Origin of the sequence: Streptomyces sp. BI87 (assembly GCF_025957665.1) — a bacterium.
In the GTDB taxonomy this organism is placed as follows: domain Bacteria; phylum Actinomycetota; class Actinomycetes; order Streptomycetales; family Streptomycetaceae; genus Streptomyces; species Streptomyces albidoflavus.
This window is the reverse complement of record NZ_CP110079.1, coordinates 2,325,001-2,786,373: the sequence shown is the minus strand read 5'-3', so window position 1 is coordinate 2,786,373 and position 461,373 is coordinate 2,325,001. Positions and strand designations below refer to the sequence as shown.

386 protein-coding genes, 4 tRNA genes, 12 pseudogenes and 1 riboswitch (2 of these 403 cut by a window edge) are annotated in these 461,373 nt (G+C 73.3%); of the genes and pseudogenes, 216 read left to right on the top strand and 186 right to left on the bottom strand.

What is annotated here, in order from left to right; genetic code table 11:
- The 7 genes from OIM89_RS11985 to OIM89_RS11955 all read left to right on the top strand — a co-directional run.
- Nucleotides 1-1,505 carry the 3' portion of an acyclic terpene utilization AtuA family protein gene (locus OIM89_RS11985; RefSeq protein WP_264491249.1) on the top strand. The gene continues 217 nt to the left of window position 1, outside the view, so only the last 1,505 of its 1,722 coding nucleotides appear in the window; its start codon lies off the left edge, out of view; the stop codon is at nt 1,503-1,505.
- Nucleotides 1,502-3,100 (top strand): acyl-CoA carboxylase subunit beta, encoded by a 1,599-nt coding sequence (locus OIM89_RS11980; RefSeq protein WP_030698050.1) that lies wholly within the window; start codon nt 1,502-1,504, stop codon nt 3,098-3,100. The genes OIM89_RS11985 and OIM89_RS11980 overlap by 4 nt, the downstream gene beginning before the upstream one ends.
- A gap of 10 nt (nt 3,101-3,110) precedes the next feature.
- The gene (locus OIM89_RS11975) at nt 3,111-5,099 is read left to right on the top strand and encodes a biotin carboxylase N-terminal domain-containing protein (RefSeq protein ID WP_151168468.1); all 1,989 of its coding nucleotides are present in this window, start codon (nt 3,111-3,113) and stop codon (nt 5,097-5,099) included.
- A complete protein-coding gene (locus tag OIM89_RS11970) occupies nt 5,096-6,241 on the top strand; it encodes an acyl-CoA dehydrogenase family protein (protein WP_264491248.1) in 1,146 nt (381 codons plus the stop codon). The genes OIM89_RS11975 and OIM89_RS11970 overlap by 4 nt, the downstream gene beginning before the upstream one ends.
- 85 nt (nt 6,242-6,326) lie before the next feature.
- Nucleotides 6,327-7,061 (top strand): enoyl-CoA hydratase family protein, encoded by a 735-nt coding sequence (locus OIM89_RS11965; protein WP_030698047.1) that lies wholly within the window; start codon nt 6,327-6,329, stop codon nt 7,059-7,061.
- Nucleotides 7,049-7,627 (top strand): TetR/AcrR family transcriptional regulator, encoded by a 579-nt coding sequence (locus tag OIM89_RS11960; protein ID WP_030698046.1) that lies wholly within the window; start codon nt 7,049-7,051, stop codon nt 7,625-7,627. The genes OIM89_RS11965 and OIM89_RS11960 overlap by 13 nt, the downstream gene beginning before the upstream one ends.
- A gap of 167 nt (nt 7,628-7,794) precedes the next feature.
- On the top strand, nt 7,795-9,381 hold the full coding sequence (locus OIM89_RS11955; protein ID WP_226965545.1) for an alpha/beta hydrolase: 1,587 nt from the start codon (nt 7,795-7,797) through the stop codon (nt 9,379-9,381).
- Between the two features lie 72 nt (nt 9,382-9,453).
- Here OIM89_RS11955 and OIM89_RS11950 read toward each other — a convergent pair whose 3' ends face one another.
- The gene (locus OIM89_RS11950; RefSeq protein ID WP_030698044.1) at nt 9,454-10,563 is read right to left on the bottom strand and encodes a citrate synthase 2; all 1,110 of its coding nucleotides are present in this window, start codon (nt 10,561-10,563) and stop codon (nt 9,454-9,456) included.
- A gap of 233 nt (nt 10,564-10,796) precedes the next feature.
- Here OIM89_RS11950 and pdxH point away from each other — a divergent pair, with 233 nt between their 5' ends.
- Both pdxH and OIM89_RS11940 read left to right on the top strand, forming a co-directional pair.
- Nucleotides 10,797-11,486 (top strand): pyridoxamine 5'-phosphate oxidase, encoded by a 690-nt coding sequence (pdxH, locus tag OIM89_RS11945; RefSeq protein ID WP_030698043.1) that lies wholly within the window; start codon nt 10,797-10,799, stop codon nt 11,484-11,486.
- A 503-nt stretch (nt 11,487-11,989) separates the two neighbouring features.
- Nucleotides 11,990-13,384, top strand: a complete 1,395-nt coding sequence (locus OIM89_RS11940) for a PAS domain-containing protein (protein ID WP_151168462.1) — start codon at nt 11,990-11,992, stop codon at nt 13,382-13,384.
- A 62-nt stretch (nt 13,385-13,446) separates the two neighbouring features.
- On the opposite strand, the gene OIM89_RS11935 is transcribed toward OIM89_RS11940, so the two are convergent.
- A complete protein-coding gene (locus OIM89_RS11935) occupies nt 13,447-14,301 on the bottom strand; it encodes an SIS domain-containing protein (protein WP_264491247.1) in 855 nt (284 codons plus the stop codon).
- Between the two features lie 263 nt (nt 14,302-14,564).
- Between OIM89_RS11935 and OIM89_RS11930 the strand changes: the two genes are divergently transcribed.
- The 3 genes from OIM89_RS11930 (at nt 14,565) to OIM89_RS11920 (ending at nt 17,698) form a co-directional block, all read left to right on the top strand.
- The gene (locus tag OIM89_RS11930; protein WP_030698040.1) at nt 14,565-15,257 is read left to right on the top strand and encodes a metal-dependent transcriptional regulator; all 693 of its coding nucleotides are present in this window, start codon (nt 14,565-14,567) and stop codon (nt 15,255-15,257) included.
- Nucleotides 15,258-15,931: 674 nt separating this feature from the next.
- Nucleotides 15,932-16,804, top strand: coding sequence for an alpha/beta fold hydrolase (locus OIM89_RS11925; protein WP_226964253.1), 873 nt, complete (start codon nt 15,932-15,934; stop codon nt 16,802-16,804).
- 696 nt (nt 16,805-17,500) lie between these two features.
- On the top strand, nt 17,501-17,698 hold the full coding sequence (locus OIM89_RS11920; protein ID WP_226964254.1) for a hypothetical protein: 198 nt from the start codon (nt 17,501-17,503) through the stop codon (nt 17,696-17,698).
- Between the two features lie 96 nt (nt 17,699-17,794).
- On the opposite strand, the gene OIM89_RS11915 is transcribed toward OIM89_RS11920, so the two are convergent.
- On the bottom strand, nt 17,795-18,373 hold the full coding sequence (locus OIM89_RS11915) for a TetR/AcrR family transcriptional regulator (protein WP_030698037.1): 579 nt from the start codon (nt 18,371-18,373) through the stop codon (nt 17,795-17,797).
- A gap of 97 nt (nt 18,374-18,470) precedes the next feature.
- Between OIM89_RS11915 and OIM89_RS11910 the strand changes: the two genes are divergently transcribed.
- Nucleotides 18,471-18,917: a DUF1772 domain-containing protein gene (locus OIM89_RS11910; protein ID WP_175458717.1), complete on the top strand. Its 447-nt coding sequence runs from the start codon at nt 18,471-18,473 to the stop codon at nt 18,915-18,917.
- A 52-nt stretch (nt 18,918-18,969) separates the two neighbouring features.
- Here OIM89_RS11910 and OIM89_RS11905 read toward each other — a convergent pair whose 3' ends face one another.
- From OIM89_RS11905 to OIM89_RS11890, 4 genes are all read right to left on the bottom strand, one after another.
- Nucleotides 18,970-20,664 carry a transporter gene (locus tag OIM89_RS11905; protein ID WP_195730538.1) on the bottom strand — a complete coding sequence of 565 codons (1,695 nt, stop codon included), beginning with the start codon at nt 20,662-20,664 and terminating at the stop codon, nt 18,970-18,972.
- Nucleotides 20,661-21,509, bottom strand: a complete 849-nt coding sequence (locus tag OIM89_RS11900) for an ABC transporter ATP-binding protein (RefSeq protein WP_047471156.1) — start codon at nt 21,507-21,509, stop codon at nt 20,661-20,663. Before OIM89_RS11900 ends, OIM89_RS11905 begins: the two co-directional genes overlap by 4 nt.
- Nucleotides 21,510-21,683: 174 nt before the next feature.
- Nucleotides 21,684-22,139, bottom strand: coding sequence for a DUF6003 family protein (locus tag OIM89_RS11895; RefSeq protein ID WP_226964255.1), 456 nt, complete (start codon nt 22,137-22,139; stop codon nt 21,684-21,686).
- Nucleotides 22,140-22,275: 136 nt separating this feature from the next.
- A complete protein-coding gene (locus OIM89_RS11890; protein WP_030700037.1) occupies nt 22,276-22,929 on the bottom strand; it encodes a bifunctional DNA primase/polymerase in 654 nt (217 codons plus the stop codon).
- A 440-nt stretch (nt 22,930-23,369) separates the two neighbouring features.
- Between OIM89_RS11890 and OIM89_RS11885 the strand changes: the two genes are divergently transcribed.
- Together OIM89_RS11885 and OIM89_RS11880 are read left to right on the top strand one after the other, a co-directional pair.
- On the top strand, nt 23,370-24,752 hold the full coding sequence (locus tag OIM89_RS11885) for a hypothetical protein (protein WP_030700036.1): 1,383 nt from the start codon (nt 23,370-23,372) through the stop codon (nt 24,750-24,752).
- A gap of 274 nt (nt 24,753-25,026) precedes the next feature.
- Nucleotides 25,027-26,553: a hypothetical protein gene (locus OIM89_RS11880; RefSeq protein ID WP_226964256.1), complete on the top strand. Its 1,527-nt coding sequence runs from the start codon at nt 25,027-25,029 to the stop codon at nt 26,551-26,553.
- A 30-nt stretch (nt 26,554-26,583) separates the two neighbouring features.
- Here the strand turns inward: OIM89_RS11880 and OIM89_RS11875 are convergent, their stop codons facing one another.
- Entirely contained in the window at nt 26,584-27,852 is a 1,269-nt protein-coding gene (locus OIM89_RS11875; protein ID WP_030700034.1) for an ABC transporter substrate-binding protein, read from the bottom strand.
- A 115-nt stretch (nt 27,853-27,967) separates the two neighbouring features.
- On the opposite strand from OIM89_RS11875, the gene OIM89_RS11870 reads away from it, so the two are divergent.
- Both OIM89_RS11870 and purU read left to right on the top strand, forming a co-directional pair.
- Nucleotides 27,968-28,468, top strand: coding sequence for an SCO4402 family protein (locus OIM89_RS11870; protein WP_078858241.1), 501 nt, complete (start codon nt 27,968-27,970; stop codon nt 28,466-28,468).
- 758 nt (nt 28,469-29,226) lie between these two features.
- On the top strand, nt 29,227-30,108 hold the full coding sequence (gene purU / locus OIM89_RS11865; protein WP_030700072.1) for a formyltetrahydrofolate deformylase: 882 nt from the start codon (nt 29,227-29,229) through the stop codon (nt 30,106-30,108).
- Nucleotides 30,109-30,145: 37 nt separating this feature from the next.
- Here the strand turns inward: purU and OIM89_RS11860 are convergent, their stop codons facing one another.
- On the bottom strand, nt 30,146-31,258 hold the full coding sequence (locus tag OIM89_RS11860; protein ID WP_030700071.1) for a maleylpyruvate isomerase N-terminal domain-containing protein: 1,113 nt from the start codon (nt 31,256-31,258) through the stop codon (nt 30,146-30,148).
- Nucleotides 31,255-31,833: an RNA polymerase sigma factor gene (locus OIM89_RS11855; RefSeq protein ID WP_151168446.1), complete on the bottom strand. Its 579-nt coding sequence runs from the start codon at nt 31,831-31,833 to the stop codon at nt 31,255-31,257. The genes OIM89_RS11860 and OIM89_RS11855 overlap by 4 nt, the downstream gene beginning before the upstream one ends.
- 479 nt (nt 31,834-32,312) lie before the next feature.
- Between OIM89_RS11855 and OIM89_RS11850 the strand changes: the two genes are divergently transcribed.
- The 3 genes from OIM89_RS11850 to OIM89_RS11840 all read left to right on the top strand — a co-directional run bounded on the left by OIM89_RS11850 (nt 32,313) and on the right by OIM89_RS11840 (nt 34,457).
- Entirely contained in the window at nt 32,313-32,687 is a 375-nt protein-coding gene (locus tag OIM89_RS11850; RefSeq protein ID WP_030700069.1) for an STAS domain-containing protein, read from the top strand.
- Between the two features lie 240 nt (nt 32,688-32,927).
- Nucleotides 32,928-33,455 carry an EF-hand domain-containing protein gene (locus OIM89_RS11845; protein ID WP_003950101.1) on the top strand — a complete coding sequence of 176 codons (528 nt, stop codon included), beginning with the start codon at nt 32,928-32,930 and terminating at the stop codon, nt 33,453-33,455.
- A gap of 522 nt (nt 33,456-33,977) precedes the next feature.
- Entirely contained in the window at nt 33,978-34,457 is a 480-nt protein-coding gene (locus OIM89_RS11840; RefSeq protein ID WP_264491246.1) for an ATP-binding protein, read from the top strand.
- A gap of 15 nt (nt 34,458-34,472) precedes the next feature.
- Here OIM89_RS11840 and OIM89_RS11835 read toward each other — a convergent pair whose 3' ends face one another.
- Nucleotides 34,473-35,489 (bottom strand): GlxA family transcriptional regulator, encoded by a 1,017-nt coding sequence (locus OIM89_RS11835; protein WP_238470832.1) that lies wholly within the window; start codon nt 35,487-35,489, stop codon nt 34,473-34,475.
- A 175-nt stretch (nt 35,490-35,664) separates the two neighbouring features.
- Here OIM89_RS11835 and OIM89_RS11830 point away from each other — a divergent pair, with 175 nt between their 5' ends.
- Nucleotides 35,665-36,873: an MFS transporter gene (locus tag OIM89_RS11830; protein ID WP_151170400.1), complete on the top strand. Its 1,209-nt coding sequence runs from the start codon at nt 35,665-35,667 to the stop codon at nt 36,871-36,873.
- Between the two features lie 802 nt (nt 36,874-37,675).
- On the opposite strand, the gene OIM89_RS11825 is transcribed toward OIM89_RS11830, so the two are convergent.
- Nucleotides 37,676-38,857: a flavin-containing monooxygenase gene (locus tag OIM89_RS11825; protein WP_264491245.1), complete on the bottom strand. Its 1,182-nt coding sequence runs from the start codon at nt 38,855-38,857 to the stop codon at nt 37,676-37,678.
- Between the two features lie 259 nt (nt 38,858-39,116).
- Here OIM89_RS11825 and OIM89_RS11820 point away from each other — a divergent pair.
- Both OIM89_RS11820 and OIM89_RS11815 read left to right on the top strand, forming a co-directional pair.
- A pseudogene (locus OIM89_RS11820) lies at nt 39,117-40,019 on the top strand (GNAT family N-acetyltransferase); the annotation flags it as partial.
- A 199-nt stretch (nt 40,020-40,218) separates the two neighbouring features.
- Nucleotides 40,219-40,659 carry a peptidoglycan-binding domain-containing protein gene (locus OIM89_RS11815; protein ID WP_151168444.1) on the top strand — a complete coding sequence of 147 codons (441 nt, stop codon included), beginning with the start codon at nt 40,219-40,221 and terminating at the stop codon, nt 40,657-40,659.
- Between the two features lie 113 nt (nt 40,660-40,772).
- On the opposite strand, the gene OIM89_RS11810 is transcribed toward OIM89_RS11815, so the two are convergent.
- A complete protein-coding gene (locus OIM89_RS11810) occupies nt 40,773-41,447 on the bottom strand; it encodes a pyridoxal 5'-phosphate synthase (protein WP_264491244.1) in 675 nt (224 codons plus the stop codon).
- Between the two features lie 349 nt (nt 41,448-41,796).
- The gene (locus tag OIM89_RS11805; protein WP_023417711.1) at nt 41,797-42,444 is read right to left on the bottom strand and encodes a TetR family transcriptional regulator; all 648 of its coding nucleotides are present in this window, start codon (nt 42,442-42,444) and stop codon (nt 41,797-41,799) included.
- Between the two features lie 622 nt (nt 42,445-43,066).
- Here OIM89_RS11805 and OIM89_RS11800 point away from each other — a divergent pair.
- Nucleotides 43,067-45,441, top strand: a pseudogene (locus OIM89_RS11800) (PQQ-binding-like beta-propeller repeat protein).
- Between the two features lie 155 nt (nt 45,442-45,596).
- Nucleotides 45,597-46,151 carry a hypothetical protein gene (locus OIM89_RS11795; protein WP_030700059.1) on the top strand — a complete coding sequence of 185 codons (555 nt, stop codon included), beginning with the start codon at nt 45,597-45,599 and terminating at the stop codon, nt 46,149-46,151.
- Nucleotides 46,152-46,187: 36 nt separating this feature from the next.
- Here the strand turns inward: OIM89_RS11795 and OIM89_RS11790 are convergent, their stop codons facing one another.
- The 4 genes from OIM89_RS11790 to OIM89_RS11775 form a co-directional block, all read right to left on the bottom strand.
- Nucleotides 46,188-46,718: a GNAT family N-acetyltransferase gene (locus tag OIM89_RS11790; RefSeq protein WP_175458064.1), complete on the bottom strand. Its 531-nt coding sequence runs from the start codon at nt 46,716-46,718 to the stop codon at nt 46,188-46,190.
- Between the two features lie 29 nt (nt 46,719-46,747).
- Complete coding sequence (locus OIM89_RS11785; RefSeq protein ID WP_030699307.1) at nt 46,748-47,122, bottom strand: VOC family protein; 375 nt, start codon at nt 47,120-47,122, stop codon at nt 46,748-46,750.
- A 222-nt stretch (nt 47,123-47,344) separates the two neighbouring features.
- The gene (locus tag OIM89_RS11780; RefSeq protein WP_175458065.1) at nt 47,345-47,488 is read right to left on the bottom strand and encodes a hypothetical protein; all 144 of its coding nucleotides are present in this window, start codon (nt 47,486-47,488) and stop codon (nt 47,345-47,347) included.
- A 234-nt stretch (nt 47,489-47,722) separates the two neighbouring features.
- On the bottom strand, nt 47,723-50,743 hold the full coding sequence (locus OIM89_RS11775) for an AfsR/SARP family transcriptional regulator (protein WP_030699308.1): 3,021 nt from the start codon (nt 50,741-50,743) through the stop codon (nt 47,723-47,725).
- A gap of 281 nt (nt 50,744-51,024) precedes the next feature.
- Between OIM89_RS11775 and OIM89_RS11770 the strand changes: the two genes are divergently transcribed.
- Nucleotides 51,025-52,152, top strand: coding sequence for a hypothetical protein (locus OIM89_RS11770; protein ID WP_264491243.1), 1,128 nt, complete (start codon nt 51,025-51,027; stop codon nt 52,150-52,152).
- 68 nt (nt 52,153-52,220) lie between these two features.
- Nucleotides 52,221-52,859: a pentapeptide repeat-containing protein gene (locus OIM89_RS11765; protein WP_030699310.1), complete on the top strand. Its 639-nt coding sequence runs from the start codon at nt 52,221-52,223 to the stop codon at nt 52,857-52,859.
- 156 nt (nt 52,860-53,015) lie between these two features.
- On the opposite strand, the pseudogene OIM89_RS29985 reads toward OIM89_RS11765, so the two are convergent.
- A pseudogene (locus OIM89_RS29985) lies at nt 53,016-53,657 on the bottom strand (SAM-dependent methyltransferase); the annotation flags it as partial.
- Between the two features lie 361 nt (nt 53,658-54,018).
- Between OIM89_RS29985 and OIM89_RS11755 the strand changes: the two are divergent.
- Complete coding sequence (locus tag OIM89_RS11755; protein WP_047142820.1) at nt 54,019-54,486, top strand: NUDIX domain-containing protein; 468 nt, start codon at nt 54,019-54,021, stop codon at nt 54,484-54,486.
- Here the strand turns inward: OIM89_RS11755 and OIM89_RS11750 are convergent.
- From OIM89_RS11750 to OIM89_RS11720, 7 genes are all read right to left on the bottom strand, one after another.
- Nucleotides 54,480-55,478, bottom strand: a complete 999-nt coding sequence (locus tag OIM89_RS11750; RefSeq protein ID WP_030699313.1) for an ester cyclase — start codon at nt 55,476-55,478, stop codon at nt 54,480-54,482. The two genes, OIM89_RS11755 and OIM89_RS11750, sit on opposite strands and share 7 nt — an antisense overlap.
- An 87-nt stretch (nt 55,479-55,565) precedes the next feature.
- Nucleotides 55,566-56,933 carry an MFS transporter gene (locus OIM89_RS11745; protein ID WP_037665602.1) on the bottom strand — a complete coding sequence of 456 codons (1,368 nt, stop codon included), beginning with the start codon at nt 56,931-56,933 and terminating at the stop codon, nt 55,566-55,568.
- Between the two features lie 203 nt (nt 56,934-57,136).
- Entirely contained in the window at nt 57,137-57,904 is a 768-nt protein-coding gene (locus OIM89_RS11740) for an HpcH/HpaI aldolase family protein (RefSeq protein ID WP_037665603.1), read from the bottom strand.
- Nucleotides 57,901-58,677 (bottom strand): SDR family NAD(P)-dependent oxidoreductase, encoded by a 777-nt coding sequence (locus OIM89_RS11735; RefSeq protein ID WP_030699316.1) that lies wholly within the window; start codon nt 58,675-58,677, stop codon nt 57,901-57,903. Before OIM89_RS11735 ends, OIM89_RS11740 begins: the two co-directional genes overlap by 4 nt.
- The gene (hisD, locus tag OIM89_RS11730; protein ID WP_264491242.1) at nt 58,674-59,984 is read right to left on the bottom strand and encodes a histidinol dehydrogenase; all 1,311 of its coding nucleotides are present in this window, start codon (nt 59,982-59,984) and stop codon (nt 58,674-58,676) included. Before hisD ends, OIM89_RS11735 begins: the two co-directional genes overlap by 4 nt.
- 60 nt (nt 59,985-60,044) lie before the next feature.
- On the bottom strand, nt 60,045-60,743 hold the full coding sequence (locus OIM89_RS11725) for an alpha/beta fold hydrolase (protein WP_226964263.1): 699 nt from the start codon (nt 60,741-60,743) through the stop codon (nt 60,045-60,047).
- Between the two features lie 5 nt (nt 60,744-60,748).
- The gene (locus OIM89_RS11720; RefSeq protein ID WP_047467921.1) at nt 60,749-61,888 is read right to left on the bottom strand and encodes a cupin domain-containing protein; all 1,140 of its coding nucleotides are present in this window, start codon (nt 61,886-61,888) and stop codon (nt 60,749-60,751) included.
- 214 nt (nt 61,889-62,102) lie between these two features.
- Here OIM89_RS11720 and OIM89_RS11715 point away from each other — a divergent pair, with 214 nt between their 5' ends.
- Nucleotides 62,103-63,101, top strand: a complete 999-nt coding sequence (locus tag OIM89_RS11715) for a LacI family DNA-binding transcriptional regulator (protein WP_030699320.1) — start codon at nt 62,103-62,105, stop codon at nt 63,099-63,101.
- 52 nt (nt 63,102-63,153) lie between these two features.
- A complete protein-coding gene (locus OIM89_RS11710) occupies nt 63,154-64,044 on the top strand; it encodes a carbon-nitrogen hydrolase family protein (protein ID WP_264491241.1) in 891 nt (296 codons plus the stop codon).
- Nucleotides 64,045-64,078: 34 nt separating this feature from the next.
- Here OIM89_RS11710 and OIM89_RS11705 read toward each other — a convergent pair whose 3' ends face one another.
- A complete protein-coding gene (locus tag OIM89_RS11705) occupies nt 64,079-65,083 on the bottom strand; it encodes a LacI family DNA-binding transcriptional regulator (protein ID WP_151168426.1) in 1,005 nt (334 codons plus the stop codon).
- Nucleotides 65,084-65,203: 120 nt separating this feature from the next.
- Between OIM89_RS11705 and OIM89_RS11700 the strand changes: the two genes are divergently transcribed.
- Both OIM89_RS11700 and OIM89_RS11695 read left to right on the top strand, forming a co-directional pair.
- Complete coding sequence (locus OIM89_RS11700) at nt 65,204-66,049, top strand: phytanoyl-CoA dioxygenase family protein (protein WP_195730528.1); 846 nt, start codon at nt 65,204-65,206, stop codon at nt 66,047-66,049.
- Nucleotides 66,050-66,118: 69 nt separating this feature from the next.
- The gene (locus OIM89_RS11695; RefSeq protein WP_030699324.1) at nt 66,119-66,331 is read left to right on the top strand and encodes a hypothetical protein; all 213 of its coding nucleotides are present in this window, start codon (nt 66,119-66,121) and stop codon (nt 66,329-66,331) included.
- Between the two features lie 6 nt (nt 66,332-66,337).
- Here OIM89_RS11695 and OIM89_RS11690 read toward each other — a convergent pair whose 3' ends face one another.
- A complete protein-coding gene (locus tag OIM89_RS11690) occupies nt 66,338-67,060 on the bottom strand; it encodes a siderophore-interacting protein (protein WP_151168422.1) in 723 nt (240 codons plus the stop codon).
- Between the two features lie 199 nt (nt 67,061-67,259).
- Here OIM89_RS11690 and OIM89_RS11685 point away from each other — a divergent pair, with 199 nt between their 5' ends.
- The 4 genes from OIM89_RS11685 to OIM89_RS11675 are packed head-to-tail and all read left to right on the top strand — an operon-like array spanning nt 67,260 to nt 73,044.
- Nucleotides 67,260-69,449: a penicillin acylase family protein gene (locus OIM89_RS11685; RefSeq protein ID WP_319643953.1), complete on the top strand. Its 2,190-nt coding sequence runs from the start codon at nt 67,260-67,262 to the stop codon at nt 69,447-69,449.
- A complete protein-coding gene (locus tag OIM89_RS29855) occupies nt 69,446-70,057 on the top strand; it encodes a GNAT family N-acetyltransferase (protein WP_047467928.1) in 612 nt (203 codons plus the stop codon). The genes OIM89_RS11685 and OIM89_RS29855 overlap by 4 nt, the downstream gene beginning before the upstream one ends.
- A 45-nt stretch (nt 70,058-70,102) precedes the next feature.
- Nucleotides 70,103-70,420, top strand: a complete 318-nt coding sequence (locus OIM89_RS11680) for a cupin (RefSeq protein ID WP_030699328.1) — start codon at nt 70,103-70,105, stop codon at nt 70,418-70,420.
- 44 nt (nt 70,421-70,464) lie between these two features.
- Nucleotides 70,465-73,044, top strand: a complete 2,580-nt coding sequence (locus OIM89_RS11675) for a bifunctional FO biosynthesis protein CofGH (protein WP_030699329.1) — start codon at nt 70,465-70,467, stop codon at nt 73,042-73,044.
- A gap of 11 nt (nt 73,045-73,055) precedes the next feature.
- Here OIM89_RS11675 and OIM89_RS11670 read toward each other — a convergent pair whose 3' ends face one another.
- Complete coding sequence (locus tag OIM89_RS11670) at nt 73,056-73,256, bottom strand: hypothetical protein (RefSeq protein WP_030699330.1); 201 nt, start codon at nt 73,254-73,256, stop codon at nt 73,056-73,058.
- A 143-nt stretch (nt 73,257-73,399) separates the two neighbouring features.
- On the opposite strand from OIM89_RS11670, the gene OIM89_RS11665 reads away from it, so the two are divergent.
- Nucleotides 73,400-74,443 (top strand): sodium:calcium antiporter, encoded by a 1,044-nt coding sequence (locus tag OIM89_RS11665; RefSeq protein ID WP_030699331.1) that lies wholly within the window; start codon nt 73,400-73,402, stop codon nt 74,441-74,443.
- 27 nt (nt 74,444-74,470) lie between these two features.
- Here the strand turns inward: OIM89_RS11665 and eno (OIM89_RS11660) are convergent, their stop codons facing one another.
- On the bottom strand, nt 74,471-75,778 hold the full coding sequence (gene eno / locus OIM89_RS11660) for a phosphopyruvate hydratase (protein WP_247860401.1): 1,308 nt from the start codon (nt 75,776-75,778) through the stop codon (nt 74,471-74,473).
- A 174-nt stretch (nt 75,779-75,952) separates the two neighbouring features.
- Here eno (OIM89_RS11660) and OIM89_RS11655 point away from each other — a divergent pair, with 174 nt between their 5' ends.
- Nucleotides 75,953-76,375: a MarR family winged helix-turn-helix transcriptional regulator gene (locus OIM89_RS11655; protein ID WP_030699333.1), complete on the top strand. Its 423-nt coding sequence runs from the start codon at nt 75,953-75,955 to the stop codon at nt 76,373-76,375.
- On the opposite strand, the gene OIM89_RS11650 is transcribed toward OIM89_RS11655, so the two are convergent.
- The gene (locus tag OIM89_RS11650) at nt 76,372-77,610 is read right to left on the bottom strand and encodes a serine hydrolase domain-containing protein (protein ID WP_264491240.1); all 1,239 of its coding nucleotides are present in this window, start codon (nt 77,608-77,610) and stop codon (nt 76,372-76,374) included. The two genes, OIM89_RS11655 and OIM89_RS11650, sit on opposite strands and share 4 nt — an antisense overlap.
- A 519-nt stretch (nt 77,611-78,129) precedes the next feature.
- Here OIM89_RS11650 and OIM89_RS11645 point away from each other — a divergent pair.
- Together OIM89_RS11645 and OIM89_RS11640 are read left to right on the top strand one after the other, a co-directional pair.
- On the top strand, nt 78,130-79,341 hold the full coding sequence (locus OIM89_RS11645; protein ID WP_264491239.1) for a Rieske 2Fe-2S domain-containing protein: 1,212 nt from the start codon (nt 78,130-78,132) through the stop codon (nt 79,339-79,341).
- 259 nt (nt 79,342-79,600) lie between these two features.
- Nucleotides 79,601-81,766 carry a glycoside hydrolase family 6 protein gene (locus OIM89_RS11640; protein WP_264491238.1) on the top strand — a complete coding sequence of 722 codons (2,166 nt, stop codon included), beginning with the start codon at nt 79,601-79,603 and terminating at the stop codon, nt 81,764-81,766.
- A 72-nt stretch (nt 81,767-81,838) separates the two neighbouring features.
- Here the strand turns inward: OIM89_RS11640 and OIM89_RS11635 are convergent, their stop codons facing one another.
- Genes OIM89_RS11635 through OIM89_RS11620 form a run of 4 tightly spaced genes read right to left on the bottom strand, consistent with a single transcriptional unit; the run spans nt 81,839 to nt 85,520 of the window.
- Nucleotides 81,839-82,585, bottom strand: coding sequence for an N-acetyltransferase (locus OIM89_RS11635; protein ID WP_264491237.1), 747 nt, complete (start codon nt 82,583-82,585; stop codon nt 81,839-81,841).
- A 10-nt stretch (nt 82,586-82,595) separates the two neighbouring features.
- Nucleotides 82,596-84,473: a GAF domain-containing SpoIIE family protein phosphatase gene (locus OIM89_RS11630; RefSeq protein WP_260679548.1), complete on the bottom strand. Its 1,878-nt coding sequence runs from the start codon at nt 84,471-84,473 to the stop codon at nt 82,596-82,598.
- A 17-nt stretch (nt 84,474-84,490) separates the two neighbouring features.
- Nucleotides 84,491-84,856, bottom strand: a complete 366-nt coding sequence (locus tag OIM89_RS11625; RefSeq protein WP_413470875.1) for an LPXTG cell wall anchor domain-containing protein — start codon at nt 84,854-84,856, stop codon at nt 84,491-84,493.
- On the bottom strand, nt 84,828-85,520 hold the full coding sequence (locus tag OIM89_RS11620) for a DUF4291 domain-containing protein (RefSeq protein WP_264491236.1): 693 nt from the start codon (nt 85,518-85,520) through the stop codon (nt 84,828-84,830). The genes OIM89_RS11625 and OIM89_RS11620 overlap by 29 nt, the downstream gene beginning before the upstream one ends.
- A 459-nt stretch (nt 85,521-85,979) precedes the next feature.
- Here OIM89_RS11620 and OIM89_RS11615 point away from each other — a divergent pair, with 459 nt between their 5' ends.
- Nucleotides 85,980-88,718, top strand: a complete 2,739-nt coding sequence (locus tag OIM89_RS11615) for an ATP-binding protein (RefSeq protein WP_264491235.1) — start codon at nt 85,980-85,982, stop codon at nt 88,716-88,718.
- A gap of 409 nt (nt 88,719-89,127) precedes the next feature.
- Nucleotides 89,128-90,243, top strand: coding sequence for an ADP-ribosylglycohydrolase family protein (locus tag OIM89_RS11610; protein WP_030697855.1), 1,116 nt, complete (start codon nt 89,128-89,130; stop codon nt 90,241-90,243).
- Nucleotides 90,244-90,340: 97 nt separating this feature from the next.
- Here the strand turns inward: OIM89_RS11610 and OIM89_RS11605 are convergent, their stop codons facing one another.
- From OIM89_RS11605 to OIM89_RS11595, 3 genes are all read right to left on the bottom strand, one after another.
- Nucleotides 90,341-90,550, bottom strand: a complete 210-nt coding sequence (locus OIM89_RS11605; RefSeq protein ID WP_030697854.1) for a DUF397 domain-containing protein — start codon at nt 90,548-90,550, stop codon at nt 90,341-90,343.
- A gap of 415 nt (nt 90,551-90,965) precedes the next feature.
- The gene (locus OIM89_RS11600) at nt 90,966-91,823 is read right to left on the bottom strand and encodes a helix-turn-helix domain-containing protein (protein WP_030697853.1); all 858 of its coding nucleotides are present in this window, start codon (nt 91,821-91,823) and stop codon (nt 90,966-90,968) included.
- Nucleotides 91,824-92,195: 372 nt separating this feature from the next.
- Complete coding sequence (locus tag OIM89_RS11595) at nt 92,196-92,957, bottom strand: GOLPH3/VPS74 family protein (RefSeq protein ID WP_008404303.1); 762 nt, start codon at nt 92,955-92,957, stop codon at nt 92,196-92,198.
- A gap of 199 nt (nt 92,958-93,156) precedes the next feature.
- On the opposite strand from OIM89_RS11595, the gene OIM89_RS11590 reads away from it, so the two are divergent.
- Nucleotides 93,157-95,907, top strand: a complete 2,751-nt coding sequence (locus OIM89_RS11590) for a serine hydrolase (protein WP_247860388.1) — start codon at nt 93,157-93,159, stop codon at nt 95,905-95,907.
- Nucleotides 95,908-96,062: 155 nt separating this feature from the next.
- Nucleotides 96,063-97,892 carry an MFS transporter gene (locus OIM89_RS11585; RefSeq protein WP_264491234.1) on the top strand — a complete coding sequence of 610 codons (1,830 nt, stop codon included), beginning with the start codon at nt 96,063-96,065 and terminating at the stop codon, nt 97,890-97,892.
- A 33-nt stretch (nt 97,893-97,925) separates the two neighbouring features.
- Here the strand turns inward: OIM89_RS11585 and map are convergent, their stop codons facing one another.
- Nucleotides 97,926-98,693, bottom strand: coding sequence for a type I methionyl aminopeptidase (gene map, locus OIM89_RS11580; protein ID WP_151168412.1), 768 nt, complete (start codon nt 98,691-98,693; stop codon nt 97,926-97,928).
- A 107-nt stretch (nt 98,694-98,800) separates the two neighbouring features.
- Between map and OIM89_RS11575 the strand changes: the two genes are divergently transcribed.
- Complete coding sequence (locus OIM89_RS11575) at nt 98,801-99,091, top strand: helix-turn-helix domain-containing protein (protein ID WP_030697849.1); 291 nt, start codon at nt 98,801-98,803, stop codon at nt 99,089-99,091.
- Nucleotides 99,092-99,115: 24 nt separating this feature from the next.
- Here the strand turns inward: OIM89_RS11575 and OIM89_RS11570 are convergent, their stop codons facing one another.
- Nucleotides 99,116-99,817 (bottom strand): hypothetical protein, encoded by a 702-nt coding sequence (locus OIM89_RS11570; RefSeq protein WP_257380552.1) that lies wholly within the window; start codon nt 99,815-99,817, stop codon nt 99,116-99,118.
- Nucleotides 99,818-99,913: 96 nt separating this feature from the next.
- Entirely contained in the window at nt 99,914-100,747 is an 834-nt protein-coding gene (locus OIM89_RS11565; protein ID WP_175457413.1) for a hypothetical protein, read from the bottom strand.
- 266 nt (nt 100,748-101,013) lie between these two features.
- Between OIM89_RS11565 and OIM89_RS11560 the strand changes: the two genes are divergently transcribed.
- Together OIM89_RS11560 and OIM89_RS11555 are read left to right on the top strand one after the other, a co-directional pair.
- Entirely contained in the window at nt 101,014-101,493 is a 480-nt protein-coding gene (locus OIM89_RS11560) for a cold-shock protein (protein ID WP_030697846.1), read from the top strand.
- Between the two features lie 120 nt (nt 101,494-101,613).
- Nucleotides 101,614-101,988, top strand: a complete 375-nt coding sequence (locus OIM89_RS11555; protein WP_264491233.1) for a VOC family protein — start codon at nt 101,614-101,616, stop codon at nt 101,986-101,988.
- A 69-nt stretch (nt 101,989-102,057) separates the two neighbouring features.
- Here the strand turns inward: OIM89_RS11555 and OIM89_RS11550 are convergent.
- The 7 genes from OIM89_RS11550 to OIM89_RS11520 all read right to left on the bottom strand — a co-directional run bounded on the left by OIM89_RS11550 (nt 102,058) and on the right by OIM89_RS11520 (nt 113,574).
- Nucleotides 102,058-102,133 (bottom strand) — tRNA-Arg (locus OIM89_RS11550).
- Nucleotides 102,134-102,445: 312 nt separating this feature from the next.
- Nucleotides 102,446-104,035 carry a serine/threonine-protein kinase gene (locus tag OIM89_RS11545; protein WP_030697844.1) on the bottom strand — a complete coding sequence of 530 codons (1,590 nt, stop codon included), beginning with the start codon at nt 104,033-104,035 and terminating at the stop codon, nt 102,446-102,448.
- 121 nt (nt 104,036-104,156) lie between these two features.
- Nucleotides 104,157-104,831, bottom strand: a complete 675-nt coding sequence (locus OIM89_RS11540; RefSeq protein ID WP_037665376.1) for a hypothetical protein — start codon at nt 104,829-104,831, stop codon at nt 104,157-104,159.
- A gap of 136 nt (nt 104,832-104,967) precedes the next feature.
- Entirely contained in the window at nt 104,968-108,168 is a 3,201-nt protein-coding gene (locus OIM89_RS11535; protein WP_264491232.1) for a type I restriction endonuclease subunit R, read from the bottom strand.
- A 2-nt stretch (nt 108,169-108,170) separates the two neighbouring features.
- Entirely contained in the window at nt 108,171-109,346 is a 1,176-nt protein-coding gene (locus OIM89_RS11530; protein WP_264491231.1) for a restriction endonuclease subunit S, read from the bottom strand.
- Nucleotides 109,343-111,352 carry a type I restriction-modification system subunit M gene (locus tag OIM89_RS11525; RefSeq protein WP_151168406.1) on the bottom strand — a complete coding sequence of 670 codons (2,010 nt, stop codon included), beginning with the start codon at nt 111,350-111,352 and terminating at the stop codon, nt 109,343-109,345. Before OIM89_RS11525 ends, OIM89_RS11530 begins: the two co-directional genes overlap by 4 nt.
- A gap of 89 nt (nt 111,353-111,441) precedes the next feature.
- Nucleotides 111,442-113,574, bottom strand: coding sequence for an N-6 DNA methylase (locus OIM89_RS11520; RefSeq protein WP_264491230.1), 2,133 nt, complete (start codon nt 113,572-113,574; stop codon nt 111,442-111,444).
- Between the two features lie 307 nt (nt 113,575-113,881).
- Between OIM89_RS11520 and OIM89_RS11515 the strand changes: the two genes are divergently transcribed.
- The 10 genes from OIM89_RS11515 (at nt 113,882) to OIM89_RS11470 (ending at nt 128,663) form a co-directional block, all read left to right on the top strand.
- Entirely contained in the window at nt 113,882-116,341 is a 2,460-nt protein-coding gene (locus tag OIM89_RS11515; RefSeq protein WP_264491229.1) for an AAA family ATPase, read from the top strand.
- On the top strand, nt 116,338-116,712 hold the full coding sequence (locus OIM89_RS11510) for a hypothetical protein (RefSeq protein WP_151168400.1): 375 nt from the start codon (nt 116,338-116,340) through the stop codon (nt 116,710-116,712). Before OIM89_RS11515 ends, OIM89_RS11510 begins: the two co-directional genes overlap by 4 nt.
- 92 nt (nt 116,713-116,804) lie before the next feature.
- On the top strand, nt 116,805-120,260 hold the full coding sequence (locus OIM89_RS11505) for an ATP-binding domain-containing protein (protein WP_264491228.1): 3,456 nt from the start codon (nt 116,805-116,807) through the stop codon (nt 120,258-120,260).
- A 414-nt stretch (nt 120,261-120,674) separates the two neighbouring features.
- Nucleotides 120,675-121,187: a hypothetical protein gene (locus OIM89_RS11500; RefSeq protein ID WP_264491227.1), complete on the top strand. Its 513-nt coding sequence runs from the start codon at nt 120,675-120,677 to the stop codon at nt 121,185-121,187.
- 7 nt (nt 121,188-121,194) lie between these two features.
- Nucleotides 121,195-121,437 (top strand): hypothetical protein, encoded by a 243-nt coding sequence (locus tag OIM89_RS11495; RefSeq protein ID WP_030697835.1) that lies wholly within the window; start codon nt 121,195-121,197, stop codon nt 121,435-121,437.
- A 317-nt stretch (nt 121,438-121,754) separates the two neighbouring features.
- A complete protein-coding gene (locus tag OIM89_RS11490) occupies nt 121,755-123,140 on the top strand; it encodes a hypothetical protein (protein ID WP_264491226.1) in 1,386 nt (461 codons plus the stop codon).
- Nucleotides 123,137-125,002, top strand: coding sequence for a class II fructose-bisphosphate aldolase (locus OIM89_RS11485; RefSeq protein ID WP_264491225.1), 1,866 nt, complete (start codon nt 123,137-123,139; stop codon nt 125,000-125,002). Before OIM89_RS11490 ends, OIM89_RS11485 begins: the two co-directional genes overlap by 4 nt.
- On the top strand, nt 124,999-125,520 hold the full coding sequence (locus OIM89_RS11480; protein WP_264491224.1) for a YbaK/EbsC family protein: 522 nt from the start codon (nt 124,999-125,001) through the stop codon (nt 125,518-125,520). Before OIM89_RS11485 ends, OIM89_RS11480 begins: the two co-directional genes overlap by 4 nt.
- A gap of 60 nt (nt 125,521-125,580) precedes the next feature.
- Nucleotides 125,581-126,522, top strand: coding sequence for a DMT family transporter (locus OIM89_RS11475; protein WP_151168395.1), 942 nt, complete (start codon nt 125,581-125,583; stop codon nt 126,520-126,522).
- A gap of 53 nt (nt 126,523-126,575) precedes the next feature.
- Nucleotides 126,576-128,663, top strand: a complete 2,088-nt coding sequence (locus tag OIM89_RS11470; protein WP_264491223.1) for a hypothetical protein — start codon at nt 126,576-126,578, stop codon at nt 128,661-128,663.
- Here OIM89_RS11470 and OIM89_RS11465 read toward each other — a convergent pair.
- Complete coding sequence (locus tag OIM89_RS11465; RefSeq protein ID WP_319802338.1) at nt 128,651-130,297, bottom strand: translation initiation factor 2; 1,647 nt, start codon at nt 130,295-130,297, stop codon at nt 128,651-128,653. The two genes, OIM89_RS11470 and OIM89_RS11465, sit on opposite strands and share 13 nt — an antisense overlap.
- Nucleotides 130,298-130,645: 348 nt before the next feature.
- Here OIM89_RS11465 and OIM89_RS11460 point away from each other — a divergent pair, with 348 nt between their 5' ends.
- Complete coding sequence (locus tag OIM89_RS11460; protein ID WP_030697828.1) at nt 130,646-131,971, top strand: SLC13 family permease; 1,326 nt, start codon at nt 130,646-130,648, stop codon at nt 131,969-131,971.
- Between the two features lie 109 nt (nt 131,972-132,080).
- Entirely contained in the window at nt 132,081-132,581 is a 501-nt protein-coding gene (locus OIM89_RS11455; protein WP_047142403.1) for a DUF5949 family protein, read from the top strand.
- A gap of 202 nt (nt 132,582-132,783) precedes the next feature.
- On the opposite strand, the gene OIM89_RS11450 is transcribed toward OIM89_RS11455, so the two are convergent.
- Entirely contained in the window at nt 132,784-133,194 is a 411-nt protein-coding gene (locus OIM89_RS11450; RefSeq protein ID WP_030697826.1) for a rodlin, read from the bottom strand.
- 285 nt (nt 133,195-133,479) lie between these two features.
- On the opposite strand from OIM89_RS11450, the gene OIM89_RS11445 reads away from it, so the two are divergent.
- On the top strand, nt 133,480-133,890 hold the full coding sequence (locus OIM89_RS11445; protein WP_030309946.1) for a rodlin: 411 nt from the start codon (nt 133,480-133,482) through the stop codon (nt 133,888-133,890).
- A gap of 164 nt (nt 133,891-134,054) precedes the next feature.
- Here OIM89_RS11445 and paaE read toward each other — a convergent pair whose 3' ends face one another.
- From paaE to paaN, 9 genes are read right to left on the bottom strand one after another with little or no spacing between them, the layout of a single operon-like run.
- On the bottom strand, nt 134,055-135,176 hold the full coding sequence (gene paaE / locus OIM89_RS11440; RefSeq protein ID WP_226964285.1) for a 1,2-phenylacetyl-CoA epoxidase subunit PaaE: 1,122 nt from the start codon (nt 135,174-135,176) through the stop codon (nt 134,055-134,057).
- Nucleotides 135,177-135,842 carry a 1,2-phenylacetyl-CoA epoxidase subunit PaaD gene (paaD, locus tag OIM89_RS11435; protein ID WP_264491784.1) on the bottom strand — a complete coding sequence of 222 codons (666 nt, stop codon included), beginning with the start codon at nt 135,840-135,842 and terminating at the stop codon, nt 135,177-135,179. It lies immediately after the preceding gene.
- The gene (gene paaC, locus OIM89_RS11430; RefSeq protein WP_030697823.1) at nt 135,839-136,699 is read right to left on the bottom strand and encodes a 1,2-phenylacetyl-CoA epoxidase subunit PaaC; all 861 of its coding nucleotides are present in this window, start codon (nt 136,697-136,699) and stop codon (nt 135,839-135,841) included. Before paaC ends, paaD begins: the two co-directional genes overlap by 4 nt.
- Nucleotides 136,700-136,753: 54 nt before the next feature.
- Nucleotides 136,754-137,071: a 1,2-phenylacetyl-CoA epoxidase subunit PaaB gene (gene paaB / locus OIM89_RS11425; protein ID WP_003950194.1), complete on the bottom strand. Its 318-nt coding sequence runs from the start codon at nt 137,069-137,071 to the stop codon at nt 136,754-136,756.
- On the bottom strand, nt 137,068-138,048 hold the full coding sequence (gene paaA / locus OIM89_RS11420; protein ID WP_030697822.1) for a 1,2-phenylacetyl-CoA epoxidase subunit PaaA: 981 nt from the start codon (nt 138,046-138,048) through the stop codon (nt 137,068-137,070). The genes paaB and paaA overlap by 4 nt, the downstream gene beginning before the upstream one ends.
- Before the next feature lie 5 nt (nt 138,049-138,053).
- A complete protein-coding gene (locus OIM89_RS11415) occupies nt 138,054-138,938 on the bottom strand; it encodes a 3-hydroxyacyl-CoA dehydrogenase family protein (protein WP_264491221.1) in 885 nt (294 codons plus the stop codon).
- On the bottom strand, nt 138,935-139,729 hold the full coding sequence (locus OIM89_RS11410) for an enoyl-CoA hydratase/isomerase family protein (protein WP_195730504.1): 795 nt from the start codon (nt 139,727-139,729) through the stop codon (nt 138,935-138,937). Before OIM89_RS11410 ends, OIM89_RS11415 begins: the two co-directional genes overlap by 4 nt.
- Nucleotides 139,726-140,937 carry a thiolase family protein gene (locus OIM89_RS11405; RefSeq protein ID WP_264491220.1) on the bottom strand — a complete coding sequence of 404 codons (1,212 nt, stop codon included), beginning with the start codon at nt 140,935-140,937 and terminating at the stop codon, nt 139,726-139,728. Before OIM89_RS11405 ends, OIM89_RS11410 begins: the two co-directional genes overlap by 4 nt.
- Before the next feature lies 1 nt (nt 140,938).
- Nucleotides 140,939-142,657, bottom strand: a complete 1,719-nt coding sequence (paaN, locus tag OIM89_RS11400) for a phenylacetic acid degradation protein PaaN (protein WP_226964286.1) — start codon at nt 142,655-142,657, stop codon at nt 140,939-140,941.
- A 93-nt stretch (nt 142,658-142,750) separates the two neighbouring features.
- Here paaN and paaI point away from each other — a divergent pair, with 93 nt between their 5' ends.
- On the top strand, nt 142,751-143,293 hold the full coding sequence (paaI, locus tag OIM89_RS11395; RefSeq protein WP_151168391.1) for a hydroxyphenylacetyl-CoA thioesterase PaaI: 543 nt from the start codon (nt 142,751-142,753) through the stop codon (nt 143,291-143,293).
- Nucleotides 143,290-144,645 (top strand): phenylacetate--CoA ligase PaaK, encoded by a 1,356-nt coding sequence (gene paaK / locus OIM89_RS11390; protein WP_037665372.1) that lies wholly within the window; start codon nt 143,290-143,292, stop codon nt 144,643-144,645. Before paaI ends, paaK begins: the two co-directional genes overlap by 4 nt.
- A 196-nt stretch (nt 144,646-144,841) precedes the next feature.
- On the opposite strand, the gene OIM89_RS11385 is transcribed toward paaK, so the two are convergent.
- From OIM89_RS11385 to OIM89_RS11350, 7 genes are all read right to left on the bottom strand, one after another.
- A complete protein-coding gene (locus OIM89_RS11385; RefSeq protein ID WP_030697815.1) occupies nt 144,842-145,072 on the bottom strand; it encodes a hypothetical protein in 231 nt (76 codons plus the stop codon).
- A gap of 176 nt (nt 145,073-145,248) precedes the next feature.
- Complete coding sequence (locus OIM89_RS11380) at nt 145,249-145,575, bottom strand: hypothetical protein (protein ID WP_175457390.1); 327 nt, start codon at nt 145,573-145,575, stop codon at nt 145,249-145,251.
- Nucleotides 145,576-145,936: 361 nt separating this feature from the next.
- Nucleotides 145,937-146,689: a chaplin gene (locus OIM89_RS11375; protein ID WP_175457410.1), complete on the bottom strand. Its 753-nt coding sequence runs from the start codon at nt 146,687-146,689 to the stop codon at nt 145,937-145,939.
- 159 nt (nt 146,690-146,848) lie between these two features.
- On the bottom strand, nt 146,849-147,082 hold the full coding sequence (locus OIM89_RS11365; protein WP_030697812.1) for a chaplin: 234 nt from the start codon (nt 147,080-147,082) through the stop codon (nt 146,849-146,851).
- Nucleotides 147,083-147,430: 348 nt separating this feature from the next.
- Nucleotides 147,431-147,943: a hypothetical protein gene (locus tag OIM89_RS11360; protein ID WP_047468010.1), complete on the bottom strand. Its 513-nt coding sequence runs from the start codon at nt 147,941-147,943 to the stop codon at nt 147,431-147,433.
- Nucleotides 147,944-148,080: 137 nt separating this feature from the next.
- Nucleotides 148,081-148,482, bottom strand: coding sequence for a hypothetical protein (locus tag OIM89_RS11355; RefSeq protein ID WP_030697810.1), 402 nt, complete (start codon nt 148,480-148,482; stop codon nt 148,081-148,083).
- Between the two features lie 143 nt (nt 148,483-148,625).
- Entirely contained in the window at nt 148,626-149,903 is a 1,278-nt protein-coding gene (locus OIM89_RS11350) for a M6 family metalloprotease domain-containing protein (RefSeq protein WP_030697809.1), read from the bottom strand.
- A gap of 243 nt (nt 149,904-150,146) precedes the next feature.
- Between OIM89_RS11350 and OIM89_RS11345 the strand changes: the two genes are divergently transcribed.
- A complete protein-coding gene (locus OIM89_RS11345; RefSeq protein ID WP_047468015.1) occupies nt 150,147-150,794 on the top strand; it encodes a TetR/AcrR family transcriptional regulator in 648 nt (215 codons plus the stop codon).
- Between the two features lie 162 nt (nt 150,795-150,956).
- Nucleotides 150,957-152,522, top strand: a complete 1,566-nt coding sequence (locus OIM89_RS11340) for an MFS transporter (RefSeq protein WP_264491219.1) — start codon at nt 150,957-150,959, stop codon at nt 152,520-152,522.
- 24 nt (nt 152,523-152,546) lie between these two features.
- Here the strand turns inward: OIM89_RS11340 and OIM89_RS11335 are convergent, their stop codons facing one another.
- A complete protein-coding gene (locus OIM89_RS11335) occupies nt 152,547-153,065 on the bottom strand; it encodes a MarR family winged helix-turn-helix transcriptional regulator (protein WP_030697806.1) in 519 nt (172 codons plus the stop codon).
- 110 nt (nt 153,066-153,175) lie between these two features.
- On the opposite strand from OIM89_RS11335, the gene OIM89_RS11330 reads away from it, so the two are divergent.
- Entirely contained in the window at nt 153,176-153,958 is a 783-nt protein-coding gene (locus OIM89_RS11330; RefSeq protein WP_264491218.1) for a dioxygenase, read from the top strand.
- A 4-nt stretch (nt 153,959-153,962) separates the two neighbouring features.
- On the opposite strand, the gene OIM89_RS11325 is transcribed toward OIM89_RS11330, so the two are convergent.
- Entirely contained in the window at nt 153,963-154,523 is a 561-nt protein-coding gene (locus OIM89_RS11325) for a GNAT family N-acetyltransferase (RefSeq protein ID WP_030697804.1), read from the bottom strand.
- A 173-nt stretch (nt 154,524-154,696) separates the two neighbouring features.
- Here OIM89_RS11325 and OIM89_RS11320 point away from each other — a divergent pair, with 173 nt between their 5' ends.
- On the top strand, nt 154,697-155,695 hold the full coding sequence (locus tag OIM89_RS11320) for an RNA polymerase sigma factor RpoD/SigA (protein WP_003950213.1): 999 nt from the start codon (nt 154,697-154,699) through the stop codon (nt 155,693-155,695).
- A 375-nt stretch (nt 155,696-156,070) separates the two neighbouring features.
- Here the strand turns inward: OIM89_RS11320 and OIM89_RS11315 are convergent, their stop codons facing one another.
- Nucleotides 156,071-156,823 carry a DUF6227 family protein gene (locus tag OIM89_RS11315; RefSeq protein ID WP_030697803.1) on the bottom strand — a complete coding sequence of 251 codons (753 nt, stop codon included), beginning with the start codon at nt 156,821-156,823 and terminating at the stop codon, nt 156,071-156,073.
- A 421-nt stretch (nt 156,824-157,244) separates the two neighbouring features.
- Complete coding sequence (locus OIM89_RS11310; protein WP_247860371.1) at nt 157,245-158,456, bottom strand: P1 family peptidase; 1,212 nt, start codon at nt 158,454-158,456, stop codon at nt 157,245-157,247.
- 378 nt (nt 158,457-158,834) lie between these two features.
- On the opposite strand from OIM89_RS11310, the gene OIM89_RS11305 reads away from it, so the two are divergent.
- Entirely contained in the window at nt 158,835-160,052 is a 1,218-nt protein-coding gene (locus OIM89_RS11305) for an IS110-like element ISSgr1 family transposase (RefSeq protein ID WP_037846392.1), read from the top strand.
- Here OIM89_RS11305 and OIM89_RS11300 read toward each other — a convergent pair.
- Nucleotides 159,973-161,385 carry a low temperature requirement protein A gene (locus OIM89_RS11300; protein WP_264491217.1) on the bottom strand — a complete coding sequence of 471 codons (1,413 nt, stop codon included), beginning with the start codon at nt 161,383-161,385 and terminating at the stop codon, nt 159,973-159,975. The two genes, OIM89_RS11305 and OIM89_RS11300, sit on opposite strands and share 80 nt — an antisense overlap.
- A 221-nt stretch (nt 161,386-161,606) precedes the next feature.
- On the opposite strand from OIM89_RS11300, the gene OIM89_RS11295 reads away from it, so the two are divergent.
- Nucleotides 161,607-161,786 carry a hypothetical protein gene (locus OIM89_RS11295; RefSeq protein ID WP_030698613.1) on the top strand — a complete coding sequence of 60 codons (180 nt, stop codon included), beginning with the start codon at nt 161,607-161,609 and terminating at the stop codon, nt 161,784-161,786.
- 130 nt (nt 161,787-161,916) lie between these two features.
- Here OIM89_RS11295 and mscL read toward each other — a convergent pair whose 3' ends face one another.
- The 5 genes from mscL to OIM89_RS11265 all read right to left on the bottom strand — a co-directional run bounded on the left by mscL (nt 161,917) and on the right by OIM89_RS11265 (nt 168,353).
- Entirely contained in the window at nt 161,917-162,447 is a 531-nt protein-coding gene (gene mscL / locus OIM89_RS11290; protein WP_037665484.1) for a large conductance mechanosensitive channel protein MscL, read from the bottom strand.
- A gap of 1,455 nt (nt 162,448-163,902) precedes the next feature.
- A complete protein-coding gene (locus OIM89_RS11280) occupies nt 163,903-164,799 on the bottom strand; it encodes an S-methyl-5'-thioadenosine phosphorylase (protein WP_264491216.1) in 897 nt (298 codons plus the stop codon).
- Nucleotides 164,800-164,887: 88 nt separating this feature from the next.
- The gene (locus tag OIM89_RS11275; protein WP_030698617.1) at nt 164,888-165,250 is read right to left on the bottom strand and encodes an FmdB family zinc ribbon protein; all 363 of its coding nucleotides are present in this window, start codon (nt 165,248-165,250) and stop codon (nt 164,888-164,890) included.
- 67 nt (nt 165,251-165,317) lie between these two features.
- Nucleotides 165,318-166,640, bottom strand: a complete 1,323-nt coding sequence (locus OIM89_RS11270) for an MFS transporter (RefSeq protein WP_030698618.1) — start codon at nt 166,638-166,640, stop codon at nt 165,318-165,320.
- Nucleotides 166,641-166,898: 258 nt separating this feature from the next.
- Nucleotides 166,899-168,353 (bottom strand): potassium/proton antiporter, encoded by a 1,455-nt coding sequence (locus tag OIM89_RS11265; protein WP_030698619.1) that lies wholly within the window; start codon nt 168,351-168,353, stop codon nt 166,899-166,901.
- Nucleotides 168,354-168,679: 326 nt separating this feature from the next.
- On the opposite strand from OIM89_RS11265, the gene OIM89_RS11260 reads away from it, so the two are divergent.
- On the top strand, nt 168,680-171,532 hold the full coding sequence (locus tag OIM89_RS11260) for a penicillin acylase family protein (protein ID WP_047468026.1): 2,853 nt from the start codon (nt 168,680-168,682) through the stop codon (nt 171,530-171,532).
- An 88-nt stretch (nt 171,533-171,620) separates the two neighbouring features.
- Here OIM89_RS11260 and OIM89_RS11255 read toward each other — a convergent pair whose 3' ends face one another.
- Nucleotides 171,621-172,232: a 5-formyltetrahydrofolate cyclo-ligase gene (locus OIM89_RS11255; RefSeq protein WP_151168373.1), complete on the bottom strand. Its 612-nt coding sequence runs from the start codon at nt 172,230-172,232 to the stop codon at nt 171,621-171,623.
- Between the two features lie 89 nt (nt 172,233-172,321).
- Between OIM89_RS11255 and galU the strand changes: the two genes are divergently transcribed.
- The 9 genes from galU to OIM89_RS11210 all read left to right on the top strand — a co-directional run bounded on the left by galU (nt 172,322) and on the right by OIM89_RS11210 (nt 178,871).
- Nucleotides 172,322-173,224: a UTP--glucose-1-phosphate uridylyltransferase GalU gene (gene galU / locus OIM89_RS11250; RefSeq protein WP_030698622.1), complete on the top strand. Its 903-nt coding sequence runs from the start codon at nt 172,322-172,324 to the stop codon at nt 173,222-173,224.
- A 4-nt stretch (nt 173,225-173,228) separates the two neighbouring features.
- Nucleotides 173,229-174,644 (top strand): gephyrin-like molybdotransferase Glp, encoded by a 1,416-nt coding sequence (glp, locus tag OIM89_RS11245; protein ID WP_175458833.1) that lies wholly within the window; start codon nt 173,229-173,231, stop codon nt 174,642-174,644.
- An 82-nt stretch (nt 174,645-174,726) separates the two neighbouring features.
- A complete protein-coding gene (gene moaC / locus OIM89_RS11240; protein ID WP_264491215.1) occupies nt 174,727-175,257 on the top strand; it encodes a cyclic pyranopterin monophosphate synthase MoaC in 531 nt (176 codons plus the stop codon).
- The gene (locus tag OIM89_RS11235; RefSeq protein ID WP_264491214.1) at nt 175,254-175,766 is read left to right on the top strand and encodes a molybdenum cofactor biosynthesis protein B; all 513 of its coding nucleotides are present in this window, start codon (nt 175,254-175,256) and stop codon (nt 175,764-175,766) included. Before moaC ends, OIM89_RS11235 begins: the two co-directional genes overlap by 4 nt.
- Nucleotides 175,767-175,807: 41 nt before the next feature.
- Nucleotides 175,808-176,386 carry a GNAT family N-acetyltransferase gene (locus tag OIM89_RS11230; protein WP_257380585.1) on the top strand — a complete coding sequence of 193 codons (579 nt, stop codon included), beginning with the start codon at nt 175,808-175,810 and terminating at the stop codon, nt 176,384-176,386.
- A 222-nt stretch (nt 176,387-176,608) separates the two neighbouring features.
- The gene (gene glpR, locus OIM89_RS11225) at nt 176,609-177,742 is read left to right on the top strand and encodes a gephyrin-like molybdotransferase receptor GlpR (RefSeq protein ID WP_264491213.1); all 1,134 of its coding nucleotides are present in this window, start codon (nt 176,609-176,611) and stop codon (nt 177,740-177,742) included.
- Between the two features lie 73 nt (nt 177,743-177,815).
- Nucleotides 177,816-177,889: transfer RNA gene (locus OIM89_RS11220), tRNA-Ala, on the top strand.
- 152 nt (nt 177,890-178,041) lie between these two features.
- Complete coding sequence (locus tag OIM89_RS11215; protein WP_151168370.1) at nt 178,042-178,470, top strand: DUF4259 domain-containing protein; 429 nt, start codon at nt 178,042-178,044, stop codon at nt 178,468-178,470.
- Entirely contained in the window at nt 178,467-178,871 is a 405-nt protein-coding gene (locus OIM89_RS11210; RefSeq protein WP_030698629.1) for a hypothetical protein, read from the top strand. The genes OIM89_RS11215 and OIM89_RS11210 overlap by 4 nt, the downstream gene beginning before the upstream one ends.
- A gap of 81 nt (nt 178,872-178,952) precedes the next feature.
- Here OIM89_RS11210 and OIM89_RS11205 read toward each other — a convergent pair whose 3' ends face one another.
- Together OIM89_RS11205 and OIM89_RS11200 are read right to left on the bottom strand one after the other, a co-directional pair.
- Nucleotides 178,953-179,642: a response regulator transcription factor gene (locus OIM89_RS11205; protein WP_247860368.1), complete on the bottom strand. Its 690-nt coding sequence runs from the start codon at nt 179,640-179,642 to the stop codon at nt 178,953-178,955.
- A 1-nt stretch (nt 179,643) separates the two neighbouring features.
- Nucleotides 179,644-180,837, bottom strand: a complete 1,194-nt coding sequence (locus tag OIM89_RS11200; RefSeq protein ID WP_264491212.1) for a sensor histidine kinase — start codon at nt 180,835-180,837, stop codon at nt 179,644-179,646.
- Nucleotides 180,838-181,027: 190 nt separating this feature from the next.
- Between OIM89_RS11200 and OIM89_RS11195 the strand changes: the two genes are divergently transcribed.
- Genes OIM89_RS11195 through OIM89_RS11185 form a run of 3 tightly spaced genes read left to right on the top strand, consistent with a single transcriptional unit; the run spans nt 181,028 to nt 184,044 of the window.
- Nucleotides 181,028-182,548 (top strand): alpha/beta hydrolase, encoded by a 1,521-nt coding sequence (locus OIM89_RS11195; RefSeq protein ID WP_264491211.1) that lies wholly within the window; start codon nt 181,028-181,030, stop codon nt 182,546-182,548.
- Between the two features lie 13 nt (nt 182,549-182,561).
- Nucleotides 182,562-183,215 carry a hypothetical protein gene (locus tag OIM89_RS11190; protein ID WP_030698633.1) on the top strand — a complete coding sequence of 218 codons (654 nt, stop codon included), beginning with the start codon at nt 182,562-182,564 and terminating at the stop codon, nt 183,213-183,215.
- A 25-nt stretch (nt 183,216-183,240) separates the two neighbouring features.
- Nucleotides 183,241-184,044 carry an alpha/beta fold hydrolase gene (locus OIM89_RS11185; protein WP_264491210.1) on the top strand — a complete coding sequence of 268 codons (804 nt, stop codon included), beginning with the start codon at nt 183,241-183,243 and terminating at the stop codon, nt 184,042-184,044.
- A gap of 16 nt (nt 184,045-184,060) precedes the next feature.
- Here OIM89_RS11185 and OIM89_RS11180 read toward each other — a convergent pair whose 3' ends face one another.
- The gene (locus tag OIM89_RS11180) at nt 184,061-184,594 is read right to left on the bottom strand and encodes a GNAT family N-acetyltransferase (RefSeq protein WP_030698635.1); all 534 of its coding nucleotides are present in this window, start codon (nt 184,592-184,594) and stop codon (nt 184,061-184,063) included.
- 81 nt (nt 184,595-184,675) lie between these two features.
- Between OIM89_RS11180 and OIM89_RS11175 the strand changes: the two genes are divergently transcribed.
- Nucleotides 184,676-185,470 (top strand): exodeoxyribonuclease III, encoded by a 795-nt coding sequence (locus OIM89_RS11175; protein WP_030698636.1) that lies wholly within the window; start codon nt 184,676-184,678, stop codon nt 185,468-185,470.
- A gap of 36 nt (nt 185,471-185,506) precedes the next feature.
- On the opposite strand, the gene OIM89_RS11170 is transcribed toward OIM89_RS11175, so the two are convergent.
- A complete protein-coding gene (locus OIM89_RS11170; protein ID WP_030698637.1) occupies nt 185,507-186,184 on the bottom strand; it encodes a MerR family transcriptional regulator in 678 nt (225 codons plus the stop codon).
- A gap of 132 nt (nt 186,185-186,316) precedes the next feature.
- Between OIM89_RS11170 and OIM89_RS11165 the strand changes: the two genes are divergently transcribed.
- From OIM89_RS11165 to OIM89_RS11155, 3 genes are read left to right on the top strand one after another with little or no spacing between them, the layout of a single operon-like run.
- A complete protein-coding gene (locus OIM89_RS11165) occupies nt 186,317-187,870 on the top strand; it encodes a flavin-containing monooxygenase (protein ID WP_030698638.1) in 1,554 nt (517 codons plus the stop codon).
- Nucleotides 187,867-188,784, top strand: coding sequence for an alpha/beta fold hydrolase (locus OIM89_RS11160; protein WP_031178314.1), 918 nt, complete (start codon nt 187,867-187,869; stop codon nt 188,782-188,784). Before OIM89_RS11165 ends, OIM89_RS11160 begins: the two co-directional genes overlap by 4 nt.
- On the top strand, nt 188,781-189,656 hold the full coding sequence (locus tag OIM89_RS11155; RefSeq protein ID WP_030698640.1) for an SDR family oxidoreductase: 876 nt from the start codon (nt 188,781-188,783) through the stop codon (nt 189,654-189,656). Before OIM89_RS11160 ends, OIM89_RS11155 begins: the two co-directional genes overlap by 4 nt.
- Nucleotides 189,657-189,732: 76 nt before the next feature.
- On the opposite strand, the gene OIM89_RS11150 is transcribed toward OIM89_RS11155, so the two are convergent.
- Both OIM89_RS11150 and OIM89_RS11145 read right to left on the bottom strand, forming a co-directional pair.
- Nucleotides 189,733-189,918: a hypothetical protein gene (locus tag OIM89_RS11150; RefSeq protein WP_234344671.1), complete on the bottom strand. Its 186-nt coding sequence runs from the start codon at nt 189,916-189,918 to the stop codon at nt 189,733-189,735.
- Between the two features lie 98 nt (nt 189,919-190,016).
- Nucleotides 190,017-193,367, bottom strand: a complete 3,351-nt coding sequence (locus tag OIM89_RS11145) for a S41 family peptidase (RefSeq protein ID WP_264491209.1) — start codon at nt 193,365-193,367, stop codon at nt 190,017-190,019.
- A 223-nt stretch (nt 193,368-193,590) separates the two neighbouring features.
- On the opposite strand from OIM89_RS11145, the gene OIM89_RS11140 reads away from it, so the two are divergent.
- Both OIM89_RS11140 and OIM89_RS11135 read left to right on the top strand, forming a co-directional pair.
- Nucleotides 193,591-194,163 (top strand): TetR/AcrR family transcriptional regulator, encoded by a 573-nt coding sequence (locus OIM89_RS11140; protein ID WP_003950248.1) that lies wholly within the window; start codon nt 193,591-193,593, stop codon nt 194,161-194,163.
- 183 nt (nt 194,164-194,346) lie between these two features.
- Complete coding sequence (locus OIM89_RS11135; RefSeq protein ID WP_030698643.1) at nt 194,347-196,608, top strand: MMPL family transporter; 2,262 nt, start codon at nt 194,347-194,349, stop codon at nt 196,606-196,608.
- A 93-nt stretch (nt 196,609-196,701) separates the two neighbouring features.
- On the opposite strand, the gene OIM89_RS11130 is transcribed toward OIM89_RS11135, so the two are convergent.
- Entirely contained in the window at nt 196,702-197,154 is a 453-nt protein-coding gene (locus OIM89_RS11130) for an SsgA family sporulation/cell division regulator (protein WP_030698644.1), read from the bottom strand.
- 267 nt (nt 197,155-197,421) lie between these two features.
- Between OIM89_RS11130 and OIM89_RS11125 the strand changes: the two genes are divergently transcribed.
- Nucleotides 197,422-198,651 carry a serine hydrolase domain-containing protein gene (locus OIM89_RS11125; protein ID WP_264491208.1) on the top strand — a complete coding sequence of 410 codons (1,230 nt, stop codon included), beginning with the start codon at nt 197,422-197,424 and terminating at the stop codon, nt 198,649-198,651.
- Between the two features lie 221 nt (nt 198,652-198,872).
- Here the strand turns inward: OIM89_RS11125 and OIM89_RS11120 are convergent, their stop codons facing one another.
- From OIM89_RS11120 to OIM89_RS11110, 3 genes are all read right to left on the bottom strand, one after another.
- On the bottom strand, nt 198,873-199,292 hold the full coding sequence (locus OIM89_RS11120; RefSeq protein ID WP_031178309.1) for an SgcJ/EcaC family oxidoreductase: 420 nt from the start codon (nt 199,290-199,292) through the stop codon (nt 198,873-198,875).
- A 382-nt stretch (nt 199,293-199,674) separates the two neighbouring features.
- Complete coding sequence (locus OIM89_RS11115; protein WP_264491207.1) at nt 199,675-200,526, bottom strand: DMT family transporter; 852 nt, start codon at nt 200,524-200,526, stop codon at nt 199,675-199,677.
- Entirely contained in the window at nt 200,523-201,074 is a 552-nt protein-coding gene (locus OIM89_RS11110) for a YbaK/EbsC family protein (protein WP_264491206.1), read from the bottom strand. The genes OIM89_RS11115 and OIM89_RS11110 overlap by 4 nt, the downstream gene beginning before the upstream one ends.
- A 149-nt stretch (nt 201,075-201,223) precedes the next feature.
- Here OIM89_RS11110 and OIM89_RS11105 point away from each other — a divergent pair, with 149 nt between their 5' ends.
- Both OIM89_RS11105 and OIM89_RS11100 read left to right on the top strand, forming a co-directional pair.
- A complete protein-coding gene (locus OIM89_RS11105) occupies nt 201,224-202,225 on the top strand; it encodes a restriction endonuclease (protein WP_195730492.1) in 1,002 nt (333 codons plus the stop codon).
- A gap of 124 nt (nt 202,226-202,349) precedes the next feature.
- Nucleotides 202,350-202,535: a hypothetical protein gene (locus OIM89_RS11100; protein ID WP_078850932.1), complete on the top strand. Its 186-nt coding sequence runs from the start codon at nt 202,350-202,352 to the stop codon at nt 202,533-202,535.
- A gap of 534 nt (nt 202,536-203,069) precedes the next feature.
- Here the strand turns inward: OIM89_RS11100 and OIM89_RS11095 are convergent.
- A complete protein-coding gene (locus OIM89_RS11095; RefSeq protein ID WP_030698651.1) occupies nt 203,070-204,770 on the bottom strand; it encodes a penicillin-binding transpeptidase domain-containing protein in 1,701 nt (566 codons plus the stop codon).
- A gap of 130 nt (nt 204,771-204,900) precedes the next feature.
- On the bottom strand, nt 204,901-206,526 hold the full coding sequence (locus tag OIM89_RS11090; protein WP_247860359.1) for a penicillin-binding transpeptidase domain-containing protein: 1,626 nt from the start codon (nt 206,524-206,526) through the stop codon (nt 204,901-204,903).
- A 350-nt stretch (nt 206,527-206,876) separates the two neighbouring features.
- Between OIM89_RS11090 and OIM89_RS11085 the strand changes: the two genes are divergently transcribed.
- The gene (locus OIM89_RS11085) at nt 206,877-207,224 is read left to right on the top strand and encodes a DUF1330 domain-containing protein (RefSeq protein ID WP_238470504.1); all 348 of its coding nucleotides are present in this window, start codon (nt 206,877-206,879) and stop codon (nt 207,222-207,224) included.
- Between the two features lie 3 nt (nt 207,225-207,227).
- Here the strand turns inward: OIM89_RS11085 and OIM89_RS11080 are convergent, their stop codons facing one another.
- The 20 genes and pseudogenes from OIM89_RS11080 to OIM89_RS10990 form a co-directional block, all read right to left on the bottom strand.
- Complete coding sequence (locus OIM89_RS11080) at nt 207,228-207,533, bottom strand: hypothetical protein (protein WP_238470503.1); 306 nt, start codon at nt 207,531-207,533, stop codon at nt 207,228-207,230.
- 34 nt (nt 207,534-207,567) lie between these two features.
- Nucleotides 207,568-207,734 (bottom strand): annotated as a pseudogene (locus tag OIM89_RS29980) (phospholipid carrier-dependent glycosyltransferase); the annotation flags it as partial.
- Nucleotides 207,722-208,981 (bottom strand): tyrosine-type recombinase/integrase, encoded by a 1,260-nt coding sequence (locus tag OIM89_RS11075; RefSeq protein WP_264491205.1) that lies wholly within the window; start codon nt 208,979-208,981, stop codon nt 207,722-207,724. The pseudogene OIM89_RS29980 and the gene OIM89_RS11075, both read right to left, overlap by 13 nt.
- Before the next feature lie 72 nt (nt 208,982-209,053).
- Nucleotides 209,054-209,257: a helix-turn-helix transcriptional regulator gene (locus OIM89_RS11070; protein WP_047140885.1), complete on the bottom strand. Its 204-nt coding sequence runs from the start codon at nt 209,255-209,257 to the stop codon at nt 209,054-209,056.
- Between the two features lie 448 nt (nt 209,258-209,705).
- Nucleotides 209,706-211,190 (bottom strand): ATP-binding protein, encoded by a 1,485-nt coding sequence (locus OIM89_RS11065; protein WP_264491204.1) that lies wholly within the window; start codon nt 211,188-211,190, stop codon nt 209,706-209,708.
- Nucleotides 211,191-211,192: 2 nt separating this feature from the next.
- Entirely contained in the window at nt 211,193-212,023 is an 831-nt protein-coding gene (locus tag OIM89_RS11060; protein WP_264491203.1) for a bifunctional DNA primase/polymerase, read from the bottom strand.
- Nucleotides 212,020-212,232 carry a hypothetical protein gene (locus OIM89_RS11055; RefSeq protein WP_264491202.1) on the bottom strand — a complete coding sequence of 71 codons (213 nt, stop codon included), beginning with the start codon at nt 212,230-212,232 and terminating at the stop codon, nt 212,020-212,022. The genes OIM89_RS11060 and OIM89_RS11055 overlap by 4 nt, the downstream gene beginning before the upstream one ends.
- Nucleotides 212,229-212,921, bottom strand: coding sequence for an SAM-dependent methyltransferase (locus OIM89_RS11050; protein WP_264491201.1), 693 nt, complete (start codon nt 212,919-212,921; stop codon nt 212,229-212,231). Before OIM89_RS11050 ends, OIM89_RS11055 begins: the two co-directional genes overlap by 4 nt.
- A gap of 290 nt (nt 212,922-213,211) precedes the next feature.
- Nucleotides 213,212-215,350 (bottom strand): ATP-binding protein, encoded by a 2,139-nt coding sequence (locus OIM89_RS11045; RefSeq protein WP_264491783.1) that lies wholly within the window; start codon nt 215,348-215,350, stop codon nt 213,212-213,214.
- Between the two features lie 120 nt (nt 215,351-215,470).
- The gene (locus tag OIM89_RS11040; RefSeq protein WP_264491200.1) at nt 215,471-215,656 is read right to left on the bottom strand and encodes a DUF6257 family protein; all 186 of its coding nucleotides are present in this window, start codon (nt 215,654-215,656) and stop codon (nt 215,471-215,473) included.
- 83 nt (nt 215,657-215,739) lie between these two features.
- A complete protein-coding gene (locus OIM89_RS11035; protein ID WP_264491199.1) occupies nt 215,740-216,123 on the bottom strand; it encodes a DUF6251 family protein in 384 nt (127 codons plus the stop codon).
- A gap of 109 nt (nt 216,124-216,232) precedes the next feature.
- Entirely contained in the window at nt 216,233-216,382 is a 150-nt protein-coding gene (locus tag OIM89_RS11030) for a hypothetical protein (protein ID WP_186009356.1), read from the bottom strand.
- 16 nt (nt 216,383-216,398) lie between these two features.
- The gene (locus tag OIM89_RS11025) at nt 216,399-216,791 is read right to left on the bottom strand and encodes a DUF3307 domain-containing protein (RefSeq protein WP_264491198.1); all 393 of its coding nucleotides are present in this window, start codon (nt 216,789-216,791) and stop codon (nt 216,399-216,401) included.
- 11 nt (nt 216,792-216,802) lie between these two features.
- A complete protein-coding gene (locus tag OIM89_RS11020; protein WP_264491197.1) occupies nt 216,803-217,129 on the bottom strand; it encodes an RRQRL motif-containing zinc-binding protein in 327 nt (108 codons plus the stop codon).
- On the bottom strand, nt 217,129-218,484 hold the full coding sequence (locus tag OIM89_RS11015; RefSeq protein ID WP_264491196.1) for a hypothetical protein: 1,356 nt from the start codon (nt 218,482-218,484) through the stop codon (nt 217,129-217,131). The genes OIM89_RS11020 and OIM89_RS11015 overlap by 1 nt, the downstream gene beginning before the upstream one ends.
- Complete coding sequence (locus tag OIM89_RS11010) at nt 218,481-218,852, bottom strand: HIT family protein (RefSeq protein WP_264491195.1); 372 nt, start codon at nt 218,850-218,852, stop codon at nt 218,481-218,483. The genes OIM89_RS11015 and OIM89_RS11010 overlap by 4 nt, the downstream gene beginning before the upstream one ends.
- 605 nt (nt 218,853-219,457) lie before the next feature.
- Nucleotides 219,458-219,700, bottom strand: a pseudogene (locus OIM89_RS11005) (DUF6284 family protein); the annotation flags it as partial.
- 94 nt (nt 219,701-219,794) lie between these two features.
- Complete coding sequence (locus tag OIM89_RS11000) at nt 219,795-219,974, bottom strand: hypothetical protein (RefSeq protein WP_264491194.1); 180 nt, start codon at nt 219,972-219,974, stop codon at nt 219,795-219,797.
- Nucleotides 219,975-220,059: 85 nt separating this feature from the next.
- A complete protein-coding gene (locus OIM89_RS10995) occupies nt 220,060-220,248 on the bottom strand; it encodes a hypothetical protein (protein ID WP_030699766.1) in 189 nt (62 codons plus the stop codon).
- A gap of 98 nt (nt 220,249-220,346) precedes the next feature.
- Nucleotides 220,347-220,601, bottom strand: a complete 255-nt coding sequence (locus OIM89_RS10990; RefSeq protein ID WP_030699765.1) for a hypothetical protein — start codon at nt 220,599-220,601, stop codon at nt 220,347-220,349.
- 647 nt (nt 220,602-221,248) lie between these two features.
- Between OIM89_RS10990 and OIM89_RS10985 the strand changes: the two genes are divergently transcribed.
- Entirely contained in the window at nt 221,249-222,382 is a 1,134-nt protein-coding gene (locus OIM89_RS10985) for a helix-turn-helix domain-containing protein (protein WP_100456837.1), read from the top strand.
- Here the strand turns inward: OIM89_RS10985 and OIM89_RS10980 are convergent.
- Both OIM89_RS10980 and OIM89_RS10975 read right to left on the bottom strand, forming a co-directional pair.
- Complete coding sequence (locus OIM89_RS10980) at nt 222,366-223,142, bottom strand: NUDIX domain-containing protein (RefSeq protein ID WP_264491193.1); 777 nt, start codon at nt 223,140-223,142, stop codon at nt 222,366-222,368. The two genes, OIM89_RS10985 and OIM89_RS10980, sit on opposite strands and share 17 nt — an antisense overlap.
- Before the next feature lie 244 nt (nt 223,143-223,386).
- The gene (locus OIM89_RS10975; protein WP_047468082.1) at nt 223,387-225,123 is read right to left on the bottom strand and encodes a dolichyl-phosphate-mannose--protein mannosyltransferase; all 1,737 of its coding nucleotides are present in this window, start codon (nt 225,121-225,123) and stop codon (nt 223,387-223,389) included.
- Nucleotides 225,124-225,282: 159 nt separating this feature from the next.
- On the opposite strand from OIM89_RS10975, the gene rsmI reads away from it, so the two are divergent.
- The 11 genes from rsmI (at nt 225,283) to OIM89_RS10920 (ending at nt 239,199) form a co-directional block, all read left to right on the top strand.
- A complete protein-coding gene (rsmI, locus tag OIM89_RS10970; protein ID WP_103506766.1) occupies nt 225,283-226,149 on the top strand; it encodes a 16S rRNA (cytidine(1402)-2'-O)-methyltransferase in 867 nt (288 codons plus the stop codon).
- A gap of 150 nt (nt 226,150-226,299) precedes the next feature.
- Nucleotides 226,300-226,746 carry a hypothetical protein gene (locus OIM89_RS10965; RefSeq protein WP_264491192.1) on the top strand — a complete coding sequence of 149 codons (447 nt, stop codon included), beginning with the start codon at nt 226,300-226,302 and terminating at the stop codon, nt 226,744-226,746.
- Between the two features lie 134 nt (nt 226,747-226,880).
- Nucleotides 226,881-228,833 (top strand): beta-N-acetylglucosaminidase domain-containing protein, encoded by a 1,953-nt coding sequence (locus OIM89_RS10960; protein WP_217467564.1) that lies wholly within the window; start codon nt 226,881-226,883, stop codon nt 228,831-228,833.
- Between the two features lie 21 nt (nt 228,834-228,854).
- Nucleotides 228,855-229,754 (top strand): TatD family hydrolase, encoded by a 900-nt coding sequence (locus OIM89_RS10955; protein ID WP_030698659.1) that lies wholly within the window; start codon nt 228,855-228,857, stop codon nt 229,752-229,754.
- A gap of 342 nt (nt 229,755-230,096) precedes the next feature.
- On the top strand, nt 230,097-231,002 hold the full coding sequence (rsmA, locus tag OIM89_RS10950) for a 16S rRNA (adenine(1518)-N(6)/adenine(1519)-N(6))-dimethyltransferase RsmA (protein ID WP_226964299.1): 906 nt from the start codon (nt 230,097-230,099) through the stop codon (nt 231,000-231,002).
- A gap of 55 nt (nt 231,003-231,057) precedes the next feature.
- Entirely contained in the window at nt 231,058-232,005 is a 948-nt protein-coding gene (locus tag OIM89_RS10945) for a 4-(cytidine 5'-diphospho)-2-C-methyl-D-erythritol kinase (protein WP_030698661.1), read from the top strand.
- A 69-nt stretch (nt 232,006-232,074) separates the two neighbouring features.
- The gene (locus OIM89_RS10940; protein WP_030698662.1) at nt 232,075-233,886 is read left to right on the top strand and encodes an ABC-F family ATP-binding cassette domain-containing protein; all 1,812 of its coding nucleotides are present in this window, start codon (nt 232,075-232,077) and stop codon (nt 233,884-233,886) included.
- A gap of 150 nt (nt 233,887-234,036) precedes the next feature.
- The gene (locus OIM89_RS10935; RefSeq protein WP_151168353.1) at nt 234,037-235,800 is read left to right on the top strand and encodes a PQQ-binding-like beta-propeller repeat protein; all 1,764 of its coding nucleotides are present in this window, start codon (nt 234,037-234,039) and stop codon (nt 235,798-235,800) included.
- A gap of 52 nt (nt 235,801-235,852) precedes the next feature.
- Complete coding sequence (locus tag OIM89_RS10930; RefSeq protein ID WP_264491191.1) at nt 235,853-237,745, top strand: PQQ-binding-like beta-propeller repeat protein; 1,893 nt, start codon at nt 235,853-235,855, stop codon at nt 237,743-237,745.
- Nucleotides 237,746-237,849: 104 nt separating this feature from the next.
- On the top strand, nt 237,850-238,284 hold the full coding sequence (locus OIM89_RS10925; RefSeq protein ID WP_030699790.1) for a DUF4440 domain-containing protein: 435 nt from the start codon (nt 237,850-237,852) through the stop codon (nt 238,282-238,284).
- A 180-nt stretch (nt 238,285-238,464) separates the two neighbouring features.
- Entirely contained in the window at nt 238,465-239,199 is a 735-nt protein-coding gene (locus OIM89_RS10920) for a helix-turn-helix transcriptional regulator (protein ID WP_030699791.1), read from the top strand.
- Between the two features lie 57 nt (nt 239,200-239,256).
- On the opposite strand, the gene OIM89_RS10915 is transcribed toward OIM89_RS10920, so the two are convergent.
- Nucleotides 239,257-239,610 carry a hypothetical protein gene (locus OIM89_RS10915; protein ID WP_047140859.1) on the bottom strand — a complete coding sequence of 118 codons (354 nt, stop codon included), beginning with the start codon at nt 239,608-239,610 and terminating at the stop codon, nt 239,257-239,259.
- A 32-nt stretch (nt 239,611-239,642) separates the two neighbouring features.
- Nucleotides 239,643-241,316, bottom strand: a complete 1,674-nt coding sequence (locus OIM89_RS10910) for a sodium:solute symporter family protein (RefSeq protein ID WP_030699793.1) — start codon at nt 241,314-241,316, stop codon at nt 239,643-239,645.
- Nucleotides 241,317-241,545: 229 nt separating this feature from the next.
- Here OIM89_RS10910 and galT point away from each other — a divergent pair, with 229 nt between their 5' ends.
- The 4 genes from galT to OIM89_RS10890 all read left to right on the top strand — a co-directional run bounded on the left by galT (nt 241,546) and on the right by OIM89_RS10890 (nt 245,912).
- Nucleotides 241,546-242,613 carry a galactose-1-phosphate uridylyltransferase gene (galT, locus tag OIM89_RS10905; RefSeq protein ID WP_030699794.1) on the top strand — a complete coding sequence of 356 codons (1,068 nt, stop codon included), beginning with the start codon at nt 241,546-241,548 and terminating at the stop codon, nt 242,611-242,613.
- Nucleotides 242,610-243,614 carry a UDP-glucose 4-epimerase GalE gene (gene galE / locus OIM89_RS10900; protein ID WP_030699795.1) on the top strand — a complete coding sequence of 335 codons (1,005 nt, stop codon included), beginning with the start codon at nt 242,610-242,612 and terminating at the stop codon, nt 243,612-243,614. Before galT ends, galE begins: the two co-directional genes overlap by 4 nt.
- On the top strand, nt 243,611-244,822 hold the full coding sequence (gene galK / locus OIM89_RS10895; protein ID WP_030699796.1) for a galactokinase: 1,212 nt from the start codon (nt 243,611-243,613) through the stop codon (nt 244,820-244,822). Before galE ends, galK begins: the two co-directional genes overlap by 4 nt.
- Nucleotides 244,823-245,150: 328 nt before the next feature.
- The gene (locus tag OIM89_RS10890; RefSeq protein WP_030699797.1) at nt 245,151-245,912 is read left to right on the top strand and encodes a LuxR C-terminal-related transcriptional regulator; all 762 of its coding nucleotides are present in this window, start codon (nt 245,151-245,153) and stop codon (nt 245,910-245,912) included.
- Between the two features lie 1,027 nt (nt 245,913-246,939).
- Here OIM89_RS10890 and OIM89_RS10885 read toward each other — a convergent pair.
- On the bottom strand, nt 246,940-247,437 hold the full coding sequence (locus OIM89_RS10885) for a MarR family winged helix-turn-helix transcriptional regulator (protein WP_023417567.1): 498 nt from the start codon (nt 247,435-247,437) through the stop codon (nt 246,940-246,942).
- Nucleotides 247,438-247,554: 117 nt separating this feature from the next.
- Here OIM89_RS10885 and OIM89_RS10880 point away from each other — a divergent pair, with 117 nt between their 5' ends.
- Complete coding sequence (locus tag OIM89_RS10880) at nt 247,555-248,427, top strand: trans-aconitate 2-methyltransferase (RefSeq protein WP_226964302.1); 873 nt, start codon at nt 247,555-247,557, stop codon at nt 248,425-248,427.
- 77 nt (nt 248,428-248,504) lie between these two features.
- Here OIM89_RS10880 and OIM89_RS10875 read toward each other — a convergent pair whose 3' ends face one another.
- The gene (locus OIM89_RS10875; protein ID WP_030699799.1) at nt 248,505-249,182 is read right to left on the bottom strand and encodes a TetR/AcrR family transcriptional regulator; all 678 of its coding nucleotides are present in this window, start codon (nt 249,180-249,182) and stop codon (nt 248,505-248,507) included.
- Nucleotides 249,179-250,168: an acyl-CoA desaturase gene (locus OIM89_RS10870; protein ID WP_030699800.1), complete on the bottom strand. Its 990-nt coding sequence runs from the start codon at nt 250,166-250,168 to the stop codon at nt 249,179-249,181. The genes OIM89_RS10875 and OIM89_RS10870 overlap by 4 nt, the downstream gene beginning before the upstream one ends.
- A 351-nt stretch (nt 250,169-250,519) precedes the next feature.
- Between OIM89_RS10870 and ppc the strand changes: the two genes are divergently transcribed.
- Nucleotides 250,520-253,198 carry a phosphoenolpyruvate carboxylase gene (ppc, locus tag OIM89_RS10865; RefSeq protein ID WP_052231070.1) on the top strand — a complete coding sequence of 893 codons (2,679 nt, stop codon included), beginning with the start codon at nt 250,520-250,522 and terminating at the stop codon, nt 253,196-253,198.
- A 173-nt stretch (nt 253,199-253,371) separates the two neighbouring features.
- Nucleotides 253,372-253,796, top strand: a pseudogene (locus OIM89_RS10860) (Uma2 family endonuclease).
- A 10-nt stretch (nt 253,797-253,806) separates the two neighbouring features.
- On the opposite strand, the gene OIM89_RS10855 reads toward OIM89_RS10860, so the two are convergent.
- The 3 genes from OIM89_RS10855 to OIM89_RS10845 form a co-directional block, all read right to left on the bottom strand.
- Nucleotides 253,807-254,337 carry a hypothetical protein gene (locus tag OIM89_RS10855; RefSeq protein ID WP_078858146.1) on the bottom strand — a complete coding sequence of 177 codons (531 nt, stop codon included), beginning with the start codon at nt 254,335-254,337 and terminating at the stop codon, nt 253,807-253,809.
- A gap of 118 nt (nt 254,338-254,455) precedes the next feature.
- On the bottom strand, nt 254,456-255,043 hold the full coding sequence (gene pth, locus OIM89_RS10850) for an aminoacyl-tRNA hydrolase (RefSeq protein ID WP_030699803.1): 588 nt from the start codon (nt 255,041-255,043) through the stop codon (nt 254,456-254,458).
- A gap of 125 nt (nt 255,044-255,168) precedes the next feature.
- Nucleotides 255,169-255,753 carry a 50S ribosomal protein L25/general stress protein Ctc gene (locus OIM89_RS10845; RefSeq protein ID WP_030699804.1) on the bottom strand — a complete coding sequence of 195 codons (585 nt, stop codon included), beginning with the start codon at nt 255,751-255,753 and terminating at the stop codon, nt 255,169-255,171.
- 349 nt (nt 255,754-256,102) lie between these two features.
- Between OIM89_RS10845 and OIM89_RS10840 the strand changes: the two genes are divergently transcribed.
- From OIM89_RS10840 to OIM89_RS10830, 3 genes are all read left to right on the top strand, one after another.
- On the top strand, nt 256,103-256,756 hold the full coding sequence (locus tag OIM89_RS10840) for a hypothetical protein (protein WP_030699805.1): 654 nt from the start codon (nt 256,103-256,105) through the stop codon (nt 256,754-256,756).
- Nucleotides 256,744-257,775, top strand: a complete 1,032-nt coding sequence (locus OIM89_RS10835; protein ID WP_264491190.1) for a hypothetical protein — start codon at nt 256,744-256,746, stop codon at nt 257,773-257,775. The genes OIM89_RS10840 and OIM89_RS10835 overlap by 13 nt, the downstream gene beginning before the upstream one ends.
- Nucleotides 257,776-257,930: 155 nt before the next feature.
- The gene (locus OIM89_RS10830; protein ID WP_078951826.1) at nt 257,931-259,007 is read left to right on the top strand and encodes a Gfo/Idh/MocA family protein; all 1,077 of its coding nucleotides are present in this window, start codon (nt 257,931-257,933) and stop codon (nt 259,005-259,007) included.
- A gap of 220 nt (nt 259,008-259,227) precedes the next feature.
- On the opposite strand, the gene OIM89_RS10825 is transcribed toward OIM89_RS10830, so the two are convergent.
- From OIM89_RS10825 to OIM89_RS10815, 3 genes are all read right to left on the bottom strand, one after another.
- On the bottom strand, nt 259,228-260,202 hold the full coding sequence (locus OIM89_RS10825; protein ID WP_003950293.1) for a ribose-phosphate diphosphokinase: 975 nt from the start codon (nt 260,200-260,202) through the stop codon (nt 259,228-259,230).
- Nucleotides 260,203-260,346: 144 nt separating this feature from the next.
- Nucleotides 260,347-261,792, bottom strand: a complete 1,446-nt coding sequence (glmU, locus tag OIM89_RS10820) for a bifunctional UDP-N-acetylglucosamine diphosphorylase/glucosamine-1-phosphate N-acetyltransferase GlmU (RefSeq protein WP_264491189.1) — start codon at nt 261,790-261,792, stop codon at nt 260,347-260,349.
- A 142-nt stretch (nt 261,793-261,934) separates the two neighbouring features.
- Nucleotides 261,935-262,005, bottom strand: a tRNA-Gln gene (locus tag OIM89_RS10815).
- A gap of 237 nt (nt 262,006-262,242) precedes the next feature.
- Here OIM89_RS10815 and OIM89_RS10810 point away from each other — a divergent pair.
- Complete coding sequence (locus OIM89_RS10810; protein WP_264491188.1) at nt 262,243-263,583, top strand: sensor histidine kinase; 1,341 nt, start codon at nt 262,243-262,245, stop codon at nt 263,581-263,583.
- A 167-nt stretch (nt 263,584-263,750) separates the two neighbouring features.
- Here the strand turns inward: OIM89_RS10810 and OIM89_RS10805 are convergent, their stop codons facing one another.
- Both OIM89_RS10805 and OIM89_RS29975 read right to left on the bottom strand, forming a co-directional pair.
- Nucleotides 263,751-264,257 (bottom strand): SUKH-3 domain-containing protein, encoded by a 507-nt coding sequence (locus OIM89_RS10805; RefSeq protein WP_030699810.1) that lies wholly within the window; start codon nt 264,255-264,257, stop codon nt 263,751-263,753.
- On the bottom strand, nt 264,257-265,105 hold the full coding sequence (locus tag OIM89_RS29975; RefSeq protein WP_151168344.1) for a YwqJ-related putative deaminase: 849 nt from the start codon (nt 265,103-265,105) through the stop codon (nt 264,257-264,259). The genes OIM89_RS10805 and OIM89_RS29975 overlap by 1 nt, the downstream gene beginning before the upstream one ends.
- A 510-nt stretch (nt 265,106-265,615) precedes the next feature.
- On the opposite strand from OIM89_RS29975, the gene OIM89_RS10795 reads away from it, so the two are divergent.
- Nucleotides 265,616-266,593, top strand: a complete 978-nt coding sequence (locus OIM89_RS10795) for an SMI1/KNR4 family protein (protein ID WP_030699465.1) — start codon at nt 265,616-265,618, stop codon at nt 266,591-266,593.
- A 5-nt stretch (nt 266,594-266,598) separates the two neighbouring features.
- Nucleotides 266,599-269,085 (top strand): SUKH-4 family immunity protein, encoded by a 2,487-nt coding sequence (locus OIM89_RS10790; protein ID WP_047468132.1) that lies wholly within the window; start codon nt 266,599-266,601, stop codon nt 269,083-269,085.
- A gap of 115 nt (nt 269,086-269,200) precedes the next feature.
- Here OIM89_RS10790 and OIM89_RS10785 read toward each other — a convergent pair whose 3' ends face one another.
- From OIM89_RS10785 to OIM89_RS10775, 3 genes and pseudogenes are all read right to left on the bottom strand, one after another.
- The gene (locus tag OIM89_RS10785) at nt 269,201-269,524 is read right to left on the bottom strand and encodes a DUF4440 domain-containing protein (protein ID WP_052231072.1); all 324 of its coding nucleotides are present in this window, start codon (nt 269,522-269,524) and stop codon (nt 269,201-269,203) included.
- A gap of 171 nt (nt 269,525-269,695) precedes the next feature.
- Nucleotides 269,696-270,103: pseudogene (locus tag OIM89_RS10780) on the bottom strand (N-acetyltransferase family protein); the annotation flags it as partial.
- Nucleotides 270,104-270,155: 52 nt separating this feature from the next.
- A complete protein-coding gene (locus tag OIM89_RS10775; RefSeq protein WP_047468135.1) occupies nt 270,156-271,106 on the bottom strand; it encodes a phosphotransferase in 951 nt (316 codons plus the stop codon).
- Nucleotides 271,107-271,179: 73 nt separating this feature from the next.
- Between OIM89_RS10775 and OIM89_RS10770 the strand changes: the two genes are divergently transcribed.
- The 3 genes from OIM89_RS10770 (at nt 271,180) to OIM89_RS10760 (ending at nt 274,251) form a co-directional block, all read left to right on the top strand.
- On the top strand, nt 271,180-271,965 hold the full coding sequence (locus OIM89_RS10770; protein ID WP_030699462.1) for an SDR family NAD(P)-dependent oxidoreductase: 786 nt from the start codon (nt 271,180-271,182) through the stop codon (nt 271,963-271,965).
- Between the two features lie 195 nt (nt 271,966-272,160).
- The gene (locus tag OIM89_RS10765) at nt 272,161-273,114 is read left to right on the top strand and encodes an LCP family protein (protein WP_030699461.1); all 954 of its coding nucleotides are present in this window, start codon (nt 272,161-272,163) and stop codon (nt 273,112-273,114) included.
- A gap of 138 nt (nt 273,115-273,252) precedes the next feature.
- A complete protein-coding gene (locus OIM89_RS10760) occupies nt 273,253-274,251 on the top strand; it encodes a cellulose-binding protein (protein WP_175510481.1) in 999 nt (332 codons plus the stop codon).
- Nucleotides 274,252-274,350: 99 nt separating this feature from the next.
- Here the strand turns inward: OIM89_RS10760 and OIM89_RS10755 are convergent, their stop codons facing one another.
- Nucleotides 274,351-275,202 carry an alpha/beta fold hydrolase gene (locus OIM89_RS10755; RefSeq protein ID WP_047468140.1) on the bottom strand — a complete coding sequence of 284 codons (852 nt, stop codon included), beginning with the start codon at nt 275,200-275,202 and terminating at the stop codon, nt 274,351-274,353.
- Nucleotides 275,203-275,262: 60 nt separating this feature from the next.
- A complete protein-coding gene (locus OIM89_RS10750) occupies nt 275,263-275,517 on the bottom strand; it encodes a hypothetical protein (RefSeq protein ID WP_030699458.1) in 255 nt (84 codons plus the stop codon).
- 192 nt (nt 275,518-275,709) lie between these two features.
- Here OIM89_RS10750 and OIM89_RS10745 point away from each other — a divergent pair, with 192 nt between their 5' ends.
- Entirely contained in the window at nt 275,710-276,678 is a 969-nt protein-coding gene (locus tag OIM89_RS10745) for a hypothetical protein (protein WP_264491187.1), read from the top strand.
- Here OIM89_RS10745 and OIM89_RS10740 read toward each other — a convergent pair.
- Nucleotides 276,675-277,307 carry a histidine phosphatase family protein gene (locus OIM89_RS10740; protein WP_030699456.1) on the bottom strand — a complete coding sequence of 211 codons (633 nt, stop codon included), beginning with the start codon at nt 277,305-277,307 and terminating at the stop codon, nt 276,675-276,677. The two genes, OIM89_RS10745 and OIM89_RS10740, sit on opposite strands and share 4 nt — an antisense overlap.
- 169 nt (nt 277,308-277,476) lie before the next feature.
- Here OIM89_RS10740 and OIM89_RS10735 point away from each other — a divergent pair, with 169 nt between their 5' ends.
- The gene (locus tag OIM89_RS10735) at nt 277,477-278,244 is read left to right on the top strand and encodes an NPP1 family protein (protein ID WP_226964305.1); all 768 of its coding nucleotides are present in this window, start codon (nt 277,477-277,479) and stop codon (nt 278,242-278,244) included.
- Nucleotides 278,245-278,303: 59 nt separating this feature from the next.
- Here OIM89_RS10735 and OIM89_RS10730 read toward each other — a convergent pair whose 3' ends face one another.
- Nucleotides 278,304-278,867, bottom strand: coding sequence for a GNAT family N-acetyltransferase (locus OIM89_RS10730; protein ID WP_030699454.1), 564 nt, complete (start codon nt 278,865-278,867; stop codon nt 278,304-278,306).
- A 120-nt stretch (nt 278,868-278,987) separates the two neighbouring features.
- Here OIM89_RS10730 and OIM89_RS10725 point away from each other — a divergent pair, with 120 nt between their 5' ends.
- Nucleotides 278,988-279,539 (top strand): TetR/AcrR family transcriptional regulator, encoded by a 552-nt coding sequence (locus OIM89_RS10725; RefSeq protein WP_030699453.1) that lies wholly within the window; start codon nt 278,988-278,990, stop codon nt 279,537-279,539.
- Nucleotides 279,540-279,558: 19 nt separating this feature from the next.
- On the opposite strand, the gene OIM89_RS10720 is transcribed toward OIM89_RS10725, so the two are convergent.
- Nucleotides 279,559-281,151: an MFS transporter gene (locus OIM89_RS10720; protein WP_030699452.1), complete on the bottom strand. Its 1,593-nt coding sequence runs from the start codon at nt 281,149-281,151 to the stop codon at nt 279,559-279,561.
- A 458-nt stretch (nt 281,152-281,609) separates the two neighbouring features.
- Here OIM89_RS10720 and OIM89_RS10715 point away from each other — a divergent pair, with 458 nt between their 5' ends.
- From OIM89_RS10715 to OIM89_RS10665, 11 genes are all read left to right on the top strand, one after another.
- On the top strand, nt 281,610-281,843 hold the full coding sequence (locus tag OIM89_RS10715; protein WP_030699451.1) for a hypothetical protein: 234 nt from the start codon (nt 281,610-281,612) through the stop codon (nt 281,841-281,843).
- Between the two features lie 8 nt (nt 281,844-281,851).
- On the top strand, nt 281,852-283,738 hold the full coding sequence (locus tag OIM89_RS10710; protein WP_264491186.1) for a BTAD domain-containing putative transcriptional regulator: 1,887 nt from the start codon (nt 281,852-281,854) through the stop codon (nt 283,736-283,738).
- 6 nt (nt 283,739-283,744) lie between these two features.
- Nucleotides 283,745-285,967: a TOMM precursor leader peptide-binding protein gene (locus OIM89_RS10705; RefSeq protein WP_264491185.1), complete on the top strand. Its 2,223-nt coding sequence runs from the start codon at nt 283,745-283,747 to the stop codon at nt 285,965-285,967.
- Nucleotides 285,957-287,909: a TOMM precursor leader peptide-binding protein gene (locus tag OIM89_RS10700; protein ID WP_030699448.1), complete on the top strand. Its 1,953-nt coding sequence runs from the start codon at nt 285,957-285,959 to the stop codon at nt 287,907-287,909. Before OIM89_RS10705 ends, OIM89_RS10700 begins: the two co-directional genes overlap by 11 nt.
- A 51-nt stretch (nt 287,910-287,960) precedes the next feature.
- Nucleotides 287,961-289,568, top strand: coding sequence for a SagB family peptide dehydrogenase (locus OIM89_RS10695; protein ID WP_030699447.1), 1,608 nt, complete (start codon nt 287,961-287,963; stop codon nt 289,566-289,568).
- Between the two features lie 26 nt (nt 289,569-289,594).
- Nucleotides 289,595-292,330: a lantibiotic dehydratase family protein gene (locus OIM89_RS10690; protein ID WP_264491184.1), complete on the top strand. Its 2,736-nt coding sequence runs from the start codon at nt 289,595-289,597 to the stop codon at nt 292,328-292,330.
- Nucleotides 292,327-293,394 (top strand): lantibiotic dehydratase C-terminal domain-containing protein, encoded by a 1,068-nt coding sequence (locus OIM89_RS10685; protein ID WP_030699445.1) that lies wholly within the window; start codon nt 292,327-292,329, stop codon nt 293,392-293,394. Before OIM89_RS10690 ends, OIM89_RS10685 begins: the two co-directional genes overlap by 4 nt.
- On the top strand, nt 293,391-294,509 hold the full coding sequence (locus OIM89_RS10680) for a metalloprotease (RefSeq protein ID WP_030699444.1): 1,119 nt from the start codon (nt 293,391-293,393) through the stop codon (nt 294,507-294,509). Before OIM89_RS10685 ends, OIM89_RS10680 begins: the two co-directional genes overlap by 4 nt.
- Before the next feature lie 51 nt (nt 294,510-294,560).
- The gene (locus OIM89_RS10675; RefSeq protein WP_264491183.1) at nt 294,561-295,502 is read left to right on the top strand and encodes an ATP-binding cassette domain-containing protein; all 942 of its coding nucleotides are present in this window, start codon (nt 294,561-294,563) and stop codon (nt 295,500-295,502) included.
- 49 nt (nt 295,503-295,551) lie between these two features.
- Nucleotides 295,552-296,307, top strand: a complete 756-nt coding sequence (locus OIM89_RS10670) for an ABC transporter permease (protein ID WP_030699442.1) — start codon at nt 295,552-295,554, stop codon at nt 296,305-296,307.
- A gap of 127 nt (nt 296,308-296,434) precedes the next feature.
- A complete protein-coding gene (locus OIM89_RS10665) occupies nt 296,435-298,444 on the top strand; it encodes a TOMM precursor leader peptide-binding protein (protein ID WP_264491182.1) in 2,010 nt (669 codons plus the stop codon).
- An 86-nt stretch (nt 298,445-298,530) separates the two neighbouring features.
- On the opposite strand, the gene OIM89_RS10660 is transcribed toward OIM89_RS10665, so the two are convergent.
- Nucleotides 298,531-298,707 (bottom strand): thiazolylpeptide-type bacteriocin, encoded by a 177-nt coding sequence (locus OIM89_RS10660; protein ID WP_026048345.1) that lies wholly within the window; start codon nt 298,705-298,707, stop codon nt 298,531-298,533.
- 200 nt (nt 298,708-298,907) lie between these two features.
- Here OIM89_RS10660 and OIM89_RS10655 point away from each other — a divergent pair, with 200 nt between their 5' ends.
- Together OIM89_RS10655 and OIM89_RS10650 are read left to right on the top strand one after the other, a co-directional pair.
- Nucleotides 298,908-300,194, top strand: coding sequence for an amidohydrolase (locus tag OIM89_RS10655; RefSeq protein ID WP_257203781.1), 1,287 nt, complete (start codon nt 298,908-298,910; stop codon nt 300,192-300,194).
- Nucleotides 300,191-300,463: a hypothetical protein gene (locus tag OIM89_RS10650; protein ID WP_030698665.1), complete on the top strand. Its 273-nt coding sequence runs from the start codon at nt 300,191-300,193 to the stop codon at nt 300,461-300,463. The genes OIM89_RS10655 and OIM89_RS10650 overlap by 4 nt, the downstream gene beginning before the upstream one ends.
- Here OIM89_RS10650 and OIM89_RS10645 read toward each other — a convergent pair.
- Entirely contained in the window at nt 300,452-301,066 is a 615-nt protein-coding gene (locus OIM89_RS10645; RefSeq protein ID WP_030698666.1) for a TetR/AcrR family transcriptional regulator, read from the bottom strand. The two genes, OIM89_RS10650 and OIM89_RS10645, sit on opposite strands and share 12 nt — an antisense overlap.
- Nucleotides 301,067-301,201: 135 nt before the next feature.
- Between OIM89_RS10645 and OIM89_RS10640 the strand changes: the two genes are divergently transcribed.
- Nucleotides 301,202-302,620, top strand: coding sequence for an amidase (locus OIM89_RS10640; RefSeq protein ID WP_264491181.1), 1,419 nt, complete (start codon nt 301,202-301,204; stop codon nt 302,618-302,620).
- 1 nt (nt 302,621) lies between these two features.
- Here the strand turns inward: OIM89_RS10640 and OIM89_RS10635 are convergent, their stop codons facing one another.
- Nucleotides 302,622-303,626, bottom strand: a complete 1,005-nt coding sequence (locus tag OIM89_RS10635) for a LuxR family transcriptional regulator (RefSeq protein WP_030698668.1) — start codon at nt 303,624-303,626, stop codon at nt 302,622-302,624.
- Nucleotides 303,627-304,052: 426 nt separating this feature from the next.
- On the opposite strand from OIM89_RS10635, the gene mfd reads away from it, so the two are divergent.
- A complete protein-coding gene (gene mfd / locus OIM89_RS10630; protein WP_047468165.1) occupies nt 304,053-307,586 on the top strand; it encodes a transcription-repair coupling factor in 3,534 nt (1,177 codons plus the stop codon).
- A gap of 24 nt (nt 307,587-307,610) precedes the next feature.
- Here the strand turns inward: mfd and OIM89_RS10625 are convergent, their stop codons facing one another.
- A complete protein-coding gene (locus OIM89_RS10625) occupies nt 307,611-307,952 on the bottom strand; it encodes a hypothetical protein (RefSeq protein WP_030698670.1) in 342 nt (113 codons plus the stop codon).
- Nucleotides 307,949-308,383, bottom strand: a complete 435-nt coding sequence (locus tag OIM89_RS10620) for an ATP-binding protein (RefSeq protein WP_078858148.1) — start codon at nt 308,381-308,383, stop codon at nt 307,949-307,951. Before OIM89_RS10620 ends, OIM89_RS10625 begins: the two co-directional genes overlap by 4 nt.
- Before the next feature lie 176 nt (nt 308,384-308,559).
- Here OIM89_RS10620 and OIM89_RS10615 point away from each other — a divergent pair, with 176 nt between their 5' ends.
- Together OIM89_RS10615 and OIM89_RS10610 are read left to right on the top strand one after the other, a co-directional pair.
- A complete protein-coding gene (locus tag OIM89_RS10615; RefSeq protein ID WP_030698671.1) occupies nt 308,560-309,114 on the top strand; it encodes a GntR family transcriptional regulator in 555 nt (184 codons plus the stop codon).
- A 10-nt stretch (nt 309,115-309,124) separates the two neighbouring features.
- Nucleotides 309,125-309,874, top strand: coding sequence for a GntR family transcriptional regulator (locus tag OIM89_RS10610; RefSeq protein ID WP_030698672.1), 750 nt, complete (start codon nt 309,125-309,127; stop codon nt 309,872-309,874).
- An 85-nt stretch (nt 309,875-309,959) separates the two neighbouring features.
- Here OIM89_RS10610 and OIM89_RS10605 read toward each other — a convergent pair whose 3' ends face one another.
- Nucleotides 309,960-310,844 carry an aldo/keto reductase gene (locus tag OIM89_RS10605; RefSeq protein ID WP_030307888.1) on the bottom strand — a complete coding sequence of 295 codons (885 nt, stop codon included), beginning with the start codon at nt 310,842-310,844 and terminating at the stop codon, nt 309,960-309,962.
- A gap of 14 nt (nt 310,845-310,858) precedes the next feature.
- Nucleotides 310,859-311,797, bottom strand: coding sequence for an NAD-dependent epimerase/dehydratase family protein (locus OIM89_RS10600; protein WP_030307890.1), 939 nt, complete (start codon nt 311,795-311,797; stop codon nt 310,859-310,861).
- A gap of 70 nt (nt 311,798-311,867) precedes the next feature.
- Between OIM89_RS10600 and OIM89_RS10595 the strand changes: the two genes are divergently transcribed.
- Nucleotides 311,868-312,821 (top strand): LysR family transcriptional regulator, encoded by a 954-nt coding sequence (locus tag OIM89_RS10595; RefSeq protein WP_051720697.1) that lies wholly within the window; start codon nt 311,868-311,870, stop codon nt 312,819-312,821.
- Nucleotides 312,822-312,906: 85 nt separating this feature from the next.
- Here the strand turns inward: OIM89_RS10595 and OIM89_RS10590 are convergent, their stop codons facing one another.
- Complete coding sequence (locus OIM89_RS10590; protein ID WP_151168323.1) at nt 312,907-313,830, bottom strand: NAD(P)-dependent oxidoreductase; 924 nt, start codon at nt 313,828-313,830, stop codon at nt 312,907-312,909.
- Nucleotides 313,831-313,919: 89 nt separating this feature from the next.
- On the opposite strand from OIM89_RS10590, the pseudogene OIM89_RS10585 reads away from it, so the two are divergent.
- A pseudogene (locus tag OIM89_RS10585) lies at nt 313,920-314,276 on the top strand (winged helix-turn-helix transcriptional regulator); the annotation flags it as partial.
- 70 nt (nt 314,277-314,346) lie between these two features.
- Here OIM89_RS10585 and OIM89_RS10580 read toward each other — a convergent pair.
- Both OIM89_RS10580 and OIM89_RS10575 read right to left on the bottom strand, forming a co-directional pair.
- On the bottom strand, nt 314,347-315,564 hold the full coding sequence (locus OIM89_RS10580; protein ID WP_264491782.1) for an IS110-like element ISSgr1 family transposase: 1,218 nt from the start codon (nt 315,562-315,564) through the stop codon (nt 314,347-314,349).
- A gap of 356 nt (nt 315,565-315,920) precedes the next feature.
- A complete protein-coding gene (locus tag OIM89_RS10575) occupies nt 315,921-319,172 on the bottom strand; it encodes a DNRLRE domain-containing protein (RefSeq protein ID WP_157877559.1) in 3,252 nt (1,083 codons plus the stop codon).
- A gap of 892 nt (nt 319,173-320,064) precedes the next feature.
- Here OIM89_RS10575 and OIM89_RS10570 point away from each other — a divergent pair.
- A complete protein-coding gene (locus OIM89_RS10570) occupies nt 320,065-327,783 on the top strand; it encodes an RHS repeat-associated core domain-containing protein (protein ID WP_264491180.1) in 7,719 nt (2,572 codons plus the stop codon).
- A gap of 995 nt (nt 327,784-328,778) precedes the next feature.
- Here OIM89_RS10570 and OIM89_RS10565 read toward each other — a convergent pair.
- Nucleotides 328,779-329,540, bottom strand: a complete 762-nt coding sequence (locus tag OIM89_RS10565) for a hypothetical protein (RefSeq protein ID WP_030307900.1) — start codon at nt 329,538-329,540, stop codon at nt 328,779-328,781.
- A 287-nt stretch (nt 329,541-329,827) separates the two neighbouring features.
- Between OIM89_RS10565 and OIM89_RS10560 the strand changes: the two genes are divergently transcribed.
- From OIM89_RS10560 to OIM89_RS10505, 12 genes are all read left to right on the top strand, one after another.
- Nucleotides 329,828-330,547, top strand: coding sequence for an HNH endonuclease family protein (locus tag OIM89_RS10560; protein ID WP_264491781.1), 720 nt, complete (start codon nt 329,828-329,830; stop codon nt 330,545-330,547).
- Nucleotides 330,548-330,913: 366 nt separating this feature from the next.
- Nucleotides 330,914-331,627 carry a hypothetical protein gene (locus OIM89_RS10555; RefSeq protein ID WP_030698675.1) on the top strand — a complete coding sequence of 238 codons (714 nt, stop codon included), beginning with the start codon at nt 330,914-330,916 and terminating at the stop codon, nt 331,625-331,627.
- A complete protein-coding gene (locus tag OIM89_RS10550) occupies nt 331,624-333,144 on the top strand; it encodes a serine/threonine-protein kinase (protein ID WP_030698676.1) in 1,521 nt (506 codons plus the stop codon). The genes OIM89_RS10555 and OIM89_RS10550 overlap by 4 nt, the downstream gene beginning before the upstream one ends.
- Nucleotides 333,145-333,369: 225 nt before the next feature.
- Entirely contained in the window at nt 333,370-334,155 is a 786-nt protein-coding gene (locus tag OIM89_RS10545; protein ID WP_030698677.1) for a hypothetical protein, read from the top strand.
- A 61-nt stretch (nt 334,156-334,216) separates the two neighbouring features.
- Entirely contained in the window at nt 334,217-335,209 is a 993-nt protein-coding gene (locus OIM89_RS10540) for a nucleoside triphosphate pyrophosphohydrolase (RefSeq protein ID WP_030698678.1), read from the top strand.
- Between the two features lie 33 nt (nt 335,210-335,242).
- A complete protein-coding gene (locus tag OIM89_RS10535) occupies nt 335,243-336,511 on the top strand; it encodes a cytochrome P450 family protein (RefSeq protein WP_030698679.1) in 1,269 nt (422 codons plus the stop codon).
- A 176-nt stretch (nt 336,512-336,687) separates the two neighbouring features.
- Nucleotides 336,688-337,716, top strand: a complete 1,029-nt coding sequence (locus OIM89_RS10530; RefSeq protein ID WP_264491179.1) for a transglycosylase family protein — start codon at nt 336,688-336,690, stop codon at nt 337,714-337,716.
- Between the two features lie 164 nt (nt 337,717-337,880).
- Nucleotides 337,881-338,069: riboswitch (cyclic di-AMP (ydaO/yuaA leader) on the top strand.
- A gap of 5 nt (nt 338,070-338,074) precedes the next feature.
- Nucleotides 338,075-338,761, top strand: a complete 687-nt coding sequence (locus tag OIM89_RS10525; protein ID WP_030698681.1) for a transglycosylase family protein — start codon at nt 338,075-338,077, stop codon at nt 338,759-338,761.
- Between the two features lie 436 nt (nt 338,762-339,197).
- Nucleotides 339,198-340,484, top strand: a complete 1,287-nt coding sequence (gene eno, locus OIM89_RS10520) for a phosphopyruvate hydratase (protein ID WP_030698682.1) — start codon at nt 339,198-339,200, stop codon at nt 340,482-340,484.
- A 173-nt stretch (nt 340,485-340,657) separates the two neighbouring features.
- Complete coding sequence (locus OIM89_RS10515) at nt 340,658-341,167, top strand: FtsB family cell division protein (RefSeq protein ID WP_030698683.1); 510 nt, start codon at nt 340,658-340,660, stop codon at nt 341,165-341,167.
- Nucleotides 341,168-341,191: 24 nt separating this feature from the next.
- Entirely contained in the window at nt 341,192-341,764 is a 573-nt protein-coding gene (locus OIM89_RS10510) for a DUF501 domain-containing protein (protein ID WP_030698684.1), read from the top strand.
- Nucleotides 341,761-342,717, top strand: coding sequence for a Ppx/GppA phosphatase family protein (locus tag OIM89_RS10505; RefSeq protein ID WP_030698685.1), 957 nt, complete (start codon nt 341,761-341,763; stop codon nt 342,715-342,717). Before OIM89_RS10510 ends, OIM89_RS10505 begins: the two co-directional genes overlap by 4 nt.
- Nucleotides 342,718-342,799: 82 nt before the next feature.
- Here OIM89_RS10505 and OIM89_RS10500 read toward each other — a convergent pair whose 3' ends face one another.
- Genes OIM89_RS10500 through OIM89_RS10490 form a run of 3 tightly spaced genes read right to left on the bottom strand, consistent with a single transcriptional unit; the run spans nt 342,800 to nt 344,286 of the window.
- On the bottom strand, nt 342,800-343,051 hold the full coding sequence (locus OIM89_RS10500; RefSeq protein ID WP_195730465.1) for a type II toxin-antitoxin system RelE family toxin: 252 nt from the start codon (nt 343,049-343,051) through the stop codon (nt 342,800-342,802).
- Nucleotides 343,048-343,371, bottom strand: coding sequence for a type II toxin-antitoxin system Phd/YefM family antitoxin (locus tag OIM89_RS10495; protein ID WP_010642964.1), 324 nt, complete (start codon nt 343,369-343,371; stop codon nt 343,048-343,050). Before OIM89_RS10495 ends, OIM89_RS10500 begins: the two co-directional genes overlap by 4 nt.
- 60 nt (nt 343,372-343,431) lie before the next feature.
- The gene (locus OIM89_RS10490) at nt 343,432-344,286 is read right to left on the bottom strand and encodes an immunity 21 family protein (RefSeq protein WP_264491178.1); all 855 of its coding nucleotides are present in this window, start codon (nt 344,284-344,286) and stop codon (nt 343,432-343,434) included.
- A gap of 150 nt (nt 344,287-344,436) precedes the next feature.
- On the opposite strand from OIM89_RS10490, the gene OIM89_RS10485 reads away from it, so the two are divergent.
- Nucleotides 344,437-345,828, top strand: coding sequence for an NAD(P)/FAD-dependent oxidoreductase (locus OIM89_RS10485; RefSeq protein WP_030698687.1), 1,392 nt, complete (start codon nt 344,437-344,439; stop codon nt 345,826-345,828).
- Between the two features lie 242 nt (nt 345,829-346,070).
- Nucleotides 346,071-347,537 carry an SAM-dependent methyltransferase gene (locus OIM89_RS10480; protein ID WP_264491177.1) on the top strand — a complete coding sequence of 489 codons (1,467 nt, stop codon included), beginning with the start codon at nt 346,071-346,073 and terminating at the stop codon, nt 347,535-347,537.
- Between the two features lie 130 nt (nt 347,538-347,667).
- Here OIM89_RS10480 and OIM89_RS10475 read toward each other — a convergent pair whose 3' ends face one another.
- Nucleotides 347,668-350,193 carry an ABC transporter permease gene (locus OIM89_RS10475; RefSeq protein ID WP_217467280.1) on the bottom strand — a complete coding sequence of 842 codons (2,526 nt, stop codon included), beginning with the start codon at nt 350,191-350,193 and terminating at the stop codon, nt 347,668-347,670.
- Nucleotides 350,194-350,262: 69 nt separating this feature from the next.
- Nucleotides 350,263-351,036, bottom strand: coding sequence for an ABC transporter ATP-binding protein (locus OIM89_RS10470; protein WP_047140024.1), 774 nt, complete (start codon nt 351,034-351,036; stop codon nt 350,263-350,265).
- Nucleotides 351,037-351,664: 628 nt separating this feature from the next.
- Between OIM89_RS10470 and OIM89_RS10465 the strand changes: the two genes are divergently transcribed.
- Nucleotides 351,665-351,747 (top strand) — tRNA-Leu (locus tag OIM89_RS10465).
- Nucleotides 351,748-351,787: 40 nt separating this feature from the next.
- On the opposite strand, the gene OIM89_RS10460 is transcribed toward OIM89_RS10465, so the two are convergent.
- Nucleotides 351,788-352,393, bottom strand: a complete 606-nt coding sequence (locus OIM89_RS10460; RefSeq protein WP_238470055.1) for a GrpB family protein — start codon at nt 352,391-352,393, stop codon at nt 351,788-351,790.
- A 196-nt stretch (nt 352,394-352,589) separates the two neighbouring features.
- On the opposite strand from OIM89_RS10460, the gene OIM89_RS10455 reads away from it, so the two are divergent.
- The 6 genes from OIM89_RS10455 (at nt 352,590) to OIM89_RS10430 (ending at nt 356,655) form a co-directional block, all read left to right on the top strand.
- Nucleotides 352,590-353,558: an ABC transporter ATP-binding protein gene (locus OIM89_RS10455; protein WP_226964320.1), complete on the top strand. Its 969-nt coding sequence runs from the start codon at nt 352,590-352,592 to the stop codon at nt 353,556-353,558.
- Between the two features lie 101 nt (nt 353,559-353,659).
- Nucleotides 353,660-354,454, top strand: coding sequence for an ABC transporter permease (locus tag OIM89_RS10450; protein ID WP_030698693.1), 795 nt, complete (start codon nt 353,660-353,662; stop codon nt 354,452-354,454).
- Between the two features lie 9 nt (nt 354,455-354,463).
- The gene (locus OIM89_RS10445; RefSeq protein ID WP_047140021.1) at nt 354,464-354,730 is read left to right on the top strand and encodes a helix-turn-helix transcriptional regulator; all 267 of its coding nucleotides are present in this window, start codon (nt 354,464-354,466) and stop codon (nt 354,728-354,730) included.
- Nucleotides 354,731-354,780: 50 nt separating this feature from the next.
- Nucleotides 354,781-355,041: a hypothetical protein gene (locus OIM89_RS10440; protein ID WP_037665493.1), complete on the top strand. Its 261-nt coding sequence runs from the start codon at nt 354,781-354,783 to the stop codon at nt 355,039-355,041.
- Between the two features lie 277 nt (nt 355,042-355,318).
- Nucleotides 355,319-356,251 carry a Bax inhibitor-1/YccA family membrane protein gene (locus OIM89_RS10435; protein ID WP_047468216.1) on the top strand — a complete coding sequence of 311 codons (933 nt, stop codon included), beginning with the start codon at nt 355,319-355,321 and terminating at the stop codon, nt 356,249-356,251.
- Between the two features lie 92 nt (nt 356,252-356,343).
- On the top strand, nt 356,344-356,655 hold the full coding sequence (locus tag OIM89_RS10430) for a hypothetical protein (RefSeq protein ID WP_030698697.1): 312 nt from the start codon (nt 356,344-356,346) through the stop codon (nt 356,653-356,655).
- A 68-nt stretch (nt 356,656-356,723) separates the two neighbouring features.
- Here OIM89_RS10430 and OIM89_RS10425 read toward each other — a convergent pair whose 3' ends face one another.
- The 3 genes from OIM89_RS10425 to OIM89_RS10415 form a co-directional block, all read right to left on the bottom strand.
- Entirely contained in the window at nt 356,724-357,527 is an 804-nt protein-coding gene (locus OIM89_RS10425) for a hypothetical protein (RefSeq protein ID WP_030698698.1), read from the bottom strand.
- Between the two features lie 327 nt (nt 357,528-357,854).
- Complete coding sequence (locus OIM89_RS10420; RefSeq protein ID WP_030698699.1) at nt 357,855-359,075, bottom strand: acetyl-CoA C-acetyltransferase; 1,221 nt, start codon at nt 359,073-359,075, stop codon at nt 357,855-357,857.
- Nucleotides 359,076-359,397: 322 nt separating this feature from the next.
- Nucleotides 359,398-360,480 (bottom strand): SGNH/GDSL hydrolase family protein, encoded by a 1,083-nt coding sequence (locus OIM89_RS10415; protein WP_229360019.1) that lies wholly within the window; start codon nt 360,478-360,480, stop codon nt 359,398-359,400.
- Between the two features lie 156 nt (nt 360,481-360,636).
- On the opposite strand from OIM89_RS10415, the gene OIM89_RS10410 reads away from it, so the two are divergent.
- The 6 genes from OIM89_RS10410 (at nt 360,637) to OIM89_RS10385 (ending at nt 366,613) form a co-directional block, all read left to right on the top strand.
- On the top strand, nt 360,637-362,034 hold the full coding sequence (locus OIM89_RS10410) for a cystathionine beta-synthase (protein WP_030697359.1): 1,398 nt from the start codon (nt 360,637-360,639) through the stop codon (nt 362,032-362,034).
- A gap of 443 nt (nt 362,035-362,477) precedes the next feature.
- Nucleotides 362,478-363,461: an ABC transporter ATP-binding protein gene (locus tag OIM89_RS10405; RefSeq protein ID WP_047468222.1), complete on the top strand. Its 984-nt coding sequence runs from the start codon at nt 362,478-362,480 to the stop codon at nt 363,459-363,461.
- Nucleotides 363,458-364,267: an ABC transporter permease gene (locus tag OIM89_RS10400; RefSeq protein ID WP_264491176.1), complete on the top strand. Its 810-nt coding sequence runs from the start codon at nt 363,458-363,460 to the stop codon at nt 364,265-364,267. Before OIM89_RS10405 ends, OIM89_RS10400 begins: the two co-directional genes overlap by 4 nt.
- A gap of 2 nt (nt 364,268-364,269) precedes the next feature.
- Nucleotides 364,270-364,878: a TetR/AcrR family transcriptional regulator gene (locus OIM89_RS10395; RefSeq protein ID WP_030697356.1), complete on the top strand. Its 609-nt coding sequence runs from the start codon at nt 364,270-364,272 to the stop codon at nt 364,876-364,878.
- A gap of 224 nt (nt 364,879-365,102) precedes the next feature.
- Nucleotides 365,103-365,936: a MurR/RpiR family transcriptional regulator gene (locus OIM89_RS10390; protein ID WP_030697355.1), complete on the top strand. Its 834-nt coding sequence runs from the start codon at nt 365,103-365,105 to the stop codon at nt 365,934-365,936.
- A 137-nt stretch (nt 365,937-366,073) separates the two neighbouring features.
- Nucleotides 366,074-366,613 carry a hypothetical protein gene (locus OIM89_RS10385; RefSeq protein ID WP_030697354.1) on the top strand — a complete coding sequence of 180 codons (540 nt, stop codon included), beginning with the start codon at nt 366,074-366,076 and terminating at the stop codon, nt 366,611-366,613.
- A gap of 45 nt (nt 366,614-366,658) precedes the next feature.
- Here the strand turns inward: OIM89_RS10385 and OIM89_RS10380 are convergent, their stop codons facing one another.
- The 5 genes from OIM89_RS10380 to OIM89_RS10360 form a co-directional block, all read right to left on the bottom strand.
- Nucleotides 366,659-367,033, bottom strand: coding sequence for a hypothetical protein (locus tag OIM89_RS10380; RefSeq protein WP_023417482.1), 375 nt, complete (start codon nt 367,031-367,033; stop codon nt 366,659-366,661).
- Between the two features lie 56 nt (nt 367,034-367,089).
- Entirely contained in the window at nt 367,090-367,599 is a 510-nt protein-coding gene (locus OIM89_RS10375) for a roadblock/LC7 domain-containing protein (RefSeq protein ID WP_030697353.1), read from the bottom strand.
- A 38-nt stretch (nt 367,600-367,637) separates the two neighbouring features.
- Nucleotides 367,638-368,447 carry a hypothetical protein gene (locus OIM89_RS10370; protein ID WP_030697352.1) on the bottom strand — a complete coding sequence of 270 codons (810 nt, stop codon included), beginning with the start codon at nt 368,445-368,447 and terminating at the stop codon, nt 367,638-367,640.
- Nucleotides 368,444-368,854: a hypothetical protein gene (locus OIM89_RS10365; RefSeq protein WP_030697351.1), complete on the bottom strand. Its 411-nt coding sequence runs from the start codon at nt 368,852-368,854 to the stop codon at nt 368,444-368,446. The genes OIM89_RS10370 and OIM89_RS10365 overlap by 4 nt, the downstream gene beginning before the upstream one ends.
- A 575-nt stretch (nt 368,855-369,429) precedes the next feature.
- A complete protein-coding gene (locus OIM89_RS10360) occupies nt 369,430-370,446 on the bottom strand; it encodes a LacI family DNA-binding transcriptional regulator (RefSeq protein WP_030697350.1) in 1,017 nt (338 codons plus the stop codon).
- A 315-nt stretch (nt 370,447-370,761) separates the two neighbouring features.
- On the opposite strand from OIM89_RS10360, the gene OIM89_RS10355 reads away from it, so the two are divergent.
- The 4 genes from OIM89_RS10355 (at nt 370,762) to OIM89_RS10340 (ending at nt 375,670) form a co-directional block, all read left to right on the top strand.
- A complete protein-coding gene (locus OIM89_RS10355) occupies nt 370,762-372,072 on the top strand; it encodes an extracellular solute-binding protein (RefSeq protein WP_151168305.1) in 1,311 nt (436 codons plus the stop codon).
- Between the two features lie 105 nt (nt 372,073-372,177).
- Complete coding sequence (locus OIM89_RS10350) at nt 372,178-373,173, top strand: carbohydrate ABC transporter permease (protein ID WP_030697348.1); 996 nt, start codon at nt 372,178-372,180, stop codon at nt 373,171-373,173.
- 14 nt (nt 373,174-373,187) lie between these two features.
- A complete protein-coding gene (locus tag OIM89_RS10345) occupies nt 373,188-374,123 on the top strand; it encodes a carbohydrate ABC transporter permease (protein WP_047468235.1) in 936 nt (311 codons plus the stop codon).
- Nucleotides 374,124-374,209: 86 nt separating this feature from the next.
- Complete coding sequence (locus OIM89_RS10340) at nt 374,210-375,670, top strand: GH1 family beta-glucosidase (RefSeq protein ID WP_264491175.1); 1,461 nt, start codon at nt 374,210-374,212, stop codon at nt 375,668-375,670.
- A 331-nt stretch (nt 375,671-376,001) separates the two neighbouring features.
- Here the strand turns inward: OIM89_RS10340 and OIM89_RS10335 are convergent, their stop codons facing one another.
- Complete coding sequence (locus OIM89_RS10335) at nt 376,002-377,387, bottom strand: APC family permease (RefSeq protein ID WP_030697345.1); 1,386 nt, start codon at nt 377,385-377,387, stop codon at nt 376,002-376,004.
- Between the two features lie 113 nt (nt 377,388-377,500).
- Nucleotides 377,501-378,928: a hypothetical protein gene (locus tag OIM89_RS10330; RefSeq protein WP_030697344.1), complete on the bottom strand. Its 1,428-nt coding sequence runs from the start codon at nt 378,926-378,928 to the stop codon at nt 377,501-377,503.
- 135 nt (nt 378,929-379,063) lie between these two features.
- Here OIM89_RS10330 and OIM89_RS10325 point away from each other — a divergent pair, with 135 nt between their 5' ends.
- The 3 genes from OIM89_RS10325 to hutI are packed head-to-tail and all read left to right on the top strand — an operon-like array spanning nt 379,064 to nt 383,031.
- The gene (locus OIM89_RS10325; RefSeq protein WP_195730458.1) at nt 379,064-380,344 is read left to right on the top strand and encodes an allantoate amidohydrolase; all 1,281 of its coding nucleotides are present in this window, start codon (nt 379,064-379,066) and stop codon (nt 380,342-380,344) included.
- Nucleotides 380,341-381,756 (top strand): formimidoylglutamate deiminase, encoded by a 1,416-nt coding sequence (locus OIM89_RS10320; RefSeq protein WP_247861494.1) that lies wholly within the window; start codon nt 380,341-380,343, stop codon nt 381,754-381,756. Before OIM89_RS10325 ends, OIM89_RS10320 begins: the two co-directional genes overlap by 4 nt.
- A 51-nt stretch (nt 381,757-381,807) precedes the next feature.
- Nucleotides 381,808-383,031, top strand: a complete 1,224-nt coding sequence (gene hutI / locus OIM89_RS10315) for an imidazolonepropionase (RefSeq protein WP_264491174.1) — start codon at nt 381,808-381,810, stop codon at nt 383,029-383,031.
- 82 nt (nt 383,032-383,113) lie between these two features.
- Here hutI and OIM89_RS10310 read toward each other — a convergent pair whose 3' ends face one another.
- A complete protein-coding gene (locus OIM89_RS10310) occupies nt 383,114-384,100 on the bottom strand; it encodes an RNA polymerase sigma factor SigF (protein WP_030697340.1) in 987 nt (328 codons plus the stop codon).
- A 241-nt stretch (nt 384,101-384,341) separates the two neighbouring features.
- On the opposite strand from OIM89_RS10310, the gene OIM89_RS10305 reads away from it, so the two are divergent.
- Nucleotides 384,342-384,710 carry an STAS domain-containing protein gene (locus OIM89_RS10305; RefSeq protein WP_030697339.1) on the top strand — a complete coding sequence of 123 codons (369 nt, stop codon included), beginning with the start codon at nt 384,342-384,344 and terminating at the stop codon, nt 384,708-384,710.
- A gap of 255 nt (nt 384,711-384,965) precedes the next feature.
- Nucleotides 384,966-385,484, top strand: coding sequence for an ATP-binding protein (locus tag OIM89_RS10300; RefSeq protein ID WP_030697338.1), 519 nt, complete (start codon nt 384,966-384,968; stop codon nt 385,482-385,484).
- A 168-nt stretch (nt 385,485-385,652) separates the two neighbouring features.
- Here the strand turns inward: OIM89_RS10300 and OIM89_RS10295 are convergent, their stop codons facing one another.
- Together OIM89_RS10295 and OIM89_RS10290 are read right to left on the bottom strand one after the other, a co-directional pair.
- Entirely contained in the window at nt 385,653-386,828 is a 1,176-nt protein-coding gene (locus OIM89_RS10295; RefSeq protein ID WP_264491173.1) for a UDP-N-acetylglucosamine--N-acetylmuramyl-(pentapeptide) pyrophosphoryl-undecaprenol N-acetylglucosamine transferase, read from the bottom strand.
- 102 nt (nt 386,829-386,930) lie between these two features.
- Nucleotides 386,931-388,421: a peptide MFS transporter gene (locus tag OIM89_RS10290; RefSeq protein WP_030697336.1), complete on the bottom strand. Its 1,491-nt coding sequence runs from the start codon at nt 388,419-388,421 to the stop codon at nt 386,931-386,933.
- 528 nt (nt 388,422-388,949) lie between these two features.
- On the opposite strand from OIM89_RS10290, the gene OIM89_RS10285 reads away from it, so the two are divergent.
- Both OIM89_RS10285 and OIM89_RS10280 read left to right on the top strand, forming a co-directional pair.
- Entirely contained in the window at nt 388,950-389,627 is a 678-nt protein-coding gene (locus OIM89_RS10285) for a response regulator transcription factor (RefSeq protein ID WP_030697335.1), read from the top strand.
- Between the two features lie 17 nt (nt 389,628-389,644).
- Nucleotides 389,645-390,883 (top strand): ATP-binding protein, encoded by a 1,239-nt coding sequence (locus tag OIM89_RS10280; protein WP_030697334.1) that lies wholly within the window; start codon nt 389,645-389,647, stop codon nt 390,881-390,883.
- A 15-nt stretch (nt 390,884-390,898) separates the two neighbouring features.
- Here the strand turns inward: OIM89_RS10280 and OIM89_RS10275 are convergent, their stop codons facing one another.
- Complete coding sequence (locus OIM89_RS10275; protein WP_030697333.1) at nt 390,899-391,444, bottom strand: GtrA family protein; 546 nt, start codon at nt 391,442-391,444, stop codon at nt 390,899-390,901.
- 246 nt (nt 391,445-391,690) lie between these two features.
- On the opposite strand from OIM89_RS10275, the gene OIM89_RS10270 reads away from it, so the two are divergent.
- The 3 genes from OIM89_RS10270 to OIM89_RS10260 are packed head-to-tail and all read left to right on the top strand — an operon-like array spanning nt 391,691 to nt 394,549.
- A complete protein-coding gene (locus OIM89_RS10270; RefSeq protein WP_264491780.1) occupies nt 391,691-392,782 on the top strand; it encodes a 5-(carboxyamino)imidazole ribonucleotide synthase in 1,092 nt (363 codons plus the stop codon).
- Nucleotides 392,783-392,820: 38 nt separating this feature from the next.
- Complete coding sequence (gene purE / locus OIM89_RS10265; RefSeq protein ID WP_037665302.1) at nt 392,821-393,321, top strand: 5-(carboxyamino)imidazole ribonucleotide mutase; 501 nt, start codon at nt 392,821-392,823, stop codon at nt 393,319-393,321.
- A 10-nt stretch (nt 393,322-393,331) separates the two neighbouring features.
- Nucleotides 393,332-394,549, top strand: coding sequence for a dipeptidase (locus OIM89_RS10260; protein WP_030697330.1), 1,218 nt, complete (start codon nt 393,332-393,334; stop codon nt 394,547-394,549).
- Between the two features lie 85 nt (nt 394,550-394,634).
- Here OIM89_RS10260 and OIM89_RS10255 read toward each other — a convergent pair whose 3' ends face one another.
- Nucleotides 394,635-394,991, bottom strand: a complete 357-nt coding sequence (locus tag OIM89_RS10255) for a VOC family protein (protein WP_030697329.1) — start codon at nt 394,989-394,991, stop codon at nt 394,635-394,637.
- Between the two features lie 162 nt (nt 394,992-395,153).
- Here OIM89_RS10255 and OIM89_RS10250 point away from each other — a divergent pair, with 162 nt between their 5' ends.
- Nucleotides 395,154-395,705 (top strand): TetR/AcrR family transcriptional regulator, encoded by a 552-nt coding sequence (locus tag OIM89_RS10250; RefSeq protein ID WP_030697328.1) that lies wholly within the window; start codon nt 395,154-395,156, stop codon nt 395,703-395,705.
- 13 nt (nt 395,706-395,718) lie between these two features.
- On the opposite strand, the gene OIM89_RS10245 is transcribed toward OIM89_RS10250, so the two are convergent.
- Entirely contained in the window at nt 395,719-396,741 is a 1,023-nt protein-coding gene (locus OIM89_RS10245) for an SMP-30/gluconolactonase/LRE family protein (protein ID WP_047468253.1), read from the bottom strand.
- 241 nt (nt 396,742-396,982) lie between these two features.
- Here OIM89_RS10245 and OIM89_RS10240 point away from each other — a divergent pair, with 241 nt between their 5' ends.
- Together OIM89_RS10240 and OIM89_RS10235 are read left to right on the top strand one after the other, a co-directional pair.
- Nucleotides 396,983-398,791 carry a flavin-containing monooxygenase gene (locus OIM89_RS10240; RefSeq protein WP_264491172.1) on the top strand — a complete coding sequence of 603 codons (1,809 nt, stop codon included), beginning with the start codon at nt 396,983-396,985 and terminating at the stop codon, nt 398,789-398,791.
- Between the two features lie 23 nt (nt 398,792-398,814).
- A complete protein-coding gene (locus OIM89_RS10235) occupies nt 398,815-399,324 on the top strand; it encodes a CGNR zinc finger domain-containing protein (RefSeq protein WP_264491171.1) in 510 nt (169 codons plus the stop codon).
- 19 nt (nt 399,325-399,343) lie between these two features.
- On the opposite strand, the gene OIM89_RS10230 is transcribed toward OIM89_RS10235, so the two are convergent.
- Nucleotides 399,344-401,638 carry an ABC transporter permease gene (locus OIM89_RS10230; RefSeq protein ID WP_264491170.1) on the bottom strand — a complete coding sequence of 765 codons (2,295 nt, stop codon included), beginning with the start codon at nt 401,636-401,638 and terminating at the stop codon, nt 399,344-399,346.
- Complete coding sequence (locus OIM89_RS10225) at nt 401,635-402,351, bottom strand: ABC transporter ATP-binding protein (protein WP_047468260.1); 717 nt, start codon at nt 402,349-402,351, stop codon at nt 401,635-401,637. Before OIM89_RS10225 ends, OIM89_RS10230 begins: the two co-directional genes overlap by 4 nt.
- 76 nt (nt 402,352-402,427) lie before the next feature.
- Between OIM89_RS10225 and OIM89_RS10220 the strand changes: the two genes are divergently transcribed.
- A complete protein-coding gene (locus OIM89_RS10220; protein WP_264491169.1) occupies nt 402,428-403,291 on the top strand; it encodes a sensor histidine kinase in 864 nt (287 codons plus the stop codon).
- Nucleotides 403,288-403,965: a response regulator gene (locus tag OIM89_RS10215; RefSeq protein WP_030697321.1), complete on the top strand. Its 678-nt coding sequence runs from the start codon at nt 403,288-403,290 to the stop codon at nt 403,963-403,965. The genes OIM89_RS10220 and OIM89_RS10215 overlap by 4 nt, the downstream gene beginning before the upstream one ends.
- Before the next feature lie 15 nt (nt 403,966-403,980).
- On the opposite strand, the gene OIM89_RS10210 is transcribed toward OIM89_RS10215, so the two are convergent.
- Nucleotides 403,981-405,324, bottom strand: coding sequence for a UDP-glucose dehydrogenase family protein (locus OIM89_RS10210; RefSeq protein ID WP_175458528.1), 1,344 nt, complete (start codon nt 405,322-405,324; stop codon nt 403,981-403,983).
- 212 nt (nt 405,325-405,536) lie between these two features.
- Between OIM89_RS10210 and OIM89_RS10205 the strand changes: the two genes are divergently transcribed.
- Nucleotides 405,537-406,694, top strand: a complete 1,158-nt coding sequence (locus OIM89_RS10205) for an acyl-CoA dehydrogenase family protein (protein ID WP_030697319.1) — start codon at nt 405,537-405,539, stop codon at nt 406,692-406,694.
- A gap of 198 nt (nt 406,695-406,892) precedes the next feature.
- On the opposite strand, the gene OIM89_RS10200 is transcribed toward OIM89_RS10205, so the two are convergent.
- Nucleotides 406,893-408,068, bottom strand: a complete 1,176-nt coding sequence (locus tag OIM89_RS10200) for a tyrosine-type recombinase/integrase (protein WP_264491168.1) — start codon at nt 408,066-408,068, stop codon at nt 406,893-406,895.
- A 134-nt stretch (nt 408,069-408,202) separates the two neighbouring features.
- On the opposite strand from OIM89_RS10200, the gene OIM89_RS10195 reads away from it, so the two are divergent.
- From OIM89_RS10195 to OIM89_RS10180, 4 genes and pseudogenes are all read left to right on the top strand, one after another.
- On the top strand, nt 408,203-408,754 hold the full coding sequence (locus OIM89_RS10195) for a hypothetical protein (RefSeq protein ID WP_030697317.1): 552 nt from the start codon (nt 408,203-408,205) through the stop codon (nt 408,752-408,754).
- A 203-nt stretch (nt 408,755-408,957) separates the two neighbouring features.
- Nucleotides 408,958-410,210, top strand: a protein-coding gene (locus OIM89_RS10190) for an IS3 family transposase (RefSeq protein WP_370466145.1) whose coding sequence is annotated in 2 segments (ribosomal slippage) — nt 408,958-409,240 and nt 409,240-410,210 — 1,254 coding nt in all. Because the reading frame shifts where the segments join, the coding sequence is not laid out codon by codon here.
- Nucleotides 410,211-410,418: 208 nt separating this feature from the next.
- Nucleotides 410,419-410,862 (top strand): annotated as a pseudogene (locus OIM89_RS10185) (DUF5753 domain-containing protein); the annotation flags it as partial.
- Nucleotides 410,863-411,016: 154 nt separating this feature from the next.
- Nucleotides 411,017-412,657 carry a catalase gene (locus tag OIM89_RS10180; protein WP_030697315.1) on the top strand — a complete coding sequence of 547 codons (1,641 nt, stop codon included), beginning with the start codon at nt 411,017-411,019 and terminating at the stop codon, nt 412,655-412,657.
- Nucleotides 412,658-412,719: 62 nt separating this feature from the next.
- Here OIM89_RS10180 and OIM89_RS10175 read toward each other — a convergent pair whose 3' ends face one another.
- Nucleotides 412,720-413,397, bottom strand: a complete 678-nt coding sequence (locus OIM89_RS10175) for a tellurium resistance protein TerA (protein WP_226964327.1) — start codon at nt 413,395-413,397, stop codon at nt 412,720-412,722.
- A gap of 258 nt (nt 413,398-413,655) precedes the next feature.
- Between OIM89_RS10175 and OIM89_RS10170 the strand changes: the two genes are divergently transcribed.
- The 5 genes from OIM89_RS10170 (at nt 413,656) to OIM89_RS10150 (ending at nt 418,311) form a co-directional block, all read left to right on the top strand.
- A complete protein-coding gene (locus OIM89_RS10170; RefSeq protein WP_030697313.1) occupies nt 413,656-414,903 on the top strand; it encodes a hypothetical protein in 1,248 nt (415 codons plus the stop codon).
- Complete coding sequence (locus OIM89_RS10165; RefSeq protein ID WP_003950411.1) at nt 414,900-415,382, top strand: hypothetical protein; 483 nt, start codon at nt 414,900-414,902, stop codon at nt 415,380-415,382. The genes OIM89_RS10170 and OIM89_RS10165 overlap by 4 nt, the downstream gene beginning before the upstream one ends.
- Before the next feature lie 67 nt (nt 415,383-415,449).
- On the top strand, nt 415,450-416,115 hold the full coding sequence (locus OIM89_RS10160) for a vWA domain-containing protein (RefSeq protein WP_003950412.1): 666 nt from the start codon (nt 415,450-415,452) through the stop codon (nt 416,113-416,115).
- A 1-nt stretch (nt 416,116) separates the two neighbouring features.
- Nucleotides 416,117-417,358, top strand: a complete 1,242-nt coding sequence (locus OIM89_RS10155) for a protein phosphatase 2C domain-containing protein (RefSeq protein WP_195730454.1) — start codon at nt 416,117-416,119, stop codon at nt 417,356-417,358.
- Entirely contained in the window at nt 417,355-418,311 is a 957-nt protein-coding gene (locus OIM89_RS10150) for a hypothetical protein (RefSeq protein ID WP_047468285.1), read from the top strand. The genes OIM89_RS10155 and OIM89_RS10150 overlap by 4 nt, the downstream gene beginning before the upstream one ends.
- A gap of 30 nt (nt 418,312-418,341) precedes the next feature.
- Here the strand turns inward: OIM89_RS10150 and OIM89_RS10145 are convergent, their stop codons facing one another.
- Together OIM89_RS10145 and OIM89_RS10140 are read right to left on the bottom strand one after the other, a co-directional pair.
- On the bottom strand, nt 418,342-419,874 hold the full coding sequence (locus tag OIM89_RS10145; protein ID WP_030697310.1) for a cryptochrome/photolyase family protein: 1,533 nt from the start codon (nt 419,872-419,874) through the stop codon (nt 418,342-418,344).
- Nucleotides 419,875-420,010: 136 nt separating this feature from the next.
- Nucleotides 420,011-421,270, bottom strand: a complete 1,260-nt coding sequence (locus OIM89_RS10140; RefSeq protein WP_264491167.1) for an LCP family protein — start codon at nt 421,268-421,270, stop codon at nt 420,011-420,013.
- Nucleotides 421,271-421,389: 119 nt separating this feature from the next.
- On the opposite strand from OIM89_RS10140, the gene OIM89_RS10135 reads away from it, so the two are divergent.
- Entirely contained in the window at nt 421,390-421,944 is a 555-nt protein-coding gene (locus OIM89_RS10135; RefSeq protein ID WP_008417606.1) for an acyl-CoA thioesterase, read from the top strand.
- A gap of 43 nt (nt 421,945-421,987) precedes the next feature.
- Here the strand turns inward: OIM89_RS10135 and OIM89_RS10130 are convergent, their stop codons facing one another.
- The 5 genes from OIM89_RS10130 to OIM89_RS10110 all read right to left on the bottom strand — a co-directional run bounded on the left by OIM89_RS10130 (nt 421,988) and on the right by OIM89_RS10110 (nt 429,831).
- Nucleotides 421,988-423,376, bottom strand: a complete 1,389-nt coding sequence (locus tag OIM89_RS10130) for an LCP family protein (RefSeq protein WP_030697308.1) — start codon at nt 423,374-423,376, stop codon at nt 421,988-421,990.
- A 262-nt stretch (nt 423,377-423,638) separates the two neighbouring features.
- The gene (locus OIM89_RS10125) at nt 423,639-425,519 is read right to left on the bottom strand and encodes an LCP family protein (RefSeq protein ID WP_030697307.1); all 1,881 of its coding nucleotides are present in this window, start codon (nt 425,517-425,519) and stop codon (nt 423,639-423,641) included.
- An 81-nt stretch (nt 425,520-425,600) separates the two neighbouring features.
- Nucleotides 425,601-427,322, bottom strand: coding sequence for an LCP family protein (locus tag OIM89_RS10120; RefSeq protein ID WP_151168287.1), 1,722 nt, complete (start codon nt 427,320-427,322; stop codon nt 425,601-425,603).
- Nucleotides 427,323-427,646: 324 nt separating this feature from the next.
- Nucleotides 427,647-428,942 (bottom strand): LCP family protein, encoded by a 1,296-nt coding sequence (locus OIM89_RS10115; RefSeq protein ID WP_226964329.1) that lies wholly within the window; start codon nt 428,940-428,942, stop codon nt 427,647-427,649.
- 136 nt (nt 428,943-429,078) lie between these two features.
- Complete coding sequence (locus OIM89_RS10110) at nt 429,079-429,831, bottom strand: TIGR03089 family protein (protein WP_151168285.1); 753 nt, start codon at nt 429,829-429,831, stop codon at nt 429,079-429,081.
- 127 nt (nt 429,832-429,958) lie between these two features.
- On the opposite strand from OIM89_RS10110, the gene OIM89_RS10105 reads away from it, so the two are divergent.
- From OIM89_RS10105 to OIM89_RS10095, 3 genes are all read left to right on the top strand, one after another.
- Nucleotides 429,959-431,389 carry a peptidoglycan recognition protein gene (locus OIM89_RS10105; RefSeq protein WP_175458059.1) on the top strand — a complete coding sequence of 477 codons (1,431 nt, stop codon included), beginning with the start codon at nt 429,959-429,961 and terminating at the stop codon, nt 431,387-431,389.
- A 119-nt stretch (nt 431,390-431,508) separates the two neighbouring features.
- Nucleotides 431,509-432,600, top strand: a complete 1,092-nt coding sequence (locus tag OIM89_RS10100) for a sugar phosphate nucleotidyltransferase (protein WP_047468299.1) — start codon at nt 431,509-431,511, stop codon at nt 432,598-432,600.
- A 605-nt stretch (nt 432,601-433,205) separates the two neighbouring features.
- Entirely contained in the window at nt 433,206-434,258 is a 1,053-nt protein-coding gene (locus tag OIM89_RS10095; RefSeq protein ID WP_186009362.1) for a DNA-3-methyladenine glycosylase family protein, read from the top strand.
- Nucleotides 434,259-434,277: 19 nt separating this feature from the next.
- Here the strand turns inward: OIM89_RS10095 and OIM89_RS10090 are convergent, their stop codons facing one another.
- Genes OIM89_RS10090 through OIM89_RS10080 form a run of 3 tightly spaced genes read right to left on the bottom strand, consistent with a single transcriptional unit; the run spans nt 434,278 to nt 437,052 of the window.
- Entirely contained in the window at nt 434,278-435,582 is a 1,305-nt protein-coding gene (locus tag OIM89_RS10090; RefSeq protein ID WP_264491166.1) for a coenzyme F420-0:L-glutamate ligase, read from the bottom strand.
- Nucleotides 435,579-436,535, bottom strand: a complete 957-nt coding sequence (gene cofD / locus OIM89_RS10085; protein WP_030697299.1) for a 2-phospho-L-lactate transferase — start codon at nt 436,533-436,535, stop codon at nt 435,579-435,581. Before cofD ends, OIM89_RS10090 begins: the two co-directional genes overlap by 4 nt.
- Nucleotides 436,536-436,539: 4 nt before the next feature.
- Nucleotides 436,540-437,052, bottom strand: a complete 513-nt coding sequence (locus OIM89_RS10080; RefSeq protein ID WP_030697298.1) for a cysteine dioxygenase — start codon at nt 437,050-437,052, stop codon at nt 436,540-436,542.
- Nucleotides 437,053-437,903: 851 nt separating this feature from the next.
- On the opposite strand from OIM89_RS10080, the gene OIM89_RS10075 reads away from it, so the two are divergent.
- The 3 genes from OIM89_RS10075 (at nt 437,904) to OIM89_RS10065 (ending at nt 444,186) form a co-directional block, all read left to right on the top strand.
- Nucleotides 437,904-438,167, top strand: a complete 264-nt coding sequence (locus OIM89_RS10075; RefSeq protein ID WP_003950432.1) for a WhiB family transcriptional regulator — start codon at nt 437,904-437,906, stop codon at nt 438,165-438,167.
- A gap of 716 nt (nt 438,168-438,883) precedes the next feature.
- The gene (locus OIM89_RS10070; protein WP_264491165.1) at nt 438,884-442,645 is read left to right on the top strand and encodes a glycosyltransferase family 2 protein; all 3,762 of its coding nucleotides are present in this window, start codon (nt 438,884-438,886) and stop codon (nt 442,643-442,645) included.
- Nucleotides 442,642-444,186, top strand: a complete 1,545-nt coding sequence (locus OIM89_RS10065) for a DUF5719 family protein (RefSeq protein WP_264491164.1) — start codon at nt 442,642-442,644, stop codon at nt 444,184-444,186. The genes OIM89_RS10070 and OIM89_RS10065 overlap by 4 nt, the downstream gene beginning before the upstream one ends.
- 61 nt (nt 444,187-444,247) lie before the next feature.
- On the opposite strand, the gene OIM89_RS10060 is transcribed toward OIM89_RS10065, so the two are convergent.
- Complete coding sequence (locus OIM89_RS10060) at nt 444,248-444,631, bottom strand: metallopeptidase family protein (protein WP_023421858.1); 384 nt, start codon at nt 444,629-444,631, stop codon at nt 444,248-444,250.
- A gap of 439 nt (nt 444,632-445,070) precedes the next feature.
- Here OIM89_RS10060 and OIM89_RS10055 point away from each other — a divergent pair, with 439 nt between their 5' ends.
- Together OIM89_RS10055 and OIM89_RS10050 are read left to right on the top strand one after the other, a co-directional pair.
- Nucleotides 445,071-445,466, top strand: coding sequence for a DUF3499 domain-containing protein (locus tag OIM89_RS10055; protein ID WP_033947125.1), 396 nt, complete (start codon nt 445,071-445,073; stop codon nt 445,464-445,466).
- A 239-nt stretch (nt 445,467-445,705) separates the two neighbouring features.
- Nucleotides 445,706-447,322, top strand: coding sequence for an L-lactate permease (locus OIM89_RS10050; protein WP_151168277.1), 1,617 nt, complete (start codon nt 445,706-445,708; stop codon nt 447,320-447,322).
- 16 nt (nt 447,323-447,338) lie between these two features.
- Here the strand turns inward: OIM89_RS10050 and OIM89_RS10045 are convergent, their stop codons facing one another.
- Both OIM89_RS10045 and OIM89_RS10040 read right to left on the bottom strand, forming a co-directional pair.
- On the bottom strand, nt 447,339-448,190 hold the full coding sequence (locus tag OIM89_RS10045; RefSeq protein WP_264491779.1) for an IS5 family transposase: 852 nt from the start codon (nt 448,188-448,190) through the stop codon (nt 447,339-447,341).
- A 50-nt stretch (nt 448,191-448,240) separates the two neighbouring features.
- On the bottom strand, nt 448,241-448,807 hold the full coding sequence (locus OIM89_RS10040) for a GNAT family N-acetyltransferase (protein ID WP_151168275.1): 567 nt from the start codon (nt 448,805-448,807) through the stop codon (nt 448,241-448,243).
- A 124-nt stretch (nt 448,808-448,931) separates the two neighbouring features.
- Here OIM89_RS10040 and OIM89_RS10035 point away from each other — a divergent pair, with 124 nt between their 5' ends.
- Nucleotides 448,932-450,314, top strand: a complete 1,383-nt coding sequence (locus OIM89_RS10035; RefSeq protein WP_047468319.1) for a phosphomannomutase/phosphoglucomutase — start codon at nt 448,932-448,934, stop codon at nt 450,312-450,314.
- 501 nt (nt 450,315-450,815) lie between these two features.
- On the opposite strand, the gene OIM89_RS10030 is transcribed toward OIM89_RS10035, so the two are convergent.
- On the bottom strand, nt 450,816-451,490 hold the full coding sequence (locus OIM89_RS10030; RefSeq protein WP_226964332.1) for an alpha/beta hydrolase: 675 nt from the start codon (nt 451,488-451,490) through the stop codon (nt 450,816-450,818).
- A 547-nt stretch (nt 451,491-452,037) separates the two neighbouring features.
- Between OIM89_RS10030 and OIM89_RS10025 the strand changes: the two genes are divergently transcribed.
- From OIM89_RS10025 to OIM89_RS10000, 6 genes are all read left to right on the top strand, one after another.
- Complete coding sequence (locus OIM89_RS10025; RefSeq protein WP_003950440.1) at nt 452,038-452,220, top strand: Trm112 family protein; 183 nt, start codon at nt 452,038-452,040, stop codon at nt 452,218-452,220.
- Between the two features lie 253 nt (nt 452,221-452,473).
- Nucleotides 452,474-453,631, top strand: coding sequence for an SIS domain-containing protein (locus OIM89_RS10020; RefSeq protein ID WP_030700073.1), 1,158 nt, complete (start codon nt 452,474-452,476; stop codon nt 453,629-453,631).
- Between the two features lie 122 nt (nt 453,632-453,753).
- Nucleotides 453,754-454,917, top strand: coding sequence for a mannose-6-phosphate isomerase, class I (manA, locus tag OIM89_RS10015; protein ID WP_226964333.1), 1,164 nt, complete (start codon nt 453,754-453,756; stop codon nt 454,915-454,917).
- A 121-nt stretch (nt 454,918-455,038) separates the two neighbouring features.
- Nucleotides 455,039-456,010, top strand: coding sequence for a cation diffusion facilitator family transporter (locus OIM89_RS10010; protein WP_030700075.1), 972 nt, complete (start codon nt 455,039-455,041; stop codon nt 456,008-456,010).
- A gap of 236 nt (nt 456,011-456,246) precedes the next feature.
- Nucleotides 456,247-457,701, top strand: coding sequence for an adenosylhomocysteinase (ahcY, locus tag OIM89_RS10005; RefSeq protein WP_023421854.1), 1,455 nt, complete (start codon nt 456,247-456,249; stop codon nt 457,699-457,701).
- Nucleotides 457,702-457,842: 141 nt separating this feature from the next.
- Nucleotides 457,843-458,466, top strand: a complete 624-nt coding sequence (locus OIM89_RS10000) for a hypothetical protein (RefSeq protein WP_151168272.1) — start codon at nt 457,843-457,845, stop codon at nt 458,464-458,466.
- 14 nt (nt 458,467-458,480) lie between these two features.
- Here OIM89_RS10000 and OIM89_RS09995 read toward each other — a convergent pair.
- Nucleotides 458,481-459,384 (bottom strand): annotated as a pseudogene (locus OIM89_RS09995) (RDD family protein).
- Between the two features lie 94 nt (nt 459,385-459,478).
- On the opposite strand from OIM89_RS09995, the pseudogene OIM89_RS09990 reads away from it, so the two are divergent.
- Nucleotides 459,479-460,321, top strand: a pseudogene (locus tag OIM89_RS09990) (stage II sporulation protein M); the annotation flags it as partial.
- Here OIM89_RS09990 and OIM89_RS09985 read toward each other — a convergent pair.
- On the bottom strand, nt 460,288-461,133 hold the full coding sequence (locus tag OIM89_RS09985; protein WP_264491778.1) for an IS5 family transposase: 846 nt from the start codon (nt 461,131-461,133) through the stop codon (nt 460,288-460,290). The pseudogene OIM89_RS09990 and the gene OIM89_RS09985 sit on opposite strands and share 34 nt — an antisense overlap.
- 42 nt (nt 461,134-461,175) lie before the next feature.
- On the opposite strand from OIM89_RS09985, the pseudogene OIM89_RS09980 reads away from it, so the two are divergent.
- A pseudogene (locus OIM89_RS09980) lies at nt 461,176-461,373 on the top strand (stage II sporulation protein M); its annotated part runs 21 nt beyond the window's last position; the annotation flags it as partial.

Here is a 461,373-nt window from a genome sequence, read left to right as displayed (position 1 = left end):
GCCTCGCCCACGAGCGCGGGGTGCGCATCGTCACCAACGCGGGCGGGCTGAACCCGGCCGGACTGACCGACCGGATAAGGGAGTTGGCCAAGGCGCTCGGCCTGCCCACGCGGGTCGCGCACGTCGAGGGGGACGACCTGCTGCACCGGCCCGGTGGGTGGGGCGAGGGGGTGCTGACCGCCAACGCCTACCTGGGCGGGTTCGGGATCGCCGCCTGTCTGGAGGCGGGCGCCGATGTGGTGGTCACCGGGCGGGTGACCGACGCCGCCCTCGTCTCCGGGCCCGCCGCCGCCCACTTCGGGTGGGGCCCGGACGACCACGACCAGCTCGCCGGGGCCGTCGTCGCCGGGCACCTGCTGGAGTGCGGGACGCAGGCCACCGGCGGCAACTACGCCTTCTTCGCCGAGCACGACCCGGCCTTGCTGCGCCGCCCCGGCTTCCCGCTCGCCGAGATCCACGCCGACGGCAGCAGCGTCCTCACCAAACACCCCGGCACGGGCGGCGTCGTCACCGTCGGCACCGCCACCGCCCAGCTCCTCTACGAGACGAGCGGTCCGAGGTACGCGGGCCCGGACGTCACCGCCCGCCTGGACACCGTCCGCCTCAGCCAGGAGGCCCCCGACCGGGTCCGCGTCCAGGGCGTACGCGGGGAGGCCCCGCCGCCCACCCTCAAGGCCGGGCTCACCCGGCTCGGCGGGTGGCGCAACGAGGTCGTCTTCGTGCTGACCGGGCTCGACATCGAGGCCAAGGCGGAGCTGGTCCAGGCGCAGATGGACGACGCGCTCGCCGCCGCCGGGCCCGAGGAGGTCCGCTGGGAGCTGGCCCGTACCGACCACGAGGACGCCGCCACCGAGGAGACCGCCAGCGCGCTGCTGCGGCTGGTGGTGCGGGACCCCGAGGCGAAGGTGGGGCGGGCCGTGAGCGGGGCCGCCGTGGAGCTGGCTCTCGCCGGGTACCCGGGGTTCCACCTCACCGCGCCGCCCGGCAAGGGCTCCCCGTACGGGGTGTTCGAGGCGGTTCCGGTGGAGCGGGACCAGGTCACGCACACGGCTGTGCTGCCGGGCGGGGAGCGGCTGACCGTCGCCGACCCGGAGCGCACCCGCGCCCTCGCCCCGGCCGGGGAGCCGGAGCTGCCGGAGCCGTTGCCGCCCGGGCCCACCCGCCGGCTGCCGCTCGGCACCGTCGCCGGGGCCCGCAGCGGCGACAAGGGCGGCAGCGCCAACATCGGCGTGTGGGTGCGCGACGAGCGGGCGTACCGGTGGCTGGTGCACACCCTGACCGTCGAGCGGCTGCGCGAACTGCTGCCGGAGACAGCCGGCTTGGCGGTCACGCGGTACGCGCTGCCCGCGCTGTACGCCGTCAACTTCCACGTCGAGGGGCTGCTCGGTGACGGGGTCGCCGCGCAGGCCCGGTTCGACCCGCAGGCCAAGGGGGTCGGGGAGTGGCTGCGCGCCCGCCACCTCGACATTCCCGAAGCCGTCCTCAGCCAGGAGGTACCGCAGTGACCGTCCTCGCCACCGCGCTGGACACCGCATCGGCCGAGTACGCGGCCCACCGCGAGGCCCTGCTCGGCAAGCTCGACGCGCTCGACGCCGAACACGCCAAGGCCCTCGCGGGCGGCGGCGAGAAGTACGTCGAGCGGCACCGGGGACGCGGCAAACTCCTCGCCCGCGAACGCGTCGAACTGCTGCTGGACGAGGACACGCCGTTCCTGGAGCTGTCGCCGCTCGCCGCCTGGGGGAGCGAGTACGCGGTGGGCGCCTCGCTGATCACCGGCATCGGCACGGTCAGCGGCGTGGAGTGCCTGATCACCGCCAACGACCCGACGGTGCGCGGCGGCGCCTCCAACCCGTGGACGCTGAAGAAGGCCCAGCGCGCCAACGAGATCGCCTTCGCCAACCGGCTGCCCTGCATCAGCCTGGTCGAGTCCGGGGGCGCCGACCTGCCGTCCCAGAAGGAGATCTTCATCCCCGGGGGCGCCCTCTTCCGCGACCTCACCCGGCTCTCCGCCGCCGGCATCCCCACCGTGGCCGTGGTCTTCGGCAACTCGACGGCCGGGGGCGCGTACATCCCCGGCATGTCCGACCACGTGATCATGGTCAAGGAGCGGTCCAAGGTGTTCCTCGGCGGGCCGCCGCTGGTCAAGATGGCGACGGGGGAGGAGAGCGACGACGAGTCGCTGGGCGGAGCCGAGATGCACGCCCGCGTCTCCGGCCTCGCCGACCACCTCGCCGAGGACGAGCCCGAGGCGCTGCTGCGCGCCCGCCGCGTCGTCGCCCGCCTCAACTGGCGCAAGGCACACGCCGATCCGGCCCCCGCCGAGGAGCCGACGTACGACCCGGAGGAACTGCTCGGCATCGTCCCCGAGGACCTGAAGACGCCCTTCGACCCGCACGAGGTCATCGCGCGCATCGTCGACGGATCGGACTTCGACGCGTTCAAGCCGCTCTACGGGCCGAGCCTCGTCACCGGCTGGGCCACGCTCCACGGCTACCCGGTCGGCATCCTCGCCAACGCGCAGGGCGTGCTGTTCAGCGAGGAGTCGCAGAAGGCCGCCCAGTTCATCCAGCTCGCCAACCAGCGCGACATCCCGCTGCTCTTCCTCCACAACACCACCGGCTACATGGTCGGCAAGGAGTACGAGCAGGGCGGCATCATCAAACACGGCGCCATGATGATCAACGCGGTCTCCAACTCCCGCGTCCCGCACCTGAGTGTGCTGATGGGGGCTTCCTACGGCGCCGGGCACTACGGGATGTGCGGGCGCGCCTACGAGCCGCGGTTCCTCTTCGCCTGGCCCAGCGCCAAGTCCGCCGTCATGGGCCCGCAGCAGCTCGCCGGGGTCCTGTCGATCGTCGCCCGCCAGTCGGCCGCCGCCAAGGGCCGCCCGTACGACGACGAGGCGGACGCCGGGCTGCGCGCCATGGTCGAGCAGCAGATCGAGGCCGAGTCGCTGCCGATGTTCCTCTCCGGGCGGCTCTACGACGACGGCGTCATCGACCCCCGCGACACCCGCACCGTGCTCGGCCTGTGCCTGTCCGCCGTCCACACCGCCCCCGTCGAGGGCGCCCGTGGCGGCTTCGGCGTCTTCCGGATGTGAGGCCCCCACCATGACCACCACCCCCACCACTCCTCTGACGCGCGTCCTCGTCGCCAACCGGGGCGAGATAGCCCGCCGCGTCCTGCGCACCTGCCACCACCTGGGCCTCGCCACCGTCGCCGTCTACGCCGACCCCGACGCCACCGCCGCCCACGTCCGCGAGGCCGACGCCGCCGTCCGGCTCCCCGGTGACAGCCCGGCCGACACCTACCTGCGCGCCGATCTCGTGGTCGCCGCCGCCCGCGCCGCCGGGGCCGACGCCGTCCACCCCGGGTACGGCTTCCTCTCCGAGAACGCCGGCTTCGCCCGCGCCGTCCAGGACGCGGGGCTCACCTGGATCGGGCCGGACCCCGAGGCGATCGAGGCGATGGCCTCCAAGACCCGCGCCAAGAAACTCATGGCCGAGGCGGGAGTGCCACTGCTCGGGCCGCTCGACCCCGGCGCCGTCACCGAGGCCGACCTGCCCGTCCTCGTCAAGGCGGCGGCGGGCGGCGGCGGACGCGGCATGCGCGCGGTCGAGACCCTGGACGAGCTCCCCGCCGCCCTGGAGGCGGCCGCCGCCGAAGCGCTCTCCGCCTTCGGTGACGGAGAGGTCTTCGTCGAGCCCTACCTGCCCTCGGGCCGCCACGTCGAGGTGCAGATCCTCGGCGACCGGCACGGCACCGTCTGGGCGCTCGGCACCCGCGACTGCTCCCTCCAGCGCCGCCACCAGAAGGTGATCGAGGAAGCCCCCGCCCCCGGCCTGCCCGCCGCCCTGCGCGAGCAGGTGCACGAGGCCGCCACCGCCGCCGCCCGCGCCATCGGCTACACCGGCGCCGGAACCGTCGAATTCCTGGTCGCGGACGGCCAGGCGTACTTCCTGGAGATGAACACCCGCCTCCAGGTCGAACACCCCGTCACCGAAGCGGTCCACGGCGTCGACCTGGTCGCCCTCCAACTCGCCGTCGCGGAAGGGGAGGCGCTGCCCGCCGAACCGCCCCCGCCGCACGGCCACGCCGTCGAGGCCCGCCTCTACGCGGAGGACCCGGCGGCCGGCTGGGCCCCGCAGACCGGCACCGTCCACCGCCTCGACGTCCCCGGCGCCGACCGGGCCCACCTGCCCGGCGGCCCCGCCCCGGCCCCGCTGCGGCTCGACTCCGGCTACGAGGCCGGGGACACCGTCGGCGTCCACTACGACGCGATGCTCGCCAAGGTCATCGCCTGGGGCCCCACCCGCGAGGCCGCGATCCGCCGCCTGGCCGCCGCCCTCACCCGGGCCCGCCTGCACGGGCCCGCCACCAACCGCGACCTCCTCGTCCGCTCCCTCGAACACCCCGACTTCCGCACCCTCGCCGGACTCGACACCGCCTTCTACACCCGCCGCCTCGACAACCTCACCCGCCCCGCCGGCGACGGCCGCCACGCCGCCGTCGCCGCCGCCCTCGCGGACGCGGCCCACGCCGCCACCTCCTCCCGCCTGCGGGCCGGGGCCTGGCGCAACCTCCGCTCCGAGGACCCCGTACGCCGCTACCGGGCCGACGACGGGACGGCGTACGAGATCCGCTACCGGCCGGGGCGGAACGGCTGGACCCTCCCCGGCGAGGGCGACCCGCGCGTCGTCTCCGCCACCCCGGACGCCGTCGTGCTCGCCGACACCGGCGAGGCGGGCGGGGTCGAGCGGCGGTACGAGGTCGGCCGGGCCGGCGGGCGCGTCCACGTCGACGGGCCGCACGGCGGTCTGAGCCTCACGCCCGTCTCCCGGCACCCCGACACCACCGCCCGGCAGGCGCCCGGCTCGCTGCTCGCACCGATGCCCGGGACCGTCGTCCGCGTCGCCGACGGCCTCGCCGAAGGCAGCGCCGTCACCGAGGGCCAGCCCCTCGTCTGGCTGGAGGCGATGAAGATGGAGCACCGCATCCTCGCCCCCGCCTCCGGCACCCTCACCGCGCTCCACGCCCACCCCGGCCGCCAGGTCGAGGTCGGCGCCCTGCTCGCCGTCGTCCAGGAGGAAATCGCGTGACCACCACCGCCACCGCCCTGATCGAGTCCGAGGAACTGCGCGACCTGCGCGCCGCCGTCGCCGCCCTCGGCGCCAAGCACGGCCCCGACGCCGACCCCGCCGCCGTCTGGGCGGAGGCCGGGAAACTCGGCTACCTCGGCGTCAACCTCCCCGAGGAGTACGGCGGTGGAGGCGGCGGCATCACCGAACTCTCCCTCGTCCTGGAGGAGATGGGCGCCGCCGGGTGCCCGCAGCTGATGATGATCGTGTCGCCCGCGATCTGCGGCACGGTCATCGCCCGGTTCGGCACCGAGGAGCAGAAGCGCCGCTGGCTGCCGGGGCTCGCCGACGCCTCCCTCACCATGGCCTTCGGCATCACCGAGCCCGACGCCGGCTCCAACTCGCACCGCATCACCACCACCGCCCGCCGCGACGGCGACGAGTGGGTCCTGAACGGCCGCAAGGTCTTCGTCTCCGGCGTCGACATCGCCGACGCCACCCTCGTCGTCGGCCGCACCGAGGACGCCCGCACCGGCCGCCTCAAGCCCTGCCTCTTCATCGTCGACCGCGACGCCCCCGGCTTCGGGCGCCGCCACATCGAGATGGAGATCGACGCCGCCGAGAAGCAGTTCGAACTCACCCTGGACGACGTACGCCTCCCCGCCGACCGGCTCGTGGGCGACGAGGACGCGGGCCTCCTCCAGCTCTTCGCCGGCCTCAACCCCGAACGCGTCATGACCGCCGCCTTCGCCCTCGGCATGGGCCGCTACGCACTCGCCAAGGCCGTCACCTACGCCAGGGAACGCACCGTCTGGAAGGCCCCCATCGGCTCCCACCAGGCCATCGCCCACCCCCTCGCCCAGGCCCACATAGAGCTGGAACTGGCCAAGCTGATGATGCAGCGCGCCGCCGCCCTCTACGACGCCGGCGACGACTTCGGCGCCGGCGAGGCCGCCAACATGGCCAAGTACGCCGCCGGGGAAGCCTGCGTCCGCGCCGTCGACCAGGCCGTGCACACCCTCGGCGGCAACGGCCTCACCCGCGAGTACGGCCTCGCCCGCCTCATCACCGGCGCCCGCGTCGCCCGCATCGCCCCCGTCAGCCGCGAGATGATCCTCAACTTCATCTCCCACAGCAGCCTCGGCCTCCCCAAGTCCTACTGAGCCGCAGACAGCCCACCCGTCACCCCGGGGCGGGGCGCCCGCAGCGCCCCGCCCCCCATCCCGACCCCACCCGAGAGGCCCGACCATGGCGTACGTCCTCCAGAGCGACCAGCGGGGCATCCGCACCCTCACCCTGGACCGGCCCGAGCAGCGCAACGCCCTCTCGGACGCCCTGGTCACCGAAGTCGACGCGGCGCTGGAGGGGGCCGGGGCCGACCCGGACGTACGGGCCGTGCAGCTCACCCACACCGGGACGACCTTCTGCGCCGGTGCCGACCTGCGCAACCCGCCCGACCCGCACGCCCTGGTCGCCCTGATGCGGCGGATCGTCGCGCTGGACAAGCCCGTCGTCGCCCGCGTCACCGGGCACGTCCGCGCGGGCGGCCTCGGACTGCTCGCCTCCTGCGACATCAGCGCCGGCGGGCCCGGCTCCACCTTCGCCCTCACCGAGGCCCGGATCGGCGTCGCCCCCGCCGTCATCTCCCTGCCGCTGCTCCCGCGCCTCGACCGGGCGGCGGCCGCCCGCTACTTCCTCACCGGCGAGAAGTTCGGCCCCGAGGAGGCCGCGCGGATCGGGCTGCTCACCCTCGCCGGGGAGGACGTCGACACCGCCCTCGCCCCCGTCCTCGACGGGCTGCGGCGCGGCTCCCCGCAGGGCCTCGCCGAGTCCAAGCGCCTGGTCACCGCTACAGTGCTGGCAGCCTTCGACCGGGACGGAGACGACCTGGTGGAGCGCTCGGCGCGCCTCTTCGCCTCCGCCGACGCCCGCGAAGGGATGACCGCCTTCCTCGAACGACGGGATGCCGCATGGGTGTGGTGACCTCCCCCAAGCAGGACCGCAGCCGCGCCACCCGGCAGCGCCTGCTCGCCGCCGCCGTCGCCTGCCTCGCCGAGCACGGCTGGGCCGGCTCCACCGTCTCCGTCGTCGCCGAACGGGCCGGAGTCTCCCGGGGCGCCGCCCAGCACCATTTCCCCACCCGCGAGGACCTCTTCACCGCCGCCGTCGAGTACGTCGCCGAGGAACGCTCCACCGCCCTGCGCGCCCTCGCCCCCGAAGGCCGCGCCCAGGCCGTCGAAGCCCTCGTCGACCTCTACACCGGCGACCTCTTCCGCGCCGCCCTCCACCTCTGGGTCGCCGCCTCCGACGAACCCCAGCTGGGGGCCCGCGTCACCGAACTGGAGGCCCGGGTCGGCCGCGAGACCCACCGCATCGCCGTCGACCTCCTCGGCGCCGACGAGTCCCGCCCCGGCGTCCGCGAACTCGTCCAGGGCCTCCTCGACATGGCCCGCGGCCTCGGCCTCGCCAACCTCCTCACCGACGACACGGCCCGCCGCCGCAAGGTCGTCACCCAGTGGACCCGGGTCCTCGACACGGCCCTCGGCTGATCCCCTACGCCCGCAGAACCACCCCGGTGCTCCTCATCACCCTTGAGAAGGACGGGAGTTGAGACCGCGCGGCCGATTCCCCCCGCCCCGCGCCCGCTGAATGATCCCTCCTGTCCGACCACGTGACCGGAAGGAACGAAGACGTGCGCAGAAGACGACTCCCGCCCGTGCTGGCCGCCGGCGTCACCGCACTGCTGGCGCCGCTCCTCGCCGCACCCCAGGCCACCGCCGCCCCCGGACCGGCCACCGCGACCACGGCCGCCGAGCGCGGACTCGACCGGTACGTCCAGCAGAAACCCCGCTGGAAACGGTGCCAGGCCGACACCCCCGCCGCGTTCCAGTGCGCCACCATCAAGGTCCCGCTGGACTACCGGGACCCGGGCGGCGAACAGCTCGACCTGGCCATATCCCGGATCAGGAGCACCGACGCCGGCAAGCGCCACGGCGTCCTGCTCTCCAACCCGGGCGGCCCCGGCGGCCCCGGGCTCTCCATGCCGCTGGGCATGCGGCAGATGCTCCCCGAGGCCGCCCTCGCCACGTACGACCTCATCGGCTTCGACCCGCGCGGCGTCGGCGAGAGCAGCCCCGTCTCCTGCGGCCTCACCCCCGAGGAGGAGAACTGGCTGCGGCCCTACCAGGAGGAGACCTTCGAGAAGGACGTCGCCTGGGCGCGCGGCTTCGCCGACAAGTGCGACAAGAAGGCGGGGGACGTGCTCCCGCACCTCACCACCCGCAACACCGCCCGGGACATGGACCTGCTCCGCGCGGTCCTGGGCGAGAGGAAACTCTCGTACGTCGGCTACTCGTACGGCACCTACCTGGGCGCCGTCTACACCCAGCTCTTCCCCCGGCGCGCCGACCGGTTCGTGCTGGACAGCGCCGTCGACCCGGCGCTCACCTGGCGGGGCATGGTCCAGTGGTGGGCGTGGGGCGCCGAACCGGCCTTCGACCGGTGGACCGAGTGGGCGGCCGAACGTTCCGGCACGTACGACCTCGGCGCCACCCCCAAGGAGGTCGACCGCACCTTCTGGGAGCTGGTCGCCCGGGCCGACGAGGAGCCCGTCGTCGTCGACGGCCAGCCGCTCGACGGCGACGCCATCCGCGGCGGCCTGCGCGCGGCCTTCTTCAGCCCCGCGTACGCCACCGAGGTCGTCGTCGAGCTGAAGAAGGCCGCCGAGGGTGAGCCCGCCTCCGCGAAGAAGCTCGCCGCGCTCACGGGGAAGGGGAAGGCCGCCGAGGCGCCCGCCGACAACGGGACGGCGAGCGCCTTCGCCGTGATCTGCGGCGACAACACGGCCGCCTGGCCCCGCGACCCGGAGACCTACCGGCGCGAGGCGATCGAGGACAAGGGCCGCTACCCGCTGTTCGGTGACTTCGCCTCGTCCGTGAAACCCTGCGCCTTCTGGGGCGACTCGGCGGAACCGCCGACCAAGGTCCGCAACACGGTCCGCTCCCTCGTCGTGCAGAACGAGTGGGACTCGCAGACGCCGCTGCCCAGCGGCCAGGCCCTGCACACCGCGCTCAAGGGCTCCAAGATGGTCACCGTCGCCGGTGGCGAGGGCCACGGCGTCTACCCGAGCGGCAACGCCTGCGCCGACGGCGCCGTCGAGCGGTACCTGCTGACCGGAAAGCTCCCCGCCAAGGACGTCACCTGTCAGGCGACGCCCGAGTCCAACGCCGGGGCACGCGAGAACCAGCGGCCCGGCACCCTCCCGGGCTCCCCGCTCCCCGAGCGCGCCCCCGACCGCTTCTGACCCCTGAGACGGCAACGGGCCCGGCCGCCCCCTCGGCGACCGGGCCCGTACCCGTGCGGACGTACGCCTGGGTCAGCCCGCCAGGCCGGGGATCTGGTCGTACCCCTCGATGGCCCGCGGGGAGCGCGAGGCCGGGCCCGTGTAGCGGGCGGAGGGGCGGACCAGGCGGCCGGTGCGCTTCTGCTCCAGGATGTGCGCCGACCAGCCGGCGGTGCGGGCGCAGGTGAACATCGAGGTGAACATGGGCGCGGGGACCTCGGCGAAGTCCAGCAGGATCGCGGCCCAGAACTCCACGTTGGTGGCGAGGACGCGGTCCGGGCGGCGCGCGTGCAGCTCCTCCAGCGCGGCCTGCTCCAGCGCGGCCGCCACCTCGTAGCGCGGGGCCGCCAGTTCCTTGGCGGTGCGGCGCAGGACGCGGGCGCGCGGGTCCTCGGCCCGGTAGACGCGGTGGCCGAAGCCCATCAGCCGCTCGCCCTTGTCGAGGGCCTGGCGCACCCAGGCGCGGGCGTCGCCGGTCCGCTCGATCTCCTCGATCATGCCGAGCACCCGCGAGGGCGCCCCACCGTGCAGCGGGCCCGACATCGCGCCGACCGCGCCGGAGAGGGCGGCGGCCACGTCGGCGCCGGTGGAGGCGATGACGCGGGCGGTGAAGGTGGAGGCGTTCATGCCGTGCTCGGCGGCGGAGGTCCAGTAGGCGTCGACGGCCTTGACGTGGCGCGGGTCCGGCTCGCCGCGCCAACGGATCATGAACCGCTCGACGACCGACTCGGCCTTGTCGATCTCGCGCTGCGGCACCATCGGCAGGGCCTGGCCGCGCGCCGACTGCGCCACGTAGGAGAGCGCCATCACGGCGGCCCGGGCCAGGTCGTCGCGGGCCTGCTTCTCGTCGATGTCGAGCAGCGGGCGCAGGCCCCAGGCGGGGGCGAGCATGGCGAGCGCCGACTGCACGTCGACGCGGACGTCACCGGAGTGGACCGGGATGGGGAAGGGCTCGGCGGGCGGCAGCCCCGGGTTGAACGCGCCGTCGACCAGCAGGCCCCACACGTTCCCGAAGGAGACGTGGCCCACCAGATCCTCGATGTCGACGCCCCGGTAGCGGAGCGCGCCGCCCTCCTTGTCCGGTTCGGCGATCTCCGTTTCGAACGCGACGACCCCTTCGAGACCGGGTACGAAGTCGGACATCAGGCGGCTCCTTCGATTGCGTACAAGCAGACGGGGCGCCCGGGGGCGGGGTGCGGCCCGCCCCTCCGGGAAACACGGACGATACCCCTGAGTGCCACCTTTGGGGAGTCCTGTGGCACTGAGTGCCACGATCGCGGTACACGCGCCCCCGCGCCACTCGGGGCAAAGGCGGGCGAAGCGGGCGGCGGGCCGGCTCCGGGCGCGCCCCCGGCGCCGTGCGGCAGGATGGCGGCGTGACCGACGCAGAGGGCGGCCCCGTGCGGGCCGCGTCCGAATCACTCAACCCCGCCGCGATGCGCAAGCAGTACCGCAGGGAGGGCCTCGACGCGAGCGCGCTCGCCGCCGAACCGATGGAGCAGTTCGCCCACTGGTTCGCCGAAGCCGCCCGCGACGGCCTCTACGAACCCAACGCCATGATCGTCTCCACCGCCGGCGCCGACGGCGCCCCCGACAGCCGCACCGTCCTGCTCAAGCAGTACGACCGGCGCGGCTTCGTCTTCTACACCAACTACGCCTCCCGCAAGGGCGCCGACCTCGACGCCAACCCGCGGGTCGCGCTGCTCTTCCCCTGGCATCCGCTGGCCCGCCAGGTCCGCGTCACCGGCACCGCCGGCAAGGTCCCCCGCGAGGAGACCGCCGCCTACTTCCGCACCCGCCCCCACGGCTCGCAGATCGGCGCCTGGGCCTCCGCCCAGTCCGCCGTCGTCCCCGGCCGCGCCACCCTCGACCGCGCCTACGCCGACCTCGCCGCCCGCCACCCCGAGGGCGAGGAGGTGCCCGTACCGCCGCACTGGGGCGGCTACCGCGTCACCCCGCGCACCGTCGAGTTCTGGCAGGGCCGAGAGAACCGCCTCCACGACCGGCTGCGGTACGTCCGGTCCGAAGACGGCGAGAGCTGGCGCGTCGAACGCCTCGCGCCCTGAGTGCCGACCCGCGTGCGGACACGCAGACGGCCCGCGAACCTGGTTCCCCCTCGCGGGGGAGCCGGCCGGACGTACCGGCGGCTCGCGGGCCGGGTGACTGCTCGGGATTGGCCGGCTGTGCGGAGCGGGACCCCGCACCGGACCGGCGCCACGCTTGACCCGGCCGAAGCCGGGGAGACGCGACAACGGGCCGCTAGCCCGCAGTCACCTCACGCGTCCGGTATGTGTACATCTGCCGAACCACCTCCCTTCTCGTGTACCACCAGCCTAGGAAGCGCCCTGATCGTGTTCAACCGGATATTCGCAGCCGCCCCCGACCGGCGATTTCCGCGAACCCCGTGTGGGCCGCGCCACAGTCGAGTTGAATGCCGGTACGTGCAGCGGCACGTGCAAGATCCCGTGCGGCGGCCACGCCCGCGCGCGGACACGCTCGACCACGTGCGGGACGGCATGCGCGACAACATGCGGGACATCGTGTGCAATCGGCCCATGGGGGGCGCCCGATGAGTGCTTACGGGCACAGCGGAACCACCGACGCGCTCGGTCCCGAGGACCCGGGCCCCGACGGCGGCGACCTCCTCGCCGCCCTCCTCGACGGCATGGACGCCGCGCTCTGCGCCTTCGACGCCGACCACGTCCTCACCCACTGGAACCGCGAGGCCGAACGCGTCCTCGGCTGGAGCCCCGCCGAAGCCGTCGGCCGCCGCGGCCTCGCCGGCTGGGCCGTCCGCCCCGGCGACGCCGCCGACGTCGAACACCGCCTCTTCGGCGTCACCGCCGAACGCGGCCGCGAGGTCCACGACGTCGCCCTCCTCACCCGCGACGGCCGCCGCGTCCTGGTCCGCGCCCAGACCGCCGCCGTCCGCGGCCCCGACGGCGAACCCGCCGGGATCTACTGTGCCTTCGGCGAGGTCCACACCCAGATCGACCTCGAACGCTCCATCGCGCTCAGCGAAGCCCTCTTCGAGGACGCCGCCTGGGGCGTCGTCCTCGTCGACGCCGACCTGCGCCTCGCCGTCCTCAACGCCCACGCCGCCTACGCGCTGGGCACCAGCCGCTCCACCGCGCTCGGCCGCCCCCTCGGCGACCTCGTCCTCCAGGGCGTCGAAGAACTCGAATCCGCCCTCACCCACGTCCTCGCCGACGGCACCCCCACCGCCCCCGTCGAACTCTGGGTCACCGTCCGCACCGACGAGGGCGAACAACGCCGCTGCTGGCGGTGCGGCTTCGTCCGCCTCGCCTCACCGCTCGCCCAGGAACCCGTCCCGCTCGGCGTCGGCTGGCTCTTCCAGGACCTCACCGAGACCAAGCAGACCGAGCAGGAGAACGCCCGCCTGCGCTTCCGCTCCCACCAGCTCCACCGGGCCGCCCGCGTCGCCACCGAGTGCGAGGACCCCGCCGAAGGCGCCGTCGCCCACCTCGACTTCGCCCTCGCCGGCTTCGCCGACCACGCCCTCCTCGACACCGTGGCCCCGGGCGCCCCCGGCGGCCCCGCCCGCCTGCTGCGCACCGCCGCCAGCCCTTCCGGCGAACCGGGCCAGCCCCCCAACGGCGCCCCCGCCGGCATGCCCGCCCGCTACCCCGAGGACCACCCCGCCCTCCAGTGCGCCGAACGCGGCGGCACCCTGCGCGCCGCCGCGGGCACCGGACCCGGCGCCATCGCCCCCGACCGGCCCGGCGGCGAGGAGGCCGCCCGCGCCTGGGCCGACGCCCACCTCTGGCCCGAGACCACCCGGCACGCCCTCTGCACCGTCCTGCGCAGCCGCGGCCGCACCCTGGGCGTCCTCACCTTCCTCCGCGTCGGCTCCCGCACCCCCTTCGAACGCGCCGACCTCGCCCACGCCGAATCCGTCGCCGCCCACATCGCCCCACTCCTGGACCTGGCGAACCGCCGCTGACGCAAGCACCGGGGGCGGTGCCTTCGCCGTGACGAAGACACCGCCCCCGGGGCGCGCGCCGCTCAGTGCTGGTAGAAGATCCGGTCGCGGTAGGTGGCGAAGACCTCCGCGTTCCAGGCGTGGCCGCCGTCGACGTTGCCCGAGCGGAGCATCGGCGGCTCCACCCCGCGCTCCAGCAGCGCGCCCGCCGCACTCGCCATCACCGCCTGGAGGACGGCACTGGTCACCACCGTGGACGCGGGCGCGAACGGCGCCCCGATCCCCTCCACCGACAGCTCCGCGTCCCCCACCGCGATCTTGTTGTCCAGCACCACGTCGCAGTGGTCCTTCAGAAACGTCCCCGAGGGGTTACGCGCCGTCGTCCCCTCCGCGTACGCCACCGAGGTCACCCCGATCACCCGCACCCCGCGCGCCCGGGCGGCCTGCGCCATCTCCACCGGCAGCGCGTTGCGGCCCGACAGGGAGATGATCACCAGCGCGTCCCCGGCCCGCAGCGGCGAGCTGTCCAGCACCGCCGTCGCGTACCCCTCGACCCGCTCCAGCGCCGAGCCGAGCGTCGCGGGACGCACGTCGACACCGACCAGGCCCGGACCGGCCAGCAGGTTCATCAGGGCGAGGCCGCCCGCGCGGTAGACCAGGTCCTGGGCCGGCAGCGAGGAGTGGCCCGCGCCGAAGGCGAAGAGCCGCCCGCCCGAGGCCGCCGTGTCGGCGAGCAGCGCGCCCGCCGCCGCGATCGACCCGGCCTCCTCCTCGCGGACCCGGGCCAGCAGCGCCATCGCCGCGTCCAGGAAGCCGGTCGCGAGACCGCCCGGCGAGGCGGAGGGGGGCGCGGTCGTCGTGCCGGTGGGCGTCGTGCCGGAGGTGGTCGTGCCGGGGGTGGTCGTGCCGGGGGTGGTCGTGCCGGGGGTGGAGGTCATCGGCGGTGGCCTTTCGGTGAGCGGCACGGGACGTACGGCGGGGCGGCCGGCCCCTTGGTCCGGACCGCGACGCGCCTCACGGTGCGGTCTGGACCAGTGCACTGTCAAGGTGCCCCAGGGGCTCGCGGGGCGTGCGTGGAGGGCGCGCGCCCAGGCCCGCCGGACTCCCACGGACGCCCTCGCGAGCGGCCCGGCACGGTTCCCGGGCCGATGCGTCAGAATTGAGGTCAGGGCCAGCGCACGACAGCATCTGAGGGGCACGAATGTCCGGACTGATCGACACCACGGAGATGTACCTCCGCACCATCCTCGAACTCGAGGAAGAAGGCGTGGTCCCCATGCGCGCCCGGATCGCGGAACGCCTGGACCAGAGCGGGCCCACGGTCAGCCAGACGGTCGCCCGGATGGAGCGCGACGGCCTGGTGGCCGTCGCCAGCGACCGCCACCTGGAGCTGACCGAGGAAGGCCGCCGCCTGGCCACCCGCGTCATGCGCAAGCACCGGCTGGCCGAGTGCCTGCTGGTCGACGTGATCGGCCTGGAGTGGGAACAGGTGCACGCCGAGGCGTGCCGCTGGGAGCACGTCATGAGCGAGGCGGTCGAACGCCGCGTCCTCGACCTGCTCCGCCACCCCACCGAGTCCCCGTACGGCAACCCCATCCCGGGCCTGGAGGAGCTGGGCGAGGAGGCGGGCGCCGACCCGTTCCTCGACGAGAGCATGGTCTCGCTGGCCGACCTCGACCCCGGCAGCGAGGGCAAGACCGCCGTCGTCCGCCGGATCGGCGAGCCCATCCAGACCGACGCCCAGCTCATGTACACGCTGCGCCGCGCCGGCGTGCAGCCCGGCTCGGTGGTCAGCGTCACCGAGTCGGCCGGCGGCGTCCTCGTCGGCTCCAGCGGTGAGGCGGCCGAGCTGAACAGCGAGACCGCCTCGCACGTCTTCGTCGCCAAGCGCTGACCGGCTGCCGCAGCGGCCCGCCGTGGGCCGGGGCGTCCCCTCGGGGGCGCCCCGGCCCTTTCGCGTTCCGGGGTGCCCGCCCGCGCCGGTGGGGCTGCCCGTGCCGGTGGGGCGGCGCGGGCCCATGGGCCGCGACTTGACCGGGAGTTGAAGATTCTGTGTGCGGAACGGCAGCGCGCGGCGGGTGGCTCGTGCAAGGCTGTCTTCAGGCATATGACGTGAAAACTCTTGACCGTCCTGGGTGCCCGGCTCCGCCTGCCCGCGCGGCGCCGCCCGGGGTGCCTGGGGAGGGGGCGGACCGTGCGCCGATCCTTCACGCGCCCCGAGGCGGGCCCCGTCCGCCCCGCCGCCGCACCGGCCTGGTGGCCCGCGCGCAGTACGAGGCCCCGGCGCCCATCGGCGCCGGGGCCTGTCCTCCCCTGTCGTGATCCGGAGCCCCGAGCTCCCAGGATCACTCCCGTCGGACCGGTTTCCCCGAGCGGTCCGCCTCCCGCTGAAGATCTCCCCTCGGGGGCGCGCGGCAACCCTTGACGGGTGTCACTCGAAAGTGGGGTGCAGCCCGCAGGAGGAGGCATTGTCGAATGCTTGTTCGGTAACGTGAGGCAGAGGGCACGGCCGTGATCGAGAACCAGGACACGGATCGGGCGAGCCAGAGACTGTGGGGGTGCCAGAACATGGTGCGGCGCATCGAAGTGACCGGTTCCGGGGGTGTGCCCCTGGTCACCTGGGAGTTCGCCGACCCGCCCAAGGCCGGGGACGCGCCGGGCGAGGCCGGACGCACACCGGGCGTGCTGTTACTGCACGGCCTGATGGGCCGCGCCTCGCACTGGGCCGGCACCGCCCGCTGGCTCGCCGAGCGCCACCGCGCCGTCGCCCTCGACCAGCGCGGCCACGGCCGGAGCGCCAAACCCACCGACGCGCCCTACACCCGCGAGACCTACGTCGCCGACGCCGTCGCCGCCATCGAACAGCTCGGCCTCGGCCCCGCCGTCCTCGTCGGCCACGCCATGGGCGCCCTCACCGCCTGGCAGCTCGCCGCCGCCCGGCCCGACCTCGTGCGCGGCCTCGTCATCTGCGACATGCGCGCCTCCGCGCTCGGCGCCGCCTCGCAGCGCGAATGGGAGCAGTGGTTCGACGCCTGGCCCACCCCCTTCGCCACCCTCGGCGACGTCCGCAAGTGGTTCGGCGAGGACGACCCCTGGGCAGAACGCCCGAGCGCCGCCCGCGGCGAGTTCTTCGCCGAGGTCATGACCGAGCACGAGGACGGCTGGCGGCCCGTCTTCTCCCCGGCCCAGATGCTCCGCACCCGTGAGACCTGGGTGCACGACGCCCACTGGGACGAACTGGCCCAGGTCACCTGCCCCACCCTCGTCGTCCGCGGCCTTGACGGCGCCCTCGGCCGCGCCGAGGCCCAGGAAATGGTCCGCGTCCTGCCCCAGGGCCAGTACGCCGAGGTCACCGACGCGGGCCACCTCGTCCACTACGACCAGCCCGGTGCCTGGCAGGCCGCGGTCCAGCCGTTCCTGGACGGGCTGCCCGAGGGGTGAGCGGCGGCTGCCGGGAGGGCCAGGGGGTGGGCGGGGCACGGCGGCGGTAGCCGCGGAACGGTACGTCGGGCCTGGCCACGCGGTGTTCCTCCGCGAGACGGCGGCGCACCCCGGTGGCGGGGCCCGGCCTCGCCCGCCACCCAGGCGTAGCAGCGGCCACCGGGGAAGCGGGCCGCCCGCACCGCGCCGCCAGGGCGAGCGCGCCGGGCCGGGCGGCGGGGTCCCTCGCGCGGCGGTCGGCGGACCGTGGTGCCCGGCGGCGCGGCCACCCCGTCACGGATGTCCTCCGGCGCCGGGACCTCCGCAGGTAACGCCGTCTCGTCCCCCCGCCGACAACTGCCGGGCGGTCGCGCGCCGGCCGGATCTGCCTCCAGCGCGGGCTGCTGGCGCCCCCCCGGTCCCGGGCCGGACGTACGCGCCCGGAGCGAGCTGGAGGCCCGGTTCGGCAGGCCCGTGCAGCGGGCGGGATCTCCGGCAGGGCGGATCGTGCCCCTGCGCGGTGTGGTCGCGGCGTCGATGAGCCACGGCGGCCGCCCGCTGCCCGGCGCGGGGCGGGCACCCGTTGCGTCCCGCCGATGAGCGCCAAGAGCATCCACTTGGTCCTGGCCCTCCGCGACGCGGAGGTACTTCGCCCGCGCCGTGATCCGCATGCCCGGTAGCGACGACCGGGGTCTCCCGGGAACTACTCCGAGCCGCATGCCCCCCATCTGGAATCCCCGGGCGTTCACCACCCGGATCACCGACCTCCTGCGTGACGACCTCATGCGCGACGCGGGCGACCCCGGCCCCGCCGGGGCCTTCCGTAAGCAGGTCGCCCGCGCCGAACCGCGACGCCAGTTCACCTCGGAGACGGCGAACAGGCTGTTCGGCGAGCTGACGACCGGGGTCAACTGAGCGGGACGAGGCGAGGCCGTCGTGCGCCTGACGGGTTGGCCTACAGGTCGGCCGGGGGGGGCAGGGCGGCCGGTCCGCAGGCCGGCAGGAGGCCCGTCAGAGGACGGCGAGCCGGTCCACCAGGAGTTCCGTGCGTGACTCGGCGTCGCCCGGGGGCAGCCGGCCGGCCCGGGCCAGGGTGGCCAGTCCGTGGAGGGAAGCCCAGAACACCTCGGTGAACAGTGCCGGGTGGACACCGTCGCCGGCGACCTCCCCGAGGGCCTCCAACAGGGCGGCGAAGCCGTCCTGAAGGGGTGCAGGGGTGTCCTCCTGGGCGAACGCCAGGCCGCCGTCGAGCTGGAAGATCGCGTCGTAGACCGCCGGGTTCCGGGCGGCGAAGGCGAGGTACGCGCGGGCCAGGGCGGTGACCCGGCCGCGCGGGTCCTGGGCCGCGCCGGTCGCCGCCCTGAGCGACGCGGCCAGCTCGGCGGCGCCTTCGAGGGCGACGGCGCCGATGATCTCCCGCTTGCCACGGAAATGGCTGTAGAGGACGGGCTGGCTGTACTCGATGCGCTCGGCGAGCCGACGGGTGGTGACCGCGTCCCAGCCCTGCTGCTCGGCGAGTTCCCGGGCGGTCGCCACGATGAGGCGCTCGCGTTCCGCCCGTTCGCGCTCCTTGCGTTCCTGTACCGACATGGTCCGACCCTAGCACTGCTAGACAACCGAGCGGCAGTAGCGCTAGCGTCGGCACATCAGCTGTCAGCGCTAGCTCTCTGGTTCTGGAGGGATCGTCATGCTCCACGCACTACAGGTCTTCACCACGGTGATCGTCGGCGTGATGGTGGGGGTGGAGTTCTGCGTAGCCGTCTTCGTCAACGCGATCATGAACGCCCTCCCCGGCGACAACGGCCAGCTCGGCCGCTCCCACGGAGGCCGCCTCCTCGGCGCCGTGATGCCCTACTGGTACTTCACCTCGCTCGGCCTCGCCGCGGTCTGGGCCGTGGCCACCTGGGGCGAAAAGGGCTCCGCCCTCGTCGTCACCGCAGGCGGGCTGCTGGTCGTCAGCGTCCTGATGTCGGTGCTGCTGCTCGTCCCCATCAACAACCGCGGCAAGACCTGGACCCCCGAGAACCGGCCCGACGACTGGGAGCAGCAGACGAAGCGCTGGGACCGGTACCACTACCTGCGGGTCGCGGTGATCGTGGCGGCGTTCGCTCTGCTGGTGGGGGCGCTTGTTTGAGGGGGGCTCCCCTCCCCTCCCCCCCGCCCCACCCACCCCCACCACCCCACCCCTACCCCCGACTAACCGCCCCCAGAATCTCCGGCAGCCGCCCCGCCGTCCTCGGCGCCGCCACCCGCAGCCCCGCGTACGCCAGCAGCGTCCCGTACCCCACCCCCGCCGGCAGCATCACCCAGAGCCACCCGTGTGCCCCGCCCACGTGCAGCCCGATCTGGAGCCCGACCAGCGGAAGGCAGAGTGCCGCCCCCGCGACCATGCCGCCGAGCACGCTGATCCAGGCCAGTCCTGCCTGGCCGGGGGCGACGTTCTTGTTGCCCTCCTGCGGGATCGCGTAGGCGTACCGCGCGGAGGCCCAGGCGCCGGTGGCCGTCATGGCGCCGAGCAGGGCGTAGGAGAGCCCCAGGGCCTCGGGGAGCTGCGTCCAGGCGCCGAGCAGGGCGGCGGTCAGGACGGTGACGAGGGTGGCGTACGGCAGGGTGACCGTCAGCAGGGCCAGGGCGCGGGCACGTAGTTCCACGTAGGCGTCGCGGGCGGAGGAGATGGTGAGGGCGACCATCCAGAAGGCCGAGGTGTCCTGGCCGAACTGGTTGTACATCTGGACGCCGAGCATTCCCGCCGCGAAGCACGCCAGGTAGACCGAGCCGGAGCCCTGGACGGCGTTGAAGACCGGGACGATCAGGCCGATCGCCAGGGAGGTGATCCATGCCGCCTTGGTCTTCGGGTCGCGCCACATGTAGCGCAGCGACCGTTCGATCGCCGCCGCCGTCCGCTCCCGCTCCCGGCCCGCGGGGGCGAGCGCGTAGGAGTAGCGGGTGAGGCGGGAGGCGCGGCCGGCGCGGTTCTTGCGGGCCGGGCCGTCGGCGGCGCCGAGGGTCGAGCCGTCCGGTGCCGTCATCAGCTTGGTCAGCGAACGCCGCCACCACAGCAGCAGCAGTCCGAGGGCGACCGCGGCGAGTACCAGCTGCGCCAGGGCCTCGCCCCACTGCCCGCGCCCCGCCTCCTCCACGGAGGAGAGCGCCGACACCGGGGGTGTCCAGCGCAGCACGGCGACGGCCGGGTCGAGCTGGGAGAGGCCGCCCGCGGAGCCGATGCGCTGCACCGCGAAGTTCACCACCTGCGCGCCGACCGCGATGATCAGCCCGCTGAGCACCGCCAGGTCGCGGCCCTTGCGGCTGGTCAGCAGCCGGGTGTTGGCGGCGGCGACGGCCCGGGCCAGCGCCACGCAGACCAGCAGCGCCAGCACGCCCGCCGGTATCGCGACGGTGGCCGCCGCCCAGCCGTGCGCCAGCGCCACCAGGGAACCCGTCAGCAGGCAGAGCGTGAAGAACGGGCCCAGTCCCACCAGTGAGGCCACCAGCAGCGAGCGGACCAGCGGCTCGGGGCGCAGCGGCAGCATGACCAGCCGGGTCGGGTCGAGCGTCTCGTCGCCGCTCGGGAAGAACAGCGGCATCACGGCCCAGCCGAGCGCCAGCGCCGCCGCCAGGACCAGCGTGACCGTCGGCGCGTAGGGGTGGCCGCGCAGTGCCACCAGGCCGAGGACGAGCAGCGCGGCGAAGAGCAGCGAGACGACGGCGGAGGCGAGGTAGGCGGCGCGGCGGCCGGAGGACTGGCGCAGGCCGTTGCGGAGCAGGGAGAGCTTGAGGCGGACCAGGGTCGCGGTGAGGGGCCGGCCGCCCGGTGGAGGCGGTGGTGGTCCGGCGGCGGCGGGCGGGAGCGGCGCGGGCGCCGTCGTCGCGTGGTCGCTCATCGGGCACCGCCCAGCCAGTCGAGGGTGGAGCCGGTGCTGCGGTCCTGTGCGCCGACCAGTTCCAGGAAGGCGGCCTGGAGGGAGGCGGCCTCGCCGCGCACCTCGGCCACGGCGCCGTCGGCCCGGATCGTCCCGGCGGCCATCACGGCGACCCAGTCGCAGAGCGACTCGACCAGTTCCATGACGTGGCTGGAGAAGACGACGGTGGCGCCCGAGGCCGTGTAGCCCTCCAGGACCTCCCGGATGGTCTGCGCGGAGACCGGGTCGACGCCCTCGAAGGGCTCGTCGAGGAAGAGGACCTCGGGGTTGTGGAGGAGCGCCGAGGCGAGGCCGATCTTCTTCCGCATGCCGGTCGAGTAGTCCACGACCAGCTTGTGCTGCGCGCCGGCGAGGCCGAGGACGTCCAGGAGCTGGGTGGCGCGCTGGTCGGTGACCTCGCCGGGCAGGCCGCGCAAGCGGCCGATGTAGGCGAGGAGTTCCCGGCCGGAGAGCCGCTCGAAGAGGCGCAGCCCTTCCGGCAGCACGCCGATGCGGGCCTTGACCTCGGCGGGGTCGCGCCACACGTCGTGGCCCACCACCTCCACCGTGCCCTCGTCGGGCCGGAGCAGGCCGGTGACCATGGAGAGGGTGGTGGTCTTGCCCGCTCCGTTGGGTCCGACCAGGCCGATGAACCTGCCCGCGGGCAACTCCAGGTCGATCCCCGCGACGGCGGTCTGCTGCCCGAACCGCTTCCACAGCCCGCGCACCCGCACGGCCGGCACGGCGGCCTGTGGTGTCCCCGCGCCCGAGATGGCGGTCGCGGCCGCCTCGTCACGTGCCCGGGCCTGCTCGTTCTCCCTGGTCATGTCCAGCCCTCTCGTCCCCGTCGGACGGTCTTCCGCCCCCGACGGCCCACACACTACGGGCGGACGGGAAAACGCGAGCGAGCCTGTGGATAACGTCGGCGAAGGCTGGCGCCGCAACGCCCCCGGCCTGTGGAAAAGTGCGCGTAACCGCAGGTCGGGTGGGATTCGGAGGGTTTACGGACGGGTCGCGGCAGCCTCGCCGCCGCGCTCCGCGGCGGCCGCCTTCACCGCTGTCAGCTCCTCCCCGGTCAGCTCCGCCACCCGGTGCGCCGGCACCCCGGCCGCCAGGGCCCGCCGCAGCAGGCCCTCCCGGTCCTCGGTGCAGGAGCGGTAGGCGCGCAGTTCGCGCTCGACGCCGGCCACGGGCTCGGGGGCGTTGCGGGTGCGTACGGTGCTCAGTTCCCCGGGGCTGAGGGGGACGGGCAGTTTCTCCGCGTCCTCGGGGAGGGCCGCCGTCTCCTCGGGCGGGACGACGTACAGGCGGGGCGAGGCGGCCGTGACCTCGTGGGCCGCCAGCCACGCCCGTACCGCCGGGGTGTCGAGGCAGGCGAGCGGGCCGGTCGCGGCCAGGGGGGTGCCGAGCGGCGTCGCGGGGCCCTCCAGCAGGACGAGGTAGGCGTCATCGGTCATCGGTGCTCCTCACGGGACAGGGCCGGGTGGTGTGCCGTGCGGCACACGTACCCGGGAAACGCCCCGGCACGGCAGGCGGGCGGGCACGCGGCCCGTCCGGTCCGCCCTGCCCGCCCGCGCTCACGTCTCCGGGGGATCACACCCCGGCGCCGACATCCCTCCCGCACGCGTACGCCAGGGGGCTGATGACGTTCTCGGCGTCCGGGAGCCAGCGGTTGGCCGGGGTCGGGCGGGACGCCCACTGGACGGCGCCGGCGGAGCCGAAGCGGGTCGGGGGCGCGGCCACGTAGTCGCCCTCGCCGAGGACGGTCAGGTCGAGGCGGGCGGGGAGCCAGCCGAGGGAGCGGATCAGGTCGGGGACCTTGCCGGCGGCGCCGGGCAGGACGAGGAACTGCATGCGGCGGTCGGGGCTGCGGGTGACCGGGCCGAGCGCCAGCTCCATCCGCTCCATCCGCGCCAGCGCGAGGAAGCCGGCGGTCTCGGGGACGTCGATGGCGTCGAAGGCGCGGCCGGTGGGGAGGAGGACGGAGGCCCGGGGCTGCGCCGCCCAGAGCTCGCGGGCGACCGTGGCGCTGCCGGTGGCCTGCGCCTGCCACTCGGCGTGCGCCGGGTGTGCGCCGGGCGCGGGGCAGGCGGCCTCCCCGCAGGAGCAGCGTTCGGTGCCCGCGACCGCCTCCAGCCAGGCGCCGGGGACCACGTCCCAATGGCGTTCCTCGGCGTACCGCACCGCCGTCTCCGGCGGCTGCTCGCCGCGCTGCTGGGGGATCTGCCCGGCCGCTCTGACTCCCATGGTCTTTTCCACGCCCGGCTCAACTCCCGCACCCACCTCCGGTTACGGCCCCCGCGTGCGCCGGGATGGCGCATCGATTCCGCACCTGGGGCGCACGGGGGCATCTGCGGGGGCGCGTACGAGCGGAGGGGGCGGGCCCGGGGTAGCCAAGGACGGGGGGACGGCGGGGCGGGGGGCGTGTCCGCACGCCGGTACCGGCCCGACGGGCCCCGGCCCCACGGGGGTTCGGCTCCGCAACCTCACTCCCTGGAGTGAAAAACGGTACACAGCGCGTCCGTTCGAAGAAACGGACAGAGGGGCATTTCCGGATAAGCGCGCATCTTCCGCGCACTGTCCGGGCATTGATCACGCCAGGACGGTGACAGACAGCCACCACCGCCTGAGGGAGCGGGTCCCTCAGGCCCATCCGATGGACCACGGTGCACAGCAGGGGGTACGCCATGGCCGCCAGGCCACTCGTCGCGCGCCAGCCCAACGAAAGGCTGCAGGCGCTCATCCAGGAAGCGGGCTGTTCCAACGCCGGTCTTGCCCGCCGGGTCAACATGTGCGGAGCCGAACACGGACTGGACCTGCGCTACGACAAGACGTCCGTGGCGCGCTGGCTGCGCGGCCAGCAGCCACGCGGCCGCGCCCCGGGCGTCATCGCCGAGGCCCTCGGCCGCAAACTCGGCCGTACGGTCACGATCGACGAGATCGGCATGGCCAACGGCAAGAACCTCGCCTCCGGCGTCGGCCTCCAGTTCTCGCCCACCGTGCTCGGCGCCATCGAGCAGGTCTGCGAGCTGTGGCGCAGCGACGTCGGCCGTCGCGACTTCCTCTCCGGCTCCACGGTCGCCTCCTCGGCCCTCGTCGAGCCCAGCCGCGACTGGCTGATCTCCGTCCCCGACGGCCAGGTCAGCCGCCAGGCCGGGCCACGCGTCGGCCAGGCCGACGTCGCCGCCGTGCGCGCCATGACGCAGGCCCTCGTCGACCTCGACCACCAGTACGGCAGCGGGCACGTGCGGCCCGTCGTCGTCCACTACCTCAACAGCGTCGTCTCCGGGCTGCTCGCCGGCTCCTACCGCGAGGCGGTCGGCCGGGAGCTCTTCTCCGCCGTCTCCCGCCTCACCGAACTGGCCGGATACATGGCGGTCGACACCGGGCAGCCGGGACTGGCCCAGCGCTATTACATCCAGGCCCTCCGCCTTGCCCAGGCCGCCGGCGACCGTGGGTACGGCGGGTACGTCCTCGCCGCCTCCATGAGCCACCTCGCCGCCCAGCTCGGCAACCCACGCGAGATCGCCCAGCTCGCCCGCGCCGCCCAGGAAGGAGCCAAGGGCCGGGCCACCCCGCGCGCCGAAGCCCTCTTCCACGCCGCCGAGGCCCGCGGCCACGCCCTCCTCGGCGACGGCTCCGCCGCCGACGCCGCGATGGGCCGCGCCGCCGACTCCATGGAACAGGCCGGCACCGAGAGCGCCGACGACCCGGTGTGGATCAGCCATTTCGACCACGCCTACCTCGCCGACGAACTGGCCCACTGCCACCGCGACCTGGGCCGCCCCGCCCAGGCCGCCCGGTACGCGGAACAGGCCCTGGCCGGCCACCCCGTCACCCGGGTCAGGCGGCGCGCCATCGGCCTCACCCTGCTCGCCGCCGCCCAGGTCCAGGAGCGGGACATCGAACGCGCCTGCCACACCGGCACCCGCGCCGCCGAACTCCTCGGCACGCTCCGCTCCAGCCGCGGCACCGAGTACCTCGACGACCTCCAGCAACGGCTGACGCCCTTCCAGGACGAGCCGGTGGTGCGGGAGTTCGGCGCCCGCCTCGAACTGCGGGCGGCCTGAGGTGGAACGGCCCCCTCCGGCCCCGCCCGTGAACGGCCGGTGGCCGCCGCATGGCCGTCAACAGCGCCTTGGGTCCGCGTTCTGTTACACCCCGCCGGCCCGGCCTCCCGGCGGGGCCGGTCCGCCCTGAGCTGCGTGGCACCGTACGGAGGGAACCCGGTAGCGTGAACCGGCGATGACGAAGTTCCCCCCTACGTAGGAGTCCTCGGTGAGTCAGAGCGGACAGGGCGCAGAGCCGCACCCACGCCCGACGGGTCCGGCACGCGAAGGTGTCGTGCACCCCGGCGACGGCAGCTCTCCCCTGCTGCCCGGAACCACCGGGGACCCCGCAGGACCGGCCGGTGCCGCGCCCTGGGGCGGGCACCAGGGGCAGGAACAGCAGTGGGGCGGCCAGGCGCCCGGTACCGCGCAGCAGCCCGGCGCGTACGGCACGGGCCAGGCCCCCTCCTGGGACAGCGCCCCGCACCCCCCGCAGGGGTACGGCTACCCGCCCCCGCAGCAGGCCGGACCGCCGCAGGGGTACGGCTACCCGCCGCCCCAGCAGGCCGGGCAGCCCCAGGGGTACGGCTACCCGCCGCCGCACGGGCAGCCCCCGCCGCCGTACGGCTCCGGCGCGCCCGCGCAGGCCCCGCAGGGCGCCGGACCGCTGCCGCCCGCCCAGCCGCCCGCCGGCGACCAGGACGCCACGCAGTTCATCGCGCCCGTACCGGCCGCCCCCGCCCAGCCGCAGCCCTACGACGAGGGCGCCACCCAGTACATACCCCCGGTCCCCGGCGGCCCGGCCGGCGCCGGTCCGCTGCCCGGCGCCCTGCCGCCCGAGGCGCCCTCGGAGTCGACCCGCCACCTCGGCACCGGCCGGCCCGCTCACGCCGCCCACGCGCAGCCCCCGTCCCCGGACGAGGACGCCACCCAGTACATCGCCCCCGTCCCCGCCCAGGGTCCGCCCGCCGGGTACGGGCAGGAGCCCGGCGAGCGCCAGCCCCCGGCCGAGTTCGACAACCTCTTCCGCTCCGCCCCGGCCGACAGCGACACCCCCGGCGCCACCCAGCAGATGCCCCGCGTCGACCCCGGCCGGCCCCAGCCCGCACCCGGCTACGGCGGGCCCGCCCAGCCGCCCGCCGGCCGGGCCGCCGCCCGCAAGGCCGCCGAGCCGGAGCCCCGGGGCCGCACCGGTTCCAAGGGGCCGCTGGTCGCGGCGGTCGTGGTCGGCTGCGCCGTCCTCGGCCTCGGCGCGGGCGCGCTGCTCAGCGGCGGCGGGGACGACGACAAGAAGTCCGGCGAGCCGGAGAACGTCTCGGCCTCCGCCCCCGCCGAGGAGAAGCCCTCGCCCTCCCCGTCCGTGGACCCGGTGCGCGAGCAGGCCGTCGCCCTCGACAAGCTCCTCGCCGACAGCAACAACAGCCGCGCCGCCGTCATCCGATCGGTCGCCAACATCCAGAAGTGCGAGTCGCTCGACCAGGCCGCCTCCGACCTGCGCGACGCCGCCAAGCAGCGGAACGACCTGGTCCGCCGGCTCGGCGAGATACAGGTCGACAAGCTCCCCGAGCACCAGCGGCTGACCGCCGCGCTCACCAAAGCGTGGAAGGCGTCCGCCGAGGCCGACAACCGGTACGCCACCTGGGCCGACCAGACCAAGGGCAAGCGCGCCTGCCGCGACGGCCAGGCCCGCTCCACCGGTCAGCACGCCGCCGGCAACCGGGCCAGCGGCGAGGCGACCAAGGCCAAGAACGAGGCCGCCCCGCTCTGGAACTCCATCGCCGCCGAGTACGGCCTGACCAAGCACACCCCCACCCAGCTCTGACAGCGCCGGGCAGCCCGGCGCCGCACCGCCTCACGGGGTCGCGGCCAGCGTCCCCGTCAGGTCGTGCGGCCCGGACCCCGTCGCCGTCAGCCGGCCCGAGCGCACCGTCTGGAAGGTGACCTCGGCGTTGACCAGTCGCGGATGGTCGCGGGCGGCCAGCAGGTCCTCGAACCGCCAGCGCAGCTCCGGGGTGAGCCCGCCGGTCTCCACGCTCAGCCCGTCGTCCAGGACCCGGTGGACCTCACGGGCGGTGACCCGGTCCGCGTCCACCGCGGCGACGGCCCGGCGCAGCACCTCGTAGGCGATCCAGGTGGTCTGGACGCCGGCGTCGGCCGGGTCGATCCGGTTGTCGTCGAAGGCGTGGTCGCGGATGACGCGGCGCATCGGCGCCCACCGGTCGTCCGAGGCCACCGGGTACCAGCCGGTGACGTAGGCGCCCTCGTACGGGCCGCGCGCGCCGCCGGTGCGGTCCACCAGGGACTGGTCGACGCCGCCGAGGACCGAGGCGATCCGTACCTCCCGGCCCTCGGCGGCGCGCGCCCGGCGGAAGGTGTCGAAGAAGGTGTCGGTGCGGTCGCCGAGGACCGCCGTGACGCAGTCCGGCCGCGCCGAGCCGGGCGGGGCCGCCGACAGCACCCGCGCCGCCTGCGCCGTGTACTCGCGGGCCGACTCCGGCGCCGGTACGTCGACGGCCCTGCCCGCGCCCGCCTCGGCCAGCCCCGCGTCCAGCAGCCCCGGCAGCGCGTCGCCCGCGACCGTGTCGGGCCGCACCAGGAAGACCCGCCCGCACTCCTCGCCGAGCTGGCGCCCGTTGCCCGCCAGCAGCGCCGCCTGGCCGCCGTTGACCGGGTAGGAGAGCGGGCTGGTGAACTCCTCGCCCGTCACCCCGTACCCGCCGATGTAGGGGATGTCGGCCGCCTCCAGCGGCGAGAGGAACGACCGGCCGTGCTGGCTGTACGAGCCGACCACCGCCACCACGTCCTCGCGGACCGCGCGCCGGGCGCAGGCCGCCGCACCCTCGCTGTTGTTGCCGTCGTCGCAGGTCAGCACCTTCAGCTCGTGGCCGTCGACACCGCCCGAGGCGTTGACCCAGCGGGCGATCGCCTCGGCCATGGCGGGCATCCCCGGCTTGTCGGTGGCGCCCGTCCGCTCCGGCGCCCAGGTCATCACCGTGACCGGTTCCCGTCCGCCGCCCTGCGCGTCGGCGGGCAGCAGGCCGCAGCCGGCGGTCAGCGCCGCCGTGAGGGCGGTGAGGAGGGTGAGGCGGGCGGGCGAGCGTCTGGAGCGGCGGCCGGTCATGGGCCGCACGCTCTCCCCTGCGGGCGACACCTGGCGTCATCCGCGCGCAACAGCGCGTGACGGAGAGGTGAATTGGGGGTGCGCGGCGGGCGGGATGCCCGGGAACGTACCATCCATGACCGTGCAAAGCTCGGAGAAGTCTTCCCGTCGTGCCCGCCGTTCCTCCACCATGGGCGGCATGCCCATGACCGACATGCCGTGGTGGCGCTGGCGCCTGAATGTGCGCTCAGGGCTGCACATGCTCTCCGACGCCGCGTTCCAGCAGAACGTCTGGCTCGCCGGCCTTCCGGGCTACGGCGACGTCACCGACGCCGTCTACCGCCTGGTCGAGGACACCTGGCTCGACAACTGGTCCGCCGACAAGTACGTCGGCACGATCTTCCGTGACGCTCACGAGGCCGCGCTCGTGGACGCCGCCGTCCTCAAGGTGCTGCGGATACTCCACGAGGTCGGCCCGGACGCCGCCGTCCCCGTCTATCTCCAGCACCCCGGATGGCCCGAGGCGGTCCACGCCGCCCGCCAGGCCCACGTCGCCCTCGCCGCCGCCGACGGCGACGACCCCGACGTGCCTCCCCGCACCCTCGACGCCCTGACTTCCCTCAAGCGCGCCGCCTGACCCCGCCCCCCGGCCGCTGGGCTCCGCTTCGACCGCCCCGCTCACCCATGGCCTCACTCGCCGGCCGGGCTCACTGGCCTGCGGCCCGGCTGGGGTGTCTTTCGGCTGCGCCCCGGTTTGCCCGTGCCGGTCAACGATTGGCCTCAATCGCCGGCCGGGCTGTGAGGTTCGCGGTTTCTCCGGTGCGGGGGTGGGGTGGGGCCGCGCCGGGGTACCTCCTCACAAACTGCATGGTGCGGGGTCAATTGGAGCATGGCGGCCTCGTGTGCAGTTTGCTGCGGGGGCACCCCGGCACGTCCCCGCCCCACGGTCTCGTACGCGGCCGACCGCCGGGGGAGGGGATGAGGCCGTCCCCGATACCGGGCTTCTCCACAGCGACCACCGTCGTCACTTCAGCTGGTCTCACAGATCAATGGGGGGCGGCCTGTCTTTTCTCCTCCCACCGGCGGGACGACGCCGGCGAGACGGTAGGGCGGGGTCGTGCCGGGGTGCCCCCGCAGCAAACTGCACACACGGCCGCCTTGAAGCGACTGACCCCGCACCCTGCAGTTTGTGAGGAGGTACCCCGGTGCGGCCCCGCCCGACCCAGACGGCGAACGAACCGCGAACCCCACAGCCCGGCCGGCGTTTGAGGCCAATCGGTGACCGGTACGGGCAAACCGGGGCGCAGCCGAAAGACACCCCAGCCGGGCCGCAGGCCAGCGAGCCCGGCCGGCGAGTGAGGCCACGGCCCCCGGCGATATGGGACCCTGGCCAGCATGACTGACCAGCCCGGCCCCGCCGAGGAGCCGACCGACAGCTACGTCCTCACCCTCGCCTGCCCCGACAGGCAAGGCATCGTCCACGCCGTGTCGAGCTACCTCTTCATGACCGGCTGCAACATCGAGGACAGCCAGCAGTTCGGCGACCACGACACGGGCCTGTTCTTCATGCGGGTCTCCTTCTCGGCCGGCTCCCCGGTCTCCGTCGAGAAGCTCCGAGCCTCCTTCGCCGCCATCGGCGACTCCTTCCGCATGGAGTGGCAGATCCACCGCTCCGAGGAGCGCATGCGGATCGTCCTCATGGTGAGCAAGTTCGGCCACTGCCTCAACGACCTGCTCTTCCGCGCCCGCATCGGCGCCCTCCCGGTGGACATCGCCGCCGTCGTCTCCAACCACCCGACCTTCGCCGAGCTGGTCGAGTCGTACGGCATCCCCTTCCACCACATCCCGGTCACCAAGGACACCAAGGCCGAGGCCGAGCAGCGCGTCCTGGACCTGGTCGAGCAGGAGGGCGTCGAGCTGGTGGTGCTCGCCCGCTACATGCAGGTGCTCTCGGAGAACTTCTGCAAGCAGCTCAGCGGCCGGATCATCAACATCCACCACTCCTTCCTGCCGAGCTTCAAGGGCGCCAAGCCCTACCACCAGGCGCACGCCCGGGGCGTGAAGCTGATCGGCGCCACCGCGCACTACGTCACCAGCGACCTCGACGAGGGCCCGATCATCGAGCAGGAGGTCGAGCGGGTCGGCCACGAGGTCACCCCCGAGCAGCTCGTCGCCGTCGGCCGCGACGTCGAGTGCCAGGCGCTCGCCCGCGCCGTGAAGTGGCACGCCGAGCACCGCATCCTGCTCAACGGCCACCGCACCGTCGTCTTCGCCTGAGGACTCACCGGCGCGCCCGGTCCACCCCGGGCGCGCCTCACATGCGGCTGAGCGAGGCCGCCGCGAAGAGCACCTCGTGGACCGCGTCCATGTCCCCGTCCTGCCCGGCCGCCGCCTCCCGGGGCTGCACGTGGCCGGCGGCCAGCCGGCAGAACTCCACGCCGTCCAGCGCCACGTGCGCCACCGCCCGCCCGGACTCCGCCCCGGTCTCGTCGGCCTCGCCGTCCAGCCCGATGTACCAGTCGCCGCCGCCCGCGCCCTCGATCTCCAGGTGCAGCACGCCGCCCGGCTCCGGCTCACCCCGCCCGAGCCCCGCCTCGCGCCGCCGCCCGATCACCCCGGGCAGCATCCGCGCCGCCAGGTCGATCATCCCGTTGAGGTGGCGCGGCTTGGGCGGGTCGTACGGGTAGTCCACCGCCCCCGCGATGTCCTCGGCGTGCACCCAGCACTCGAAGGCCCGGTCCAGCAGCGAGTCCCGCAGCGGCAGCGCGTATCCGCCGTACGCCACGTCCAGGGCGGCGGAGCGGTCGCTCTCCAGCGAGAGCGCGCTGACCAGCCGGTGGCTCTGCTCCCGCCACGGCCGCCGTACCGAGCGGGTCTGCGGCAGCGGCGAGGCGTTCCACAGGGCCTCGGTCCGGGCGTCCGGCGCCACCAGGTGGGCCGGGGTCCGCGCGCCGAGCGGGTCCTCCAGGCCGAGGGCGACCGCGACCAGGCCGTCCACGGTCATCAGGTGCCCGATCACCCCGGCGACCGTGGTCCGCCGCCCCACCTGCTTCTCGCCCTCGAACCAGCGCAGCCGCACCGGCGCGTGCCACTCGGCGTCCTGGATGTCCTGGAGCAGCGCGTCGAGCCGCGCCGTCTCCGTGTCGTACGCGGCCGCCCACTCCGGCACCGGGATCTTCGGCGGGCGCCGGTCCAGGCAGCTCTCCAGGACGCGGGCGCGCAGCCCCGGGTCGAGGTCGAGCGGCTCCTCGTGGTGGAGCAGGCCGACGGCGTCCCGCAGCCGGTGGGCCTCCTCGGCGCACCGGGCGCACTCGGGAAGGTGGCTCTCGACCGCCGCCGCCTCCTCGGGCGAGCAGGCGGAGAGCGCCCAGGCGCCGAGGTACGACATCAGCGCGCGGTGGTCCACGTCGAGCCGGGCCGCGGTCATATCGCGCCGGAGAAGGTGGACGGGGCGCCCGGCGGCCGGGGCGCCCCGGCGGTGGCCAGCATCTGGAGGCCCAGGCGCAGCCTGCGGCGTACCTCCTCCTCGCTGACGCCGAGGTCGGCGGCGGTCTGCCGGTGGTCGCGCCGCTGGTGGTAGGCGAGGTTGAGGGCGGCCCGGAGCGGGGCGGGCATGGCGGTGACGATGTAGTCGGCGCGGGCGGCGGTGGCGGCCCGGTGCACGGTCCGCTCCAGTTCCTCGGCGCTGCCGCGGCCGGTGACGGCGTGCTCGGCGGCGCCGGTGGCGCGCAGGAGTTCGACCGCGCGGTGGTGGGCGAGCGAGGCGATCCAGGAGCGGAGCGAGCGCTCGCCCGGCGTGAAGTCGCCCGGGCGCTCCCAGGCGTGGGTGAAGACGTCCCGGGTGACGCGGTCGGCGGCCCGCTCGTCCTCCAGGACCCGGTGGGCCAGGCTGTGGACGAGGGGCGCGTAACGGTCGTAGAGCTCGCCGAGGGCGGCCGCCTCGCCGTCGAGGAGGCGGTCGCGCATCAGCCGGTCGCGGTCACACGGTGTCCCCGGCGTCATACGGCCCCCTCCCGGTCCGGTGAGCCCGGGGGCGCCCGGACATGGCCGGATGCGAACCGGCCGTTCTCCGGGATGCCGGTGCGCGCACGGGCTCTGGGAGGCAATGTAGTGCGCGGACGGGGTTCACACCCCCCTTTGCGGCAATGTGCTGACGCGGGGGACGTGCTGGTGGTAGTGGGTGTGCGGCAGCTCACGCACGCCGTCGGGAAGTCCCCGGACGCCCCGGAGCCGCCGGGCGCCCGCTGGGGCGCGTGGTGCGGGAGGGGGCGCGCGGGACGGCGTAACCGTGCTGATCACGCCGGGGGAGCGGCCGGAACCGGCCACGTCGGCAAGGGAGGGGCGGTATTCGGCCATGACCGGGTGTGCTGGATCATGGACCGTGCGCACGGGGGTGTTTCATGGGAGTGCGGCCGGGCAGCCGCGTACGAAGCGGAAGCGTAGGAATGGCTTCCGGATCAGCGAGCGGGAGGCAGGACGGCGTGGCGCTCACAGTGACCGACGCGGAGCACGGCGGGTGGGCTGTGCTCCATGTGGCGGGCGAACTCGACCTGGTCAGCTCCCCGGTGGTGCGCCAGCGGGTCCACGACGTGGTGGCGAAAGGACGGCACGAACTCGTCCTCGACCTCTCCGACGTCCTGTTCTGCGACTCCAGCGGCGTCGGTGTCCTGATCGCGACCCGCCGCCTGATCCGCTCCTGTCAGGGCAGGCTGCGGCTGATCCTCCCGGCCAAGGGCGCCGAGGACGGCTCGCACGTCAACCGCGTCCTCGCCGCGCTCGGCGTACGCCGGCTCTTCGAGGTCTACCCGGACGTCACCGCCGCCCTCGACGAGCAGACCCGCCCCCTCACCGCCTGATCCGCCCCGCTTCCCCGGCCCCGTACGGCCCCGCGCCGTGACCGGACGGTCCCGCACCGCGACCTCCGCCGCTCCGCGTGGGGCGCAGTGTTGCGGTCCTGGCACAGAATCCCGCGAATCGGCGCAGGTCGTGGCGGGGGCGACGTAATCTCCCAGGCGGTGGCCGGTGTTCCGCACCCCGGTGCGCGGGCCACGTCAGGAGCCGCAGCCCAGACCGATCGAGAGGCGGTCCCCCAGCCCATGGACAGTGCCCAGTACCAGCGCACCATCGCCGCCAGGTTCACCGTGTTCGACCAGGACGGCAACGGCCACATCTCGCGCGAGGACTTCAGCGCCGCCGCCGCGGCCCTGCTCGCCGAGTTCGGCGCCACCGCCCGCTCCGAGAAGGGCCAGGCCCTCTACTACGGCGCCGAGGCCCTCTGGCAGGGGCTCGCCGGCATCGCGGACCGCGACGGCGACCAGCGCATCACCCGCTCCGAGTTCGCGCACAGCGCGGTCAAGCGGCTGCGGGACAGCCCCGAGCGGTTCGCGGAGATCGCCCGCCCCTTCGTGCGGGCCGCCGTGGCCGTCGCCGACGGCGGCGAGGACCGCGCCGCCGGGCGGACGCAGACGGTGCGCATGCTCACCGCGCTGGGCATCGAGCCCGACACCGCCACCGCCGCCGTGGAGACGCTCGACGGCGACGAGGGACGCATCGGTGAGGACCGCCTGCTGAAGGCCGTCGCCGCCTACTTCACCACCGCCGACCCCGACGCCCGGGATCTGTGAGGGCGTTCCGGGGGGGGGGCACGGACAGGGACAGGAATGAGGGGCTGTGACAGCGGCGTACGCGCCGTGCGGGAGGGGCGCCAGGAGGACCGACGGCACCCCGGCGGAGAACACGTACCGACGGCGTGCGCCGGGGGCGCACGCGGTCACGGACTGTCGATACCGGGTGGTGCCCTCGCCCGCACCCGTCACGGCATGGAGTCACCCGGTCGCTCGGGTACCTTGGGGCGGATGCGAGCGGTACGGCGTCCTCCGACGCGGCCCGGTGGCGCCCACGAGGCGGCCCCGCAGTGCGTCGCGCGCGCCGGTCGCCGGGCAGGGCGAGGCGGGGAAGCCCCGTGTTCGACTCCCCTCGGCACGCGTCGCACAGTATGCAGCACGCGTACTCCTTCGCGCTGGAATATGCCCGAAGCGCTTGTTGGGGTGACTGTACGTCAACCATGCTGTCTCTCCGAGGGATCACGTTCCGTGATCCTGTGGAGGCGCGAGGCGATGTGTCCGCCGGTTCGGATGGTGTGAGCGGTGCAGGTGCTTCAAGTTCAGCTGGAGGTCGGGGCCGATCCCGCGGAGGTCGGGCGGGCCCGCAGATGGGCCCGTTCCCGGCTCACGGGTCCCGGTACGGGGGTCGACGACGCGCTCGCCGACACCCTGATCCTCATCGTGTCCGAGCTGGTCACCAACGCGGTGGTGCACACCGGCTCCCCGGCCGTGCTGCGGATACAACTGCCCGCCGCGCCCGGCTGTCCGCCCGGCACCGTCCGGGTCGAGGTCGCCGACGCCAGCGCCCACCCGCCGCTCCAGCGCCACGCGGACCGCGAGGAGACCAACGGCCGCGGCCTGGAACTGGTCGACGGCCTCGCCGACCGCTGGGGCTGGCAGCCCGAGGGCGAGGGCAAGCGCATCTGGTGCGAGATCGATACGCACGCCCCCGCCCCGGCCGCCGCCTACGAGGCCGCCGTGGCGCCGGAGATCCAGGGGTTCGCGCTGCCGCAGGGGCTCTGACCCGCCGGGCCGGGCTCAGCCCCGGCCCGGCCCGCCCGCGTCCGCCGCGCGGAAGGTACGCCGGTACGCGGTCGGGGTGACGCCGATCGCCGCCTGGAGGTGCTGGCGCAGCGACTGGGCCGTGCCGAAGCCGGAGTTGCGGGCGATCCGCTCCACCGGCAGGTCGCTGGTCTCCAGCAGTGCCCGGGCCCGCTCCACGCGCTGCTGGACCAGCCACTGGCCCGGACTGAGCCCCACCTCGTCGCGGAACCGCCGGGTGAAGGTCCGCACCGACATCGACTCGCGGGCCGCCAGCTCGCGCAGGCTGATCGTCTCGTGCAGCCGGGAGAGCGCCCACCGGCGGGCGGCCGCCGTGGTGGAGGCCCGCGGCTCGGGGACCGGGCTGCGGACGTACTGGGCCTGGCCGCCGTCGCGGTGGGGCGGCAGGACGGTGCGGCGCGCCACGTCGTTGGCGACGGCCGCGCCGTGGTCGCGGCGGACCAGGTGCAGGCAGAGGTCGAGGCCGGCGGCGACCCCGGCCGAGGTGAGGACCGACCCGTCGTCGACGAAGAGCACGTCCGGGTCGAGCCGTACGGCGGGGAAGAGGCGCCGGAAGACCGCGGTGTACCCCCAGTGCGTGGTGGCCGGCCGCCCGTCCAGCAGCCCCGCCGCCGCCAGCACGAAGGCGCCGGTGCAGATCGAGACGAGGCGGGCCTCGGGACGTACCAGGGTCAGGGCGGAGGCCAGTTCGGCGGGGAGGACGCCCTCCCCCAGGAGCGGGCCCAGTTCGTGGGTGGCCGGGATCAGCGCGGTGTCGGCGGTGGCCAGTGCCTCGGGGCCGTGCTCCACCCTCACCGTGTAGTCGGCGTCGGTGCGGACCGGGCCCGGCTCGCGGACCGAGCAGGTCACCACCTCGTACAGGGGGCGGCCCGCGGCGTCGCGGGGGAGGGCGAAGATGCGCTGGGGGATGCCCAGTTCGAAGGTGAGGACACCGTCCAGGGCGAGCACCACGACACGGTGCGGCCGTGGCGGGGCGGGGGTGGCGGGCTCCATGGCCCGATCGTAGCGAAGGCTGTCCTCCGGGCCACTCGAAGCGGTGGGGAGGCGGGCCGATGCTGGGCCGGTGAGAGCTGACCCGCATCCCCGGACCCCCGTACGAGGCACCGGTGTTCCGGCCGCCCCCGAGGGGCCGCGTCCGCCCCGCCGCCGTGTCCACCGGGCCTGGTGGGTGGCGGCCACCACCTTCCTGACGATCGTCGGCGCCGCCTCCTTCGCCTCCCTGCCCGGGCTCCTCATCGACCCGCTGAACGAGGAGTTCGGCTGGTCGCGCGGGACGATCGGCTTCGCCGTCTCCGTCAACCTCGCGCTGTACGGGCTGACCGCGCCGTTCGCCGCCGCCCTGATGGACCGGTTCGGCATCCGGCGGGTCGTCGCGGTCGCCCTCGCCGTGATCGCCGCCGGGGCCGGGCTCACCGTCTTCATGACCGCCGCCTGGCAACTCGTGCTGTTCTGGGGCGTGCTGGTCGGGCTCGGCAGCGGGTCGATGGCACTGGCCTTCGCCGCCACTGTCACCGACCGGTGGTTCCGTGCGCGGCGCGGGCTGGTCAGTGGGGTGCTCACGGCCGCGGCCGCGTCCGGGCAACTGGTCTTCCTGCCGTTCCTCGGCTGGCTCGTGACCGAGCACGGGTGGCGGCCCGCCTCCGTCACCATCGCGGTGTCCGCGCTCGCTGTCGTTCCGCTGGTGTGGCTGCTGCTCCGCGACCATCCGGCCGATGTGGGGCTCGCGCCGTACGGGGCGCGGGAGTTCGTGGCCAAGCCCGCGCCTGTGAGCGGGGCCGCGCGGCGTGCGGTCGCCGTGCTGGGGCGGGCCTCGCGGACCGGGACCTTCTGGCTGCTCGCCGGGACCTTCGCGATCTGCGGGGCCTCCACCAACGGGCTGGTGAAGACGCACTTCGTGCCGGCCGCGCACGATCACGGGATGGCGGTCACGGCTGCTGCCTCGCTGCTCGCCGTCATCGGGGTGTTCGACGTGGTCGGGACCGTGGCCTCGGGGTGGTTCACCGACCGGTTCGACTCCCGGCGGCTGCTCGCCGTCTACTACGCGCTGCGTGGGGTGTCGCTGCTCTTTCTGCCGATGCTGCTCGCTCCTGATGTGCGGCCGCCGATGGTGTTCTTCATCGTGTTCTACGGGCTCGACTGGGTCGCTACCGTGCCGCCGACCATGGCGCTCTGCCGGGAGCGGTTCGGGGAGGACAGTGCGATCGTCTTCGGCTGGGTTCTCGCCTCCCATCAGGTGGGGGCTGCGGTTGTTGCTTTCGCCGGGGGCGTGGCCCGGGATCTGTTCGGGTCGTACGACGTGGTCTGGTATGCCTCCGGGGGGTTGTGTGCGGTGGCGGCTCTGCTTGCCTTGATGATCCGGGTGGGGCGGGGCCGGTAGCCCTTGGTTGGGCTCCGGCCCGGTTGGGCTGTCCTTTGGCTGGGCGGCGGTTCGCCCGTGCCGGTCAGGGGGTGGGGGCCTCAAGCGCCGGCCGGGCTTGGTTCGGTTGCGCTGTGGCTGGGGTTCGTCTCTGCCTGCCCGCCTTGACCCTGCGGGTTACCGATTGGCCTCAAACGCCGGCCGGGCTATAGGGATTCGCGGTTCGTTCGCCGTCTGGGTCGGGCGGGGCCGCACCGGGGTACCTCCTCACAAACTGCATGGTGCGGGGTCAGTCGCTTCAAGGCGGCCGTGTGTGCAGTTTGCTGCGGGGGCACCCCGGCACGACCCCGCCCTTCCGTCTCGCCGGCGTCGTCCCGCCGGTGGGAGGAGAAAAGACAGGCCGCCAGCCATTGATCTGTGTGACCAGCTGAAGTGACGACGGTGGTTGCTGTGGAGAGGGCCGGTATCGGTGACGGCCTCATCCTCTCCCCCGGCGGTTGGCCGCGTACGAGACCGTGGGGTGGGGTCGTGCCGGGGTGCCCCCGCAGCAAACTGCACACGAGGCCGCCATGCTCCAATTGACCCCGCACCATGCAGTTTGTGAGGAGGTACCCCGGCGCGGCCCCGCCCCACCCCCGTGCCGGAGAAACCGCGACCCTCACAGCCCGGCCGGCGTTTGAGGCCAATCTTTGACCGGCACGGCGGAGACGGAGCCCGGCAATCAACAGCCTGGCCGGCGCTTGAGGCCGGTCGGTGACAGGGCGCGGCCAAAGACCGGCACCCCCAGACGCGGCGCAGCCACACCCCAGTGAGGCGGGGCGGGTCAGGCCCGGAGGCGGCGGGCCCGGTCGCGGGGGATGGCTCGGGCGGTGCGGGTGGCGGTGCGGGAGAGGTGGTGGAGGGTGCCGTCGGCCGGGTCGGTGAAGCCGGTGAAGTAGAGGCCGGGGGCGGAGGCGCCGGGGGCGGGGGTGCCGTCGGGGGTGAGGAGGTCGAGGCCGTCGAGGAGTTCTTCGAGGCCGCGCCGGTAGCCGGTGGCGGCGATGACGGTGTCCGGGGTGATGCGGCTGCCGTCGGCGAGGACGACCTCGGCCCCGTCGAAGGACTCGACGGCGGCGACCGGCTCGACCGAGCCGACGGCCACGAGCGCGGCGAGTTCCGTGGCGTGGACGGGCGGGCGTCCGGCACGGGCGCGGCTGTAGGGGCCGTCGGAGGGGCGCGGCAGCCCGTGCGCGGACAGGTCGGGCACGCCGATCCGGTGGAGCCGGAACAGGGCGTCGGCGAGCCCGGCCGGGAGACGGCGGGCCAGGCGCGCCGAGCGCTGGGCGGGCCAGCCGAGGGTGGAGCGGCGCAGCAGGTGCGGGGGAGTGCGGACGGCCAGGCGGACCCGGGCCGCACCCCCTTCGGCGAGATCGGCTGCGAGGTCGCAGCCGGTGGCTCCGGCGCCGACGACCAGGATGTCCTGGCCCTCGTAGGGGCGGGCGTCGCGGTAGCGGGAGGCGTGCAGGAACGTTCCCGTCCACCTCTCGCGGCCCGGCCACTCCGGCAGGTACGGGGTGTGGTTCCACCCGGTGGCGACGACCACGGCGCTACCGGTGAGCACCCGGCCCCCGGACGCCTCCAGCCGCCACAGGTCCCCCTCGACCGGGGAGATCCGGGCGACCTCGACGCCGGTGACGATCTCCAGTTCGTGGAACTCCGCGTACTTGTCGAGGTAGCGGACCAGGTCGGCGCGGGAGGTCCAGCGGCCGAAGGAGCGCGGCATGGGGACGCCCGGCAGGGCCGAGTGGCGCCGGGTGGTGGTCAGCCGCAGCCGCTCGTAGTGGCCGCGCCAGGCCGCGCCGATCGCGTCCGCCTTCTCCAGGACCACCGCGCGCACCCCGCGCCCGCGCAGCGCGGCGGCGACCGCCAGACCGCCGGGCCCGCCGCCGATCACGTACACGGGATGCACGGTGTGCGCGGGAGTGGGGGAAGGGGTGGGGAGAGTGAGGGGCTGTGCTTCGGTCATGAGCGTCGAGCGTAGTGATCCCGGCGGGCGGAAACCGGCGGCGACGGCCGAAATCCGTTGCGAATGGGTCACGGTCGTCGATGTGGCGGGACGTATCCGGAAATCGCCGGTGGTGTACGTCAGTTGGTAGGACCAGGTGGGCGCTCGCAGTGGCGCGCCGGGTGAATTTCGGTGGCGGGTGGCCGGGGGCGTTGTGAGGATGCCGGGACCTGTGCGGGCGGGGGCGAGCCGGCCCGCCGGAGACGACGAGGAGCGGCCCATGGGGAGCGACGGCGGTCCGGAGCGGCGTGCGGTGGACGACGGCCCGAACGGGCGCCAGGAGGAGGGTGGCTGGCGGCTCACCGGGTCGCTGGAGGAGTTCCTGACGGCCGGCGGAGCGTACCTGCGGTCGCGGCCGGCCCTGCACACCGTGGCGTTGACGGTTTCGGACGCACTGGGGCGGCGGGGGCTGGACCTGTACGGGGACGAGCCGCCGCGGTTCGGGTGGCGGGCGGTGTCGGGGGAGGTGTCCGCCGTGCTGCTGTGGACGCCGCCGCACGTGCCGATGGTGGTCGGCGGGGACGAGGCGGCCGCGCGGGGGCTGGCCAGGGTGCTGGCCGAGGGAGAGGGGCCCGCGCCCGGCGGGGTCGGGGCGCCGGTGGAACAGGCCCGTGCCTTCGCGGGGGAGTGGGCGCGTACGACCGGGCAGGCGACCCGGCGTACCTTCCGCAAGCGGCTCTACCGGCTGGGTGGTCTGCACCGGCCGGCGTTGCCGCCGGGGCGGGCCCGGAGCGCCGGTGAGGCGGACCGGGCGACGCTGGAGCGGTGGCACGACGGGTTCGCGGCCGACGTGGGGGCGACGGTCGGGCTCGGTGCGGCTGCCTGGGTCGACGCGGGGCTCGCCCGGGGCGGCATCCGGCTCTGGGAGGACGGCGGGCGGCCCGTCGCCATGGCCGTGGCCACGCTGCCCGTCGCGGGCTCGGTCCGCGTCACCACCGTGTACACCCCGCCCGCCCTGCGGGGGCGCGGCTACGCGGGCGCCGTCACCGCCGACCTCAGCGCCCGCGTCACCGCCGGAGGCGACGAGGCCGTGCTCTTCACCGACGTCGCCAACCCGACCAGCAACGGCCTGTACCGCAGGCTCGGTTACGAGCCGCTCGCGGAGTTCGAGGAGTACGCCTTCGGGTCGGGAGGGGTGAGGGGAGCCTCTAGGAGCGTCCCACCGTCTCCCTCGGGCCACCGCGTCCCAGCAGGTCAGGGCGGCTGCCGTCCCGTCCGCTCCGCATCGGCCCGGCGGACGTGGCCGACGGCGGGGCGGCGGCCCCAGTCTGGGCGGAGAGCGGGCCGCCGGGCCGGCTCTCCGCCCAGTGAAGGGAAATCACATGCGTGCCCTGACCAGGACGCTCGTCAGTGTCACCACCGCCGTCGGTATCGCGGCCGGCACCCTCGGCGTGGCCGGGACGGCCGCCGCCGCCCCGGCCGCGCAGCCCTCGGTGAGCGCCGCCGCCGTCGCCCCGCGCGCCGTCAACAACCTCGGCCTCACCTCCGCCGAGGCCAAGAAGGTCCAGCGCGACATCAAGGCCAACTGGGGGTACAAGGGCGCCATCGACGGCCTGCTCGGCACCGAGAGCTGGAAGGGCATCCAGCGGCCGCTGAAGAAGTACAACGGCTACAAGGGGAAGATCGACGGGATCGTCGGCAAGGAGACCGTGAAGGCGCTCCAGCGGCTGCTGAAGGCCCGTTACGGCTACACCGGTGCCATCGACGGCATCGCCGGCTCCGGCACCAAGGCCGCCTTCAAGCGCCTCGCCAACCAGATCTGACCTCTCGCACAGAGACACGTTCACGCGCCCACACACACGCGCCCACACGGGTACGCACCGGAGGACCGGCCTCGCCCGGCCGCCTCCGGTGCGTACGTGTGCGCGGGGGCGGTTCACGGCCACAGGAGGTGCTTGGTCCAGGTGTTCGTGTCCGGTGACGGGCGGCGGTAGGCGAGGCGGCGGTGGCGGCGGGCGGGGTCGTGCTGCCAGAACTCGACCTCGGTGGCGGCCACGATGTAGACCGTCCACTGCGGTACGTCCCGTTCCGGGTCCGCCTCGGCGGCGCGCCACGCCGCGCGGGAGGCGTCGGCCAGTTCGTCGAGGGAGGCGAGGGGGGCGCTCTGGTGGCCGGTCAGGGCCGCCGCCAGGGCGCCGGTGGAGCGGGCGTGCAGGTCGGCGCGGGACTCCTCGGGGGAGGCCGGGAAGACCGGGCCCCGGATGCGGATCTGGCGGGCTCGGGCAGGCCAGTAGAAGCCGAGGGCGGCCTTGGGGGTGGCCGCCAGGTGGTGGCCCTTGCGGCTGTCGGAGCGGGTGGCGACGCGCCAGCCTCGTGCGTCCGCGCCGCGCAGGGTCACCGTTCTGACGTCCGGGGCGTTGTCGGGGTCCACCGTGGCCAGGGACAGGGTGTGGGGTTCCGGCTGGCCTGCCTCCGTCGCTTCCGCGAACCAGGTGACGAACAGGGGGAGGGGCTCCGCCGGGGTGCCCGCAGGGTCGAAGGCCGGGGGGTTGTTCTGCGCCGGGTGCTGCTGGCGCAGCAGGGCTTCCAGGGTTTCTGCCGGGGTGCTCATGGGGGCATGGTTGCCCATTCGCTTGGGGTGCGGTCCGGCGGTTCGGCCTCGGGGGCCGGGGTGGGGTGGCCTCAAGCGCCGGCCGGGCTGTTTTTGGGCTGGGCTTCGGTTTGGCCGTGGCGGTCAAAGATGGCCTCAAGCGCCGGCCGGGCTGTGGTGTGGGCCGGGCTTCGGTTTGGCCGTGGCGGTCAAAGAGTGGCCACAAGCGCCGGCCGGGCTGTACGTGGTGCCTCATGCCACGACGGCGTCCCGCCCGGGTGGGCGGGACGCCGTGTGCAGACAGGACGGGGGGCGGGGCGGAGCGGGGGGAGGTGAGGGAGGAGGACCGTTTCCGCTGGGGTGGGGCGGGTTACTTCGTGGGCTTCTTGCCGGTGACGCCGAGGTGGACCAGCTGGGCCAGGTTCGGGCGGAGGTCGGCCTGTTTGACGCCCCAGGTCTGGAAGCCTTTGAGCTGGGAGGTGACGCCCGAGAGCATGACGACCAGGGCGCCGGAGACGGCGGCCGGGTTGATGTCCTTGTCGACGCGGCCCTTCGCCTGGAGCTCCTTGATGGAGCCGGTGAGCGGGGTGGTCGCGGAGTTGAGGATCTTCAGGCGGAGCTTGGCGAACCGCTTGTCGCCCTCCGCCGCGCCGAGGTCGACCACGCGGAGGATCGCGTCGTTCTTCTTCCAGAAGTCGAGGAAGTCGTCGACGAAGTCCTGGGCGGTCTGCCAGCCGGCCTTCCCGACCCAGCTGCGCCCTTCCAGGACTTCCGACAAAGAGCCGCTTTCCGAGGCCATTTGTTCGGCGATCTCCAGCACCGCCCCTTCGACATCGGGGAAGTACTGGTAGAAGGTCGCGGGTGATGTTCCGGCCTTGCGGGCGACATCGATGACTTTGACGTCCCGGTAAGGCGACGAGTTGAGCATTTCGCTGAGGCAGTCGAGCAACTTCTGACGTGTCGCCTGACCGCGTCGCCCGGCCACGCGGCCGTCGACGGTGCGTACTTGTCCTGTCATGCTGTCAGCTTACCGACGGCCGAACAGAGCGCGATTCGGTCGACTGCAAATGGGGTCGGGCCAAGGGAAATGGCCTTCGTGAGGGGGTAAAGGGGCCCGCGAACGGCTCCCGAATATGGCCCTCGTATTGCGCTCGGACGCTTATTCGGCAGGGGTGCGGGGGTGGCGTGCGGACTGTTGTCCGGGGGATTGCCCGCGCCTTGCGGCGGTGTCGTCGCCTTACCTTCCCGGGGTCGCGCGGGCACCTCGGGGACGCCGTTCGCTGGGCCGAACGAGTGGTGCGCGGGGCCGGGCGGCGCGTACCGGTGGCGGGGGCGCGCCGTCCACAGGTTGTGGACGAGGTGGCGGGGGCTGGCGACGGGTGGCGGCTCGGTGCCACCCCCTTCGCCACGCTGGTGGCATCCCCGGGTAGCGGGCATGGTGGGATGCGGTGGGGGCGGGGGGCGGTCGGCGTGCCCGGTTCGTAGGGGATCATGGCGAGACATCCCGGTTCCGCACCGGGTTCGCCACGCACCGCCCGGCCAGCAACAATCGGGGGGCGTACCGCCGGGGGCGGTGCGGTGGGTGAGACGCTGCACGGGACCGTCCTGAAGGGCGGTCCGTACGGGGAGGTGGGCAGGTAGTGGTGGAGCAGCTGACGCAGCACGATCCGAGACGGATCGGACCGTTCGAGGTGCTGTCGCGGCTCGGGGCCGGCGGTATGGGCCTGGTGTATCTGGCCAGGTCGGCCTCGGGACGCCGGGTGGCGATCAAGACCGTCCGCACCGAGCTGGCCGAGGACCAGCTGTTCCGGGTCCGCTTCACCCGCGAGGTCGAGGCCGCGCGCGCCGTCTCCGGCTTCTACACCGCCGCCGTCGTCGACGCCGACCCCCGCGCCCCCGTCCCCTGGCTCGCCACCGCCTACGTACCGGCGCCCTCGCTGGAAGAAATAGTGAACGAGTGCGGGCCGCTGCCCGCGCCCGCAGTGCGCTGGCTCGCCGCCGGCATCGCCGAGGCGCTCCAGTCGATCCACGGTGCCGGGCTCGTCCACCGCGACCTCAAGCCGTCCAACGTCCTGGTCGTCGAGGACGGCCCGCGCGTCATCGACTTCGGCATCGCCTCCGGCGTCTCCAACACCCGGCTGACCATGACCAACGTCGCCGTCGGCACCCCCGCCTACATGTCGCCCGAGCAGGCCAAGGACTCCCGCAGCGTCACCGGCGCCAGCGACGTCTTCTCGCTCGGCTCCACCCTGGTCTTCGCCGCCACCGGCCACGCCCCGTACCACGGCGCCAACCCGGTCGAGACGGTTTTCATGCTGCTCCGCGAGGGGCCCGACCTCGAAGGGCTGCCCGAGGAGCTGCGGCCGCTCATCGAGTCCTGCATGCAGATGGAGGCGCCGCTGCGCCCCAGCCCCGCCGACCTCCAGGCGCAGCTCGCCCCGCACCTCTTCGGCTCCGGCAGCGACGACAGCGGCACCGCCTCCGCCTGGCTGCCCGAGTCCGCCGTCGGCCTCATCGAGGAGCGCCGCGGCGGCCGCGTCGCCGTCTCCGCGGGGAACCGCGCCCGCCCCGCCGTGCCCCCGCCGCCCCCGCGCCGGCCTCCGGTGCCGCCCCCGCCCGCGTACACCCCGGACGAGCAGTCCCCCGAGCCGGTCTGGCCCGGTGACGGCGCCCCCCACGGCGGCCCCGTCCGGCTGGCCGGGCTGCCGGTGCCGATCGGGCCCGGCCCGCGCGTCGCCGACAGCAAGGCGGCAGCCCGCCGCGCCGCCCCGCCCGGCGGGGGCCTGGCCGCCTCCTGGTCGCGGGGGCCGCTGCGCCCGGCGGGCCCGCCGCGCCGCCGGTGCCGGCCGTGCCGCCGCCGACCGCGCCGCCGGACGCCGGGCCCGCCTCCTGGCGGCCGTGGCGGTTCCGCATGTCCAACGACGTGTGGGGAACCCCGACGCTCGCCGGGGACCTCGTCTACGTCACCTCCTTCGAGGTGCACGCCCTCGACGTGGCCACCGGCCGCCGCCGGTTCAAGACCCGCGACGTCGCCTGGTCGATGGCGGTGGCCGACGGCCGCATCCACGCCTCCGACGGGCCGACCCTCTACGCCCTGGACGCGGCCGACGGCTCCGACCTGTGGCGGATGCCGACCGACGCCTGGGTGTACTCCCTCAAGGCCGACCGGGGCACCGTCGTCACCGGCACCCGGGGTGGCGGCGTCCAGGCGTGGGAGGCGGCCAACGGCGAGAAGCTGTGGGAACTGACCGGCGCCCAGACCGACTTCGAGACTCCCGAGGCCGGCCCGGTCGTCCACGACGGCACCGTCTACGTCTGGCAGGACGCCCGGCTGCGCGCCCTGGAGGCCCGCACCGGCCAGGAGCGCTGGTCGTACCCGATCGGCGACGCGGCCTCCTGCGGCGGCGTCCCGGTCCGGCTCACCCAGGCGTCCGACGGGTACGTGTACGTGGCGGCGGGGACCCGCGCGCTCGCCATCGACGTGCTCGGCGGCCATGTCCGCTGGCACTTCGAGTCGCCCGCCGTCTTCCTCTCCCCGCCGGCCTTCGCCCCCGGCCCGGCCGTCACCGGCGGCGGCGTCTACCTCACCGACTACCTCGGAACGGTCTACGCCCTCGACGCCACCGACGGCCGCGACCGCTGGCGGATCGCCACCGAGGCCCGCTCGGCCACCGAACCGGTGCTGGTCTCCGGCGGCCACGTGCACGTCGGCAGCGGCAAGGGGCTGTACACCCTGGACGCCGTCACCGGCACCCCGAAGTGGCGGTTCCAGGCGGGCGGCGAGGTCATCGGCTCGCCCGTCGCGGCCGGCGGCCGCATCCACTTCGGCTCCGCCGACCACTGCCTCTACACCCTCGACGCGGCCGGCGGCCAGCTCCGCTGGAAGCTCGCCACCGGCGGCGAGATCACCGGCACCCCCGTCGTTCACGGCAACGTGGTGTACGCGTGCAGCAAGGACCGCTGCGTCTACGCGCTGGACGCGGTCAAGGGGACGGGGACCGCGCCGAGGCCATGATCCGGACAACCTTGTCCGCGTTCGGTCAAGGCTCGGTAAAGGTCCCGTCGCAGCCCTGTCCCCGGTGGCCGCCCCGGCGGCGGGCGCCGCTAGCGTGAACTCCCGTACGGCGCCGGGGTACGGGCGCGTGGCCAGGGGAGACACGGGGGCTTGAGATGGGACGACACCTGCGCTTCGGGGCGGTACTGATCGTGGTGGTGCTGGCGCTGACCGGCTTCTCCACCGGGAGCAGCAGCGGCAAGAGCGGTTCCAAGAGCAAGAGCCGGTCGTCGTCGAGCTCGGGCGGCGGCTGCTCCAGCTCGAAGAAGAGCAACGACACCTCGCACGGCTCCGGTTACCGGGGCGGCTACCGCGACACGCACCAGGACGACACCTCCTCGTCCTCCTCCGGCGGCTCCTCGTCCTCCACCACCACCGACCAGGTCACCGTCACCGTCGTGGACTGCGCAGGGCCCGGCCGCACCAAGCGCGCCAAGGCGGACACCACGGCGGCGCTGCGCGTGACCTCCCACTCCACGGCGGGCGACCTGAGCGTCAGCCTCGCCCTGCACTTCGAGAACGCCGCCGGTTCCACCCTCGACAGCCCCACCACCAAGCTGCGCGTGGCCCCCGGCGAGACCCGCACCGTCACCGTCCGCATGACCAACCCGCGCAAGGCCGCCCAGGTCCGCGACTGCGAGGTCGACCGGGTGACGGCGGTGACGGTCTGACGCTGCGGCGTACGTGAGGAGCCCGCCGGGTGCCGCTCAGGCCCCGGCGGGCTCCTTCGTCCGCTCCCAGCGCCGTTCCCCGTCCTGCCAGTGCGGGGTCGGCCGCAGGCCGGCGGCCGAGGCGACCGCGACAGAGGCGGCGTGCTCCGGGTGGACGTGGGCGACGACGGTCGGCACGCCGTGGCGCAGGACCTCGGCCACCAGGGCCTTCGCCGCCTCGGTGGCGACGCCGCGGCCCTGCCAGGCGGTGCCCGTCACCCAGGCCAGCTCGGCGACCGGGCCCGGTCCCGCCGTGACCTGCACGGTTCCCACCAGGGCGCCGGCCTCGCGCAGCCGCACCGCCCAGTTGGCCCATACGACCCGCGGGTCGGGGGAGCCGGCCGCCCAGCGGGCGTACCGCTCCCGCAGGGCCGGGGCGTCCAGCGGTTCGCCGCCGATGTAGGTGTGGAGGGCCGGGTCGGCGAGGACGGGGGCCAGTTCGGCGGCGTGGTCCGGGTGGAGGGGGAGCAGGTCGAGGCGGTCGGTGCGCAGGGGGCGGGGGGTGAAGGCGGGGGAGCGGTCGGGCACGTGGCTCACTTTCGGGCGGGCGGGGTGGGTCAGGCGGACCGTTCCGCGGCCGAGGGCTCCACGCAGAACTCGTTGCCCTCCGGGTCGGCGAGGACCGCGAAGCCGCGCCCGTCCGGGCGGCGCCGGTCGTCGACCAGGCGGGCGCCGAGGCCCAGCAGGCGGGTGACCTCCTCGTCCCGGGTGCGGTCCTCGGGCTGGAGGTCGAGGTGGACGCGGTTCTTCAGCGTCTTGGTCTCGGGCACGGTGACGAAGAGGAGGGCGGCGCCCTCGGTGTGGACCAGGGCCTCCGGGTCGCCGGGGAAGTCCTCGTCGGAGATGCTCCCGCCGAGCACCTGGGCCCAGAACTGGCCCTGGGCGTAAGGGTCGTGGCTGTCGAGGGTGATGTGGCGTACGCGTGAGGTCATGGGGGCACGGTGGCGTAACGGCGCGTGTCGCGCATCTGGTTTTCGGGCCGGCCGTGCCCGGACGCACGTCGGCCGCGACGGCTCCCCCTCCGCGCCGCCGCGGCCGATCCCCCGTGCATTCCCCCCGTGACTCCCCCCGTTCCTCCTCCCCCTGAAGGTCCGCGGCTCCCCCCGGGCCGCGGACCCGCACCCCCGTGCGGGGAGGAGGACGTGTGAGGAAGGTCAGACCTCTTCGCCGGTGGCGTGGTCGTCCTGCGGCGTGGCGCCCGTGGCGTGGTCGTCGAGCGGCTTCGGCTCCTTGACGCCCGTGGCGTGGTCGTCCAGGGGCTTGACGACGGTCGGGTCCTTCTTCTTCTCATCACTCATGCGGGACTCCATGTCCTGATGTCCTGAACGGTCCGGGTCTGCCTCCGGCCGGGGCCGGAGAGGGTTCCGCCCGGCGCCTCCCCCGAGGACGCCGGACAGAACCCGGGCCACCCGCGCGGGGCGGCCTCGGCCGATCCGCCTGCCCCCCGACGCGACGGATCGATACGGGGAGCATGGCGGAGGCCGATAAACGTTCGATGAACGTGGTTGCACACTAGAACAGGTGACTGACAATCACTGCGGCGCGCGGGCGAGCAGCTCGCGTACCTCGGCCGCTTCCGGCCTGCTCAGACGCTCGTACACGCCCAGTGCCTCCGTCCAGCAGGCGCGCGCACGGCCTTGCTGGCCGAGGGCGAAGAGCGCCTTGCCGAGGACGGTGAGGACGTTGCCGCGCCGCCAGTCGCCGCCGATGCCGCGCAGTCGCACGAGGGCCTGTTCGGCGAGGGTGGCGGCCTTGGCGGGCCCCCCGGTGTCCAGGGCGATCTCCGCCATGCGGAAGAGCGTCATGCCCTCCCAGAGCGGCTGGCGGTTCTCCTGGAAGACCGGCAGCGCCCCGCTGAGCTGGTCCACCGCCTCCTCGTGGCGGCCGGAGGCGGCGAGGGCGAGGCCGAGCGCGTACATGGCGTTGGCCAGCCGCCAGGTGAGGCCGACCTCGTTGTAGATGGCGAGGGCGCGTTCGGCGAGGGCGACGGCCTCGGCGTGCTCGCCGTTCTGGAGCAGGACGCGGGAGAGGTTGCTGAGGGCGCTGGCTTCGCTGGGGCGGTTGCCGTCGGCGCGGAACTCCTCGATCGCGCGGCCCAGATAGGCGCCGGCCTCGGTGTGCCGGTTGTGGTAGATCGCGACGATGCCCCGGATGTTGGAGGCGTAGCCGCCCGCCACCGGGTCGCCGGCGGCGGCGCTCAGCCGCATGCCGTGGTCGGCCTCCTCGTCGGCCTGGGCGAACTTGCCGGTCAGCCGGTAGGAGTGGGCGAGCGTGGTGCGCGCCCTGGCCTGGGCGAGCAGGTCCTCCTGCTCCTCGGCGGCGGCCAGCGCCACCGCGGCCACCTGCTCGTACTGGCGGGCGTCCGCCCCCGACTCGGCCAGGTCCTTCGCCGCGAAGAGCAGGTCGACGGCGCGCCGCAGCGTGGCGCCCCCGGCGTGCTGGCGTACGCAGGCCAGCAGGCAGGACGCCTCCCGGTACAGCCAGTCCCAGGCCGCCGTGCGGTCGGTGAAGGCGAGGCCCGGCACCTCGGTGGGGGCCAGGTGGGCGTGGAGCTGGTCGCCGGGGCGCTCCAGGGCGTACACGCCGGCGGCGGTCGCCAGGTAGAAGTCGAGGAGGCGGGAGAGGGCGGCTGCCTGCTCGGGGCCCTCGTCGCGCTCGGCGCAGGCGCGGGCGTAGAGGCGGACCAGGTCGTGGTAGCGGTAGCGGCCCGGGGCGGCGGACTCCAGGAGGCTGGTGTCGACGAGGGATTCGAGGAGGTCCTCGGTGGCGTCGGCGTCCAGGTCGAGCAGGGCGGCGGCGGCGGCGAGCGAGATGTCGGGCCCGTCGGCGAGGCCGAGCAGCCGGAAGGCGCGGGCCTGGGCGGGCTCCAGCTGGCCGTAGCCCAGCTCGAAGGTGGCCTTGACGGCGAGGTCGCCGGCCTGGAGTTCGTCGAGGCGGCGGCGCTCGTCGGCGAGCTTGGCGGCCAGCACCGAGACCGTCCAGGTGCGCCGCGAGGCGAGCCGGGAGGCGGCGATGCGGATGGCGAGGGGGAGGAAGCCGCAGGCGGCGACGACGTCGAGGGCGGCCTCGCGCTCCGCGCCGACGCGTTCGGCGCCGACGATCCGGGTGAAGAGCTGGAGCGCCTCCTCCGGGGACATCACGTCCAGGTCGACCAGGTGCGCCCCGGCCAGGTCCACCATCCGCACCCGGGAGGTGATGAGGGCGGCGCAGCCTCCGGCGCCGGGCAGCAGCGGCCGGATCTGGGCGGCGTCGCGGGCGTTGTCGAGGAGAACGAGGACGCGGCGGCCGTCGAGGGTGGAGCGGTACAGGGCGGCCCGCTCGTCCAGACCGGCCGGAACGGCCGACTCCGGGGTGCCGAGGGCGCGCAGGAACGAGCCGAGGACCGTCTCGGGTTCGGCGGCGCTGCCGTCGGTGCCCTGGAGGTCGACGTAGAGCTGGCCGTCCGGGAAGGCGGCCCGGGCGGCGTGCGCGACGTGGACGGCCAGCGTGGTCTTGCCGACGCCGCCGATGCCCGCGACGGCGGAGACCGCCATGACCCGGCCGCCGACCGAGCCGAGCGCGTCGCCCAGTTCGGCGACGAAGGCGGCCCGGCCGGTGAAGTCCGGGACGGTGGCCGGGAGCTGGGCGGGCCGCACCGGTGCGGAGGCGGGCTGCTCGGCCGCGGTCTCGGGCTCGGCGAGGGCCGGGTCGGCGGCGAGGATGCGGCTCTGGAGCTCCCGCAGCCCGGCGCGCGGGTCGACGCCCAGCTCCTCGGCGAGCAGGCGGCGGGTGTCGGCGTAGACGGCGAGGGCCTCGGCCTGGCGGCCCGAGCGGTACAGGGCGAGCATCAGCAGTTCGCGCAGGTGCTCGCGGAGCGGGTGGGCCGCGGTGAGCGCGGTCAGCTCGGAGACGGCCTCGGTGTGGCAGCCCTGTTCGAGGTCCATCTCCAGCAGGTTCTCCTGGAGGCTCAGCCGCCACTCCTCCAGGCGGGTGCGCTGGGTGCGGCCGTGCGGGCCCGGTACGCCGGCCAGCGCCTCGCCGTCCCACAGTCCGAGCGCCTTGTTGAGCAGGGCGCGGGCCTGGCACAGGTCGCCGGAGCCGGCCGCCTTCTCCGCCTCGGCCGCCAGCTCCTGGGCGACCGTCAGGTCCAGGGCACCGTGCGGCACGGCGAGCGCGTAGCCGCCGGAGACGCTGGTGAGGTCGCCGGGGTCGAGGACCTTCCGCAGCCGGGAGGCGTACGTGCGGATCGCCGGGAGCGCCTGCGGGGGCGGCTCCTCGCCCCACAGGGCGTCGATGAGTTCGGGGGCGGTGGCGGTGCGGCCCTCGCGCAGCAGCAGCACGGCGAGCAGGGCCTGTTGCTGCGGGGTGCCGGGGGCGAGCCGGTCGCCGCCGCGCCAGGCCCGTACGGGGCCGAGGACGGCGTACCGCATCGCGGAACCGCGGGCTGCGGGGGCGTCCGCCGACCCCGTGCCGTCCTTTGCCGGAGCGATCCGTTCCGAGTCCGGCCCCGGGGGCTGCTCCGGCACGCCGCCGGAGACCGAGCGCTGCTCCGGTACCGGTGCTCCGCCGTTCATCCCGACCCCCTGCGTCCACATCGTCCGCGTCTCTTCGGTCCCGTCCCTGTGCCACGGGGAAACGCAGGGGACAGTCTGCCTTGTCCACTCCGGTTGCGGCAGGCGTGAGAGCCAGCTCTCACAGGGCCCGCCCACGCGCCCCGCGCGGACCGGCCACCCGCGCGCCGACCGGCCGGTGGGCCCACCCCGCCCGGCATATCGCCCCGGTCGTGCTAAAAAGGGCATCCTGCCCGCGCTGGACCGGTCTGAGCTGGAGGTGGCGGGGCCCGGCCCCGGACGTCATGGATCTGCGTTCCGTCGTATCCCTCTACGAGAGTGCCGAGAACCTCGGGGCGCCCGTCGCCTCCGTCCACCTCGACACCACCCACGACGACCGCCTCTCCGCCACCCACATCGAGCACCGCTGGCGCGCCCTCCGTGACGGCCTCGCCGAACACGGCTGCGACGAGGCGACCCTGACCGTCCTCGACAAGGCGGTCGGCGGCGTCCCCGACCTGCCCGGACCGCAGGGCGAGTCGGTCTTCGCCGCCGACGGCCGGCTCCTCGGCGTGCACACCCTCGCCGCACCGCCGCTTCGCGACCACGCCTCGCTGCTGCCGATCCCCGACGCGCTGGCCCTCGTCGTCGACCTCGACCACCAGCTCCCGCACGTCGTCGTGGCCGTGGACGACCACGGCGCCGACGTCGACGCCTTCCCGGTCAGCGCCGAACAGCCCGACACCCGCCGCACCTTCCACGGCTCCACCCTGCACCTGGCCGGGCTGCTGGCCGACGGGCCCGTCACCGGCGTCACCCGGCGTCGCCGTGAGGGCCCCTGGGCCGCCGTCGCCGACCAGGTCGCGCAGGACGTGCTGGCGGCGGTCGGCGAGGTCAAGGCCCGCATGGTCGCGGTCACCGGCGACCCCCAGGCCCTCGAATCGCTCTGCGACCGGCTCTCGCCCGCCTTCTCGGCCCCCGGCGACATCCCGCCCGACCTGGTCCTGGTCACCGGCGGGCGCCCCAGCGGCGGCGACCCCGCGACCCTCGCCGAACTGCGCCGCAGCGTGGACGCCGCCCTGCACGACGCGACCACCGCCCGCCACCGCGCCGCCCTGGAACGGTTCCGCGGCGACCTGGCCCGCCGCCGCGCCGCCGAAGGCGTCCCCGACACCGCCACCGCCTTCGCGCGCGGCCGCGCCACCGCCCTCCTCCTCGCCGCCGACCGCGACCACGACCCGCAGCTGTACGCCTCCGCCACCGACCCCCGCGCGCTGGCCACCCAGGCCCCCGCCCTCGACGGCGACCCGACCGCCTTCGCCGGACAGGCCGGGGCGCTGCTGCTGCGCTCGGCGGTGGCGGCCGGGGCGGAGTTCTCCGAGATCCTCACGCCCCATCAGGTGCCGGACGGGACCGGGGCGCTGCTGCGGTAGAGCGTTCCCGGCACGGCCCGGTGCGGGCTGCGCGGGCGTTGTCGGTGGCCGGGTGTTCAATCGGCCTCATGCCCGCACCCGACCCCGCCTCCCTCCACCCCGAGGACCCCGCCCCCGTCACCGGCGAGACCCTGCGCGGTGACGACTGGTACGGCCGCGACCTCACCGGCCTGACCTACTCCGCCTGCGACTTCTACGACACGGACTGGACGGAGACCACCGGCACCGGCGCCCGCTTCGACCGCTGCACCTTCTCCGGCGTCCGCTTCAACGTCTCCCACCTCACCGCCACCGCCTTCACCCACTGCGAATTCCGCCGCTGCTCCTTCTTCGACGCCCGCCTCGACCAGTGCAAGGCGGTCGGCTCCACCTTCGACGACTGCTCCTTCCGGCTGCTGAAGGTGACCGGCGGCGACTGGTCGTTCACCTCCTTCCCCCGCGCCGACCTGCGCAAGGCGGTCCTGGACGGGGTCCGGATGCGCGAGGCCGACCTGCGCGGCGCCCGCCTGGACGAGGCCGAGGTCACCGGCACCGACCTCTCCGGCGCCCTCCTCGCCGGCGTCAGCCTCACCGGCTCCGACCTGCGCGGCTCCGACCTCACCGCCCTCGACGCCCACACCCTGGACCGCACCGCCCTGGCCGGCGCCCGGATCGACCCGGCGCAGGCGGTGGGGATCGCGGTGGCGATGGGGTTCGAGGTGGCGTGAGACCGCCACCGGGCCGGGCGTCACCCCCCGGCCCGCCACCCCCGCGAAGTGCGGCCCGTCCGGCGCGTACGGGGCGCCCGCGAGGTCCCCGTACGCCTCCCGGAGTGTCAGCCCCGCCGCCGTCAGCTCGGCGGCCAGCGTCTCCGGGGTGAAGTGGCGCACCCAGTTGCAGAAGACCCGGTGCCGGTCGGCCGTGAGGATGTCGTACTTGTCGAGTGAGACGGGTCCGCCGCCCGGCACCTCGTCCTCCGCGTACCGGAAGGTGTGCCGGAAGCCGACATACGGCTCGGGCGACCAGAAGCCGTCCATCAGCCCGGGCGCGTAGGCGCACCCTTCCTCCACCCCGGCGAAAGCGGCCACCGCGTCCACGTCGAGAACGAACGACCCGCCCGGCGCCAGCCGTTCCCGTACGGCCGCGAGGAGGCGGGCGCGCTGGTGCGGGGCGAGGGCGCAGTAGTCCCGCATGACGAGCAGGACGAGGTCGTACCGCTCACCGTCCTCCGCCGCCGCGTCGCCCCACTCCAGGTAGTCGCCCTGGACGTACCGGACCGGCGTCCCCTCCCGCGCCGCCTCGCGCCGGGCGTACGCGAGTGAGCCCTCGGAGAGGTCGATGCCGGTGACGCGGGCCCCGGTCCGGGCCAGCGGTGCCGCGTAGAGGCCGGGCCCGCAGCCGAGGTCGGCGACGCGCACCCCGGGCCGGACCTGGAACTTCTCGGTGAGCCAGGTCAGGGCGCGGGTCACGAAGGAGGCCCGGTACGTCGAGAGGTCCACCGCCGGGTCGAGGTGGGCGGCGAGCATCCGCCCGGCGAGGTGCGGGTCGGTCCACAGCTCGGGGGTGGTGAGGAGCGCGTAGGGCGCGGGGCGGGCGGCGAGCCCGGTGAGGGCGGCGAAAAGGGGGTGCTGGTCGGTCACGGTGACTCCGGTGCGTGCGCGTGCGGCTGCCCCGGCGGGGGTGCGAGGAGCGCACACGGCGGCCGGGGGCGGGGCGGATGCGGAACGTCAGGCGGAAGTCATGGTCCCGAGTCTACGGAACCGGGCCCGCGCACCCGGCGAACGCCCCCCTGCCCCCGGCCGCCCCCGTGCCGCGTCGCCGCCCGCCGCCCTGGCCTCGTACGCTGCCAGGGACGGGCGGCGGCGGTGCGAAGGACGAGGTGCGGACATGGTCAACCGTTTCATCGGCGCGCTCTGGCACCGGCTGCGCGGCCCGCTGCAATGGCGGGTGATGTGGCTGGCGCACGCCACCTTCATGGTCGGCGTCACCGGTGTGGTCCGCGACGACGAGGGCCGCGTCCTCCTCCTCCACCACCGCCTGTGGCGCAAGGACACCCCCTGGGGCCTGCCCACCGGCTACGCCCGCCGAGGCGAGACGTTCGAGCAGACCGTGGTCCGCGAGGTCAAGGAGGAGACGAACCTCGACGTCACCCCCGGCCCCCTGGTCCGCCTCACCAGCGGCTACCGCCTCCGCGCCGAGGCCGCCTACGAGGCCCGGCTCAGCGGGGGGACGCTGCGGCTGGACCCGCGCGAGATCCTGGACGCGGGGTGGTACGCGCCGGACCAGCTCCCGGAGGGGCTGATCGCCTCGCACCGGGAGCTGATCCTGGGGAAGACCCCCGTGGCCCGTCAGTAGATGTTGACCTCGACGTCGCCGCCCTCCTCGCGGCCCGCGTTGATCTGGGCGCGCAGGGCGATCTCGTCGTAGACGCGCACCTCCTTGACGATGCGGCCGTCCTGGACGAGGAACTGCGAGACACCCATGACCGTGACGGGCTTGCCGGTGAGCGGGCCGAAGGCGGGGGTGCCGCGGTAGGTGCCGTGCATGGTCCACAGCACGGCGACGCGCAGGCCGGCGTACCGCTCGGAGGAGTGCGTCTGGACGTCGCGCACCGCGAAGCGGGCGTCGGGGAAGGGGCCGACCATCTCCAGCAGGTCGGCCTGGTAGCGCTCCGGCCGGATGACGGTGCGGTCGCCGATGGTGTGCAGGAAGAGGTCCCGCGCCATGAAGTCGTGGACCTTGTTGAGCCGGCGCTGCGACCAGACCTGGTCGATGAAGTCCAGGACCATCTCGCACTCGGGCCGGAAGTCGTCCGGGCGCGGGCCGCTGACGCCCTCCTTCAGGACGTCCTGCGGCGGGTCCTCGGTCATCGATCCGGTCCAGCCCTGGAAGGTCAGGCCACGGGCGGCCTCGTCCGGGTCGATGCCCAGCTGGAGGCAGTCGGCCAGGTCGTCCCGGACCACCCACTCCTCGACCATCCGGCCGCGCCGGTAGAGGCAGTTGGCGACGGTGCGCTTGCGGACCCGGATGTTGCGGCCGCCGGCCAGGTGCTCGTCGGCGGAGAAGACCAGGTGCGAGCTGAGGAAGGCGTCCTCCCCGCGCGCCTCCCACACCACGTCCTCGGCCTGGCCGACGTGGCCCGGCGAGGAGGCCATCCGCATCGTGCTGCCCTCGATGACCCCGTCCCGCCCGACGACCGTGCCGAGGCTGGCGTGGACGATCGAGTCCGGCTCGTAGTTGTCGACGATGTGGGCGATGTCCCGCGCGACCCAGATGCGGTCGGTCACCTCGCGGATGAAGTCGTCCGGGTCCTTGTAGGGGAGGTACGCGACGGGGTCCAGGGCCATGGTGGTGCTTCCGTTCCAGTGGTGTGAATGCGTATGTACAGAGTGGCTGGGGGAGGGGGCGCCGGGCAAGGGGTGCCGGGCACCGGTTCAGGGGCGCCGAGGGGCCGGGCGGCGGGGGAACTTGTCGGCGCCCAGCTGGCTCCGGTACGTCTCCGTCATGAAGAAGGTGACCACGACGAGGGCCAGGACCGCGCCGACGGCCAGGTAGGCCCAGACGGCGTAGATCGTGCCGAAGGTGGAGACGAGCAGCGTCGCGACGAACGGGGTGATCCCCATGAAGACGGAGAACGAGCTGTTGTACGCGATGGCGCTGGCGCTGAACCGGGTGCGGGTGGAGAAGAGTTCGGCCGCGCAGACCGTGACGATGCCGGTCAGGAAGAACTCCGGCACGAGGTAGATGAGCTGGCTGGCCACGGCGGCCCCGAAGGTGGCCTTCTCGCCCACCCAGAAGGCGAGCGGCACCAGGACGATGCAGGCCACGGCGCCCATGAGGAGCATCGGCTTGCGTCCGATGCGGTCGGAGAGCTTGCCGGCCAGCGGCAGGAAGGGGATGAGGACGGCGATCGAGATGGCGTTGGAGGCCAGCCCCATCCAGCGGGGCAGTCCGAGCGTGTCCGTCAGGTACTGCGGATAGAACGTGACCCAGGTGTAGGAGAGGATCGCCAGCATGATCGAGATGCCGCAGTAGACCAGGATGGGGCGCCACTGGGTGCGCAGCGCCTCGATGATCGGCGACTTGACCACGTCGGTGCCGTCCTCGGTGGCCCGCACGAACTCCGGGCTCTCCTCGATGCGCCGGCGCATCCACAGGCCGACCAGGCTGAGCGGGATCGCCAGCAGGAACGGCAGGCGCCAGCCCCACGAGTACAGGGCCTCGTCGGGCAGCACCCAGCTGGTCAGCGCGGCGACGCCGGCGCCGGCGAGGGTGCCGACGAAGCAGCTGTTGGAGGCGTACGAGGTGTAGTAGGCGCGCCGGTTCGGCTCGGCCCACTCGACGATGAAGGCGACGGCGCCGACGTACTCGCCGCCGGAGACGACCCCCTGCACCACGCGCAGGGCCAGCAGGAGCAGCGGGGCCAGGATGCCGACCGCGTGGTAGGTGGGCAGCACGGCGACCAGCGCGGTGGCCGCGCCCATCGCCACCAGCGACCACAGCAGCGTCTTCCGGCGGCCGAGCCGGTCGCCCCAGCGGCCCAGCAGGGTCCCGCCCAGCGGACGGACCAGGCAGGCGATGGCGATGATCGCGTACGTTCCGAGCACCGCCACGGTCCGGTCGCTCTCGGGGAAGAACGCCGGGGCCATGATCGGGGCCATGTAGCCGTACAGGCCGTAGTCGAACTGCTCGACGAAATTGCCGACGCTGCCGGCGCCGATGGCCCGTCGGATCGCGCTCCGCTTCTCGGCTTCGCCGGGGGCGGACGCGGGGGCGGTGCGGGGTGGCGCTGCAGAGGACATGGCTGCTCCGATCGCGCGGCGGTTAGGGTCTGCATACGTATGAACTAGAGGTGAACCGTAGAGTTCCCCGACGAGCGGCGTCAAGGGTTGGGGCAGGGTGCGGCGAAGGCTGTGCGCGGAGCCGGGCGGAGCTGACGGAGGCGCGCGGCGAACCGGGTGGGGCGCCTCCGTCAGGCGGTTCGGGGTGAGGGGCCCCGGCGGGCCTACGGGGCCTCGGCGGGCCGGGCGAGGGCGGCGAAGGTGTCCATCAGGACCTGCGCCGTGTTGAAGACGACCAGGCGGGCGCCCGCCTCCTCGGCCGCCTGGGCCGCGGCGAGGCCCGGGACGATCGCCATCACCGTGCGGCCGTTCTCGGCGGTGGCCCGGTGCGCCTGCCCGGCCAGGTCGGAGACCACCTCCGGTGCAGGGAAGCCGCAGTCCGCCGCGAGGTCGGCGGGGCCGACGAGGACCGCGTCCACGCCCTCGGTGCCGGCGATCTCCCCGGCCGCCTCGCAGGCCCCCCGGGTCTCGATCATCGGGATCACCAGGGTCTCGCGGGAGGCCGCCACGTGCTCGGCGGCGGTGACCGTGCCGAACCGCCCCGACCTGCTGTACGTGGCGAAGCCCCGCTCGCCCAGGGGCGGGTAGTGACTGGCGGCCACCACCCGCCGGGCGTCCTCGGCGCTGTCCACGTGCGGGAAGACCAGTCCGGCGGCGCCCAGGTCGAGGCAGCGCAGGGCGAGTGCCGGTTCGCCGGTGCCGACGCGTACCAGGACGTCGAGGCCGTGCGCCTGGGCGGCCCAGAGGTGCTGCTGGAGCAGGGCGGTGTCCGCCGGGCCGTGCTCGCAGTCGAGGAGGACGTAGTCCAGGCCGGCCACGGCCGCCATCTCCACCAGCGTCTCCGAGGGCAGCCGGAGCAGCGCGCCGCGCAGCGACTCGCCGTCCGCCAGCCGCCGCTTGAGGCCGCGGCGCGGGGTGCGGGGGGCGGTCAACGGGCCACCATCCCCGCCGAGAGGTCGATGTCCGCGCCGCACAGGCCGCGCATCCGCAGCATCGCCCGCACCGCCTCGCCGACCTCGTCCTCGGTCACCATCCGCCCGAGCGCGGCCCGCGAGACGAACGCCTCCTCGGCCTCGGCGTAGCTGCTGCCCGTGCGCTCGGCCTCCAGGCGGAAGTTGCGCTCCATGCGCGGGCCCGAAACCGGCCCGGGGGAGAGCGAGTTGACCGTCACCCCCTGCGGCCCCACCTCGCCCGCCAGGGTCGTCGTCAGGCCGATGACCGCCATCTTGGACGCGCAGTACGGGGCGCGGCGCAGCAGCGGGCGCTTGCCGGAGACCGAGGCGACGTTGACCACGTCGCCGAAGCCGCGCCGGGTCATGGCCGGCAGGAACGCCCGGCACATCAGGTACACGCCGCGCACGTTGACGGCGAAGACCTCGTCCCACTCCTCCGGCGCGATGTCGGTCAGCGGCGCCACCGGTCCCGCGACGCCCGCGTTGTTGACCAGGACGGAGATCTCCTCGTCGGCCAGGGCCCCGGCGAGCGCCTCGACGTCGGCGGGGCGGGAGACGTCGCAGACCTGGGGGAGGACGCCGGGGCCCAGCTCGGCGGCGGTGCGCTTCAGGTTCTCCGCGTCGCGCCCGGTGATCACCACCCGGGCGCCGTCGGCCAGCAGGGCGCGGGTGACGGCCCGCCCCAGTCCGCTGCCGCCCCCGGTGACCAGCGCGGTCCGCCCGGCGAGCGGAGGTTCGGTACGGGAGGTCATGCGCCCGCCTCCTCGTTCCACGGCAGCGCCTTGCCGCCGTACTTCGCGGCGCGGACATCACCGGAGCGGGCGTGGCCCTCGAACAGCTCGACGCGGGCGGCGCGTCCGCAGACCTCGCCGAGGAGCGCCGAGGAGGCGGTGTCGGTGACCTCCTGGTGGGTGACGGTCTTGAGGTACTTGCCGACCCAGAGGCCGCCGGTGTAGCGGGCGGCGCCCCGGGTGGGCAGGACGTGGTTGGTGCCGATGACCTTGTCGCCGTAGGAGACGCAGGTGCCCTCGCCGAGGAAGAGCGCGCCGTAGTCGCGCATCTTGGTCAGGGCCTGGCGCGGGTTCTCGGTCAGCACCTCCACGTGTTCGCTGGCGTAGGTGTCGGCGAGGGCGAACGCCTCGTCCAGGGTGTCGGTCACGACGATCTCGCCGTGGTCGCGCCAGGCCGGCTCCGCGAAGTCCTTGGTCGGCATCCCGGGCAGCAGCCGCTCGACGTGCCGCTCGACCTCGCGCCCCAGCTCCTCGGAGGTGGTGACGAGGACGGCGGGGGAGTCGGGGCCGTGCTCGGCCTGGGAGAGCAGGTCGACGGCGACCACGAAGGGGTCCGCGTGCTCGTCCGCGATCACCAGGATCTCCGTCGGTCCGGCGAACAGGTCGATGCCCACCTCGCCGAAGAGCTGGCGCTTGGCCTCGGCGACGTACGCGTTGCCGGGCCCGGCCAGCATCGGCACGCTGCCGATGGTCTCGGTTCCCACGGCCAGCGCGGCGACCGCCTGGACGCCGCCGAGCAGGTAGATCTCGTCGGCGCCCGCCAGGTGCATGGCCGCGACGGTCGCGGCCGGGATCTCGCCCCGGATGGGCGGCGTGCAGGCGGCGACCCGGGGGACGCCCGCGACCTTGGCGGTCACGATGGTCATGTGGGCCGAGGCGGTCAGCGGGTACCGGCCGCCGGGCACGTAGGCGCCGGCCGCCGAGACCGGGACGTGCCGGTGGCCCAGTCGTACGCCGGGCAGCGTCTCGATCTCGACGTCGCGCAGGGAGTCGCGCTGCGCCTGGGCGAAGGTGCGCACCTGCTGCTGCACGAAGCGGATGTCGTCGAGGACCGTCTCGGGGACACCGGCGACGATGCGCTCGGTCTCCCCGGCGGAGAGGCGGAAGGAGCCGGGGCTCCAGTTGTCGAACTTCTCCGAGTACTGGCGTACCGCCTCGTCGCCGCGCTCGCGGATGTCGTCGAGGATGGCGCGCACCCGGTCGGCGACGTCCGCGCGGGCGGCGGTCACCTGGGCGGCGGGGACGGGGGACTTGAGGAATCGGGGCATGACGGCTCTCTCACATCGCTGGGGTGGGGCTTGGGAGAAGGAGAAGGGGACTGCCGCCGGTCAGGCGGCGGCGTTGACGGCGGTGACCACGTCGCGCACGGCGGTGCTGACGGCGTCCGGGCGCTGCCACGGCACCAGGTGCCCGGCGTCGGGCAGTTCGCGCAGCTGTCCCTGGGGCAGCGCGGCGGCGATGGCGTGGTGGAAGGCGGGCGGGCACAGGGTGTCCCGCCCGCCGCTGAGGACGAGGGCGGGGCAGTCGGCGGAGCGCAGCGCCGCGAAGCGGTCCTGCCGGGTGGCCTGGGCGGCGAGTTGCTGCCGGGCGGCGCCGGGCCCGACGGCGCCGGCCATGCGGCGGTAGCGCCCGGCGCCCGCGTCGGGCACCTGGCGGCCGGGGAACATGTCCGGCAGCGTCCGCTCGACGACCTCCGGGAACCGGCCGGCCGCGACGAGGCCGTCCAGCTCCCGCCACGCGGCGTACTGCTCGGGGCGCGGCCCCGCCGCGTTGGTCGCCATCACGCAGAGCCCGGCGACCCGTCCGGGCGCCCGGTGCAGCACCTCGAACCCGACGATGGCGCCCAGGCTGAGCCCGACCAGCACGAACGGGCCCTCCACGGTGGCCAGCACCTGGTCCGCGAGCGCCCCGACGTCCGGGTGCCGCAGCGCCACGTGGTGGACGGGGTGGCCCTCGGGGAAGGCCACGTCCGACCAGAGGGCGGCGTCGCAGAGCATGCCCGGGACCACGACCAGCGGCAGCGGCACGCCGGTCACCAGCGCCGCGCGGAGCGGGGCAGCAGGGCGTACGGGGCGACGTAGCCGTTGTGGTCCAGGCCCAGTCCCGCGTCGGCGGCGGCCTTCACGACCTCCTCGTCCCACTCCAGGCGGACCCGCGCGTCACCGGAGTTGACCACCAGGAGGTCGCCTTCCTCCTCGCCGGTGTTGCGCAGGGTGCGCCAGGCGTCCTGCGGCACCGAGAGGATGTCGCGCGGGCCCAGGCGGACCGAGACGGGGTCGGTGCGGTTGAGGGTGACCTCCCACTCGCCGCTCTGGACGATCAGCGTCTGCGTCTCGTGCTGGCGGTGCGGGGAGACGCCCTGGCCGGGCTCGGCGCGCAGCCAGGCGACGTTGTGGCCGTGCGGGTTGAAGACGCGCGGCTCCTGGTGGGCGTCCTCGGTCATGCCGTAGCCGATGACGCAGCTCAGCCGGGCGCCGCCGCCGGGCAGGGTGCTGTCGAGGAAGGGGCGGTCGGACCAGACGAGGTCGTCGCGGGCGGCGACCCGGCGCCGCATCTCCTCGGGGCTGTAGTGGCGGAGCCGGTCGATGTACTCCTGCGCCATGGGCGTGATCAGCTCGGACTCCGGCGGGAGGGTGTCCCCGGCGACGGTGTCGACCAGCTGGTTGTCGGCGGTGAGGTGCAGGCCGTGCTGTGCGGCCTCGCGCAGGACCGAGGGGCCCCAGATGATGCCGCCGGTGTCGTCCATGCCGAGCACGGTGAACATCCAGCCGTCGTCCGGGCCGGTGTTGGTGAAGCCCCGGAAGATCCAGGTCGGTACGGAGGCGATGTCCCCGGCCCTGAGGAGCAGTTCGCCCTCGGTGCCGTCGGCGCCCCAGCGCAGCAGGTACTCGCCCGCGGTGCAGACGAAGACCTCGGCGGTGTAGTGCAGGTGGAGGTTGTTGGTGATGCCGTGCGGCATGGCGGCGGCGCCGATGTTGTAGCCGTGCGGCAGCCGCAGGTTGACGACCTGGCCGGAGGACTGCGAAACGCCCGGCCCGATCATGGCGTAGTTCTCCTTCCGGTCCGAGCCGGGGGTGCGGCAGTCGATGAAGGCCTGGTTGCAGGAGACGAAGTCGCTGCGGCGCACGGTGCGCTGCCCCAGCTCCGCGGTGGTCACGACGACATCGGGCACGGTGGCTCCTTCGTTGGCCAATGGGGAATACGTATGCAGTGCCATGACAGGCCCCATGCGAGGGTCCTGTCAAGAGCTGGGGCCGAAGATCCCTCCGCGAGAGGGGCCTCAGGCGGCGGTGTCGGCATACGTATACTGTGGCCGCTCGCGGGTGCTGGGTGCTGGGTGCTGGGTGCTGGGTGCGGGTGGGGCGCGGCGTGGACGAGGAGAGAACATGGCGATCACCAGTCACGACGTGGCGAGACTGGCGGGGGTCTCGCAGCCGACCGTCTCCCGTGCCCTGCGCGACGACCCCCGGGTCTCCCGGGCCACGCGGGAGAAGGTCCGGCGGGCCGCCGCCCTGCTCGCGTACGTGCCGAGCGAGGCCGGCCGCACGCTGTCGACGCGGGCCACCCGGCGCGTCGGCGTCATCGTCACCGACCTGACCAACCCGTTCTATCCGCACGTCGTCGCCCCGCTCCACGACGAGCTGGAGCGGCTCGGCTACCGGATGATGCTCGTCACCGAGCGCTCCGACGAGGCCGTCGCCGAGGAACGGCTGCTGGACCAGTCGCTCGACGGCGTCGTCCTCGCCACCGCCACCACCGACTCCCGCCTCCCCGCCCTGCTGGAGCGGCGCGGCACGCCCCACGTCTTCCTCAACCGGGACACCGGCCGCCCCGGCGACTTCGCCTCCGTCGTCGACAACGAGGGCGGCGGACGCCTCGTGGCCCGGGAACTCGTCCCCCTGGGCCACCGGCGGTTCGCGGGCGTCTTCGGCGCCGCCAACACCACCACGGGCCGCGCCCGCGAGCTGGGCTTCCGGCTGGCGCTGGCCGACGCCGGCATCGGCCTGCCCGAGGACCGGGTGGCCCGCGGCCCGTTCGCGTACGAGACGGGGTACGAGGCGCTGCCGGCCCTGCTGGCGGCGGCCGACCCGCCCACCGCCGTCTTCTGCGGCAACGACGTGGTCGCCATCGGCGTGCTCAACGCGGCGCTGGCGGCCGGGGTGAAGGTCCCGGACGACCTCACCGTCGTCGGCTTCGACGACCTGCCGATGGCCGCCTGGGAGGTCTTCCGGCTGACCACCGTCCGCCACGGCCTCGGGGAACTCGCCCGCCAGGCGGCCCGGCTGCTGGTCCGGCGCATCGGCGGCGAGGTCGACCGGGCCGGCGAACGCCTCGTCCTGCCCACCGAGTTCGTCCCCAGAGCCACCCACGCGCCGGCCCGCTGAGGCCGCCGCCCTCCGCCCGTCCTCCGCCCCCGTCCGGAAGGTAGTTGCCCCGATGACCAGCCCCCTGCCGATCTGCCTGGTCCAGTCGGCCGCCCGCCACCACGCCTCCGCCGGCGCCCTGGACGCCTTCGCGGCGGACGTACGCCGCATCACCCGCACCCACCCCGGCACCAGGCTGCTGGCCTTCCCCGAGCTGCACCTGTCCGGCCAGCGGCCGGACGAGGACCCTGGGGAGGTCATGAGGGCGGCCGCCGAGCCGCTGGACGGGCCGCGCGACGCCGCGCTGGCCCGGATCGCCCGCGAGGCGGGCGTGTGGCTGGTCCCCGGCACCCTCTACGAACGCGGCGAGGACGGCCGGATCTACAACACGGCCCCCGTCTACTCGCCCGGCGGCGAGCGCGTCGCCGCGTACCGCAAGATCTTCCCCTGGCGGCCCTACGAGACCACTGCCGCCGGCGCCGAGTTCGTCACCTTCGACCTGCCCGGCCACGGACGGGTGGGCCTGTCCATCTGCTACGACGCCTGGTTCCCCGAGGTCAGCCGCCACCTGGCGTGGCAAGGGGCCGACCTGGTGCTGAACCTGGTGCGCACCCCGACCGTCGACCGCGCCCAGGAACTGGTCCTGGCGCGCGCCCACGCGATCGTGAACCAGGTCGCGATGGCCAGCGTCAACGCGGCCCAGCCGGACGGGATCGGCCGCAGCCTCGTGGTCGACCCCGAGGGGCGGGTACGCGCCGAGGCCGCCTCGGCCACGGAACAGCTCGTGACGGATGTCCTCGACCTCGGGGAGGCCCGCCGGGTCCGCGCCTACGGAACGGCCGGGCTCACCCGCGTCTGGAACCCCTTCGAGGAGGGGCAGGCGCCGCTCGAACTCCCGCTGTACGGCGGCCGGATCGACCCGGCGCGGTGGCGGGCGGGGGCGGGGTCGGGCGACGCGGGCTGAGGCTTCGGGCCGGGGGCGCGGGCGGGGCGTCCGCTCAGGCGGTGCCGCGCCGGACCAGCCGGTGGGGCACGGTCAGTTCCTGCGGGGGCACGGTGTTGCCGGGGCTGTGGACGCGGTCGGCGAGGCACTGGAGGGAACGCTGGGCGATCTGGTGCTTGTCCGGGGCGATCGTGGTCAGGGGAGGGTGGCTGTAGCGGCCGTCCTCGATGTCGTCGAAGCCGACGATCGCCAGCTCCCCGGGGACGCGCACCCCGCGCTCGTGTGCCACGTGGAGTGCTCCGAGGGCGAGTTCGTCGCTGAAGGCGAAGACGGCGTCGGGGGGTTCGGGCCCGTCGAGCAGGGCGGCCATGGCGCGGGCGCCGTCGGCCCGGTGCAGGGCGGTGACGGGCTGCTGGGCGCCGGGCGGGTGGGGGAGCCCGGCCCGGTTCAGGGCGCGGAGGTAGCCCTCGGCGCGCAGCAGGGCCGTGCCGTTGTGCAGGTGCGGCTGGAGGCCGATGGCGGCGACGCGGCGCCGTCCGCTCCGGACCAGGTGGGTGGTGGCCTCGTCGGCGGCTGCCACGTTGTCGACGGCGACATGGTCGGCTGCGCCCTGCGGGCTGCGCTCGCCGAGGATCACCACGGGCACGGCCGGGGCGGTCGCGGCCAGCTCCGCCGGAGAGAGCGCCCAGGGGCTGACGATGAGGCCGTCGACGGCCCGCCCGCCGCCCTGGGCGAGCAGCCGGCGTTCGGCCTCGGCCTCGCCCCGGGTCTGGTCGATGACCACGGTCCAGCCGCGGCGCCGGGCCTCGTCGACCAGGAGCCCGGCCAGTTCGCCGAAGTAGGGCGAGTGGAGTTCGGGGATGGCCAGGCCGATGACGCCGGTGCGGCCGGCGCGCAGGGTGCGGGCGGCGAGGTTGGGCCGGTAGCCGAGTTCCTCGATGGCCTCCTGGACGCGCCGCCGGGTGTCCGGGGCCACCGACCCGGACCCGCTGACGACGTTCGACACGGTGCGCGGGGAGACCCCGGCCCGCGCGGCCACATCCTTCAGACGACTGCTCACCCGGTCATCCTCGCACGGGACGGGCCGGCGCCAAGGGCCTCGCTCCCGGCTATTGCCACGTTGCATTCAACGAGGCAGTCTGAGGACGGAACTTCCCTCCGCGAGAAGGCGAGAACGACCGTGACCGCATTTCCCGGCGTCAGTCCCGCAGAGCTGGACGTCGACGTGACGCAGGACGTGGCGCACCTCTACGAAGACGGCATCACCGCCCTGAAGGGAGGTTTCAGCACGGAGTGGGCCGACCGGCTCCGGGAGGACATCGACGTCGCCTTCGCCGAGGCGCGCGCCCGCCCCGGCGGCGCCGTCGGGCGCGGCCCGCACCGCTACTACGTGGAGATCCACCCCGAGCAACTGCGCGGCTTCGTCACCCTCGTCGACCACCCGTGGGTCCGGTCGGTCGCCACCGCCGTCCTCGGCCCCGACTACCGCATCGTGGAACTGGGCTTCGACGTGCCGCTCGAAGGCGCGGTCGACCAGCCGTGGCACCGCGACTTCCCCGCGCCCGACGAGACCCGGGCCGAACGCCGCCTCACCTCGCTCGCCTTCAACGTCACCGCCGTCGACACCGCCGAGGACATGGGCCCCTTCGAGATCGCCCCCGGCACCCAGTGGGACGACAGCCCCGACTTCGCCCACGGCATGTTCCCGCCCCGTGAGAGCTACGGGCGCTACGAGGGGCTGGCCGTCCGCAAGTACCCGCAGCGCGGGGACATCTCCGCCCGCAGCGCCCTGACCATCCATCGTGGCACCCGGAACGCGTCGGCCAGGGCCCGCCCGGTCCTCGTCCTCGGCCTCGACGGCCCCGAGGCGGACAACGCCGACCGCCACGACACGGCCGTCACCCGGGCCTACTGGGAGAGCCTGCCGGAGCGCGTCCGCCGCCACCTGGACTGCCCGGTGGTCGAGACGCTGACCCCGATCACGCAGAAGCACACCATCGAGGGGCTGGTGATGGGCGCCCCCTGAGCCCGCGCGAGATCCTCGATGCGGGGTGGTGCAGGGTGGGTGAGCTGTAGGGAGAAGGGGGGGGCGGCCATGTGGTTCCCGCGTCTGGCGGGGGTGTTCGCGGCGACCTGGGCGGTGCTGCTGGTGGCGCTGCTCGCCCCGTCGCTGCTGCCGGTCGCCTGGCACCCCGTCATCTACTCCCCGGCGAGCGTCGGCCTGTGGGCGTTGACCGCCCTGGTGGCGCCCTTCGTGGTCAGCGTCGTCCGGTGGGAGTGGATACGGCACGGGCGGCGGCCGCGCTGAACCGGGCTACGGCCGCCAGTACCCCAGCGCGCTCACCCGCTCCTTGGCCGCCCCCAGTTCCTTCCGTGCCCATCCCGCCAGGGTGCGGGTGGTGTGGGTGTCGGTGGCTATCCAGAGGTAGGCGTCGGCGGGGAAGGCGGGGAGGGCGGATTTCACCGTCTCGGTGAGGCGGGCGCCGGCGCGTTCGCGGGGGACGGTGTGGACCGTGTGGCGGGTGGGGTCGGTGCGGAAGGGGAGGCCCTTGGTGGCCGGTTCCGCCTCGTCCGGGGTCTCGAACCAGATGGTGGCCGGGGTGGCCGGGAAGGTGTCGAGGAGGGAGTTGAGGGCGGGCAGGGAGGCCGGGTCGGCGACGGCGTAGAGGTGGGCCGGAGCCGGGTCGGGGGCGGTGAAGCCGGTGCCCTGGACCGTGGCGTCGATGGTGTCGCCCGGGGTCGCGGAGCGGGCCCAGTCGCTGGCGGTGCCCTCGTGCAGGGCGAACTCCAGGCTGAAGGTGCCCTGCTCCGGGTCGGGGTCGACCAGGGTGTAGGCGCGCTGGTGCGGTTTGCCGTCGCGCTCGAACCAGACGCGGACCCACATCGTGGGGTGGACGCCCGACTGGGCCAGCAGCCCGCCGTCGGTGAAGCGCACCCTGCGGTACTCCGGGGTGACCTCCTCGCTGCCCGTGACGGTGAACGTGAAGTCCTTGCCACGCAGCAACTTGAGGACGACGCCCTCCCAGCCGTGACCCACGGTGGTCTCCTCCCCGGATGATTACTTTAGGTTAGGCTAACCTAAATCTTTGCGGGTGTGGAGGGTGGGGGAAGGTTCGGGGGAGCCGCCCGGGCCGCGCGCCGGGCGGGCGGCGGAGACACCTGACGGCACATCGATACACCGATGCCTGGCGACGGGCGGGGAGCAGCGGGGACGGATGAGAGCCGAGAGAGCAGACATGGCCGGGAGAGCGGGCAGGGCCGCAAGAGCCGGGCAGCGGCCGGGCTTCCAGTTGTTCCGGGACGACTGGGGCATCCCGCACGTGCGCGCGGGCGGGGCGCGGGAACTCGCGTACGGCCAGGGGTACGTGACCGCGCTCGACCGGGCCTGGCAGCTCCATGTCGAGCAGCGCAGGGTGCTGGGGACCAGCGCCGCCTTCCTCGGGGCCGACGCGGCCGACTGGGACGGGCTCGCCCGCCGGACGCGGCTGGCCGACACCGCCCGGCGGTGCTACGAGCGGCTGGACGCCGACACGGCCGCCTGGGTCGCCGCGTACGCCGAGGGGGTCAGTGACGCGCTGGCGGACGGGGCGCACGAGCGGGCCCCGGAGTTCGCGCGGACCGGCAGCGAGCCCGCGCCCTGGGAGCCGTGGACACCGCTCGGGGTGTGGCTCTCCACCCATCTGCTCTTCGCGGGCTTCCCCGCCAAGCTCTGGCGCGGCGAACTCACCCGCCGCCTCGGCCCCGACGCCGTCCCGCTCTTCGCCACCGACGGGCCCGGCACCGCCGGCAGCAACGGCTGGCTGGTCACCGGTGACCGTACGGCGAGCGGCGCCGCGCTGCTGGCGGGCGACCCGCACCGGTTCGTCGAGGACCCCGGGGTCTACCAGCAGATCCACCTGGCGGCGCCCGGCTGCGACGTGGTCGGGCTCGCCGTCCCGGGCGTCCCGGGCCTCGCCCACTTCGGCCACACCGGCCAGGTCGCCTGGGCCATCACCAACGCCATGGCCGACTACCAGGACCTCTACCGGGAGCGGCTGCGGCGCACCGGTGGCGCCGTCGAGGCGTACGGGCCCGGCGGCTGGGAGGAGGTGGCGGCGCACACCGAGACGTACCAGGTCGCGGGCGGGGAGCCGGTGACCGTGGAGGTGGTCGAGACGGCGCGCGGGACCGTGGTCGTGGGCGGGCCGGACGCCGGGCCGCTGCCCGGGGAGGAGGGCGAGACGGAGGCCGCCAACGCGCTGGCGCTCCGTCATCACCCGCGCGTCTCCGGGCGCCTCGGCTTCGAGACGCTGCCCGCGCTGCTCACCGCGCGGACGGTCGCCGAGGTGTCCGCCGCCGTCGACCCCTGGGTGGAGCCGGTCAACGTCCTGCTCGCCGCCGACACCGAGGGCGGCCTGCTGCACCGCGCCGCCGGGTACGTCCCGCGCCGCCCGGCCGCCAACCGGCTCGGCCCCGTGCCCGCCTGGGAGGCGGACCACGCCTGGCAGGACGAGCCCGAGCCGCTGCCCGAGGCGCCCGCCGCGAGCTGGGCCGAGCCGGGACTCGCGGTGATGGCCAACGAGCGCGGCCTCGCCGGACCGCTCGGCACCGAGTTCGCCCCGCCCTACCGCGCCGACCGCATCCGCGCCCTGCTCACCGCCCGCACCGGCTGGCGGGCCGCCGACATGGCCGCCGTCCACACGGACACCCACCTCGCCTCCGCCCGGCCGCTGCTGGCCCTGGTCCGCCGTCTCGATCCGGCGGGACTGGGGGAGAGCGCCCGCCACCTGCGGGAACGGCTGCTCGCCTGGGACCGGCACATGGCGGCCGAGTCGGTGGACGCCGCCCGGTACGCCGCCTTCCGCGCCGAGGTCGTCCGGCTGCTCGCCGCCCACCCGGCGCTCGCCGGGCTGACCGGCCCCGCCGGGCCCGCCCGCGCCGACGGCTACCCGCCGGTCTTCCGGCCCTGGCTCTTCGCCACCGCCCGGATCGCCTACGCCCTCGAATCGCTGCTCACCGGCGGGCCCGTGGCCGAGGACGAGCGGCCGGCGCTGGTCGCCGCCGCGCTGGAGGCGGCCGCGGAGGACGACACCGAGCAGCCCTGGGGCGCCCTGCACCGGCTCGCGCCCTGGCAGGCGGTGGCCTCCGGGGAGGAGTGGCCCTCGGTCGGCGGGGACCACGACTGCGTCCTCTCCACCTCCAGCCTCCCCGGCATCACCCACCTCTTCGCGCGCGGCCCAGCCGCCCGCTACGTCTGGGACCTCGCCCGCCGCGACGACAGCCTCTGGGCCGTCCCCTTCGGTGCCTCCGGCGTCCCGGGCGACCCGCACGCCCGCGACCAGCTCCCGCTGTGGCGCGAGGGCGGCCTGGTCCCCGTCGTCACCGACTTCGCCCGGCTGCGCCCCGTCCCCCTGCCCACCCCGTCCGACAGGAGCCCCGCCCGATGAGCAGCATCCCCAGCCCCGACCTCAGCGACCGCACCCCGGTCCACCGCCACCACGTGGACGGCTTCGGCGAGGTCCGCCTCGTCCCCGTCGACCCGGACGCCGACCTCGACCTGCTGTACGCCTGGGTCACCGAGGAGCGCGCCAAGTTCTGGGGGATGAACGGCTACACCCGCGAGGAGGTCCACGAGACGTACACCTTCCTGGACGGCCTCACCACCCACCACGCCTTCCTCGCCGTCCTCGGCGGCCGCCCCGCCGCCCTCTTCCAGACGTACGAGCCCGAGGCCGACCCGCTCGGCGAGTGCTACGAGGTCCAGCCCGGCGACTACGGCGTCCACCTGCTGATCGGCCCCGCCCACGGCGGCCAGCCCGTCCCGCACTTCAGCAGCGGCCTCATCATCGCCCTGATCGCGTACATCCTCACCGACCCCGGCCGACGCCGGATCGTCGTCGAGCCCGACGCGCGCAACGAGCGGGCCATCGAGCGGCTGCGCCGGGTCGGCTTCGTGCTCGGCCCGGAGATCGACAAGCCCGAGAAGCGGGCCCGCCTCGCCTTCCTGGAGCGGGCCGACGCCGAGGCCGCCGTCAAGGCCGTCTCCCACCGCTGACAGCCTCGGATCGCGAGGGCGCCGAGGCTGGGGCAGAGTGGCCCCATGGACGACCTCAACGCCCTCGCGGACGAGCACGTGACCGCGGCCCACGCCGACCCGCACGGGCGCAGCGCCCACCTCCTCGTCCACGAGGACTGCCTGCGCCAGAGCATCATCGCGCTGACCGCCGGGACCCGCCTGGACGAGCACAACGCGCCCCCGGCCGCCTCCCTCCAGGTGCTGCGCGGCGTCGTCCTGATCACCACCGTCTCCGGCGACACCGAACTGAGGTCGGGCCAGCTCCACCCGATCCCGCAGGAGCGCCACGGCCTGCTCGCCGTGGAGGACGCGGCCGTGCTGCTGACCGCCGTCAACGACTGACCGGGGCCGCACCGCCGGCCCGACCCCGCTCGTATGCTGCCTGTATGACTGATGCGCAGCCGGGACGGCCGACCGAGAATGCCATGCGCCGAGCGCTCAAGCGGGCCCGGGACGGGGTGGCGCTGGACACCGCCGAGGCGGCGGTGCTGCTCCAGGCGCGGGGCGAGCAGTTGCGGGACCTGTCGGCCTCGGCCGCGCGGGTGCGCGACGCCGGGCTGGAGGCGGCCGGGCGTCCGGGCGTCATCACGTACTCCAAGAAGGTCTTCATCCCGCTGACCCGGCTCTGCCGGGACCGCTGCCACTACTGCACCTTCGTCACCGTCCCCGGCAAGCTGCGCCGCGAGGGCCACGGCATGTACCTGTCGCCGGACGAGGTGGTGGAGGTCGCCCGCCAGGGCGCCGCACTCGGCTGCAAGGAAGCCCTGTTCACCCTCGGCGACCGGCCCGAGGACCGCTGGCCCGAGGCCCGCGAGTGGCTCGACGCCCACGGGTACGACGACACCCTCGCCTACGTCCGCGCCATGGCCATCCGGGTCCTGGAGGAGACGGGCCTGCTCCCGCACCTCAACCCGGGCGTCATGAGCTGGACCGACCTCCAGCGGCTCAAGCCCGTCGCGCCCTCGCTCGGCATGATGCTGGAGACCACCGCGACCCGGCTGTGGTCCGAGCCGGGCGGCCCGCACCACGGCTCCCCCGACAAGGAGCCCGCCGTCCGCCTGCGCGTCCTGGAGGACGCCGGCCGCTCCAACGTCCCCTTCACCACCGGCGTCCTCATCGGCATCGGCGAGAGCTACGAGGAGCGCGCCGACGCCCTCTTCCAGCTCCGGCGCATCCAGCGCCAGTACCAGTCGATCCAGGAAGTCATCGTCCAGAACTTCCGCGCCAAGCCCGACACCGCGATGCGCGCCATGCCCGACGCCGAACTGGAGGAGCTGGCCGCCTGCATCGCCGTCGCCCGCCACATCCTCGGCCCGGCCGCCCGCATCCAGGCCCCGCCGAACCTGGTGGACTCCGAGTACGCGCTGATCGTCGGCGCCGGCATCGACGACTGGGGCGGGGTCTCGCCGCTCACCCCGGACCACGTCAACCCCGAGCGCCCCTGGCCGCACATCGACCAGCTCGCCGAGCGCACCCGCGAGTCCGGCTTCGAGCTGCGCGAACGGCTCACCGTCTACCCGGAGTTCATCGCACGCGGCGAACCCTGGCTCGACCCGCGCCTCCTCCCGCACGTCCGCGCCCTGGCCGACCCGGCCACCGGCCTCGCCCGCGAGGACGCGCTGCCGAAGGGGCTGCCCTGGCAGGAGCCCGACGAGGGGTTCACCGCGAGTGGCCGCACCGACCTGCACCGCACCATCGACACCCAGGGCCGCACCGGCGACCGCCGAGCCGACTTCGACGCCGTCTACGGCGACTGGGAGGCCCTGCGCGAACAGGCCGCCCCCGGCATGGTCCCGCAGCGCATCGACAGCGACGTCCGCGAAGCCCTCGCCCAGGCCGCCGACGACCCGACCCGGCTCAGCGACGACCAGGCCCTCGCCCTGCTCCACGCCGACGGCCCGGCCCTCGACGCGCTCTGCTCCCTCGCCGACGACCTGCGCCGCGCCACCGTCGGCGACGAGGTCACGTACATCGTCACGCGGAACATCAACTTCACCAACGTCTGCTACACCGGCTGCCGCTTCTGCGCCTTCGCCCAGCGCCGCACCGACGCCGACGCCTACACGCTCTCCCTCGACCAGGTCGCCGACCGGGCCGCCCAGGCGTGGGAGGTCGGCGCCACCGAAGTCTGCATGCAGGGCGGCATCCACCCCGACCTGCCCGGCACGGCGTACTTCGACATCGCGCGGGCGGTCAAGGAACGCGTCCCCGGCATGCACGTGCACGCCTTCTCGCCGATGGAGGTCGTCAACGGCGCCAGCCGCACCGGCCTCTCGATCCGCGACTGGCTCACCGCCGCCAAGGAGGCCGGGCTCGACTCGATCCCCGGCACCGCCGCCGAGATCCTCGACGACGAGGTCCGCTGGGTCCTCACCAAGGGCAAACTCCCCGCCGCCGACTGGATCGAGGTCGTCAAGACCGCCCACGAACTGGGCCTGCGCTCCTCCTCCACCATGATGTACGGGCACGTGGACCAGCCCCGCCACTGGCTCGGCCACTTCCGCACGCTGGCTGCCATCCAGCAGGAGACGGGCGGCTTCACCGAGTTCGTGACGCTCCCCTTCATCCACACCAACGCGCCGGTCTACCTCGCCGGCATCGCCCGCCCCGGCCCCACCACCCGCGACAACCGGGCCGTCACCGCGATGGCCCGCGTCCTGCTCCACCCGCACATCACCAACATCCAGACCAGCTGGGTCAAGCTCGGCGCGGAGGGCGCCGCCGAGATGCTCCGCTCCGGCGCCAACGACCTCGGCGGCACCCTGATGGAGGAGACCATCTCCCGCATGGCGGGCTCGCGTTACGGCTCGTACCGCTCCATCGAGGACCTGCGCGCCATCGCCACCCTGGCCGGCCGTCCCGCCAAGCCGCGCACCACGCTCTACGGCGAGGTGCCGGCCGAGCGCATCGCGGCGGCCGAGGCGTCCGACGGGCACCTCCCGGAGCTGCTGCCGCTGGCCGACTGAGGCGCGCCGGGTCAGGGCGTGGCGGGCTCGCCCTCGGCCGGCTCGCCCGCCTCCGTCTCGGCGAAGGAGGGCTCGACCGCGCAGTCGGCCGGGATCTGCTCGGCGGTTCCCTCGCACTCCGCCCGCCCCTCGGGCTCCGGCGAGCAGGCCGTGGCCGAGAGCACGGCGGCAAGGACGAGGGCGGCGGAGGCCGCGGCGGTACGGAAGCGCATGGATTTCCCCCAGTTCAGGTGCCCGGACACCACATCCGGGCCCCTGGATGATCCCCCGTCCCCCTCGCCCGCGCCAGGGGAGAACACCGTCCGGCCTACCCCCGCCCCACCGGGGCAGACGGCTCCCCATGACAGCGACAGGGGTGCTCTCGGGAGAGTGGACGCTCGGGTGGAGCGTGGTCGTCCTGCTCCTCGCCGGAGCCGTGACGGTCTGGTGCAGTGTGCGGCTGGCCGGGGTGGGCGACACCCTCGCCGACCGGACCGGATGGGGCGAGGCGGTCTTCGGCGCCGTCCTCTTCGGCCTGGTCACCTCGCTCTCCGGGATCGTGATGACCACCGTCGCCGCCGTCGACGGCGAACCCCGGCTCGCCTACGGCAACGCCGTCGGCGGCATCGCCGCGCAGACCCTCGCCGTGGTCGCCGCCGACGCCTTCCACCGCCGCGCCAACCTCGAACACGCCGCCGCCTCCCTCCAGAACCTCCTCTTCGGCGTCCTGCTCGCCGGGCTCCTCGGCCTCTCCCTGATGGCCACCTTCAGCCCCGAGGTGACGGTCGCCGGGGTCCACCCCGCCTCGATCGTCCTGGTCCTGGTCTACATGGGCGGGCTGCATCTGGTCCGCCGCACCGACGACCCGATGTGGCAGGCGTGGGAGGCGGTCCGCACCAAGGAGACCGTCGAGGACGTGCCCGACGAGGAGCCGGAGGGCACGTACGCGCGCCGCCGCACCGGAACCCTCTGGGTGGAGTTCGCCGCCATCGCGGGCGTCGTCATCGTCGCCGGCTGGGCCGTCACCCAGGCCGCCCAGGTGGTGCTCTCCTCGACGGGGCTGCGCGCGGGCCTGGTCGGCGCCGGGATCATGGGCATCATCAACGCCCTGCCCGAGGCCGTCACCTCGATCGCCGCCGTCCGCCGGGGCGCCGTCACCCTCGCCTTCGCCGCCATCATCGGCGGCAACTGCCTCGACGTCCTCAACCTCGCCATCGGCGACCTCGCGTACTCCGGCGGCTCCCTCTTCCACGCCGCCGGCCGCGACGAACTCTTCCTCAGCGCCGCCGCCCTCCTGATGACCACCGTCGTCCTCGCCGGCCTCCTGGTCCGCCAGAAGACCGGCTGGCTCCGCCTCGGCTTCGACGGCTGGCTGCTCGTGCTCGTCTACGCGGGGACGATGGTGACGCTGGCGGTCTGAGGGGCGCACGTCCCCGCCTGCCGCTCCTCACGCCCGGCGCAGGACAGAGCCGCCCGCGTACCGCGCAGCATCCCCCAGCTCCTCCTCGATCCGGATCAGCTGGTTGTACTTGGCGGTGCGGTCCGAGCGGGAGAGCGAACCGGTCTTGATCTGGCCGCAGCCGGTCGCCACCGCCAGGTCGGCGATGGTGGTGTCCTCCGTCTCGCCCGACCGGTGCGAGACGACCACCGTCCACCCCGCCTCGTGCGCGGTGGCCACCGTGGACAGCGCCTCGGTCAGGGTGCCGATCTGGTTGACCTTGACCAGCACCGAGTTGCCGACGCCGGTACGGATGCCCTCGCGCACCAGCGCCTCATCCGTGCAGAACACGTCGTCACCGGTGAGCTGACAACGGTCGCCCACGCGCGCGGTCAGCTCCCGCCACCCCTCCCAGTCGTCCTCGGCCATCGGGTCCTCGACCGAGACGACCGGGTACGCGTCGAGGAGTTTCGCCAGGTACTCGACGTGCTCTGCGGACGTACGCCGCACCCCCTCGCCCGCGTAGTCGTACACCCCGTCGCGGAAGAACTCCGACGAGGCCGGGTCCATCACCAGGCCGATGTCCGCGCCGGGCCGGTAGCCGGTCCGCTCGATGGCGGCGGTCACGAAGTCGAGCGCCTCCTCGGCGGTACGCAGCGAGGGCGCGAACCCGCCCTCGTCGCCGACGCCCGTGGAGTGCCCGGCGGCCAGCAGGTCGCGGCGCAGGGTGTGGAAGACCTCGCTGCCCATCCGGACCGCCTCCGCGAAGGTCTCCGCGCCCACCGGCGCGATCATGAACTCCTGGAAGTCCAGCGGATTGTCGGCGTGGGCACCGCCGTTGACGATGTTCATCATCGGCAGCGGGAGCAGGTGGGCGCTCTCCCCGCCCAGGTACCGGTAGAGCGGCTGACGGAGCGAGGCCGCGGCGGCCTTGGCGGCGGCCAGCGAGACGCCGAGGACCGCGTTGGCGCCGAGCCGCGACTTGGCGGGGGTGCCGTCGAGGGCGACCAGGGCGGCGTCCAGACCGGCCTGGTCGAGCGCGTCCCGGCCGCGCACGGCCGCCGCGATCTCCCCGCCGACGTGGGACACCGCCCGGTCGACCCCCTTGCCGTGCCAGCGCGCCGGGTCCCCGTCGCGCAGCTCCACGGCCTCCCGGGCGCCGGTCGACGCCCCCGACGGGACCGCCGCCCGCCCCAGCGAACCGTCCGCGAGCGCGACGTCGACCTCCACCGTCGGATTGCCCCGGCTGTCGATGATCCGGCGGGCGGCGACGCCCGTGATGGCGGTGTTTCCGATCCCGGCTGCGGCTTCCGGCATGGGAGTTCCTTCCCTGGTCGTATGCCGGGCCCCGGCTGCGACAGCGCTGGCGCTGAGCCCGACACCACCAGACCCTACAGCTAAACTGATGAGTTTGGCTGCACAGTTTGGCTGTGCAGTGTGCCTGTGCAGGTCAGGGCCCCTGTGCGCCGGGCCCGCGCGATAAAGTGCCGTATGCCCACCCCGGAAGCCGCCGCCATCGCCGCCGAACTGCGTACGGCCATGGGCAGGCTGACCCGACGCGTCACCCACGAGGACCGCATCCCGCTGGGCCAGGTCGCCGTACTCGGCGTCCTCGACCGCCAGGGCCCCATGACCACCAGCGACCTCGCCGCCGACCAGCGCGTCCGCCCCCAGTCGATGGCCCGCGCGGTGGGCCTCCTCATGGACCAGGAGCTGATCACCCGCCGCGCCCACCCCACCGACGGCCGCAAGTCCCTGGTCGAACTCACGGCCGCCGGCCGCGCCGCCCTCGAAGCGGAACGCGGCCGTCGCGCCGGCTGGCTCGCCCAGGCCATCGAAGCGGAACTCACGGCCGGGGAACGCGAGTTGCTGGCCCGCGCCACCGGCCTGCTGGACCGCCTCGCGGCCCGCTAGGGGACGAGGGGTGCGCCCCTCCCCTTGGTCTCCAGGCCCTTCCCGCAGAACTCGGCCTCGATCACGTTCACGTAGAGCAGCCCGTTACCGATCCAGTCCCCGTTGATGTTGAACGTGAGCTGGTGCCGCCCGTCCAGCGTGCCGACCATCGCGGAGAGGGACCCGCTGGTGCGCCCGCTCTTGCCGACCACCTTCACCCCGCACGAGGTCTCGGCGAACTCCACTCCCAGCCCGTACCCCGTCCCGCCCTCCGCCGGCACCTCGGCGAACATCGCCTCCGTCTGGGCGCGCGGCAGCAGCTTCCCGGCCACCAGCGCCCGCTGGAAGCGATTGAGATCCCCGGCGGTCGAGATGACGTCACCCGCCGCACCCAGCCAGGTCATGTTCTGCTTGGTCGCGTCGTGAATCGCGGCATCCGGCTCCGTCCGGTGCAGCCGCGAGTACGCCACCGGATGCGGCTTCGGCATCTTGGGATCCACACCCGGGAAGGACGTTCCGCCCAGTTTCAGCGGCCGGATGACCCGCAGCGTGACCTCCCGCGCGTACGAACGCCCGGTCACCGCCTCGATCACCATCCCGGCCAGGACGTAATTGGTGTTGGAGTACATCGGCGCCGACTCCGGCTCGGGATACGGCGGATACGTCAACGCTAGGGCCACGAGCTCCTCGGGCGGGTGCGTGTCGTAGCGGTGCTCCGCGAATCCCGGCCCGGCGGCCCGGTGGATGAACTCCGGGTCGTCGGTGTAATTGGCTATCCCGCTGGTGTGGTTGAGCAACTGCCGCACCGTGATCGCCTCGGCGTCGTACCCCTCCCCGCGCACCAGACCGGGCAGCCACTCCTCGACCGAGTCATCCAGACTGAGCTTCCCTTCCGCCTCCAGCTGGAGCAGCACGGTGGCGATGAACGTCTTGGTGATGCTGGCGCCCCGGAAGTGGTCGTCGGGGGTGCGTTCGCGGCCGGTGGCTGTGTCGGCGTGGCCGACCTGGGCTGTCCAACGGGCGTCGCGGTAGCGGACTTCGGCGGAGGCGCCGGGGAGGGTGCCCTTCTTCACCAGGTCTTGGAGGGCGGAGAGGGTGGCTTGGCGGTGGGGGGAATTCGGCTGGGCTGCGGGGGTGGCTGGGTTGGTGGCCGGGTGCCCGGCTGGGGTGGCGGAGGCGGGGGTCAGGGTTGCCGCGCCGGTGGCCAGGGCTATGGACAGGGTTAAGGCGAGGGTGCGGGTGGGGTGTTGGGGCATGGGGCGACTCCTGGTCGGGGAGGGGCGGAGTGCCTCTCGGGGACCAGAACGCTTGGGGGTGGGTGGGGGTTGACTGGGTTCGTTGTGGCGGGGGAGGGGGGCTGGGGTGGTTCTGCCGGTCTCTCGCTGGGTTGCGGTGGGGGTTCTGGGGGAGGACGGGCGGGGCTCGTGATGGGGCCGAGAGGGAGGGTGATATGCAGCGTTCAGGGCAATTGCCGGAATCTGGCAAGCTTGCAGAGATGGGGTGTGGGGGCGGGTAACGCCGCAGGTCATAGAGGGCGCTCCCCGCGTGGGCGGGGGTGGTCCCCCGCCCATCAGCTTCCGCCCCAGGCAGGTCAGGTGCTCCCCGCGTATGCGGGGTTAGTCCCAAGCGGTCGGTCGCATGCCGGGGCTCGTCGGAGTGCTCCCCGCCGAGGCGGCCCCACCCCCCTTCGAGTGATCCCCAACCCCCCAAGTGCATCCCCCCACCCCCCGGGCAGCCTCCTTCAGGGAGTTCGTCCACCCGAGAGGAAGTGCCGCGTGGGACTGTCACGGAAGTACGGAACCGCTATCACCGAAGGGCCCACCCCAGCCGATGCCACGGGACAGGCCCCGCTGCCCTACCCCGACGGGTGGGCTGCCGTTGCCTTCTCCGAGGAGTTGACGAGAGGGAAGGTGCTCACCCGGCCGCTCGCCGGGGAGGACGTGGTGCTGTACCGGCTCGGGACCGGCGCTCTGCGGGCCGTGAAGCCTTACTGTCCCCACCTCGGTGCGCACCTCGGGCTCGGCAAGGTCGAGGGGGAGGACCTGGTCTGTCCCTTTCACTTCTTCGCGTTCGGGCCCGACGGGGCCTGTGTGCGGACGGGGTACGACACGGCGCCGCCCCGGTCGCCGCTCGGGCAGTATCCGGTGTGTGAGGTGAACGGGGCCGTGTTCGTGTGGCGGCACCACGACGGGCGCGAGCCGGACTGGACGGTGCCGGAGTGGCACGAGGTCGGGCACCGGCCGGCGCGGTCGGGGGTGTGGGAGATGGCGGGGAACGCGCAGGAGGTGATCGAGAACTCGGTCGACCTGGGGCACTTTGCCACGTTGCACGGGTGGAAGCGGGCGGAGATGGGCGGGCCGGTGCGGTACGACGGGGCGGAGTTCCGGCTGTCGATGCGGGCGCACGAGTCGGCGCCGGTGCTCGGGGACTTCACGGTGGACGTGCGGGTCGAGGGGTACGGGCTGGCGGTTCTTCATGCCGACGTGCACACGCCGAGGATCGGCCTGCGGATGTGTACGACGGTGCTGCCGACGGCCATCGGGCCGAACCGGATGCAGCTCCGCCAGCTCAACCGGCTCACCTTCGACGAGCCCGCCCGGCTGCCCGCCCCGCTCGCCCGCGCGGTGAGCCGGGTGGCGACGCGGGTGCTCGACCGGGCGGTGTTCAAGGCCAGTTGCGCGTTCACGGCGGCCGACTTCCCGATCTGGCACCACAAGCAGTACGTCCAGCCGCCCAGGCTGGCCCGCGGTGACGGCCCGATCGGCCCGTTCCGGCGCTGGGCCCGCCGCTTCTACCCGCCGCAGCCGGCGACGCCCCCGACCTCCGCCGGCCACACCGGCGTGAACTCCGGCACCGGCACAGACGGCATCCCCAGCCCCGCCACCGGCGGCAGCTCCCGCCGGGACGGCACGCCGGGCCCCGCCCCTGTCGCCGCCGCCCCCGAGCCCGGCCGGCTCGACCGGCCCGACCGGCCCAGCCCTCACTGACCCCACCCGCACCACCGCCACCCCCAGCCCCGGGCGGACCCGTCGGCCGGTCCGCCCGTACGGGCAATTCTTGCGCAGGCTGTTGACAGGTACTGGTCACAGCGAGAATGTGGGAGCGCTCCCACAGTTCAACTCCCGGACGCACCACGCGCAGCCAGTACCAAGCGCAGCTCAGCACCACGTACTCCGAGCACCACCCGCACCCCCGATCCCGCCCCGGCAGCGTTGCCGAGGGCGTACGAGAGGAGCACGGAGCCGCATGAGCACGAGAAGCAGAGGGAAAAGCCCGTCCGGCGGAGCCGGACACCGCAGGCGCGCACGCCCGGCCGCCGCGCTGACCGCCCTGTTCCTGGGCGCCTCCCTGGCCGTCGCCGTCCCCGGCAGCGCGTCCGCCGACGCCGAGGACGTGACCGCCGCCCGGGTCGACAACCCGTACGTGGGCGCCACCCCGTACGTGAACCCGGACTGGTCGGCCAGGGCCGCCGCCGAACCAGGCGGCAGCGCCATCGCGGACGAGCCGTCCTTCGTCTGGATGGACCGCATCGCCGCCATCGAGGGCACCACGGCCGGCCGCGGCCTGAAGGAGCACCTGGACACCGCGCTCGACCAGGGCGCCGACCTCTTCCAGGTCGTCATCTACGACCTGCCGGGCCGCGACTGCTCCGCCCTCGCCTCCAACGGCGAGCTGGGCCCGACCGAGATCGGACGGTACAAGAGCGAGTACATCGACCCGATCGCCGAGCTCCTCGCCGACCCGGCCTACGCCGACCTGCGCATCGTCGCCCTCATCGAGCCGGACTCGCTGCCGAACCTCGTCACCAACGCGGGCGGCACCGCCGGCTCCACGCCCGAGTGTGCCGTGATGAAGGAGAACGGGAACTACGAGAAGGGCGTCGGCTACGCCCTCAGCACCCTCGGAGACATCCCCAACGTCTACAACTACGTGGACGCCGCCCACCACGGCTGGCTCGGCTGGGACTCCAACTTCGTCCCGGCGGCCCAGCAGTTCAAGAAGGCCGCGACCACCGAGGGCGCCACCGTCGACGACGTGCACGGCTTCATCGTCAACACCGCCAACTACTCGGTGCTGAAGGAGCCGTACCTCAAGATCACCGACACGGTGAACGGCACCACGGTGCGCCAGTCGAAGTGGGTCGACTGGAACTACTACGTCGACGAGCTGACCTTCGCGCAGGGCCTGCGCGAGGAACTGGTCCGCCAGGGCTTCGACTCCGGCCTCGGCATGCTGATCGACACCGCCCGCAACGGCTGGGGCGGCGACGACCGGCCCACCGGCCCCGGCCCCACGACCAGCGTCGACGCCTACGTCGACGGCAGCCGGGCCGACCGCCGCATCCACGCCGGCAACTGGTGCAACCAGAGCGGCGCCGGCGTCGGCGAGCGCCCGGTGACCGCGCCCGAGCCGGGCATCGACGCGTACGTGTGGGCCAAGCCCCCGGGGGAGTCGGACGGCAGCAGCGAGCCGATCGACAACGACGAGGGCAAGGGCTTCGACCGGATGTGCGACCCGACCTACGAGGGCAACGGCCGCAACGGCTTCAGCCTGACCGGCGCGCTGCCCGACTCGCCGGTCGCCGGGCACTGGTTCTCCGCCCAGTTCCAGGAGCTGCTGGCCAACGCCCACCCGCCGCTGGACGGCGGCGGCGAGCCCGGCGGCCCCGGTGAGGACGACACCACGGCGCCCACCGCCCCCACCGGCCTGAAGACCACCGCCACCTCGGCCACCACGGTCTCCCTCTCCTGGACCGCCGCCACCGACGACACCGGTGTCACCGGCTACGACGTCTACCGCGACGGCACCCGCGTCGGCTCCACGACCACCACCGCGTACGCCGACAGCGGCCTGGCCCCCGGCACCGCCTACACCTACACCGTCCGCGCCAAGGACGCGGTCGGCAACGTCTCCGCGCCCTCGGCCTCCCTCGCCGCCACCACCGACGAGGGCGGTGGCTCCACCGGCGCCCTCAAGGTCCAGTACCGCACCTCGGACACCTCGCCCACCGACAACCAGATCCGGATGGGGCTCCAGGTCGTCAACACCGGCCAGAGCGCGGTGAACCTGGCGGACGTGAAGCTGCGGTACTGGTTCACGCCGGACGGGTCGAGCGCGGTGACCAGTACGTGCGACTGGGCCCAGCTCGGCTGCGGCGGTGTCACACACACCGTCAAGCAGGCGAGCGGTTCCGCCCCCGGCGCCAGCCACTACGTGGAGGTCGGCTTCGCCTCCGGCAGCCTCGCCCCCGGCGCCGCCACCGGCGAGATCCAGCTCCGCCTGAACAAGGCCGACTGGTCCACTTTCGACGAGAGCGACGACTACAGCCGCTCCACCTCCACCGGCTTCACCGACCACGCGAAGATCGGCCTCTACCTCGGCGCCGCCCTCACCTGGGGCACCGCCCCCTGACCCGCCCCCCAGCAGGGAGGCCCGGCACGCACCTGACGGCGTGCCGGGCCTCCCGCCCGTCAGGCCGCGGGGTCAGAGCCGGTGCCGCACCCAGACGTTCGGCTCGGCGTAGACCGCGTACCCGTGGGCGACCGAGCAGTGGACCGGGACCAGCGCGCCCGGGACCTCGACGGGTCCCTCGGTGTCGAAGGGCAGCCCGGTCCAGTCGCGCCACTGCTCCAGGGTGCCGCTGACCGTCATCGACACCGGGGCGACCGAGTCGATCACCCCGCCCGCCCGTACGTGGACGCGCAGCCACGGGTCCTCGGGCAGGCCGTCCTCGGCGCGGGTCAGCCGGACGTACTCCGCCATCGGCAGGTCCGGGCGCCGGTGCTTGGCGTTGGGGCGGACGGGGGCGACCAGTTCGCGGTGGCCCAGCGCGCGGGCGTTCTCGCGCATCGCCTCGACCATGCGGCCCGATATGCCCTTGCCCAGGTGGTCGCCGGCCACGGTGATCTCGACGGCGCCGACCGTGTCGGGCGTCCGGCCGCGCCGCAGGTCGGAGAAGGCCCACAGCAGTTCCTGGTCCCAGCCGCCGGGCGGCAGCTGGCCCCGCCCGGGGGCGTCGAGGACGAACGGCACGCTGTAGCCGCGGGCGACCACCTCCCCGGCGGTGTCCGTGGCCACCAGGACGTACTCGGGGAACTCCACCGCGATACGCGGGAAGTTGGCCCAGCCGACCAGATCCTCCAGGACGAACTCGGGCCAGGTGTCCGGCATCTCGCCCAGCGCCCCGGCCAGTTCGGGGCGGGCGGCCAGGGTGGTGATCTCCAGTTTCATGCGCGCGAGCCTACGGGCCCGGATACGGCCGTGCCACAGGGTTTCCGCTGGTGGGGGGCGGGGTGCGGCAGCCGTGCGGGCCGGGGCAGCGCAGGGCGAGGAGGGCCACGTCGTCGTCGGGGTCCTCCCCGGCCATGCTGACGGTGAGCTGGCGGGTCAGGCGGGCCAGCGGGGTGCCGGCCCCCGCCGAGAGGAGCGTGCCGAGGCGCTCGATGGAGGCGTCGATGTCCTCGCCCCGGCGTTCCACCAGCCCGTCGGTGTAGAGGAGCAGCGTGCTGCCCGGCGGCAGCGGCTGCCGGTACTCCTGCCAGCCGCCCTCGGCCAGGCCCGGGTAGAGCATCATCTCGTGCTCGGTCAGCAGGCGGCAGGGCGAGCCCGGTACGGCGAGCAGCGGCGGCGGGTGCCCGGCGTTGGTCCAGGTCAGCTCCCAGCCCTGGTCGCGTGGGGTCAGGTGGGCGTGGATGAGCGTGCCGGTGAGGCCGAGGTCGAGGGTGGTCGTGGAGTGGTGCAGGGCCTCGACGGCGGCGGCGGGCCCGGCGCCCGGGTGATCGTGGTCGGCCTGGCGGAGCATGCTGCGGGCCTGGCCCATCAGGGTCGCGGCGCGGATGTCGTGGCCGGTGATGTCGCCGATGGTCGCCGCGAGCGTCGGCCCGCCGCTCTCCTCCTCCGCGGTCGGCAGCCGGTACGCGTCGTACCAGTCGCCGCCCACCCGGTCGCGGGCGGCGGCAGGACGGTACAGGGCCGCCATCTCCAGCCCGGGCACCGAGGGGAGTTCGGTGAGCATGGCGTCCTGCAACTGGCGGGCCACGTCGATCTGCTCGTCGACGAAGAGGGCGCGTTCCAGGGCGCGGGCGGCGTAGGCGGCGGTGGCGGTGAGCACGGCCAGCTCCCCCAGGTCCGGCTCGTGCCGGCTCCGCCAGGCCACCGCGAGCGCGCCCAGGACACGCCGGGTGCCCGCCAGCGGTACGCACACCAGGGAGGCGAAACCGAGCCGCTCCCAGCGGGCCGCCGCCTCGTCCCCGTACTCCGCGCGGACCTGGTGGATGCCGTGGACGGCGACGGTCCGCTTCTCCCGGGCGGCCCGGTCCGTCGGCCACGGGGTTGCGACCGGGTCGACCGCCGGGTCCTGGGCGGTGCCGTCGGGCCAGCGCCCCTCGGTGGCGTCCCAGGGGATGCGCTCCTGGGCCAGGCTGAGCCCGGCGAAGGAGGGGTGGAGGTCGCGGGTGATCAGCTCGCCGACCTGGTGGCGGACCTGGCCGACGCCGGTGGTGTCGGCGAGTACTTCGGAGGCACGCAGCACCAGCTCGGAGCGGGCCAGCAGCGCCGCCGCCTCGCCGCGGGCCTCCTCGATCCGGCGGGTGACGATCCGCAGCCGGATCTCGGCCGCGCACGCCTCCGCCAGGTCGGCCAGGGCCTCCACCTCGCGGTCGGTCCACTCCCGGGGCTGCCGGTCGATGGCGCAGAGCGACCCCAGCACCACCCCGTCGTCGTCGACCAGCGGCAGTCCGGCGTACCCGGCCACCGACAGTTCCTCGACCATCGGCCGCCCCCGGGTACGGGGATCGGTACGGGCGTCCCGCACGATCAGCCGGCCCGCCGAGACGACCTCCGCGCACAGCCCGGTCCGGCGCAGCTCGGAGAGCGGGGCTTCGAGGCCGGTCATGCCGGGGAACGAGTGGTGCTCGGCGCCGGCCACCGAGACCAGCGCCACGGGCACGTCCGCGAGCCGCGCCGCGATCCGCGCGAACCGGTCCATCCCCTCGTCCGCCGCGGACGACAGCCCCGCCTGCTCCAGCGCCAGCAGGCGCGCCCCCTCCTGGTCGGGGGAGACGGCGCCGGAGGACTCCCCGGACCCCGCTCCGGCCCCGGGTCCGCTCTCCTCTGCCATGGCGGCGGACCTTCCTGTCAATCCAGTCGATGACCCCTGCCGACCCACTCCTGCCAGGGTAGGCCAGCCCTCCCGGCGGTGCCGCCGGTGCGGCGGCCTGGTTCAGCCGCGAGGGGTGAGGGCCAGCCGGTCCTCCTGCGGCGCAGGACGATCAGGAGCACCAGGCCCGCCAGGGCCAGCGTGCCGGCGAGGGTCGCCAGCGGCAGCAGGGAGCCGGTGGTCTGGCCGGTGTCCGGAAGCCCGCCGGGGTGGCTGGGGGAGTGCGTGGGGTCGGGAGTGCGGGGCGGGGGAGGGGTGGGCGTCGGGTTCTCGGGGGTGAGGCGGACTTCCCCGCTGGTGGAACCGGGCTCCAGCTCACCGGCCTCCGCGCCCTCGCAGTCCACGTCGGTCGCCTGCCAGCTGCCCTGGGCCGTGGCCGGCGGCAGGAACTCCTGCACCGTGTAGCGCACCGAGTCGTCCACCGCCCTCCGGCACGTACACACGCTCCTCCGGCAGTAGCTCCCGCGCCCCTGCCTCGTCCCCGGCCCGCACCCGCTCGTGCACGGCGTGCGCCAGCCCGGTCACATCGACGACGGAAACCAGCCACTCGTCCGCGTACCGCCGCGCCGCCTCCCCGCTCAGCCCGAGCTGCAACGCCCGGTAGGGCAGCGGCTGAAGCCGCCAGTCCCGCTCGGGGTCCCACTGAACCCGGGCAGGCGAACCACGCAGCGCCGCACGCCAGGCGTCACGGTCGGCATGGAGGTCCGGCTGATACGCCGAGAGGCAGGCATGCGCCAACGCCCAGTCGAATCCCTTACGGCTGATCTCGATCGCCAGTACCCGCTCCTGCCCCTCCTTCCGGGACCAGCCCGAGCGATACATCATCCAGAGGAAGGACGGCTTGATCCAGGTCATGCGGTCCCGCTTCCAGGCGGGCGGGAAGCGGTGGGACTGGGCGGCGGGGAGGGCTATGGACGGGGGGTACGCCTGGTAGACGGTGAGGGTGGTGGGGGTTTGGCGGGCGCGGATCTGGTGGGTGGGGTGGGGAAGGTTGGTGGGGTTGGCCATGGGGAAGAGGGTGCGGGGGCTGGGCCGGGGTGGCTAGTGGATTTTGGGGTGGTGGGGGCGGGGTGGGCGGAAGGGGTGCGGGGGGTTGGGAATGGGCTTCAATTGGCCCGGCATGGCGTGTGCGGGGGTGGTCCCCACGAGGTCGGCTCGACCGTCGTCGGCGGCCAGTGGTCCCCGCGTGTGCGGGGATGGTCCCAACTGAGACCCGCGCTACGGAGAAGCGGACCTGTGGTCCCCGCGCACGCGGGGGTGTTCCCTCCGCCGACCTCGTGCGGACCGCGATGCCCTAGCGGCCCCGCGCGCCAGCACTCACCTCCCGCCCCCGCACCCAGTTTCACGCACCCCCACCCCCGCCGAACCCCCAACTCCCCCAACCCCGCTGCCACTCCACCCCCCGAACACCCATACTGGCCCCCAGCCCATCCCCGCCCATCCCAACCCCCAAGGGGGACCCCGCCCATGTCCCGCCCCTCCCTCCAGGACCTGATCCGTCGTCGCAGGCAAGGTGCCTTTGTCGGGCGGGAGCAGGAGATCGAGCTGTTCGCGCGGAATCTGGACGGGGCGCCGTCCGATCCGACGCACCGGTTTCTCTTCCACGTGTACGGGGTCGGTGGCGTCGGGAAGTCGACGCTGGTGCGGGAGTGGGAGCGGCTGGCGGTGGGGCGGGGGGCGCTCACGGCGTACGTGGACGACTCGGTGCACAGCGTGCCCGAGGTGATGGCGGTGGTGGCGGAGCAGTTCGCGCGGCAGGGGCGGCCGTTGAAGGCGTTGGAGAAGCGGCTGGAGGCGCACCGGCGCAGGGTGCACGAGGCGTTGGCGGCGAGCGGGGCCGACGCGGGGGGCGGGGACGGGGCGGAGGAGGGGGCCTCGGCGGTCAGTTCCGCGGTGGTGCGGGCGGGGCTGGTGGGGGTCGGGATGGTGCCGGGGGTGGGGGCGTTCGCTCCGGTGGTGGACGGGGAGCGGCTGCCGCGCGGGGCGGACCGGTTCGCGGCCTCGCTCAGCGCGCGGTTCCGGGACCAGGACGACGTGCGGCTGGTGCTCGACCCGTTGCCGGCGCTGAGCCCGGTGCTCCTCGCCGAGCTGGGGCGGGTGGCCGAGGAGGTGCCCTGGACCGCCCTGTTCTTCGACACGTACGAGAACACCGCGCCGTTCCTCGACGCGTGGCTGCGCGACCTGACCACCACGGACCGGTACGGGCAGGCGCCGGGCAATCTGGTGCTGACCCTCGCCGGGCGGAACCGGCCCGACCGGTCCCTGTGGGGCGGGCAGACCGACCTCGTCGCCCACCTGCCCCTCGAACCGCTCACCGAGAACGAGACGGGACGCCTGCTCGACGCTCGCGGCATCCACGACGAGGACGCCCGGCGCGCCGTCTGGGAGGGGTCGGCCGGGCTGCCCGTGCTGGTCACCACCCTGGCCGACCATCCGGGCGACACCGTCCTCGCGGGCGCCACCGCCGTCGACCGCTTCCTCGGCCGCGACGCCCCGCCCGGGCAGCGCGAGGCGGCCCTCGCCTGCGCCCTGCCGCGCACCCTCGACGAGGACGTCTGCGCCGCCGCCACCGAGGAACCCGGCGACCCGGCCGCCCTCTTCGCGTCCCTGACCGCCCTGCCGTTCGTCTCCGGCCGCGAGGGCGCCCCGCGCTACCACGACGTGGTCCGCGCCCCCATGCTCCACCTGCGCCGCACCACCGCCCCGGCCCGCTGGCGCGCCGCCCACCTGCGCCTCGCCGCGCTCCACGAACGGCGGTACGAGGAGTTGGGCGGGGCCGGTGGGCGCGACGAGGCCGATCCGGCCCGGCTCCACGCCCGCCTGGAGGCCGCGTACCACCGGCTCTGCGCCCACCCCGCCACCGCCCTGCCGGAGCTGCTGGCCGAGGGGGCGGCGGCCGCCCGCCTCGGCGCCGCCCCCGCCCGCCGCTGGGCCCGCACCCTCGCCGACGCGGGCCGCGACAACGGTGACGCGGCGACCCGGGGCTGGGGCGCGGACTGCCTCGCCGTCCTGGACGAGGACGACGGGCCCAAGGGCCGGGCCCGCCTCGCCGGGCTGCTGGTCGACCGGCCGGGCCTCGGCGAACAGGCCCGGGCCGAGGCGCTGTACGCGCGGGCGGCGCTGCACCGCGAGGCCGGGGCGCTCGCCAAGGCCCTCGCCGACTACGACCGGCTCGACGCCCTGCGCCCCGGTGACTGGCGGACCGCCATGGAACGCGCCGTCGCCCACCGCCAGACCGGCGCCTACGCCGCCGCCCTCGCCCACCTCGACGAGGCAGAGTCCCGCCTCGCCGCCGACGCCACCGGGACGGAACCCGACCCCGCCTCCCTCGCCCGCCTGGTCCGCGAACGCGGGGAGACCCGGCGCCACCTGGGCCAGTTCGAGGAGGCCGTCACCCTGCTCGGCCGGGCCCTCGACCTCGCCCCCGGCGACCCGGGGACTCTCGTCTCGCGTGCCTCCGCCCACCTCTCCCTCGGCCGCCCGGAGCTGGCCGTCGCCGACCTCGACCAGGCGCTCGGCGCCCGTCCCGACCACTTCTGGGCGCTCCTCAAGCGGGCCCGCACCCACGACTCCCTCGGCGACCGCGAGGCCGCCCTGGCCGACCTCGCCCGCGCCGCCGAACTCGCCCAGGACCCGGCCCTCGTCATCGGCGAACGCGCCGAGATCCACCGCAGGGCGGGCGAACACACCGCCGCCGTGGTCGCGTTCGGCGAGGCCATCGCCGCCGACCCCGGCTACCTCTGGGCCTACGGGGGCCGTGCCATGGCCCACCACGCCCTCGGAGACACCGCGGCCGCCGTCGCCGACCTCCGCCACGCCCTGAGCGGCAAGCCCGACTACCTCTGGGCCCGGCTGCGGCTGGCCGAGATCCATCACGAACAGGGCGCGTGCGAGGCGGAGTTCGCGGAGTACGACGAGGCCGTCGCGGCCACCGGGGGCCGGCTGGCGCGGCCGTACGTCCTGCGGGCGCAGGCCCGTGCCGCGCACGGGGAGCACGAGCGCGCGGTCGAGGACTTCGACCGGGCGCTGCGGATCGAGCCGGGTGACGAGCGGGTACGGGAGCTGGCCGAGGAGGGGGCCCGCGTGTACGTGGCCGCGTCCGCCGGGGAGACGGCGACGGAACCGGCCGCGGAAGCCCCGGACGCCACCTCCTGGCGGCGGAGCGACAGCTCCTGGGGCCACGGGGGCACCAGCGCGGGCTGGTGAACGAGGCCGTGTCGGGCCCCGTGAGGGGATGAACCCGCAGGCCGAACCCGTGTGGGGGCGGCCCGTTCGCGGGACCCAGCTCCTCGGCCTGCGGGACTCCGGCTTCGTCGTCTCCTCCGGGCCGCACAGGGGCGAGTTGTCCAGCGTGGAGGAGGTGCTCCCGGCCGGTCGCGGGCGGACGCCCTGATGGTGGCCGGGGAGTGGGCGGGGCCGCCTGTCTGCTGCTGGGCCGCGTGCGGCGGTACCAGCTGGCGGTGTGAGGGACCCAGACCCGCCCCCACCCCCTCAAACCCCGCCACCAGGACGACCGTTCACATACCGCTTTCGCCCCCGCCCGCTCACCTCCGGTCAATTACAGTGCGGGACGAGGCGTAAGCGGAACGGCAGGACGCTGGACGGGAGGGATGCCGTGGGCACGGCTGTCGGGACCGTCTGGGGGCGGGCGGAGCAGCAGGACTTCCGGAGCCGGGTGCGCGGGACGCTGCTCGGCGCGGCGCTCGGCGACGCCCTCGGGGCACCGCTCGCCGGGCTCGGCGCCCGCGCGGTACGGGAGGCGTGCGGCGACGAGGGGCCGGCCGGGCCCGGGGAGGCGTACGGGCGACGGGGCGCGGTCACCGCCCACACGCAGCTCAGCCTCTTCACCGTCGACGGCCTGATCCGCGCCCAGGTCCGCCGCGACACCGGAGCCTGGCACCCGCCGACCGACGTCCACCTCGCCTACCGCCGCTGGGCCGCCACCCAGTCCGACTGGGGCCCCGACGAACGGCGTACCGGCGACGGCTGGCTGGCGCGGCAGGAGTGGCTGTACAGCCGGCGCGGGCCGGAGCGCAGTTGCCTCTCCGGGTTCGGGGACCGGGGGATGGGAACGCTGGAAGCCGTACGGAATCCGGGCGAGCGCGGGCCTGGGGCGCTGACCCGGTCGGCGCCGTTCGGGCTGCTGGTCGGCTGGGAGCCGGGGCTCGTCCTCCAACTGGCCCTGGAATGCGCCGCGCAGAGCCACGGGCACCCGGCGGCCCGCCTCGCGGCCGGGGCGTACGCCCTGCTGGTGCACGGCGCGGCCCGCGGCGAACCCCTGGAGGCCGCCACCGGCCGGGTGCTGGCCCTCGCCGCCGAGCAGCCCGGTGGTGAGGAGGTCGGCGAGGCGCTGCGCGCCGCCGTCCACGGGGTGCGGCAGGGGCCGCCCGACCCCGCCCTGGTCGAGGAGCTGGCCGGGGGCGGCGGAGCGGAAGGGGTTCTGGCCGCCGCCCTGTACGCGGCCCTGGTCTGCGAGGACGTCTCCCAGGGGCTGCGGCTCGCGGTGCGCCACGGCGGGCCCTCGCCGGCGGTCGGCGCGGTCTGCGGCGGTCTGCTCGGCGCGCTGCACGGCGAGACGGCCCTGCCGCCCGCCTGGCTGGCCGAGCTGGAGGGGCGGGCGACCGTGCTGGAGCTGGCCGACGACTTCGCGCTGGAGATGACCCACGGCGCCGCCCTGCACGGGCCAGGGGGCGCCTCGCCCGGCTGGCTCGCCCGGTACCCGCGGGCGTGACGGGCGCGGGGTTCCGGGCCGGGACAGGGGAAAGCCCCCTCGGCCGGGACGGCGATCCAGTCGAGAGGGCCGTAGGTGCCGCACGCGGGCGGTGGGGTCACACGAGGTCGAAGTTCCCCCGGCCGACCCCGGCGACGAAGGCGTTCCAGGAGTTCGCGGCGAAGCCGATCGCCGGGCCCTGGGCGACCTTCGAGTCACGCACGGCGATGGACGCCACGACGGGGGACTTCACCTCGACGCAGGCGCCGTTTCCGGTGGAGTAGGAGGACTTGGTCCAGTCGGTGGTCGCACCCTGGTGAATAGCCATGATTGCTCCGGTTCAGGCGGTGGATGTGCAGTTCCGCCGGCCGTACGGGCCGGGGAGTGTCACCGGTCCCGATGACATCGTTGACGCTACTCGCCAACATCGTCCGGAGCGGAAGCCAGTCACCCGACTGAAGGCAAATTACCCGGTTCACCTCCGTGGGGGGTGAAGGAACGTGTATCGTCCGTGCGCACACTTCGCGGGTACGCGCATTTGAGCGATACCGCGGAATAAACCCGGGTTTCTGCCGACAGGGTAATTCCGGCCACTCCGAAGACCCGCCCCGCACCCGCCCCCGCCTGCGACGACACCCGCGAACACGCCGACGCCGCCCGGCAGACGCGTATCTGCCGGACGGCGTGCGGTAAACGGCCCGGAAACGGGGGCGAAAACAGCGCGGAGGAGCGGAGTTCGGCGGTCAGCCGCCGTGCTCGCGGGCCATCTTCGCGATGTAGTCGCGTGAGTCCTCCGGGTTCAGCGCCTGTGCCCGCAGATGTTCGTACATGACGCTGTACTTCTGCACGTCGTTCGACTTCTCCAGATAGAGATCGCTGGTGACGCCTTCGATGTAGACCACGCTGGAATCGGTCGAGTCGGGGAACTCCAGAATCGCGTATTGGCCGTTGAGTCCCGGATGGGCCCCGTTGGTGAACGGAATGACCTGGACGGTCACGTGCGGCAGCTCCGACATCCGCACGAGATGTTCCAGCTGCTGCTTCATGATCTCCGGCGTACCCACCGCCCGGTGCAGCGCCGCCTCGTCCATCACCGTCCACAGCCGCAGCGGGTTCTCCTCCGAGGAGACCCGGTCCTGGCGGCGCATCCGCACCTGGACGCGCTTCTCCGCGTCGGCCGGGCTGATCTCCGGAATGGCGCCCTGGATCAGCGCCTGGGCGTACGGCTGCGTCTGGAGCAGGCCCGGCACCACCTGCGGGTCGTAGGCGCGCAGCGAGGCCGCGTCGGTCTCCAGCCCGATGTAGACGCTGTACGGGATGTCGCCGAAACTGTGCCACCAGCCCTGCTGCCGCGAGTCCTTGGCCATCTGCATCAGCGAGTCGACGATGCGGTGGTCCTCGACCTCGTAGACGCCGCAGAGATCGCGCACGTCACGCTGGCTGATCGAGCGGCGGCCGTTCTCCAGGCGGCTGATCTTCGACTGCGAGACCAGGAGGCGTTCGGCGACCTGCTCGGCGGTCATGCCCTTGAGCTCGCGGAGCCTGCGCAGCTCCTGACCCAGGCGGCGCCGCCTGACGGTGGGATTGACACTGGACGCCACGGATACGTGCACCTCCGGCTGCGGGCCCTGCGGGGCAGGGCCTGGCGGGTTCTGCTTATCTGCTGTTCAGCAGAGTGCCACCAACGGCCCGGCCAGCGCTGGGAAATGGCCGATGCCGTATCCGTACGGTGGCCCAGCGTGTCCGGCCGCCGGTCGGCCGGTACGCTCCGGCCCCCGCGCGCGCACGGCCGCGCGGGGTGACGGTCGGAGGCGTCGTCCGGACGTCCTCCCGCCACCCCGCGCGGCCACCTCGCGGCTCCCGGACCGGTTCAGGGGCCGCCGCCCGGCGGGGCCGGGCGGCGGCGTGGCGGTACGGCGCACTGGGGTCCTGCTCTTCGGTTGTGGTGCTCGGTGCTCGGTGCGCTGTCGCTCTCAGTGGGCCGCGGCGCGGGCCATCGTCGAGCGGTGCGGCTGGACCGGGGCGTGGTGCCCGGGGCCGGCCGCCGGTTCCGGGGTGCGTGGCCCGTGGGCCGGGCGCACCGCCGGGGCACCCCCGCGCCGCGGCGGGGTCGCCGCGCCGTTCTGGACGTCCATCACGGCGTGCGCCACGAGTCCGCCCATCGGGTCGTGCCTGATGAGGTCCCGGAGGCGGGAGCGCGAGGAGCGCCCCTCGTTCCCCGGGTACAGGTGCTTGCCGAGACCGACCGCGTGGGCCAGCGCGGCGAGCGCCGCGGTCCGCGGGTCCGGCGGGACGCCGGTGCGGATCGCGTTGTCCAGCCGGGCTCTGATCTCCCGGCTGACCGCCGACTCCGTCGCCTGGTAGCGCGTCGTCGGCAGCACCCCGCACATCTGGCCCTCGACGGCATGCACCATGCCGCACCGTTCCAGATGCGAGAGATAGGTCTGGCGCAGCCCCAGCCGGGGCCCGCCGATCCAGTGCACGGCCCGCACCGGCGCGCCGCGTCTGCGCAGCAACTCCAGTGCGGAGTCCAGTGTCGGATCTCCGGTCGGCCGTGGTACGACCACGGCGATACGATCCCCGTCCGGGGCTATACGTCCGGCCAGCGCCAGCTCCACTAGCTGTGCTCCGGCCAGACCGAGGTCGAGCGACTGCGGCTGCGCTGTGGTACCCGTGGCCGGGTCCAGAGCGAGCAGCAGAAGCTCCTCCGGAATCGTTCTGCGGCTCCTGCCCATCCATGCCTCCCCGCGTGGATGAGTGACAGGGTGACCCCTCTCACATTGGTCTGTCGAGAGCACGTGGGCGCTATGTGCGGGAACCAGTAGGTATGTCGTTCTCGTCTGGCAAGAGGGCCCGTGGGTCACACAGGACACTGGTACATGGTTCGGACACGACGTCGTCCGGCACGACGGACGGCTTATCGAGGAGGCATCGGTGGCGGGCGAGATCCCCGACAGGTCGGAGCAGAAGAAGGCGGCGGGGGAGCCCGAGGCCCCGGCCACCGACGCTCCGGACCCGGCCACGGACGACCGTGACCCCCGGATCGCGGTCGCCCGCGAGACACCGGACCCCGTCGACCACGCCACGACCGTCCTGAGGACGGACGCGGGCGCCGACGGCGACGAGGATGAAGGCGGGGAGCCTGCCGAGGCCGACGCCGACGCCGAGGACGCGGGCAAGGCTGATGCCGCAGGCGACGCCAAGGGCGAGGCCGACGCCGCGGGGGAGGCTCGCGACGCCGGGGACGAGTCCGGCTCCGGTGCGGAGGGCGCCGGTACGGCCGGGGAGGCGGGCGGCTCCGCGAAGGGTGAGGACGCCGGGGGCGAGGCTGACGGTTCCGCCGGGCGCGACGAGGCCGACGGCAAGGCCGGCGAGGATGGCGCCGAGGCCGGCGACGACAAGGCCGACGACGACAAGGCCGGCGACGACGAGGCCGGCGCCGCGTCCGGCGCGAGCGACACCGGGGCCGGCACCGACGGCCGGCTGCGGGACGCCGTCGCGGCCTGGGTGGCCACCGACGAGGCCGACGAAGCTGACGAAAAGGGCAAGCCGGGCGAGGCTGAGGCGGATTCCGCCGCCGCCGGCGCCGACGAGGCCGCCGGCGAGGGCGAGGAAGAGGCTGAGGGCGCTTCAGAGGCGCCCCAGGAGCCCGTACGGGGTGCGGGTGGCACCAAGGTGCCCGCGGCGCGCGAGGCGGGCGGCAGTGAGCCCGAGCGCGAGCCGGAGTCTGCGCCGGAGGCCGAAGCGGAAGCGGTAGCGGACGGTTCGGACGACGCCGACGATGACGACGCACCGAAGCCGGCCAAGGCTGCCGCCGGAGACAAGCCTGCCGAATCGGAGGCCGATGGGGAGGAGTCCTCGGCGACGGCGGGCGGGGAGTCGGACGGTGCGGGCGGACCCGGCGTAAAGAAGGATGCCGGGGACGGCCAGGTGCCCGCGCAGGGCGGGAAGCCGGAGGACGGGGCGAAGAAGGCCGACGGTGGGGACGAGGAGGCGGCGGACGGGGAGGACGCCGCTGTCGTGTCCACCGGGGTGAAGCTCCGGAAGGTCGGGAAGCGCGAGGGGGTCGACCAGCCGACCGCCGTGTTCCGGGCGCCGAAGTCCGGGCCCGAGGTCGACCAGCCGACGACCATGCTGAAGGTCGGCGACGCCAAGCCCAAGCCCGAGGCCGAGGACGAGCCCGAGAAGGGCGCCGGGGGTGAGTCGGAGGCCGAGCGGACCAGCAAGTTCGTGCCGTTGCGCGGGCTGGACGGGCCCGCGGCGGTCAAGCCGAAGCCCGCCGAGCCGAAGCCGGCGGAGGCCGAGGAGGAGGCGCCGCGGGCCAAGGCCGCCGTGCCGGCGCCCGCCGCGCCCGCCGACGAGACGGCCGCGCTGCCCACCGCCGAGCGCACCACCCAGCAGCCGCTGCCGCCGCTGGACCTGCTCGCCGAGCTGACCAACACCCCGCCGCCGCCGGAGACGCCGCTGCGCACCGCCGTGCGCCGGGTGAAGATCTGGACGCCGCTGGTCATCCTGCTGCTCATCGTCTTCGCGGTGGTCCAGTCGGTGCGCCCGCTGCCCGAGGGCACGCTCGCGCTGACCGCCGAGGAGACGTACACCTTCAAGGGCGAGGAGCCGGCCATGCCGTGGCCGACCGAGGGCCAGGCGACGGTCACCGTCGACGGCATCGGCTCGCTCGGCTCGTACGGGGAGCAGAAGCCGATCCCGATCGGCTCGGTCGCCAAGGTCATGACGGCGTACACGATCCTGCGCGAGCACCCGGTCAAGAAGGGCACCGAGGGCGAGATGCTGACCATCGACGCCAAGGCCCAGCGGGACTACGAGAACGCCGGCCAGGAGTCGACCGTCAAGGTCACCGAGGGCCAGAAGATCTCCGTCAAGGAGGCCATCGAGGCGATCATGCTGCCCTCGGCCAACAACATCGCCCGCCAGCTGGCCCGTTGGGACAGCGACGGCGACGAGGCGGCCTTCGTCGAGAAGATGAACAAGTACGCCGACGAGCTGGGCATGGAGAACACCACCTACACCGACCCCAGCGGTCTCAAGGAGACCACCGTCTCCTCCGCCGAGGACCAGGTGAAGCTCGGCAAGGCCGTCATGGAGTTCGAGACGTTCAGCTCGGTCGTGCGGCTGCCCAACTACGAGTCGACCACCTCGGGCCAGACGGAGAAGAACTACAACTTCCTCGTCCCGATGTACGGCGTCGTCGGCATCAAGACCGGCTCCACCACCAAGGCCGGCGGCAACCTCCTCTTCGCCGCCGAGAAGGTGGTCGACGGTGAGAAGCAGCTGATCATCGGCGCCGTCTTCGGCCAGCACGCGCCGCCCATCCTGGACACCGCCACCGCCCGCTCCAAGGACCTGATCCTGCGCACCCAGGAGCTGCTGACCTCCAAGCCGGTGGTGAGGAAGGGCGACGTCGTCGGCCACGTCGACGACGGGCTCGGCTCCACCACGCCGGTCGTCGCGACCAAGGACGTGCCGGCCGTCGGCTGGCCCGGCCTGACCGTGAAGCTGGCCCTGGACGACGGCGGCAAGGCCCTGCCGCACGAGGCGGAGGCGGGGACCAAGGTCGGCGTGCTCAGCGTCGGCGACGGCACCGGGGACGCCGTCGAGGTGCCCGTCGCCCTCCAGAGCGACCTGGCCGAACCCTCCTTCGGCGCCAAGCTCCAGCGCATCGGCTGAGCCCGGCCGCACGACCCGCTCCGGCGGCGCCGCCCCACCCGGGGGAGCGCCGCCGGAGCCGTGTTAGCGTCCCGGGCATCGGGACCAAATCGGACGTGGCGGCGCTGCACGGCACCCGCGCCTCACCGGCCGGGGACGAACGGGGAGAGCCGCCAGTGACCACCGCCGAGACCGGGCACGCCGAGCCTCACGCGCCCGCGCCGCCCGAGGGCATACCGCCCGCGCCCGCCGCCGAGCCCCGGGCCCGCCGTCTGCTCCTCCACCCGGTCACCCTCACCACCGCCCTCGCCGCCGCCCTCCACGTCCTGTGGTTCTTCACCTTCGCGAACAGCGGGGGCGATCTCGCGGCGCAGGACGCGTGGGCCGAGTTCGTCGGGCGCAACCCCGGTTCGGCGTACAACCTCGCCTGGTACGGCGGGATGCACCCCGTCTCGTACAGCGTCGTCTCGCCCTACCTCATGCACGTCCTGGGCGTACGCACCACGATGATGCTGGTCGGCACCGTCTCGGCGGCGCTGCTCACCCTGCTGCTGATCCGCAGCGGCGCGGTGCCGAGGCCCGGGAGCGGGCCGGGGGCGCTGCGGCGCGCCCTGCTTCCCGCGTTCGCGGGTGTGTACGGGCTGCTCTGCAACGCCGTCTCCGGCCGGGTCACCTTCGGCCTCGGCATGATGTTCGGCCTTGCCGCCGTCGCCGCCTTCTTCTGCTGGCCGCACCGCTGGCGCCACCGCCGCTGGACCAAGGGTGCCGTCGCCGCCGTCCTCGCCGGGCTCGCCACCGCCGGGTCACCGGTGGCCGGGCTCTTCGTCGGCTTCGTCGCCGCCGCCCTCTTCGTCAGCCGCCGACGCCCCGCCGCCTACGCCCTCGGGCTCGCCCCGGTCGCCGTCGTCGCCGTCTCCACCTGGCTCTTCCCCTTCTCCGGCACCCAGCCGATGTCGCTGGGCTCGGCGGCGCTCCCCTTCGTCTTCGGTGTGCTGGTCTGCGTCCTGGTGCCCCGGCACTGGGTGACGGTCCGCCTCACCAGCGGCGTCTACGCCCTCGCCGTGCTGCTGGTCTGGGCGGTCCACTCGCAGATCGGCTCCAACGTCACCCGCCTCCCGATGCTCTTCGCGGGCGTCGTGCTGGCGGCGGCCCTCCCCTTCACCGTCCGCGCCAGCCGCAAGTGGTACGCCCTCGTCGCCTCCCTGGTCCTCTTCACCGGGTGGATCGGCGTCAAGTCCGTCGACGACGTCGTCAACACCACCCCCATCGCCTCCTGGAACCGCGAACTGGCCCCCCTCGTCAGCCACCTCGACCAGGCCGGCGCCGACCAGGGCCGCGTCGAGGTCGTCCCCTCCCGCAGCCACCGCGAGGCCTCCGCCCTCGCCCCGTACGTCAACCTCGCCCGCGGCTGGAACCGCCAGGCCGACGTCGACCGGAACCCCCTCTTCTACGACGGCTCCCTCAACGCCGCCACCTACCGCGCTTGGCTCGACCGCTGGGCCGTCCACCACGTCGTCCTGCCCCACGGCAGTCTGGACGGCGACGGCGGCGAACGCGAACGCGCCCTCATCGAACGCGGCATGCCCTACCTCGACCTGATCTGGAGCGACGCCAACTGGCGCCTCTACGCCGTCGAGAACCCCACCCCCATCGCCGACCCACCCGCCCTGGTCCGCCGCGCCGAACAGGGCGCCATCACCCTCGACGTGCTCCGCCCCGGCCGCGTCCTGGTCCGCCTCCCGTACTCGCCGTGGCTCGGCCTGGTCGACGCCGAGGGCTCCACCCTGCGGGCCCCCGAGGAGACCGTCGCCTCCCTCGCCCGCACCGAGACCGACCCCGACCGGCCCAAGGAGTACGCCAACCGCCACGGCTGCCTCGCCCCCACCGACCCCGACGCCACCGGCGCCACCTGGACCGAACTGGTCGCCCCGAAGGCCGGCACGTACCGCATCGCGGCCCCGTACGAGATCCCGCGCGGGACGGCCTGCCCGGAGGAGCTGCGCTGAGGCAGGGGGCCGGGGGCCAGGGGGCCGGGGGGCCTACAGGACGGTGAGCAGGCGCGGGCCCGACTCCGTCACGGCGATGGTGTGCTCGATGTGTGCGGCGCGGCTGCCGTCGGCGGTGTACATGGTCCAGCCGTCCTCGCCGGTCCAGCAGGCGTCCGCGCCGCCGGCGAGGAACATCGGCTCGATGGCGAGGGCGAGGCCGGGGCGGAGCTTGAACCCGCGTCCCGGCCGGCCCCGGTTGGGGATGTGCGGGTCCTCGTGCATGCTCCGCCCGATGCCGTGCCCGCCGAAGTCCTCCGGGACCCCGTAACCGCCGCGCCGGGCGGCCGAGCCGACCGCGTGCGAGATGTCGCCGATCCGGTGGCCCACGGTGGCCGCCGCGATGCCCGCCTCCAGGGCGGCCCGGGTGTCGGCGACCAGGCGGGCGTCCTCGGGGCGGGGGGTGCCGACGGAGAAGGTGGTGGCGGAGTCCCCGGTCCAGCCGTCCAGCCGGGCCCCGCAGTCGACGCTCAGCAGATCGCCGTCCCGGAGGCGGTAGTCGCTCGGGATGCCGTGCTGCACCGCGTCGTTGACCGAGGCGCAGATGACGGCGGGGAAGGGGACCGGCGCGAACCCCGGCTGGTACCCGAGGAACGGCGAGGTCGCCCCGGCCCCGGCCAGCACGCCCCGGGCCACCTCGTCCAGCTCGCGCAGCGAGACACCGGGCAGTGCCGCCTCCTCGACGGCGGCCAGCGCCTGAGCCACGACGCGGCCTGCCTCCCGCATCGCGTCCAGCTCACCGTCGGTCTTGATCTCCACCATGGCCTCGTCCCGCCTCACTCCGGTCCCCGGGCACGCGGGCGCGCCGGAGGACGGCATGCCGCCTCCCCGGCGCATCCAATTTCTATACCGGTATTAGTATCACGGTCATGGTGCGAACAGCTCTGACCCCCTGGGAACGCTCCCGCGGCGAACACTTCGGCGCCCTCATCCGCCGGGCCCGCGGCGACCGCAGCATGGTCGACGTCGCGGCAGCCGCCGGCGTCTCCGCCGAAACCCTCCGCAAGATCGAGACAGGCCGCGCCCCGACCCCGGCCTTCTTCACGGTCGCCGCCCTCGCCACCACGCTGGGGCTCTCCCTGGACGAACTGGCCCGGGCGGCGGCGCTGGCGGCGGGGGACGACGTGGGGGAGGGGGACGGGGTGGCGCGGTCGGCCTGAGCGGGGCGGGCGGCGGTTACTCCTTCACTCCTTGCGCGGCGCCCCGGGCGGTGACTGCCACGGGTCGTGCTGGGGACCGGCGGGGCCACCAGGACCGTAGGAAGAGCCGTTCCCGTGCGGGGGCGGACCCGAGCGGCCCAGCGCCTCGGCGGCCAGGCGGTTGCGGTGACGGGAGCGCTTGACGATGAGGGCGATGGCGACACCGGCCAGCGCGAGCCCCGCGAGGCCGGGCAGCGCGGAACGGAGCAGCAGCGTGTTGGCGAGGGCACCCAGCCCCGCGCCGTCACCCGGCGCGAAGGTGGCGGAGCCGGCCGGGTCGGTGCAGCGCAGGGTGTAGGTGCCCGGGGTGTCGGCCTCGATCCTGAGGAGCCGCACCCAGGTCGTCCGGTTGAGCTTCACGGTGTACCTGGCCCCGTAAGGGCTGAACTTCGCCTCGCCGGGCCCGTCCAGCGTGCACTCGGCCCCCTCCGGCACCGGCGCCTGTCCGTACACCGCCGGCTCGCCGCCGGCCGTCACCTCCACCCGGGCACTGCCGCCGCTGCGGAACGCCTGGTCGCGGTCGATCGCGTCGACGGCCGACACGAGCGTCAGCACGAACCCGGCGACCGCGCCGAGCAGCAGCAGCCCCGCGGCCACCCACACCCCCGCGAGCACCCCCCGCCGGGGTCGTATCCGGGAAGGGTCGACGTGGGAGGGGCCGGCTCCTGGGCCCAAGTGCTTGCTCATGCACCGATGCTGGCAGGCGGAACGCGGGCGGGCCAGGGGTTCCGGCTCATGCCGAAAGAGCCTCAAAAGGGGCCGCAGGACGCCGAAAGGCTCCGCCTACTGCTTCGGCGGCTGCCCGTAGGGGCCGGGCTGCTGCCACTGGCCGGGCTGCGGGGGCTGCGGCTGTCCCTGCTGGGGGTAGCCGTACGGGCCCGGCTGCGGCTGCTGGGGGTGGTGCGGGTAGCCGTAGGGCGCGGGCTGCTGGGGCTGGCCCGGCTGCGGATAGCCGTACGGCGCGGGCTGGGGCTGCTGCGGCTGGGCGTACGGGCCGGGCTGCTGCACCGGCGCGCCCCAGCCGGTCTGCGCCCCCGGCGGCAGATAGCGGGCGCGGCCCTCCTGGTCGGTGACCCGCTGGAAGCCGTAACCCTCCAGGTACGCCGCGAACTTCGCGTTCCGCTGCCGCTGCACCATGACCGCGACGCCGAGCGCCCCCATCGTCACCACCCAGAAGCCCACCGCGAAGGCGGTCGGCACGTCCCGCAGGGGCATGAGGCCGGCGGCGACCGTGAGCGCGAGCCCGGCCATCACGAGCCGGTTGGTCTCCGTCAGCCGGCCGGTCAGGTCGAAGTTGATGCGGGCCTTGAGCAGTTCGAACATGTCCGAGGGATAGGGCGGCAGCGGCCCGTCGTTGCCCGCCTGCGGGTACTGCTGCCAGTTGGCCGCCGCACGCTGCCGCGCCGCGGGGCTCGGATCGGGTGCGAGGTACAGGTGGAGCGCGGTGTTACGCCCGCCGCCCTGCCGCACGTCGATGTACTCGTAGCCGAACAGCTGCGCCGTGCACGCCAGTTTGGCCAGCTTCTTCACCGACGCCATCGGGCTCGTCAACACGACCGGCTGCCCGTGCCCCATCAGCTCGAACATCTCGCGGACCTGCTTCTTGCTCACCCACACCACCCCGTCCCGGTCCCGGTACCCTCGGCCGAAGGCCGCCCGCGACTGTACCGTCCCCCGCTCCCGGCCGGTCCTGGCCGTGTCACGGGAACCCGCGGCGGCTCCCCCCGGCCGCACCGGGACGCGTATCATCCGGCCGAGTGAAGCCGCGCCGCCGGAGGCGGACGCGGCGCAGACGGGTACGGCCGCGCCCAGGGGACGGCCACGCACAGCACGCCGGAAACGGTTCACCGGCAGCGTGCGAGATACAGCGGAGGTGTGGTGTTGTGCTGAAGACCGGGAAGATCCTGCGCTTCGACGAGGTGCGCGGCTACGGGTTCATCGTGCCCAACGAAGGCGGCGAGGACGTCTTCATGCACGCCAACGACCTTGTCGACGAGAAGTACCTGTACCAGAGCGGCCGCGAGGTCGAGTTCTTCGAGGAGATGGGCGAGAAGGGCCCCAAGGCCTCCCAGATCCGCCTCGTCTACCGCTCCTCGCCCCGCCGCTCCACCCCCGCCGTCGGCTTCTCCTCCGGCGGCCCCGACGCCCCCCGCATCACCAACCCCGGCGTGGACGAGCCCGACACCGAACTCGACGAGTACGACGACCAGGACGAGGCCGACACCCTCACCGTCGCCGAACTCCGCACCGAACTCACCGACCTCCTCCTCGACACCGACGACACCCTCACCGCCGACCAGATCAAGCGCATCCGGACCCGGGTGACTGAGCTGGCCAGGGTGCATGGGTGGGTGGCTTCGTAGGGGGTCACCCTCCGCACTCCACCGTCCGTGCCCCGCCCCTGCCCGCCCCGGGCGGCGGCGGGGCACTCCGGCGTCGTGCAGCTGTTTGGCCGGCATGGCACCCCGGTACCCATCACCTCCATGAACACCACCACCGCCGGCGCCCCGCTCCACGTCACCACCCTCCTCGCCGTGGCCCCGGTCACGGACCTCGCCCGCGCCACCACCTGGTACACCCACCTCCTCGGCCGCCCCGCCGACACCCACCCCATGCCCTCCCTCGCGGAATGGCAGCTGACCCCGGACACCTGGCTCCAGCTCTTCCACTCGCCGGAGCACGCCGGGTCGACCCTGATCAACATCGGTGTCCCGGACCTGGACAGGGCGCTGGGGGAGCTGGCGAGGCGGGGGCTGGAGGCGAACACCCCGCAGGAAGGCGCCGGCGGGACGGTCCGCTTCGCCGCCCTCCACGACCCGGAGGGGAGCAGGGTGACGCTGATCGAGGGGACGGGGTAGGTCTGGACTTGCCGCACCGCACAGAAACACCGAAGGCCCCGGACCAAGATCGGTCCGGGGCCTTCCGCCTGGTGCCCCCGGCAGGATTCGAACCTGCGACACCCGCTTTAGGAGAGCGGTGCTCTATCCCCTGAGCTACGGAGGCGGGGATCTGTAGAAGATGTGCAAGGAGCTGCGGTGAAAGTCGCGAGCTGGGCACATCGGTCCACTGATCCGGCGGTGCGCCACAGGGCTGGCGCACCGCCGTCAGTGTAGCGGGTTGGGGTGCGCGGGCGAGGGGGTCACCTGCCCGGCGCCCGGAAAGCGGTCGCCTGGCCCGATGGTGAGGTGATGGGCGCCTGTATGGTCCCCATCGTGCCGAGGGCGACGAAGCGGATCACCGGGCGAAGCCGAGGTAGAGGAGCAGGTCGCCAGGTCGCCATGGGGGCGAAGGCGCTTGTCTCAGGAAATGTGCGGGTCACCCCGCAGCGTCGCCGTCGAGGTCCAGACGGATCAGGGCCAGTGCCGTCGCAATCTCGACGGTCATCTCGTCGTCGGGGCCGAACACCATGCACATGTCCTGATGGAGCGGGTCGAGGACCTGCCGGGCTTCGGCGGCTCGGCCTTGGGCGAGCAGCAGCATCCCGATGTTGTGCCGCAGCTCGACCGCTTCCTCGCTCACGTCGCTGTCGACGGTCCGCACGACGTTCAGCACGCCCTGGAGCGCGGCGAGCGCCTCAGTGACCTGGCCCAGTTCGGCGCGGCACCGGGCCGCCTGGGCGCGGCAGGCGCGGGACTGCTCGCCGGTGGGTCCGGAAATGCGGGCGTAGGCTTCGGCGAGGGCCTCGAACTCGGGCAGGGCTGCCCGGTAGTCGCCGCCGAGGAGACGGATTGCCGCACGCCGACGGCGCAGCGCCAGAACGGCCTTGCTCTCGGAGCCGAGGGCGCGAGCCGCGGGTTCGATGATCTCGCTGAGCACCTCGGCTGCCTGAGCGAACCGGTCCTCTTCCAAGAGGTCGTCGGAGTGGGCGTACGCCTCCTTGATGGACTCGCGAAGGTGTGCGGGAACGGGTACCGGCCCCGTTCCCGGGAGGACGGCTGTGGGCGGCAAGTCATCAGGTGCGGGCGCCTGGGCGCGGGCACGGGGTGCGAAAGGGCGACGGAACACGCTCGTCGGGTCGGGTGTGTCGACCGGTCCCGCATCGGTTGTGCCGGACTCCTCGCCGGGAGGCGGGAGGAACGGAAGCAACCGTGCGTACACCTCCTGGGTGTCGGCCGGCCGTGCCTCGGGCGCCTTGCGGAGCAGGTGCAGGACCAGCTCCTCCAGCGCTTCGGGGACCTCCGGCCGCAACTGTCGCAGCGGGGTGGGAGCGGCGTTGACGTGCTGGTACATCAGCAGGTACTCGCTCTCTGCCTCGAACGCCACTCTGCCGCTCAGGAGTTCGTGCAGCACACAGCCCAGCGCGTACAGGTCGGTCTGCGGGGTGATGCGGCCACCGCGGGCCTGCTCGGGTGCCATGTACTGGTGCGTGCCGATGGGACTGCCGGTGGCGGTCAGTTTGGTGACGTCAGTGCGCAGGATCGCGGCGATGCCGAAGTCGAGCACCTTCACGGTGCCATCGCGTGCGACGAGGATGTTGCCGGGCTTGAGGTCGCGGTGGATCACCGGGACGTCGTGCGCGTACGACAGGACAGTCGCGATCTGCGCGGCGACGGCGACCGCCCAGCTGACCGGCAGTGGTCGGCCGGGGCTCAGACAGGCGGACAGGGGTACGCCGTCGACCAGCTCCATCACCAGGAACAGCCGTTCGTACGAGTCGTCGAGCACCGCGTCGTACACCTGCGGCACGCCGGGGTGCTGGATGCGGGCGGTGATGCGGGCCTCGCGGCGGAAGCGCTTGGCGAACTCCTCGGCCAGTTGCGGGGAGGTGACCGACGCCTGCCGGATGAGCTTCACGGCGACGGGCCGGTCGAGCACGGCGTCGTAGCCGCGCCACACGTCGCCCATACCGCCGTGACTCAGCTCCTCCAGAAGTTCGTAACGGTCGGAGATCGCCTCCTGCGGCACCTTGCCTCCGGTGTGGGTGATGAACAGCCAGGGTGAGTGGCCAAGTTTGGCCGTAGCGTCGATCCGTCGTCCAGCGATCACGGCGCGGATGGGGCGACCGCGACCGCTGGACCGGGCGCCGCTACTTCACCTCTTTGGCCAGGACGGCGACGGCGACCTTGCCCACCATCGTCGTCAGGACGTAGTTGGTCGAGCTGCTGAAGACGACGCCGACGCCGGCGGGGACCGCCTTGGCCGTCGCCTTCTGAGTGAAGGTGATCGAAACTCGCTTGAACAACTGCTTGATCGTGACCAGGGCCGGCCCTGTCAGGTACTGGTAGACCAGCTTCTCGGCGATCTTCATGACCGCGGCCTTGCCGCCCTTCGACGCCATCTGCTCCACCGAACCCGCCAGGGCGAGCACGAAGGCCAGGTGCTTCTTGTCCTCGTCGCTCAGGTCGGTCTCGTACACCTCGACCAGGCACATGCACATGTCGATCTGGAGCTTGAGCGCCACGGCGGTATCAGCGCCCCCACCGGCGAGGACCGCGACCGCCGTCCCGACGCCCGGAATCACACTCGGGGCCGCGGTGACCGCGCCGGTGGCCGCCGCGAGGCGGGAGTAGCGGGCGATCACCTTGTCCGCTATCCGGCGTCTGTCCTCCGGACTCCCGGGCTTCCGCCCGGACTTGGCCTTGAAGGACACTCGGTATCCGTCCACGAGCTCAGCAGCTGCCCGCGGTGTGATGGCGATCCGCTCGACGGCCTTCTGGAGCCGCGTCCCCTCGATCTCGGTCTCGTTCCCGGTGTGGCTCACCGTTCCCCCTCATCCGTCGCACCTCACGAGAGGGCGATGTGCGTCGCACACCGTCTGGTGTGCGGAAATGCGGCAGTACGCGCAGTCGGTACGGGGACCCGCCCCGGCTGGCCCCTCCTGCCGGGGCGGGTCCCCGTCACAGCTCGTCGTCCAGACCCTCCTCGCGGCGGATCATCCGCCATGCGGCCTTGCGAGCGCTGCGGTCCAGACTGGACTTGAAGCCCTTGTCGGGGCCGAAGTACTGACGGCCCATGCCGGCGATGGTGTCGATGTGGTCGGCCATCTTGTCCGCGAAGACGTTGTCGAAGACGAGGCCGAAGTTCTCCTCGTCATTGACGACGGCCGCCGCCCGCACCTTCGGGTCGGCCTTGGCCTCCTCGAACGGGCGGATGACGTCCTGCTCGGTGAACTCGGTGCCGAAGCGTTCGTTGAACTTGTCGATCAGCTGGGAGAGCAGCGACTTCTCCGCTTCCTTGGCACCGCCAGAGCCATCGCCGAAGCCCGGCATCATCGTCGGCCCCTCGGAGGTGAGGGAGACGTCGTACTCGCCGGTCTTCTCCACCCGCATGTGGCTGAGATCGATCTCGCCGATGTCCACCCCGCCATCCGCCCGGCGAGGCAGTCGGCTGAGGAGGTAGCGGCCATAGAGGTGCAGCCGCTCCAGATCGGCATCCTGGTAGGGGACGATCTGCGCGAGGAAGCCGTACTTCCTGACGTAGTCGTTGAGGGCGGCACGGAAGCTCTCCGCGGCCTCCTGGTCGTCCGTGTCCTCGCTTTCGAGCAGGAGCGTGAAGCGGGCGACGGCAGGGGAGAGCAGCCGGTACAGCTCGGCGTGCAGCTTCTCCCACTTGGCCTGGGAGCCCGCGGCCTTCTCCTTGGCGGCGAAGTACGCGGCGGCGAAGTCGTCCATCTCCTGCCCGGACAGGATCGCCGCCTGCATGACCAGGCTCTGGGCGGTGTAGAGCAGGTTGGGGTCGGAGGGGAGGGTGTTCGCCTCCTCGAAGTACGGGCGGAAGGAGTCCTGTATGTCGGTGGCGTCGTTGACGAAGTCCAGGACCGCCAGGTCCGCCTGGGCCTTGCGCTCGGCCGTCCGGTTCAGCCGGGACAAGGTCTGGACGGCGGAGATGCCGGTGAGTGACTTGTTGACGTACATCGTCGTCAGCAGCGGCTGGTCGAAGCCGGTCTGGTACTTCTCCGCCACCACCAGGATGCGGTACTCGCGCTGTCCGGCGCCGCCCGCCCGGGCGGCCTTGTCGTCGGCGCGCGTGTACGCGAACGCCTTCGGCAACGCGCTCTCCGACAGCCCGCCATTCTCCTTGGGCTCAGTGGTCTCCTCACCGTCGAGGGTGAGCGAGCCGGAGAACGCGACGAGGACGCCCAGGTCGGGATACTTGGTGTCGTAGCTCCGGTCCTTGAGGTAGCTCTTGATCGCGCGCGCCATCTCCACAGCGGACTGCCGGGAAGCGGTCACCACCATGGACTTGGCCCGGCCGCCGAGACGGCCCCGGGTGTGCGCCACGAAGTGCTCCACGATCACCTGGGCATGCTGGGCCACCGTCGAGTCGTGGGTGAGCGCGTACCGGGCGAGCAGGCTGTTCGCCTTCGACGGGTCGACCTCCCGCTCGTCCGGATTCTGGTTCACCAGCTTCCAGTACGTGTTGTACGTGACGTAGTTCCGCAGCGGGTCGAGGATGAACCCTTCCTCGATCGCCTGCCGCATGGAGTACGTGTGGAAGGGGCGGTAGGCGGCCTTGCCGTCGATGTCCTGGAGCGTGCCGAAGAGCTCGAGCGTCTTGGCCTTCGGGGTGGCGGTGAACGCGAAGTAGGAGAGGTTCGCGGCGCGGGAACGCTGCTCGGCCCTCTTCGTCAACTGCTCGTCGAGGGACGTGCCGGCCGGCGCCTTGACCGTGGTCGCACCAGCGTCGTCCGAGTCGGAGTCCAGGCCGAGGTCGCGCAGGGCTGACCGTACGGCGGTGGCGGCGTCACCGGACTGTGAGGAGTGTGCCTCGTCCACGATGATCGCGAAGCGGCTGCCCTGGATCTCGGTGGGGTTGCGCTGGAGGTAGTCGAGCAGTGCTGGGAAGGAGCGCAGCGTGACGGTGACGATCTTCCCGGCGTCGCGGGAGAGGGCCTTGGCGAGCTGTTCGCCCTTCGCGCCGTTCCTCTCGTCGATCTTCACGACGAGACCTGCGGTCTGCTCGAAATTGCCGACCGTCTCCCGGAGCTGTGCGTCCAGGTTGCGACGGTCGGTGATGACGATGACCTTGTCGAAGACCGGTACGCCGGGCTTGAGGCCCTTGGCGAGGGCCTCCGGGTCCAGTGCGCGCGGGTCCGTCGAGGTGTGCAGGTCGCTGAGGCGGTGTGCGAGCCAGCCGATGGTGTTCGACTTGCCAGAGCCGGCCGAGGCCATGACCAGGTAGTCGTGGCCGGCGCCGTGGGTCGCGGCATGCGCGGTGAGCTTCTTGACCACGTCCCACTGGTGGAACCTGGGGAAGATCATCTTCTTGGTGGTGCCGCCGCCGGGCGTCTTGCTCTTCTGCAGGTGCACGAACCGCTGCAACAGGTCCAGCCAGTTGTCCGGCTGCCAGACCTGCTCCCAGAGGTAGGAGGTCGCGTACGTGCCGTAGGCGCTGGGGGCCGGGTTGCCGGCCCCGCCGGGCTGGCCGGGGCCGTTGGACCCGGTGTTGAACGGCAGGAAGCGGGTGTTCTTGCCCCTGAGCTGGGTGGCGACGAAGACCAGGTCCGGGTCGATGGCGAAGTTCGCGGCGACGCGGCGCGTGAAGATCAGCTCCGTGGGGTCGCGGTCGGTGCGGTACTGCTCCTTGGCCTGTTCCACCCCCTGCTTGGTCAGCGGGTTCTTCAACTCTGCTGTGGCGACGGGGATTCCGTTGAGGAAGAGGACGAGGTCGAGCCGGTTGCCCCAGTCGGCCTGCTTGGTCGCGTACTCCAGCTCGCGGACGACGGTGAGGCGGTTGGCCCGGTACCCGTCCAGCACGGAGTCGTGAGCGACGAGGTTCGGCTTGAAGTACGCGACGCGGAGGAGGACTCCCCGGTCCTTGACGCCGTTGCGGAGGACATCGAGGAGCCCGTTGGTGGCGATCGCCTGGTCGAGGCGGCCGGCGAACCCGCGCTGTGCCTCGTTCGGGTCACCGCCGTAGACGGTCAGCAGGTCGTTCCACTCGTCGGGCTGGGTCTCCCCGATGAACGTGAACAACTCGTGGGTGTCCAGACCGAGATCGGCCTGATAGTCCTGCGGACGGGCCTCACGCCAACCGCGCTCGACCATGGCGGCGACGATGGCATCACCGAAGGCGGACTCCGTGTGAATGGGGCTCATGGCTACGGGGTGACTCCGTCCGTTACGTTGCGTCCGCTGGCGGTGGATACGTCGAACTGGCCGGTTACGGCGGCGGTGATGAGGGCCTGGCGGCGTTCGGTGAGGAGCTGTTCCTGGTGATGCAGTCTGCGATACAGCAGGTCGAGAGTGCCGACCTTGGTGTCAAGTAGACGGACAATATCGTCCTGTTCTTCGCGAGCGATCGAGGGGATGGGGATTTGCCTCATGGCGCCCACGTTGAAATGCGCCTGGATGCTGCCGACGGAGTGCTCCTCGACGCGTGCGATCGCATAGGCCGAGTTCAAGACGTATTCCAGGTACTTAGGCGAGATCTTATTTCCGGGGCGCACCACGATGAGGTCGATGCAGTTCGCTCCGTTCAGCTCTGCTGGAACCACGGCTGCTGCACCTGCTTGGCCCGTGCGTACGACGACGACGTCGCCGGTGCTGAGCCGCGACTTCCGGTTCTCGGCGTGTCCCACAGGGCTGATCTGCACGAGATCGCCAGTGTGAATGGATCCGGGCTTGACGTTCAGGCCCCGCAGTGCTGGAGTCCCGCCGGTTTCCACGTACCACTTGGCCGGAGTGATCACGATGCCTACAGTCACCTCGGCCACCAGGTACTTCAAAGGCACCAGGGCGCCACTCGTCTGCGCGCGCTCAAGGCCCAGCATTGACTCAATGACCCGTTCCCGTTTAAGGCGCAGCAAATTGCGCATCTGGCGGCGCTTCAAGGCCAGATGGTCGATGCGAGCGGTCTCGGCATCAAGGAAGTCGGCGATGCGGTGCTGCTCCTCCATAGCAGGCGGGGCGGGAACCGGAACCCCGTAGGCTGCCTCGCGTGACAAACCGGGCACTCCCACATCCTGCGAGGAGCCGCGAAGATCGACAGCTTGTAGCACGTAGTAGAGCCATCGGAGGTTCGACGAGGTGAGGCGTTCATCGATGTAGTAAGCTGTATCGATCGCGAAGCCACCGGTATGCACCCAGTGGACAGACCCAAAACTTCCCTTCCTCCCCACCACAATGCCTGGCGCTTCAAAATTGCGGGCATGGTGGCTGCCGGAAATCCCTCCGGAGCCCACCACTGGGTAGTCGCCATCGATTCTTGTTTCCGACGCCAGCGAGTCTCCGTAGGCCATGCGTGTCACTCGGCGCAGCGGCACCATTTCCGTCATTTCGTCACCTCGCCCAAAAGCCCCTGGATCTCCGCCTCCAGCGACTTCAACTCCGCGTCGATTTCCGCCAGCGGCCTCGGCGGCGTGTACACGTAGAAATGCCGGGTGAACGGGATCTCGTAGCCGATCTTCGTCTTCGTGTGGTCGATCCAGGCGTCCGGGACGTGGGGCAACACCTCGCGCTTGAGGTAGTCCTCGACGTCCTCGCCGAGCGGGACGTTCTCAAAGTCCCGCAGGTCCGAGTCCGGCTCCGGGCCGCCCTTGATCTTCTGGACCTCGCCCTCGGGGTCCCGGACGCCGATCGACTCCCGTACCGCCTTCGCGAACGGGGCTCCCGACGGCCAGGTCAGGCCGGCCGCGACCACCGCGTCCTTGAGGGCGATGAACGCCTCGGACTTCGTCGTCCAGGACGAGCCGAGCAGGGTGCGTACCGCCGAGACGAACTCCTCGCTCCGCTCCAGTTTCGCCACCGGCTTGGCCTCGGCCAGCGCGGCCAGCGTCTCCTCCGTCACCTCGAAGCGGAGCTTCAGCGGCCGTTCGACGGTGATGCGCTGGTAGCCGAAGTCCTCGTTGGCGAAGATCTTGACCTTGCCGTGCAGGGGGTGCTGGGGGTCCTCGGCGACCTGGAGGGCCTCCGCGTACAGCCGGGTGATGTCGCCGATGTGGTCGGGGCGGCCGTTGGTCCCGTCGCCCAGTTCCTTGCGCTTGTCGCCGAGCGACTTGCGCATCTTCACCCACTGGTCGCGCGCGTCCAGCAGGACGACCTTGCCCTTGTGGTCGGCGTCCTTGCGGTTGGTGAGGATCCAGAAGTACGTCGAGATGCCGGTGTTGTAGAAGAGCTGGTCCGGGAGGGCGACGACCGCCTCCAGCCAGTCGTTCTCCAGGATCCAGCGGCGGATGTTGGACTCGCCGGACTCGGCCGCGCCGGTGAAGAGCGGGGAGCCGTTGAAGACGATGGCGACGCGGGAGCCGCCCCCGCCGTTGATGTCCACCGGCTTCATCTTCGAGATCATGTGCTGGAGGAAGAGCAGCGAGCCGTCGTTGATGCGTGGCAGGCCGGCACCGAAGCGGCCGGCGTCCCCGAGTGACTTGTACTCGTACTCGACGTCCTCCCTGACCTTCTTCCACTCGACGCCGAACGGCGGGTTGGCGAGGATGTAGTCGAACGCGCGGCGGGCGTGGCCGTCGTCGGAGAATGAGTTGCCGAAGCGGATGTTCTCCGGGTCCTGGCCCTTGATCATGAGGTCGGAGCGGCAGATCGCCCAGGATTCAGGGTTGAGCTCCTGCCCGTACACCTCGACCGTCGCGTCCGGGTTGAGCGCCTTGATGTGGTCGTCGGCGGCGCTGAGCATGCCGCCCGTGCCGCAGGCCGGGTCCATGACCGTACGGACGACACCGGGCAGGCTGAGGCCGTCCGCGTCGGGTGCCACCAGCAGGTTGACCATCAGCTTGATGACCTCGCGCGGGGTGAAGTGCTCACCCGCGGTCTCGTTGGACTGCTCGGCGAAGCGGCGGATCAGCTCCTCGAAGATGTAACCCATGTTGTGGTTGGGCACGACGTCGGGATGCAGGTCGAGGTCGGTGAACCTGCCGATGACCTGGTAGAGCAGATTCGCGCTGTCGAGCTTCCTGACCTGCTGGTTGAACTCGTACTTGTCCAAGACCTCGCGGGCGTTGTCGGAGAAGGCCCCCACGTAGATCTGGAGGTTCTTCGCCGCGTTCTGCGGGTCGGCCGCGATCTTCTTGAGGGTGAGGTCGCTCTTGTTGTAGAAGGAGTGGCCCGCGGCCTTGCGCAGGAAGTGGTCGGTGTCGATCTCCTGGCCCGCGAACCTGGTGACGGTCTCGGCGACCTTCTCGCGTGTCGGCTCCAAGACGCATTCCAGGCGGCGCAGCACGGTGAACGGCAGGATGACCTTGCCGTAGTCGGACTGCCGATAGTCACCGCGCAGGAGATCGGCGACGGACCAGGCGTGGTTCGCCAGCTCCGTGTGCTTGCTGCTGTTCAAGAGGTCCCGGCTTCCTTCCGAAGAGCGCCGCCCTGGTGTGGGACGGCAGAGATCCAGTGTGGTTGTGTGCGGGCGGATGTGTGGTGCTTTCAGGCGGAACCGCTGTCCGGCCGGTCCGTGGGTTTCGTGCCGTCCGGGACGTCCGGTGGCAGGAGTACGCCGGCGGTGAGACCGGTGGTCAGGGTGGCCGCCGTGTCGGCGGCGAGGTCGGCGGTCCGGCGGACGGCGGCGCGCAGTTCGTGCACACGGCGGAACGCCTCGCCGTAGCGCCGCTGTTCCTCCACGGGCAGCAGGGGTACGCGCAGCCGGCCCGGTGTGACATGCACCTGGGTGCTGCCGGTCGACGCCGAAGCGATGTTGTCCTCGGCGCCGAGGAACCCGGCGAGGAACCACGGGTCGAGACGGGCGGGATCGGGGCGCAGGAGGTGGATGTGCTGACCCAGCAGGGCTCCGGCGTCCCGGTCGTCGGCCACCCGGGTCATCGCGGCGGCGTCGCCGCCACCCGCGACGGCGCGTACGAGAACGTCGCCGGCGGCCACGGTTTGCGCGGCGTCCGCATGGATGTCGGCAGCCGTGCCGGACGGCGGGCTGCCGGCCGCGATGTCGCGGGCGGCGAGGACCGGCTGCTCCAGGGCGGGGGTGCTTGAGCCCTTGGAGCCTCGTGCGCCGGGCGTCGCCGCGCGTAGCACGGTCACGGCTCCGCCGCGCGCCAGGTCGGAGACGGTCGCCGTACGCCACTGACGAGCCGAGACCCCGGCAGGGCGCCACCCGCCGGAGGCGGCAGAGGCCGCCAGTCCGGCGACCTCCCCGGCCAGTTGCTCGTGCAGGTCGTCGACGCGGCGGGCCATGGCGGTCGGGTCGATGTCGGCCGCGGTCGCCCGGACATGGCGCGCCGGGGTGACGTCGACGACGTCGTCGAGCAGGTCGACGAACGGCACCGCACGGGCGACGCCGGGCTCGTCGGCGTAGGTGTCGGGAGCGCTGGTGAACGCGGCCCACTGGCCCAGGACCCGGTCGGTCAGCTCCCGCCAGTCGACGGAGGCGGCGGACGCCGTGCCCGGGGCACCGTCCCGCTGCTCGCTCTCCCCGTCGACGAACAACACCGTCGTCCGGTCGGTGCCGCCCAGCTCGGGCCGTTGAAGCACCCAGATCTGCAGGCCGATGTGGAGCGGGTACGCGGCACGGGCCGGGAGGGAGACGACGGCGCGCAGGGCTCCGCCGCGGATGAGTTCCGCGCGGACGCGCCGGCCGGAGGAGCGGAAGGCGAGCGCGGGCGGGAGGAGCATGACCGCGTGGCCCCCGGGCTCCAGGTGCGCGAGGGCGTGCTGGACCCAGGCCAGTTCGGACTCGAAGCGTGGCGGAAGTCCGTACGCCCACCTCGGGTCGTAGGCCAGCTCGTCGTGACCCCAGTCCCGGTCGGCGAACGGCGGGTTGCACAGGACGGAGTCCACGGTGACGTCGGGGAAGGCGTCGTCGCGCAGGCTGTCGCCGACACGGATCGCCGTCTCGGCCTCGGGCGCGGCGAGCAGCAGCCGGACCGCGGTGCGCCGGCCCTGGACGGGAAGCGAGTCCTGCCCGAACAGCTCCCGCGCGCCCTGCCGGGCGGCGGCGGCCAGGAGGGTGCCGCTGCCGCAGGCGGGATCAAGGACGCGGGTGGAGTCGGGGGGCAGGAGCCGTGCCATGAGCAGGGCGAGCTCCTCCGGTGTCTGGTAGACGCCGCTGGCGGCCTCCTCGTCCAGTTCACGTTCGGCGAGAACGTCGACGGCTGCCTGGGGTCCCGCCTCACGGAGGCAGCCCAGCAGCGCGCGGACCGCGTCCGCCTCGTCCGGACCGAAGCGGACCCTCTCGGCCTCGGGCACGGTGGCCGAGAGCTCGTCCGCGCTCTTCGCCGCCCGGGCGATCAACTGGTCGTCGGGGAGCGCGGCGAGGTCGGCGAGCTCCTCCGGTGTGTGGCGGGACGCGGCAGCCGCCAGCGGGAACAGGCGCGCGGCCACTCCCGAGCCGGGCCCCCGCAGCCGGAGCGCTGTGCGCAGTTCCTCGGCCGGGGAGGCTGCGGAGGTGTGCCCGCGTCCCCGCAGCCATGTCTGGACGGCCGACAGATCGTAGAGCGGGCTGGTCTCCGTGCCCGCGCTGGGAGCGGGGAAGTCCTCGTGGCGGCGGCGCCAGTTGCTGACGGTGGCGCGTGTGACCCCCGCGATACGGGAGATTTCGGCGGCCGTCACATGCGCTGAGGGCGCTGGTCGGGCTGGTGGCTGCTGGGGCATGGCGTGGGGTTCCGCACCTCTCGGGCCCGTCGGTCAGGGATGGTTAACACACTACAACGGTCGTCAAATCAGTCACGACGTTTGACGATGCTTTCAGTGACATGCTTATCTAGTCACGGTTCCGAGTGGAAGCGTGGCTCTGGCTGCGTTGCCCCACTGTGGAAGCCCCCACCCGACGCGCCTGCCGCCGTCATCCGCACCGATCGCGCGCCGGTGTCCGGCCCATCCTCCGAACAAGCGCCATCCGGCTCCCGGGAGACAGCACATGACCGTGACGGAACAGCCCCAGCAGAACGCGGACGAGCCCACCGGCCCCCTCGCGCAGAACCCTGTCGGCCAGACCCTGTCCTTGGCCGGTCTGGTGCGGGCCCGGCTGGGTGAGGCGTCACTCCCCGAGCCGGTGAAGGCGCTTGTGAGGGAGGCGCTGGGCGAGAACGAGGCGCGGGGGACCTCCCCGCTCGCCCGCGTCTACCTCGACTCCGTAGCCGTCAACGGCTTCCGCGGCATCGGCCCGCGCGCCCGGCTGGCCCTCAGCCCCCGCCCGGGTGTCAACCTCGTCGTGGGCCGTAACGGTTCCGGCAAGTCCAGCCTCGCCGACGCCATCGAGGTCGGCTTCACCGGCACCCGGGCCCACCGGCCGGGCCAGGACGCCACGGGCGGCGGCCACTGGGCCAACCTCCACAACGCCGAAAACCCCAAGATCGAGCTGAAGCTCGCGATCGAGGGTGACACCGGCCCCAGTACCCTCACCCGCGCTTGGACGAGCGAGGAGTTCGGCAGCTCCGAAGCCAGCTTCAGGCGACCCGGTCACGGCACCGTCCCCGTGGCCGACGCCGGCTGGGGCACGGCTCTCGCCGATCACCGGCCGTTCCTCTCCTACACCGACCTGGACCTCATGCTCACCGGCAAGCCGTCGCAGCGGTACGACGCGATCGCCACCATCCTCGGCACGGAGTTGCTGTCCAGCGCGATCAGCGGGCTGAGTGCGCGTGAGAAGGCGCTCGCCGGAACGGCGAAGGAGACGCGGGACGCCTTGCCGGGCCTGAAAGAGGCCCTTTACGCGCTGGAGGACGACGACCGCGCCGTGCAGGCCCTGCTCGCTGTGGACACCCCGGGGGCCCCGGACCTCGACGTCATCGACGCGCTCGTCGTCGGCCTCCCTCCGGCCGACGCGGGCCGACTCGCGGAGCTTCGGATCGAGGCCGGGGTGAAGGGGCCCGACCTGGTGGAGGTCGGGCAGGCCGTCGAGCGGCTGCGGAAGGCCGTCGCCGACGTGGAGGACCTTCGCGGTACCGACGCCGAGAACGCGCAGCTGCGTGCCGACCTCCTGGAGAGGGCCCTCGCCCACGCCGACCGGCACCCCGACGGCGACGTCTGCCCGGCGTGCGGGACGGAGCGGGCGCTGGGACGGGAGTGGTACGAACGTGCTTCCCGGCAGGTGGCGGAGCTGCGCCGGGAGGCGAAGACCGCCCATGACGCGCATGCCGCCCTGGAGGCGGGGACGCGGCACCTGCACCACCTCGTTGAACGTCCGGCCGGTATCCCTGACTCCCTTGCCGAACCGTGGGCGAGGTGGGTCGACTGCCGGAAGATCACCGATCCCGGCGAGCTCGTCCGCGCCGCCGAGGAGGCTGCCACGGTCCTCGCCGACGCCTGCGAAACCGTCAGGAGGCACGCGGCCCGCGAACTGGAGACGCGCGACGAGCGGTGGCGCGCGCTCGTCACCCGGCTCGCCGCCTGGGCGGACAAGGCTCGCCGGACGGAGCGGGACAAGCTCCTGCTGGCCGACCTCCGCAAGGCGGTGAAGTGGCTCAAGGAACTGGCGGCCGAGCTGCGGGACCAGCGCATGAAGCACTTCACCGACGCCACACAGGGCATCTGGGAGTGCCTGCGCCAGGAGAGCAACGTGGACCTCACGGACGTGGGCCTGAAGGGCAGCGAGAAGGCCAGCGTCCGCAAGCTCGTCATGGCGGCTTCCGTCGACGGCCAGGACGCCCCCGCGCTCGACGTCATGAGCCAGGGGGAGCTGCACTCCCTCGCGCTCTCCCTCTTCCTGCCGAGGGCCACGACCGCGGACAGCCCGTTCGGCTTCCTCCTCATCGATGACCCCGTGCAGTCGATGGACCCGACCAAGGTGCACGGACTTGCCCAGGTGCTGCACGAGATGGGCCGGCACCGGCAGATCGTCGTGTTCACCCACGACCCTCGTCTGCAGAAGGCATTCACCGACCAGGAACTGCCGGCCGCGGTCTTCCAGGTGACGCGGGGTGAGGGGTCTCGCGTGAAGGTCGCCTGCATCGACGACCCGGTCGCGCAGGCGATCGGCGACGCCCGGGCCATCGCTGCCACCCGGGGCCTTCCCTCCGGGACGTACAGCCACGTGCTGCCCGGTCTGTGCCGCATCGCCCTGGAGAACGCCTTCCTGGAGGCCGCGTGGATCCGCCACCACCGCACCGGCGGATCGGAACACGACCTCCAGGTCGCGATCGACAGCGCGGAGAGGTTCCAGGAGGTCGCGGCCTTCGCCCTCTTCGGAGACGTGAGCCGCAGTAGCGACGTCAAGGAGGAGGTGCGCCGCCGCTACGGAAGCCCGGCATGCTCCCTGATCCAGCAGTGCCAGAAGGGAGCCCATCCCCACGGCGCCTCGATCCCCGACCCCCACCGCTTCGTCACGGAGGTCGAGAACCTGGCGCAGAAGATCCGCAAGCCGGAGGTGACCGCATGATCACCGCCCCTCCCGTTTCCGTCGAAGGTCTGCTGCTGACCGCCGACCGCCTCCTCGACGGTGAACTCGCCGAGGCCACCACCGCCGGCCGGCACCGCGGCGCCTGCCTCGCGCTGCGGACCGCGCTGGAGATCCGCGTCAACCGGGTGCTGGAAGCCGCGATGCCCGGGCTGTCCCGCACCACGGGGCGCGCCAAGCTGCTCCTCCTGCACTCCGTCGTGCCGGCGGAGACGGCACGACGGGCGAAGGCCCTCTGGTCCCAGCTGAGTCTGGGGTGCCACTACCACCTGTACGAGCTCGGACCCACGTACGACCAGGTACGGGCCTGGCGGACAGAGATCGACGACCTCGTCCGAGAACTGGTCCACTGACTGTTCGTCACCGTCCGGTTTCTGATAATTGTTTCAGCGGGAACGGGCCGGTGCCCGTTGCGGTGCCGTTCGGCATTGCGGGGAGGAAGCACATGAGCACCACCACGCGGGACGAGATCCTCGCCGGCGAGCAGCGTGCGGTGGACCACGCGTACGACTGCTACACCACCAAGCTGGCCGAACTGAGCGGTACTTCGGCCGCCACCGCCTCCGCGAGCGGCAAGGACGGCATCGCCAACCGGGCCGACGCGGAGGCGCGGGCCGAAGCCTACGGAGGACTGGGCGACGAGGCGCTGGTCTTCGCCCGGGTCGATGCGCCGGAGGACCCGGGAGGAGAGCCCCGGCCCTGGTACATCGGGCGTCGTGGGGTGAAGGACAGCCTCAACGACCCGGTGGTGGTGTTGTGGACCAGCCCGCTGGCGAAGACCTGGATCGAGACCCGGCCCGAGGACCCGGGCGAGGTCGTCCTGCGCCGGCAGCTCCGCTGTGTCCAGCGGGTCGTGGAGAGCTACTTCGACGAGATCTCCGCCCTGCCGAAGGCCGCTGCCCCGCCCCCGGCCGTGCCGCCGCCCGCGCCCGTGGCCGTACCGGAGCCGCGTCAGGCCGCCGACGACGGCGCGGCACAGGAGGCGGACGCGGCCCCCGCCCCGGAGCCCACGCCGTCCCCCGCCCCGGAGTCCACGCCGGTCCCCACCCCGCCCCCCACCCCCGGTGACGTCGTACGGCGGCAGCGGCGCAAGGCGCTCCAGCCGGACGACTTCCTGCTGCGGGAGCTCCAGCGGTCGCGCGGTGGCCGGATGCGGGACATCGTCGAGACCATCCGCCGCGACCAGATGGAGCTGGTGACCAATGCTCCGTCGGACATCCTCGTCGTGCAGGGCGGCCCTGGTACCGGCAAGTCGGCGGTCGGTCTCCACCGGGTGACCTGGCTCGTCAACAACGAGCACTTCAAGGCCCAGGACATCCTCGTCATCGGCCCTCACCAGCGGTTCCTCGACTACGTCGGGCAGGTGCTGCCCACCCTCGGCACCCGGGACGTCAACGCCGTCCAGCTGGACCGGCTGTGGGAGGGCGAGGTCAGCGGCGCCGACTCCCCGAAGGCCCGCCTCGTGAAGTCGGACGAACGCATGGCGGCCGTTCTGCGGCGTCGCGTCGAGAGCGACTACCGTCCCGAGGCTCTCGATTCCGTCACCGCCGCCCCCTCGTTCCAGGGTGACGAACCCGGGATCGTCGTCAACGCCGGCAGTACGACCCTGCGCGTGCCGAAGTCCGTGGTCCTCGGCCTCCTGGAGCAGGCTCACGCCGGTGACGGGCCCTTCCGGGAGCGGCGCGACCGTTTCCGGGGGCTTCTCGTCGACCGGCTCCTCCAGGAACTCGCCGACATCGCGCCCCGTCGCGGGCAGACCGGCACGATCCGTCGCGACCTGGAACGCAACCGCAGGGTCGAGCGCCTCCTCGAACGCGTCTGGCCGTCCCCCGGCCCCCGGGAGGCGCTGCGCAGCCTCTACGACTCGGCGGACCTGCTGCGGGAGTGCGCCGAAGGCATCCTCGACGCGGACGAGCAGGCCGCCCTGCTGCGCGCCCGCGCCGCCACCGCCGACGCCGATCCGTGGACCCTCGACGACCACGTCTGCCTCGAAGAGCTGCGCCTGCTGATCAGTGGCGAGACCCCACCGCGCTACGGCCACATCGTGGTGGACGAGGCCCAGGACCTCACCCCCATGCAGGCCCGTTCCCTGCGGCGGCGCTCTGCCGTGGGCGGCTCCATGACCGTCCTCGGAGACCTCGCCCAGGCCACGGGCGCCCACATCCCGGCCGGCTGGGACCTGCTCGGGGCTCTCCTCTCCGACCACGGCGACTGGAACGTCGCCCAGCTCACCACCAGCTACCGCGTTCCCGCCGAGATCATGGAGTTCGTCGCCCCGCTCGCCAGGGAGATCGCCCCGGACCTGCCCGGTCCCCGCGCCGTCCGTGAGGCGGGAGCGGACGCCGTGCGCACGGTGGCGACCGAGCCGTGGAAGCTGCTCGACGACACCGTCGCCCACGTGGCGCGACTCGTGCGGACCAGCGACGGCAGCACCCCCCGGTCGGTCGCCGTCATCGTCCCGGACGACTCGGACTGGCTGGACGCCATCAGCCGCCGGATCGACGAGGGCGGCGACATCGCCGAGCCGTACCGCGAGGCCGTGTCCGTGCTGGCGGCGACCCAGGCGAAGGGCATGGAGTACGACCACGTCCTGGTCGTCGAGCCCGCCACCCTCGCGGAACGCGGCCCCGCCGGGCTGCGCCAGCTGTACGTGGCCCTCACCCGGAGCACCCAGAGCCTGACCGTGCTGCACACCGCCGCGCTGCCGGCGGCCCTCGTAGGCTCCGGGGGCGCCGAGGACACGGTGGCACCGGCTGCCGGTCCGCAGGGTGGCGAGGCGGAACGGCTGCCCCGGATCGGCACCGACGTACGGGTCGAGGTCGTGGGCCGCGCCCCCGGCGGCCGCTACAAGGTCAAGCCGTTGTCGCCGGCGCTCGACAGACCGCTTGTCCTCAACGTCCGCCACGGATCGGTTCCCCCACAGCACGGTGAGACGCTGGACTGCTGGGTGTTCGCGAACGAGACCGCCCAGACCGTGCTCACCGCCGACCAGCGAGGACGTTCGCCCGTCTCGGAGCGGATGGCGGGGCGTTACCTCGCCGCGCTGGAGGTACTGGGCGAGCTGGCCGGCGGCGACGGTGACGTCGACGTCGACGTCACCGAGGCCCGTGGCCGCCTCTCCGAACTCCAGGGCATGGCCAACCGCATCCTCCGGCGTGACCAGGCCGACTGGGTCGACGTCCTCCACCTGTTCGGTGATCCGGACCGCGAGCGACTCGGCGTTCTCCGCGACCTGGCCGCTACGGCCAACCGCGCGCTCAAGGAGGGCACCTTCGACTCCGGCCGGCTCGCGGAGGCGCTGGACGCCTCCGGCTGGGCAGGGCCCCTGGCCGAAGCACGACGACAGCTTCAGGAGCGCTTCGGCACGGAGAGGAAGCCGAACTCCGACGCCGCGGCCCCTGTCGCCTCGACGCCCCCCGATCAGAAGGATGAAGCGCAGATGACCACCGCGGACACCACCGCTGCACCACCGGCTGCGACCACGAAAGACGGCTTTCACCGAGCTTTGGAAGCGGCTGCCGATGCCGATCGCATGTGCAAGAAGCACGAAGCGGTCCGCCACGCGCTGAAGTCGTCTCTCCTCTGGGCGGACCTCCAGCCGGCCGACTCCCCGGTCATCGACGTCAGTTGCGTCACCGAGCGAGGCCTTTACCTCTACGAGGCTCTGGGAGCAGGCCGATCCACCTACGCGGACCTGCGATCGGGTGCCACCCGTCTGCTGGAGATCAACCACACGCTGCCCGCGCCGGCGGAAGGTCTCTACCTTGCCCTCTCCGAACCACCCGCCGAGGAGTGGTCCGTGGACACCATCCGCCAGGTTTTCCGTGTCAATGTCATCTGGCGCAGCCCGGCCGGCTGGGGCGGTGAGAACGCGGACACCGCCTTTGGCCATCCGGTCTGAGCGATCATCAGTAGTTTTTAGCGCAGTGCATTCCTGTGCCTGCTGGAGCAGTCGAAGCATGCGGAGGAGTGGCGCCTGATGACCTGCTGGCTCCGGCAACAAGGAGCGCAACTCGAAGCGCCCAAAAAGAGAGGTAGGGGCCGCCAAGAGAGGTAGGGGCCGCCGCCGATATTTTCTTTCTCGAGCCCGGGCTGCCGCAGCCTCCGCCGCCGTTGAATGAGCGAGCTGGCGCGTCGGGCGGCCTTATGGCGCATTCGATCTGATCTTGCAGTGATCACACTCCTGTAGATCCCCTGGAGGCAGGACTCGCCGGTGAGGCTCGGAGGCGTGACCGCGAACCCCCTGGTCAGCGCGTCAGCCCTTGATCACTCGGTGTGGTGAATCGCCTCACCGGCCAGAACCATGATCGCACCGATGGGGTTTTACGACCGCCAAAGCACTCCATCGGAAGGGGCCCGGTTCGTGGCCACACAGTTTGTATCCAGGTTCGTCACGGCGATGGCCGTCGCCGGCGCGCTCGTAGTGACGAGCTCCTCACAGGCGCTGGCCGGGGCGGTGGGGTCTGCTCCCGTCCAGACCTTCGAGTACAGCGTGGGCGGGGCGACGATGAAGGTCCCCACCGGCTGCATGTTCTCCCACATCATCCGGGGCAAGGGGAAGAAGATCACCTACCAGAACGCAGGCGTCGACTGTGCGTTCGTGGGGGCTCTCGGCAGTGGGTTCTGCAATTGGCGGATCGACTTCACATACGCCGACACCAACAACAGGACGTACCGGACATCCCGGGGCGCCACGCACGCCAAATGCAAGATCGATCCCATGCGGGACAACTCTCCGCAGACCCTGCCTCGTTACGGCAAGGCGTGCGCCCATCTCCATGTCAACGGTGTGCGGCGTGTGAGCCAGTGTCACCACATCACGAAGTGAGTTCCTCATGAGCCACCAACAGCAACAGGGGCAGGACGAGGCGTGGAGGGTGCGGCGGCGGCAGGCCGGGATCCTCGCCTTCGTCGTGGGCCTCGTCGGCGCGCTCGCGTTTTTCGCCTTCTTTCCCGGACTTCCGCACGTCATCGACTGGGGGGCCATCGTTGTCTCCCTCGCCGTGGGGGCGTTGGCGCGCTGGGCCTGTCAGGCGTGGATGACGAGGAGGCGGGGCGAGCTCATGTCGGGGCGGTGACGGGTTCGGTCGTTCACTGGCGGAGTGGGGGTTGGCCGAATCTGGCGGCCCCCCTTCCCCCCGCTCGTATATTGCTCGGGCGGCACTGGCCTGCGGAGGGGTTCTCGCGGCCGGGGTCACGGGGGAAACGCGTAAGAGATCTTGAGCGGCTGTGGACCGGCCTGTTCCGGTGTGTGGCTCCGCACAGTGTCGTGCGGCGGTGGTGGTGCTTCCCCCTTTCCACGTCTTTTCCTTCTGGGTTCTTTTCGACATGCGACGGGGGTCGTTCCATGCGTGTGGCAGAACAAGATCGTGGTGCAGGGCCGAAGCCGGAGGCCGTGGGGCTTGAGGCGGTGGAGGCCGAGGTGGAGGCCATCGTCGAGGACGCGGCCGGTGCCGAGGGGGTGTGGGTGGACGACCGGGTGGCGCAGGTGCTGGAGCGGCTGGCCTCGGACTTCGTGCTCGACAACACCTACCGGGAGCAGCACCTCAGCCTCACCGCCAGCGAGAACTACCCGAGCAAGCTGGTGCGGATGCTCGGGGCCGGACTCCAGGGCGGGTTCTACGAGTTCGCGCCGCCGTACCCGGCCGAGGCTGGCGAGTGGGCGTTCCCGGACTCGGGGGCCAACGCCTCCCTGGTCGGGAAGCTGACCGGGATCGGGCGGCAGCTCTTCGAGGCGGCCACCTTCGACTGGCGGCCCAACGGCGGCTCGGTGGCCGAGCAGGCGGTACTGCTGGGGAGCTGCGGGCGCGGCGACGGGTTCGTGCACTTCGCGCACAAGGACGGCGGGCACTTCGCGCTGGAGTCGCTGGCGGGGGCTGCGGGGATCAACACGTACCACCTGCCGATGGTCGACCGGACCTTGCTGATCGACGTGGACCGGCTGGCCACGCTCTGCGCGGAGCATCCGGAGATCAAGCTGGTCATCCTCGACCAGTCGTTCAAGCTGCGCTGGCAGCCGCTGGCGCAGATCAGGGCCGCGCTGCCCGAGGGGGTCTTCCTCGCCTACGACGCCAGTCACGACGGGGCCCTGATCGCGGGCGGGGCGCTGCCGCAGCCGACGTTGCTGGGCGCGGACGCCGTGCACGGCAACACGCACAAGACGATCGCCGGGCCGCAGAAGGCGTACATCGCCTTCCGGGACGCCGAGCACCCCAAGCTCAAGGCGGTCTCGGACTGGGTGTGCCCGCAGATGCAGTCCAACTCCCACGCGGAGCTGATCGCGCCCATGTACGTGGCGTTGTCGGAGGTCGCCCTGTACGGGCACGCGTACGCGCGGCAGATCCTCGCCAACGCGCAGGCGCTCGCGCACGGACTGCACGAGGAAGGGGTGCGGGTCTCCGGGGAGTCGTTCGGGTTCACCGAGACGCATCAGGTGCACGTCGTCACGGGGTCGGCCGCCGACGCGCTGCGGCTCTCCCTGGGGGAGCTGGCCCGGGCCGGTATCCGCACCACCAACATCGAGGTGCCCGGCGCCAACGGGCTGCACGGTCTGCGGCTCGGCGTGCAGGCGATGACCCGGCGCGGGCTGCGGGAGCCGCAGATGCGGGAGGTGGCCCGGCTGGTGGCCAAGGTGGTGCTGCGGCGGGCCGAGCCCGCGGCGGTCCGTGCCGAGGTCGCCGACCTGCTCCAGCACCACCCCCTGGACCGGCTGGCGTACTCCTTCGACTCCTACGTCGACTCGCCGGCCGCCGCCCGCCTCCTGGGAGAGGTGTTCCGGTGAGCACAGCCAGCAAGGCGAGCGCCGTGATCCCGCCGTTGCCGCCCGGGGTGCGTGAGGCCGTCGCCCGGCCGCGGCGTGCGGATGCGGAGGTGCAGCACGCCGTCGTCGCGGCCGAGGTGTGGCACACCCCGTGGGCCAGGCCGCTGCTGGAACGGCTCGGGCTGCGGACCGTCATCGCCGACGAACGGCTCTCCTGCGAACGGGTGCTGGAGACGCTGGCCGCCCAGTCGGTGGCCTTCGTCTGCGAGGAACTCCCGGTCAGCGGGCCGGCCGCGACGGCCTGGGCGGCAGGCAGGACCGAGGCGCTGCGGCGCGGCGACCCGCTGCTCGGCGTGGTCTTCATGGTCGAGGACCGGCGCGCGCTGGACCCCCGCGCGCTGGGCCCGCTGGTCCGCACCCTGGCCCCCGGCGACACCGGCCTGCCCGGCTTCGTCGACGAGGTGCGGCGCGTACGGCACGAGTACCACTGGGAGCTGCGGAACCGGCGGCCCGCCGCGCCCCCGGCCGGGGAGGCGGTGGCGCCGCCCGCCCGGTGGAGCGGGGCCGTGCCGAACTTCAACGTGAAGCACCCGTCGATGCTGCTGCCGTACGCCCTGCTCTCGGCGCGTACCGGCCGCGAGGTCTACTGCGAGATCTCGCCGCAGGAGGCGTTGCTGTTCGTCGCGGACAGTCTGGGCCGGGGGCCGGCGGCCGCCGTCGGGGAGGTCTTCCGGTCGCTGCGGCAGGACGTGGACCGGCTCAACACCGTCGCCGGGTCCCGGCTGCGGCTGCACCTGGACCACGCGGACGACTACGAGGTGATCCAGGCCGCCTGCGAGGCCGGGTTCGACTCGGTGATGGTCGACGGGTCCGGGCGGACGCTCCACCAGAACGTGGTGTTCACCAACGCCGCCACCGAACTGGCGCGGCGCCACGGGGTGCTGGTCGAGGGCGAGATCGGCTCCATCGACGGGGCCGGGCTGCGGAAGCGGAACAAGACGACTCCCGGTGACTTCGCCCGGTTCGTCGAGCAGACCGACCTCGATCTGGTGGGGGCGCACGTCGGCCAGTTCCACAGCTTCGACTACGGCTTCGCCGCCACCCGGCGGGCGCTCGCCGACGTCGCCCTGCTGGACGACCGGGCCACCGGCGACGACCTGCACGCCTTCGCCGAGGCGTGCGCGCGCGTCGAGCGGCGCCTCACCGGCGCGGGGCTGCCCGGGTACGCGGCCGAGCACCGGCTGGTGGCCGCGCTGGCCCGCCGGGCCCTGGCGGCGGGCGACGGGCAGGAGGCCGGGCCGGCGCTGGAGACCGTGTTCCGTGAGGCCCGGGAGCGGGTCCCGGCGTTCCAGCGGCCGCTGATCGACCTGCTGGAACGGGAGTGGCTGGAGTGCCGGCTCGCCAAGTCCCGGCGCAAGAGCGAACTGTGGGACGAGGTCTTCACCACCGAGCCGGCCCGCGAACACCGGTACGCGACGGTCGACCACGGGCTCGTCCACGCCCTCACCACCACCCTGGCCGGAAGCGGCCGCGCCCTGGTCGTGCACGGCGGCACCTCGATCTCGCGGACCGACCTCGCCACCCTGGCCGCCCAGGGCGTCGCCCGCGTCAACTTCGGCAGCGCCGTCTACACCGACTACCTCGACGCGCTCGGCGCCCACCTGCCGGGCGACCTCGACCCGGTCGACAACCCGCCCGTGGGTGAAGGGACTTGGAGGCACGTGCGCCGCATGTCGTACCTTGCCGAGGCGACCCGCGACTGGCGGTCCTGGACCCACGCCCCGCCGTCCTTCGTGGACACCTTCGTCAGCAGGCTGGAGCGGCGCTACGCGGCCCCGCTCCGCGACCGTACGCCCCGAGAGGCCCTGGGAGGCCGCAGTTGAGTCCCTTCGAGCAGATCACCGACCTCCTCGACCGCGAGAAGGCCGTCTACCGCGTGGTCGAGCACCCCGCCGAGGGCCGCTCCGAGGAGGTGTCGGCGGTGCGCGGCACCACGGTGTCGCAGGGCGCGAAGGCGCTCGTGTGCCGGGTGAAGGGCATCGAGGCACCGGGCGTGCTCGCCGTGCTGGCGGGTGACCGGCGGGCCGACCTGAAGAAGGTGGTGGCCGCCGTCGGGGGCAGGAAGGGCGGCTTCGCCCCCTCCGAACTGGCCGAGCAGCTCACCGGCTGCGTGGTCGGCGCCATCCCGCCGCTGCCGCTCTCCGCCGCCCTGCCGGTCGTCGTGGACGAGGAGTTCCTCGCCGCCCACGAGGAGATCGCCTTCAACGCGGGACGGCTCGACCGGTCGGTGGTCATGGTCACGGCGGACTACGTACGGATCGTGGCGCCCGCGGTGGCACCCATCGCAGCCCCCGCGGCACCGGCGGCCCCCGCGACTCCGGCCGCGGCCACCGCCGAGTAGGCACCGGAACCGGACAGCGGTACGGGAAGACAGCGGTTCGAGAAAAGGGGGGATGCCGCCGTGCGCGTACGCGTCGGGGCCCAGTTCGTCGCGCTCGCCTGCGCGTGGGGGTCGAGCTTCCTGTTCATCAAGATCGGGCTGGAGGGGCTGACGCCCGCCCAGGTGGTGTGGGGCAGGCTGGTGCTGGGCGCGGTGGCGCTCTGCGTCGTCATGGCGGTGACCCGTGGCCGGATTCCCCGGGACCCGGGGGTCTGGCTGCGGCTCTCGGTCGTCTCCGTGCTGCTCTGCGTCGTCCCGTTCCTGCTCTTCTCCTGGGCCGAGCAGCACCTCGACTCCGGCATGGCGAGCATCCTCAACGCCACCACCCCGCTGCTGACCCTCGCGGTCGGCGCGGTCGCGCCGGCGGGGGAGCGGCTGGGCCGGCGCGGTACGGCCGGGCTCCTCGCCGGGTTCGCCGGGGTGCTGGTGCTGATCGGGCCGGGCGGCCTGGCCGGCGGGCAGCTCACCGCCGTCCTCGCCTGCCTCGGCGCCACCTCCTGCTACGGGGTCGCCTTCGTCCACCTGCGCCGGTACGTCACCCCGCTCGGGCTGCCCGCGGTCAGCGTCGCCTTCGTCCAGGTCGTCATCGGCGCCGCCCTCATGCTGGCGGCCACCCCCTGGCTGGCGGAGCCCGCGCCCCGCATCGACGCGCGGATCGCCGTCGCCATGGTGGCCCTGGGCGCCCTGAGCACCGGCCTCGCCTACCTCTGGAACGCCAACATCGTCCAGGCCTGGGGCGCGGTCAACGCCTCCGCGGTCACCTACCTCACCCCGGTCGTCGGCGTCACCGCCGGCGTTCTCCTCCTCGGCGAAGAGCTGACGTGGAACCAGCCGCTGGGGGCGGCCCTGGTCGTCGCGGGGATCGTGGCGGCGCACGGGAGCCCGGTCCGGGAACGGCGTACGCGGGGGAAGAGGGAGACGGCCACGCCGGTCGCGGAGGCCGGGGCGGGGCGGCCGGGCTGACCGGTCTGGCGCTTCTTGCTGGCCGATCGTGGGCGAGGCAATACTGTGGGTTCATGGCGGACGAGACGCGCAACCACCTGGACGGGCGGGCTCACGTCGTCGTCCAGAGCGGCCGGATCGAGCAGTTGCACCAGCACATCGGCGGCGGCCCGGAGGCGGACACAGCGGTGCCGTTCCAACTGCCGCCCCCCAGGCACCGGTTCGCGAACCGGGTGGCCGAGCAGGAACGCATCCGGCGGGCCGTGGAGGACCACGCGCCGCAGGCCGGGCCGCTGGTGGCGCTGCTGACCGGGATCGGCGGGGTCGGCAAGACCGCGCTCGGCTTCCACGTCGCCCGCCACCTCGCCGGCCGCTACCCGGACGGCGTCCTCCACGTCGACCTCGACGACCACCGCCGCGAGGGCACCGTCGAGCTGGCCGAGGCGGTCGGGGAGATGCTGGCCGGGCTCAGGGTGGAGAAGGAGTGGCGGGAGCGCTCGTTCGCCGCCCGGGTCAAGCAGCTGTGGACCCTCACCCGCGACAAACAGCTCGTCGTGGTCATCGACAACGCCCGCTTCGGCAGCGAGGTCGCGCCCCTGCTGCCCGCCTCCGACCGCAGCCTGGCCCTCGTCACCAGCCAGGGCACGCTGTACGACCTGGACGTGGCGGCGGTGGAGGTGCCCCTCGGCCCGCTGCCCGCGCCGGACGCCGTGGAACTGCTGCGCCACCTGGTCGACGATCCGCGGCTCGCGGCCGAACCGGAGGCCCTGGCCGACCTCGTCGAGGGCTGCGCCGGTCTGCCCGCGGCGCTGCTGGTGGCCGGACACTGGGTGCGCAAGTACCGGCGGCGGCCCCTGTCGCGGCTGGTCGGGGAACTCACCGCCGAGCTGCGCGAGAAGGGCCTGCCCATGGTCGAGGCCGTGTGGGACGCCGCCTACGAGGGCCTGGACGGCGAGGCGGCCCGGCTGTACCGGCTGCTGCCCCTGCTCCCGGCCCCGGTGATCGGCGAGGAGCCCGCCGCCGCCCTGCTGGGGTGCGGGTACGACGAGGCGGCCGACCTGCTGGAGGAGTTGCGGCGCGCCGGGCTGCTCGACGAGGGCGTCGACGGCTGGCGGATGCACGACCTGCTGCGCGGTCACGCCGAGCGCAGGCTGCGCCAGGCCGACCCGGCGGGCGCCGAGCGCGACCAGGCACTCGCCGCGCTGATCCGCTGGTACCGGCGGCAGGCGGCGCGCGCGGACCGTACCGCCGCCGGGTCCCGGATGACCTTCGCCCCACAGCCCGGCCCCACCGAGGACGGCGCCGGCGACCTCCTCTTCGAGGACAAGGCGCACGCCCTGCGGTGGCTGGAGCGGCACCGGGCGGCGCTGTCCGGCTGCGTGCGGCTGGCCTTCGACGCGGGGCGGTACGAGGACGCGTGGGGCCTGTGCGAACCGCTGTGGACGCACTACCTGGACCACCCGCACCCCGGGGAGGTCCTGGCGGCCTTCCGCACCGGGGTGGAGGCCGCCGACCGTACGGAGTTCCTGCCGGCGATGGTCCGGATGCGGTGCCAGCTGGCCCGGCCGCTCTGGGAGGCGGGACGCCACGAGGAGGCGGCGCGCCAGCTCGGGCAGGCGGTGCACGCCGCGCAGGCCCTCGGCACGAGCTTCGAGGAGGCCCGGCTGCGGGCCTCGGCCCTGGAGTTCCAGGGACTGCTGAAGGCGGAGACGGGCGATCTGACCGGCGCCGTCGCCGACTTCACCGCCTCCCGGGAGATCCACGCGCGGATCGGCAACGCCTACGGCGTGCTGCTCCTGACCCACCAGGAGGGCAAGGTGGCCTTGCGGCGCGGGGAGAGCCAGGAAGCGGTCGGGCTGCTGGAGCGGGCGCACGCGGCCGCCGTCGAGCAGGGGCGGGAGCGGATGGCCGCCCGCACCGGCTTCGAGCTGGGGCGCGCCCTGCGGGCGGTGGGCCGGCTCCAGGAGGCGGACGCGCTCGTGGTGGCCGCTCTGGAGAGTGCCCGCCGACGGGGTTCGGCCACCGAAGAGGTGCGCGCGCTCGGGGAGCTGGCCGAGCTGGCCGAGGCGCTGGGCGAGGCCGGGCGGGCCGAGGAGTACCGGGCGGAGGCGGGGCGCATCGTGGCGCTCCAGGGCGGTCTGCCCGCGCCTCACACCTCGTAGTCGAGGTCCCGTTCCTCGGCGGGCGCCAGGTGGACGCGGACCGCCACCGGCCCGGTGTCGCACAGCAGGGTCTGCGGTGCGCCGGGCGGCGGTCCGGCCGCCAGCCAGGCGTGGACGGCGCTGACCACGGCGGTCGGGTCGGCGTGGCGGGAGCGGCCCTGTTCCCGGTGGGGCTCGGTGGTCGCGGTGAGCGGGGCGCGGCCTCGCGGGTGGAGCAGGAGACGGTCCCAGGTGAGGATCGCGGCGGCGGTCCGGCAGCCGGGCATCTCGTCCAGCGCCGCAGCCGTCCAGCCGGACGCCGTCCACGCCGCGTGATGGCCGGTCAGGGGCCGGGGGCGCGCGTGGTGCCACAGCACCGCCGCGCTCTGGAGCGGGCCGGGGCCGGCCGCGGGGTGTTCGGCGGCCAGGTGGTGGACGCGCTCGGGGGTGTCCGGCGGGAAGCGGTGCACGGTGACGCGGTCGCCGGAGACCTCGGTGCGTACGGCGAAGACGGCCGGCCGCTGGGGGCGGGTGGTGGGTACCGGGAAGACCGGGGCGTCGACGACCCGGGTGGCGGGCGGGCGCAGGCCCAGCAGGTGGTAGAGGTGGCCGCGGAGCAGGGTCAGTGCCTTGCCCTGGTGGGCGAAGGCGTGGGCGGCGGGGCCGCGCGGGTCGGTGGCGCGGGCCGCCTCCAGGGCGGCGGGCAGGTCGCGGGCGGCCGCCAGGTGGGGGGTCTCGGCGAGCAGGCGGGCCATGGGGCTGTGCGGGACCAGTTCGTGGCCGCCGTCGTAGGCGCCGATGACCGGGCGGCCCAGCGCGGCGGCGTACAGGCCGGTCGAGCCGTGGTCGGTGACCACCGCGTCGGCGGCGACCAGCAGCGCGGCCCACTCCTCGTGCGGGCGGGCCAGGACCAGGCCCGCGCGCAGCGCCGGGGCCATCCAGCGGGCGAGGTCGAAACCGCCGGTCCGGCTGTGGGCGTTGGGGTGCAGGACCAGCGCGACCTGGTAGGCGTCGTGGGGCAGGAGAGCCAGCAGTTCGGCGGCGAGCCCGGGGCGGCGGGCGACCAGTGATTCGGGGCCCCAGGTCGAGGAGAGGACGACCAGGTGGCGCGGGCCGGTGCCGAGGGCCGCGCGGTACTCCTCGCGGGCGGGCAGGGAGCGCAGCAGGCGGTCGGCGGTGGGGTCGCCGACGACGACGGCGGGGCGGGCCTCGGGGCAGTGCCGGGCCAGCCGCAGCGCCTGCTCCTCGTGGGCCAGGGCGTGCAGGTCGGCCCAGGGCTTGCCGTCGGCCAGCAGGTGGACGGGGTCCAGTCCCGAGGGCACGTCCGCCGAGCCCTCGTCGTCGAGCGCCTTGCCGAACCCGGCGCCGTGCGGCAGGAGCGCCCGGGGTCCGGGCAGCAGGTGCAGGTCGCCCTTGGGGCTGGCGGTGAGGACGAGGTCGTGCCGGGTGGCGCAGGCTTCCCGCCAGGGCATCGTGCGGGCCCCGGTGCGGTCCAGCGCGGTCAGCGCGTCGACGTCGAAGCGGGAGCCGGGGACCAGGGTGAAGCGGACCCGGACGCGGTCGTCGCCGTCGAAGACCGGCAGCACGTCCAGCAGCCGGTGGAGCGCCACCGCCGAACGGATCGCGACCAGCACGCCCCGCTGCCGGCCCGCCACCGCCCGCCTCCGGGTGACGGGGGAGCGGGGGGCGCGCCCGGGGGCGTCGTACGGGTCGGGGGAGGCCGGCTGCGGCATGGTCCCGATCGTATCCAGGCGCCCGCGCGTGCGCCCCGCTGACCGGCGCTCGGTACGCATGGGGCCCACCCCGTACCCCCGCCTCCGGGTTTGGGGGTGACTCAGGGCGGGATATGGGTGCCGACACCCATGGTGCGGGTCGCGGGGTGCGGGTGAGTGTGGGGGGAACCGACATGGGCATGACCCGTTCCGCCTCGTCGGGCGTGCTGGGCAGTTCCTGTTCCGTTCTGGTCGGGGTGGGGGGAGCGGGGGACAGGCGGGGGTGTTGTCGTGGGGGTCACGAGCTGGCTGGCCGTGGCGGTGTTCGTCGGCGCGTACGTCCTCATAGCCACCGAGAAGGTGCACCGGGTGACGGTGGCGCTGGGCGGCGCCGTCCTCATGCTGCTGATCGGGGCGACCAGCCCCGAACACGCCTTCTTCTCGGAGCACGAGGGCATCGACTGGAACGTCATCGTCCTGCTGCTCGGCATGATGCTGATCGTCGCCGTGCTGCAACACACCGGCGTCTTCGAGTACGTCGCGGTGTGGGCCGTCAAACGCGCCAAGGGCGAGCCCTACCGGCTGATGGTGCTGCTGATCCTGGCGACGGCCGTGCCGTCCCCCTGGTTCGACAACGTGACCACGGTGCTGCTGATGGCGCCCGTGACCATCTCGGTCTGCGTACGGCTCGGTCTGCCCGTCGTCCCCTACCTCATCGCCGAGGTGATGGCCTGCAACATCGGCGGCGCCGCCACCCTCATCGGCGACCCGCCCAACATCATCATCGGCGCCCGCGCCGGACTGTCGTTCAACGACTTCCTGCTCCACATGACGCCGATCGTGGTGGTGCTGATCGCCCTGCTCTGCGTGCTGGTCCGCTTCCTCTTCCGCTCCGCCTTCCGCTACGACCCCGAACGGGCGCGGGCCGCGCTGGAGCTGGACGAGAAAGAGATGATCCGCAACCCGCGGCTGCTGTGGGTCTGCGGGGTGGTGATCACGATCGTGATGGCCTGCTTCGTCCTGCACACCTGGCTCCACCTGGAGCCCTCCGTGGTCGCCATCACCGGCGGTCTGCTGCTGCTGGGCCTCTCCCGGCTCAAGATCGTCGCCAAGCTCGACACCGGCGAGGTCGTCAAGGAGGTCGAGTGGGAGACGCTGGCCTTCTTCGCGGGCCTGTTCGTCATGGTCGGCGCGATGGTGCAGACCGGGGTCATCGCCGACATCGGCAAGGCCGCGGCCGACGCCGCCGGGGGCGAGCTGCTCAGTACCTCGATGGTGCTGCTGGTCGGCTCGGTGGTGCCCTCCGCCGTCATCGACAACATCCCGTTCGTGGCCTCGGTCAGCCCGATCGTCGAGGAGATCGTCGCGGCCTCCGGCGGCACGGGCGAGGCCGGGGTGCTGTGGTGGGCCTTCGCCCTCGGCGCCGACCTCGGCGGCAACGCCACGATCATCGCCTCCTCCGCCAACGTCGTGGTGGTCGGCATCGCCGCCCGCCACGGACACCACATCTCCTTCTGGAAGTTCAGCAAGTACGGCCTCGTGGTGACCGCCCTCTCCATCGCGGTGGCCGCGCTCTACGTCTGGCTGCGGTACTTCGTCCTCGGCTGGCCCGCGTGACGCTCCGCCCGCCGGTGTCCCCGTACGGGCTACAAGGGCGGCCCGGCGCTGGGCCGTTCGGGTGACGCGGGGTGTCCGGCCGGTCCGGGCGCCCCTAGGGTCCGGGGCTATGACCTCTGCTACCTCAGCCACCGGAACCCCGCTCGACCCGAGCCACCTCGGCACCATCACGGTGATCGCCTGGGCCGGGGAGAACGTCAACGACGGACAGGACATGCCCTTCCTGCTGGCCTACTCCCTCGGCGACGGGGCGGCCGGCCCCGAGGCGGGCGAGGTGGCCGTGGCGGCCCTGCTGGAGCGCTCGGCGCTGCCGGTCGGCGGCGGGCTCGTCGACGGCTCGGCCTCCAGCGTCCCCGTGTCGGTCCTCGTCACCGGCAACAGCGCGACCCTGACGGTGCAGCACCTCAACGCCAACTGCGTGGTGCCGCCGGAGTGGACCGACGCGGCGCACGCCCGGGGCCAGGTCTACTTCATGTTCACCACCAAGCCCTGGCCGCAGGCCGCGCCGGGGGTGCCGGTGGAGGAGGAGGCCCTGAAGGGGTTCATCGGCGACGAGGACGTGATCATGGCCTCGGCCCACTGCCTGGTACCGGTCAGCACCCTGCGCTGAGCGCGCGCCCCGCACCTTTTCGTCGGCGCACCGGAATTCCCGGTGCGCCGATTTCTCGTTCCCGTTCCCGTATTCGCCGGACGTGCGGGAAAAGGGGAGGGGAAGGGGAATCACACGGAATGCGGCGGTGGGAAAAGCAGAGCAGACCCCGCCGTGCGGCGGGGTCTGCTCCGGTGTCGCGTCCCGGCGAGCGGGGGACGGCTCAGCTGTTGCCGGCGCCGTTGCCCGAGAGGACCGGGATGTTGCTCAGGATGTGCGAGAGCGGCTCGTCACCCTTGGTCTGGGTGGAGTTCTCGACACACTGCTGCTGCTGCGGCGAGGACAGGATGTCCAGGTCCTGGACCGCGACCGGCACCAGGCCGACGAGCGAACCGACGTTGGCGTCGATCGGCACACCGACGCAGGGCTTGTTCAGGGAGCCCTGAACCAGGCCGAGCTGCGGGCTCTGGTCGCCGGCGATCGAGGTGTTGCCGTAGGTCTGCTCGGCACCGTTGCCGCTCAGCGACGTGTGGCCGCCGTCGTCGCCGATGGCCATCGCCGGAGCGGCCGCGGCGGCGCCCGCACCCAGGATGGAGACGGCGACGGCAGCGGTAGCCATGACCTTCTTGATCACAGTGATTCCTCTTTCCGAATGGAGTGCCCCGGGGGTGAGGCGCTCTGAACAACTCGTCGCCATCGGGGAGGTTATGCCTGTTCGGGCGGTGTCACTCCAATGGTGGGGGAGGGGGTGCGGAATGCTGTGATTATCGGAGTCGGCGGCCGAATTCGGGAAATAGGGGAGAAGGTGTGAGCGGCCCCTTCCGTTCGAGTGAACGGCCGTCACCAATGACGGAGTGGCGAGTTGTCCAGAGAGCGCGGGGAGCACGACCCGTGCACATCGGACGAAGAGGAAAAGCAGATGCTGAAGAAGATGATGGTCTCCGCGGCCGTGGCCGCTTCCGCGATCGGTATGGGGGCCGCCACCGCCGCTCCGGCGATGGCCATCGGCGACGACAACGGCCACACCTCGCTGAGCGGCAACGGCGCGGAGCAGTACTACGGCAACTCCTCCACCTCCGGTGACATGAGCCCGCAGATCGGCCTCATCCAGGGCTCGTTCAACAAGCCGTGCATCGGCCTGCCCGCCGACGCCAACGTCGGTTCGCTGGTCGGCCTCGTGCCGGTCTCCGTCCAGGACATCCCGATCCTGTCGTCGCCGCAGCAGCAGCAGTGCGTCGAGAACTCCACCCAGACCAAGGGTGACGAGCCGCTCTCGCACCTCCTGAGCAACATCCCGATCCTCTCGGGCAACGGCGCCGGCAACAGCTGACGCGCCCCGCCCGGCTCCCGGGCCCGCGCCGCGCCGCAATCCCCGTCGGCAGCGGACGCGCGCCCACCGAGCCACCGAGGGCGACCCCGCCGGTGACCGGCCGACCGGCGACGAAGCCCCTGACCACGCGTCAGGGGCTTCGTGGTGTGTACGAAGGTTCCGGCTCAGACGTCGAAGTCGACCGTGACCTGGTCCGATACGGGCCGGGTCTGGCAGGTCAGGACGTACCCCTGCTCGACCTCGGCCTCCTCCAGGGCGAAGTTGCGGCGCATCTCGGCCTCGCCGGAGGTGACCTTGGCGCGGCAGGTGCCGCAGACGCCGCCCTTGCAGGCGAACGGCATGTCGGGGCGGACCCGTTGGGCCCCGTCGAGGACGGTCTCGGCGCGGCTCGCCGGGAAGGTGGAGGAGCGGCCGTCGAGGACCAGGGTCACCTCGGAGACCGGGCCTTCGGGCAGCGCGTCCTCGTCGCGGCGGACGGGGGCCGGCTCCTGCTGGTCGTCGGCGAAGAACAGCTCCTGGTGGACCCGGTCGCCGGGCACCCCCAGCCGCTCCAGCAGCGCCTGCGCGTCGCGGACCATGCCGTGCGGGCCGCAGAGCCACCAGTGGTCGGTGTCGGCCACCTCCAGCAGGGCCGGGACCAGGGCGGCGAGGCGGTCGGCGTCGAGGCGGCCGGAGAGGATCTCGGCCTCGCGCGGCTCCCGGGAGAGGATGTGCGCGACCTGGAAGCGGTCGGCGTACCGGTCCTTCAGGTCGGCCAGTTCGTCGGCGAACATCACCGTGCCCGAGCGGCGGTTGCCGTAGAGCAGGGTGACGCGGGCCTGTGGGTGGCCGGCGAGGACCGAGGCGGCGATGGAGAGCATCGGGGTGATGCCGGAGCCGGCGGCGACCAGGACGTGGTGCCCCGGCTCGCCGAGGGCCGGGGTGAACAGGCCGGTCGGCTCCATCACGTCGACCACGTCGCCGGGCCGCACCTCGCGCACCAGCCAGGTCGAGAAGAGGCCGTCCGGCACCACCCGCACGCCGATCCGGGGGGCGGCGCCGGCCGGGGCGCAGAGCGAGTACGAGCGGCGCTCGTCGCGGCCCTCCACGGTGCGGCGGACCGTCAGGGACTGGCCCGGGGCGAAGGCGAAGGCCTCCGCGAGGGCGTCGGGCACCTCGAAGGTGACGGCGGCGGCGTCCTCGCACAGCGGCTCCACGGAGGCCACCCGCAGCGCGTGGAACCGGGGCCTGCGGCGCGCGGGGGCCGGGGCCGGGGCGGCGGGGGCGGGCGAGGTGGGCGCGGACATCTAGATCTCCTTGACGTGCTCGAAGGGTTCCCGGCAGGCGAGGCAGCGGCGCAGCGCCCGGCAGGAGGTGGCGGAGAACCGGGAGATCTCCTCCGTCCGCCCCGATCCGCAGAGCGGGCACGCCACCTCGGGCGCGGCCGTGCGGGTCGGCGACAGCGTGAGCGGCACCGGGCCCGAGCGGTGCGGGGCCGGTCCGGGCGGCGCGATGTGGTGCGCGGCGAGGGCCCGGCGCCCGGCCTCGCTGATCCAGTCCGTCGACCACGGCGGGTCCAGCACGGTGACCACCCGCACCTCGGGGAAACCCGCCTCGTGCAGGGCCCGTACGGTCTCGGCGCGCATCTCGGCGAGGGCCGGACAGCCCGAGTAGGTCGGGGTGAGCGCCACCTCGACCGCGCCGTCCTTCGCGTACGCCACCGAGCGGAGCACGCCGAGGTCGGCCAGGGTCAGCATGGGCAGTTCGGGGTCGCGGACGGCCGATGCGGCGGCGCGGGCCAGCTCCAGCCCGTCCCCGGCTCCGTCTCCGTCCGCAGCGGTGACCGGCCCGGCGTCCGGGACCGCGCGCAGGACCGGGCCGCCGGTGTCGCGGGCCGCCTCGGCGAGGACCGCGTCGAGGCCGGCGTCGAAGAGCGCGGCCGGGACGGTGACCGCCGCGCCGGGCCGGGTCACCACGCCGCCCCGGGGTGGGCGCGGGCCACCGACTGGAGCTCTTCGAGGAGCGGCGCCAGGTGCTCGGTGCGCTCACCGGAGCGGCCCGCGCCGGAGTGCGCCGGGTGGGCGCCCACCGTCAGCCCGGCCGCGCGCGCCGTCTCCTCCCACACCTGCCGCAGTTCGGCCGCGGCCCCCGCCGCGTCGCCGCCGAGCGCGTCGGCCGAGGTGTCGGCGGCCAGCTCACCCAGCCACGGCCCGACCTCGTCGTACCCGGCCTGCATGCGGCGGGCCGACTCCTCGGTGCCGTCACCGAGCCGCACGATCCAGTCGGCGGCGAACTGGCGGTGGTACGCCAGTTCCTTGACGCCCTTGGCGGCGATGGCGGCCAGCACCGGGTCCGGGGCGGCGGCCAGGCGCTGGAAGAGGGCGAGCCGCCAGGCGGAGAGGGCGAGCAGCCGCGCCATGGAGAAGGCGAAGTCGCCGCGCGGGAGTTCGGCGAGGCGGACGTTGCGGAAGGCGTCCGCCTCGCGCCAGTAGGCGTAGTCGTCCTCGCCGCGCCCGGTGCCGTCCACCTGCCCGGTGCGGGCGTACAGCAGGCGGGCCTGGCCGAGGAGGTCGAGGCCGATGTTGGCGAGGGCCAGCTCGATCTCCAGCTCGGGGGCGTCGGTGGTCCACTGGGCGAGGCGCTGCGCGCCGACCAGGGCGTCGTCGCCGAGGGCGAGGCAGAGCGCGGCCAGGGCGGCGGCGTCGACCCCGTCGGGGACGGTGGTGTCCACGCCGTGCAGCGGGTCCTCGAAGCCCGTACCGAAAGCCCAGCGGCCCTCGCCGTCCTCTGCTCCGGCGGCCAGGGACGCCGAGAGGTGCTCGTCACTCATCGGGGGTGCTCCTTGTTCCGTGGTTCTCTGCTGCTCGGGGTGGGGCGGGGGCCGCTAGATGTGCGGGACGTCCTCGGGGATGTCGTAGAACGTCGGGTGCCGGTAGACCTTGTCGCCGCTGGGGGCGAAGAAGGGGTCCTTCTCGTCCGGGGCGGAGGCGGCGATGTCGGTGGAGCGGACCGCCCAGATGGAGACGCCCTCGTTGCGGCGGGTGTAGAGGTCCCGGGCGTTGAGCAGGGCCATCCGGTCGTCGGCGGCGCGCAGCGAGCCGACGTGGACGTGGTTGAGGCCGCGCTTGCCGCGCACGAAGATCTCGTAGAGCGGCCAGGAGCCACGCGGGCTCCCGGTGGCGGGGGTAGGGGTCTCGCTCATGCGGCGGCCTCCGTCCGGTCGGGCCCGGTGTGGCGGGCGGTGTGCTTGGCGGCGTGGGCGGCGGCGGCCTCGCGGACCCAGGCGCCCTCGTCGTGGGCGGCGCGGCGGCGGGCGACGCGCTCGGCGTTGCACGGGCCGTCGCCGGAGATGACCCGCATCAGCTCGGCGTAGTCGGGCGTGCCGAAGTCGTACCGGCCGCGCTCCTCGTTCCACCTCAGCTCGGGGTCGGGGAGGGTGACGCCGAGGTGTTCGGCCTGGGGGACGGTCATGTCGACGAAGCGCTGGCGCAGTTCGTCGTTGGAGTGCCGCTTGATCTTCCAGGCCATGGAGCGCTCGGAGTTGGGCGAGTTGTCGTCCGGCGGGCCGAACATCATCAGCGACGGCCACCACCAGCGGTCCACCGCGTCCTGCACCATCGCCCGCTGGGACTCGGTGCCGGACATCATCGTCATCAGCAGCTCGTAACCCTGCCGCTGGTGGAACGACTCCTCCTTGCAGACCCGCACCATCGCCCGCGCGTACGGGCCGTACGAACTGCGGCAGAGCGGGACCTGGTTGCAGATGGCGGCGCCGTCCACGAACCAGCCGATGACGCCGACGTCGGCGAAGGTCGGCGTCGGGTAGTTGAAGATCGACGAGTACTTCTGGCGGCCGGTGATCAGCCGCTCGGTGAGATCGTCGCGGTCGGCGCCGAGCGTCTCGGCCGCGCTGTACAGGTACAGCCCGTGGCCCGCTTCGTCCTGGACCTTGGCGAAGAGGATCGACTTGCGGCGCAGCGAGGGCGCGCGGGTGATCCAGTCGCCCTCCGGCTGCATCCCGATGATCTCGGAGTGGGCGTGCTGCGCGATCTGCCGGATCAGCGTCTTCCGGTACCCCTCGGGCATCCAGTCGCGCGGCTCCACCCGCTGGTCGCGGGCGATCGTCGCGTCGAAGTACTCCTGGAGCGCGCTCTCGCCGGGCGCCTCGGTCTCGGTCATCTGGCTCACCTCTGCTTCTCCCACGTGTGGAATCCCTGTCCGGTGGAGCGCCCCAGCTCGCCCCGGGCCACCTTGTCCCGCAGGAGCCGCGGCGGCGCGAACCGCTCGCCGAGGGTGGCGTGCAGGTACTCGGCGATGGCCAGGCGTACGTCGAGACCGACCAGGTCGGTCAGACGCAGCGGGCCCATCGGGTGCTTGTAGCCGAGCCGCATGGCGTCGTCGATGGCCTCGGCGGAGGCCACGCCCTCCTCGACCATGCGGATGGCCTCCAGGCCGAGCGCCACGCCGAGCCGGCTGGAGGCGAAGCCCGGCGAGTCCTTGACGACGACGTCCTTCTTGCCGAGCGCCGCCGTCCAGGCCAGCGCCCGGCCCACCACGGCCGGGTCGGTGTCGTCCGCGACGACCAGCTCGATCAGGGCGGAGGCCGGGACCGGGTTGAAGAAGTGCAGGCCGAGAAAGCGCCCGGGCCGCTCCAGCACCGCCGCCAGCTCGGTGACCGAGAGCGAACTGGTGTTGGTCGCCAGCACCGTCCCCTCGCCCACCACCTGCTCGGCGGCGGCCAGCAGCTTCGCCTTCAGCCCGGCGTCCTCCGGTACGGCCTCCACGACCAGCTCGGTCGCCGGGTCCAGTCCGGTCACCGCGTCGGCGAAGGCCATCCGGTCCAGCACCTCGGCCGGGTCGGCGTCGATCAGCCCGCGCCCGGCGGCCCGCTGAAGCGACCCGGCGATCCGCTCGCGGACCGCCTCGGCGGCCTCGCGGCTCTGCTCGACCACGGTGACCGGCGCCCCGGCCGTCGCGAAGGACTGGGCGATGCCCGCGCCCATCCGCCCGCCGCCGATCACGGCGACGCTGCGGGGCAGGGCGGGGGCCGGTCCGGCTCCGGTGGTCATGAGCGGGCCTCCGAGGGGGCGGGGGTGGTGGAGCGGGCTGAGCCGCGCTCCAGGAAGGCGGTCATGCGCTCGCGCTTGTCGGCGCCCTCGAAGAGGACGGCCTGCGCGAGGTCGTCGGCGACCGGGTGGGCGCCGGGGGAGTCCACGACGAGCTTGGTCAGCCGCAGCGCGGTCGCCGACTGGCGGGCCATCCGGTCGATCAACCGGTGGGCGGCGGCGGTGAGTTCCTTCGCCGGAACCACGTCGGCGACGAGGCCGCAGGCGAGCGCCGCCTCGGCGTCCAGCCGCCGGCCGGCCAGCAGCACCTGCTTGGCGACCGACTCGCCGACCAGCTCCGGCAGCCGCCAGCAGGCCCCGGCGGCGGCGAGGATGCCGAGGCCGGGCTCCGGGTTGCCGAAGACCGCGTCGGGCCCGGCGATCCGCAGGTCGCAGGCGTAGGCCAGCTCGGCGCCGCCGCCCAGCGCCCAGCCGTCGACAGCGGCCACCGTCGGCATCGGGAGCCGGCGGACCCGCTCGAAGAGGCGGCTGTTGACGCCCTGGAGCGCCTGGTCCCGGCCCCGCTCGCGCAGCTCCGCGATGTCGGCGCCGCCCGCGAAGACCCGTCCGGCGCCGGTCAGCAGCAGGAAGCGCGGCTCGTCCTCCAGCCGCTCGCAGACCGTGTGCAGCTCGCGGATCATGCGCGCGCTGATCGCGTTCCGCGCCTCGGGCCGGTCCAGGGTCACCACGACCCGGTCGTCCCGCTCCTGGACGGTGAGCGTGGTGAACGCGCCCGTACGCGTATCCGTACTCATACCCGCTCCACCAGCATCGCGACGCCCTGCCCGACACCGACGCAGAGCGTGGCCAGGCCCCGGCGGGCGTCCTCGCGCTCCAGGCGGCCCAGCAGGGTCAAGAGGATGCGGGAGCCCGAGGAGCCCAGCGGGTGGCCCAGCGCGATGGCGCCGCCGTCGGCGTTGACCCGCTCCGGGTCCAGCTTGAGGCGGCCGATGACGGCGAGGGCCTGGGCGGCGAACGCCTCGTTCAGCTCGGCGGCCTCCACGTCGGCCGCCGTCCACCCGGCCCGCTCCAGCGCCTTGTGGGTCGCCGGGACCGGGCCGAGGCCCATCAGATGCGGCTCGACCCCGGCCGAGGCGGAGGTGACGATCCGGGCGCGGGGCGTCAGCCCGTACCGCTCGACGGCCGCGCCGCTCGCCACGACCAGCGCCGAGGCGCCGTCCGAGAGGGGCGAGGAGGCACCGGCGGTGACGATGCCGTCGGCCCGGAAGACGGTCCGCAGCGTCGCCAGCTTCTCCAGCGTGGTGGAGGGGCGCGGGCCCTCGTCCGCCGTGACCTCGCCGTCCTTGACGGGGACGGGGACGATCTCGCGGTCGAAGTGCCCGGCGCGCTGGGCCGCCACCGCCCGCTGGTGCGAGCGGAGCGCGAAGGCGTCGGACTGCTCGCGGGTGATCCCGTCGAGCGTGGCGACCTCCTCGGCCGTCTCGCCCATGGAGAGGGTCACCGGGCCCTCGCCGGGCGCCGGGGCCCGGTCGGCCGCGGCGAACCTCGGGTTGGTGAACCGCCACCCCAGCGAGGTGTCGAAGACCTCGCCGGGCTTGGCCCAGGGCGTGCCCGGCTTCGCCATCACCCACGGCGCCCGGGTCATCGACTCGACGCCGCCCGCCACCACCACCCCGGCCTCGCCGGAGCGGACGGCCTGCGCGGCCGAGGCGACGGCGGTCAGGCCCGAGGCGCAGAGCCGGTTGACGGTGTAGCCGGGCACCGTGTGCGGCAGCCCCGCCAGGAGCACCGCCATCCGTGCCACGTCCCGGTTGTCCTCGCCCGCCTGGTTGGCGGCGCCGAGGATCACCTCGTCGACGGCGTCGGCCGGGACCTGGGCGCGCCGCACGGCCTCGCCGACGACCAGCGCGGCCAGGTCGTCGGGGCGGACCTGGGCGAGCGCCCCGCCGTACTTGCCCTGCGGGGTGCGCGCCCCGTCGATCAGGTAGACCTCCTCCGGCACCTCAGGCCCCCTGGACGAGGCGGGCCGGGCGGCGGGACTGGAGGGTGTGGAAGCGGCCGGTGACGAAGGCCGGGTCGGTGAGGGTGGCCGAGGCGGCCGGGTTGGCGGCCGAGCCGTGGAAGTCGGAGAAGGCCGCCGACTGGTTGACGAAGACCGAGCCGGTGAAGTTCTCCGCCAGGTGCACGCCCGCGTCCAGCGCCGCCTCCCGGGCCCGCTCCAGCACGTCCTCGTCGGTGGAGTGGACGGTGGCGGTCAGCGCGCCGTGCGCGCCGACGGTCTCCCGGAAGAGCGCGAGGGAGTGGTCGGTGGAGTCGGTGGCGATCACGAAGGAGATCGGCCCGAACCACTCGCTGCGGTACGTCTCGGCGTCCGCGTCGGCGTCCACCAGGGTGACCAGCGGCGACCGCTGCACCGCCGCCTCCGAGGACGGGTGGACCAGGGCCTGCCCGCCCCAGCTGGTGCCGCCCAGCTTCGCGGCCCGCTCGACCCGCTCCACCACCGGCGTACCGACCAGCGCGCCCAGCGTCCCGGCCGCCCGCTCCGGGTCACCGAGCAGCTTGTCGAGGGCCGCGCCCAGGTCCGCGCCGAACTCGGCCGGGGTCTTCACGCCCTGGTCGGTGGCGAAACCCTCACGCGGTACGTAGAGGTTCTGCGGGGTGGTGCACATCTGGCCGCTGTAGAGGGAGAGCGAGAACGAGAGGTTCCGCAACAGCCCCTTGTAGTCGTCGGTGGAGTCCAGGACGACCGTGTTGAGCCCGGCCTTCTCGGTGAAGACGGCGGCCTGGAGGGCGTTGCGCTCCAGCCAGGTGCCGAACTCCGAGGAGCCGGTGAAGTCGACGATCCGCACGTCCGGGTGGACGGCCAGCTCGGCGGCACTCCGCCCGCCCGCCTCCTCGGCGGCGAGCAGCACCACGTCCGGGTCGAACCCGGCCTCGGCCAGCACCTCACGGGCGATGGAGACGCTGATCGCCAGCGGCAGGATCGCGCCCGGGTGCGGCTTGACGATCACCGGGTTGCCGGTGACCAGCGAGGCGAACAGGCCCGGGTAGCCGTTCCAGGTCGGGAAGGTGTTGCAGGCGACCAGCAGCGAGACGCCCGCGCCGAGGGGCGTGAACGTCTTCTCCAGCACCGTCGGCTCACCCTTGCGCGCGGGCTTCTCCCACCGCGCCGCCGCCGGGTGCCGCTTCTGCTCCGCCCAGGCGTACGCCACCGCCTCCAGACCCCGGTCCTGCGCGTTGGGCCCGCCCGCCTGGAAGGCCATCACGAAGGGCTGGCCCGTCGTGTGGTGGACGGCGTGGCCGATCTCGAAGGAGGCCGCGTTGAGCCGGGCCAGGATCTCGGCGGCGACCCCGGCGCGCTCGTCCGGGGTGGCCCGGCGCCAGCTCCGCCCGGCGGCCTTGGCGGCGGCCACCGCGTCGGCCGGGGCCAGGCGCGGGTAGGTCACGCCGAGCGCGCGGCCGTAGGGGGAGACCTCGCCGCCGACGGCGCCCGCCTCACCGGGGTGGCCGGGCAGCGCGAAGGGGCGGCCGAGCCGCGCCTCGAAGGCCGCCTCGCCCGCCTCGGCCGCGCCGTCGCCGTAGACGGAACGGCTCGGCGACTCCGGGTACGCCGACCAGTACCCGCGGGCGGTGATCTCGGCCGAAGCCCTGCTCAGCAGGGTCTCGTGGCGGGCGAAGAAGTCGGCCGCACCGGTGGTGGCGGTGGCGTCGGGAGAAGGCATGGGCACCCCTTGACAGGCAGATCGGATGCTGAATTACTGAGCTGGTCGCAAGCTAACCGAATGTTCGGTCGGGCAGCAAGGGGTGATGGCCACATGGGACGCGGCGAGAACGTGACGACCGGCCCGCGCACCGGTCTCCAGGAGCGGGCGGAGCCCGGTATTCCGGGGGTGTCGCCGGGCCCCGGGACCGCCGGCGCATCCGGCGCCGGCCGTTCGGCCGACCGGGTGACGCCCGACCCCGCCGGCCCCGCCGCCCGGATGTTCGCCGCCGACGCCGCCTCCCGAGGGCTCGGAATGACCCTCCAGGCCGTCGGCGAAGGCACCGCGAGCGTCGGCATGACCGTCACCGGCGCCATGGTCAACGGCCACGGCAACGCCCACGGCGGCTTCCTCTTCACCCTCGCCGACACCGCCTTCGCCTGCGCCTGCAACAGCTACGGTCCGCAGGCCGTCGGGGCCGCCGCCGACATCGTCTTCGTCGCCCCCGCCCGCGAGGGCGACGTACTGACCGCTCACGCCGTGGAACGCACCCGCTTCGGACGCAGCGGGGTCTACGACGTCCGCGTCACCCGCGACGACCAGGTCGTCGCCGAGTTCCGCGGCCACAGCCGCGTGATACGAGCCGTGGAAGGATGATCATGAACAGCACTGCGGCCGGGACAGGGACGTCCCGGCTGGGCGAGCCGCTGCCCGACGAGCTGAAGGACCCCGCGGAGCGCCTCACCGTGCCCGAACTGCGCGCCCTCCAGCTGGAGCGACTGCGCGCCAGCCTGCGCCACGCCTACGAGAACGTGCCGCTGTACCGCCGCACGTTCGAGGAGGCCCAGGTCACCCCGGACGACTGCCGCACCCTCGACGACCTCGCGCGCTTCCCCTTCACCGCCAAGGCCGACCTGCGCGAGTCGTACCCCTTCGGCATGTTCGCCGTCCCGCAGGCCGACATCCGCCGCATCCACGCCTCCAGCGGCACCACCGGCCGCCCCACCGTCGTCGGCTACACCGACCACGACCTCTCCGTCTGGGCCGACCTCGTCGCCCGCTCCCTGCGCGCCGCCGGCGCCCGCCGGGGCGACAAGGTCCACGTGGCGTACGGCTACGGCCTCTTCACCGGCGGCCTCGGCGCCCACTACGGCGTCGAGCGCGCCGGCTGCACCGTCATCCCCGCCTCCGGCGGCATGACCGCCCGGCAGGTCCAGATCATCCAGGACTTCCGGCCCGAGATCATCATGGTCACCCCGTCCTACCTGCTCACCCTCCTCGACGAGTTCGAGCGCCAGGGCATCGACCCGCGCACCACCTCGCTGCGCGCCGGCGTCTTCGGCGCCGAGCCGTGGACCGAGGAGATGCGCCGCGAGATCGAGGACCGCATGGACCTCCACGCCGTCGACATCTACGGCCTCTCCGAGGTCATGGGCCCCGGCGTCGCCCAGGAGTGCGTCGACACCAAGGACGGCCTGCACCTGTGGGAGGACCACTTCTACCCGGAGATCGTCGACCCGGTCACCGGCGAGGTCCTGCCCGACGGCGAACACGGCGAACTGGTCCTCACCAGCCTCACCAAGGAGGCCATGCCGGTCGTCCGCTACCGCACCCGCGACCTGACCCGGCTCCTCCCCGGCACCGCCCGCCCCGCCATGCGCCGCATGGAGAAGATCAGCGGCCGCTCCGACGACATGATCATCCTGCGCGGGGTCAACCTCTTCCCCAGCCAGATCGAGGAGATCCTGCTCCGCACCGAGGGCGTAGCCCCCCACTTCCAGCTCCACCTGACGAAGCGCGGCCGCATGGACCACCTGACGGTACGCGCCGAGGCCCGGCCCACCGCCGGCGCCGCCCTGCGCGAGCGGGCCGCCGCCGTCATCGGCAAGGCCGTCAAGGACGGCGTCGGCGTCACCGCCGCCGTGGAGATCGTCGACCCCGAGACGCTGGAACGCTCCGTCGGCAAGATCCGCCGCATCGTCGACGAGCGGGCGGCGGCCTCTGCCTGACCCCGCCCGGCCCGGCCGGCTGGGCCGTCGGAGGGACCCGGCCGCGCCGCGCCGCGTCGCGGGCGGGGTGATCATCGCACCGCGTGCGACGATCCGGGAGCCGACGGGAACCCACACGCGGAAGGGGCCCCGCGCACCGTGCGGCGCGGAGCCCCTTCCCGTGTGCCCCGGGATCACTCCCGGTGTCGACCGCCGGTCAGAGCAGGTCGAGGTCGAGCACGTCGTTCAGCACCTGGTCCAGGTCCAGGAGGTCGTTGTCCTGGTTCTGGTTCTGGGTGTAGTTGTTGTCCGGGTCGCTCAGGAAGGTGCCCTGGTCGCCGGCGGGCGTGCCGTACGGGTCCGCGGCCGAGGCGGCACCGGCGAGCGGGACGAGGGCGGCGGCGGCGAGGGCCGCGGCGGCTGCCGTACGGCCGAGCATCTTGCGCATGCTGTGCTCCTGTGTGCGGAGAAAAAGGGACATCAGGAGCCCTACCTCCACCCGCCGCCGCCCCATGCGTGCCGCGCCGCCCCGCCAGCACACCGAGCGGTCTTCCGGGGCCGGACGGGCGCCCAGCGGATGCGCGGGCGCCCCCGCCGTGTCCGCCCGGCCGGCGGCACCGTGGGTCAGGTCAGCGGCAGGCCCTTCAGCGGCACCCCGCCGAGCAGCGTCTTGGCCCCGGAGGCGACCTGGCTGACGCCCTCCCCGGCCTTGCCCAGGTCGCTGCCGCGCACCTGGTCCACGGCGCTGTCGGCGCCGCGCAGCAGCGGGTCGGTGACCTGGCCGCCGAGGCGGTGGGTCTCCAGCGACTCGGTCAGCTTGTCCGCGCCCGCGTTGAGGCTCATCGGCACCCCCGAGGTGTCGACGGCGAGCGCGGGGGTCGCGGCGGCGGCCGCGGCACCGGCCGCCAGCATCGAGACGGCGAGCGCGGAGGCGGTCCTGCGGTGCTTCATGTGCGTCCTTCTTCCGTGCCGGGAGACGGCCCGGCGCTCCGGTCGAATCCGCTCGCCCGCCGGCGACTTCTCCCGTACGGCCGCGTGAATTCGACTGCGTGAATGCCTCTGCTCAACGAAAGGCCGCTGCCCGGGAAACCCGGCGGACCACTCGCCGCCGGTGGATTCACCCGGACGCGTGGCGCGGAGGCCCGGAGCGAATACGGCGAAAGGTCTTCTCTCATGTGCTGCGGAATTCCGGAGAGTTCGCCCCCGAACGCCGACCGGGCCGCCCCGCGCGGTGGGGCGGGGCGACCCGGAAAGAGCCGTCCCGCCCGGCGAGCGGCCGGGCGGGACGGGGTGGGGCCCGAGGGCCGTACGGTCAGCGGCGCGCGGACCTGGCGCGACGGACCATCAGCAGGCCACCGCCGAGCAGGGCGGCGGAGAGGGCGGCGGCGCTGCCGATCTCACCGGCACCGGTCTCGGCCAGCTCCTCCTTGGGCTGCTCCCGCTCGGTGGGGGGCTCTTCGGTCGGGGGCTGCTCCGTGGGGGGCTGCTCAGTGGGCGGCTCTTCGGTCGGAGGCTCCTCGGTCGGGGGCTCCTCCGTGGGGGGCTGCTCGGTGGGAGGCTCCTCCGTGGGGGGCTGCTCGGTCGGGGGCTGCTCCGTAGGCGGCTCCTCGGTCGGAGGCTGCTCGGTGGGCGGCTCCTCGGTGGGCGGCTCCTCGGTCGGAGGCTTCGCCGGCGGCTTGCCGTCGCTGTTGACGCACTCGTTGCCGAAGGCCGGGTTGAGCAGGCCGACCACGTCGACCGAGTTGCCGCAGACGTTGAGCGGCACGTGGACCGGGGCCTGGACGACGTTGCCCGAGGCCACGCCGGGGGAGTTGGTGGCCGCGCCCTCGGCCTTGGCGCCCCCGTCGCCGACGTTGGCGCACGCGTTGCCGAACGCCGGGTTGAGGAGCGCGATGACGTTGACGGTGTTGCCGCAGAGGTTCACCGGCACGTGGACCGGGGCCTGGACGGTGTTGCCGGAGGCGACGCCCGGGGAGTTCGCGGCGGCTCCCGCCGCGCCCGCGTCGCCGTGGGCGGCTCCGCCCGTCACCGAGAGGAGGCCGGTCGCCGCCGCGGCGGCGAGCATGCTCCTGCTCATAACCTGTCGCACTTGATCGTTCCCTGTCTTTTCAGGTCGGGAGGGCCCGATGCCCGCCCGTGCTGCTGGGGGAACGGCCCCCGAACGCATGGCGTGCGTTCAGGGGCCGTTCCGCGAGTCCGGGCGCCAGGCGCCCGAGGGGCGCCGTCAGACGTTGGCGCACTTGTTGCCGAAGGCCGGGTTCAGCAGGCCGATGACGTTGACGGTGTTGCCGCACAGGTTCACGGGGACGTGGACCGGAACCTGGACCACGTTGCCCGAGAGGACACCGGGGGAGTGGGTGGCGGCGGCACCGGCACCCGCGTCGGCCAGGGCCGGGGTGGCCGCGCCGACGGCCATCAGGGAACCGGCGAGGAATGCGGCGCTCTTCATGTACTTCACGGTTGTACCTTTCCGGCGGCGACGCCCTACACAGCCACGTCTTTCGCGCTGCACGAGTCGGTGTCACGCCCCGTTTCGTCGCCGTCGATATCGGTAACGACCGGAATGGTGTGAGGAAACTGCGGAAATGCGGGCGGTTCTCCTCCGCCACCCGAACGCCCGTGTCGGATGCCGACCGCGCATTGAGGAACGGTTTCTGCTGCGGTGCCGGGCCGGGCAGCTGGATGCCGCCCAGACCCGGCCAGGGAACGAACCGCAGTGCCCAACGCCGGTCGCGCCGGGCACGTAACGCAGAGCGCGAATAGTTTTATTTGCGTGCCGCGCGGTACGGGCGCGGCCGGCGCGCCGTCAGGCGGGGGCGGGCGCGCCCTGTGGCGCCACGGCGTACCAGCGCTCGCCGTCCAGCCGGGCGAGGCCGCGCTCGGCGAGCCCCTCCAGATGGCGGGTGACGGTGGCCGGCTGGTAGCCCGCGGCGGCGCTCACCTCGTCGAGCACGGCGCCCTTTGCGCCGGCGGCGGCCAGGTGGCGCCAGCTCCGCTCGGCGGTCCGCCCGAGCCCGCCCGCGCCCACGGGGGCGAAGACCTCGGCGGGGACCTCGGGAAGCGGGGCGGAGCCGGTCCGGGGTGCCTCGGGGGCGGGGGGTTCCGTCTGCGCCGGGGGCGGTGCCGTCGTCGTACCGGAGCCCTGCCGTGCGGCCGGGGCCGGGCGCGGGGTGGCCGTCGGAGCCGCGGGTCCGGTGCCCTGCCCGGCGGCGCCCGGGGGCCGGGTCCGGGTGACGGGGCGTGGGGTGCGGTTGACGGTGCGGTGGCGGCGGCCCTTCTGTTTGCGGGCCTTCTGCTGGCGGCCTTTCTGCGTCGGCATGTGCTGCTCCGTCCGTGTGGGGGGAGGGTGGGTCGCGTACAGGCCGGTGCCCGGGCCGGGGCACCGACGGCCACGGCGCGGGGGCGCCGACGCTCCCGAGGGAAGGCGTCGGCGCCCCCGCGCCGTGGTGGGCGGGGTCAGCCGACGGGCAGACCGCCGAGGAGGTTCTTGAGCGGCAGGCCGTCGGTGGGCAGGGTGTTGCCGGCCGTGTCGGCGGGCAGCGCCCGGGAGGTGGCGCCGGTGACCGCGTCGGTCGCGGCGGGCAGCTGCCCGGTGATCGCGTCGGCCGGCAGGCTGCCCAGGACCTGGTCGGTCGGCAGGCCGCCGGGGATCAGGCCCGAGATCGCCTGGGTGGGCAGGCCCTTGGCGAGGTCGCCCACGATCGGCAGGCCCTGGAGGGTGTCCTGCGCGGCGGCGCCCTGGCCGGCCGGCTGCGGGGACTGGCCCGGGTCGGCCTGCGCGGTACCCGCGGCGGCGAGCGCGGCCCCGCTCAGCAGGACGGTGAGGGTGGCGGCGCGGGCGGTGCGGCGGTTGCGCATGATGCTCCTAGGTCGGGGGTGTCGCGGGGCGTCCACCGGGGCCGGCGGACGATGACGCCAACGACAGGGGGCCGACCGGGTCACGCGCACTGGGCCGTCCGGGCGGCTGTGCCCCCGTTTCCGTGTAGGGCGCCGCGCACCGCTCACTTGCGGCTGACGCGCACCGTGTACGTGCCTTCGAGGTCGGCCCCGGCGACGGTGACCCGGACGCCGTCCTCGTCGGCGTCGAAGCTCTCGCCGGGGCGGAACGGGGCGTCGGAGAGTTCCGCGTGGACGTTGGGCCGCCGCGTGCAGCCGCCGCTGTCGCGGGTGGCGTCGACCACCTCGATCGGGCCGAGCCCGGTGTCGACCTCGGCGTCCACCCGGTAGACGAGCACCCCCGGCCGGCAGACGGCCTCGTCGTTGCCGTCCTGGGTGCGGACCTCCAGGGCGTAACCGGTCGAGCCGGAGAGGGGGATGAAGACGAGCTTGGTGCCGCCCTTCTCGGCGAGGGGGCGCAGGCGGTGCTCGGTGGTGCCCGGGGTCGAGGCGCAGCGGACCTGCTCGTCGTCGAGCCAGCCGAGCTTCCACTTGTGCCAGCCGAGCAGGTCGTTGTTGGCGCCCCAGTCCTCGCTCATGATGTCCCAGTGGCCGACCGCCGCCCCGCCGTCGGAGGTGTACAGGTCGGGGAGGCCGAAGACGTGGCCGTTCTCGTGCGGCAGGACGCGGTAGCCGGTCTGCTCGTAGCTGCCCGAGCCGTCGTCCTGGCGGCTGTAGACGAACGAGGCGTTGGCGACGGGGACGCCGTCGGCGACGGGCGCCTCCTGGTTCCCGGCGAAGGTCACCGACAGCACGGTCTCCAGGGCGTTGGGCCCGGCGTTCGGCGTGATGAGGATGTTGAGCAGGTCGTACTCGCTGAAGTCCACGTCCGGGTCGGCCTCGGCCACGATGTCCTGGACCAGCTCCCGGTAGCCCGGGTCGAACGGGGCGCCGCGGTCTATCCCGTACGCGGCGAAGGGGGCGGGCATCCGCAGCCAGTCGGCTATCGGGGCGTCGGGGCGGTAGTCGAGGCGGCCGTAGGAGCTGGTGCGGAACCAGTCGGTGGTCTGCGGGAAGAACTCCGCCAGCCGGTCCTGGGCGCTGCCCTCGCCGGGGGCGTCGGGGAAGTCGATCATCAGGTTGAGGGCGCGGACGGTGCCGGTGGAGCGGGTGTAGCCGGGGGCGGTCGGCAGCCCCTCGGACATCTGGACCCCCATCGGGCCGCTGATCATGCAGGGTCCCAGCACCGTCGAACGGGCCATCGCGGCCGGGCCCGCCGTGGGCGGCCCCTCCAGCAGGCGGCCGGTGCTCGCCGAGGTGGTGACCGCGAGGGCGAGCGCGGTGGCCCCGGCGAACAGGACGTGGCGCCGGGTTCCGGATATCCGCCGACGGGTGCGCGACATGCGGTGGCCTTCCGGTCGCGGCAGCCGACCGGCCCGGCTGCGCCTGTCCGTTCAGCCTCAGCCGGAGGGTGAGGGGACGCTCGCTGGGTGCGACCGAACGGGGGTCTGCCCGGGCACTTCGTGAAGTGGGTCACAAAGACGTTCCCGAGGCCGGGAGCGGAAATAAGCGGGGACCTCTTCCCCGTTTGGAAGCGACGTCCGACGAAACGGGGACCAGCTCCCCGATACGAGAGGGAGGCTGCCGTGGAGCGCACCACCACCGCGAGCACCGCGGGACCGCGCCCGCGCGCCGACGCGCTGCGCAACCGCGAGCGGATCATCGACGCCGCCCGCGAACTCGCCGTGCAGTACGGCGCCGACGCCCCGCTCGACGAGGTCGCGCGCCGCGCCGGCGTCGGCAACGCCACCCTCTACCGGCACTTCCACGACCGCTCCCTGCTGATGCGGCAGGTCGTCCTCTCCGTCATCGAACGCGCCGCCGGCCACGCCGAACGCGCCGCCGCCGAGGAGGACGACCCCTTCGAGGCGGTCAGCCGCTTCGCCCACGCCGCCGTGGACGAGCGGATCGGCGCCCTCTGCGCCATGGTCTCCGCCGGCTTCGACCCCTACCACCCCGACCTCGTCCAGGCCCGCGAACGCTTCGACACCGCCGTCGACGCGCTCATGGAACGGGCCCGCAGCGCCGGACAGCTCCGCGCCGACAGCGAGACCGGCGACCTCATGGTCGCCCTCTCCCAGCTCACCCGCCCCCTGCCCGGCACCACCTGCCCCGCCAACGACCGCTTCGTCCACCGCCACATCCAACTGCTCCTCGACGGACTGCGTGCCCCCGCCCGCTCCACCCTCCAGGGCAGCGCCGTCACGCTGGAAGACCTCCGCGCCGCCCGCTGACTGACGCCCCCTCCGAACCGCCCCGCGCTCCCGCACGCCTCGACCGCCACCCGCGCCGAGGCGCGACCCCGCACGCCCCCAGGCGCACCCTTTCGTCCGCATGTCACCCGGAACGCCGCCCCTGCCCGCGGCCCGCCCGACCCACAGAACGCAGGTACCCGCATGTCCACCACCTCCGCCCCCGCCGGCCGGGCCCTCCCGCCGGACCAGGCCGCCGACGCGCCCGATCCACGCCGCTGGAAGGCGCTCGTCTTCATCGCGCTGGCCCAGCTGATGGTCGTCCTCGACGCCACCATCGTGAACATCGCGCTCCCCACCGCCCAGCAGGACCTCGGCATCACCGACGGCAACCGTCAGTGGGTCATCACCGCCTACGCCCTCGCCTTCGGCGGACTGCTCCTCTTCGGCGGCCGCATATCCGACCTGTGGGGACGCAAGCGCACCTTCCTCACCGGCCTCGTCGGCTTCGCGCTGGCCTCCGCGCTCGGCGGCGCCGCCGACAGCCAGGCCCTGATGCTCGGCGCCCGCGCCCTCCAGGGTGTCTTCGGCGCCCTGCTCGCCCCGGCCGCCCTCTCCCTGCTCGCCGTCACCTTCACCGACGTCCGCGAGCGTGCCAAGGCGTTCGGTGTCTACGGCGCCATCGCCGGTGCCGGCGGTGCGATCGGCCTGCTGCTCGGCGGCGTCCTCACCGAGTACCTGAACTGGCGCTGGACCTTCTTCGTCAACATCCCCATCGCCGCCATCGCCTTCATCGGCGCGTACCTGCTGATCCGCGAGCCCGCCCGCGCCCGCAACAGCGCGCCGCTGGACATCCCCGGCGTCGTCCTCTCCACCACCGGCCTGGTCTCCCTCGTCTACGGCTTCACCCGCGCCGAGACCCACGGCTGGTCCGACTCGCTCACCGTCGGCTCGTTCGTCGCCGCCGGCGCGCTGCTGCTCGCCTTCGTCCTGGTCGAGCGCCGGGTGGCCGCACCGCTGCTGCCGCTGCGTGTGCTGACGGACCGCAACCGGGGCGGCGTCTACCTCTCCCTCGGCCTCGCCGTCATCGCGATGTTCGGGCTCTTCCTCTTCCTGACCTACTACCTCCAGGTCGTCCAGGGGTACTCGCCGGTCAGGACCGGGTTCGCCTTCCTGCCGATGAGCGCGGGCATGATCATCGGCTCGACGCAGATCGGCGCCCGGCTGATGACCCGCGTCCCGCCCCGGCTGCTGCTCGGCCCGGGGTTCCTCGCCGCCGCAGTCGGCATGCTCCTCCTGACCCGGCTGGAGGTCGGCAGCGCGTACGCCTCCGTGGTGCTGCCCGCGCAGGTGATGCTGGGGCTCGGCCTCGGTACGGCGTTCATGCCCGCCATGTCGATGGCGACGCACGGCATCGCGCCGCGTGACGCCGGGGTCGCCTCGGCGATGGTCAACACCTCGCAGCAGGTCGGCGGCGCCATCGGCACCGCGCTGCTGAACACCATCGCCGCCTCCGCGACCGCCTCCTACCTCGCCACCCACGCCGCCACCGGCGAGGCGGTCCGGCGGGTCCAGGCCGAGGCGATGGTGGCCGGGTTCACGCAGGCCATCTGGTGGGCGGTCGGCATTCTCGCCGTCGCCGCCGCGCTCGCCGTCACCCTGGTGACCGCCGGGCGGCCCGGCGGTCCGGCCGCCGCCTCCGGCGACGCGCGGGACAAGGGCGCAGGCGAGCAGGCCGAGGCGGCTCCGGTCGCCGTCCACCTGGGCTGACCCCCGCGCGGGAGCGGTGCGCCGTCAGCGCCGCCAGGGCAGGTCCGCCCCGCTGCCCGAGGGCTGGAGTCCCTCGGCGACGATCGCCATGATCGCGCCGAGGGACTCGGTCTGTTCCGGGGTGAGCCGGTCGAAGAGGGCCTGGCGGACCGCCGCGACATGGCCGGGCGCGCTGCGAGTCAGCATCGCCTCGCCCTCCTCGGTGAGGACCGCGAGCTGGCCGCGCTTGTCGGAGGGGCACTCCTCGCGCCGTACCCAGCCGTTCTTCTCCAGCCGCGCCACCGCGTGGGAGAGCCGCGAGCGGGTGATCTTCGCGCCCTCGGCCAGTTCGGTCATCCGCAGCCGCTTGCCGGGCGCCTCGGAGAGCTGGACCAGGAGGCCGTAGTAGACGTGCGGCATCCCGGCGTCGCGTTGCAGCTGCCGGTCGAGGTGGTCCTCCAGCAGGGTCGTCGCGTGCAGGTACGCCTGCCAGGTGCGCTGTTCGTCGTCGGAGAGCCAGCGGGGCTCCGGGGGCGCGGGCCGGTCGCCGGGATAGGTGGTCATGTCACCCACTCTACGGAACTCTCCTTGAAAGTTGAACAAAACGGCGGTACGGTCGACCGTAGAACTTGAGAGTTCAAGTATCAAGTTCAGTATCCAGGAGTGGAGTCGCCATGAACAGCACCGCCGAGCGGATGCCCGCCCTCTACCTCAGCCACGGCGCCCCGCCCCTCGCCGACGACCCCGTCTGGCCCGGCCAGCTCGCCGCCTGGTCCGCCGGGCTGCCCCGCCCCACCGCGATCCTCATGGTCTCCGCCCACTGGGAAGAGGCCCCGCTCGCCCTCGGCGCCGTCCGCACCCTCCCCTTGGTCTACGACTTCTGGGGCTTCCCCGAGCACTACTACCGCGTCGAGTACGCCGCCCCCGGCGCCCCCGCCCTCGCCGACTCGGTCCGCAAACTCCTCGCCGCCCCCGGCACCCCCGTCCAGGACATCCCCGACCGGGGCCTGGACCACGGCGCCTACGTCCCCCTCGTCGAGATGTATCCGGACGCCGACATCCCCGTCCTCCAGATGTCGCTGCCCACCCTCGACCCGCGCCGCCTCATGGAGACCGGCCGCAAACTCGCGCCTCTGCGCGACGAAGGCGTCCTCATCGTCGGCTCCGGCTTCTTCACCCACAACCTGGCCGCGCTGCGGCAGGGCGGCACCCCCTCGTGGTCCGCCGAGTTCGACGACTGGGGCCGGGCCGCCCTCGACGGCGGCGACATCGACACCCTCCTCGACTTCACCCGCACCGCCCCCGCCGGGACCCTCGCCCACCCCCGCACCGAACACTTCGCCCCCCTCTTCGTCACCCTCGGCGCCGCAGACGCCACCGGCGACCTCACCACCCAGCGCAGCGTCATCGACGGGTTCTGGATGGGGCTCGCGAAGCGGTCGGTGCAGTTCGGCTGAGGTCTCACACGCCGGCCGGGCCGGTTCCGCCCCCGCCCAGCTCCTTCTCGTACCACCGCACGTCCCAGTACCGGCCGAACTTCCGGCCCACCTGCTCGTACGTCCCGATCGGGCGGAAGCCGAAGCGGGTGTGCAGGCGGTGGGAGGCGTCGTTCGGCTGGGTGATGCCGGCGTAGGCGCGGTGCAGGTCCTCGCCGGCCAGAGCCTCGAAGAGGGCCGTGTACAGGGCGCTGCCCACGCCGCGGCCCGCCGCGTCCGGGGCGCAGTAGACGCTGACCTCCACCGAGGTCGCGTACGCCGCCTTCGGGCGCAGGGGCGAGCTGGTCGCGTAGCCGAGCAGGCGCTCGGGGCCGGACGCGGCGGGCTCCGTGGCAACCATCAGGCGGTGCGGGCCGTCCTTCGGGTGGGAGAGGAACCACTGCATGCGTCCCTCCGGGGTAAGCGACACCGTGTCGAAGGTGATCGGAGTCCGGAGAACGTAGTGGTTGTAGAGGTCCGTGAGGCCGCTGAGGTCCTCCGCGATCCCCGGCCTGACCTGCGGTTCCGCCGTCCCGCGCGGTGTCATTCCGATCACCCTCCCCGCCTGTGGCCGGACAGGGTACTGCATGATCCGGAAAAACAATGAGCAGGTGGGGAATTCTGTCCGGATTGCAATCGTTGATTCCTACGGATGCCGCAACCGGGCCGCCGGATGTGGAGTCCGCCAGGTCGTCCACCACTCATCGCAAGGGAGCACGCATGGCAACCCGTGCCGTCGCCCGTCGTCAGCCCGCCGCCTCCGGCGAGACCGGCGCGGCAGGCAGCGTCCGCGCGACCGGCGAGATCGCCGACCGCGACCTTGTGGGCATGTATCTCGACGAGATCGCCCGCACACCGCTGCTGGACGCCGCGAAGGAAGTGGAGCTGTCCCAGACCATCGAGGCCGGCGTCTACGCCGGGAAGATCCTCGACGGCGAGGTCGACAGCGACTCCGCCGGAGCTTCCCGCGAGGAGCTGGAAGCCCTCGTCGCCGAGGGGGAGCGGGCCAAGGACGTCTTCATCCGGTCCAACCTCCGCCTCGTCGTCGCCGTGGCCCGCCGCTACCCACGCAGCGGCCTCCCCCTGCTCGACCTCATCCAGGAGGGGAACGCCGGCCTGGTCCGCGCCGTCGAGAAGTTCGACTACGCCAAGGGCTTCAAGTTCTCCACCTACGCCACCTGGTGGATCAGGCAGGCCATCACCCGCTCCATCGCCGACCAGTCGCGCACCATCCGGCTCCCCGTCCACCTCGTGGAGGAGCTGGGCCGCATCCGCCGTGTCCAGCGCGAGTTCAACCGCGAGAACGGCCGGGACCCCGAGCCCGCCGAGATCGCGGCCGAGCTGAGCAGCACCCCCGAGCGCGTCACCGACGTCCTCGACTGGGCCCGCGACCCGGTCTCGCTCAACATGTCGGTGGACGACGAGGGCGAGACCCAGTTCGGCGACCTCCTGGAGGACACCTCCGCGGTCTCCCCCGAGCAGTCCGTCCTCACCCTGCTGCGCAGCGAGGAGCTCGACGACCTCATCGGCCAGCTCGACGACCGCACCGCCTCCATCATCAAGATGCGGTACGGCATCGAGGACGGCCGCGAGCGCACCCTCACCGAGGTCGGCAAGCAGCACGGCCTGACCCGCGAGCGCATCCGCCAGATAGAGAAGCACGCGCTCCTGGAACTCAAGCGCATGGCGCACGACACCGGATTCGACGCAGCGGCCTGATCCCTCGGCGGCCCGACCGGGCCGTGAGGGGGCGAGGGCGACCGCCCGGCCCCCGAACGGCCCTGCTGGCCCTGCGCTCCGGCGTGGCTCGCCCTACGCTCGACCCACATGAGCCAGGCTGACCCCTGAGTCACCCGGCTCCCCATGAACCCCCCGGCACCCGCCCCCCCTGGTGCCGGGGCCCGGCCCCAGCACTCCATCCCCCCCCCGGGGTGCTGGGGTCCCTCTCTGCCCGGACCCTCCTTTACGAGGCATCCTGCGGCCCGCACCCCCCACCCCCACCCCGGACGCCCCGACGCCCGCCCCGGGCCGCCGACGCCATCCCCCACCCGGCAACCCGTCCGGCAGGCAAGGGCCGGCCGGACAGGCCGGACGTCAGAGCGAGGCGGCCCTGCGCTCCATCGCGGACTGGGCCGCGTCCTCCGTCTCGTAGACCTCGCACATGTGCCGCCCGTCGGGTGTCGCCGTGTGCTCCACCTCCCAGAGGCTCACCTCGCGGCCGTCCGCGAGGAGGAACGCGTGCTCGTAGAGGGAGAAACCCGCGCGGCGGCCGCTCAGCGGGTCGAGCCGGCCGAACGCCTGGGTGATCTGGTGCGCGAAGGCGCCCGCCAGCAGCACGGCCACCTCCTCGCCGGGCCGGTCGGTGTTCTCCGCCCGGCGCAGCACCCGCCGCGCGTGGTCGGGGGAGTCGCCCCACTCGTACTCGCGCCCGGGCGGCGGCTGGGCCGTGCGGTCGTCCACCACCAGCGGCGGCGCACCCTCCAGCGCCTCGGGCTCGGCGCTCGGGAGCGGCAGCCTCGCCGTGGCGATCCGCAGCTCCTCCTGATCGGTGTACACCTCGTGGTGGAGCCGGCCGTCCGGGCCCGTGTTGTGCGTCAGCTCCCACAGGGTGACGGCGCTGCCGTCGGCCACCAGCCACACGTGCCGGTACGTCTCCCGGCGCCTGCCGTCGCTGTGGTGGGCGGCGGAGTGCAGGCAACTGTCGTAGGCGAGCGCCGTGTCGAGCCGGGACAGCGTCTCGTCGGGGAGTTCGAAGGAGTTGAGGGTGCGGGCGAGGAGTCGCTGAAGGCAGGCGTCCGGCGACTCGAATGCCTCGTGGGTCCCACATGTCTCGTACGGAACGCTCAAGGTTTCTCCCGGCGTTGCTCCATGTCACCTGGTGGGTGCATACCGTAGCCCCTGGCTCGGACATCGTGCCCGGGAAACGGAAAACGCGTGACGCCCCGTTGGAGTTCCCGCAGTAAGGGCAGCCTTTTCTCACCCGACGGCCCGTCACCCATGCGTGTCCGTACCCCTCTTCCGGCCGTTCATCCCGCCTCGCTCCGACGACCTCGCACCCGTCCTGTCGCGTGGCGCGGGTCACCGGAATTCGGTCGTCCGGCCGGAGGAGGCGGGGGTGAGGCGCCCACCGGGACCGGCCCGCCCTCCAGGAACACCTCGTCGGGCGGCGACGGGACCCTGCGCGGAAGGCCGCGGCGCCGCCGGAACGGGCGGTCGCCGGCGGCATCCGCGAGCGGCGGAGGTGGGGGAGGTGCCGAAGTCCCTGTGGTCAGGGCCCCGGAGTGAGCTCCCCGTACAGGTCGCGGTACGAGGGGAACACGCCCGCCGGCGTCTCCACCGACTCCGCCGACAGGACCGCCTTCACGATGGCGCGAGTCATCACGTCGGCACCGGCGGCCAGGACCTCGTTGACCGCCCGCCCGTCCAGGGGCCTGTCACCGGTGGCCAGGGTGAACACCGTGTCCCCGTCGTGCAGCAGGTGGACGGGGCGGACCGCGCGGGCCAGACCGTCGTGCGAGGTCCCGGCCAGCTTCTGCGCCTGGGCGCGGGTCAGCGCGGCATCGGTGGCCACCACGGCGATCGTCGTGTTCAGCGGGGGGTGGCTGGTGCGTGGGGCGGCGGGGGCCGGGGGGTCAGTCGGCGGGGGCTCTGCGGCGCCCGGGCGGACGGTGGGTGCGCCGCGTCGCTCGGTCTCCGCCATCGCGGCCGCCCAACGGGCCTGGGCCCGCTCGTGCGTCTCGGGTGACGGCCACACCGCCCGGCCGCCCGGCCCGGGGTACTGGGTGAAGTACCTGCCGTACAGCACCCCGGTCGCCGGGTCGCACACCGAACCGACCGCGTTCACGACGACCAGCGCCGCCACCGTGTGGCCCGAGGCCAGCCGCAGACTAGCCGTGCCCACACCGCCCTTCAGCCCGCCGGCGACCGCTCCCGTGCCCGCGCCCACCACGCCCTGCTCCACCGGCCCCCCGGCCGCCCGCTCCACCGCCTCCCGGCCCAGCGCCGCCCCCGGCCGGGCCCGCCAGTCGCCACCCCGGCCCAGGTCGAAGAGGCAGGCAGCCGGGACTACCGGGACCACCTGGTGCGGGCCGGGGCCCACCCGCACCCCGCGGCCCTGCTCCTCCAGCCAGGCCGTCACCCCGGAGGCGGCGTCCAGGCCGAACGCCGAACCGCCCGTCAGCACCACTGCCTCGACCCGCTCCACCAAATTGCGGGGGTCGAGCGCGTCGGTCTCCCGCGTCCCGGGTCCGCCGCCGCGTACATCGACTGCGGCCACGGCTCCGCCGGGCCTGGTCAGGACGACGGTGGTGCCGGTGAGCCAACCGTCGCCCTGGCGGGTGGCGTGGCCGACTTGGAGGCCGGGGATGTCGGTCAGGGCGTCTTGGGGGCCGGGGGTGGGGGTCGGGTTGGCGGTGGGTGAGGTGGTGGAGGGTGTGTGGGTGTTGGCGCTGGGGGGCGGGGGGTCAGGGTGTTGTGTCATGGCGTGATGCGTACCCGGTTGGTTGGGGGTCACTGCTGGGGGTGAGGGGCGGGCGGGGGGTGGGGTGGGGTGTCGTGGCCTCTGTCGTTTCCCCCTCCCTTGGAGGCCCCTCCCCCGTTATGTTTTTCGTGGTCCTGCAACGGGGCCGCTGGCCTCCGGGCCCGGTATGACTGTTGCCCCCTGTCGAACGTGATGACCTGGGGGGTGGTGTCGCCAGGGTCCGGGGGTGTTCGTCGGAGACGCTGATCAGAGGTCCGGCCACCGCCTGGTCCGGCGCAATGCCGGACGGTTCGCGGGCGGCAGGTCTGCATAACGTGGATGCGCGAGCACGACACCCAAGCCGAGGCCGGCACCGTCAACATCCCCGGAAAGGGCGCGATGTTCGAGATCGAAGACGTGGGCGTGTTCCTCGGCCTGGACGTCGGCAAAACCGCTCACCACGGCCACGGACTCACCCCGGCCGGGAAGAAAATCTTCGACAAACCGCTACCCAACAGCGAGCCGAAACTGCGGGCCGTCTTCGACAAGCTGACCGAGAAGTTCGGCACCGTCCTGGTCATCGTGGACCAGCCCGCCTCCATCGGCGCCCTCCCGCTGACCGTCGCCCGCGACGCCGGCTGCCGCGTCGCCTACCTGCCCGGCCTGGCCATGCGCCGCATCGCCGACCTCTACCCCGGCGAGGCCAAGACCGACGCCAAAGACGCCGCCGTCATCGCCGACGCCGCACGGACCATGCCGCACACCCTGCGCTGCCTGGAACTCACCGACGAGATCACCGCCGAACTCACCGTGCTGACCGGCTTCGACCAGGACCTCGCCGCCGAAGCCACCCGCACCTCCAACCGGATACGCGGCCTGCTCACCCAGTTCCACCCCAGCCTCGAACGCGTCCTGGGCCCCCGCCTGGACCACCAGGCCGTCACCTGGCTCCTGGAACGTCACGGCTCCCCGGCCGCCCTGCGCAAGGCTGGCCGCCGCCGGCTCGTCGAACTGATCCGCCCCAAGGCCCCGCGCATGGCACAGCGCCTAATCGACGACGTCTTCGACGCCCTCGACGAGCAGACCGTCGTCGTCCCCGGCACCGGCACCCTCGACACCGTCGTGCCCTCCCTGGCCGCTTCGCTGGCCTCCGTCCACACCCAGCGCCGTGCCATGGAAGCCCAGATCAACACCCTGCTGGAGGCCCACCCTCTTTCCCCGGTCCTGACGTCGATGCCCGGCGTCGGCGTCAGGACCGCCGCAGTCCTACTGGTCACCGTAGGCGACGGCACCAGCTTCCCCACCGCCGCCCACCTCGCCTCCTACGCCGGCCTCGCCCCGACCACGAAGTCGTCCGGGACCTCGATCCACGGCGAACACGCACCCCGAGGCGGAAACCGGCAGCTCAAACGCGCCATGTTCCTCTCCGCCTTCGCCTGCATGAACGCCGACCCCGCCTCCCGCACCTACTACGACCGCCAGCGAGCCCGCGGCAAAACCCACACCCAAGCCCTCCTCCGCCTCGCTCGCCAACGCATCAGCGTCCTGTTCGCCATGCTCCGCGACGGCACCTTCTACGAACCCCGGACACCGAAAAACGTCGAGCTCGCCGCATAACCCCAGCAACCCCGAACCACCCCAAACCCGACAGGGATGCCTTGACGAAAGACATAGAGGCACCCTCCCCCCCCGCCCCCTCGCCCTCCCCTCCCGCCCCGCCCCGCCCCTCATCCCACCCCGTCGTCCCCCACCCACCCCCCGCCCGCTCCTCGCCCCGATTCCCGTCAGCCGCCACCCCGACCACCACCGCGCCCACGCACACCACCCCCGCCGCAGGCACCGCCCACTCCGCCAGCAGGGTGCAGAGCAGCACCAGCCCGGCCGCCACCGGCAGTACGCCCTGTCGCCAGCGCCTCGGGTCCACCTGGTACCGCCGCACGTGCAGCGCCCAGACCGACACCAGGTAGATCGCGGTGGGGACCGTCGCCGTCGCGGCCGCGCCCAGTCTGGAGATGGGAGCCCGGTCCACGACGTCCTGGACGGCGATCTCGATGCCGGCGCCGATGCCCGCCACCGCGGCCAGGACCACGTAGTGCCCGTAGCCCCACAGGAACGCGCGGCGGCTGGTGGTGAGGCCGGCGTGGACCGGGACCGCGAAGTAGATCCACCAGGCCGAGAAGACGATCAGCAGCCCGCCGCCGGCCAGCGGGAGCAGTTCGGTCAACGCGTCGTGCTCGTCCACCGCCGACTTCACCGCGATCGTCGCCGCCGAGATCGACTCGCCGAGCACGATGATGGTGAACAGGCCGTACCGCTCCGCGATGTGATGCGGGTGCCAGGGCGTCATCGCGCTGTGCTCGGCCCAGTACGGAACGCTCAGCTCGCAGGCGGCCAGGGCGAGGAACACCCAGGGGCGCCCCCCGGTCGGCGTGACCAGCAGCGCCGCCCAGCCCGCCTGACAGGCCAGCACCCCGCATCCGTACCGCAGGGCGGCCCGCCGTGCCGGCCCCCGCGACGAGCGAGCCGCCCGGAACCACTGCGAGCTCAGCGCCACCCGCATGATCACGTACCCGACCCAGACGACGAGGTAGTCCTCCTCCTCGAATGCGCGCCGCACCCCGGCCGCGAGCACCAGCACCCCGGCGATCTGCACCAGCGTCGTCACCCGGTACAGCACGTCGTCGTTGTCGTACGCCGAGGCGAACCAGGTGAAGTTCATCCACGCCCACCAGACGGCGAAGAAGACCATGGCGTAGTTGAGCAGCCCCGCCCCGATCCGCTCGTCGGCGAACGCGCTGACCAGCTCCACCCCGGCCTGCCCGACCGCGACCACGAAGCAGAGGTCGAAGAGGAGCTCCAGGGGCGTCGCGACCCGGTGCTCCTCGTCGCGCCGGCGAGCGACCATCGGCAGCAGCGGAGAGCGGAACGGCGGCGGGGGTGGCGAGGTCATGGCGCCCACCCCAGCAGAGCGGCCCGCGGCCGCCGTGGAGCCGCGCCAGGAGGTACCCCAGGACGCGGGAGGGCAGGTGAGCCGGCCACGTGGACCGACGGGCCAACACCGGCTGCCCGCCCCGTGCCGGGCGGGCGCCCGAGGCCACCGCGCCCCAGGGTGGCGGACCACACCGGCGCACACCCCGGCGTGCGTACCCCCGCCGGACGTACGCTGGACCCATGAGTACCGCCCAGACCCCCGAGCCGCGCGATCCCAAGGACGTGCTGGACTTCGACGACCCGCTGAGCCGACCGTCCTCGGACGACACCGACCGGGGCTGGGGCGAGCCGGCCGCCAGTAGCGGTTCCGCGGCGGACCTGGCGCGTTTCCTCGACGAGAAGCCCCCGCACCACATCTGAGCCTGGGCCCACCGGCGCCCGCCTCCGTCCCGCGAGCGCCCGCCCCGGCCACGCCGCCACCGGCCCGCCCGGCGAGCCGCGGTGGTGGCGATCCCCTCGGCTGACGCGAGCGGCGCGGCAGCCCTCCGGGTCAGCCCTGCGGCGGCTGCGGCCCCGTGGAGCCGGGCCCGTCCTCGCGGGACGCCGGACCGGCGGTGCCCGAGCGCTGAGCGACCAGCTCGTCCCGGATCTCCTTCAGCACCTCCAGCTCGCTGACCTCCATGGCCTCGGCGACGCCCTCCTTCTCCGCCTTGCGGGCCGCCTGGCGAGCCAGGTACTTCGCCATCGGCAGGACCATGAGGAAGTACACGACGGCCGCCGTGATGAGGAAGCTCAGGGTGGCGCTGAGGACGTTGCCCCACATGATCGGGATGCCGTCGACGACCTCGCCGGTCTCCTGGTTGTACTTGCACGGCCCGGAGAGGCAGGAGCTGTAGCGGTTCAGGTCCTGGGTGCCGATCGCGCCGACGAGGGGGTTGATGACCCCCTCGACCACCGAGTTCACGATCTTGGTGAACGCGGCGCCGATGACGACCGCGACCGCCAGGTCGATCACGTTGCCGCGCATCAGGAACGCCTTGAAGCCGTCCAGGAGGCTCGGTTCCTTCTTCTCGCTCACCACGGGGCCCTTCTTCACTGACGGTTCTGGAGGAATCAGCTCCGCAACCTACGTCAGCGTTGGGCCAACCTGTCCAATCGCATCCCACGATCGAGGGACTTGACGAACAGGTGGTGAGCAGTGCGTGAAGCACTCGCGGCGGGTTCAGCACACCGTCACCACCAAGTGCGCTCCCGACCCCGCTCCGGAGGCCGCCGGGACACCCATCGCCGCGCCCGCCAGCGCCTCAGCCGTCGCCCTGCGCACCCGCAGCAGTACCAGCCCCTCACGAGAGTCACCGGGATCTCCGAACTCCGGCCACGGTGCCCCGTCGGCCGCCCCGTCCTCCCTCACGCCCGCCTCCCGCGACCCGTCGCGCACGGCGGCCCCCGGCACGCGCAACACCTCCGCGCAGGAAGCGATCCGACGAGCCTTGTGCCCGCGCCCGCCGCCCGCGCGGTCCTGCGCCGGAGCGAGTACGTCGACCCGGTCGCCGGCCCGCAGCAGGCCGGCCGCACCGCCATCAGCCAGGCGCACGGGCGCCGTCACGAAACGCCCGGCAGCCGAACCGGCCCCGGCGCGGGCACCAGTACCAGCCACCTCGACGCGCTCCGACGCCGTGGCGCCACCCGCCGCCTCCCCGCCCGGAGCACCCCGCGACGCCTGAACCCCCGGGACCGCCCACCACACGGCACCCACCAGCAGCCCCGCCACCACGACCCACCCTCGCCACCGCCCCGCCCTGCCAAGGCGCGCCCCGCCCCGGATTCGCACCGGCGCGAAGGGAACGACCCGGCCGGGCGGCGGCACCCCGTACCCGGGCACGGCAGGAGGCCTGTCGAGGCAGAGGGAAGGGTCACCGGCCGGCGGCGCGGGGGCGAGCCCCGCCCGAACCGCCGCGTCGGCCGGACCGTGCGAGGAGGGAGCCGTGGGCGAGGCAAGCGACGAGACGGCCACAGGAATGCTGTCGGGAGCGTAGGAGGGCACCGGAGGCACCGCCTTCCGTGAGAGGAGCTGGCTCCCTCACGATGCGGCCCGGCCGAGCCCGCTGCCGGGGGTTGGGGACGGCGACGGGATTGTGGACAACTCCGGCACCCGAACGGGAGGTTCCGTCCCGCGCCCCCACTCGGCCCCCTCCCCAAGCCCACGGACAACCACACCCCGGCGCCCGCGCCACCACCCGGACGAGCCACGACCAGAACGAGCCCCGCCCCGGACGCGCCACGACCAGAACGAGACCGTCCCGGACGAGCCACGACCAGAACGAGACCCCCCGGACGAGCCACCACCCGCCGTACGCCTGCCCGGCGGATCTTCGCGGGCCCGCGACGTCTGCCACGCACTCTTGCCGCACACCCGAGCCGCCCGAGCACGGTCCAGCGCAAGGGAGACCCCGTCTCGCGCCGAGAGCACGCACCAGGCGCCGCAGGCTGTTCCGGGAAGACCTGCCGGACAGGCCCCAGCCGTGCCCAGAGCCCCCTACGCCATCCCGATCCCCGTCTCCCGCCCCCCAAGCGCCCGAGCACACAGGCACCCCCGCTCCGGCCCCGCCGGAAGCTCCGCCACCGTGTCGAAGAGCACCGCGCGCAGCCGCTCGATGTTGGCGGCGAAGACCTCCAGGACCTCGTCGTGGGAGACGCCCTCGCCGGTCTCGGCGCCCGCGTCCAGGTCGGTGACGAGGGTGAGGGAGGTGTAGCAGAGCTCCAGTTCGCGGGCGAGGGCGGCTTCCGGGTGGCCGGTCATGCCCACCACCGACCAGCCCTGTGCCCGGTGCCAGAGGGATTCCGCGCGGGTCGAGAAGCGCGGGCCTTCCACGACGACGAGGGTGCCGCCGTCGACCGCGTCCCAGCGGCGGCCCTGGGCCGCCCGCAGTGCGGCCTTGCGTCCGACGGGGCAGTAGGGGTCGGCCAGGGAGACGTGGACGACCTCGGGGACCCGCTCCCCGCCGGGTGCCTGGGGGTCCTCGACGGGCAGGCCGTCGTAGTACGACTGGACGCGGTTCTCGGTGCGGTCCACGAACTGGTCCGGGATCAGCAGCGTGCCCGGGCCGTACTCGGGGCGCAGCCCGCCGACCGCGCACGGGCCGAGGACCTGGCGGACGCCGACCGAGCGGAGTGCCCAGAGGTTGGCGCGGTAGTTGATGCGGTGCGGCGGGAGGTGGTGGGCGCGGCCGTGGCGGGGGAGGAAGGCGATGCGCCGGCCGGCGACCTCGCCGAGGAACAGGGAGTCGCTGGGGGCCCCGTACGGGGTGTCGACCTGGACCTCGCGCACGTCGTCGAGGAAGGAGTAGAACCCCGATCCGCCGATGACGCCGATCTCCGCCAGGGGTGCCGTGCCGTCGTCGTCCACTGTCGTCGCCTGCGCCGTGTTCACCATGGGCCGTACGGTAGCGGCCCGCGCGGCCGGGCACGCCGACGACCCCGCCCGCCGGGCCGGAGCCGGGCGGACGGGGTCGGGGAAAGAATCAGGCGGTGGCCGTGCTGGTGGAGCCCGAGCCGGAGGAACCCGATCCGGACGAGGCCGAGCCGGAGGACGACGCGGCCTTCTCCGAGGAGGAGGACGAGGACGAGGAGGACGACCCTGAGGTGGCCTTCTCCGACTTCTCCGCAGGCTTCGACGACGACGAGGCGGGGGCGCTGCTGGACGAGGCTCCCCGGCTGTCGTTGCGGTAGAAGCCGGACCCCTTGAAGACGATACCGACGGCCGAGAACACCTTCTTCAGGCGGCCCTCGCAGCTGGGGCACACGGTCAGCGCGTCGTCCGTGAACTTCTGCACCGCCTCGAGGCCCTCGCCGCACTCGGTGCACTGGTACTGATACGTCGGCACTTGCTTCCTCCTGGCACTCTCACTCATTGAGTGCTAACGACGATCCATAGTGACGCATTCCGCGCCCTCAGTCCACTGCCGCCGGGGTTCGGTGACCGATACCACGCCCGGTTCCGCCGGACGCCACCGGCCCGCGCCCCGTGCCACCGGACTTCGGGACCAGCCGGGAACGCAACGCCACCAGCACCACGAGGGCCAGCACCGTCCCGCCCAGCGGCACCGCGAACCCGGCCCGCGCCCCGAAGGCGTCGGCCAGCGTGCCCGAGGCGGTGACCGCCCCGGCCTGCCCGAGGGCGACCGCGCCGGTCAGCCAGGTGAACGACTCCGTACGGGCGCCCGGCGGGACCAGGCTGTCGATCAGCGTGTAGCCGGTGATCAGGGCCGGGGCGACGCAGAGCCCGGTCAGCAGCCCCGCCACCGCCAGCGGCGCCAGCGAGGGCATCGCCCACAGGGTGGAGGCGGTGACGGCCAGTGCCGCGTAGCCCACCAGGAGGCGGCGCTGGGGCGGGACCGACCAGGCGACCACGCCGTAGACGATGCCGGCGAGGGTGTTGCCCGCCGCGAAGATGCCGTAGAGCAGGCCGTTCATGCCCGGGTGGCCGGCTTCCTCGGCGAAGGCGGTCAGGGAGACCTGGAGGCCGCCGAAGACCGTGCCGATGCCGAGGAAGGCGACGGCGAGGACGCGGACGCCGGTGATCGAGAGGGCGGAGCCGGAGGTTCCGGAGGCGCGGCCGGCGGCCGGGCGGGGGGTGACCTCGGGCTGGGTGGAGCGCTGGGCGGCGAAGAGGAGGCCGCCGAGGAGGGAGAGGGCGCCTTCGGCGGCGAGGCCGGCCGCCGGGTGGACGCCGGTGCAGAGCGCCGTGGCGATCACCGGGCCGAGGACGAAGGTCAGCTCGTCGGTGACCGACTCGAAGGCGGCCGCCGTCCCCGCGAGCGGAGTGTCACCGAGCCGCGCCGCCCACCGCGAGCGGACCATCGGCCCGATCTGCGGCACCGAGGCACCGGTCGGCACCGCCGCCGCGAAGAGCGTCCACAGCGGGGCCCCGGTCAGGGCCAGCACGGTGAGGAGGGCGACCGCGGCCGAGTGCAGGAGGACGCCCGGTACGAGGACCGCGCGCTGCCCGAAGCGGTCGGCGAGCTTGCCCGCCTGAGGGGCGAGCAGCGCCATGGAGACACCGGCGACGGCGGCGACCGCGCCGGCCACGCCGTAGGAGCCGGTGGTGTGCTGCACCAGCAGCACCAGGGAGATCGTCAGCATCGCGAACGGCAGCCGGGCCGCGAAGCCCGGCAGCAGGAACGTCCAGGCTCTCGGGGTGCGCAGCAGCTGTCCGTATCCGGGGCGCTTCGTGGGGCGCCCGTCGGAGGGGTCGACAGTGACCGTGGATTCCACGGCCCGTCCCTTTCTGCCGCCTGAGGGCGTGCCCGCTGTCGGGCGCCGAGAGCTGTCCACTAACGCGCGGAACTGCGGTAGATGCCGGGCCACCCGGTGGGGAGGACTCCACGGCCGCCATACGGTCGCGCCAGCTCCGCGTCAGGCAGAGTTGGTCGGTTCAGGGTTCGTTCATCGTACAGCCGACGGCGGGGCAAACCTGCCCACAAGCCGCCGGTACGGACCGGGCCCGCCCCTCGCCGGAGGCGGGCCCGGGGCTCACTCCTCCTTGCCGGAGGTGCCCAGCCAGCCCGCGAGCTTGCCGCCGCGGCCCACCGCCCGCAGCCGTTCCTCCGCCGAGTCGCGGACCGGGTCGGTGGCGACGACGAGGAGTTCGTCGCCGCGCTGCAGCAGGGTGGAGGGTGCCGGCACGAAGCTGTGGCCGTCGCGGACGACGAGGGTGACGGCGGCGCCGGTGGGCAGCCGCAGTTCGCTCACCTCCACGCCGTGCATCCGGGACTTCTCCGGTATGGCGACCGAGAGGAGGTGGCCCCGCAGCCGCTCCAGCGGTGCCGACTCCACGCCGAGGTCGGCCGCCTCGGCCTGGTCGCCGAGGCCCAGCCTGCGCGCGAGCCATGGCAGGGTCGGGCCCTGGACGAGGGTGTAGACGACGACCAGGATGAAGACGATGTTGAAGAGGCGTTCGCTGCCGCGCACCCCCGCCACCATCGGGATGGTCGCCAGGATGATCGGCACCGCGCCGCGCAGCCCCGCCCAGGACATCAGCGCCTGCTGGCGCCACGGCCGCCGGAACGGCGTCAGGCTCACGAAGACGCTCAGCGGACGCGCCACCACCGTCAGCACCAGGCCGATGACGAGCGCCGGCAGCACGTCGCCCGCCAGTTCGTGCGGGGTGACCAGCAGCCCCAGCAGCACGAACATGCCGATCTGCGCGACCCAGCCGAGCCCTTCGGCGAAGCCGCGGGTGGCCGGGGCGTGCGGGAGTCTGGCGTTGCCGAGGACCAGGGCGCACAGGTACACCGCCAGGAAGCCGCTGCCGTGGGCCATCGCCCCGGCCGCGTAGGCGGTGGTGGCGATGGCGAGGACCGCGACCGGGTACAGGCCCGAGGCGGGCAGGGCGACATGGCGCAGGCCGAGCGCGCCCAGCCAGCCGACGGCGAGGCCGATCGCGGCGCCGATGGCCAGCTCCAGCAGGATCTCGCCGATCAGGACGTACCAGTGCTCGATGGGTCCGGCGGTGCAGAAGGCGAGGACCAGGATGACCACCGGGGCGTCGTTGAAACCCGATTCGGCCTCCAGCGTGCCGGTGATGCGGGACGGCAGGGGGACCCGGCGGAGCACCGAGAAGACCGCGGCGGCGTCGGTGGAGGAGACGACGGCGCCGATGATGAGGGCCTGGCGCCACTCCAGCCCCGCCAGGTAGTGGGCGGCGGTCGCCGTCACGCCGACGCTCACCGCCACCCCCACCAGGGCGAGTGCGGCGGCCGAGGGCAGCGCCGGCTTCATCTCCTTCCACGAGGTGCCCAGTCCGCCCTCGGCGAGGATGACGACCAGGGCCGCGTAACCGATGACCTGGGTCAGTTCCGCGTCGCTGAAGGAGAGATGGCCTATGCCGTCGACGCCCATGGCGACGCCGATGCCGAGATAGACGAGGAGGCTGGGGAGTCCGCTGCGTGAGGAGATCCGCACCGCCGCGACGGCGACGAGCAGCACGAGCGAACACAGGAGCAAAAGCTGGTTGAGATCGTGGACAGTCAGTGGCCGTTCCTTCCCTGCGGCGGAACACAGAGCGCGAGGTAGTTCGTTACCTTACCTAATCGTTAACGGGTCCTTGATGGCGATTGCCGCGAATCGTGCGCCGGGGTCAACACCCCGCACAGCGCCCGCCGGTGCACGAGCCGCCCAACGGCCGTCCCCACCTGGGGTGAACGGGTTCCCCACTCCGCGTCCTGCCCGCCCGGACGCTGCGCCTATGGTTGCTCCAGCACTCCTCAGGCCCACGCGGACCGCATGCCGCTCGAAGGACAGCAAGGACAGCGATGCCCTCCACCACCACCGCCTCATCCGGCCATGCGCCCGGCAGGAGAAAGGGTCGCCGAGCCCGCCGAATCGTCCTCGTCCTGGTCCTCGCACTCGTCGCGGGTGTCGGGTACGGCGCGTACTGGGGCGTGAGCACGGTCCGGTCGGCCTTTCCCGAGACCAAGGGAAGCCTCGAACTCGACGGCCTCAGCGCCCCGGTCGAGGTCCGCCGCGACGGCAACGGCATTCCCCACCTCTACGCCGACAGCGACGAGGACCTCTTCCGTGCCCAGGGCTACGTCCAGGCGCAGGACCGCTTCTGGGAGATGGACGTCCGCCGGCACACCACCGCGGGCCGCCTCTCCGAGATGTTCGGCGAGAGCCAGGTCGACACCGACGCCTTCCTGCGCACCCTCGGCTGGCACCGGGTGGCCAAGCAGGAGTACGACACCAAGCTGTCCAAGAGCACCAAGGCGTACCTGCGCGCCTACGCCGACGGCGTCAACGCCTACCTCTCCACGAAGAGCCCCGAGGAGCGCTCCGTCGAGTACGCGGCGCTCGGCTTCACCAACGACTACGAGCCCGAGCCCTGGACGCCCGTCGACTCGGTCGCCTGGCTCAAGGCCATGGCCTGGGACCTGCGCGGCAACATGCAGGACGAGATCGACCGCTCCCTGCTGACCAGCCGCCTGGGCCCGGCCGAGATCGCCGACCTCTACCCGGACTACCCGGTCGACCGGAACCAGCCCATCGTGGACAAGGGCGCCGTCGACCCGGCCACCGGCGAGTACGACCCGTCCGCGACCCCCACCGAGAACGCCGGGGACGCCGGAACGGGCGAGAACCCCGGCGGTACCGGCACCGGGACCGGAACTGGCACCGGGACCGGAACTCCCGGCACCGGTACGGGCACCGGAACCGGAACCGAGGGCGGGATAGACACCGGCGCGGACGCCGGCACCGGCACCGACCCGGGCATGCAGAGCCAGCTCTCCGGGCTCTCCGACGTCCTCGACAACGTCCCGGCGCTGCTCGGCCCCAACGGCAACGGCATCGGCTCCAACTCCTGGGTCGTCGCGGGCGAGCACACCACCACCGGCAAGCCGCTGCTCGCCAACGACCCGCACCTCTCCCCGCAACTGCCGTCCCTCTGGTACCAGATGGGCCTGCACTGCCGCAGCGTCTCCGAGAAGTGCCAGTACGACGTCTCCGGTTACACCTTCTCCGGGATGCCCGGCGTGGTCATCGGCCACAACGACCAGATCTCCTGGGGCATGACCAACCTCGGCGCGGACGTCACCGACCTGTACCTGGAGAAGGTCAGCTCCGGCGGCTACCAGTACGGCGGCAAGACCGTCCCGTTCGAGACCCGGCGCGAGACGATCAAGGTCGCCGGCGGCAAGAGCCGCACCATCACCGTCCGCGAGACCAACAACGGGCCCCTCGTCTCCGACCGCAACGACGAACTCGGCAAGGTCGGCAAGAAGGCGCCCGTCCAGGCCGCCGCCCCCGACCGCGGCGACGGCTACGGCGTCTCGCTCCGCTGGACGGCGCTGACCCCCGGCCGCTCCATGGACGCCGTCTTCGCCCTCAACAAGGCGACGGACTTCAAGGAGTTCCGCTCCGCCGCCGCCCTCTTCGAGGTCCCCTCGCAGAACCTGATCTACGCCGACACCGAGGGCAACATCGGCTACCAGGCGCCCGGCCGCGTCCCGGTCCGCGCCAAGGGCCACGACGGCACCCTCCCGGCCCCCGGGTGGGACCCGTCGTACAACTGGAAGGGGTACGTCCCGCAGGACGCCCTGCCCTACGAGTACAACCCGGACCGCGGCTACATCGTCACCGCCAACCAGGCCGTCGTGGACGCGGAGAAGTACCCGTACCTGCTCACCGAGGACTGGGGGTACGGCGCGCGCAGCCAGCGGATCAACGACCTCCTGAAGTCGAAGACCAAGGACGGCGGCAAGATCTCCATGGGCGACATGCGCACCATGCAGCTCGACGACTCCAGCTCCATCGCCAAGCTGCTCACGCCGTACCTGCTGAAGATCGACGTCAAGGACAGCCACGTCCGCGAGGCGCAGAAGCTCCTGGAGGGCTGGGACTACACGCAGACCGCCGAGTCGGCGCCCGCCGCCTACTTCAACGCCGTCTGGCGCAACATCCTCAAGCTCGGCTTCGGCAACAAGCTGCCCAAGGAGGTCCGCGTCAAGGGCCAGTGCCTCAACGTCGAGCCGGCCAGCCAGACCCGTCCCGAGGACGAGACCCGCAAGGTCCGCGAGTGCGGCCAGCGCTCCGCCGACTCCGCGCAGCCCGACGGCGGCGACCGCTGGTTCGAGGTGGTCCGCCAGCAGCTGGAGAAGGAGGACAGCGAGTGGTGGCACTCCCCGGCCACCCGCACCGACGACGCCACCAAGACTCGTGACCAGCTCTTCGAGCGGGCCATGGAGGACGCCCGCTGGGAGCTGACCGCCAAGCTCGGCAAGGACATGGACTCCTGGAACTGGGGCCGGCTCCACCAGCTGACCCTGGAGAACCAGACCCTCGGCACCAGCGGACCGGGCCTGGTCCAGAAGATCCTCAACCGCGGCCCCTGGGACCTCGGCGGCGGCGAGGCCACCGTCAACGCCACCGGGTGGAACGCGGCCGCCGGCTACGAGGTGATCTGGGTGCCGTCCATGCGGATGGTGGTGAACCTCGGCGACCTCGACAAGTCCGAGTGGATCAACCTCACCGGCGCCTCCGGGCACGTCTACAGCCCCCACTACACCGACCAGACGGAGAAGTGGGTCAAGGGCGAACTGCTGCCCTGGGCGTTCACCGAGAAGGCCGTCAAGAAGGCCACCGAGGACACCCTGGTCCTCAAGCCCTGAGGTCCTGATCCAGGACGGCTGGAGAAACAGCCGTCAAAGCCCCCGCGACCGGCACCGGTCGCGGGGGCTTTCGTGCGTCGGCCGGCGGTCAGCCGCGCCCGCGCGCCCGGTGCGTTCCGGAGGGGGTGAGGACCACGTGCACCGGCCGGTCGTGCGGCTCGGCCGGCACCTCCTCCCGCAGTTCGTGATCATGGAGCAGGACCAGCAGCAGCGGGTCCGCCCCGGCCGCCGCCAGCCGCGCCAGCACCCGGTCGTAACTGCCGCCGCCCCGGCCCAGCCGCCGCCCCGAGAGGTCCGCGGCGAGGCCCGGCAGCAGCACGGCGTCCACCCCCGTCACCGCCTCGGGACCGAGCCGGGGCCCGGCCGGCTCGTGCAGAGTCATCCGTCCTGACCTGCGGGTTTCCGCCAGCGAGGCCGGGCCCTCGTACTCCGCCCAGTCCAGGTCGTCGTCGGGGAGCAGGACAGGCAGCAGCACGCGGACACCGCGCCGCCGCAGCTCCTCCAGCAGGGCTTTCGTGCCGGGCTCGCCGCCGACCGAGACGTAGGCCGCGACCGTGCGGGCGCCGGCCATCTCGGGCAGCGACAGGACCCGCCGGGCGAGAACCGCGGCCGTCTTCTCGGCGTCATCTCCGGTCAACCGGGATCTCACGGCGAGGAGCTCTCGGCGCAACCCGCGCTTGGCATCATCGGGACCACTCATCCGTACCAAACCTCATCAATCGGCTTATATTCGACTTACCTTGTCGGATCAACAGATTTCCGGCATGCCCAGCGGTTATGGTGAGCGGCATGACTGAGTCGAACGCCAGGATCAGCAAAGCGGTCGTCCCCGCCGCCGGCCTCGGGACACGCTTCCTCCCCGCCACCAAGGCCACGCCGAAGGAAATGCTTCCTGTCGTCGACAAGCCGGCCATCCAGTACGTCGTCGAGGAGGCCGTCGCCGCCGGGCTCTCCGACGTCCTCATGGTCACCGGACGCAACAAGCGCCCCCTCGAGGACCACTTCGACCGCAACTACGAGCTGGAACAGGCGCTCAGCCGCAAGGGCGACGAGGCCCGCCTCGCCCGCGTCCAGGAGTCCAGCGACCTCGCCACCATGCACTACGTCCGCCAGGGCGACCCGCGCGGCCTCGGCCACGCCGTCCTGTGCGCCGCCCCGCACGTGGGCAACGAGCCCTTCGCCGTCCTCCTCGGCGACGACCTGATCGACCCCCGGGACCCGCTGCTCGCCCGCATGGTCGACGTCCAGGAGCGCGAGGGCGGCAGCGTCATCGCCCTGATGGAGGTCGCCCCCGAGCAGATCCACCTCTACGGTTCGGCCGCCGTCGAGACCACCGGCGAGGACGACGTCGTCCGCGTCACCGGCCTGGTCGAGAAGCCCGACCCCGCCGACGCGCCCAGCAACTACGCCGTCATCGGCCGGTACGTCCTGGACCCCGCCATCTTCGGCATACTGCGACAGACCGAGCCGGGCCGCGGCGGCGAGATCCAGCTCACCGACGCGCTCCAGAAGCTCACCGAGGACGAGAAGGTGGGCGGCCCCGTGCACGGTGTGGTCTTCAAGGGCCGCCGCTACGACACCGGCGACCGGGGCGACTACCTGCGCGCCATTGTCAGACTGGCGTGCGAACGTGAAGACCTGGGCCCCGACTTCCGGGCCTGGCTCCGCAGTTACGTCACCGAGGAGATGTAGCACCTTGAGCAGCACGACTGAGCAGGCCACCGGCGCACGCACCTGGTCGGTGGCCGAGCACCTCGACGACATCCTCACCGCGGTCCAGCCCCTGGAGCCCATCGAGCTGAACCTGCTCGACGCCCAGGGCTGCGTCCTCGTCGAGCAGGTCACCGTGCCGGTCGCGCTGCCCCCCTTCGACAACAGCTCCATGGACGGCTACGCGGTCCGCGCCGCCGACACCGAGCGGGCCTCGGAAGCCTCCCCGGCCGTCCTCACCGTCATCGGTGACGTCGCGGCCGGCTCCAGCGGCACCGAGCTGACCGTCGGCCCCGGCCGGGCCGCCCGCATCATGACGGGCGCCCCGCTGCCACCCGGCGCCGACGCCGTCGTCCCCGTCGAGTGGACCGACGGCGGCACCGGCGCCGGGCCCGCCCGCACCATGGCCCCGCACAGCGCCTCGCCCCAGGGCTCCGGCGGCCAGGTCCGCGTCCACCGCCCGGTCACCCCGCACGCCCACGTGCGGGCCCGCGGCGGCGACGTCTGCGCCGGGGACGTCGCCCTGGAGGCCGGGACGGTCCTCGGCCCACCGCAGATCGCCCTGCTCTCCGCCATCGGCCGCCCCGCCGCCCGGGTCCGCCCGCGCCCGCGCGTCGTCGTCCTGTCCACCGGCAGCGAACTGGCCCAGCCCGGCGAGGAACTGGCGGCCGGCCAGATCTACGACTCCAACAGCTTCGCCCTGGCCGCCGCCGCCAAGGACGCGGGCGCCATCGTCTACCGCGTCGGCGCCGTCACCGACGACGCCGAGACGCTGCGCGCCACCATCGAGGACCAGCTCATCCGCGCCGACCTCCTCGTCACCACCGGCGGCGTCAGCGTCGGCGCGTACGACGTCGTCAAGGAGGCGCTCACCGCCGTCGCCGAGGAGGAGCTCGGCGAAGCGGAGGGCGAGCCCGCCGAGGGTGAGGAGGGCGAGGACGCCGAGCAGGCCGTCCACCGCGCCCACGTCGACTTCCGCACCCTCGCCATGCAGCCCGGCAAGCCCCAGGGCTTCGGTACCATCGGCCCCGACCGCACCCCGATCCTCACCCTCCCGGGCAACCCGGTCTCCTCGTACGTCAGCTTCGAGCTCTTCGTACGGCCCGCGATCCGCGCCATGATGGGGCTGGCCGACCTCCACCGGCCCGTCGTCCGCGCCACCCTGCTGCCGCCGCACGGAGCGGGGGACGAGGAGCCGGCGCCGCTCACCTCGCCCGAGGGGAAGCGGCAGTTCCTGCGCGGCACGTACACCGGCGGCGAGCGGCCGGAGGTGCGGCCCGTCGGCGGTTCCGGCTCCCACCTCATCGGCGCCCTCGCCCACGCCGACGCGCTCATCGTCGTCCCCGAGGCGGCCACCAAGGCGGCCTGGGGCAGCGAGGTCGAGGTCGTCCTGCTCGGCTGACCGGCACCCGGTGCGGGTACGGTGGTCGCCCACACAGGCCGACATGGGCGCGGTGGGCCGCGGACCGGGAGTCGCACAGCACATGACAGCGTTTACGCCGGGGGAGACCCCCGGCCCCTCGCAGCAGGACCAGCTCACCCACCTCGACGAGGCCGGCGCGGCCCGCATGGTCGACGTCTCCGCCAAGGACGTCACCGCCCGCACCGCCCGCGCCTTCGGCCGGGTCCTCGTGGCACCCCGCGTGGTGGAACTCCTGCGCGGCGAGGGCGTCCCCAAGGGCGACGCCCTCGCCACCGCCCGCATCGCCGGCATCATGGGTGCCAAGCGCACCCCCGACCTGATCCCGCTCTGCCACCCGCTGGCCGTCTCCGGCGTCAAGGTCGACCTCGCCGTCACCGACGAGGCGGTGGAGATCCTCGCCACCGTCAAGACCACCGACCGCACCGGCGTCGAGATGGAGGCGCTCACCGCCGTCACCGTCGCCGCGCTCGCCGTCGTCGACATGGTCAAGGCCGTCGACAAGGGCGCCGTCATCACCGACGTCCGCGTCGAGGAGAAGACCGGCGGCAAGTCCGGCACCTGGCAGCGCGCGGCCGAAGGCCCCGCCGCATGAGCGCCGCACCCCGCGCCCTCGTCGTCACCGCCTCCAACCGCGCCGCCGCCGGCGTCTACGCGGACACCGGCGGCCCCCTCATCACCGAGGCCCTCACCGCCCTCGGCTTCGCCGTCGACGGCCCCCGCGTCGTCCCCGACGGCGACCCGGTCGCCGAAGCCCTCGCCGCCGCCGTCGCCGACGGCTACGACGTGGTCGTCACCACCGGCGGTACGGGGCTGAGCCCCACCGACCGCACCCCCGAGGCGACCCGCCCCCTGCTCGACCGCGAGATCCCCGGCATCGCCGAGGCCATCCGCGCCGAGGGCCTGCCCGAGGTCCCCACCGCCGCCCTCTCCCGCGGCCTGGCCGGACTCGCCGGACGCACCCTCATCGTCAACCTCCCCGGCTCCACCGGCGGGGTCCGCGACGGGCTCGCCGTCCTCGGCCGCCTCCTGCCGCACGCCGTCGACCAGATCCGGGGCGGCGACCACCCCGCCGGACCGCCCGCGCCGGGGAGGGCCAGCTGAACCCGCCGTACTGGCCGGTCGAACTCCGCGAGGGGGACGTCCTGCTCCGGCCGATCCGGATGCGCGACCAGCGCGCCTGGCGCGAGGTCAACCGCCGCAACCGCGACTGGCTGCGCCCCTGGGAAGCCACCATTCCGCCGCCCACCCCCGTCGGCCCCGTCATCCACCGCCCGACCTACCGTCAGATGGTGCGCCACCTCCACAAGGAGGCCGGGGCGGGCCGCATGATGCCCTTCGTCATCGAGTACCGGGGCCGCCTCGTCGGGCAGCTCACCGTCGCCGGGATCACCTGGGGGTCGATGTGCTCGGCCCACATCGGCTACTGGGTCGACCAGGAGGTGGCCGGCCGGGGCGTGATGCCGACCGCCGTCGCCGCCGCCGCCGACCACTGTTTCCGCGGCCTCGGACTCCACCGGATCGAGGTCTGCATCCGCCCCGAGAACGGCCCGAGCCGCCGCGTCGTGGAGAAACTCGGATTCCGTGAGGAAGGGCTGCGCCCGCGCTATCTGCATATCGACGGAGCCTGGCGCGACCACCTCGTATTCGCCCTCACGGCCGAGGAAGTGCCCGACGGAGTCCTGCGCCGCTGGCGCCGCGCACGGCCGCACCCCACCGCCTGACCCGGGAAGCCGCCCGCGCCCGCCAAAACCGCACACCACGGCCATGATCCCGAGAATACGAATAAGCGTTCGAATTCTTTAGGGATCGATCACCCGGCAGTCGCGGAGCGCAATCGTTCGGTCACATCTGTAGGAAAAAACTCTGGAGATATCAGCCGGATCGTGCGACACACCGGCCCAATTGGCGGATGGCCCCAACGAAACCCCTCTACCGTGTGAGTTGTGAGCAGCAGCGGCCTCATTTACGCAGTCATCGTGGGGGCCTGGGCCGCCTACTTGGTGCCCATGTGGCTCCGCCGGCAGGACGAGCTGAACGAAGCCCGGCCGACGGAACGCTTCAGCACCGCCATCCGGCTCCTGTCCGGACGCGCGGGAATGGAGCGGCGCTACGCCAAGGAGGCCGCCCAGGCCGCCGCCGGCACCGGCGAGCCCTCCGGCGAGGGTGAACCGGCCGACGGCGCGACCCGCGCCCCGGACACCGCGACCGGTTCGGTCGACGTCCGGTCCTTCGCCATGCCCCCGGTGCGCGAGGAACCCGCGCCGCCGCGCCGCACCGCGCCCCGGCCGCCCGAGCCGGAACCGCAGGAGGAGCGCCCCCAACCGCAGCAGGCCCCCGCCCGCCGCCCCGCCGCGCCCGGCGACACCGCGCGCGCCCGCCGCTCCAAAGTCCTCGCGCGCCGCCGCCGCACCACGATGCTGCTCTTCCTCGCCTTCACCCTCGGCGCGGTCGCCGCCGCCGTCGGCGGCCTCGCCCTCCTCTGGGCCCCCACCGTCCCCGCGATCCTGCTCAGCGCCTACATCGCCTACCTGCGCCGCCAGGAACGCCGCCGCTTCGTCTACGCGATGGACCGCCGCCAGGCCGAGGCCGCCGCCCAGCACCTGCGCGAACGGGGCCGCACCCAGCGCCACACCACCGAGCGCGCCGACGAGGCCGAGGAGCCCGCCCCCGCCCCCGACCCGGAGCGCACCGCGCTGGCCGCCGACCGCAGGGCGCTGGTCGAGCAGACCGACCACGCCGAATGGGTCGACCAGCAGCGCGCCCGCCGCCGCCCCGCCGACGGCGAGAGCTGGGACCCCGTCCCCGTCCCGCTCCCCACCTACGTCACGGCTCCCGTCGCCCCCCGCGCCACCCCGCCCGTCGACCTCGGCGCCCCCGACACCTGGAGCTCCGCCCGCTCCAGCGCCGCCCCGGACACCGCCGGCGGCGAGGCCCCCGCGGGCGAGCCCCCCGAGGAGCCCGCCGAAGCCGCCCCGGCCCGCCGCGCCGCCTCCGCCCGCCGCTCCCGCGAACGCGGCCGCACCCCCCTCTTCGACCAGTACGACGAGGGCGACCGCCCCCGCGCCGCCAACGAATGACCCCCACCCCCGGCCACCAGCGATCGGATTACCGACCACCCCGGTCGGGGTGCTAAAGTTTCACCCGTTGCAAGGGCCTGTGGCGCAGTCCGGTAGCGCACCTCGTTCGCATCGAGGGGGTCAGGGGTTCGAATCCCCTCAGGTCCACGCAAGTAAGAGCCCCTTCCAGGGTTTCCTGGGAGGGGCTTTTCGCTGTCCCCAGGCATCACGTGTGTCAGAGGGGTGTGGCAGCTTGCCCCTGGCTCCCGTCAAGCCTGGCGCACGGGGACCGCCACTTCGCCCGAGGAGGCTCTGGGGACATGACTCGACCGACGGGAACCATGGGCTACGGGAAGGACGCCGAGGCTCTGGCCCAGCAGTACGAAGAGGTGCCGTTCCGGGAGCAGGCCGTACGCACCGCTCTCGTGCGCGCGGTCGACATACCGGACGGCGTGGAGCTCGACGCGTGCGAGGCGCAACGCGCGGTGGCCGCGGCCGCCCTCGTCGCCGCACAGTGCCCCGGAGGCGAGCCCGCCGCTTCCGCGTACGGGCCGGACGAACCGCTTCCGGACCTCACCGGTCTGCGCGGGCTCGCCGTCGATGCCCTCGGCCGCGTGCTGACGGAGCCCTCCGAGCTGTACGAGCTGTGGGCCGAGTCGGGCGGCGAACGCTGGGTCGCGGAGGTGCGGCGGCTGGAGAACGCGCTGCTGCCGCAGCCGGCCGATGAGCAGCCGGGGCTGTTCCGATGAGCTGGGACGTTCTGCTGGTCCGTCTGCCTGGCGAGGTCACCTCGGTGTCCCGGACGGCTCATGACTACGTGCCGGCGCCGCTCGGCTCGCGCCATGACGTCCTCGCGACGGTTGCCCGAGTGCTCCCCGAGGCCGACCTGTCGGACCCGGCCTGGGGCGTGCTCTCCGGGCCCACCTGGTCCATCGAGCTGAGCATCGGTGCGGACGATCCGGTGGAATCGATGATGCTCCACCTCCGGGGAGCGGGTGACGACGTGCTGACCCCGGTTTTCGAGCTGGCCGGGGCGCTCGGGTGCAAGGTGTTCGACTGCTCGGCGGGGGATCTGATCACGCCGGGGGGAGTGTCCGGCGGGCACGGTTCTCGGCGGTTCCGGGACCAGGTGGTGGGGGAGGGCCGGTGAGCGGGCGGGCGGCGATCGCAGGTGGTGCGTGCCTGGTGAGTCCGGGTGCGGTGGCGCTCACTGCTCCGCGGTGCAGGCCCGTCAGTCCTCCGCGTCCCGTACCAGGAGGGCGAGTTGGACGCGGTTGGCGACGGACAGTTTGGTGAAGAGGGCGGTGGTGTGGGCCTTGACGGTGGCTACGGAGATGTGGAGGCGGGCGGCGATCTCGGGGTTGGAGAGGCCCTCGGCGATGGCGTGGGCGGTGTCGCGTTCCCGGTCGGTGAGGGTGGCGAGGCGGCGGCGGGCGGCCTCGCGGGCGGCGGTGCGGGCGCCGGAGGAGTGCGGGCCGGTGGCGGCGGCGATGACGCGGGCGGTGACCGAGGGGGAGAGGACGGGCTCGCCGGCCGCGACGGTGCGGACCGCCTCGGCGATACGGGCCGGCGGGGTGTCCTTGAGGACGAAACCGAGGGCGCCCGCGCGCAGGGCGCCGAGGACCAGGTCGTCGGCGTCGAAGGTGGTGAGCATGAGGACGGCGGGAGGCGAGGGGCGGATGAGGAGCTCCCGGGTGGCGTCGAGGCCGTCGCGGCCCGGCATCCGTACGTCCATCAGGACCACGTCCGGGCGGTGCAGTTCCGCCTCGGTGAGGGCGGTGTCGCCGTCGGTGGCCTCGGCGACGACGGCCAGGTCCGGTTCGCTGTCGATGACCAGGCGCAGGGCGAGGCGGACCAGTTGGTCGTCGTCGACGACCAGGACGCGGATCGGCGGCGTGGTCTGTTCCTCGTGGCCGGCCAACTCATGCCCTCTTCCCCCGGTGGTCCGGCCAGGGTAGTCGTGCGGTGAGGAGGTGGCCGCCGTCCGGGGTGGGGCGGTGGAGCAGTTCGCCGCCCGCGAGGGTGACGCGTTCGGTGAGGCCGAGGAGGCCGTAGCCGGAGCGGGGGAGGGCGGCGGTGTGGGCGGTGGCGGCGGGGGAGTTGCGGACCGTGACGCGCAAGCCGTCGCCCGGGGCGCCCTCGACGGTGACGTGGACGCGGGAGCCGGGGGCGTGTTTGGCGGCGTTGGCCAGCCCCTCCTGGGCGACGCGGTAGCAGGTGCGGCCGACCGTGTCGGGCGGGTCCCCCGAGACGGTGCCGGCCAGGGTGGCGTCGAGGCCGGCGGCCCGGGCCTCGGCCACCAGTCGGGGGATCAGCTCCAGGGAGGGCTGCGGGGGTTCGGGGCGGTCCGGGTCGGAGCGGAGGACGCCGAGGACGTCGCGGAGTTCCTCCAGGGCCTGGTGGGAACTGTCCACGATGGAGCGGACCAGGACGCGGTTCTCCTCGGCGGTGAGGTCGCCGCGGTGGTCCAGCACCCCGGCGTGCAGGGCGACCCGCGAGATCCGGTGGGCGAGCACGTCGTGCATCTCTCGGGCGATCCGGGTGCGTTCCTGGGCGCGCGCCTGGGCGGCCCGCGCGCTCTGCTCGCGCTCCGCGCTCCGGGCCCGCTCCCGCAGCGAGGCGACCTCGGCGCGGCGGGCGCCGACGGCCAGCCCCACGGCGACCGCGATGCCCGCGCACGCCGCCGTGAGCAGGAGGGGGAGCCAGGGCGGCGGGGGCGCGAGGCGGATCGGGTAGAGGTCGATGTTGTACTGGGCGGCCGCCACGTACGCCGCCGTGACCGTGGCGGTCCACGCCGTGCGGCGATGGGCGGCGATCGAGGCGAGGGCGAGGAAGGCGGCGCCGGCGGCGAGCGTCGAGGCGGCCGACGCGAGGACCACCACCAGGGCCACCGGCAGCGGGTACCGGCGCCGCCAGACCAGCGCGACCAGGCAGCCCAGCGCCACCAGCGGATCGCCCACCACGAACCAGTACCCGCCGTCGGTGACGTGGCCGCGCGGCAGCTGGCCCGCGGTCAGGACCCAGAACGGGATGCCCAGCGCCGCTGCCGCCAGCAGCCGCCAGCTCTGCCGCAGGCCCTCGTGGCGGGGTGCGGCCTCGGAGGACGTCGTCACCATGCGGCCATTGTGGCGAGCCCGCCCGGCCCGCACAGCCTCCTTGGGGAGGGGCCGCACTCGACCGAAGTCGTAGCCGCGTCCCGACCCGGGTCGGGGGTGGTCCGGGCCCGTCGGCCGATGTGCGGGGCGGGGCCCTGCGGCCACGCTCGTCGGGTAGCCCTGACCGATTCCTCGCCCCCAGGAGGTCCCGATGCCCCTGCGCAGAATCACCACGCTCGCCCTCGCCCTCTCCGCCACGGCGGCCACGCTGACCGCCGTACCCGGAGCCGCGGCGGCCCGGACCCCGGAGACCCTGCGGTGGAAACCGTGCGCCGAGGAACAGCAGAAACCGGCGGAAACGGCGAAGGACAGCAAGGGCGCCAAGGGCGCGGAAGTGCCCGAGTTGCCGCCGCTGGAGTGCGCGACGCTCGACGTTCCGCTGGACTACGCCGATCCCGGCGGGCGGCAGATCGAGATCGCCGTCTCCCGGCTGGCGAGCGAGAAGCCCGAGCGGCGCCGGGGGGTGCTGCTGACCAACCCGGGCGGCCCGGGCGTCGGCGGGCTCGGTTACCCGGCCGTCCTCGCCGCCTCCGGCCTGCCGCAGGAGGTGCGTGACGCCTACGACCTCATCGGCTTCGACCCGCGCGGGGTGGGCCGCAGCACCCCGGTGAGCTGCGGGCTGACCCAGGAGCAGCAGGGCCGGGGCAACTTCCCGGCCTGGGCGGACACCCCGGGCGACGTCGTCCGCGAGGCGGGCCGTGCCCGGCAGATCGCCGAGCGGTGCGCCGCCTCCCCGTCGGCGCCGCTGCTGCCGCACATCGGCACCGCCGACGTCGCCCGCGACATGGACCGGATCAGGGCGGCCCTCGGCGAGGAGCGCGTCTCGTACCTCGGCGCCTCCTACGGCACGCAGCTCGGTACCGCCTACGCCTCGCTCTTCCCGGGGCGCGGGGACCGGATCGTGCTCGACAGCGCTCTGGGGCCCGGTGGGTACGACCACCAGGCCATGCGGCTGTTCGGCCGGGGGCTGGAGGACCGCTTCCCGGACTTCGCGGCGTACGTCGCCGCCCGTCCCGAGTACGGGCTCGGCACCACCCCGCGGCAGGTGCGGGCGACGTACCAGGAGCTGGCCCGGCGGCTGGAGCGGGAGCCGGTCCAGGGGTGGGACGCGGCGGCCTTCCGGGGGATCACCTTCGACCGGCTCTACGTCGACGCCAACATGCCGGAGCTGGCGGAGATCTGGCAGGCGCTCGACACCGGCGGGCCGGTGCCGGAACAGCCGCCCTTCCCCGGCCTGGAGGCACTCATGTCCGCGCGGTTCGCGGTGATCTGCGGCGACTCCCCGTGGCCGCGCACGATCCGGGAGTACCAGCGTGACGTGCGGGCCGACAGCCGGCGGTACCCCCTGCTCGGCGGGTCCACGGCCAACATCGGGCCCTGCGCCTACTGGCCGCGCTCCTGGGTCAAGGAGCCCGTGCGCGTCGACGACCAGGGTCCATCGAACATCCTCCTCGTCCAGAACGAGCGCGACCCGGGCACCCCGCTCGCCGGGGCGAGGGAGCTGCGGCGGGCCCTCGGCGACCGGGCCGTGCTGGTCACCGCCGACCAGGGCGGCCACGGGGTCTACCCGTTCGGCGTCAACACGTGCGCCAACGACGCCGTGACCACGTACCTGACCACCGGGCAGCGGCCCGCGCGGGACCTCGCCTGCGCGGCCGAACCCGCCGAGTGAGAGGAAGCCACCGATGTTCGGGGAACGGCGGCGGCGCAAGGCCCTGCGCCGGGTGGAGCCAGGTGACGGGCGGGCCCTGGGGCGATTCCGCTGGTGGCAGCTGCCCTTCCGGGCGCTGCTCCACCTCCGGCTGACCGAGGCGGACGGCACGGTGGCGGTGTACTCCGTCGACGTGCGGCACGGGCAGAACCAGTCGTCCGGCGAGGTCAGGGCCGACCTGTACCGCGAGGGCCGGCGCCGGGCGCGGTGCCGGCTGCCCGCCGTCCTCCCCGTCCCGGGCGGCCACGTCGAGGTGGCGATGAGCGGCTTCGGGCTGAAGCGCTGCCACTACGTGACCGACGGCGGCAGCGAGCAGCAGCTCACCCCCGATCCGGCCTCCGCCGAGGGCCGCCGGGCCCGGTTCGACCGGAGGCACCCCGCGCTCAGCCGGGGTGTGGGGTGGCTGTCGGCCGCCGTGCTCGGGGTGGCTCTGGTCCTCCTGCTCCTCCAGACCGCCGGGACGGTGACGGAGGCGCAGCCGGTCGCCCGGCACCTCGGCACCTTCACCTCCCCGGTACGGCTGGACTGGTGGGGCAACGCGGCGGTGGCCGCGACCAGTCTCGCCGCCGCCACCGAACGCGCCCTGCGCCTGCGCCACCACCGCCTGCTCGACGGCGCCGCCGGGTAGCAGCCGCCTCATCTACGCTGCCCCCATGGGGACTTACGAGGTCGACGGTGTGCAGCTGGCGTACGAGGAGTGGGGCCCGGAGGGCGGGGTGCCGGTGGTGCTGGTGCACGGGCATCCCTTCGACCGGAGCCTGTGGCGGGCGCAGGCCCAGCGGCTGGCCGGGGCCGGCTGCCGGGTGGTCCTGCCGGACCTGCGGGGGTACGGGGAGAGCCAGGTGGTGCCGGGGCGGACGCCGTTCCCGGTCTTCGCCGGTGACGTGGTGGCGCTGCTCGACCGGCTGGGGATCGGACAGGCCGTGGTCGGCGGGGTCTCCATGGGCGGCCAGATCACCATGGAGATCCGCCGCCTGTACCCGGAGCGGGTGCGCGCCCTGGTGCTGGCCGACACCTCCTACCCGGCCGAGACCGAGGAGGGCCGCGCCGGGCGCCTCGCGCTGGCCGAGCGGCTGCTCGCGGAGGGGATGGGCGGCTACGCGGACGAGGTCGTCGGGAAGATGGTCGCGTCGTACAACGTCGGGGCGAAGCCGGAGGCGACCGCGCACGTGCTCCGCATGATGCGCGCCACCGACCCCGAGGGCGCCGCCGCCGCCCTGCGCGGCCGGGCCGACCGCGAGGACTACGAGGCGACGCTGGCCGGAGTGAGCGAGCCCGTGCTGATCGTGGTCGGCGCCGACGACGCGTTCACCACGGTCGCGGACGCCGAGGCGATCCGCCGCCTGGTCCCGCACGCCACCCTCACCGTGATCCCCGGCGCCGGGCACCTGCCCCACCTGGAACAGCCGGAGGAGACCGGGCGGGCGCTGGTGGGGTTCGTCACGGGGCTGGGCTGAGCGGGCACCGCCCAGGTCAGACCGTGGTCCCGGCCGGCAGCGGGCTCGTCGTCGCGGCGGCCGGGGTCAGCGGCTTGGCGTAGCAGCGGCTCAGTTCGTCGAAGCGGTACAGGCCGAACTTGGCGCACGGGGTGTAGCCGCTGGAGGCGTAGAGGTTGATCGCCTCCGGCTGTTTGGTGCCGGTCTCCAGGACCATGCGGGTGCGCCCGGCGGCCCGCGCGTCCTCCTCCAGGGCCGCGAGGATGCGCCGGGCCAGGCCGTGGCCGCGCGCCTCGCGGATGACGAACATGCGCTTCAGCTCGGCGTCGCCGTCGGAGTACGCCTCCTCGTTGGCGTCCTGGGAGCGCCAGCCGCCGGAGGCCACCGGGCGGTCCCGCTCGTCGTAGGCGAGCAGGTACAGGCCGCGCGGCGGGGCGAACATGCCCGGGTCGAGCCAGGTGGCGTCGCCGTCGTCGCCGTACCGCTCGGCGTACTCGAGCTGGACCTCGTCGTTGAGCTTGACGGCGTCGGGGTGGTCGAAGGCGACCGGACGCAGGGTGTGCATGGTCATGCGGATCAGCGTACTTCTATGCGGGGGAGGCTCGGGGTGCGGGGAGCCCGGAATGTCAGACCCCCTGGGTAGGGTTCCGGGATGCTCACCGTCACCACTGCGAATGTAAACGGCCTCCGCGCCGCCGCCAAGAAGGGCTATGTCGAGTGGCTCGCCGCCACCGACGCCGACGTCGTCTGCCTTCAGGAGGTCCGCGCCGAGGAGTCCCAGCTCCCCGAGGCCGTCCGGGCGCCCCAGGGGTGGCACGTCGTCCTCGCGCCCGCCGCCGCCAAGGGCAGGGCCGGAGTGGCGTTGCTCACGCGGCGCGCGCCGGAGCGGGTGCGGATCGGCTTCGGCAGCGCCGAGTTCGACACGAGCGGGCGGTACGTCGAGGCGGACCTGCCCGGCGTGACCGTGGCCAGCCTCTACCTGCCCTCCGGCGAGGTCGGCACCGAGCGGCAGGACGAGAAGGAACGGTTCATGGCCGAGTTCCTGGAGTACCTGAAGGAGCTGCGGGCGAAGGCGGCGGCGGACGGCCGTGAGGTCGTGGTGTGCGGCGACTGGAACATCGCCCACCAGGAGGCCGATCTGAAGAACTGGAAGGCCAACCGCAAGTCCTCCGGCTTCCTCCCCGAGGAGCGCGCCTGGCTCGACCGGGTCTACGCCGAGGCCGGCTACGCGGACGTGATGCGCGCCCTCCACCCGGACCAGGCGGGCCCGTACTCGTGGTGGTCGTACCGGGGGCGCGCCTTCGACAACGACTCCGGCTGGCGCATCGATCTGCACGTGGCCACCCCTGGCCTCGCCGCCCGCGCCGTCAAGGGCCAGGTGGAGCGGGCCGCGACCCACGAGGAGCGGTGGTCGGACCACGCGCCGGTGACGGTCGTCTACGGGTGAGGGCGGCGGGCGTCCGCGGGTGAGCGGGCGCCCTCGCTACGCGTCCTCGCCCGGCTTCGCACCCGGCTCGCGCAGGGCGGCGATGTGGCGGTCCATCGCCAGGGAGAGTTCGGCCTCGACCACGCTCTTGGCCAGCGGGCGGAGCCGGTCGAGGTCGGCGGCGGGGGCGTGGGTGGACATGGTGTCCAGGAAGAGCGAGGCGAGGGCCTCGGCGTGGACGCGGACGCGGGAGCCGGCCTCCAGGACGGCGGCCAGCGGGACGCCCTCGCGGATCAGGGCGACCGAGACGTCGAGCAGGCGGCGGCTGATGTGGACGATCTCGTCGCCGTCGGTGGCGAGGTAGCCGAGTTTGAGTGCCTCGGCGAAGTTCTCCGTGGTGACCTCGCCGGCGAAGACGTCGGCCAGTTCCTCGGGGGAGAGGCGGACCGGGGTCTCCTCGGTCGGGGTGACGCCGAGCAGGGAGCCGACGTCCTGGCCCTCCTCGAAGGCGTTCATCAGCTCGGTGATGCCGCCGAGGGTGTGACCGCGCTCCAGCAGCGCCGTGATGGTGCGCAGCCGGGCCAGATGGTGGTGGTCGTACCAGGCGATGCGGCCCTCGCGGCGCGGTGGCGGCAGGAGTTTGCGCTCGCGGTAGAAGCGCAGGGTGCGCACGGTGATGCCGGCCGCCTTGGCCAGCTCGGCGGTCCGGTACTCGCGCTCTCCTTGGTCGTCCACGCCGGAACCCTATGCCGTACCGCCGGTAACTTTCCTCCGTCGTACCCCTACCCATCGGTATGCCGCTGCCCTACTCTCCCAATCATGCCAGTGATTGCTGGCGCGATGGCAGAAGTTGCGGGAGGCGAAGCCATGGCAGGGAAGAGCAAGGAACAGCGGACGGAACGCGGCGAGCACGTCAAGGTGGTCGTCATCGGTACCGGCTTCGGCGGACTCGGCGCCGCCGTCCGGCTGCGCCGCGAGGGCATCACCGACTTCGTCGTGCTGGAGCGCTCCGGCTCCGTCGGCGGCACCTGGCGGGACAACAGCTACCCGGGGTGCGCCTGCGACGTCCCCTCGCACCTGTACTCGTTCTCCTTCGCGCCCAACGCCGAATGGCCGCGCACCTTCTCGGGCCAGAAGCACATCCGCGCCTACCTGGAGCAGGTCACCGACACCTTCGGGCTGCGCCCGCACATCCGCTTCGACCACGAGGTCGAAATGATGCGGTGGGACACCGAGCGGCTGATCTGGGAGGTCGAGACCAGCCAGGGCACCCTCACCGCCGACGTGGTGGTCTCCGCGACCGGGCCGCTCTCCGACCCCAAGCTGCCGGACGTGCCCGGGATCGACACCTTCCCCGGCAAGATCTTCCACTCGGCCCGCTGGGACCACGACTACGACCTGCGCGGCAAGCGCGTCGCCATGATCGGCACCGGCGCCTCCGCCATCCAGATCGTGCCCGCCATCCAGCCCGAGGTCGGCAAGCTCACGCTCTTCCAGCGGACGCCCCCGTGGGTCATGCCCAGGATGGACCGCAAGGTGACCGGCGCCGAGCGCTGGCTGCACCGGAAGCTGCCCGTCACCGCCACCGCGCGGCGCGGCATCCTCTGGGGCATCCGCGAACTCCAGGTGCAGGCCTTCACCAAGCGGCCCGGCGAACTGGGCGCGGTGGAGACCCTGGCCAAGCGGAACCTCGCCCGCGCCATCAAGGACCCGGCGCTGCGCGCCAAGCTCACCCCGGACTACCGCATCGGCTGCAAGCGCATCCTGCTGTCGAACACGTACTACCCGGCGCTCGCCCAGCCCAACGTCGACCTGGTCGCCTCCGGCCTCAGCGAGATCCGGGGCAACACCCTCGTCGGCGCCGACGGCAGCGAGGCCGAGGTCGACGCGATCATCTTCGGCACCGGCTTCCACGTCACCGACATGCCGATCGCCGAACGCGTCGTCGGCGACCAGGGCGAGACCCTTGCCGCCACCTGGAAGGACGGCATGAACTCGCTGCGCGGGGCCACCGCCGCCGGGTTCCCCAACTGGATGACGATCATCGGCCCCAACACCGGGCTCGGGAACTCCTCGATGATCCTGATGATCGAGTCCCAGCTCAACTACATGGCCGACTACCTGCGCCAGCTCGACGTGCTCGGCGGCAAGGCGGCCCTGGACGCCCGCGACTCGGCCGTCACTGCCTGGAACGAGAAGGTCCAGGAGCGCATGGAGCGCACCGTCTGGGCCACCGGCGGCTGCAACAGCTGGTACCTGGACGCCAACGGCCGCAACACCACCGTCTGGCCCGGCACCACCACCGAGTTCCGCAACGCCACCCGCCGCGTCGACCTCTCCGAGTACGAGGTGCTGCGTCCCGCCCCCACGGCCGCCGACGGCAAGGGCCCGCGCGGCGAGAAGGCCGGGGTGAGCGCGTGAGCCCCCGCCCCGCGGCCGTCCCCTACCGGGAGCTGACCGCCGTCTCCGCCGACGGGTCGCGCCTCCACGTCGAGGTGCACGGCGCCGAGGGCGCCCCCGCGATCGTGCTCTCCCACGGCTGGACCTGCTCCACCCGCTTCTGGGCCGCGCAGATCGCCGACCTCGCCCGCGACCACCGCGTCATCGCCTACGACCAGCGCGGCCACGGCGCCAGCCCGGTCCCGGCCACCTATGCCGCGTACTCGACCCGGGCCCTCGCCGACGACCTCGAAGCGGTCACCGCCGCCACCCTCGCCCCCGGCGAACAGGCCGTCTTCGCCGGGCACTCGATGGGCGGCATGACGATCATGGCCGCCGCCGACCGGCCCGGCTTCCGCGAGCGCGCCGCCGCCGTGCTGCTCTGCTCCACCGGCCCCGCCGACCTGGTCGCCGGGGCCACCGTGCTGCCGATGAAGCCGGGGAAGGCCAGGACCTGGCTGACCGCCAAGGTGCTGGGCGCCCGCGCCCCGCTCGGCCCGGTCACCGCCCTGTCCCGCAAGATCCTCAAGTACGGGACGATGGGCCCCGGTTCGGCACCGGACCGGGTGGACGCCTGCGCCCGGATCGTGCACGCCTGCCCGCGCCGGGCCCGGATCGGCTGGTCGAAGGTGCTGGAGACGCTGGACCTGCGGACCGGGGTGCGGGCGCTGACCATGCCGGCCGCCGTGCTCGTCGGCACCCACGACCGGCTCACCCCGCCGGCGCACGCCCGCGCGCTCGCCGAGGCGCTGCCCCACCCGCTGGGGCTGACCGAACTCACCGGCCAGGGCCACATGACGCCCATCGAGGCGCCCGAGGCCGTCACCGCCCGCATCCGCGAGCTGGCCGCCACGTACATCACTACCGGCAACATTCAGGTGAAGGAGGGGGCATGAGCAAGGTCAGCCTGGAGGGACAGGTCGCCGTCGTCACCGGCGCCGCCCGCGGCGTCGGCGAACTGCTGGCCCGCAAGCTGTCGGAGCGCGGCGCCAAGGTGGCGCTGGTCGGCCTGGAGCCGGACGAGCTGAAGGCGGTGGCCGGACGGCTGCCCTCGGACGCCGACTGGTGGTACGCCGACGTCACCGACCACGAGGCGCTCGCGCAGGTCGCACGGGAGGTCAAGGCCCGGTTCGGCAAGATCGACATCGTGGTCGCCAACGCCGGTGTCGCGGTCGGCGGCCCCTTCGAGGAGTCCGACCCGGTCGCCTGGCGCCGGGTGATCGAGGTCAACCTCGTCGGCTCCGCCGTCACCGCCCGGGCCTTCCTGCCCGTACTGAAGGAGAGCCGCGGCTACCTCCTCCAGATCGCCTCGCTCGCCGCCATCACCCCCGCTCCGATGATGTCGGCGTACTGCGCCTCCAAGTCGGGTGTCGAGGCGTACGCCAACTGTCTGCGGGCCGAGGTGGCGTACCACGGGGTGAAGGTCGGGGTCGGCTATCTGAGCTGGACCGACACCGACATGGTGCGCGGCGCCGATCAGGACGACGTCATGCGCGAGCTGCGGCAGCGGCTGCCGTGGCCGGCCAACAAGACGTACCCGCTGCCGCCGGCGGTCGACCGGATCGTGGCGGGGATCGAGCGCCGGTCCGCCAAGGTGTACGCCCAGCCGTGGCTGCGCGGGATGCAGTCGATCCGGGGCTACCTGCCGGGGATCATCGCCACCGTCGGCAAGCGGGAGATCAAGCGGTTCGCGCCCCGGCTCAGCCAGGTCTCCACCGGCCTGGTCGGCTCGGGCGGCGCGGCCGACGAGAAGCACCGGGCGGGCTGAGCGGCCCCTCCCGGACAGCGCCGGGCCCGGTCCGTTGGGAGGACCGGGCCCGGCGTGTGCGTCGACGGGGGCGGCGTCACTGGTTGTGGTGGTGGCCGCGCTTCGGATGGCCTTCGTGGCCCTCGTGGGAGCGGCCGTGCCTGCCGTGCGGGCGGCCGGAGTCGTGCCGGCCGGCCTCCTTCGAGGCGTTCTCCTTCGAGGCGGCCATCTTCTCCTTCGCCTGGTCGGCGAGGCGCTCGGCCTTGTTCCTGAACTGGTCCATGAGGCCCATGGCGAGTCCTCCCAAGGGGACATTCGGGGCATAGCTGAACACCTTCCAGCCTCGCACGTCCGCCTGCCGCCCGCATCCCCCGCCGCCCGTCACCCGTCCTGCGGCCTCGGCGGCAGCGGCGGCCGGGACAGGTCCGGGACGCCGGAGTGGTCGGGCGGGTTCTTCGCGGGCTCCCGCTCCAGCAGCTCCAGGGCGAGGCGGACCGCGTCGTCCAGGACCGCGTGGTGCCCCTCGGCCCAGTCCAGCGGCGTGCGCACCGCCTCCAGGTCCGGCTCGACCCCGTGGTTCTCGATCCCCCAGCCGTACGCCTCGAACCAGGCCGCGTTCATCGGCACCGTGATGAGCGTGCCGTCGCCGAGCCGGTGGCGCCCGGTGATGCCGACGACGCCGCCCCAGGTCCGCGAGCCGACCACCGGGCCCAGCTTCAGCAGCTTGATGGCGGCGGTGATCATGTCGCCGTCGGAGGAGGTCGCCTCGTCGGCCACCGCGACGATCGGGCCGCGCGGGGCGTTGGAGGTGTACGAGACGGGCTGCGCGTCACGGGTCAGGTCCCAGCCGAGGATGGTGCGGGTCAGCTTCTCGATGACCAGCTCGCTGATGTGCCCGCCGGCGTTGCCGCGCACGTCGACGATGAGCGAGGGGCGGGAGACCTCCATGCGCACGTCGCGGTTGAACTGGGCCCACCCCGAGCCGCCCAGGTCCGGGATGTGCAGGTAGCCGCACCGCCCGCCGGACAGCTCGCGGACCACCTGCCGGCGCCGGGCCACCCAGTCCTGGTACCGCAGCGGCCGCTCGTCGACCAGCGGCACCACGGCGACCCGGCGCGAACGGCCGCCCTCGGCCGCCCGGAAGGTCAGCTCGACGGTGGTGCCCCCGGCGCCCGCGAGGAGCGGGTAGGGCCCGGTCACCGGGTCGACCGGGCGCCCGTCGACGTGGGTGAGGGCGGCGCCCTCGCGGATGCCGGTGCCGGCCAGCGGGGAGCGTGCCTTGGTGTCGGAGGAGTCGCCGGGCAGGATGCGCCGCAGCACCCACTGGTCGCCGACGCGGACCAGGTTGGCGCCGAGCAGGCCCTGGGCGCGCTGGTAGTGCGGCGGGCCCTCGTTGCGGCGGGCCGGGGAGACGTAGGCGTGCGAGGTGCCGAGTTCGCCCAGGACCTCGCGGAGCAGGTCGGCGAACTCGTCCGGGGTCGCCACCCGCTCCACCAGCGGCCGGTACTGGTCGAGGACGCCCGGCCAGTCGACGCCGCACATGTCGGGGTCCCAGAAGTAGTCCCGGGTCAGCCGCCCGGCCTCCGCGTACGCCTGGCGCCACTCGGCGGGCGGGTCGACCTCGTGCAGGATGCGGCGCAGGTCGAGCCAGACCGAGGTGTCGTCGTCGCCCTGCTCGGTGGCGGGCATGGCGCGCAGCGCGCCCTCGTCCAGCACCACCAGCCGGGTGCCGTCGCCGCTGGGGGCGAACGAGTCGAGGTGGCGGACGAGTTCGGTGCGCCGGCCGCGGACGATGTCGAAGTGCTCCAGGGTGGGGCGGTCGGAGGTGTCGGCCGGGTTGGCGAAGGTCTCGCCGAGCGCCCCGGAGATCGGCCAGCGCAGCCAGACCACCCCGCCGCCCGCCACCGGGCAGAGCGAGGAGTACTTGGAGGCGGCCACCGGGAACGGCGTCACCCGGCTCGCCAGCCCCTCCACCTCGACCATGGCGGCGCCGTCCTCCGGGTCCGCGTCCGAGGGGTCCATGCCGCCGGCCGCCGGGCGCCCGTCGGGGAGGAGCGCGAACGGTGAGGGCGTCGCCGAGGAGAGCGGGACGAGGTACGGGCGGGAGCCGAGCGGGAAGGAGAGGTCGCCGGTGTGCACGTCGTAGACCGGGTCGAAGCCGCGCCAGGAGAGGAAGGCCAGGTAGCGGCCGTCGCGGGTGAAGACCGGGCTCTCGTCCTCGAAGCGGCCGTCGGTGACGTCCACGATCTGCGGGTCGGCGTCGGTGACCCGGGCCATCCTGATCTGCCGCAGGGAGCGCCCGATGCCCGGGTGCGACCAGGTCAGCCAGTGGCCGTCGGGGGAGAAGGCCAGGTCGCGGACGGGCCCGTTGAGCGACCGGACCAGTTCGGTCAGCGGCGCCTCGTCCTCGATGACCACCTCGGCCTCCGGGGCGCGCTCCCCCTCGGGCGCCGGGGCCAGCACGGTGTCGCCGACCGGGTCGGTGGCGTCCAGGATCAGCAGCCGCCCGTCGTTCGAGGCGAGCGCGATCCGCTCGCCCGCCGGGTCGGCGACGAGCTCCAGGACGTGGCCGAGCCGTCCGCCCGCCAGGCGCCGCTTGGGCCGTCCGCCGGTGGCGCGCGGCAGGTAGGCGATCTCCACGGCGTCGTCGCCGCCCGCGTCGGTGACGTAGGCGACGGTGCCGCCCGCGCCGAGCATCTCCGGCAGCCGGGTCCGTACCCCGGGGGCGTCGGCGATGGTGCGGGCGGGGCCGTCGCGGTGGGTCAGCCAGTAGAGGCTGCCGCGGACGTTGACGGCGCTGGCCCGGCCGGTGGCGTCCACCGAGATGCCGCGGACGTTCTGCGCGGCCGGGACCTGGTAGGGCCGCCGCCCGGTGCGCGGCCCGCCGAGGCGTACGTCGAGGCGGCGCGGGACGGAGCCGGGGGAGAGGTCCTCGACGATCCACAGGTCGCCCGCGCACTGGTAGACGACGCGGTGCCCGTCGCTGGAGGCGGTGCGGGCGTAGAAGGCGTCGTGGTCGGTGTGGCGGCGCAGGTCGGTGCCGTCCGGCGCGCAGGAGTAGAGGTTGCCGATGCCCTCGTGGTCGGAGAGGAAGGCGATGCGGCCGTCCACGATCATCGGCGACTCCAGGTGCCCGTCCAGACCGGGCAGGAGCCGCTCCCCGTGCAGCCACAGCCGCCCCTGCGCGCCGCCCCGGTACCGCTTCCAGTACGCCGGTTCGTGCGGCGGCGTCGCGGTCAGCAGCAGGGTGCGGTACGTGCCGTCCACCAGGCCGACGGTCAGGTCGGTGACCGGGCCCCAGGGGAGTTTGCTGCCCGGGGAGCCGTCGGTGAGCAGGCTGTACGCCCAGGTGACGTAGGAGAAGGGCTGGCCGTGCGAGGAGACGGCGATGATCTCGCCGACCGACTCGTGGCCCGGCGGGTACCAGCCGCGCACCCGGGTGTCCTGGTTCCCCCAGTAGGTGAGGCGGCGGACCGGGCCGCCACCGGTCGGGGTCAGGTGGATCTCCGGGTCGAGGCTGCGCCAGGAGGTGTACGCGACCTGGCTGCCGTCCGGCGAGAAGCGGGGCAGGCCCAGGCGGGTGCGGTCGGCGGTCATCCGCCACGCCCGGCCCGGCGCCGCCTGCCCGGCTCCGGGCAGGTCGGCCAGCCACAGGTCGTCCTCGGCGACGAAGCAGAGGCGGTCCTCGTGGAGGTCGGGGAAGCGCAGGTACGCGGCGTCGGCACTCACCACTCCATGCTTTTCCCGCCGCGCCGGGGCGGCAACTCGGGCCCCGGGCCGCCGGCACGTGTGGCCCCGTGTGGCCGAGGGCACACGGGAGAGGGCGCCGGAGACTTTCCTCGCGGGGTAACGTCATATACAAGCTGTACGAAACCGTTTCGTTCATGGACGGGGTCGGTGCCGGCGCGCGCCCGCGCGCCCGGAGCCCCCCGGCAGGCGGCGAGGAGACACCGGCATGGCAGGTACGCGCTTCACACCCGAGCGGGAGGGCGAGCTGTACACGGCCGTTCTCGGTCTGCTCCGTGAAGTCGGGTACGACGCCCTGACGATGGACGCCGTCGCCGCCCGCGCCCACACCAGCAAGGCCACCCTCTACCGCCAGTGGGGGAGCAAGGCCGAACTGGTCGTCCGGGCGCTCAGGTGCGAGAAACCCGTCTTCCTCGACGAGGTGGACACCGGCTCGCTCCGCGGCGACCTCGACGCCGTCCTGGAGATGACCGACGACGACCGCCTGGAGCAGGACACCGCGCTGATGCGCGGCCTGATGCAGGCCGCCTCGGCCAGCACCGAACTCCACGACGCGTTGATCAGCCAGCTGATCAACCCGGAGACCGACGGTGTCGACACGCTGCTGCGCCGGGCCGTCGACCGCGGCGAGGTCGCGGCCGACAACCCGGCACTCGGTTACGTACCGCACATGATGATCGGCGCGCTCGCCGCGCGGCTGCTCATCGAGAACCGGCCGGTGGACCGGGCCTTCCTCCGCCACTACGTCCACTCCGTGGTCTTCCCCGCCCTCGGAGTCTGACCGCGCCGCCCGCCCCGGCCAGGGACCGGGCGCCGCACACAACCGCACAGCCGCGTACGAACACGCCGCGCCCCCGGGCGCGACAGGCACCCGCCCGCCCGTACCTGACCGACACGCCGCTCTCGTCGTCGGGCTGAGCACCTGTGTCCCGACCCCTACGACCTGAACGGGAGTACGCCCTCCGTGGCCACTTTCCTGTATTCGATCGGACGGTTCGCCTTCCGGCGCCGCCGCCTCGTCGCCCTGGTGTGGGTGGCGCTGCTGGCGCTCGCCGGCGTCGGCGCCGCCACCGCGTCCACCGCGACCTCCAACTCCTTCTCCATACCCGGCACGGAGGCGCAGCGCGCCTTCGACCTGCTGGAGGAGCGCTACCCGGGCCAGAGCGCCGACGGAGCCTCGGCCCGCGTCGTCTTCAAGGCGCCCGAGGGCGAGAAGATCACCGCGCCCGAGAACGCGGCCGAGGTCTCCGGCATCGTCAAGGAGCTGAAGGAGGGCTCGGACCAGATCGCGACGGTCGCCGACCCCTTCGACAAGAAGGCCCCGGCGGTCAGCCAGGACGGCACCACCGCCTACATCTCCGTCACCTACGACGTCAGCTCCTTCGAGCTGACCGAGGAGACCCGCGACTCCCTGGAGAACGCCGGGAACGACGCACGCGAGGGCGGCATGACCGTGGAGATCGGCGGTGACGCGCTGATGGTGATGCCGGAGACCGGGATCACCGAGGTCATCGGCGTGGTCGTCGCGGGCATCGTCCTGGTCATCACCTTCGGCTCGCTGGTCGCCGCCGGACTGCCGCTGATCACCGCGCTGATCGGCGTCGGCATCGGCGTCTCCACCATCACCGCGCTCGCCTCCGTGATGGACCTCGGCTCCACCACCGCCACCCTCGCGATGATGATCGGCCTCGCCGTCGGCATCGACTACGCCCTCTTCATCGTCTCCCGCTACCGCGCCGAACTGGCCGAGGGCCGGGAGCGCGAGGAGGCCGCCGGGCGGGCCGTGGGCACCGCCGGCTCCGCCGTGGTCTTCGCCGGCCTGACCGTGGTCATCGCCCTGGCGGGCCTGGCCGTCGTCAACATCCCGATCCTGACCAAGATGGGTCTGGCCGCCGCCGGCACCGTCGTCCTGGCCGTCCTCGTCGCCATCACCCTCATCCCGGCGTTCCTCGGCTTCGCCGGTGAGCGGATCGTCTCGCGCAAGGACCGCAAGGCCCGCAAGGCCGCCGCAGAGCAGGCCGCCGCCACCGGCGAGGTCCTCGTGGCCGACGCCCCGCGCGACAACGGTGGCACCCGCTGGTCCCGCTTCGTCCAGCGCCGCCCCGTCATGGTGCTGCTCGCGGGCGTGATCGGCCTCGGCGTCATCGCCATCCCGGCCACCTCGCTGGAGATGGGCCTCCCGGACGACGGCGCCCAGCCCACGTCCAGCTCGCCGCGCAAGGCGTACGACCTCCTCTCCGACGGCTTCGGGCCCGGCTTCAACGGCCCGCTGGTCGGCGTCGTCGACCTGAAGAACAGCGACGACCAGGACGCCGTGCTCCAGCGGATCACCGGCGAGATCCAGAAGAACGACCACGTCGCGATCGTGACGCCGCCGGCGCCGAACCAGGCCGGCGACACCGCGATGTTCCAGGTCATCCCCAAGGACCGGCCGAACTCCACCGAGACCGAGACGCTCGTCCACGACATCCGCGACCTGGGCGACACGCTCAAGTCCGAGGACGGCGCCGAGGTCTACGTCACCGGCGCCACCGCGATGAACATCGACTTCTCGGAGAAGATGAACGACGCGCTGCTGCCCTACCTGGCGCTCGTCGTCGGCCTCGCCTTCCTCCTGCTGATGGTGGTCTTCCGCTCCGTCCTGGTGCCGCTCAAGGCCGCGCTCGGCTTCCTGCTGTCGGTGGTGGCCGCGCTCGGCGCCGTCGTCGCCGTCTTCCAGTGGGGCTGGCTCGGCGGGCTCTTCGGGGTCGAGCAGCCCGGCCCGATCATGAGCGTCATGCCGATCCTGATGGTCGGCGTGGTCTTCGGTCTCGCCATGGACTACGAGGTCTTCCTCGTCACCCGCATGCGGGAGGCGTACGTCCACGGGGAGTCGCCCGCGCAGGCCATCACCACAGGTTTCCGCCACGGCGCCCGCGTCGTGACGGCGGCGGCGGTCATCATGATCGCGGTCTTCGCCGGCTTCATCGGCTCCAGCGAGCAGATGATCAAGATGATCGGCTTCGGCCTCGCCATCGCCGTCTTCTTCGACGCCTTCGTGGTGCGGATGGCGATCGTCCCGGCGGTCCTCGCCCTGCTCGGCAAGCGCGCCTGGTGGCTGCCGCGCTGGCTGGACCGTGCCCTGCCCGACTTCGACGTGGAGGGCGACAAGCTCCGCAAGAAGCTCGACGGAAAGGCCGCCGAAGGCGGCTCGGGCAAGGAGGAGCGGGAGACGGTCTCCGTCTGACGACGTGCCGTTCGACGGTCCGACCGGCCGCCTGACCGCGGCCTGAGGGAGCCCCGCACTGGGAGTCGGTGCGGGGCTCCTTCGCGTCCGGGATCAGCCGGGGGCGCCGGTCGGGGTCGTCCCGGTGGTGGCGCTGGTCGCGGCGGAGGGGCCGGGCTCGTGGGCGGCGGCCGCCACCGCGGGCTCCCCGGCCGGGCCCTCCGCGTGCGTACGCCGCAGGAAGCGGATGAGCACCACCGCGTCGAACTGGATGACCAGCGGCTCCTCGCCCGGAGCGTGGAACTCCACGACGGTCTGCACCCGCCCGCACGGCCACACCCGGACAGCGCCCTCGGTACAGGTGGTGCGCAGCCCCGCCTCCAGCAGGGCGCGCGGAACCTTCCGGTCCGGGGAGGCGGAGCCGGCGCCGGGGAAGTGGAGGACGACGGGGCACTCCCCGCCACAGGCCGCGTCGGGGTCGTACCGCAGCAGGACCGGGACGGCGAAGTGGTCGTTGCCGTCGGTGACGATGTACCCACGGGCGCGCTGCTCGACTGCGGCGGTCATCGGTGCTGTCCTCCTGAGGCGAAGGTGGGGCGGCGGAACGCCTGGACTCCTGTACTCCTGCGGACTGCTGCTCTTGCGGCTCCTGTGCTGTTATCGCCCAGAAGTCGGCCCCTTATGCGATGAATATCCCATAAGAAGGTGAAATCCTCCTGACGAGGTCTTTGCTTTCCGTCCCTCCGTGTGCATGTGCACGCGCACGGTGACCGCGGACGGGGGTGCCCCCGGACCCCCGTCGGCCCCCGCCCCCGCATCTGTGACCATGGAACGGTGAACGACACCGCCGAGGCCACCGGCCACCCCGCCCCCGACGAACAGGGCCCCGCGCCGGAACCCGTCGCCGTCCACGGCACGGTCGCCCCCGGCTACGAGCCGGTCCGTGACGCCTTCGCCCGCAACTTCGCCCAGCTCGGCGACCGCGGCGCCGCCGTCACCGTCCACCGCCACGGCAGCCCCGTCGTCGACCTGTGGGCCGGCACCCGCGACCACGACTCCACCGCTCCCTGGGAACGCGGCACCGCGCAGGTCGTCCACTCCGTCACCAAGGGCGTCTCCGCCGCCGCCCTGCTCCTCCTCCACCAGCGCGGCCGCCTCGACCTCGACGCCCCGGTCAGCACCTACTGGCCCGAGTACGCAGCCGAGGGCAAGGAACGCACCCTCGTCCGCCACCTCCTCGCCCACCGCGCCGGCGTCCCCGTCCTCGACCGGCCGCTCACCCCCGACGAGGCCGCCCACCCCGGCACCGGCGCCGCCGCCGTCGCCGCCCAGGCCCCCGTCTGGGAGCCCGGCACCGAGCACGGCTACCACGCCCAGACCTACAGCTGGCTCACCGGCGAACTCGTCCGGCGCGTCACCGGGATCTCCCTCGGCCGGTACGTCGCCGAGGAGATCGCCGGGCCGCTCGGGCTCGACCTGTGGATCGGGCTGCCGCCGGCTCAGAAGGACCGGGTGGGCCGGTCCGGGGCCGTCTCCGCTCCTGAGCGGGGCGGGGGGCTGCGGCTGCGGCCGCGCCGGAACGTGCAGGACGCCTACGGCGATCCCGCCTCCCTCACCCGGCGGGCCTTCGACGCCGTCGACCCGCCCGCCGACGAGAACAGCCCCGCCTATCACGCGGCCGAACTCCCCGGCGCCAACGGGATCGCCACCGCGTACGCCCTCTCCCGCTTCTACGCCTCCCTGATCGGCGCGGTCGAGCAGGGCCCCCGCCTCTTCGCTCCCGCCACCCTGGCGCTCGCTCGCACGGTGGAGTCCGAGGGGCCTGACCGGGTGCTCGTCGTCCCTACGCGGTTCGGGCCCGGGTTCATGCTGCACGGGGCTGCCTCACCCCTGCTCGCGGAGGGGTCCTTCGGGCATCCCGGGCGCGGAGGCTCGCTCGGCTTCGCCGATCCCGAGAGCGGGGTCGCCTTTGGTTATGTCACCAATGGGCTCCAGAAGACGGTCACCAACGACCCCCGGGCCCATGCGCTCGTCCGCGCGGTGCGCGGGGTTCTCCAGGGGTAGCCCTCGCTAGCGTCGCCGGCTTGTCGGCCTGCGGCCTGGCTGGGTCGTCCTCCGGGCCGGGCCCAGGCTCGCCCGTGCCGGTCACCGACTGGCCTCAATCGCCGGCCGGGCTGGATCCGGTGCGGTGGGGCTGGGCAAGAGGGGGTCGCGAAATCCAGGGACCGAATGCCGATGCGGCTCTGAAAGACCCCGCCTGGCGGCCAGTCAGGAAGGGCGCCGAACTACTCCGCCACAGCAACGCCGGTGTTCTGGCCGGCGGAGATCCACCACTGCCCGTCCCTCTTCACCAGCACCCACGTTCCCGCATTGGCGCGCTTGTGTTCCGACACCACGATGGGTTGCCGGAAAAAGACCACGGCGACGTCCGGGGCCGGGAAAGTGATGCGCTCGATCTCGTACCAGGTGTTGATTCCCCCGGCGTGCCCTGTCAGGCGCTCGCTGTGGTAGGCGTGAATCTTCTCCCAGCCGAAGAAGCGCGCACCGTTCACCGCCGTGAAGACCACGTCCGCGGTGAACCGTTCGTCGAACTTCGCGGCGTCATGCTCAGCAAAAGCCGACTCCAAGTCGGCGAAGATCTCCTCGATAAGGCGCACGTCGTCCTTATCGGTCTGACATTCCTGACTGTCCGGACGATCGGTCACTCGTCGCTCCCCCTGTTGGGACGGGTGCGGCCACCATTGATGACCGTGATTCGCGCGGACCGACGAAGAGGCGCCGACCGCGCCCCACAGCATAGATCCGCCCCCCCCTCCGGCGGTCATCCGCGTACGAGACCGTACGGCCCCGCCCCACCCACGCACCGCAGGAACCGCGAACCTGACAGCCCGGCCGGCGCTTGAGGCCACTCAGTGACCCGCAGGGTCACGGCGGGGCAGACGGGGACGGAGCCCAGCCGCAGCGCGACCAAACCCAGCCCGGCCGGCGCTTGAGGCCGGTCGGTGACCTGTACGGGCAGCAGACCGGTACCCCAAGTCGCGGCGCAGCCAACCCCAGCCGGGCCGCAGGCCGATGAGGCGGGTGAGGTCAGCCGGCGTGGAGCATGAGCCCGATCCCCGCGGCCATGACAGCGGCTGCCAGCAGCCGCGAGGCCCCGAACCGCTCCTTGAAGAAGAAGGCCCCGATCAAGGCGCCCACGATGATGGAGGATTCGCGCAGCGCTGCCACAGGAGCGAGCGGCGCCCGCGTCTGCGCCCAGAGGACGAGCCCGTAGGCGGCCATGGACAACGCCGCCCCGAGCAACCCCCGCCCCGCATGCGGCCGAAGCGAGGAAACAAACCCCCGCCCCCGCCGGGCCAAGGCGTACGCGGGGATGGTGACGCCCTCCAGGATCATCAGCCAGGCGAGGTAGGCGACGGGGCTCCCGGCGGCCCGCACCCCGGCCCCGTCCACGACGGTGTAGGCGGCAATGGCCAGCCCCGTCGCCACGGCGGCGGTGAGCGCGGGCCAGTCGGGCCGCCGGCCGGAGCTGCGGACACCCCAGAGGGCGAGCCCCATCAGCCCGGCGCTGGCCAGCGCGACCCCCGCCCCCTGCCAGCGGTCGAGCCGCTCACCCAGCAGAACGGCGGCCAGCACCGTGACGACCAGCGGCGCGGTACCCCGGGCGATCGGATACATCTGCCCGAAGTCGCCGAGCGAGAACGACCGCATCAGCAGCAACTGGTAGCCGACGTGCAGGGCCGCCGACACCAGCAGGTACGGCCAGGCCGCGGCGGCGGGCAGCCCCGTGAAGCAGGCGATCCCCGCGCCGATCACCGCGGCCCCGCCGCTGATCAGCGTGAACGCGGTCAGCTGGTCCTTGATGGCGTGGGCGAGGGCGTTCCAGGCGGCGTGGGTGAACGCGGCCAGCAGGACGACCGCCGCGACCACCGGCGTCATTCGGACGACTCGCGCACGTCCACGAGGGTCGCCCCGGCATGCCGGACCAGGTCGGCCGGTGCCATCGGGAAGACGGTGTGCGGGGTGCCGGCGGCCGCCCACACCTCGGCGTGCGCCAGCAGCCGCCGGTCGGCCAGGACAGGGGTGCGGGTGCGGTGCCCGAAGGGCGGGACGCCGCCGATGGCGTACCCGGTGGTCTCGCGCACCAGGTCGGCCTTGGCCCTGGTCACCTTGGTGGCGCCGAGCGCGTCACGGACCTGGTCGAGGTCGGCGCGGGAGGCGCCGTCGAGGAGGACCAGCACGGGGACGGGACCCTCGGTGCCGGGCATGCCGTGGGCGGCGAAGATCAGTGACTTGACGATGGCGTTCAGCTCGCAGCCGACGGCCGCGGCGGCCTCCTCGGCGGTCCGGGTCGCCTCGGGGAACTTCCGTACGAGCGCGGTCACCTCACCCAGGCCGAGCGCCTGGAGGGCTTCGGCGAAGCGGGGGAGGACGACGGAGGGGGCCGCCTCCGTGGCGGCCGGCGCGCTGGTCTCGGATGTGCTCATGGGGCGCACGGTAGCGGTAGGTGTAGGCGGCACGCGAGGGCGTTCCCTGGTCGGGGCGGCGTCCGGCCGGCGCATCGATCATGGTTCCGGCCGGGCAGGGCAGACGGCGAGGGGAGTGACAGAGCCGTAGCTGAGGGGTGGGGACGCAGATGATCGACGAGGTGACACCGGGGCGCGAACCGCTGGCCGAGGAGCCGCTACCGGCCAGGGAGGTGCGCGGCGGCGCACGCAGGCCCCGGCGGGCGCGGCGGATGCGGCGGGCACGGCCGACGGTGCGCTCCGGCTCGCTGGCGGTGGTGCTCGCCGCCGCCCTCCTGACCGGACTCGCCCTGGCCTTCCAGGGTTTCGCCCGGTGGGCGGGGGAGCATCCCGGCTGGGCCGTTCTGCTGGGCCTCGTGGCCGTACCCGTCCTGTACGCCCTGCTGCGCGGCATGCCCCACGCCCGCGAACTGCGCCGCGCGGCCCGCGCGGGCATGGCCGAGGCCGAGGCCGACGCACTGGCCGCCACCCGCACCGCCCCGCCCGTCCCGGTCGACGAGCCCGCAGGCCCGCCCACCCACGCGCAGGAACCGCCTCCCGCGGCCGACACGTTCCCGCCCGGCCCCGAGGAACCGACGCTCGCCGCCCCCTTCCGCGACGGCCGCACGGCTCCCCTCCCGGAACCCGAGGCCCCGGAACCGTACGCCCCCGAGCCGGAACCGGAGGCCGCCGTGCTCACCGCAGCCGAGTTGGACGGTGCCGACCTCGCCACGCTCGACTTCGCCGCCCTGGACCCCGACACCTTCGAGGAGGCGGTGGCCGCCCTCTGCCGCCGCGACGGCTGCGCCGACGCCGAGACCGTCGGCGGCGCGGGCGACCTCGGCGCGGACGTCCTGGCCACCGCCCCCGACGGGCGGCGCGTGGTCATCCAGTGCAAGCGGTACGGCCCGGAGAACAAGGTCGGCTCCCAGGACCTCCAGCGCTTCGGCGGTACCTGCTGGAGCGTCCACGGCGCCCAGCTCGCCGTTCTCGTGACGACCAGCGAGTTCACCGCCCCGGCCGAGGAGTACGCCGAGTCCAGCGGCATCCGCTGCGTCGACGGCGCCGACCTCGCCGCCTGGGCCGAAGGAACCGGCCCCGCCCCCTGGGGCCCGGGAGCCACTGTCCGCTGACCCGCCGCCGGGCGCGTACAACCGGCCAACCCTGCAACAGCATCCGGACAGGACTATGCGCGGGGCAACATGGCTATGCGCTCAACCCGTACGGTGGCGCCAGCCCAGGAGGAGCTGAACCACTGTGTACGACCGCACCCTTGCCCCACCACGCGAGGAGCGGGGCCAGGCCGCGCCCCCGGTGAACATCGCCTGCTGCATGCGCTGCCACCGCCTCACCAGAACCCCCATCCCCCTCCGCACCATCCGCAGCACCTGCGGCCCCGCCACCACCCTCTACACCTGCCCCACGTGCACACCCCCCACCTGACACGCCCGCTGCCTTCTCCCCCCCTCCGGCGGTCGGCCGCGTACGAGACCGTGGGGTGGGGTCGTGCCGGGGTGCCCCCGCAGCAAACTGCACACACGGCCGTCTTGAAGCGACTGACCCCGCACCCTGCAGTTTGTGAGGAGGTGCCCCGGCGCGGCCCCACCCCACCCCCGCACCGGCGAAACCGCGAACCTGACAGCCCGGCCGGCGTTTGAGGCCAGTCAGTGACCGGCACGGTCAAGACGAAGCCCGGCAACCCACAGCCCGGCCGACGCTTGAGGCCACCCCACCCTGGCCCAGGACAGGCCAGACGAGCGCACCCCTCACCGGAATCCCGACGTCACTTCGTGGCGTCCACCCAGGCAATGGCCCCCGCCACGAGGGAAATGAGCACCAGCCCCACCACAAGCGTCCCCAGCAGAATCACCTTGCGTACGGACCGCACATCCACAAAGCACCCTCCAAAGGCAGGGAATCGAGCGAAGACCGAGCCGAACCCGTCACGCCGGCCCGGCCTCGCTAACCCCTACCCCGTCAGGACCCGAGCAGCACCGCCCGCACCAACGGCCCCGCCGAGGCCCCGCCCCGGCCCCCCTCCTGGATGACGGCCGCGGCCGCCACATCCCCACGCCAGGCGGTGAACCACCCGTTGGGCTTCTTCTGGTTGTCCACCTCGGCGCTGCCGGTCTTGGCGCCGACATCCGCCCCGAGCCCGGCCATGGGCTCGGCCCCGGACCCGGCGACGGCGGTGTGCGTGAGCAGGGCCTTGAGCTGGCTCTGCGCCGACGCGGAGAGCTTCCGCTCGGCCTTGGCCAGGGACCTGCCGTCGACCTCGGGCGAGACCAGGTAGGGCTGGTGGAACTCGCCGGTCTTGGCGGTGGCGATGACGGAGGCCATGTTCAGCGGGTTGGCGCGGACGCCGCCCTGGCCGATGAGCGAGGCCGCCATCGAGGCGTCGGACTGGACGGGCACGGCCCCGTCGAAGGACGGGACGCCGATGGCCCAGTCGTCCTTGCCCAGCCCGAAGACCTGCTGGGACTGCTTGGTCAGGTCGTCGTCCTTCAGCTTCTTCGCCTGGCTGATGAAGGCCGTGTTGCAGGATGCCCCGAAGCTGTCACGGAACGTACCGCCGGTGATCTTGAACTTCTCGACGTTCTGGAACTTCCAGCCGCCGTACGAGGAGTACTTGGGGCACGGGTGCTTCTTGTCGATGCCCGCGAGGTCCTTCTCCAGCAGCATCGAGGCCGAGACGATCTTCATGGTGGAGCCGGGGGCCAGCGAGCCCTGGAGGGCGACGTTGAACCCCTCCGGCTTGGAGTTGGCGAAGGCGAGGATCTCCCCGGTGGAGGGGCGCAGCGCCACCACGGACGCCTTCTTCCGCTCGGCCACCTCCTTCTCGGCGGTGGCCTGGGCCTTGGCGCTGAACGTGGTCCGCAGCGTGCCCTCCTTGCCCTCGGCGAGGGTCAGCAGGGTCTTGTCGGGCAGCTCGTCGTCCTCCCCGGACTTGGCCTCGGCGCCGTCCGCCTTCTTCTCCTCGTCGGGCTTCTCGGCCCTCACGACGCGCAGTTCGACCCCCGGGGTGCCGCCGGCCTTCTCGCCGTACCGCTCGCGCAGGCTGTCCAGGACGGCGCCGAGCGAGGGGTACTTCTCCTTGGTCAGCTCCCCGCCGTCCCGGTCCAGGGCGCGGATCGGGGGCGTGCCGGCCTCGCCGGTCACCAGCTGGTCGCCCTCGCCGAGGTCGGGGTGGAGGACGGACGGCTGCCAGTGCACCAGCGGCCGGCCGTCGGCGGCGCGCCGCACCACGGTCAGCTCCGACTCGTACGCCCAGGGCTTGTCGGTCTTCTCCCAGGTGACCGTGGTGGCCACCGAGAACGGCACCTTCGTCCTGGCGTGCTTGCCCTTCTCGATCTCCACCGGCCCGGTCTTCGCGCTCTTCGCGTACGCGTCCAGGGCGGCCCGGGCGGCGGTGGGGGCGTCGGTCTGCCGGGCGGCCTCGGCGGGCTCGCCCGCCGCCCAGGCGTCGAGGAACTTGGTCGCCGCGCCCTTGACCTCGGCCGCCGTCAGCGGGCCGGTGGGTATCGCGTCGGCCTGGTCGGCCGCCTCCTCCCCGCCGGTGAAGGCCCAGGCGCCGACCCCGGCGCCTATCACCACAGCGGCGGCCGCGCCGATCACCGCGTACTTCCTGGTGTTGTTGGTGCCCGGCTCGCGCCGCACCTCGCGTCGTCTCTTGCCCACAGTCCCCTCCGCAGCTCCGCCGCCCCCTCGGCACCGACGGGCCCCAGCGTAGTGCCGCCCGCGGACACCCCGCCCCCAGGCCGGTCGGCCGGGGGAGGGGCGCGCGGAGGAGTCGGTTCCGTACGCCGGGTCAGGCGCCGGAGCGCAGGACGGCGGCGACGATCGGGCCCGCGCTCTCGCCGCCCCGGCCGCCCTGTTCGGCGACGGCGGCGACGGCCAGGTCACCGCGGTAGGCGGTGAACCAGCTGTTGGCCGTCGCCTGCCCGTCGACCTCTGCCGAACCGGTCTTCGCGCCGATGTCGCCGCCCAGCCCGGCCAGGGCGCCGGCCGCGCTGCCGGAGGTCGCGGTCCGGTGCATCATGGCGCGCAACTGCGCGGCCGTGCCCGGCGCCAGGCCGCGCGCCTGGGCCAGTTCGCCGTCGATCAGCTCGCGCGGCACCAGCACCGGCTGCCGGAACGCGCCGGTACGGGCGGTGGCGGTGACCGAGGCGAGGGTGAGCGGGTTCAGCTGGACCTGGCCCTGCCCGATCAGGGCGGCCGCCGTGTCGGGGCCGCCCGAGGCCGGGACCCTGCCGTCGAAGGAGGGCACGCCGATCCGCCAGTCGTCGCGGGCGAGGCCGAAGGCCTCCTGGGCCTGGCGGGTGAGGTCGTCCACCTTCAGCTCGTCGGCGAACTTCACGAAGGCGGTGTTGCAGGAACGGGCGAAGCTGTCGGCGAGAGTGGCGTTCTCGTTGGGCGCGAGGCCCGGCAGGTTGTGGAAGGTCTGGCTCTGCCAGGTGGCCGAGGGCGGGCAGGGCGCGGCCCCTTCGGCGGCGGTCAGCCCCTTGTCGATGAGGAGCGAGGCCGAGACGATCTTCATCGTCGACCCGGGCGCGAGCTGGCCGAGGAACGAGGCGTCGAAGCCGTCGGCGCGGTGGTCGGCCACGGCCAGGATCTCCCCGGTACTGGGCCGCAGCGCCACCACGGACGCCTCCGCCCGGCTCGCCACCGCCTGCTCGGCGGCACGCTGGGCGGCGGCGGAGAGCGTGGTGCGGACCGTGCCGGGCTTGCCCTCGGCGAGGGTCAGCAGGGTCTGCCGGGGCGCGCTGCTCTCGGGGTCGATCCACAGCTCGACGCCGGGCTTGCCGCCCGCCTGCTTGCCGTACCGGTCCCGCAGCTTGTCCAGCAGCGGCCCCAGCGAGGGGTGTTCGGAACGCTTCAGCTCCTGCCCCGCCCGGTCGACGAGGCGGATCGGCGGCACCTCGGCCTCCCCCGCCTCCAGGGTGTCCCCTGCCTGGAGGTCCGGATGGAGCACCTGGGGTGCCCAGTCGACCAGCGGCCGGCCCGTCGTCTCCCCCCGGACGACCTCCAGTTCCCCCTCGTACGTCCAGGTGCCCCGGTGCCCGCCGACGGAGACGGTGGCCTCGACCGCGTAACCGACGGTGCGCCCGACCGGCTCCTCGGCGGTGACGCGCACATGGCTGACGTGGGCGGCCTCGAAGTAGTCGGTCAGCGCGGTACGGGCGGCCACGGCGTTGTCGGTGAGCTGCGCCGCCTCGGCGGTGTCCCGGCGCGACCAGGCCGCGAAGAACGCCTTGGCCGCCTTGGCCGCCTCGGCCCGGGTCGGCGGCCCTGTCGGCTTCTCCGCCGCGGCCGCCTCGACCCCGTCACCCCCTCCTCCCACGTCGTCGAGCAGCTCGTGGACCCCGAACCCGGCGGCCCCCACCATGCCCAGAAACACCCCGCCGACCAGCGCGGCCTTGGCTCCGTTGCGCACGCAATCGTCCCCTCCCCGTCTCCCCGGCAGCTGCGCGAACGTCATTTGAACGTGTTCAAACAACTACCCTCCGGTGCACTCTAAGCACAGGAGGGGTCATGCGGAGGCAAAAATGCGGCGAACGCACTCCGGAATAGGCCATTCCGTCATAGGGCGGCCCCACCACACCGCCCGGCACGCCCTGGAGCATGACGCCACCAGCACCCTTGCCCAGTCCGTGACGCCTTCGGAATCTCGGCCCCCGCTTCAGCGCGCAGTGAACAACTCTCGCTCTCTCCAGCGGCCTTGCCATGCTCACCGAGTAAGCACCCCACCGCCCGACCGCCCCGCCGCCCGACCGAAAGGCCCCCGTGCCCGCCTACGCCATCGCGCGCCTCCAGGACGCCGCCCCGCACCCCGACATCGCCGAATACCTCGACCGCATCACCGCCACCTTCACCCCGTACGGCGGCCGCTTCCTCGTCCACGTCACCCCGCACGAGACGGTCGAGGGCACCTGGCCCGGGGCCGTCGTCATGATCGGCTTCCCCGACCTCCACCAGGCCAGGGCCTGGTGGAACTCCCCGGATTACCAGGAGATAGCTCCCCTGCGCTCCCGGCACATCGAGGGGGACATCATCCTGGTCGAGGGGGTACCGGAGGGATACGACCCGGGCGGCGCGGCGAAGGCGGTCCGGGAGGCGGCTGCGGGCGAGTAGGGCTCACCTTGCCCGGGTCGCCCTCCCTGTCGCCAGGTCCGACCGCGCCGCCTCGCGCAGCCCGTCGAGCGCCTCCACCAGGGGGATGCCGAGCTGAGCGGTTCCGTTGCCGGGCTCCCGGGCCGCCCGCAGCAACTCCCAGGTCCGCTGGTTGACCGCGTGCGCGGCGGTGGCGGCGGCGTCGTGGCTCAGCAGGACGAACGTCTCGAAGAGCACCGACCGCTTGTTCCCGCTCGCCTCCATCGCCCACAACGCCTCGGGCGGGTCCCTGCCCTCGTCACGGGCCCGCCCGGCGTCCCTGGCGGACAAGGTAGCGGCGGGCGGTGACGGCGCGTAGACCCCACTACACCCACGTATCCAGCCACATCCTCCCCTGCCACTGATCCACCGGAATCGGCTCCCCCGTGTACAGCGGCCAGAAGTAGATGAAGCCTCGGACCGCTGTACCGGAATCTTCCTGACCAGCAGTTTCGCCTCTCAGGAAGAGGCGCTGGGGCCTACTGGGCCGCCTCTGGGCCGTGATCTTGCTTGCGGGCGGCCTTGTAGAGCCCTTCAACGGCCCTGCGGGTGCGGCCTTCGCTGCTCGGCATCAGGTGCGTGTAGGTGCGGAGGGTGAAGCCGGGGTCGGCGTGGCCAAGGTACTGACTCAGAGCCCGGATGTTCTCTCCCGCGTCGAGGAGGACCGATGCGTAGAAGTGCCTCAGAGCGTGCATGCCGTGTTCGGGAGCGGATGCGTAGCGTTCACCGAGCGCCGGTTGCCGGATGATGCCGACGGTGGCAAGCGCAGGCTTCCACACGTGATCATTGAAGTGGCTCACGCGAACGTGCTTGGAAGCCGGTCCTGCGAAGATGAGCGGCTTCGTCACGGGCGGCCCGTCAGGGCGCCGCCATGGCAGAGTCACCAGGATCGGCGGATACGCCTCGGCGTGTGCCTTGAGCGCTGCGCTGACGTTGGCCGGCAGCGGCACGTCCCGGACCTTGTCACCCTTCGGCGGCGCGAACACGAACTTGCCCCGAATCCGCTTGAGCTGGTGTTCGACGGAGATCCAGCCGCCGTCGTGGTCGACCTCGTCCGTGGAGAGCCCGAAGACCTCACCTTGTCGCAGACCGCACCCGGCGGCCACGTCCACCACGGTCCGCAGAGAGTCAGGGAGCGCTGCCCGCACTGCGAACACCTGACTGGCGGTCCACGGCACCACGCGCCCGTGGCCCAGCTTCGGGCGCTGGACCGATTTGGCCTTGCAGGGGTTCTTCGCAACGAGACCGTCGTCCACGGCCGCGCTGAAGGCGGCGGACACGGTACCGAAGATGATCCGCCGGTGGGACGTAGCGGGCACCTTGTTCTCCAGAGCTCCGAGCCACGTCCTGATGTGGCCAGGCTGAAAGGAAGCAAGGGGGCGCGTTCCGATGTACGGGTACGCGTGCAGCCGCAGGCGACGCTCGGCAGCCTCTCGACTGTTCACCTCGGTGGTATGGGTTGCCACCCACTGTTCGGCGTACTGCTGAAAGGTGGTCTTGCTGGCCTTCGGGTCAACGTACTGACCCCGGGCCATGTCAGCGGCCGTCGAGGTCAGCCATTGCTCGGCGAGGCGCTTCTGCCGGTCGGGGAAGCTCTTCGACCTCTCGGTGCCGTCGGGGCCGATGTAGCGGGCGCGGTAGCGCATGCCTGTGCCGTGGCGGTCGGTCTTGACTCTGCGGGCCTTGCCGTTGGCGTCGGATTCGGTCTTGTACCAGCGGTCTTGGATGTGGCCGGCCATGGTGTGGCGGTTCCTCCGGAACGTACGAGAGGGGCCGCCCGGTGGGCGGCCCCTCGTTTGGGTGGGTGTGGGTCAGGCGGCGTCGGTGAGCTGGGTGGTCCAGGCGTGGACGGCTGCGGGGTCGTAGCGCAGGTGCTTCCCGATGCGGATAGCGGGCGGGCCGGTGCGCTTCTTGCGCCAGTGGTAGACGGTCTCCAGCGGCACGCTGAAGATGCGGCAGAGGTCTTCGGGGGTGAGATAGCGCTCGGGGAGTCGGGCGGGCAGGGCGGTGGCCATGGGCGGTCTCCTGTCGGCCTGTGGGGCGGGGGCGATGCTGTCCGATGTGCGGATTTCTGCGTCACCTCCGTCATCTGCGTCACCCGGGGCTCTGACCTGCGGGTTTCGGGTGACGCAGAGCATTGCGGCTGCGTCACCCGTGCGTCATCGTCTGCGTCACCGGGTGTCGCAGGGGTGACGCAGGTGACGCAGGGGTGACGCAGGATCGGCCGTCTGCGTCACCCCTGTATGCGCTGCTCAGAGCCGGGTTTCTGTCGCGGGTGACGCAGGTGACGCAGACCTTCCCTACTTAGGAAAAGGGAGGGGGGTCTGTAGTAGTGGCGGTGACCCTTCAGGCGAAATGAGGAGCCCTTCGGGCGCGACCTTTGAGGGCGCCGCCGGCGCCGAACAGCAAGAGGAGCACGCGGCGCCGGGTGCTCCTCTTGCTTGTCTCGCGGTACCGGTGCGGTCAGAACGCTGTCTTCTGCTCCGGCTGGTCGGTGGTGCGGAGTTCGGCCTGGCGGGTCATTTCGAGGTACCGGCCTGCTTTGGTCCGGCCGCTGTCGATGAGGACGCCCCGGGCGCCGAGGGTGGGCTGGAGGCGCTTGAGGCGGTCTGAGAGGACCTTGCCGGTGGTCGGCCACCCTTTAGGCAGGGCCCGCAGCTCCTCGCCGCTGTAGAGGTGGCTCAGGGCGTGCAGCCACTCCGTGGAGGTCATGCGCTGCCCGCTGCCTGGGGTGAGGGTGTCGGCGTACTGGAGGACGGTCTGTGCGAGCAGGTCGCCTTCGATGACATCGTCGTTGAGGTCGTCCAGGCGGGCCCGGTACGAGGCGAGGGCGCCGAGGCCAATGGCGGCGTCGAGCTGGGCGCAGAGGTGGGCGAAGTCCGCCATCCGTAGGTCGGTTGGGGTCTCGGCCTCGGCGGCGCGGACTTTGACGGTGAGGTCGAGGAGGGAGCCGAGGATGACGGGCAGTACCTCCTCGTACTCCGCCCACAGCTCCGCCTCGGTCCGCCGCACCGTGGGTCGATCCAGCCGGAGCGGGAGGAGGCGTTCGGCGAGGTCGGGCCGGATGACGCCCACGTCGATGCCGGTGAGCAGGAGCGGGCGGCGGTAGCGGGCCCGGTGTACGTCGCCGTCGGTGAACAGGGCGCGCTTGACGGACTCGGCGCCGGTGACGATGCAGCACATGGCGTCGGAGAGGTCCGGGGTCATGTGGGAGAGGTTGTCCAGGGCGGTGACCCATCCGGCGGCCACGGCCGCGATCAGGTTCTCTTCGTCCTTCGGGGCCCGGCGCAGGTCCCCGCTCATGCCTTCCACGATCCGCACCAGCATCCGCCCGCCCGTCGACTTCCCCGCGCCCTGGGGGCCGGTGAGGAACGGGGCCGGGACCGGGACGCTGGGGCCCAGGCAGCCGATGAGCCAGGCGATGGCCAGGCACTCGGTCTCCGCGCCGGCGAAGTTGCACAGCCTCAGCAGCAGGTCGATGCCCTTGCCGTCGGTGTCCTTGACCGGCAGGGGCAGTTCCCCGGTGAGCTGGGTGCGCCGCCAGCACACCTCACGTGGGTCGGGAACTGTGATCTCCCAACCGGTGGGGTGGATGCGGACCGACTGCCCGTCGGCGCGGCCGAGGTCCAGCCAGGTCGCGCCGTCGAAGCCGGGGGCGACGCGGATGTGCACGGCCTGGGTGGTCTCGGTCATCGCGAGCGCTTCGATCAGGTCGAGGGCTTCCTTCAGCGCGGTCCCGTTGAACACGCCGACGCCGTCCTGGTACATGCCGACCATGAGTTCCTGGCGGTGGCTGCCGGTGGTGCCCTGGGAGCGGATCGGGCGGGCGACGGGGTGGCCGTTGCGCTGGGCGTAGACGGTGCCGTCGGCGGTGCGGAAGTACCGGAAGTGGGACTGCGCGTAGGCGCTGATGATCTCGCGTGCCGGGTTCTTCTCGTCCTCGGACATGGTCACATCCCCAGTGCGGTCGTGGCGTTGGCCCAGGCGTCCGCGCAGTGCCGCGGGCTCTCGCCCTTCGCCTGCGCCGCCGTGAACAGGCGGCCGACGTGGGTGTCGGTGAGGCAGCCGCAGCGGCCGTGCGCGGCGAGCACGGCCAGGAAGGTGCGGTAGACGGTGTGGTGCACCGCCGACCGGGCCCCGGTGATCCGCTCCTCGGCCATCGCGATGCCCCGTTCCAGGTAGGCGGGGGTGCGGTGGCGGCACTCCCCGCCTCCGGCCGGCGCCGCCACGGCGACGGGCCGCGCCAGCGCGGCGGGCTTCCGGTCGGTCAGCGCGCGCACCGTGTCCGGCAGCGGCGCCATGGTGCCGCTGCCGGGGCCGAGCCAGCGGGCGTAGGACATGGCGGACTTGATGTCGACGCCGTCCCTCACGCCGTTCGAGGACGCCATGGCGCCCCGGTAGATCCAGTGCTCGCCCCGGGTGGTGGGCTCGGTGCGGGTCGCGGGCAGCGTGGCGCGGGCCCACGCGACGGCGTCGGCGTGGTCGAGGTCCACGACGGTGAGCCCGGCGCCGCCTGGGTGCCAGGCCACCGCCGCCGCGTCCGCCCACACTTCCCGCCACGGGCGGGAGGTAAGGACGGCAGGGTCGGTGGTGGCGGCGGCCCAGGCGTGGCAGGGGCGGGGGCAGGTGCAGGCGCCGGGGGTCTTCATGTTCGGCCGGCCGCCGCACGCGTTGTCCCGGCAGGCGCGGCAGTTGCCCGCGGGGAGCTTTCCGGCCCGCAGGGGCAGGACCGGCACGCCCCGGGCGGCCAGGTCGAGCGCGGTCGTCAGGTGGGTGTTCATGCGGCCTTGCTCCCTTCCGGGTGGGACAGCGGGCAGACGGCGGTGTGGGCGGTGTGGGCGGCGATGAGGGCCGGGACGCCGGCGCGGTCGCGGGCGGTGCGCTCGAACCCGCACTGGCACCACGACCGCGCCGACGCGGGCGCGGCGGGGGACGGGGGCGCGACGATGTGCAGCCAGCGGACCGCCTGGCGGGGGCTGGAGGCGTTCATGCGGCCACCTCCGCCGGGGTGGTGAGGTGGGTGAGGGCGTGGTGGCCGACCCAGGCGGCGTAGGCCGGGGGGATGCATTCGCGGATGCCGTCGCGGTTCATCCAGGGCACGCCGAGGACGTGGCGGGCGCGGTCGACGCCGGAGAAGTTGCCGACGTAGTGGCCGTAGTGGCCGGGCGGGATGGGGCGGCCCATCTTGGCCTGCGGCACGGTGTGGGCGGGGTGGTCGGGCTGGGGGAGGGTGAGGCCGCCGCCGGGCTCGAAGTAGCGGTGCCGGTAGGTGTGGACGCCGAGCATCGGCCCGCACAGCAGCACCGGCTCCCGCAGCTTCGCCAGAGCGCCCGGGACGTTCTCGATCACCCACGGGCGCCCGGTGGTCTCCAGGGCGGCGCGGGTGGGGTTGATGAGGTCGGGGTGGGTGCGGCCCTGGATGCGCTGGCACTCGCTGTCGTGCTGGCACGGCGGTGAGGCGTGGATGGCGTCGTACTCGTGGCCGTGGGCGCGGATGTACTCGACGGCGTCGCCCTGGATGAACGTGTAGGGGTAGCGGGGCTGGGGGGTGAGGTCGATGCCGGTCACGTCGAAGCCGGCGTCGGCGTAGCCCTTGGCGGCGCCGCCCTGGCAGCAGAACGCGTCCAGCAGACGCGGCCGGGACAGGCCCTCTCGCCGGATCGGGGTGGGTTGGGTCATGCTGGTGGTGCCTCCGTTTTCGGGGTGTGAGAGGGCGGCCCAGGCTTTGGCGAGACAGGGGCCGCCCTCGGTCTTGGCGGACGTAAGCGGAATGGTTCGGTGGCGCGGTTCAGGGAGGCGGCGTGGGGGTGTGCCGGGTGCCGTGTGGAGGGGGTTTCGGCAGGTGGGAGGTGGGTGACTCCCTGACTCCCTGGTTGATCATTTCCGCAGGTCAGGTCCAGGGAGGTGGGTCAGGGAGGCGGTGAGGGAGTTCTCCCTGCCTCCCTGGACCGTGGTGGGTTGGATCCCTGTCATCCGGTGGCGGAAGCGGAATCGGTTCCGTCGCGGTTGGTGAGGGCGTGGGTGACGCGGTCGCGGGAGACGACCATGACGCCGTCGGACTTGTAGGGCTCGGCGCCGGCGTGGTCGAGGACGCGCTTGAGGTCGATGAACGACCAGTCGCCGTAGGCGCCGGGGTTGAGCGTGGCGAGGCGGGCGAGGACGTCCTTGGTCCGCACGCGGGCTTCGGTGCCCAGGACGTGGGCGATGTCGGCGAGCGGGTCGGTGTCCTTGTTGTGGTCGGCGGTGGTGCGGGTGGTGACGCCGTCGCGCAGGGCCTTGGCCCGGTCGGCGATCTCGGTGGCGGTGGTGGTGTCGATGAAGTGGGTGCGCACGGTGATGGATGCCTGTCCGGCGGGGATGTCGATGCCGTCGGAGGCGACGACGAGGGTGCCCTTGTCCAGGCCCTGGCGCAGCAGGTGCGGGGCGGCGCCGCCGTCGACGGCCTTGTCGCCAAGGGCCATGCGGGCCTGGGACTCGGTGCCGACGACCAGGGAGGCGCGGGTGTGGGCGCCTTCGCGGACCAGCTTGGGGAGGTTCTGGTCGGTGGGGTCCTGGGTGCCCTGCCAGAGCATGACGTTCACGGCCCGGCCCTGGTTCTGGATCTTGCGGGCGGCCATGAAGTAGCGGCTGGTGGCCTTGGTGCCGCCGTAGGGCCGCTTGTCGTCGCCGACGGCGGGGCACATGAACGCGACCTGTGCTTCGTCCACCAGCAGCACCAGCGGGTGGTGGCCGGTGCCGGTGGGGGCGGTGAGGCGGCGTTCCATCTCGGCGACTCCGTCTTCGAGCATGGTGGTCGCGTCGATCACGTCTTCGTCGGTGGGGCCCTGGATGAGGAGGGTGGCCAGGCCGTCGAACATGGCCCAGTCGCCGGCGCCCTTGAGGTCGGCGATGCGGAACTCGACGGTGGGGTCGAGGGCGAGCCACAGGGCCAGGGCGCGGACGGCGGCGGTCTTGCCCTGGTTGGACAGGCCGGTGACCAGCATGTGGCGCTGGAAGAGGCTCAGGGCGGCGGCGTCCCCGCGCAGGTCCTGGCCCCAGGGGGCGCGGCCCTTGGCGTAGGAGGCGCGCAGGTCGCCGTCGATGGCGAGGGGGGAGGGGCCGATCGGCTCGTCCAGAGCGCCACTGTCGGCGATCCAGAGCCGGACGGTGCGGGCGGCCTCGGGGAGGGTGATGAACACTTCGTGCTCGTGGCGGGCGAGGTTCTCGGCGAGCTTGCGGCGCTTGGCCTGCACCTCGTTGGTCGAGACCCCGGAGGGGAGGGTGACGTCGACTTCGACGCCGCATCCGGCGATGCGGATGGGGCCGAGCATGGCGGCGCCGGCGTCGCCCATCTCCTTGATGGCCTTGCGCAGGGCGGGCACGCCGAGGTCGCGCAGGGCGGTGACGACGATGGAGGGGGTGATGGGGGCGCCGCCGGTGTCGCGCTGGCTGGTGGGCAGGGCCCACTGCGGGGCGGCCTGCTGGTGGCGGCCCACGCCCCACAGGGCGAGCAGGCCCAGCCAGGGGGCGAGGGTGACCAGCGGGCCCCAGACCACGGAGACGATGACGACGATCCACCGGACCAGCTCGACCAGGGCGAGGGTGGGGGTGGCGATGTCGGCGAAGTTCTCGTTGGCGACCGCGAGGATGATGCCGAGCAGCAGCAGCCCGCCCCCGGTCACGCCGACGCCGGCGGCGGCGCCCTTGGCGAGTCGCTGAGGCGCTGAGAGCAGTTCCATGCGGCGCTGGTGGCGGGCGGCGCGGAAGGCACGGCCGCGCTCCTCCCACTCCCGGGCCAGCTCGTGGTTCCCCGCGGCTTCCGCCGCGCGGATCATCCGCTCGTAGCGGGCGGCCGAGCGCGAGTCCCACGCCCGGCGGGTGACGATGCGCGCGCCGCCGACGACGTAGGCGCCGTGGCGGGCAGTCGCTCGTACCGACGCGCGGGTGCGCTCCGAGGTGACCACCGTCCGCAGGCCCCGCACCACCCGCCGGCTGCCCGACACCCTGGCGGGCGCCTCGTCCTCGGGGGCCGTGTCGACGGTGGCGGGGTCGGGGGTGGTGGTGGGCTTGACCAGGGAGATCGGGGGCTGTTCGGGGCGGTGGTCGTCCAGGTGGTGCACGGTGCCCATGGGGGCCTCGGGGAGGGTGTCGGTCATGATGAGCGGGTCTCCTTTTGCACGTCACGTGCGGACAGGGGGCGGGCGTCGGGGCGGCGGGTTCCTGGCCGGGAAGGCCGCCCCGACGGCTTTTCAGCGGGGGGACTTCGCCTCGGCCTCGCGCTTGCGGGCGGCGTCCAAGAGGCGGCCCAACTTGCGCTCCAGGTCGCTCTGGTCGACCTCGGGACCGGCCACCGCGCGCTTGGCCATCCGGCCGATGAGCCAGGCGGCCTTGGCCTTCTCGGAGGCGGTCAGGGTGGGTTCGGGCGTGGCGGGCACAGGGGCTCCCATCTGAGGCCGGACTGTCCGGCTCCCCGCCCACCCCCGGGCCGTAGCGGCGGGGGTGGACAGGCAACCGGCGGTCAGCGGCCCCGGCGGCGCCGGGCCTTACGGAGGTTCTTGGTGGCCTGGTCGCCGTCCTGGGCGACGGTGCGGACTACGGTGACCAGGCCCCAGGCGGTGGCGACGGCGACGAGGGCGACGACGGCGAGGCTGATGGCCATGGAGGTGAGGACGCCGACGAGGAGCGGGCCGAAGTAGACGCCGGCGGCGACGGTGCCGGCGCCGATGCCGGTGCCGAGCGCGATGCGCTGGGTGGTGCGGTCGGGGGCGGCCTGGTGGATGTGGACCACCTGCGGCTGCCCCTGCTGCTGAAAGGCCGTGGGGAGCTGGTCGGCGTAGATGTGGGTGCCGTCGCGGAGCTGGACGATGTCCGCCCGCGCCGGCAGGTTCGGGGTGGGTTCCACGGGGTCTCCTCTGCGGGTCCGGTGGTCGGCCGGGCGGCCGTGGCACACCACCGGCCCACCACCCGGAGTGCGGGCAGCGGGCCGGTAGCGGCCATGGGCGCCGGGACGGTCAGCTCTCCTCGTAGCGGTCACGAGCGCAGAGCGGGCACAGGGTCATCTGCTCGTGGTCGTCGTTCTCGGGCCAGAGCGCGGTGGTGAAGGGGTCGAGCATCGTTTCCACAGCGGCGGCGGTGACGCCGCATGTCTGGCAGGTCTGCACGGGCACTTCTTCGGGGTCAGGCGGCGAGGAAGAGGGCGGCGAGGGTGAGGGCGAGGATGTGTGCGGTCTGGTCGACGTGGGCGGCCCCGCCGTGCGCGGCGAACCCGGGCTGACGGGCCCACCGCATCCAGGCAGCGACCAGGCGGCGGCGGTCGATGACTGCGTGCGTCGTGCCGATCCAGACCAGTACGGCGAGGGTGGGCAGGATCGGCAGGCGCCACCCGAGAACCAGCGAGCCGACCGCGAGGAGGAGCGCGCACACGGCGACGTGCACGGCCGCGTGCGAGGCGTTGGCGGTCCAGCCGGTGCGTCCGGGGTCGGCCTTGTGGGTGGCCTGGTGGTCGGTCTGAAGGGGGTAGTCGGCCAGGAGGTGGCCGACGTAGAGCAGGAACAGCACCTCGGCGAACACGGGTACTCCTGTCAGTGGTTGTCGGCGCAGGGCACGCAGGCCCCGAGCGTGCGGGGGATGCAGTAGCCGGCGTCGCGTCGGCACTGCGGGCAGATCCGCCGGGCCCGAAGCGCGGCAGCCAGCGCCCGGGCGCGGCCCTCGGTCATGGGCCGGACCGGCTTGGCCTGGTCGACGCGGTAGAGGTAGCCGACCAGCGGGGGACGGCCGCGCCTGCGGGGGCGCTGGAGTTCGGCGACGACCGGCTGTCCGCCGGGCCGCAGGCCCATCGCGCGGAGCTGGCGGCGGGTGGCCAGGCCGGGCGGGGCCAGGTGCCAGGGGTAGACGGGCAGGGTGGCCATCAGGCCGCCTCGCCCGCTCGGGCGGCGGTGGCGCTGCGTTCGGCGTGGAGGGTGTCGCGGAGCTGGCGGGCGCGGGCGGCGCCGGTGCCGAGTTCGCGGCGGATGGCCTCGGCGGTCAGGTCGGCGGTCGACCAGTCGGCCGTCTTGGTGCGGGCCTCGGCAAGGAGTTGGTCGAGGGTGCGGGTCGGGCGGCGGGTGCGGGCGGAGTCGGGCACCCGGTGCGTGACCCGGCGGGCCGGTCGAGTCGACTCGGCGGCCAGCGCACGCGCCGGACGGGACGGCCGGGAGGTGACGGGCTTGAGGTCGAGAGTCGACTTCAGGAAGCCGGCCGGGACCGGCTTGGGCAGGTTCACCACCGCCGCCCCGTCGACCGGCTCCACGACGGCCGGAGCCGCAGCCGGAGCGATCTCCTCCGCCGACTCCGCCTCGACCGGGGCGGGGTCGGGGGTTTCGTGCAGGTCAGGGGTCGACCGGTTTCGACCGAACCAGCCCTTTTTCTTGCTGTTTCGGGTGGTGTGTTCGGCGGCCTGGTAGGCGGCGGTGCGGGTGACGCGGCGGGCGACCAGGTCCGGGGTCATGCCCGGCTCGTCGGCGCCCTGCTCGATCTCCCACGCCCTCGCCCACGCGTCTTCCTCGGTGAGGGAGTCGACCGGGGCGGCGGACAGGAGTCGACCGGCCGTCCGGGCGACCGCGCGGTGGTGGCGGCGCCGGAGTCGGGCGTGGCGGCGCCGTGCGCGGGCGTCGGGCGTCTCGTCCTCGTCGGCCGCCAGAGTCGAGACCCACTGGCGGATCTCGAAGAGGAGCGGGCCCAGCAGGGTGACGGCGGCCAGGCCGACTCCGGCGGTGGTCTGCTGGGCCGGGGTGAGGCCGTCGAGGTGGCTGCCGTAGCCGTAGTTGATCCACGCGGCGAACCCTGCGGCGGCGACGACGAAGGCGCGCAGCATCCAGCGGACGCGGGCGGCGAGCTGGCGGGCGTCGGCGAACGCGACCCCGGCCGCCATCACCCACGCCGCCCCCTCCAGGGCGAGCGGCAGGGGCAGCAGCATCGGGGAGATCTCCACGAAGTGCATCACCTGCGCCGGCAGCGACGCCAGACCGGAGGCGACCACGAGGCCGAGGGTGCCGGTGCGGTAGACGTTCTGCGGAGTCAGCTTCTCCCGCCGCCAGGACGCCTTCTCCTCCTTGCGGCGCGCCTTGTCGGCGGCCTGCTGGGCGGCCAGGCGGGCGGCGCGCTCGTCGTCGGCGAGTTGCCGGGCCGCGCGGCGCTGCTCGGCGGCGGCGGCGTCCTGGCGGCGCTGCTCGGCGACAGCGGCCTTGTCGGCGCGGGCCTCGGCCCGGTAATCGACCGCGCTCATCGGGATGCCTCCTCGGCGGTCGTGCGCACGCCGTCCCACGGCAGGGCAAGCCCGTCGGTGGCGGCGCGCGGTACGAGGTGAAGGTGGAGGTGGTAGACGGTCTGTGTGGCCTCGGCGCCCCTGCTGGTGATGAGGTTGGCGTGCACGAGGTGCAGGTCACGGCAGAGCTGGGCGGCCCGGCGGGCGGTGGCCCCGGTGACCTCGGGGTCGTCGGCGAAGTCGGCGACGTGGACCCTCGGGATGACCAGGACGTGGCCAGCGGTGACCGGGCCGAGCGGCACGATGGCGAGCGCGTCGTCCCACTCCTTGACGACCTGGGCCGGCGCGCGGCCGGCGGTGATCGCGCAGAACACGCAGGAGGCGGTCACGCCGCACCTCCGAACGGGGGGTTCGTGAGGCCGGTCAGGTCGGCGATCTCGTCGCCGGTCAGGACGGTCCGCTCGTTCATGGCGTGGGCGGTGGTGCGGATCTCGCGCCACAGGAAGCCGACGCGGCGCCGGGCGATGCCCCGCACCTGGGCCCAGGACTTGCCGCCGAGGGGCACGTGGTGGCGGGCGAGCTGGCCGCCGCACTCGGTGACGATGTCGATGGCCTGCTCGCGGTCGTGCTCGGCGGAGCAGGCGGCGGCCCGCTCCGGCGTCCACAGCCCGTACACCATCAGGTACTGGACCTGGGCGACCTCGCCGGCGGCGCACTGCGTGGCGAAGTGCCAGGCCGGGGTGGCGTGGCAGTCGATGCCGGTGCGGCCAGTGACCGAGAACTGGCCGGGCTCGGGGGACCAGGCCATGACCTCGCTGGTCGTGATGTGCATGCCGTAGGACATGGCGACCACGGCGTGGGCCGCCTCGTGGAAGGCGATACTGCGGCGGCCCTGCTCGTAGGTGAGCGTCGACTCGCGGCTGGTCTTGGCGGCGCCCCGGTGGTCGAGGAGCATGTCGGGCTTGGCGGGGGCGGTGGGCATCATGCGGCTTCCCCCCGTCCCGGTGTTGGCCAGCGCGGCGCGGGCGGCGAGCACCCGGGCGTGGGCCCGGCGGGCGCGGCGGGTGTCCAGCTCGTTGACGGGCCGGTCCATCAGGGCGATGACGGTGTCCAGCTCCTCGACCTCGGCGGCGATGAGCGGGGCCTCAGCCTCGATCGCGGCCAGCTCGGCGTCGGTCGGCTCCAGCCACGGCGCGAACGCCGTAACGGCCGCCGCCAGGGTGACGATGTGCTCCATGGGTCTACAGGTCCTTTCGCGAGGAACGGCCCAGGAGCGGCCCCGAGGTCTCATCTCGGGGCCGCTCGCCGTTCGCGGGATGTGTGGTGGGTGGTCAGCGACGACGGCGGCGACCGGACCAGGCGGCCCCGGCGGAGTCGGCGCAGCTCTTGTGGGCGCTGCGGATGCCCTCGTTCTCGATCGGCCGGTGGCAGTACGCGCAGCAGCCGAACGGCGTCTTCACGGGCAGGCTGTAGTCGGTCTTGCGCTGTGACGTGATGCGGAACTTCGACACGCTCGCTCCCTCCAGACACCGGACTGTCCGGGTCCCCACCGCCACCCCGCGCACCAGCAGCGGGCGGGGTGGCGACGGGCACCCGTCAGGCGCGGTCGGTCGGGGCGCAGTCGGGGCAGGCAGGGTTGTCGCAGATGTCGATGCGGCCCAGGCCCACGGCGGAGGTGACCGCGTTCGCGGCCCGGCCGCCCTTCTCACCGGCGATCGTGCGGCCGGCGGCGTGCAGGTGGCGGGTGACGACCTCGGCGAGCGAGGCGCCCTTGATACGGGACATGTGATCTCCCCTGGTCCAGGGGCCGGACTGTCCGGGCCCCCGCCACCGCCCACCGGCCCCGGCTGACCGGAGGGCGGGCGGTGACGGGCACCCGTCAGTCAGTTGCCGAACCAGTTGAAGCCGCGCCCCTGCTTCTCACGCTGACGCCGCTCCTCCTCGCGCTGCTGTCGCTCGCGGTCCACCTGGTCCTGACGGTTGGACTCGATAACCTCCTGGGAAGAAGCGAGCAGCCGCTGACGCCACTTCTTGGCCTCCTCGGGCATGCCGAACTTCTGTGCGCGCTGGTAGCACTTCACGTCGTCCTGGTGGCGAGCAAGGATCTTCTGAGTCCTGCGGGAAATCCCCATAGCCATCTCCTTGAGCGAGGTCAGCGGCCCCGGGCACTCCGGGACCTGATCGAAAGTGCAGAGCTGCCGGAAAGCTCCGGCCCGGCTCCCCTCGACCCCGCCCGTACGGCCCCACCACGAAGGCGAGCCGGACGGGCAGGGGAGGCAACCGGCCGCCGCAGATCAGCGGCGGAGAGGTATGGCGGTGTTCGGATCTCGTCTTCGCTAGGCGCCGCTCGGTCTGGGGAGGTCCGAAGTCCCAGACGTCTTGGGTGGCGGCATCAGGCGTGCCTAAGCGGTTCTTTTGAGTCGGTGGCGTGTCCCCCATCTGGGGTGTTGGGCCCCGGTGTGACGGGGGCCCCTTCTCGGCCGACTGGTCTCCACTCGCCTCGGCCGGAACGGTCACGGCCGCCGTACTGCGGTGGATCACGCTGTTGAGTTGTTGAGCGCAGCCCAAAGAAGGGCCACCTCGTGCGTGCCGTCCGACCCCCTCGGGGCTCATCTGGTGCGCACCAATAGATAAGCATCTGGTGCGCACCAGACGCAACCCCTTCGACGCGGTCGGCGTCTGCGTGCATCTCTACGGAACGGCCGAAGAGGGGTGCCCCGGTAGCCAACGCGGGTTAATGTCGGTGGGGTTAACCAGCTCTCACCTGCGGCGTTGGGAAGACGGCATGGCGAACGGGTTAAGGGCGGCCAGGAGGGCGCGAGGGTGGTCGCAGGAGAAACTCATCTACGAGATGCGGCGTTTCGCCGAGCGGCGGCTTCTCGACATCGCGTCGCCTCCGAGCCTCAAGGTCTACATCTCTGAGTGGGAGAACGGCCGTCGCGTCATCACGGATCGGTACGCGGCCGTCCTTCGGCCCCTGTTCGGCATCACGGACGCAGAGCTGCGAGGTCGGAGTGAGGAGCCCCCTGCTCCGGCGGGTGGCTACGAGGAACTACTAGGCCGCATCGACTCGGCGAGCAGCCTCAGTGCATCCATGGTTGAGCCGTTTCTCGACCAGACTGAGTTGTTGCGAACCATGGACCGTCAGATGGGAGCCGCCGGACTCATTGACCAGATGAACGGGCATTTGGCGGCAATGGAAGAGGCGCTGACGTTCACTGTTCTTCCGAGCGCGAGGCGACCAGTTGCGGCTGCGCTTGCAGGAGCCTCCACCCTCGCCGCGTGGCAAGCTCTTGACGCTGGCGCCGTAGAGCGAGCGTGGCAGCACTACGAGCTGGCGAAGAAGGCAGCGCAGGACGCCGAGTCCCCGTTGTACCTGGCCCACGCGATGGGTGAGCAGGCTTATGTGTTGGCTGATGCCGGCCGCCCGCAGCTCGCGATCGAGTTGGTACGGGAAGCGCAGCGAGTGCAGGTTGAGCAGCAGTCGCCGCGACTGCGGGCTTGGCTCGCAGCAGCGGAGGCTGAGTTGTGCGCCGCCGCTGGCGCTGACAGAGCGACGGAGGCGCGTGCAGCGTTGGACCGGGCGGAGGCTCTGTTGCCGGACGACGGAGAGGCGCGCGACCCGGACATGCTGAGCATCTTCCTCAATGCAGGGCACCTCGGGCGCTGGCGCGGAAATGTGCTGGTCAAGCTCGGTGACGAACGCGCTATGGCTGAGCTATACGCCTCGCTAAACGAGGCCGATCCAACGTTCGTGAGGGCCAGCGCTGGCGTGCATTGCGACCTCACGCATGCCCACCTTGCGCGTGGCGAATTGGACCAAGCTCGTAGTCACCTTCAGCAAGCCAGGCTGGCAGCGAACCGCACGGGGTCCGTGCGGTATCGCCAGCGTGTGGAACTGCTTACCGAGCGGTTGTAGGCCGGGAGGAGAGGAGGTGGAGGAGAGCGACGATCGTTCCCGATCCCATCAGCTTGCCCTCCCTCATCAGCCCGGGAATCTCGTCCAGCGGCACCCAGGCGACGTGGCCGGCCTCCTCAGTGTCAGAGGGATCGCCGACATGTGTGGCGCCTTTCCCTACGAAGACCTCGTGTGGCGAATCGACCATGCCGATCATGGGTTGATAGGTAACCACATGCTCGACCGCTGCCGGGCGCCATCCAGTCTCCTCCTCCGTCTCCCGCACGGCTGTGACGGCAGGGTCCTCGCCGTCATCCACGATGCCGCCAGGAAGTTCCCATCCCCACTGCTCTGGCACGAAGCGATAGCGCCACAGCATGAGCACACGGTCCTGGTCGTCGAGCACAGCGGTGATCGCAACGTGGTGGAGCCGCACGACGTGATGCTCGAAGCGCTTGACGCCGGGGGGCTCGACGTCGACCAGGTCCAGATTGACCCACCGATTGTCGTAGATGCGGCGGCTGCCGTGGATCTCCCAGGCAGGCAGGTTGCTCGGCGTCGGTACGCCGCTGCTCCCGACGACGCGGTAGGCGCTTCGGTCGTGGGCCTTGATGAAGCGTTCGTTCGCGAGGCGGCCCAGTACTTGCCGCAAGGCTGTGCGGCCGATGCCCAGCTCGGAACTCAGCGTGCGTTCTGACGGCAGTTTGTCGCCGGGCTCGTACCTGCCCGACTCGATCCAGGATCGGATCGTCTCGTAGACCCTCTGCGTCTTGGGCCCCATCCTCGGCGCACACCCCCGGCTCGTCGGCTGATGGTCGCCAGCGTAACTGGGGAGCTGCGTTGATGACTCAGTCATGCGCGTCTCTCACTTCCATACGTGCTCGGCGTGTGGCATGCGTCTGCGCCGGCCTGAAACGCGCCGCCCTCGCTGGGCCGTCTGTGGGCCGTCGGCGGTTGACCTGTGACGGCCAGCAACCACCATCAACGACTAGGCGGGGGATGCTCCGGGCGCGGTCTTTTCCCAGCTACACCCACGTATCCAGCCACATCCTCCCCTGCCACTGATCCACCGGAATCGGCTCCCCCGTGTACAGCGGCCAGAAGTAGATGAAGTTCCACAGGATGAGGAGGACGATCACGCCTGCCGCGGCCGCGCCTGCCGTGCGGCGGCGTTCCGAGGAGCCTGGGGGGCCGATGATCGCGCCGAGGAGCATGGCGAGGGCGAGGCAGAGGAAGGGGACGAAGACGACGGCGTAGAAGACGAAGATGGTGCGTTCCTGGTAGGCGAACCAGGGGAGGTAGCCGGCGGCGACGCCGCAGAGGAGGGCGCCGGCGCGCCAGTCGCGGCGCAGGCCCCAGCGCCAGAGGCAGTAGGCGAGGGCGAAGCAGGCGGCCCACCACAGGGCGGGGGTGCCGAGGGCGAGGACCTCGCGGGCGCACTTGTCGACGGTGTCGGCGGGGCAGCCGTCCTTGCCGGGGGCGGGGGACTCGTAGAAGTAGGAGACGGGGCGGCCGGCGACCAGCCAGGACCAGGGGTTGGACTCGTAGGTGTGGCCGGAGTTCAGGCCGACGTGGAAGTCGTAGACCTTGTTCTCGTAGTGCCAGAAGCTGCGGAGCCAGTCGGGGAGCCAGGTGAAGGAGCCGCCCTGTCCGGCGCCCGCGGCCCAGTCGCGGTAGTAGCCGCCGGTGCCGTCGGCGGGGGAGGCGATCCAGGCGGCCCAGGAGGCGACGTAGGTGGCGAGGGCGACCGGGACCGTGGAGACGAAGGCGGGGAGGACGTCGCGGCGGAGCACGGCCGTGTACGGGCGGCGGGCTCCGGCGACGCGGCGGGCGCCGACGTCCCAGGCGACGGTGAGCAGGCCGAAGGCGGCCAGGATGTAGAGGCCGTTCCACTTGGTGGCGAAGGCGAGGCCCAGGCAGAGCCCGGCGGCGAGGCGCCAGGGCCGCCAGCCCAGGCGCAGGCTGCCCGCGACGCCGGAGTCGGGGCGGGCGACGCCGTCCGTACCGACCGGGAGGGCGGCCGCCAGCCGGGCGCGGGCCTTGTCGCGGTCGATGAGCAGGCAGCCGAAGGCGGCCAGCACGAAGAACATCAGCACCAGGTCGAGCAGGGCGGTGCGGCTCATCACGAAGTGCAGGCCGTCCACGGCCAGCAGCAGCCCGGCCAGGCAGCCGAGGAAGGTCGAGCGGAAGAGGCGGCGGCCGATGCGGCAGAGCATCAGCACGGAGAGGGTGCCGAGCAGGGCCGTCATGAACCGCCAGCCGAACGGTTCCAGGCCGAAGAGCCACTCGCCGATGCCGATGACGTACTTGCCGACCGGCGGATGGACGACGTACGAGGCGTCGGTGGGGATCTGCACCGAGGACGGGTCGGCGAGGATCGAGGCGTCGGCGTTCTTCGGCCAGCTCACCTCGTAGCCGCGGTGAATGAGGGCCCAGGCGTCCTTCGCGTAGTACGTCTCGTCGAATATCACCGCCTTCGGGCTGCCCAGGTTCCAGAACCGGAGCACCCCGGCGAGGAGCGCCACCAGCAGCGGGCCGCCCCAGGCGGAGAGCGCCACCAGCCGCCGCGCGGTCGCCTCGCCGATGCCCAGGCCCTTCCAGAGCCGCGGGTCGGGCTCGTTGTACGGCGGTACCAGCCGCTCCCGCACCCCCTGCCGCGGGCGCGCGGTGTACCCGAATCTGCGCAGCCGCTGCGGCCAGGGCTGCGCGGTCGCGTCGGGCCGGTCCGTGGGGGCCCCGGTCGAGGAGGCGGTCTTGGTCACCGGGTCATCGTAGGGAACGGCCCCGGACAGGTCCCGCCCCCGTGCCGGTACCTCCCCGTCTGGGGCACCCCGTCCCCCGCGAGCCGTGCGGCGGCCGGGCGGAAACGTCCCTTCCGTCCGGCTGCGGGCGAGGCCGCCGGCGGCTGCGAGGATGGAGCCGTGACAGGAACCGGAACCCTCGTACTCGCAGGCACCCCCATCGGCGACACCGCCGACGCCCCGCCCCGGCTCGCCGCCGAGCTGGAGCGCGCCGACGTCATCGCCGCCGAGGACACCCGCCGGCTGCGCCGCCTCACCCAGGCCCTCGGCGTCCACACCACCGGACGCGTCGTCTCCTACTTCGAGGGCAACGAGAGCGCCCGCACCCCCGAACTGGTCGAGGAGCTGGCCCAGGGTGCCCGGGTGCTGCTGGTCACCGACGCGGGGATGCCCTCGGTCTCCGACCCGGGGTACCGGCTGGTCGCCGCCGCCGTGGAGCGGGGGCTGCGCATCACCGCCGTGCCCGGCCCGTCCGCCGTGCTGACCGCGCTCGCCCTCTCCGGGCTGCCCGTCGACCGGTTCTGCTTCGAGGGGTTCCTGCCGCGCAAGGCGGGGGAGCGGCTGGGGCGGCTGCGCGAGGTCGCCGACGAGCGCCGCACCCTCGTCTACTTCGAGGCGCCGCACCGGCTCGCCGCCACCCTGGAGGCGATGGCCGAGGTCTTCGGCGCCGACCGCCGCGCCGCCGTCTGCCGCGAGCTGACCAAGACCTACGAGGAGGTCCGGCGCGACGGCCTCGGCGAGCTGGCCGCCTGGGCCGCCGAGGGCGTACGCGGGGAGATCACGATCGTCGTCGAGGGGGCGCCCGAGGCCGGGCCCGCCGACCTGGACGACGCGGAGCTGGTGCGACGGGTCCGTGACCGCGAGGAGGCGGGGGAGCGGCGCAAGGAGGCCATCGCCGCCGTCGCCGCCGAGGCGGGGCTGCCCAAGCGCCAGGTCTTCGACGCCGTCGTGGCGGCAAAGAACGCGGAACGAAACGGCCCGAAGTGAGGTAAAGGACTAGCCTGAAAGGTAAAGCGGGGGGCATCGGTGAGGCCGCCCCGCCATGGCGGTCCCAAATCCCGTCCATGATGCGACCGGCCCTGATGCGCCCCGGTCCCCACAGGAGTCCACTGGTGGGAGACGACCGAAGGAGTCGGCATGAGCCAGACATCGCGGACAGGTACCCCCTCCGGTACCTCCAGCCCGGCCTCCGAAGCCCCGATACCCCGCGCGCCCGTCGACACCGTGCACGAGGCGTACTCGTTCGCCTGCATGCGGTGCGGCCACGGCTGGGAGCAGGAGTACGACATCCAGCGGTTCACCGACCGCGACGGGCACGAGTTCTTCCTCTACCTGGCCGACGGTCACCGGGTGCCCTCACCGCTCTCCCGGCCCACCTGCTTCAACTGCGGGGGCCACGTCGTCCGCATCATGCAGGCGGGCCGGGTGGCCGCCGTCAAGGCCGCGATGCACGGCACCGCCTCGGGCGAATCCGCCGCGCGGGGCGGCATGGCGGCGCACGTGCCCAGCGAGCGGTCCGACACCGGCGCCGCCCGGGCCGGCGGGCGGCGCTCGATCTGGTCCCGGATCTTCGGGCACGGATAGCCGCGGCCGGAACCGGGTGGTGGTGGAGCGGGCGCGGGCGCGTTCCCTTGACGACGCGCAGGTACGGCGGGACCCTCCTGGGGTCCGAGTGACCGGTCGAGACCACCAGGAGTACGAGACCACCAGGAGTTGTCGTGCCTCGTCGTCGTCACCGCTCCACCCGCGCCTGCCTGCTCACCGCCACGGCCCTGGCGCTCACCGCCCTCACCCCCGCCCAGGCCGGTCAGGCCGCCGAGCCCCCCGACCGCCTGCCCCGGGTCACCCCCGAGCCCCAGTCCGTCCGGCCCACCGGCACCGACTCCCGCGTCACCCGCCGCGTCACCGTGGTCGCGGACGACCGGACCGACCCCGCCGCCCTGCGCCGCCTCGTCCGGGAGCTCGAGGACCACGGGGCCGCCCGCGTCGACGTGGTCGCCCCTGACGCCGTACCCCGCGCCACCGGCCGCCTGACCGTACGCCTCGGAGCCGCCGACCGCCCCGACCTCGCCCGCGCCCTCGCCGGTACCGCCGTACCCGACCGGGCGGAGGGCTACGCGCTCCGGGCCGACGGCGCCTCCGTGGCCCTCGCGGGCGCCGACGCCACCGGCCAGTTCTACGCCGTCCAGAGCCTGCGCCAGCTCCTCCAGCGCTCCGGCACCACCTGGCGGATCGCGGGCGCCGCGATCTCCGACTTCCCCGCCATGCCCCTGCGCGGCACCGTCGAAGGCTTCTACGGCACCCCCTGGACCCACGCCGAACGCCTCGACCAGATGGACTTCTACGGCGACGTGAAGGCCAACACGTACATCTACGCGCCCAAGGACGACCCCTACCACCGCGACAAGTGGCGCGAGCCCTACCCCGAGGACAAGGCCGCCGAGCTGGGCGAACTGGTGGAGCGCGCCGACGCCAACCACGTCCGCTTCACCTTCGCCGTCTCCCCGGGCACCTCGATCTGCTACTCCGACCCGGACCACGTCCAGGACCTCACGGCCAAACTCCAGGCCCTCTACGACCTGGGCACCCGCTCCTTCTCGATCCCGCTGGACGACATCAACTACACGGCCTGGAACTGTGAGGCCGACCGCGCCGCCTACGGCGAACCCGGCCGCGCCCCGGCCGCCCGCGCCCAGAGCGACCTCCTCAACCACGTGCAGCGCACCTTCGTCGCCACCCACGAGGGCACCCGCCCGCTCCAGACGGTCCCCACCGAGTACGGCGACCTCACCGACACCGCCTACAAGCAGACCCTCCGCGACGAGCTGGACGCCGAGGTCGAGGTGATGTGGACCGGCACCGACGTCGTCCCGCCGGAGATCACCAACGACCAGGCCGAGGCCGCCTCCGCCCTCTTCGGCCGCAAGGTCTTCGTCTGGGACAACTATCCGGTCAACGACTTCGGCAACACCAGCGGCCGCCTCCTCCTCGCCCCCTACGACCGCCGCGAGCCCGGCCTCTCCGACCACCTCACCGGCATCGTCGCCAACCCCATGAACCAGCCCCACGCCAGCAAGGTCGCCGTCCTCGGCGCCGCCGCCTTCTCCTGGAACGACACCGCCTACGACGCGAAGGCCACCTGGCACGCCGCCCTGTCCTACCTCGCGGGCGGCGACCCCGACGCCACGAAGGCCCTCCTGCTCTTCGGCGACCTCAACCACCTCGCCCCCACCTTCGGCGACACCCCCTGGCAGCCCCAGGCCCCCGAGCTCTCCCGCCGCACCGCCGCCTTCTGGCAGAGCTGGGACGCGGGCGACGAGGCGAAGGCCGTCCGCACCCTGCGCCCCTACGCCGACGCCCTCGCCCAGGCCCCCGCCACGATCCGCTCAGGCCCGGTCCAGCCCGGCTTCGTCACCGACGCCGCCCCCTGGCTCGACGCCACAGCCCTCTGGGGCCGGGCCACCGTCACCATGACCGACGCCCTCGACGCCTGGCAGCGCGGCGACCAGAACCGGGCCCGAGAGCTGGCCGAGGAGTCCCGGACCCTCCAGGACCAGGCCCGCGCCGTCCGCGTCGATCCACCCCGCAACTCCTGGGGCAAGGTCCAGCCCAAGATCGCCGACGGCGTCCTCGACACGTTCCTGACCGAGGCGGCCGCCCGTCTGACCTGACAGCTTCGTAGGATCGGAGGTATGAGCCGTGAGGGACGCAAGGGTCAGGAACAGGAAGCGCCGCCGCTGCCGGAGGCGCTGACGGTCGAGGTTGCCGACAGCCACACCCACGTGGACATGCAGGCGGACTCGATGGAGGAGACCCTGGCCAAGGCCGCCTCGGTCGGCGTGACCACCCTGATCCAGGTCGGCTGCGACCTCGCGGGCTCCCGCTGGGCCGCCGAGGCCGCAGCCGCGCACGACCGGGTCCACGCCGCCGTCGCCCTCCACCCCAACGAGGCCCCCCGCATCGTCCTCGGCGACCCCGACGGCTGGTCCCGCCAGGGCGAACGCCCCGCAGGCGGCGAAGCCGCCCTCGACGAGGCCCTCGACCAGATCGAGGCACTGGCCGCCCTCCCCCACGTCCTCGGCGTGGGCGAAACCGGCCTCGACTACTTCCGCACCGGCCCCGAGGGTATGGCCGCCCAGGAGCGTTCCTTCCGCGCGCACATCGAACTCGCCAAGCGCCACGACAAGGCCCTGGTCATCCACGACCGCGAGGCCCACGCCGATGTCCTCCGCATCCTCCGCGAGGAAGGCGCCCCGGACCGCACCGTCTTCCACTGCTTCTCCGGCGACGCCGACATGGCCAAGACCTGCGCCGACCACGGCTACTACATGTCCTTCGCCGGCAACATCACCTTCAAGAACGCCCACCCCCTCCGCGAAGCCCTCAAGGCCGCCCCCCAGGAACTCCTCCTCGTCGAAACCGACGCCCCCTTCCTCACCCCGGCCCCCTTCCGGGGCCGCCCCAACGCCCCGTACCTGATCCCCGTCACGGTCCGAGCCATGGCCGAAACCCGCGACGAACCCACCGAAAACCTGGCCAAGGCCCTGGCCACCAACACCTCCCAAGCCTTCGGCTACCCCCTGCACCACTGACGGCCCCGAACCCCCCCCCACCGGCGGGACGACGCCGACGAGACGGAAGGGCGGGGTCGTGCCGGGGTGCCCCCGCAGCAAACTGCACACACGGCCGCCTTGAAGCGACTGACCCCGCACCCTGCAGTTTGTGAGGAGGTACCCCGGTGCGGCCCCGCCCGACCCAGACGGCGAACGAACCGCGAACCCCACAGCCCGGCCGGCGCTTGAGGCCATCAGTGACCCGCAGGGCCAGCCACGGCCACCCACAGACAAAGCCCAGCCGACCCCCCACCACCGCCGGAGGCACCCCCAGCCCCCGCCGAAGGCAAACCGCAGCCCGCAGCCCCGTACGCTTGACCGGTGACCAGCAGCCCCACTGACCCCCAGCCGCCGGAGAACCCCCTGTCCCCCGGACAGGACGCCCTCCTGGGCCCCAGCGACATCCGCGAGCTAGCTACAGCGCTGGGCGTCCGCCCAACCAAGCAGCGCGGCCAGAACTTCGTCATCGACGCGAACACCGTCCGCCGCATCATCCGCACCGCGGACGTCCGCCCCGACGACGTGGTGGTGGAGGTGGGCCCGGGCCTGGGCTCCCTGACCCTGGGCCTCCTGGAGACGGCGCGACACGTCACCGCCGTCGAGATCGACGACACCCTCGCGGCAGCCCTCCCGGCCACGGTCAACGCCCGCCTCCCCGAGCGAGCCCAGAACTTCGCCCTGGTCCACTCCGACGCCCTCCGCGTCACGGAGCTCCCCGGCCCCCCACCCACCGCCCTGGTGGCCAACCTCCCGTACAACGTCGCCGTCCCGGTCCTCCTCCACATGCTGGAGCACTTCCCCACCGTCGAGCGCACGCTCGTCATGGTGCAGTCCGAGGTCGCCGACCGCCTCGCCGCCGCCCCCGGCTCGAAGGTGTACGGCGTGCCCTCGGTCAAGGCCAACTGGTACGCCGAGGTCAAGCGGGCCGGAGCCATCGGCCGGAACGTCTTCTGGCCCGCGCCCAACGTCGACAGCGGCCTGGTCTCCCTGGTCCGCCGCGACGGGCCCCCGGCGACGAAGGCCACCCGCGAACAGGTCTTCGCCGTGGTCGACGCCGCCTTCGCCCAGCGCCGCAAGACGCTGCGGGCCGCCCTCTCCGGCTGGGCCGGATCGGCCGCCGCCGCCGAGGCCGCGCTGGTCGCCGCCGGGGTCTCCCCGCAGGCGAGGGGCGAGTCGCTGACGGTCGAGGAGTTCGCCGCCATCGCCGAGCACACCCCGGCCCGCTGACCCGGCCCGCACGCCGCGCCCCCACCCCGACCCCTCCCGGAAGGCCCACTCGCCAGTGAGCATCACGGTCCGCGTCCCCGCCAAGGTCAACGTCCAGCTCGCGGTGGGCGCCCCGCGCCCCGACGGCTACCACGACCTGGCCAACGTCTTCCTCGCCGTCGGCCTGTACGACACGGTCACCGCGACCCCCGCCGACGGCCTGCGGCTGACCGTCACCGGCCCCGACGCCGCCCAGGTCCCGCTGGACGGCTCCAACCTCGCCGCCCGCGCCGCCCTGGCGCTGGCCGAGCGCGCCGGGCGGACCGCCGACGTCCACCTGCACATCGCCAAGGACATCCCGGTGGCCGGCGGCATGGCCGGGGGCAGCGCCGACGCGGCCGCCGCCCTGGTCGCCTGCGACGCCCTGTGGGGCCTCGCCACCCCGCGCGAGGTGCTGCTGAGCATCTGCGCCGACCTCGGCAGCGACGTGCCGTTCAGCCTGGTCGGCGAGGCCGCGCTGGGCACCGGGCGGGGCGAGAAGCTGGAGCCGCTCCCGGTCGGGGGCACCTTCCACTGGGTCTTCGCCGCCGCCGACGGCGGCCTGTCCACCCCGGCGGTCTACCGCGAGTTCGACCGGCTCTGCGAGGGCCGCGAGGTGCCCGCGCCCACCGCCTCCCCGGCCCTGCTGGCCGCCCTGCGCGAGGGCGACCCGCACGCGCTCGCCGCCACCGTCGACAACGACCTCCAGGCCGCCGCCCTCTCCCTCGACCCGGCGCTCGCCGCCACCCTCGCCGCCGGCACCGAGGCCGGCGCCCTCGCCGCCCTGGTCTCCGGCTCCGGCCCCACCACCGCCTTCCTCGCCGAGAACGCACCCGCCGCCGCCCGCATCGCCGAGGCCCTCACCGCCTCCGGCACCTGCCGCAGCGCCCGCGTCGCCGCCTCCCCGGCCCCCGGCGCCACCGTCGTCGGCCAGGACCCGGAGCCGGACCGCGACACCGTGGCCGCCCGCGCCGACCAGGGCTGAGACGCCCCGTCCGCACCCCGTCGGCCGCGTTTACGCTGGAGGCCGCACCCATCCCCGTACAGGAGTGAAATGGCCGTCAATCTGGTCAACGTCGAGGCCGTCAGCAAGGTCTACGGCACCCGTGCCCTGCTCGACGGGGTGTCCCTCGGGGTCTCCGAGGGCGACCGGATCGGCGTCGTCGGCCGCAACGGCGACGGCAAGACCACCCTCATCCGGATGCTCGCCAAGCTGGAGGAGGCCGACACCGGCCGCGTCACCCACAGCGGCGGGCTGCGGCTCGGCGTCCTCACCCAGCACGACTCCCTGGACCCGGCCGCCACCGTCCGCCAGGAGATCATCGGCGACCTCGCCGACCACGAGTGGGCGGGCAACGCCAAGATCCGCGACGTCCTCACCGGCCTCTTCGGCGGACTGGACCTGCCCGGCTTCCCGCAGGGCCTGGAGACCGTCATCGGCCCGCTCTCCGGCGGCGAGCGCCGCCGCATCGCCCTGGCCAAGCTGCTCATCGGCGAGCCCGACCTGATCATCCTGGACGAGCCCACCAACCACCTCGACGTCGAGGGCATCTCCTGGCTCGCCGGACACCTGCGGGCCCGCCGCTCCGCCCTCGTCTGCGTCACCCACGACCGCTGGTTCCTCGACCAGGTCTGCACCCGCATGTGGGACGTGCAGCGCGGCGACGTCCACGAGTACGAGGGCGGCTACAGCGACTACGTCTTCGCCCGGGCCGAGCGCGAGCGCCGCGCCGCCACCGAGGAGACCAAGCGGCAGAACCTCATGCGCAAGGAGCTGGCCTGGCTGCGCCGCGGCGCCCCGGCCCGCACCTCCAAGCCCCGCTACCGCATCGAGGCGGCCAACGAGCTGATCGCCGACGTGCCCCCGCCGCGCGACACCAGCGAGCTGATGAAGTTCGCCTCCGCCCGGCTCGGCAAGACCGTCTTCGACCTGGAGGACGTCACCGTCCAGGCCGGGCCCAAGGTCCTGCTCCAGCACCTGACCTGGCAGCTCGGCCCCGGCGACCGCATCGGCCTGGTCGGCGTCAACGGCGCCGGCAAGACCTCTCTGCTCCGCACCCTCACCGAGGCGGCCCGCACCGGCGGCGAGGCCCAGCCGGTCGCGGGCAAGGTGGTCGTCGGCAAGACCGTCAAGCTCGCCCACCTCTCCCAGGAGGTAGCGGAACTCGACCCCGCCACCCGGGTCCTGGAGGCCGTGCAGCAGGTCAGGGACCGCGTCGACCTCGGCAAGGGCCGGGAGATGACGGCCGGGCAGCTCTGCGAGAAGTTCGGCTTCACCAAGGAGAAGCAGTGGACGCCGGTCGGCGACCTCTCCGGCGGTGAGCGCCGCCGCCTCCAGATCCTCAGGCTCCTCATGGACGAGCCCAACGTCCTCTTCCTCGACGAGCCCACCAACGACCTGGACATCGAGACCCTGACCCAGCTGGAGGACCTGCTCGACGGCTGGCCCGGGTCGATGATCGTCATCTCCCACGACCGGTTCTTCATCGAGCGCACCACCGACCGGGTCTTCGCCCTCCTCGGCGACGGCGCCCTGAGGATGCTGCCGCGCGGCGTGGACGAGTACCTGGAGCGCCGCCGGCGGATGGCCGAGACCGAGGGGCCGAGCGCCCCGGTCCCCGCCCAGCAGGCCGAGCGCAAGGAGAAGCCGGCCGCCGACCAGCGGGCCGCGAAGAAGGAACTCCAGCGGCTGGAGCGGCAGCTCGACAAGATCTCCACACGGGAGCAGAAACTCCACACGCAGATCGCCGAGAACGCCACGGACTTCGCGAAGGTGGCCGAACTCGACGCCGAGCTGCGCCAACTCTCCGGGGAGCGGGACGAGTTGGAAATGCGCTGGCTGGAGCTGGCGGAGGACGCCGAGTAGCGCCCACGCGGCGGCGTAACGGACGTATCACGGACCGGTCCTCCCTTGGGAACAAGGGCTGGACCGCTTCCGCGCGCCCAGTTGTTCGAGTGGTAGAAAAGTGGGCCAGCACTGGCGTGCCGAAATATCAGTGAAGAGGGGGAGCCGCTGATGAGTCAGCCGCCCAACCAGCCTCCGCAGCCGCCGCAGGGCGGTTTCGGGCCACCACCGGAGCCCGGACCCGGGCAGGACGGCGGACAGCCGCCCGCCCAGCCCCCGCAGCCCCCCAGCCAGCCGCCCCAGACCCCGCCCCCGGCCCAGCCCGGTTACGGCTACCCGCAGCAGCCCGGCCCCTACGGCCAGCCCCAGCACCCGGGACCGTACGGCCAGCCCCAGCAGCCCGGCCCGTACGGCCAGCCCGGTCCCTACGGCCAGCCGCAGCAGGGGTACGGGTACCCGGGGCAGCCCCCGGCCTACCCCGGTCAGCCCGGTCCCGGCGGACCCGGCGGCGGAGGCGGCCCGTTCAAGGGCAAGACGGCGGCGATCGTCGGTGGCGCGGTGGCGGTGGCGGTGCTGGCGGTGGTCGGCATCGTCACGCTGACCGGTGGCGACGACGAGAAGGACCCCGTCGCCGCCCCCTCCAAGGCCCCGTCCGCCAGCGGCGCCGCCCCCTCCGCCCCGGGCAACCCGGGCGACGGCAAGGGCGACCGCAACGGCGAGGAGGAGGACCTCAACGCGGGCCGCCAGGAAGGCGAGGCGAAGGTCCTCTGGTACAAGGAGGCGCCGGACGCGCCCGGCCGCGGCGCCGACGCCCCCGGCATGTGGATCACCGACACCGTCGCCGTCAAGGCGGCCTACCGCTCGGTCCTCGCCTGGGACATCGAGGGCGGCAAGCCCAGCTGGGACGAGGTCGAACTGCCCGGCCCGGTCTGCGCCGCGAGCAAGCAGGCGGTCGGCGGCAAGGTCGTCATCGCCCACAAGAACGGCAACACCGACAAGTCCAAGTGCAACCGGCTGATGCAGCTGGACCTCGCCACCGGTGAGAGCGGCTGGACCAACACCCTCGACGAGGGCGCCCTGTTCGACAGCACCCTCCAGCTCGACGTCGTCATCGCCGGGGAGACCGTCATCGCCGGGCGCGACATGTCGGGCGTCGCCTTCCGGCTGAGCGACGGCAAGGAGCTGTACACCAAGAAGAAGTACGGCCAGTCCTGCTTCCCCAGTGCCTGGGCCGGCGAGGACGACCACCTCGTCATGGTCTCCTCCTGCGCCGCGACCAAGCCCGCGGAGCACGACGAGGTCAGCGTCCTCGACCCGGCCACCGGCAAGGTGAAGTCCACCCTCGCCGTGGCCAAGGGCTGGCGCGTCGAGAAGGTCTACTCGATGGACCCGCTGGTCATCTACTCGACCAACAAGGAGAAGGAGTCCTGGAACATCTCCCGCGTCGACGACGGGAAGATCACCACCCAGGTCGAGTCCGAGGTCTCCTTCAGCCCGCAGTGCGGCTGGTCGGTCATGTCCCGCTCCCTGCGCGGCTGCGTGGGCGCCGTCGCCGACGACTCCACCCTCTACCTGCCGACCGAGGCCAAGAGCGGCTCCCACGAGGTCGTCGCCACCAGTCTGTCCACCGGCAAGAAGAAGTGGTCCGTCCAGGCGCCCGAGGGCCGCTCGATGCTCCCCCTGAAGATGGAGGGCGGCAAGCTCCTCGCCTACGTCGAGGCGTCGTACAGCAAGGGCGGGGAGATCGTTTCCATCCCCACCTCCGGCGGTGAGCCGACCACGCTCCTGAAGCTGCCCGAGGGGACCGCGGCGATCGAGCGCGGCTTCTACTCCCGGGCTGTCGACTACGTCGACGGACGCTTCTACATCTCCACCACCCGCCTCAACGGCAAGGACGACGCGGCGGAGAAGCTGATGCTGGCCTACGCCAAGTGACCCACCCCGACATCTCTTCCCACGTCCCCACGCGCACCGAGGTACCCACGCCATGACACAGCCGCCGTCCCAGCCGCCCAACGAGCCGCCCCAGGGTGGCTTCGGCGCCCCGCAGGACCCGCCCCCCGGCGGATTCGGCGCCCCGCCCCCGGCCCAGCCCCCGTCCCTCGACAAGAAGGACGGCCCCGCCGGAGGCGACCAGCCCCAGCAGCCGCCCCAGCCCCCGCAGCAGCAGCCCGGCTACGGCTACCCGCAGACCCCGCCCCCGGCCCCGGCCCCGGCCCAGCCCGGCTACGGCTACCCGCAGCAGCCGGGCCAGCCCCCGCAGGCGCCCCCCGGCTACGGCTACCCGCAGCAGCCGGGCCAGCCGCCGCAGGGCGCCCCCGGCTACGGCTACCCGGGCCAGCCCCCGCAGCCGCCGTACGGCCAGCCGCCGCAGCCCTACGGCTACCCGCAGCCCACCACCGTGCCGATGAACGCCCAGAGTTCCCCGGGCGGCGGCCGGAAGTTCGGCCCGCAGGCCATGATCATCACGGCGGCCGTGGTGGCCATCGCGCTGATCGTCGGCGGCGGTCTCGGGTACAAGTCCTCGCAGGACAGCGAGACCACCGCCGGTGGCGGCGGGCAGAGCGAGACCGGCGAGGGCAAGGGCGGCTCCGGCGAGGCACCGGCCGGCTCCGGCGGCGGCGACGAGAAGGTCCCCGCCGACCCCAACTCCAAGGTCCTCTTCCAGCTCCCCGCGCCCAAGGTCAAGGGGGACAGCAGCTACCCGGTCAAGGGCTCCTGGCTGACCAGCAAGGTCTTCGCCAAGCCCGGCCTCTCCGAGATCAACGGCTACGACCTCGACTCCGGCAAGGTCACCTGGACGACGCCGCTCTCGGGCCAGCACTGCGCCTCCTCGCCGGAGGTCGGCGACGGGGACATCGCGGCGGTCGTCTACCAGAACGGCAAGCCGACGGCGGAGAACAAGTACCCCGGCTGCGACAAGATCTCCGCGATCGACCTGTCCACCGGCAAGATCCTGTGGACCGAGTCGGTGGAGGTCAGCTCGCGGCCCGCGCGCTACGACGAGGTCTCCATCAGCGGCAGCACGGTGGCGGTCGGCGGCGGCACCGACGGCGGCGCCGCCTTCGACCTCAAGTCCGGCAAGGAGCTGTGGAAGCCGCAGAACGGCGACGCCTGCGAGGACGTCGGCTACCGCGGCGGCGAGGCGCTGGTGGCGGTCCGCAAGTGCGGCAGCTACGACAACCCGAAGATGGAGGTGCAGCTCCTCGACGCCTCCGACGGCACCCCGAAGTGGAGCTACAAGCTCCCCACCGGGCTCGACAACGCCAAGGTCATCTCGGTCGACCCGGTCGTCTTCGGCACCGACTCGCAGGACATCACCGCCTCCGGCGTCACCGACGTCTTCACCCTCGACGACAAGGGCGGCCTCCAGAGCCGCTTCGCGCTGGAGGACGGCAAGTACCAGCACGACTGCGGCGTCAACAAGGTGCACGACTGCCGCCAGATCTTCGCGGGCAACGGCAAGCTCTTCGTCCCCACCGCCGAGCACGACGCCAAGGGCGAGGAGTACGGCCGGACCAACGAGATCCTGTCGTTCGACCTGAAGACCGGCAAGCAGACCGGCGACCGCTTCGACGCCGGTGGCAAGTACAAGATCTACCCGCTGCGGATGGACGGCAAGAACGTCCTCGCCTACAAGGCGCCGCCGTACGACAAGGGCGGGCAGATCGTCTCCATCGACCCGAGCGGCAAGCAGACGGTCCTGGTGGAGAACCCGGCCACCGAAGCCGTCCGCAACGTCGAGCGGAACTTCCTCCCGGAGTTCGGAGAGGTCATCTACGGCGACGGCCGCCTCTTCATGTCCTCCCTGTACGTCCGCGAGCCCAGCAAGGTGACGAAGGAGCCGGAGTACCTGGCCATCGCCTTCGGCACGAAGTGAGCTGATCCGGCGGCCTGTCGTCCGGGCCGCACACCCTGGTTCTGCCCCGTCCCCGGTATCGCCGGGGGCGGGGCAGAGCCGTCGACGGAAGGGGAAAGGGAACCATGTCCGGGCACGGAGAAGAGCACGGGACCGAGATCGCCGCCAAGGCCGAACTCGACGCGCTGATGGGGCGCTTCATGGACGCGTTCACCAACACCGGGGGCCGGCCGCCGCGCCTGCACGCCGTCCGGGAGGTCTTCCTCCCCCAGGGGGTGATCATCATGAACCTGCCGGAGGGGCCGGTGGTGTACGACCTCGACGGGTTCATCGCGCCCCGGCAGGCGATGCTGACCGACGGGACGCTGACGGAGTTCTCCGAGTGGGAGACGGCCGAGCGGACCGAGATCTTCGGGTCGGTCGCCCACCGGTACAGCGCGTACGGCAAGTCCGGGCGGCGCGACGGCACCTGGTTCGAGGGCGGCGGCCGCAAGACCACCCAGTTCGTCCGCACCCCGGAAGGCTGGCGGATGAGCGCCATGGCGTGGACCGACGCGTAGCACGGCGCGGGCCCGATCGCGTTTGAGGGCCGGGGGCAGGTGGAGAGGTTGGGGGCGGCGGGGTCCGGCGGACGGGCGGTGAATGCCGGGAAACCGGGCCACGGCCACGAGGGAGCGTGTAACTTCCGGGAGACGTACGGCCGGTGGGCCGGGGCGGGGGACTGCGTGGAGGGCGGCCGGATGGGCGTGCGGGTGATGGTGGTGGACGACCACCGGCTGCTGGCCGAGGCACTGGCCTCGGCGCTCAAACTGCGCGGGCACCGGGTGCTCGCGGCGGCCGCCCCGGCCGCGGGCGCCGCCGACCTGGTGGTGGCCCGGGCCCCCGAGGTCTGCCTGATCGGCACCGCCACCCCCGCCGAACCGGGCATCTTCGACCCGGTCGTCCGCATCCGCGCCGAGGCGCCGCAGGTCGCCGTGGTGGTCCTCGGCCCGGTGCCGAACCCGCGCGGCATCGCCGCCGCCTTCGCCGCCGGGGCCTGCGGCTACGTCCGGCACGACGAGCGGATAGAGGGCGTGGAACGCGCCATCGTCCGGGCCTGCAAGGGCGAGGCCGTGGTGGCGCCCCAGCTCCTCGCGGGCGCCTTCGCGGAACTGCTCAACCCGGCGGTCCAGCCCGACGACGAGGGCCAGCGGCTGCTCGCGCTGCTCACCCCGCGCGAGGTCGAGGTGCTGGTCCGGGTCGCCGAGGGCGAGGACACCCGGGTGATCGCGGCCGGCATGGGGATCGCGCCGAGCACCGCCCGGACCCATGTGCAGCGGGTGCTGATGAAGCTGGGGGTCGGCTCCCGGCTGGAGGCCGCCGCGCTCGCCGCCCGTACCGGACTGCTGGACCGGGCGGCGCCGCCGGTGGTCCCCGGTCAGCGCTCCGCCTCCGAGGTGGTCCCGGAAAGGCCGCGGGGGCGGCGGTCCCCGTGAAGAACCGCCGCCCCCGCGGGGCGTGTGCCGTGGGACCCGGCCGGGCCCCGGCGCAGGTCAGCCGCGTCCGGCGCCGTCCTCGCCCCGGGCGGCGTCCAGCGCCTCCTCGGGCAGGGGCGGGGTGGGCGGGACGGTCGGCCGGAGCTTGACCCAGATCAGGAAGAACAGGCCGAGGGCGAGCATGCCCAGCCCGGTCCACAGGTTGATGTTGATGTCCTGGGCCTTCTCCAGGTCGGCGTCGGTGGCGAAGATCCCGGCGGCGCTGACGATCAGGCCGTAGACGACGAAGAGCGCGCCGATGATGCGGCGGATGTCGAAGAGCCGGGCGGCCGTGGCCGACTTGGCCTCCAGCTCGGTGACCTCGTCCTGGAAGGCGTGGCCCTCCGCGGGCGGATTCTGCTTCTCGGTCATGGTGGGGCGTCCTTGGCGTGGTTCGGGCCGGGTCAGAAGGAGAACGGCACGTAGCAGATGGCGGCGAGGATGATCGCGCCCCAGCCCAGCAGGGCCGGCTTGCGGTACCAGACCTCGTCACCCTCCTCGGCGCCCTCCAGGTCGAGGCCGGGCGACGTGGTGCCGTAGACGAGGCCGGCCAGCTGCTCGACCGGCTTCGGCTTCGTCACCAGGGTGACCACCACCATGACGATGCCACCGACGACGAACGCGACGATCGAGGAGACGAAGTTGGCGCCCTGGTCGCTCGGGATGTCGATGATGCCCTGCTGGTACAGCCAGAAGTAGTTCACCATGGCGGCGACCGTGCCGGAGAGCAGGCCCCAGAAGCCGGCGGCCGGGGTGGTGCGCTTCCAGAACATGCCGATGATGAAGACCACGAAGAGCGGGACGTTGAAGAAGGAGAAGAGCGTCTGGAGGTAGTTCATGATGTTGCTGAACCCGGCCGCGATGAACGCGGTCCCCATGCCGATCAGCACACCCACGGCCGTGACGACCCGGCCGGCCTTCAGGTAGTAGCCGTCCTCCCGGCCCTTCTTCAGGTACGCGGCCCAGATGTCGTTGGTGAAGACCGTGTTGAAGGAGGAGACGTTGGCCGCCATGCCCGCCATGAAGGCGGCGAGCAGACCGGTCACCGCGATGCCGAGGACACCGTTGGGCAGCAGGTCGCGCATGAGGACCGGGATGGCGTCGTTGTAGTCGAGCCCGCTGCCGGCCTGGCCGATGGTCGGCTCCATGACCAGCGCGATGAAGCCGGGCACCACGACGACCATCGGGATGAGGATCTTCGGGAACGCGGCGATCAGCGGGGTGCGCTTGGCGGCCGACAGGTTCTTGGCGGAGAGGGCGCGCTGCACCTCGGCGAAGTTGGTCGTCCAGTAGCCGAAGCTCATGACGAAGCCGAGGCCGAGCACGATGGTCAGCCAGTTGGCGCCCAGCGGGTTGGCCTCGCCGATGCCGGTGCCGTCCCAGGCGGTGAGGAAGTCGCCGCCCTGGGAGGCGGAGAGCGAGGAGGTGATGCCGTCCCAGCCGCCGACCCGCTTGAGGCCGACGACGGTGAGCGGGATCAGCGCCGCCAGGATCACGAAGAACTGGAGGACCTCGTTGTAGATGGCCGAGGAGAGCCCGCCGATCGTGATGTAGGCGAGGACGAAGAAGCCGGCGACGACGATGGCGACCCACTCGGGCCAGCCGAGCAGCGCCTCCAGCACGATCGCCATGGCGTAGAGGTTGACGCCCGCGATCAGCACCGAGGAGACGGCGAAGATCACGGAGGAGAGGAGGTGCGAGGAGGGACCGAACCGGTGGAGCAGGAACTCGGGGACCGACCTGACCTTCGACCCGTAGTAGAACGGCATCATCACCAGGCCCAGGAAGACCATGGCGGGGATGGCGCCGATCCAGTACCAATGCACGGTGTACGCGCCGTACTGCACGCCGTTGGCCGCCATGCCGAGGATCTCGGTGGCGCCGAGGTTGGCCGCGACGAACGCGAGCCCGGTCACCCAGGCAGGCAGGGAACGTCCCGACAGGAAGAAGTCGAGGCTGGTCTTGACGGAGCGCCTGGCGGCGAAGCCGATGCCCAGGACCACGGCGAAGTAGATCGCCAGGATCGTGTAATCGAGCCCGTTGGTCGGGAGCCGGAGCCCCTCGGCGAGATGGAGCATGGGGGGAACTCGCTTCGTTGCGCGAACTGAACGAGACGGGAACCTACGCGCTAAGCGTCAAGATCTGAACAGTTTTGTTGGTTTTCTTTGTTTGATCGTGATGGGGCCGGGCGCTTCCTCCCGTTTTCGCGCACTTTCCTCGCCGGGTTCGACGGGTTGACGGCGCTGTTGCACTGTGATTGGTTGTGTTCGGTTATGTTGATTGATAGGGGTGTGTGAGGGTGCTCGCGTGAAGAAGACCTCGACCCGGCTGTCCGACGGCCGCGAGCTCATCTACTACGACCAGGACGACAGCCGGGAGCGTGACGCCCCCGACCCGCGCCCGGCCGACCAGGTCGCCACCGCCTCCGAGGTCCGCCGGGACCCGCTGCTCGGCGACTTCGTCGCCATCGCCTCGCACCGCCAGGGCCGCACCCACCTGCCGCCCGCCGACGCCTGCCCGCTCTGCCCGGCCCGCCCCGGCGGCCACCAGGGCGAGGTCCCGGACAGCGACTACGACGTGGTGGTCTTCGAGAACCGCTTCCCCTCGCTCTCCGGCCCCACCGGCCGCTGCGAGGTCGTCTGCTTCACCTCCGACCACGACACCTCCTTCGCCGGCCTCGACGAGGACTCCGCCCGCCTCGTCCTCGAAGCCTGGCGCGACCGCACCGCGGACCTCTCCCGGCTCGACTCCGTCCGCCAGGTCTACTGCTTCGAGAACCGCGGCGTCGAGATCGGCGTCACCCTCGGCCACCCGCACGGCCAGATCTACGGCTACCCCGAGATCACCCCCCGGACCCGGCTCATGCTCCAGTCGCTCGCCGGCCACCGCGCCACCACCGGCGGCAACCTCTTCGACGACCTGGTCGCCCGCGAACGCGCCGACGGCGACCGCATCGTCCTGGAGACCGAGCACTGGACCGCCTTCGTCCCGTACGCCGCCCACTGGCCCTACGAGATCCACCTCTACCCCCGTCGCCGGGTCCCCGACCTGGTCGCGCTGGACGAGGCCGCGCGCGCCGAGTTCCCCGGGGTCTACCTGGAGCTGCTGCGCCGCTTCGACCGGATCTTCGGCGAGGGGCGGCCGCCCACGCCGTACATCTCCGGCTGGCACCAGGCGCCCTTCGGGGAGCCGCGGCCCGGTGAGCCGGACGTGGCGCGCGAGGAGTTCGCCCTCCACCTGGAACTCTTCACCGTGCGACGCACCGAGGGAAAGCTGAAGTTCCTCGCCGGTTCGGAGTCCGGCATGAGTGTGTTCATCAACGATGTGCCGCCGGAGGCCGCGGCGCGGCGACTGCGAGAGGTAGCGAGTTCATGAGCGTAGGGAAGTACCTGGTCACCGGAGGCGCCGGTTACGTCGGCAGCGTCGTCGCCCAGCACCTGCTGGAGGCCGGCCACCAGGTGGTCGTCCTGGACGACCTGTCCACCGGCTTCCGCGAAGGCGTCCCGGCGGGCGCCGAGTTCATCGAGGGCCGCATCCAGGACGCCGCCCGCTGGCTCGACGCCACCTACGACGGCGTGCTCCACTTCGCCGCCTTCTCCCAGGTCGGCGAGTCCGTCGTGGACCCCGAGAAGTACTGGGTCAACAACGTCGGCGGCACCACCGCCCTGCTCGCCGCCATGCGCGAGGCCGGGGTGCGCCGGCTGGTCTTCTCCTCCACCGCCGCCACCTACGGCGAGCCGGTCTCCGTCCCCCTGACCGAGACCGACCCGACCGCGCCGACCAGTCCGTACGGCGCCTCCAAGCTCGCCGTCGACCACATGATCAGCGGCGAGTGCCACGCCCACGGCCTGGCCGCCGCCTCCCTGCGCTACTTCAACGTGGCCGGCGCCTACGGCGGCTGCGGCGAGCGCCACGACCCCGAGTCGCACCTGATCCCGCTCGTCCTCCAGGTCGCCCAGGGCCGCCGCGAGGCCATCTCCGTCTACGGCGACGACTACCCGACCCCCGACGGCACCTGCGTCCGCGACTACATCCACGTCGCCGACCTCGCCGAGGCCCATCTCCTCGCCCTGGACGCCGTCACCTCCGGCGACCACCTCGTCTGCAACCTCGGCAACGGCAACGGCTTCTCCGTCCGCGAGGTGATCGGGACGGTCCGCGAGGTCACCGGCCACCCCGTCCCCGAGGTGGCCGCCGCGCGCCGCGCCGGCGACCCGGCCGTCCTCGTCGCCTCCGCCGAGACCGCCCGCACCCGCCTCGGCTGGACGCCCACCCGCCCCGGCCTGGACCGCATCGTGCAGGACGCCTGGGACTTCGCCCGCCACGGCAGCGCCCGCGGCGCCGGGACGGTCACCGCCACCGGGGGTGGAGCATGAGCGCCGCCTCCACCCGTGCCGGGGCGGCCGCCGCGCCCGAGGACGAGACGCGCCGGGCCGAGGCCGTCGCCGAAGGGTTCCGCGCGCTGTACGGGCGCGACCCCGAGGGCGTCTGGGCCGCGCCGGGCCGGGTCAACCTCATCGGCGAGTACACCGACTTCAACGACGGCTTCGTCATGCCGCTCGCCCTCCCGCACACCGCCGTCGCCGCCGTCGCCCGCCGCGAGGACGGCGTCCTGCGCGTCCACTCCGACGACCTCCCGTCCCCCGTCACCGAACTCCGCGTCGACGAACTGACCCCCGGCTGCGACACCTCCTGGGCCGCCTACCCGGCCGGGGTCGTGTACGCCCTGCGCACCGCCGGCCACGCCGTCGGCGGCGCCGACCTGCACCTCGCCTCCACCGTGCCGACCGGCGCCGGCCTCTCCTCCTCGGCGGCCCTGGAGGTGGTCACCGCCCTCGCCCTCAACGACCTGTACGACCTGGGGCTCGGCCGCGCCGAACTGGCCCGGCTCGCCCAGCGCGCCGAGAACGAGTTCGTCGGCGTCCCCTGCGGCGTCATGGACCAGATGGCCGCCGCATGCTGCACCGAGGGCCACGCCCTCCACCTCGACACCCGCGACCTCTCCCTGCGCCAGGTCCCCTTCGCCCCCGCCGACGACGGGCTCGCCCTGCTCGTCGTCGACACCCGCGTGCAGCACGCGCTGGGCGACGGGGCGTACGCCGAACGGCGCGCGGGGTGCGAGGAGGGCGCCCGGCGCCTCGGGGTGAGCCACCTGCGGGACGTGCCGCACGCCGGACTCCCGGCCGCCCTGGAGCGACTGGCCGACGCCGGTGAGCACGTCGTCCGCTACGTCCGCCACATCGTCACCGACAACCACCGCGTCGGCGAGGTCATCGCCCTGCTCGACGCGGGCGACGTCCGCGCGGTCGGCCCCGTCCTCACCGAGGGCCACCACTCCCTCCGCGACGACCTGCGGGTCTCCTGCGCCGAACTCGACCTGGTCGTCGAGTCGGCACTCGCGGCGGGCGCGCTCGGCGCCCGGATGACCGGGGGCGGCTTCGGCGGCTCCGCCGTCGTCCTCACCGAGGCCGACGCCGCCGAACACACCGGCGACGCGATCCGCGCCGCCTTCGCCGCCGCCGGCCACCCCGAGCCGCGGATCTTCCCGGCCCTGCCCTCGGCGGGCGCGCGCCGCCTGAGCTGAGAAGGGCCCGGCGGACCCAAAGGTGACCGGAGTGGGCGCACTCCGGTCCCTTCCGTCCCCCGGACCACACCCGTCCCGGTCTCCACCGGTCGGTTGGTGGCCAGTTCTGCAAATCCACTTCCGCCCCGGGGCCCCGTCCGTACTCTGAGAGCAGCGCCGGTGGGGGCCGGTGCCGTTCAGGGGGCGAGACCGTCGGGTCTGGCACCCGGAGCGGGACGGGGACCGGGCGGCGGCCGGGTGGCCCGCATCCCTCCGCCTTCGGGCGGGGGCCGCGCCGGGCACCGCGACCGTGACCGTCCGTTCCCCCGGCCAGTGGGGGTATCGCAACGTGGTCCGTATCCGAGTCCTGGTCGTCGACGACCATCGCATCTTCGCCGAGTCCCTGGCGGCGGCGCTCACCGCCGAGCCCGACGTGGACGTCTCCGCCGCCGGCAGCGGCCCGGCCGCCCTGCGCTGCCTCGAACGCGGCGCCGCCGAGTCCCGCCCCTACGACGTGCTGCTGGTCGACGCCGACCTCGGCGCGGGGCGCCCGCCGCAGCAGCCCGCGCCCCTGCGCGAGGCTGGGGCCGAGGGGGTGCCCGTCGACGGGATCGCGCTGGTCGCGGGGGTGCGGGCGGTGCAGCCCGGGGTGCGGACCGTCGTCCTGGCCGAGCGGGACGATCCGCGGCGGGCGGCGCTCGCCCTCCAGGCCGGGGCCGTCGGGTGGGTCGCCAAGGACTGTTCGCTCTCGCGCCTGCTCACTGTCGTCCGGGGGGTGCTGCGGGAGGAGACCCATTTGCCGCCCGCCCTCCTCACCGGGGTTCTGCGCGAGCTGACCGCTGCGCGCAAGCACCGCAGTGACAGCGAACGCCTGGTCGAATCGCTGACGCCCCGCGAGCGTGAGGTCCTCCGCTGCATGGTCGCCGGGCTCGGTCGCAAGGCCGTCGCCGAGCGCCTCTTCCTCTCCCCGCACACCGTCCGCACCCACATGCAGAACGTCCTCGGCAAGCTCGGCGTCCACTCCACCCTCGCCGCCGTAGCCCTGGCCCGCCGCGCCGGCGTCGGGCCCGCCGACTTGGCCCCACCCCCGAACGGGGTCCGCGTCGGCTGACCCGCCTTGGCTCCCGGCCCGACTCCCGGCCCGACTCCCGGGGCTCCGCCCCGGCTGGGCTGCTCTGGCTTGCGGCCGCTCGCCTGTGCCGGCCACCGATTGGCCTCAAGCGCCGGCCGGGCTGGGATTCCGTGGGGTGTGGCTGGGCTCCGCCCCGACCTGCCGCGTCTCGACCGTGCCGGTCACTGATGGCCTCAATCGCCGGCCGGGCTGTAGGGGTTCGCGGTTCGTTCGCCGTCTGGGTCGGGCGGGGCCGGGTCGGGGTACCTCCTCACAAACTGCAGGGTGCGGGGGCAGTCGCTTCAAGACGGCTCAGTGTGCAGTTTGCTGCGGGGGCACCCCGACCCGTCCCCGCCCTTCCGTCTCGTCGGCGTCGTCCCGCCGGTGGGTAGGGAAAAGACAGGCCGTCGCCGATTGATCTTTGTGGCGAGCTGAAGCGACGACGGTGGTGACTGTGGAGGGGCGAGTTATCGGGGACGGCCCCTCCTCCCTCCGGCGGTTGGCCGCGTACGAGACCGTGGGGTGGGGTCGTGTCGGGGTGCCCCCGCAGCAAACTGCACGCTAGGCAGCCATGCTCCAATTGACCCCGCACCATGCAGTTTGTGAGGAGGTACCCCGGCGCGGCCCCGCCCCACCCACGCACCGGAGGAACCGCGAACCTGACAGCCCGGCCGGCGCTTGAGGCCAGTCAGTGACCGGCACGGTCACAACCGGAAGGCCGGGAAGCCAAGCCCAGCCGCACCCCACCGAACCCAGCCCGGCCGGCGCTTGAGGCCAACCAGTGACCGGCACGGGCAGCAAACCGGCACTCCCAAATGCGGCGCAGCCACATTCCAGCCCGGCCGGCGTTTGAGGCCATCAGTGACCCGCAGGGTCGAACGGGCAGACGGCCAAAGACAGCCCGGCCGGCGCTTGAGGCCATCAGTGACCGGTACGGGCGATCCCGGGCAGGCGGCCAGAACAGCCCAGCCCCGGCCCAGCCGGAGGCAAGCCCAGCCCCGACCCAGCCGGAGGCAAGCCGCCCCGCTCAGCCGGGAATGTTGTCGAAGGGCGCCGTAAGCGCCCGAAGGAGCCGGGCCAGTTCGGCGCGCTGCCCAGGCGCGAGCTCGGCCAGGATGGCCCGCTCCTGCGCGAGCAGCCCCGCCAGGGACCGGTCAGCCCGATCGCACCCCTCGTCGGTGAGCCGAACGAGCACCCCACGCCGGTCACTGGGATCGGGCAACCGCTCAACCAGCCCCTTCTTGGCCAGCCGGTCAATCCGGTTGGTCATCGTCCCGGACGTGACCAACGTCTGCGTGAGCAACTGCCCCGGCGACAACTGATAGGGCACCCCCGACCGCCGCAAGGCGGTCAGCACATCGAACTCCCAGGGTTCGAGCTGATGCTCCGCAAAGGCGATCCTCCGGGCCCGGTCAAGATGCCGCGCCAGCCTGCTGACGCGGCTGAGCACTTCCAGCGGCTCCACGTCGAGGTCCGGGCGCTCCCGGCGCCACGCTGCGACCAGCCGATCGACCTCGTCCTCCATGCGGCTCAGTGTAGTAGGTCTGTCGACGTGAAGTCTCTTGACGTCAAGATAAGTAGCGGGTGAGGATGGGCACGCCGGGGAGGCCAGCCTCCCGAAGCCCCGCCGAGGAGGCACCCCATGCCCACCTGGGACCCCGCCCAGTACCTGCGCCACGCGGACCACCGCACCCGCGCCTTCGCCGACCTCCTGGCCCGCGTCCCGGAACCGCAGGCGCCGGCGGACCGCCCCCTGCGCATCGCCGACCTCGGCTGCGGCCCGGGCAACTCCACCCGCCTGCTCACCGAACGCTGGCCCGAGGCCCGCATCACCGGCTACGACCACTCGGAGGCGATGCTGGCCCGCGCCCGCACCGACCTCGCGGACACCGACGCCGACTTCGCCCACGCCGACCTGACCACCTGGACGCCGGACGAGCCGTACGACCTCATCGCCTCCAACGCCACCCTCCAGTGGGTCCCCGGCCACCAGCACCGCCTGGCCGACTGGACCGCCGCCCTCACCCCGGGCGGCACCCTCGCCTTCCAGGTCCCGGGCAACTTCGCCGCCCCCAGCCACGCCCTGATGCGCCGCCTCGCCGCGAGCGAGGGACCCTGGGGCGAGCGGCTGGCGGGCGCCCTGCGCGGCGCCGACGCCGTACTCGACCCCGCCGGCTACCTGCCGTACCTTGCCGGGCCCGGCCGCACCACGGACCTGTGGGAGACCACCTACCTGCACCTCCTCAACGGCCCGGACGCCGTCCTCGACTGGGTGACCGGCACCGGCCTGCGGCCCGTCCTGGACGCCCTGGCCGACGACCCGGCCGCACGCACCGCCTTCACCGACGCCTACCGCGACCTGCTGCGGAAGGCGTACCCGGCCACCGGGGACGGCACCACCCCGTTCCCCTTCCGCCGCGTCTTCGCGGTCGTCACCGTGCCGACCACCGCTCCCGCCGGGCAGGAGGCGGCCGGCGGCCCCCAGGAGTTCCCGGAGCCGGACCCGCAGGCGTGACGGGGGGGCGTCGTACGTGACGAGGGCGGGCGGACACCCCGCGGTGTCCGCCCGCCCTCGTCACGTACGGCGGTGCTTCAGTTCTTGCGGTGCCCTATCAGGCGGGGCTTCTGCTCCATGCCGTCCAGGCCGTGCCAGGCCAGGTTCACCAGGTGGGCGGCGACCTCGGCCTTCTTCGGCTTGCGGGCGTCCAGCCACCACTGGCCGGTCAGCGCGACCATCCCCACCAGCGCCTGCGCGTACAGCGGCGCCAGCTTCGCGTCGAAGCCGCGGTTCTTGAACTCGGTGCCGAGGATGTCCTCGACCTGGGTGGCGATGTCGCTGATGAGGGAGGCGAAGGTGCCCGTCGACTGGGCGACGGGGGAGTCCCGTACGAGGATGCGGAAGCCGTCGGTGTACGCCTCGATGTAGTCGAGGAGGGCGAACGCGGCCTGTTCGAGGAGTTCGCGCGGGTGGCCGGCGGTGAGCGCGCCCGTCACCATGTCGAGCAGCTGGCGCATCTCCCGGTCGACCACGACCGCGTACAGCCCCTCCTTGCCGCCGAAGTGCTCGTAGACCACCGGCTTGGAGACCCCGGCCTTCGCCGCGATCTCCTCGACCGAGGTGCCCTCGAAGCCCTTGGCGGCGAACAGCGTGCGACCGATGTCCAGCAGTTGCTCCCGCCGCTCGGCGCCCGTCATCCGGGTCCGCCGGGGCCGGCGCGGTTTCTCACTGCTGGTACTGGTGCTCGAGTCGGTCGCCACGCCCTCCATCATGCCGCGTCGGCGCTTTCCGGCTGACGGCGGGAGGCGATGCGCTCCTGAGAGGGCCACCGCACGTCGTACGCCCACCCCAGCTGCTCGCACCAGCGGATGATCCGGGCCGAGGAGTCGATCTGGCCGCGCTGGACGCCGTGCCGGGCCGAGGTCGGGTCGGCGTGGTGCAGGTTGTGCCACGACTCGCCGCAGGAGAGGACGGCCAGCCACCAGACGTTGCCGGAGCGGTCCCGGGACTTGAACGGGCGCTTGCCGACCGCGTGGCAGATCGAGTTGATCGACCACGTCACGTGGTGCAGCAGCGCCACCCGGACGAGCGACGCCCAGAAGAACGCGGTGAACGCACCCCACCACGACATCGTGACCAGACCGCCGATCAGCGGCGGCAGCCCCAGCGAGACGAGCGTCCACAGTACGAACTGCCGCGAGATCCGGCGGATCGCCGGGTCCTTGATCAGGTCCGGCGCGTACTTCTGCTGCGGCGTCTGCTCCTCGTCGAACATCCACGCCATGTGCGCCCACCACAGGCCCTTGAGGAGGGCCGGCACCGTCTCGCCGTACTTCCAGGGGCTGTGCGGGTCGCCCTCCGCGTCGGAGAATCGGTGGTGCTTGCGGTGGTCGGCCACCCAGCGGACCAGCGGGCCCTCCACCGCCATCGACCCGGCGATGGCCAGCGCGATCCGCAGCGGGCGCTTCGCCTTGAAGGAGCCGTGGGTGAAGTACCGGTGGAAGCCGATGGTGATGCCGTGGCACCCCAGGAAGTAGAAGAAGACCATCAGCCCGAGGTCCAGCCAGCTCACCCCCCAGCCCCAGGCCAGCGGCACCGCCGCCAGCAGCGCCACGAACGGCACCACGATGAACAGGAGGAGGGCGAGCTGCTCCACCGTGCCCTTGCGGTCGCCACCGAGCGTGGCGGAGGGGGTGGGAGCGGAATCCGGTGGGGAGGTCCGCGGCTCTTCGTCGATCATTTCGGAGGTCGAGGTCATGGGCGCCCCTGAGGGTTGAGGGAATGCGGTCGGTGGCCGAGGAACCGGGAAAGAGGAGGGCATCGGCCGCCTACGGTTCCGTAACCTACGGTGACGTAAGTATGGCAGTGGCGGGCCCCGCGGCAAGAGGCCCCGAACGGGGGTGTCTCCTGCCGTCTGCCCGGCCGACCTATCCTTGACGCGTCGGACAGCGCGGTCCGCCACCTCCAGAACGTGCTCGACACACTGCAAGGAGCCGCACCTGTGAGCAGTGCCGACGCCCAGGCCACCACGACCAGCGCCACCGGCCGCCCTGGGCCCACCGAGACCCCTGAACCCGCCCGCACCACCAGCCCCGAACTCCGCGCCGACATCCGCCGGCTGGGTGATCTGCTGGGCGAGGCCCTGGTCCGCCAGGAGGGGCACGAACTCCTCGATCTCGTCGAGCGCGTCCGCGCCCTGACGCGTACGGACGGGGAAGCCGCCGCCGAACTCCTCGGCGGCCTCGAACTGGAGATCGCGGCCAAGCTGGTCCGCGCCTTCTCCACCTACTTCCACCTCGCCAACGTCACCGAGCAGGTCCACCGCGGCCGCGAGCTGCGCGCCCGCCGCGCCGAGGAGGGCGGGCTGCTGGCCCGCACCGCGGACCGGCTCAAGGACGCCGACCCCGAGCACCTGCGGGCCACCGTCCAGAACCTCAACGTGCGGCCGGTCTTCACCGCCCACCCCACCGAGGCCGCCCGCCGCTCGGTCCTCGGCAAGCTCCGCCGCATCGCCGAGCTGCTGGAGACCCCGGTCATCGAGGCCGACCGGCGCCGCCACGACACCCGCCTCGCCGAGAACATCGACCTCGTCTGGCAGACCGACGAACTCCGCGTGGTCCGCCCCGAGCCGGCCGACGAGGCCCGCAACGCCGTCTACTACCTGGACGAGCTGCACGCCGGCGCCGTCGGCGACGTCCTGGAGGACCTCACCGCCGAGCTGGCCCGGGTCGGCGTCGAGCTGCCCGAGGACTCCCGCCCGCTGACCTTCGGCACCTGGATCGGCGGCGACCGCGACGGCAACCCGAACGTCACCCCCGAGGTCACCTGGGACGTGCTGATCCTCCAGCACGAGCACGGCATCAACGACGCCCTCGAAGTCGTCGACGAGCTGCGCGGCTTCCTCTCCAACTCCATCCGCTACACCGGCGCCACCGAGGAACTCCTCGCCTCCCTCCAGGCCGACCTCGACCACCTCCCCGAGATCAGCCCCCGCTACAAGCGGCTCAACGCCGAGGAGCCCTACCGGCTCAAGGCCACCTGCGTCCGCCAGAAGCTGGAGAACACCAAGGAGCGGCTGGCCCGGGGCACCGCCCACCAGCCCGGCCGTGACTACCTCGGCACCGCCGAACTCCTCACCGACCTCACCCTCATCCAGGACTCGCTGCGCGAGCACCGCGGCGGTCTCTTCGCCGACGGCCGGATGAACCGCACCATCCGCACCCTGGCCGCCTTCGGCCTCCAGCTCGCCACCATGGACGTCCGCGAACACGCCGACGCCCATCACCACGCCCTCGGCCAGCTCTTCGACCGGCTCGGCGAGGAGTCCTGGCGGTACGCGGACATGCCGCGCGACTACCGCACCCGGCTGCTGGCCAAGGAACTCCGCTCGCGCCGCCCGCTCGCCCCGAGCCCGGCCCCGCTCGACGCCGCCGGTGAGAAGACGCTGGGCGTCTTCCACACGGTCAAGCGGGCGCTGGCGGTCTTCGGGCCCGAGGTCGTCGAGTCGTACATCATCTCGATGTGCCAGGGCGCCGACGACGTCTTCGCCGCCGCCGTCCTCGCCCGCGAGGCCGGGCTGATCGACCTGCACGCCGGCTGGGCCAAGATCGGCATCGTGCCGCTCCTGGAGACCACCGACGAGCTGCGCGCCGCCGACGTCATCCTCGACGAGATGCTCGCCGACCCCTCGTACCGCCTGCTCGTCTCGCTCCGCGGCGACGTCCAGGAGGTCATGCTCGGCTACTCCGACTCCTCGAAGTTCGGCGGCATCACCACCTCCCAGTGGGAGATCCACCGCGCCCAGCGCCGGCTGCGCGACGTCGCCCACCGGTACGGCGTCCGGCTGCGGCTCTTCCACGGACGCGGCGGCACCGTCGGCCGCGGCGGCGGCCCCTCGCACGACGCGATCCTCGCCCAGCCCTGGGGAACCCTGGAGGGCGAGATCAAGGTGACCGAGCAGGGCGAGGTCATCTCCGACAAGTACCTCGTCCCCTCCCTGGCCAGGGAGAACCTGGAGCTGACCGTCGCGGCCACCCTCCAGGCCTCCGCCCTGCACACCGCGCCCCGCCAGTCGGTCGAGGCGCTGGCCCGCTGGGACGCCGCCATGGACACGGTGAGCGAGGCGGCCCACACCGCCTACCGCAAGCTCGTCGAGGACCCGGACCTGCCCTCGTACTTCCTCGCGTCGACGCCGGTCGACCAGCTCGCCGAGCTGCACCTCGGCTCGCGCCCCTCGCGCCGCCCCGGCTCGGGCGTCTCGCTCGACGGGCTGCGCGCCATCCCGTGGGTCTTCGGCTGGACCCAGTCGCGGCAGATCGTGCCCGGCTGGTTCGGCGTCGGCTCGGGCCTGAAGGCGCTGCGCGAGGCCGGGCTCGACGGCGTGCTCAGCGAGATGTACGAGCACTGGCACTTCTTCAGCAACTTCGTCTCCAACGTCGAGATGACGCTGGCCAAGACCGACCTGCGGATCGCCCGCCACTACGTCGACACCCTCGTCCCCGACGAGCTGCGCCACGTCTTCGACCTCATCGAGGCCGAGCACGCGCTCACCGTCGACGAGATCCTCCGCGTCACCGGCGGCGAGGAACTGCTCGACAGCAACCCCGTCCTCCAGCAGACCTTCGCCATCCGCGACGCCTACCTCGACCCCATCTCCTACCTCCAGGTCTCCCTCCTCGCCCGCCAGCGCGCCGCCGCCGAACGCGGCGAGGACCCCGACCCACTCCTCTCCCGCGCCCTCCTCCTCACGGTCAACGGCGTGGCAGCGGGCCTCCGCAACACCGGCTGACACCGGTACGCGCGGACACACCCGCGTACGTACCTGCGACGGCGCCCGCCCCCTCCCTTCGCGGGTGGGGGCGGGCGCTCTCGTATGCCCCGGTCACCCGTGGTGATGACGGTGCCGCATGAGCCCGGTTACGGTGGGGAACGGTTGCTTGACTGCCGTCCATGGGAGGAACCATGAACGCCGAGTCCGTGCAACACCACTGGCCGGTGCCCCCGCAGGACGGGTACACCGTGGACGACCTGCTGACGCTGCCGGACCTTCCGCCGCACACCGAGCTGATCGACGGGAGTCTGGTCTTCGTGAGTCCGCAGCGGGAGTTCCACAGCGTCGTGATCGACTCCTGGCGGTGGAGGTGGTCTCACCGGACTCCCTGGCGCGTGACACCCAGACGAAGCCCATCGTCGAGTACGCCCGCGCGGGCATTCCCCACTTCTGGCTCGTCGACCTGGACCCCCGCAGCGGGCTTCCCGTGGTCCGTACGTACGAACGCGAGCCCGTCACCCACAGCTACGTGCCGGTCGGGACGTTCCACGACAGGCTCAAGACCGACGTGCCCTTCCCCGTCTCCCTCGATCTCACGGTGATCGACCGGATGTGACGCTGCCGCCCTACAGCAGCAAGAACGCCCCCGTCAGCAGCAGCGCCCCCACCCCCGCCAGCCCCCAGGCCGTGCGGCGCAGGCGCATGCCTCCGGCGACGACCACGGAGGCGAGGAGGAGGGCGCCGCCGAGGGGGACCCAGGCGTGGAGGAGGCCCGGGAAGCCGGAGCGGACCACGGCGGTGGTGCCGGGCTTGAGGACGACGGGGAGTTCCGCGCCCTCGTCGGCGGCGACCGAGCGTTCGACGGTGACCTGGCTGCGGCGCGTGGCGTTGTCGGAGACCGGCGCGAACGGGCCGGTGCAGTGGTCCGCCCCGCACCGGGCGACGGTCATCGTGCCGTGCTCGCGGCTCTGCGGGAACATCACGTGCTGGGCGGCGGGCCACGAGGCCCAGGCCCCCGCGACCAGCAGGAGCAGGGCGAGGAAGCCCATCAGGGCCCGCCCGCCGAGCAGCATCAGCCCGTAGGCGCTCTCCCCCGCACGGCGCGTGCGGCTGCGCCGGGGCTTCTTCGCGGACGGGGCCTTGGCTGACGAGGGCATGGCGGGATACTGGGCCGTAGCCCCCGGGCCGGTCAATCTTCCGGCCAACCTTCGTCCCTGTGGACGTTCGGTGACGACCGGGGAGGTACGGGACAGGCCCAGGGCCGCGGGTGGGCGGCTACGAGTTGTAGGAGCTCTGGGCGCGCTCCAGGCCCGCCACCACCAGGGCCTCCACGGCGTCTGCGGCGCGGTCCACGAAGTAGTCCAACTCCTTGCGCTCCGTGGACGAGAAGTCCTTCAGCACGAAGTCGGCGACCTGCATCCGCCCGGGCGGCCGGCCGATGCCGAACCGCACCCGGTGGTAGTCGGGGCCGAGCGACTTGGTCATCGACTTCAGGCCGTTGTGCCCGTTGTCGCCGCCGCCGAGCTTGAGCCGCAGCGCGCCGTAGTCGATGTCCAGCTCGTCGTGGATCGCGACGATCCGTTCGGTGGGCACCTTGTAGAAGTCCCGGAGCGCGGTGACCGGGCCGCCGGAGAGGTTCATGTACGACTGGGGCTTCGCCAGGACGATCCGGCGGCTGCCGGGGCCTGGCGCGCCGATCCGCGCCTCCAGCACCTGGGCGCGGGACTTGTGCGCCTTGAACTTGCCGCCCGCCCGCGAGGCGAGCAGGTCGGCGACCATGAAACCGACGTTGTGGCGGTTGCCCGCGTACTCGGGGCCGGGGTTGCCGAGGCCCACCACGAGCCAGGGGCTGTCGTCCGTCACTGACGTTCTCCTCGGAGCGGGGGAGGGGGCGGGATGCCGTACAACGAACCGCCGTCCCGGCGCGGCGGGCGCGCGGGACGGCGGTGCGGTGCTGCGGGGTACTGCGTGCTGCGGAGCCGGGCCGATCAGGCCTCGGCGCCCTCCTCGGCAGCCTCGGCCGGGGCCTCCTCGGCCTGCGCGGCCAGGACCTGGAGGACGACGGTGTCGTCCTCGACGTCCAGGGAGACACCCTTGGGGAGCTTGATGTCCTTGGCGAGGACGGAGTCGCCCGCGTCCAGACCGGCGATGGAGACGGTCAGCGACTCGGGGATGTTGGTGGCCTCGGCCTCGACCGGCAGGGCGGAGAGGACGTGCTCCAGCAGGTTGGCACCCGGGGCGAGGTCACCCTCGGCCACGACCGGGATCTCGACCTGGACCTTCTCGCCGCGCTTGACGGTGAGCAGGTCGATGTGGACCAGGAAGCCCTTGAGCGCGTCACGCTGGACGGCCTTGGGGATGACCAGCTCGGACTTGCCGTCGATGTCGAGCGAGATCAGGACGTTGGACGTCTTGAGCGCCATCATCAGCTCGTGGCCGGGCAGGACGACGTGCGCGGGCTCGGCGCCGTGGCCGTAGACCACACCGGGAACCTTGGACTCGCGACGGATGCGGCGGGCGGCACCCTTGCCGAACTCGGAACGGGTCTCCGCGGAGATCTTCACCTCGGACATGTGCACTCCTCGTGTAGCGGTACGGACGGTGGTGGTCACTCGGCCACGACTGACACGACCGGCCTGCTACGAAGAGCGCGTCGATAACGGACCACGAGCCGGAGAACCGGGCTGGCGTCCCTCGCCGAGCAACGTGGGGGAGTGTACCCGGGGCCGGGGAACCGGCGGAAATCGATCACCCGGCGGCCGGATCGGGCCAGGGCGGGGGCGGACCGGCGACAGGGCGCCGCAAGGGGGCGTTGTGAGGGGAACCGGCCGGGCGGGCCCGGCGTCGGGAAACCTGGCGCCTCTTCTCGCGCCTCGATAGCGTTGCCCGCTCAAGTTGCCCCCCATCGACGGGAGTCCAGTAGTGAACCGCCCCGCCAGGCTCACCGCGGCCGCGCTCACCGCGTCCGCGGCCCTGCTGCTCACCGCCTGCGGAGGCGGCGACAGCGGCTCAGAGGAGAACGACAAGGTCGCAGGTGTGGACCGAGGCGACGAGAAGTCGGCGTCCCCGTCCGCGCCGGCCTCGGCGTCGGCCGACCGCCCGAAGATCGACGTGCCCGCGGACGTCACGTACGCGTTCGAGTGGAAGAAGACCGGCGACCCCGACAAGGACGCCGTGCTGAGCGACGCCGAGCAGCGGATCAGGGCCGTGGACATGGCCATCGCGGAACAGGACGCCCTCCACGAGGCGTACCGGTTCTACTCCGAGGGCACGGCCGCGGCCGGCAGCCAGAAGTACGTCCAGGAGTTCATCGACCACAAGGCCCGCACGACCGGCCTGACCCGTTTCTACGGCGAGACCGTGACGGTCCGCGACGACGGCACCGCGGCCCTGGTGTACTGCGAGGACCAGAGCAAGGCCACCAACAAGTACCTGAAGACCGGCAAGACGGACGCCACGTCGGCCACGAAGAACAGCTACGTCCTCTACGCCGGCACGCTGCGCAAGAACAAGGACGGCGTCTGGGTCACCGAACGTCTGGACTCGACCAGAGGGAGCGCGAAGTGCCAGCCGTGAGACCGCGCGACCGCCTGCTCGTACCGACAGCCCTGGCGGCCCTGCTCCTGGCCGTCACCGGCCCCGCCCACGCCGACAAGGGATTCGGCGAGACGGACGGCGGGGGCGGCACGGACACCGGCGCGGGCGTCGACGGGGACACCGTCTCCGTCACCGCCGGAGGCGTCGTCTACGACCGCTCCAAGAACGGCGGCGGCGGCTCGTCCGGCGCCCTGACGTCCACGACCTCCTGGTCACCACCTGCCTGCTGGTACGCCCCGAAGTACACCCCGGAACAGTTGCAGGAGCACCTGGAGCCGATCTGGGAGGCCGATTCCACGGGGTACGAGTGGGACGCGGCGCAGCGGGAGAAGTACAACGCCGCCGACGAGGAGAAGGGCTTCAACAAGCACAAGTCGGGCAAGGGCTACTGGTGGGACTCGTACGTCAACGACGCCTACCCACCTGGCTGGGAGGCCTGTGACCAGGGGCCCTTCTGGGTGGACACGGGCGACGCCCCGCCCGCCGCCATGGAGAACGCCGTCACCCCCGCCATCCTCGCCGAACTCGCCTACGCCCAGGTCCGGGTCCCCGGCACCGAGGTGACCCTGGCTCCGGCCGACGCGACCAAGGTCAACCTGCCGACCTGGGCCTGGCTGGACGGCGCCGACTTCAAGCCGGTATCGGTCACGGCCTCGGTCCCGGCCCTCGGCATCGAGGCGACCGCCACCGCCGAACCGGTCTCGCTGAAGATCGAGCCGGGCACGCCGGACGCCGAGACCTACCCCGCCTCCGGCACCTGCGACCTCACCGACGGCCGCATCGGCGAGCCCTGCGCGAAGGGCAAGGCCGACCGCACACCCCCGTGCGGCGTGAAGTACGAGCGTTCCTCGGGCGACGCCACGTTCCCCCTCCAGGCCACCCTCACCTGGAAGGTCACCTGGACCGGCAGCGGCGGAGCGGGCGGGGATCTTCCCGACGGGGAGTTCGGGGCTACGCAGGATGTGGTGGTGCAGGAGATCCAGGCGATCAATCGGTGAAGGCCGGCCGTCGGGGAGCGCGGTGGTGGTCGGGCCCGCTCGCTGATCCTCCACCGGTGCGCCCGGCGTATCCCCCGGTCCGTTCCTGTCTCTGTCGCGTCCGCGTGGTCGAAAACCAGCTGTGAAGACAGGGCAGTGCCCTGGATGATGCCTGTGTGCGGACTGGAGTGGTCGGACTCGGGATGGGGCTTCACCTGGCGGAGTGGGGCCGCAAGGTGGGCCTGGAGGTCGTGGCGGTATGTGACCGCGACCCCGAACGCCGCGCCCTGGCACGGGCGCGGCTGCCCGGTGCGGTGCTGGTGGAACAGTGGCAGGAGCTGCTGGAGCACCGTCTTGACGGGGTCGTCCTGGCCAACGACTTCGATGAGCACGCGCCCTTGGCCGTCGCGTTCCTGAACCGCGGGGTGCATGTGCTGTCCGAGTCGGCGGCGTGCGTGGACGCCGCGGAAGGAGCGCGGCTCGTCGCGGCGGCGGACGGGTCGTCCGCGACCTACTCCTTCGCCGAGAACTACGTGGCCCATCCGCACGTCAGGCTCATCCGGCAGGCGATCGAGGCCGGGGAACTGGGCCGGGTCAGCCTGATCGAGGCGGACTACCTGCACGGCATGTCCCCGCCCGACGTCGCGGGCCTGATCGGCGACCCGGGACACTGGAGGGGGCGCATCGCCCCCACGGCGTACTGCACGCACACCCTCTCACCGGTGCTGGCCCTCACGGGCGCCCGGCCGGTGGAGGTGTCGGCGTTCTCGGTGGACGAGGCGGACCCACGCGCCGCGGTCGTCATGGCGGTACGGCTGTCCACCGGGGCACTGGCCCTCACACGGCACGGGTTCCTCCAGGGCGAACCCGAGAGCCACTGGAGCTGGATCTCCGTACGTGGCACCAGGGCGATGGCCGAGTCCGTCCGGGCCGCCGGCGAACGGTCCTGGTCGGTCCGTGTCAGAACGGAGGGCTGGGCGACCCCGGACGGCCACGTCCGCGAGGAGGAGCGTTCCCCCGTGCCGCTCACCCTGGCCGGGGAACCCGTGGCACGCGCAGCCGAGGGCACCGTGCGGGTACTGCGCGCCTTTCGGGCCACCATGGAGCGCGGAGAGCCACCGCTGGTACCGGTGCGGCCCGCCGTGGCCGCGTCACTGGTCGGCGTGGCCGGCGCGGAGTCGCTGGCCAACGGGTCCCGTCCCGTTCCGGTGCCCGCGGTGGCGACCGGACCGGAGAGCTGTTCAGGCAGTTAGTTCCTGATGCCGGCGGCAACGACGTCGGAAGAGCCCGGACCGAACTCCCGAAGCGGGTCTCGCGGCCCGCTCGTCCTCGCAGCAGGGGGCCGGGCGTCATGCGTAAGGCCCGGCACCTTCCCCGGGTGCCGGGCCTTACGTGTGCGCGCTATGGGTGCAGAAGCGTTCCTGCGGGGTCTCCCGCGTTCCGCGGGGTGGATCGCCTCCGCGTGAGGAGTGGTTACTCCTCCTCGAACAGGCTGGTGACCGAGCCGTCCTCGAAGACCTCGCGGACCGCGCGGGCGATCATCGGGGCGATGGAGAGGACGGTGATCTTGTCCAGTTCCAGTTCGTTGGGGGTGGGGAGGGTGTTGGTGAGGACGAACTCGCTGACCTTGGAGTTCTTGAGGCGGTCGGCGGCGGGGCCGGAGAGGACGCCGTGGGTGGCGGTGACGATGACGTCCTCGGCGCCGTGGGCGTAGAGGGCGTCGGCGGCGGCGCAGATGGTGCCGCCGGTGTCGATCATGTCGTCGACCAGGACGCAGACGCGGCCCTCGACGTCACCCACGACCTCGTGGACGGTGACCTGGTTGGCCACGTCCTTGTCGCGCCGCTTGTGGACGATGGCCAGCGGGGCGCCGAGCCGGTCGCACCAGCGGTCGGCCACGCGGACGCGGCCGGCGTCGGGGGAGACGATGGTGAGCTTGGAGCGGTCGACCTTGGCGCCCACGTAGTCCGCGAGGATGGGGAGGGCGAAGAGGTGGTCGACGGGGCCGTTGAAGAAGCCCTGGATCTGGTCGGTGTGCAGGTCGACGGTGAGGATGCGGTCGGCACCCGCCGTCTTCAGCAGGTCCGCGACGAGGCGGGCCGAGATGGGCTCGCGGCCGCGGTGCTTCTTGTCCTGGCGGGCGTAGCCGTAGAACGGGACGATCACGGTGATGCTCCGGGCGGAGGCCCGCTTCAGAGCGTCGATCATGATCAGCTGTTCCATGATCCACTTGTTGATCGGGGCGGTGTGGCTCTGCATCAGGAAGCAGTCCGCGCCGCGCGCCGACTCCTGGAACCGCACGTAGATCTCACCGTTGGCGAAATCGAATGCCTTGGTCGGTACGAGACCGACCCCCAGCTGGTGGGCGACCTCCTCGGCAAGCTCGGGGTGGGCGCGGCCGGAGAAGAGCATCAGCTTCTTCTCGCCGGTCGTCTTGATCCCGGTCACAGCACTTGTCTCCTCAGACGAATCTTCCGCCGCTGCACCCGCCCCGGTTCCGGACACCCCTGACGTGCCAGACCTTGGAACAGCGAGCCAGCCAAATCGCGTGCATCTATCACGGTACGCCGTGTCTGGCGCAGCCGTTTCCGGTCAGCTTTCGGCCGGGGCCTCCTCCGAGCCGCTCTCCGCGGCCTTCGCGGCGGCGCTTCCGGGTCGCTTGCGGGCCACCCAGCCGTCGATATTCCTTTGCTGGCCCCGGGCTACGGCCAGAGCGCCCGACGGCACGTCCTTGGTGATCACCGAGCCGGCGGCGGTGTAGACCCCGTCCCCGAGCGTGACCGGTGCCACAAACATGTTGTCCGATCCGGTGCGGCAGTGGCTGCCGATCGTGGTGTGGTGCTTGTTCACGCCGTCGTAGTTGACGAAGACGCTGGCGGCGCCGATGTTGCTGTGGTCGCCGATGGTGGCGTCGCCCACGTAGCTCAGGTGGGGGACCTTGGTGCCCTCGCCGATCGTGGCGTTCTTCATCTCCACGTACGTACCGGCCTTCGCGGCGCGGCCCAGGCGCGTGCCGGGGCGGAGGTACGCGAAGGGGCCGACGGTGGCCTCGGGGCCGATCTCGGCCTTCAGGGCGACCGTGTTGTCGACGCGGGCGCCCTCGCCGACGGCGGTGTCGGTCAGCCGGGTGTTCGGGCCGACCTCGGCGCCCTCGGCGACGTGGGTGGTGCCCAGCAGCTGGGTGCCCGGGTGGATCAGGGCGTCCTGGCCGAAAGTGACCGTCGCGTCGATCAGGGTGGAGGCCGGGTCGACGACGGTGACGCCGGCCAGCATGGCGTCCTCCAGCAGGCGGTCGTTGAGGACGCGGCGGGCGGCGGCGAGCTGGACGCGGTTGTTGATGCCCGCGATCTCGCGGTGGTCGGCGGCGAGCGAGGCGCCCACCCGGTGGCCCGCGTCGCGCAGGATGCCCAGGACGTCGGTGAGGTACTCCTCGCCCTGGCTGTTGTCCGTGCGTACGGCGGCCAGGGCCTCGGCGAGGAGGCGGCCGTCGAAGGCGAAGACGCCGGAGTTGATCTCGCGCAGGGCGCGCTGCTCGGCGGTGGCGTCCTTGTGCTCGACGATCGCGGTGACCGCGCCCTCGGCGTCGCGGACGATCCGGCCGTACCCGGTGGCGTCGGGGACCTCGGCGGTCAGCACGGTGACGGCGTTCCGGTCCTTGGCGTGGCCCTCGGCCAGCGCGGTCAGCGTGGCGCCGGTGAGCAGCGGGGTGTCGCCGCAGACCACCACCACGGTGCCGTCGACGGAGCCGCCCAGCTCGGCGAGGGCGGTACGGACGGCGTGGCCGGTGCCGTTCTGCTCCTGCTGGTGGGCGGTGCGGACGCCGGGGTGGACCTCGGCGAGGTGGGCGGTGACCCGCTCGCGGGCGTGGCCGACGACGACGACCAGCTCGACCGGGTCCAGCTCGCGGGCGGCGGTCAGTACGTGGCCCACCAGGGAACGTCCGGAGATCTCGTGCAGGACCTTGGGAGTGGCCGACTTCATACGGGTGCCTTCACCCGCTGCGAGGACGATGACGGCTGCCGGGCGGATGGCGCTCACGGATGTGCCCTTCGGCTTCGGGTGCTGGTCACCCGAAGGATACCGGGGAGCCCCCGGACCGCCCGGGCGGGCCGAACGCGCAGCGGGTCCCGGCCGAGGTGGCCGGGACCCGCTGGGGTGCTCCGAGGACGGAGCCGACGTGCTCCCGGGGAAGGAATCGAACCCTCATTCAATGGACCAAAACCATTTGTCCTGCCATTAGACGACCCGGGAAGGTACGCCGCACGAGGGCCCATCCATGATCGGCCCCTTGACGCGCGACACCACTATGCCCCAACGTCCGGCCTCGGCGCGACGATCCGCCCGAGCCGGGCGCCGCCGCCGGTACGCGGCGGTCGTACGGGCCCGCCGCGGGGGCCGGGTGCCGCCCGGGGCCGGGGTGGCGCGGGCGCGGCGCGGGACGCGGCACTCGCCGGAATTGTCGCAGGCCGCCCCCGTACGCTGGTGCGTATGACCACGACGGGGGAAGAGCACCGCGCGGCCGGGGGGCCGTGGTGGTGGGAGCGGCGGCGAAGCGCCGTGCTGGACGGGGGGCTGGCCCTGGGGTCGGCCCTGGAGTGCGCAGTCGAGGGGGTGGGGTTCGCCGAGGGCGCCGGGCTGCCGGTGGGGATCGGGGTGCTGCTCGGCGTCGTCGCCGGGTCGGTGCTGGTGGTGCGGCGGCGGTGGCCCGTCGCGGTGGTGCTGGTCGCCATCGCGATCACCCCGGCCGAGATGGGGTTCCTGCTGGCGACGGTCGGCCTCTACACCCTGGCCGCCTCGCAGGTGCCGCGCCGGATCATCGGCGTCACCACCGGGATGTCGCTGGCCGCGACGTTGATCGTCACGCTGATGCGGACCCACCAGGGCGTGGGCGACATCGCCGGCTCCCGGATCGACGTGTGGTTCCTGCCGCTGATGTCCGTGCTGGCCTCGGTGGCGATGACCGCGCCGCCCGTGCTGCTCGGGCTGTACGTGGGGGCGCGGCGCCGGCTGATGGAGAGCCTGCGGGACCGGGCGGACAGCCTGGAGACCGAGTTGCAGCTGCTGGCCGAGCGGGCCGAGGAGCGGGCCGACTGGGCGCGCGGCGAGGAGCGGACCCGGATCGCGCGCGAGATGCACGACGTGGTGGCCCACCGGGTCAGCCTGATGGTGGTGCACGCCGCCGCCGTGCAGGCGGTCGCGCTCAAGGACCCGCAGAAGGCCGTGAAGAACGCCGCGCTCGTCGGGGACATGGGGCGCCAGGCCCTCACCGAGCTGCGCGAGATGCTCGGGGTGCTGCGGGCCGGGGAGGCGCTCGGCACTTCCGTACGGGGCGCGGTGCCGCTGGCCGCCGTCGGGGTGGCCGCCGCTGCCGCCGCGACGCGGGCCGGGGCGGGGGCGGCCGAGGACGGGCCCTCGCTCGCCGAGCTGGAGGAGTTGCTGGGGCAGTCGCGGGCCGCCGGGATGAAGGTCGAGCTGTCCGTCCAGGGGGAGGCGCGGGACTACGCGCCCGAGGTCGAGCAGACGGCCTATCGGGTGGTGCAGGAGGCGTTGACCAACGTGCACAAGCATGCTGCCGGGGCCGGGGCGACGGTGCGGTTGGCGCACCGGGAAGGGGAGGTGGCCATGCAGGTGGAGAATGGTGCGCCGCCCGCGGGGGGTGGGGGTGCGGCGATGTTGCCCAGTGGGGGCAACGGGCTCGTCGGGATGCGGGAGCGGGTTCTCGCGCTTGGTGGGGTGTTCGTCTCCGGGGAGACCGAGGCCGGGGGGTTTCGGGTTTCGGCTGTGCTGCCGGCGCAGCCCGGGGTGCCCTCGAACGCCGGGCAGGCTTGACCGGCCTCAGGCGCCGGCCGGGCTGAAGGGTGTCCTCGGGCCGGACGGGGAGTGTCCTCAAGCGCCGGACGGGCTGGATTCCGGCTGGGGTTCGGGGCGAACGTTGCCGTTACTGATTGGCCTCAGGCGTCGCCCGCCAGGCTTGGCCGGCTTGATGAGGGTGGCCCCTACCCCACCGTCAGCCGTATCGGCGGTACCCCCGACAGCAGGGTGGTGAGGGCGGCGTCGATGTCTGGGCCCAGGTACCAGTCGCCGGTGTGGTCGATGGCGTAGACGCGGCCCTCGGTGTCGATGGCGAGGAGGGACTGGGGGGCGGCGGTGTCGGCGGTGGTTTCCTCGCCGAGGGGGCAGAGTTCGGTTTCGAGGGCGCGGCCGAGGTCGGCGAGGGTGCGGGCCATGTGGAGGCCGGCGAGGGGGTCGATGCGGAAGGTGCTGGGGGTGAGCTGGCGGCCGGGGCCCTTGGGGGCGATGCGGAGGCCGCCGAACTCTGCCCAGGACTCGACGGCGGCGGGGGAGACCGTGTGCTGGTGGCCGCCGGGGGTGGTGTGGGCGCGGAGGGTGTCGGCCCAGATCTCGGCCTGCTTGATGTCCCAGCGGCCGGGCTGCCAGCCGGCGGCGCGCAGGGCGGCGTCCACGGTGATCGGGAATCGGGTCGTGGAGGTGCGGTTCGGCATCAGGGCTGGTCCGGGGTGGGGTCGACGACGTGGACGCCGAAGTGCGCGGCGAGGGCGGCGCAGCTGCGGCAGGGCGGGGCGAAGGCGCCGTGCTCGGGGTCGCCGTCCTCGCGGATACGGCGGGTGGTGAGTTTGGCGTGCTTGAGGGCCTTGCGGGCCTCGCCGACCGTCATCGGCTTACGGGCGGCGCGCTTGGAGCGGGTCTCGTCGGCGCCGGTGATGCGGCGCGAGATGAGGATCGTTTCCGCACACCGTCCGGTGAACCGTTCCCGCCGGTCGCTGGTGAGGGTGGAGAGGAAGTCCTCGACGAGCGGGTGCAGCTCGGGGGCGCGGTCGGCGCGGCCCGCCGTCGCCGTCAGGGTGAGCCCGCGGCAGGAGAGCGCGGCGGCGACCGCGGGCAGGATGCCGTCCCTGCGGTGGCGCAGGAAGGGGACGGGGGCGGTGCTGCTCCAGCCGACGCGGGGGTCGCCCGAGGCCTCCGGGGAGAGGGCCGGGGCCGGGACGCCGGGGGCGCCGGCGGCCGGTTCGGCGGCGGTGCCGGTGGTGAGGGTGAGGGTGGGGCCGCCGGCCGGGGGCGTGGCCGGGTCCCCGGCGCCGCCGCCGAAGCGGGCGGCCGGGCGGGCCGGCGCCGGGGCGGTGAAGCCGAACGGCCGGTCGGTGCTCCGGGGGTGGGTGGCCGCACCCGGGCTCGCGAGCGTGCCGGGGCTCGGGGGCGCGCCGAGGTGGCCGGTGTGCCCGGGGCGTACGCCGGTGTGGTCGAGGCCCGGGGTGCGGCCGGGTGCCGGGCCGGATCTGCCGGTCCGGCCTGCCGGTGTCTGGTCGTCGGTACTGCGCCTAGCGGTACGCATCGTCGTGCTCGTCCCTCCCGTGCCCGTGGTCGCCGCCACGGGTGTCACGCCCCCGGTTTGCGGGTCCAGCCTGCCAAATCGGGGGGCCCGGGGCGAAGCTGGGGCCGGGTTGCGGCGTACGTGTCGCGAGGTTGTGGCGGTGCGGGGACACGGTGTGCGCTCGGGGCGTACGACCGTTGTGCGGTCAAGAGGCGTACCAGGATCGGGTGTTGGTGCTGGTTGGGGAGGGGATGCGGCTTTCGTGGGGAGGTGGGTGGGCGGGGTGGGGGGAGGGGAGTGCGGGTCCCACGGAGGGAGGCAGGGGCGCAAGCGCGTACGAAGAGGGTGCAACCGGTGTCAGGGGGGTGGGCGTCGCACTCAGGGGTGGTGCCTGTGCGGGTGGCCGGGGGCTGCCGTGACGGTCGTGCCACCGCTTGTGACGGGGGCGGGCGGCCGGTGACCCGGCCCGGTACCACCGCATAGGCTGTCGCTGTCCGCGAATCAAACACAGTGCCGCAGGGGGCAACCGCCATGACGACAGGTCGGCTCGGGCAGCAGGCCGCGCCGCCGAACGCGGCGTACGCCGGGCAGGTCGTGCGCTTCCCGGACCCGGTCCGCGCGAAGCGCCACCCGGCCGGGGTGCGCGTCGACGGTGACGGCTACCCGGACTTCACGCCGTACGCGCGTGCGGCCGTGGAGATCGCCGACCCGCCCGAGGGCTTCGGCGTGGACGAACTGCGCCTGACGGACTACGTGTCGGCCAACGCGGCGCTCGCCGCCGCCGGCCACGAACTGTGGGAGACCCTGCCGGCCGTCGCCACCCCGCACGGCTGGACCTGGCACCACGTCGCGCGCACCCGGCGCCTCCAGCTGGTCCCGGTCGAGGTCAAGGCGCTGCTGCGGCACCACGCGGGGCTCGCCACCACCACCGTCGACCACGGCAAGCGCGGCACCCGCCCGCTCCAGGAGACCCGGCCCGCCCACTTCGCCCTGCCCAAGGGAGCCACGGCCGTCAGCGAGCAGCAGGTGCTGGCCGCCGAGGAGGACCTCGGTTACCGGCTGCCGGGCGCCTACCGCGACTTCCTCAAGGCGGCGGGCGGCTGCGCCCCCGCCGGGGTGGCGCTCGACGCGGAGCTCGGCCTCCTCGTCGACCAGCCCTTCCTGACCCTGCGCGACCAGGCCGCCGCCAACGACCTGGTGTACGCCAACAAGTGCCTGCGCGACCACCTCACCAAGGACTACCTGGGCGTCGCCTTCGTCCAGGGCGGCCTGCTCGCGGTGAAGGTGCGCGGGGAACGCACCGGTTCGGTGTGGTTCTGTGCCTACGACGACGCACGCGACCAGGACGGCTGGTCGGTGCAGGACCGTGTGGAGCGGCTGCTGCTGCCCTGCGGTGACGACTTCGACGCGTTCCTGGACCGGCTGGCGGGCAGCCCGCCGGAGCTGGAGACCGTGGCCAACCTGATGGTGGACGGCGGCTTCGCCGAGGCCGTCCCGGTGGAGGGGTGAGCCCGATGGTGACCTTCGCACAGGCGCAGGAGCGCGCCGAGGAATGGATCAACGCCGACCTGCCCGCGTACCAGCACCGCGAGGTGCGGGTCCGCGAGTTCGACCTCGGGTTCGTGGTGTGGGCCGAGGACCGCGAGGGCGGGCCCGTCTCGGACGGCGGCCGCCAGCGCCTGGTCATCGCCCGCGACAGCGGCGACACCACCCTCTGGCCGGGCCTGCCGGTCGGCGAGGTGATCCGCCGGTACGAGGAGGAGTACGGCCGCGCCGGACAGGCCGCCGAGCCGCCCGCCCCGCCGCGCGGCAACGACCTCGAACAGACCTCCTTCCTGCTGAGCCCGCCCGAATGGCTCCAGGAGGCCGCCGACAAGCTCGGCATCCCGGACCACCGCGCGGAGTCGTCCGCCGCTACGGGCACGGGTTCGGGTACGGGCGCCCCCGCCGCGCCCCCCGCCCCCCAGCCGCCCGCCGAGCCCGCCCCGCCCGGGGGCACCCCCGGTGGCGGTACGCCGTGGCCGGCCGCGGCCCAGGTGGACGGAGCCGCCGCCGAGGCGACCCCGTGGGCCGGTACGGACACCAGCGAGGCCGACGACGACCGGGCCGTGCCCGCGCCCGCCACCGTCTTCGCCCCGCCGCTCAGCGGTGACGACGACGAGCGCACCCCGCCTCCCGGGGTCTCCCCGGAGGCCAAGACGGCGCTGATCTCCGGTGGTTCCGCGCTGCCGCCCACCGCCGTCGTCCCCGCCCAGGACATCCCGGCGGCCCCGCCGGCCGGCGCCCCCTCGGCACCGGCCGCCCCGCCCGCGCCCGAGCCGGGCCGCCCGGTCCCGCCCGGCGCCGAGGACATCGCGGACGCCGCCACCAGCAAGGCCCAGGCCGCCCCGCGCGGCCCCCGCAACACCGGCGCGACCCCGCCCCCGCCGCCCGGCCCGCCCGGCGCACCCGGTGCGCAGGCCGGAGCCGAGTCGCAGGGCGGCGGCGCGGCCTACCTGCCGACGCAACTCGCCTCCCAGCTCCCGGAGTCGGCCGCCTCCGGCACGTCCGGCGGACCGAGCACCCCGCCGCCCCCGGCCCCGCCCGGCGCCCCGGGCACCCCGGGCACGCCTGCGGGCGGTGTCCACCACGCCGCGACGATGCTGGCGGGCCCGAGCCAGGGCGGCAACGTCCCGCAGCCCCCCGGCCCGCCCGGTCCTCCCGGCGCCCCCGGCACCCCGCCGCCCCCGACCGGCGCCCCGGGCACCCCTCCGGGCGGGGTCCACCACGCCGCGACCATGCTGGCCGGGCCCAACCCGGGCCAGAGCGGCAACGTCCCGCAGCCGCCCGGTCCGCCCGGCGCCCCCGGTACGCCGCCCCCGGCCGCCCCCGGCACCCCGCCCGGCGGGGTCCACCACGCCGCGACCATGCTGGCCGGACCCGCCCCGGGCCCGGGCGGCAACGTCCCGCAGCCGCCCGGCCCGCCCGGACCCCCGCCGCAGGCCCCCGGCGCCGGCTACGGCTACCCCCAGCAGCCCGTCGGCCAGCCCACCGTCGGCCCCGGCTACCAGGCGGTGCTGCGTTACCGCGCCCAGGACGGTTCCGAGCAGCAGCTCATCCGCCGCTCCGCGCCCGGCACCCCGCACCCCGAGTGGCAGATGCTGCACGAGCTGCGGGCGATGGGCGTACCGCCGCAGCAGGTGCTGGAGCTCCACACCGAGCTGGAGTCCTGCGAACTGCCCGGCGCCTACTGCGCCCGGATGATCCGCGAGACCTTCCCGCAGGCCCGCATCACCTCCATCGCCCCGTACGGCAGCGACCACGCCTCCCGTCAGGAGGGCATGCGTCAACTGCTGGAGCACCAGGGGGAGTTGCACCAGGTCGCGGACGGGCCCGCGCGTCCGGCGCCGGTCCGTGCGCCGCTGCCGCCGGTGCCGCCCGCGCCGCAGGTCGGCCCGGACGTCCTCGCCCAGGAGCTGGCCGGTGCCCTCGGCCCGCAGGGCGTCTTCCGCTTCGACCAGCACGCCGTCTCGCGGCAGGGTGTCCCGGACGTGGTCGCCCACACCCTGGTGTGGGCGGGGCTGCCGCTGGACCTCGGCCCGTTCTTCTGGGCCCAGGCCCAGCCGGGGCGCCCCGTCCCGACCCTCGCCGAGCTGGCCCAGGAGCGCGGCTTGCAGCCCGCCTCCGACGCCGGGTCGTACCTGGTGATGGGGAGCGACTTCGGCAAGGCGCTCTGCGTCCAGTACGGCACCGCGCACATCGTGGCGGTGCCGGTGGAGGCGGGGCCCGGCGGGGCGCCCGTGCCGCCGCAGTTCGTCAACACCGGGCTGCCCGAGTTCGTCCGCTGCCTGGCCCTGCTGGCCCGCATGTGGCGGCTGCGCTTCGGCCTCAACCAGGAGCAGGCCGGCCGCTGGACGGTCGACTTCCAGGCCCAGCTGGCCGCCCTCGACCCGGCGGCGCTCGGCTCGCCGGAGAACTGGTGGTCGGTGGTCCTGGAACAGATGTGGGACGGGCTCTTCTGACCCCGGCCCGCCGCTGAACCGCGAAGGCCCCCGCACGCGCACCGCGTGCGGGGGCCCCGGCACTTGACCCTGACGTGAGGACGGGCGGCGGAGCCGGGGGCGGCCGCGCCCGGCCTCAGGCGTCCGAGGCCGGGGTGCCCTGGTGGAAGTACATCCGCCAGTGCTCCCCGCCCTCCGCCAGCCGCCACAGCGAGGTGCGCCGGGCCCGCCGCTCCCCGCGCACCGTCACGAACCGCAGCTGGACCCAGCCGGGGGCGAGGAGGGTGCCGGCCATCTCCAGGACCTCGGCGCCCGGGTCGTCGGCGTCCTCGAAGGTGGGCAGGGCGGCAAGGACGGCCTCGCGGGTCCAGAGGGTGCCGGAGGCGCCGATCTCGGTGAACTCGGGGTCGAGGAGGCGGGCCGCCTCGGCGGGATCGGCGCGGACCCCGGGGGTGAGCAGGGCGAGTTCGCCTGCGACGGCGGCGGCGACGGAGTCGCCGGGGGACCAGCTCCGGCGAGGCGGGGCGTCGGGTGCGGCCGTCTCCTCCCCGGCGGCCCCCTCCCCGGCGCTGTGCTGCTCCCGGCTTCGGCGGAACTCGACGCGGTCGGGGCCCTCGGACTCCGGGCGGCCCGCCGCCGTCCAGCCGCACGCCTCGTAGAAGGCGACGGCCGCGACGTTGGTGGCGAAGGTCTCCAGGCGGATCTCCTCGTACTGGGGGAGGAGCAGCCGTTCGGCCTCGGCCAGGAGCAGCCTGCCCAGTCCCTGCCGCTGCCGGTCCACGTCGATCATCAGCAGGTCGACGGTGGGCCCCTCGACGATCAGCAGCCCCACGATCTCCCCGCCCGCCTCCAGGCAGTGGAGGTGCCCGGCGAGGAAGTGGGAGGCGAGGTGCTCGTCGGAGGCGCCGCTGCCGGGGTAGCCGTCGACGCCCTCGTCCCCCGGGAACGAGCGGTACCGCGCGTCGATCGTCCGGCGGGCGAGCTCCTGGACGAGTGGGACGTCCTCGGGGCGCGCGGGGCGCAGGGCGGCACCGGTCACGTCGGTTCGCTCGCCCGGCGCCGTCGACTGCCGGAGCCCTGCCCGGGGCCCGTCATCGCTCCACCCCGCCCGCGAAGGGCATCCCGCGCCACGCCTCCACCATCGGTGTCAGGTACTCCACCAGCACCGGAAGCTGGGGCGCCAGGGCCAGCGCCGTGATCCCGCGCAGCCGGCCCACGGCGTCGACGAAGCGCAGCACCCGCTCGTCGAGGCGGCGGATGCCCGCCTCCGCCGCGCCCCGGTCGTACGCCGCGACCAGTTCGGGGCCGAGCGTGGCCAGGTCCCACTCCACCGGGCCCAGGGTGAGGAGTTCGAAGTCCGCGTACAGGTCCCCGGCGGTGCCGGAGAAGAGGTTGGCGGGCGGGCAGTCGCCGTGGACCGGCTGGAGGTCGATGCCGGGGAAGGCGGCCTCGAAGGCGGTGCGGGAGCGGACCAGGGGTTCCAGGAGCTCCCATTCGCGGCGGGCGCGGTCCACGTCGTCCGGAGCCAGGAGGTCGGGGCGGGTGGCGAGGAGGTCGAGGGAGGCGGAGAGGGAGTCGGGGCCGGCGGTGGAGAGGAAGGAGAGTTCGCCCGGGTAGGACCGCAGGGCGGCGTGGAGGGCGGCGGTGCGGTGGGAGTTGGCGGCGTAGTCGGGGGCCCGGTCGCGGTCCTCCTCGACGTACTGCCACAAGGTGAGGGAGAAGCCGTCGCGGGCGACGGGGCGGCGCGGGACGAGCGGGCTGGGCGGGATGACGGGGGTGCCCTGGGTGTCGAGCCAGTGGGCCACGTCGAGTTCCGCCTGCTGGCGGCGGGCCAGGGCCTCGGGTGTCTCGGCCGGCGGCAGGACGACGGGGAGGCGGGCGACGACGGGGGAGGGCGCGAGGTGGACGACGACCGAGAAGAGGTCGTGCAGGACCCTCGGCCCGGTCACGGTCAGGCCGAGGTCGCGGCCCGCGGCGACGGCGGCGTCCACCGCCGAGGCGGTGCGGCGGGCGAGCTGTTCGGGGGTGGCGAAGTCGGTCATGGGGACAAGGTTCCACGTGGGGCGCCCGGGGCGGAAACGGATAAGGGAGCCGGAGGTGGGTAGCCCCCGGCCCATGAGGCGATTCGAGGAATACGGGGTGCTGGTCACCGGCGCCGGACAGGGCATCGGGGAGGCCGTCGCGCGGCGGTTCGCCGGCGAGGGCGCGCGGGTGCTCGTCACCGACCGGGACGGCGAGCGGGCCGGGAAGGTGGCGGCCGGGTTGCGCGGGGAGGGGTGGGAGGCGCGGGCGCTCGCCTGCGACGTCGGGGACCGGGCGGCGGTGGAGGCGGCCGTGGCGTACGCGGTCGAGAGCTTCGGCGGGCTCGACGTGCTGGTCAACAACGCCTGCTCGGCCGGGCAGGACACCCCGCTCTTCGAGGACGGCAGCGACGAGGTCTGGGAACGCGACCTGGACATCACCCTCACCGGCGCCTACCGCTGCGCCCGCGCCGCCCTGCCCCACCTCGCGGCCGCCCCGGACGGGCGCGGGGCCGTGGTCAGCGTCGGCTCGGTCAACGGCGAGCAGGACTTCGGCGGACACGCGTACAGCGCCGCCAAGGCCGGGCTCGCCGGCCTCACGCGGACGCTCGCGGGGCACGCGGGGCCGCGCGGGGTGCGGGTCAACCTGGTCGCCCCGGGGACCATCGCCACCCCGGCGTGGGCCGGGCGTGAGGCGTCCCTCGAAGCGGCGGCGGAGCACTATCCGCTGGGCCGGATCGGCCGGCCCGAGGACGTCGCGGCGGCCGTGGCCTTCCTCGCCTCGCGGGACGCCGCCTGGATCACCGGGATCACGCTGCCCGTGGACGGCGGCATCCTCAACAGCAACCAGGGGCTGGCCCAGGTGCTGCGGGGGACGTGATCCGGCGCCGGGGCGGCGGGGTGGGCGTAGGCCATCTGCCGGGCCCGTCCTGCGCCGCCGCCGGGGCCGCCGGATCATGCCGACATGACGGGCGCGGGTGAGGCAGGAGCGGGAGCGGCGGGCGAGTGGGGCCCGCCCCCCACGCACGGGCCGGGGGCGGGAGGCGGGCGCAGGCGCCGGCGGCGGTGGCCGTGGGTGGTGCTGTGGACGGTGGTGGCGCTGGTCGTGGTGGTGGCCGGGGCGGGGACGGCGGTGTACTTCTGGGCCGACGGGCGGGTGCGGACCACGGACGCCTTCGGGGAGTACGCGGGGCGGCCGAAGGCCGGGCAGGGCACCGACTGGCTGCTGATCGGCTCGGACAGCCGCGCCACCCTCACCCCCGAGCAGCGCCGCGAACTGCACGTCGGCGCGAACGAGGTGCGCAACACCGACACCCTCATGATCGTCCACCAGGGGGACCACGGCACGACCATGGTCTCGCTCCCCCGCGACTCGTACGTGGCGATCCCCGGGCACGGCCAGGGAAAGATCAACTCGGCCTTCGCGCTGGGCGGGCCGAAGCTGCTGACCCGGACCGTCGAGCAGGCGACGGGGCTGCGGCTGGACCACTTCGCGGAGGTCGACTTCCTCGGCTTCGTCGACGTGGTGGACGCGCTCGGCGGGGTGCGGATCTGCGTACCGGCGGGCGGGCTGCGCGACGAGAGGTCGGGGGCGGACTTCGCGGCCGGCTGCCAGGAGACGGACGGGGTCCAGGCCCTCTCCTACGTACGGGCCCGCTACAGCGACCCCGAAGGCGACCTCGGCCGGGTGCGGCGCCAGCGGCAGCTGGTCTCGGCCGTCGCGGACAAGGCGTCGAGCCCGGCGGTGGCGCTCGACCCGTGGCGGGCCGGGCCCTTCCTCTCCGCCTCCCTCGACGCGGTCACCGTCGACCGGCGGACCGACGTGCGCGACCTCTTCCGGCTCGCCCGGGGGCTGCGGGGCGCGGCCGGCGACCCCGAGGGCACAGAGCGCGCGCTGACCGTCCCGCTCCGGTCCGAGGGGGAGGTCCCGGGCGCCGGGGACGTGGTCGTCTGGGACCGCCGGCGGGCCGGAGAACTCTTCGCGGCACTCCGCGACGATCGCCCGATTCCGACTTCTGACCTGAAATGACGCATCCTTGAGCGAAAGGATGTGGATACGGTGCCCACGGTGGTGCCGTGGCCGTCGCGCGGCGGCCGGCCCGGGGTGGTCGGCCGGGCGGCGCGGCGTGGCACGAGCGGTTCCGAGCGGACCGGGAGGAAACGGACGATGAGCAGTACACCGGCGTCGCCGCACGGCTTCGCGACGGTACGGGGACGCGGCTACCGCCCGGCCCAGGCCGACCAGTACGTCGCCGCCCTGGAGCGGGAGCGCGACGAGGCGCACGCGGAGGCCGAACGGCTCACCGCCCTCGCCGAAGGGCTCGGCGCGGAGGCCGCCACCCTCGCCGAGACCGTCGCCACCCTGCCCGAGCCCACCTACGACAACCTCGGCGAGCGCGCCCAGCGCCTCTACGCCCTTGTCCAGGAGCAGTCCGAGGCCCTGGACGCGGCCGGCCGGGCCGAGGCCGCCGCCCTCACCGCCGCCGCCGAGCAGGCCGCCGCCGACCTGCGCGAGGCAGCCCGCCGGTACGCCGCCGAGACCCGCGCCGAGGCCGAGCGGCAGGCCGACGACCGCCTCGCCGCCGCCCGCGCCGAGGCCCACCAGCTGCTCACCGACGCCCGCGCCGAGGCCCAGGCCGAGCGGGCGGCGGCCGAGGCCGCCCTCGACGAGGCCCGGCAGCTGACCGCCCGCACCCTCGCCGGCCAGGAGCGCGACCTCGCAGCCCGGGAGGCCGAGGCGGAGCGCGAGCTGGCCGAGCGGGACACCGTGGCGCGCGGCCACGAGGGCGCCCTCGACGACCACGGCGACGCCGTCCTCGCCGAGGCCCGACGCCACCACGCCGAGGCCGAGGAAGCCGTACGCCGCACCGACCAGGAGGCCCAGACCCAGGCCGCCGAACTCCTCCAGCAGGCCCAGGCCACCGCCGACCGCGTCGCCGCCGAGGCCGAACGCCTCGTCCGCGACCACGAGGAGCAGCGCGAGGCGCTGCGGGCCCGCATGGAACACATCCGGACAGCGCTGGCGGCGCTCACCGGGCGGGGCGTGGTCGGGGTGCCGGCGGCCCCGGAGGCCGAGGAAGCCCCGGAGGTCTCCGGAGCCCCGGTCGCGCTGCCGGCGGCACGGCGCGAGCAGCCGGGGGGCGGGGCGGAGCCGGACGTGGCGTAGGGGGGCGGGAGCAGGGTCAGGGGCCTGATCTTCACCCCGCCCGGAACAGCTCGCCGCCCCGTAGCGTGCGGCGGCGGGTGACACGGGTGGTGCCCGGTTTCAGGACGCGTGCCGGCCCAGGAAGCCGCTCACCGCCGCAGCGAACCCCCGCGGATCGTCCACCCAAGGGAAGTGGCTGACCCCCGGCAGGACGGTCAGCTCGGCGTCCGGGAAGAGGTCGGCGTACGAAGTGACGGCCTCGGGTGGGGAGTTCAGGTCGAGTTCGCCCGCGACGAGGAGGGTCGGGCGGTCGAAGGAGGCCAGGGCGGCGCGGGTGGTGGGTGGGTCGAAGGCGCCCTCGGAGCCGTAGGTGGCGGCGGCCTCGGTGCCGCGCCAGGGGGTGCCGAGGGCGCGGTGGGCGCGGGCCTCGTCGTCCCAGCGGGCGTACATGAAGGGGGCCATGGCCTCCCAGGAGGCGGTCGTGGCGCGCCCCGCCGCCACCTCCTCCAGCGCCGCGTACGCCTCCGGGAACCACGGCTCGCCCTCCCGCAGCCGGGCCGTCTTCGCCCGTACCGGCCCGGGCACGTCCACGTCCACGGCGAAGGTGCTGGGGGTGGCCAGGATCAGCCGGTCGACGTGGTCCGGGTGCCGCTCGGCGTAGCGGACGGCCAGGTTGGCCCCGGCGGAGTGGCCCAGCAGGTCGACGCGGTCCACGCCGAGGTGGCGCCGGAGCGCGTCCACGTCCGCGACGAGGCGGTCGCAGCGGTAGGAGGCGGGGTCGGCCGGGACCCCGGAGGCGCCGGTGCCGCGCAGGTCCAGCCCGAGCAGCCGCCGGTGAGCGGTGAGACCGCCGAGGTCACCGAGGTAGGCGGCGGGGTGGAAGGGGCCGCCTGGCAGGCAGACGAGGGGCGGGCCCTCGCCCGCGGCGCGGTAGGCGAGGAGGGTGCCGTCGGGGGCGGTGAAGGTGGGCATGGGGGGATAGTGCCATTGGGGCGGGAGCGGGAGCCCGGCTCTTTTCGCGGCCTGCGGTGGCTACGGCCTGGACGGCAGGTCGTTGATGCCGTGCTGGCAGCCCCGCTTGAACGCGTTCCGGTCGGCCTTCTCCTCGTACTGCTCCTCGGCCCAGGTGGCGCAGTGGAAGATCTGGCCGAAGAGGTCGCCGCCGAGGGTGCCCCGGCGCTCCTGGCCGTGGGCGTACCCGGCCTCGTAGGGGCTGTCGGCTCCGCATCCGGCGAGCAGGAGGGTGAGGGCCGCGGCGGCGGAGGCGGCGGCGGTGCGACTTCTCAACGGGTCTGCCTCCTAGGGCTGTGGGAGGTCATGGTGACACTCCGCGTCGCAGAGGTCATCTTTCCGCGTGCCGGTGGGAGGAAACGGCTGGTGGCCGGGGGCTTGCCGCCGTCTCGGGGAACGGGTCAATCCGGTTGGCCGGGGCCGCGTGGTTGGCGAGAATGCGCTCAACGGTGGGAGGGAGCAGGGGCGTTGGACGTCTTCATCTGTGCGGGGTGCGAGGCCGTGCTGTCGGCGTCCGTGGCGCGGGTGGCGCTGCCCGTCCATGCCCGGCAGCGGTGGGGGCACTCGCTGATGCCGGTGCTGATGGAGTCGGGGACGTACGCCGTGGACCCGGAGCCGGACGGTCCGCCGGGCGCGGCGGTGCTCGCCCCCGGTGATCTGCCAGGGACCGTGCTGCTCCCCGAACGCTGTGACGGCTGCTGCGGTTCCGCCGGCGGTGACGGCCCCAACCTGGCCTGCCTGCGCTGCGGGCTGCCGGTGGCGACCCGGGTCGACGACTGCGGGTACTGGCAGGAGGTGTGGTGCGATCCGGGGGCCACCCGGCTCGTCCCGGGGGAGGCCGACGAACTCCCGGCGTGCTGGTCGCGGTTGGCGGAGGAGTGTGCGCCGGTGGAGCCCGTCGCGCCGGAAGGGCGGTGGGACCCGCGCTGGGGTGCGGCGGTCGGCGCCGCGCTGGCCGGGGTGGTGGCGCTGTCCGGCGGCAGGCCCGTGGCCGTGCCGCCCGGGCCGCTCGCGGTGACCCTCGGCCGCGCGGTGGGCGCCCTGCTGCCGCCGGGCCCGCCCGGGCGGACCGTGGTGCTCGCCGGTCCCGGGCTGCCGGTGCCGGAGGACCCGCGCGCCCTGGCCCTCGTCCCGGTCCATCCCCGGACCGGCGAGGTGTGGCCCTGTCCCGGCGGGGTCGACGGGGTGCCGCTGGACGCGGCGGTCTGGCTCCACCTGGCGCGGGGGCCGGACGAACTGCCTCACCCGGCGGCCGGGCGGGTGCCCGCCGGGGTCCACCGGGACGAGCCGCCGGCGCTGCGGCCCCTGACGCTCTTCCGGGCCGACCTCGACGTCTTCCTGCGGACACTGTCCCGGCTCCCTGCCTTCCGCGAACCCTGGCTGCGGCGGCTCCACGAGGAGGTGCGCGGGCGGGGGTACGCGGGGGCGCCTTTCTAGGCCGGGTCCAGGTGGCGGGTGTCGCCCAGGGCGGCCAGGCGGCGGTTGTGGAAGTGGTCGTCCTCGTGGAGCGTCGTGATGCTGCCGGGGGCCGCGCCGAAAGCGGCGTGACCGGCCGCTTCGAGGGGGAACTTGATCCAGGCGGTCACCACGAAGGTCAGGGAGCCGCCGTGGGTCACGATGATCTGGTGCTCGGCGGGTCCGCGCAGGATGTCGTCCATGGCCGCGTGGACGCGCCGCGCCAAGGCCGCCTTGGTCTCCGCGCCCGGTACGCCCTCGTCGTGGTCCATCCGTTCCCCGGCGGCCGGGGGCGGGACGAAGCGCCGGTCCAGCCACGCCTGCGGCCTGCCCTCCGCCTCGCCGTAGGACTTCTCCCGCAGGCGCGGGTCCCAGACCGGGTGTACGCCGAGGAGTCCGGCCACCGGCTCGGCGGTCTGCCGGCAGCGCCGCAGGTCCGAGGAGTACAGCTCGACCGCGGCCTCCTGGGGAATCCGGGCCCGCAGGGCGCGGGCGGTGCGGGCCGCGGCCCGGATGCCCGTGGCGGTCAGCTCCGAGTCGTGCCAGCCGCCGACGACGCCCTCGACGTGGTGGGTCGCCTCCGGGTGGGTGACGACGTGCAGGGTGCGCACGGGACCGGCCTCCTGTGAGTTGGGGGGGGACTCCCCATCTTCCCTTCCCGCACGCCCGGTTGTGGCCCACCTGTCACCCCGTGCTCCCGTGGTTCGGGCAGGGTGAGTTGGGCATGTCAAATCTGGCTGTGTCCGTGTGTCATCCCCCCACCGTCCTCAGGAGGACGTCTTGAAAACGGGTTCCCGCCTCCGCAGAGCCGCGTTCACCCTCACCGCCGCCACCGGCCTCGTCGTCGCCTTCGCCGGCAGCGCCCACGCCGCCCCGCCCGCCGCGCTCCCGGCCCGTGCCGACGCGCTGGAGCAGGCGTACCAGCCGGCCTACGACTACGACACCGACGGCTGCTACGCCACCCCCGCCATCGGCCCCGACGGCACCCTCAACGGCGGCCTCAACCCCTCCGGCGCCCTCAACGGGCAGTGCCGGGACGCCTGGGACCTCGACAACACCAACACCTACTCCCGCGCCAAGTGCGACGGCGACTGGTGCGCGATCCTCTACGGCTCGTACTTCGAGAAGGACCAGGCCGTCGCGGGGAGCGGGCTCGGCGGGCACCGGCACGACTGGGAGCACGTGGTGGTCTGGGTGAACGGCGGCGAGGCCCGGTACGTGGCCACCTCGGCGCACGGCAACTTCAAGGTCCACGACCGCGACGCCGTCCGCTGGGACGGCAGCCACCCGAAGATCGTCTACCACAAGGACGGCGCCAGCACCCACTGCTTCCGCGCCGCCACCGCCAACGACGAGCCCCCGGAGAACCACCGGGGCACCTGGCAGTACCCGGCCCTCGTCGGCTGGGAGGGCTACCCCGCCGGGCTGCGCGACAAGCTGAGCCAGCACGACTGGGGAAGCGCCAACTTCGGCCTGAAGGACGCCAGTTTCGGCTCCCACCTGGAGAAGGCGAAGCCCTCGGGGATCGACTTCGACCCGTACGCCTGACAGGGGCGGGTGCCTGGATGAGCGGCGGGCCGGGTGCGCTAGGGGGTGTCAGACACCCCCTAGGCCCGGTCCGTACGCTCCTCCCGCTCCCACTCCCGTGCCAGCAGGGACCACACCTCGATGTCGAGGCGTTCGCCGCGGTAGGAGGAGTGTGCGCGGAGGGTGCCGTCGAGGGTCATGCCGAGGCGCTGGGCGGCGGCTCGGCTGCGGGTGTTGCGGGGGGTGGTCCTCCATTCCGCGCGGTGCAGGCCGCGGGTGGTGAAGGCGTGGGTGAGGAGGTGGCGGGCGGCGGCGGTGATGAGGCCGTGGCCCTCGCCCGCCGGTTCCGACCAGACGCCGATCTCGCAGGTGCCGGCGGCGGCGTCGAAGTGGACGAACATGACGCCGCCGACCAGGGTTCCTTCGCGCCAGATGCCGAAGATCCGGCCCCGGTCGGCCGCCTGTTTGTCGGCGTACGACTGGAGGGTGGCGCGGGCCGAGTCGAGGTCGGTGGAGTAGGTGGCCCAGGGAATCCACGGGTCGGTGTGGGCGCGGGCCCGGTCGATGTGGGCCAGGAACTCGGGGGCCTGCCAGGGTTCCAGGGGGCGCAGCTCGGCGCCGGGGGCGAGGGGTATGGCGTACACGGCGGGTCCCGGGGGTCGGAGGGGCGGGCGATACGTAACAAGCGTTGGGTAGGTACCGTACCGGGTATGACGCCAGCTCGTGGGGACCATGACGCACGCCGGGAGGATGTTTCCGAGGCGGTGTGGCGGGTGCTGGCCGCGCGGGGGTTCGGGGGGCTGACGCTGCGGGCGGTGGCCTCCGGGATGGGGGCCACGACGGGGCTGGTCACGCACTACTTCCCGAGCAAGCGGGCGCTGGTGCGGCATGCGCTGGAGGTGCTGGACCGGCGGTCGGCGGGGCGGCGGCGTCCGGCGGAGGAGCGGGTGGGGGAGGCTTCGGGGCTGGTGCGGCTGCGGGCGGTGCTGCTCGACGTGCTGCCGCTCGACGGGCCGGGGGCGGCGAACAACCGGATCTGGGTCGGCTCCTGGGACGTGGCGCTGGCCGATCCGGAGCTGGCGGCGGAGCACGCGGCGCGGTACCGGCGGGCCCGGGAGCGGATGGCCGGGTACGTGGCCGAGGCGCAGCGGGCGGGGGAGCTGCCCGCCGGGCCAAAGGCCGGGGACGTGGCGGCGGCCGCGCAGAGTTTCGTGCTGGGGCTGGTCGTGCAGGCCCTGTTCGCGCCGGAGGAGTTCCCGCCCGTCCGGCAGGTCGCGCTGGTCGACGGCTACCTGGCGGGGCTGGCGGCCGGCTGACCGGACGGGCGGGCGGGGATCAGGCCCGTTCGGCGGCGGCCGGGCCGGTGTGCTCCTCCCGTACCGGGAAGCGGCGCGGGGCCAGGGCGAGCAGGAGGACGAAGGCGGCGGCGCCCGCGCAGGCCGCGCCGAGGTGGACGGTCTCCACGGCCGAGGCGACGGCGCGGCGCAGGGTGTCGGCGGTCGCGGGGTCCATGGCGCCCGGCTCGTCCAGGGCGCGGGCGACCGCGTCGAGGTCGCCGGAGGTGTTGCCGAGGCGGGCGGTGAGGACGGCGTTGGCGACGGCGCCGAAGAGGGCGGCGCCGAGGGTCTGGCCGATCTGGCGGCAGAAGAGGACCGAGGCGGTGGTGGTGCCGCGCTCCTCCCAGCCCACGGTGGACTGGACGCCGACGATCAGCGGCAGCTGGAAGAGGCCGAGGGCGGCACCGAGCGCCAGCATCAGCAGGGCGGGCTGCCAGCCGCTGCCCGGGTACGGCAGCAGCGGGAAGGCCAGCAGGACGAGGGTGGCGGCGCCGCTGCCGACCAGGGCGGTGTCGCGGAAGCCGATGCGCCGGTAGACGTGCTGGCTGAGGGCGGCGGCGACGGGCCAGGAGAGGGTCATCACGGAGAGGACGAACCCGGCGGCGACCGGGGCGAGGCCGAGGACGGACTGGGCGTACGTCGGGAGGAAGACGGTCGGGGCGACCATCAGCAGGCCGAGGCAGCCGAGGGCGAGGTTGACGGCGGCGATGGTGCGGCGGCGCCAGACCCAGCCGGGCAGGACCGGGTCGGCGGCCCGGCGTTCGATCAGGACCGTGGCGGCGGCCAGCACGGCGCCGGTGCCGAGGAGGGCGAGGGAGGGCGGCGAGAGCCAGCCCCAGGCGACGCCGCCCTGGACCAGCGCGGTGAGCAGCACGGCGCCGCAGCAGAAGATGCCCAGCGCGCCCGCCCAGTCGATCCGGGGGCGCGGGCCGGTCCGCTCGCGGGCGGGTTCGTGCAGGTGGCGGACGATGAGCCAGAGGGCGACGGCGCCGACGGGCAGGTTGATGAGGAAGATCCACCGCCAGTCGGCGTAGGTGGCGAGGACTCCGCCGAGGCCGGGACCCGCGACGGCGGAGAGCGCCCAGACGGTGGAGAGCCGCGCCTGGATCTTGGGGCGCTCCTTGAGCGGGTACAGGTCGGCGGCGAGGGTCTGCACCGTGCCCTGGAGGGCGCCGCCGCCCAGCCCCTGGACGACGCGGAAGGCGATCAGCGAGGTCATGTCCCAGGCGAGGGCGCAGAGCAGCGAGCCGAGGAGGAAGAGGACCGAGCCGATGATGAGGACCGGCTTGCGGCCGAGGGTGTCGGAGAGCTTGCCGTAGACCGGGAGGGTCACCGTGACGGCGAGCAGGTAGCCGGCGAAGAGCCAGGAGAAGTAGGAGAAGCCGCCGAGGTCGCCGACGATCTGCGGGACGGCGGTGGAGACGATGGTGCCGTCCAGCGCCGCCAGCGCCATGGAGAGCATGAGGGCGGCGACGACCGCGCCGCGCCGGGCGTCCGGCGCCGGGACGGGCGGCTCCGGCCCGGGCTCCCCGGGGCGGGGGCCGCGCGGGCGGGGCAGGTCGGGCGTGCCGGATGCGGGGCCCTCGTTCACGGTCGTCCTCTCCTCACGTGCGGGAGGCGGCGATTCCGTTCCCCCTACACCGATTCCGGGACACTTTCTCATCGGCGGGGCGCCGGCGGGGAGGGCGTCCGGCAGGCGGGCAGGTGCCCGAACGGGCGCGGGGCGGCGCGGAACGGACCAGGCTCGGGCGGAACGCGCCGAAGGCCGATCCCGGTTGCACGATGCTGCCGGAGAGGCTGCAACAAGCTGTCAACGCGCGTCCACCACGGTAGACGCCAATGCTGGCATGGTCGGGTCAACACCGCCCGACGGCCCGTCAGACGGGCGCCCGTGACCACGGCGTCCCGCCCCGCTTCGTACAGAGCCACCCCCCACCACCGTACCGAGCCACCTCTCTCTCCGGCCCATCCGGGGCCGCCGTGCCGCACACCGGCGAGCCCCCTACGCACAGTTGCCCACGAGCCATGACCAGACTCCCAGGGAGAACCGTGTCCGCGATCCGTCACGCCCACTGTCCGCACCCCGCCTCCTCCGTCCGCCCCCGCCGGGCGAGGGCGGTCGCCGCCCTCGCCGGGGCCGTGGCGCTGCTCGCCCTCGGGGCCGGGCAGGCCGTCGCCCAGGCGCCGGACGCCGCCCCCGTCCCGGTGAGCCCGCTGGTCAACGGCTGGGACGGCGCTCCCGTCGATCCCGGGTGCGGCAAGCTGGTCAACGGCTGGGACTAGGCGCCGGCATGCGGTTCCAGCTGCTCGGCCCGCTCTCGCTGCACGACGGCCCCGAGTCGGTCGTCCTCCAGCCCGCCAAGCCCACCGTCCTGCTGACCGCGCTGCTCCTGCACGCCAACTCCGTGGTCTCCGCCGACTACCTCCAGCGGGCCATCTGGGGGGAGGAGCAGCCGGCCACCGCCAAGGCCGCCCTCCAGACCTGCGTCCTCAGGCTCCGGCGGCTCTTCACCAAGCACGGCGTCACCGAGACGCCGATCGAGGCCGTCCCCGGCGGATACCGCATCACCGCCGGCCCGCACACCCTGGACCTCATCGGGTTCCGGGAGCGGGTCCGGCGGGCCGCCGCCCTCACCCACGACCCGCAGGCCGAACTGGCGGCGCTGCGCGACGCCTTGGCGCTCTGGCAGGGCCCGCTCCTCGCCAACGTCCGCTCCGACCTGCTCCACCGCGACGAGGTGCCGCGCCTCGCCGAGGAACGGCTGCGCGCCGTGGAACGGCTCTGCGGCCTCCACCTGCGGCTCGGGCGGTGCGGGGAGGCGCTGGGCGACCTCTGGGAGGTGACCCGCGCCCATCCCGGACACGAGCGGTTCCACGAGCAGCTGGTCGAGGCGCTGTACCGGACCGGCCGCCAGGCCGAGGCGCTGACCGAGTACCGACGCGTCAAGGAGTACCTGCTCCAGGAGCTCGGGGTCGACCCGGGCGCCGCCCTCCAGCGGCTCGAACTGGCCATCCTGCGCGGCGACACCCTCGACGCCGGGCCCGCCGGGGAGGAGGACGGCCGCCCGGCCGCGCTCCCGGAGGTGCCCGCCGCGCCCGGGCCCGGGGAACCCGGAGTGGTCACCCCGCTCACCCCCGTCCCCGACTTCACCGGGCGCGCCGCCGAGGTGGCCGCGCTCACCGCCCACCTCACCGCCGACACCGCCCACCGGCCCGGCGGCCCGCTGACCGTCGTCCTCTCCGGCGCCCCCGGCGTCGGCAAGTCGGCGCTGGCCCGGCACGTCGCCACCCAGCTCGCCGACCGCTTCCCCGGCGGCCGGCTGCTGATCCGCCTGACCGGACCGGACGGGCGGCCCCACGACCCGGAGACGGTGGCGCGACAGCTCACCCGCGCTCTGGACACCCGCCCGCCCGGCAGCCCCACCCTGCTGGTCCTGGACGACGCGGCCCGCGCCGACCAGGTACGGCCGCTGCTCGCCGCCTGTACGGGCGGGGCCGTCGTGGTCACCAGCCGGCGCGGCCTCGCCGGACTGGTCGCCACCCACGGCGGGCGGGTGGTGCGGCTCGGGCCGTTCCGCCCGGCCGAGTCGCACACCCTGCTCCGCTCCGTCCTCGGCGCCGAACGCGTCGACGCCGAACCGGACGAGGCCCGCCGCATCGCAGAGTCCTGCGGTCACCACCCGCTGGCCCTGCGCATCCTGACGGCCCGGCTGCTGACCCGCCCCGGGCTCGGCCTCGCCGACTCCGCCCGCTGGCTCGGCCCCGACCAGGCCGGACGGCTCGCCCTCACCGACGCCCCCGGCCTCTCCGTGCCCGAGGTGCTGGGGGAGGCGCTGGCCCGGCTCGAACCTCCGCTCGCCGACGCCTTCCTCCGCGTCGCCGCGCTCGGGCCGGCCTGCGGGGCCGACGAGGCCGCTCTCGCGCTCGGGCTCGGTGAGGCCGAGGCCGAGCAGCTCCTCGACCGGCTCGCGGACGCCGGGTTCCTGGAGGAGGGGCCGCCCGGCCCGTACCGCACGCTGCCGCTGCTGCGGGCCTGGGCGCGGGGGCGGGGCCGCGCCCCCACCGCGCCCGCCTCGCACCCGCAGGCCCCCGACCCCGCCCACGCCGGGCGGTGCCCCCACTGCCGTACCGCCCGCGCGCACCGCCCCGAACTCCCGCGCCCCGCAGAGAAGGTGTGACCCCTGATGGCCGACCCCACCACCGAACCCGCCCCGGCGACCGCCCCCGCCGCCGACGCCTTCGACGCGCTCGCCGCCACCCGGCCCCGGGTCCGCCGCGACGTGCTCTTCACCCAGACCCCCGGCGGGGTCCTCTTCCACAACGCCGACGGCGGCTTCCACCTCACCGGCCGCACCGCCTACCGGTTCGCCGCCCTCGTCCTGCCGCACCTGACCGGGCGCCACCGGCTCGACGAGGTGTGCGCCGGATTCGGGCCGGCCCAGCGGGCGATGGCCGCCGAACTGGTCCGCACCCTCTACGCCCGCGACTTCGCCCGAGACATCCCCGAGGCCGACGCGCTGAGACCGGCGCCCGAGGACGCCGCCGGGCAGCGGTTCGCCGCGCAGATCGCCTACATCGACCACTACACCGACGCGGCCCCCGACCGGTTCGCCCGCTACCGGGCCGCCCGCGTCGCCGTCCTCGGCACCGACGAGACCGCCCGCTGGGTCGCCCTCGGCCTGGTCCGCAACGGCTGCGGGACGGTGGGGCTGGCCGCCGACTTCCCCGACGTGACCCGTGAGGCGGCCCAACTCGCCGAAGAGGGCTGCCCGGTGAGCCTGGACCGGCTGCCCGACCCCGCCGAGGGGCCCGGCTGGGCCGCGCTGGACGGGTACGAGGTCGTCGTGGTCACCGGGCCCGGCGCGGCCGGGCTCACCCACCGCCTGCTCACCGAGGGCGTCCCCGAGGGCCGCACCCTGCTGCCCGCCTGGGCCTTCGGCGAGCGGCTGGTCATGGGCCCGCTCACCACCGGCGCCGACGCCGCCACCGCCTCCGGCGGCTGCTGGTCCTGCGCCCTGCTCCGCCTCGGCGCAGGCGTCGACGCGGGCACCGCCGCCGCCCTGTGGAGCGAGGTCGCGGGCGGTGCCCGCAGTCTCGACGCGGGTGCGCCCGGGCCGCTGACCGGGCCGGTCGCCGCGATGGTCGGCAACCTCCTCGCGTACGAGGTGTTCCGGCTGACCAGCGGGGTGCAGCCGGCCGAGACGCGCGGGCAGGTGCTCATCCAGGATCTGTCGTCGCTGGACGTGCTCGCCGAACCCGTCCCCCCGCACCCGCGCTGCCGCCACTGCGCCCCCTCCGGAGTCCCGGTGACCTCGCCCGGGACCCCGGAGGTCCCCCGAACGCCGAGCGTGGCCGGGGCCGAGGAGGCCCAGGAGGTGGTGGACGCGCTCAACGCCACCGCCAGCGCCCTGGTCCGCCCGCACACCGGGGTCTTCACCCGCTTCGACGACGACGACCTCACCCAGACCCCGCTCAAGGTCAGCCGCGTCGAACTCGCCCTGCCCGACGGCACGGTGCGCGCCGTGACCGCCGCCGACATCCACCACCTCGCCGGGGCGCGGACCCGCGCCCTGCACCGGGCCGCCGTCCTCTACGTCGACCACACCGTGCCGGCGGTCGATGCCGGGGAGGAGCACGGCGCGCCCGTCGACCCGGCAGCCCTCGCCACCTTCGGCGGGACCGACGCCACCCCGGCCGCCGCCTGGACCCCCGCGCTCTCGCTGCGCACCGGCGAGCCGTATCGCGTGCCCGTCTCGGCCGCGCGCCCCTTCGGCCCGCACAACCGGCTCCGGACCCATCTGGCCGCCACCGCCGGGGCGGGTGCCGGGAGTTCGGCCGCCGAGGCGGCCGGGGCCGCGCTGCTCGCCGCTCTCGCCCACACCGCCGTGCTGGACGCCGTCCGGGGCAGGGCGGCCGCGCCGCTCGCCCAGGACGCCACGGGCGACGCCGAGCTGGAGTTCCTGCACAAGACCGCCGCCGCGCTCGACCTCGGCGTGGAACTGCTCGACCTGACCGGCGACGGGCCCGCCCCCGTCGTCCTCGCCCGCGAGCCCGGTGGCCGCTGGGCCGTCGCCGCCGACCTCACCCGGCGCGAGGCGGCCCGCGCCGCCCTGCGCGACCTGCTCGGAGACGCCCAGCTCGCCGCCGAGACCGGCCAGGAGCCCGACTCCGGCGACCCCTTCGTCACCGACCTGGCGCCCGCCGCGCTCACCCTCGCCGGGGAAGTGGGCGGTCCGCTCGACGCCGCCACCACCTTCCCCGAGATCCTGGCGCGCCTTGGCGAGAGCGGCCGCGACGCCCTGTACCTGGACACCACCCCGGCCGACCTCGCCACCGGCCGGCTCGCCACCGCCCGGGTCCTGCTGACCGTGGCCGCCCCCGCCGAGGACGGCACCGATGCCCGCTGACACCCTCGACCAGGCGGCCGGCGCACCGGGCCGCACCGCCGGCGACCCGGTGGCCGCCTTCACCGCCGGGCTGCACCGGGCGCTGGCCGCCCATGGCGCGCCCGCCCCCCTCGACCTCGCCCCGCTCGGCGTCCACGACGCCTTCCGGGCACCGCTCGCCGCGCACGAGGCGGGGGCCGTGCCGGTGCGGATCTACGGGCGGCAGGCCGTGGTCGGGCCCTTCCCCGGCGAGCGGGACCAGCCCTGCGCCCGCTGCCTGGAGCGGCGGTGGCAGGCGGTGCGGAGTGTGACGCTCCGGGAGGCGCTGGAGCTGGGGGCCGGGACACGGGCGGCGGGGGAGAACCCGTACCTGACGGTGTTCGGGGCCGAGGCGGTGGCCGGGCTGATCGCGGCGCGGCTCGGCGGGCGCGGACCGGAGGCGGGGGCGTTCGCCGCCGTGCACCTGGTCGACCTCCAGACGCTGCGGACCCGCCACTACCCGCTCGTCCCCGACCCGGAGTGCCCGCGCTGCTCGGTCGCCGAGGAGGACACCGCCGAGGCCGCCACGCTGATCCTGGGGCCCGCGCCCAAGCACCGGCCCGGCAGCTTCCGCGTCCGCGACCTCGCCACGTACGAGCTGCCCCTGTCGCCGTACGCCAACCCGCTCTGCGGCTCGCTCGGGCCCTCCGTCGTCCAGGACGTCTCCTCCGGGTCGACCTCCGCCACCGTCGGCTGCTTCTCGATGCGCTCCGGCGACTACCTCCGCGAGACCTTCTGGGGCGGCCACGCCGACACCTTCGGGCAGAGCCTGCGCATCGGGGTGCTGGAGGGCCTGGAGCGGTACGCCGGGATGCGGTCGCGGGCGAAGAAGGCCGAGGTCCGGGCCTCCCTCGACCAGCTCGTGGCGCGCGGGGAGCAGGTCGTGGACCCGCGCGTCGTCGGGCTGTACGACGAGGCGTTCCACGCCGCCAACCCGCACGTGCCGCCCTTCACCACCGGCCGCGAGATCCCCTGGGTGTGGGGGTACTCGCTCCGCGACGAACACCCCGTCCTCGTCCCCGAGGTGCTGACCTACTACCACGCGCCCGGGCTGGAGAACCGGTTCGTCCAGGAGTCCTCCAACGGCTGCGCCACCGGCGGCTGCCTGGAGGAGGCCGTCTACTGCGGGCTCATGGAGGTCGTCGAGCGGGACGCCTTCCTGCTCGCCTGGTACGGACGGGCCGCCCTGCCCGAGATCGACCCCGCGACCAGTACCAGCGCCGCCACCCGGCACATGGTCGACCGGCTCGCGATGTACGGCTACGAGGCCCGGTTCTTCGACACCCGGATCACCTTCCCCATCCCGGTCGTCACCGGCGTCGCCGTCCGCCCCGACGGCGGGCCCGGCCGGATGTGCTTCGGCGCGGGGGCCGGGCTCGACCCCGAGGCGGCCGTAGCGGGCGCCCTCTGCGAGATCGCCACCGACGCCGTCAACCTGCCCGGCCGCACCCGGCGCGACGAGGCCAGGCTGCGCGCCATGGCCACCGACTTCCACCGCGTCGAGGCACTGCACGACCACCCGCTCGCCTACGGCATCCCCGAGATGGGCGTCCACGCCGACTTCCTCCTCGGCGCCCCGGGCACCCCGCGTCCGCCGAAGCGGTCCTTCGCCGAGCTGTACGGCGACGGCTCGCTGCCGCCCGTCTCCGAGGACCTGCGGGACGACCTCGCCCGGTGCGTGGACGCCGTCACCGGCGCCGGCTTCGACGTGGTCGTCGTCGACCAGACCATGCCCGAACAGCGGGCGCTGGGCCTGCGGACCGTCAGCGTCCTCGTCCCCGGCCTGCTCCCCATCGACTTCGGCTGGACCCGCCAGCGCGCCCGCCACATGCCCCGCCTGCGCACCGCCCTGCGCGAGGCGGGCCTCGCCGCCCGCGACCTCACCGACGCCGACCTCAACCCCGCCCCGCACCCCTTCCCCTGACCGGGGACCGACGCCACCAGCCAGCCGCCCCGACAAGCCAGGGAGCCTTCCGTGGGGTACGCCTACGACTACGCCGCCGCCATCATGCGGCGCGGCCGGGTCCACATGGAGCCGGTCGACCACGTGCCGAACTGGGCCGACGGCCCGCGCAAGACCAAGCACTACCCGGAGACCGACCTGCTGCCGCTGCCCGGCTCCGGCTACCCGGCGGACGCCGCCCTCGACCAGGGCCTGAACCCCGGACCCCTCGACGGGCCGGGCCACTTCGACCTCCCCACGCTCTCCGGGATGCTCCGCGACTCCTACGGCCTGACCGGCCGCCGTCTCGGCGTCCAGGCCAACACCGACCTCGACGCGCTCCCGCACTACCCGCTCGCCAACTTCTCCCGCGGCTCGGCCTCCGGCGGCGGCCTCTACCCGGTCAGCGTCTACTGGGTCTCCGGCCCCTCCGCGCCCCTGCCGCCCGGCGTCCACCACTACGCCACCCGCCACCACGCCATGCGCCGCCTGCTCACCGGCGACGCCACCGGCGAGGTCCGCGCCGCCCTGGAGGCCGCCGGGCCGGGAGCGCCGGACGGGGCCGACGCCACCGACCAGTACCTCGTCCTCTCCGTCAAGTACTGGCAGAACGCCTTCAAGTACAACAGCTTCTCCTTCCACGCCGTCTCCATGGACCTCGGCGCCTGCGTGCAGACCTGGCGGCTGTGGGCCCGGGCGCGCGGGCTCGACGTGGAACCGGCGCTCTGGTTCGACGAGGAGCGCCTCGCGCGGCTGCTCGGGGTGCGGACCGAGGAGGAGGGGATCTTCGCGGTCGTGCCGCTGAAGTGGCGGGGGGCCACCGGGGCCGCCGCGCCCCCGGCCACCCCGTTCGCCGTGCGCCACCGGGACGTCGAGCGCTCCCGCACCGTGCTCACCTTCGAGGCCGTCACCGCCATGCAGGCCGCCACCGCCGAAGGCGCCCTCGACCGGCCCGCCCCCGGCGCCCTCGCCCCGGCAGCCGCCCGCCCGGCCGGCCCGGCCCTGCCCGAGGCACCGCTGCCCGCCGCGACCCCGCTCACCACCGACGTGCGCACCGCCCTGCGCCGGCGCCGCAGCAGCTTCGGCCGGTTCGACGCCTCCCGCCCGCTCGCCGCCGCCGACCTCGCCGCCCTCTGCCGGGCCGCCACCGACGGCTCGTACCTCGGCGGGGACACCGGCACCGGCGCCGGGGGCGAACGCCTCGCCGGGCTGTACGTCTTCGTCAACCACGCCGAGGGCCTGGCGCCGGGGGCGTACGCCTACGACCCGGAGGCGCACACCCTGCGCCTGGTCAAGGAGGGCGCCCCCGGGCCCTTCCTCCAGAAGAACTACTTCCTCTCCAACTACAACCTGGAGCAGGCCGGGGCCGTGCTGGTGCCGACCGTGCGCACCACCGCCGTGCTCGACGCGGTCGGCGACCGGGGGTACCGGCTGGTCAACGCGACCATCGGCGCCGTCGCCCAGTCCGTGTACACGGCCGCCGCCGCGCTCGACGTGGGCTGCGGGGTGGCGCTCGGCTTCGACAACGTCTCGTACATCGAGGAACTGGGGCTTCAGGCCACCGGCGAGGCCCCGCTGCTGATCATGATGGCCGGCCACGAACGGCCCGCCCCCGCCGACTACCGCCACGAGCTGACGTGACCTCCGGAAGGGGCACCCCCGCCGCCATGCCCGCACCCGACGCCCCCGGCCCGCGCCCCGGCCGCCCCAGGGAAGCCTTCGTCCTGCGCACCGCCGGGCTCCCCGTCGAGACGATCCGCCCGCTGCGCGCCCCCGGCGCCCGCCGCTGGGCCGACGACGTGCTCGACGCCGCCGCCCGCCTCACCGCCGACGGCGAGGCCCTCGGCGACCTCCTCCACCCGCTGATCGGCGGACTGGAGGACGAGGCCGAGCGCCGGGCCCTGCTGAGACTCCGCCGCGAGGTCTTCAACAACCGGCTCCCCAAGGACCCCGAGGCCGCCCACGCCCTGGTCGCCGCCCGCGACCCGCGCACCGCCGAGGCGCTGGCCGGCTGGCTGGAGCGCAGGGCCGCGCTGGCCGCCCGCGAGGCCGAGGGCGCCGGGCTGCTCGCCTCCGAGACGGCCCGTGCCCGCGCCGCCCTCTGCGCGGCGGCCGGCGAGGACCGGCTCCGCAAGGGCCTGCTGCTCGCCTCGCCGACCCTGGACGCCGGACTCGACGCGTACGTCCGGCGCACCGCCGCCGACCCGGCCGCCACCCCGGACAAGAAGCACCGCAAGATCGAACGCTCGCTGCTGTCCTACCTGTACCGGACCGCCTGCAAGACGAGCCCCTTCTCCACCTTCACCGGTGTCGGGCTCGGCACCTTCACCGACGGGGAGCCGCACCAGGGTCCGGGTGCCTTCCCGCTGGCCGTCGCCGACGCCTGGCCCACCGCCGCCCGGCTCAACACCGCCGCCGTCGGCCGGCTCGCCGCCACCGTCCTGGCCGACCCGGGCCGCCGCGCCGACCTGCCCGTCACCGTCGCCTCCGGGTGGGGGCGCGAGGCCGACCGGGTGCGGTACGTACGGCGCTGGGTCACCGAGGGCGACGAGGCCACCGCCGTCACCTTCGACTCCGTCAAGGACCGCCTCTTCTACCTCCGCCGCAGCGGCACCCTCGACCGCCTCCTCGGCCACTTCGAGGAGCACGGCACCCTGCGGTACGGCGCCCTCTCCGCCTGGCTCGCCGCCGACCGGGACGCCACCGAGGCGGATGTCGCCCAGTACCTCGACGCGCTCCTCGCCCTCGGCCTGGTCCGGGTGCCCTGCCTCGACGTCACCGTCCACGACACCGACCCGCTGCGCGCCTTCCAGGCGGCCCTGCGCGGCGTGGGCCGCCCGTGGGCCGACCGCCTCGCCGACCGCCTGGAGCCCGCCGCGGCCTGCGTCGACAGGTTCGCCGCCGCCGAGCCGGACCGCAGAAGGCTCCTCCTGGAACAGCTGAGGGGCGAACTCGCCGCCGTACAGCGGTCGCTCGGCGCCGAGCAGCACCGCGTCCCGCAGACCGTGCTCTACGAGGACTGCGCGGTCCCCGCCGACGGGCCCACGGGTCTCACCCTCTCCGCCGACCGCTGGGCAGAGGTGGCCGGGGAGCCGCTCTCCCGGCTGGAGGCGGTGCTGCCCGCCTTCGACCTGACCCTGCCGCACCGGCTGACCTTCAAGGGGTTCTTCACCGCCCGGTTCGGGCGCGGCGGGCGCTGCGACGACCTGGTCAAGCTGGTCCACGACTTCCACGAGGACTTCTTCGACCAGTACCTCTCCTTCACCGCCCAGCGCCCCGCCTTCGGCCCCGACGGCGACCCCAACCCCGAGGAGAACTGGCTCGGCCTGCCCGAGCTGAAGTCCCTGGACGCCGCCCGCGCCACCTTCCTGGACGGGATGCGGGAGCGCTGGGCCGCCCACGAGGGCGACGGCGACCTCGTCCTCGACGACGCCCTCCTCGACGCCACCGCCGCCCCGCTCGCCCCCCTCGCACCCGCCTTCGCGCCGATGAGCCACCACGTCCAGCTCGCCGACCGCCCCGAAGGCCCGCTCGCCGTCCTCAACCGCTCCTACGGCGGCCTCTCCTTCCCCTTCAGCCGCTTCACCCACCTCTTCGACGGTCTGGACGAGCGGCTGCTCGACGCCGGGGCCCAGGCCGCGCCGCCCGGCGCCGTCCTCGCCGAGGTCACCGGCGGCCCCGTCACCTCCAACCTCAACCTGCACGCCCGCCTCACCCAGTACGAGATCGTCGGCCCCGGCGAGAGCGGCACCCTGGAGCCGGAGTTCCGGCTCGGCCTGGACGACCTCTTCCTCGTCCACGACGAGGCCGACGACCGCCTCGTCCTGCGCTCGGCCCGTCTGGAACGCGAGGTGATCCCGGTCTACCTCGGCTACCTCGTCCCGCTCGCCCTGCCCGAGCTCCCGCGCACCCTGCTGCTCCTCTCCCCGACCTCCATGTCCCCGCTCAACGTCTGGGGCGGCGTCCCCGACCGCCCGCCCGTGGAGGGGGTCACCCACCGGCCCCGGGTCCGCCACGGCAGCCTGGTCCTCGCCCGCCGCAGCTGGGGCGTGGACGCCCGCGACCTGCCGCTGCGCGCGCCCGGCACCGACGAGGCCGCCTGGTTCCTCGGCTGGCACCGCTTCCGCCGGGCCCACTCCCTGCCCGCCCGGGTCTACGCCACCGTCTCCGACAGCGGGGCGCGCGGCGCGACCGGCGCCAAGCCGAGCTACGTCGACTTCGACAGCCCCCTCTCGCTCGCCGCCTTCGAGGCGCTGCTCCGCACCGACAAGGCCCGCGCCGTCCTCCGCGAGGCGCTGCCCGACGAGGACGGGCTGCACGCCGCCTCGCCGCGCGGCCGGCACGTCACCGAACTGGCCGTGGAGACCCTGCCCGCCCCGACCCCCGCGAGGACCGCGCCATGACCGACCTGACCCTCACCGGCAGCCAGGCCGCCACGAAGTCCGGCGCCTGGCAGGCCACCCACGTCTTCTACGCCGCCAACCCCCGCCCGTTCCTGCTCACCTGCGTCCGCCCACTCGTCGCCGAGCTGGAGGCGGAAGGGCTGATCAGCGGCTACTTCTTCATCAACTACTGGCTGGAGGGCCCGCACGTCCGGCTCCGCCTCAAGCCCGCCACGCCCCAGGCCGAGTCCGAGGTCCGGCGCCGCACCGAGGAGGCCGTCGATACCTTCCTCCGCGAACGCCCGGCGCTCTACGAGGTCGACGCCGGCTTCCTCAACGACTTCTACAACACCCTCTTCGACATCGAGTTCCCCGGCGCCGAACGCGGCCACCACACCGGCGCCGACGGCCGGATGAACATCCGCCCCAACAACAGCCGCAGCGCCGAACCGTACGAGCCGGAGTACGGCAAGTACGGCGGGCCCGCCGGGATCGAGCTGGCCGAGTGGCACTTCCGGCACTCCAGCGACCTGGTCATCGACGCCTTCGCCACCATCAACCTCCACCTGCGCACCGTGCTGCTCGGCACCTCCGCCCAGCTGATGATGGTGATGGCCGCGACCTTCCTGCCCGACAAGGCCGACCTCACCGGCTACCTCGACAGCTACTACGAGTTCTGGCACCGCGCCTTCCCCGGCACCAACTTCATCGGCACCGACGAGTACGACCGCAACTACGCCGCCCTCGCCCCCGGCCTGGGGGAGCGCTTCGCCCGCGTCCGCGCCGCCACCGGCCCCGCCACCGAGGAGGCCGAGAAGCCCCGGCTGCCCGGTTTCCTGGCGGGCTGGGCCGACCACTGCGCCGAACTGCGATCCAGGGCGGAGAAGCTGACGCTCGACGGTGATCTGGTCTTCCGCTCCTGGGACGGCACCCGGGACGAGCAGGTCACCGACCCGGCCGTGGCGCTGCCGCTGCTCCTCTCCCCGTACATGCACATGACCAACAACCGGCTGCACGTCACCATCCGCGACGAGGCGTACCTCTCGCACGTGCTGGGCCGGGTGCTGCGCGAGGGCGCCGCGTGAGCGCGCCCGCCGAACGGGCCGCCGTCCCCGGCTCCTACCGGCCCGCCCTGCGCGCGGGCGTGCTCGTCGGCGGGCCCCTGTACGACGGCCCGGCCACCGTCCACCTGGTCAAGGACACCGGCACCGGCCACGCCTTCAAGGCCGGCCCGCGCGAAGCGTTCCTGCTGGCCCGGATGGACGGCACCCGCGCCCTGGACGAGCTGGGCACGGAGTACGCCGCCGTCCACGGCAAGCGGCTCGGCGAGGCCCAGTGGCGCCAGCTCCTCGCCCTGCTCGGCACCCGCGGCCTGCTCGACGGCGCCCCCCGCCCGGCCGCCGACCCGGTGGCCCCCGCCGAGCCCCGCACCCTGTGGCGCGGCACCCTGCGCCTGGTGGCCGACGCCGACGCCACCACCGCCCGGCTCCACCGGATGGTGCGGCCCCTGCTCCACCCGGCCGCACTCGTCCCGCTGCTCCTGCTGGTCCTGGCCCTGGAGACGGCTCTGGTGCTGCGCGCGGGGGAGGCGCTCGACGCCACCTGGGCGCTCTTCCGCAACCCGGTGCTCCTGGTCGCCGCCGCCACCCTGCTCTGGCTCTCCACCGCCCTGCACGAACTGGCCCACGGGGTCGTCGCCCGGCACTACGGCGGCACCGTGGCCGAGATCGGACTGCGGTGGCGGCTGCCTGTGGTCATCATGTACTGCACAGTCGACAACTACCCGTACCTGCCGACCCGTTGGGCCCGCATCGCGACGGCCGTCGCCGGAGCCGTCATGAACCTGCTCTTCCTGCTGCCGTTCGGCGCGCTCTGGCTCCTCGCCCCGCCCGACGACGCCACCCGCGACGCCTGCGCCGCCCTCGTCCTGCTCGGCACCGTCCAGGCCCTCGCCATGCTGATCCCGCTGCCGCCGCTCGACGGGTACCAGATCGCCGGGCAACTCACGCGCACGCTGGGCCTGTTCACCGCCAGCCGCACCTACCTCGGGCTGGCCCTGCGCCGCGATGCGGCCGCCCGCGCCTACCCCGCCCCGGCCCGCCGCGCCTACCTGGCGTACCCGGCGGCCGTGCTGCTGGTCCTCGCGGGGACCGGCCTCGCCCTGTGGGCCGCCGCCCGCCACCTGCTGACCGGGAGCTGACCCCCAGCCTCCCGGACGTACACCCCGCACACCCCGATCGAGGAGCACCCCATGACCCCCCAGCCCACCGACCCCGACGGCGCCGTCGTCCTCGACGGTGTCCGCAAGACGTACGGGCGGACCGAGGCCGTCGCCGGGGTGACCCTCACCGTCGCCCGTGGCGAGTTCTTCGGGCTGCTCGGGCCCAACGGCGCCGGCAAGACCACCCTCGTGGAGATCATGGAGGGCCAGCGCAAGGCCGACGCCGGGAGTGTCACGGTGCTCGGCCACCACCCGTGGCCCCGGGACACCGCGCTGCTCCCGCGCGTCGGCGTGCAGACCCAGTCCAGCGCCTTCTTCGTCCGCCTCACCGCCCGCGAACACCTCACCACCGTCGCCGCCCTCTACCGGGTGGGGAGCGAGGCCGCCGAGAAGGCACTCGCCCTGGTCGGCCTCACCGACCACGGTGACGTGCGGGTCGACGACCTCTCCGGCGGCCAGCGCCAGCGCCTGGCCATCGCCTCGGCCCTCGTCCACGAGCCCGAACTGATCTTCCTGGACGAGCCGACCGCCGCCCTCGACCCGCAGGCCCGCCGCGACCTGTGGAAGGTGCTCCGCGACCTCAAGGGGGCCGGCCGCACCATCGTCTACACCACCCACCACCTGGACGAGGCCGAGGCGCTCTGCGACCGGGTCGCCATCCTCGTCGGCGGCGCCGTCCGCGCCCTCGACAGCCCCGGCCGCCTGATCGCCGCCAGCAGCGGCACCACCCGCCTCCTGGTCCCCGCCGACCGGCTCACCCCCGAACAGGGCGCCGCCCTGCCCGGCGTGCTGCGCGCCACCGCCGACGGCGACATGACGGTCCTGGAGACCGAGGACTCCGGCCCCGTCCTCGCCGCCGTCGACGCCCAGGGCGGCCTGCACGGCGTACAGACCCGCACCCCCAGCCTGGAGGACGTCTACCTCGCCCTCACCGGCGAGGCGTCCCCGGCCCCGGCCCCCGCCGAGAGCTGAGTCCGGCCCCGCGCCCCCCCACTTCGCACCACCACCCACGGAGAACCCCATGAGCGCCTACGCCGCCCTCAGCCAGGCCGGATACCGGGCCTACACCCGCGACAAGACCACCCTCTTCTTCACCTTCGCCTTCCCGCTGATCTTCCTCGTCGTCTTCGGCCTCATCTTCAGCGGCCAGGAGGTCGAGCAGTCCGGCCGTCCCTACATCAGCTACATCGCCCCCGGCGTCCTCTCCTGGGGCCTGGGCAACGCGGCCGTCTTCGGCGTCGGCTTCGTCCTCATGCAGTGGCGGCGCGACGACATCCTCCGCCTCATCCGGATGACCCCCACGCCCACCTCCGCCGTCCTGGCCTCCCGTTACGTGCTGGCGCTCGGCATCGGCGCCGTGCAGGCGGTCCTCTTCGTCGCCGTCGCCATGCTGCCGCCGTTCGGCCTGGAGCTCTCCTCCGGCTGGCCGTACGCCTTCCTCATGCTGGTCGTCGGCGTCACCGCCTTCCTCGCCCTCGGCGTCATCGTCGGCTCCTTCACCCGCACCCCGGAAGCGGTCGCCGCCGTCGCCAACTGCGTGATGCTGCCGATGGCCTTCCTCTCCGGCTCCTTCTTCCCGCTCGACGCCATGCCCGGCTGGATGCAGGCCATCTCCCGTGTCCTGCCGCTGCGTTACCTCAACGACGGCGTCTCGGCCTCCCTCACCGGCTCCGGCACCACCGGCGACATCCTTCTCTCCTGCGCCGTCCTCGCGGGCTTCGCCGTCGTCTTCACGGCCGTCGCCCTGAAGACCTTCCGCTGGTCCGACCGCACCTGACCGCCTTGCGGCCACCGGCCCCACCGGGCCGGAGCAGGCACCGGTCCTCCCGGTCCGGGCGGGGAGCGTACGCCGCCCCCGCCCCGGCCCCGTGTTCCTCCCCGCCCCGGCCCGTCAGGAGCCCGCCATGCCCGCCACCCCCGCACCCGCCACGACCCCGCCCGCCCCCGCGCCACCCGCCGGGCCCCGCCCCCTGGACGCCGCCCGCGACCAGCTCCAGGCGGCCCTGACCGCCCGCCACGCCGCCCTCCCCGAGGCCGGACGCGCCCTGCTCCCGGCCCCGTCCGTGGTCCCGCTCGGCGCCGCCGACACCCTCGGCACCGGCGCCCCGGACCCGTACGCCGCCGCGCGTCCGGCCGCCACCGTCCATCTCACCTCCCGTGCCGTCCTCACCGGGCCGTGGCTGCCCGAGGGCGCGGGCCCCGAGACCGCCGGGGCCTGCGGCCAGTGCCTGGCCATGCGGTGGCAGCGGCTGCGGGGCCGCACCGAACGGGAGGCGCTGGAGCGGCGGCACGTCCCGCACGGCGCCACCGGCTGGCCGGTCCTCACCGACTGGGCCGTGGACGCCGTCTGGGCCGCGTACCGGGCCGTGCACCGGCCGGGCCGGACCGCCCCGGAGGCCGAGGAGCCCGCCGACCGGACCCTGCCCCGGGTCACCCGCACCGACCTGGTCACCCTCGCCACCGCCACCTTCCCCCTGCTGCCCGACCCGCTCTGCCCGGCCTGCGTCACCCCGCGCCCGGACTCCGCCGACACTGCCCGCCTCACCCTCGCCCCGGCCCCCAAGCCCGACCCGGGCACCTACCGCGTACGCCCCCTCGGCGCCTACGCCCTGCCCGTCGCCGCCCTCGCCAACCCGGTCTGCGGCGCCCTCGGCTCCGACACCTGGATCAACCCGGCCTCCACCACCACCGCCCCCGTCGCCGGCACCCACTTCGTCCGCGGCTACGCCGGACTCACCGACGTCACCTGGTCCGGCCAGGCCAACCGCACCGCCACCAGCCGCCGCCTCGCCTTCCTGGAGGGCCTGGAGCGGTACGCCGGCACCCACCGCCGCCGCGGCACCACCCCCGTCCTCGGCAGCTACCACCAACTCGCCGCCGACGCCCTGGACCCGCGCACCTGCGGGGTGTACGCCCCCGAGACGTACGCGAACGACCCCCTGGTCAGCCCCTTCGACCCGGACCGCGAGATCCCCTGGGTCCGGGGCCACTCGCTGCGTGACGACCGCCCCGTCCTCGTCCCCGCCCGGCTCGCCCACTACAGCGCGGGCGTCGACGCCGACAACTTCGTCTTCGAGTGCTCCAACGGCTGTGCCACCGGCTCCGGCCTCGCCGAGGCGATCCTTTTCGGCCTTCTCGAACGCGTGGAACGCGACGCGTTCCTGCTCGCCTGGTACGGCCGCGCCCGGCTCACCGAGATCGACCTCGCCACCCTCACCGACCCCGAGGTCCGCGCCATGACCGACCGGGCCGCCCTGCACGGCTACGACATCCACGTCTACGACACCCGGATGGGCCCGCCCGTCCCCGTCGTCACCGCCCTCGCCGTCCGCCGCGACGGCGGCCCCGGCACCCTCGCCTTCGCCGCCGCCGCAGGCTTCGACCCCGCCGAGACGGTCGCCTCCGCCCTCTCCGAGGTCCTCACCTACATCCCGCACCTGCCCTACCAGGTCACCGAACGACGCGCCGAACTCAACGCCATGGCGGCCGACTTCACCCTCGTACGCGAACTCAAGGACCACGCCCAGCTCTACGGCCTCCCCGAGATGGCGCACCACGCCGCGCCCTTCCTCGACCCCCTGGACCGCCTCCCGCTCGCCGACGCCTTCGCCGACTGGGACGCCGTCCGCCCCCGCACCGGCGACCTCCGCGACGACCTGGCCCTGCTCACCGGCGCCCTCGCCGGCGCGGGCCACGACGTGATCGCCGTCGACCAGACCACCCCCGAACAGGCCCGCGCGGGACTCAGTACCGTCGCCACCGCCGTCCCCGGCCTGCTCCCCATCGACTTCGGCTGGACCCGGCAGCGCGCCCTGACCATGGACCGCCTGCGCACCGGGCTGCGCACCGCCGGACGCCGCCGCGACGACCTGCCCGCCGACGCCGTTCACCTCGCCCCGCACCCCTTCCCGTGACCGCATTGGCGGCCCACGACGCACGAAGGCCCCTGACCCGGCGGTGGACGCCGCCGGGTCAGGGGCCGTACGCGCGATCGGCCGGATCAGGCCGAGCAGGAGGTGGTGCTGGTGGTGCTGGAGCAGGTCGACGTCGAGGAGCAGGACGTCGAGCCGGCGAGCACGACCTCGGCCGCGTCCGAGTAGTCCGAGATCTCGAAGGTCTCCGACTCCAGCTCCAGGATCTCGTCGGCGAGGGTGGCCAGCTCGGTCTTGGGGGTCATTGCGTACTCCCTGCGGTCCCAGGGGCCCACCGGCCGCTCCGGCGGAACTCACCTGCTGCCGCCATCCCAGCCCCACCCGCTGTCAGATCCGCCGCCACCCCGCTGTCACCGGCTGACAGTGGCCTGACAGCGGAACGAGACGCCCCTGACACGGCCGCGCCGCACGCTGCCCGGACGGCCCCGTACCTGAGGACGGAGAGGTGACGCCCGTGGCCGCCCCCGAGACCCAGCCGCCCCGCGCCGAGGTGAAGTCCGCCGTCGAGCTGTACCTCGCCCTGCACCGCGCCCCCGAACTCTCCGGCGCCGAACACGCCACCGCCGCCCTGCTCGCCGAGCGTCTCACCGCCCTCGGCCTCACCGTCCACCGCGGCCTCGCCGGTGCCCCCTCCTTCCTCGCCGAACTCCGCAACGGACCCGGCCCCACCGTCCTGATCCGCACCGAACTCGACGCCCTCCCCGTCACCGAGGCCACCGGCCTGCCCTACGCCTCCGCCGTCCCCGGCGCCATGCATGCCTGCGGCCACGACCTGCACGCCGCGGCCGCCCTCGGCGCCGCCGCCCGCCTCACCGCGACCCGTGCCGGGTGGCGAGGCCGCCTGCTGGTCCTCGGCCAGTCCGCCGAGGAGACCCTGACCGGCGCCCGCGCGCTGGCCGACGACGGGCTGTACGACCGGTTCGGCCGCCCCGACGCGATCCTCGCCCAGCACGCCGCCCCGCTCCCCGCCGGCACCGTCGCCCACGCCACCGGCGGCCCCCTGATGGCCGGCAGCCGCACCCTGGACGCCGTCCTGCACGGCCGCGGGGGCCACGCCGCCACCCCGCACCTCGCCGCCGACCCGCTCCTGATGGCCGCCTCCGCCGTCCTGCGCCTGCACACCCTCACCGCCCGTGAGACCGCCCCCGCCGAAGGCGCCGTCCTGACCGTCGGCACCCTGCACGCCGGAACCCGCGCCAACGTCATCCCCGACCGCGCCACCCTCTCCCTCTCCCTGCGCGCCTTCACCGAACCCGCCCTCGACCGGCTCCACGAGGCCGTACGCCGCGTCCTGGACGCCGAGAGCGAGGCCGCCGCCGCACCCCGCCCGCCCGAACTGACCCTCACCGCCCGCTCGCCCGTCCTCGCCCCGGACCCCGCCCTCACCGCCGCCCTGCGCACCGTCCACGCCGAACACCTCGGCCCGGGCCGCGTCCTGGCCGCCGCCCCCTCCCCGGCCACCGAGGACCTCGGCCATCTCGCGACGCTCCCCGACGGCACCCGCGTCCCCCTCGCCTACTGGATGCTCGGCACCACCCCCGCCGCCACCTGGCGGGCCGCCGCGGCGGAGGGCCGCACCGTCCCCGCCAACCACGCCCCCGACTTCGCCCCCGACCTCCGCCAGGCCCTCCCCACCGGCATCACCGCCCTCACCGCCGCCGCCCGCCACCTCTTCGCGGCCGGCCCGCCGATCGTGGGAGCGGTCCCGCACCGCTCGGAGGCCACCTCATGACCCCCCGGCCCCCCGCCCACCCCGTACCCGCCCTGGACGTCACCCTCCACCGCGCCGACCCGGCCGCCCCACCCGGCCAGATCACCGTCATCCGCCTGCTCGCGCTGTTGCCGCCCGACTGGTGCTGCCAGCCGGACGCGGGCACCGACCAGCTCCGCCTGCGGGTCCGCCCCGTACCCGCCGAGCCGGGGCCGGCGCTGGCGCGGGCCCTGGCCGATCCGGCGCTGATCGGGTGGGGGATGGCGGGGCAGGGGGCGTCAGTCCGCTGAGCCGGGCGGCGCCTCCCAGAGCCCGGCCAGGTGCGCGTGGAGCACGTCGTACGCCTCGTCCGGGGTGAGGTGGCCGACGAGGACGTGTGTGGTGAGGCCGTCCGCGAGGGCCAGCAGGGTGCGGGCGGCGCGGCGCGGATCGGGCGGCGCGGGAGGGCCGGAGTCCTCCAGGGCCTCCCGGACCAGCCCGGTGAACGCCTCCTGGAGCCGGGCGTAGTCGGCCCGCAGGGTCCGCGCCAGCGCCGGGCTGACGGCGGCCTGGGCGACGAAGGCGAGCCAGACCCGGGCCTCGGCCCGGTCCTTCTCTCGCAGCAGGGCGGTCTCCTCGGCGGCGTGGCCCAGCGCGGTGCGGGCCGACTGGGCCGGGCTCTCGACGAGGCGGGCCCGTACCCGCCCGGTGACCCGCTCGCCGATCTGCCCGAGAGTGAAGGCGAGCATCTCCTCCTTGGTGCGGAAGCACCGCTGCACCGCCCCCATCGACACCCCGGCGCGGGCCGCCACGTCGCGCAGGGTCACCCCTTCCAGCCCGTGCTCGTCGGCGAGCCGGCAGACGGCCCCGGCGATGAGGCGGCGCCGTTCCGCGTGATCCACCTGCTTGGGCATGCCCGTTTCTCTCCCCTCGTCCCGCACTCCGCTCGCCCGCAGCTTATTCGATGCGCACGTATCTGTTCAGGGGTTACGGTGGCGATCCGATGCGACCGCATCGGAACGACGGAACACGCCCCGGAACGGAGAGATGTGCAGGACGACGCCCTGTGGAGGATGACGGCCACGGCCCAGGCCGCGGCCGTGCGCGGCGGGCAGGTCTCGGCCGCCGAACTGACCGACAGCCACCTCGCCCGCATCGAGGAGGTCAACCCGCGGGTCAACGCGGTCACCCAGCTCTGGGCGGACCGCGCCCGCGAGGAGGCGGCCCGGCTGGACCGCGGGCGGGCGGCGGGCGAGGAACTGGGCCCGCTGGCCGGAGTGCCCTTCACCGTGAAGGAGAGCACCCCCGTCGAAGGCGTCCCCACCACCTTCGGCGCCGAGCGCTTCCGGGACCTGGTGGCCCGCGCCGACGCGCCGCCCGTGGCCCGGCTGCGTGCCGCCGGGGCGATCCCCGTCGGGCACGGCAACATCCCCACCATGATCCTCGCGGGCATGCACACCCGCAGCGAGCTGTTCGGCGACACGGTCAACCCGTGGGACCCCGCCCGCACCCCGGGCGGCTCCAGCGGCGGTGACGCCGTGGCCGTGGCGACCGGTATGGCGCCGCTCGGGCTCGGCAACGACTCCGGCGGGTCGGTGCGCGTCCCGGCGCAGTTCTGCGGCGTCGCCGGACTCAAGCCGACCACCGGCCGCTTCCCCGCCGACCACCGCGTCCTCGGCCCGGACGACCCCGGCCTCGCCTCCCAACTCCTGGTCACCGACGGCCCGCTGGCCCGCAGCGTGGCCGACCTCCGGCTCGCCTACGAGGTACTGGCCGGCACCGACCCCAGGGACCCGCGCGCCGTACCGGTCCCCGCGTACGGGGAGCGCCTCCCCGGCCCGCTCCAGGTCGCGGTGGTGACCGACCCCGGTGGCCACGGCGTCCACCCCTCGGTCCGCCAGGCCGTCGACCGGGCGGCCGACGCGCTCCGCGACGCCGGGTACGAGCTCCGCGAGGTGCCGGACGTGCCCCGCCTCGACGAGGCCCTGGAGGTGTACGGGCGCGTCACGGTCACCGAGTTCGCGCCCTCCTGGCCGGTGGTGCGCACCCTGCTCGGCCCCGGCGGCGACCGCTACATCGCCGCGGCGATGGAAGAGACCCCGCCCGCGACCGCCGGGGAACTGACGGCGCTGACGGGAGCCTGGCTCGGCATCCGCCGCTCCTGGGCCGAGTTCCTCGACGCGTACCCGCTGCTGCTCGGCCCGGTCTTCACCGAGCCGCCGGTCGAACCGGGGCTGGAGTCCCGGGACCGGGCGGGCCGCGAACGGGTCGGCTCGGGGATGCGGCTGTGCACGGCGACCAGCTTCGTCGGCGTACCCGGCGTGGCCGTCCCCACGGGACTGGTGGACGGACTCCCCAGCGGGGTGCAGATCGTCGGGCGCGCCTTCCGGGAGGACCTGTGCCTGGAGGCGGCCCAGGCGATCGAGGACCGGCTCGGCGTCCTCACCCCGCTCGACCCGCGCCCCTGACTCACACCCACCCCCGCTCCCGCGCCAGCAGCGCCGCCTGCGCCCGGCTGGCCGCCCCCAGCAGCTGCATCAGGTCGGCCACGTGCCGCCGGTACGTCCGCACCGACACCCCCAGCTCCCGGGCCCCCGCCTCGTCCTTGCCGACCGAGCACATGGCCAGGAGGACCCGGCGTTCCATCTCGCTCAGGGGGCTCTCGCCGTGCTGTCCCGCCGCGGCGTCCAGAGGGGCGGCCTGGGCCCAGATCTTCTCGAAGAGGGCGATGATGTTGGCGACCAGGCCGCTCTTGTGGGCCAGCAGGGCGCCGCGTGCGGTGTCGCGAGGGTCGAGGGGGACCAGGACGGTGCGGCGGTCGTAGACGAGGAGGCGTTCGCCGGCCTCGCCCTCCTCGGCGACCCGGATGTGGGCGCCGGCGGCGGCCAGCTCGCGCAGGTAGGCGGCGGTCGGCGGGTCGGCGAGGGCGGAGCGGCGGACCACGTTGCGGATGGTGACGCCGCGGGCCAGGCAGCGCAGGTCCAGGGGACGGGAGCGGGCGATGTTCTCCGGGGAGAGCCGCGTGTAGGGCTCCACGGAGAGGATTTCCTCGCGTGCGAAGAAAGCCAGGTCCTCGATGCGGCCGCGGATCGCCGCCAGCCCCTCGATCTGCTCGATGCCCTGCGGGGCGGCGGTCCGCGCCCCCTGTTCGGCCCGCAGCCCGTCCACCACGTGCCGGGACCGGGTGACGCGCCGCAGATCCTGGTGCAGCTCGTGCAGCCGCCGGTCGGTGAGGCGGGAGACGGCCTGCTCGGGGTCGGCCGGGAGCACCCGGCCGTCCGGCCCGGCGGGCAGCAGCAGGCCCAGCTCGCGGAGGCGGTCCAGTGCCCGGGCCGCGTCCTTGTCGGCCCGGTCGGCGGTGCGCAGCAGCAGGTGCACATCGTCGGCGGAGGTCCCCGGATTGCGCAGGAAATGCCGGTACAGCTCCTCCTCGGTCGCGGAGAGCCCGAAGACGGCCATCTCGTTGTCACCCACGCTCTGCCCCCGGCTGCGTCATGGGCCGACGGCACTTTCCGGAAATTGTCCGGGCCCGTGCCGCGACGGTCGAGGTTTTTTCGGCACAGAGTAAGCGCTCGCGCGCCGCGCGGGGATGGGGCCGGTGCGAATTGTGTGCGAAGAGTGAGCCAACCGTGCCCGGTTCCGCATGAACCCCGGGGGCCTTCCGTCCGTACGGTACGCGGATGGGTACCCAGTGCGAGCGGGACGCGACGTACCGTGCCGGACGCGTGCGCCGGCGGCACGTCGTACGCTGGAGACCCCCGGCCCGTTGGACGTGTCGGGCACTCGCGTGTTCCCCGGCGGCGTGACGACTCCGCCCCGGCGGCGCCCCCGCGGCGTGAAAGCGCCGGGCACGCGGTGGACGACGACCACGACGCGCACGAACGAGGACGGATTCCCCACATGAGCCTGCACGGACTGCTCGACGCGGTGACCGAGGACCCGGCGCTGACCCAGGCGCTGAAGGCGGCCGGGGACGGGCACCTCCTCACCGCCGACCTGGTCGGCCCGCCCGCAGCCCGCCCCTTCACCGTCGCCGCCCTCGCCCGCGAGACGGGCCGTACCGTGCTCGCCGTCACCGCCACCGGCCGCGAGGCCGAGGACCTGGCGGCCGCCCTGCGCACCCTGCTCCCGCCGGACGGCGTCGTGGAGTACCCCTCCTGGGAGACGCTGCCGCACGAACGGCTCTCGCCCCGCTCCGACACCGTCGGCCGCCGCCTCGCCGTGCTGCGCCGCCTCGCCCACCCGGACGCCGACGACCCCGAGACCGGCCCGGTCTCCGTCGTCGTCGCCTCCGTACGCTCCGTCCTCCAGCCGCAGGTCAAGGGGCTCGGCGACCTGGAGCCGGTGGCGCTGAAGGCCGGGCAGACCACCGACCTGGAGGAGGTGGTGCGGGCGCTGGCCGCCGCCGCGTACTCCCGGGTGGAGCTGGTCGAGAAGCGCGGCGAGTTCGCCGTGCGCGGCGGCATCCTCGACGTCTTCCCGCCGACCGAGGACTACCCGGTCCGCATCGAGTTCTGGGGCGACGAGGTCGAGGAGATCCGCTACTTCAAGGTCGCCGACCAGCGCTCCCTGGAGATCGCCGACCACGGCCTGTGGGCCCCGCCCTGCCGCGAACTCCTCCTGACCGACCAGGTCCGCGAGCGGGCCGCCGCCCTCGCCGTCGACCACCCCGAGCTGGGTGAACTCCTCGGCAAGATCGCCGAGGGCGTCGCCGTCGAGGGCATGGAGTCCCTGGCCCCCGTCCTCGTCGACGAGATGGAACTCCTCCTCGACGTGCTGCCGAAGGGCGCCATGGCCCTGGTCTGCGACCCCGAGCGGGTCCGCACCCGCGCCGCCGACCTGGTCGCCACCAGCCTCGAATTCCTCCAGGCGTCCTGGGCCGCCTCCGCCGAGGGCGGCCAGGCCCCCATCGACGTCGGCGCGGCCTCCCTGCGGGGCATCGCCGACGTCCGCGACCGCGCCCGCGAACTGGGCATGATGTGGTGGTCCGTCTCGCCGTTCGCCGCCGACGAGGAGACGTACGACGGCGACACCTGGCAGCTGGGGATGCGCGCCCCCGAGACGTACCGGGGCGACACCGCCCGCGCCCTGGCCGACACCAAGCGGTGGCTGGGCGAGGGCTGGCGGACCGTCTTCGTCACCGAGGCGCACGGCCCCGCCGCCCGTACCGTCGAGGTGCTGGGCTCCGAGGGCGTCCCGGCCCGGCTCGACGGCGACCTCGGCGAGATCAGCCCCTCCGTGGTCCACGTCGCCTGCGGTGCCATCGACCACGGCTTCACCGACGAACGCCTCAAGCTCGCCGTCCTCACCGAGACCGACCTCTCCGGCCAGAAGGCGGCCGGCAAGGACGGCCAGCGGATGCCCACCCGGCGCCGCAAGACCATCGACCCGCTCACCCTGGAGCCCGGCGACTACATCGTCCACGAGCAGCACGGCGTCGGCCGCTACATCGAGATGGTCCAGCGCACCGTGCAGGGCGCCACCCGCGAGTACCTCCTCGTCGAGTACGCCCCCGCCAAGCGCGGCCAGCCCGGCGACCGCCTCTACATCCCCACCGACCAGCTCGAACAGGTGACCAAGTACGTCGGCGGCGAGGCCCCCACCCTGCACCGGCTCGGCGGCGCCGACTGGACCAAGACCAAGGCGCGCGCCAAGAAGGCCGTCAAGGAGATCGCCGCCGACCTCATCAAGCTCTACTCGGCCCGGATGGCCGCCCCCGGCCACGCCTTCGGCCAGGACACCCCCTGGCAGCGCGAACTGGAGGACGCCTTCCCGTACATGGAGACGCCCGACCAGCTCTCCACCATCGCCGAGGTCAAGGACGACATGGAGAAGACGGTCCCGATGGACCGCCTGATCTGCGGCGACGTCGGCTACGGCAAGACCGAGATCGCGGTCCGCGCCGCCTTCAAGGCCGTCCAGGACGGCAAGCAGGTCGCCGTCCTCGTCCCCACCACCCTCCTGGTCCAGCAGCACTTCGGCACCTTCTCCGAGCGGTACGCGCAGTTCCCGGTGAACGTCCGCGCCCTCTCCCGCTTCCAGTCGGACGCCGAGGCCAAGGCCACCCTGGAGGGGCTGCGGGACGGCTCCGTCGACATCGTCATCGGCACCCACCGCCTCTTCTCCTCCGAGACCAAGTTCAAGGACCTCGGCCTGGTCATCGTCGACGAGGAGCAGCGGTTCGGCGTCGAGCACAAGGAGCAGCTGAAGAAGCTCCGCGCCAACGTCGACGTCCTCACCATGTCCGCCACCCCCATCCCGCGCACCCTGGAGATGGCGGTCACCGGCATCCGCGAGATGTCCACGATCACCACCCCGCCCGAGGAGCGCCACCCGGTCCTCACCTTCGTCGGCCCCTACGACCCGAAGCAGATCGGCGCCGCCATCCGCCGCGAACTCCTCCGCGAGGGCCAGGTCTTCTACATCCACAACCGGGTCGAGTCCATCGACAAGGCCGCCGCCCGGCTGCGCGAGATCGTCCCCGAGGCGCGGATCGCCACCGCCCACGGCAAGATGTCCGAACAGGCCCTGGAACAGGTCGTCGTGGACTTCTGGGAGAAGAAGTTCGACGTCCTGGTCTCCACCACGATCGTCGAGTCCGGCATCGACATCTCCAACGCCAACACCCTCATCGTCGAACGCGGTGACAACTTCGGCCTCTCCCAGCTCCACCAGCTCCGCGGCCGCGTCGGCCGGGGCCGCGAACGCGGGTACGCCTACTTCCTCTACCCGCCCGAGAAGCCCCTGACCGAGACCGCCCACGAACGCCTCGCCACCATCGCCCAGCACACCGAGATGGGCGCCGGCATGTACGTCGCCATGAAGGACCTGGAGATCCGCGGCGCCGGCAACCTCCTCGGCGGCGAGCAGTCAGGACACATCGCGGGAGTCGGCTTCGACCTGTACGTCCGCATGGTCGGCGAGGCCGTCGCCGACTACCGCGCCGCCCTCGACGGCGGCGTCGAGGAGGAACCGGCCCCCGAGGTCAAGATCGAACTCCCCGTCGACGCCCACGTCCCGCACGACTACGCCCCCGGCGAGCGCCTGCGCCTCCAGGCGTACCGCGCCATCGCCTCCGCCACCACCGAGGACGACATCCGCGCCGTCCGCGAGGAACTCACCGACCGCTACGGCAAACTCCCCGAGCCCGTCGAGAACCTCCTCCTCGTCGCCGGCCTCCGCATGCTCGCCCGCTCCTGCGGCGTCGCGGAAATCGTCCTCCAGGGCAACAACGTCCGCTTCGCCCCCGTCGAACTCCGCGAGTCCCAGCAACTCCGCCTCAACCGCCTCTACCCCCGCACGGTCATCAAGGCCAACACCCACCAGATCCTGGTTCCGCGCCCGACGACCGGGAAGATCGGGGGGAAGCCTGTGGTGGGGCGGGAGTTGCTGTCGTGGGTGGGGGAGTTCCTGACTTCGATTCTGGGGTCGTAGGGGGCGTGGGGCCGCCCCCCGTCCTCACTCCGGTCGCGGACCGGGGTGTGCGGGTGGCCCCTCGGCGCGTAGCCGGAAGGTCAGGTCCAGGAGTCCGCGGGCATGCGTGGCCAGGGTGAGGACGGGGGAACGTTTGAGGGCGAGCGCCCTGCTCGCGGCGCGTACCGCTGCCACCACGGCAGGATGGGTCGCCTCGTCGTAGCTCTCGCACAAGGCCCGCAGCCCGGCGGTCAGCTGACGGGCCTGACGCGTGGAGAGGCCCTGCCCTGCCAGGACGGCGTCCGCAGTGACCGACAGCCTGTGCAGCGCCTTCATGCAGAACAGATCCGGGTCTGGCCACCGGTGCGAGGCGCCTGCGGCGTTCATCGGGGCACCGTCCCGCCCAGAGGGAGGAACGCGCACATCTTCTTGCCCGTTGCGACCTGTTCCCAGGTCGTACGAGCTCCGAGCGCGTTGACGAGGAACAGACCGCGCCCGCTTTCGGCTTCCGGGTGGGGAGGCGGTGCGGGTGGCCCAGCGGGGAGGTTTCCTCCGTCAGTCACCTCGACGGACAATCCGCCGCACGGGTGGACGCTCAGCCGCAGCAGAAGTGCGGTGTCTTCCGGCGATGAACCGTGCTCGACGGCGTTGGTGACCAGCTCCGAGACGATCAGTACGGGAGCATCCAGCTCTCCCCGGTAGCCGAGCCGGGGGAGCAGCCTTCTCGCGGCCGCTCTCGCCTCTCGCACCGCCCTCCGGTCCGGCCGGAACTCTCCGGACCATTCGCGGACCCTGGCTGCGGAAGCTGTCGTACTCAAGCCCGTCCTCCTTGGACGCGGAACCCAGAAGAAATCGCTCTGCGCACGCCTCGAGCGACGCTGGGTGACCGTACTGCTTTTCGCGAATTCCAGCAAGGTAGGGTGAGCTGTCTGGAACGGTCGCCTACTGTGTGGTCCCGTAGATTGCGCGGGGAGAGCCGAGAGGACGGTGGGTCGTGGGCGACGCCGAGAGGGCCAGTACTTCCGCCCGGTATCTCGCGGCAGGCGGTGCCGGGGGTGACGCGTGGGCGGCCGAGGCTCGGGCAGAGGGGCGGCGCGGGACGCAGCGCATCGTCCAGGCGGGCGAAGTTCCCGCGCCCGAACTCGTCGCCGGGCGGCTGGGACTGGAGCCCGGCCAGCCGGTGATCGCCCGCCGCCGCATCATGTACGCCGACGACGAGCCCTGCGAGCTGACGGACACCTACTACCCCGCGTCGATCGCCCGGGGGACCGCCCTCGCCGGAACGGCCAAGATCCGCGGGGGAGCGGTACGCCTGCTCGCGGAACTGGGCCACGTCGGCACCTGGGTCGAGGAGGACGTCACGGCCCGCCTCCCCACCCCGGACGAAGCGGCCACCCTCGCCCTCTCCGGCTCCGAACCCCTGCTCCAGCTCGTCCGGCTCACCGAGGACGCCGAGGGGCACCCCGTCCAGCTCGACGTGATGGCGATGGCACCGAGGCGGCAGCGACTGCGGTACCGGTTCAGGGCGGGTGACCGTGACGCGCGGTGAGGAAGGCGGCGTGGACCCGCGTTCGCTGCACGAGCGGATCGCGGCGGACCTGCGGGCGCAGATCCTGAGCGGTGACCTCGCGCCCGCGTCGGCCCTGCCCTCGACCGCACAGCTCAAGAAGCGCTTCGACGCGTCGAACGCCACGATTCAGAAGGCGTTGCAGCTTCTGAAGAGCGAGGAGTTGGTGGTGGGCCGCGCCGGTGCCTCGGTGACGGTCAGGGCGCGCAGGCAGCGAACGGTCCGGCCGTCTTCCTACCTGGCCGCCGGAGCTTCCGGTACGCCGTCCCGCTGGCTGGCGGAGACCGACGACGAGACCCCACCGGCCCGGAGTGAACTCCTGGACGTCGCCGAGTGCGTGCCTCCGGCCGACGTACGAGCGGCCCTCGGGACGGGCGAGCCGGACCTGGCCGTCCGTCGCCGCCAGCTTCTCCTCCTGGGCGAGGACCCGGCGGAGCTGGTCACCTCGTACTACCCGGCGGCGCTGGCGCGGGGGACGGCTCTGGCCGTACGCCGCAAGATCCGTGGCGGAGCCCCGGCCGTCCTGGCGGAGCTGGGCGTACCACCCCGGCGCTGCGTCGACCGCGTCTCGGCCCGCGTGCCGACCCAGGAAGAACACCGGCTGCTCCGCCTGCCCACCGGTCTGCCGGTACTGCGGACACTCCGGGTGGCCTTCAGCGCCGACGGAACGCCGGTGGAGGCGACGGTGATGGTCAAGGCGGGGCATCTGTACGAGCTGGAGTACGGGTTCGGGGTGGCGTGACGTCCGCGCGACGGGCACGCGTGGTGCTCCGGTCGCACACGCAGCCGGTTGCTGCGGAAGCCGGTGCAGGGCCCCGTGGCCCGGTTCAGCCCGGAAGCGCGTCCCCGAGTTCGGCCAGCTCGCGCGGGGTCAGCGTGAGTTCCACGGCTCTGGCGGAGTCGGTGATGGAGGACGGGCGGCTCGCTCCCGGGACCGGGATCATCGCCGGGGAGCGGGCGAGCAGCCAGGCCAGGGCGAGCCGCTGGGGGCTGACGCCGTGTCCGGCGGCGATGCGGTGGAAGGCGGTGGCGGCGGGGGCCAGGCCGGAGGGGCCGTCGAGGGAACTGCGGGAGATGCCGCCGAGCGGGCTCCAGGGCAGGAAGGCCAGTCCCAGCTGTTCACTCAGCCGCAGCTCGGGCTCGCTGTCCCGGACGGCGGGCGAGTAGCGGTTCTGTACCGAGACGAGTCCGTCGCCCAGGATCTGATGGGCCTGGCGGATCTGGTCGGTGGTGACGTTGGAGATGCCGACGGCACGGACGGTGCCGGCGTCGAGCAGCTCGCGCAGCGCGCCGACGGAGTCCGCCCAGGGCACGGCCGGGTCCGGCTTGTGCAGTTGGTACAGGCCGATCGCGTCGACGCCCAGGCGCCCGAGGGAGGCCTCGGCCGCTCGCTTGAGGTGGTCGGGGGTGGCGGTGACGGTCCAGCTGCCGTCGCCCGGGCGACCGCGGCCGCCCTTGGTGGCCACCAGGACATGGGAGGTGTCGGCGCCGTAGCGGGCCAGCGCGCGGGCGATCAGCAGCTCGTTGTGGCCCGCCTCGGCGGCGTGCCAGTGATAGCTGTCGGCGGTGTCGATGAGGGTGACCCCGGCGTCGAGGGCGGCGTGAAGGGTGGCGACCGCCCGCGCCTCGTCCGGGCGGTGCTCGATGGACAGCGGCATGGCGCCCAGGCCGATGGCGCTGACGGCGGTGTGCGCGAGGGTGCGGTACTTCATGGCGGCCTGATTCCTCAGTCGGTGGGAGCGGCGGGTAGGGCGAGAGCGGCGGCGACGGCGCCGGGCAGCCAGTCGGTGGTGCGGGAGAAGGCGAAGCCCAGTTTCTTCGCGCGGGCGTTGCTCATGGCGTAGTGACGGTCGAAGGAGAACGGCGAAGCCTTCTCGCCCGCCGGGACGATCCGGTGGACGGCCTTCCGGCCGGCCTGTGCGGCGACGATCCCGGTGAGGCCGCGCACGTCGAGCGGACCGTCGGAGCAGGCGTTGACCGGGCCGGTGAAATCCGCGGTGGCTGCCCAGGACAGCAGATCCGCCAGTTCCTCGTGGTGGATGAAGACCGTGGGCAGCGCAGGGGCGTGCACCGCGATGTCCTCGCCCCGGCTGACGCGCCCGGTGTAGTGCGCCAGCCGACCGGTGAACTCCTGCGCGCCGCCGCCCAGAACATGCGCGCTGCGCACCGAGGCGAAGGCGAAGCCCGCGGTGCGGGCGAAGACGGCCTCGGCCTGCCGCTTGCCCTCGGCGTAGTGGGCGTCCAGGTAGGCGTCGTCGTGCCAGGGGAGGTCCATGGCCACCCGCCAGCCGGCCGGGTCCACGCTCTCCTCCGGTACGGGGGTCGACGGGGGTACGGGCGGCAGGGCGGCGGTCGCGGGGTCGTAGACCTCGATGGTGGAGGTCATGGCGTAGCGCCGGGTGCGGCCGGTGAAGGCGCGGGCGGCGATCGCGGCCTGCACCGGGGTGTAGCAGACCTGGTCCACCACGACGTCGAAGGTGCGGGTGCCGAGTGCGGCCGTCAGGGCCGCCTCGTCGTCGCGGTCGGCGACGAGACGGGTGACGCCGGCGGGTGGCGCGGTGGAGCCGCGGTTGACGACCGTGACCTGGTGGCCCGCGTCACGCAGACGTTCCACCAGGAGCTTTCCGAAGTACCGGCTTCCGCCGATGACGCAGATCTTTGACATGTCCCCATCTTGGGGAGCTACCGTCACCAGCAGAAGTCCTCACTTGCTGGACGGGTATGAAGGAAAACTGTTGATCGATGTGCAGCGGCTCCGTGTCCTGCGGGCGGTGGCGGAACACGGCAGCTTCAATCAGGCAGCCACGGCTCTCCACCTCACCCCCTCGGCCGTCTCCCAGCAGGTGGCGGCCCTGGAACGCGGACTCGGGACCCAGGTCGTCGCACGCAGCACCCGGGGCGTCACGCTCACTCCGGCGGGCCGGATCATGGTCGGCGCCGCCGAATCCGTCGCCGCCGAACTCGAACACGCGCAACAGCGGATCGCCACCCTCAGCACCGGCCGCACCCAGCTCACCGTCGCCGCCTTCACCAGCGGCGGCAGGCTCCTGCTGCCCGCCGCCCTGCCCCGGCTCATGGCCGCTCACCCCCGCACCGTGCTCCACATCAGGGAGGGCGAGCCCGAGGAGATTCTCCCCCTCGTCCGCCAGGGCGCCGTGGACCTCGCCCTCGCCTACCACTTCGACGGCCCGCTCCCCGCCGGACCGGGCCCTCGCTCCAGCCTGACGTGGACGCCGCTTCTCGAAGACCCCCTGCACGTCGTCCTGCCGCAGGGGCACCGGCTGGCCCGCCAGGACGCGCTCGACCTCGCCGACCTGGCGGCCGAACCCTGGGTGCTGGGCTGTCTGAAGACCGAGGCGTACCTGCGCCGCTACGCCGAGCGGGCCGGCTTCGACCCGGAGATCCGCGGGACCACCACCGACTACTTCTTCGCCCGTTCCCTCGTCGCCGCGGGCCTGGGAATCTCCCTGATCCCGTCGATCGCGCTGGCCCCCGAGATCCCGGGACTGAGCACCGTCCCGATCGTTCCCCCGGGCCCGGTCCGCCACATCGGCGTCGCCACGCTCGCCGGCCGCGACCAGCCCCACGCGACGACGCTCGTGCACGCCCTCCGTGAGCAAGCCGACGCGACACCGGCCGAGTTGCTCCGCCACGGGCCCGTCGGGGTCCGGCGGCGGAGCACCTCCTGAGCCCTGCGGTGACGGCAGTACACCGTGGCCCCGGCCGGGCACCCGCCGTACCTCCGGCCCGGACATGAGCGCGCTGCGGTCCCCTTCACCCCACCCGCGGCTCCCGCATCCCGTCGATGATCCGCGTCCAGTTGTCACCCCCGTGACCGTCCTCCACCGCCCGCCGGTAGTGCCCGAGGATCGTGCTCGGCAGGGCCAGGTCCAGGCCGAGCGTCGCGCTCGTCTCCAGGATGTGGTCGGCCGTCGCGCCCATCATCGTGACCGTGCTGAGGTCGCCGGGGTGTTCGCCGGCGTCGAGGGCGGCGCCGGGGCGGTCCTCGCCGGCGGTCATCATGGCGCCGATGGTGTCGGCGGTGAGGAAGAGTTCGGGGAGGGCCTGTTCGGCGGTGATGCCGGCGGTGCCGAGCAGGGCGGTGGCGTGCATCAGGCCGGAGAGGGCGGTGAGGAAGACGGTGAGGTGGGCCTGGTACATGAGCTGGGCGAGGCCGGGGTCGGTGCCGAGGTACTTGGGGGCGCCGATGACCGCCAGTGCGGCCCGGTGGCGCGTCAGGACGTCCTCGTCCCCGCTGTAGTAGACGTACGCCTCGTCCGTGCCGACCATCGGGGCCGGGTTCATGACGCCGCCGGTGAGGAAGGCGGCGCCGTGCCCGGCGGCCCAGGTGACGGCCTCCCGGGAGCGGTCGGGGGTGTCGGAGCTGAGGTTGACCAGGGTGCGGCCGGAGAGGGCGGCCGTGGCGTCGGTGAGGATGTCGTACATCGCCGGGTAGTCGGTGAGGCTGAGCAGGGTCAGCGGGCTCGCCTCGATGGCCTCGCGCGGGGTCGTCGCGCGCTTCGCCCCGTCGGAGACGACGCCGTCGGCGCGGGAGGCGGTCCGGTTCCAGACGGTGACCTCGTTGCCGGCGGCGAGGAGGGTACGGACCATCGCCCGGCCCATCGGGCCGAGGCCGATCACCGTGACAGGGGTGGGAAGTTGAGCGGTGGGGTGCGGGTTCTCCTGGTGTGCGTTCACGGCTCCATGCTGTGGGGGCGCGACTAGGATCGTAAGTACCCACTATTTACTGCGGTACTTACCTTTTGGTGCGTGAGGGGAGCAGGGGTATGGCGGCCAGAGCCAAGGCGCCGCGTGTCGGGCCGTATCTGTGCGGCATCGACGCCGCGTTCGACGTACTGAGCGGGAAGTGGAAGGCGCTCATCCTGTGGGAGCTGCACGCCCACGGCGTCCGCCGTTTCGCCGAACTGCGGCGCGGGGTACCGGGGGTCAGCGAGAAGATGCTCACCCAGCACCTGCGGGAGATGGAGGAGGACGCCCTCGTCCACCGCGAGGTGTACGCCGAGGTCCCACCCCGCGTCGAGTACTCCCTGACCGAGCACGGCCACACCCTCAACGAGGCCCTGGGGGCGCTGGGGGCCTGGGGCGAGGAGCGGATTCGCCGGGAGGGGTGCGAGGTGGTGGGCGGGGGGGGTGCCTCTATGTCTTTCGTCAAGGCATCCCTGTCGGGTTTGGGGTGGTTCGGGGTTGCTGGGGTTATGCGGCGAGCTCGACGTTTTTCGGTGTCCGGGGTTCGTAGAAGGTGCCGTCGCGGAGCATGGCGAACAGGACGCTGATGCGTTGGCGAGCGAGGCGGAGGAGGGCTTGGGTGTGGGTTTTGCCGCGGGCTCGCTGGCGGTCGTAGTAGGTGCGGGAGGCGGGGTCGGCGTTCATGCAGGCGAAGGCGGAGAGGAACATGGCGCGTTTGAGCTGCCGGTTTCCGCCTCGGGGTGCGTGTTCGCCGTGGATCGAGGTCCCGGACGACTTCGTGGTCGGGGCGAGGCCGGCGTAGGAGGCGAGGTGGGCGGCGGTGGGGAAGCTGGTGCCGTCGCCTACGGTGACCAGTAGGACTGCGGCGGTCCTGACGCCGACGCCGGGCATCGACGTCAGGACCGGGGAAAGAGGGTGGGCCTCCAGCAGGGTGTTGATCTGGGCTTCCATGGCACGGCGCTGGGTGTGGACGGAGGCCAGCGAAGCGGCCAGGGAGGGCACGACGGTGTCGAGGGTGCCGGTGCCGGGGACGACGACGGTCTGCTCGTCGAGGGCGTCGAAGACGTCGTCGATTAGGCGCTGTGCCATGCGCGGGGCCTTGGGGCGGATCAGTTCGACGAGTAGGCGGCGGCCAGCCTTGCGCAGGGCGGCCGGGGAGCCGTGACGTTCCAGGAGCCAGGTGACGGCCTGGTGGTCCAGGCGGGGGCCCAGGACGCGTTCGAGGCTGGGGTGGAACTGGGTGAGCAGGCCGCGTATCCGGTTGGAGGTGCGGGTGGCTTCGGCGGCGAGGTCCTGGTCGAAGCCGGTCAGCACGGTGAGTTCGGCGGTGATCTCGTCGGTGAGTTCCAGGCAGCGCAGGGTGTGCGGCATGGTCCGTGCGGCGTCGGCGATGACGGCGGCGTCTTTGGCGTCGGTCTTGGCCTCGCCGGGGTAGAGGTCGGCGATGCGGCGCATGGCCAGGCCGGGCAGGTAGGCGACGCGGCAGCCGGCGTCGCGGGCGACGGTCAGCGGGAGGGCGCCGATGGAGGCGGGCTGGTCCACGATGACCAGGACGGTGCCGAACTTCTCGGTCAGCTTGTCGAAGACGGCCCGCAGTTTCGGCTCGCTGTTGGGTAGCGGTTTGTCGAAGATTTTCTTCCCGGCCGGGGTGAGTCCGTGGCCGTGGTGAGCGGTTTTGCCGACGTCCAGGCCGAGGAACACGCCCACGTCTTCGATCTCGAACATCGCGCCCTTTCCGGGGATGTTGACGGTGCCGGCCTCGGCTTGGGTGTCGTGCTCGCGCATCCACGTTATGCAGACCTGCCGCCCGCGAACCGTCCGGCATTGCGCCGGACCAGGCGGTGGCCGGACCTCTGATCAGCGTCTCCGACGAACACCCCCGGACCCTGGCGACACCACCCCCCAGGTCATCACGTTCGACAGGGGGCAACAGTCATACCGGGCCCGGAGGCCAGCGGCCCCGTTGCAGGACCACGAAAAACATAACGGGGGGGGGAAGCGGTCGCGCGTTGACAGGACGCTCGCCGAGGCGGGAGTGCCGACACGTGGCGGGAGCCCACGAGGGGCCCCCGCCACGAAGGTCAGCCGAAGCTGAGCTTCGTCGTCCCCCACCCGCTGCCGGCGCTGATCACGGTGACTCCGGCTCCGAGCTGGGTGGCGCCGCCGGCGAAGACCTTGACGCTGCCGTCCGGGGAGAGCGCCCAGATGTCAGGGATGCTGTCGCCTGTCACGTCCGGGGTGCCCCTGAGGAACCGCGTGGGATAGCCCGCCGCCGTCCAGCCGGAGGCGTACGTCTGGTCGCTGCCGGGCCGCGACCCCGCCGAGGTGGCCAGGGAATCGAGGGTGGCGCCGCCGGTGGTCGCCTTCCTGCCGTACCGGATACGAAGGTTGTCCGACTCCGAGCGGAAGAGTAGGTCGGGTACCCCGTCCTTGTCGACGTCTCCGAGGGTCACCAGATCCCGGCTCTCCCAGGCGCTGACGGCGATCTCGTGCGCCGCGACGAAGGAGGCTCCGGTGTATCCGGTGAGGGCCCAGAGGCCGCCTGAGGTGGTGGTGGCGAAGAGGTCGGTGTGCCCGTCGGCGTCGTAGTCCCCGACGATCATCTGGTCGAAGAGGGCGGGGTCGGGGCCGGGAGGCAGCTCCATCAGCTGACGCTGTTCGATGTCGACGCCTCCGTAGCCGTCGCCGCGGTACACGTACAGCTTGCCGTCGGGCATGCGAGCGAAGAGGTCGCCCAGGCCGTCGCCCGGCAGGATGTCGCCGCCGTGGGCGAGCAGGGCGGGCTTGTCGCCGGCCTTCCAGTACCCGGGGGCCAGAGGGTCGCTGCTCTCATCGTCGGCCGGCAGGATCAGCTGGTGCCCCGAGCTGTGGGCTGCCGGCATGCCGCGGTGCAGGTCGCCCTTGTCGTTGGCCGGGTAGAGGTAGAGGTTGCCGGCGCCGTTGATGACGAAGAGGTCGGGGAAGTTGTCGCCCGTCACATCGCCGGGCGTGTCGGCGCTGTCCCTGGGGGTGACGTAGAAGACATAGGCGGTCGGCGTGGAGGTGTTGCCGGCGCTGTCCTTTGCGCAGACGTACAGGATGTTGGGCCCGGCCAAGGGCGGCGAGAGGCTGATCTTCAGTGAGGCGCCGGCCTGGACCGCCTTGGAGGTGGCGCAGGTGCCGGTGTTGAAGGAGTACCCGAAGCTGGTGACGTCCTTGTCCTCGACGGGAGCGAAGGTGAACTCACCAGGATTGCCCAGGGGCTTCACCGACCACACGTCGCCTGCGTCCGTCTCCTCCGGGAAGGCCGTCGAGGTCACCTCGGGTGAGTTGGGGAAGGTGCTGTCGTAGACGAAGCGGCAGGTGGGATCGAGCTCGTCGGTGTTCAGGGGCGCCCATTCCGAGCTAGCGCCGCTCGTGTCCGTCGCTTTGACCCCCCAGGAGTAGGTCCAGCCGTTCTTGAGGTCGGAAACCGGGAAGATCGCCTCGGCGCTGCCCTTGCCCTTGTCGTCGTCCTTGCTGACGCTGACCGTCTTCGACTTGAGCGTGGTGTCGGCGTAGCCGGTGCGCCACAGCTCGAACGTGAGCGACTTGAGGTTCTTGTCGGGGTCGGTGCTCGACGCCGACAGGCGCAGTTCGCGCTTGCCGATGTGAGGGTAGGGGGCGGAACGGTCGCAGGTGGGGCCGGGCGACTGGTCCAGCGCAAAGGGGGTCTTCGGCTTGCGGTTGTAGGTGATCTTGATGTGTGGGGCGTTCTTGCCCTCGGCGCGGAACTTCTTCCAGGCGTACGCGGACTTCTCGTCCCTGGCCTGGAGGCCGATGGTCACCGAGCTCCACCCGCCGTCGGCGGCGTCCTGGACCAGCGACCGGCCGTCGAAGTCGATGTACTCGTCCGGGCACGACGAGTTGTAGCCGTGGGCCACGTCGAGCGCGTCCACCTGCCGCTTCCAGTCCGGCTGGTTGCTCCAGGTCGTCTTGGAGGAGATGGCACCCGTGTGCCAGAGCTCCACCACGCGCCCGTCGCAGGACCATGAGTAGGTTTCCAGCAGGCGGACCGACGCAGCGGAGATCTTGGCGCCCTTGAGGTTCTTGAGGCCGTCGAGCCGGAAGAAGGAGCGCGAGGTGCCCCAGGTGGTCGACTCGAACCCCACCCGGCCCTCGGTCGTACCGGTGTTGTAGTTGGCCCCGTCGTAGAAGCTGGAGTTCTTGAACCGGTCGTACGCCGTTGTCCAGTTCGTGGTCTTCGCGGTGATGGAAGGGTCGATGAAGAGCGGGTACTCCGTCTTCTCGCCCGTCACCAGTCCGCGCGGGGGTGTGACGGTCAGCACGGCGTCGTGGGTGTCCTCGCCGTCGAGTTCCGCCTCGGCCGCCGCGGCGTGAGTGCCGGGGTCGGGACCGGCCAGGCCGGGTAGGTCGAGGATCTGGCGGTCGGTGAGAGAGGGACGGGTCACGAACGCGGCTTCACGTACGGATGCGCCGGCCTCCGGACGCGGCGCCTGCGACCGGTGGGCAGCCGGGTCGACCGGGCCCTCGGAATCGTCGGCGTCCGAGGGCGGCCGGGTGGGCTCCTCGAGATCTCCGTCGTGTGCTCCGCCGGGACTGGGTGACTCGTCCGTCTCCGGTGCCTGCGTGGGGTCGGGGAGTGGGTCGGGTTCCGGGTCGCTGCCCTCCGTGACGGCCAGGGTGCCCGCCGAGTCCCAGGCGAAGGGGGTGGGGCTGACCGCCAACTCGTCTCCGTCCCGGTCCACGGCTGTCACCACATCGGTCTTGGCATCGTGACGGAAGACCAGTTCGTCGGAGGTCAGCCGGTAGGGGAGGCTGAGAAGCTCCGGACTGGTGGCGGCGCGTTCGGTGTGGACCACCAGGACGTGGTTGAAGCCCCCGTCCCGCGCGGTGAGCAGCAGATCGGTCTCGGGGAGGATGTTCCGGTAGAGCGCGCGAGAGCCCTCGATCACCGGCTCGGGCACGTCCCCGGGCCAGCTGAGGACCAGTTCGTGCCCGTCGGTGACCAGGCGAACCAGTTCGGTGAAGCGGGAAGGGTCCTCCGCCGTGGCCGTCCGGGAAGTGGTGCTCGCTCCCGTCGTGCGGCGCAACACGGCGGACGAGGTGGTACCGAGGTCGCTCCGGCCGGTGGAGACCTGGTCCGTCTCCGAGGCCCGTCCTCCGTTCGAGAAGACCACGGGCGCGGTGGAAGCAACCGGGGCCCAGCCCTTTTCGGTCCGCCGCAGGGTGGTGTCGATGGAGCGCCACCGGCCATCGACCCGAGCGCGTACCGGTGCGGCGTGGCTGACCAGTTCGAAGCTGCGGTTCGGCAACGCGTAGGTGGTGCTCGTCTCGGTGCGAGCGGCCGTCACCTCGACACGTTTACCGCTGCGTACGGCCTTCTCCTGAGCCCTGTCCTCCGGCAGGCCGGCTTCCTGTGCACCGTGCTCAGCCGACGCGGCGGTGTCGCGGTCCTGGGCGTCGGTCCACAGCAGAGTCCCCACGGCAAGGGCGGCTGCCGTCACTCCGGCCACGGCGGCGGCCGCTCGGCGGCGACGCGTGCGGCGCCTCGGTTCCGGTGTCTCCACGTTCTCGTTCCCTGCCCCTCGTGAGTAGTGGCAGACGCGTCGAGGAGGTACGCCGGGCGCCGCCGTCACACCTGCGAAGCCCAAGTGAAGCTTTGGAAAAGCCACCGGCCAGGTGAAAGCACGAACGAAGGATGACGTACGGGCCCCCGTCCCGCCACCGGCCTGAATTCGGGAAAGCCTGTCGAGGAGGCAACCGGGTCGGTTGTTCTGCCTCTTCCGGGGTGTCGCGAAGGGCGGAAAAGGGTGCCTCGGGGAAGCCCCAGGATTTCCCGGTGGATCGTTTCAGGGGAATTTGCTCCGTATGCGTACCGTCCGAAGAGGCCATTTTGACCTGGTAGAACAGCCGCTGTGTGACCTCGTGGGAGATGGGCGCCTCTGTCTCGGTGGCGCCCTTCCTGCTGTTTGCAGGAGCATGATCCACTGTTGCCCTGAACATCCTGTGAACCAAGTCACGTAACTCTCTGCCGAGTTGACGTGACGTCGGGTCTCTCCGCAAGATTCCGCTCATCAATCGGGGAGCGGTGGACCCTCAGAATCCGTTTTTCTGACCCCTGCCGAATCGCAGGGGGCTGTGAAAGCCGTGTGGAGATCAGTTCTGCGCAGCGCGCGTGCCACGTCGAGACGACGTCAGGCGCGGCGGAACCGTGACGGCTTCCGCGGCCCGAGGCTCGCCCTTGTGGCCGCGATCTTCCTCTCCCTGATGGTCGGGGCGGTCCCGCTCGCCGCCGCAGCGCCCCCGGACCGTGACCGCAGCGGTGTCGAGCTGGTCGATCTCCCCGAGGACGTGCCCCAGGAGGCGGCCGAGGAAAACCGCCTCACCGAGCTCACCACGGGCAACATCGACCCCGAGGACGAGTTCGACCCCCAGGCGGTGGCGGAGCCCGCGGGCGGCCAGGTGGTCGAGGAGCTGTCGGACATCGCGCCGGGGGAGCTCGTCCCCCTCGGGGACCTCCCCATCGCGGTGGGCGCCCCCGAGGACGCGTCCGCCGAGGCCACCGAGGCGCTGGAGGGGGAGTGGCAGGCGGCCCTGGCCTCACCCGAGGAGGTCGCCGCGACCGAGATCCAGGGTCTCGTCTTCTCCGTGAACCCTCCCGCCGAGGCGTCCGGCGAGGTCGTGGTCTCGCTGGACTACACGGAGTTCGCGGAGCTGTACGGCGCTGCCTGGGCGGATCGCCTGGACCTGACCCGCCTGCCGTCCTGCTTCCTCGAGACCCCCGAGGTGGAGGCCTGCACCGAGCCCGCGGACGTCAGCACCGATCAGAGCGTCACCCCCAAGGCCGGTGACGCCCCCACCGACGGCAAGCTCGACGGCACCCGGCGGATCACGGCCACGCTCGACGTCGCCGAACTCACCGACGACGGCACTCCCACACCCAGCCCGGCCGTCTCCCACACGTCCGGCGCCACCACCGACGCGCTCTTCCGCCCGCGCACCGGCGACGGCATGGCCTTGACCTCGCTGCGTCAGGCGGCGGCCACGAACACCCAGGCCGGGACCGTGCTGATGGCCACCTCCAAGGGCAGCGGCTCGCAGGGTGACTTCGCCGCCACCCCGCTGGCGAGCGCCGGCTCCTGGTCGGCGGGCGGCTCCTCGGGCGCCTTCACGTACGGCTACACGCTGAACACCCCGGTCGTACCGGGCGGCCCCTCGCCGAGCCTCTCGTTCAACTACAACTCGCAGGGCGTCGACGGCCGTACCTCGGCCACCAACAACCAGGCCTCATGGATCGGCGACGGCTGGGAGTACAACGCCGGGTCCATCAGCCGGACGTACCGCTCGTGCCGCGACGACGCGAAGGACGGCAACAACGAGAAGCGGAAGACCAGCGACCTCTGCTGGGCCTCCGACAACGCCGTTCTCACCCTCGGCGGCAACACCACCGAGCTGGTGAAGGACGACGACGAGAAGTCCGACATCTGGGTCACGGCCAACGGCGACGGCAGCAAGGTCGAGCTCCGCAAGAACAGCGGCTACGCCAACGGGGACGCCGACGGTGAGCACTGGGTCGTGACCACCCGGGACGGTACCGAGTACTGGTTCGGCCGTAACCGGCTGCCCGGCTGGAAGGACGGCGACCAGGCCACCAACTCGGTGCTCACCGCGCCGGTGGCCGGCAACCACCCCGACGAGCCCTGCTACAAGGCGGCCTTCGCCGACTCCTTCTGCGCCCAGGCGTGGCGCTGGAACCTCGACTACGTCGTCGACGTGCACGACAACGCCATGGCTCTCTACTGGAAGCAGGAGACGAACCACTACGCCAAGAACAACGCCTTCAAGAAGGCGGTCCCGTACGACCGGGGCGGCTATCTGGAGCGCATCGACTACGGCCTGCGCGTCGACGACGACAAGGTGTACGGCAAGGCCCCGCTGTCCCGGGTGACCTTCCGGACCGAGGAGCGCTGCTTCAAGGAGTCCGACGTCACCTGCACGGACGCCAACTTCAGCTCGGGGCACCACTACAAGAACCGCATCTGGTACGACACCCCGGCCGACCTCTACTGCAAGGGCGGCAGCGCCGAGTGCTACGTACCGGTGCCCACCTTCTGGTCCCGGAAGCGTCTGGAGCAGGTCACCACCTACACCCAGCGCACCAAGGGGTCGACCGAGCTCTCCAAGGTCGACAGCTGGACGCTGCACCAGTCCCTGCCGCCCCACCTCACGGATGAGGGGACCGCCCTCTGGCTCGACTCCATCACCCGCATCGGCTACGACACCGCGGGGGAGCCCGACTCCCTCAACCCGATCGAGTTCGTGGGCAACCAGGAGTCGATGCCCAACCGCGTTCGCCTCGGCGCCGCCGACAAACGGCCCGACTTCGACCGCCGCCGGATCGAGCGGATCGTCAACGAGTACGGCGGCGAGACCCTCGTCTCGTACCGGAGCCCACGCGGCCCCTGCCAGACCGGCGAGGGCCTGCCCGCACCGGAGAAGAACACGGGGCTGTGCTACCCCGTGTACTGGCATCCGGACCCCGACAAGGCCGACGAGACGCTCTCCTGGTTCCACAAGTACGTGGTGGACACCGTCGAGGAGAAGCCCAACATCGCCGGCAGCCCGAGCGAGTTCACCAGGTACGAGTATCTCGGGGACGGCGGCGGCTGGGCCTTGAACCAGGCGGAGTTCTCCAAGAAGAAGACCCGCACGTACGACCAGTGGCGCGGCTTCGGCCTCGTCCGCACCCTCACGGGCGCCGACAGTGGCAGCGGCTACACGGCGACGCAGGCCGGTATGACCGAAACCGTCTTCTTCCGCGGGATGGACGGCGATCCGCTGCCCGGTGAGAACAAGTCCCGCGAGGCCGTCGTCAAGGACGCCGAGAACGGGACGATCGCCACCGATCACCTCGCCTACCAGGGACGCGTCGCCGAAACCCGCACGTACACCAAGGCGGGCGGCACACTGCTCACCCGCACGGTGGACAGACCCTCCAGCCCGCAGGTGCTGGCCACCCGCAAGCGCGACGGCGGCATCCCTGCGCTGAGGGCGTACCGCGTCCTCGCGGCCGGAACGGACACGGTCACCCGGTACTCCGGCAAGAGCGGAGACGAGACCGACGCCTGGCGGACTGTCTCCACCCGCACCGCCTACGACGACACCTACGGTCTCCCCGTCTCCACCGAGTTCCTCGGGGACACGGCGCGCACCGGCGACGAGAGCTGCACGGTCAACACCTACGTACACAACACCGGCGCGCACCTGATCGGCCTGTCCGCCCAGTCCCTGACGACCGCCGGGACCTGCGACAAGCCGGGCGAGTGGGTTTCCGGCTCCCGCGTGGCCTACGACAAGCGCGCTTTCCAGGACGCCCCCACCAAGGGCCAGGCCACCATGACCTGGACCATCAACGCCGCGGGCGACAACTGGAACCCCAGCGGCACCGTCACCTACGACTCCCTGGGACGCCCCACCGCGGCGGAGGACGCGCTCAAGAACACCTCCACCACCACGTACACCCCCGCCTCGGGCCAGGTCTACGAGGTCAAGACCGCCAACGCGCTCGGCCACACCACCACCACCGAGATCGAGCCCGGCCGGGGCGTCGCCCTCCGGGAGACGGACGCCAACGGCCGGACCACCGCCTACACCTACGACGCCCTCGGCCGCACCACCGAGGCGTGGGCACCCAGCCAGCCCCGCACCGAGGACCCCTCGGTGAAGTTCACCTACGACATCTCGCAGGGCAACCCGGTCAACGTCACCACCTCAGCGCTGAACAACGAGGGCACCTACGACCGCAGCGTCGTCTTCTACGACGGCCTGGGCCGCGAACGCCAGACCCAGATTCCCGCGGTCGGCGAGGGACGGCTGATCACCGACACCCTCTACAGCGCCAACGGCACCGTCCGGCAGTCCAACAACGCCTACTACGCCACTGGCGACCCCGACGGCGTGATGTTCGACCCGAAATCGGACTCCGAGGTCCAGAACGCCACGCTGTACTCCTACGACGGCCTGGGCCGCGTCCTGACCGAGACGCCGTACCTCAACGGCAAGGCCGAGCCCTCCAAGGCCGTGCATGTCGTCCGAGGCTACGACCACACCACCGTCGTCGAGCCGAAGGGCGCCGCAACCCAGCGAACCTGGAGCGACGCGCTCGGCCGCACCGTCCGGGTGGACACCTTCACCGACGAGGCGCGCACCAAGTTCCGCAGCTCGACCTATGAGTTCGACGCCCGCGGCAACCAGGTCAAGGCCACCGACGCCGGTGGCAACTCCTGGAGCTGGGACTTCGACGCACGGGGCCGCCAGACCAAGTCCGTCGACCCGGACACCGGCACGAGCACCACCACCTACGACGTTCTGGACCGCCCGGTCAGCACCACCGACAGCCGGGGCAACACCGTCTGGACCAAGTACGACGCCCTTTCGCGGCCGGTCGAACAGCGCCGCGACAACCCGCTCGGGGAACGCCTCACCGCCGCGACCTACGACGCCGTGGGCGCCCTCGGCCTGCCCGCGTCCAGCACCCGCTACACCGACGGCCTCGCCCACACCTCGACCGTCACCGGCTACACCACCGACTACCAGCCGCTCGGCGAGAAGCTCTCCCTCCCGCCGCTGGTCGCGCAGAAGTACGGGCTCCAGGAGACGTACACCCACACCTACGAGTACGCCAGGAACGGCCTGCTCAAGTCGACCACCCTGCCCGCGGCCGGCACCTTCGGCGCGGAGAAGGTGATCACCCGGTACAACAAGGACGGTCTGCCGGTCTCCACCTCAGGAGAGAACTGGTACGCGGCAGACACCACGTACAGCCCTTGGGGGCAGGTGCTGCGCACCGCCTCCGGTGAGAACCCCTCCCGAGTCTGGACCACGCAGCTCTTCGATGCGGCGACCGGCGAACTGACCCGTCAGGTGGTCGACCGCGAGTCGACCACCGACACCACCGCCGTCACGGGCCACCGGGTCAACTCCCGCTACTACAACTACGACGACGCGGGCAACGTCCGGCAGATCACCGACTACTCCGGCGGACGCACCGACCGCCAGTGCTACGCCTACGACCCGATCGGCCAGCTCACCGAGGCGTGGACCTCGCCCAACGACGGCTGCCGCGCGACGGGCAAGACCGAGCGCATCCCGGACTACGGCGACGGAACAGTCAACGTCACCGCGGACAACAACGGTTACTGGAACTCCTACCGGTACGACGCCGTCGGCAACCGCACCGAGCTGGTCAACCACGACCCCGCACTCAACGCCGCCAACGACACCCGCACCACCTACCGGTACGGCACCGAGGACGGCAAGCGCCCGCACACCCTCTCCGCCTCCACCTCGACCCTCACCAAGGACAACGGCGTCCGCATCACCGAGGAGTCGACCTACGACTACGACGCCGGCGGCAACACCACCGCACGCCGTCAGGGCGGCGACGAACAGGCCCTCGCCTGGACCTGGGACGGTCAGATCGAGAAGATCACCGGCTTCGGGGCCTCAGGCGAAGGCGCCTTCGTCAACACGGCGAGCGGCATGTGCCTGGATCTGACCTCCGGCCTCACCAACGCGGGCACCGCCCTCCAGGCATACGGCTGCAACGGTGCCAAGGGCCAGAAGTTCCGCATCGAGGCCGCCGACGCCAAGGCCGACCCGGCGACCGGCCAGCTCAAGGTGGTCGGCCGGTGCGCCCAGCCGACCAAGAGCGGCACGAGCGCGGGCACGCTGGTCGTGATCGCCCCGTGCTCCTCGGCCACCGCCTCCCAGCAGTGGACGGCGACCTCGACCGGCGCCCTGAAGCACGTCGCCTCCGGCCTGTGCCTCACAGTGCCCGGCACCAACCCGGCCGTCGGCACCGACATGGTCCTCGGCGCCTGCTCGGGCACCGGCTCCGTCTGGGCACCCGCCGACACCACCACGTACATCTACGGCCCCGGTGGCCAGCGGCTGCTGTCCGTCTCGGCCGGCCAGAACGTCCTCCACCTCGGCTCCACCACCGTCGCCACCACGGCGTCCAAGGCTCCCTCCTACACCGAGCGCTACTACTCGCAGCCGGGCGCGCCCACCGTGATGCGCCACGCCGAGGGCGGTGCGGAGGCCACGCTCTCCGCGCAGGTGCAGGACAACACGGGCAGCGCCTACGTCAGCGTCGGCCTCCAACAGGGCAACCAGGTCCAGTTCTCCCTGCGCGACCCCTTCGGCGTCGAACGCACCGAGGACTCCCGCTGGCGCTCGCACCGCGGTTTCGTGGGCGGCAACGACGACGACGCGGCCGGCCTGACCCACCTGGGCGCCCGGATGTACGACCCGTACACCGGACGCTTCCTGTCGGCCGACCCGATCCTCGACCTGGCCGACCCCGTCCAGATGAACGGGTACGTCTACGCCGAGAACAACCCGGTCACCTACTCCGACCCCAGCGGTCTCTCCTCGGGCATCGACGCGTCCGACTACTACGACGGGCCTTCGGCCTCGGCGGTCAGCGACGCCAAGGCCACCATGGGCACCACGATGTGGGACATCATTCTGTCCAACGGGTGGGCCGTGCTCGGCGAGTTCATCGGGTGGGGTGACATCAAGGCATGCTTCGGGCGCGGGGATCTGTGGGCGTGCGGAAGCATGGTCATCTCGGCCATTCCCATCGGAAAACTCGGGAAGATCCCTGCCGTCTGGAAGGCGATCGAGCGGATCGACGCGGCCATCGGCGCGTGGCGGGTGGCGCAGCGGGCGGCGAAGCAGCTGCTCGCCGCGGCAGAGCGGGCCCGGGTCGCCGCGGAGAAGGCGGCGGCCGCGGCCAGAGCCGCCGCGAAGAAGGCGGCCCAGGCGGCCAAGAAAAGGGCGGCCGAGGCAAGGGCCGCCGCGACCCGCGCGGCCAAGGAAGCCCAGAAGAAAACCGGTAACGCCGTCCAGAAGGCGGCCAAGACCAACGCGACCAAGACCGCGGCCAAGACCCAGTCCACGACGGCCCGTAAACAGTCCAAGGGCGACGACAGCTCAGGCCCGGGCAAGAACAGGAAGCCCGACGAGCACGAGGGCGCTTCTGAGGGCGGCTCCTGCCCCATCAACAAGACCGACAACAGCTTCACCCCCGGCACGGCCGTGATGATGGCCGACGGCACCACGAAGCCCATCGAGGACGTCGCCATCGGCGACACCGTCCTGACCACCGACCCGGAGACCGGCGAGACCTCCCCGCAGAAGGTCACCGCCACCATCACCGGCAAGGGCACCAAGCACCTCGTCGACATCACCCTGCACACGACCGACCCCGAGTCCGAGGCGGAAACGGAGTCCGGCACCAAGTCCGCCGGCGGAAAGGGCCCCGCCCCGACCACCCTCACGGCCACCGACGGCCACCCCTTCTGGGTCCCCCAGCTGGACACCTGGATCGACGCGGCCGACCTCAACACCGGCCAGTACCTCCAGACCTCCGCCGGCACCCGCATCCAGATCACCGCGATCACCCAACGCACCACCCAGGCCACCGTCCACAACCTGACGGTCGCGGGGACGCATACGTATTATGTGGTGGCGGGGACTGCGCCGGTTCTGGTTCACAATTGCGGTAGCGTCTACCGCGGGGAGTCTCGTTCGCCTGAAGAAATCCAAGCTGATGGAGGTTTCACTCCGCAAGCCCCGGGTTCCAGCACCACCCTTTACGAATATGTAGTGAAAAACTCCCCTAGCAACTTTGTGAGCACTTCCAAGCATGCCAACACCGCTGCAACGTTCCCCGCAGGAGGGAACGCTGGTCTCTACGTATATGAGATCAGAATGTCAGGTGGCATTGATGTGAATGCGCGGCTAGGGCCTGGGGTCAATCCCAACGCGCACGAAGCGGAAGTGGCATTCGAGGGTGGAATACCCTGGAGTGCGGTATCTCGTGTCTGGATGAGGGACCCTGAGACGGGGGACATCGATTTTGATTTCGACGATCCGATTTGGGAGAGAAAGTGACACGCTCCTCCAGGGGAGGATGAGGCTCCTGTGAGCAATTTTCGCTTCGGTGAGGATATTACGGTCTGCGATACAGAGCGGCTCGAAGCCTTCTTGATGGATCGAACCGATCGTATAGCCCGAGCTGATCGCGGATCCGATGAGCGCATGGTGGCGCGTTCCGTCAGAGCCGCCCTTCGGCAGCACGTTGTCACGATTCAGCACTGCTTCTCATTCCCTGCGGAAGGCGCCGGCCCCCAGGAGCTGATTCGATGGAAGGTGATGCTTTCGTGGAATTCTCTTTGCGTCCTGGCCTCTCCGTGGCTGGGTCACGAAGGCTATGACCGTGAGAGGTGGACATCGGTCAAAACTTGGGGGCGTCCAGTCGGCACGAGTCGAAGTGAATGAGGGCGTCGATCGTGCGGGGATGGTCTCTGTCGAATTCAACTCTGAGGGACGGAAAACTGGCCTGCTTCAGCGGTGAGTTCGACTCGATCCTTGACCTGTAGGGCGTTGTGTCATTTCGTCCCGGTTCGGCCTAGGGTATCGGAAAGTCGTTCTTGAGCCAGCTCCGTATCGCTTCCCATGGTGGTCGGAGGGCCGCCTGTCCAGCCGCGCTTCTGGATGCCCCGATCGCTCAGAGTGGTTGACCCCTTGCCCACCACCACATGGGGGCGTGGCTGAGGTACAGCTCGCGCCCTCCTGCCCGCCTCCCCAGTCGCCAGAAGGGGTGTGTGGGTCAAGGGCTGCTTACGGTTGGCGGCCGCCTGCCTGGTCTTGAGGGGAGACCGTTCTCTGTAGCGCCTTGCGTGGTGTGGAACGGATGACGAAGGCGGATTCGAGGCGCCGCCGCCAGGGGCTCCCCTTGCGGCGGTGCGCGCGTGCTCGAGGAGGCGGAGCAGGGCCCATGCCAGGCCGATCACCAGGGCCAGGACGAGGATTCCGAGGACTGTGGCGAGTCCGGGTGGGAGGTCCGCGACCTGCTCGACTCGGTGCCGGATGTTCATTGCCCTCCGTCAGCCGAGCAGGGCCAACTGTGCCCGTACCAGAGTCTCCGGTACGGCCGGCGGCTTGGTCGAGTCTCCCGCTGTGGCCTCGGTGCGGAAGGTGGCGATGACCGCTCCCTTACGGGCCACCACGAACGTGACGGGTCCTGCGGTGTCGAGGGTCGCCGTCAGGGACATGACCTCGTCGGCGCCTGAGGGGGCGAGGGCGCGGGTGATGTCCGTGACCTTGGTGCGGCCGTCGGGGGCGTTGTAGGTGAAGCCTTGGGCGCAGGTGTCGGTGGCCGTACCCAGTGCGGCGGTGGCCGTGGTGGCCTCGTCGGCCTTGTAGGCGGCCAACACGGTGGTGACCGTGACCTTGTCGGCTTCGGAGTCCTTGCCGGTGTTTCCCCGCCAGTTGTAGCCCGCCGTGGCTTCCGGCGTGCCCAACGCTGATCCCGCCACCAGTCGGGCCAGGGGAGTGCAGGGTTCGTCCGTGGTGCGGACCTTGTCGCCGGGCAGGGGGTGGTGGGCCGGGCCTTTGAGGATGCGGCCTTCGCCGAGGTCGGCCTGGTTGAGGGTCGCGCCCTGCAGATGGGCCTGCGAAGGGGCGGCCGCTTCACCGAAAGGGTCGACCGCAGCGGAGGGGAGAGGTTCCGCACGTCGGGTCTGGGAGTCGGAAGAGGCGGTGGCCTGGTCCGTCGTGGCGTCGGGGCCGGACGTCGTGCAGCCCGTCACGGGGAGGGCGCAGAGCAGTACGCCGGTCAGGGCGCGAGCGGGGAGGGTGAGGCGCATGGCGGGGTCGGTCTCGCAATCTGCCGCACGTGAAGGCGCGTTCGTCCGGTGACGGACGCCCGCGGACCGGAGGGCCGCCTCGGTTGGTTCGGTTCGGCGGTCAGATCATACGGACGGATCCCCCCGAACTCCGTCCCCCCGATCCCCCCACGCCCCCGCCCCGCCCCCACCGCGCCCCACCCCGTCCGACTGCCCGTCACTCCGCAGGGCAGGATGCCTCTGGGATTGGGACGGAAGCAGGGCTGGGCGAGAGAAGGGTGTGCGTGGTGACGGTGCGGCGGTACGGGATGGTGGGGCTCGCGGTCGGGGCGCTGCTGTGGAGTGCGGGGTGTGGGCTCGGGGAGCCGTCGACCGGGAGTGACGGGGCCGGCGGCGAGGGTGCCAAGGGCGGGGCTGCCGCCGGGACGGCGCTGGCGGCGCTGGAGACGTCGACCGTCAAGGAAGAGGGGAGCAAGGACGGGTACGGGCGGGAGCGGTTCGGGTCGGCGTGGGCCGACGTGGACGGGAACTCCTGCGGTACGCGGGACGACATCCTCAAGCGGGACCTCGCCGAGGTGGAGTACAAGGACGGCGACGACTGCGTGGTGGCGTCGGGGGTGTTGAAGGACGACCCCTACTCGGGGGAGGACGTGGAGTTCCGGCGCGGGGCCAGCAAGGTGGACATCGATCACCTGGTCTCGCTCTCCGACGCCTGGAAGAAGGGGGCGTCCGAGTGGGAGCCGGCCAAGCGCATAGCCTTCGCCAACGATCCGCTCAACCTCCTCGCGGTCAACGCGAGCCCCAACCGCGCCAAGGGTGACGGCGACGCCGCGAAGTGGCTGCCGCCGAACAAGACGTACCGGTGCGCGTATGTCGCCGGGCAGGTGGCGGTGAAGAAGAAGTACGAGCTGTGGGTGACCGCCGGGGAGCGGGACGCGATGCGGACCATCCTCGACGGCTGCCCGGAGGAGAAGCTGCCGGAGGGGGACGCGCCCACCGAGGCGCCGGACCGTTTCAGCGCGAAGTAGCAGGGGGCCCAGGGGCCTTCGGCAGAGCGGCCCGGGCCGGAGCGGCACCGCATGACGGTGCTCGCTCCGGCCCGCCCGGCGGCGGGCCCGGCGCGGCGACCGCCGCCCGGGGCGTCGACGCGGCCGGCGCCGGCGCCGCCCTCGGCCGCAACCTCCCCCTGCTGCGCCCCGACCCGGACGCCGGTGCAGGGGCTGCACGACGGGCTGACGGGACCGGCACTCCCGCCCTCCTGAGCCGAACATGTCACACCTCGTCACCAGGAGGACAACGGTTCCGTACAACGGGGTCCGGCCTGCGGCGGCGGGTGTATACGCTCGGACCCGCACGCGCGTCCGGCGCGGCCCACGATCTTCAGGGAGCAGGACATGCACAGCACCTACCCGGCGGCCCCGAAGCCTCAGGGTCCGTCCAGGGAGGCCCGCGTCTGGCTCCGGGTGCTGTTCACCGCTATGGCCGTGATGAGCTGCGGGTTCTTCGCCTTCGGCGCCCTGATACGCCTGGCCTGCCTGACCCGCAGGCCCAGGGACTGGGTGCTGACGGGGATCTCCGCCACCTGTACCTTCCTGGCGATCGGGATGATGCCCGACGGCGACGACAGCACGACCATCCTGGACGACCTGGCGGTGGGGCTCATCCTGCTCAACATGGTCTCCGTCGTCACGTACTACCTCACGGCCGACATCCGCCACGACCGGAAGGTCTACGGCACCGCCCACCCCGGCGTCCCAGGGCCGCACCTCGCCGGCCCGTACCCGCCGCACGGCGTCACCCGCCCCGCCACCGCTCCCCTCCAGCACCACCCGTACCCCCAGCCCCCGCACCAGCCGCACCCCCAGCAGCACTACACCCCGCCGACCGCGCCCACCGGCGTCGGCGACGCCTGGGCCCGGCCGCAGACGGGGCCCGCGCCCACCCCGGCCGGGCCGCGCCCCGCGCCCGGCACACCGCCGCCCGGCGGTCCCGCCCGTATCGACCAGGTCCGGGCCGAGCTGGACGAACTCAGCGCCTACCTACGGGACTCCGGCGGCGGCCAGCAGGGTGACGGCCGGGGCAACGGCTCGCAGGAGGGCCCCCGTTGAGCGGGCGGGTCATCGCCGGCCGGTACGAACTCTCCACCCTCATCGGCCAGGGCGGCATGGGCCAGGTGTGGACCGGGTACGACCAGCGGCTCGACCGGCGCGTCGCCGTCAAGCTGCTGCGGCCCGACCGGGTCGCCGGGGCCGAGGCCGAGGAGCTGCGGCGCCGCTTCGTGCGGGAGTGCCGGGTCACCGCCCAGGTCGACCACCCCGGCCTGGTCACCGTGCACGACGCGGGGACCGAGGGCGAGGAGCTGTACCTCGTCATGCAGTTCGTGGACGGCGCCGACCTCGGCGACCACCTCGCCGAGCACACCCCCTACCCGTGGGAGTGGGCCGTCTCGGTCGCCGCCCAGCTCTCCGCCGTGCTCTCCGCCGTGCACGCCGTGCCGATCGTCCACCGCGACCTCAAGCCGCGGAACATCATGATCCGGCAGGACGGCACCGTCACCGTCCTCGACCTCGGCGTCGCCTCCGTCATGGACAGCGACACCACCCGCCTCACCCACACCGGCTCGCCCATCGGCAGCCCCGCCTACATGGCCCCCGAACAGGCCATGGGCGGCGCCGTCGGCCCGTACACCGACCTGTACGCGCTCGGCATCGTCCTCTACGAACTCCTCAGCGGGACCGTGCCGTTCGACGGGAACACCGTCCTCGGCGTCCTCCACCGCCACCTCTACGAGGCGCCGCTGCCGCTCGGCCGGCTGCGCCCAGGGCTGCCCGACGGGCTCGAACCGCTCGTCATGCGGCTGCTCGCCAAGGAGCCCCAGGACCGCCCCGGCTCCGCCCAGGAGGTCTACCAGGCGCTCGCCCCGCTGCTGCCGCCCCGCGGCATTCCGCGCGGCACCCCGCTCGACCCGGCCCGGCCCTTCCTGCGCCCGCACGCCCCCTGGCCCGACCACCCGCTGGCCCCCGCCCCCCGGCCCGACCGGCCTCCGGCCGCGCCCGCCGGGGGCGAGGGCGCCGATGTCGCCACCGCCGTGGACGACGTCAAGCGGCTGCTCGGCGAGGGCCGCATCACCCAGGCCGTCGACATCCTCGGCGCGATCCTGCCCACCGCCGCCCGGCAGCACGGCGAGCACTCGGCGGTCGTCCGCACTCTGCGCAAGCAGTACGCCGCCACCCTGCTCGACGACGGCCAGTACCGCCGCGCCCTGCCCGAACTGCGCCGCCTCGCCGACGAGTACGCCGCCGAGGCCGGCACCGCCGACCCGCGCTCCCTCCAGTTCCGCTACGAGGCCGCCCAGTGCCTCGAACAGCTCGGCGAGCCCGCCGCCGCCCTGGCCGAATACCGCGCCCTGCTCCCGTACTTCGAGAACCAGTACGTCAGCACCGACCGGGACCTGCCGCTGGAGGTCCGCCGCCGCATCGGCCACCTGCTGCTCGCCCTCGGCGACCGCCCGGCCGCCCAGGACACCCTGCTCCGCCTGCTCCACGACGCCGAACAGCGGTACGGGCCCGGCCACCCGCTCCCCGCCGAGGTGCGCCGCACGCTGCACTGGCTCGGCCTGGTCTGAGCCGGGCACCCGGCCGCGAGCGGCGGCGGGGGACAGGCAGGAACCGGACACGCGGGGAATCGTTGCTCCCGACAGTGGCCCAGATCACGCCGACTGCCTACGATCGATCTTCGCAAGGACGTCCGGACCGTCAGGTCGTGTATGCCGTGCATGTCGTCAGGTCGTAGGTCGTCAGGTCGCCCCATCGTCCCCGCACCGCCGAACGATCCCGCCGGGAGGCTCCCTTTGCACCGCCGCCGTCGCACCTCGCTCGCCCTCATGGCCGCCACCCTGCTCGCGGCCCCGCTGCTGTCCGCCTGCGGCGCCGACGCCCGGCCCGGCGCCGCCGCCGTGGTCGGGGGCGAGCGCATCACCGTCGCCCAGCTGGAGGCCCAGGTCGGCCAGGTCCGCGACGCCCAGGTCGCCGTCCTCGGCGAGGAGGGGTACGCGGACGCCCTCGACCAGCAGTGCTCCGCCGCCCGCCAGGCCGAGTTCCAGCAGCGCGACGAGGCCGCCGCGAAGGGCGAGAAGGTCGTCGAGGGCCGCGAGACCTGCGCCCCCGACCGCTCCACCCTCGCCGGGATGATCAGCGAGCGCGTCGTGAAGGCGGCCGCCGACGAGGCCGGGATCAGCCTCACCCGCAAGGACCTCCGCGAGCGCCGCGCCCAGCTCCAGGAGCAGACCGGCGGCACCGCCGAGCAGCTGGAGGAGGCGTACCTGCGGACGTACGGCATCCCGGCCGCCCGCATCGACGACCACCTCGCCTACCAGCTCCGCCTCGACGGGCTCCGCCAGAAGTACGCGCCCGGCACCTCGCCCGAGCAGGCCGACACCCAGGTCCGCGAGGAGCTGGTGAAGACCGCCGAGAAGCTCGGCATCGACATCAGCCCCCGCTACGGCGCCTGGGACGGCGAACAGCTCCTCATGGTCACCGGCTCCGACCCCTGGCTCAGCTCCGACCCGCGCCGCCTCGGCGAGGAGAAGGCCCAGGCCCGCTCCGAGACCCAGAGCGAGGGCCTCCCGGCGCTCTGACCGGCGCCGACCGCCCCACCGGGCCCGGCGGCCGGGACCCCGGGTGCGTTACGTTCGAGGCGTGAACGCACCCAGCCCCGGCCGCCTCGTCCTGCTCACCACCAGCCACCGGGTCGCCCCCGGCCAGCTCTCCTGGCCCGCCTGGCAGGCCCTGCACCAGGCCGACCGGGTGCTCTGCGCCGACCCGGCCCACCCGCAGCTGCCCTACCTGCGGGAGGCGGGCGTCGAGGTCGAGGTCGCGGCCACCCCGGACGCGGCCGACCTGGTCGACTTCCTCGCGGGCGGGCGCACCGCCGTCCTCGTCCAGTCCGGCGAGGGCGACCGGCGCCTGACCGACGCCCTCTCCCGCCTCGCCGGCTCCGGCCGCGTCGCCATGCCCGACCTGGAACTCCTCCCCGGCGCCTACGACCTGCCCGGCGCCCGCCTCATCGACCTCGTCCAGGTCATGGACCGCATCCGTGAGGAGTGCCCCTGGTCGGCCCGGCAGACCCACGAGGGGCTCGCCAAGTACGCCATGGAGGAGGCCTTCGAACTCATCGAGGCCATCGAGGAGGGCGACCGCGACGCGCTGCGGGAGGAACTGGGCGACGTGCTGCTCCAGGTCGTCTTCCACGCCCGCATCGCCGAGGACGGCCGGCCTGCCACCGGGGACGAGGAAGAGGAGGACGGCGGGCCCTTCTCCATCGACGACGTGGCCGCCACCCTCATCGACAAGCTGGTCCGCCGCCACCCGCACGTCTTCGGGGACGCCGTCGCCGAGACCCCCGAGGAGGTCCGCGCCCAGTGGCTGCGGGTGAAGGGGGAGGAGAAGGAGCGCACCTCGGTCACCGACGGCGTGCCCGTCGCCCAGCCCGCCCTCGCCCTCGCCGCCAAGCTCGCCTCCCGTGCCCGTGGCGCCGAACTGCACGTTCCGCTCCCCGAGGGCCCCGGCCCCGGCCCCGCCCTGCTCGCCCTCGCCGTCGAGGCCGAGCGGCAGGGCACCGATCCCGAGGCCGCCCTGCGCGAGAGCGCCCGCCGTTATCGCGAGGCCATCCGGGCCGCCGAGGGCCACTGAGCCCCGCCACCCGGCCCCCGATACGGTCGGACCATGAGCGAAACCCAGGCAGCCGGGCGTCCCGCACTCTTCGGCTGGGAGTTCGCCGCCGACCCGTACCCCGCCTACGCCTGGCTGCGCACCCACGAGCCGGTCCACAAGACCCGGCTGCCCAGCGGCGTGGAGGCGTGGCTGGTCACGCGGTACGCGGACGCCCGGCAGACCCTCGCCGACCCCCGGCTCAGCAAGAACCCGGTGCACCACGCCGCCGACGAGGCCGGGCGCAGCCGTACCGGCATCCCCGGCGAGCGCAGCGCCGGGCTGATGACGCACCTGCTCAACATCGACCCGCCGGACCACACCCGGCTGCGCCGCCTGGTCTCGAAGGCGTTCACCCCGCGCCGCGTCGCCCAGTTCGCGCCCCGCGTGCAGGAGCTGACCGACGGGCTCATCGACGGCTTCGCCGGGCGCGGCGAGGCCGACCTCATCCACGAGTTCGCCTTCCCGCTGCCCATTTACGCCATCTGCGACCTGCTCGGCGTCCCGCGCGAGGACCAGGACGACTTCCGCGACTGGGCCGGGATGATGATCCGGCACGGCGGCGGACCGCGCGGCGGCGTCGCCCGCTCGGTGAAGAAGATGCGCAACTACCTCGCCGAGCTGATCCACCGCAAACGCGCCGACCTCGGCGACGACCTCATCTCCGGCCTGATCCGCGCCAGCGACCACGGCGAGCACCTCACCGAGGAGGAGGCCGCCGCCATGTGCTTCGTCCTCCTCTTCGCCGGCTTCGAGACGACCGTGAACCTGATCGGCAACGGCACCTACGCGCTGCTCCGCAACCCCGCCGAACGCGCCCGCCTCCAGCAGGCCCTGGCCGACGGCGACGAGGCGCTGCTCGACACCGGCATCGAGGAACTCCTGCGGTACGACGGCCCGGTGGAGATGGCCACCTGGCGGTACGCCACCGAGCCGCTGCGGATCGGCGGGGCCGGCATCGCCGCCGGGGACCCGGTCCTGGTCGTGCTCGCCGCCGCCGACCGCGACCCCGAACGCTTCGCCTGCCCCGACCGCCTCGACCTCGCCCGCACCGACAACCAGCACCTCGGCTACGGCCACGGCATCCACTACTGCATCGGCGCCCCGCTGGCCCGGCTGGAGGGAAAGGCGGCCCTCGCCACCCTGCTGACCCGCCTTCCGGACCTGCGGCTCGGCGCCGCACCCGACGACCTGCGCTGGCGCGGCGGACTCATCATGCGCGGACTGCGCACCCTGCCGGTGGAGTTCACACCGGAGCGGGCCGGGGGCGCGAAGAAGGTGTGACGGCCACCCTTTTCGTTCACCGGAACTGACGACACGTCAATAATGTGATGTTGACGTGATCTCCGCTGCATCGACTTGTGACGAACGTTCGACAGCCGCTACCTTCAGCGCCAACCGGAAGCCCCGCCGCCACCGAGCGGGCGCCGGTCAGCAGTCGTCACGCGAAAGGCAACCGCATGCTCTCCGGGAACGGACGTCACCGACGCCCCCGACAGGCTCCGGCCTTCGTCGTCGCGGCCGGGGTGACCGGTTCGGCCATCGCCATCCCCCTGCTCGGCGCCGGATCGGCCAGCGCGGCCGACACCGCCACGTGGGACCGGCTGGCCGAGTGCGAGAGCGGCGGTGCCTGGAGCACCAACGCCGGCAACGGCTACTACGGCGGCCTCCAGGTCACCCAGGAACTCTGGGAGCGCCACGGCGGCCTCAGCTACGCGCCCTCCGCCGACCTCGCCAGCCGCTCCCAGCAGATCGTGGTGGCCGAGCGCATCCTCGACGCCGAGGGCACCGCCGCCTGGGCCACCTGCGCCCCCGCGATCGGGCTGAAGCAGGGCGGCGAGTCCGCCGACGTGAACCCGGGCGTCCCCAGCGACACCGGCACCCCCTCCGCCTCCCCGGCCTCGCCCGCCGACCAGGGCAAGGGCAAGGGTGAGGCCGAGGACGAGGACGGCAAGGCGCCCGACAAGGACAACAAGGGAGACCGGGACAACAAGGACGAGAAGGGCAAGGGGGAGAAGAAGGAGAAGGGGGAGAAGGGTGACACCACCTCGGCCGCCCCCTCCACCGACCCGACCTCCATCCCCGACGGCTACCCGTCCGCGACCCCGGACGAGGAGACCACGGAGATCCCCGAGGCCCCCTCGGGCGCGCCCTCCGCGACCCCGGGTGAGGACGAGGACTCCGGCGGCGGACGCCACCGCGGCGGCACCGCGGCCGAGTCGGGCTCCGGCGAGAGCCGCGAGGGCTCCGGGCGGCACGCCTCGCGGGGTGACCGCGGCGACGCGCCCGACGCCTCCGGCGCGTACACCGTCAAGGAGGGCGACAGTCTCTCGGTCATCGCCTGGCTCCACGAGGTGGACGGCGGGTGGCCCGCGCTGTACGAGGCGAACAAGGGGATCGTCGGGGACGACGCGGACCACATCCTGCCCGGTCAGGCCCTTGATCTCGGATCGGACCCGAAGGCTGAAAAGGACCGAATCGGGCGCTAGTTCGGGCGGGAATGTCCGGATCGGGGGAAGTGAGACATGGATCTCAGACCCCCTGATCGTCTTTGGAATCTGCCGCCGGCCGTGCTTACGGTCTAGGCCGCTCGCCATTGGCGGGCCCCAGCGGTCGTTACGCCGAATCCTGTCGACGGCCGTCCGGGACAGTCGTCGCGCAAGCGCCGTAGACAGGAGCGGGGGACCCAAGGTTTGCCGCCGCACCGGCCGTTCGTCCCACGACGGGGCGGGCGCCGGAGCGGCTCGGGGTGAAGCCGCGCGTTCCGGACGGGAACGCGCGGCCGGGCACTCAACCGGCCCGAACCCGACAGCTCACCTCGTAGGCGTCGGTGAGGAGATTCCTTTCATGCTGACCAACAAGGCCAAGCACCGCCGTCCCTCCAAGGTCACCCGCATCCTGTCGCTCGCCGGTGTCGCCGGTGTCGCCGTCGCCGCGCCGCTCGTCGCGACCGGCTCCGCCTCCGCCGCCACCGCTTCCGAGTGGGACGCCGTCGCCCAGTGCGAGTCGGGTGGCAACTGGTCCATCAACACCGGCAACGGCTTCTACGGCGGCCTCCAGTTCACGCCGTCCACCTGGGCCGCCTTCGGTGGCACCGCCTACGCCTCCAGCGCCGACCAGGCCACCAAGGAGCAGCAGATAGCCGTGGCCGAGAAGGTCCTGGCCGGCCAGGGCAAGGGTGCCTGGCCGAACTGCGGCACCGGCCTGAGCAACGCCGCGTACAACGGTGGCGGCGCCGAGGCCGAGAAGCCGGCCGAGCAGCCCGCCCCGCAGGCCGCCCCCGAGCGTCCCGAGCCGCGCGCCGACCGCAGCGAGCAGCGGACCGCCCCGGCCGAGGAGACCGTCGAGACCCCCACCGGCGAGGAGGTCGCCAAGGGTGACGGCGAGTACAAGGTCGCCAAGGGCGACACCCTCAGCCAGATCGCCAAGGCCGAGAACGTCGAGGGCGGCTGGAAGAAGCTCTTCGAGCTGAACAAGGACATCGTCGAGAACGCCGACCTGATCTTCCCGGGCCAGCAGCTCCACCTCTCCTGATTGCGAGCTTCGCTCGCCTCCGGGGCGCCGGCGTCGTTGTCGGGCCACCCGACGTGCTCAACCGCTTCGCGGCCTGCGCGCGACGGCGTCGCGGCAACGACGCGCCCCTTCGGCTCGCGAAGCCGCCGGTGTGGCGGGGTGGACAGGCTCCCCACGGCCCGACCCCGCCCCCCTGGACAGCCCCGCCCCGATGCGTGACTCCCCCCCAGCGCATCGGGACGGGGCTTCCCCTTTCCCTCCCTGTCGGCTTCCTCCCTGTCGCCGCCGGGCGGTCGTTACCGGTGAGTAGAAATCGGCGGTTGCGTACGGTTTCGCCCCGTACGGGCCTCTTTTCGTCCCAGCGTCCGGGCGCGACGCCAGGATGGGGTCGGCCGCCGGTTAGGCTCTGGAGCGAACGGCCGACCGAAGGCCGACCCGCGTCACATCCCAGAAGGAGATGCTCGTGCCGTCCATCGACGTCGTCGTAGCCCGGGAAATCCTGGACTCCCGAGGCAACCCCACGGTCGAGGTCGAGGTCGGCCTCGACGACGGCAGCACCGGCCGCGCCGCCGTGCCGTCCGGCGCCTCCACGGGCGCCTTCGAGGCCATCGAACTGCGTGACGGTGACCCCAACCGTTACCAGGGCAAGGGTGTCGAGAAGGCCGTCCTCGCCGTCATCGAGCAGATCGGCCCGGAGCTCGTCGGCTACGACGCCACCGAGCAGCGCCTGATCGACCAGGCCATGTTCGACCTGGACGCCACCGACAACAAGGGCTCGCTCGGCGCCAACGCCATCCTCGGCGTCTCCCTCGCCGTCGCCCACGCCGCCTCCGAGGCCAGCGACCTGCCGCTCTTCCGCTACCTCGGCGGCCCCAACGCGCACCTGCTCCCGGTGCCGATGATGAACATCCTGAACGGCGGCTCGCACGCCGACTCCAACGTGGACATCCAGGAGTTCATGATCGCCCCGATCGGCGCGGAGTCCTTCTCCGAGGCCCTGCGCTGGGGCACCGAGGTCTACCACACGCTGAAGAAGGTCCTGAAGCGCAAGGGCCTGGCCACCGGCCTCGGCGACGAGGGCGGCTTCGCCCCGAACCTCGACTCCAACCGCGCCGCCCTCGACCTCATCCTGGAGGCGGTCAAGGAGGCCGGCTACGTCCCCGGCAAGGACGTCGCGCTCGCCCTGGACGTCGCCGCCTCCGAGTTCTACAAGGACGGCTCTTACGAGTTCGAGGGCAAGTCCCGCTCGGCCGCCGAGATGACCGAGTACTACGAGGAGCTGGTCGCGGCCTACCCGCTGGTCTCCATCGAGGACCCGCTCTTCGAGGACGACTGGGCCGGCTGGAACGTCATCACCGAGAAGCTCGGCGACAAGGTCCAGCTCGTCGGTGACGACCTGTTCGTCACCAACCCCGAGCGCCTCGCCCGCGGCATCGAGGAGAAGTCGGCCAACGCCCTGCTCGTCAAGGTCAACCAGATCGGCTCGCTCACCGAGACGCTGGACGCCGTCGAGCTGGCCCAGCGCAACGGCTTCAAGTGCATGATGAGCCACCGCTCCGGCGAGACCGAGGACGTCACCATCGCCGACCTCGCCGTCGCCACCAACTGCGGCCAGATCAAGACCGGCGCCCCGGCCCGCTCCGAGCGCGTCGCCAAGTACAACCAGCTCCTGCGCATCGAGGAGATCCTCGACGACGCCGCGGTCTACGCCGGCCGCAGCGCCTTCCCGCGCTTCAAGGGCTGACCCGGCCGGGCCGCCGACGGCCCCCGGCCTCCCCGCGTCCCCGCCCCCGGTCCCGTACCGTGGGCGGGGACGCGGGCACGTGCGGGCGAGGATCAGCGGGACGTGCGAGCGCGGGACACCTGACGGACGGGCAGAGCGGCCGCGCACAGCGCACGGCCGAAGGGGAGGCGGGCATGGCCGGGAAGAAGAGCGGTGCGGACCGCTTCTCCACCGCGACCCGGCTCAGGCTGTTCGGCGAGCAGACCGCCGCCCGCGTCTACCGCTCGCAGAACCGCCGCCAGGCCCGCCGCTCCCGCCTCACCGGCCGCGCCGCCCTCCTCGCCCTCGTCCTCTGCTCCCTGATCGTCGCGCTGGCCTACCCGATGCGGCAGTACGTCTCCCAGCGCGCCGAGATCGCCGACCTCCAGCGCGAACGGGAGGCCCACCGCGCCAAGGTCGAGCAGCTGCGCGACGAGAAGGCCCGCTGGGAGGACGACCGCTACGCCGAGCAGCGCATCCGCGAGCGCCTGCACTACGTACGCCCCGGCGAGACCGGCTACACCATGATCGACCCGGACGCGGCCGAACCGAGCCGCACCGACCGCACCGCCGCGACCCGGCCCTGGTACACCAACCTGCTGGAAGGCGTCGACCGCGCCGACCAGGCCGCCGGGCCGCGGCCCGTCCGCCCCGCCACCGAGTGAACGACCGAGAGACCTGACCCCGCCATGGACACGCCCCCGCCGCCCACCCCGCGCACCGAGCCGACCGCAGCCGACGTCGACGCCTTCCAGCAGCAGCTGGGCCGTCCGCCGCGCGGTCTGCGCGCCATCGCGCACCGCTGCCCCTGCGGCCAGCCCGACGTCGTCGAGACGGCGCCCCGCCTGGAGGACGGCACGCCCTTCCCCACGCTGTACTACCTGACGTGTCCGCGCGCCGCCTCGGCCATCGGCACGCTGGAGGCCAACGGCGTGATGAAGGAGATGACCGAGCGGCTGGCCACCGACCCGGAACTGGCCGACGCCTACCGGGCCGCGCACGAGGACTACATCAAGCGCCGCGACGAGATCGAGGAGCTGAAGAACTTCCCCTCCGCCGGCGGCATGCCGGACCGGGTGAAGTGCCTGCACGTCCTGGTCGCCCACTCGCTGGCCGCCGGACCCGGCGTCAACCCGCTCGGTGACGAGGCGCTCGCGATGCTCCCCGAGTGGTGGCGCAAGGGCTCCTGCGTGACGCTGCCGCAGACCGCGGAGCCGGCCGCCGCGACCGGCGCCGACCAGGCCGAGGAGGAGGGCCGGTGACCGCCCGTCGTGTCGCCGCCATCGACTGCGGCACCAATTCCCTCCGCCTGCTGGTCGCCGACGCCGACCCGGCCACCGGCGAGCTGACCGACCTCGACCGCCGGATGCGGATCGTCCGCCTCGGCCAGGGCGTCGACCGCACCGGCCGCCTCGCCCCCGAGGCCCTGGAGCGCACCTTCGCGGCCTGCCGCGAGTACGCCGCCGTCATCAGCGAACTCGGCGCCACCGAGGTCCGGTTCACCGCCACCTCGGCCACCCGCGACGCGGAGAACCGGGCTGAGTTCACCGAGGGCGTCCGCGACCTCCTCGGCGTCACCCCCGAGGTCGTCACCGGCGACGAGGAGGCCGCGCTCTCCTTCACCGGCGCCACCAAGGAACTGGCCGGCCGCGCCGACCTGGCCACTCCGTACCTGGTCGTCGACATCGGCGGCGGCTCCACCGAGTGCGTCGTCGGCACGGACGGCGTCCGCGCCGCCCGCTCCGTCGACATCGGCTGCGTCCGCCTGACCGAACGCCACCTCGCCCGCCCGGACGGCACGGTGACCGACCCGCCCACCGCCGACCAGGTCGAGGCGATCCGCCGCGACATCACCGCCGCCCTCGACGAGGCCGCCCGCACCGTCCCGCTGGACGAGGCCCGCACCCTGGTCGGCCTCGCCGGCTCCGTCACCACGGTGGCGGGCCTCGCCCTCGGCCTCACCGCGTACGACTCGGCCGCCATCCACCACGCCCGCATCCCGTACGCCAAGGTCAAGGAGGTCACCGACACCCTCCTGACCTCCACCCACGCCGAACGCGCCGCCAACCCGGTCATCCACCCGGGCCGCGTCGACGTCATCGCGGCGGGGGCGCTGATCCTCCTCACCCTGATGGAGCGCACGGGCGCCGCCGAGGTCGTCGTCAGCGAGCACGACATCCTCGACGGGATCGCCTGGAAGGCTGCGGGGGCCTAGACAACCCCGGAGGCCCGAGGGAGGGCGGTTCGGCGACGGGCGGGTGCCTGCGCGGAGCCGCCCTTCGCGTACCCGGGGGCCCTCACCGCCGGTCCGCCGCCCGTGCCGCCAGTACCAGCAGTGCACCCCCGCGCACCAGACAGGCCAGCCGCTGTCCCTCGACCCGGAGGCGGAACAGGCCCGGGGTGGTGCCGATGCCGGCGGTGTCCGGGTGTGGGGCGGCCGGGTCCTCGGCCAGAGCGGTGAGGGTGGCCAGGACGCGCATGGCGGCCGGCCGGGGGAGGGCGCGCAGGTGATGGCGGGCGGCCGGGGTGAAGTGCGGAGCCGGTGTCATGCCGGGCCCGGCGTACGGCCCGAGAAGAGGTCGGCGACCAGTTCGGCCATGGTGACGGTCGGTTCGTCGCGGGCCAGGACCGCTTCCGCCTCGCGGGCCAGCATCAAGTCGGCGGCCTCCTCCAGGACTTCGAAGTCGGCGAAGGGGACGAGGGCGGCGACCGGGGCGCCGTTGCGGGTCACCACGGTCGGGGTGCCGGACTCGGCCCGGTTGATGTGCTCGGCGAGATGGGCGCGGGCCTCCCGCACCGAGACGCTGTTCTCCACTGCTTCGACGGCGGCCCGCGCGACACCGCTCGCGTGCTCCTGGTGCTCCGGCATGGAGGGGAGGGTACGCCTCCGGTTGTCCGCCCCGCGAGCCGCGGCGACCGGGCCCTCCCGCTACGCCTGATCGGCGGTCAGCCGGACCACGTTCACCCCGGGGTCCGTGTCCGTCCGCCGCGCGGCGCGGACCCTCCACCGCCCGGCCGGAAGCCGTACGGGGGCCTGGTCCGGCACGCCCCGGTACTCCACCCCCAGGCCGGTGCCGGCCTCGACCGAGTCCATCAGCACAGCAGGACCGTCGGTGACCCAGACCCCGCACTCCTCCCAGTCGGTGCCGGGGTCGCCCGGGGTCGCCCTGGCCGCGGTGAGCAACGCGCCCTCCGAGCCGGCCCCCGCCCACCGCACGAAGAGCAGTTCCTCCGGCAGGAAGCAGGTCCGTTCGGGGAGGTCGGCCAGGACGAGCGCGCCGGCGCTCTCGGTGCCCACGGAGATCACCCCGGCCAGGCCCCCCACCTCGCACGTCCGGTCGTAGTCGTCCCGGCCGCCGGCCTCGCCGAGTACCTCTCCCAGAGCTGTTCTTCGGGGGTGCGGCGCCCCGCGCCGGTGGAGAGGTTCACGGGCGCAGTCTGCCGCCCCGCGCCGACCGCCCCGGGGCCGTGGTGCGCACCGGCGTGGGCGCCCGCGCGCACGCCCTTCAACCCCGGTGCCGCACCGCCCGTTTGAGCGTCCCGGCGAAGGGCCTGAGCGGCCCCGGAGGGCTGTCCGGGGGGTCTCTCCGGCATGCCGCCGGGAAACTTCGTGAACTTCTTCACAAGAGAAAGTGCTCCGATGGGCGAAGTCGAGGGCCTTTCGGCCTCCATATGGGCGACTCCGGGCCCCAACCCTCTGTGCATGGGGTGTTTCCCTCGCGTTGCCTGGGGATGAAAGGCCGACCGGGCTCCTGCCCCCGGAAGGGGCGAGCGGGCAGCTCACAGGGGGTGGGGAACGTCCGAAGGGGGGCGGTGGTTCCGCCACGCGGACATGACTTGGGTCACGCGGGCCGCGCAGTGTAGCAGAGGGGGTGGGGAACCTTGTGAAGGGGCGCACGATCCACCCCCCGGGGGCGGGTGGATACTCGATGGCATGAGCACCACGGAGCGTCCCAGGATCCTCGTTGTAGGCGGTGGGTACGTTGGCTTGTACGCAGCACGACGCATTCTGAAGAAGATGCGCTACGGCGAGGCGACCGTCACGGTCGTCGACCCGCGCTCGTACATGACGTACCAGCCCTTCCTCCCCGAAGCCGCAGCCGGCAACATCTCGCCGCGTCACGTCGTCGTCCCGCTGCGGCGTGTACTGCCGAAGGCCGAGGTGCTGACCGGCCGGGTCACCACCATCGACCAGGACCGCAAGGTCGCCACGATCGCGCCGCTGGTCGGCGAGGCGTACGAGCTGCCTTTCGACTACCTCGTCATCGCGATGGGTGCGATCTCCCGCACCTTCCCGATCCCCGGCCTCGCCGAGCAGGGCATCGGCATGAAGGGCGTCGAGGAGGCCATCGGCCTGCGCAACCACGTCCTCGAGCAGCTCGACAAGGCTGACTCCACGACCGACGAGGAGGTCCGCCGCAAGGCGCTGACCTTCGTCTTCGTCGGCGGTGGCTTCGCCGGGGCCGAGACGATCGGTGAGGTCGAGGACCTCGCCCGGGACGCCGCGAAGTACTACAACAACGTCACCCGCGAGGACATGCGGTTCATCCTCGTGGACGCGGCCGACAAGATCCTCCCCGAGGTGGGTCCGAAGCTCGGCGAGTACGGCAAGAAGCACCTGGAGAGCCGGGGCGTCGAGGTCTACCTCTCGACCTCCATGGACTCCTGCGTCGACGGCCGTGTGGTGCTCAAGAACGGCCTTGAGGTCGACTCCTCCACCATCGTGTGGACCGCCGGCGTGAAGCCGAACCCGGCGCTCAGCCGCTTCGGTCTCCCGCTCGGCCCGCGCGGCCACGTCGACACCGCCGCCACGCTCCAGGTGCAGGGCACGGACTACATCTGGGCAGCCGGCGACAACGCGCAGGTGCCGGACATCATCGGCCGCAAGAACGGCAACCCGAACGCCTGGTGCCCGCCCAACGCGCAGCACGCGCTGCGGCAGGCCAAGGTCCTCGGCGACAACGTGATCTCCGGCATGCGGGGCTTCCCGCAGAAGGAGTACAGCCACGCCAACAAGGGTGCGGTCGCCGGTCTCGGCCTGCACAAGGGCGTCGCGATGATCGTCATGGGCAAGATGAAGATCAAGCTCAAGGGCCGTCTCGCCTGGTACGCCCACCGTGGCTACCACGGCATGGCGATGCCGACGTTCAACCGCAAGATCCGCGTCTTCGCGGACTGGACCCTCGGCATGTTCCTCAAGCGCGAGGTGGTCTCCCTCGGCGCGATGGAGACGCCGCGCGAGGAGTTCTACGAGGCGGCCAAGCCCACCCCGGCCCCCGCCGCCAAGGCCGAGGAGTCCGAGTCGGCCAAGGCCAAGGCGTCCTGACGCCCTGACCGCACGCTGAATGCTCCCTGAGGGGGCGCTCGCCATCCGTGGTGCGAGCGCCCCCTTTTGGCGTGCCATATAGATGGCCTCTGCATGTATTTTGCGGATTCCTTACCCGGGACCGGGACTGCGCGGGCCCCCCATCGGTGTTCACATGTGTACGTACAGCAGCGGCCGCGTCCGCGCGCGGCCGACCCCCGACACAGGAGCTCAGGCACACCGAACCCGGAAGGTGACGCGTCATGCACGGTGCCGCCCAGCGGCTGGCCACACACGCCGAACAGATACTGGGAGTCCCCCTCCCGGTCCGCCTGCGCGCCTGGGACGGCACCGAACACGGTCCGCCCGGAACCCCCGTGATCGTCCTCCGCAACCGCCGCGCCCTGCGCCGCATCCTCTTCAAGCCCGGTGAACTCGGCCTCGTGCGGGCCTGGGTCTCCGGCGACCTCGCCGTCGAGGGGGACCTCTACGAGGCGCTCGACCTCCTCGCCGGAGTGGTCTGGGAGACCGAACGTCCCCCACTCGGCCCCCTCGACGCCGTCCGGGACCCGCAGGTGCGCGCCGCCGCCCTCGACGTCGCCCGGCTGGCCGGACCCTTCCTCCCGCCGCCGCCCCCGCCCGAGGAGGCCCCCGTCCGGCGCCGCCTCGGCGGCCGGCACACCAAGGGCCGCGACCGCAAGGCCATCAGCCACCACTACGACGTCGGCAACGACTTCTACGAGCGGGTCCTCGGCCCCTCCATGGTCTACTCGTGCGCCTACTGGCAGGACGACGCCACCCTGGAGAGCGCCCAGCGCGACAAGCTCGACCTGATCTGCCGCAAGCTCGGCCTGGCCCCCGGCATGCGCCTGCTCGACGTCGGCTGCGGCTGGGGCTCGATGGCGCTGCACGCCGCCCGCGAGTACGGCGTCCAGGTCGTCGGCGTCACCCTCTCGCGCGAACAGGCCGCCTACGCCCGCAAGCGCGCCGCCGAACAGGGCCTCGCCGACCGCGTCGAGATCCGCGTCAAGGACTACCGCGACGTCCGGGACGGGCCCTACGACGCGATCTCCTCCATCGGCATGGCCGAGCACGTCGGCGCCGTCCGGTACCTGGAGTACGCCGACGACCTGTACGCCCTGCTCAAGCCCGGCGGACGGCTCCTCAATCACCAGATCGCCCGCCGCCCCCAGGACGACGAGGCCGCCTACCACGTGGACGCCTTCATCGACGCCTACGTCTTCCCCGACGGCGAACTCGCCCCCGTCGGCTCCACTGTCGCCCAGCTGGAGCGCGCCGGGTTCGAGGTCCGCGACCTGGAGGCGCTGCGCGAGCACTACGCCCTGACCCTGCGGGCCTGGGTGCGGAACCTGGAGGCCCACTGGGAGGAGTGCGTCCGGCTGGCCGGGGCCGGCCGGGCCCGGGTCTGGCTGCTCTACATGGCCGCCTCCGCCCTCTCCTTCGAGCGCAACCGGATCGGCGTCAACCAGATCCTCACCGTCCGCACCCCCGCCGAGGGCCACCCCGGGCTGCCGCTGCGGGCCCGGAAGTGGACGGCGCTCTCGGCCCGGACCGACACCGGGCGCGACGGCACGTCACCCGACCGGCCCGACGGCAGCGCGGCGTTCCGGGGCGAGGGCGGCCCCCGTCGCGGGGAGCCGCGCGGCCGGGCCCCGGGCCCCGGCGACGACGGGACCACCCCGGCCCCCCGGTCCCCCGAGTCGGTCTGAGGCCACCCCGCCCGGCTGCCCCGGCCGCCCCGACCTTCCGCGCGTACGGCGCCGGGCCCCGCCCCTGCGAACAGGGGCGGGGCCCGGCGCCTCGCTCGTACCGCCGCCCGTCGTGAGCGGTCCGGCCGGGCTACTCGGTCTTGATCGCGGTGAGCATGTTCAGCCGGGCGGCGCTGCGGGCCGGCCAGAGGGCGGCCAGGACACCGACCAGGGCGGCCAGCGCCAGGAAGATCGCGATCCGGTCCCACGGGAGCACCAGCTCGTAGCCCGGGATGGAGTCCGCGATCGTCTCGCCGATCGCCCAGCCCAGGAAGACCCCGAGGGCGGTGCCGAGGACCGCGCCGAAGAGCGAGATCACCACGGCCTCCAGCCGGATCATCCGCTTCACCCGGCGCCGGTCCAGGCCGATCGCCCGCAGCATCCCGATCTCCTGCTGCCGCTCGAAGACCGACATGGCCAGCGTGTTGACCACACCCAGCACCGCGATGATCAGGGCCATCGCCAGCAGGCCGTACATGATGTAGAGCATTGTGTTGATCATGCCGCCGAAGGCGTTGCGGATCTCCTGCTGGTCCATCACGTCGATCGCCGGGTTGTTGCCGAGAGCGTCCACCAGGGCCTGACGGGCGGAGTCCGAGGGGCCGCCGTCGGTGTTGACCCAGATCTCCATGATCATCGGGGCGGCCTCGTGGGCGTCCGCCACCGCGCGGTCGATCAGGACGCTGTCGAGGAACTCGTTGCCCTCGAAGGTGGCGCCGACCTTCAGCTCGCCCTTCTTCTCGTCGTCGAAGGTGACCGGGAGCGTGTCACCGACCTTCCAGCCGCGCTTGTCGGCGGTCTTCGTGTCGACCGCGATCGCGCCGTCCTCGAGCGTGGCGAGCGAGCCGTCGACGACCTTGAGGTGGAAGACCTTGTCCACCGCCCCCGGCGTCACCGACGAGGCGCCCATGTAGTCGTCCTCGAACTGGAAGCCGGCCGCCTGCTTCGGCGACACCGCGCTCACGCCGTCCGCGCCTTCCAGCGCCTTCAGGGCGGAGGAGTCCATGGGGCTGCCGGAGGCCATCGTGACCATGTAGTCGGCCCTGATGTGGTCCGTGGTCATCCGGTCGATGGCCTGGCCGACCGTGAGACCCAGCACCGACAGGCCGGTGACCAGGGTCAGGCCGATGGCGAGCGCGGAGGCCGTGGTGCCGGTACGGCGCGGGTTGCGCACCGCGTTCTGCGCGGCGAGCTTGCCGGAGACGCCGAAGAGCTTGGTCAGCAGCGGCCGGACCGCCGCGATCACCGGCCGCGACAGCAGAGGGATCAGCACCATCACCCCGAGCAGCGCGAAGAAGGCGCCGCCCGCGATCAGGTACCGGCCGTCCTCGCCGCCCTTGGAGGCGCCCGCGACGATCGCCGCCGCGCCCGCCGCCGTCACGATGGAACCGATGGTGTTCCGCACCACCAGGGACTTCACCGTGGCCACCGCGTGCACACTGTTCATCGCGGCCACCGGCGGGATCTTCGCGGCCCGGCGGGCCGGCAGCCAGGCGGCCAGGACCGTGATCACGATGCCGACGCCGAAGGCGGAGCCCACCGCAACCGGCGAGACCACCAGCGGACCGGCGGGCATCTCCGCGCCGAAGGTGTCCATCGCCGAGCGCAGCGCCACCGCGAGCCCGAGCCCGAGGCCGAAGCCGACCACCGAGGCGACCAGACCCACCAGCGCCGCCTCGGCCAGCACCGAGCGCTTCACCTGGCGGCGGGAGGCGCCGACGGCGCGCATCAGCGCCAGCTCACGGGTGCGCTGGGCGATCAGCATGGTGAAGGTGTTGGCGATCAGGAAGACACCGACGAAGAGGGCGATCCCGGCGAAGGCGAGCAGCATGGTGTTGAGGCCGGTCAGCCCCGCCTCGATGTCCTTGGCCTGCTCCTCGGCGAGGGCCTGCCCGGTCTGCGCCGTGGCGTCCTCGGGCAGGAGCGCCTCGACCTTCTTCAGCAGCGCGGCGTCCGAGGCGCCGGCGTCCGCGGTGACCGTCACGTCCTTGAAGTAGCCCGGGCGCAGGTACTGCTCCTGGGCGGTGCGCTGGTCGAAGAGGACCAGGCTGCCGCCGGCGTTGACCGCGCCGTCCTCGGTGGTGAAGACGCCGGAGAGGGTCAGCTCCTGGACGGGCCCGTTGGTGGCGACGCGGACCTTGTCGCCCACCTGGTACTCGCCCTTGTCGGCCGTGGTCCGGTCGAGCGCGACCTCGCCGGCCTTCGGGCCCGTGCCGTCGGTGAAGGTGTACTGCGGGTCCTTGCCGTCCGCGCCCGGGGCGAAGTTGGCGCCGGTGTTGGACCAGCCGCTGCCGATCAGCTTGCCGTCCGGGTCGGCGACGCCCGCGAAGCCGGAGACCCGGCCGTGGGCCGCGGCCACGCCGTCGATCCCCTGGATCTTCTCCAGCGTCGCGGCGTCGATGCCGGTCTTCTCCTGGTCGCGCTGGTCCGCGTAGGTCTGCACGGAGACGGCGACGTCGTCGTAGCTCTTGGCGGACTGGTTGCGCAGGGCGTTGCCGAGGGTGTCGGTGAAGACCAGGGTGCCGGAGACGAAGGCCACGCCGAGCATCACGGCGAGCACGGTCATCAGCAGCCGGGCCTTGTGCGCAAGGACGTTGCGCAAAGCGGTACGGAACATGAGGAGTCCTGGAAGGAAGGGGCGCGCCCGGTGGGCCGCGCGGGACGGAGGAGTGAGCGGGGCGCGGTACTAGCTGGTGCGGCCCTTCGCGTCGAACTCCTTCATCCGGTCCAGCACGCTGTCGGCCGTCGGCCGGTGCATCTCGTCGACGATGCGGCCGTCGGCGAGGAAGACCACCCGGTCCGCGTAGGAGGCGGCGACCGCGTCGTGGGTCACCATCACCACGGTCTGGTGGAGCGTCCGCACGGAGTTGCGCAGGAAGCCCAGGACCTCGGCGCCGGAGCGGGAGTCCAGGTTGCCGGTGGGCTCGTCGCCGAAGATGATCTCCGGCTGCGAGGCGAGCGCCCGGGCCACCGCGACGCGCTGCTGCTGTCCGCCGGAGAGCTGCGCCGGACGGTGCTTCAGCCGGTCGCGCAGGCCCACCATGTCGATGACCTGGTCCAGCCACGCCTTGTCGGGCTTGCGCCCGGCGATGTCCATCGGGAGGGTGATGTTCTCCAGGGCGGTGAGGGTCGGCAGCAGGTTGAACGCCTGGAAGATGAAGCCGATCTTGTCCCGCCGCAACTGCGTGAGCTGCTTGTCCTTCAGCGCGCCCAGCTCCGTGTCGCCGATCCGCACCGAGCCGCCGTCGAAGGTGTCCAGCCCTGCCACGCAGTGCATCAGCGTGGACTTGCCGGAGCCCGAGGGGCCCATGATCGCGGTCAGCTCGCCCTGCCGGAAGTCGATGGAGACCTGGTCCAGCGCGACCACCCGGGTCTCGCCCGCGCCGTACACCTTGCTGAGTTCGGTGGCACGGGCGGCCACCTCGGTGGACCTGGAGGCCAGAGGGGTGGTGGTGGTCACGGGGAAGCTCCTGTCGGTGGGGCGGCGCGGACTCGTGGCTCCCGGCGTCTGCCCGGCGGGCGGACACGGCAAGCCACCCCTTCCCTGAGGCCGGGGGTGAGTCGTCTGACGGTCTGCGTCCATCCTTCCTGCCGAAACCCCGCGGGCCATCACCCCCCAGTTCCCTTTCGGGTGCCACTCCGTGGGGTGACCCGGGAGCGGAGGGTCATACCTGGGTATGACCCTCCGCCCGACCCGACCCTGACGACCACCCCTGAGGCGGGGCCCCGCGCGGGCCGGGAGAGCCCGGCCGCCGCGAGACCCTGATCACGCTTTCCGGTGGTTCTCGGGACCCGTCCCGTGCCCCGGTACCGGCGCCGCTCGGTAGGCCCGTGGGAGCCGGGCCGGCCCAACCCGCCACGGAGGCAATGATCTTCGACCGCCGGCTGGTCGCATTCCGGTCATTCTCGGTCCGGCCCGCCTTCAGCCGGGTGCGGGGAGTGGCTGCGGAAGGGCGGCGTGGGGGGAGCGCGCGATGTTCTGATGCACCCTCAGGCGCCAATAAAATAAGACAACATCGGCTTGAGGGCCCGCTGTCCGAGTGACTTGTCCGGATAGGCTCACACCGCGTATATGCGGCCCCCAGCTTGCCCGGATGGTGGAATGCAGACACGGCGAGCTTAAACCTCGCTGCCCTTCACGGGCGTACCGGTTCGAGTCCGGTTCCGGGCACATCCGCACCCAGCCGCCGGGCCGCGTGAGCCCCCCGCTCTCACCTCGCCCGGTGCAGGATCTCCGCCACCACCTCGCTCTTCGCGTCGGCGTACTGCTGCATGTACGTCCAGTTCCGCGCGGCCAGCTCGCGCTTGGTGCGCGCGTACAGGTCGCGGTCGGCCTCGTCGGCTCGCAGGTGGTCGCGGAAGCGGAGCATCCGCGCGGTCTCGGGGCAGTCCTCGGGGAAGACGTGCAGATTGACGGCGTCCGCCGCGGGGTGCGCCGGCGCACCCCGGAGCAGGCGGTGCGCGTACCAGTCGGGTTCGCGGATGACCAGGCGCAGGCCGAGCGGGGCGAGCGCGGGGACGTAGGCGCCCTCGTCCGCCGGGTCGGGGACGGTCAGGACGAGGTCCAGGACCGGTTTGGCGGGCAGGCCCGGGACCGAGGTCGAGCCCGCGTGGTCGACGCGGTGCGCGAGAGGAGCCAGCCGTTCGCCGATCCGGGCCGCCAGCGCCGCGTACGCCTCGGGCCAGCGCGGATCGTACGGCGCGAGGGTGACCGGTCCGTCCAGCCGGGGCGGGGCGGCGACGTACGCGGCCTCGATCTCCTGGTCGGTCATGGGCGCGCGGCCCTCGGGCCGGGCGGAGGGCTGCTGGTCCGGCATGGGGCTCCTGACGGGCGGGACGGGTGGCCTCCCCGGATTCTGCCGCTCCCGGCGCCCTCCCCACCACCGCTCGCCGACTTTGCCGTTTCCTGACCTGTCTCATGCCGAACCCTGGAAGAGATGTAGTACTCCTGCTACGTTTCATCGCAGAAGCAAGACGGGGAAGCGAAGGTACGAACGGATGGGGGAGCCGGAGATGGCGTTCGACAGCGGGGGCGCGGGCGGAGGCGGGGAGGCCGTCGTCGACGTGCGGGACCTGTGGATGAGGTACGGGGAGAAGGACGTGCTGCGCGGGGTCTCGTTCGAGATCCGGCGGGGTGAGGTGCTGGGGCTGCTCGGGCCCAACGGTGCGGGGAAGACGACGACGATCGAGATCATGGAGGGGTTCCGCCAGCCCTCCTCCGGCCACGTCCGGGTGCTCGGCGAGGACCCGCTGCACGGCGGGGACGCCTGGCGGGCGCGGGTCGGCGTGGTGCTCCAGTCCTGGCGCGACCACAGCCGCTGGCGGGTCGGCGCGCTGCTGGAGCAGTTCGCCTCCTACTACCGGCCGTATACCGGGCGCGACGGGTACCCGGGGCCGTACGAGGTGGCCGAGCTGCTGGCGCGGGTCGGGCTGTCCGACAAGGCGGGGACCAAGGTCGGGGCGCTCTCCGGTGGCCAGCGGCGGCGGCTCGACGTCGCGGTGGGCATCGTCGGCCGGCCGCGCCTGCTCTTCCTGGACGAGCCGACCACCGGCTTCGACCCGAAGGCGCGCAGCGACTTCCACGACCTGGTGCACGCCCTCGCCGACCTGGAGGACACCACGGTCCTGCTCACCACCCACGACCTCGCCGAGGCGGAGAAGCTCGCCGACCGCATCCTCATCCTCGACGGCGGCAGGATCGTCGCCGACGGCAGCGCGGAGCAGCTGGCCCGGCAGGTCGCGGGTGAGGACGAGGTCCGCTGGACGCGCGACGGCGTCCGCGAGGTCCACCTGACGGCGGACGGCACGCGGTTCACCCGCGAGCTGTTCGAGCGGTACGGCGCGGAGATCACCGAGCTGGAGGTGCGCCGGGCCAGCCTGGAGGACACCTACCTGCGGATGGTCGCGAAGAGCGAGGCGAAGCTGGAGGAGCCGGCTCCGGACCAGGAGACGGCCAGGGAGCGGACGGGGGAGCCGGCATGAGCGGGACGGTGAGCGGGACGGGCGCGCGGGAGCGGGGAGCGGCCCGGTCCGTCCGGGGCGGAGGCTACGGACCGGGGGTCCGGCGTGGCTGCACGGAGTTCATGAACTCCCTGCGCACCCCGACCGACGTGGGCTACTACGTCATCGGTTCGGCCGTCTTCCTCTTCGTCATCCTCCGCAACCGGGACAGCATCGACGAGACGACCGGCCTCAGCGCGGGCGCGCTCATGCTGCCCGGTGTGCTCGCGTTCTCGATGATCTTCGCCGCGCTCTTCGGCCTGGCGACCGCCGTCGCCACCGAGCGCGAGGACGGCACGCTGCTGCGCGCCAAGTCCCTGCCGCACGGCACCACCGGCTACGTGGTGGGGCAGAGCACCAGGACCGCGCTGGAGGTCTGCTTCTCCCTCACCCTGCTGCTGGTGCCCGGCCTCATCCTGCTCGACGACGGCTGGTCCGGCGGCGTGTGGGGAGTGCCGCACGTGGCCTCGCTGCTGGTGCTCGGGGTGCTCGCCTCGACCCCCCTCGGCTTCGCCGTCGGCTCGCTGGTCAAGAATCCGCGCACGCTCGGCGGCTTCGGGTTCCTGTTCATGGGCGGCATGGTCGCGATCTCGGGTACGTTCTTCCCGCTGTCGGTCATGCCCGGCTGGGCGGCGGGGCTCGGGCAGGTCTTCCCGCTGTACTGGCTGGGCCACGGACTGCGCTCGGCGATGCTGCCGGACGCCGCGGCGGCCGGAGAGATCAACGGAAGCTGGCAGGTGTGGGAGAGCTACGCGGTCCTCGGAGCCTGGGCGCTGGTCGGCCTCGTCCTGGCGCCGGTGCTGCTGCGCCGGATGGCGCGCAGGGAGTCGGGCGCCTCGGTGTCCGCGCGCAGGGAGACCGCACTCCAGCGGTACTGAGGTGAGCCGATGACGCCCCGTACGGAGGGGGCAGGTTCCGGCGCGGGTGCCGCGCCGGAACCGGTCCACAACCGCATCGCGATGCTCCGCGTCGAACGCCAGGTCACGCGCCGCCAGCTCGCCGACGCCCTCGGCGTCCACTACCAGACCGTCGGCTACCTGGAGCGCGGCGAGTACAGCCCGAGCCTCCACCTCGCCCTGCGCATCGCCGCGTACTTCGAGGTGCCGGTGGAGTTCGTCTTCTCGCTGACCCCGTTCGCCCCGCTCAAGCCGTGACCGGCCGCGCCCGGCGTGCGGGGGTGCCGGGCACGGGTCAGGGTGGGGCCATGAGCGGACTCGTACAGGTGGTCGTGTACCCGCCCTCGCCGACCGGCGGGCGCCGGGTCTGGGCCGACGGGGAGATCCTGGGGCTCGCCCGCTCGGCGCGGGACGTGGCGGAGCTGGTGCGGAGGGCCGGGATGACCGGGGTGACCGAGGCGAACGTCGGCGAGGCCGAGGCCGTCGAGTGGCGGGGCGGGGGCGCCGAGGTGTGGCCCGCGCCCGAGGGTCCGCCGGAGGGCGGAGCCGCCCATTCCCGTCTGCCGTGAGGGGAAGGTCACCCGCCCGGCGCCCCGGTGCCGGGCCACCCCGCGCGCACCCCGGCCGCCGTCGGCCGTGGTGCGTCGCACGCACCCTTCCCCGCCTGCGAAGACGTCCTCCGCCCGGCGTCGCGGCGAGTTGCCCTGGAGTACCCGCTTTGGGGGTTTGACCCCGGGGGATTTCGGTCAAGAGCGCGGAAAGATCCTTCCCAAGCAGTAGGGTCATTCTTTTGCCCACCCATTACTCTTGGGCCAAGGCCACGCAGGGTGGCCACGGAGGAGTGAGATGAGGAGCAGCAACCCGGTCTTCTCGCGACGGGGGTTCAGCCGCGACAACGGCCACGCGCAGTTCAACGCGGCGCCGCAGGCCGGGGGCCCCGCCGTCGGAACGCAGCAGGGCAACCCGTACGCGGGCGGCAACCCTTACGCGGGCCAGAACCCGTACGCCGGTCAGAACCCGTACGCCCAGGGCGACCAGCAGACGTACGCCAACCCGTACGCGCAGGACCAGTACGGCGTGCAGGCGCCCACCACCGACCGCATGACGATGGACGACGTCGTCATGCGCACGGCGACGACCCTCGGCACGCTGATCGTCACGGCCGCCCTCGCCTGGTGGTTCCTGCCGGTCGACGACGCCAACATCGGCACGTCGTACGGCGTCGCCATCGGCGCCGGTCTCGTCGCGATGGTGCTGGCGCTCGTCCAGTCGTTCAAGCGCAAGGCCTCGCCCGCGCTGATCCTGGCGTACGCGGCCCTCGAAGGTGTCTTCCTCGGCGTCGTGAGCAACGTCGTCGACAACCGGATCGCCGACGGCGCGGCCATGCAGGCCGTCATCGGCACCATGGCGGTCTTCACCGCGGTGCTGGTGGCCTACAAGGCCGGCTGGATTCGCGTCAACCGCCGCTTCTACGGCTTCGTGATGGCCGCCGCGATGGGCTTCGTGCTCCTCATGGCGGTCAACCTGCTCTTCGCCGTCTTCGGCGGCGGTGACGGCCTCGGCTTCCGCAGCGGCGGCCTCGGCATCATCTTCGGCATCATCGGCGTCCTGCTCGGTGCCTGCTTCCTCGCCCTCGACTTCAAGCAGGTCGAGGACGGTATCGCCTACGGTGCTCCGCGCGAGGAGTCCTGGCTGGCCGCCTTCGGCCTGACCATGACCCTGGTCTGGATCTACCTGGAGTTCCTGCGTCTGATCGCCATCCTCCAGGGTGACGACTGACGGCAGGTCCCTCGCACGACGAAGCGCCCCGCGGAGCTGTCCGCGGGGCGCTTCGGCGTTCCCGGGCCGGCCCAGGGCATAGGGTCGGCGGTGTGCTTGATACGACCCCGCTGACCAGTGCCGTGGACCAGTTCGCCGACCGGCTGCGGGCCGCCCCGCAGAGCAAGCTCCAGCGCGGCGCCGCCGCCGAGGCCCTGGAACTGGCCCGCGAGCTGTCCGCCCGGGCCCAGCGCCTGGAGGAGCCCGCCGGGGAGGTGCGCGTGATGCCCGACGCCGGGATGTTCGCCGTCGCCGACCAGGTCACCGTCGCCGCCCACGACCTCGCCCTCGTCCTGCCCGGTGAGGCGGCCCTGGAGTCGGCCGTGGCCCGGGTCGCCGAGGCGCGGGAGCGGGCCGGGATCTGACGGGGCGTACGCACGAGTCCGCGCCCCCGGCGGGGACGCGGACCTCGGCGAGCAGGCGGGGCGGGCGGTCAGACGGAGGCTATGACGCGGTCGGCCAGCAGGTAGACGTTGTCCTCGCCGCAGGAGAAGGTCAGGGCGTACGCGCCCGAGACTCCGGAGCCGCCCAGCAGTACCGGCGTCTCACCGGCCCGCAGGGAACCCGCCAGCAGCTCGGCCGTCTCCCGGTGGCCCGGGGTCATGCAGAGGGTGGTGCCGTCGGCGAAGACGTAGACGTCCAGGGTGCCCAGTGGGCCCGGGCGCACGTCGGCCAGGGCGGTGCGGGCCAGCGCCAGCTCCTCCAGGACGGCCACCGTCGTCTCGTGGTCGTCGCCGGGCGTCTCGCGCTCCACCGGGGTGGGGCGGACCGGGACGAAGTCCGGGTGCGAGGGGTGGCGGCGGCGGGCGGCGGCCAGCTCGGGGGAGTCCTCCTCCGGCTCGGCGGCCGGGAGGTGCTGCGCGGCCTCGGCGGCGTCCAGCGCGTCGAGCCCGGCCAGGTCCGCCTGGCGGGGGATGAACAGGTCGTCCACCAGGCCGTGCAGGCCGCCCAGGAGCGAGGGGGCGTCCGAGGCGTCCCGCGCCTCCTGCGCCGCCCAGAACGCCCGCGCCTCGGCCAGCTCGCGCTCCCGCTCCTCGGCCAGCGCCTCGGCGACGGCCTCACGGATGGAGTCCGCGTCGGCGGCCCGGGCGGCCGGGACGGTGGCGCGGCCGGAGTGGGTGGCGTGCAGCTCGGCGCGGAGCGCCGTGATCTGCCGGCGCAGCCCGTGCACGGCGTGCAGGGCGACAGCGCCCACGGCCACCACGGCGGCGAGGGCGATCAGCAGGGCAAGGGTCATGGCGCTCACTGACGTACTCCCGGTTCGAGTCGGTCCCCGACTTCCTACATCAGCTTGAAGGGCGAACCATCCGGCTGTCAGTGCATTACGTCACGAAAGGGACAGGTCTTTCGGCGGGGCGTTCCCCCTCAACCCATAGTGACCTGCGGAAATGCCGATCCCCCGGGATATAGGTCACATCCTGGGGGAGATTGGGTCACGGAATGGAGGAGGGGCGGGTGGTGCGGAAGGGGTGCGGTACGGCCGCTCCCCTCCCCACCTGCGAAGGGTGGCCCGGCGTGCGCACGGGGCCACCCTCCGTGGGTGAGACCTGGGGTCTCGGGGCCGTCAGCTGAGGCGCTCGATGACCATCGCCATGCCCTGGCCGCCGCCCACGCACATGGTCTCCAGACCGAACTGCTTGTCGTGGAACTGGAGGCTGTTGATGAGGGTGGTGGTGATGCGGGCACCGGTCATGCCGAAGGGGTGGCCCACGGCGATGGCGCCGCCGTTGACGTTGACCTTCTCCAGGGGCAGGCCCAGGTCGCGGTAGGAGGGGATGACCTGGGCGGCGAAGGCCTCGTTGATCTCGGCGAGGTCGATGTCGTCGATGGTCAGGCCCGCCCGGCGCAGGGCCTGGTTGCTCGCCTCGACCGGGCCGTAGCCCATGATCTCCGGGGAGAGGCCGGAGACGCCGGTGGAGACGATGCGGGCCAGCGGGGTCAGGCCCAGCTCGCGCGCCTTGGTGTCGGACATGATCACCAGGGCGGCGGCCCCGTCGTTGAGCGGGCAGCAGTTGGCCGCGGTGACCCGGCCGTCGGGGCGGAAGACGGGCTTCAGGCCCTGCACACCCTCCAGGGTGACGCCGGCGCGCGGGCCGTCGTCCTGGCTCACCACGGTTCCGTCCGGGGTGGTGACGGGGGTGATCTCGCGCTCCCAGAAGCCCTTCTTGATGGCTTCCTCGGCGAGGTTCTGCGAGCGGACGCCGAACTCGTCCATCTCCTCGCGGGTGACCCCCTTCAGCCGGGCCAGGTTCTCGGCGGTCTGGCCCATCGCGATGTACGCGTCGGGCAGCTTGCCGTCCTCGCGCGGGTCGTGCCAGGAGTCCGCGCCCTGCTCGGCGACGGCGGCCGTACGGGCCTCCGCCTCGGCGAAGAGCGGGTTCCGGGTGTCCGGGAGGGAGTCGGAGTTGCCCTTGGCGAAACGGGAGACCGTCTCGACACCGGCCGAGATGAAGACGTCGCCCTCGCCGGCCTTGATCGCGTGCAGGGCCATGCGGCTCGTCTGGAGGGACGAGGAACAGTAGCGGGTCACCGTGCAGCCGGGCAGGTGGTCCATGCCCATCTGGACGGCGATGATCCGGCCGAGGTTGTTGCCCTGCTCGCCGCCGGGGAGGCCGCAGCCGAGCATCAGGTCGTCGATGTCACGAGGGTTCAGCTCGGGGACCTTGGCCAGGGCCGCCTCGATGATGTGGGCGGTCAGGTCGTCCGGGCGTACGTCCTTCAGGGAGCCCTTGAAGGCGCGGCCGATGGGGGAGCGGGCGGCAGAGACGATCACAGCTTCGGGCATCGGGCGGCTCCAGTCGGTACGAGGGCGGGGCTTCCTTGCGGAAGCTACCCGTACGTAGGGTTCGGGTCACCCACTCTGGGCTGTGACACGGGCCGCACTTTCTAAGCGCTTGCTCACGGCCGCGGGGCCGAGGGGGGTGCGGGGGCTGGGCTGTTTTGGGGTGGGCGGGGTTTCCGGTGCGGCTCCGGGGTGGCCGCGGGCACCGTGGCCTCAGACGCCGGCCGGGCTCTTTGGCCTCAGACGCCGGCCGGGCTGCGTGTGATGGGGCTGAGGTGGCACCTCAGCCACCGGTCACCGATGGCCTCAATCGCCGGCCGGGCTGTCAATAGCCCGGCCGGTGATTGAGGCCGTTCCTTTCGGGCGCCGGAGTCTCCGGGGCCGGAGTCTCCGGGGCCGGGGCCGGGGAGGGCTCGTGGGGGATGCGGCGGCGTCGGCGGCGTTTGAGGAGGGCGAGGGGGCCTCGGGCGCCCCCTGCGGCGGTGACCTCGGTGCCGCCCTCGGCGGCGGCGCGGGCGGCGGCGCGGGCCACGGGCAGGAAGCCCTCGTCGCGGGCGGCCTCCGGGCGCTCGCTCTCGGGCCAGAGTCCGAGCGAGGCGCAGAGGGTGGGGAGTACCGCCATCGCCGCTGTCGCGTACCCCTCCGCCGAGGGGTGGTAGTTGTCGGGGCCGAACAGTTCGCGCGGGTTCTGTGCGAACTCGGGCCCGAGCAGGTCGCCGAGGGAGACGGTCCGCCCGCCCTGTTCGACCGTCCCGATGGTCTGGGCGGCGGCCAGCTGCCGCGAGGCCCGCCGGGCGAGCCAGCGCAGCGGCTGGTAGACGGGCTCGATGGTGCCGAGGTCGGGGCAGGTCCCGACCACCACCTCGGCCCCGGCCGTGCGCAGCCGCCGTACCGCCGAGGCGAGCAGCCGTACCGACTCGGTGGCGGCCATGCGGTGGGTGACGTCGTTGGCGCCGACCATCAGCACGCAGACGTCGGGCACCCACCCGCCGTCGGCCAGCGCCAGCGACACCTGGCGGTCGAGGTCGTCGGAGCGGGCACCGGGGACGGCGACGTTCCGCAGTTCGACCGGGCGCTCGGCGACGGCCGCCAGCCCGCTGGCGAGGAGCGCGGCCGGGGTCTGCCGGGACCGGTGCACCCCCTGCCCTGCCGCCGTCGAGTCGCCCAGCATCAGGAACCGCAGCGGCTCCAGCGGCGGCTCCCCGTCGGCCCGGATGCCGAAGGCCCTCCCGTACACGCCGTCGGCGCGCGGCGGCGCGGCCCCGTTCCCCTGGCTCCCCACGGAGCGCTTGGCGAGCTGGGCCTCGGCCAGCAGCACCCCGACGCCGGCCACGCCGAGCAGTCCGATGCCGCCGCCGCCGTACGCCGCGCCCGCCGCGATCCGCCGTGCCACCCTCGCCCTCGACATCACCGGCAGCCACCTCCTCGTAGCCGTACACCCACACTGTGCCCCGCCGGGACCGTGCGCCAATCCCCGGCGGCCACGCCGGGGGGCCCGGGCGGCTTACGCTGTGCGCACCCATACAGCCCTGCGTTACGCAGTCATCGACGCCCGGAGACAACGGTGCACATCCACGACTCGATGGTCGATCTGGTCGGCAACACCCCGCTGGTCAGGCTCAACAACGTGACCGAGGGAATCCAGGCGACGGTCCTGGCCAAGGTCGAGTACTTCAACCCCGGCGGTTCCGTGAAGGACCGCATCGCCCTGCGCATGATCGAGGACGCCGAGGAGCGCGGGCTGCTCGGCCCCGGTTCCACGATCGTCGAGCCGACCAGCGGCAACACCGGCGTCGGCCTGGCCATCGTCGCGCAGCAGAAGGGGTACAAGTGCATCTTCGTCTGCCCCGACAAGGTCTCGCTGGACAAGATCAACGTGCTGCGGGCGTACGGCGCCGAGGTCGTGGTCTGCCCCACCGCGGTCGACCCTGAGCACCCGGACTCGTACTACAACGTCTCCGACCGGCTGGTCCGGGAGACGCCGGGGGCGTGGAAGCCCGACCAGTACTCCAACCCGAACAACCCCCTCTCCCACTACCACTCGACCGGCCCCGAGCTGTGGGAGCAGACGGACGGGAAGATCACCCACTTCGTCGCGGGCATCGGCACCGGCGGCACCATCTCCGGCACCGGGCGCTACCTCAAGGAGGTCAGCGGCGGCGCCGTGCGGGTGGTCGGCGCCGACCCCGAGGGCTCGGTCTACTCCGGCGGCTCCGGCCGTCCGTACCTGGTCGAGGGCGTCGGTGAGGACTTCTGGCCGACCGCCTACGACCGGGACATCACCGACCGGATCGTCGCGGTCTCCGACAAGGACTCCTTCCAGATGACCCGCCGCCTCGCCAAGGAGGAGGGGCTGCTGGTCGGCGGCTCCTGCGGGATGGCGGTCGTCGCCGCGCTGGAGGTCGCCCGCGAGGCCGGCCCCGACGACGTGATCGTCGTGCTGCTCCCGGACAGCGGCCGCGGCTACCTCTCGAAGATCTTCAGCGACGAGTGGATGAACGACTACGGCTTCCTCGACCAGGGCGGCGACGAGCCCCGCGTCGGCGACGTGCTGCGCGACAAGGAGGGCGCCATGCCCTCCCTCGTCCACATGCACCCCGAGGAGACCGTCGGCGAGGCCATCGAGGTGCTGCGCGAGTACGGCGTCTCGCAGATGCCGATCGTCAAGCCGGGCGCGGGCCACCCCGACGTGATGGCCGCCGAGGTCGTCGGCTCGGTCGTCGAGCGCGAACTGCTCGACGCCCTCTTCGCCAACCGCGCCGCCCTGGACGACCCGCTGGAGAAGCACATGTCGCGCCCGCTGCCGCAGGTCGGCTCGGGTGAGCCGGTCGCCGACCTGATGGCCGTCCTCGGCAAGGCGGACGCCGCGATCGTGCTGGTGGAGGGCAAGCCGACCGGCGTCGTCAGCCGTCAGGACCTGCTCTCCTTCCTCGCCCGCTCGGCCGGCACCGCCGTCAAGTGAGCCCCCGCGCGGCCCGCGTCCCGGACATCCCGGAGCGGGCCGCGCTCCCCTTCGCACAAGTGGTACGAGCCCGACACGTCGGCGCAGCACCCGGTTAACACGCGTCCGGCACATTGGTGGGTGTCGGCAGGAGACAGCCCACGACCACCGGGGGAACCCGGGGGCGAGGGGCCGCTTCCCACCGGCACGCGAACGGCGTCACGGACCTCCGGAGCGGCTCCCGGACCTCCGCACGACGCCCGTGGGCGCGGTGCCCGGCCCTGACCCGGCGCCCGCCCCTCGCGGGGACCGCCGTCGTCCCGCCCTCCTGGGGCTCGCCCCGGGGGGTGCGGCGGTCCCCGCGCATCTCTTCTTCGTTCTCCTTCCGGCTCCGGGGTGCCGCTCGTGGATGCCGGTTCTCTCTCCGCCTGGCAAATCTACCTATCGTTAGGTAGGTTTGCGTCATGCTTCCCTTCCCACCTCCGCCCGCCGAGGCGGCGGCCGACGACGCCCTCCGCACCCACCGCCTCGGCCGCGACTTCGCCGGCCGCACCGCCGTCCACGCCCTCGACCTGCGCGTCCGTACCGGCGAGATCTACGGACTGCTCGGCCCCAACGGCTCCGGCAAGAGCACCACCGTCCGCATGCTCACCACCCAGCTGAGGCCCACCCGGGGAAGTGCCCGGATCGCCGGTGCCGACCTCGCGAGCGAGCCGGGCGCCGTCCGCCGCCGCACCGGCACCGTCCTCCAGGCCGTCGCCCTCGACCCGCTGATGACCGGCCGCGCCCTGCTGACCCTCCAGGGCCGCGCCCAGGCGCTGACCCGGCGCGCCGCGCGCGACCGGGCCGCCGAACTCCTCGCGACGCTCGGCGCCGAGAGCTTCGCCGACACCCCGGTGGGAAAGCTCAGCGGCGGCCAGCGGCGCCGCGTCGACCTCGCCACCGCGCTGGTCCAGCACCCCGCCGTGCTCTTCCTCGACGAACCCACCACCGGCCTCGACCCGGCGAGCCGGCGCGGCCTGTGGGACGAGATCCGCGGGCTCGTCCGGGACCACGGCGTCACCGTCCTGCTCACCACCCAGTACCTGGAGGAGGCCGACCAGCTCTGCGACCGGATCGGCATCCTCCGCGCCGGACGCCTCGTCGCCTCCGCCGACCCCCGCACCCTCAAGGCCGAGGCGGGAGAGCGCGTCCTGCACCTGCGGTTCACCGCCGCCGGCGCCGCCGCCCGCGCCCTCACCCTGCTCACCGGCCGGGGCGAGCCCGCCCACCGCACCGCCCCCGACACCGTCGGCGTCCGCCTGGCCGGCCCCGGCGCCGACGGCCGGACCCTCTCGCTGCTCGCCGCCGAGGGCCTGCACGCCGACTCCCTCCGCGTCGACGAACCCACGCTGGAGGACGTCTTCCTCCGCCTCGCTCCGACCCCCGAGGAAGTCCCCGCCGCATGACCAGCTCCCCGCCCGCCGACGCCACCGCGCGCCCCGCCGCCGCTCCCGGCGCCCTCGCAGCCCTCACCGCCCGCGCCCTCGGCACCTGCGCCCGCACCCCCTCCCTCCTCCTCACCCCGCTGTTCACCAGCGCCTTCTTCCTCGTCATCTACGAGGCCCAGCTCTCCGCCCTGGCCCGGACCGCCACCCCCGGCGGCCGCTACGTCGACCTCGTCCTGCCGCTCTGCCTGCTCACCACCGCCTTCACCGGCGGCGCCACCGCCGGGCAGCTGCTCGTCCGCGACATCACCTCCGGCTACCACGCCCGGCTCTGGCTCACCCCCGTCCCCCGCTGGGCGCTGCTGGCCGCCCCCGTGCTCGCGGGGATCGCCGTCCTCACCGCCCAGGCGGCGGCGCTGACGGGGCTCGGCGTGCTGCTCGGGGCGACGCCTGCCGCCGGGCCGGCGGCACTGGCCGCGCTGGTCGGCGCGACAGTGCTGCTCGGCACCGGGTTCCTGCTGCTCGCCGCCGCGGCCGGGCTGCACACCGGGAACACGGCCGCGGTCGGCTCGGTGACCCTCGTCTTCTTCCCGCTCTCCTTCTTCACCGCCACCTTCGTCCCCCGCGACCTGCTCGACGGCTGGATGGGCACCGCCGCCGACCTCAACCCCCTCACCCCGCCGCTGGAGACCCTGCGCGGACTGCTCGCCCTGGACTGGCCCGACCAGACCCCCTGGCCCGGCGCGGCCGTCACCGCCGTCATCCTGGTACTGGGAGCGGTGGCCGCCCACCTCGCCCTGGTCCGCCGCACACGTACAGGAGTCTGACCATGCCCCGCCACCCCGACACCCGCTCCCGGGCCCGCGACGAGTTCGCGCGGCTGCTCGCCGAACGCGGCTACCTCGGCGTCTCCCTGGACGAGATCGCGCAGACCGTCGACGTCCGCAAGGCGAGCCTCTACCACCACTTCCCCGGCGGGAAGCCCGCCCTGCTCACCGCCGTCGCCCACCACTACATCGAGCAGACCTCCGCCGTCCTGGCCGGCGCCCTGGAGACCGGCACCACCCTGCGCGAACGCCTCCTCGCCCTCGCCGGGACGTACGCCTCCGGCACCTACGACCCGGCGCTCGGGGACCAGATCTACACCGCCACCCGCCACCTCGACGAGGCCGCCCGCTCCGAGGTCTCGCACGCGTACGTCGACGGGCTGATCGCCCCGGTCACCGCCCTGATGGACCGGGCCGTGCGCACCGGCGAGCTGCGCGCCGCCGACCCCGGTTTCCTCGCCACCGCCTTCATGGAACTGGCCGCCATGCTCCAGCCCATGCCCGAGGAGGTCGCGATGCCGCCCGGCGAACGGCCCGCCCAGGGCCCCGCGGCCCGGCTCGCGGAGGACGTCGTCGACCTCTTCCTGCGCGGGGCGGCCCCTGAGCGGTGAGGGCGGCGCCGCTGACGCTCCTCCGGCCTGTCACTGCCCTGCCCTACGGTGCCTCGTATGACCCAACTCCCCGCCCGAGCGGATGAATCCGTGACCTGTCGCGCCTCACGGGACTCGTGTCCGGACCCTGGCTGGGACTAGCGGGCACGCCCCCGGCACCCTGTATAGGCTCATGCACAGCGCATGACGGATGAATGGCGGCGAGCTCCGAGGGGACGCGACGGATGACCCACAGCCCGGCCGGGAGGCTTCAGGGGCTCTTCGAGGGGCGGCGGCTGACGCCGACGCAGCGGCGGATCGCGCACTGCATGGTGCGCCATGCCGACGAGGTGCCGTTCCTGTCCAGCGTGGAGCTGGCGGAGCTGGCCGGGGTCAGTCAGCCGTCCGTGACGCGGTTCGCGGTCGCCCTCGGCTTCGACGGGTATCCGGCGCTCCGGCGCGACCTGCGGGAGCGGGCGCCCGGTGCCCCGTCCGCGCCCGCCGAGGCCAACGGCTACCAGCAGGCCGTCGAGGCCGAGGTCGCCAATCTGCGACGGCTCGCCGACTTCCTCGCCGACCCGGCGCCGCTGGAGCGGGCCGGGCGGCTGCTCGCCCAGTCGCGGCCGCTGCCGGTGCTGGGGCTGCGGGCGGCGGCCGCGCAGGCGCGGGGCTTCGCCTACTTCGCCGCCAAGGTGCACCCGGACGTACGGCTGCTCGACGAGGGCGGCACCATGCTGGTCGACCGGATCGACGCGGCCCGGCTCGCCGGGGCCTCGGCGCTGCTCTGCTTCGCGCTGCCGCGCCACCCGCGTGAGGTGGTCGAGGCGCTGGCGTACGCCAGAGAGGGCGGGCTCACCGTGGTGACCGTGGCCGACTCGGCGTTCGCGCCGGTCGCCGCCGAGTCGGACATCCTCGTCCCGGGCGCGGTCGGGACCGGGCTCGCCTTCGACACGGCCTGCGCGCCGATGCTGCTGGGGCGGGTCCTGCTGGAGGCGATGTGCGACGCGCTGCCCGACGCGCAGGCCCGGCTGGAGCGGTTCGACGCGCGCGCCGCCGACCGGGGGCTCTTCGCCGAATAGAGGGGGAGGCCGCCGTTTCTCACCCACGTCTCAGGAATGGCCGGTAATCTCCCGGCCCACACCGGCCCCGGGCGGCCCGGGGCGAGCGGGAGCGGGAGGAGCGGGAGTTGAGACGCGGAGCGCGGGGACTGGTACGGGTGGCGGTGGTCCAGCGGGCCGGGGCGGCGCCCCTGTGGTGGCTCGGACTGGTCGCGGCCGGCGCCGGGCTGATCCCGGAGGGGCTGACCGGGCGCCGTATCGGCGTCCTCGTCGGCCTCCTGTTCTTCCTGGTGGCGGCAGTGGTGGTGCCGCTGGTGCGCGGCGGCCGGGCCGCCGCGCTGGCCGGCGAGGCCGAACGCGCCGCCCGTTCCGACATCCTCCAGGCCCGCTCGGTGACGGTACGCAACTGGCGGCGCGGCCACGCCTGGTGGCTCGCGCTCGCCTTCGCGGCCGCCCTCGGCAGTGCCTTCGCCCTGCCCGCCGCCGGCGGCATGCTGCTGGCCGGCTGGGGGACGGGACTGTGGCTGCGGGCGCGCAGGACAGGGCGGGTCGAGGAGGCGCGCGAGGTCCTGCTGTGGACCGCCGCCGACGCGCTGGGCCGGGGTGCGGGCGACCCGCTGGGGGCGAAGGCGACCCGGCTGTGGACGACGGGCACGGAGGCGGGGGACGCGGCGCCCGGCGGCGGCCGGCGGCGCTGACCGCGCGGGGTCCGGCGTCCCCCGTCCCGTACGGGGCGTACCGGCTCAGACCTCCAGTTCGGTCTCGATGCGGCGCAGCTGGTGGCGGGCCATGGCCAGGTTGGCGCGGCCCGCGTCCAGCACCAGGTAGAGGAAGAGGCCGTTGCCGCCACGGGACTTGAGCAGGCGGATCAGGTGGTACTGGCCGCTGAGGGTGATGAGGATGTCCTCGATCTCCTCCTTCAGCCCCAGGTGCTCCATGGTGCGGAGCTTGGCGCGGACCACGTCGGTGTTGCCCGCCGCCGCGACCTCCAGGTTGAACTCCTTGCCGCCGCCGAGAGTGCCCAGCGCCATGCCGCTCGTGTAGTCGACGAGGGCGACGCCGGTGGCGCCCTCGATGACGCTCATCGCTTCCTTGAGGGACGTTTCGGTGTTGGCCATGGGTGCGTTCCTTTTCTTCCTCGGATGGTTGCGTGTACGGGGTGCTGCGGTGGGGCTCATACGGGGCGCCGGGGCAGGGCCCCCGGCGGGGTGCCGGTCGCCGGGCCCGGTGCCTGCGGTGGCGGGGCCGCCGGACGGGCCGGCACTCCTGCGCGGGTGTGTTCGGTTCGGGGCTGCGGGGTGGCCGCCCGTTCCAGGGCGGCGTCCACCAGGGCGCCGACGCGGGCCCCGGCGCGGCGGCCCTCCAGGTGGAGGCGGCCGACGTTGATGCGGTCCTCGGCGAGCAGGGTCAGCACCGCCGAGGAGCCCGCCGCGTACGTCGCCACGTACCCCTTCTCGCCGCGGACCAGGAGTTCGCGGAAGGAGCCGCGGGCGGTCGCGTCGGTGAGGCGGACCGCGACGCCGAGGGCGGCGGCGGTCAGGGCGGCGAGGCTCTCCGCCTCGACGCCGGCCGTGTCCTGGGCGAGGACCAGGCCGTCGGCCGAGGCCGCCAGGGCTCCCGAGAGCAGCGGGACGCGGGCCCGCAGCCGCTGGAGTTCGTCGAGGACTTCCCGTTCGGCGGCCATCAGTTGTCTCCTCTCGGCACGCTGTCGGCGCGCGCGTATCACAGGACCTCCAGGGCGTCTCGGAGCCGGCGCAGCAGGGCGATGTCCGGGTCGGGCGTCACCTCGGGGAGGACAGGGGCCCCGGTGCGAGGGCCGGATGAGGCGTCGTCGGGGCGGCCGTACGACCGGACGGCGTCCAGTGCGCCCGCCGCCGCCAGCCGCCGTACGTCGACCAGGGTGTGGAAGGCGGAGCGGCCCAGTCCGCGGGCGATCTCGGCGGCGGACCGGGACCCGTCGACCGCGGCCAGGACGGCGCGGCGGCGCGGGGTCAGCGGCAGGCCGGCGGCCTCCGGGAGGCGGACCAGGGGTGCCGTGTCGACGGCGGCGTCCGGCCAGATGCGGTCCAGCAGTTCGCGGCGGCGCAGCGTCTCGCGCTCCACCGAGCCGGCCGGGACCGGGTGGACCGGGCCGATCCAGTGCGAGACGCCGTAGCGGAAGCGGGCCGGGGTGCTGGTCGGCGCGAGGGCGAAGAAGGCGGCGTCGTACAGGGCGCCCAGGTGGCAGAGTTCCAGCGCGCCGCCCGGCACCCGGCCGCTGTCCACCAGGTACGCCGCGACCCGCTGCCGTGCGCCGGCGGCGGCCACCGCCTCCCACCAGCCCGCCCTGGCCAAAGTGCCGCCGGCCGTGAGCAGGACGTCGATGCCCGGGGTCGCCGGGGACTCCGCGTGGACCACCTGGCCGTCGGCCAGGTAGAGGGTGCCGCTCTCGCGCATCAGGGCGCCGGTGGCGCGTTCCTCGGCGAGGCGCCGGAGCATCGGGGAGACCGCGGGTAAGGGCGCGGTGGGGGCGGGGGAGACCGGGGGTCTCATGCCAGGACCAGCCGCTGGGCCAGTTCGCCGAGGCGGATGCGGGCGAGGGCCAGGTTGCCTTCGGAGCGGTGCAGCCAGAGGTGGACGAAGACGCTGCTGTCGAAGTCCGTCTCGACGAAACGGAGGATGTGGTAGCCGGCCGGGGAGGTGACGATGACGTCCTCCACGCCGGAGGCCGGGGGGTCCTCGGGCGGGGCCGCGGCGCGGGCCGACTCCTGGGCGAACGCGGGCTGTTCGGCGGCCATGCGGGCGACCTCGGCGGTCTCGGCGGCGGTGGCCTCGTGGTCGTCGTGCGGGGATTCGCCGATGGTGCCGAGGGCGAGGCCGCTCGTCCAGTCGACGACGGCCGCGCCGCGGGCGCCGGGGAGTTTCATGATGTCGAGCAGGCACTCGTCGATTCCGGGCATGCGGGGGGTTCCTCCCGGACTGGGCAGCGGCTGGGGGTGTGAGCACGAGGCTACGCATGGTGGTGGGGGGCTTGGGGAAGTTCTGGCATTTTCCAGGGGTACTTGCGTACGGGGCGATAAGGTTCGGCCCCGTTGGACACGGGGGTTGCCGTGGACGGTGGCAGAGCTGTATAGGCATGGCTGTGCCCCTGGGGCGGCCAGGGGCGTCGGCCGGGCCGGGCCGGGACGGATTCGGGCCGACGGCCGGGCTCCCTCGCCCTCGGGCCCGGCCGGGCCGGGGAACGCACGCCCGGGTCGGCTTCGGCCGCTCCGGCCGGTTTACGGCTCCGCCAGTCCGCCGGCCCACCAGCCCGCCGGCCCACCAGTCCGCCGGCCCACCAGCCCGCCGGCCCACGGGCGCGTGGGCCGCGGCGCGTCCGGGCGGCCGTGGCCCGCCCGTCCCTCCGTCCGCCCCGGTCCGGTGGGAGTCGAGGCCGGGGCCCGGGCGCCCGAGGCGCCTCAGCCTGCCCTGGAAGCCGCCCGCGGATCAGCCGAGACGCGCGTGCGGTCCGCCACCCGCCCGCCACGGGGCGGAGTCAGGACGACCTCCGTACGACGAGTTCCGTCGGCAGGACGACGTGCTGCCGAGGCTGTCCGGGCTCGTCGATCTCCGCCAGGAGGATCCGGGCCATCGTGCGGCCGATCGCCTCGACCGGCTGGCGGACGCTGGTGAGGGGCGGGTTGCTGTGCCGGGCGACGACGGAGTCGTCGAAGCCGATCAACGCCACGTCGTCGGGGACCCGCCGGCCCTGGCGGCGCAGTTCCACCAGCGCGCCGGCCGCCATGACGTCCGAGGCGGCGAACACCGCGTCCAGGCCGGGCTCGCGTTCAAGTAGTGAACGCATCGCGGCCTCGCCGCCGGCCTCGGTGAAGTCGGCGGAGGCCACCAGCGTCTCCGCCGCCTCGACGCCCTCGCCCCGCAGGGCGTCCCGCCAGCCGTCGAGGCGACTGCGCGACACGTCCATGTCGAGGGGGCCGCTGATGGTGGCGATCCGCCGCCGCCCCCGGGCCACCAGGTGGGCGACGGCCGCCGCGGCGCCGCCCTCGTTGTCGGCGCGGACATGGCTGAGCGGCTCACCGTGGGCGCGCCGGCCGGCGAGGACGGTGGGCAGCCCCATGTTCTCCAGCAGGCCCGGCAGCGGGTCGTGCTCGTGCACCGAGACCAGCAGCACCCCGTCCACCCGGCGCTCGGCGACCGACTCGGTGAGCTGGTCGCGCTCGGCCTGGTCGCGTACGAGAACCAGTTGGAGCTGGATCCGCCGTTCGGCGAGACCGGTGCTGACGCCGCGGATGACCGCGGCGAAGTAGGGCTCCGAGCCCAGCCGGCTCTCCGACTCGGGGATGACCAGGGCGACGGAGTCCGTCCTGCTGGTCACCAGCCCCCGCGCGACCGAGTTGGGCACGTAGTTCAGCTCCGCGATGGCGGCGAGCACGGCCGACCTGGCCTCGTCGCTGACCAGCTCCGAACCGTTGATGACGCGGGACACCGTGGTCCGTCCCACGCCCGCACGCGCGGCGACGGTCTTGATCGTCGGGCGTTGCCTGCTGCCCATGGAGCCTCCCTCGCGCCAGGTCGGTCAGACCGTGATCCGCCGGGCGGGGCCTGGCCGTGACCTGCCGCCGTTCGCCTGCGCATTCTGCCAGAACACCCCTGGGGCCGAGGGGGCCGGAGGGCGGCGGACGGACATCCTCCCGAAACAAAGTCGCGTCAACTTCTTGACACAGCCTTTCGGTGACGGCCAGTCTTCGAGCTCCCAAGTGGGCACGTTCCCACCGTCAGTTGGGAACGTACCCACCACGCAAATCGGCCTTGCGGGACAGCTACGCGGGCTCGAACCCGGTGCGTGAGCGCCGCTGAGGAGGACTACATGGCCAGAACCCGCAGGAAGCCGCGTACAAGAGTCGTCGCCGCCGTCTCCGCGGTGTCGGCCCTCGGGTTGCTCGTCGGCTGCTCAGGCGGTGGTGAGGGGACCGGCGGCGGCCGGAAGGACGGCAAGGTCACCATCACCATGGGGCTGTACGGCGTGATGGGCTTCAAGGAGTCCGGGCTGCTCGACAAGTACATGGAGGAGAACCCGGACGTCGTCGTCAAGGCGGAGATCGCGGGCGACGAACAGACCTACTACACCGCGCTCCAGACCCATCTGGCCGCCGGCAGCGGGCTGAAGGACATCCAGGGCATAGAGATCGGCCGGGCCAAGGAACTGGTCGACACTCAGCAGGACAAGTTCTCCGACCTGTCCGGCGTGAAGGGGACCGACCACTTCCTGCCGTGGAAGCAGAGCCAGGTGACCACGGCCGACGACAAGGTCATCGGCCTCGGCACCGACATCGGCCCGATGGCGGTCTGCTACCGCAAGGACAAGTTCGAGGAGGCGGGCCTGCCCACCGACCGGGACGAGGTCGCCAAGTTGTGGGAGGGCGACTGGGCGAAGTACGTCGCCGTCGGCGAGAGGTTCAAGGAGGGCGTCAAGGGCGACAAGGTCGCCTTCATGGACAGTGCCAGCGGACTGTTCAACGCCATGATCTACGGCGGCCCCCAGCAGTTCTACGACAAGGAGGGGGAGCTGGTCTACGCCGACAACCCCGTCGTGAAGGACGCCTGGAAGCTGGCCTCGAAGGCCGCCACGTCCGACCTCACCGCCAAGCTCCGCCAGTTCCAGCCGGGCTGGGACCCCGGGCTCGCCAACGGCACCTTCGCCACCGCCGTGTGCCCGGCCTGGATGATGGCGCACATCAGCGAGAAGGCGGGCGAGGCCAACAAGGGCAAGTGGGACGTGGCCAAGGCCCCCAAGGGAGCCAACTGGGGCGGTTCGTTCCTCGGGGTGATGGAGAACAGCCCCGTCAAGAAGGAGGCGCAGGAGCTCGTCGCCTGGCTCACCGCGCCCGAGCAGCAGGCGTTCCTCTTCCAGAAGCAGAGCCTCTTCCCCTCGTCCCGGACCGCCCTGGAATCCCCTGAGGTCGCCGGCGCGAAGTCGGAGTACTTCAACGACGCACCGATCGGGGAGATCTTCGGCGCCGCGGCCCGGGAGGTCCCCGAGGAGCAGGTGCTCGGCCGCAAGGACGGCACCATCAAGGACATCTTCTCCCAGGGCCTGACGCTGATCGAGTCGCAGAACAAGACCCCCGACGACGCGTGGAACACCACGGACGAGCGCATCAAGAAGGCCGTCGGCTGACCCGGGGGGTCCCGGCACCCCCTCGCAGCGGTCCGGCGCCCCCTGCCTCCCCTGAGGGCGCCGGACCCCCGACCGCCCACCCACCCCCAGGAAGGACGCCTTCCGGTGGCCACCTCCACCTCGTCCCCCCAGGACCGAACGACCGGTACCGCCCCGCCGCCCGGCACCGACCACGGTGTGAAGCGCCGACGGCGCGGCGCGCTTCTGCACCGACTGGACGTCAAGGGCGCGCCGTACGCCTTCATCGCACCGTTCTTCGTCGTCTTCGCGGCCTTCAGCTTCTATCCGCTCATCTACACGTCGTGGATCTCGCTCCACCGCGTGGAGCTCGCGTCCCTGGACTTCATGGAGTGGGTGGGGCTCGACAACTACCTGGCGCTGGTGCGTGACGAGCGTTTCTGGAACGCGCTGGGCAACACCATCACCATCGGCGTCCTGTCGACCGTGCCGCAGTTGCTGATGGCGCTCGGACTGGCGCACCTGCTCAACTACCGGCTGCGCGGCTCGACGTTCTTCCGCGTCGCCAGCCTGACCCCGTACGCCACCTCGGTGGGGGCGGCCGCCCTGGTCTTCACCATGCTCTTCGAGCGCGACTTCGGGATGATCAACTGGGGCCTGAGCCTGTTCGGGTTCGAGCACCTGGACTGGGAGAACAACAAGTGGGCCGCGCAGGCGGCCATCTCCACCATCGTCATCTGGCGCTGGACGGGCTACAACGCGCTGCTCTACCTCGCGGCGATGCAGGCGATCCCCCGCGACCGGTACGAGGCGGCGGCCATCGACGGCGCCTCGCGGTGGCAGCAGTTCACCAAGGTCACCGTCCCCGGCATCCGCTCCACCATCGTCTTCACCATCGTGCTGTCGACCATCGGCGCCACCCAGCTCTTCGGTGAGCCGCTGATCTTCGGGCAGGGGCCGAACGGCGTCACCGGCGGAGCGGACAACCAGTACCAGACGCTCGGTCTGCTGCTGTACGAGGAGGGCTGGAAGAGCTACCAGATGGGCCGGGCCGCCACGGTCGCCTGGGCGATGTTCCTGCTCCTCATCCTCATCTTCGTCGTCCAACGCCTCGTCAAGCGCTTCGTCGCGCGCAAGGCCTGACCGGGAGATCCCCCATGACCACAGACAGCCTCCCGGTCCGTCCCCCGGACAGGCCCGTGGCGCCGGAACCGGCCAGAGGGCCCCGGCCGGGCCCCCGGCGCCGACGGTTCTCCCTGCGCCCCAGCGCGGGGCGCCAGCACCACGCGGGCCCCCTCGCGTACGTCCTGCTCGGCCTGGCGTCGCTCCTCTCGCTCTTCCCGCTCTACTGGACCCTGGTGGCCGCCTCGTCCGACAACACCCGGGTCACCCAGACGCCGCCGCCGTTCCTCCCCGGCCCGCATCTGCTGGAGAACCTGGGCAAGGCATGGCAGGACGCCGCGCTGGGCAAGGCCATGTTCAACAGCCTGATCGTGGCCGGCGCGGTCGCCCTGTCCACGGTGCTGTTCGCGACGCTGGCCGGATTCGCCTTCGCCAAGCTCCGCTTCAAGGGCCGCAACATCCTGCTGATGCTCGTCATCGGCACGATGATGGTCCCCCCGCAGCTCGGGGTCGTTCCCCTCTTCATGATGATGACCGAGCTGGGCTGGGGACAGAAACTGCCCGCCGTCATCTTCCCCACCCTGGTCAGCGCCGTCGGCGTGTTCTTCATGCGGCAGTACCTCGCCGAGGCGCTGCCCGACGAACTCGTCGAGGCCGGGCGGGTGGACGGGGCGCACTCGCTGCGCATCTTCTGGAGCATCGTCCTGCCCGTCGCGCGGCCCGCGATGGCCGTGCTCTTCATGATCACGTTCGTGCACACCTGGAACGACTTCTTCTGGCCGTTCATCGTGCTCGACATGAGCAACCCGACCGTCCCCGTGGCGCTCACCCAGCTGAGTGCCGGATACGTCCGGGACCAGTCGCTGATCATGGCCGGCGCCCTGCTCGGCACGCTCCCCCTGCTCGCCCTCTTCGTCGTCTTCGGCCGCCAGATCGTCGGCGGCATCATGCAGGGCGCCGTGAAGGGATGAGTGCCCGCAGCCTCCCCGCGTCGGGGCCCCGCCGTCGACCCGCGCGCCCCGAACCCCGCCCCGCAGCCCCGCTCGGAAGGAACCACGTGACCATCGCCCCCCGACGCCCCGCCACCGTCCCCCAGACCCCCGGCGTCCGCCACTTCCCGCAGGGGTTCACCTGGGGCACCGCCACCGCCGCCTACCAGATCGAGGGCGCCGCCTCCGCGTACGGGCGCACCCCTTCCATCTGGGACACCTACGCGCACACGCCCGGCCGGGTGCGGAACGGCGACACCGGTGACGTGGCCACCGACCACTACCACCGCTGGCGCGAGGACGTCGAGATCATGGCCGACCTCGGGGTGAGCGCCTACCGGTTCTCGCTCGCGTGGCCCCGCGTGCAGCCGACGGGCCGCGGCCCGTCGGTCGAGCGGGGACTCGACTTCTACCGCGCGTTGACCGACGCCCTGCTGGAGAAGGGCATCGAGCCGGTCGTCACCCTCTACCACTGGGACCTGCCCCAGGAGCTGGAGGACGTCGGCGGCTGGCCCGGCCGCGCCACCGCCGACCGGTTCGCCGACTACGCCACCCTCGCGGCGCGTGCCCTCGGGGACCGGGTGAAGACCTGGATCACCCTCAACGAGCCGTGGTGCAGCGCCTTCCTCGGCTACGCCTCCGGAGTGCACGCGCCCGGCCGCACCGAACCCGTGGCGGCCCTGCGCGCGGCGCACCACCTCAACCTCGCGCACGGCATGGCCGTCCAGGCGCTGCGCGCCGAGCTCCCCGCCCAGGCCGAGGTGGCCATCACCCTCAACATCCACCACGTGCGGGCCCTGACGGAGTCCGCCGAGGACCTCGACGCGGCCCGGCGCATCGACGCGCTGGCCAACCGCGTCTTCACCGGGCCCCTGCTGGAGGGGAACTACCCCGCGGACCTCCTGGAGGACACCCGGAGCCTGACCGACTGGTCCTTCGTCCAGGACGGGGACCTCGCCACGATCCACCAGCCGCTCGACTTCCTGGGCGTCAACTACTACACGCCCACCCTGGTCTCCGCCGCCACCGGCGAGGGCGCGCACGGCTCGGACGGCCACGGGGCGAGCGAGCACAGCCCGTGGCCCGGCGCCGACGGCGTGGCCTTCCACCGCCCGCCCGGCGACACCACCGCCATGGGCTGGGCGATCGACCCCAGCGGACTCTACGACCTGCTGCTGCGCCTCAAGGCCGACCAGCCGGGTCTGCCGCTGATGATCACGGAGAACGGGGCCGCCTTCGACGACTACGTCAACCCGGAGGGCGAGGTCGTCGACCCGGAGCGGATCGCCTACCTGCACGGTCACCTGACCGCCGTGCACCGGGCGATCGAGGCGGGCGTCGACGTCCGCGGCTACTTCCTCTGGTCCCTCCTGGACAACTTCGAGTGGGGCTACGGGTACAGCAAGCGCTTCGGCGCCGTCCACGTGGACTACCCGACGGGCACCCGGACCCCGAAGTCGAGCGCGCGGTGGTATGCCGAGGTGGCCCGCACGGGCACCCTCCCGGCCGACGCAGGGCCGGGCCGGTGAGCGAGCCGGAGCGCCCCGGCGGACCGGCCGTGAGGCCGGTTCGCTGAGGCACCCTCGCCACCGGCCCCAGGGCGGCGGCCTCCCGTTCGGAAGCCTCCGCGCGGGGCACCCCGGACCGGTCCGGGGTGCCCCGCGCCCACGGCACCGCGGGGCGCATCGAGATCCCGGGCGACTTCCACCGCCCGGCCCAGCTGGTGCCGCGCCCAGGCGGCCGTGCGCCGCCGGAGCCTCCGCGTACCTCCGTGTGCGGGCGTCTCCCGGCCGCCCGACGCGCCGTATCCGGCGCCGGGCACCGGTCCACCCGGGACCACGGGACGGCCGGCGGCGGGACTCAGCCCCGCTCTCCGCGCAGGGCCAGTTTGTTGAGCAGCCAGAGGCCGATGCCCAGGAGGATCAGGACGCCGGCGCGGATGTAGACGTCGGCGGGGCGGTCGGCGAGGGGGCTGGCGAGGATGAGGGCGGTGAGGGCGCCGAGGACGGGGAGGGCGGTGGGGGTGCGGAAGTGGGGGTGGCCGACGCGGTCCTTGCGGAGGACCAGGACGGCGATGTTGACGACGGCGAAGACGCAGAGGAGGAGGAAGGCGGTGGTGTCGCCGAGTCCTTCGATCTCGCCGGTGAGGACCATGCCGAGGGCAAGCAGGGTGACGAAGACGATGCCGACGACGGGCGTGCGGCGCTTGGGCAGGACGCGGCCCATGGCGCGGGGCAGGATGCGTTCGTTGGCCATGCCGTAGCAGAGGCGGGAGGCCATCATCATGTTGATCAGCGCTGAGTTGGTGACGGCGAAGAGGGCGATCAGGGCGAAGAGCTGGGGCGGGAACTGGACGCCGCCCGCCTTGACCACTTCGAGGAGCGGCCCGTCCGAGCCGGAGAGGGTGCCGGGGTCGACCAGGAGTGAGGAGACCAGCGCCACCAGGACGTAGATGGTGCCGGTCACGGCCACGCCGATGAAGATGGCGCGGGGGAACGTGCGGGTGGGGTCCTTGGTCTCCTCGGCCATGTTGACCGAGTCCTCGAAGCCGACGAAGGCGAAGAAGCCGAGCGCGGTGGCGCCGAGCACGCCGGTCATCAGGGCGAAGCCGGTCCCGCTCGACTCGAACTCGACCAGCCGGGACGGCTCGCCGCCGCCGGTCAGCACGGCGTACGCGCCGATGCCCAGGATGATGGCGAGGCCGCTGAGTTCGACCAGGGTCAGGACGACGTTCATCTTGACCGACTCGGCGACGCCACGGAGGTTGACGGCGGCGAGGATCAGCACGAAGGCGACGGCGATCAGGGTGGGCGGCAGGGCGCCGGCGGTCAGCTCGCTCATGTAGTCGCCGCTGAAGGCGAGGGCGGCGGCACTGGCCGAGGAGAGGCCCGAGCACATCACCATGAAGGCGATGATGAAGGTGAGGAAGGGGACCTTGAACGCCTTCTGGGTGTAGAGCGCCGCCCCGGCCGCCTTCGGGTACTTGCCGACCAGTTCGACGTAGGAGGCGGCGGTCAGCAGCGCCACCACGAAGCCGATCGCGAACGGGACCCAGAGCGCGCCGCCGACCTTGCCCGCGACCTTGCCGGTGGTGGCGTAGATGCCGGTGCCGAGGATGTCGCCGATGACGAAGAGGATCAGCAGCTTGGGGCCGATGGCCCGTTTGAGGGGCGGTTCCCCGGCCGGGGAAGCGGCCGTCTCCTCGGGCGGGTTGCCGGGGGCTCCGGCGGGTCGGGTGGCGTCCATGGGTCCTCCCCCTGGTGAGTGATGGAGGCTTCCTTACCCGCCCCCGACCCGCACAAGCACCGGCGGTCCCGGCCGCGGAAGGGCCCTTCCGGTCAGGTCGTCAGATCAGGCCGTCAGAGATCCGCCAGCCCGGTGAGGCCGTCCCGGTGGGCCTCGCCGCCCTCGGCGACGATCTCGGCCACGGTCTGCGCCGTCCGCACCGTCGCGAACCGCACCTCCGGCTCGGCGTTCTCGGAACCGGCCGCCCCCGGCGTCTCCGTCCACCCGTGCACGGCCGGCCTCGGCAGGCTGTTGTACGCGTAGTGGTGGGCGAAGTAGTAGGCCCCGGTGTCCAGGGCCGCCGCCCAGTCGCCCGGGTGCAGCCGTGGCATGGTCTGCCCGGTGGCGAGGAGGTCCCCGGCGAAGCAGGCGGGGCCTGCCACGTCCTGGACGACGGTGTCGCCGGTGCGCGGGCGGCCCTCGGCGTCGAACGCGGCGATCCGCAGCGGCCAGGACTCGGGGTTGTAGACGGTGCGGGTGGCGACCTGGACCCCGGCGTGGGTGACGGCGATGGGGCGCTCGCCGGCCGACTTGGTGTACTCGACCCGGGCCAGCACCGTGCCGTGCTTGGCCAGCACCGAGCGGCCGAACTCGGTGACCAGGCCGTACCGCCCGTCGAAGAGTCCGGGCACGGTGTTCTTCAGCAGGGCGGCGTAGGCGGCGTGGCTCGGGTCGTCCGCGTCGGAGTGGAAGTTGACGGGGAGACCGCCGCCGATGTCGAGGGTGTCGATCTGCTTGCGGCCGGCCGCCTCGTTGATCTCCTCGGCCAGCTCGTACAGGGCGCCGAGTCCTTCGGCGAGGAGTTCCAGCGGCATGCCCTGCGAGCCGGAGTGGGCGTGCAGCCGGGTGAGCCAGGGACGGGCGGCGTAGGCGTTGAGGACCCAGTCGCGGGCGCCCGGATCGCGCAGCGCCACGCCGAACTTGGAGGTGGGGGTGGCGGTGGAGAGGGCGCCGATGGAGCCGCCGCCGACCTGCGGGTTGACGCGGACGCCGACCGGGGAGGAGGGGGTGGTGCCGTCGAGGATGGCGTCGAGGCGTTCCAGTTCCTGCGGGTTGTCGGCGTTGAGGGCGACGCCCAGGCGCAGCGCCTCGCGGATCTCGGCGGGGGTCTTGGCGGGGGAGTCGAGGACGATCCGCTCCGGCGGGATGCCGGCGGCGGTGGCGAGGGCGAGTTCGCCCGGGGAGGCGACCTCGGCGCCCAGTCCCGCCTCGGCGAGGAGCCGCAGCACCGGTACGAGGGGGGTGGCCTTGACGGCGAAGGCGTGCAGGACCGGGGTGCCGGGGGCGGTGACGGCGTCGAAGGCCGCGTGCAGGGCGGCGGCGGTGGCGCGGATGCCGTCGACGTCGAGGAGTCCGGCGATCGGCTCGTCCGGGCCGACCAGGCCCTGGGCGACGGCGGCGCGGACGGCCCGGTCGCGGCGGGCGGCGCGCGCGGCCGGCTCGTTGGCCTCGGCGTAGGCGCTGTCCGGGAGGTGGCTGAGGTCGTATCGGTGATCACCCATGAGGGCCAGGCAACCACCGCGACGCGCCCGTGGCCAGGGCGCCGGGGCTGACGCCCCCGCTCTGACTAGCTATATTCAGCGGAACGGCTCGTGAATGAACAGGGTGCGGGCCGGCCCCCTCCGGAGGAGACCCCTGTGTCCCACCCCCGCCCCGCGAGCCCGACCGGCACCGCCCGCCAGACCCCCGACTTCCTCACCATGTGGCGCGATCTCGCCCCCCTCGGCCGCCATGCCACGAGCGGCGGCTACCGGCGCTACGCCTGGGGCGGCGCCGACCGCGAGTGCCGCGCCTGGTTCCGCGAACAGGCCCAACTGCGGGAGCTGGCCTACGAGGTCGACCGCAACGGCAACCAGTGGGCCTGGTACGGCGTCCGGAGCTGGACCGAGGCCGGCCCCGGCGAGGCCGTCGTCACCGGCTCGCACCTCGACTCCGTCCCCGACGGCGGCGCCTTCGACGGCCCGCTCGGCGTCGTCTCCGCCTTCGCCGCCCTCGACCGGCTCCTGGAACGCGGCGCCACCCCCACCCGCCCCCTCGCCCTGGTCAACTTCGGCGACGAGGAAGGCGCCCGCTTCGGCCTCGCCTGCGTCGGCTCCCGCCTCGCCACCGGCCGCCTCACCCCCGCCGACGCGGCCCTCCTGCGCGACGCCGACGGCATCACCCTGCCCGCCGCCATGGAGGCCGCCGGCTACGACCCGGACACCCTCGGCCCCGACCCCGACCGCCTCTCCCGCATCGGCGCCTTCGTCGAACTCCACGTCGAACAGGGCCGCTCCCTCGACCTCACCGGCGACCCGGTCGGCATCGCCGGCTCCATCTGGCCGCACGGCCGCTGGCGGTACGACTTCCACGGCGAGGCCAACCACGCCGGCACCACCCGCCTCGGCGACCGCCGCGACCCGATGCTGACCTACGCCGGGACCGTCCTGGAGGCCCGCCGCGAGGCCGAACTCGCGGGCGCCGTCGCCACCTTCGGCAAGGTCGCCGTCGAACCCAACGGCGTCAACGCCATCCCCTCGCTGGTCCGCGGCTGGCTCGACTCCCGCGCCCCCGACCAGGCGAGCCTGGACGCCGTCACCAGCGCCGTCGAGGCAGCCGCCCGCACCCGCGCCGCCCGCGACGGCATCTCCCTCGACGTGGTCCGCGAGTCCTTCACCCCCGTCGTGGAGTTCCACCGCGCCCTCGGCGCCGAACTCGGCCGCATCCTCGACGCCCCCGGCATGCCGCCCGTCCCCGTCCTCGGCACCGGCGCCGGACACGACGCGGGCATCCTCGCCGACTCCGTACCCGCCGCCATGCTCTTCGTCCGCAACCCCACCGGCGTCTCCCACTCCCCGGCCGAGCACGCCACCGAGGACGACTGCCTCGCCGGCGTCCAGGCCCTCACCGACGTCCTGGAGGGACTCGCGTGCGTGTGAACACCTACTGGCTGGAGCACGCCTGGCTCGGCGACCGCGTCGAGAGCGGCGTCGTCGTCGACCTCGTCCCGCCGGACGCCCCCGGACCCGTCCCCGCCGACGAGGAACTGGGCGACGGCGCCCAGACCCCCGGCGCCGTCCCGCCCGGCCACCTCCTCGCCGTCCGCACCGGGGTCCCCGCGCCCCCGCCCGACGCCGTCCGGCTGCCCGGCCTCACCCTGCCCGGCCTCGCCAACGCCCACTCCCACGCCTTCCACCGCGCGCTGCGCGCCACCGTCCAGGTCGGCTCCGGCACCTTCTGGACCTGGCGCGAGACCATGTACCGCTTCGCCGCCGCCCTCACCCCGGACAGCTACCACGCGCTGGCCCGCGCCGTGTACGCCGAGATGGCGCTGGCCGGGATCACCGCCGTCGGGGAGTTCCACTACCTCCACCACCAGCCCGACGGCCGCCCCTACGCCAACCCCAACGCCATGGGCGAGGCCCTGATCGCGGCCGCCGCCGACGCCGGCATCCGGCTCACCCTGCTCGACACCGCCTACCTCTCCTCCGGCTTCGGCGCCGCGCCCGACCGCCACCAGCGCCGGTTCAGCGACACCACCGCCGACGCCTGGGCCGAGCGCGTGGGCCTGCTGCGCGGCGACAGCCACACCCTGATCGGCGCCGCCGTCCACTCGGTCCGCGCCGTCCCCGCCGATCAGCTCGCCACCGTCGCCGACTTCGCCCGGCACCGGGGCGCGCCCCTGCACGTCCACCTCTCCGAGCAGCGCGCCGAGAACGAGGCGTGCCTCGCCGCCACCGGCCGCACCCCCACCCAGCTCCTCGCCGACCACGGCGTCCTCGGCCCGCGCACCACCGGCGTCCACAACACCCACCTCACCGACGAGGACATCACCCTCATCGGCACCAGCGGAACCGGCACCTGCATGTGCCCCACCACCGAACGCGACCTCGCCGACGGCATCGGCCCCGCCCCCCGCCTCCAGCGCGCCGGCAGCCCGCTCAGCCTCGGCAGCGACAGCCACGCCGTCATCGACCTCTTCGAGGAGGCCCGCGCCCTCGAACTCAACGAGCGGCTGCGCACCCGCACCCGCGGCCACTGGGCCGCCGCCGCCCTCCTGCGCGCCGCCACCGCCGACGGCCACGCCGCCCTCGGCCGCCCCGAGGCGGGCACCCTCGCCCCCGGCGCCCCCGCCGACCTCACCACGCTCGCCCTCGACACCGTACGGACGGCCGGGGCGCCGCCGCTGCTCGGCGCCGAGACCGCCGTCTTCGCCGCGAGCGCCGCCGACGTGACGCACGTACTGGTCGGCGGGCGGGCCGTCGTCCGCGACGGCGTCCACGTACGGCTCCCCGAGACCGGCCGGGCGCTCGCCGAGGCGGTGGCCGCCGTCCGGGACGGGGGCCGGTAGCCCCGGCCGCCCGCGCAGTCGTCAGCAAGTCCCTTGTCGGAGAAGGTGGTTGTGGTGCAGAGCAGTGCGTACGGGAACGGTGGCGGCGGAGGGCACGCGTCGACGGCGGTGGTGGGGATCGCCTCGCTGGTGACCAACGACCCGGCGCAGGGCGACGGTTCGCCGCTGGGAGTGATCCGGGACGCCGCCCTCGTCATCGAGGGCGACCGGATCGTGTGGACGGGGGAGGGCGCGCGCGTCCCCGCCACCGACCACGTCGTCGACGCCGGCGGACGGGCCGCGGTCCCCGGCTTCGTCGACTCCCACTCGCACCTCGTCTTCGCGGGCGACCGCACCGAGGAGTTCGCCGCCCGCATGTCCGGCCGCCCGTACAGCGCCGGAGGCATCCGCACCACCGTCGCCGCCACCCGGGCCGCCAGCGACGAGGCGCTCTCCGCCAACGTCGCCCGCTACCTCGCCGAGGCGCTGCGCCAGGGCACCACCACCTTCGAGACCAAGTCCGGCTACGGCCTCACCGTCGAGGACGAGGCCCGCTCCCTGCGCGTCGCCGCCGCCCACACCGACGAGGTCACCTATCTCGGCGCGCACATCGTCGCCCCCGAGTACGCCGGCGACCCGGCGGGCTACGTGGACCTGGTCACCGGCCCCATGCTCGACGCCTGCGCGCCCCACGCCCGCTGGGTCGACGTCTTCTGCGAACGCGGCGCCTTCGACGGCGACGCCGCCCGCGCCGTCCTCACCGCCGGACGCGCCAGGGGGCTCGTCCCACGCGTGCACGCCAACCAGCTCGGCCACGGCCCCGGCGTCCAGCTCGCCGTCGAGCTCGACGCGGCCAGCGCCGACCACTGCACCTACCTCACCGACGCCGACGTGGACGCCCTCGCCTCCGGCCGGACCGTCGCCACCCTGCTGCCGGGCGCCGAGTTCTCCACCCGCGCCCCCTGGCCCGACGCCCGCCGGCTGCTCGACGCCGGGGCCACCGTGGCGCTCTCCACCGACTGCAACCCCGGCTCCTCCTTCACCTCCTCGGTCCCCTTCTGCGTCGCCCTCGCCGTCCGCGACATGGGGATGACCCCCGACGAGGCGCTCTGGGCGGCCACCGCGGGCGGGGCCGCCGCCCTGCGCCGCGAGGACGTGGGCCGCCTGGCGCCCGGTACCCGGGCCGACCTGGTCCTCCTCGACGCGCCCAGCCACGTCCACCTCGCCTACCGGCCGGGGGTGCCGCTGGTGGCGGGGGTCTGGCGGGCCGGGGAGCAGGTCGTCCGAGCGGCCTGACCTACGCGGCAGGGCCCGCCTCCCTCGCGGGAAGCGGGCCCTGCCGAAGCCTGTGTGCGGGTGGCGCGGCCGTAGGGGCCGGTCACTCCACGACCGTCAGCCCCTTGCGCAGCCGGTTCAGCGTGCGGGTCAGCAGACGGGAGACGTGCATCTGGGAGATCCCCAGCTCCTCGCCGATCTCCGACTGCGTCATGTTGGCGGTGAAGCGCAGCGAGAGGATGCGGCGGTCGCGGGCGGGCAGCTCCGCGATGAGCGGCTTGAGGGACTCGACGTACTCGATGCCCTCGATGCCGTGGTCCTCGTAACCGATGCGGTCGGCCAGCGCGCCTTCGGAGTCGTCCTCCTCGGGCTGGGCGTCGAGCGAACTGGCGGTGTACGCGTTGGACGCCGCCATCCCCTCGACGACCTCCTCCTGGCTCAGGCCCAGGCGGTCGGCCAGCTCACGCACGGTCGGCGCGCGGTCCAGCTTCTGCGCCAGCTCGTCCCCGGCCTTCGCCAGGTCCAGGCGCAGCTCCTGGAGACGGCGCGGGACCCGCACCGACCAGGAGGTGTCGCGGAAGAACCGCTTGATCTCGCCGATGATCGTCGGCATGGCGAACGTGGGGAACTCCACGCCGCGGCTCAGCTCGAATCGGTCGATCGCCTTGATCAGGCCGATCGTGCCGACCTGGATGATGTCCTCCATCGGCTCGCTGCGGGAGCGGAAGCGGGAGGCGGCGAACTTCACCAGGGCGAGGTTCAGCTCGACCAGGGTGTTCCGTACGTAGGCGAACTCCGCGGTGCCCTCCGTCAGCGTCTCCAGCCGGGCGAAGAGGGTCTTGGAGAGGGCGCGGGCGTCCAGCGGCCCCACCTCGTCGTACGGGGGGATCTCCGGCAGGTCCGCGAGGAGGACCGGGAGCTCGTGGCCCGGATCGTCATAGGGGAGGTCGTCGGCGGCCATGGCCACCGGGGAGTCCTCGCGCGATTCCTGGGTTTCCCCAGCGCCGTCGGCGGACAGGTGTGCGAGTGGGGCGGTCGACGCCGTCAGGCGGGTCTGCGCGTCGAGCTGGGGTGACATGATGTCCTCCATCGTTCTCGGCATATGGCTGCCGATGCCAATACGTGCACTGAAGGTGTGCGGCGCCTCCGAAGCCGGCCGTGTCGAATGGGTGCTCCTATAGCCCTACCGAATCCCCTGACCAGGTCGCAAGTGAGCTTTGTGGCTAAATGTCCGTTTTCCAGGGCCGGTTCGGGTACCGGACCACCTGGTGAGGGCGTAGTGTTCGAGGGCGTCAGTCAGTAGTCAGGACGGGTCGGAAATGAGTAACGGCATGGACCGCCAGACGGTCGGCAGCACCCCACGGGGCCGGCTCCGCGTAGACGTCCGCAGCGAGGGCAGCAGTGCCGTGGTGACTCCGGCGGGTGAGTTGGACCACCACACCGCCGATCTGCTCCGGGAACCCCTCGAAGAGGCCGTATCCCAAGGCAGGGCGCGTCTCGTCGTCGACTGCTCGCAACTGGAGTTCTGCGATTCCACCGGGCTCAACGTCCTGCTCGGCGCCCGCCTCAAGGCGGAGGCCGCCGGGGGCGGGGTCCATCTCGCGGCGATGCGGCCGGTGGTCGCGCGCGTCTTCCAGATCACCGGGGCCGAGGCGGTCTTCACCGTCCACGACTCCCTCGAGTCGGCGCTCGCCGACTGACTCCCCGGGCGCTCTTCGCCGCCGGGACCAGGATTTATCCCACAGTTGCCCTGCCGTGACCGATGCGTTACCAGTGTCACAGGCCGGACGCAAAATACGTGGGTGTTCTCACGGTCACTTCGGGCAGGAGAGAACCTGGACGCCTCGCTCGGACCCACGGGCGGTGCGCCACGAACCCCCTATAAGTTCCCTTTATGTTCCGCAGGATCGACCAGGCACATCGTTGAACTGGCGAATCGGTGAGGTGAAGCGCTGATGAGCACCACCCGGCCCTCTCTGCCGGGCGACCGCGGACCCGAGACGGACGCGAACGTCGCCCAGGGGCCCCTGGCGCCCGTGGAGCGCCTGGTGCGCAAGCTCGGGCTCGCCGACGCCACCGGCATCGTCCCGATGGCCCGGGACTTCACCCGGCAGGCCCTCTACGACTGGGGCTGGCTGCCGGCGCCCAACGCCGAGCGCAGGGCCGCCGCCGAGGATGTGCTGCTGGTCGTCTCCGAGCTGGTCACCAACGCGTGCCTGCACGCCGACGGGCCCCAGGAGTTGCGCGTGGGCGCGCAGGGCAAGGTCTTGCGCCTGGAGGTCGCCGACAAGGGCGCGGGCGAGCCCGCTCCCCGCATGCCTCACCGGGCCGGGCGGCCCGGCGGCCACGGCATGTTCATCGTCCAGCGCCTCTGCCTCGACTGGGGGGTCCTGCGTGTCCCGGGCGTCCCGGGGAAGACCGTGTGGGCGGAACTGGCGGCGCCGGATGATCTGGGCGGAGCTGCGAGGGCCTGAGGCTCCTCCGCCACTGGCGGGCGGGGTTGTGGCTTGACTCCGGCTCCACGTGCCGGTTCACGATGGCCTCGATCGCCGGCCGGGCTCTGTCTGGCCTCAAGCGCCGGCCGGGCCGGGGTGTGGCTCCGTACGCCGAACAGGTCGGTCCCCGTCGAACTTCGGAACAGGTCATCCAGCGGCGGACAGGATCACGTCGACCAGCCTGGCCGCCGCGTCGGGTCGCCCGTGTTCTCGTGCGGCCGTGGCCATCGCCTCGCGCTGTGCCGGGTCGGTGAGCAGCGGCTCCACCGCCTCCCGCAGGCCCTCGGGGGTCGCGGCCTCGCCCTCCAGGGCGAGCGCGGCACCGGCGTCGCGCAGGTGCCGGGCGTTGTGTGCCTGCTCGTTTCCGGCCGAGGAGGCCAGGGGGACGAAGACCGCCGGCTTGCCGAGGGCGGTCAGCTCCGCGAGCGTTCCGGCGCCGCTCCGGGAGATGACGACGTCCGCGAGGGCCAGGATGTCGGGCAGCTCCGCGCCGACGAAGCCGGTCGGGAAGTAGCGGTCCCCGAGTTCGGGCGGCAGCGCGGCGGCGCTCACGCGCAGGGCGTCGATGTGGGACGGGCCGCACTGGTGCACCACATTGGCCCGCCCGAGCAGCCACGGCAGGACGCTGCCGATCATGTCGTTGATCTGCTGGGCCCCCTGGGCGCCGCCGGTGACGTAGAGCGTCGGCAGGCGCCGGTCGAAGCCGGTCAGGCCGAGCGCCGCCACGGCCTTGTCGGCGTGCCCGGCCAGCACCTCGGGCCGTACCGGGTTGCCCGTGACGACGGCACGGGTGCGCACGCCCTCGGGCAGCAACGGCAGCGAGGACTCCGAGGAGACGGCGATCCTGGTGGCCGAGCGGGCGAGCCGGCGGTTGGCGAGGCCGAGGCGGACGGTCTGCTCGTGCAGGACGAGGGGGCGCTTGCACGTGCGGGCGGCGAAGCCGGCCGGGACGGCGACGTAGCCGCCGGTCGCGAGGACGACGTCCGGGCCGAACGCGCTGATCGCCCGCCGCGCCTGCACGACACCCAGCGGCACCCGCGCCATGTCCTTCAGGTTGGCGGGGCCGAGCATCTTCAGCGGGTTCGCGTACCGGCGGATCTTTCCGGTGGCCACCGTGGTGAAGGGGATTCCCTCCTCACGGGCGACCTTGGCCTCCAGCCCCTCCGCCGTCCCGATCCACAGCACGTCCAGACTCCGGTCTTCAGCGGCCAGTCGCGCCTGGAGGGCCCGGACAGCGGTGAGCGCGGGGTACGTGTGGCCGCCGGTCCCGCCACCGGTGACGGCGAGGCGGAAAGGCGTACGGGGAAGGGAAGGTTCGGTCACGCGCACACGATAGGGGCTGCCTGCGGCAGCCGGAAAAGCCCCGAGCCCCGCACCCTGGCCGAAAGGCCGAGCGCGGGGCTCAGGACGTGAGGTGGGGCGAGGTCAGTGGATCTCGCCCATGAGGTTCTTGACCTTGCGGCGGTACATGAAGATCGCGATACCTCCGGCCACCGCCAGGGCGGCTTCGAGGGTGACGACCCCGGTGCGGTTGAGGTTGACCCCGGCGTCGGAGAGGAGGCCGGTGACGCTGTCGCCGGCGGTGACGGCGAGGAACCAGACGCCCATCATCTGGGAGGCGTACTTGGCCGGCGCCATCTTGGTCGTCACCGACAGGCCGACGGGCGAGAGCATGAGCTCACCGACGGTCTGGAAAAAGTAGATGCTCACGAGCCACCAGGGGTTCACGAGCGAGCCGTCGGAGCTGGCCGTCAGCGGCAGCAGGAAGACGAAGAAGGAGATGCCGACCAGCGTCAGACCACCGGCGAACTTGGTGATCGTGCTGGGCTCCTTGCCCTTCTTGTTCAGGTAGACCCAGATCCAGGCGAAGACCGGCGCGAGCGCCATCACCAGGACCGGGTTGACCGACTGGAACCAGGAGACCGGGAACTCCCAGCCGAGCACCTGGTTGTCGACCTTGCCGTCGGCGAAGATCGCGAGGGTGGAGCCGCCCTGGTCGTAGATCATCCAGAAGACGGCGGCCGCGATGAAGAACCAGACGTAGGCGGAGAGCTTGGACTGCTCGGTGCTGGTCAGTTCCTTGTCGCGCTTCATGCGGCCCAGGACCATGATCGGGATGACCAGGCCGAGGACGGTGAGCGGGACGGTGGCCCACTTCATCGTGAAGTTGCCGGAGAAGCCGACGATGCCGTAGAAGACGACGGCGATCAGCAGCCAGATCAGCGACTTGCGGATCACGTTGTTCCGCTCGTCGGCGCTGAGCGGCTTCGGCACCTCGGAGGAGCGCGGGCTCAGGGTCTTGCCGGCCAGCAGGAACTGGAGCAGGCCCAGACCCATGCCGAGGGCGGCGAGGCCGAAGCCCCAGTGCCAGCCGACGTTCTCACCGACGGTGCCGATGACCAGCGGCGCGGCGAAGGCACCGATGTTGATGCCCATGTAGAAGACGGTGAAGCCGCCGTCGCGACGGGGGTCGTTGGGCCCGTCGTAGAGGTGGCCGACCATCGTGGAGATGTTGGCCTTGAGGAGGCCGGAGCCGATGGCGACCAGGACCAGGCCGGCGTAGAAGACCGCGTCGCCGGGGAGGGCGAGGGTCAGGTGGCCCAGCATGACGATGGAGGCCGCGATGGCGACCGTCTTCCGCGGTCCCCAGTAGCGGTCACCGAACCAGCCGCCCGGCAGGGTCAGCAGGTAGACGGTGGCCATGTAGACCGAGTAGATGACCGTGGCCGTCGCCGCGTCGAGGGCGAGTCCTCCGGGCGCGATGAGGTACAGCGGGAGGAGCGCGCGCATGCCGTAGTAGCTGAAGCGCTCCCACATCTCTGTGAGGAACAGTGTGGCCAGTCCGCGGGGGTGGCCGAAGAAGGTCTTCTGCGATCCGGGGGTGCCGGCCGCGTCCTTCGTCAGGCTGGACGCCATGGGTCGATCCTTGTGGGTTCGGGACGCGCGGCTGCGTGAGCGGTTACGCGCCCGGTGGGGGGTTCGGCCGGCACCGGCGTCGTCCTCCGTCCCAGTTCCCCCACGCCCAGGGGTCCTGACCTCGCGGAGTCCGTGAGGCGGGGGACGGCGACACCGGGATCCACGCCCCGTCCGCCACCACCGCCTCCGGGTCCGCGCGGGATCTCGGGGCAGGGGCGGCCGGGGCCCGGCCACAGGTCATTCCTTTCATGGCCGGTCGGAACCGGCCCGCACACAAAAGTGACCTTCAGCCCGCATAGCGCGCCAAAGGTCCTCGTGTAGTGCTACAGGCGTCTCGCCACCATACGTCATGACTATCCGGACTATGGAAGAGCTTGAGAGATGGATCACAGGTGAAGAAGGTGTGCAGCGCCTCATTCGAAGGTGAATGGATCATTCCATCGCTGCCTTGCAGGGTACGCCCCGAGCGGGCGCGCGGCAGGGGCGGAGCCCGGGCGGCGCCGGGGCCGCGCGGACTACCATCACCCCATGACCCGTGTACTGCTCGCCGAGGACGACGCGTCCATCTCGGAGCCCCTGGCCCGCGCCCTGCGCAGAGAGGGATACGAGGTGGAAGTCCGCCAGGACGGGCCCACCGCCCTCGACGCCGGACTGCGAGGCGGTGTCGACCTCGTCGTCCTCGACCTGGGACTGCCCGGCATGGACGGCCTGGAGGTCGCCCGCCGGCTCCGTTCCGACGGTCACACGGTTCCGATCCTGATCCTCACCGCCCGCGCGGACGAGGTGGACACCGTCGTGGGCCTCGACGCGGGCGCCGACGACTACGTCACCAAGCCGTTCCGCCTCGCCGAACTGCTGGCCCGGGTCCGGGCCCTGCTGCGGCGCGGCGCCGCCGAGCCGCCCCAGGCCACCGCCACCCACGGCGTGCGGATCGACGTCGAGTCGCACCGGGCCTGGATGGGCGACGAGGAACTCCAGCTCACCGCGAAGGAGTTCGACCTGCTGCGGGTCCTGGTGCGGGACGCGGGCCGGGTCGTCACCCGCGACCAGCTGATGCGCGAGGTCTGGGACACCACCTGGTGGTCCTCGACCAAGACGCTCGACATGCACATCTCCTGGCTGCGCAAGAAGCTCGGCGACGACGCGGCCAACCCCCGCTACATCGCCACCGTGCGCGGGGTCGGCTTCCGCTTCGAGAAGTCCTGACCCCCCGAGGACCGTCCGTGCGCCGCCGTCTGATCAACTCCACGCTCGCCGTGGTCCTCGTGGTGATCGCCGTCTTCGGCGGCACGCTGGTGATCGTGGAGACCCGCACCATCACCAACAGCGCGCAGGAGAGCGTCGAGTCCGAGGCGCTGCGGCTGGCCTCCATCGTCGACAGCCGCCTGATCAGCGAGGAACGCATCAGCGCGGGCCTGTTGGGGGACCAGATCGCGGCCACGCGCTACGCCCGGATCGACATCCCCGGGCGGGCCGCCATCGAGATCGGCGACCGCCCCGACGGGGACGTCATCGAGGCCCGCGCCACCGGCGAGGAGGGCGAGTCGGTGCTGGTGCAGGAGCCGCGCGCCGCCGTCACCGGGGAGGTCGGCCGCACCCTGCTGATCATCGGCGGGGTCGCGCTGCTCGCCGTGGTCGCCGCCGTCCTCCTCGCCGTCCGCCAGGGCAACCGGCTCGCCGCGCCCCTGACCGACCTCGCCGAGACCGCCGAACGGCTCGGCTCCGGCGACCCCCGGCCGCGCCACAAGCGGTACGGGGTGCCCGAGCTGGACCGGGTCGCCGACGTGCTGGACGCGTCGGCCGAGCGGATCGCCCGGATGCTCACCGCCGAGCGCCGCCTCGCCGCCGACGCCTCGCACCAGCTCCGCACCCCGCTGACCGCCCTCTCCATGCGGCTCGACGAGATCACCCTCACCGAGGACCTGGAGACGGTCCGCGAGGAGGCCACCATCGCGCTGGCCCAGGTCGAGCGGCTCACCGACGTGGTCGAGCGGCTGCTGACCAACGCCCGCGACCCCCGTACCGGCTCGGCCGTCGCCTTCGACCTGTACGAGGTGGTCAAGCAGCAGCTGGAGGAGTGGCGGCCCGCCTACCGCTCCGAGGGGCGGGCCATCGTCTGCTCGGGCCGCCGCGACCTGCGGGCCGTCGCCACCCCGGGGGCGGTCGCCCAGGTGCTGGCGGCGCTGATCGAGAACTCGCTCATGCACGGCGGTGGCACGGTCGCCCTCAGGACCCGGGTGACCGGGAACCAGGCCGTGATCGAGGTGGCCGACGAGGGGCCCGGCGTCCCCGCCGACCTGGGCGCGCGGATCTTCGAGCGGACGATCAGCGGCCGTAACTCCACCGGGATCGGGCTGGCGGTGGCGCGGGACCTGGCCGAGGCGGACGGGGGGCGGCTGGAGCTGCTCCAGCCGCAGCCGGCGGTCTTCGGGCTCTTCCTCTCCCGGGCGCCCGAGGACTGAGCCGGGCGGCCCAGCTCAGCCGCGGCCGGCGGAGGAGCCGGAGGCCACGGGCTCGCGGACCGGTTCGGCGGCCTCCTTCGCCGCGCGGACGGCGGCCGGGGCGCGGAAGACCCAGGTGCGGTAGGACCAGAAGCGGAACAGGGTGGCGACCCCGATGCCGGCGAACTTCAGGACGTTCGACTCCAGCCGCCCGTCGAAGCCCAGGCCGTAGGTGCCCGTGTAGAGGATGCCGTTCTCGATGACCAGGCCGATCACGCTGAAGGCGAGGAAGAGCGACATCTCGCGGGTCCGGCCGCCCTTGTCGCGGTCGCGGTAGGTGAAGTAGCGGAACCCGAGGTAGTTGAAGACGATCGCCACCACCGTGGCGAGGACGCTGGCGCGGACCACCTGGAGTTCGGTGACGTGGCGGACGAGGTTGAAGACGGCGAGGTTGACCAGGACGCCCGCGCCGCCGACCGCGCCGAACTTCGCCACCTCGCGGACCAGCCGGCGTACCCGCTCCCGGAGCGCGGAGGCGCCCGGCGCGGTGGCGGGCGTCGGTTCTCCCGGTGCAGGACTCATGTACGGGCTCAGCCCCTGTCGCTCGTCGTCGGTACCGCCGGTGCGTCGGGCGGCCGGGCCTTTTCGTGGCCGCGTCAACCCGGTCATGCTAACCACCGCCCTTCTGCCCCGTCCCGGGGTGTCGACGCACTGTCCGGCCGTCGTCACGCGGAGTGCGGGACTCCGGAGCCCGGCGCGTGGGCCGATACCCTGGACCGCGTGACGTTTCCGGTAGTCGGCATGGTCGGCGGTGGACAGCTCGCGCGTATGACGCACGAGGCAGGCATCCCGCTCGGCATCAGGTTCAAGCTCCTCAGTGACACTCCCCAGGACTCGGCGGCCCAGGTCGCCGGTGAGGTCGTCGTCGGCGACTATCGCGACCTGGAGACACTGCGCGCCTTCGCGCGGGGCTGCGATGTGATCACTTTCGATCACGAGCACGTCCCGACCGAACACCTACGGGCCCTGGAGGCGGACGGCATCCCCGTCCGCCCCGGGCCCGACGCGCTGGTGCACGCCCAGGACAAGGGGGTGATGCGGGCCCGCCTGACCGAGATCGGCGCGCCCTGCCCCCGCCATCGCCTCGTCGCTGATCCAGCCGACGTGACGGCCTTCGCCGCCGAGGGCGACGGCTTCCCCGTCGTGCTGAAGACGGTGCGCGGCGGGTACGACGGCAAGGGCGTCTGGGTGGTCCGCTCCGAGGCGGACGCGGCCGAGCCCTTCCGCGCGGGCGTCCCGGTCCTCGCCGAGGAGATGGTGCCGTTCCGCCGGGAGCTGGCCGCCAACATCGTCCGCTCCCCGCACGGCCAGGCCGTCGCCTACCCGGTGGTCGAGTCCCGCCAGGTCGACGGGGTCTGCGACACGGTGATCGCCCCCGCCCCCGGCCTCTCCGAGGAGCTGAGCGGGCAGGCGCAGGAGCTGGCGCTGCGGATCGCCGACGAACTGGGCGTCGTCGGCCACCTCGCCGTCGAGCTGTTCGAGACAGAGGACGGCCGCGTCCTCGTCAACGAGCTGGCGATGCGCCCGCACAACTCCGGCCACTGGACCATGGACGGCGCGATCACCTCGCAGTTCGCCAACCACGTCCGCGCCGTCCTCGACCTGCCGCTGGGCGACCCGCGCCCGCGCGCCCCGTGGACCGTGATGTGCAACGTGCTGGGCGGTGACTACCCCGACATGTACGCCGCGTACCTGCACTGCATGGCCCGCGACCCGCAGCTGAAGATCCACATGTACGGCAAGGACGTGAAGCCCGGCCGCAAGGTCGGCCACGTCAACACCTACGGCGACGACCTGGACGCGGTGCTGGAGCGCGCCCGGCACGCTGCCGGATACCTCAGGGGAACGATCACCGAGTGACCGCACACACCAGCCAGAACCCCGTCGTCGGCATCGTCATGGGCTCCGACTCGGACTGGCCCGTCATGGAGGCAGCCGCCCAGGCCCTCGACGAGTTCGAGATCGCCTACGAGGTCGATGTCGTCTCCGCCCACCGCATGCCGCACGAGATGATCGCCTACGGCGAGCAGGCGGCCGGACGCGGGCTGAAGGCGATCATCGCCGGGGCGGGCGGCGCCGCCCACCTGCCCGGCATGCTCGCCTCCGTCACCCCGCTGCCGGTCATCGGCGTGCCGGTGCCGCTGAAGTACCTCGACGGCATGGACTCGCTCCTGTCCATCGTGCAGATGCCCGCCGGGGTCCCGGTCGCCACCGTCTCGGTCGGCGGCGCCCGCAACGCCGGGCTGCTGGCCGCCCGCATCCTCGCCGCCCACGACGAGGAACTGCTCGGCCGCATGAAGGAGTTCCAGCGCGAGCTGAACGAGCAGGCCACCGAGAAGGGCAAGCGGCTGCGGGCCAAGACCTCCGGCGGCCCGGCCGGCTTCGGCTTCGGAAAGTGAGGCGGACGACGTGACGAGCACCCCGACGGGACCCGTACCGAACGCCGAACTCCTCCCCACGGCCCTGGAGTTCCTGGCCGAGCACCCCGTGGTCGACGGCCACAACGACCTGCCGTGGGCGCTGCGCGAGCAGGTCCGCTACGACCTGGCCCGGCGCGACATCGCCGAGGACCAGTCGGCACACCTGCACACCGACATCGCCCGGCTGCGGGCCGGCGGGGTCGGCGCGCAGTTCTGGTCGGTCTACGTCCGCTCCGACCTCGGCGGCGACGAGGCGGTCAGCGCCACCCTGGAGCAGATCGACTGCGTCGACCAGCTCCTCGCCCGCTACCCGGCCGACCTCGCGCCCGCCGAAACCGCCGACGCGATGGAGAAGGCGCGTACCGAGGGCCGGATCGCCTCCCTCAAGGGGGCCGAGGGCGGCCACTCGATCAACAACTCGCTGGCCACCCTGCGCGCCCTGTACGCGCTCGGCGTCCGCTACATGACGCTCACGCACAACGACAACATCGCCTGGGCCGACTCCGCCACCGACACCGAACGCCTCGGAGGGCTCTCCGCCTTCGGGCGCGAGGTGGTCCGGGAGATGAACCGGACCGGCATGCTGGTCGACCTCAGCCACGTCTCGGCCGGGACCATGCGGGACGCGCTGGCCACCAGCGAGGCGCCGGTGATCTTCTCGCACTCCTCGTCCCGCGCGGTCTGCGACCACCCGCGCAACATCCCGGACGACGTGCTGGCCCAACTGCCCGCCAACGGCGGCGTCGCCATGGCCACCTTCGTGCCGAAGTTCATCCTCCCGGCCGCCGTCGAGTGGACCCTGCGCGCCGACGAGAACCTGCGCTCGCACGGTCACCACCACCTCGACACCGGCGAGGAGGCGATGGCGCTGCACCGCGCCTTCGAGGCGGCCCACCCGCGCCCCGTCGCGACCGCCGCCACCGTCGCCGACCACCTCGACCACATGCGCGAGGTCGCCGGCGTCGACCACATCGGCATCGGCGGCGACTACGACGGGACGGCCTTCACCCCGGCCGGCCTGGAGGACGTCGCGGGCTATCCGAACCTCGTCGCCGAACTGCTCAGCCGCAACTGGTCCACGGCCGACCTGGCCAAGCTGACCTGGGGCAACGCGGTCCGCGTGCTCCGCGACGCCGAGGCCGTCTCCCGTGACCTCGCCGCCCGGCGCGGCCCCTCCAACGCGACCCTGGAACAGCTCGACGGCTGAGCCGCCCGCGTGCCCGTAGCTCCGTACGGCCGTACGCGACGAGCCCCCGCCCTGACCGGCGGGGGCTCGTCGCGTTCCCGGTCGGTCACTCGCGGCAGAGGCAGAAGGGGTGGCCGGTCGGGTCGGCGTAGACGCGGAAGGAGCGGTCCGGGCGGGTGTCGAGCGGGCGGGCGCCCAGCGCGAGGACCTGGCTCTCGGCCACCTCCAGGTCGGGGACGTTCAGGTCGAGGTGGAACTGCTGGGAGTTGTCGGGCGAGGGCCAGGTGGGCGGGACCAGGTCCGGGGCCTCCTGGAAGGCGACCTTGACTCCGGGGCCGTGGAGTTCGACCCAGCCTTCGCCGGAGTCCTCCACGGTGCCGCCGAGGATCGCCTGGTAGAAGGTGGCGAGGGCCAGGGGCGTCGGGGTGTCCAGGACGACCACGTCGAGGGTGGCGATGGGCATGGCGGGCTCCTCGTGGGGCGGGGATGGCGGGAGGCGTGCGGCTCGTCGTCGCCATCATGGTGTTACCGGTAGTGTCTTTCAAGTGGTAACGCACCTCGGAGTGTCGGCCCGGCCTATCCTTCCGGGGTGACAGAACCGACCGGGCCCGCGACGCGGCACCGCGTGAACCAGGGCCCGCGGGCCGCCGCGCGCAACCGTGCCGCGCTGGTCGCCGCCGCCCGGGAGGTCTACGCGGAGCTGGGGCTCGACGCCCCGATGGCGGAGATCGCGCGGCGGGCCGGCGTCGGGCAGGGCAGCCTCTACCGGCACTTCCCGGACCGGGACGCCGTCGTCGCCACCGTCCTGGAGGAGAACGTCCGCCAGGTCGAACAGGCCGCCGCCGCCGAAGGCGCCACCCTCGCCGACGTGCTGGCCGTCCTGACCTGGCACCTGGTGGAGTCGGCCGCCTTCATCGGGCTGCTGCGCGCGGAGTGCGCCACCGTCCGCCGCGAGGAGCTGGGCCGGGCGGGGGAGCTCGGCGAGCGGGTGGAGCGCGCCCTGCGGGGGGAACTGCGCGACCGGGGCCCGCTGCCCGCCGACTCCCTGATGCTCGCCGTCGCCATGGTCTCCGGCGCCGTCACCGGCCCCACCCGCGCGGACCGCGAACGCCGGGCGCTGGAGGCGTGGGCGCTCCTCGGGGTCGAGGTGGGACCGGTACGGCCGTTCCCCGGCTGACCGGGGTCGCGGGTCAGCCGCCGTTGGACTGGCGGATGCCCTCGGCAAGCGCGTCGAAGGTGTACACGTACCCTCCCGCCGGGCCGCTCACCGTCAGGTAGGCCCGGGTGCCGCCCGGGGTGATGGCGACGTTGGTGGCCGATTCGAGCCCCTGGTGCCGGGCGGGCACCTCGATGGTGGCCAGCCGTGCGCCGTGCCGGTCGTAGACGGCCATCGCGGGGCGGCCGTGCAGGCCCTGGTAGAGGTTGCCGTCGGCGTCCACGGCGATCGAGTCGGTCTGGGCGAGGCCGCCGTCGACACGGATCGCGGTGTGGCGGGAGGTGACCCGGCCCTGGTCGTCGAGGCGGAGGTAGGAGATCCGGTTCTCGGTCAGCTCGCTGAACCACAGGCCCCGGTACTCCGCGTCGAAGGAGATGCCGTTGGGCGCGGCGAGCTTGTCGGCGAGGACCGTGGCCTTCTTCCCGTCCCGGCTGATCCGGACGACGCGGCCCTCCGCCGTCCCCTCGCTCAGGCCGCGCGAGTCGCTGACGTAGAGGTTGCCACGCCGGTCGAAGGCGAGGTCGTCGGGGTGCATCGGGGCGCCGTCGACCTCGCCCGTGAAGAAGACCTGGCGGTCGCCGCCGTCCGGGTCGAGGCTGACGATCTCGCCGTGGGCGTAGTCGGTGAGGTAGATCCGGCCGTCGTGCGGGCTGTACTGGGCGGAGGTGTACGCGCCGCGCTCGTCGGTGTGGAAGGGCGTGCCCTTGCCCTTCTTCACGTCGACGCGGATCACCTTGGGCTCGCCGGCGGGCGCGGTGACGTCCACGACCAGGAGGCGGCCCTTCGCGTCGAGGAGCGGGCCCTCCAACAGGGTCATGCCGGTCTGTTCGTGCGGCCGGGTGAGGTGGGCGAGACGCTTCGCCGTGATGGTGCGCTCGGCGGGGCCCGCGGCGGCGGGGCTGTCGTCGGCGAGGCCCTGCTGAGTGCCGCAGCCGGTGAGGGCCGGCGTCGTGAGGGCCGCGATCGCGGCCAGGGAGCGGAGCGTGGTGCGTCGCATGGGGGGAGGTCACTCTTCCTGTCGGCTGGCGGGAGGTGCCGCGCGCGTCGCGTTCGCTTCCGCGAAGAGATCCGACGCCCGGCCGTGGGCCCCTCGCGGGGCGGCACCCAGCTACCGGACAGCGCTGTCCGGTAGCGGTGTACGGTAGTCGACACTCCGCCCCCGACGCGGCCCGGCCCACCCTCCAGGTCCCGGCCCGCTGCCCGGAGCAGACCCCCAACAGAGCGAGGAACCACCTCACATGACGCTCCCTCACCCCGTCACCGAGGAAGAGATCGCCCAGCTCAGGGCGCGGTACCGACAGGAACGCGAACGGCGCGTCCGCCCCGACGGCACCCGCCAGTACCAGGGTGCGGAGGCGGAGTTCGGCTACTACGCCGCCGACCCGTACGCAGGTGCGATTCCCGAACGCGACCCGTTGGACGACACCGTCGACGTGGTGGTCGTCGGAGCCGGCATCGGCGGCCTCCTCGCCGGGGCGCGGCTGCGGCAGCAGGGCGTGGAGCGCGTCCGGATCGTCGAGACCGGCGGCGGCTTCGGCGGCACCTGGTACTGGAACCGGTACCCCGGCGTCCACTGCGACATCGAGTCGCACGTCTACCTGCCCCTGCTCGACGAGACCGGCTACGTCCCCGAGTGGAAGTACGCCCCCGGCGAGGAGATCCGCCGCCACGCGGTGCGCATCGCCGAGCAGTTCGGCCTCGGTGACGACGCCCTCTTCTCCACCACCGTCACCTCACTCACCTGGGACGACGCTGCCGAGGAGTGGCTGATCACCACCGACCGGGACGACGCCTTCCGGGCCCGTTACGTGATCACGGCGACCGGCACCCTCTCCGAGCCCAAGCTCCCCGCCCTCCCGGGCATCGAGAAGTTCGCCGGCCACACCTTCCACACCTCGCGCTGGGACTACGGCTACACCGGCGGCACCCCGGACGGCGGCATGACCGGCCTCGCCGGCAAGCGCGTCGGCGTCGTCGGCACCGGCGCCACCGGCGTCCAGGCCATCCCGAAACTCGCCGAGGACGCCGGACACGTCTACGTCTTCCAGCGCACCCCCTCCTCCGTGGACGTACGCGGCAACCGCCGCACCACCCCCGAGGAGGTCGGCGCCGACCGCGAGGGCTGGGCCCGCGAGCGCCGGGAGAACTTCCTGCGCATCGTCTCCGGCGAACCGGCCGGCACGGACCTGGTCGCCGACGGCTGGACCGCCTCCGCCGCCCTGCTGGAGAAACTGCTCCCCAGCTTCCGCCGCGAGGGCGACCCCGAAACCTTCGAAGCGGCCTACGAGGCGGCCGACGCGGCCAAGATGAACGAACTGCGGGACCGGGTCGCGGGCGCGGTCACCGACCCCGCCACCGCCGGGAAGCTCCAGCCCTGGTACCGGTACGCCTGCAAGCGCCCCGCCTTCTCCGACGCGTACTACCCCGCGTTCAACCGGGAGAACGTCACCCTGGTCGACACCGCCGACACCCACGGCATCGAGCGCCTCACCGAGGACGGCGTCGTCGTCGGCGACACCACCTACCCGCTGGACTGCCTGATCTTCGCCACCGGGTTCTCCGTCGGCGTCTCCGGCGTCCTCTCCGGCAAGCTGCCCGTGCACGGCCGGGGCGGCCGCTCCCTGCTCCAGGTCTGGGGCGAGCGCGGGCCGCGCACCCTGCACGGCTTCACCAGCAACGGCTTCCCCAACCTCGTCCAGCTCGGCAGCATGCAGAACGCCAGCAGCGTCAACTTCACCCACATCCTCGACGAGCAGGCCACCCACGCGGCCGCCCTGATCGCCGCCGCCGAGCAGGCCGACGCGGTGCTGGAGCCGTCCCGCGAGGCCGAGGACGCCTGGCTCGCCGCCATCCGCGAGGGCGCCCCCGACCACGAGTGGTTCCACGCCGAGTGCACCCCCGGCTACTACAACCGCGAGGGAGGCGGCCGCCCGAACCCCGCCGCCTATCCGCACGGCGCCGTCGCCTTCCACGCCCTCCTGCGGCAGTGGCGCACCGACTCCGTCGCGGAGATCCTCACGCCCCGGACCACGCCCACGACGCGGTAACGGGTTCGACTACCGTCGTCGCCATGGCCAGACCTTCCGCCCCCGGGCCCCTCGTCCTCGTCCAGGACCTGGTCAACACCCTGGACGTGGAGACGGGGGCCGACACCCTCGCCACTCCGGAGGGCCGGGCCGCCTTCGGCGTGAGCGAGGAGGGGGCCGATGCCGCCCGGCGGCTGCGCGAGGCCCTGCGCGCCGCCTGCCTCGCCCACGCCGGGCACGCCCCGCCCGCCGAAGTGGCCGCCCTCGGCACCCTGCTGGCCCAGGCACCCCTGCTCACCACCGTCGACCCGGCCGACGGCTCGGCCCGCCTCACCCCGGCCGACCCCGCCTCCCTCACCGCCCGCGTCGCGGTGGCCGTCGCACTGGGCTCACTGGACGGCAGCTGGCAGCGGCTCAAGGTCTGCGAGGACGAGACCTGCCGCTGGGCCTACTACGACCGCAGCCCGGCGGGCCGGGGCCGCTGGTGCTCGATGGAGGTGTGCGGGGCGCGGGCCAAGATGCGGGCTTATCGGGCGCGGCGGGCGGGGGAGTAGTCCCCGCCCGCCCGTCCGCCTACTCGGTGTGCAGCACCTCGGCGATCGGCAGCCGGGCGGCCGAGCGGGCCGGGAGCAGGGCCCCCGCCGCCGCGATCAGCACCCCCGCCAGCGCCACGCCGGTGAGGTGCGGCAGGTGCCAGACGTCCTTCATGGAGTCGGGGAAGGCGATCACGCCGATGTGCTCCACCACCAGGCGGTGCGCCCCGATGCCGAGCGGCACACCCAGTACCCCGCCGGCCGCGCCCAGCGCCGCCACCGAGGCCACCGTCATCACCACCACCTGACGCGGGGTCATCCCCACCGCCTTCAGCATCCCGAGGTCGCGGCGACGCTCCCGGACGTCCAGCGGCACCGAGTGCAGCACCCCCAGCGCCGCCACCAGGGCGAGCAGCAGCGTGAAGACGGAGGCGAAGCCGACCACCGCGATGACGGCACCGGGGGCCGGCTCGCTCACCGAGGTCCGCAGGGCGGGGTCGGCCGCCCGGACCGCCCGCGCGTACGCCGCCGCGTCGCTCCCCTCGGCCAGAACCACCCGGTACTCCCAGGCCGTCGCCCCCGGGGCCAGCCGGGCCAGAGTCGGCCAGGAGGCGGTGAAGGCCCCGGCGTCGCCGTCGAGGAGCTTGCCCACCACCGTCATCGGCACCTGCCGCCCGCCCGCGCGCACCACGAACCGGTCACCGACCGCCAGTCCCTGCTGCCGCAGGAACCCCGGCCCCGCCGCCGCCTCGCCCGTACGCTCCGGCCAGCGGCCCTCGACCACCCGGGAGGCGGGCCCGTCCACGTCACCCCGGTAGAAGTCGGCCGAGACGGTCCGCGTCCCGCCCTGGAGCTGGGCCCGGGCCAGCGCACGCGCCGTCACGGCCTCGGCGCCGGGCAGCGCCCGCAGCCGTTCCTCGGTCCGCCGGTCCGCGGAGCGGCGGGACTCGCCCTCCGCCGGTGAGCTCCGGGCCACGTCCACCACCGGCGTCCGCCGCCCGTCGCCGGAGAAGGCGACCAGGGTGGCGCTCAGCCCGGTCGTCAGCGTCACCGTCGTCACGCCGAGCGCCACCGCGGCCAGGGTGACCGCACTCCGCACCGGCCGTGCGAAGAGCCGCCCGAGCCCCAGGCTGACCGGCCTCGGGAGGCGGCTGGAGGCCAGCCGCCGCTGCGCTCGCAGGCCACGTCCCGGGCGGGGCGCGCTCCCCGCCGAGATGGCCTCGACCGCCGACAGGCGGTGCGCGCGGGAGGCCGGGACCAGGGCGATGAGCAGCACCAGCAGCGGCATGCCGAGCAGGCAGCCGGCGATCAGCCAGGGGCTGACGCCGACCGGGACGCCTCCCGTCTCGATGCCGGTGAAGGCGAGCTTCAGGAACGGCCCGGCGGTCGCCGCCCCGGCCGCGGTGCCGAGGAGGGCGCCGGTCAGCGCGGGCACGGAGACCATCAGCAGGTAGACCGCGACCACCTGGTTCGGGGTGAAGCCGAGCGCCTTCAGCACCCCGATGTGCCGACGGCCCGAGATCACCGCCCCGCTGACCACGTTCCCCGTGATCAGCAGGGCGACCAGCAGTCCGAGGACGCCGAAGAAGGCGAGGAACGGGAGGTAGGCGTCGGCCTGCGCGGAGAAGGCGTCCCGCAGGGAGAGGTACGACCGGGTACCGGTGAGCGCGTCCTCGGGCAGCCCGGCGGTGGCCTCGCGGACGGCCGCGTCCAGCTCGGCGCCGTCCGGGTCGCCCGCGAAGCGGTAGAGCAACTGCGCCTCGTACGGGTGCAGTTCGGTGACCTGGCCAGGGGTGACCCAGGCTCCGGCCGACCGGCTGAGGCTGGTGGCGAAGCCGACGATCGTGAGTGGCGGGGCACCGGGGGCCGCGAGGCGCGAACCGAGCAGCTCCGTGCCCGGGGAGCCGTCGACGTCCCAGTTGAGGACGATCTCGCCCGGGGCCTCGGCCCAGCGGCCCGCCACCATCCTGACCCGGTCCACCGTGCCCCCGGGGGCCGCCCGTCCGGCCACCACCAGGGTGCCGGGCGGGTTCCACAGCCAGTCCTCGTCGAACTCCAGCGACGCCACCTCGAAGGGCCCGGCGGTCATCGCCCCGGAGGCGCGCCCGGCCGCCGCCAGTTCACCGGCGCCGACCCGGTCCAGGTCGAAGGAGGCCACCGCGTGCGCGCCACGCTGCTCGGCGAAGGCCCGGTCGAAGGGGCCGGAGGCCGCGTGCAGCAGGGACAGGCCCAGCAGGAGGGTGGCGGTCGTCGCCGTCACGACCAGCCCGATCACCACCGTCTGGAGCCGCCGGCGCCGTACCGCCGCCCGGGAGGCCGACCACACCGCGCTCATGCGGTGGGCTCCAGCGCGCTCTCGCGGGCAACCCGGCCGTCCGCCATCTCCACCAGCCGGCCGGCACACCGGATGGCCAGGTTCCGGTCGTGGGTGACGATCAGCAGGGTCTGCCCGAGCTGGTTGAGATCGATGAGCAGGTCCATCACCTGCTCCCCCGAGCGGCTGTCCAGGGCGCCGGTCGGCTCGTCGGCCAGCAGCAGGGCGGGCCGGTTCATCAGCGCCCGGGCCACCGCGACCCGCTGCCGCTCGCCCCCGCTGAGCACCGCCGGATAGGCGTCCTTGCGGTCGGCGACGCCGAGTTCGCCGAGGAGTTCCAGGGCGCGGCGGCGGGCCTGGCGGGCCGGGGTGCCGGTCAGCTGGGCGGTGAGCGCCACGTTGTCGAGGGCGGGCAGGTCGTCGATGAGGTTGAAGAACTGGAAGACCATGCCGACGTGCCGGCGCCGGAAGAGGGCGAGCCCGGTCTCGTTCAGCTCGGTCAGCTCCTGCCCGGCGACCCGTACCCCGCCCGCGCTCGGCCGGTCCAGCCCCGCCACCAGGTTCAGCAGCGTCGACTTGCCGCACCCGGACGGGCCCATCACGGCCACCGCCTCCCCGGCCTCGACCGAGAGCGTCAGCCCGTCCAGCGCCTTCGTCTCCCCGTACTCCTTGACCACGCCGTCCAGTTGGACGACCGGCCCGGATCTCCGCGTGCTGTCACGGTCACTTGTCATGGCACGAACCTAGGAGCGGGCCCGCCGACGTGGCGTCCCTCCCCGGTGGTAACCCGCAGGGCCGCTACATCCCCGGATGTACCGCCTGCTCCCCGAGGAGGACGCGGCCGGGCGGAGGTTCTGGAAGGCTGCGGACGTGGGGAGTTCAGAGACGGTGTGGGTGGTCCTGGCGGTCGCCGCGCTCGGGGCGGCGGCCGTGTCCGCGGTCGCCCTCGTCCGGGCACGGCGGCTGCACCGCGCGGCGCTGGAGGAGCGCGGCTGGCTGCTGGAACGCGAGCGGGAGAGCGCCGCCCTCGGCGCCGTCGACGCCGAGCGGGCCCGGATCGCCGCCGAGCTGCACGACATCGTCAGCCACAACGTCAGTCTCATGGTCGTCCAGGCCGGCGCCGCCCGCGAGGTCCTCAGCACCCTCCCCGGGGAGGCGGCCGCCGCCATGGCCGCCGTCGAGGAGGCCGGCCGGAACACCATGACCGAACTGCGCAACCTCCTCGGCCTGCTCGCCCCCGCCCAGGACGGCGCCGGCCACGACCCCCGCCCCGCCCTCGCACCCCAGCCCAGCCTCAGCCGCCTCAGCCCGCTCATCGACCGCATCGCCTTCGCCGGCCTGCCCGTCGAGGTCCGCGTCTCCGGCACACCCCGCGCCCTCCCCGCCGGCCTCGACGCCACCGCCTTCCGCATCGTCCAGGAGGCGCTGACCAACGCCCTCAAACACGGCGGCGACCAGGCCCAGGCCGAGGTCCGCATCAACTACGCCGGCCACGCCCTGCGCGTCGAGGTGCTCAGCACCGGCTCCCCCGCCGCCCCCGTCGCGGACGGCACCGGACGCGGCCTGCTCGGCCTGCGCGAACGTGTCGCCGTCCACGGCGGCGACCTCGACGCCCGCCGCCGCCTCGGCGGCGGCTACCGCGTCCGCGCCCGCCTCCCCCTGGACCACGCGTGAGCACCCCCGGCCCCCGCGTCCTCGTCGCCGACGACCAAGAGCTGGTCCGCACCGGCTTCCGGCTGATCCTCACCTCGCGCGGCCTCGACGTGGTGGGGGAGGCCGCCGACGGAGCCGAGGCCGTCGACCTGGCCCGGCGACTGCGCCCCGACGTCGTCCTGATGGACATCCGGATGCCCGTCCTGGACGGCCTGGAGGCCACCCGCCGCATCCTCGCCCTGGGCTCCACCTGCCGGGTGATCATGCTGACCACCTTCGACCTCGACGCGTACGTCTACGACGCGCTCGCGGCCGGCGCCAGCGGCTTCCTGCTCAAGGACGTCACCCCGGCCCACCTCGCCGCCGCCGTCCGGCTCGTCGACACCGGGGACGCGCTGCTCGCCCCCTCGATCACCCGCCGCCTGGTCGAACGCCACGCGGCCCGCACCCCGGTCCCGCGCGTCCCGGCGGTCCACCGGGACCTGGCCGTCCTCACCCCGCGCGAGCGGGAGGTACTGGGCCTGGTCGGCCGGGGCCTGTCCAACGCCGAACTGGCGGCGCGGCTCACCCTCAGCGAGGCCACCGTCAAGACGCACGTGGCCCGCATCTTCGCCAAGCTGGCACTGCGCGACCGCGCCCAGGCGGTCGTCCTCGCCTACGAGACCGGGCTCGTCTCGGCGGGCGACCCCCGCTGAGCGGTACGCACGCCCTCAGGCCCGCGGCCTGCCCATCGCCCGGAACGTCCAGCCGGCCTTGCGCCAGACCTCCGGGTCGAGGGCGTTGCGGCCGTCCAGCAGGGTCGGGGTGGTGACGGCGGCGGCCAGTCCGGCCGGGTCCAGCTCGCGGAACTCGCGCCACTCGGTGAGGTGGAGGACGACGTCGGCGCCGCGCACCGCCTCCAGGGCAGAGTCGGCGTAGCCGAGGGTGGGGAAGATGCGGCGGGCGTTGTCCATGCCCTTGGGGTCGTAGACGGTGACCTGGCCGCCCTGGAGGTGGATCTGTCCGGCGACGTTGAGCGCCGGGGAGTCCCGTACGTCGTCCGAGTCGGGCTTGAAGGTGGCGCCCAGCACCGCGACCCGCTTGCCGAGGAACGAGGTGGTGCCGAGCGCCTCCAGCGCCAGCTCCACCATGTGCCCCCGGCGCCGCATGTTGACCGAGTCGACCTCGCGCAGGAAGGTCAGCGCCTGGTCGGCCCCCAGCTCGCCCGCGCGGGCCATGAACGCCCGGATGTCCTTGGGCAGGCAGCCGCCCCCGAACCCGATCCCGGCCCGCAGGAACTTGCGGCCGATCCGGTCGTCGTGGCCGAGCGCCTCGGCGAGCTTGGCCACGTCGCCGTCGGCGGCCTCGCAGACCTCGGCCATCGCGTTGATGAAGGAGATCTTGGTGGCGAGGAAGGAGTTGGCGGCCGTCTTCACCAGCTCGGCGGTGGGGAAGTCGGTGACGATGAAGGGCGAGCCCTCCGCGACCGGCGTCCGGTACACCTCGCGCAGCAGTTCCTCGGCGCGGGCGCTGCGCACGCCGACCACGATCCGGTCCGGGTGCAGGGTGTCGTCGACCGCGAACCCCTCGCGCAGGAACTCCGGGTTCCACGCCAGCTCGGCCTCCTCGCCCACCGGCGCGGCGGCGGCCAGCCCGGCGGCGAGGCGCTCGGCGGAGCCGACCGGCACCGTCGACTTGCCGACCACCAGCGCGGGCCGCTTCAGGTGCGGGGCCAGCGAAGCGAAGGCGCTCTCCACGTAGCTCATGTCGCAGGCGTACTCGCCCTGCTTCTGCGGGGTGTTCACGCAGACGAAGTGGACGTCGCCGAAGTCCGCGACCTCCTCGAAGGAGGTGGTGAACCGCAGCCGCCCGCTGGAGCCCTCGATCCCCGCGACGTGCTTGCCGAGCAGCTCCTCGAGCCCCGGCTCGTACATCGGGACCCGGCCCTGGGAGAGCAGCGCGATCTTCTCCGGGACGACGTCCAGCCCGAGCACCTCGAAGCCCAGCTCGGCCATGGCCGCGGCATGGGTGGCGCCGAGGTAGCCGGTGCCGATCACGGTGATCCTGAGGGCCATGGTGGGTGCTCCAGTGCGTCCGGGGGAGGCGGATCAAGTCGTACGCGGTGATGCGCCGACCGAGCATAGCCCCGTGCGTGGCGGGGCCCTCAGCTGGGCATTTCCCCCCTGTCGTCAACCTCACGTACCGCTCGGTGCGGCACGGGCCCTAAGCTTTGGATGAGTTACTGGGTTACTTAACGGTAGTTAGCATGACTGGGGAGTGAGAGACCGTGGCCGGAGCGCCTGATTTCGACCTGTACCGCCTGTCCGAGGAGCACACGATGCTCCGCGAGACGGTCCGCGCGCTCGCCGAGGCGAAGATCGCCCCGCACGCCGCCGCCGTCGACGAGGAGGCCCGGTTCCCGCAGGAGGCGCTGGACGCGCTCACCGCCGCCGACCTCCACGCGGTCCACGTACCGGAGAGCTACGGCGGCGCCGGCGCCGACGCGCTCGCCACCGTCCTGGTCATCGAGGAGGTGGCCCGCGTCTGCGCCTCCTCCTCCCTGATCCCGGCCGTCAACAAGCTCGGCTCGCTCCCGGTGGTCCTCTCCGGCTCCGAGGAGCTGAAGAAGAAGTACCTGGGCCCGCTCGCCAAGGGCGACGGCATGTTCTCGTACTGCCTCTCCGAGCCCGACGCGGGCTCCGACGCCGCCGGCATGAAGACCAAGGCCGTCCGCGACGGTGACTTCTGGGTGCTCAACGGCGTCAAGCGCTGGATCACCAACGCCGGCGTCTCCGAGTACTACACGGTGATGGCCGTCACCGACCCGGAGAAGCGCTCCAAGGGCATCAGCGCCTTCGTCGTGGAGAAGGACGACGAGGGCGTCTCCTTCGGCGCCCCGGAGAAGAAGCTCGGCATCAAGGGCTCCCCGACCCGCGAGGTCTACTTCGACAACGTCCGCATCCCCGCCGACCGCATGATCGGCGCCGAGGGCACCGGCTTCGCCACCGCCATGAAGACCCTGGACCACACCCGCATCACCATCGCGGCCCAGGCCCTCGGCATCGCCCAGGGCGCCCTGGACTACGCCAAGGGGTACGTCCAGGAGCGCAAGCAGTTCGGCAAGCCGATCGGCGACTTCCAGGGCGTCCAGTTCATGCTGGCCGACATGGCGATGAAGCTGGAGGCGGCCCGCCAGCTCACCTACGCCGCCGCCGCCAAGTCCGAGCGTGTCGAGAACGACCTCACCTTCTTCGGCGCCGCCGCCAAGTGCTACGCCTCCGACGCCGCCATGGAGATCACCACGGACGCCGTCCAGCTCCTCGGCGGCTACGGCTACACCCGCGACTACCCGGTCGAGCGGATGATGCGGGACGCGAAGATCACCCAGATTTATGAAGGCACGAATCAAGTGCAGCGGATCGTGATGGCAAGGAACCTTCCCTAGCAGGGTCTTTGCAGGTCAGACCCGTTCTGAGGCGTCCTGAAGGCCGCTCTCGCTGTGCTGCCCGTTCCAGCCCGATCAAGGCCGTTCCTGGGCGTCATGCTGGGGGAATCCTGGGGCGCCGACTACCTGAATAGGCTGCTGACCAGTACAAACAGAACAGCCCCCGGCACGTTGCCGGGGGCTGTTGTCGTACGAGGATCAGGCGACGTCTGACGCCTTCGTGGGGTCGTCGGCGCCGGGAGTCAGCATGGTGGCGATGGCTGCCCGCCCGCGCTGCTCAGCCCCCTCGAAGATGTAGTGGTAGTGCTCCCTGAGCACGTCCGTACTGCCGTGGCCCATCCAGTTGGCCACGTCGTTCTCTGGGACTCCGGCGTACAGGAGCCGCGACCCGTAGTAGTGCCGGAGCGAGTGAGGCTTGCAGTAGGGCACCCCGCCCTTCTTCAGCGCCACCATCCAGATCTTTGGGTAGAAGTACGACGCGTACAGGTACCCGGTCCGCGTCACATTGGGGAACAGGAGCCGCTCAGGCCCCCAAACGCCGTGGTTCCTGATGTGTCGCCGCAGCTCGAAGGCGACGTTGGGCGGCAGGGGGACGAGGCGCCCCGGCTCTTCCTCATCCCGGGCCTTGATGTGCCGACGCTGAAGTGCGCTGTTCTTGCCTGACTCGGTTGCGCCGTCCTCGGTGATCTGGAAGTCCACGCGAAGCGTCTCGGCCTTGAATTCGATCTGATCGCGAGAAACGGCCATGGCCTCACCGAGCCTCAGCCCACACCCGGCCATGAGCCACATCAACGCCCGGTACCGAGGCGGGCAGCCGTCCAGCATGGCCAGAACCTCACGGGTCGTCAGTCGGCTGGCCTTGCTCTTGTGTTCGCGGATCTCCTTAGCGCGACTTCCCGCATGCCTGATCTTCTTGCACGGGTTGCGCCCGATGATCTCGTTGATCACGGCCCAGTCCATCATCCCGGAGAAGTACGAGAAGCGCTGACGCCGGGTGCGCGTCGAGAGCTTGCGGTCGTGCTCCATCCACAACATCCACTGCTCGATGTCCGCAACCTTGAGAGACACGATGGAGCGGGCCTTGAAGAAGGGCTCAATGGTCGTGTTGAGGATGGAGCGGTACTGCTTCTTTGTGCTGTTCGTCAGCTTGCGCTGACTCATCCACTGCTCCCAGACAGCCGTGACCGGCTGCTTGCCCAAGCGGTCATCCAAGTACGTGCCCGCGTCTAGCTCCTGCTCCTTCCGCCTTCGGTGGTCGTCCGCGCGCTCCTTGGTGTCGAAGCTCTTCTGCCGCTGCTTTCCGTCCGGGTCGTGCCAGAACGCCGTCCACTTCTTCGGGTCGTTTTTCGACCGCGCCACCCATGCCCTTGCCACAGGGTCCCCCTCCTGCTGATGACGCACGGGGCCGACCCGGCGTCGTGCCGGTCGTCCGGCATGGCCAAGTCTGCGCATGACCCACCCTGGGTTGTCAACACAGGGTGGGTCATGCTGCTGGTACTTTCGAAAGCGTGAAGGCAGACGAGAGCGGATTCGAGATCACGCAGGGGCAAGGGGCTTGGGTGATCCGCATGTGGTGGCCGACGGGACCAATCACCGGGGGGCCGCAGAGGATCACCGTGGAGGCGGCGGAGGGTGCTGCCGTTCGGGACGTGGCGCGCGGCATCTCCACGACTGTTCTCCGGAGGCTGGACCTGGCAGCAGCCATGAAACTGGCGGAGAGCGCGCCGGAGCTGCAAGAGGGAATGGCCGACGTCACGGCCAAGGTCGAGCAAGCTGGGGAGGCTGCGGGCCTGTTGCTGACCAATGAAGGGGTCTCGGCGCCCTATCTGGCCATGCTGGCCGCGACGTACAAGAGCATGGCTGACATGGGCGCCCCTGCCCCTGTTCCTTGGTTGGCCCGGCTGATCAGCCGCCGTCCCGAGACAGTGAAGGACCACCTCAAACGAGCAAGGCGAGAGGGTTACTTGACCACCGTCGCGGGCAAGGCGGGTGGTGAACTGACCGAGAAGGCGACTTCGACACTTGCCGCCTTTGGTAATTCAGAGGACAGGCGAGACTGACATTCGCTATTGCTAAAACCATGTACGACGGCCCCCAGGGAACTGGGGGCTTTTCTAATAGGTGGGGGACTATGCGCGCGAAACTCATGACAGTTGACGATGTGGCCGACTACCTGAACAAGCCCCGCTCGTGGGTGTACGGGAACTGGAAGGTGAACCGTTCCGGGTCCGGTAGAGACTCGATTCCGTGAAAGGATTGAGTCATGGCACGCCCCTCCTCCTATCCCCTTGAGCTGCGCAAACGAGCGGTCCGTATGGTCGCCGAGGTCCGCGGTGACTACCCGAACGAGTCGGCTGCGCTGCGGGCGGTCGCCCAGAAGCTCGGCATCGGCTCGGCCGAGACCCTGCGGAACTGGGTGAAGCGCGACGAGATCGACTCCGGTCAGCGTCCGGGGACGACCACGGAGGAGTCCGCCCAGATCAAGGCGATGAAGAAGGAGATTGCCGAGCTGAAGCGGGCGAACGACATCCTGAAGGCTGCGGCAAGTTTCTTCGCGGCCGAGCTCGACCGGCCACACACACGCTCGTAGCGTTCATCGACGAGCACCGGGCCCGCTTCGGCGGTGTCGAGCCGATCTGCCGCGTGCTCACCGAGCACGACTGCAAGATCGCCCCTTCTACCTATTACGCCCACCATAAACGGCTTCAGGTCCCGTCAGCCCGCACCATCCGCGACGCCGAGCTGAAGCCGCTCATCCAACAGATCTTCGACGCCAACTATCGTGTCTACGGGGCCAGGAAGGTCTGGCGTGAGCTGCACCGACAGGGCCACTTCGTGGCCCGGTGCACCGTCGAACGCCTCATGCGCGAGCTGGGCGTCGCAGGTGCCGTCCGCGGGAAGAAGATCATCACCACGATCCCGGACGGCAGCGTCGAGCGGGCACCGGACCTGCTGGACCGCAACTTCGTCGCGCCGGCCCCCAACCGCTGCTGGGTCGCCGACTTCACTCACGTCAGCACCTGGTCGGGAGTCGTCTACGTCGCCTTCGTCGTGGACACCTTCTCCCGCCGGATCGTCGGCTGGTCCGCAGCCCTGTCGAAGGAGACACGGCTCGTCCTGGACGCGCTGGACATGGCCCTGTGGCAACGCGACCGCGACGAAAAGCCGCATCAGCGGGGCGAGTTGATACATCACTCCGATGCCGGTTCGCAATACACGAGCTTCCGGCTCGCCGAGCACCTGGACGCCGCCGGCATCGCGGCCTCGATCGGCTCCGTCGGCGACGCCTACGACAACGCCCTCATGGAGTCCACGATCGGCCTGTTCAAAACCGAGCTGATCAAGCCCGGACAGCCCTGGAGGACGCTCTCCCAGGTTGAGCTGGCCACCGCGGAATGGATCGACTGGTACTGCCACCGCCGACTCCACGGTGAAATAGGGCACATCCCACCCGTCGAATACGAGACCAACTACTACCTCGCCACCACGAAACCCCAGGTCACAACCAAAATCTGAGGTCTCTACCGCACCCGGGGCGGTTCAAGGACGAACAGATCCCGTTTCGAAAGGTGGGGCAGTCGCTTCGGTGCCGTCCCACGGATCTGGACCGCTGGCTGGACGAGCAGGGGGCAGCGTGAGCTACCGGTTCGCGAAGGTCTACCGGACGGAACACTCCAACCCGGCAATCGGCAGCGCCGTTCTTCACCTCGAAACGCGCATGTGGTTGCTCTCCTCCATCGCGGACTTCCGGGGGACCCCGGACGACGTGAGCGATGCCGTGGCGGCCCGTATGAGGCGTAACGGGGTGCTGAGCAACGGTGCACGCCGGTTCTCGTTCGTGCTGGAGGAGTCGGTGTTGCGATACCGGCTGTGCAGCGCGGAGACCATGGCGGCCCAGCTCGGTCACCTGCTCGGGGTCATGGATCTCCAGAACGTGGCCGTGGGGCTCATCCCGTTCTCAGCCCGTCGAGCCGTGTGGCCCATGCCCACGTTCACGATCTTCGACGACACCAAGGTGCACGCGGACACTCTGGACGCCGCCGCCACGCTCACCCAGCCTGGTCAGGTCGAGCTCTACACGCGGGCCTTCGAGCGACTGGCGCAGGGGACCGTGCGAGGCGCGGCGGCACGCTCCCTGATAGCGGACGCGGTCGCCTCCCTGACGTGACGGACGGTATCGCCGTCGGTGTTCGTCGCCGACGGGCCCGTCCGTGTGTTCCCCGCGCGGCGGACGGGGGAATTCCGGTGGGGTCCGGCGAGGCGGGCGGGGCTCAGGGGAACGCTCGCGGGGCCAGCACCGTGCGACCAATGGAGTCCCAGCCGTGACCGAGCCCGCCAACAAGGATCGTCCCTACCTGACCAACCGGCAGGGCCATCCCGTCTACGACAACCAGAACCAGCGGACGGTCGGGGCCCGGGGGCCCGCCACGCTGGAGAACTACCAGTTTCTGGAGAAGATCAGCCACTTCGACCGGGAGCGGATTCCGGAGCGGGTGGTGCACGCGCGCGGGGTGACGACCTTCGGGTACTTCGAGGCGTACGGGAAGTGGGGGGACGAGCCGATCAGCCGGTACACGCGGGCCAAGCTCTTCCAGGAGCCCGGCAAGCGGACCGATGTGGCCGTGCGGTTCTCGACCGTGATCGGCGGGCGGGACTCCTCCGAGGCGGCGCGGGACCCGCGCGGGTTCGCGGTGAAGTTCTACACCGAGGACGGCAACTGGGACCTCGTCGGCAACAACCTGGGGGTCTTCTTCATCCGGGACGCCATCAAGTTCCCGGACGTGATCCACTCCCTCAAGCCCGACCCGGTCTCGCACGAGCAGAAGCCGGCCCGGATCTTCGACTTCATGTCGCAGACCCCGGAGGCCATGCACATGCTGGTCAACCTCTTCAGCCCGCGCGGCATCCCGGCCGACTACCGCCACATGCAGGGCTTCGGCGTCAACACGTACAAGTGGGTGGACGCCGAGGGCGGGACGGTGCTGGTGAAGTACCACTGGATGCCGAAGCTGGGCGTCGCCTCGATGACCGAGGAGGACGCGGCCAACGTCCAGGCCGACGACCTCGGCCACGCGACCAAGGACCTGTACGAGGCCATCGGGCGCGGCGACTACCCGGAGTGGGAGCTGCTGGTCCAGATGATGTCCGACGACGACCATCCCGAGCTGGACTTCGACCCGCTGGACGACACCAAGACCTGGCCCGAGCAGGACTTCCCGCCCAAGCCGGTGGGCCGGATGGTGCTCGACCGGGTCCCCGGCAACTACTTCGCCGAGAACGAGCAGGCCGCCTTCGGCACCGGCGTCCTCGTCGACGGGCTCGACTTCTCCGACGACAAGATGCTGGTCGGCCGCACCTTCTCGTACAGCGACACCCAGCGCTACCGGGTCGGCCCGAACTACCTCCAGCTCCCCGTCAACCAGCCCAAGGCACCCGTCGCCACCAACCAGCGCGACGGCCAGATGGCGTACGAGAACGGGCCCGACGGCGAGAACCCCGAGGTCAACTACGAGCCCTCGATCATGGGCGGGCTGCGCGAGGCCGACTACCCCACCCGGGACGAGGAGGGGCCGGTGCTCCAGGGGCGCCTGACCCGGGCCCGCATCCCGCGCACCAACGACTACCTCCAGGCCGGGCAGCGCTTCCAGCTCATGGAGGAGTGGGAGCAGGACGACCTGGTCAAGAACTTCACCGACCTGTTCGCCCAGTGCACCCGGCCCGTCCAGGAGCGGATGATCTGGCACTGCCTGATGGCCGACAACGAGCTGGGGCTGCGGGTCGGCGAGGGCATCGGCATCGCCCCCTCCGACGTCGCCCACATGCCGCCGCTGCCCGGCCAGACCCTCACCGAGGAGGACCGCGTCCGCCTCGGCCGCCTCGGCGACAACCCGCCCCGCGACGTCACGGGCCTGACCATGACCCACTGCGTCCCGGACAAGCACCACGTGGTCACGCGGCGCTGAGCCGGGCCGGCCCGGGCGGGAACCGGTTGTGTTCCGGTCCCCGCCCGGGCGAAGGCCGGGCGTCAGCCCAGCCGGGGCGGCTTGTCCATCCGCGTCCAGGAGAGGCCGAAGCCGTACGCCTGGTCGACCAGTTGGTGGAAGCCGAGTTCGGGGTGGCCGTCGAACCAGCGGACCTCGCGGCGCACGGTCAGGCCGGCGCCGTCGGACTCCGTGAGGGCCACCGCGCAGCCCGCGGCGGTGGCCGGTGCGTCGTCCAGGAGGATGCGGAAGGTGCCCGCCGTGCCGCTGACCGTCACCGAGGCACCCAGCTCCCGGAAGGAGACGGAGCCCTCGTAGAGGTAGGTGAAGAAGAGCAGGCGGCGGAAGAGGTGGTGGTGGCCGAGGTTGACCCGCAGGGTCTCCCCGTCGGCGCCGGCGCCGCTGCGGTCGTCGTGGTCGAGGGCGATGTACGGCCAGGCGTCGAGCCGGCCGAAGGCGTCGCCGAGGGCCTGCACCACCTGGAGGGTCCCGTCGGTGAACTCGGCCAGCACGCACAGGTCGACGTCGGCCTCGGCCCGCGCCGACCAGTTGAGGTTGACCTGGAGGAGACCGGCGTCCCCGAGCCGGGCGGCGGGCTCGGCGCGGGTGAGGCGGACCTCCTTGGCGAGGGCCGCCCGGCGGCGCCGTTCGGCGGCCTCCCGTGCCGGGTCGGCGGAAGGCGGCGGCTGCTGTTCCGCGCCCGGCGCACTCGTCCGGCGCACGGGCCCTTCCACGCCCCCGGGGCGCAGTCTGATGGTCTTCCGTTCGCGCCCGTCGCTGCTCAACCCGGCCCCCACACCGTCGTGTTGACGAAGATTCCACGACCCTGCCGGAGTGTAAGCGATCGGTGACAGCTGCACTATGCTGTGCCGTCCCGGTGGCAGAGGGGGATGTGCCGCCGGGCGGGGGAGCGGGGCGCGGACGCGCACCGCGCAGCATGGGGGCGCCCCCGCGACGCGGCTGCCGGGGGGTTGCAGACGATGACCGGAGAACTGACCGACAGCCGCCGGCTGGGCAGGTCCCTGAAGAAGCTGGCCGCCGAACCGGCGCTGGCCACCCGGCGCGGCGAGCTGGAACACCTCGCGGAAGCCGTTTCCGACCAGGACGGGAAGCGGCTCGACCGGTGGGCCGAGGTCGACCTGCTGCACACCTTCGTCCGCCCCGAGTCCGTCGCCGCCACCACCCGCAGCCCCGAGGAGCACCGGGGCTGGGCCTGGCTGGAGACCGGGCTCGGTGCCTTCGTCTTCCTGCCGCTGGTCCTCAGCTGGTACGGCCTCACCCAGGCGTCCCGCGCCTACCAGGAACTGGTCGCCGAACGCCCCGCCGCGGCCGCCCGCCCCTTCCTCCAGCTCTGGCAGACCGGCTTCGAGGGCCATCTGTCGGGCCTGCACACCTTCGGCTCCGTCGCGCTCAGCGCCACCGCCGTCATCGTGGTGCTGCTCGCCCTCGCCCTGGTGCACGGGGCGCGCGGCGCGGCCGTGGACCGGCGGGAGGAGCGGGGCCGCCGCGCCACCGAGGACGTACTGGGCCGTCTCACGGTGACGCTCTCCCGCACCCAGCTGTACCTCGGCGCCCACCGGCGCACCTCGCCGCTGCGGTTCGCCGCCGAGCTCACCGAGTCCGCCGCCACCCTGCGCCGGCTCGGCAAGGACGCGGTGCGCGTCCAGACGAAGCTGGGGGCGGCCGCCGCCTCCGTCGAGACGGCGGTCCGGGGCGCGGAGACGGCCCTGAGCGCCGTCGACACCTCCGTACGCCCCCTGGAGCGGGCCGCGGGCCAGATCGAGAAGGCGGTGCGCGAGAGCGGCGACGGGATCGGCGGCGCCCTCGGCGAGGTGCGCGGCGGGCAGAAGGAGCTGCACGAGGGGATCGGTGCCGCCGCCGAGCGCGTCGAGGACTCGGCGGGGGCGCTGGCGGCGGCTCAGCAGTCCTTCACCACCGGCATCGAGGTCTCCGCCGACGTCACCGCCCGGCTCCTTGCCCGGCTCGACTCGTACGCCGAACGGTCGGCGGCGGCCGACGAGGCGGCGGGGACCGCGCTGCGGCGGCTCGCCGAGCAGACCGAGGCGCTGCGCCGCACGGCGGACCGGTTCGCCGAACTGACCGAAGCGCTCCAGGAGTACGCCCCCGGGCCGCCGCCGGAGCCCGCCGCGCCGGAGCCGGCCAAGAGGGGGCCCGCGGAGAAGGGGCCCGCCGCGCTGCCCGCCGGGGCGCCGGGCGACGCCCGATGAGGCGCCGCCGGTTCAGGCCGCTGCACCTCGCGGGGTGGCTCTTCGCCGACATGCTGCTGGTGCTCGCGCTGGTCGCCCTCGGGGACCGCGGGGACCCGCAGGCGGCCAAGGCCGTGCCCTCGCCGGGACCCAGCCCCTCCGCCACGGCGACCGAGACCGGCAAGCCCCGGCCGAAGGGGCCCCGCTCGGTCAGCCGCGAACCGGTCACCCTCACCGTCGACGCGGACTACGGTGACCGCGCGGGCCTGGAGAAGAAGCTCCGGGCGGCGACGAAGCGGTACGCCGGACGGCAGGCGGCCATCGTCCTCACCTTCGGCCGGCATCCCGACCCGGGCGGCGGCCAGGCGTACGCCCGGCGGGTCAACTCCACGCTGACGAAGGCCCGTCCGGACATGTTCGAGAAGACGACCCGGCGCGATTTCTGGAAGGGCGGTGCCGCCGGACACGCCTCGGTCGAGATCTACTTCTACACCTACTGAACGCTCCCGCGCCCCGGCGCCCGCCGGGAGGGCCCCGTCCCCATCCGAGCAGCCACGGAGGTACACCGTGCAGATCCTTCCCTTCTACCTGCTGTGCGACGAGTCCGGCTCGATGACCGGCGATCCCATCGACGCCATCAACCGGGCCCTGCCCGACCTGCACCACGAGATCAGCACCAACCCGACCGTGGCCGACAAGACCCGGTTCTGCCTGATCGGCTTCTCGGACGACGCCAGCGTCCTCCAGCCGCTCGTCGACCTCAGCGACATCGACGAGGTCCCGGCCCTCTCCGCGGGCGGCCTGACCGACTACGGCACGGCCTTCCGCACCCTGCTGCGCTCCGTCGAGAAGGACGTGGCCGAGCTGAAGGCCCAGGGCCACGAGGTGTACCGGCCCGTCGCCTTCTTCCTCTCCGACGGCATCCCGACCGACGAGGACTGGCCCACCGCCCACCGCGAACTCCTCAACTCGCGGTACGCGCCGAAGATCATCGCCTTCGGCATCGGGGACGCCGAGGCGCAGATCATCGGGCAGGTCGCCAACTTCCGGGCCTTCATCCAGAAGGACAACAGCGTCTCGCCCGCCCAGGCCCTGCGCGAGTTCGCCTCCAGCCTGACCCGCTCCATCGTCCGCTCCGCCTCCAGCATCTCCAGCGACGGCAGTTCGGACTTCACCCTCGCGGTCGAGGAGAAGGTCCCCGGCTTCGAAACCGTCACCCTCGACAAGGTCTGAGATGCCCGAGCCCACCGCGTACGAGCCCGAGGAAGCCGACGGCCTGGACGCCACGTTCCGTCAGAACGAGGCGATCCTGCGGGAGAGCGGCCCCACCCTCCCGGCGGACCAGGCCGCCGCGCCCTCGGTACCGGCCCAGGGAAGCCCCTGGCACACCGGGCGTCCCGTCCACCCCGGCGAGGCCCCGCCGCCTCCGGCGCACGCCCCTGCCCCGGCGTACGCGCCCCCGCGCCAGGACCCGGCCGGCCCACTGCCGGACGAGGCGGGGCCTCGCCGCCCGCCCGCACCTGAACCCGCGCCGGCCCCCGTCCCGGAGCCCGAAGCCGAACCCCCGCTGCCCCAGTTGGGCGACCCCTGGCACGGCGGCCCCAAGCCGCCCCTGTACCGGCCCGTCCCGCAGGCGGCACCCGCCGTGCGGAGCGCCGGGATCGAGGGCGCCCTGGTCCCCGACCTCGTGGTGGACGGCGCCGAGCACGGGCCGCTCACCGTCCGCGCCGCCTCGGTGCGCGGCGACTCGCACCGCTACCAGGCCGAGCCGCGTCAGGACTCCGTCTGCGTGGCCAGGATCGGCTCGGGGGAGTCGGAACTGCTGGTGCTGGGGGTGGCCGACGGGGTCGGCTCCGCCCCGCTCTCGCACGTCGGGTCGCAGAAGGCGTGCGCCCTCGCGGCGGGCGCCCTGGACCGGGTGGCGGGGCCGCTCGCGGCGGCCGTCGCCGAGGGCGACCTCGCCGGGTTCACGGCACTGGCGCGCCAGGCCGTCGCCGAGGTGGCGACGCTGCTGCGGCACGAGGCAGAGCGGTACGGGCGGCAGCCCTCGGAGTTCGCCACCACGCTCCGCCTGCTCGTCGTCCCGCTCGACCCGGCGGTGCGCGTCCGGGGCCTGCTCACCCTCGGCGACGGCGGCACCGCGATGCTGCGCGAAGGCCGGTGGAACACGGCCCTCGGCGGTACGGAGGAGGGCGACGGCGCCGTCATCGACACCCGCACCCCGGCCCTGCCCACCACCCGCGAGCCGGTCGCCACCCTGATCAGCACCCTCCCCGGCGATGTCCTCGTGGTCTGCACCGACGGCCTCTCCACCCCGCTCGCCGGCGACCAGGAGACCGCACACTTCCTGGCCCGGGCCTGGTCCCAGGAGCGCGTGCCCGGACCGGCGGACTTCCTCTGGCAGCTCCAGTACCGGGTGAAGTCCTACGACGACGACCGCAGCGCCGCCGTCCTGTGGGAAGGCCCCGCCCGATGACCGTGCACGACGGACAGGACCTCGCCCTCCACCAGGTGAAGCGGTTCGCCCGGGTCGGCGACGGCGGGCAGGGCGAGGTCTTCGAGGCCGGCGGCCCCGGGCGCCTGCTCTACAAGGAGTACAGGGAGCCCCACAAGGTGCGCGGAGACGCCCTCACGCACCTGGTCCGGGTCCGCCAGGAGATGGCCCCGGCCGAACGGGACCGGCTCGACCGGCAGGCCGCGTGGCCGCTCTGCCGGGTGACCGACGGCGGCCGCGTCACCGGGTTCCTCATGCACCGGGCGCCGGAGACGATGACCTGGACGACGTCGAAGGGCGACGGCAAGCTCATCGAGCTGTCGTACCTGCTCCGGGAGGCCAAGACAGCCTGGAGCGCCGTGCCGCAGCCGGTCCCGGCCCAGCGCCTCGACCTGGTGATCCAGGTCGTCTCCCTGCTGGAGTGGCTGCACGGGCTGGGGCTGGTGGTGGGCGACCTCTCGCACGCCAACGTCCTGTGGAGCCTCACCCCCGAGCCCGCCGTCCACCTCCTCGACTGCGACGGCATCCGCGCCGGCGGCCAGGAACCGGTCCTCGACCAGGCCGACACCCCCGACTGGCAGGACCCGCTGGCCCCCGCCGGACTCCCCGCCTCCGTCGACAGCGACCGCTACAAGGCGGCCCTGATGATCGGCCGCATCCTCTGCCGCGACCCGCTCATCCGACCCGGCGAACCCCTCGCACTCGTCCCCGGAACCCTGGACGACCGCCGCGCCGGCCAGCTCGCCCCCCTGTGGCGCCAGGCGGCCGGGCCCGCCGGCTCCCGCCCGGACCTGGGCCGCTGGCGCACCGCCCTCAGCGGCCGCGCCACCATCCCGCTCCGCAGAGGCGTCCCCCGCCCCGCCCCGTCCGGCGCCGACCCGGCCGTCTTCCAGCAACGCGGCCCCCGCGGCACCATCCCGCTCCGCGGCGAGTGAGGCCCCGCCCGCCACGGCACCGGCCCGCTCTCAGGGCGCCCCGTCCCCCCGCGCCTCCTCCTGCCGCACCACCTCGTCCAGGTCTGTGAGCCGTTCCATCCCCCGGGCGGCCTGGGCGGTGCGCGGGTTGTGGACGAGGCGGTCGTGGTGGCGGTGGACGAAGGTCCAGTAGCCGGCGGTGTACGGGCAGGCGCGGTCGCCGGTGCGGTGGTCGGGGCGGTAGGCGCAGGGGGAGCAGTAGTCGCTCATGCGGTTCAGGTAGGCGCCGCCGGAGGCGTAGGGCTTGGTGGTCATGCGGCCGCCGTCGGCGTACTGGGACATGCCGAGGACGTTGGGGAGCATCACCCAGTCGTACCCGTCGACGAAGCAGCGGTGGAACCAGTCGGTGAGCGCGGCGGGGTCCCAGCCGCGCTGGAGGGCGTAGTTGCCGAGGATCATCAGGCGGGGGATGTGGTGGGTCCAGCCGGTGTCGCGGAGCTGGGCGAGGACGGTGGAGAGGCAGTGGGCGGTGACCGCGTCGGCGTCCAGGTCGGACCACCAGTCGGGGAGCGGGGCGTGGTGGCCGAGCGCGTTGGTGGTGCGGTACTCCTCGCCGAAGTGCCAGTAGAGGTGCCAGATGTACTCGCGCCAGCCGGCGATCTGGCGGACGAATCCCTCGACGCTGTTGAGGGGCGCGTCACCGGATCGCCAGGCGGCCTCGGCCCGCTCGACGCACTCGGCGGGGTCGAGCAGGCCGAGGTTGAGGGAGGAGGAGAGGAGGCTGTGGCTCATCACCGGGTCGTCGGTGAGCATGGCGTCCTCGTACGGGCCGAAGGTGGCGAGGCGTTCGGCGGTGAAGCGGCGCAGGGCGTTCAGGGCTTCGCGGCGGGTGGCGGGGAAGTGGCGGGGGCCGTCGCGGCCGACGAAGGCGACCTCGCCGGAGCGTTCCCAGCGGTCGAGGTCGTGGCGGACCTCGTCGTCGACGGCGTCCTCGCGCGGGCGGTAGGGGGCGGGGACGTCCAGGGCGCCGGCGTCGCGGGGCGGGGGTTCGCGGTTGTCGTGGTCGAGGTTCCAGCGGCCCGAGGCGGGGCGGTCGCCCTCCATGAGGAGGTCGTGGGCGGCGCGGGTGCGGCGGTAGAAGTCCTCCTGGCGCAGCGCGCGGCCGCCCCGGCTCTCCGCCCAGTCGGCGAACTCCTGGTGGCTGACGAGGAAGCCCCGGGCGGGCAGGACGGTGACCTGGGGGAGGGCGTCGACCAGCGCGAGGGCGGCGCGGGAGGTGGGGTGGTGGACGGTGACGGGCCGGTCCCCGGCCGCCTTCCGCAGGCCCTCCCGGTACGTGCGGGCCTGGACGTACGTCACGCGGTCGCCCAGCTCGGCGGCGCGGTGGCGCATCGCGGAGAGGACCAGGTGGGCCTTGGCGCGGTGGAAGCGGCGGCGCCGGAAGACGGCACGGGACTCGATCATCAGCAGGGGGGTGTCCCGGTGGGGACCCGCCTCGCCGGGCGTGAGGAAGTGCGGGCCGAGCTGGTCGCCGAAGAGCCAGTGCGCGGCCCCCGTCCCCTTGCCGCCGGATCGCTGCCCCATCGTGCGCGCCCCTTCGTCTGGCCTGGACGGTGTCCGGACGACACCGCGCCCCCAGCTTCAGGCGCTGGGGGCGCGGTGGATGCGCGAGGGGAGCCGTACGGGTGAGGGGGGCGCGAACCCGGGGCACCCCAGGGCGTCACTCCGTGACGGTGACCTTCTCGTCGTTGCGGAGCTGCTGCATGAGCTGGTCCTTCTTGGCCTTGTCCCAGACGAGGTTTCCGCCGTTGGAGCCGGAGATCGGCATGTTCATCGAGGTGCCCTCGCCGCCGGTCAGGCCCTTCATCGCCCAGAACATGCTGGCCAGGTCGAACAGGCCCATGTCCTTGTCGACGATGAGGGTGTCCAGGCCCGCGCCGAGCGTCGGGTAGAGCCGGAACGGGTTCAGCACGGTGGACGGGGTGGCCGCCTGGTTGGCCAGGGTCGCCAGGAACTTCTGCTGGTTCTTGGTGCGGTCCAGGTCGCTGCCGGCGAAGGCGTACCGGGTACGGACGAAGGCGAGCGCCTGCTGGCCGTCGAGGGTCTGCTCGCCCGCCTGGAAGTCGGCGCCGGACTTCTTGTCCTTGAACGCCTTCGGGATGTCCATCTCGACCCCGCCGAGCGCGTCCACGATGTTGGCGAAGCCGCCGAAGCCGATCTCCGCGTAGTGGTCGATGCGCAGGCCGGTGTTGTACTCCACGGTGCGGACCAGCAGCTCGGGGCCGTCCTCGGCGTAGGCGGCGTTGAGCTTGACGCGGCGGCCCTGCGCCGGGAAGAGCTTGCCGGACTCGGAGCCCTTGAACGAAGGGATCTCGACCTCGGAGTCACGCGGCAGCGAGACCATCGTGTTCCCGTTGGAGCCGACGTGCAGGATCATCATCGAGTCGGTGCGCTTGCCCTCGGCGGAGCCGGTGTGCAGGCGCTTCTTGTCGTCGTCGGTCATGCCGTCGCGGCTGTCGGAGCCGACGATGAGGTAGTTGGTCCCCTCGCCCTCCTCGGGCCGCTCGATGACCTTGGCGAGGTCGACCTCGCCGCGCAGCTTGGAGCTGGCCCACATGTACGTGCCGACGCTGACCACCAGGGCGGCGACGAGGAAGGTGATGAGGCCCACCTTGACGCGCCGGCCCCAGTCCGGCGCCGGACGCCGTCCGCCGGGGCCGCCGGGGCCGTCCTGGTAGCCGCCACCACCCCGGCCGCCGCCACCGCCGCCGTACACCTGTCCGGTGTTGTAGCCGTCCCGGCCACCCGGACGGCCGTACTGGGGCTGCGGCGGAACCGTGGTGCGCGGGGGCGCCGCCGGGGCCGGCGGGGCCTGGCGGCGCCGCACGTGCGGGAGGGAGCGGGCACTCTCGGGTCGGGCGGAGCCACTGCCCCGCCCGTATCTGGGCTGCTCGTCGCGCCCGGCGGGCCAGTCATTCATGCGTGACAGTGTGCGCCGTCCGGGGGACCCCCAGACAGAGGGGTGCCGGAATCCGGCCAGGGCTGTTGCGAAGCTGATGCATTCGAGCAGGTGAGCGGGTGCGACATACAGTGGACCCCATGACAGACCCGGCCCGCGTCCCGGAATCGGAGATTCCCGGCAAGCCCACCTCAGCTTCCCGAACGACGCTTTCGCACATCATGACGCACAACGACACCAACCTCCTCGGGACGGTGCACGGCGGCGTGATCATGAAACTGGTGGACGACGCGGCCGGTGCCGTCGCCGGACGCCACTCCGAGGGCCCCGCCGTCACCGCCTCCATGGACGAGATGGCCTTCCTCATGCCCGTCCGGGTCGGCGACCTCCTGCACGTCCGCGCCCAGGTCAACTGGACCGGCCGCTCCTCCATGGAGGTCGGGGTGCGCGTGGTGGCCGAGCGGTGGAACGACTCGACCCCGGCCCAGCAGGTCGGCACCGCCTACCTCGTCTTCACCGCCGTCGACGCCGACGGCAAGCCCCGCCAGGTCCCGCCGGTCATCCCGGAGACCGAGCGCGACAAGCGCCGCTACCAGGAGGCGCAGATCCGCCGCACCCACCGGCTGGCCCGCCGCCGCGCCATCCTCGACCTGCGCGAGCAGCGCGCCGCCGAGGGGCTCGACGCGGACGACTGAGCCCCGTACGGGCCGGGCGCGGCCAGCGTGACCCTGACCGGATTCACGCCCTGCCGGCCGCCTTGGGCCGGGGGCAGGTGACCTCGTCGCCCCGGAGCGCGCCGGTGGTGCCCTCCGGCGGGTCCTCCGCGCGGACGGGGTGGACCTCAGTGAAATCGGCGCCCAGCACGACCCGCACCGTACCGCCCTGCCCGGGCGCCGCCTTCAGCTCCGCGCCGGGGAAGGCCGCGGCGACCGTACGCGCCGAACGGTCCCAGCGGGGGTCGTAGAGGACGGTGGTCCTGGCGGTGGCCCGGTCGGCGGCGTCGAGGGCGTGGCCGCTGGTGCCGAAGCCGGTGGCGCGCAGCGCCCGGTCCGCCTGGGCGCCGAGGCCCTGGCGCGCCGTGCCGTTCTCCACCTGGACGCGGATCTGCTCGGGCGGCACGTCCACCACCGTCGCCTTCGGCCGCGCGGTGTCGTGGTCGGCGAGCGGGCGGTCCTCGCGGAGCGCGCCGAAGATCCGCTTCGCCTCCTTCGGCTGCCAGACCAGGGTGTCCCCGATCTTGGGCACCTCGCGGGCCTTCTCCTGGACCGGCACCGAGGTGAACTCGGCGGAGGCCGGGGTGAACCCCCGCATCGCCTTGCCGAGGTCGAGCATCCGTTCCGTGGTGAAGCCGCTGTCGGCCCGCAGCGAGCCCAGCACGGTCCGGGTCACCTCGCCGAAGCGCACCGGGTTGAGCAGCACCCCGCTGCCGGTGACCTCCGCGGTGAGCGCGGCGAGGAAGCGCTGCTGGCGCTGCATCCGGCTGAGGTCGCCGGTCCCGTCGAGGTGGCGGGAGCGGACGTACTGGAGGGCCTGGCCGCCGTCGAGGCGGTGCGGGCCGGGGGCCAGGTCGAGGCCGGTGTAGGAGTCCTTGAGGCGGCGGACGGTGCAGATCTCCACGCCGCCGACCGCGTCGACGGTCTCCATGAAGCTGGTGAAGTCGACCTCCACGTAGTGGTCGATCTTCACCTCGGTCATCTTCTCGACCGTCCGCACGGTCAGCTCCGGCCCGCCCTCCGCGTACGCCGCGTTCAGCTTGACCGGGTGCGGCCGGTGCTCCTCGCCGGAGGTGCGGTCGGTGTGCGGCGGCATCATCGCGTAGCTGTCCCGCGGCAGGCTGACCACACTGACCCGGGAGCGGTCCGCCGAGAGGTGGAGCAGCATCAGGGTGTCGGTGCAGTGGCAGGGCTTGCCGCCGAGCCGGTACGCCTGGCGCTGCTCCTCGGTGATGGTGTCGCGGCCGTCGGTCCCGGCGAGCAGGATGTTGAGGCCGCGCCCGGCCTCGGGCCGGTTCTTCATGTCCTTGAACGGGTCGACCCGCTCGATGCCGCTGTCCAGCCCCGACATCACCGCGTGCCCGACCCCGGAGGAGGCGAGCACGGCGACGGACAGGGCGGTCACCACGCGCACCGCCCAGCCGGTCCGGCGGCGGTGGCGCCCCCGCCCGGGCGGGACGGGCCGCCGACGGGCGGGGGGACGGAGGGCGCGGGCTCGGGGGCGGGACGGCGTGGGCACGGGGGACACCTCCGCGTGGCGGGCACGGGCGGGGGAAAGGAGGAAGCGGGTGCCCAGCACGGTAAGCAGATATGACTTACAGACCGGTGGAGCGGGCCGGGCGGCGCGCGCCAGTGTCCCCTGTTTGCGGTAACGCGACCGCGGGCGTCCGTACGGGCTACCAGGTGAAGGCCGGGTCGACCTCCATGCAGGCGGTGTCGTCGGAGCCGTTGAGGGCCTCGGCGGAGTCCGGGGGCTCGTTGTCGCCCTTCTTCGGCTTCGGGAAGGTGTCGCCCTCCGTCCAGTCGGCGCCGATCTCCAGCGTCACCCCGGAGACCTCGGCGGACTTGCGGACGGTGCCCAGCGGCATCCCCAGCGCCTCCGCGACCGACTGGGCGTCGCCCTCCAGCTCGGCGCTGGGGTAGAGGATCGCGGTCTCCTCGCGGTTCTCCACCTGGTTCTGGTCGGCCGTGGCGCGGGTGAAGCCGGCCTCGGTGAGCAGCTTCACGAGGTCGGAGGCGCGGCCGGAGACCGGGGCGGCGACCGGGGAGCCGGTGCCGTTGCGGACCAGGACGGCGATCTCGGCCGGGTCGGCGGCCGGGTCCTCGGAGGTCTCGTCCTTCGACGGGGAGGGCGAGGGGCCGTCCCCGTCCCGGCCGTCCAGCGCGATGTCCTCGCGGACCAGGCGGAACAGCTGCTCGGCGTCCTCCGGCTTCGGCTCCACCCGGTTGCGGTCGGAGGGCGACCAGATCCACGGCATCGTCGCCATGGTGGTCCGGTTGGGGGCGACCTTCTTCAACTCCTCGGCCAGCGAGTACAGCTCGGCGACCGAGGCCAGCTCCTCGTCGACGGTCAGCGCCTCGGTGGCCTCCTCGGCCAGGTTCCGGAGCTTGTTCGGGCTGCTCAGCCCGGTGTTCTCGCGCAACTCGCGGACCAGGGAGTTCATGTACATGTGCTGGGCCTTGGCCCGGGCTATGTCCGAGCCGTCGCCGAAGCCGTAGCGGGTCCGCAGCCACGCCAGCGCGTCCTCACCCTTGATCTCCGTGGTGCCCTTCTTCAGCTTGAGGCCGGAGCCCTTGCCGTCGGAGGTCCGCGAGTGCAGGTTGGCGTCGACGCAGACGGGCACGCCGCCGATCGCGTCGGCCATCGAGACGACGCCCGCGAAGTCGACCATCATGAAGTGGTCGATCCGGATGCCGGTCAGCTCCTCCCAGGTCGCCACGGTGCAGCCGGGGCCGCCGCGCATCAGCGTCTGGTTGGTCATCCGGGTGCCGACGGTCGCCGGGTAGACCTTGCCGGACTCCGGGTCGGTGCACTCCGGGATCTTCAGCAGGGTGTCCCGGGGCATGCTGATCACCGACATGTTGGAGCGGTCCGCCGAGAGGTGGAGCAGCATCTGCACGTCGGCGAGGGCCGGGCCGCCGAAGGTGTCCCGGGCGCCGCCGAGCCGCTGGTTCTCCTCGGAGTCGCGGGCGTCCGAGCCGATCAGCAGGATGTTCAGCGGCGTCTGCCCGGCCGCGTTCGGAGTCGGCTCGGGGGCGCGGGACTTGCCGATGTGCAGCGGCTTGCGGTCCAGGTTGTCGTTGAGGTGCTGGTAGTAGAACCAGCCCGCCGTGCCCGCCGCCACCAGGGTCAGCGCCAGCCCGGCCGCCGTCCAGGCGAGGACGCGGCGCTTGCGGCGCTTCGGCTTGCGGGGCTTCGCGGTCTCCTCGGCCTCCTCGGGGGCGTCCCCGGGGGCCTCGTCGGGCGCGTCCTGCTCGGTGCCGGTCTCGGGTCTGCGTCTGCCGGGCCCCGACTCCCCGGCGGGCGGACCCGGTTGCTCCGGTACGCCCACGGGCGTGCCGGAGCCGCGGTCCGGTAGTTCGTCGGGGTCCTCCGGCTCCGTCCCGCCCTCGCCGTCCGCGCTCCCGGCGTCACCGGCACCGCGCTGGCCGGGCACCTTGGCCCGGCCGGTCTCCACCGCCGCGTCCCGGCCCTCGTACAGTCCGTCGTCCCACCCCAGTGCTCCGGCGGGGTCCTGGTCCCGTTCGGGACCGCCCTCCGACCGTGCTGAGCCCATGTCGTGCCCTCCCCACCTCGCACCGCACGCCCGAGAGCCGCCCCGGCCGTGGTGAGCGGCCGGGGCGGATGCGACGGTGGATCACTTCGCGCAGACGGTCTTGTCCGCGCTGACCTTGTTCACGCCCTTGGGGGCTTCCTTCGGGGCGACGAGCGGTATGCCCGCGCCCTTGAAGTCGCGGCCCAGTGTGAGCTTGACCGCCGGGAGCCCCTGAGAGTTGCTCACGGATTCGCCCGGCTTCAGCGCGGAGGCCGGCAGCCCCATCATGTCGGCGAGCGCGCGGGCCTGCGGGGCCTCCTCCTCGCCGTACTCCACGGTGGTCTTGGCCAGTTCCTCGGGGGCGTTGCCCAACTGCGTGGACTTCAGGACGCCCTGGGTGTTCTGGAGCCAGGTCAGCGTGGTCTGCGCCGAGCCGGTGGCCGCGCCGCCGTTGTAGACGTCGACCCGCACCTCCGTGGGGTCCGCGCGCTCGCCCTTGAGCCGGGCCGCGACCGCCGCCTTCTCCTTCTTCTCCTTCTTCTTGACCGCCGTGAAGGAGACGTCCTCGCGGACCATCTGGAAGACGGACTGCGCCTTCGGGTCGTCCAGCACCACGGTCACCGGGGTCGGCTCGGCCGGGTTGTCCTTGACCGGGACGGTGGCGAACGTCAGGTTCTTCGGGTCGAGTTTGCCCAGCTCCATCCCGAGGTCGCGGAGCTTGGAGATGTCGGCCAGCGTCGAGTCGACGGTCAGCGCCTTGGTGCCCGCCTCGGCGAGGGAGAACATCTTGGCCGGGCTGGTCAGCGTGTCGTTCGAACTCAGCTTGCGCATCAGCGAGCTGAGGAACTGCTGCTGGATCTCGATCCGGCTGAGGTCGCCGCCGAAGCCCACCGAGTGCCGGGTGCGGACGAAGGCGAGCGCGTCCTCGCCCTCGATGGTGTGGGTGCCCTTGGAGAGCTTCAGGTGCGAGTCCGGGTCGTCGATGTCCTTGGCGAGGCAGACCTCGACACCGCCGACGGCCGTGGTGAGGGTCTTCACCGCGTTGAAGTCGGCCACCATGAAGTGGTCCATCTTTATGCCGGTCAGCTCGGTGACCGTCCGCATGGTGCAGCTGGGGGTGCGCTCGCTCTGGCCCAGGCTCTCGTTGAACTTGGTGTTCTGCTTGCCCGGGATGACCGTCTCGGTGCCGTCCTCCTGCTGCGTGGGGCAGTCCGGGATGTCGGTGATCAGGTCGCGCGGGATGCTGAGCGCGGTCGCGTTGGAGCGGTCCTTGGAGACGTGCAGGATGAAGGTGGTGTCGGCGTGGCCGGGGCTGTCCTTGTCGCCGTACCCCTCGTTGCCCTCGCCGGAGCGCTTGTCGGTGCCGATCAGCAGGACGTTGATGGCCCGGTCCTTGCTGAAGCCGCCGGTGCCCGCGCCGTCGTCGGCGACCGAGTTGATGTTGTCCTTCAGGTGCTCCAGGTACGCGTAGGCCGAGGCGGCCAGCGCCACCATCACGAAGGCCAGGACGCCGCCGGTCCACAGCAGGACCTTCTTCTTGCCCTTCTTCTGCTTCTGGCCGCGCCCCTTGCGCCCGCCCGCGCGGCGCGCGGCGGCACGCCCCGGAGGCGGCTCGGGCTCGGCACCCCGGCGCCTGCGCTGCCCCGGGACCGTCTCGCGGGACGGCCGGGAGCCGGGCTCCGGGTCGTCGTGCTCGGGGGCGGGCCGGCGCGGGCGGTCCTGGCCGGTTTGCGGGCGCTCACGGTCGGGAGCCCGGCGGGAGCGCGGAACGGAGCCCCGCCGCCCATTGCCGGGCGGTCGCCCATCGGAAGGGCTCAGTCGCAATTCGTAATCGCCGGTATCCGGGTTGAGTACCCACTGGTCTGCGGGGTCGATATTCTCCGCCCGCCCACGGCCTTGCGCGTCCACGGTTGTCCGAATCCTCCGTCAGGGCCACGCGGCGCCTCGGGTCCCCTCCCCGCAAGGCGCTCATTCGGTCGGTCCGTCAGTCTCCGGCGGCCGTGTCGGGCTCGCCGGATCGCTCACACTATCCGGCCTCTTCGGCCCGGGGCGACGGCGGTGAGGCATTGCTTGTTGCTTACAAGTGGGCATTACGGCGCAATCCCGTGCGCTGTTCCACGGTATTGAGTGGTCTTTTACCCACAGGAATCATTCACAGGCGGAACGGGCCGCGCTATTACCGCTGAAGGTCGGATCAGGAACGGGCGTCGAACGCACCCCCGGCGTACTCGAGGGGGCGCTCGGAGCGCTCGGAGCGGCCGGGCCCGTGCCTGTGGGGCTGGCGGAGGGCGCGGGGCTCGCCGAGTCGTTCGGGCGCGGGGCGATCCGTACCGGTTCGTCCTCCCGCAGCAGGGTGAAGAGTTCGCTCGCGGCGGGCTCCACCAGCTGGTCACGATTGGGGTCCCCCGCGTACGCCTCGCGCGGAACGGTCAGGAACCGCACCTCTTTCGTGGGGATGTTCCGCATGGAGCGCACGAGGTCGTAGAGGTCGATGAGGGAGGCGATGGACGGGTCGGTGGTCAGCGAGGAGGTGGCCGCGTCCAGCAGGGGGTAGAGCTTGCCCGGGTTGAGGAGGACGCCGTTGCTCTGCACCTTGGCCACCAGGGCGCCGAGGAACTGCTGCTGGCGCTCCATCCGGTCGGTGTCGCTGCCGTCGCCCAGGCTCTTGCGGGCCCGTACGAAGCCGAGCGACTGCTCGCCGTTGAGGGTGTGCTCGCCCGCCGGGAGCCGGACGTGCGCGTCCTTGTCGTCCATCGGCTGCTTGAGGCAGATCCGCACCCCGTCGACCGCGTCCACCATCCGCTTGAACCCCTGGAAGTCCACCACCATGTGGTGATCGACCCTGATCCGCGTCAGGCGCTCGACGGTCCGGATGGTGCACGCGGTTCCGCCGTAGGAGTACGCGTAGTTGAACTGCGCCGTGCGCGCCGGTGCGCTCCTGCCGTCCGCGCGACGGCAGGAGGGGATCTCCACCATCAGGTCGCGGGGTACCGACATGGCGGTCGCGCTGCGCCGGTCGGCCGCGAGGTGGAGCAGGATCACCGTGTCCGAACGCTGGCCCCGGGCCGCACCGTACTGGCCGTTGCCCTGTCCGGCACGGGTGTCGGAGCCGACCAGCAGGATGTTGAGCGCCCCCTGCTTCGAGGGGAGCGGCCGCTCCTTCTCGTGCCGCTCCAGCTCGGCGATGACCGCGTCGTCCCGCGTGATGTTCCCCTGGAGCCGGTCGTAGAGCGCCCACGCGCCGAACCCGGCGCCGATCAGCGCCACCGCCGTCCCCGCCGCCGTCCACCGCACCCAGCGCCGCCGCAGGAACGGGCGCCGGGCGGGCCCCTGCCGCGCCGGGCGCGGTCCCCAGCGCGCCCCCTGTTCCTTCGCCCCGCTCCCCTCCGTCCCCTGGTTCTCCTCGTCCCCCTGCCCGTCGGGCCGGCCCGCGCGGTCCGTCACGGTCGGCCACCACCCTCCGTCTCGGTACGGCGTCCCCGAAGCCCGGGCACCCCTCCCTCCCGACGACACCACCCCCCGGCTCGCGAGGCGCGCGGGCCGGGGGGTGGTGTGGGCCGTACGGGTGAGCGTCGGGGGCTCAGAGCAAGGTCAGGTCCACCCGCTCGTCGGCGACCCTGCGGGCCAGCCCCTCCTCGGACAGCCGGCCGGCGTTGCGGCACAGCACGACCGAGCCGCCGGCGGCCAGGGGCGCGTACAGCCCGGCCGCGAGCCCTTCCCAGGTCTCCCAGCCGAGCCCGGACAGGACCCGGTCGCCCGGACCGAGGCCGAGGCGGGCCGCCTCCGCGCGGGCCTCCTCGACCAGCTGGGCGCCGGTCAGCTCGCGGCCGGCCACGGACAGGGCCGGCTCGTCGGGCTCCACCGGCGCGAAGGGCGCGAACCGGTCGCCCTGCCCGGGTACCTCCACGGCGTAGTCGGCGAAGCCTTCGGGAGCGTGCGGGAACCGCCCGCCCAGGGGGCGCAGCGCCAGCGCGATCCGCTCGCCGGAGCAGGCGCGGGCCGCGTCCAGGGTGTCGGGGCCGCTCACCACCAGGTCGGCGGCGGCCGGGTCGCCGCCCACCTCGGCGACGACGCCGGTGGAGTGGCAGGCCAGCAGCCACACGGCGCTCTGCCAGTGCGCCGGGAGCAGCAGCGCGAGCCGGTCGCCGGGCTCGGCGGAGAGGTCGCCCTGGAGCAGGTTGGCGGTCTTGGCCACCCAATTGGCGAAGGTGGCGACGGAGAGTTCGACGCGCTCGCCCGTCGCGTCGTCGTAGAAGGTCACGAGCGGGCGGGCCGGATCGGCGGCGAGCGCGGATCGCAGCAGGTCGGCGGGGGTGCGGTCGATGGCGTTCACGCGCGCAAGCGTACGCGGGGCGCAGCGTGCGGGTAGCGGACGCCGGAGTGCGGAGCGGGGCGACACGCCGACGCGCCGTCAAGTCACCTATGGACAGCTTTGGTCGGTTATGCCGATGATCATCTGTATGCGTGGATTCCTTGCTTCCTCGATCGGCGTGACCTGCGCGGCCGCCCTGGCCCTGCCCGCCGCCCTGCCCTCCGGAGCCCTCGCCGCGACCGCCGCCCACCCCCGGGCCGGCGCGGCTGACACCTCGACCGGCGCCCGCGCCGCGGACGCCCTCCCCGCCGCGCCGCCCGGCGCGCACCCCCTGCCGGCCGCCGACGACACCCCCGGCCACACCCGCTCCCTGCCCCTCCCCGACGCCCCCGCCGACCGCTCGCCCGGCGAGGGCCCGGACGAGCGCGCCCTGACCCCGCGTGAGGTCGAGCCGTTCTCGCTGCTCGGCGTCGTCTGGGACGACCCGGACGCCCTCCTGGAAGGCCGGGTCCAGGTCCGTACCCGCTCCACCGTCACCGGCGCCTGGTCCGGCTGGCAGGAGCTGGAGACCCACCACGACGACCACGGAGCCGACCGCTCCACCCCCGAGGGCGCGGCCGGCCGGGGCGCCACCGCCCCGCTGTGGGTCGGCCGTTCGGACGCCGTCGAACTGCGCGTCACCTCCCGCGACGACCACCGCCACCAGGGCGAACGCACCACCGACCGGCTCCCCGAGGGGCTGCGCCTGGACCTCGTCGACCCCGGCGAGGCGCCCGCCCCGGAGGAGCCCGCGCCCCAGCCGACCCGCGCCGGGGCGCCCGCCGCCGAGCCCGCCGCGCTCCCCGCGCCCGCCGCCGAGCCGGCCGTCCTGCCGGAGCTGACCCGCGAGGAGACCCTCGCCGAGCTGGAGGCGGCCCGCGCCGTCGAGGAGGCCGAGGCCGGCGCCGCCGGTCCCGGGCAGCGCGCGCAGCCCTACGTGGGGCCGCGCCCGAAGATCGTCACCCGGAAGGGATGGGGCGCCGACGAGAAGCTGCGCGAGAAGGGCTTCTCGTACACCGGCAAGGTGAAGGCCGCCTTCGTCCACCACAGCGCCACCGGCAACAACTACACCTGCGCCGAAGCCCCCTCCGTCATCCGCGGTATCTACCGCTACCACACCAAGAGCAGCGGCTGGCGGGACCTCGGCTACAACTTCATGGTCGACAAGTGCGGCACCGTGTACGAGGGACGGGCCGGCGGCGTAGACAAGGCCGTCCTCGGCGCCCACACCCTCGGTTTCAACAGCAACAGCACGGGCATCGCCGTCCTGGGAAGCTACAGCAGCGTCAAACCGCCCAAGGCCGCCGTCGACGCGGTGGCCAAGCTGACCGCCTGGAAACTCGGCCTGTCCGGGGCCAACCCCAAGGGGAAGGTCACGCTCACCTCGGGCGGCAGCAACCTCTACGCGAAGGGCAAGAAGGTGAGCCTGCACGTCATCTCCGGCCACCGGGACGGCTACTCCACCGAGTGCCCGGGCACCCGCCTCTACGGCCAGCTCGGTACGGCGCGCTCCGCCTCCGCCCGGCTCCAGGGGCGCTGACCGGGCACGGGGCCGGCCGGCACCGTGCGGGCTCGGAATGGGGCGTACCGCACCGGTCTGCATAGACTGGCCGGCCGAAAGACAGTTCGGCCGGCCCCGGCAGGAAGCAGAGACGCACAGTGACTCAGGCCCCAGAAGCGATCCTCCTGGTGGGCGGCAAGGGCACCCGGCTGCGGCCGCTCACGGTGCGCACGCCGAAGCCGATGGTGCCCGCCGCGGGCGTCCCCTTCCTCACCCACCAGCTGGCCCGTGCCCGCGCCGCCGGCGTCGAACACGTGGTGATGGCCACCTCGTACCTCGCCGAGGTCTTCGAGCCGTACTTCGGTGACGGCTCCGACCTCGGGCTCCACCTCGAGTACGTTACCGAGGAGGAGCCCCTCGGCACCGGGGGCGCCATCCGCAACGTCGCCCACCGGCTCCGCTCCGGGCCCGACGACCCCGTCCTCATCTTCAACGGCGACATCCTCACCGGGCTCGACATCCCGGCCCTCGTCGCCACCCACCAGGAGAGCGGCGCCGACGTCTCCCTCCACCTCAGCCGCGTCGAGGACCCGCGCGCCTTCGGCCTCGTCCCCACCGACGAGGCCGGGCGCGTCCTCGCCTTCCTGGAGAAGCCGCAGACGCCCGAGGAGATCGTCACCGACCAGATCAACGCCGGGGCCTACGTCTTCCGCCGCTCCGTCATCGACACCATCCCCACCGGCCGCCCCGTCTCCGTCGAACGCGAGACCTTCCCCGGGCTGCTGGAGGGCGGGGCCCACCTCCAGGGCATGGTCGACTCCACCTACTGGCTCGACCTCGGCACCCCGCAGGCCTTCGTCCGCGGCTCCGCCGACCTCGTCCTCGGCCGGGCCCCCTCGCCCGCCGTCCCCGGCCGGCGCGGCGAATCGCTCGTCCTCGACGGAGCCCGGGTCGCCCCCGACGCCAAGCTCTCCGAAGGCACCGTCGTCGGCACCGGCGCCCACGTCGGCGCCGGCGCCCGTATCACCGGCTCCACCCTCCTCGACGGCGCGTACGTCGCCGAGGGCGCCGTCGTCACCGACTCCCTCATCGGCGCCGGGGCCCGGGTCGGGGCCCGCACCCACGTCACCGGGGCGGTCATCGGCGACGGCGCCGACGCCGGCGCGGACAACGAGCTGCGGGACGGACTGCGGCTCTGGTGCGATGCCGTCCTGCCGGACGGCGGGGTTCGGTTCTCGCCCGACCGCTGAGACTGGCCGTGGGGCGGTCGGGGGTGGGCCTCAAGCGCCGGCCGGGCTTCTTTGGCCTCAAGCGCCGGCCGGGCTGTCATGTGGCTGGGGCGGCGCTTCGACCGCCGGTCACCCGTGGCCTCGAACGCCGGCCGGGCTCCTTGGCCTCAAGCGCCGGCCCGGCTGAGTGGCCTCAGTCGCCGGCCGGGCTGTCGGGCGGCTGAGATGGTGCCTCGGCCACCGGTCTCGGATGGCCTCAAGCGCTGGCCGGGCTCGATTTTGGCCGACGGCGCTGCCACCCGATTCATGCGGTCCAGCCTCACCGGTACCAGCCCGGCCGGCGACTGAGGCCACTTGAGCCGGGCCGGCGCGTGAGGCCACCCGAGCCGAGTGGCTGAGGCACCACCTACAGCCCCGATCCAGCCCGGCCGGCGTTTGAGGCCAAATGGAGCCCGGCCGGCGACTGAGGCCGAAGAAGCCCGGCCGGCGTTTGAGGCCACCCCACGTGTGACCGGCGTCGCACACCACCCAACCCCCCGCGCCCGCAGGCCAGTCCAGCACCAGGACCCCCAGTGGCGACCCCGGCCCCCAGTTCCCTGGCGCCCCGCGCCAGTACGCTCTGGCGCATGGCAGGACGTTTCCCCCCGAGGCCCCGTGCCCCGTACGGCACGAGCGCGGGTGCCCCCTGCCCGGACACGCGCCCGGACCCCACGGGCGCCCGCAGCTTCCGTGCGGCCACGCGCGCCGCCGCCGCGGCCAAGCCGCAGACCCCGGCCAGATCCAGGACGTGGACCCCGCCCTACCAGGCCGACCTGGGCCTGATCCTGGGCGTCCTGCGCCGCGGCCCGGGCGACCCGGCGTTCCGCCTGACCCAGGACCGCGCCGTCTGGCGGGCCAGCCGCACCCCCGAGGGCCCGGCGACGCTGCGGGTCGCCCTGCGCGCGGGCAGGGCCGAGGCGACGGCCTGGGGACCGGGCGCCGACTGGTTCCTGGACCGGCTCCCGGAGCTGCTGGGCGCCGCCGACACTCCGGAGGCGTTCACGCCCCGCCACCGCCTGGTGGCCGACTCGGCCCGCCGCGCCACGGGCCTGAGGCTGACCAGGACGGGCCTGGTGCTGGAGTCCCTGATCCCCTCGGTGCTGGAGCAGAAGGTCACCGCCGACGAGGCGTACCGCGCCTGGCGCCGCCTGCTGACCCGGCACGGCGAACCGGCCCCGGGCCCGGCCCCGGAGCGGATGGCCGTCATGCCCGACCCCCGGGCCTGGTCCCTGATCCCGTCCTGGGAGTGGCACCGTGCCGGGGTCGACGACAAACGGGCCGCGACGATCCTGCGCGCCGTACGCCTCCACTCCCGCCTGGAGCGGGCCGCCGGCCTGCCCCCCGAGAAGGCGGCGGCGCTCCTGGAGGCGGTCCCGGGTATCGGCCCCTGGACCTCCGCCGAGGTCGTCCAGCGCACCCACGGCGCCCCGGACGCCGTCACCACCGGCGACCTCCACCTCCCGGGCATCATCGGCTACGCCCTGACCGGCGACCGCACCACCGACGACGCGGCCATGCTGGAACTGCTCGCCCCGTACGCCGGCCAGCGCCACCGGGCGGCCCGCCTGATCCTGCTGGCGGGCCGCGTACCGCCGCGCCGGACGCCGAAGATGCCGTACAGCGACATCTCGCGCCTGTGAGGGCGACGGGAGGGCGGGGCTAGCGCACCGTCAGGAACGTCTCCGGGTCGCGGCCGGGGCGGTCGGCGGGCGGGGTGGCCGCGCGGCCCACCGCGACGGCGCCCATCGGGTCCCAGGTGTCCGGGAGGTCCAGCGTCTCGCGGACGACCTCGCGGCAGAACATGGTCGAGGAGACCCAGGCCGAGCCCAGCCGCTCCCCGGCGAGGGCGACGAGGAAGTTCTGCACCCCGGCGCCGGCGGCGACCACGAACATCTCGCGTTCGGCGGCGGACCGGCGCTCGTCGGGGTAGGTGTGCGAGCCGTCCATGACGAGGCAGGGGACGACCAGGTACGGGGCGTTGCGCAGGACGTCGCCGCGGCGGACCCGCTTGGCGATGGACTCCTCGCTCTTGCCGTCCCGGCGCAGGTCCGCGATCCAGGCGTCGCGCATCGCGTCGAGCAGCCGGGTGCGGGCGGCGGCCGACTCCAGCAGCACGAACCGCCACGGCGTGGTGTGGTGCGGCGCGGGCGCGGTGACGGCGGCCGCGACGGCCCGGCGGACCGCGCCCGGGTCGACCGGCTCGTCGGTGAAGGAGCGCACCGTCCGCCGCAGCGTGACCGCCTCGCGGACCGCCTCGGAGGTGCCCAGCCGGAACATGTCGTCGGCCGCGCCGCGCACCAGCTCCCGCGCGCCCGCCCCCTCCTCGCCGCCGACCAGCGCGGAGAGCCCGCTGACCACGGCGACCGGCAGCCCCTCGGACTTGCCCTTCACCAGGTCGCCGGCGGCGGCCAGTTCGTCGGCGAGGGCGATCACGGTGGCGTGCAGCGGGTTGCCGTGCGCGTCGGTGCCTCCGCGCAGGTCGTCCAGGACGCGGACCCCGGCGGAGCCGATGGCCACGTCGGTCAGGCCGTTGCGCCACGGCCGTCCGAACGTGTCGGTCACGACCACGCCGACGTCCACGCCGAGCGCGTCCGCGAGCCCGGCGCGGATGGCGCGGGCGGAGGCGTCGGGGTCCTCGGGGAGCAGCAGCACCGTCCCCGCCGGGGTGTTGGAGGCGTCGACGCCGGCGGCGGCCATGATCAGACCCTGCCGGTTCTCCACGATGCGCAGCGCGCCGCGCCGGGCCACGACCCGTACGGTCTCGGCGTCGATGGCGGCCTCGCGGGAGTCGGCGGCGAGCACCCGGCCCTCGGCCTTGGAGACGATCTTCGAGGTGACCAGGACGATGTCGCCGTCGGCCAGCGTGGGGGCGGCGGCCGCGATCAGCTTGGCGAGGTCGTCGCCCTCGCCGACCTCGGGCAGCCCGGGGAGGGCCCGGACCTGGAAGGCGGGAGCGGTGCTCACGCGCGGACCTCCTCGGCCAGGGCGAGCGCCTCGCGGGCCATGGCGGCGGTGGCGTCCAGGTCGGTCATCATCAGCGGCACCGCGCGGCAGCGGATGCCCGCCGCCTCGACCTCGGCGACCGCCTCGGTGTCGGCGCTGTCGACCAGCCAGCCGTCGAGCAGCCCCGAGCCGTAGTGCTCGGCGACGGCCGCCGCGGTGGTCTCGACGCCGATCGCGGAGAGCATCTTGTCGGCCATGCCGCGCACCGGGGCGCCGCCGACGATGGGGGAGAGGCCGACCACCGGCACGCCCGCCTCCGCGATGGCCTCGCGGATGCCGGGCACCGCGAGGACGGTGCCGATGCTGACCACCGGGTTGGACGGCGGGAAGAGCACCACGTCGGCCTCGGCCAGCGCCTCCAGCACGCCGGGCGCGGGCTTGGACTGCTCGGCGCCGACCGGGACCACCGCGAGCGCGTCGACGGAGGCCCGCAGCCGCACCCAGTACTCCTGGAAGTGGACGGCGCGCCGCTCCCCGTCGAGCTCGACGGCGACGTGGGTCTCGACCCGGTCGTCGCTCATCGGCAGCAGCCGCACCCCGGGCTGCCACCGCTCGCAGAGCGCCTCGGTGACGGCGGAGAGCGGGTAGCCCGCGCCGAGCATCTGGGTGCGCACGATGTGCGTGGCGAAGTCCCGGTCGCCGAGGCCGAACCAGTCGGGCCCGACGCCGTACGCCTTGAGCTCGTCCTTCACCTGGAAGGTCTCGTCGGTCCGCCCCCAGCCCTGCTCCTCGTTGATGCCGCCGCCGAGGGTGTACATGACCGTGTCGAGGTCGGGACAGACCTTCAGGCCGAAGAGGTGGATGTCGTCACCGGTGTTGCCGATGACGGTGATGTCCGCGTCCGGGGCCGCGGCCTTGAGACCGCGAAGAAACCGGGCGCCGCCGATGCCGCCTGCCAGAACCACAATGCGCATGGGCTCAGTGTGTCAGGCGCGCCGGTTCCTCCGCCGGGGTGGTCACGGACCGCTCCAGGGTCCGTACCGGCATGCTCGTCAGCCCGGGGAAGTAGACGTGGAGGCTGACGGCGGGCTCCAGCGCGTCGTTGACCACCTCGTGGGCGTGGCCGGGCGCGACGACCCGGTGCCCGCCGGGCCGCAGCACCTGGCGCCCGCCGGGCGTGTGCTCGGTGAGGGCCCCGTCGAGGACGGTCATGACCCCGGCCGAGCGCCCGTGGTCGTGGGCGCCGCTGCCCTGCCCGGGCAGCCAGGAGAGCAGCCACACCTCGTAGCCGGGTCCGGTCTCCAGCCGGTGGTACCAGCGGCTGGTGGCGTCGTACGCGACCAGCGGGGCCCAGCGGGCACGGTCGGCGGCGACGGTCCGGGCGAGCCGGACGAACCCGGCGACGGTGCTCGGGTGCTCGGGGGCGGGACGGAGCAGGTGCTGCACTTCCAGCAGGTCTCCGGCGATCTGGAGGTCGCTGTCCTGGTTCATGGTGCGGGGGTTCCTCGGCAGGGGAGAGGTGGGCGCGGGGGAGGGGAGGCGACTGCCGTGCGGCCGGGTGCGGGGTGCGCGGGGGCCGGGGCGCGTACCGCGCCGGGGTGCGGCGGGACGCGGGACCGGTGCGGTCCCGCGTGCTGCGGTACGGGGTGCTGAGCGGTTCGGCCTGCGGATGGGCGGCCGGTGCGGTCAGCGGCAGTCGGAGCCGGCGGGGCGACAGCCGGCGGCGGAGGGACAGAGGCTCCGCGGACAGTGACAGGGCTCGCAGAAGTGGGCAGCGTCGATGGAGCCGACAGGGCGGGTCCAGGAAAGCGCCGAATTCGCGAGCATGCCCCACAGGAGACCGGCTGACACCCGCGATGTCAACTCATGGTCCGGATTGCGGCCTATGTTTCACCACATCCGGTTGCAGGGAGCGGAGAAAGGTTTGTGCGCCCGCCTCCCGGGACACACGGCGGACCAGGTCGGGCAGTCGGCCTGCGAAGGTGATCACCGTTGCCGTCCCGTGATCGCGCTGTGATCAAGTTCGCTTCGGCGAGGCTCGCGCAACGCGTCCCGGGAGGGTGGCGTCCTCCCTGCCGGAGGGAGGTCCGTGAAGGGCCCGCGAGGGCTGCGGGGGAGCGGAATGCGCGCCTCCCACGTCGCTGCGTGACGGAAAAGGTAGGGGTTTAGGACGATTTGTACACTTACCGCGAAGGCTTGGTTCCGCAGAGTGAATAAGGGGCTCAATAGCAGATCCCGGCTTGACTCGCCCGGATCGGCGCACCTGTAATTTCACTCGTGTCGCCCGGCCGGAACCGGTAACGACAGCATCACGGGGACATAAAGACAGACGAGGGGCGCTAATGACCGAGCTGTTCGAACAACTGCTGGTCGAGGAAGCGGACGAAGAACTCGGCTGGCAGGAGCGCGCACTCTGCGCCCAGACCGATCCCGAGTCCTTCTTCCCCGAGAAGGGCGGCTCCACCCGTGAGGCCAAGAAGGTCTGCCTCGCCTGTGAAGTCCGTTCGGAATGCCTCGAATACGCGCTCGCCAACGATGAACGCTTCGGAATCTGGGGCGGTTTGTCCGAGCGCGAGAGGCGGCGCCTGAAGAAGGCCGCCGTCTGACCCGGGCCCCAGCGCCCGGCCCGCCCCACGCGGGCCAGCACCACCGCACCAGCGCACGACGAGCACCACCCCGCACCACCCCAGTACGACCCCGTACGGCCCGAGCCGTACGACCCCGAGGTCCCGGCCTCAGGCCGACGCCCCGGACCACCGCGACCCCCGCCCGCGCCGTCCCTCGCGAGCAGGCCGCCCCACCGCCGCCCGGCACCCAGCCCGACCGGCCCCCACCCACGGCCCCGAGCGGAGCGCCCGTCCCAGCGCTCCGCCGCCCGCCCCCAACTTCCAGCCCCCGGGCCCGACTCGGCTTCCAGCCACCCGGGCCCGACTCGGCCCGACCACCCCGACTCGGCCCGACCACCCCTCCTCGGCCCGACCACCACCCCTCCTCGGCCCGGCAGACACTTCTCAGCCCGCCCGGCACACCACAGCCCGGCCGGCACACCACAGCCCGGCCGGCGATTGAGGCCACCTGAGCCCGGCCGGCGATTGAGGCCGAAAAAAGCCCGGCCGGCGATTGAGGCCATCGGTGACCGCGGGCACGGGGCGCCCGCACCCCCAGGCACACCGGAAACCCGAACCCTGCCCAAGGGCCGCCCCAACAAACGCCAGGCGGCAACCCCGCCCCCGACGTGCCGTTAGTGTGGGGCCCCGTCCGAGACTCCCGCCCGCCCGCGGCGGGCGTCACCGCAGTCCACCGAACCGGGGCCCGTACCTCGATGTCCGTGCACAGCCACTCGGCGGCCTACCTGGCCGCCTCCGCAGGGTCGATGTCGGACCCGGCCGCCGCCACGACGGCCACCCCGACCAGCCTCCCGGGCCTCGACCCCACCAGCGCACCCGCCTACGCGCGCCACGTCGTCACCGCCGTGCTCGTCACGCACGACGGCGCCCGCTGGCTCCCCGACGCCCTCGCCGGGCTCCTGGCCCAGGAACGGCCGGTGCAGAACGCCGTCGCCGCCGACACCGGCAGCGCCGACGACTCCGCCCGCCTGGTGGCCGACGCCTTCGGCGACGACCGCGTCCTCCACCTGGCCCGGCGTACCGGGTTCGGCACCGCCGTCGACGAGGCCGTCCGCGCCGCGGGCGTCCTCACCCCCGACGACCTGCCGTACCTGAAGCGGCCCGGCGGCTGGGACCCCGTAGCCCGTCAGTGGCACGACGAGAACTACGACCTGCCGGAACTGCCGTACGGCGAACCGGAGCAGTGGCTCTGGCTGCTGCACGACGACTGCGCCCCGGCCCCCGACGCCCTGGCCGAACTGCTCGCCGCCGTCGAGGCCGAGCGCGAGGCCGGCGGCGACGTCGCCGTCGTGGGCCCCAAGCTGCGCGGCTGGTACGACCGCCGCCAGCTCCTCGAAGTGGGCGTCACCATCGCGCACAGCGGCCGCCGTTGGACCGGCCTGGACCGCCGCGAGCAGGACCAGGGCCAGCACGACCACGTCCGCCCGGTCCTCTCCGTCTCCACCGCGGGCATGCTGATCCGCCGCGACGTCTACGAGGAACTGGGCGGCTTCGACCGCGCCCTGCCCCTGATGCGCGACGACGTCGACCTGTGCTGGCGCGCCCAGGCCGCCGGGCACCGCGTCCTCATCGCCCCCGACGCCGTCCTCCGGCACGCCGAGGCCGCCTCCCGGGAGCGCCGTACCGTCGACTGCGCGGGGCGCGGCACCACCAGCCCGCACCGGGTCGACAAGGCCGGCGCCGTCCACACCCTGCTGGTCAACAGCCGTGGTGGCGCCCTGCCGTGGGTGCTGCTGCGGCTGATCGTCGGCACCGTGGCGCGCACCCTCGCCTACCTCGTGGGCAAGGTGCCCGGCCAGGCCGTGGACGAGATCTCCGGGCTGCTCGGCACCCTGCTGCGTCCCGGCCGCATCCTCAGCGCCCGCCGCAGACGCGGCAAGGGCACCGTCGAACCGGCCGAGCTGAAGCCGCTGTTCCCGCCGCCCGGCGCCACCGTCCGGGCCACCGTCGAACAGGTCGCGGGCAACCTCACGCGCGGCTCCGACGCCGACGCCCCGGGCGCGGGCCGCCACGGCGGCGCCGTCGAGTCCGGGCCCGGCGGGGACGACGCCGACTTCCTGGAGGTCGAGCAGTTCGCCCGGCTGAAGCGGCTGGCCCGCAGGCCGGGCCCGGTCCTCCTCGCCGTGCTGCTGCTCGCTTCGTTCGTCGCCTGCCGCGCCCTGCTCGGCGGCGGCGCGCTGGCCGGCGGTGCCCTGCTGCCCGTACCGGACCAGCTCGGCGAGCTCTGGGGCCGCTACGCCGACGGCTGGCACGCCGTAGGCACCGGCACCACCGAGCCCGCCCCGCCCTACCTGGCGCTGCTCGCCACCCTCGCCGCGCTCCTGCTCGGCTCCACCCACGCCGCCGTCACCGTGGTCCTGGTCGCCTCCGTCCCGCTCGCGGGCTTCGCGGCCTACCTCGCCTCCGGCTCGCTCGTCCCCTCCCGGCTGCTGCGCGCCTGGGGCTCGGTCGTCTACGCCTTCCTGCCCGCCGTCACCGGCGCGCTGGCCGGCGGGCACCTCGGCACCGCCGTCCTCGCCGTGCTGCTGCCGGTCATGGCCCGCGCCGGGCTCTCCGCCGCGGGGCTCCTCGGCCACCCCGGCACCTGGCGCGCCACCTGGGCGTACACCCTGCTGCTGACGCTGGCCACCGCGTTCACGCCGATGGTGTGGCCGCTGGCGCTGGTCCTCGGGATCGGCGTGCTGGTGGTGCGCCGGAGCGCGCTCCGTACGTACGCGCCCCGGTTCGTCGCCCAGTTCGCCACCCCGCTGCTGGTGCTGGCGCCCTGGTCGCTGACGCTGCTGCCGTTCGGCTTCTTCCGGACGGCCGGGCTCGACACCGCCACCGGCGGCGCCGGTCCGCTCGACCTGCTGGGCGCTTCCCCGGGCGGGCCGGGCACCCTCAGCGCCGTCCTCTTCCTCGGCGTGGTCGCCGCCGCGCTCGGTGCCCTGCTCCGCGAGGAGCGGCGCCGGGCCATCCTCACCGCCTGGGCCGTCGCCCTGACCGCCCTGCTCTTCGCGGTCCTGGCCAACGCCTCCGCCTGGGCCGGCCCCGCCACCCTCGTCCAGGGCGCCGCCCTGCTCGGGGCCGCGCTGGTCGGTGCCGACGGGGCCCGGCACCGGGTCGCCGAGCAGAGCTTCGGCTGGCGCCAGCCGCTGGCCGCGCTGATCGCGCTGGCCTGCGCACTCGGCCCGGCCGCCGCCGCCCTGACCTGGATGGCCGCCGGCGCCGACGGCCCCCTGGAGCGCCGCGACCCGGTGCAGGTCCCGGCCTTCGTCGCCGAGGAGAGCCGTACCCAGGACCAGGCCCGCACCCTCGTCCTCGCCGGGGACTCCGCCGCCGAGGTCAGCTACGCCCTGGTGCGCGGCTCCGGCGGGCGGCTCGGCGACGCCGAACTGGCCGCGGCCGCCGGCACCGACGACCGGCTCTCCACCGTCGTCGCCCGCCTCGTCGCCGGCTCCGGCGCCGACCAGGCCGACCAGCTCGGCGGCTTCGCCGTCCGCTACGTCCTGGTCCGCGACGGCTCGCCGCGCGAGATGAGCCGCGTCCTCGACTCCACGCCCGGCCTCACCCGCCTCAGCCAGCAGGACGGCAGCGCCCTGTGGCGCGTCGACCGGCAGGTCTCGCGCGCGGCCGTGGTCGCCAAGGACGGCTCGGGCGAGCCGCTGCCGGTCGCCGCAGGCCCTGTCGAACTGCACACCGAGCTCCCCGCCGGCCCGGCCGGACGCGTACTGCGCCTCGCCGACACCGCCGACCCGGGCTGGACCGCCACCCTCGACGGCGAACCGCTGGAGCGGGTCACCGTCGACGACTGGGCGCAGGGCTTCACCCTCCCCGAGGGCGGCGGCCGCCTCGACGTCACCTTCGAGGACCCCTTCACCCACACCGCGTGGATCTGGACGCAGGGCTTCCTCGGCCTCGTCCTGGTCGTCCTCGCCCTGCCCGGCCGCCGCCGCACCGTCGACGACGACATGCCGGACGAGCCCGCGCCCGTTCCCGCCCAGCCCGTCGAGGGCGAGGGCCGCCGCGCCCGCCGGCTGCGCGCCCAGGCCGAGGCGGAGGCCGAGGCCGCCGCCCCGGAGACCGGACCCGAGGCGGACATCCCGGAACAGCGCGAGCCCGCCGCCGACGAGCCCGACCCCGCCTGGACCGCCCCCGAGCCCTACGAGCCCGCCGGCCCCCCGCAGGGCGGCTACGACCCGTACGGCTACCAGAACCAGGGCTACGACCCGTCCCCGCAGGGCTACCCGCCCCAGCCCGGCTACGACCCGAACGCCTACGACCCGTACCAGCAGCAGCCCCAGCCCCAGGACCCGTACCAGCAGGGCGGCTGGCAGCAGGGGCAGCAGGGCTATCCCGGGTACGAGCAGCAGCCGCAGCAGGGCTACGGCCCGGACCAGGCGGCGCCGGAGTACGGGCAGTACGAGCAGCCGCCCCACGGCCACGGCCGTGAGCGTCCCGACGGGAGCCAGCAGTGAAGCGCACCACCCTGTCCCTGATCGCGGCCGGCGCCGCGCTGGCCGCCGTCACCTCGGTGGCCGCCGTCGCCGCGCCCGAGGAGGGCCCCGCCGCCACCGGCAAGGCGGCACAGCAGCCCGTGGAGCGCACCTCGCTGCTCTGCCCGGCCCCCAGCAGCTCGGAGCTGGCGGAGACGACGTACACCGCGTTCACGCCGAAGACCGAGGTCTCCGCCGACTCCGGCACCGCCGCCCTGGTCCCGGCCGCCCGCAGCCTCGCGGGCAAGGACGACAAGGACGACAAGGAAGAGAAGGACGACAAGGACGACAAGGACGGCAAGAAGGGTGAGGAGGAGAAGCCCTTTCTCGCCGTGAAGAAGCAGGGGGCGCCCGTCACCGCCGAGGAGAACGGCTCGGGGGCGCCCGCGCTGATCGGCCTCGCCGAGGGCAGCCTCGCGCCGGGGTGGAGCGCCCAGCAGACCACGCACTTCACCGCGGGCGCCGGTCGCGGCCTGCACGGCGCCGTCTGCTCCGCGCCCGACACCGACTTCTGGTTCCCCGGCGCCTCCACCGCCGAGGACCGCAGCGACTACCTCCACCTGACCAACCCGGACGACGCGGCCGCCGTCGTCGACATCGAGCTGTACGGCAAGGACGGCGCCCTCGACTCCGAGGTCGGCGAGGGCATCCAGGTGCCGCCGCGCTCCAGCGTCCCCGTCCTGCTCTCCACCCTCACCGGCAAGCCGCAGACCAACCTGACCGTCCACGTCACCGCGCGCAGCGGCCGGGTCGCCGCCGCCGTGCAGGCCCTGGACCAGAAGGTGGGCGGCGACTGGCTCACGCCCTCGGCCGAGCCCTCGGCCTCCGTCGTGCTGCCCGGCATCCCCAAGGACGCCACCGCGGTCCGCCTGGTCGCCTTCGCGCCCGGCTCCGCCGACGCCGACCTGAAGGTCTCCCTCGCCGGGCCCAACGGCTCCCTCTCGCCCGCCGGCAACGAGACCCTGCACCTCAAATCGGGCATGACCACCGCCGTCGACCTCGCCGACGTCACCCGGGGCGAGCCCGGCTCCCTGGTCCTCACCCCGACCGGCGACTCCGGCGACACCCCGGTGGTGGCCGCCGTCCGCGTCATCCGGGGCAAGGGCGCCGAGCAGGAGAGCGCCTTCATCCCGGCCGCCCGCCCGGTCGGCGACCGCGCCACCGTCACCGGCAACGGCGCCAAGGGCACCTACCTGTCGCTGACCGCGCCGGGCAAGGCCGCCAAGGTCCGCGTCACCGCCTCCGCAGGAACGGGTGGCGGCACCGCCGCCACCAAGACCTACTCCGTGGGCGCGGGCCGGACGCTGGCCGCCGACATCCCGCTCCCGGACTCGCTGAAGGGGACCTACGCCCTGACCGTCGAGACCGTCTCCGGCGGCCCCGTCCACGCCTCCCGCACCCTCACGCTGAGCGGCGCGGCGGCCGACGGCATCTCGATGTTCACCGTCCAGAACCTCACCGACGACCGGGGCACGGTCACCGTCCCGGCCGCCCGCCCGGAGATGGGCGTGCTGCTCGACTGAGCCGCCGCCCGCGTACCGCCGCCCGCCCCGCCCCGGAATCCCGGGGCGGGTCGGGCGCCGTTCACTCCCCCTCGCCGTACCGGGGGTCGACCGCCTCCGGGGTCAGGCCCAGCACGTCGGCGACCTGCTCCACCACCACCTCGTGCACCAGCAGCGCCCGCTCGTCGCGCCCCTTGGCCCGGATCTCCACCGGCCGCCGGTAGACCACCACCTGCGCCGGCCGCCCCTTGCGCGCCTCCACGGCGGCCCCCAGCGGCACCGCCTCGTCCTGCCAGTCGTCCCCGGGCCCCTGCGGCCTCGGCACCTCCTGGACGACGAAGTCGATGTCGGCGATCTGCGGCACGTGCCGCTCCAGCCGCTCCACCGCGTCCCGCACGAAGTCGTCGAAGACCTGCGCCCTGCTCGCCGAGAGCGGCACCTGCGGCGGGGCCACCGGCCCGCGCATCCCGCGCCCGTGCCGGTCCCGGTGGCGCGGGCGCGGACCGCCGGGCGGGGGGCAGGGCGGTACAGGAGGTGAACCGGTGGCGTCGGCGCGCCCGGCGGCGCCCGGCGCGTCCGGCGCGCCCGCGGGGTCCGGCGAACCCGGAGAAACGTCGTCCATCACCGTCGCAGCGTAGTCCGCACCCGTCGTCGGCACCCTCGGTGCCCGGGCGGCCACCCCCATAAGCGTCGGCCGGTTTCGGCCAAACCGGGGCGCGAACCCGACCAGGGCGGGCTCCCGGCACCCCCGCCCCACCCCCGGCACCCCCGCCGAACCGCCCGCGCCGCACCGCATCACCCCACCTCAGAAGGGTCCCGCCGAGCCGCTCGCGGGACCGACACGGCGGGGTCGGCGGGGGGAGAGTCGTCGCGGCCCGTTCAAGAGTGCGGTACCGTCCAACATCGTGAGCCCTGTACGTCGCTGTTCGCGCACCGCGTGCGGTCGCCCTGCCGTCGCAACACTGACGTACGTCTACGCCGATTCGACCGCAGTCCTCGGTCCGCTCGCCACCTACGCCGAACCGCACTGTTACGACCTGTGCGCCGAGCACTCCGAGCGCCTCACCGCGCCCCGAGGCTGGGAAGTCGTGCGCCTCGCCGACTCCGCCGGTCCGGCCCGCCCGCGCGGCGACGACCTCGAAGCGCTGGCGGACGCCGTCCGCGAGGCCGCCCGCCCGCAGGACCGTCCCGCCGCCCCCGGCCACCGCACCCCGGACCCGGCACCGCGCCCCGCCCCGGACCCGCAGCTGCCGACCACCCGCCGCGCCCACCTGCGCGTGCTCCGCTCGCCGGACTCCTGACCCCGGCGGCTCCCTCCGGAGCCCTCTCCACGGACGCCCCCGGCGCCCGGTCCCCGCGACCGGGCGCCGATTTCGTTCAACCCATTGACGAACTCTCCCGGCGCCCACAACCATGCCCAACCAGCCGGAGATCACCTTCCGCCCACCGGAAAACAACCCCCACTCCGGCACGCACCACCGCACCCCCGGCACGTACGAACGGCAACCGCGCTCCACCCCACCCCCGCCAGGAGGCACGCGTGTTCGTCCAACCCCTGGAGCCCGTCGCGGACTCCCTGCCACTCTCCGCCCTGGTCGCGGCCCTCCCCCTGGTCACCGTGCTGGTCCTGCTCGGGGCCGTCCGCATGAAGGCCCACCTCGCCGGCGCCCTCGGCCTCGCCGTCGCCACCCTCGTCGCCTGGCTCGTCTACGGCATGCCGCTCGGCCAGACCCTCTCCAGCGCCGCCCAGGGCGCCCTCTTCGGCCTCTTCCCGATCATGTGGATCGTCGTCAACGCGCTCTGGGTCTACCGGATGACCGTGCGCACCCAGCACTTCGACATCCTCCGCCGCTCCTTCGGCCGCCTCTCCGACGACCCCCGCATCCAGGCCCTGGTCATCGCCTTCTGCTTCGGCGCCCTCCTGGAGGCGCTGGCCGGATTCGGCGCGCCCGTCGCCATCAGCGCCGTGATGCTGGTCGCCCTCGGCTTCGACCCGGTCCGGGCCGCCGTCGTCGCCCTGGTCGCCAACACCGCCCCCGTCGCCTTCGGCGCCATGGGCACCCCCGTGGTGACGCTGGCGCAGGTCACCGGTTTGCCGCTGGACTCGGTCGCCTCCGTGGTGGGCCGTCAGACCCCGCTGCTCGCCCTCGTGGTGCCGCTGGTCCTCGTCTGGCTGGTCGACGGCAGGCGCGGGCTGCGCGAGACCTGGCTGCCCGCCCTGGTCTGCGGTGTCGCCTTCGCCGCCGCCCAGTTCCTCGCCGCCAACTACTTCTCCGCCCAGCTCGCCGACATCGCCGCCGCCCTCGCCGGGGCCGCCGCCCTGATGCTGGTGCCGAGCGCCCGCAGGCCCGCCGACGAGGCCGTCCGCACCTCCGTCCTCAAGGGCGTCCGCAGCGACGACCTCGACCACGACGACCCGCGCCCCGAGATCTACCGCGCCTACGCCCCGTACGCCCTGATCGTCGCCGTCTTCTCCCTCGCCCAGATACCCCCGGTCAAGGACCTCCTCGCCAAGGCGACCCAGTCCTTCGACTGGCCCTTCCTCGACGTGGCCGACGCCGACGGCCAGCCGGTCGGCGCCAACGTCTTCTCGCTCCCGCTCGTCGCCACCGGCGGCACGCTGGTCCTGGTCGCGGGCCTGCTCACCGCCGTCGTCCTCGGCGTCCGCGCCAAGGACGCGCTGCGCGAATGGGGCGCCACCGTCCACGAACTCCGCTTCGCCCTCCTCACCGTGGTCAGCGTCCTCGCCCTCGCCTACGTCATGAACCTCTCCGGCCAGGCCGCCACCATCGGCTACACCGTCGCCGCCGCCGGCGCGGGCCTCGCCTTCCTCTCCCCGGTCCTCGGCTGGTTCGGCGTCGCCGTCACCGGCTCCGACACCTCCGCCAACGCCCTCTTCGGCGCCCTCCAGGTCACCGCCGCCCGCGAATCCGGTCTCTCCGCCGAACTCCTCGCCGCCGCCAACAGCTCCGGCGGCGTCCTCGGCAAGATGATCTCCCCGCAGAACCTCACCATCGCCTGCGCCGCCGTCGGCCTCGCCGGCAAGGAGGGCGACCTCCTCCGCAAGGTCCTCCCGTGGAGCCTGGGCCTGCTGCTGGTCATGTGCCTGATCGTGGTGGGGCAGAGCACGGCTGTCCTGGGGTGGATGCTGCCCTAGAGGTCGTCTTCAAAGGTCAGATCCAGAGCAGGATTGAGGCGATGGTGACGGCCGCCTGGTAGGACTCGCGGGTTTTGTCATAGCGGGTGGCCAGTCCGCGCCACTGCTTGAGGCGGTTGAAGCAGCGCTCGACGACGTTGCGACGGCGGTAGATGCACCGGTCGAAGCCGGGCGGCCGTCCGCCGCGTGTGCCGCGGTTCAGCCGGCCCAGGATCTGGTCGGCGCGTTCGGGGATTGTGTGCGGGATGCCGCGTCGTCGCAGGTAGGCGCGGATCTTTCGAGAGCTGTAGCCCTTGTCGGCGACCACACGGTCGGGCCGGGAGCGTGGACGCCCGGGCCCGACTCTGGGCACGCTGATCGAGTCCATCACCTTCTCGAGGCGGGTGCAGTCGTTGGCGTTGCCGCCCGACAGGACGAATCCGAGAGGGCGGCCGCGCCCGTCGCAGGCCAGGTGGACTTTCGTGCTCAGTCCACCACGGGATCGGCCGAGGGCGTGATCACCCGCTTCGTCCCTGTCAACCGCCCCCTTTGCCGCTTCTACGGCATGCTGGTGCGCCCGAACGATGGTGGAGTCGACCGACACCAGCCAGTCGATGTCCCCGGCCGCGTCCTTCTCCGCCTGAACGGCCCGCAGCATGCGCGAGAACGTCCCGTCCAGTGCCCACCTGCGAAAACGCGTGTACAAGGTCTGCCAGGAGCCATAACGTTCCGGCACATCACGCCAGGCTGATCCGGTCCGCAGCTTCCACACGATGCCGTTCAGTACCAGCCGGTCGTCCGAACGAGGCCGCCCCGCAGTCCCCGAACTCGGCAGCAACCGCGACAACACAGCCCACTCGGCATCGGACAGTTCATGACGACGCACCATGACAAGCATGATTCCTCATCACCTGATCACCTTTGAAGACGATCTCTAGGTCACTGGCGGACGCCCGAGGGGTGGCCGGGCCCGCACGGGAACGGGCCCGCCACCCGCCGGTACCGCACCTCCCGCACCGCCACCCCCGCGTACTCCTCGCTCTGCGCGCCCCCGTCCGCCCGGTACCCGGCCGCCTCGTAGAAGCGGCGGGCGCGCGCGTTGGCCTCGACCACCCAGAGCACCAGCGCGCCCCAGCCACGCGCCGCCGCCTCGTCGTGGACCGTGTCGAGCAGGGCGCGGCCGACGCCCCGGCCCAGCAGATCGGGCCGCACGTAGAGGGCGTACACCTCGCCCTCACCCCCCGCCGCGCCTCCCGGGGTGTCGCGCGGACCGCAGCAGGCCCAGCCGACGACCTGCCCGTCCGCGCCGACCGCGACCAGGTCGCACAGCCCGGCCGCCCGCCCCGCGGCGAACCGTTCCTCGCGCACCGCCGCGTCCCGCTCCACGCTCATCGCGTCGAGGTACGCGCCGGGGATCACCCCGGCGTACGCCGCCCGCCACCCGGCCACGCGGACCGCCGACACGGCCGCCGCGTCGCCCACCGCCATCTCCCTGACCCACGTCATCCCGGCACTGTAGGGCCCGGCCGGCCCCGGCCGCCCGGCCGATTCCGCCCGCCCGGCGGCCCCGCCGCCCCCGCCGGGTAGCTTGGGCGGTCCGAAAGCAGCCCCACCGGCAGAAGGGCCAGCCGTGACCGCGGACCTCTCACAGATCGTCAAGGCGTACGACGTACGCGGAGTCGTGCCCGACCAGTGGGACGAGCGCTACTCCGCCCTCTTCGGCGCCGCCTTCGCCCAGGTCACCGCCGTCCCCGCGGGCAGCGGGGCGATCGTCGTCGGCCACGACATGCGCCCCTCCTCGCCGGGCCTCTCGCACGCCTTCGCCCGCGGCGCCGCCGAGCAGGGCCTCGACGTGGTCGAGATCGGCCTGTGCTCCACCGACCAGCTCTACTACGCCTCCGGCGCCCTCGACCTGCCGGGCGCGATGTTCACCGCCTCGCACAACCCGGCCCGGTACAACGGCATCAAGCTCTGCCGCGCCGGCGCCGCCCCCGTAGGCCAGGACACCGGCCTCGCCGAGATCCGGGCCCTCGTCGAGAGCTGGCTGGACGACCCCGCCTCGGCCCCCGCGCCCGTCGCCACCCCCGGCACCCTCAGCCGCCGCGACACCCTCGCCGACTACGCCGCGTACCTCCGCTCGCTGGTCGACGTGAGCGGCATCCGCCCGCTCAAAGTCGTCGTCGACGCCGGCAACGGCATGGGCGGCCACACCGTCCCCACCGTCCTCGGCGACCTCCCCCTGACCGTCGTCCCGCTCTACTTCGAGCTGGACGGCACCTTCCCCCACCACGAGGCCAACCCCCTCGATCCCAAGAACCTGGTCGACCTCCAGGGCCGCGTCCGCGCCGAGGGCGCCGACCTCGGCCTCGCCTTCGACGGCGACGCCGACCGCTGCTTCGTCGTGGACGAGCGCGGCGAGCCGGTCTCCCCGTCCGCCGTCACCGCCCTGGTCGCCGCCCGCGAACTGGCCCGCAACGGCGGCCACGGCACCGTCATCCACAACCTCATCACCTCGTGGTCGGTCCCCGAGGTCGTCCGCGAGCACGGCGGCACCCCCGCCCGCACCCGCGTCGGCCACTCCTTCATCAAGGCCGAGATGGCCGCCACCGGCGCCATCTTCGGCGGCGAACACTCCGCCCACTACTACTTCCGCGACTTCTGGAACGCCGACACCGGCATGCTCGCCGCCCTCCACGTCCTCGCCGCCCTCGGCGGCCAGCCCGCCCCCTTCTCCACCCTGGTCGCCGAGTACGACCGCTACCCGGCCTCCGGCGAGATCAACTCCACCGTCACCGACCAGCAGGCCACCACGGCCCGCGTCCGCGCCGCCTACGCCGACCACCCCGCCGCCACCACCGACACCCTCGACGGCCTCACCATCACCACCCCCGACTGGTGGTTCAACCTCCGCCCCTCCAACACCGAACCCCTCCTCCGCCTCAACGTCGAAGCCCGCGACCGGGAGACCCTGGAGCGCCTGACGGCGGAGGTGCTGGAGCTGGTGCGGCAGTAGGGGCGGGGCGCGGCACGGCGCTTCCGGGCCGGCTGCGGGGGAGCGGGGCCTCTTGCGTTGCGAGGCGTACACGTCGTCCGTGGAGGCTTGTCACGGTGGGCGCGGGCGGGCCGGGGCTCGGCCTGGCTGGGCCTCGGGTGGTCGTCGTCTGCCCGGCCGAGGCTGTGTTCTGCCACGGGCACGCCTGTACGCGGAGGCTTGCCAGGGTGGGCGCGGGCAGGCCGGGGCCCCGACCGAGGCACCAGGGAGCGGAGGGCCGTAGGGCGTGACGGCCGACGCGGTGCGTTGCCAGGCGTACGTCCGGTACGCGGGCGCTCCTCGCCGTGGATGCGGGGGCAGCCTCCGTCCGACCGCGCCGGCACCGCGCAAGGCCCGTCGTGCCTCTCGGACCGACGCCGGTAGCCGTCGGAGCAGAGCTGCGGGTCGGCGGCGGGGGCAAGGGTGAGCGCCGGGCGCCACCGGCCGCCGCGAGCAGCGGGCCCGGAGCACAAGCCGAGCCGCCTACCCCCGCTCCCCGAGCCCCGCAAGCACCTCCCGCACCAGCCCCACGACCAGCTCCGGCCGCCCGACGAACGGGGAATGCCCGGTCGGCCACTCCCGCACCTCCCCGCACCGCGCGGCCATGCGCCGCTGCACCCCGGGGTCGACCGCCCGGTCCCGCGCACACACCACGTACGTCGACGGCGTCGTCCGCCACCCCTGACGCTCCGGCACCCCGCGCCCGCACCCCGGCCCCTGCTCCCGCAACAGCTCCACAGCACGCCGGGCGAGCGGCGCGGGACAGTCGTCGTACAACACCCCGGCAGCCAACTCCGGCCGCAGCCTGGTCGCCCCCTCCTCCCCGGCCGCCACCACGGCCTCCCGCAACGCGGCCGACCCCCCACCCCACCCCGCCGCACTCTCCCCGGCATCCAGCACGAACGCCGCCAGATAGACCAGATGCCCCGCCCCGCGCACGCCCGTGATCACCGACCCCCCGTACGAGTGCCCCACCACCACCGGCGCCACCCCGAACCCGTCCACCACCTCCTGCACCACCCGCGTGTCCTCCCGCAACGACCCCCGATGCAACTCCGGAACCACCACCCCCACCCCCACCCGCCGCAACCCCACAGCCACCACCCCAAAATGCCCCGCCTGGTGATAAAGCCCATGCACCAGCACGACCCCACCCATACGTTCCCCTCCTGGTCCCGGGTTCACGGTCACCTCGTCTCTGGTCCTGGGCTCTCGGTTACCTCCTTCCTGTTCCTGGAGTCACGCTCCGCCTACGTGGTTCTGTATCGAGGGTCCGTTCTCTCCGGCCCGCATCCACCATCCGCGTACTCGGTCCCGGCCCCACCGCCCGCCTTCTTTCCGCAGGGCCGCTGCCCTCACCAGGAGCCAATGTCCCGCCCCGCTCGGCCGCCGCCCTCCGGTCCAACGGGCACCAATTCCAGCCCGGCCGGCGTTTGAGGCCATCGGTAGGCGGCACCGCCGATCGGGCCGAGCCCGTTCCAGCCCGGCCGGCGTTTGACGCCATCGTTAAGCGGCACCGTCAACCAGACCGAGCCGAACCCCAGCCCGGCCGGCCTGAGGCCACCCCACACGGCGCCCCCAACACCAGAGGCCGCCGCCAGGCAGACGCACCCCCACCTGAAGCCACACCCCACCTCCCCACCGGTAGGCTCTGATCAAGCGGGCCACAGGCCCACCCCGCTCCACCTCCCCGAAGGGAACCCCCATGGCACTCGAAGCCGGCCTCCTGGAAATCCTCGCCTGCCCGGCGTGCCACGCCCCCCTCGAGGAGTCGAAGACCGACTCGACCCCGGAACTCCTGTGCACCGGCGAGGGCTGCGCCCTCGCTTACCCGATTCGCGACGGCATCCCCGTCCTCCTCGTCGACGAGGCCCGCCGCCCCGCCTGACCAGGGCAAACAGGCGTACTCACACACGCGGCACGCGAACCCCGCCCAGGACGAACAAGGCGTACCCGCACCCACGGACCGCGAGCCCCGGCCTGACCAGGGCGAGCCACGCGTACCCCGTGGGACGCGAGCCCCGTACGAGCGCGCCCGGCCTCGCAGAGGTAGCCCGCCCCACCCCGGGGCACACGCAGGAGCACCCGCACGGGCCCGCCGCCCCGAGGCGCGCCCGGCCAGCGAACCGGAGGCCCCTCCCATGTTCGACGAGACCCTGCTCGACGACCCCGAGGCACTCACCCGCGCCGACCCGCGCGGCCTCCTGCGCGACGCGGCCGGCGCGGGCGCCCGGGTCCGTACGGCGGCCCGCCTCGCCGCCGAGGCAGGCATCACCGAACTACGCCCCGACGGCCGCCCCCGTACCGTGCTGATCGCCGGTCCCGGCACGGCCGCCACCGCCACCGCCGACCTCCTCGGCACCCTCGCGGGCGGCGCCTGCCCGGTGGTCCCGCTCGGCCCGACCGGCGTGGCCGCCGCCGCGGGTGCCCTGCGCTGGACCCTGCCGGGCTGGGCCGGCCCCGTCGACCTCCTCCTCATCGCCACCCCCGACGGCGGCGAACCCGGCCTCGCCCTCCTCGCCGAACAGGCGTACCGGCGCGGCTGCACCGTCGTCGCCGTCGCCCCCGACCGCACCCCGGTCACCGAGGCGGTCCAGGGCGCCCACGGCCTGGCCGTCCCCATGGCGACCGCCCCGGGCGAACTCCCGGAGGAGGAGCCCGTCGAGGCGTACGCCAACGGCACGACCGCCGCCTCCGGCGCCTTCTGGGCCCTGCTCACCCCGCTGCTGCTCCTTCTCGGCCGCACCGGCCTGGTCGACGCGGACACGGACGCCGTCCACGACCTGGCCGACCGCCTCGACACCACCGCGGAACGCTGCGGCCCCGCCGTCGCCGCCTACTCCAACCCCGCCAAGACCCTCGCCGCCGAACTGGCCGAATCCCTCCCCCTCGTCTGGACCGAGGGCCCGGGCGCCGGACCGATCGGCCGCCGCTTCACCGCCCTCCTCGCCGAGGTCGCCGGGCACCCCGCCCTCACCGCGGCCCTTCCCGAGGCCCTCCCCGCCCACGGCGCGCTCCTCGTCAGCGGCATCGCCGACGCGAGCGACCCCGACGACTTCTTCCGGGACCGCGTCGACGAGGCCGAGCCGCTGCGCGCCCGCGTCGTCCTGCTCCGCGACCGACCGCCGGGCGGCCTCACCGCCGCCCCCGCCGCCCGCGAACTGGCCCTCGCCCACAACACCGCGCTCAGCGAACTCGAACCGGGCGAGGGCAGCGACCTCGCCGCCACCGCGGAGCTGATCGCCACCACGGATTTCGCCGCCGTTTACCTCGCGCTCGCCACCACCCCCCGATCATGACGGGGCACCGAACCCGCCGCTGACCGCCCGGCCCGCCGCACCCCGCCCGCAGGCCACGCCCGAGGCCGACACCTCCGGCGGCGGACCCGCCCCTCCCCGTCCCACGCCTGTGGAGCCACGCCATGGACCGCCTCCAGAACACCGTCCGCCCCTACGCCTGGGGCTCCGCCACCGCCATCCCGCACCTCACCGGCACCGAGCCCACCGGCGAACCGCAGGCCGAACTCTGGATGGGCGCCCACTCCGGTGCCCCCTCCCTCGTCGACCGGGGCACGGGCCCGCGCTCTCTCGCCGACCTCATCGCCGCCGACCCCGACCGCGAACTCGGCCCCGCCGTCGCCGCCCGGTTCGGCCCCCAGCTCCCCTTCCTCCTCAAACTGCTCGCCGCGGACGCGCCGCTCTCCGTCCAGGTCCACCCCGACAGCGACCAGGCCGCCGCCGGCTACGCCGACGAGGAGCGCCGAGGCGTCCCCCGCACCGCCCCCGAGCGGAACTACAAGGACCCGCACCACAAGCCCGAACTGATCTGCGCCCTCACCCCCTTCGAAGGGCTCTGCGGCTTCCGCGACCCCGCCGAGGCCGCCGACACCCTCGCCGCCCTCGACCTGGACTCCCTCAAGCCCTACGTCGACCTGCTCCACGCCCACCCCGAGGAAGCGGCCCTGCGCGAGGTGCTCACCGCCGTCCTCACCGCCGACCGCGACGAGATGGCCGCCACCGTCACCGAGGCCGCCGCCGCCTCCGCTCGCCTCGGCGGCCCACACGCCACCTACGCCGACCTGGCCCGCCACTACCCCGGCGACCCCGGCGTCCTCGCCGCCATGCTCCTCAACCAGGTCAGCCTCCAGCCCGGCGAGGCCCTCTACCTCGGCGCCGGCGTCCCGCACGCCTACCTGAGCGGCCTCGGCGTGGAGATCATGGCCGCCTCCGACAACGTCCTGCGCTGCGGCCTCACCCCCAAACACATCGACGTCCCCGAACTCCTGCGGATCGTCCGCTTCGACCCCGCCACCCCCGCCGTCCTGCGCCCGGAGGCGTCTCCCGACGGGGAGGAGGTCTACGACACCCCCGTCCACGATTTCCGCCTCTCCCGCTACGTCCTCGCCCCCGGCGCGCCCGTGCGCGACTTGACCCTGCCCACCCCGCAGATCCTCCTGAGCGCCGAGGGCTCGCCCACCGTGGGGAACCTCCCCCTCGGCCCCGGCCAGTCCGTCTTCGTCCCCGCGGGCGAACCGGTGGAACTGCGCGGCCCGGGAACGGTCTTCCGCGCCACCGCCCTCACCTGACCCGCTCTCCGCCCCCTTCCGGCTGCTGTAACAATGTGCCGCCGCGGCCCGGCCCGTCCGGGCCGCGGCACCCGGACCGTCGCCGCGGCCCGGGAGGACCAAGGGATTGGGACCCAGAACCATGAGCGCGTCAGGCGGCACCAAAGCGATCGTCGCGGCACTCTCCGCCAACCTCGCCATCGCGGTGGCGAAATTCGTGGCCTTCCTCTTCAGTGGGTCGTCCTCGATGCTGGCCGAGAGCGTCCACTCGCTGGCCGACTCCGGCAACCAGGGACTGCTGCTCCTCGGCGGCAAACGCGCCAAGCGCCAGGCCACCCCCGAGCACCCCTTCGGCTACGGCCGTGAGCGGTACATCTACGCCTTCCTCGTCTCCATCGTCCTCTTCTCCGTCGGCGGCATGTTCGCCATCTACGAGGGCTACGAGAAGATCAAGCACCCCCACGAGATCGAGCACTGGTACTGGCCCGTGGGCGTCCTGGTCTTCGCGATCATCGCCGAGGCGTTCTCCTTCCGTACCGCGATCAAGGAGTCCAACCCGCTCCGCGGCAAGCAGAGCTGGAGCCAGTTCGTCCGCCGGGCCAAGGCCCCCGAGCTGCCCGTCGTCCTCCTGGAGGACCTCGGTGCCCTCGTCGGCCTGATCCTCGCCCTCGGCGGCGTCGGCCTCGCCCTCGCCACCGGCGACGGCGTCTGGGACGGCATCGGCACCCTCTGCATCGGCGTCCTCCTCATCGTCATCGCGATCGTCCTGGCCGCCGAGACCAAGTCGCTCCTGCTCGGCGAGTCGGCCGGCCTCGACGAGGTCCGCAAGATCGAGGCGGCCCTGGTCGACGGCGACACCGTGACCCGCGTCATCCACATGCGGACCCTCCACCTCGGCCCCGAGGAACTCCTCGTCGCCGCCAAGCTCGCCGTCCAGCACGACGACACCGCTGCCGAGGTCGCGGCCGCCATCAACGCCGCCGAGGCCCGCATCCGCGAAGCCGTCCCCATCGCCCGCGCCATCTACCTCGAACCCGACATCTACGACGAAGCCGCCGCCGCGAAGGGCACCAACCCCGCTATGACCCCTTCGCCGGACGCGTCACCGCGCTGACCTGCGCGATCGCCGCGGACCCCGGTGCGGGCTGGGGTCCGCGGGGCCGATCGGTGTAGATTCGGTCCCCGAGACAGACGTCGCTGCTGATGGCGGTCGGGCGGCCCCCACCGGGCCGGCCGAGGGAGAGAGGGCCTCCGACGGACTGCGAGCGCGGGTGGCCGGACACCGGTGTGTCCGCCCGTCCGCCCTGTCAGCCGTACCCACCCTCGACCCGATACGAGGAGCAGCCCACCATGGCAAGCGCCCAGCAGCACGACTTCAAGGTCGCCGACCTCTCCCTCGCGGAGTTCGGCCGCAAGGAGATCACCCTCGCCGAGCACGAGATGCCCGGCCTGATGTCGATCCGCGAGGAGTACGCTGCGTCCCAGCCGCTGGCCGGCGCCCGCGTCACCGGCTCGCTGCACATGACCGTCCAGACGGCCGTCCTCATCGAGACGCTCACCGCCCTGGGCGCGGAGGTCCGCTGGGCCTCCTGCAACATCTTCTCCACCCAGGACCACGCCGCCGCCGCCATCGCGGTCGGCCCCAACGGCACCCCGGACAACCCGCAGGGCGTCCCGGTCTTCGCCTGGAAGGGCGAGAGCCTGGAGGAGTACTGGTGGTGCACCGAGCAGGCGCTGACCTGGCCGAACACGCCCACCGGCGGCCCCAACATGATCCTGGACGACGGCGGTGACGCCACCCTCCTCGTCCACAACGGCGTCCAGTACGAGAAGGACGGCAAGGTCCCCGACCCGGCCACCGCCGAGTCCGACGAGCACCGCGTCATCCTCCAGCTGCTGACCCGCACCCTCGGCGAGAACCCGCAGAAGTGGACCCAGCTCGCCTCGGAGATCCGCGGCGTCACCGAGGAGACCACCACCGGCGTCCACCGCCTCTATGAGATGCAGCGCGACGGCCAGCTTCTCTTCCCGGCGATCAACGTCAACGACGCGGTCACCAAGTCGAAGTTCGACAACAAGTACGGCTGCCGCCACTCCCTGATCGACGGCATCAACCGCGCCACCGACGTCCTCATCGGCGGCAAGACCGCCGTGGTCTGCGGCTACGGCGACGTCGGCAAGGGTTGCGCCGAGTCCCTGCGCGGCCAGGGCGCCCGCGTCATCGTCACCGAGATCGACCCGATCTGCGCTCTCCAGGCGGCGATGGACGGCTACCAGGTCGCCACCCTCGACGACGTGATCGGCCAGGCCGACATCTTCGTCACCACCACCGGCAACAAGGACATCATCATGGCCGCCGACATGGCCAAGATGAAGCACCAGGCCATCGTGGGGAACATCGGCCACTTCGACAACGAGATCGACATGGCCGGCCTCGCCGCCATCCCCGGCATCGTCAAGGACGAGGTCAAGCCGCAGGTCCACACCTGGACCTTCCCCGACGGCAAGGTCATCATCGTGCTGTCCGAGGGCCGTCTGCTCAACCTGGGCAACGCCACCGGCCACCCGTCCTTCGTGATGTCCAACAGCTTCGCGGACCAGACGCTGGCCCAGATCGAGCTGTTCACCAAGCCCGACGAGTACCCGACCGACGTGTACGTGCTGCCCAAGCACCTCGACGAGAAGGTCGCCCGCCTCCACCTCGACGCCCTCGGCGTCAAGCTGACGACCCTCCGCCCGGAGCAGGCCGCGTACATCGGCGTCTCCGTCGAGGGCCCGTTCAAGCCGGACCACTACCGGTACTGACACCGGCCCGGCCCCGTCCGCGCGCCGCGCCGGCCCCGCCGCCCGGCGCCGGAACAGCCGGTCCCACAGCCTCACCGCAGGCCCCCGCCACCCCGGCGGGGGCCTGTCCCCATACCGGCCACCGACGAGGACCCGCAGCCCATGCCCAAAGGCCGCTACTCCCTGCACGATCCGCACGACCACACCCCCCTTGCCGAAGAACACTTCCACTGCGCGCCAGGCCCGCACGGCTGGCGCTACGTCGCCCAACTCACCACTCCCACACCGGAGAACGACCACCTCGGTTCCGTCGACCTCACCCTGGACGACCTCGGCCGCCCGCTCCGCCTCGAACTCCACTCCGGCGGCTGGCAGGTCCGCGGCGGCGCCCTCGAAGGCGTCACCTGGGTACGCACCGACCCCACCGGCCAGGAGGCGACCGAAGGCACCGTCGCCGCCCACGCCTTTACCGGGAACTCCCCGGCCTTCCTCGTCGCCACCGCCCGCCTGCTGCGCCTCACGACCACGTCACCCCCGACCCGCGTCCGCCTCGTCTCCTTCACCGGCCAGGCCCTCGCTCCCCGCACACTCGATCAGCAGTGGGCCTTGCGATCGAGCGAAACACACGCCACCGACAACGGTCCGCTCACCGTGGACGAATACCTCGTCGGCGAGGTCGAAACCGGGGAACAGCACACCGTCCACCTCGCAGGCGATGTCATCCTGAGCGCCCCCGGCATCGAACTCGAGGACCTGGAGACCCCGCCGACCCGCTTCACCGACTGACCTGCGAGAACACCTCACACCGGCGGCACGAACCCGGTCCCCGCCTGTCCACCGGAACGTCCCTCTCCGCCCCCGCCGCCCTCCGGCGGAGAAACTTCCTCCCCGACATCCCGCGCTTCCGGGACGGCACCGGCCCAGCCGCCCGGAACCTCAGCGTCCGCCCCGCTGAGCGGAACAGCCTCCGCCTTCCGTCGCTCCCGCTCCCGCCGCTCGTACGCCACCGCCGCCAGGTAGCTCCCGGCGGGCACCCCGGCCGGCACCGGCACACCGGTCCGTACGGCGAGCTCCTCGGCGAGCCGCCCCGCCATCGCCGCGGCGACCTGCGCGTCCAGCTGCCGGGCCCGGCCCAGGTACTGACGTACCGCTAGCCACAGGGAGTCGGGAACGGAGGACAGGTCCAGCCCGTTCACCTGCTGGGCGAGCCACGGCTCGGGCGCCGCCAGCTCGGGCACACGCGCCACCGGAATCCGCTCCCGCACCACCAGCGTCCCCGCGAACACGTCCCCCACCCGCCGGCCGCGCTCCGACACCAACGAGGCCACGCACGCCACCACACCCACCGTCAACAGAATCTCGACCACGGCCATGGCCCCGCGCCAACGCGTGCCGAAACCGGACCGGACCGCCGTCCTCCCGCACCACCCGCAGCCCGCACGCCCACTTGCCCAGCGACCGCCCGTGGCTGAGCGTCTCCACGGCGATCGGCCCGCCGACCGGCACCAGCAGGAAGACCGCGACGGAGACCGCCGCCACCGCGGCTTCGTCCAACGAGCCCGTGGTGACCAGCACCCCCACCATGACCAGCAGAAAAACCAGCCAGGTCACGACCAGGTCGATCAGCACCGCCGCCCCGCGGCTCAGCAGTTTCGCGGGCCGCAGCTCCAGCGCGACCGACTCGCCCGTCACCGGACCGCTCACCGTTACGCCTCTCCGCCGCCCACGCCTCCCACGGCCAGTCTGCCAAGCTGATGGGCACCCCGCCCCGGCCCGCGCATCCCGAGAGGCACGCCCGATGGACCTCGACGTCTTCGTCGCCGCCCACGAGGCGGAGTGGTGCCGCCTGGAAACCCTCCTGCGCCGTCGCCGCCTCACCGGCCCCGAGGCCGACGAACTCGTCTCCCTCTACCAGCGCGCTACCAGACACCTCTCCCTGATCAGCTCGGCCGCCCCCGATCCGCAGCTCAGCGGCCGCCTGACCCGCCTCGTCGCCCGCGCCCGGAGCAAGGTGACCGCGACCCGCCGCGCCCGCGCCCGCGACCTCACCGGCTTCCTCACCCACGACTTTCCCGCGGCCCTCTACCGCACCCGCACCTGATGGGCCCCGACCGCCGTCGCCTCCCTGCTGGTCGCCGCCCTGATCGGCTGGTGGGTCGCCACCCACCCCGAGGTCCAGTCCGCCATCGCCGCTCCCGCCGAACTCCGCGAACTCACCCGCCCCGGCGGCGACTACGAGGCGTACTACTCCAGCCATCCGGCGACCTCCTTCGCCGCACGGGTCTGGACGAACAACGCCCAGGCCGCCGCCCTCTGCCTGGTCCTCGGCGCGTTCCTCTGCCTCCCGGTGTTCGCGGTCCTGCTCCTCAACATGGTGAACTTCGGCGTGGGCATCGGCCTGATGGCCTCGGCCGGCCGCCTGGACACCTTCCTCGGCCTGCTCGTCCCGCACGGCCTGCTCGAACTGACCGCCGTCTTCGTCGCCGCCGGCACTGGTCTGCGCCTCGGCTGGACCGTCATCGACCCCGGCCCGCGCCGTCGCCGCGACGCCCTTGCCCAGGAAGGACGCGCGGCCCTCGGCATGGCCCTAGAGGTTGTTTTCAAAGGTCAGATCCAGAGCAGGATTGAGGCGATGGTGACGGCCGCCTGGTAGGACTCGCGGGTTTTGTCATAGCGGGTGGCCAGTCCGCGCCACTGCTTGAGGCGGTTGAAGCAGCGCTCGACGACGTTGCGACGGCGGTAGATGCACCGGTCGAAGCCGGGCGGCCGTCCGCCGCGTGTGCCGCGGTTCAGCCGGCCCAGGATCTGGTCGGCGCGTTCGGGGATTGTGTGCGGGATGCCGCGTCGTCGCAGGTAGGCGCGGATCTTTCGAGAGCTGTAGCCCTTGTCGGCGACCACACGGTCGGGCCGGGAGCGTGGACGCCCGGGCCCGACTCTGGGCACGCTGATCGAGTCCATCACCTTCTCGAGGCGGGTGCAGTCGTTGGCGTTGCCGCCCGACAGGACGAATCCGAGAGGGCGGCCGCGCCCGTCGCAGGCCAGGTGGACTTTCGTGCTCAGTCCACCACGGGATCGGCCGAGGGCGTGATCACCCGCTTCGTCCCTGTCAACCGCCCCTTTTGCCGCGGCATGCTGGTGCGCCCGAACGATGGTGGAGTCGACCGACACCAGCCAGTCGATGTCCCCGGCCGCGTCCTTCTCCGCCTGAACGGCCCGCAGCATGCGCGAGAACGTCCCGTCCAGTGCCCACCTGCGAAAACGCGTGTACAAGGTCTGCCAGGAGCCATAACGTTCCGGCACATCACGCCAGGCTGATCCGGTCCGCAGCTTCCACACGATGCCGTTCAGTACCAGCCGGTCGTCCGAACGAGGCCGCCCCGCAGTCCCCGAACTCGGCAGCAACCGCGACAACACAGCCCACTCGGCATCGGACAGTTCATGACGACGCACCATGACAAGCATGATTCCTCATCACCTGATCACCTTTGAAGACGATCTCTAGGCCTCGCCCTGGTCCTCCTGGTCTCCGGAGCCATCGAAGCCTTCGTCACCCCCTCCGGCCTGCCCACCTGGGCCCGCATCACCACCGGCGCGGCCGCCGAGGCAGCCTTCCTCGTCTACGTCTATGCGGTGGGCGGGCGAGCCGCGTGGGCCGGTCATACCGGCGACCTCTCCGCCGACGAGGGTGGCAGC

Coding starts and splice junctions, on each gene's coding strand:
- OIM89_RS10880 (WP_226964302.1), top strand. CDS start 247,555: ATGCCCACCTGGGACCCCGCCCAGTACCTGCGCCACGCGGACCACCGC.
- OIM89_RS11605 (WP_030697854.1), bottom strand. CDS start 90,550: ATGGCTATTCACCAGGGTGCGACCACCGACTGGACCAAGTCCTCCTAC.
- OIM89_RS11505 (WP_264491228.1), top strand. CDS start 116,805: ATGAGCACCACCACGCGGGACGAGATCCTCGCCGGCGAGCAGCGTGCG.
- OIM89_RS10525 (WP_030698681.1), top strand. CDS start 338,075: ATGCTGACCAACAAGGCCAAGCACCGCCGTCCCTCCAAGGTCACCCGC.
- OIM89_RS11210 (WP_030698629.1), top strand. CDS start 178,467: ATGAGCTGGGACGTTCTGCTGGTCCGTCTGCCTGGCGAGGTCACCTCG.
- OIM89_RS11500 (WP_264491227.1), top strand. CDS start 120,675: ATGGGGTTTTACGACCGCCAAAGCACTCCATCGGAAGGGGCCCGGTTC.
- purE (WP_037665302.1), top strand. CDS start 392,821: ATGGGCTCCGACTCGGACTGGCCCGTCATGGAGGCAGCCGCCCAGGCC.
- OIM89_RS11350 (WP_030697809.1), bottom strand. CDS start 149,903: ATGTCGCGCACCCGTCGGCGGATATCCGGAACCCGGCGCCACGTCCTG.
- OIM89_RS10645 (WP_030698666.1), bottom strand. CDS start 301,066: ATGCCCAAGCAGGTGGATCACGCGGAACGGCGCCGCCTCATCGCCGGG.
- OIM89_RS11570 (WP_257380552.1), bottom strand. CDS start 99,817: ATGAGCAAGCACTTGGGCCCAGGAGCCGGCCCCTCCCACGTCGACCCT.
- OIM89_RS10125 (WP_030697307.1), bottom strand. CDS start 425,519: ATGGGCTCAGCACGGTCGGAGGGCGGTCCCGAACGGGACCAGGACCCC.
- OIM89_RS11940 (WP_151168462.1), top strand. CDS start 11,990: ATGAGTGCTTACGGGCACAGCGGAACCACCGACGCGCTCGGTCCCGAG.
- OIM89_RS10510 (WP_030698684.1), top strand. CDS start 341,192: ATGGACACGCCCCCGCCGCCCACCCCGCGCACCGAGCCGACCGCAGCC.
- OIM89_RS10165 (WP_003950411.1), top strand. CDS start 414,900: ATGAGGCGCCGCCGGTTCAGGCCGCTGCACCTCGCGGGGTGGCTCTTC.
- paaA (WP_030697822.1), bottom strand. CDS start 138,048: ATGACCGAGACCGAGGCGCCCGGCGAGAGCGCGCTCCAGGAGTACTTC.
- OIM89_RS10155 (WP_195730454.1), top strand. CDS start 416,117: ATGCCCGAGCCCACCGCGTACGAGCCCGAGGAAGCCGACGGCCTGGAC.
- OIM89_RS10400 (WP_264491176.1), top strand. CDS start 363,458: ATGACCAGCTCCCCGCCCGCCGACGCCACCGCGCGCCCCGCCGCCGCT.
- OIM89_RS11155 (WP_030698640.1), top strand. CDS start 188,781: ATGAGCAAGGTCAGCCTGGAGGGACAGGTCGCCGTCGTCACCGGCGCC.
- OIM89_RS11650 (WP_264491240.1), bottom strand. CDS start 77,610: ATGCCCCAACACCCCACCCGCACCCTCGCCTTAACCCTGTCCATAGCC.
- OIM89_RS11335 (WP_030697806.1), bottom strand. CDS start 153,065: ATGACCACCTATCCCGGCGACCGGCCCGCGCCCCCGGAGCCCCGCTGG.
- OIM89_RS10495 (WP_010642964.1), bottom strand. CDS start 343,371: ATGCCGGAGCACCAGGAGCACGCGAGCGGTGTCGCGCGGGCCGCCGTC.
- OIM89_RS11360 (WP_047468010.1), bottom strand. CDS start 147,943: ATGCCGACGCAGAAAGGCCGCCAGCAGAAGGCCCGCAAACAGAAGGGC.
- OIM89_RS29855 (WP_047467928.1), top strand. CDS start 69,446: ATGAGCAGCATCCCCAGCCCCGACCTCAGCGACCGCACCCCGGTCCAC.
- OIM89_RS11175 (WP_030698636.1), top strand. CDS start 184,676: ATGCTCACCGTCACCACTGCGAATGTAAACGGCCTCCGCGCCGCCGCC.
- OIM89_RS11835 (WP_238470832.1), bottom strand. CDS start 35,489: ATGGAGCCCGCCACCCCCGCCCCGCCACGGCCGCACCGTGTCGTGGTG.
- OIM89_RS11815 (WP_151168444.1), top strand. CDS start 40,219: ATGCGTGCCCTGACCAGGACGCTCGTCAGTGTCACCACCGCCGTCGGT.
- cofD (WP_030697299.1), bottom strand. CDS start 436,535: ATGCGCATTGTGGTTCTGGCAGGCGGCATCGGCGGCGCCCGGTTTCTT.
- OIM89_RS10480 (WP_264491177.1), top strand. CDS start 346,071: ATGCACGGTGCCGCCCAGCGGCTGGCCACACACGCCGAACAGATACTG.
- OIM89_RS10700 (WP_030699448.1), top strand. CDS start 285,957: ATGCCCGCTGACACCCTCGACCAGGCGGCCGGCGCACCGGGCCGCACC.
- OIM89_RS10560 (WP_264491781.1), top strand. CDS start 329,828: ATGGTGGGGCTCGCGGTCGGGGCGCTGCTGTGGAGTGCGGGGTGTGGG.
- OIM89_RS10345 (WP_047468235.1), top strand. CDS start 373,188: ATGACCACAGACAGCCTCCCGGTCCGTCCCCCGGACAGGCCCGTGGCG.
- OIM89_RS11330 (WP_264491218.1), top strand. CDS start 153,176: ATGAACAGCACCGCCGAGCGGATGCCCGCCCTCTACCTCAGCCACGGC.
- OIM89_RS10105 (WP_175458059.1), top strand. CDS start 429,959: ATGCGTGGATTCCTTGCTTCCTCGATCGGCGTGACCTGCGCGGCCGCC.
- OIM89_RS10965 (WP_264491192.1), top strand. CDS start 226,300: ATGAGCCAGACATCGCGGACAGGTACCCCCTCCGGTACCTCCAGCCCG.
- OIM89_RS10355 (WP_151168305.1), top strand. CDS start 370,762: ATGGCCAGAACCCGCAGGAAGCCGCGTACAAGAGTCGTCGCCGCCGTC.
- paaK (WP_037665372.1), top strand. CDS start 143,290: ATGATCATGAACAGCACTGCGGCCGGGACAGGGACGTCCCGGCTGGGC.
- OIM89_RS11180 (WP_030698635.1), bottom strand. CDS start 184,594: ATGACCATGCACACCCTGCGTCCGGTCGCCTTCGACCACCCCGACGCC.
- OIM89_RS11950 (WP_030698044.1), bottom strand. CDS start 10,563: ATGTCCGACTTCGTACCCGGTCTCGAAGGGGTCGTCGCGTTCGAAACG.
- galU (WP_030698622.1), top strand. CDS start 172,322: ATGACTGAGTCGAACGCCAGGATCAGCAAAGCGGTCGTCCCCGCCGCC.
- OIM89_RS10910 (WP_030699793.1), bottom strand. CDS start 241,316: ATGCTCCATCTCGCCGAGGGGCTCCGGCTCCCGACCAACGGGCTCGAT.
- OIM89_RS11655 (WP_030699333.1), top strand. CDS start 75,953: ATGCCCACCCCGGAAGCCGCCGCCATCGCCGCCGAACTGCGTACGGCC.
- OIM89_RS11300 (WP_264491217.1), bottom strand. CDS start 161,385: ATGACCTCGCCACCCCCGCCGCCGTTCCGCTCTCCGCTGCTGCCGATG.
- OIM89_RS10460 (WP_238470055.1), bottom strand. CDS start 352,393: ATGCCGGACCAGCAGCCCTCCGCCCGGCCCGAGGGCCGCGCGCCCATG.
- OIM89_RS29975 (WP_151168344.1), bottom strand. CDS start 265,105: ATGCGTACCGCTAGGCGCAGTACCGACGACCAGACACCGGCAGGCCGG.
- OIM89_RS10875 (WP_030699799.1), bottom strand. CDS start 249,182: ATGATGGAGGGCGTGGCGACCGACTCGAGCACCAGTACCAGCAGTGAG.
- paaE (WP_226964285.1), bottom strand. CDS start 135,176: ATGTCCGCGCCCACCTCGCCCGCCCCCGCCGCCCCGGCCCCGGCCCCC.
- OIM89_RS10080 (WP_030697298.1), bottom strand. CDS start 437,052: ATGAACCAGGACAGCGACCTCCAGATCGCCGGAGACCTGCTGGAAGTG.
- OIM89_RS10600 (WP_030307890.1), bottom strand. CDS start 311,797: ATGTCAAAGATCTGCGTCATCGGCGGAAGCCGGTACTTCGGAAAGCTC.
- OIM89_RS11325 (WP_030697804.1), bottom strand. CDS start 154,523: ATGACACCGCGCGGGACGGCGGAACCGCAGGTCAGGCCGGGGATCGCG.
- OIM89_RS11710 (WP_264491241.1), top strand. CDS start 63,154: ATGACCAGCCCCCTGCCGATCTGCCTGGTCCAGTCGGCCGCCCGCCAC.
- OIM89_RS10335 (WP_030697345.1), bottom strand. CDS start 377,387: ATGGACGCCACCCGACCCGCCGGAGCCCCCGGCAACCCGCCCGAGGAG.
- OIM89_RS10140 (WP_264491167.1), bottom strand. CDS start 421,270: ATGAATGACTGGCCCGCCGGGCGCGACGAGCAGCCCAGATACGGGCGG.
- OIM89_RS10810 (WP_264491188.1), top strand. CDS start 262,243: ATGACCACGACGGGGGAAGAGCACCGCGCGGCCGGGGGGCCGTGGTGG.
- OIM89_RS10235 (WP_264491171.1), top strand. CDS start 398,815: ATGGCCAGACCTTCCGCCCCCGGGCCCCTCGTCCTCGTCCAGGACCTG.
- OIM89_RS11070 (WP_047140885.1), bottom strand. CDS start 209,257: ATGGCCACCGCCCTGCCCGCCCGACTCCCCGAGCGCTATCTCACCCCC.
- OIM89_RS11190 (WP_030698633.1), top strand. CDS start 182,562: ATGTTCGGGGAACGGCGGCGGCGCAAGGCCCTGCGCCGGGTGGAGCCA.
- OIM89_RS11045 (WP_264491783.1), bottom strand. CDS start 215,350: ATGGGCACCGTGCACCACCTGGACGACCACCGCCCCGAACAGCCCCCG.
- map (WP_151168412.1), bottom strand. CDS start 98,693: ATGGTGGAGATCAAGACCGACGGTGAGCTGGACGCGATGCGGGAGGCA.
- OIM89_RS10855 (WP_078858146.1), bottom strand. CDS start 254,337: ATGCCCTCGTCAGCCAAGGCCCCGTCCGCGAAGAAGCCCCGGCGCAGC.
- OIM89_RS11055 (WP_264491202.1), bottom strand. CDS start 212,232: ATGAACGCCTCCAGCCCCCGCCAGGCGGTCCGCTGGCTGCACATCGTC.
- OIM89_RS10535 (WP_030698679.1), top strand. CDS start 335,243: ATGAGCGAAACCCAGGCAGCCGGGCGTCCCGCACTCTTCGGCTGGGAG.
- OIM89_RS10555 (WP_030698675.1), top strand. CDS start 330,914: ATGCACAGCACCTACCCGGCGGCCCCGAAGCCTCAGGGTCCGTCCAGG.
- OIM89_RS11050 (WP_264491201.1), bottom strand. CDS start 212,921: ATGACCCAACCCACCCCGATCCGGCGAGAGGGCCTGTCCCGGCCGCGT.
- OIM89_RS11385 (WP_030697815.1), bottom strand. CDS start 145,072: ATGCGCAAGATGCTCGGCCGTACGGCAGCCGCCGCGGCCCTCGCCGCC.
- OIM89_RS11845 (WP_003950101.1), top strand. CDS start 32,928: ATGGACAGTGCCCAGTACCAGCGCACCATCGCCGCCAGGTTCACCGTG.
- OIM89_RS10650 (WP_030698665.1), top strand. CDS start 300,191: ATGACCCCCCGGCCCCCCGCCCACCCCGTACCCGCCCTGGACGTCACC.
- OIM89_RS11445 (WP_030309946.1), top strand. CDS start 133,480: ATGCTGAAGAAGATGATGGTCTCCGCGGCCGTGGCCGCTTCCGCGATC.
- OIM89_RS11925 (WP_226964253.1), top strand. CDS start 15,932: ATGGTGCGGCGCATCGAAGTGACCGGTTCCGGGGGTGTGCCCCTGGTC.
- OIM89_RS10405 (WP_047468222.1), top strand. CDS start 362,478: ATGCTTCCCTTCCCACCTCCGCCCGCCGAGGCGGCGGCCGACGACGCC.
- OIM89_RS10605 (WP_030307888.1), bottom strand. CDS start 310,844: ATGAAGTACCGCACCCTCGCGCACACCGCCGTCAGCGCCATCGGCCTG.
- OIM89_RS10210 (WP_175458528.1), bottom strand. CDS start 405,324: ATGGCCCTCAGGATCACCGTGATCGGCACCGGCTACCTCGGCGCCACC.
- OIM89_RS11295 (WP_030698613.1), top strand. CDS start 161,607: ATGAGTACCGCCCAGACCCCCGAGCCGCGCGATCCCAAGGACGTGCTG.
- OIM89_RS11615 (WP_264491235.1), top strand. CDS start 85,980: ATGTCCCGCCCCTCCCTCCAGGACCTGATCCGTCGTCGCAGGCAAGGT.
- eno (WP_247860401.1), bottom strand. CDS start 75,778: ATGCCGGAAGCCGCAGCCGGGATCGGAAACACCGCCATCACGGGCGTC.
- OIM89_RS11595 (WP_008404303.1), bottom strand. CDS start 92,957: ATGGGCAGGAGCCGCAGAACGATTCCGGAGGAGCTTCTGCTGCTCGCT.
- OIM89_RS11380 (WP_175457390.1), bottom strand. CDS start 145,575: ATGAAGCACCGCAGGACCGCCTCCGCGCTCGCCGTCTCGATGCTGGCG.
- galE (WP_030699795.1), top strand. CDS start 242,610: ATGAGCGTAGGGAAGTACCTGGTCACCGGAGGCGCCGGTTACGTCGGC.
- mfd (WP_047468165.1), top strand. CDS start 304,053: ATGAGCCTGCACGGACTGCTCGACGCGGTGACCGAGGACCCGGCGCTG.
- OIM89_RS11775 (WP_030699308.1), bottom strand. CDS start 50,743: ATGAACGGCGGAGCACCGGTACCGGAGCAGCGCTCGGTCTCCGGCGGC.
- OIM89_RS10690 (WP_264491184.1), top strand. CDS start 289,595: ATGCCCGCACCCGACGCCCCCGGCCCGCGCCCCGGCCGCCCCAGGGAA.
- OIM89_RS10565 (WP_030307900.1), bottom strand. CDS start 329,540: ATGCGCCTCACCCTCCCCGCTCGCGCCCTGACCGGCGTACTGCTCTGC.
- OIM89_RS10420 (WP_030698699.1), bottom strand. CDS start 359,075: ATGCCCGAAGCTGTGATCGTCTCTGCCGCCCGCTCCCCCATCGGCCGC.
- OIM89_RS11960 (WP_030698046.1), top strand. CDS start 7,049: ATGGGTGTGGTGACCTCCCCCAAGCAGGACCGCAGCCGCGCCACCCGG.
- OIM89_RS11620 (WP_264491236.1), bottom strand. CDS start 85,520: ATGGCCAACCCCACCAACCTTCCCCACCCCACCCACCAGATCCGCGCC.
- OIM89_RS10530 (WP_264491179.1), top strand. CDS start 336,688: ATGCTCTCCGGGAACGGACGTCACCGACGCCCCCGACAGGCTCCGGCC.
- OIM89_RS10995 (WP_030699766.1), bottom strand. CDS start 220,248: ATGTCCCGTATCAAGGGCGCCTCGCTCGCCGAGGTCGTCACCCGCCAC.
- OIM89_RS10330 (WP_030697344.1), bottom strand. CDS start 378,928: ATGGGTGATCACCGATACGACCTCAGCCACCTCCCGGACAGCGCCTAC.
- OIM89_RS11255 (WP_151168373.1), bottom strand. CDS start 172,232: ATGAGTGGTCCCGATGATGCCAAGCGCGGGTTGCGCCGAGAGCTCCTC.
- OIM89_RS10020 (WP_030700073.1), top strand. CDS start 452,474: ATGTTCGACGAGACCCTGCTCGACGACCCCGAGGCACTCACCCGCGCC.
- OIM89_RS11530 (WP_264491231.1), bottom strand. CDS start 109,346: ATGACGGAAATGGTGCCGCTGCGCCGAGTGACACGCATGGCCTACGGA.
- OIM89_RS11735 (WP_030699316.1), bottom strand. CDS start 58,677: ATGACCTCCCGTACCGAACCTCCGCTCGCCGGGCGGACCGCGCTGGTC.
- manA (WP_226964333.1), top strand. CDS start 453,754: ATGGACCGCCTCCAGAACACCGTCCGCCCCTACGCCTGGGGCTCCGCC.
- OIM89_RS10685 (WP_030699445.1), top strand. CDS start 292,327: ATGACCGACCTGACCCTCACCGGCAGCCAGGCCGCCACGAAGTCCGGC.
- OIM89_RS10425 (WP_030698698.1), bottom strand. CDS start 357,527: ATGACCCTTGCCCTGCTGATCGCCCTCGCCGCCGTGGTGGCCGTGGGC.
- OIM89_RS11930 (WP_030698040.1), top strand. CDS start 14,565: ATGTCCGGACTGATCGACACCACGGAGATGTACCTCCGCACCATCCTC.
- OIM89_RS11780 (WP_175458065.1), bottom strand. CDS start 47,488: ATGAGTGATGAGAAGAAGAAGGACCCGACCGTCGTCAAGCCCCTGGAC.
- OIM89_RS10045 (WP_264491779.1), bottom strand. CDS start 448,190: ATGGTGCGTCGTCATGAACTGTCCGATGCCGAGTGGGCTGTGTTGTCG.
- OIM89_RS10445 (WP_047140021.1), top strand. CDS start 354,464: ATGACGCCCCGTACGGAGGGGGCAGGTTCCGGCGCGGGTGCCGCGCCG.
- OIM89_RS11920 (WP_226964254.1), top strand. CDS start 17,501: ATGCCCCCCATCTGGAATCCCCGGGCGTTCACCACCCGGATCACCGAC.
- OIM89_RS10230 (WP_264491170.1), bottom strand. CDS start 401,638: ATGAGCGCGGTGTGGTCGGCCTCCCGGGCGGCGGTACGGCGCCGGCGG.
- OIM89_RS11670 (WP_030699330.1), bottom strand. CDS start 73,256: ATGCGCTTCCGTACCGCCGCGGCCTCCGCCGCCCTCGTCCTTGCCGCC.
- OIM89_RS11320 (WP_003950213.1), top strand. CDS start 154,697: ATGGCAACCCGTGCCGTCGCCCGTCGTCAGCCCGCCGCCTCCGGCGAG.
- OIM89_RS11165 (WP_030698638.1), top strand. CDS start 186,317: ATGGCAGGGAAGAGCAAGGAACAGCGGACGGAACGCGGCGAGCACGTC.
- OIM89_RS10870 (WP_030699800.1), bottom strand. CDS start 250,168: ATGACCTCGACCTCCGAAATGATCGACGAAGAGCCGCGGACCTCCCCA.
- OIM89_RS11875 (WP_030700034.1), bottom strand. CDS start 27,852: ATGACCGGCCGCCGCTCCAGACGCTCGCCCGCCCGCCTCACCCTCCTC.
- OIM89_RS11535 (WP_264491232.1), bottom strand. CDS start 108,168: ATGAGCCCCATTCACACGGAGTCCGCCTTCGGTGATGCCATCGTCGCC.
- OIM89_RS11935 (WP_264491247.1), bottom strand. CDS start 14,301: ATGACCTCCACCCCCGGCACGACCACCCCCGGCACGACCACCCCCGGC.
- ahcY (WP_023421854.1), top strand. CDS start 456,247: ATGGCAAGCGCCCAGCAGCACGACTTCAAGGTCGCCGACCTCTCCCTC.
- OIM89_RS11770 (WP_264491243.1), top strand. CDS start 51,025: ATGGATCTGCGTTCCGTCGTATCCCTCTACGAGAGTGCCGAGAACCTC.
- OIM89_RS11915 (WP_030698037.1), bottom strand. CDS start 18,373: ATGTCGGTACAGGAACGCAAGGAGCGCGAACGGGCGGAACGCGAGCGC.
- OIM89_RS11115 (WP_264491207.1), bottom strand. CDS start 200,526: ATGACGCCGGTGGTCGCGGCGGTCGTCCTGCTGGCCGCGTTCACCCAC.
- OIM89_RS10365 (WP_030697351.1), bottom strand. CDS start 368,854: ATGCCCGGAATCGACGAGTGCCTGCTCGACATCATGAAACTCCCCGGC.
- OIM89_RS10660 (WP_026048345.1), bottom strand. CDS start 298,707: ATGACCCCCAAGACCGAGCTGGCCACCCTCGCCGACGAGATCCTGGAG.
- OIM89_RS11280 (WP_264491216.1), bottom strand. CDS start 164,799: ATGGTGAACACGGCGCAGGCGACGACAGTGGACGACGACGGCACGGCA.
- OIM89_RS11195 (WP_264491211.1), top strand. CDS start 181,028: ATGCCCCTGCGCAGAATCACCACGCTCGCCCTCGCCCTCTCCGCCACG.
- OIM89_RS10000 (WP_151168272.1), top strand. CDS start 457,843: ATGCCCAAAGGCCGCTACTCCCTGCACGATCCGCACGACCACACCCCC.
- OIM89_RS10675 (WP_264491183.1), top strand. CDS start 294,561: ATGACCCCCCAGCCCACCGACCCCGACGGCGCCGTCGTCCTCGACGGT.
- OIM89_RS10370 (WP_030697352.1), bottom strand. CDS start 368,447: ATGAGACCCCCGGTCTCCCCCGCCCCCACCGCGCCCTTACCCGCGGTC.
- OIM89_RS11310 (WP_247860371.1), bottom strand. CDS start 158,456: ATGACACAACACCCTGACCCCCCGCCCCCCAGCGCCAACACCCACACA.
- OIM89_RS11110 (WP_264491206.1), bottom strand. CDS start 201,074: ATGAGCACATCCGAGACCAGCGCGCCGGCCGCCACGGAGGCGGCCCCC.
- OIM89_RS11575 (WP_030697849.1), top strand. CDS start 98,801: ATGGTGCGAACAGCTCTGACCCCCTGGGAACGCTCCCGCGGCGAACAC.
- OIM89_RS10625 (WP_030698670.1), bottom strand. CDS start 307,952: ATGAACGCCGCAGGCGCCTCGCACCGGTGGCCAGACCCGGATCTGTTC.
- OIM89_RS11825 (WP_264491245.1), bottom strand. CDS start 38,857: ATGACCGAAGCACAGCCCCTCACTCTCCCCACCCCTTCCCCCACTCCC.
- OIM89_RS11515 (WP_264491229.1), top strand. CDS start 113,882: ATGACCGTGACGGAACAGCCCCAGCAGAACGCGGACGAGCCCACCGGC.
- OIM89_RS11885 (WP_030700036.1), top strand. CDS start 23,370: ATGGCCGCCAGGCCACTCGTCGCGCGCCAGCCCAACGAAAGGCTGCAG.
- OIM89_RS11020 (WP_264491197.1), bottom strand. CDS start 217,129: ATGGCCACCCTGCCCGTCTACCCCTGGCACCTGGCCCCGCCCGGCCTG.
- OIM89_RS10290 (WP_030697336.1), bottom strand. CDS start 388,421: ATGGCGTCCAGCCTGACGAAGGACGCGGCCGGCACCCCCGGATCGCAG.
- OIM89_RS11635 (WP_264491237.1), bottom strand. CDS start 82,585: ATGAAACTGGAGATCACCACCCTGGCCGCCCGCCCCGAACTGGCCGGG.
- OIM89_RS10770 (WP_030699462.1), top strand. CDS start 271,180: ATGAGGCGATTCGAGGAATACGGGGTGCTGGTCACCGGCGCCGGACAG.
- OIM89_RS11785 (WP_030699307.1), bottom strand. CDS start 47,122: ATGACCTCACGCGTACGCCACATCACCCTCGACAGCCACGACCCTTAC.
- OIM89_RS11340 (WP_264491219.1), top strand. CDS start 150,957: ATGTCCACCACCTCCGCCCCCGCCGGCCGGGCCCTCCCGCCGGACCAG.
- paaC (WP_030697823.1), bottom strand. CDS start 136,699: ATGAGTGACGAGCACCTCTCGGCGTCCCTGGCCGCCGGAGCAGAGGAC.
- OIM89_RS10380 (WP_023417482.1), bottom strand. CDS start 367,033: ATGGCCAACACCGAAACGTCCCTCAAGGAAGCGATGAGCGTCATCGAG.
- OIM89_RS11890 (WP_030700037.1), bottom strand. CDS start 22,929: ATGGGAGTCAGAGCGGCCGGGCAGATCCCCCAGCAGCGCGGCGAGCAG.
- OIM89_RS10435 (WP_047468216.1), top strand. CDS start 355,319: ATGAGGAGCAGCAACCCGGTCTTCTCGCGACGGGGGTTCAGCCGCGAC.
- OIM89_RS11260 (WP_047468026.1), top strand. CDS start 168,680: ATGCCCTCCACCACCACCGCCTCATCCGGCCATGCGCCCGGCAGGAGA.
- OIM89_RS11630 (WP_260679548.1), bottom strand. CDS start 84,473: ATGGCAGAGGAGAGCGGACCCGGGGCCGGAGCGGGGTCCGGGGAGTCC.
- purU (WP_030700072.1), top strand. CDS start 29,227: ATGACTGACCAGCCCGGCCCCGCCGAGGAGCCGACCGACAGCTACGTC.
- OIM89_RS10790 (WP_047468132.1), top strand. CDS start 266,599: ATGGTGACCTTCGCACAGGCGCAGGAGCGCGCCGAGGAATGGATCAAC.
- OIM89_RS11185 (WP_264491210.1), top strand. CDS start 183,241: ATGGGGACTTACGAGGTCGACGGTGTGCAGCTGGCGTACGAGGAGTGG.
- OIM89_RS11555 (WP_264491233.1), top strand. CDS start 101,614: ATGAACACCACCACCGCCGGCGCCCCGCTCCACGTCACCACCCTCCTC.
- OIM89_RS10440 (WP_037665493.1), top strand. CDS start 354,781: ATGAGCGGACTCGTACAGGTGGTCGTGTACCCGCCCTCGCCGACCGGC.
- OIM89_RS10705 (WP_264491185.1), top strand. CDS start 283,745: ATGGCCGACCCCACCACCGAACCCGCCCCGGCGACCGCCCCCGCCGCC.
- OIM89_RS11200 (WP_264491212.1), bottom strand. CDS start 180,837: ATGGTGACGACGTCCTCCGAGGCCGCACCCCGCCACGAGGGCCTGCGG.
- OIM89_RS11470 (WP_264491223.1), top strand. CDS start 126,576: ATGGCGGACGAGACGCGCAACCACCTGGACGGGCGGGCTCACGTCGTC.
- OIM89_RS10030 (WP_226964332.1), bottom strand. CDS start 451,490: ATGGGTGGGGTCGTGCTGGTGCATGGGCTTTATCACCAGGCGGGGCAT.
- OIM89_RS10985 (WP_100456837.1), top strand. CDS start 221,249: ATGGCGAACGGGTTAAGGGCGGCCAGGAGGGCGCGAGGGTGGTCGCAG.
- OIM89_RS10170 (WP_030697313.1), top strand. CDS start 413,656: ATGACCGGAGAACTGACCGACAGCCGCCGGCTGGGCAGGTCCCTGAAG.
- OIM89_RS10710 (WP_264491186.1), top strand. CDS start 281,852: ATGCGGTTCCAGCTGCTCGGCCCGCTCTCGCTGCACGACGGCCCCGAG.
- OIM89_RS10070 (WP_264491165.1), top strand. CDS start 438,884: ATGTCCGTGCACAGCCACTCGGCGGCCTACCTGGCCGCCTCCGCAGGG.
- OIM89_RS11150 (WP_234344671.1), bottom strand. CDS start 189,918: ATGGACCAGTTCAGGAACAAGGCCGAGCGCCTCGCCGACCAGGCGAAG.
- OIM89_RS11495 (WP_030697835.1), top strand. CDS start 121,195: ATGAGCCACCAACAGCAACAGGGGCAGGACGAGGCGTGGAGGGTGCGG.
- OIM89_RS10515 (WP_030698683.1), top strand. CDS start 340,658: ATGGCCGGGAAGAAGAGCGGTGCGGACCGCTTCTCCACCGCGACCCGG.
- OIM89_RS10375 (WP_030697353.1), bottom strand. CDS start 367,599: ATGGCCGCCGAACGGGAAGTCCTCGACGAACTCCAGCGGCTGCGGGCC.
- OIM89_RS10225 (WP_047468260.1), bottom strand. CDS start 402,351: ATGACAAGTGACCGTGACAGCACGCGGAGATCCGGGCCGGTCGTCCAA.
- OIM89_RS10665 (WP_264491182.1), top strand. CDS start 296,435: ATGCCCGCCACCCCCGCACCCGCCACGACCCCGCCCGCCCCCGCGCCA.
- OIM89_RS10040 (WP_151168275.1), bottom strand. CDS start 448,807: ATGACGTGGGTCAGGGAGATGGCGGTGGGCGACGCGGCGGCCGTGTCG.
- OIM89_RS11065 (WP_264491204.1), bottom strand. CDS start 211,190: ATGTCCGAGGACGAGAAGAACCCGGCACGCGAGATCATCAGCGCCTAC.
- OIM89_RS10795 (WP_030699465.1), top strand. CDS start 265,616: ATGACGACAGGTCGGCTCGGGCAGCAGGCCGCGCCGCCGAACGCGGCG.
- OIM89_RS10940 (WP_030698662.1), top strand. CDS start 232,075: ATGGCCGTCAATCTGGTCAACGTCGAGGCCGTCAGCAAGGTCTACGGC.
- OIM89_RS10285 (WP_030697335.1), top strand. CDS start 388,950: ATGACCCGTGTACTGCTCGCCGAGGACGACGCGTCCATCTCGGAGCCC.
- OIM89_RS11895 (WP_226964255.1), bottom strand. CDS start 22,139: ATGACCGATGACGCCTACCTCGTCCTGCTGGAGGGCCCCGCGACGCCG.
- paaN (WP_226964286.1), bottom strand. CDS start 142,657: ATGCCTTCTCCCGACGCCACCGCCACCACCGGTGCGGCCGACTTCTTC.
- OIM89_RS11765 (WP_030699310.1), top strand. CDS start 52,221: ATGCCCGCACCCGACCCCGCCTCCCTCCACCCCGAGGACCCCGCCCCC.
- OIM89_RS10450 (WP_030698693.1), top strand. CDS start 353,660: ATGAACTCCCTGCGCACCCCGACCGACGTGGGCTACTACGTCATCGGT.
- OIM89_RS11235 (WP_264491214.1), top strand. CDS start 175,254: ATGAGCGCCGCACCCCGCGCCCTCGTCGTCACCGCCTCCAACCGCGCC.
- OIM89_RS11510 (WP_151168400.1), top strand. CDS start 116,338: ATGATCACCGCCCCTCCCGTTTCCGTCGAAGGTCTGCTGCTGACCGCC.
- OIM89_RS10475 (WP_217467280.1), bottom strand. CDS start 350,193: ATGTTCCGTACCGCTTTGCGCAACGTCCTTGCGCACAAGGCCCGGCTG.
- OIM89_RS10220 (WP_264491169.1), top strand. CDS start 402,428: ATGTACCGCCTGCTCCCCGAGGAGGACGCGGCCGGGCGGAGGTTCTGG.
- OIM89_RS10670 (WP_030699442.1), top strand. CDS start 295,552: ATGAGCGCCTACGCCGCCCTCAGCCAGGCCGGATACCGGGCCTACACC.
- OIM89_RS11415 (WP_264491221.1), bottom strand. CDS start 138,938: ATGACCACCGGAGCCGGACCGGCCCCCGCCCTGCCCCGCAGCGTCGCC.
- OIM89_RS11215 (WP_151168370.1), top strand. CDS start 178,042: ATGACTCGACCGACGGGAACCATGGGCTACGGGAAGGACGCCGAGGCT.
- OIM89_RS10930 (WP_264491191.1), top strand. CDS start 235,853: ATGACACAGCCGCCGTCCCAGCCGCCCAACGAGCCGCCCCAGGGTGGC.
- OIM89_RS11060 (WP_264491203.1), bottom strand. CDS start 212,023: ATGAACACCCACCTGACGACCGCGCTCGACCTGGCCGCCCGGGGCGTG.
- OIM89_RS10135 (WP_008417606.1), top strand. CDS start 421,390: ATGACAGACCCGGCCCGCGTCCCGGAATCGGAGATTCCCGGCAAGCCC.
- OIM89_RS11860 (WP_030700071.1), bottom strand. CDS start 31,258: ATGACCGCGGCCCGGCTCGACGTGGACCACCGCGCGCTGATGTCGTAC.
- OIM89_RS11715 (WP_030699320.1), top strand. CDS start 62,103: ATGGCGATCACCAGTCACGACGTGGCGAGACTGGCGGGGGTCTCGCAG.
- OIM89_RS11130 (WP_030698644.1), bottom strand. CDS start 197,154: ATGACCGCCGCAGTCGAGCAGCGCGCCCGTGGGTACATCGTCACCGAC.
- OIM89_RS11870 (WP_078858241.1), top strand. CDS start 27,968: ATGACCGTGCAAAGCTCGGAGAAGTCTTCCCGTCGTGCCCGCCGTTCC.
- OIM89_RS09985 (WP_264491778.1), bottom strand. CDS start 461,133: ATGGTGCGTCGTCATGAACTGTCCGATGCCGAGTGGGCTGTGTTGTCG.
- OIM89_RS10955 (WP_030698659.1), top strand. CDS start 228,855: ATGAGCCGTGAGGGACGCAAGGGTCAGGAACAGGAAGCGCCGCCGCTG.
- OIM89_RS10805 (WP_030699810.1), bottom strand. CDS start 264,257: ATGCCGAACCGCACCTCCACGACCCGATTCCCGATCACCGTGGACGCC.
- OIM89_RS10915 (WP_047140859.1), bottom strand. CDS start 239,610: ATGACCGAGAAGCAGAATCCGCCCGCGGAGGGCCACGCCTTCCAGGAC.
- OIM89_RS10150 (WP_047468285.1), top strand. CDS start 417,355: ATGACCGTGCACGACGGACAGGACCTCGCCCTCCACCAGGTGAAGCGG.
- OIM89_RS11680 (WP_030699328.1), top strand. CDS start 70,103: ATGGACGACCTCAACGCCCTCGCGGACGAGCACGTGACCGCGGCCCAC.
- OIM89_RS11640 (WP_264491238.1), top strand. CDS start 79,601: ATGAGCACGAGAAGCAGAGGGAAAAGCCCGTCCGGCGGAGCCGGACAC.
- OIM89_RS10270 (WP_264491780.1), top strand. CDS start 391,691: ATGACGCACGAGGCAGGCATCCCGCTCGGCATCAGGTTCAAGCTCCTC.
- OIM89_RS10255 (WP_030697329.1), bottom strand. CDS start 394,991: ATGCCCATCGCCACCCTCGACGTGGTCGTCCTGGACACCCCGACGCCC.
- OIM89_RS10025 (WP_003950440.1), top strand. CDS start 452,038: ATGGCACTCGAAGCCGGCCTCCTGGAAATCCTCGCCTGCCCGGCGTGC.
- OIM89_RS11795 (WP_030700059.1), top strand. CDS start 45,597: ATGGGACGACACCTGCGCTTCGGGGCGGTACTGATCGTGGTGGTGCTG.
- OIM89_RS11810 (WP_264491244.1), bottom strand. CDS start 41,447: ATGAGCACCCCGGCAGAAACCCTGGAAGCCCTGCTGCGCCAGCAGCAC.
- OIM89_RS11755 (WP_047142820.1), top strand. CDS start 54,019: ATGGTCAACCGTTTCATCGGCGCGCTCTGGCACCGGCTGCGCGGCCCG.
- OIM89_RS10095 (WP_186009362.1), top strand. CDS start 433,206: ATGGCAGGACGTTTCCCCCCGAGGCCCCGTGCCCCGTACGGCACGAGC.
- eno (WP_030698682.1), top strand. CDS start 339,198: ATGCTCGTGCCGTCCATCGACGTCGTCGTAGCCCGGGAAATCCTGGAC.
- OIM89_RS11805 (WP_023417711.1), bottom strand. CDS start 42,444: ATGACAGGACAAGTACGCACCGTCGACGGCCGCGTGGCCGGGCGACGC.
- OIM89_RS10145 (WP_030697310.1), bottom strand. CDS start 419,874: ATGGGGCAGCGATCCGGCGGCAAGGGGACGGGGGCCGCGCACTGGCTC.
- OIM89_RS11305 (WP_037846392.1), top strand. CDS start 158,835: ATGTTCGAGATCGAAGACGTGGGCGTGTTCCTCGGCCTGGACGTCGGC.
- OIM89_RS11675 (WP_030699329.1), top strand. CDS start 70,465: ATGACTGATGCGCAGCCGGGACGGCCGACCGAGAATGCCATGCGCCGA.
- OIM89_RS10060 (WP_023421858.1), bottom strand. CDS start 444,631: ATGCGCGGGCCGGTGGCCCCGCCGCAGGTGCCGCTCTCGGCGAGCAGG.
- OIM89_RS10310 (WP_030697340.1), bottom strand. CDS start 384,100: ATGGAGGACATCATGTCACCCCAGCTCGACGCGCAGACCCGCCTGACG.
- OIM89_RS11410 (WP_195730504.1), bottom strand. CDS start 139,729: ATGAGTACGGATACGCGTACGGGCGCGTTCACCACGCTCACCGTCCAG.
- OIM89_RS10075 (WP_003950432.1), top strand. CDS start 437,904: ATGACCGAGCTGTTCGAACAACTGCTGGTCGAGGAAGCGGACGAAGAA.
- OIM89_RS10455 (WP_226964320.1), top strand. CDS start 352,590: ATGGCGTTCGACAGCGGGGGCGCGGGCGGAGGCGGGGAGGCCGTCGTC.
- OIM89_RS10360 (WP_030697350.1), bottom strand. CDS start 370,446: ATGGGCAGCAGGCAACGCCCGACGATCAAGACCGTCGCCGCGCGTGCG.
- OIM89_RS10775 (WP_047468135.1), bottom strand. CDS start 271,106: ATGACCGACTTCGCCACCCCCGAACAGCTCGCCCGCCGCACCGCCTCG.
- OIM89_RS10415 (WP_229360019.1), bottom strand. CDS start 360,480: ATGTCGAGGGCGAGGGTGGCACGGCGGATCGCGGCGGGCGCGGCGTAC.
- hisD (WP_264491242.1), bottom strand. CDS start 59,984: ATGCCCCGATTCCTCAAGTCCCCCGTCCCCGCCGCCCAGGTGACCGCC.
- OIM89_RS11455 (WP_047142403.1), top strand. CDS start 132,081: ATGACCTCTGCTACCTCAGCCACCGGAACCCCGCTCGACCCGAGCCAC.
- OIM89_RS10885 (WP_023417567.1), bottom strand. CDS start 247,437: ATGGAGGACGAGGTCGATCGGCTGGTCGCAGCGTGGCGCCGGGAGCGC.
- OIM89_RS10845 (WP_030699804.1), bottom strand. CDS start 255,753: ATGTCCGAGGTGAAGATCTCCGCGGAGACCCGTTCCGAGTTCGGCAAG.
- OIM89_RS11140 (WP_003950248.1), top strand. CDS start 193,591: ATGGCAGGTACGCGCTTCACACCCGAGCGGGAGGGCGAGCTGTACACG.
- OIM89_RS11745 (WP_037665602.1), bottom strand. CDS start 56,933: ATGTCCTCTGCAGCGCCACCCCGCACCGCCCCCGCGTCCGCCCCCGGC.
- OIM89_RS11910 (WP_175458717.1), top strand. CDS start 18,471: ATGCTCCACGCACTACAGGTCTTCACCACGGTGATCGTCGGCGTGATG.
- OIM89_RS10990 (WP_030699765.1), bottom strand. CDS start 220,601: ATGGCTATGGGGATTTCCCGCAGGACTCAGAAGATCCTTGCTCGCCAC.
- paaI (WP_151168391.1), top strand. CDS start 142,751: ATGGGACGCGGCGAGAACGTGACGACCGGCCCGCGCACCGGTCTCCAG.
- galK (WP_030699796.1), top strand. CDS start 243,611: ATGAGCGCCGCCTCCACCCGTGCCGGGGCGGCCGCCGCGCCCGAGGAC.
- OIM89_RS10980 (WP_264491193.1), bottom strand. CDS start 223,142: ATGGGGCCCAAGACGCAGAGGGTCTACGAGACGATCCGATCCTGGATC.
- OIM89_RS11900 (WP_047471156.1), bottom strand. CDS start 21,509: ATGACCAGGGAGAACGAGCAGGCCCGGGCACGTGACGAGGCGGCCGCG.
- OIM89_RS11105 (WP_195730492.1), top strand. CDS start 201,224: ATGATCGACGAGGTGACACCGGGGCGCGAACCGCTGGCCGAGGAGCCG.
- OIM89_RS10300 (WP_030697338.1), top strand. CDS start 384,966: ATGAGCACCACCCGGCCCTCTCTGCCGGGCGACCGCGGACCCGAGACG.
- OIM89_RS11975 (WP_151168468.1), top strand. CDS start 3,111: ATGACCACCACCCCCACCACTCCTCTGACGCGCGTCCTCGTCGCCAAC.
- OIM89_RS10275 (WP_030697333.1), bottom strand. CDS start 391,444: ATGAGTCCTGCACCGGGAGAACCGACGCCCGCCACCGCGCCGGGCGCC.
- OIM89_RS11375 (WP_175457410.1), bottom strand. CDS start 146,689: ATGCTCGCCGCCGCGGCGGCGACCGGCCTCCTCTCGGTGACGGGCGGA.
- OIM89_RS11685 (WP_319643953.1), top strand. CDS start 67,260: ATGGCCGGGAGAGCGGGCAGGGCCGCAAGAGCCGGGCAGCGGCCGGGC.
- OIM89_RS11750 (WP_030699313.1), bottom strand. CDS start 55,478: ATGGCCCTGGACCCCGTCGCGTACCTCCCCTACAAGGACCCGGACGAC.
- OIM89_RS11965 (WP_030698047.1), top strand. CDS start 6,327: ATGGCGTACGTCCTCCAGAGCGACCAGCGGGGCATCCGCACCCTCACC.
- paaB (WP_003950194.1), bottom strand. CDS start 137,071: ATGAGCGAGACCCCTACCCCCGCCACCGGGAGCCCGCGTGGCTCCTGG.
- OIM89_RS11355 (WP_030697810.1), bottom strand. CDS start 148,482: ATGCGCAACCGCCGCACCGCCCGCGCCGCCACCCTCACCGTCCTGCTG.
- OIM89_RS10245 (WP_047468253.1), bottom strand. CDS start 396,741: ATGCGACGCACCACGCTCCGCTCCCTGGCCGCGATCGCGGCCCTCACG.
- OIM89_RS11075 (WP_264491205.1), bottom strand. CDS start 208,981: ATGGCCGGCCACATCCAAGACCGCTGGTACAAGACCGAATCCGACGCC.
- OIM89_RS10485 (WP_030698687.1), top strand. CDS start 344,437: ATGAGCACCACGGAGCGTCCCAGGATCCTCGTTGTAGGCGGTGGGTAC.
- OIM89_RS11015 (WP_264491196.1), bottom strand. CDS start 218,484: ATGAGCGCGGTCGATTACCGGGCCGAGGCCCGCGCCGACAAGGCCGCT.
- OIM89_RS11695 (WP_030699324.1), top strand. CDS start 66,119: ATGTGGTTCCCGCGTCTGGCGGGGGTGTTCGCGGCGACCTGGGCGGTG.
- OIM89_RS10925 (WP_030699790.1), top strand. CDS start 237,850: ATGTCCGGGCACGGAGAAGAGCACGGGACCGAGATCGCCGCCAAGGCC.
- OIM89_RS10580 (WP_264491782.1), bottom strand. CDS start 315,564: ATGTTCGAGATCGAAGACGTGGGCGTGTTCCTCGGCCTGGACGTCGGC.
- OIM89_RS10010 (WP_030700075.1), top strand. CDS start 455,039: ATGAGCGCGTCAGGCGGCACCAAAGCGATCGTCGCGGCACTCTCCGCC.
- OIM89_RS10760 (WP_175510481.1), top strand. CDS start 273,253: ATGAGCAGTACACCGGCGTCGCCGCACGGCTTCGCGACGGTACGGGGA.
- OIM89_RS10240 (WP_264491172.1), top strand. CDS start 396,983: ATGACGCTCCCTCACCCCGTCACCGAGGAAGAGATCGCCCAGCTCAGG.
- OIM89_RS10305 (WP_030697339.1), top strand. CDS start 384,342: ATGGACCGCCAGACGGTCGGCAGCACCCCACGGGGCCGGCTCCGCGTA.
- OIM89_RS10920 (WP_030699791.1), top strand. CDS start 238,465: ATGGGCGTGCGGGTGATGGTGGTGGACGACCACCGGCTGCTGGCCGAG.
- OIM89_RS11855 (WP_151168446.1), bottom strand. CDS start 31,833: ATGACGCCGGGGACACCGTGTGACCGCGACCGGCTGATGCGCGACCGC.
- OIM89_RS10395 (WP_030697356.1), top strand. CDS start 364,270: ATGCCCCGCCACCCCGACACCCGCTCCCGGGCCCGCGACGAGTTCGCG.
- OIM89_RS10390 (WP_030697355.1), top strand. CDS start 365,103: ATGACCCACAGCCCGGCCGGGAGGCTTCAGGGGCTCTTCGAGGGGCGG.
- moaC (WP_264491215.1), top strand. CDS start 174,727: ATGACAGCGTTTACGCCGGGGGAGACCCCCGGCCCCTCGCAGCAGGAC.
- OIM89_RS11905 (WP_195730538.1), bottom strand. CDS start 20,664: ATGAGCGACCACGCGACGACGGCGCCCGCGCCGCTCCCGCCCGCCGCC.
- OIM89_RS10935 (WP_151168353.1), top strand. CDS start 234,037: ATGAGTCAGCCGCCCAACCAGCCTCCGCAGCCGCCGCAGGGCGGTTTC.
- OIM89_RS10755 (WP_047468140.1), bottom strand. CDS start 275,202: ATGCCCACCTTCACCGCCCCCGACGGCACCCTCCTCGCCTACCGCGCC.
- OIM89_RS10500 (WP_195730465.1), bottom strand. CDS start 343,051: ATGACACCGGCTCCGCACTTCACCCCGGCCGCCCGCCATCACCTGCGC.